Annotated in this window: 379 protein-coding genes, 1 tRNA gene and 27 pseudogenes; 198 read left to right on the forward strand and 209 right to left on the reverse strand. The window is 63.0% G+C overall.

Annotated elements, in window-relative coordinates; genetic code table 11:
* Positions 1-889: IS256 family transposase (locus tag AC57B8_RS07475; RefSeq protein ID WP_496479467.1), on the reverse strand; the 889-nt coding region annotated here is incomplete at its 3' end.
* Between the two features lie 31 nt (positions 890-920).
* Here AC57B8_RS07475 and AC57B8_RS07480 point away from each other — a divergent pair.
* Positions 921-1,586 (forward strand): annotated as a pseudogene (locus AC57B8_RS07480) (IS110 family RNA-guided transposase); the annotation flags it as partial.
* A 535-nt stretch (positions 1,587-2,121) separates the two neighbouring features.
* Positions 2,122-2,775, forward strand: a complete 654-nt coding sequence (locus AC57B8_RS07485; protein ID WP_496479119.1) for a glutathione S-transferase family protein — start codon at positions 2,122-2,124, stop codon at positions 2,773-2,775.
* Positions 2,776-3,503: 728 nt separating this feature from the next.
* Here the strand turns inward: AC57B8_RS07485 and alr are convergent.
* Both alr and AC57B8_RS07495 read right to left on the reverse strand, forming a co-directional pair.
* Positions 3,504-4,583, reverse strand: a complete 1,080-nt coding sequence (gene alr / locus AC57B8_RS07490) for an alanine racemase (protein WP_496479120.1) — start codon at positions 4,581-4,583, stop codon at positions 3,504-3,506.
* Positions 4,580-5,878 (reverse strand): D-amino acid dehydrogenase, encoded by a 1,299-nt coding sequence (locus AC57B8_RS07495; RefSeq protein WP_496479121.1) that lies wholly within the window; start codon positions 5,876-5,878, stop codon positions 4,580-4,582. Before AC57B8_RS07495 ends, alr begins: the two co-directional genes overlap by 4 nt.
* 316 nt (positions 5,879-6,194) lie before the next feature.
* Here AC57B8_RS07495 and AC57B8_RS07500 point away from each other — a divergent pair, with 316 nt between their 5' ends.
* Complete coding sequence (locus tag AC57B8_RS07500; protein WP_496479122.1) at positions 6,195-7,529, forward strand: aminotransferase-like domain-containing protein; 1,335 nt, start codon at positions 6,195-6,197, stop codon at positions 7,527-7,529.
* 150 nt (positions 7,530-7,679) lie between these two features.
* Positions 7,680-8,279 carry a DJ-1/PfpI family protein gene (locus AC57B8_RS07505; protein ID WP_496479123.1) on the forward strand — a complete coding sequence of 200 codons (600 nt, stop codon included), beginning with the start codon at positions 7,680-7,682 and terminating at the stop codon, positions 8,277-8,279.
* A 248-nt stretch (positions 8,280-8,527) separates the two neighbouring features.
* Here AC57B8_RS07505 and AC57B8_RS07510 read toward each other — a convergent pair whose 3' ends face one another.
* From AC57B8_RS07510 to AC57B8_RS07575, 14 genes and pseudogenes are all read right to left on the reverse strand, one after another.
* The gene (locus AC57B8_RS07510) at positions 8,528-9,484 is read right to left on the reverse strand and encodes a substrate-binding domain-containing protein (RefSeq protein WP_496479124.1); all 957 of its coding nucleotides are present in this window, start codon (positions 9,482-9,484) and stop codon (positions 8,528-8,530) included.
* Between the two features lie 73 nt (positions 9,485-9,557).
* A complete protein-coding gene (locus tag AC57B8_RS07515; RefSeq protein ID WP_496479125.1) occupies positions 9,558-10,601 on the reverse strand; it encodes an ABC transporter permease in 1,044 nt (347 codons plus the stop codon).
* Entirely contained in the window at positions 10,582-12,066 is a 1,485-nt protein-coding gene (locus AC57B8_RS07520) for a sugar ABC transporter ATP-binding protein (protein ID WP_496479126.1), read from the reverse strand. The genes AC57B8_RS07515 and AC57B8_RS07520 overlap by 20 nt, the downstream gene beginning before the upstream one ends.
* 34 nt (positions 12,067-12,100) lie before the next feature.
* On the reverse strand, positions 12,101-13,285 hold the full coding sequence (locus AC57B8_RS07525; RefSeq protein ID WP_496479127.1) for a Gfo/Idh/MocA family protein: 1,185 nt from the start codon (positions 13,283-13,285) through the stop codon (positions 12,101-12,103).
* Positions 13,282-14,352: a sugar phosphate isomerase/epimerase family protein gene (locus AC57B8_RS07530; RefSeq protein WP_496479128.1), complete on the reverse strand. Its 1,071-nt coding sequence runs from the start codon at positions 14,350-14,352 to the stop codon at positions 13,282-13,284. The genes AC57B8_RS07525 and AC57B8_RS07530 overlap by 4 nt, the downstream gene beginning before the upstream one ends.
* 26 nt (positions 14,353-14,378) lie before the next feature.
* Positions 14,379-15,743, reverse strand: a complete 1,365-nt coding sequence (gene xylA / locus AC57B8_RS07535) for a xylose isomerase (RefSeq protein WP_496479129.1) — start codon at positions 15,741-15,743, stop codon at positions 14,379-14,381.
* Positions 15,744-15,776: 33 nt separating this feature from the next.
* Complete coding sequence (xylB, locus tag AC57B8_RS07540; protein ID WP_496479130.1) at positions 15,777-17,267, reverse strand: xylulokinase; 1,491 nt, start codon at positions 17,265-17,267, stop codon at positions 15,777-15,779.
* Positions 17,264-18,310 (reverse strand): LacI family DNA-binding transcriptional regulator, encoded by a 1,047-nt coding sequence (locus AC57B8_RS07545; protein WP_496479131.1) that lies wholly within the window; start codon positions 18,308-18,310, stop codon positions 17,264-17,266. The genes xylB and AC57B8_RS07545 overlap by 4 nt, the downstream gene beginning before the upstream one ends.
* Before the next feature lie 297 nt (positions 18,311-18,607).
* A pseudogene (locus AC57B8_RS07550) lies at positions 18,608-18,754 on the reverse strand (SIP domain-containing protein); the annotation flags it as partial.
* Between the two features lie 456 nt (positions 18,755-19,210).
* Positions 19,211-19,501: an FmdB family zinc ribbon protein gene (locus AC57B8_RS07555; RefSeq protein ID WP_496479132.1), complete on the reverse strand. Its 291-nt coding sequence runs from the start codon at positions 19,499-19,501 to the stop codon at positions 19,211-19,213.
* On the reverse strand, positions 19,470-19,832 hold the full coding sequence (locus AC57B8_RS07560) for an amidohydrolase family protein (protein WP_496479133.1): 363 nt from the start codon (positions 19,830-19,832) through the stop codon (positions 19,470-19,472). Before AC57B8_RS07560 ends, AC57B8_RS07555 begins: the two co-directional genes overlap by 32 nt.
* A gap of 206 nt (positions 19,833-20,038) precedes the next feature.
* A pseudogene (locus AC57B8_RS07565) lies at positions 20,039-20,347 on the reverse strand (alpha-hydroxy-acid oxidizing protein); the annotation flags it as partial.
* A 119-nt stretch (positions 20,348-20,466) separates the two neighbouring features.
* Positions 20,467-21,075 (reverse strand): HutD/Ves family protein, encoded by a 609-nt coding sequence (locus AC57B8_RS07570; RefSeq protein WP_496479134.1) that lies wholly within the window; start codon positions 21,073-21,075, stop codon positions 20,467-20,469.
* A 3-nt stretch (positions 21,076-21,078) separates the two neighbouring features.
* The gene (locus AC57B8_RS07575; RefSeq protein WP_496479135.1) at positions 21,079-22,263 is read right to left on the reverse strand and encodes an NAD(P)/FAD-dependent oxidoreductase; all 1,185 of its coding nucleotides are present in this window, start codon (positions 22,261-22,263) and stop codon (positions 21,079-21,081) included.
* A 210-nt stretch (positions 22,264-22,473) separates the two neighbouring features.
* Between AC57B8_RS07575 and hutG the strand changes: the two genes are divergently transcribed.
* The 9 genes from hutG (at position 22,474) to AC57B8_RS07620 (ending at position 33,599) form a co-directional block, all read left to right on the forward strand.
* The gene (gene hutG / locus AC57B8_RS07580) at positions 22,474-23,286 is read left to right on the forward strand and encodes an N-formylglutamate deformylase (RefSeq protein ID WP_496479136.1); all 813 of its coding nucleotides are present in this window, start codon (positions 22,474-22,476) and stop codon (positions 23,284-23,286) included.
* A gap of 81 nt (positions 23,287-23,367) precedes the next feature.
* The gene (locus AC57B8_RS07585; RefSeq protein WP_496479137.1) at positions 23,368-24,117 is read left to right on the forward strand and encodes an electron transfer flavoprotein subunit beta/FixA family protein; all 750 of its coding nucleotides are present in this window, start codon (positions 23,368-23,370) and stop codon (positions 24,115-24,117) included.
* Between the two features lie 14 nt (positions 24,118-24,131).
* Complete coding sequence (locus tag AC57B8_RS07590) at positions 24,132-25,064, forward strand: electron transfer flavoprotein subunit alpha/FixB family protein (RefSeq protein ID WP_496479138.1); 933 nt, start codon at positions 24,132-24,134, stop codon at positions 25,062-25,064.
* A 31-nt stretch (positions 25,065-25,095) separates the two neighbouring features.
* Positions 25,096-28,734 (forward strand): hydantoinase B/oxoprolinase family protein, encoded by a 3,639-nt coding sequence (locus AC57B8_RS07595; RefSeq protein WP_496479139.1) that lies wholly within the window; start codon positions 25,096-25,098, stop codon positions 28,732-28,734.
* Between the two features lie 47 nt (positions 28,735-28,781).
* Positions 28,782-29,963 carry a branched-chain amino acid ABC transporter substrate-binding protein gene (locus tag AC57B8_RS07600; RefSeq protein WP_496479468.1) on the forward strand — a complete coding sequence of 394 codons (1,182 nt, stop codon included), beginning with the start codon at positions 28,782-28,784 and terminating at the stop codon, positions 29,961-29,963.
* A 34-nt stretch (positions 29,964-29,997) separates the two neighbouring features.
* Complete coding sequence (locus AC57B8_RS07605) at positions 29,998-30,927, forward strand: branched-chain amino acid ABC transporter permease (protein WP_496479469.1); 930 nt, start codon at positions 29,998-30,000, stop codon at positions 30,925-30,927.
* 4 nt (positions 30,928-30,931) lie between these two features.
* Positions 30,932-32,086: a branched-chain amino acid ABC transporter permease gene (locus tag AC57B8_RS07610; protein WP_496479140.1), complete on the forward strand. Its 1,155-nt coding sequence runs from the start codon at positions 30,932-30,934 to the stop codon at positions 32,084-32,086.
* Positions 32,083-32,886, forward strand: a complete 804-nt coding sequence (locus tag AC57B8_RS07615) for an ABC transporter ATP-binding protein (RefSeq protein WP_496479141.1) — start codon at positions 32,083-32,085, stop codon at positions 32,884-32,886. The genes AC57B8_RS07610 and AC57B8_RS07615 overlap by 4 nt, the downstream gene beginning before the upstream one ends.
* Complete coding sequence (locus AC57B8_RS07620) at positions 32,883-33,599, forward strand: ABC transporter ATP-binding protein (RefSeq protein WP_496479142.1); 717 nt, start codon at positions 32,883-32,885, stop codon at positions 33,597-33,599. Before AC57B8_RS07615 ends, AC57B8_RS07620 begins: the two co-directional genes overlap by 4 nt.
* A gap of 23 nt (positions 33,600-33,622) precedes the next feature.
* On the opposite strand, the gene AC57B8_RS07625 is transcribed toward AC57B8_RS07620, so the two are convergent.
* The 7 genes from AC57B8_RS07625 to pruA form a co-directional block, all read right to left on the reverse strand.
* Positions 33,623-35,044, reverse strand: coding sequence for an FAD-binding oxidoreductase (locus tag AC57B8_RS07625; protein WP_496479143.1), 1,422 nt, complete (start codon positions 35,042-35,044; stop codon positions 33,623-33,625).
* Positions 35,041-36,141, reverse strand: a complete 1,101-nt coding sequence (locus AC57B8_RS07630; RefSeq protein WP_496479144.1) for an ABC transporter ATP-binding protein — start codon at positions 36,139-36,141, stop codon at positions 35,041-35,043. Before AC57B8_RS07630 ends, AC57B8_RS07625 begins: the two co-directional genes overlap by 4 nt.
* A gap of 43 nt (positions 36,142-36,184) precedes the next feature.
* Entirely contained in the window at positions 36,185-37,015 is an 831-nt protein-coding gene (locus AC57B8_RS07635; protein WP_496479145.1) for an ABC transporter permease, read from the reverse strand.
* Positions 37,012-37,851, reverse strand: coding sequence for an ABC transporter permease (locus AC57B8_RS07640; protein WP_496479146.1), 840 nt, complete (start codon positions 37,849-37,851; stop codon positions 37,012-37,014). Before AC57B8_RS07640 ends, AC57B8_RS07635 begins: the two co-directional genes overlap by 4 nt.
* A gap of 7 nt (positions 37,852-37,858) precedes the next feature.
* Positions 37,859-38,938, reverse strand: a complete 1,080-nt coding sequence (locus AC57B8_RS07645; RefSeq protein WP_496479147.1) for an ABC transporter substrate-binding protein — start codon at positions 38,936-38,938, stop codon at positions 37,859-37,861.
* A 34-nt stretch (positions 38,939-38,972) separates the two neighbouring features.
* Entirely contained in the window at positions 38,973-39,869 is an 897-nt protein-coding gene (dapA, locus tag AC57B8_RS07650) for a 4-hydroxy-tetrahydrodipicolinate synthase (protein ID WP_496479148.1), read from the reverse strand.
* Positions 39,870-40,137: 268 nt separating this feature from the next.
* Complete coding sequence (pruA, locus tag AC57B8_RS07655; protein WP_496479149.1) at positions 40,138-41,736, reverse strand: L-glutamate gamma-semialdehyde dehydrogenase; 1,599 nt, start codon at positions 41,734-41,736, stop codon at positions 40,138-40,140.
* Positions 41,737-41,924: 188 nt separating this feature from the next.
* Here pruA and AC57B8_RS07660 point away from each other — a divergent pair, with 188 nt between their 5' ends.
* Positions 41,925-42,947, forward strand: coding sequence for a LysR family transcriptional regulator (locus AC57B8_RS07660; RefSeq protein ID WP_496479150.1), 1,023 nt, complete (start codon positions 41,925-41,927; stop codon positions 42,945-42,947).
* A gap of 118 nt (positions 42,948-43,065) precedes the next feature.
* Positions 43,066-43,800, forward strand: a pseudogene (gene istB, locus AC57B8_RS07665) (IS21-like element helper ATPase IstB); the annotation flags it as partial.
* Here the strand turns inward: istB and AC57B8_RS07670 are convergent.
* Positions 43,792-44,034: a hypothetical protein gene (locus AC57B8_RS07670; protein WP_496479151.1), complete on the reverse strand. Its 243-nt coding sequence runs from the start codon at positions 44,032-44,034 to the stop codon at positions 43,792-43,794. The pseudogene istB and the gene AC57B8_RS07670 sit on opposite strands and share 9 nt — an antisense overlap.
* A gap of 55 nt (positions 44,035-44,089) precedes the next feature.
* Here AC57B8_RS07670 and AC57B8_RS07675 point away from each other — a divergent pair, with 55 nt between their 5' ends.
* Complete coding sequence (locus AC57B8_RS07675) at positions 44,090-44,317, forward strand: hypothetical protein (RefSeq protein WP_496479152.1); 228 nt, start codon at positions 44,090-44,092, stop codon at positions 44,315-44,317.
* Between the two features lie 194 nt (positions 44,318-44,511).
* Here the strand turns inward: AC57B8_RS07675 and AC57B8_RS07680 are convergent, their stop codons facing one another.
* Positions 44,512-44,820 carry a helix-turn-helix domain-containing protein gene (locus tag AC57B8_RS07680; RefSeq protein WP_496479153.1) on the reverse strand — a complete coding sequence of 103 codons (309 nt, stop codon included), beginning with the start codon at positions 44,818-44,820 and terminating at the stop codon, positions 44,512-44,514.
* A gap of 215 nt (positions 44,821-45,035) precedes the next feature.
* On the opposite strand from AC57B8_RS07680, the gene AC57B8_RS07685 reads away from it, so the two are divergent.
* The 3 genes and pseudogenes from AC57B8_RS07685 to AC57B8_RS07695 all read left to right on the forward strand — a co-directional run.
* Positions 45,036-45,608, forward strand: a complete 573-nt coding sequence (locus AC57B8_RS07685) for a helix-turn-helix domain-containing protein (protein WP_496479470.1) — start codon at positions 45,036-45,038, stop codon at positions 45,606-45,608.
* 3 nt (positions 45,609-45,611) lie between these two features.
* Entirely contained in the window at positions 45,612-45,878 is a 267-nt protein-coding gene (locus AC57B8_RS07690; protein WP_496479154.1) for a hypothetical protein, read from the forward strand.
* Positions 45,879-45,914: 36 nt separating this feature from the next.
* Positions 45,915-46,154, forward strand: a pseudogene (locus AC57B8_RS07695) (cupin domain-containing protein); the annotation flags it as partial.
* Positions 46,155-46,355: 201 nt separating this feature from the next.
* On the opposite strand, the gene AC57B8_RS07700 reads toward AC57B8_RS07695, so the two are convergent.
* Together AC57B8_RS07700 and AC57B8_RS07705 are read right to left on the reverse strand one after the other, a co-directional pair.
* The gene (locus tag AC57B8_RS07700) at positions 46,356-46,565 is read right to left on the reverse strand and encodes a tautomerase family protein (RefSeq protein WP_496479155.1); all 210 of its coding nucleotides are present in this window, start codon (positions 46,563-46,565) and stop codon (positions 46,356-46,358) included.
* 31 nt (positions 46,566-46,596) lie between these two features.
* On the reverse strand, positions 46,597-46,860 hold the full coding sequence (locus AC57B8_RS07705) for a tautomerase family protein (protein WP_496479471.1): 264 nt from the start codon (positions 46,858-46,860) through the stop codon (positions 46,597-46,599).
* A gap of 538 nt (positions 46,861-47,398) precedes the next feature.
* Between AC57B8_RS07705 and AC57B8_RS07710 the strand changes: the two genes are divergently transcribed.
* Positions 47,399-48,262, forward strand: a complete 864-nt coding sequence (locus tag AC57B8_RS07710) for an IclR family transcriptional regulator (RefSeq protein ID WP_496479156.1) — start codon at positions 47,399-47,401, stop codon at positions 48,260-48,262.
* Between the two features lie 237 nt (positions 48,263-48,499).
* On the opposite strand, the gene AC57B8_RS07715 is transcribed toward AC57B8_RS07710, so the two are convergent.
* The 3 genes from AC57B8_RS07715 to AC57B8_RS07725 all read right to left on the reverse strand — a co-directional run bounded on the left by AC57B8_RS07715 (position 48,500) and on the right by AC57B8_RS07725 (position 52,952).
* Entirely contained in the window at positions 48,500-49,954 is a 1,455-nt protein-coding gene (locus AC57B8_RS07715) for an aldehyde dehydrogenase family protein (RefSeq protein WP_496479157.1), read from the reverse strand.
* Between the two features lie 18 nt (positions 49,955-49,972).
* A complete protein-coding gene (locus tag AC57B8_RS07720) occupies positions 49,973-51,655 on the reverse strand; it encodes a thiamine pyrophosphate-binding protein (RefSeq protein ID WP_496479158.1) in 1,683 nt (560 codons plus the stop codon).
* Positions 51,656-51,839: 184 nt separating this feature from the next.
* Positions 51,840-52,952 (reverse strand): mandelate racemase/muconate lactonizing enzyme family protein, encoded by a 1,113-nt coding sequence (locus tag AC57B8_RS07725; RefSeq protein ID WP_496479159.1) that lies wholly within the window; start codon positions 52,950-52,952, stop codon positions 51,840-51,842.
* Here AC57B8_RS07725 and AC57B8_RS07730 point away from each other — a divergent pair.
* From AC57B8_RS07730 to AC57B8_RS07755, 6 genes are read left to right on the forward strand one after another with little or no spacing between them, the layout of a single operon-like run.
* The gene (locus AC57B8_RS07730; RefSeq protein WP_496479160.1) at positions 52,945-54,303 is read left to right on the forward strand and encodes an ABC transporter substrate-binding protein; all 1,359 of its coding nucleotides are present in this window, start codon (positions 52,945-52,947) and stop codon (positions 54,301-54,303) included. The two genes, AC57B8_RS07725 and AC57B8_RS07730, sit on opposite strands and share 8 nt — an antisense overlap.
* Positions 54,304-54,316: 13 nt before the next feature.
* Positions 54,317-55,177, forward strand: a complete 861-nt coding sequence (locus AC57B8_RS07735; protein WP_496479161.1) for a branched-chain amino acid ABC transporter permease — start codon at positions 54,317-54,319, stop codon at positions 55,175-55,177.
* On the forward strand, positions 55,174-56,175 hold the full coding sequence (locus AC57B8_RS07740) for a branched-chain amino acid ABC transporter permease (protein ID WP_496479162.1): 1,002 nt from the start codon (positions 55,174-55,176) through the stop codon (positions 56,173-56,175). Before AC57B8_RS07735 ends, AC57B8_RS07740 begins: the two co-directional genes overlap by 4 nt.
* Positions 56,172-56,999: an ABC transporter ATP-binding protein gene (locus tag AC57B8_RS07745; protein ID WP_496479163.1), complete on the forward strand. Its 828-nt coding sequence runs from the start codon at positions 56,172-56,174 to the stop codon at positions 56,997-56,999. Before AC57B8_RS07740 ends, AC57B8_RS07745 begins: the two co-directional genes overlap by 4 nt.
* A 1-nt stretch (position 57,000) precedes the next feature.
* A complete protein-coding gene (locus AC57B8_RS07750; RefSeq protein WP_496479164.1) occupies positions 57,001-57,738 on the forward strand; it encodes an ABC transporter ATP-binding protein in 738 nt (245 codons plus the stop codon).
* Positions 57,739-57,764: 26 nt separating this feature from the next.
* Positions 57,765-58,859, forward strand: a complete 1,095-nt coding sequence (locus AC57B8_RS07755; RefSeq protein ID WP_496479165.1) for a mandelate racemase/muconate lactonizing enzyme family protein — start codon at positions 57,765-57,767, stop codon at positions 58,857-58,859.
* A 245-nt stretch (positions 58,860-59,104) separates the two neighbouring features.
* On the opposite strand, the gene AC57B8_RS07760 is transcribed toward AC57B8_RS07755, so the two are convergent.
* The 5 genes from AC57B8_RS07760 to AC57B8_RS07780 form a co-directional block, all read right to left on the reverse strand.
* Entirely contained in the window at positions 59,105-59,326 is a 222-nt protein-coding gene (locus AC57B8_RS07760) for a hypothetical protein (RefSeq protein ID WP_496479166.1), read from the reverse strand.
* Between the two features lie 6 nt (positions 59,327-59,332).
* Positions 59,333-59,545, reverse strand: a complete 213-nt coding sequence (locus AC57B8_RS07765; protein ID WP_496479167.1) for a hypothetical protein — start codon at positions 59,543-59,545, stop codon at positions 59,333-59,335.
* Between the two features lie 53 nt (positions 59,546-59,598).
* The gene (locus AC57B8_RS07770) at positions 59,599-60,771 is read right to left on the reverse strand and encodes a CaiB/BaiF CoA transferase family protein (RefSeq protein ID WP_496479168.1); all 1,173 of its coding nucleotides are present in this window, start codon (positions 60,769-60,771) and stop codon (positions 59,599-59,601) included.
* A gap of 113 nt (positions 60,772-60,884) precedes the next feature.
* Positions 60,885-61,865 carry an acyl-CoA dehydrogenase family protein gene (locus AC57B8_RS07775; RefSeq protein ID WP_496479169.1) on the reverse strand — a complete coding sequence of 327 codons (981 nt, stop codon included), beginning with the start codon at positions 61,863-61,865 and terminating at the stop codon, positions 60,885-60,887.
* Positions 61,866-61,880: 15 nt separating this feature from the next.
* A complete protein-coding gene (locus AC57B8_RS07780; RefSeq protein ID WP_496479170.1) occupies positions 61,881-63,038 on the reverse strand; it encodes an acyl-CoA dehydrogenase family protein in 1,158 nt (385 codons plus the stop codon).
* Between the two features lie 173 nt (positions 63,039-63,211).
* Here AC57B8_RS07780 and AC57B8_RS07785 point away from each other — a divergent pair, with 173 nt between their 5' ends.
* Together AC57B8_RS07785 and AC57B8_RS07790 are read left to right on the forward strand one after the other, a co-directional pair.
* On the forward strand, positions 63,212-64,006 hold the full coding sequence (locus tag AC57B8_RS07785; protein WP_496479171.1) for a crotonase/enoyl-CoA hydratase family protein: 795 nt from the start codon (positions 63,212-63,214) through the stop codon (positions 64,004-64,006).
* A 53-nt stretch (positions 64,007-64,059) separates the two neighbouring features.
* Positions 64,060-64,956, forward strand: a complete 897-nt coding sequence (locus AC57B8_RS07790; RefSeq protein WP_496479172.1) for a LysR family transcriptional regulator — start codon at positions 64,060-64,062, stop codon at positions 64,954-64,956.
* A gap of 384 nt (positions 64,957-65,340) precedes the next feature.
* Here AC57B8_RS07790 and AC57B8_RS07795 read toward each other — a convergent pair whose 3' ends face one another.
* Complete coding sequence (locus AC57B8_RS07795) at positions 65,341-65,832, reverse strand: hypothetical protein (RefSeq protein ID WP_496479173.1); 492 nt, start codon at positions 65,830-65,832, stop codon at positions 65,341-65,343.
* Positions 65,833-66,872: 1,040 nt separating this feature from the next.
* Between AC57B8_RS07795 and AC57B8_RS07800 the strand changes: the two are divergent.
* Positions 66,873-67,127, forward strand: a pseudogene (locus tag AC57B8_RS07800) (IS3 family transposase); the annotation flags it as partial.
* A 213-nt stretch (positions 67,128-67,340) separates the two neighbouring features.
* Positions 67,341-67,694 (forward strand): H-NS histone family protein, encoded by a 354-nt coding sequence (locus AC57B8_RS07805; RefSeq protein ID WP_496479174.1) that lies wholly within the window; start codon positions 67,341-67,343, stop codon positions 67,692-67,694.
* 366 nt (positions 67,695-68,060) lie between these two features.
* Here the strand turns inward: AC57B8_RS07805 and AC57B8_RS07810 are convergent.
* A protein-coding gene (locus AC57B8_RS07810) for an IS3 family transposase (protein WP_496479175.1) occupies positions 68,061-69,196 on the reverse strand; the annotation gives its coding sequence in 2 pieces (ribosomal slippage) (positions 68,061-68,941 and positions 68,941-69,196; 1,137 coding nt in all).
* A gap of 1,641 nt (positions 69,197-70,837) precedes the next feature.
* Here AC57B8_RS07810 and AC57B8_RS07815 point away from each other — a divergent pair.
* From AC57B8_RS07815 to AC57B8_RS07845, 7 genes are all read left to right on the forward strand, one after another.
* The gene (locus AC57B8_RS07815) at positions 70,838-73,123 is read left to right on the forward strand and encodes an SdrD B-like domain-containing protein (protein ID WP_496479176.1); all 2,286 of its coding nucleotides are present in this window, start codon (positions 70,838-70,840) and stop codon (positions 73,121-73,123) included.
* A 21-nt stretch (positions 73,124-73,144) separates the two neighbouring features.
* Positions 73,145-73,873, forward strand: coding sequence for a hypothetical protein (locus tag AC57B8_RS07820; RefSeq protein WP_496479177.1), 729 nt, complete (start codon positions 73,145-73,147; stop codon positions 73,871-73,873).
* A gap of 133 nt (positions 73,874-74,006) precedes the next feature.
* The gene (locus tag AC57B8_RS07825; protein ID WP_496479178.1) at positions 74,007-74,561 is read left to right on the forward strand and encodes a hypothetical protein; all 555 of its coding nucleotides are present in this window, start codon (positions 74,007-74,009) and stop codon (positions 74,559-74,561) included.
* Positions 74,558-75,061 carry a hypothetical protein gene (locus AC57B8_RS07830; protein WP_496479179.1) on the forward strand — a complete coding sequence of 168 codons (504 nt, stop codon included), beginning with the start codon at positions 74,558-74,560 and terminating at the stop codon, positions 75,059-75,061. Before AC57B8_RS07825 ends, AC57B8_RS07830 begins: the two co-directional genes overlap by 4 nt.
* Positions 75,058-75,909: a fimbrial biogenesis chaperone gene (locus AC57B8_RS07835; RefSeq protein ID WP_496479180.1), complete on the forward strand. Its 852-nt coding sequence runs from the start codon at positions 75,058-75,060 to the stop codon at positions 75,907-75,909. Before AC57B8_RS07830 ends, AC57B8_RS07835 begins: the two co-directional genes overlap by 4 nt.
* A 14-nt stretch (positions 75,910-75,923) precedes the next feature.
* On the forward strand, positions 75,924-76,580 hold the full coding sequence (locus tag AC57B8_RS07840; RefSeq protein WP_496479181.1) for a hypothetical protein: 657 nt from the start codon (positions 75,924-75,926) through the stop codon (positions 76,578-76,580).
* Between the two features lie 243 nt (positions 76,581-76,823).
* Entirely contained in the window at positions 76,824-77,030 is a 207-nt protein-coding gene (locus tag AC57B8_RS07845) for a hypothetical protein (RefSeq protein ID WP_496479182.1), read from the forward strand.
* 174 nt (positions 77,031-77,204) lie between these two features.
* On the opposite strand, the gene AC57B8_RS07850 is transcribed toward AC57B8_RS07845, so the two are convergent.
* Together AC57B8_RS07850 and AC57B8_RS07855 are read right to left on the reverse strand one after the other, a co-directional pair.
* Positions 77,205-78,047 (reverse strand): hypothetical protein, encoded by an 843-nt coding sequence (locus AC57B8_RS07850; RefSeq protein WP_496479183.1) that lies wholly within the window; start codon positions 78,045-78,047, stop codon positions 77,205-77,207.
* 475 nt (positions 78,048-78,522) lie between these two features.
* On the reverse strand, positions 78,523-79,269 hold the full coding sequence (locus AC57B8_RS07855; protein ID WP_496479184.1) for an MHYT domain-containing protein: 747 nt from the start codon (positions 79,267-79,269) through the stop codon (positions 78,523-78,525).
* Between the two features lie 494 nt (positions 79,270-79,763).
* Here AC57B8_RS07855 and AC57B8_RS07860 point away from each other — a divergent pair, with 494 nt between their 5' ends.
* A complete protein-coding gene (locus tag AC57B8_RS07860; protein ID WP_496479185.1) occupies positions 79,764-80,297 on the forward strand; it encodes a hypothetical protein in 534 nt (177 codons plus the stop codon).
* Positions 80,298-80,544: 247 nt separating this feature from the next.
* Here the strand turns inward: AC57B8_RS07860 and AC57B8_RS07865 are convergent, their stop codons facing one another.
* Positions 80,545-81,192 carry an ATPase gene (locus tag AC57B8_RS07865; protein ID WP_496479186.1) on the reverse strand — a complete coding sequence of 216 codons (648 nt, stop codon included), beginning with the start codon at positions 81,190-81,192 and terminating at the stop codon, positions 80,545-80,547.
* A complete protein-coding gene (locus tag AC57B8_RS07870) occupies positions 81,192-81,539 on the reverse strand; it encodes a type II toxin-antitoxin system prevent-host-death family antitoxin (protein ID WP_307695802.1) in 348 nt (115 codons plus the stop codon). The genes AC57B8_RS07865 and AC57B8_RS07870 overlap by 1 nt, the downstream gene beginning before the upstream one ends.
* Positions 81,540-81,673: 134 nt before the next feature.
* Here AC57B8_RS07870 and AC57B8_RS07875 point away from each other — a divergent pair.
* Positions 81,674-82,381: pseudogene (locus AC57B8_RS07875) on the forward strand (transposase); the annotation flags it as partial.
* Between the two features lie 901 nt (positions 82,382-83,282).
* On the opposite strand, the gene AC57B8_RS07880 reads toward AC57B8_RS07875, so the two are convergent.
* Positions 83,283-84,242: a LysR family transcriptional regulator gene (locus AC57B8_RS07880; protein ID WP_496479187.1), complete on the reverse strand. Its 960-nt coding sequence runs from the start codon at positions 84,240-84,242 to the stop codon at positions 83,283-83,285.
* 430 nt (positions 84,243-84,672) lie between these two features.
* Between AC57B8_RS07880 and AC57B8_RS07885 the strand changes: the two are divergent.
* The 5 genes and pseudogenes from AC57B8_RS07885 to AC57B8_RS07905 all read left to right on the forward strand — a co-directional run.
* A pseudogene (locus tag AC57B8_RS07885) lies at positions 84,673-84,966 on the forward strand (IS5/IS1182 family transposase); the annotation flags it as partial.
* 266 nt (positions 84,967-85,232) lie between these two features.
* Positions 85,233-86,081 carry a transporter substrate-binding domain-containing protein gene (locus AC57B8_RS07890; RefSeq protein ID WP_496479188.1) on the forward strand — a complete coding sequence of 283 codons (849 nt, stop codon included), beginning with the start codon at positions 85,233-85,235 and terminating at the stop codon, positions 86,079-86,081.
* Between the two features lie 20 nt (positions 86,082-86,101).
* A complete protein-coding gene (locus AC57B8_RS07895; protein WP_496479189.1) occupies positions 86,102-86,776 on the forward strand; it encodes an amino acid ABC transporter permease in 675 nt (224 codons plus the stop codon).
* Between the two features lie 23 nt (positions 86,777-86,799).
* Positions 86,800-87,738: a dihydrodipicolinate synthase family protein gene (locus AC57B8_RS07900; RefSeq protein ID WP_496479190.1), complete on the forward strand. Its 939-nt coding sequence runs from the start codon at positions 86,800-86,802 to the stop codon at positions 87,736-87,738.
* 37 nt (positions 87,739-87,775) lie between these two features.
* Entirely contained in the window at positions 87,776-88,504 is a 729-nt protein-coding gene (locus AC57B8_RS07905) for an amino acid ABC transporter ATP-binding protein (RefSeq protein WP_496479191.1), read from the forward strand.
* 90 nt (positions 88,505-88,594) lie between these two features.
* Here the strand turns inward: AC57B8_RS07905 and AC57B8_RS07910 are convergent, their stop codons facing one another.
* The 7 genes from AC57B8_RS07910 to AC57B8_RS07940 are packed head-to-tail and all read right to left on the reverse strand — an operon-like array spanning position 88,595 to position 93,941.
* Positions 88,595-89,092 carry an ureidoglycolate lyase gene (locus AC57B8_RS07910; protein ID WP_496479192.1) on the reverse strand — a complete coding sequence of 166 codons (498 nt, stop codon included), beginning with the start codon at positions 89,090-89,092 and terminating at the stop codon, positions 88,595-88,597.
* A 1-nt stretch (position 89,093) separates the two neighbouring features.
* Positions 89,094-89,375, reverse strand: a complete 282-nt coding sequence (locus AC57B8_RS07915; protein WP_496479193.1) for a hypothetical protein — start codon at positions 89,373-89,375, stop codon at positions 89,094-89,096.
* A gap of 43 nt (positions 89,376-89,418) precedes the next feature.
* On the reverse strand, positions 89,419-89,871 hold the full coding sequence (locus tag AC57B8_RS07920) for a MaoC family dehydratase (protein ID WP_496479194.1): 453 nt from the start codon (positions 89,869-89,871) through the stop codon (positions 89,419-89,421).
* Between the two features lies 1 nt (position 89,872).
* Positions 89,873-90,286, reverse strand: a complete 414-nt coding sequence (locus tag AC57B8_RS07925) for a MaoC/PaaZ C-terminal domain-containing protein (protein ID WP_496479195.1) — start codon at positions 90,284-90,286, stop codon at positions 89,873-89,875.
* A 17-nt stretch (positions 90,287-90,303) separates the two neighbouring features.
* Positions 90,304-91,464 carry an acyl-CoA dehydrogenase family protein gene (locus tag AC57B8_RS07930; RefSeq protein WP_496479196.1) on the reverse strand — a complete coding sequence of 387 codons (1,161 nt, stop codon included), beginning with the start codon at positions 91,462-91,464 and terminating at the stop codon, positions 90,304-90,306.
* Between the two features lie 38 nt (positions 91,465-91,502).
* Positions 91,503-92,723 carry a CaiB/BaiF CoA transferase family protein gene (locus AC57B8_RS07935; protein ID WP_496479197.1) on the reverse strand — a complete coding sequence of 407 codons (1,221 nt, stop codon included), beginning with the start codon at positions 92,721-92,723 and terminating at the stop codon, positions 91,503-91,505.
* A 12-nt stretch (positions 92,724-92,735) separates the two neighbouring features.
* Positions 92,736-93,941: a CaiB/BaiF CoA transferase family protein gene (locus AC57B8_RS07940; protein WP_496479198.1), complete on the reverse strand. Its 1,206-nt coding sequence runs from the start codon at positions 93,939-93,941 to the stop codon at positions 92,736-92,738.
* Positions 93,942-94,245: 304 nt separating this feature from the next.
* Here AC57B8_RS07940 and AC57B8_RS07945 point away from each other — a divergent pair, with 304 nt between their 5' ends.
* The 3 genes from AC57B8_RS07945 to AC57B8_RS07955 all read left to right on the forward strand — a co-directional run bounded on the left by AC57B8_RS07945 (position 94,246) and on the right by AC57B8_RS07955 (position 97,441).
* Complete coding sequence (locus AC57B8_RS07945; protein WP_496479199.1) at positions 94,246-95,175, forward strand: dihydrodipicolinate synthase family protein; 930 nt, start codon at positions 94,246-94,248, stop codon at positions 95,173-95,175.
* 44 nt (positions 95,176-95,219) lie between these two features.
* A complete protein-coding gene (gene hydA / locus AC57B8_RS07950; protein WP_496479200.1) occupies positions 95,220-96,632 on the forward strand; it encodes a dihydropyrimidinase in 1,413 nt (470 codons plus the stop codon).
* Positions 96,633-96,718: 86 nt separating this feature from the next.
* Positions 96,719-97,441 carry an HpcH/HpaI aldolase family protein gene (locus AC57B8_RS07955; protein WP_496479201.1) on the forward strand — a complete coding sequence of 241 codons (723 nt, stop codon included), beginning with the start codon at positions 96,719-96,721 and terminating at the stop codon, positions 97,439-97,441.
* 865 nt (positions 97,442-98,306) lie between these two features.
* On the opposite strand, the pseudogene AC57B8_RS07960 reads toward AC57B8_RS07955, so the two are convergent.
* Positions 98,307-98,744, reverse strand: a pseudogene (locus AC57B8_RS07960) (helix-turn-helix domain-containing protein); the annotation flags it as partial.
* A gap of 593 nt (positions 98,745-99,337) precedes the next feature.
* Positions 99,338-100,672: a zonular occludens toxin family protein gene (locus AC57B8_RS07965; RefSeq protein WP_496479202.1), complete on the reverse strand. Its 1,335-nt coding sequence runs from the start codon at positions 100,670-100,672 to the stop codon at positions 99,338-99,340.
* On the opposite strand from AC57B8_RS07965, the gene AC57B8_RS07970 reads away from it, so the two are divergent.
* Positions 100,671-100,727: a hypothetical protein gene (locus AC57B8_RS07970; RefSeq protein ID WP_496479472.1), complete on the forward strand. Its 57-nt coding sequence runs from the start codon at positions 100,671-100,673 to the stop codon at positions 100,725-100,727. The two genes, AC57B8_RS07965 and AC57B8_RS07970, sit on opposite strands and share 2 nt — an antisense overlap.
* Positions 100,728-100,990: 263 nt before the next feature.
* On the opposite strand, the gene AC57B8_RS07975 is transcribed toward AC57B8_RS07970, so the two are convergent.
* The 6 genes from AC57B8_RS07975 to AC57B8_RS08000 form a co-directional block, all read right to left on the reverse strand.
* Positions 100,991-102,376: a hypothetical protein gene (locus AC57B8_RS07975; protein WP_496479203.1), complete on the reverse strand. Its 1,386-nt coding sequence runs from the start codon at positions 102,374-102,376 to the stop codon at positions 100,991-100,993.
* 114 nt (positions 102,377-102,490) lie between these two features.
* Positions 102,491-102,628, reverse strand: a complete 138-nt coding sequence (locus AC57B8_RS07980; protein WP_180838847.1) for a hypothetical protein — start codon at positions 102,626-102,628, stop codon at positions 102,491-102,493.
* Between the two features lie 258 nt (positions 102,629-102,886).
* Positions 102,887-103,060 carry a hypothetical protein gene (locus tag AC57B8_RS07985; RefSeq protein WP_496479204.1) on the reverse strand — a complete coding sequence of 58 codons (174 nt, stop codon included), beginning with the start codon at positions 103,058-103,060 and terminating at the stop codon, positions 102,887-102,889.
* Positions 103,057-103,287, reverse strand: a complete 231-nt coding sequence (locus AC57B8_RS07990; protein WP_319361003.1) for a hypothetical protein — start codon at positions 103,285-103,287, stop codon at positions 103,057-103,059. The genes AC57B8_RS07985 and AC57B8_RS07990 overlap by 4 nt, the downstream gene beginning before the upstream one ends.
* Entirely contained in the window at positions 103,287-103,628 is a 342-nt protein-coding gene (locus tag AC57B8_RS07995) for a hypothetical protein (protein WP_496479205.1), read from the reverse strand. Before AC57B8_RS07995 ends, AC57B8_RS07990 begins: the two co-directional genes overlap by 1 nt.
* A gap of 21 nt (positions 103,629-103,649) precedes the next feature.
* Positions 103,650-104,840: a replication initiation factor domain-containing protein gene (locus tag AC57B8_RS08000; RefSeq protein WP_319361001.1), complete on the reverse strand. Its 1,191-nt coding sequence runs from the start codon at positions 104,838-104,840 to the stop codon at positions 103,650-103,652.
* Positions 104,841-105,135: 295 nt separating this feature from the next.
* On the opposite strand from AC57B8_RS08000, the gene AC57B8_RS08005 reads away from it, so the two are divergent.
* On the forward strand, positions 105,136-105,531 hold the full coding sequence (locus tag AC57B8_RS08005) for a hypothetical protein (RefSeq protein ID WP_496479206.1): 396 nt from the start codon (positions 105,136-105,138) through the stop codon (positions 105,529-105,531).
* 476 nt (positions 105,532-106,007) lie between these two features.
* On the opposite strand, the gene AC57B8_RS08010 is transcribed toward AC57B8_RS08005, so the two are convergent.
* From AC57B8_RS08010 to AC57B8_RS08025, 4 genes are all read right to left on the reverse strand, one after another.
* Positions 106,008-106,235, reverse strand: a complete 228-nt coding sequence (locus tag AC57B8_RS08010; RefSeq protein WP_496479207.1) for a hypothetical protein — start codon at positions 106,233-106,235, stop codon at positions 106,008-106,010.
* Positions 106,236-106,392: 157 nt separating this feature from the next.
* A complete protein-coding gene (locus AC57B8_RS08015; protein ID WP_496479208.1) occupies positions 106,393-107,655 on the reverse strand; it encodes a type II toxin-antitoxin system HipA family toxin in 1,263 nt (420 codons plus the stop codon).
* Positions 107,645-107,977, reverse strand: a complete 333-nt coding sequence (locus AC57B8_RS08020; protein WP_496479209.1) for a helix-turn-helix transcriptional regulator — start codon at positions 107,975-107,977, stop codon at positions 107,645-107,647. The genes AC57B8_RS08015 and AC57B8_RS08020 overlap by 11 nt, the downstream gene beginning before the upstream one ends.
* Before the next feature lie 314 nt (positions 107,978-108,291).
* Positions 108,292-109,317, reverse strand: a complete 1,026-nt coding sequence (locus AC57B8_RS08025; RefSeq protein ID WP_496479210.1) for a DNA-binding protein — start codon at positions 109,315-109,317, stop codon at positions 108,292-108,294.
* Positions 109,318-109,474: 157 nt separating this feature from the next.
* Between AC57B8_RS08025 and AC57B8_RS08030 the strand changes: the two genes are divergently transcribed.
* From AC57B8_RS08030 to AC57B8_RS08045, 4 genes and pseudogenes are all read left to right on the forward strand, one after another.
* Complete coding sequence (locus AC57B8_RS08030; RefSeq protein ID WP_496479473.1) at positions 109,475-110,539, forward strand: site-specific integrase; 1,065 nt, start codon at positions 109,475-109,477, stop codon at positions 110,537-110,539.
* Positions 110,496-110,570 (forward strand) — tRNA-OTHER (locus tag AC57B8_RS08035). Before AC57B8_RS08030 ends, AC57B8_RS08035 begins: the two co-directional genes overlap by 44 nt.
* Positions 110,571-110,617: 47 nt before the next feature.
* Positions 110,618-110,827, forward strand: a pseudogene (locus AC57B8_RS08040) (tripartite tricarboxylate transporter substrate-binding protein); the annotation flags it as partial.
* Positions 110,828-110,969: 142 nt separating this feature from the next.
* The gene (locus AC57B8_RS08045; protein ID WP_496479211.1) at positions 110,970-112,385 is read left to right on the forward strand and encodes an IS1182 family transposase; all 1,416 of its coding nucleotides are present in this window, start codon (positions 110,970-110,972) and stop codon (positions 112,383-112,385) included.
* Between the two features lie 715 nt (positions 112,386-113,100).
* Here the strand turns inward: AC57B8_RS08045 and AC57B8_RS08050 are convergent.
* From AC57B8_RS08050 to AC57B8_RS08060, 3 genes are all read right to left on the reverse strand, one after another.
* Positions 113,101-113,880: an alpha/beta fold hydrolase gene (locus AC57B8_RS08050; protein ID WP_139701817.1), complete on the reverse strand. Its 780-nt coding sequence runs from the start codon at positions 113,878-113,880 to the stop codon at positions 113,101-113,103.
* 267 nt (positions 113,881-114,147) lie between these two features.
* Positions 114,148-114,930, reverse strand: a complete 783-nt coding sequence (locus AC57B8_RS08055; protein ID WP_496479212.1) for an SDR family oxidoreductase — start codon at positions 114,928-114,930, stop codon at positions 114,148-114,150.
* The gene (locus tag AC57B8_RS08060) at positions 114,927-115,256 is read right to left on the reverse strand and encodes a nuclear transport factor 2 family protein (RefSeq protein ID WP_496479213.1); all 330 of its coding nucleotides are present in this window, start codon (positions 115,254-115,256) and stop codon (positions 114,927-114,929) included. The genes AC57B8_RS08055 and AC57B8_RS08060 overlap by 4 nt, the downstream gene beginning before the upstream one ends.
* Positions 115,257-115,355: 99 nt before the next feature.
* On the opposite strand from AC57B8_RS08060, the gene AC57B8_RS08065 reads away from it, so the two are divergent.
* Positions 115,356-116,255, forward strand: a complete 900-nt coding sequence (locus tag AC57B8_RS08065; RefSeq protein WP_159277300.1) for a LysR family transcriptional regulator — start codon at positions 115,356-115,358, stop codon at positions 116,253-116,255.
* Between the two features lie 409 nt (positions 116,256-116,664).
* Here AC57B8_RS08065 and AC57B8_RS08070 read toward each other — a convergent pair.
* A pseudogene (locus tag AC57B8_RS08070) lies at positions 116,665-117,327 on the reverse strand (IS5 family transposase); the annotation flags it as partial.
* 87 nt (positions 117,328-117,414) lie between these two features.
* Positions 117,415-117,672, reverse strand: a pseudogene (locus AC57B8_RS08075) (AMP-binding protein); the annotation flags it as partial.
* 273 nt (positions 117,673-117,945) lie between these two features.
* Here AC57B8_RS08075 and AC57B8_RS08080 point away from each other — a divergent pair.
* From AC57B8_RS08080 to AC57B8_RS08110, 7 genes are all read left to right on the forward strand, one after another.
* Positions 117,946-118,131 carry a hypothetical protein gene (locus tag AC57B8_RS08080; RefSeq protein WP_496479214.1) on the forward strand — a complete coding sequence of 62 codons (186 nt, stop codon included), beginning with the start codon at positions 117,946-117,948 and terminating at the stop codon, positions 118,129-118,131.
* Positions 118,115-118,387, forward strand: coding sequence for a helix-turn-helix domain-containing protein (locus AC57B8_RS08085; protein ID WP_496479215.1), 273 nt, complete (start codon positions 118,115-118,117; stop codon positions 118,385-118,387). Before AC57B8_RS08080 ends, AC57B8_RS08085 begins: the two co-directional genes overlap by 17 nt.
* The gene (locus AC57B8_RS08090) at positions 118,377-119,594 is read left to right on the forward strand and encodes a type II toxin-antitoxin system HipA family toxin (RefSeq protein ID WP_496479216.1); all 1,218 of its coding nucleotides are present in this window, start codon (positions 118,377-118,379) and stop codon (positions 119,592-119,594) included. The genes AC57B8_RS08085 and AC57B8_RS08090 overlap by 11 nt, the downstream gene beginning before the upstream one ends.
* Before the next feature lie 114 nt (positions 119,595-119,708).
* Positions 119,709-119,849, forward strand: a complete 141-nt coding sequence (locus AC57B8_RS08095) for a hypothetical protein (protein WP_496479217.1) — start codon at positions 119,709-119,711, stop codon at positions 119,847-119,849.
* Positions 119,850-120,257: 408 nt separating this feature from the next.
* Complete coding sequence (locus AC57B8_RS08100; RefSeq protein WP_496479218.1) at positions 120,258-121,259, forward strand: GSU2403 family nucleotidyltransferase fold protein; 1,002 nt, start codon at positions 120,258-120,260, stop codon at positions 121,257-121,259.
* A 533-nt stretch (positions 121,260-121,792) separates the two neighbouring features.
* Positions 121,793-122,077 carry a ribbon-helix-helix protein, CopG family gene (locus AC57B8_RS08105; protein WP_496479219.1) on the forward strand — a complete coding sequence of 95 codons (285 nt, stop codon included), beginning with the start codon at positions 121,793-121,795 and terminating at the stop codon, positions 122,075-122,077.
* A 6-nt stretch (positions 122,078-122,083) separates the two neighbouring features.
* Positions 122,084-122,377, forward strand: coding sequence for a type II toxin-antitoxin system RelE/ParE family toxin (locus AC57B8_RS08110; RefSeq protein WP_496479220.1), 294 nt, complete (start codon positions 122,084-122,086; stop codon positions 122,375-122,377).
* Between the two features lie 396 nt (positions 122,378-122,773).
* Here the strand turns inward: AC57B8_RS08110 and AC57B8_RS08115 are convergent, their stop codons facing one another.
* Complete coding sequence (locus AC57B8_RS08115) at positions 122,774-123,826, reverse strand: DNA-binding protein (protein WP_496479221.1); 1,053 nt, start codon at positions 123,824-123,826, stop codon at positions 122,774-122,776.
* Between the two features lie 105 nt (positions 123,827-123,931).
* Here AC57B8_RS08115 and AC57B8_RS08120 point away from each other — a divergent pair, with 105 nt between their 5' ends.
* The 3 genes from AC57B8_RS08120 to AC57B8_RS08130 all read left to right on the forward strand — a co-directional run bounded on the left by AC57B8_RS08120 (position 123,932) and on the right by AC57B8_RS08130 (position 125,019).
* Positions 123,932-124,192, forward strand: coding sequence for a hypothetical protein (locus tag AC57B8_RS08120; RefSeq protein WP_496479222.1), 261 nt, complete (start codon positions 123,932-123,934; stop codon positions 124,190-124,192).
* A 157-nt stretch (positions 124,193-124,349) separates the two neighbouring features.
* Positions 124,350-124,616, forward strand: a complete 267-nt coding sequence (locus tag AC57B8_RS08125; protein WP_496479223.1) for an antitoxin — start codon at positions 124,350-124,352, stop codon at positions 124,614-124,616.
* Positions 124,617-124,713: 97 nt separating this feature from the next.
* Positions 124,714-125,019, forward strand: a complete 306-nt coding sequence (locus AC57B8_RS08130; RefSeq protein ID WP_496479224.1) for a type II toxin-antitoxin system VapC family toxin — start codon at positions 124,714-124,716, stop codon at positions 125,017-125,019.
* A 339-nt stretch (positions 125,020-125,358) separates the two neighbouring features.
* Here AC57B8_RS08130 and AC57B8_RS08135 read toward each other — a convergent pair whose 3' ends face one another.
* From AC57B8_RS08135 to AC57B8_RS08145, 3 genes are read right to left on the reverse strand one after another with little or no spacing between them, the layout of a single operon-like run.
* Positions 125,359-126,684 (reverse strand): MFS transporter, encoded by a 1,326-nt coding sequence (locus tag AC57B8_RS08135; protein WP_496479225.1) that lies wholly within the window; start codon positions 126,682-126,684, stop codon positions 125,359-125,361.
* 47 nt (positions 126,685-126,731) lie between these two features.
* Entirely contained in the window at positions 126,732-127,847 is a 1,116-nt protein-coding gene (locus AC57B8_RS08140) for a M14 family metallopeptidase (RefSeq protein WP_496479226.1), read from the reverse strand.
* A 35-nt stretch (positions 127,848-127,882) separates the two neighbouring features.
* Complete coding sequence (locus AC57B8_RS08145) at positions 127,883-128,677, reverse strand: gamma-glutamyl-gamma-aminobutyrate hydrolase family protein (RefSeq protein ID WP_496479227.1); 795 nt, start codon at positions 128,675-128,677, stop codon at positions 127,883-127,885.
* Positions 128,678-128,792: 115 nt separating this feature from the next.
* Here AC57B8_RS08145 and AC57B8_RS08150 point away from each other — a divergent pair, with 115 nt between their 5' ends.
* Positions 128,793-129,806 carry a LysR family transcriptional regulator gene (locus AC57B8_RS08150; protein WP_496479228.1) on the forward strand — a complete coding sequence of 338 codons (1,014 nt, stop codon included), beginning with the start codon at positions 128,793-128,795 and terminating at the stop codon, positions 129,804-129,806.
* Positions 129,807-130,267: 461 nt separating this feature from the next.
* Here AC57B8_RS08150 and AC57B8_RS08155 read toward each other — a convergent pair whose 3' ends face one another.
* On the reverse strand, positions 130,268-130,420 hold the full coding sequence (locus tag AC57B8_RS08155) for a hypothetical protein (RefSeq protein ID WP_496479229.1): 153 nt from the start codon (positions 130,418-130,420) through the stop codon (positions 130,268-130,270).
* Positions 130,421-130,493: 73 nt separating this feature from the next.
* On the opposite strand from AC57B8_RS08155, the gene AC57B8_RS08160 reads away from it, so the two are divergent.
* Genes AC57B8_RS08160 through AC57B8_RS08180 form a run of 5 tightly spaced genes read left to right on the forward strand, consistent with a single transcriptional unit; the run spans position 130,494 to position 135,604 of the window.
* On the forward strand, positions 130,494-131,510 hold the full coding sequence (locus tag AC57B8_RS08160) for a Bug family tripartite tricarboxylate transporter substrate binding protein (RefSeq protein ID WP_496479230.1): 1,017 nt from the start codon (positions 130,494-130,496) through the stop codon (positions 131,508-131,510).
* A 60-nt stretch (positions 131,511-131,570) separates the two neighbouring features.
* A complete protein-coding gene (locus AC57B8_RS08165; RefSeq protein WP_496479231.1) occupies positions 131,571-132,368 on the forward strand; it encodes an IclR family transcriptional regulator in 798 nt (265 codons plus the stop codon).
* Positions 132,365-133,579 (forward strand): extracellular solute-binding protein, encoded by a 1,215-nt coding sequence (locus AC57B8_RS08170; RefSeq protein ID WP_496479232.1) that lies wholly within the window; start codon positions 132,365-132,367, stop codon positions 133,577-133,579. Before AC57B8_RS08165 ends, AC57B8_RS08170 begins: the two co-directional genes overlap by 4 nt.
* A complete protein-coding gene (locus tag AC57B8_RS08175; protein ID WP_496479233.1) occupies positions 133,576-134,337 on the forward strand; it encodes an enoyl-CoA hydratase/isomerase family protein in 762 nt (253 codons plus the stop codon). The genes AC57B8_RS08170 and AC57B8_RS08175 overlap by 4 nt, the downstream gene beginning before the upstream one ends.
* Before the next feature lie 25 nt (positions 134,338-134,362).
* Entirely contained in the window at positions 134,363-135,604 is a 1,242-nt protein-coding gene (locus AC57B8_RS08180; RefSeq protein WP_496479234.1) for a CaiB/BaiF CoA transferase family protein, read from the forward strand.
* Positions 135,605-135,817: 213 nt separating this feature from the next.
* On the opposite strand, the gene AC57B8_RS08185 is transcribed toward AC57B8_RS08180, so the two are convergent.
* The gene (locus AC57B8_RS08185; RefSeq protein ID WP_496479235.1) at positions 135,818-138,493 is read right to left on the reverse strand and encodes a winged helix-turn-helix domain-containing protein; all 2,676 of its coding nucleotides are present in this window, start codon (positions 138,491-138,493) and stop codon (positions 135,818-135,820) included.
* Positions 138,494-138,947: 454 nt separating this feature from the next.
* Positions 138,948-139,133: pseudogene (locus AC57B8_RS08190) on the reverse strand (IclR family transcriptional regulator domain-containing protein); the annotation flags it as partial.
* A 465-nt stretch (positions 139,134-139,598) separates the two neighbouring features.
* Between AC57B8_RS08190 and AC57B8_RS08195 the strand changes: the two are divergent.
* Together AC57B8_RS08195 and AC57B8_RS08200 are read left to right on the forward strand one after the other, a co-directional pair.
* On the forward strand, positions 139,599-141,836 hold the full coding sequence (locus AC57B8_RS08195; RefSeq protein ID WP_496479236.1) for a phosphocholine-specific phospholipase C: 2,238 nt from the start codon (positions 139,599-139,601) through the stop codon (positions 141,834-141,836).
* 913 nt (positions 141,837-142,749) lie between these two features.
* Positions 142,750-143,997 (forward strand): esterase-like activity of phytase family protein, encoded by a 1,248-nt coding sequence (locus AC57B8_RS08200; RefSeq protein ID WP_496479237.1) that lies wholly within the window; start codon positions 142,750-142,752, stop codon positions 143,995-143,997.
* Between the two features lie 447 nt (positions 143,998-144,444).
* Here the strand turns inward: AC57B8_RS08200 and AC57B8_RS08205 are convergent, their stop codons facing one another.
* The 13 genes and pseudogenes from AC57B8_RS08205 to AC57B8_RS08265 all read right to left on the reverse strand — a co-directional run bounded on the left by AC57B8_RS08205 (position 144,445) and on the right by AC57B8_RS08265 (position 170,726).
* A complete protein-coding gene (locus AC57B8_RS08205) occupies positions 144,445-149,898 on the reverse strand; it encodes a prealbumin-like fold domain-containing protein (protein WP_496479474.1) in 5,454 nt (1,817 codons plus the stop codon).
* Between the two features lie 24 nt (positions 149,899-149,922).
* Positions 149,923-151,527: pseudogene (locus AC57B8_RS08210) on the reverse strand (DUF11 domain-containing protein); the annotation flags it as partial.
* Positions 151,528-151,541: 14 nt separating this feature from the next.
* The gene (locus AC57B8_RS08215) at positions 151,542-158,987 is read right to left on the reverse strand and encodes an OmpA family protein (protein ID WP_496479238.1); all 7,446 of its coding nucleotides are present in this window, start codon (positions 158,985-158,987) and stop codon (positions 151,542-151,544) included.
* A gap of 298 nt (positions 158,988-159,285) precedes the next feature.
* Positions 159,286-162,231: a beta strand repeat-containing protein gene (locus AC57B8_RS08220; RefSeq protein WP_496479239.1), complete on the reverse strand. Its 2,946-nt coding sequence runs from the start codon at positions 162,229-162,231 to the stop codon at positions 159,286-159,288.
* A 135-nt stretch (positions 162,232-162,366) separates the two neighbouring features.
* Positions 162,367-162,762, reverse strand: a complete 396-nt coding sequence (locus tag AC57B8_RS08225; RefSeq protein ID WP_496479240.1) for a hypothetical protein — start codon at positions 162,760-162,762, stop codon at positions 162,367-162,369.
* 922 nt (positions 162,763-163,684) lie between these two features.
* Positions 163,685-164,137, reverse strand: a complete 453-nt coding sequence (locus AC57B8_RS08230) for a hypothetical protein (protein WP_496479241.1) — start codon at positions 164,135-164,137, stop codon at positions 163,685-163,687.
* 251 nt (positions 164,138-164,388) lie between these two features.
* Positions 164,389-165,516 carry a sensor histidine kinase gene (locus AC57B8_RS08235; protein ID WP_496479242.1) on the reverse strand — a complete coding sequence of 376 codons (1,128 nt, stop codon included), beginning with the start codon at positions 165,514-165,516 and terminating at the stop codon, positions 164,389-164,391.
* Positions 165,517-165,672: 156 nt separating this feature from the next.
* Positions 165,673-166,389: a response regulator transcription factor gene (locus AC57B8_RS08240; protein WP_496479243.1), complete on the reverse strand. Its 717-nt coding sequence runs from the start codon at positions 166,387-166,389 to the stop codon at positions 165,673-165,675.
* On the reverse strand, positions 166,380-166,880 hold the full coding sequence (locus tag AC57B8_RS08245; protein ID WP_496479244.1) for a hypothetical protein: 501 nt from the start codon (positions 166,878-166,880) through the stop codon (positions 166,380-166,382). The genes AC57B8_RS08240 and AC57B8_RS08245 overlap by 10 nt, the downstream gene beginning before the upstream one ends.
* An 84-nt stretch (positions 166,881-166,964) precedes the next feature.
* Positions 166,965-167,864 (reverse strand): response regulator transcription factor, encoded by a 900-nt coding sequence (locus AC57B8_RS08250; RefSeq protein WP_496479245.1) that lies wholly within the window; start codon positions 167,862-167,864, stop codon positions 166,965-166,967.
* 785 nt (positions 167,865-168,649) lie between these two features.
* A complete protein-coding gene (locus AC57B8_RS08255; RefSeq protein ID WP_496479246.1) occupies positions 168,650-169,810 on the reverse strand; it encodes an MFS transporter in 1,161 nt (386 codons plus the stop codon).
* Positions 169,811-169,862: 52 nt separating this feature from the next.
* Positions 169,863-170,058 (reverse strand): annotated as a pseudogene (locus AC57B8_RS08260) (arsenical resistance protein ArsH); the annotation flags it as partial.
* Between the two features lie 383 nt (positions 170,059-170,441).
* Positions 170,442-170,726, reverse strand: a complete 285-nt coding sequence (locus AC57B8_RS08265; RefSeq protein ID WP_496479247.1) for a hypothetical protein — start codon at positions 170,724-170,726, stop codon at positions 170,442-170,444.
* 162 nt (positions 170,727-170,888) lie between these two features.
* On the opposite strand from AC57B8_RS08265, the gene AC57B8_RS08270 reads away from it, so the two are divergent.
* Positions 170,889-171,110: an HU family DNA-binding protein gene (locus AC57B8_RS08270; protein WP_496479248.1), complete on the forward strand. Its 222-nt coding sequence runs from the start codon at positions 170,889-170,891 to the stop codon at positions 171,108-171,110.
* 678 nt (positions 171,111-171,788) lie between these two features.
* Here AC57B8_RS08270 and AC57B8_RS08275 read toward each other — a convergent pair.
* The 11 genes from AC57B8_RS08275 to phnG form a co-directional block, all read right to left on the reverse strand.
* The gene (locus tag AC57B8_RS08275; protein WP_496479249.1) at positions 171,789-172,343 is read right to left on the reverse strand and encodes an HD domain-containing protein; all 555 of its coding nucleotides are present in this window, start codon (positions 172,341-172,343) and stop codon (positions 171,789-171,791) included.
* A 16-nt stretch (positions 172,344-172,359) separates the two neighbouring features.
* On the reverse strand, positions 172,360-173,145 hold the full coding sequence (phnE, locus tag AC57B8_RS08280) for a phosphonate ABC transporter, permease protein PhnE (protein WP_496479475.1): 786 nt from the start codon (positions 173,143-173,145) through the stop codon (positions 172,360-172,362).
* A 63-nt stretch (positions 173,146-173,208) separates the two neighbouring features.
* Positions 173,209-174,153, reverse strand: a complete 945-nt coding sequence (gene phnD, locus AC57B8_RS08285; protein ID WP_496479250.1) for a phosphonate ABC transporter substrate-binding protein — start codon at positions 174,151-174,153, stop codon at positions 173,209-173,211.
* A 56-nt stretch (positions 174,154-174,209) separates the two neighbouring features.
* Positions 174,210-175,079: a phosphonate ABC transporter ATP-binding protein gene (phnC, locus tag AC57B8_RS08290; protein ID WP_496479251.1), complete on the reverse strand. Its 870-nt coding sequence runs from the start codon at positions 175,077-175,079 to the stop codon at positions 174,210-174,212.
* A gap of 92 nt (positions 175,080-175,171) precedes the next feature.
* On the reverse strand, positions 175,172-176,326 hold the full coding sequence (locus tag AC57B8_RS08295; protein WP_496479252.1) for an alpha-D-ribose 1-methylphosphonate 5-triphosphate diphosphatase: 1,155 nt from the start codon (positions 176,324-176,326) through the stop codon (positions 175,172-175,174).
* Complete coding sequence (phnL, locus tag AC57B8_RS08300; protein WP_496479253.1) at positions 176,323-177,036, reverse strand: phosphonate C-P lyase system protein PhnL; 714 nt, start codon at positions 177,034-177,036, stop codon at positions 176,323-176,325. Before phnL ends, AC57B8_RS08295 begins: the two co-directional genes overlap by 4 nt.
* A complete protein-coding gene (gene phnK, locus AC57B8_RS08305; protein WP_496479254.1) occupies positions 177,033-177,821 on the reverse strand; it encodes a phosphonate C-P lyase system protein PhnK in 789 nt (262 codons plus the stop codon). The genes phnL and phnK overlap by 4 nt, the downstream gene beginning before the upstream one ends.
* The gene (locus AC57B8_RS08310; protein WP_496479255.1) at positions 177,818-178,702 is read right to left on the reverse strand and encodes an alpha-D-ribose 1-methylphosphonate 5-phosphate C-P-lyase PhnJ; all 885 of its coding nucleotides are present in this window, start codon (positions 178,700-178,702) and stop codon (positions 177,818-177,820) included. The genes phnK and AC57B8_RS08310 overlap by 4 nt, the downstream gene beginning before the upstream one ends.
* Complete coding sequence (locus tag AC57B8_RS08315) at positions 178,699-179,814, reverse strand: carbon-phosphorus lyase complex subunit (protein ID WP_496479256.1); 1,116 nt, start codon at positions 179,812-179,814, stop codon at positions 178,699-178,701. The genes AC57B8_RS08310 and AC57B8_RS08315 overlap by 4 nt, the downstream gene beginning before the upstream one ends.
* 1 nt (position 179,815) lies before the next feature.
* Positions 179,816-180,445 (reverse strand): phosphonate C-P lyase system protein PhnH, encoded by a 630-nt coding sequence (gene phnH / locus AC57B8_RS08320; RefSeq protein ID WP_496479257.1) that lies wholly within the window; start codon positions 180,443-180,445, stop codon positions 179,816-179,818.
* Entirely contained in the window at positions 180,442-180,963 is a 522-nt protein-coding gene (gene phnG, locus AC57B8_RS08325; RefSeq protein ID WP_496479258.1) for a phosphonate C-P lyase system protein PhnG, read from the reverse strand. The genes phnH and phnG overlap by 4 nt, the downstream gene beginning before the upstream one ends.
* Positions 180,964-181,038: 75 nt before the next feature.
* Here phnG and phnF point away from each other — a divergent pair, with 75 nt between their 5' ends.
* From phnF to AC57B8_RS08350, 5 genes are all read left to right on the forward strand, one after another.
* Positions 181,039-181,794 (forward strand): phosphonate metabolism transcriptional regulator PhnF, encoded by a 756-nt coding sequence (phnF, locus tag AC57B8_RS08330; RefSeq protein ID WP_496479259.1) that lies wholly within the window; start codon positions 181,039-181,041, stop codon positions 181,792-181,794.
* Positions 181,787-182,521, forward strand: coding sequence for a DUF1045 domain-containing protein (locus tag AC57B8_RS08335; protein ID WP_496479260.1), 735 nt, complete (start codon positions 181,787-181,789; stop codon positions 182,519-182,521). The genes phnF and AC57B8_RS08335 overlap by 8 nt, the downstream gene beginning before the upstream one ends.
* Positions 182,518-183,117 carry a phosphonate metabolism protein/1,5-bisphosphokinase (PRPP-forming) PhnN gene (gene phnN / locus AC57B8_RS08340; RefSeq protein WP_496479261.1) on the forward strand — a complete coding sequence of 200 codons (600 nt, stop codon included), beginning with the start codon at positions 182,518-182,520 and terminating at the stop codon, positions 183,115-183,117. Before AC57B8_RS08335 ends, phnN begins: the two co-directional genes overlap by 4 nt.
* Positions 183,118-183,651: 534 nt before the next feature.
* The gene (locus AC57B8_RS08345; RefSeq protein WP_496479476.1) at positions 183,652-186,459 is read left to right on the forward strand and encodes an ImpA family metalloprotease; all 2,808 of its coding nucleotides are present in this window, start codon (positions 183,652-183,654) and stop codon (positions 186,457-186,459) included.
* A gap of 196 nt (positions 186,460-186,655) precedes the next feature.
* Positions 186,656-187,057: a hypothetical protein gene (locus tag AC57B8_RS08350; RefSeq protein ID WP_496479262.1), complete on the forward strand. Its 402-nt coding sequence runs from the start codon at positions 186,656-186,658 to the stop codon at positions 187,055-187,057.
* 37 nt (positions 187,058-187,094) lie between these two features.
* Here AC57B8_RS08350 and AC57B8_RS08355 read toward each other — a convergent pair whose 3' ends face one another.
* The 6 genes from AC57B8_RS08355 to AC57B8_RS08380 form a co-directional block, all read right to left on the reverse strand.
* Positions 187,095-189,650: a LuxR C-terminal-related transcriptional regulator gene (locus tag AC57B8_RS08355; protein WP_496479263.1), complete on the reverse strand. Its 2,556-nt coding sequence runs from the start codon at positions 189,648-189,650 to the stop codon at positions 187,095-187,097.
* A 906-nt stretch (positions 189,651-190,556) separates the two neighbouring features.
* Positions 190,557-191,486 carry an ABC transporter ATP-binding protein gene (locus AC57B8_RS08360; RefSeq protein WP_496479264.1) on the reverse strand — a complete coding sequence of 310 codons (930 nt, stop codon included), beginning with the start codon at positions 191,484-191,486 and terminating at the stop codon, positions 190,557-190,559.
* A 29-nt stretch (positions 191,487-191,515) separates the two neighbouring features.
* Complete coding sequence (locus AC57B8_RS08365; protein ID WP_496479265.1) at positions 191,516-192,517, reverse strand: ABC transporter ATP-binding protein; 1,002 nt, start codon at positions 192,515-192,517, stop codon at positions 191,516-191,518.
* Entirely contained in the window at positions 192,514-193,359 is an 846-nt protein-coding gene (locus tag AC57B8_RS08370) for an ABC transporter permease (RefSeq protein ID WP_496479266.1), read from the reverse strand. The genes AC57B8_RS08365 and AC57B8_RS08370 overlap by 4 nt, the downstream gene beginning before the upstream one ends.
* The gene (locus AC57B8_RS08375) at positions 193,352-194,293 is read right to left on the reverse strand and encodes an ABC transporter permease (RefSeq protein ID WP_496479267.1); all 942 of its coding nucleotides are present in this window, start codon (positions 194,291-194,293) and stop codon (positions 193,352-193,354) included. Before AC57B8_RS08375 ends, AC57B8_RS08370 begins: the two co-directional genes overlap by 8 nt.
* Positions 194,294-194,311: 18 nt before the next feature.
* Positions 194,312-195,838, reverse strand: a complete 1,527-nt coding sequence (locus AC57B8_RS08380) for an ABC transporter substrate-binding protein (protein ID WP_496479268.1) — start codon at positions 195,836-195,838, stop codon at positions 194,312-194,314.
* A 442-nt stretch (positions 195,839-196,280) separates the two neighbouring features.
* Between AC57B8_RS08380 and AC57B8_RS08385 the strand changes: the two are divergent.
* A pseudogene (locus tag AC57B8_RS08385) lies at positions 196,281-196,552 on the forward strand (transposase); the annotation flags it as partial.
* A 496-nt stretch (positions 196,553-197,048) separates the two neighbouring features.
* Here AC57B8_RS08385 and AC57B8_RS08390 read toward each other — a convergent pair.
* From AC57B8_RS08390 to AC57B8_RS08415, 6 genes are read right to left on the reverse strand one after another with little or no spacing between them, the layout of a single operon-like run.
* The gene (locus AC57B8_RS08390) at positions 197,049-197,993 is read right to left on the reverse strand and encodes a 2-dehydro-3-deoxygalactonokinase (protein ID WP_496479269.1); all 945 of its coding nucleotides are present in this window, start codon (positions 197,991-197,993) and stop codon (positions 197,049-197,051) included.
* Positions 197,987-199,135 carry a galactonate dehydratase gene (dgoD, locus tag AC57B8_RS08395; RefSeq protein ID WP_496479270.1) on the reverse strand — a complete coding sequence of 383 codons (1,149 nt, stop codon included), beginning with the start codon at positions 199,133-199,135 and terminating at the stop codon, positions 197,987-197,989. Before dgoD ends, AC57B8_RS08390 begins: the two co-directional genes overlap by 7 nt.
* Complete coding sequence (locus tag AC57B8_RS08400) at positions 199,132-199,800, reverse strand: 2-dehydro-3-deoxy-6-phosphogalactonate aldolase (RefSeq protein WP_496479271.1); 669 nt, start codon at positions 199,798-199,800, stop codon at positions 199,132-199,134. The genes dgoD and AC57B8_RS08400 overlap by 4 nt, the downstream gene beginning before the upstream one ends.
* Positions 199,797-200,735, reverse strand: coding sequence for an SMP-30/gluconolactonase/LRE family protein (locus tag AC57B8_RS08405; RefSeq protein ID WP_496479272.1), 939 nt, complete (start codon positions 200,733-200,735; stop codon positions 199,797-199,799). The genes AC57B8_RS08400 and AC57B8_RS08405 overlap by 4 nt, the downstream gene beginning before the upstream one ends.
* Before the next feature lie 2 nt (positions 200,736-200,737).
* On the reverse strand, positions 200,738-201,673 hold the full coding sequence (locus tag AC57B8_RS08410) for an aldose 1-epimerase (RefSeq protein ID WP_496479273.1): 936 nt from the start codon (positions 201,671-201,673) through the stop codon (positions 200,738-200,740).
* Positions 201,674-201,688: 15 nt separating this feature from the next.
* Positions 201,689-202,486 carry a phytanoyl-CoA dioxygenase family protein gene (locus tag AC57B8_RS08415; protein ID WP_496479274.1) on the reverse strand — a complete coding sequence of 266 codons (798 nt, stop codon included), beginning with the start codon at positions 202,484-202,486 and terminating at the stop codon, positions 201,689-201,691.
* 160 nt (positions 202,487-202,646) lie between these two features.
* Between AC57B8_RS08415 and AC57B8_RS08420 the strand changes: the two genes are divergently transcribed.
* The 7 genes from AC57B8_RS08420 to AC57B8_RS08450 all read left to right on the forward strand — a co-directional run bounded on the left by AC57B8_RS08420 (position 202,647) and on the right by AC57B8_RS08450 (position 210,482).
* Positions 202,647-203,687, forward strand: a complete 1,041-nt coding sequence (locus AC57B8_RS08420; RefSeq protein WP_496479275.1) for a LacI family DNA-binding transcriptional regulator — start codon at positions 202,647-202,649, stop codon at positions 203,685-203,687.
* Positions 203,688-203,806: 119 nt separating this feature from the next.
* Entirely contained in the window at positions 203,807-204,769 is a 963-nt protein-coding gene (locus AC57B8_RS08425) for an ABC transporter substrate-binding protein (protein WP_496479276.1), read from the forward strand.
* A gap of 28 nt (positions 204,770-204,797) precedes the next feature.
* A complete protein-coding gene (locus tag AC57B8_RS08430) occupies positions 204,798-206,342 on the forward strand; it encodes a sugar ABC transporter ATP-binding protein (protein ID WP_496479477.1) in 1,545 nt (514 codons plus the stop codon).
* Positions 206,335-207,333: an ABC transporter permease gene (locus AC57B8_RS08435; RefSeq protein WP_496479277.1), complete on the forward strand. Its 999-nt coding sequence runs from the start codon at positions 206,335-206,337 to the stop codon at positions 207,331-207,333. Before AC57B8_RS08430 ends, AC57B8_RS08435 begins: the two co-directional genes overlap by 8 nt.
* A gap of 23 nt (positions 207,334-207,356) precedes the next feature.
* Complete coding sequence (locus AC57B8_RS08440; RefSeq protein ID WP_496479278.1) at positions 207,357-208,400, forward strand: ABC transporter permease; 1,044 nt, start codon at positions 207,357-207,359, stop codon at positions 208,398-208,400.
* 20 nt (positions 208,401-208,420) lie between these two features.
* Positions 208,421-209,182, forward strand: coding sequence for an SDR family NAD(P)-dependent oxidoreductase (locus AC57B8_RS08445; protein ID WP_496479279.1), 762 nt, complete (start codon positions 208,421-208,423; stop codon positions 209,180-209,182).
* Positions 209,183-209,648: 466 nt separating this feature from the next.
* Positions 209,649-210,482, forward strand: a complete 834-nt coding sequence (locus AC57B8_RS08450) for an HAD-IIA family hydrolase (protein WP_496479280.1) — start codon at positions 209,649-209,651, stop codon at positions 210,480-210,482.
* Here AC57B8_RS08450 and AC57B8_RS08455 read toward each other — a convergent pair.
* The 6 genes from AC57B8_RS08455 to glnH all read right to left on the reverse strand — a co-directional run bounded on the left by AC57B8_RS08455 (position 210,469) and on the right by glnH (position 215,722).
* A complete protein-coding gene (locus tag AC57B8_RS08455) occupies positions 210,469-211,359 on the reverse strand; it encodes a MurR/RpiR family transcriptional regulator (protein ID WP_496479281.1) in 891 nt (296 codons plus the stop codon). The genes AC57B8_RS08450 and AC57B8_RS08455 overlap by 14 nt on opposite strands.
* Before the next feature lie 209 nt (positions 211,360-211,568).
* A complete protein-coding gene (locus tag AC57B8_RS08460; protein ID WP_496479282.1) occupies positions 211,569-212,543 on the reverse strand; it encodes a MurR/RpiR family transcriptional regulator in 975 nt (324 codons plus the stop codon).
* A complete protein-coding gene (locus AC57B8_RS08465) occupies positions 212,503-213,561 on the reverse strand; it encodes a C45 family autoproteolytic acyltransferase/hydrolase (RefSeq protein WP_496479283.1) in 1,059 nt (352 codons plus the stop codon). Before AC57B8_RS08465 ends, AC57B8_RS08460 begins: the two co-directional genes overlap by 41 nt.
* Position 213,562: 1 nt before the next feature.
* Positions 213,563-214,291: a glutamine ABC transporter ATP-binding protein GlnQ gene (gene glnQ / locus AC57B8_RS08470; protein ID WP_496479284.1), complete on the reverse strand. Its 729-nt coding sequence runs from the start codon at positions 214,289-214,291 to the stop codon at positions 213,563-213,565.
* Complete coding sequence (glnP, locus tag AC57B8_RS08475; RefSeq protein ID WP_496479285.1) at positions 214,288-214,944, reverse strand: glutamine ABC transporter permease GlnP; 657 nt, start codon at positions 214,942-214,944, stop codon at positions 214,288-214,290. The genes glnQ and glnP overlap by 4 nt, the downstream gene beginning before the upstream one ends.
* Positions 214,945-214,969: 25 nt before the next feature.
* Positions 214,970-215,722, reverse strand: coding sequence for a glutamine ABC transporter substrate-binding protein GlnH (gene glnH / locus AC57B8_RS08480; RefSeq protein ID WP_496479286.1), 753 nt, complete (start codon positions 215,720-215,722; stop codon positions 214,970-214,972).
* A gap of 377 nt (positions 215,723-216,099) precedes the next feature.
* Between glnH and AC57B8_RS08485 the strand changes: the two genes are divergently transcribed.
* From AC57B8_RS08485 to AC57B8_RS08530, 10 genes are all read left to right on the forward strand, one after another.
* Positions 216,100-216,375 (forward strand): tripartite tricarboxylate transporter substrate-binding protein, encoded by a 276-nt coding sequence (locus tag AC57B8_RS08485; RefSeq protein WP_496479287.1) that lies wholly within the window; start codon positions 216,100-216,102, stop codon positions 216,373-216,375.
* A 484-nt stretch (positions 216,376-216,859) separates the two neighbouring features.
* A complete protein-coding gene (locus AC57B8_RS08490) occupies positions 216,860-217,897 on the forward strand; it encodes a tagatose 1,6-diphosphate aldolase (protein WP_496479288.1) in 1,038 nt (345 codons plus the stop codon).
* A gap of 5 nt (positions 217,898-217,902) precedes the next feature.
* The gene (locus AC57B8_RS08495; protein WP_496479289.1) at positions 217,903-218,574 is read left to right on the forward strand and encodes an amino acid ABC transporter permease; all 672 of its coding nucleotides are present in this window, start codon (positions 217,903-217,905) and stop codon (positions 218,572-218,574) included.
* Positions 218,571-219,221 carry an amino acid ABC transporter permease gene (locus AC57B8_RS08500; RefSeq protein WP_496479290.1) on the forward strand — a complete coding sequence of 217 codons (651 nt, stop codon included), beginning with the start codon at positions 218,571-218,573 and terminating at the stop codon, positions 219,219-219,221. The genes AC57B8_RS08495 and AC57B8_RS08500 overlap by 4 nt, the downstream gene beginning before the upstream one ends.
* Positions 219,208-219,939, forward strand: coding sequence for an amino acid ABC transporter ATP-binding protein (locus AC57B8_RS08505; protein ID WP_496479291.1), 732 nt, complete (start codon positions 219,208-219,210; stop codon positions 219,937-219,939). The genes AC57B8_RS08500 and AC57B8_RS08505 overlap by 14 nt, the downstream gene beginning before the upstream one ends.
* A 35-nt stretch (positions 219,940-219,974) precedes the next feature.
* Positions 219,975-220,769, forward strand: a complete 795-nt coding sequence (locus tag AC57B8_RS08510) for a transporter substrate-binding domain-containing protein (protein WP_496479292.1) — start codon at positions 219,975-219,977, stop codon at positions 220,767-220,769.
* A 55-nt stretch (positions 220,770-220,824) separates the two neighbouring features.
* Positions 220,825-221,703, forward strand: a complete 879-nt coding sequence (locus AC57B8_RS08515; RefSeq protein ID WP_496479293.1) for a PfkB family carbohydrate kinase — start codon at positions 220,825-220,827, stop codon at positions 221,701-221,703.
* 29 nt (positions 221,704-221,732) lie between these two features.
* The gene (locus AC57B8_RS08520) at positions 221,733-222,395 is read left to right on the forward strand and encodes an aspartate/glutamate racemase family protein (RefSeq protein ID WP_496479294.1); all 663 of its coding nucleotides are present in this window, start codon (positions 221,733-221,735) and stop codon (positions 222,393-222,395) included.
* A gap of 12 nt (positions 222,396-222,407) precedes the next feature.
* Positions 222,408-223,271, forward strand: coding sequence for a MurR/RpiR family transcriptional regulator (locus AC57B8_RS08525; RefSeq protein WP_496479295.1), 864 nt, complete (start codon positions 222,408-222,410; stop codon positions 223,269-223,271).
* Between the two features lie 430 nt (positions 223,272-223,701).
* A complete protein-coding gene (locus tag AC57B8_RS08530; protein WP_496479296.1) occupies positions 223,702-223,839 on the forward strand; it encodes a hypothetical protein in 138 nt (45 codons plus the stop codon).
* Between the two features lie 65 nt (positions 223,840-223,904).
* Here AC57B8_RS08530 and AC57B8_RS08535 read toward each other — a convergent pair whose 3' ends face one another.
* Entirely contained in the window at positions 223,905-224,744 is an 840-nt protein-coding gene (locus AC57B8_RS08535; RefSeq protein ID WP_496479297.1) for a polysaccharide deacetylase family protein, read from the reverse strand.
* Between the two features lie 327 nt (positions 224,745-225,071).
* Here AC57B8_RS08535 and AC57B8_RS08540 point away from each other — a divergent pair, with 327 nt between their 5' ends.
* On the forward strand, positions 225,072-225,311 hold the full coding sequence (locus AC57B8_RS08540; protein ID WP_496479298.1) for a hypothetical protein: 240 nt from the start codon (positions 225,072-225,074) through the stop codon (positions 225,309-225,311).
* Positions 225,312-225,342: 31 nt separating this feature from the next.
* On the opposite strand, the gene AC57B8_RS08545 is transcribed toward AC57B8_RS08540, so the two are convergent.
* A complete protein-coding gene (locus AC57B8_RS08545) occupies positions 225,343-225,516 on the reverse strand; it encodes a hypothetical protein (RefSeq protein WP_496479299.1) in 174 nt (57 codons plus the stop codon).
* A gap of 12 nt (positions 225,517-225,528) precedes the next feature.
* Positions 225,529-226,497, reverse strand: a complete 969-nt coding sequence (locus tag AC57B8_RS08550) for a LysR substrate-binding domain-containing protein (protein ID WP_496479300.1) — start codon at positions 226,495-226,497, stop codon at positions 225,529-225,531.
* A 159-nt stretch (positions 226,498-226,656) separates the two neighbouring features.
* Here AC57B8_RS08550 and AC57B8_RS08555 point away from each other — a divergent pair, with 159 nt between their 5' ends.
* The 11 genes from AC57B8_RS08555 to AC57B8_RS08605 all read left to right on the forward strand — a co-directional run bounded on the left by AC57B8_RS08555 (position 226,657) and on the right by AC57B8_RS08605 (position 238,794).
* Positions 226,657-226,905 carry a hypothetical protein gene (locus AC57B8_RS08555; RefSeq protein WP_496479301.1) on the forward strand — a complete coding sequence of 83 codons (249 nt, stop codon included), beginning with the start codon at positions 226,657-226,659 and terminating at the stop codon, positions 226,903-226,905.
* A 4-nt stretch (positions 226,906-226,909) separates the two neighbouring features.
* On the forward strand, positions 226,910-228,343 hold the full coding sequence (locus AC57B8_RS08560; protein ID WP_496479302.1) for an amidase: 1,434 nt from the start codon (positions 226,910-226,912) through the stop codon (positions 228,341-228,343).
* Between the two features lie 44 nt (positions 228,344-228,387).
* Positions 228,388-230,034, forward strand: coding sequence for an ABC transporter substrate-binding protein (locus tag AC57B8_RS08565; RefSeq protein ID WP_496479478.1), 1,647 nt, complete (start codon positions 228,388-228,390; stop codon positions 230,032-230,034).
* Between the two features lie 127 nt (positions 230,035-230,161).
* Positions 230,162-231,115 (forward strand): ABC transporter permease, encoded by a 954-nt coding sequence (locus AC57B8_RS08570; protein WP_496479303.1) that lies wholly within the window; start codon positions 230,162-230,164, stop codon positions 231,113-231,115.
* Between the two features lie 4 nt (positions 231,116-231,119).
* Positions 231,120-232,016, forward strand: coding sequence for an ABC transporter permease (locus AC57B8_RS08575; RefSeq protein ID WP_496479304.1), 897 nt, complete (start codon positions 231,120-231,122; stop codon positions 232,014-232,016).
* Complete coding sequence (locus AC57B8_RS08580; RefSeq protein WP_496479305.1) at positions 232,013-233,146, forward strand: ABC transporter ATP-binding protein; 1,134 nt, start codon at positions 232,013-232,015, stop codon at positions 233,144-233,146. Before AC57B8_RS08575 ends, AC57B8_RS08580 begins: the two co-directional genes overlap by 4 nt.
* Positions 233,143-234,150 carry an ABC transporter ATP-binding protein gene (locus AC57B8_RS08585; RefSeq protein WP_496479306.1) on the forward strand — a complete coding sequence of 336 codons (1,008 nt, stop codon included), beginning with the start codon at positions 233,143-233,145 and terminating at the stop codon, positions 234,148-234,150. Before AC57B8_RS08580 ends, AC57B8_RS08585 begins: the two co-directional genes overlap by 4 nt.
* Before the next feature lie 42 nt (positions 234,151-234,192).
* Positions 234,193-234,960, forward strand: coding sequence for a class II aldolase/adducin family protein (locus tag AC57B8_RS08590; RefSeq protein ID WP_496479307.1), 768 nt, complete (start codon positions 234,193-234,195; stop codon positions 234,958-234,960).
* Positions 234,961-235,093: 133 nt separating this feature from the next.
* A complete protein-coding gene (locus tag AC57B8_RS08595; protein ID WP_496479308.1) occupies positions 235,094-236,398 on the forward strand; it encodes an amidase in 1,305 nt (434 codons plus the stop codon).
* A 388-nt stretch (positions 236,399-236,786) separates the two neighbouring features.
* A complete protein-coding gene (locus tag AC57B8_RS08600) occupies positions 236,787-237,341 on the forward strand; it encodes a carboxymuconolactone decarboxylase family protein (RefSeq protein ID WP_496479309.1) in 555 nt (184 codons plus the stop codon).
* Positions 237,342-237,747: 406 nt separating this feature from the next.
* Positions 237,748-238,794, forward strand: coding sequence for an OmpA family protein (locus tag AC57B8_RS08605; RefSeq protein ID WP_496479310.1), 1,047 nt, complete (start codon positions 237,748-237,750; stop codon positions 238,792-238,794).
* A 192-nt stretch (positions 238,795-238,986) separates the two neighbouring features.
* Here AC57B8_RS08605 and AC57B8_RS08610 read toward each other — a convergent pair whose 3' ends face one another.
* On the reverse strand, positions 238,987-239,124 hold the full coding sequence (locus tag AC57B8_RS08610) for a hypothetical protein (RefSeq protein WP_496479487.1): 138 nt from the start codon (positions 239,122-239,124) through the stop codon (positions 238,987-238,989).
* Between the two features lie 234 nt (positions 239,125-239,358).
* Here AC57B8_RS08610 and AC57B8_RS08615 point away from each other — a divergent pair, with 234 nt between their 5' ends.
* Positions 239,359-239,517, forward strand: coding sequence for a hypothetical protein (locus AC57B8_RS08615; RefSeq protein WP_496479311.1), 159 nt, complete (start codon positions 239,359-239,361; stop codon positions 239,515-239,517).
* 34 nt (positions 239,518-239,551) lie between these two features.
* Here AC57B8_RS08615 and AC57B8_RS08620 read toward each other — a convergent pair whose 3' ends face one another.
* Entirely contained in the window at positions 239,552-240,394 is an 843-nt protein-coding gene (locus AC57B8_RS08620; protein WP_496479312.1) for a fumarylacetoacetate hydrolase family protein, read from the reverse strand.
* Between the two features lie 67 nt (positions 240,395-240,461).
* Positions 240,462-241,586 (reverse strand): mandelate racemase/muconate lactonizing enzyme family protein, encoded by a 1,125-nt coding sequence (locus tag AC57B8_RS08625; RefSeq protein WP_496479313.1) that lies wholly within the window; start codon positions 241,584-241,586, stop codon positions 240,462-240,464.
* 179 nt (positions 241,587-241,765) lie between these two features.
* Here AC57B8_RS08625 and AC57B8_RS08630 point away from each other — a divergent pair, with 179 nt between their 5' ends.
* From AC57B8_RS08630 to AC57B8_RS08655, 6 genes are read left to right on the forward strand one after another with little or no spacing between them, the layout of a single operon-like run.
* Positions 241,766-242,533: a FadR/GntR family transcriptional regulator gene (locus AC57B8_RS08630; protein ID WP_496479314.1), complete on the forward strand. Its 768-nt coding sequence runs from the start codon at positions 241,766-241,768 to the stop codon at positions 242,531-242,533.
* Positions 242,530-243,306, forward strand: a complete 777-nt coding sequence (locus tag AC57B8_RS08635; RefSeq protein WP_496479315.1) for an SDR family NAD(P)-dependent oxidoreductase — start codon at positions 242,530-242,532, stop codon at positions 243,304-243,306. The genes AC57B8_RS08630 and AC57B8_RS08635 overlap by 4 nt, the downstream gene beginning before the upstream one ends.
* Positions 243,303-244,289, forward strand: coding sequence for a C-terminal binding protein (locus AC57B8_RS08640; RefSeq protein ID WP_496479316.1), 987 nt, complete (start codon positions 243,303-243,305; stop codon positions 244,287-244,289). Before AC57B8_RS08635 ends, AC57B8_RS08640 begins: the two co-directional genes overlap by 4 nt.
* 47 nt (positions 244,290-244,336) lie before the next feature.
* A complete protein-coding gene (locus AC57B8_RS08645; protein WP_496479317.1) occupies positions 244,337-245,116 on the forward strand; it encodes an acetoacetate decarboxylase family protein in 780 nt (259 codons plus the stop codon).
* 48 nt (positions 245,117-245,164) lie between these two features.
* Complete coding sequence (locus tag AC57B8_RS08650; RefSeq protein ID WP_496479318.1) at positions 245,165-246,538, forward strand: MFS transporter; 1,374 nt, start codon at positions 245,165-245,167, stop codon at positions 246,536-246,538.
* Positions 246,539-246,540: 2 nt separating this feature from the next.
* A complete protein-coding gene (locus AC57B8_RS08655; RefSeq protein ID WP_496479319.1) occupies positions 246,541-247,209 on the forward strand; it encodes an NIPSNAP family protein in 669 nt (222 codons plus the stop codon).
* 71 nt (positions 247,210-247,280) lie between these two features.
* Here AC57B8_RS08655 and AC57B8_RS08660 read toward each other — a convergent pair whose 3' ends face one another.
* Positions 247,281-248,198, reverse strand: coding sequence for a LysR substrate-binding domain-containing protein (locus AC57B8_RS08660; protein ID WP_496479320.1), 918 nt, complete (start codon positions 248,196-248,198; stop codon positions 247,281-247,283).
* 85 nt (positions 248,199-248,283) lie between these two features.
* Between AC57B8_RS08660 and AC57B8_RS08665 the strand changes: the two genes are divergently transcribed.
* Positions 248,284-249,378, forward strand: coding sequence for a threonine aldolase family protein (locus AC57B8_RS08665; protein ID WP_496479321.1), 1,095 nt, complete (start codon positions 248,284-248,286; stop codon positions 249,376-249,378).
* A 62-nt stretch (positions 249,379-249,440) separates the two neighbouring features.
* Positions 249,441-250,421: a tripartite tricarboxylate transporter substrate binding protein gene (locus AC57B8_RS08670; RefSeq protein WP_496479322.1), complete on the forward strand. Its 981-nt coding sequence runs from the start codon at positions 249,441-249,443 to the stop codon at positions 250,419-250,421.
* 293 nt (positions 250,422-250,714) lie between these two features.
* Here the strand turns inward: AC57B8_RS08670 and AC57B8_RS08675 are convergent.
* A pseudogene (locus AC57B8_RS08675) lies at positions 250,715-251,436 on the reverse strand (IS110 family transposase).
* 191 nt (positions 251,437-251,627) lie between these two features.
* Between AC57B8_RS08675 and AC57B8_RS08680 the strand changes: the two are divergent.
* Positions 251,628-251,740, forward strand: a pseudogene (locus AC57B8_RS08680) (transposase); the annotation flags it as partial.
* Between the two features lie 156 nt (positions 251,741-251,896).
* Positions 251,897-252,073: pseudogene (locus tag AC57B8_RS08685) on the forward strand (IS3 family transposase); the annotation flags it as partial.
* Positions 252,074-252,217: 144 nt separating this feature from the next.
* On the opposite strand, the gene AC57B8_RS08690 reads toward AC57B8_RS08685, so the two are convergent.
* Positions 252,218-253,195 carry an IS5 family transposase gene (locus AC57B8_RS08690; protein WP_095947148.1) on the reverse strand — a complete coding sequence of 326 codons (978 nt, stop codon included), beginning with the start codon at positions 253,193-253,195 and terminating at the stop codon, positions 252,218-252,220.
* A gap of 99 nt (positions 253,196-253,294) precedes the next feature.
* Here AC57B8_RS08690 and AC57B8_RS08695 point away from each other — a divergent pair, with 99 nt between their 5' ends.
* The 3 genes from AC57B8_RS08695 (at position 253,295) to AC57B8_RS08705 (ending at position 255,777) form a co-directional block, all read left to right on the forward strand.
* Complete coding sequence (locus tag AC57B8_RS08695) at positions 253,295-253,624, forward strand: DHCW motif cupin fold protein (RefSeq protein ID WP_496479323.1); 330 nt, start codon at positions 253,295-253,297, stop codon at positions 253,622-253,624.
* 74 nt (positions 253,625-253,698) lie between these two features.
* Positions 253,699-253,842 carry a hypothetical protein gene (locus AC57B8_RS08700; protein ID WP_496479324.1) on the forward strand — a complete coding sequence of 48 codons (144 nt, stop codon included), beginning with the start codon at positions 253,699-253,701 and terminating at the stop codon, positions 253,840-253,842.
* A 60-nt stretch (positions 253,843-253,902) separates the two neighbouring features.
* Positions 253,903-255,777, forward strand: coding sequence for a potassium transporter Kup (locus AC57B8_RS08705; RefSeq protein WP_496479325.1), 1,875 nt, complete (start codon positions 253,903-253,905; stop codon positions 255,775-255,777).
* On the opposite strand, the gene AC57B8_RS08710 is transcribed toward AC57B8_RS08705, so the two are convergent.
* Positions 255,679-256,098, reverse strand: a complete 420-nt coding sequence (locus tag AC57B8_RS08710) for a phospholipase domain-containing protein (protein WP_496479479.1) — start codon at positions 256,096-256,098, stop codon at positions 255,679-255,681. The genes AC57B8_RS08705 and AC57B8_RS08710 overlap by 99 nt on opposite strands.
* Before the next feature lie 221 nt (positions 256,099-256,319).
* Positions 256,320-257,561 (reverse strand): TetR/AcrR family transcriptional regulator, encoded by a 1,242-nt coding sequence (locus AC57B8_RS08715; RefSeq protein WP_496479326.1) that lies wholly within the window; start codon positions 257,559-257,561, stop codon positions 256,320-256,322.
* Between the two features lie 229 nt (positions 257,562-257,790).
* On the opposite strand from AC57B8_RS08715, the gene AC57B8_RS08720 reads away from it, so the two are divergent.
* From AC57B8_RS08720 to AC57B8_RS08740, 5 genes are all read left to right on the forward strand, one after another.
* Positions 257,791-259,029, forward strand: a complete 1,239-nt coding sequence (locus tag AC57B8_RS08720; protein WP_496479327.1) for an acyl-CoA dehydrogenase family protein — start codon at positions 257,791-257,793, stop codon at positions 259,027-259,029.
* 73 nt (positions 259,030-259,102) lie between these two features.
* On the forward strand, positions 259,103-259,873 hold the full coding sequence (locus AC57B8_RS08725; RefSeq protein WP_496479328.1) for an SDR family NAD(P)-dependent oxidoreductase: 771 nt from the start codon (positions 259,103-259,105) through the stop codon (positions 259,871-259,873).
* Between the two features lie 46 nt (positions 259,874-259,919).
* Positions 259,920-261,107 (forward strand): acyl-CoA dehydrogenase family protein, encoded by a 1,188-nt coding sequence (locus AC57B8_RS08730; RefSeq protein WP_496479329.1) that lies wholly within the window; start codon positions 259,920-259,922, stop codon positions 261,105-261,107.
* Between the two features lie 47 nt (positions 261,108-261,154).
* On the forward strand, positions 261,155-262,294 hold the full coding sequence (locus tag AC57B8_RS08735) for an acyl-CoA dehydrogenase family protein (RefSeq protein ID WP_496479330.1): 1,140 nt from the start codon (positions 261,155-261,157) through the stop codon (positions 262,292-262,294).
* A gap of 43 nt (positions 262,295-262,337) precedes the next feature.
* On the forward strand, positions 262,338-263,414 hold the full coding sequence (locus AC57B8_RS08740) for a phosphotransferase (RefSeq protein WP_496479331.1): 1,077 nt from the start codon (positions 262,338-262,340) through the stop codon (positions 263,412-263,414).
* 10 nt (positions 263,415-263,424) lie between these two features.
* Here the strand turns inward: AC57B8_RS08740 and AC57B8_RS08745 are convergent, their stop codons facing one another.
* Together AC57B8_RS08745 and AC57B8_RS08750 are read right to left on the reverse strand one after the other, a co-directional pair.
* Entirely contained in the window at positions 263,425-263,865 is a 441-nt protein-coding gene (locus AC57B8_RS08745; protein ID WP_496479332.1) for a PaaI family thioesterase, read from the reverse strand.
* Complete coding sequence (locus AC57B8_RS08750; protein ID WP_496479333.1) at positions 263,862-265,544, reverse strand: long-chain fatty acid--CoA ligase; 1,683 nt, start codon at positions 265,542-265,544, stop codon at positions 263,862-263,864. The genes AC57B8_RS08745 and AC57B8_RS08750 overlap by 4 nt, the downstream gene beginning before the upstream one ends.
* Positions 265,545-265,855: 311 nt before the next feature.
* On the opposite strand from AC57B8_RS08750, the gene AC57B8_RS08755 reads away from it, so the two are divergent.
* From AC57B8_RS08755 to AC57B8_RS08795, 9 genes are all read left to right on the forward strand, one after another.
* Positions 265,856-266,824, forward strand: coding sequence for an ABC transporter permease (locus AC57B8_RS08755; RefSeq protein WP_496479334.1), 969 nt, complete (start codon positions 265,856-265,858; stop codon positions 266,822-266,824).
* Complete coding sequence (locus AC57B8_RS08760) at positions 266,814-267,689, forward strand: ABC transporter permease (RefSeq protein ID WP_496479335.1); 876 nt, start codon at positions 266,814-266,816, stop codon at positions 267,687-267,689. The genes AC57B8_RS08755 and AC57B8_RS08760 overlap by 11 nt, the downstream gene beginning before the upstream one ends.
* Positions 267,686-268,705 (forward strand): ABC transporter ATP-binding protein, encoded by a 1,020-nt coding sequence (locus AC57B8_RS08765; RefSeq protein WP_496479336.1) that lies wholly within the window; start codon positions 267,686-267,688, stop codon positions 268,703-268,705. The genes AC57B8_RS08760 and AC57B8_RS08765 overlap by 4 nt, the downstream gene beginning before the upstream one ends.
* Positions 268,702-269,739, forward strand: a complete 1,038-nt coding sequence (locus tag AC57B8_RS08770) for an ABC transporter ATP-binding protein (RefSeq protein ID WP_496479337.1) — start codon at positions 268,702-268,704, stop codon at positions 269,737-269,739. Before AC57B8_RS08765 ends, AC57B8_RS08770 begins: the two co-directional genes overlap by 4 nt.
* Entirely contained in the window at positions 269,736-271,268 is a 1,533-nt protein-coding gene (locus AC57B8_RS08775) for an ABC transporter substrate-binding protein (protein WP_496479338.1), read from the forward strand. Before AC57B8_RS08770 ends, AC57B8_RS08775 begins: the two co-directional genes overlap by 4 nt.
* A 40-nt stretch (positions 271,269-271,308) precedes the next feature.
* Positions 271,309-271,833 (forward strand): carboxymuconolactone decarboxylase family protein, encoded by a 525-nt coding sequence (locus AC57B8_RS08780; protein ID WP_496479339.1) that lies wholly within the window; start codon positions 271,309-271,311, stop codon positions 271,831-271,833.
* Positions 271,834-271,870: 37 nt separating this feature from the next.
* Positions 271,871-272,722: an SDR family NAD(P)-dependent oxidoreductase gene (locus AC57B8_RS08785; protein WP_496479340.1), complete on the forward strand. Its 852-nt coding sequence runs from the start codon at positions 271,871-271,873 to the stop codon at positions 272,720-272,722.
* 10 nt (positions 272,723-272,732) lie between these two features.
* Entirely contained in the window at positions 272,733-273,704 is a 972-nt protein-coding gene (locus tag AC57B8_RS08790; protein WP_496479341.1) for a quinone oxidoreductase family protein, read from the forward strand.
* Positions 273,705-274,748: 1,044 nt separating this feature from the next.
* Entirely contained in the window at positions 274,749-275,048 is a 300-nt protein-coding gene (locus AC57B8_RS08795) for a PaaI family thioesterase (protein WP_496479342.1), read from the forward strand.
* 343 nt (positions 275,049-275,391) lie between these two features.
* On the opposite strand, the gene AC57B8_RS08800 is transcribed toward AC57B8_RS08795, so the two are convergent.
* The 16 genes from AC57B8_RS08800 to AC57B8_RS08875 all read right to left on the reverse strand — a co-directional run bounded on the left by AC57B8_RS08800 (position 275,392) and on the right by AC57B8_RS08875 (position 290,865).
* Positions 275,392-276,327 carry an electron transfer flavoprotein subunit alpha/FixB family protein gene (locus AC57B8_RS08800; RefSeq protein ID WP_496479343.1) on the reverse strand — a complete coding sequence of 312 codons (936 nt, stop codon included), beginning with the start codon at positions 276,325-276,327 and terminating at the stop codon, positions 275,392-275,394.
* Positions 276,328-276,340: 13 nt separating this feature from the next.
* Positions 276,341-277,090 (reverse strand): electron transfer flavoprotein subunit beta/FixA family protein, encoded by a 750-nt coding sequence (locus tag AC57B8_RS08805; protein ID WP_496479344.1) that lies wholly within the window; start codon positions 277,088-277,090, stop codon positions 276,341-276,343.
* A gap of 81 nt (positions 277,091-277,171) precedes the next feature.
* Entirely contained in the window at positions 277,172-277,954 is a 783-nt protein-coding gene (locus AC57B8_RS08810) for an SDR family NAD(P)-dependent oxidoreductase (protein WP_496479345.1), read from the reverse strand.
* Positions 277,951-279,459, reverse strand: coding sequence for an AMP-binding protein (locus AC57B8_RS08815; protein WP_496479480.1), 1,509 nt, complete (start codon positions 279,457-279,459; stop codon positions 277,951-277,953). The genes AC57B8_RS08810 and AC57B8_RS08815 overlap by 4 nt, the downstream gene beginning before the upstream one ends.
* A gap of 79 nt (positions 279,460-279,538) precedes the next feature.
* The gene (locus AC57B8_RS08820) at positions 279,539-280,711 is read right to left on the reverse strand and encodes an acyl-CoA dehydrogenase family protein (protein WP_496479346.1); all 1,173 of its coding nucleotides are present in this window, start codon (positions 280,709-280,711) and stop codon (positions 279,539-279,541) included.
* A gap of 69 nt (positions 280,712-280,780) precedes the next feature.
* Positions 280,781-281,815 (reverse strand): Bug family tripartite tricarboxylate transporter substrate binding protein, encoded by a 1,035-nt coding sequence (locus tag AC57B8_RS08825; RefSeq protein ID WP_496479347.1) that lies wholly within the window; start codon positions 281,813-281,815, stop codon positions 280,781-280,783.
* Positions 281,816-281,841: 26 nt separating this feature from the next.
* A complete protein-coding gene (gene lpdA / locus AC57B8_RS08830) occupies positions 281,842-283,245 on the reverse strand; it encodes a dihydrolipoyl dehydrogenase (RefSeq protein ID WP_496479348.1) in 1,404 nt (467 codons plus the stop codon).
* The gene (locus AC57B8_RS08835; protein ID WP_496479349.1) at positions 283,245-284,504 is read right to left on the reverse strand and encodes a dihydrolipoamide acetyltransferase family protein; all 1,260 of its coding nucleotides are present in this window, start codon (positions 284,502-284,504) and stop codon (positions 283,245-283,247) included. The genes lpdA and AC57B8_RS08835 overlap by 1 nt, the downstream gene beginning before the upstream one ends.
* Positions 284,505-284,508: 4 nt before the next feature.
* Positions 284,509-285,300 carry an enoyl-CoA hydratase/isomerase family protein gene (locus AC57B8_RS08840; protein ID WP_496479350.1) on the reverse strand — a complete coding sequence of 264 codons (792 nt, stop codon included), beginning with the start codon at positions 285,298-285,300 and terminating at the stop codon, positions 284,509-284,511.
* A gap of 36 nt (positions 285,301-285,336) precedes the next feature.
* Entirely contained in the window at positions 285,337-286,317 is a 981-nt protein-coding gene (locus tag AC57B8_RS08845; RefSeq protein WP_496479351.1) for an alpha-ketoacid dehydrogenase subunit beta, read from the reverse strand.
* Positions 286,314-287,300 carry a thiamine pyrophosphate-dependent dehydrogenase E1 component subunit alpha gene (locus tag AC57B8_RS08850; RefSeq protein WP_496479352.1) on the reverse strand — a complete coding sequence of 329 codons (987 nt, stop codon included), beginning with the start codon at positions 287,298-287,300 and terminating at the stop codon, positions 286,314-286,316. The genes AC57B8_RS08845 and AC57B8_RS08850 overlap by 4 nt, the downstream gene beginning before the upstream one ends.
* On the reverse strand, positions 287,297-287,731 hold the full coding sequence (locus AC57B8_RS08855; protein ID WP_496479353.1) for a MaoC family dehydratase: 435 nt from the start codon (positions 287,729-287,731) through the stop codon (positions 287,297-287,299). The genes AC57B8_RS08850 and AC57B8_RS08855 overlap by 4 nt, the downstream gene beginning before the upstream one ends.
* Positions 287,728-288,135 carry a hypothetical protein gene (locus AC57B8_RS08860; protein ID WP_496479354.1) on the reverse strand — a complete coding sequence of 136 codons (408 nt, stop codon included), beginning with the start codon at positions 288,133-288,135 and terminating at the stop codon, positions 287,728-287,730. Before AC57B8_RS08860 ends, AC57B8_RS08855 begins: the two co-directional genes overlap by 4 nt.
* Positions 288,132-288,551, reverse strand: coding sequence for a Zn-ribbon domain-containing OB-fold protein (locus tag AC57B8_RS08865; protein WP_496479355.1), 420 nt, complete (start codon positions 288,549-288,551; stop codon positions 288,132-288,134). The genes AC57B8_RS08860 and AC57B8_RS08865 overlap by 4 nt, the downstream gene beginning before the upstream one ends.
* 1 nt (position 288,552) lies before the next feature.
* A complete protein-coding gene (locus AC57B8_RS08870; RefSeq protein ID WP_496479356.1) occupies positions 288,553-289,704 on the reverse strand; it encodes a thiolase family protein in 1,152 nt (383 codons plus the stop codon).
* Positions 289,705-289,716: 12 nt separating this feature from the next.
* Positions 289,717-290,865, reverse strand: a complete 1,149-nt coding sequence (locus AC57B8_RS08875) for an acyl-CoA dehydrogenase family protein (RefSeq protein ID WP_496479357.1) — start codon at positions 290,863-290,865, stop codon at positions 289,717-289,719.
* Positions 290,866-291,009: 144 nt separating this feature from the next.
* Here AC57B8_RS08875 and AC57B8_RS08880 point away from each other — a divergent pair, with 144 nt between their 5' ends.
* On the forward strand, positions 291,010-293,124 hold the full coding sequence (locus tag AC57B8_RS08880) for an acetate--CoA ligase family protein (RefSeq protein WP_496479481.1): 2,115 nt from the start codon (positions 291,010-291,012) through the stop codon (positions 293,122-293,124).
* Positions 293,125-293,266: 142 nt separating this feature from the next.
* Entirely contained in the window at positions 293,267-294,070 is an 804-nt protein-coding gene (locus tag AC57B8_RS08885) for an IclR family transcriptional regulator (protein ID WP_496479358.1), read from the forward strand.
* A gap of 415 nt (positions 294,071-294,485) precedes the next feature.
* On the opposite strand, the gene AC57B8_RS08890 is transcribed toward AC57B8_RS08885, so the two are convergent.
* Positions 294,486-294,758, reverse strand: a complete 273-nt coding sequence (locus tag AC57B8_RS08890) for a helix-turn-helix domain-containing protein (protein ID WP_496479359.1) — start codon at positions 294,756-294,758, stop codon at positions 294,486-294,488.
* Between the two features lie 4 nt (positions 294,759-294,762).
* Positions 294,763-295,005: pseudogene (locus tag AC57B8_RS08895) on the reverse strand (transposase); the annotation flags it as partial.
* Between the two features lie 70 nt (positions 295,006-295,075).
* Here AC57B8_RS08895 and AC57B8_RS08900 point away from each other — a divergent pair.
* On the forward strand, positions 295,076-295,315 hold the full coding sequence (locus AC57B8_RS08900; RefSeq protein ID WP_496479360.1) for an H-NS family nucleoid-associated regulatory protein: 240 nt from the start codon (positions 295,076-295,078) through the stop codon (positions 295,313-295,315).
* Between the two features lie 656 nt (positions 295,316-295,971).
* On the opposite strand, the pseudogene AC57B8_RS08905 reads toward AC57B8_RS08900, so the two are convergent.
* Positions 295,972-296,255 (reverse strand): annotated as a pseudogene (locus AC57B8_RS08905) (IS5/IS1182 family transposase); the annotation flags it as partial.
* Positions 296,256-296,501: 246 nt separating this feature from the next.
* Here AC57B8_RS08905 and AC57B8_RS08910 point away from each other — a divergent pair.
* From AC57B8_RS08910 to AC57B8_RS08925, 4 genes are all read left to right on the forward strand, one after another.
* A complete protein-coding gene (locus AC57B8_RS08910; RefSeq protein ID WP_496479361.1) occupies positions 296,502-297,542 on the forward strand; it encodes a tyrosine-type recombinase/integrase in 1,041 nt (346 codons plus the stop codon).
* Positions 297,543-297,995: 453 nt separating this feature from the next.
* A complete protein-coding gene (gene pabB, locus AC57B8_RS08915; protein WP_496479362.1) occupies positions 297,996-300,206 on the forward strand; it encodes an aminodeoxychorismate synthase component I in 2,211 nt (736 codons plus the stop codon).
* Entirely contained in the window at positions 300,199-301,059 is an 861-nt protein-coding gene (locus tag AC57B8_RS08920) for a DMT family transporter (protein ID WP_496479363.1), read from the forward strand. The genes pabB and AC57B8_RS08920 overlap by 8 nt, the downstream gene beginning before the upstream one ends.
* 242 nt (positions 301,060-301,301) lie before the next feature.
* The gene (locus AC57B8_RS08925) at positions 301,302-301,898 is read left to right on the forward strand and encodes an acyl-homoserine-lactone synthase (RefSeq protein ID WP_496479364.1); all 597 of its coding nucleotides are present in this window, start codon (positions 301,302-301,304) and stop codon (positions 301,896-301,898) included.
* A gap of 40 nt (positions 301,899-301,938) precedes the next feature.
* On the opposite strand, the gene AC57B8_RS08930 is transcribed toward AC57B8_RS08925, so the two are convergent.
* On the reverse strand, positions 301,939-302,649 hold the full coding sequence (locus AC57B8_RS08930) for an autoinducer binding domain-containing protein (protein WP_496479365.1): 711 nt from the start codon (positions 302,647-302,649) through the stop codon (positions 301,939-301,941).
* 328 nt (positions 302,650-302,977) lie between these two features.
* Here AC57B8_RS08930 and AC57B8_RS08935 point away from each other — a divergent pair, with 328 nt between their 5' ends.
* Complete coding sequence (locus tag AC57B8_RS08935; RefSeq protein ID WP_496479366.1) at positions 302,978-303,955, forward strand: GlxA family transcriptional regulator; 978 nt, start codon at positions 302,978-302,980, stop codon at positions 303,953-303,955.
* 106 nt (positions 303,956-304,061) lie between these two features.
* On the opposite strand, the gene AC57B8_RS08940 is transcribed toward AC57B8_RS08935, so the two are convergent.
* Positions 304,062-304,961, reverse strand: coding sequence for a ParB/RepB/Spo0J family partition protein (locus AC57B8_RS08940; RefSeq protein WP_496479367.1), 900 nt, complete (start codon positions 304,959-304,961; stop codon positions 304,062-304,064).
* A complete protein-coding gene (locus tag AC57B8_RS08945) occupies positions 304,958-305,746 on the reverse strand; it encodes a ParA family protein (protein WP_496479368.1) in 789 nt (262 codons plus the stop codon). Before AC57B8_RS08945 ends, AC57B8_RS08940 begins: the two co-directional genes overlap by 4 nt.
* 240 nt (positions 305,747-305,986) lie before the next feature.
* Here AC57B8_RS08945 and AC57B8_RS08950 point away from each other — a divergent pair, with 240 nt between their 5' ends.
* From AC57B8_RS08950 to AC57B8_RS09010, 13 genes are all read left to right on the forward strand, one after another.
* The gene (locus tag AC57B8_RS08950) at positions 305,987-306,550 is read left to right on the forward strand and encodes a hypothetical protein (RefSeq protein WP_496479369.1); all 564 of its coding nucleotides are present in this window, start codon (positions 305,987-305,989) and stop codon (positions 306,548-306,550) included.
* Positions 306,547-306,876 carry a TrbC/VirB2 family protein gene (locus AC57B8_RS08955; RefSeq protein ID WP_496479370.1) on the forward strand — a complete coding sequence of 110 codons (330 nt, stop codon included), beginning with the start codon at positions 306,547-306,549 and terminating at the stop codon, positions 306,874-306,876. Before AC57B8_RS08950 ends, AC57B8_RS08955 begins: the two co-directional genes overlap by 4 nt.
* An 11-nt stretch (positions 306,877-306,887) precedes the next feature.
* Positions 306,888-307,256: a VirB3 family type IV secretion system protein gene (locus tag AC57B8_RS08960; RefSeq protein ID WP_496479371.1), complete on the forward strand. Its 369-nt coding sequence runs from the start codon at positions 306,888-306,890 to the stop codon at positions 307,254-307,256.
* Between the two features lie 12 nt (positions 307,257-307,268).
* Positions 307,269-309,776: a VirB4 family type IV secretion/conjugal transfer ATPase gene (locus AC57B8_RS08965; RefSeq protein WP_496479372.1), complete on the forward strand. Its 2,508-nt coding sequence runs from the start codon at positions 307,269-307,271 to the stop codon at positions 309,774-309,776.
* A complete protein-coding gene (locus AC57B8_RS08970) occupies positions 309,769-310,503 on the forward strand; it encodes a TrbJ/VirB5 family protein (protein ID WP_496479373.1) in 735 nt (244 codons plus the stop codon). The genes AC57B8_RS08965 and AC57B8_RS08970 overlap by 8 nt, the downstream gene beginning before the upstream one ends.
* Positions 310,504-310,727: 224 nt before the next feature.
* Positions 310,728-311,819: a TrbL/VirB6 family protein gene (locus tag AC57B8_RS08975; RefSeq protein ID WP_496479374.1), complete on the forward strand. Its 1,092-nt coding sequence runs from the start codon at positions 310,728-310,730 to the stop codon at positions 311,817-311,819.
* Positions 311,820-311,976: 157 nt separating this feature from the next.
* Complete coding sequence (locus AC57B8_RS08980) at positions 311,977-312,699, forward strand: VirB8 family type IV secretion system protein (RefSeq protein WP_496479375.1); 723 nt, start codon at positions 311,977-311,979, stop codon at positions 312,697-312,699.
* Positions 312,700-312,731: 32 nt separating this feature from the next.
* Complete coding sequence (locus AC57B8_RS08985; RefSeq protein WP_496479376.1) at positions 312,732-313,541, forward strand: TrbG/VirB9 family P-type conjugative transfer protein; 810 nt, start codon at positions 312,732-312,734, stop codon at positions 313,539-313,541.
* A complete protein-coding gene (gene virB10 / locus AC57B8_RS08990) occupies positions 313,538-314,872 on the forward strand; it encodes a type IV secretion system protein VirB10 (RefSeq protein ID WP_496479377.1) in 1,335 nt (444 codons plus the stop codon). Before AC57B8_RS08985 ends, virB10 begins: the two co-directional genes overlap by 4 nt.
* Entirely contained in the window at positions 314,841-315,989 is a 1,149-nt protein-coding gene (virB11, locus tag AC57B8_RS08995; RefSeq protein ID WP_496479378.1) for a P-type DNA transfer ATPase VirB11, read from the forward strand. The genes virB10 and virB11 overlap by 32 nt, the downstream gene beginning before the upstream one ends.
* Complete coding sequence (locus tag AC57B8_RS09000; RefSeq protein WP_496479379.1) at positions 315,955-317,910, forward strand: type IV secretory system conjugative DNA transfer family protein; 1,956 nt, start codon at positions 315,955-315,957, stop codon at positions 317,908-317,910. The genes virB11 and AC57B8_RS09000 overlap by 35 nt, the downstream gene beginning before the upstream one ends.
* A gap of 61 nt (positions 317,911-317,971) precedes the next feature.
* Positions 317,972-319,192 (forward strand): LPD7 domain-containing protein, encoded by a 1,221-nt coding sequence (locus AC57B8_RS09005; protein ID WP_496479380.1) that lies wholly within the window; start codon positions 317,972-317,974, stop codon positions 319,190-319,192.
* Positions 319,193-319,456: 264 nt separating this feature from the next.
* A complete protein-coding gene (locus AC57B8_RS09010; RefSeq protein WP_496479381.1) occupies positions 319,457-320,107 on the forward strand; it encodes a TraX family protein in 651 nt (216 codons plus the stop codon).
* A 495-nt stretch (positions 320,108-320,602) separates the two neighbouring features.
* Here AC57B8_RS09010 and AC57B8_RS09015 read toward each other — a convergent pair whose 3' ends face one another.
* Together AC57B8_RS09015 and AC57B8_RS09020 are read right to left on the reverse strand one after the other, a co-directional pair.
* Positions 320,603-321,625: a relaxase/mobilization nuclease domain-containing protein gene (locus tag AC57B8_RS09015; protein WP_496479382.1), complete on the reverse strand. Its 1,023-nt coding sequence runs from the start codon at positions 321,623-321,625 to the stop codon at positions 320,603-320,605.
* 55 nt (positions 321,626-321,680) lie between these two features.
* Positions 321,681-322,262 (reverse strand): hypothetical protein, encoded by a 582-nt coding sequence (locus tag AC57B8_RS09020; RefSeq protein WP_496479383.1) that lies wholly within the window; start codon positions 322,260-322,262, stop codon positions 321,681-321,683.
* 514 nt (positions 322,263-322,776) lie between these two features.
* Between AC57B8_RS09020 and AC57B8_RS09025 the strand changes: the two genes are divergently transcribed.
* Complete coding sequence (locus AC57B8_RS09025; protein WP_496479384.1) at positions 322,777-322,959, forward strand: hypothetical protein; 183 nt, start codon at positions 322,777-322,779, stop codon at positions 322,957-322,959.
* Positions 322,960-323,331: 372 nt separating this feature from the next.
* Here the strand turns inward: AC57B8_RS09025 and AC57B8_RS09030 are convergent, their stop codons facing one another.
* The gene (locus tag AC57B8_RS09030) at positions 323,332-325,425 is read right to left on the reverse strand and encodes a ParB/RepB/Spo0J family partition protein (protein WP_496479385.1); all 2,094 of its coding nucleotides are present in this window, start codon (positions 325,423-325,425) and stop codon (positions 323,332-323,334) included.
* A 1,139-nt stretch (positions 325,426-326,564) separates the two neighbouring features.
* Here AC57B8_RS09030 and AC57B8_RS09035 point away from each other — a divergent pair.
* On the forward strand, positions 326,565-326,834 hold the full coding sequence (locus tag AC57B8_RS09035; protein WP_496479386.1) for a type II toxin-antitoxin system RelE/ParE family toxin: 270 nt from the start codon (positions 326,565-326,567) through the stop codon (positions 326,832-326,834).
* A gap of 41 nt (positions 326,835-326,875) precedes the next feature.
* Positions 326,876-327,208, forward strand: a complete 333-nt coding sequence (locus AC57B8_RS09040) for a HigA family addiction module antitoxin (protein WP_496479387.1) — start codon at positions 326,876-326,878, stop codon at positions 327,206-327,208.
* Positions 327,209-327,699: 491 nt separating this feature from the next.
* On the opposite strand, the gene AC57B8_RS09045 is transcribed toward AC57B8_RS09040, so the two are convergent.
* Positions 327,700-328,062, reverse strand: a complete 363-nt coding sequence (locus tag AC57B8_RS09045; RefSeq protein WP_496479388.1) for a DUF2958 domain-containing protein — start codon at positions 328,060-328,062, stop codon at positions 327,700-327,702.
* Positions 328,063-328,370: 308 nt separating this feature from the next.
* Between AC57B8_RS09045 and AC57B8_RS09050 the strand changes: the two genes are divergently transcribed.
* Positions 328,371-328,907, forward strand: a complete 537-nt coding sequence (locus tag AC57B8_RS09050; protein ID WP_496479389.1) for a hypothetical protein — start codon at positions 328,371-328,373, stop codon at positions 328,905-328,907.
* Positions 328,908-329,368: 461 nt separating this feature from the next.
* Here the strand turns inward: AC57B8_RS09050 and AC57B8_RS09055 are convergent, their stop codons facing one another.
* From AC57B8_RS09055 to AC57B8_RS09065, 3 genes are all read right to left on the reverse strand, one after another.
* A complete protein-coding gene (locus AC57B8_RS09055) occupies positions 329,369-329,767 on the reverse strand; it encodes an ATPase (protein ID WP_496479390.1) in 399 nt (132 codons plus the stop codon).
* A 276-nt stretch (positions 329,768-330,043) separates the two neighbouring features.
* Positions 330,044-330,490, reverse strand: a complete 447-nt coding sequence (gene radC, locus AC57B8_RS09060; protein WP_496479482.1) for a RadC family protein — start codon at positions 330,488-330,490, stop codon at positions 330,044-330,046.
* Between the two features lie 1,108 nt (positions 330,491-331,598).
* On the reverse strand, positions 331,599-332,171 hold the full coding sequence (locus AC57B8_RS09065; RefSeq protein WP_496479391.1) for a helix-turn-helix domain-containing protein: 573 nt from the start codon (positions 332,169-332,171) through the stop codon (positions 331,599-331,601).
* A 187-nt stretch (positions 332,172-332,358) separates the two neighbouring features.
* Between AC57B8_RS09065 and AC57B8_RS09070 the strand changes: the two genes are divergently transcribed.
* Positions 332,359-332,688, forward strand: a complete 330-nt coding sequence (locus AC57B8_RS09070; protein ID WP_496479392.1) for a helix-turn-helix domain-containing protein — start codon at positions 332,359-332,361, stop codon at positions 332,686-332,688.
* 352 nt (positions 332,689-333,040) lie between these two features.
* On the opposite strand, the gene AC57B8_RS09075 is transcribed toward AC57B8_RS09070, so the two are convergent.
* The 16 genes from AC57B8_RS09075 to AC57B8_RS09150 all read right to left on the reverse strand — a co-directional run bounded on the left by AC57B8_RS09075 (position 333,041) and on the right by AC57B8_RS09150 (position 347,307).
* Positions 333,041-335,353 carry a hypothetical protein gene (locus AC57B8_RS09075; RefSeq protein ID WP_496479393.1) on the reverse strand — a complete coding sequence of 771 codons (2,313 nt, stop codon included), beginning with the start codon at positions 335,351-335,353 and terminating at the stop codon, positions 333,041-333,043.
* Between the two features lie 156 nt (positions 335,354-335,509).
* Positions 335,510-336,694: an MFS transporter gene (locus AC57B8_RS09080; RefSeq protein ID WP_496479483.1), complete on the reverse strand. Its 1,185-nt coding sequence runs from the start codon at positions 336,692-336,694 to the stop codon at positions 335,510-335,512.
* 43 nt (positions 336,695-336,737) lie between these two features.
* Positions 336,738-337,451 (reverse strand): arsenical resistance protein ArsH, encoded by a 714-nt coding sequence (arsH, locus tag AC57B8_RS09085; RefSeq protein ID WP_496479394.1) that lies wholly within the window; start codon positions 337,449-337,451, stop codon positions 336,738-336,740.
* Positions 337,441-338,499, reverse strand: coding sequence for an ACR3 family arsenite efflux transporter (arsB, locus tag AC57B8_RS09090; protein WP_496479395.1), 1,059 nt, complete (start codon positions 338,497-338,499; stop codon positions 337,441-337,443). Before arsB ends, arsH begins: the two co-directional genes overlap by 11 nt.
* Positions 338,500-338,503: 4 nt before the next feature.
* Complete coding sequence (locus AC57B8_RS09095) at positions 338,504-338,992, reverse strand: arsenate reductase ArsC (RefSeq protein ID WP_496479396.1); 489 nt, start codon at positions 338,990-338,992, stop codon at positions 338,504-338,506.
* Complete coding sequence (locus AC57B8_RS09100; RefSeq protein WP_496479397.1) at positions 338,989-339,504, reverse strand: arsenate reductase ArsC; 516 nt, start codon at positions 339,502-339,504, stop codon at positions 338,989-338,991. The genes AC57B8_RS09095 and AC57B8_RS09100 overlap by 4 nt, the downstream gene beginning before the upstream one ends.
* A complete protein-coding gene (arsN2, locus tag AC57B8_RS09105; RefSeq protein WP_496479398.1) occupies positions 339,497-340,000 on the reverse strand; it encodes an arsenic resistance N-acetyltransferase ArsN2 in 504 nt (167 codons plus the stop codon). The genes AC57B8_RS09100 and arsN2 overlap by 8 nt, the downstream gene beginning before the upstream one ends.
* A 10-nt stretch (positions 340,001-340,010) precedes the next feature.
* Positions 340,011-340,490 (reverse strand): ArsI/CadI family heavy metal resistance metalloenzyme, encoded by a 480-nt coding sequence (locus AC57B8_RS09110; RefSeq protein WP_496479399.1) that lies wholly within the window; start codon positions 340,488-340,490, stop codon positions 340,011-340,013.
* A gap of 11 nt (positions 340,491-340,501) precedes the next feature.
* On the reverse strand, positions 340,502-340,825 hold the full coding sequence (locus tag AC57B8_RS09115) for an ArsR/SmtB family transcription factor (RefSeq protein WP_496479400.1): 324 nt from the start codon (positions 340,823-340,825) through the stop codon (positions 340,502-340,504).
* 792 nt (positions 340,826-341,617) lie between these two features.
* A complete protein-coding gene (locus tag AC57B8_RS09120; protein ID WP_496479401.1) occupies positions 341,618-343,147 on the reverse strand; it encodes a tripartite tricarboxylate transporter permease in 1,530 nt (509 codons plus the stop codon).
* 10 nt (positions 343,148-343,157) lie between these two features.
* Positions 343,158-343,580: a tripartite tricarboxylate transporter TctB family protein gene (locus AC57B8_RS09125; RefSeq protein WP_496479402.1), complete on the reverse strand. Its 423-nt coding sequence runs from the start codon at positions 343,578-343,580 to the stop codon at positions 343,158-343,160.
* Between the two features lie 260 nt (positions 343,581-343,840).
* Entirely contained in the window at positions 343,841-344,095 is a 255-nt protein-coding gene (locus AC57B8_RS09130) for a hypothetical protein (protein WP_496479403.1), read from the reverse strand.
* Between the two features lie 111 nt (positions 344,096-344,206).
* On the reverse strand, positions 344,207-344,506 hold the full coding sequence (locus tag AC57B8_RS09135) for a tripartite tricarboxylate transporter substrate-binding protein (protein WP_496479404.1): 300 nt from the start codon (positions 344,504-344,506) through the stop codon (positions 344,207-344,209).
* A gap of 315 nt (positions 344,507-344,821) precedes the next feature.
* Positions 344,822-345,211 carry a hypothetical protein gene (locus AC57B8_RS09140; protein WP_496479405.1) on the reverse strand — a complete coding sequence of 130 codons (390 nt, stop codon included), beginning with the start codon at positions 345,209-345,211 and terminating at the stop codon, positions 344,822-344,824.
* A gap of 17 nt (positions 345,212-345,228) precedes the next feature.
* Entirely contained in the window at positions 345,229-346,797 is a 1,569-nt protein-coding gene (locus AC57B8_RS09145) for an RHS repeat-associated core domain-containing protein (RefSeq protein ID WP_496479406.1), read from the reverse strand.
* 267 nt (positions 346,798-347,064) lie between these two features.
* Positions 347,065-347,307, reverse strand: a complete 243-nt coding sequence (locus AC57B8_RS09150; protein WP_496479488.1) for a hypothetical protein — start codon at positions 347,305-347,307, stop codon at positions 347,065-347,067.
* On the opposite strand from AC57B8_RS09150, the gene AC57B8_RS09155 reads away from it, so the two are divergent.
* The 3 genes from AC57B8_RS09155 (at position 347,264) to AC57B8_RS09165 (ending at position 349,413) form a co-directional block, all read left to right on the forward strand.
* Entirely contained in the window at positions 347,264-347,650 is a 387-nt protein-coding gene (locus AC57B8_RS09155) for an enolase C-terminal domain-like protein (protein ID WP_496479407.1), read from the forward strand. The two genes, AC57B8_RS09150 and AC57B8_RS09155, sit on opposite strands and share 44 nt — an antisense overlap.
* 114 nt (positions 347,651-347,764) lie before the next feature.
* Positions 347,765-348,070 carry a helix-turn-helix domain-containing protein gene (locus AC57B8_RS09160; RefSeq protein WP_496479408.1) on the forward strand — a complete coding sequence of 102 codons (306 nt, stop codon included), beginning with the start codon at positions 347,765-347,767 and terminating at the stop codon, positions 348,068-348,070.
* 2 nt (positions 348,071-348,072) lie between these two features.
* Complete coding sequence (locus AC57B8_RS09165; RefSeq protein WP_496479409.1) at positions 348,073-349,413, forward strand: type II toxin-antitoxin system HipA family toxin; 1,341 nt, start codon at positions 348,073-348,075, stop codon at positions 349,411-349,413.
* A gap of 51 nt (positions 349,414-349,464) precedes the next feature.
* On the opposite strand, the gene AC57B8_RS09170 is transcribed toward AC57B8_RS09165, so the two are convergent.
* Together AC57B8_RS09170 and AC57B8_RS09175 are read right to left on the reverse strand one after the other, a co-directional pair.
* The gene (locus AC57B8_RS09170; RefSeq protein WP_496479410.1) at positions 349,465-350,316 is read right to left on the reverse strand and encodes a LysR family transcriptional regulator; all 852 of its coding nucleotides are present in this window, start codon (positions 350,314-350,316) and stop codon (positions 349,465-349,467) included.
* Between the two features lie 69 nt (positions 350,317-350,385).
* On the reverse strand, positions 350,386-350,973 hold the full coding sequence (locus AC57B8_RS09175) for an ATP-binding cassette domain-containing protein (protein WP_496479411.1): 588 nt from the start codon (positions 350,971-350,973) through the stop codon (positions 350,386-350,388).
* 53 nt (positions 350,974-351,026) lie between these two features.
* On the opposite strand from AC57B8_RS09175, the gene AC57B8_RS09180 reads away from it, so the two are divergent.
* The 3 genes and pseudogenes from AC57B8_RS09180 (at position 351,027) to AC57B8_RS09190 (ending at position 351,808) form a co-directional block, all read left to right on the forward strand.
* Positions 351,027-351,191: a helix-turn-helix domain-containing protein gene (locus tag AC57B8_RS09180; RefSeq protein ID WP_496479412.1), complete on the forward strand. Its 165-nt coding sequence runs from the start codon at positions 351,027-351,029 to the stop codon at positions 351,189-351,191.
* A 331-nt stretch (positions 351,192-351,522) separates the two neighbouring features.
* Positions 351,523-351,618 (forward strand): annotated as a pseudogene (locus AC57B8_RS09185) (transposase); the annotation flags it as partial.
* A gap of 25 nt (positions 351,619-351,643) precedes the next feature.
* Complete coding sequence (locus AC57B8_RS09190; protein WP_496479413.1) at positions 351,644-351,808, forward strand: hypothetical protein; 165 nt, start codon at positions 351,644-351,646, stop codon at positions 351,806-351,808.
* On the opposite strand, the pseudogene AC57B8_RS09195 reads toward AC57B8_RS09190, so the two are convergent.
* The 6 genes and pseudogenes from AC57B8_RS09195 to AC57B8_RS09220 all read right to left on the reverse strand — a co-directional run.
* Positions 351,772-352,346 (reverse strand): annotated as a pseudogene (locus AC57B8_RS09195) (IS3 family transposase); the annotation flags it as partial. The gene AC57B8_RS09190 and the pseudogene AC57B8_RS09195 sit on opposite strands and share 37 nt — an antisense overlap.
* 1 nt (position 352,347) lies before the next feature.
* On the reverse strand, positions 352,348-353,931 hold the full coding sequence (locus tag AC57B8_RS09200) for an amidohydrolase family protein (protein WP_496479414.1): 1,584 nt from the start codon (positions 353,929-353,931) through the stop codon (positions 352,348-352,350).
* The gene (locus AC57B8_RS09205; RefSeq protein ID WP_496479415.1) at positions 353,885-354,691 is read right to left on the reverse strand and encodes an ABC transporter ATP-binding protein; all 807 of its coding nucleotides are present in this window, start codon (positions 354,689-354,691) and stop codon (positions 353,885-353,887) included. Before AC57B8_RS09205 ends, AC57B8_RS09200 begins: the two co-directional genes overlap by 47 nt.
* 2 nt (positions 354,692-354,693) lie before the next feature.
* Positions 354,694-355,353 carry an ABC transporter permease gene (locus tag AC57B8_RS09210; RefSeq protein WP_496479416.1) on the reverse strand — a complete coding sequence of 220 codons (660 nt, stop codon included), beginning with the start codon at positions 355,351-355,353 and terminating at the stop codon, positions 354,694-354,696.
* The gene (locus AC57B8_RS09215; RefSeq protein ID WP_496479417.1) at positions 355,302-355,610 is read right to left on the reverse strand and encodes a hypothetical protein; all 309 of its coding nucleotides are present in this window, start codon (positions 355,608-355,610) and stop codon (positions 355,302-355,304) included. The genes AC57B8_RS09210 and AC57B8_RS09215 overlap by 52 nt, the downstream gene beginning before the upstream one ends.
* A gap of 18 nt (positions 355,611-355,628) precedes the next feature.
* Entirely contained in the window at positions 355,629-356,699 is a 1,071-nt protein-coding gene (locus AC57B8_RS09220) for an ABC transporter substrate-binding protein (protein ID WP_496479418.1), read from the reverse strand.
* Between the two features lie 412 nt (positions 356,700-357,111).
* Here AC57B8_RS09220 and AC57B8_RS09225 point away from each other — a divergent pair, with 412 nt between their 5' ends.
* Entirely contained in the window at positions 357,112-357,333 is a 222-nt protein-coding gene (locus AC57B8_RS09225) for a hypothetical protein (protein ID WP_496479419.1), read from the forward strand.
* Positions 357,334-357,477: 144 nt separating this feature from the next.
* Here the strand turns inward: AC57B8_RS09225 and AC57B8_RS09230 are convergent, their stop codons facing one another.
* The 5 genes and pseudogenes from AC57B8_RS09230 to AC57B8_RS09250 all read right to left on the reverse strand — a co-directional run.
* The gene (locus tag AC57B8_RS09230) at positions 357,478-357,609 is read right to left on the reverse strand and encodes a hypothetical protein (protein WP_496479420.1); all 132 of its coding nucleotides are present in this window, start codon (positions 357,607-357,609) and stop codon (positions 357,478-357,480) included.
* A gap of 53 nt (positions 357,610-357,662) precedes the next feature.
* Entirely contained in the window at positions 357,663-357,944 is a 282-nt protein-coding gene (locus AC57B8_RS09235; protein WP_496479421.1) for a type II toxin-antitoxin system Phd/YefM family antitoxin, read from the reverse strand.
* 456 nt (positions 357,945-358,400) lie between these two features.
* Entirely contained in the window at positions 358,401-358,706 is a 306-nt protein-coding gene (locus tag AC57B8_RS09240; RefSeq protein ID WP_496479422.1) for a hypothetical protein, read from the reverse strand.
* An 836-nt stretch (positions 358,707-359,542) separates the two neighbouring features.
* Positions 359,543-359,863: a hypothetical protein gene (locus AC57B8_RS09245; protein ID WP_496479423.1), complete on the reverse strand. Its 321-nt coding sequence runs from the start codon at positions 359,861-359,863 to the stop codon at positions 359,543-359,545.
* Positions 359,864-360,950: 1,087 nt separating this feature from the next.
* Positions 360,951-361,178 (reverse strand): annotated as a pseudogene (locus tag AC57B8_RS09250) (preprotein translocase); the annotation flags it as partial.
* Between AC57B8_RS09250 and AC57B8_RS09255 the strand changes: the two are divergent.
* From AC57B8_RS09255 to AC57B8_RS09265, 3 genes are read left to right on the forward strand one after another with little or no spacing between them, the layout of a single operon-like run.
* Entirely contained in the window at positions 361,074-361,307 is a 234-nt protein-coding gene (locus AC57B8_RS09255) for a hypothetical protein (RefSeq protein ID WP_496479484.1), read from the forward strand. The pseudogene AC57B8_RS09250 and the gene AC57B8_RS09255 overlap by 105 nt on opposite strands.
* Positions 361,294-361,683, forward strand: coding sequence for a BrnA antitoxin family protein (locus AC57B8_RS09260; RefSeq protein ID WP_496479424.1), 390 nt, complete (start codon positions 361,294-361,296; stop codon positions 361,681-361,683). Before AC57B8_RS09255 ends, AC57B8_RS09260 begins: the two co-directional genes overlap by 14 nt.
* A complete protein-coding gene (locus tag AC57B8_RS09265) occupies positions 361,680-362,000 on the forward strand; it encodes a hypothetical protein (RefSeq protein ID WP_496479425.1) in 321 nt (106 codons plus the stop codon). The genes AC57B8_RS09260 and AC57B8_RS09265 overlap by 4 nt, the downstream gene beginning before the upstream one ends.
* Before the next feature lie 442 nt (positions 362,001-362,442).
* Here AC57B8_RS09265 and AC57B8_RS09270 read toward each other — a convergent pair whose 3' ends face one another.
* On the reverse strand, positions 362,443-363,198 hold the full coding sequence (locus tag AC57B8_RS09270; protein ID WP_496479426.1) for a FadR/GntR family transcriptional regulator: 756 nt from the start codon (positions 363,196-363,198) through the stop codon (positions 362,443-362,445).
* Positions 363,199-363,400: 202 nt separating this feature from the next.
* On the opposite strand from AC57B8_RS09270, the gene AC57B8_RS09275 reads away from it, so the two are divergent.
* The 8 genes from AC57B8_RS09275 to AC57B8_RS09310 all read left to right on the forward strand — a co-directional run bounded on the left by AC57B8_RS09275 (position 363,401) and on the right by AC57B8_RS09310 (position 369,579).
* Entirely contained in the window at positions 363,401-363,901 is a 501-nt protein-coding gene (locus AC57B8_RS09275; RefSeq protein ID WP_496479427.1) for a RidA family protein, read from the forward strand.
* A 3-nt stretch (positions 363,902-363,904) separates the two neighbouring features.
* A complete protein-coding gene (locus AC57B8_RS09280; protein WP_496479428.1) occupies positions 363,905-364,570 on the forward strand; it encodes an amino acid ABC transporter permease in 666 nt (221 codons plus the stop codon).
* Between the two features lies 1 nt (position 364,571).
* A complete protein-coding gene (locus AC57B8_RS09285) occupies positions 364,572-365,228 on the forward strand; it encodes an amino acid ABC transporter permease (RefSeq protein WP_496479429.1) in 657 nt (218 codons plus the stop codon).
* The gene (locus tag AC57B8_RS09290) at positions 365,209-365,937 is read left to right on the forward strand and encodes an amino acid ABC transporter ATP-binding protein (RefSeq protein ID WP_496479430.1); all 729 of its coding nucleotides are present in this window, start codon (positions 365,209-365,211) and stop codon (positions 365,935-365,937) included. The genes AC57B8_RS09285 and AC57B8_RS09290 overlap by 20 nt, the downstream gene beginning before the upstream one ends.
* A gap of 37 nt (positions 365,938-365,974) precedes the next feature.
* Positions 365,975-366,751: a transporter substrate-binding domain-containing protein gene (locus AC57B8_RS09295; RefSeq protein WP_496479431.1), complete on the forward strand. Its 777-nt coding sequence runs from the start codon at positions 365,975-365,977 to the stop codon at positions 366,749-366,751.
* Complete coding sequence (locus AC57B8_RS09300; RefSeq protein ID WP_496479432.1) at positions 366,748-367,773, forward strand: succinylglutamate desuccinylase/aspartoacylase family protein; 1,026 nt, start codon at positions 366,748-366,750, stop codon at positions 367,771-367,773. Before AC57B8_RS09295 ends, AC57B8_RS09300 begins: the two co-directional genes overlap by 4 nt.
* Positions 367,770-368,735, forward strand: a complete 966-nt coding sequence (locus tag AC57B8_RS09305; RefSeq protein ID WP_496479433.1) for a threonine ammonia-lyase — start codon at positions 367,770-367,772, stop codon at positions 368,733-368,735. The genes AC57B8_RS09300 and AC57B8_RS09305 overlap by 4 nt, the downstream gene beginning before the upstream one ends.
* A gap of 484 nt (positions 368,736-369,219) precedes the next feature.
* Positions 369,220-369,579: a hypothetical protein gene (locus AC57B8_RS09310; RefSeq protein WP_496479434.1), complete on the forward strand. Its 360-nt coding sequence runs from the start codon at positions 369,220-369,222 to the stop codon at positions 369,577-369,579.
* A 268-nt stretch (positions 369,580-369,847) separates the two neighbouring features.
* Here the strand turns inward: AC57B8_RS09310 and AC57B8_RS09315 are convergent, their stop codons facing one another.
* The 4 genes and pseudogenes from AC57B8_RS09315 to AC57B8_RS09330 form a co-directional block, all read right to left on the reverse strand.
* Positions 369,848-370,159, reverse strand: coding sequence for a type II toxin-antitoxin system RelE/ParE family toxin (locus tag AC57B8_RS09315; protein WP_496479435.1), 312 nt, complete (start codon positions 370,157-370,159; stop codon positions 369,848-369,850).
* Positions 370,156-370,458, reverse strand: a complete 303-nt coding sequence (locus tag AC57B8_RS09320) for a YlcI/YnfO family protein (RefSeq protein ID WP_496479436.1) — start codon at positions 370,456-370,458, stop codon at positions 370,156-370,158. The genes AC57B8_RS09315 and AC57B8_RS09320 overlap by 4 nt, the downstream gene beginning before the upstream one ends.
* A 675-nt stretch (positions 370,459-371,133) precedes the next feature.
* The gene (locus tag AC57B8_RS09325) at positions 371,134-371,541 is read right to left on the reverse strand and encodes a hypothetical protein (RefSeq protein WP_496479489.1); all 408 of its coding nucleotides are present in this window, start codon (positions 371,539-371,541) and stop codon (positions 371,134-371,136) included.
* Positions 371,542-371,566: 25 nt separating this feature from the next.
* Positions 371,567-371,710: pseudogene (locus AC57B8_RS09330) on the reverse strand (SDR family NAD(P)-dependent oxidoreductase); the annotation flags it as partial.
* Between the two features lie 474 nt (positions 371,711-372,184).
* Here AC57B8_RS09330 and AC57B8_RS09335 point away from each other — a divergent pair.
* Positions 372,185-373,105 carry a type IV toxin-antitoxin system AbiEi family antitoxin domain-containing protein gene (locus tag AC57B8_RS09335; protein WP_496479437.1) on the forward strand — a complete coding sequence of 307 codons (921 nt, stop codon included), beginning with the start codon at positions 372,185-372,187 and terminating at the stop codon, positions 373,103-373,105.
* Between the two features lies 1 nt (position 373,106).
* Positions 373,107-374,003: a nucleotidyl transferase AbiEii/AbiGii toxin family protein gene (locus AC57B8_RS09340; protein ID WP_496479438.1), complete on the forward strand. Its 897-nt coding sequence runs from the start codon at positions 373,107-373,109 to the stop codon at positions 374,001-374,003.
* Between the two features lie 171 nt (positions 374,004-374,174).
* Here AC57B8_RS09340 and AC57B8_RS09345 read toward each other — a convergent pair whose 3' ends face one another.
* The 3 genes and pseudogenes from AC57B8_RS09345 to radC (AC57B8_RS09355) all read right to left on the reverse strand — a co-directional run bounded on the left by AC57B8_RS09345 (position 374,175) and on the right by radC (AC57B8_RS09355) (position 377,307).
* Positions 374,175-375,764: a Fic family protein gene (locus AC57B8_RS09345; RefSeq protein ID WP_496479439.1), complete on the reverse strand. Its 1,590-nt coding sequence runs from the start codon at positions 375,762-375,764 to the stop codon at positions 374,175-374,177.
* A gap of 224 nt (positions 375,765-375,988) precedes the next feature.
* Positions 375,989-376,372: pseudogene (locus tag AC57B8_RS09350) on the reverse strand (ATPase); the annotation flags it as partial.
* Between the two features lie 287 nt (positions 376,373-376,659).
* Complete coding sequence (gene radC / locus AC57B8_RS09355; RefSeq protein ID WP_496479440.1) at positions 376,660-377,307, reverse strand: RadC family protein; 648 nt, start codon at positions 377,305-377,307, stop codon at positions 376,660-376,662.
* 809 nt (positions 377,308-378,116) lie between these two features.
* Between radC (AC57B8_RS09355) and AC57B8_RS09360 the strand changes: the two genes are divergently transcribed.
* From AC57B8_RS09360 to AC57B8_RS09370, 3 genes are read left to right on the forward strand one after another with little or no spacing between them, the layout of a single operon-like run.
* Positions 378,117-378,734, forward strand: coding sequence for a type IV toxin-antitoxin system AbiEi family antitoxin domain-containing protein (locus tag AC57B8_RS09360; RefSeq protein ID WP_496479441.1), 618 nt, complete (start codon positions 378,117-378,119; stop codon positions 378,732-378,734).
* Positions 378,731-379,576: a nucleotidyl transferase AbiEii/AbiGii toxin family protein gene (locus AC57B8_RS09365; protein WP_496479442.1), complete on the forward strand. Its 846-nt coding sequence runs from the start codon at positions 378,731-378,733 to the stop codon at positions 379,574-379,576. Before AC57B8_RS09360 ends, AC57B8_RS09365 begins: the two co-directional genes overlap by 4 nt.
* Positions 379,577-379,606: 30 nt before the next feature.
* The gene (locus AC57B8_RS09370) at positions 379,607-379,885 is read left to right on the forward strand and encodes an AlbA family DNA-binding domain-containing protein (protein WP_496479490.1); all 279 of its coding nucleotides are present in this window, start codon (positions 379,607-379,609) and stop codon (positions 379,883-379,885) included.
* A 32-nt stretch (positions 379,886-379,917) separates the two neighbouring features.
* On the opposite strand, the pseudogene AC57B8_RS09375 reads toward AC57B8_RS09370, so the two are convergent.
* A pseudogene (locus AC57B8_RS09375) lies at positions 379,918-380,202 on the reverse strand (ArdC-like ssDNA-binding domain-containing protein); the annotation flags it as partial.
* A 442-nt stretch (positions 380,203-380,644) separates the two neighbouring features.
* On the opposite strand from AC57B8_RS09375, the gene hisD reads away from it, so the two are divergent.
* The 8 genes from hisD (at position 380,645) to AC57B8_RS09415 (ending at position 388,479) form a co-directional block, all read left to right on the forward strand.
* Positions 380,645-381,964, forward strand: coding sequence for a histidinol dehydrogenase (hisD, locus tag AC57B8_RS09380; protein ID WP_496479443.1), 1,320 nt, complete (start codon positions 380,645-380,647; stop codon positions 381,962-381,964).
* Between the two features lie 5 nt (positions 381,965-381,969).
* A complete protein-coding gene (locus AC57B8_RS09385; RefSeq protein WP_496479485.1) occupies positions 381,970-382,731 on the forward strand; it encodes an SDR family NAD(P)-dependent oxidoreductase in 762 nt (253 codons plus the stop codon).
* Positions 382,728-383,855: a LacI family DNA-binding transcriptional regulator gene (locus tag AC57B8_RS09390; RefSeq protein ID WP_496479444.1), complete on the forward strand. Its 1,128-nt coding sequence runs from the start codon at positions 382,728-382,730 to the stop codon at positions 383,853-383,855. Before AC57B8_RS09385 ends, AC57B8_RS09390 begins: the two co-directional genes overlap by 4 nt.
* Positions 383,852-384,841 carry a Bug family tripartite tricarboxylate transporter substrate binding protein gene (locus AC57B8_RS09395; protein WP_496479445.1) on the forward strand — a complete coding sequence of 330 codons (990 nt, stop codon included), beginning with the start codon at positions 383,852-383,854 and terminating at the stop codon, positions 384,839-384,841. The genes AC57B8_RS09390 and AC57B8_RS09395 overlap by 4 nt, the downstream gene beginning before the upstream one ends.
* Before the next feature lie 10 nt (positions 384,842-384,851).
* A complete protein-coding gene (locus AC57B8_RS09400) occupies positions 384,852-385,850 on the forward strand; it encodes a Bug family tripartite tricarboxylate transporter substrate binding protein (protein WP_496479446.1) in 999 nt (332 codons plus the stop codon).
* Entirely contained in the window at positions 385,847-386,557 is a 711-nt protein-coding gene (locus AC57B8_RS09405; RefSeq protein ID WP_496479447.1) for an RraA family protein, read from the forward strand. The genes AC57B8_RS09400 and AC57B8_RS09405 overlap by 4 nt, the downstream gene beginning before the upstream one ends.
* A 17-nt stretch (positions 386,558-386,574) precedes the next feature.
* Complete coding sequence (locus AC57B8_RS09410) at positions 386,575-387,372, forward strand: HpcH/HpaI aldolase family protein (RefSeq protein WP_496479448.1); 798 nt, start codon at positions 386,575-386,577, stop codon at positions 387,370-387,372.
* Positions 387,373-387,927: 555 nt separating this feature from the next.
* Positions 387,928-388,479 carry a hypothetical protein gene (locus AC57B8_RS09415; protein ID WP_496479449.1) on the forward strand — a complete coding sequence of 184 codons (552 nt, stop codon included), beginning with the start codon at positions 387,928-387,930 and terminating at the stop codon, positions 388,477-388,479.
* Positions 388,480-388,614: 135 nt separating this feature from the next.
* On the opposite strand, the gene AC57B8_RS09420 is transcribed toward AC57B8_RS09415, so the two are convergent.
* From AC57B8_RS09420 to AC57B8_RS09435, 4 genes are all read right to left on the reverse strand, one after another.
* Complete coding sequence (locus tag AC57B8_RS09420) at positions 388,615-388,902, reverse strand: putative quinol monooxygenase (RefSeq protein WP_496479450.1); 288 nt, start codon at positions 388,900-388,902, stop codon at positions 388,615-388,617.
* 8 nt (positions 388,903-388,910) lie between these two features.
* Positions 388,911-389,654, reverse strand: a complete 744-nt coding sequence (locus AC57B8_RS09425; protein WP_496479451.1) for an SDR family NAD(P)-dependent oxidoreductase — start codon at positions 389,652-389,654, stop codon at positions 388,911-388,913.
* A gap of 91 nt (positions 389,655-389,745) precedes the next feature.
* Complete coding sequence (locus AC57B8_RS09430) at positions 389,746-390,612, reverse strand: pirin family protein (RefSeq protein ID WP_496479452.1); 867 nt, start codon at positions 390,610-390,612, stop codon at positions 389,746-389,748.
* A gap of 8 nt (positions 390,613-390,620) precedes the next feature.
* On the reverse strand, positions 390,621-391,385 hold the full coding sequence (locus AC57B8_RS09435) for an isochorismatase family protein (protein ID WP_496479453.1): 765 nt from the start codon (positions 391,383-391,385) through the stop codon (positions 390,621-390,623).
* Between the two features lie 102 nt (positions 391,386-391,487).
* On the opposite strand from AC57B8_RS09435, the gene AC57B8_RS09440 reads away from it, so the two are divergent.
* Positions 391,488-392,387: a LysR substrate-binding domain-containing protein gene (locus AC57B8_RS09440; protein WP_496479454.1), complete on the forward strand. Its 900-nt coding sequence runs from the start codon at positions 391,488-391,490 to the stop codon at positions 392,385-392,387.
* Positions 392,388-392,989: 602 nt separating this feature from the next.
* On the opposite strand, the gene AC57B8_RS09445 is transcribed toward AC57B8_RS09440, so the two are convergent.
* From AC57B8_RS09445 to AC57B8_RS09455, 3 genes are read right to left on the reverse strand one after another with little or no spacing between them, the layout of a single operon-like run.
* A complete protein-coding gene (locus tag AC57B8_RS09445) occupies positions 392,990-393,931 on the reverse strand; it encodes an ABC transporter substrate-binding protein (RefSeq protein WP_496479455.1) in 942 nt (313 codons plus the stop codon).
* 13 nt (positions 393,932-393,944) lie between these two features.
* Positions 393,945-394,928, reverse strand: a complete 984-nt coding sequence (locus AC57B8_RS09450) for a tripartite tricarboxylate transporter substrate binding protein (protein WP_496479456.1) — start codon at positions 394,926-394,928, stop codon at positions 393,945-393,947.
* A gap of 38 nt (positions 394,929-394,966) precedes the next feature.
* Positions 394,967-395,362 (reverse strand): RidA family protein, encoded by a 396-nt coding sequence (locus AC57B8_RS09455; RefSeq protein ID WP_496479457.1) that lies wholly within the window; start codon positions 395,360-395,362, stop codon positions 394,967-394,969.
* A gap of 86 nt (positions 395,363-395,448) precedes the next feature.
* Here AC57B8_RS09455 and AC57B8_RS09460 point away from each other — a divergent pair, with 86 nt between their 5' ends.
* Entirely contained in the window at positions 395,449-395,964 is a 516-nt protein-coding gene (locus AC57B8_RS09460) for a MarR family winged helix-turn-helix transcriptional regulator (RefSeq protein WP_496479458.1), read from the forward strand.
* Positions 395,965-396,033: 69 nt separating this feature from the next.
* On the opposite strand, the gene AC57B8_RS09465 is transcribed toward AC57B8_RS09460, so the two are convergent.
* The gene (locus AC57B8_RS09465) at positions 396,034-396,651 is read right to left on the reverse strand and encodes a substrate-binding domain-containing protein (RefSeq protein ID WP_496479459.1); all 618 of its coding nucleotides are present in this window, start codon (positions 396,649-396,651) and stop codon (positions 396,034-396,036) included.
* A 116-nt stretch (positions 396,652-396,767) separates the two neighbouring features.
* Between AC57B8_RS09465 and AC57B8_RS09470 the strand changes: the two genes are divergently transcribed.
* Complete coding sequence (locus AC57B8_RS09470; RefSeq protein ID WP_496479460.1) at positions 396,768-396,917, forward strand: hypothetical protein; 150 nt, start codon at positions 396,768-396,770, stop codon at positions 396,915-396,917.
* Between the two features lie 957 nt (positions 396,918-397,874).
* On the opposite strand, the gene AC57B8_RS09475 is transcribed toward AC57B8_RS09470, so the two are convergent.
* From AC57B8_RS09475 to AC57B8_RS09495, 5 genes are all read right to left on the reverse strand, one after another.
* Positions 397,875-398,735 carry a prephenate dehydratase gene (locus AC57B8_RS09475; RefSeq protein WP_496479461.1) on the reverse strand — a complete coding sequence of 287 codons (861 nt, stop codon included), beginning with the start codon at positions 398,733-398,735 and terminating at the stop codon, positions 397,875-397,877.
* A 277-nt stretch (positions 398,736-399,012) separates the two neighbouring features.
* Positions 399,013-399,963 carry an ArdC family protein gene (locus tag AC57B8_RS09480; RefSeq protein WP_496479462.1) on the reverse strand — a complete coding sequence of 317 codons (951 nt, stop codon included), beginning with the start codon at positions 399,961-399,963 and terminating at the stop codon, positions 399,013-399,015.
* Positions 399,964-401,226: 1,263 nt separating this feature from the next.
* Positions 401,227-401,487, reverse strand: a complete 261-nt coding sequence (locus tag AC57B8_RS09485) for a YlcI/YnfO family protein (protein WP_496479463.1) — start codon at positions 401,485-401,487, stop codon at positions 401,227-401,229.
* A 243-nt stretch (positions 401,488-401,730) separates the two neighbouring features.
* Positions 401,731-402,378 (reverse strand): hypothetical protein, encoded by a 648-nt coding sequence (locus tag AC57B8_RS09490; protein WP_496479464.1) that lies wholly within the window; start codon positions 402,376-402,378, stop codon positions 401,731-401,733.
* 32 nt (positions 402,379-402,410) lie between these two features.
* The gene (locus tag AC57B8_RS09495) at positions 402,411-403,301 is read right to left on the reverse strand and encodes a LysR family transcriptional regulator (protein WP_496479486.1); all 891 of its coding nucleotides are present in this window, start codon (positions 403,299-403,301) and stop codon (positions 402,411-402,413) included.
* A 113-nt stretch (positions 403,302-403,414) separates the two neighbouring features.
* On the opposite strand from AC57B8_RS09495, the gene AC57B8_RS09500 reads away from it, so the two are divergent.
* Positions 403,415-404,266 carry a transporter substrate-binding domain-containing protein gene (locus tag AC57B8_RS09500; RefSeq protein ID WP_496479465.1) on the forward strand — a complete coding sequence of 284 codons (852 nt, stop codon included), beginning with the start codon at positions 403,415-403,417 and terminating at the stop codon, positions 404,264-404,266.
* A 16-nt stretch (positions 404,267-404,282) separates the two neighbouring features.
* Positions 404,283-404,495: a hypothetical protein gene (locus AC57B8_RS09505; RefSeq protein WP_496479466.1), complete on the forward strand. Its 213-nt coding sequence runs from the start codon at positions 404,283-404,285 to the stop codon at positions 404,493-404,495.
* Positions 404,496-404,604: the final 109 nt, after the last annotated feature.

The following is a 404,604-nucleotide window of genomic DNA, read 5'->3' on the forward strand; positions in this document are numbered from 1 at the left end:
CCGTGTAGATCGGCCGGATGGCCGCGGCCAGCAGTTTGCGGTCCTTCCAGCTCGCGTAGTCCAGCGAGTTGCGTATCAGGTGCACGATGCACGTTTGCAGCGTGGTGGCCGGGTACACCGCCGCCAGCGCTTCGGGCATGCCCCTCAAGCCGTCGGTGACGGCAATGAGGATGTCATTGACCCCGCGGGTCTTCAGGTCGTTGAACACCTTCATCCAGAACTTGGCACCCTCGGTGCCCTCGATCCACAGTCCCAGGATGTCGCGCGTGCCGTCGGGCAACACGCCCAGGGCCAGGTAGATGGCCTTGTTGCGCACCACCGCATCCTCCTTGATCTTCACACGCAAGGCGTCGAAGAAGACCACGGGGTACATCGGCTCCAGCGGGCGCGCCTGCCAGGCGGTGACTTCGGCCATGACGGCGTCGGTCACCGAGCTGATGAACTCGGGCGACACCTCCACCCCATAGCTCTCCAGCAGGAAGCCCTGGATCTCGCGCATCGTCATGCCGCGCGCGTACATGGCCACGATCTTGTCGTCGAAGCCGGTGAAACGGCGTTCGTGCTTGGGGATGAGCACCGGCTCAAAGGAGCCGGCGCGGTCGCGCGGCACCTCGATGCGCAGTGGCCCGTCGCCTGCCAGAACGGTCTTGGCACTCCTGCCATTGCGCTGGTTGCCGCTGCCGGTCTCGGGCTTGCTGGCGCCGCTGGGGTAGCCCAAGTGGTGCGACATCTCAGCGCCCAGGGCGCGCTCGATGAGCGCCTTCTTGAACGCGGCTGTCGCTTCGTTGACCGCCTCGCCGGTCATGGGCCCGGTGACGAACTGGTCAATCAGCTCCTTCGGAATCGATGGCAAGGCCGCCATCCTGGCGGCGATCGCCGCGTTCTTCATCTTCGTCTTGCTCACTGGCATACATGCTCCTTCTCGTCATGCTATGCCTCGAACACAAAATTCAGGACAGGCTCAGATCCGTGGCCTTCTTGCCGAATTCGGACTCATCATCCCGCAAGGAATCAGCAACATTGCTGCGCGTGTGCCGGAACTGGTCGAGGATGCCAGCAACGAGTTGCCGGGCGCGTTTCGAGTGCTCGTGCAACGTTTGCTGGATCATCTCAAAGAACTCGATCGCCAAGTCGATGAGCTCGAAGTTCAGATTCAGGCATGGCATCGCAACAGTGTTCTCAGCACCAAGATCGCACAGGTTCCCGGCATCGGCCCCATCAGCGCCAGCGCGCTGATTGCATCCATCGGAGACGCGAGGAACTTCGACAATGGTCGTCAACTGGCAGCATGGCTAGGCCTTGTTCCAAAGCAGCATTCCACCGGCGGCAGGTCCAATCTGCTGAGCATCAGCAAGCGCGGGGATGCCTACCTTCGAACACTCCTGATACACGGTGCAAGATCGGTGATCTATCACGCCGCGAAAAAACCAGAGCCCTGCAGTTGGGTTAGCGCCGTGGTGAGCCGGCGAAACAAGAACGTGGCAGCAGTTGCATTGGCCAACAAGAACGCACGCATCGTCTGGGCGTTGTTAGCCCATGACCGGCGTTACGAGGTAGGCTACCCACGAACGGTTGAGGCCACCTGAATCGCATTGAGACGACAGCAAAGCAAGAACAAAGACAGGGAGAGCAAACCTCCGATTGCTCAGGCGATCATGAAGTGATGGCAAGACAGGTCAGACCGTGGTTGGCAAAGCCCGCAGTTTCCGAAGCACGCAAAGTGCGCCCGACCGATAGAGGCGTCAACCAGCGAATCCCATCAGGGACCGCGGCGCAAGCCGCAATCGAGTCCGAATGTACGGGTGCAATCTTTTCCTTCGAGCCGTCATGAATTGAAAGCCTGGCAAATTCCGGGGGCGTCCATGTACGGAAACTGAGCCAGTTTTTGCAGGCAGTGCCACCTTTTTCCGACTTCGCTCGCGAGCGTCTTCGACCGGTCCGCACTGCCAGGTTCGCAGAGGGCGACTGGCTACTATCGGCTAGTACCCGCCATGCCAACCTGCGCCGTCGCGCAGCGACGTCACGACTCCCTCGGGACGTCAAGGACGCGTGTGATCGTCTGGCATTGACCGGTTCACAAACAACTTGGCCGGCGCCCAGTGCGTCGAAAGAACACTCGCGATGACCATTACCATCACCGCCTTCGAACGGTCGCCCGACGGCGGCAAAGGTCTGGCGCGCGACACGCGCGTGCGCTGGGCGCTGGAAGAGGCCTGCCTGCCCTACGAGGTGCGCCAGATGTCCTTGCGCGCAATGAAAGAGGCTGCGCATCTGGCGCTGCACCCCTTCGGCCAGATACCCACCTACGAGGAGGGTGACCTCACGCTGTTTGAGACCGGCTCGATCGTGCTGCACATCGCGGAGTGCCACCCGGGGCTGTTTCCCGCCGATGCCAACGCAAGGTCGCGCGCCATCACGTGGATGTTCGCGGCACTCAATACGGTCGAGCCTCCCATCCTCGAACTCGTCACTGTCAAGTTCGCGGAAGGCGACAAGCCCTGGAAGGACGAGCGCCTGCCCCTCGTCCAGGACCGGGTTCGTGTCCGGCTAACCCAACTCGCCGCCCGCCTGGGTGACAGCGACTGGCTCGACGGAGGCTTCAGTGCGGGCGATTTGCTGATGGTGTCGGTGCTTCTCTGGCTGAGACCGTCCGGCCTACTGAGCGAATTTTCCAGGCTGGCCGCCTATGTCGCTCGTGGCGAAGCACGGCCGGCCTACCAGCGGGCGTTCGCCGCGCAACTGGCGATCAACGCGGCCCCCTTGCGGGCGGGCTGATGGTGGGCGCCATTGCCGGCGCAAACGAAGCGATGTACAGCCTTCGCCCTGGCCGCCGCAGGCGCGCCGTTGAAGGTGGAGTCCCCGACGGCCGGTGTAGTGCTCACACGGAGCGAGCCCCTTCCAGGCACAACCGGGTGGCCGAGGCAGACAAGCTTCCTTCCGGTTGGACAATGAGCGGTGATGCGCTGCTACCGCAGGCACAGCCACCGCACACGCGTGCTGCGGTACTCGCCCAGTCCGATCTTGTTCATCCTCTACGTGTACGCCAACGAATGCCGCATCGCGCGTTTGCGCGATGTCGCCCGCCGACACTTGGGCGCTTCGCTGCGTAAGCCGCAATCCACGTCCTCAGCAAGTTCGTGCCGACACAGTGCGCCATCGCCATGCGTGCCACCGACACTGCCTGCTTGAGACCGGAAACGACCTGACCAAGCCATGACGTTCGTAGTCGCGGGTGCACCGCTCGGGGGCCGGGGCTGCAAAGGTCGCGTGCGCTCAGGCGCCTGGATTTGGCTTTCCTCGCTCACGCACAACATCACGCCCGTCCATGGCGGATCCATGTACAAACCCGGGAGCGTGGTCACTTGCGTTGGCTGGCAAGACCCCATAGTTGTTCGCATTGGCCTCGCACGAGCTCGTCATCACGAATCCATCGCAGCTGTTCCACTTCGCAAGCTCGTCCACCAGACGCACCGTAGTGGAATCGCTGCGCGCCGTGGATGCGCTCAGGACGATTCGTAGACAAGCGGCACCCGCTTGACGTTGCACAGCAGCTCGTAGGCGATGGTGCCCGCCCGCCGGGCCACTTCGTTCACTGCGACCTGCTCACCCCATAGCTCGACCCGGCTGCCGATCCCGGCTTGCGGCAGATCGCTCAGGTCGACCGTCAGCATGTCCATCGATACACGTCCGATCAATGGTGCGATGCGGCCGTCGACAGCGACCGGTGTACCGGTTGGCGCGAGGCGAGGATAGCCGTCGGCATAGCCGACTGCGACCAGTCCGACCCGTGTAAGTCGCGCTGCAACAAAACCGCCGCCATACCCCAGCGCATCCCCGACCTGCAGCGTGCGCACGGCGAAGACCTGGCTCTCGAAGTGCATCACCGGCCGCAATGCCGCGCCCGACCCCATGCTTCCCATTGGCATCGGATCGGCGCCATACAGCAAGATGCCAGGCCTTGCCCAATCCCGAGATGCCGCAGGCCATCCCAGGATGCCGGCGGAGTTGCTCAGGCTGTGGTCACCCTGCAGCTCGGCGGTTGCGGCGGCAAAGGCCCTCAGTTGCTGTGCTGTTGCGTCGCTGTCGGGCTCGTCGGCCCGCGCGAAATGGGTCATGAGCACGATCTCCTCCACCTTACCGCTGGCCCGCAGTCGTGCATAGGCACTGAACATGTCGGCGAGACAGAAGCCGGCGCGACCCATGCCGGAGTCGGCCTTCAGCCACACGTGCAGCGCGCCATGGCTCGGGTCGCGCTCGATCATTCGCAGTTGTGCCTCATGGTGTACGACGATCCACAGGTCCAATATTCGTGCTGCGGCAAGTTCAGCGGCATCGAAGAGTCCTTCCAGCACGAGAATCGGCGAGAGGATGCCGGCAGCACGAAGTTCCGATGCCTCTTTGAGGAACGCCACTGCAAAGCCGTCCGCTTCGTCCTGCAGTGCCTGCGCGCACCGCACCGCACCGTGGCCGTAGGCGTTGGCCTTGATCACCGCGAGCGCCCGCCCGCCATGCAGGTGCCTGGCCAAGAGGTAGTTGTGTCGCAGTGCGTCGAGATTGATGCGCGCGCGGGAGGGGCGTGTCATGCTTGGTGCGCCGTTGACTGGGTGACGCGCCGGCGCCCGCTGCCGGCCACGTAGCGGTCGATGCCCAGGCCGCTTGCACTGATTTCCGGACGCTGTCCGGTCACCATGTCCGAGACCAAGCGAGCCGAGCCGCAGGCCATGGTCCAGCCGAGCGTACCGTGGCCGGTGTTGAGAAACAGGTTCGGATACTTGGTTGCGCCGATCACAGGCGTGCTGTCGGGGGTCATGGGGCGAAGACCGGTCCAGAAGCTGGCAGCGGCCAAGTCGCCGCCCGGGAATAGGTCCTTGACCACGAACTCCAGCGTGGCACGTCGTCGCGGGTCGAGCCTTAAGTCGAAACCAGCGAGTTCGGCCATACCGCCCACGCGGATGCGGTTGTTAAATCGCGTGATGGCGATCTTGTACGTTTCGTCGAGCACGGTCGATTGCGGTGCGAAGGCTGGGTCGACCAGCGGCACGGTGAGCGAGTACCCCTTGACCGGGTACACCGGGAGGTTGAGGCCCAACGGCAGGAGGAGCGCCCTCGAATAGCTGCCCAAGGCAAGCACAAAGCGATCCGCGGTCAGGATCTGTCCGCCAACGCTCACGCCCCGGACGCAACCGCCATCGGTCATCACGCGGTCGATCGACTGCCCGAAGCGGAAATCCACGCCTATGCCCCGCGCCAGCGAACACAGTTCATTGGTGAAGCGGTGGCAGTCACCGGTCTCGTCCTTGGGTAGGCGCAGGCCGCCCGCCAGCCGGTCGCGCGCCTGGCCCAGGCTGGGTTCGATCAAAGCCAGCTGATCTGCAGTGAGCAGTTCGTAGGGCACCTGACATTCTTGCAGCACAGCGATGTCGCGCTGCACCGCATCGATCTGAGCCTGGGTACGGAACAGTTGCAGCGTGCCGCCGGTGCGTTGCTCGTATTCGATGCCGGTGTCGGCCCGCAACTGCTGCAGGCACGCGCGGCTGTACTCGGCGACGCGCATCATGCGCTCCTTGTTGACCGCGTAGTGCCCCGGCGAGCAGTTGCGCAGCATCTGTGCCATCCACTGCAGTTGGAACAAGCTGCCGTCCAGACGGATTGCAAGTGGTGCGTGCTTTTGGAACATCCACTTCATGGCTTTCAGCGGGATGCCCGGGGCGGCCCAAGGCGTCGAATAGCCCGGCGAGATTTGGCCGGCATTGGCGAAGCTGGTCTCCAACGCTGGACCGGGCTGTCGGTCGAGCACCGTGACTTCTGCGCCCGACTTGGCGAGGTAGTAGGCCGTACTGGTTCCGATAACGCCGCCGCCGAGGACGATGACTTTCATTGCAAGCTAAAATAGTGCCCATTGATAAAATAAGTTTATGTTTTATCAATAAGTCTATTTCACCGAAAATTAAGAAAATCTCAGTGAAATTCTCCGAAAAAAGCTGTCATTCTCTATGAATGCAGCGAAAGAGTGGTGTCCACGCTCATCGCGTCATACCCCACGGTCGGCGCAGTGCGAGAACACACATGACGACATGGCTTTCACAGATGACTCACGCGAAGCGCCCGGCCCTTTGGTGAGGAGGAGATGTCAGTTAGCTTGCCGCAGGGGAGAACGCATGACAATCGAGAACTTGTCATGAGTGAGGTTGACCATGGCTAAAGCCCGATACAAGCAACTGGTTGACACACTGGCCGCGAGCATCCAATCGGGACGCTTGCCGCCTGGCACTCGATTGCCAACGCATCGCAAGTTGGCAGATAAAGAGGGGCTCGCTCTCGTGACGGCGACGCGTGTCTATGCCGAGCTCGAAGCGATGGGGTTGATCAGCGGGGAGGCCGGTCGCGGAACATTTGTTCGGGAAATTTCCCTCCCAGCGGGCCTGGGGATCGATCAGCACACGACTGCAGCCGGAATGGTCGATCTGAACTTCAACTATCCAACGTTACCCGGTCAGGCGGAAATGCTGAGAGCTGCCCTACAGCAGCTTTGCGCTTCAAGTGACTCGGAGTTGGAATCCCTCCTTCGCTACCAGCCGCATGGCGGACGCATGCATGAGCGGGCGATGATGGCGCGCCATCTGCTCACTCGAGGACTGAGCGTTGAAACAGAACAGCTATTGATCGTGAGCGGCGCTCAGCATGGTTTGGCGACCACTGTCATGGCACTGCTCCGACCGGGTGATGTGGTTGCCGTGGACGCTTTGACTTACCCGGGCCTGAAAGTGCTGGCTGAAGCACATCGGCTCGAACTGGTCGCTGTGCCCGCTGCAGGTCAGGGCCTCGATCTCGATGTGCTTGAGAGGCTCTGCAAGAGCCGCCGTGTGCGCGCCATCTATGTGATGCCGACCTTGCAGAACCCGCTGGGGTGGGTCATGAGTGCGCGACGGCGGAAAGAGCTGGTATCGATCGCGCGCAAGTACGGGTTACTCATTATCGAAGACGCTGCGTATGCCTATCTCGCAGAAGATTCACCGGCCCCACTGGCCGCGCTTGCCCCTGATATCACGGTGTACGTCTCTGGGCTCTCCAAGAGTGTTGCCACCGGGCTCCGTGTCGGCTTTGTCGTCGCGCCTGCCCAATGGGTGCCCGCGATTGAGCGAGCAATTCGCGCCACAACCTGGAATACAGCGGGTGTCATGACGGCAATTGCTTGCGGATGGCTCCGGGATGGAACCATTGCACGATTGGAGAAAGAGAAGCGTAAGGATGCAATGGCGCGTCAGTCAATTGCGAGCGCCGTGCTTGCCGATGTGCCGTGCGTACGCCATCACGCGTCATACTTTCTTTGGCTTCCCTTGGCGGAGGGCATCCGCGCAGATCAAGTTGCAATGGAGCTTGCACACGAGGGCATCGCAGTCTCGACGGCTGAGCCGTTTTCAACCTCAGAGCACGTGCCGCATGCGATTCGATTGGCGCTCGGCTCCGTTGATATGGACGTTCTCAAGGAAGCGCTGAAGAACGTCAAGCGCATCATCGGCGTCTACTAGGCGGGCTTCCTGCCGCTGGCCGTGGAGAGGACTCCCCGCTGCCCAGCGAAGCGCGAGCGGAGTGTATCCATGACAAGAAATTGATCGTGCTGAATCGGGGGCATACCATGCCTCAAATCGGTCCTTCGACACTTCTTACACAGACACACGATGCACATCGCAATCCTCACCTTTGAAGGTTTCAACGAACTCGACTCGCTGATCGCGTTGGGAATCCTCAACCGCATCAAGCGGCCGGACTGGCGCGTATCGATTGCGAGTCCTACGTCGCGCGTAAAGTCCATGAACGGGGTGATTCTCGAGGCGCAGGCATCCCTTCAAGACGCCTGCCAAGCTGACGCCGTCATCGTGGGAAGTGGAATGCAGACCCGTGAAGTCGTGGCTGATGCGAGTCTGATGGCCCAGTTGAGATTCGACCCGTCGCGCCAGCTCCTTGGCGCGCAGTGTTCCGGGACACTGGTGCTGGCCAAACTCGGACTTCTTGGCAATGTTCCGGCTTGTACCGACCTGCTCACGAAGCCTTGGGTCGAGGAAGCAGGCGTCGCAGTTCTCGATCAGCCATTCGTCGCCAAGGGCAACGTGGCCACGGCGGGAGGATGTCTCTCTTCGCAGTATCTTGCCACGTGGATGATCGCGCGCTTGGTTGGCGCCGAAGCGGCGGAGAGTGCGATGCACTACGTGGCACCGGTAGGCGAGAAGCAGGAGTACGTGTCAAGGGCAATGAAGAACATTGCCCCGTTCGTGACTTAAGGGCCGGCAGTTGACTTCGCTGCAGCTGCTCCGCAAGCGCAGTAATTTCCGTCAAGAAATTACCCAGGAAAAATCCTGCCTTGCTAAATTTTTCCGAGCCGAGCCGAGCCGAGCCGAGCCGAGCCGAGCCAGTACCCTTTGTCGGCTCGTCAAATTACGCCTCTTCGTATTGGTCGCACACGGCTTGGCCAGGCTTCATGCATCTTTGAAAGGACCGCGCCAAAAAGAGGCACGACCAGGAAACCCACTCAGAAAGGCGAATCCGGAAAGTAGTATTTGGAAGCGTTTTCCTTGGTGACCAGTACCGAAGGAATGATCGTCGTCGCCGGCATTTCGCTCCCCTTGATACGGGCCTCGGCCGTGGCTTTCATGGCGTCAGCGATCATGCTCGGCGCATAGGTCACGTCGGCGCTGACGATAGGATCGCCATCCATGACCTTCTTGATGTAGTCCTTGGAACCCGCCCCGCCCACGACGAGCTTCACATCACTGCGCTTGGCCTGGGCGATGGCTTTCTGCACGCCCACCGCCATGTCGTCATCGGAGGCCCAGACCGCATCGATCTGCTTGAAGCGCGTGAGGTAGTCCTGCATGACCTTGAAGGCGTCGTCCCGATTCCAGTTTCCATGCTTGGCGTCAAGCACCTTGATGTTCGGGTGGGCCTTCAGCACTTCGTTGAAGGCATCGACGCGCTGGTTGTCGATGACGGTGGGTATGCCGCGCAAAATCACGAGGTTGCCTGCACCTCCCAACCTCTTGGCCATGTACTCGGCGGCGACTTTGCCGAACCCGGGATTGTCGCCCGCGACGTAGGCGCTTTGCGCGTTCGTGTCGGTCAAGCCCCGATCGACCACCGTCACGAACACCCCTTTGTTCTTCACCTGGGCCACCGGCTTGGTCAGCGGCGCCGATTCAAAGGGAAGGATCACCAGCGTGTCGATCTTGTTGACGGTCTGGAGGTCTTGTACCTGGTTGGCCTGCTCGGTGGCGGAGCCCGCGGTCTTCACGATCACCTTGGCGCCGGGGTACTGCTTTTCCAGTTCGGCCTTGGTGCGATTGGCCCAATACACCACGCCGCCGGTCCAGCCATGCGTTGCTGCGGGGACCGACACGCCCATCACCAGCTTGTTGTCGGCGGCGAACGTCGGTGCGCTGGCCAGCGCGCATGCGACCAATGCGATGGAAGAGAAAATTCTTCTGTTCATGGATGTCTCCTTCTTTCTTGGATCTTCGAGGCGGGAATGGCTCGCCGGCCCGACGGGCTGCGCAGCCGGAAGTTCATCGTCGCCCTCTTTGCAGGAAGGCCACGACGATGATCACGAAGCCCTGCACCGCCGCGTTCAGGTAGACGCTGATGATGCTGGTGAGGTTGAGGATGTTGCCGATGACGGAAAGCAGCACCGCGCCGATCACGGTGCCCACGATGCGGCCGTTCCCGCCCTTGAGCGCGGTGCCGCCGACGATCACGGCGGCAATGGCTTCGAGCTCCCAGAGCAGGCCGGTGGAAGGCGATGCCGAGCCCAGACGCGGCACGTAGAGCAGCGTGGCAACGCCCACGCAGATGCCCAGCAGCACATAGGTCCAGATCTTGATTCGGTTCACCGCGACCGCCGCGTAGCGCGCCACCTGCTCGTTCGAGCCTATGGCTTGCACGTAGCGGCCATAGCTGGTGCGGTTGAGCAGCAGCATCCCGGCCAGTGCCACCGCCGCGAACACCCAGATCGGGATCGGCACGCCCAGCCAGGCCCCGTAGTAGACCGGACCGTAGGCATCGGCCAGCGTGTTGTCCAGCGTGAGCGCCCCGCCATTGGAGAAATAGGTGAGATACGCACGGAAGATGCCCAGGGTGCCCAGGGTCACGATGAAGGGCTCGATGCGCCCCTTCGTGATGAGCAGGCCATGCACCAGTCCGAACGCGGCGCCCAGCGTCAATGCGACGGCCATGCCGACCAGCACCGCGGCCCCCGGGCTGCCCGCAAGAGGCGCGACCCAGTTCATCACCATGATCACGGAACCTGCGATGAGGGCGGCCATCGAGCCCACGGAGAGATCGATACCTCCCGAGGTGATGACGAAGCACATGCCCACCGCGATGATGCCGATGAACGCGGTGCGCGTGAGCACGTTCATCGCGTTGTCCCAGGTCGCGAAGTCCGGGTTGAGCAAGCCGCCGGCGATGCACAGCAACACCAGGCCGATGACGGGACCCGCGTCGCGCAGACGCACGCGCAGTTGTCTGGCGGCTTGCCGTGCAGCCGCCGGCGCGGTGGGGTCAGGTAGGCGGGCGGCGGTTTGCATGGAATCAGTGAGTGCCGGTGGCATGGGCGATAAGCTCCTCTTCGGTCAGGTTGTCGGCGTCCAGGGTGGCCTGCAGGGCGCCTGCGCGCATCACTGCGACGCGATGGCACAAGCCGATCAACTCCATCAACTCCGAAGAGATGATGACCACTGCGCGGCCCTCGGCCGCCAGACGCTGGATCAAGAAATAGATGTCGCGCTTGGCGCCCACGTCGACGCCGCGCGTAGGTTCATCCAGCACCACGACGCGCGGTCCGGGCTGCAGAACCTTGGCCATGGCCAGCTTCTGCTGGTTGCCGCCGGAGAGAGCCCCAGCCCTTGCATCGAGCGTGCCGGTGCGGATACCAAAATCGGACACGGCCTGCTCGAGCGCGCGGCGTTCGGAACGCGGGTCGAGCCAGGGCCTGGCGTGGCGCTCCAGGTTCATCAGCGTCAGGTTTTCCTGAAGCGACATATGGATGTGCAGGCCGCAGCCCTTGCGGTCTTCGCTGAGGTAGGTAAGGCCTTCGCGCTGCGCCTCGCGCGGATCGCGAAAGGCCACCACGCGCCCGCCGAGCCGCACTTCGCCGCCGGCGCGTTTGCGCAGCCCCAGCAAGGACTCGAAGAGCTCGGTGCGGCCGGCGCCGACCAGTCCCGCGAAGCCAAGGATCTCGCCCGGGCGCACGTCGAAGCTGACATCGTGCGCCCAGCCCGGCACCGACAGCCCGCGTACCGACAACAGGGGTTCGGAGGGCGGCGGCGCGAGGCGGGACGGAAACATGTCCGACAGTTCGCGGCCCACCATCAGGGTGGCCATCTGGTGCCTCGTGTGCTGCGCCGTCTGCCCGCGCATGATGAAGCGGCCGTCGCGCATGACGACGATCTCGTCGGTCATGCGCTCCACCTCATCGAGCTTGTGCGAGATGTAGACCACGGTCACGCCCTGAGCACGCAGTTGCGCGATCAGTTCGAACAGGCGCTGCGTTTCCGACGGCGTCAGCGTGGCGGTGGGTTCGTCCATCACGAGCAGGCGCGCTTGGCGCGACAAGGCCTTGGCGATCTCCACCAACTGCTTTTCGGCCACGATCAGGTCGCCCGTGCGGGTATCGGGGTCGATGTGCAGTCCAACCTCCTGCAGCACCTCGCGTGCGGCGCGGCGCATGCGGCCCTCGTCCAGCAATAGGCCGCGGCGCAACTCGCGGCCCAGGAAGATGTTCTGGGCCACCGTCAGGTCATCGGCCAGGTTGAACTCCTGGTGGATCAGCACGATGCCCGCGTCCTCGGCCTCGCGCGAACTGGCGAAGCGCCGCGCCACGCCGTCGATCTCCAGGCTGCCGGCGCTCAGGGACTCGTAACCCGAGAGGATTTTCATCAGCGTGGATTTGCCCGCGCCGTTCTCGCCCAGCAGTCCGACCATGCGACCGGGTTCGAGCTCGAAGCTCACGCCGTGCAGCACGCGCACCGGGCCGAAGTCTTTGACCACCTCGTTGAAACGCACGCGCAGGCTCACGGGTTCGCCCTCCGTGCGTTCGTCGCGTGGCGCTTCATGCCGTCACCTCGACCCAGGCGCCGCCCTGGGAGGACGAGTGCACCGCCGCCTCGATGAACGCCATGCCGTGCACGCCGTCTTCGATGGTGGGAAACACAACGTCGGGCGGCAGCGCCGAGCCGTCGCGCGCGGCACGCAGGGCGTGCGCAATCTCGGCGTAGACGGTGGCGAATCCTTCCAGGTAGCCCTCGGGATGGCCGGAAGGCAGCCGCGTCACGCGCGCCGCATCGGCGTTGGCCGCTGCGGTGCCGCGCGAGATAATCTGCGTCGGCTGCCCGTAGGGCGACCAGTGCAATTGGTTGGGCTGTTCCTGGAGCCACTCGATGCCGCCCCGGCTGCCGTAGATTCGCAGCCGAAGGCCGTTCTCGTTGCCCGGTGCGACCTGGCTGGCCCACAGCATGCCGCGCGCGCCGCCCGCAAAGCGCAACATCACCTGCACGTTGTCGTCCAGCGCACGGCCCGGCACAAAGGTGCTCAACTCGGCGCACAGCGATTGCGTCCGCAGGCCGCTGACGAAGCTCGCCAGGTGATAGGCGTGGGTCCCGATGTCGCCGATGCAGCCCCCCGCGCCGGCACGCGCCGGGTCGGTGCGCCAGGCGGCCTGCTTCTGTCCGGTGGCCTCGAGAGATTCGGTCAGCCAGTCTTGTGCGTACTCGACCTGCACGACGCGGATCTCGCCCAGGGCGCCCTCGCGCACCAGGCGGCGCGCGTGGCGCACCATCGGGTAGCCGCTGTAGTTGTAGGTCACGGCCAGCACCAGCCCGCGTGCGCGGGCCAGCTCGCGCAGCCGCTGGGCCTGGGCCAACGTGGTGGTCACGGGCTTGTCGCAGATCACATGGATACCGGCTTCGAGAAAAGCCTCGGCGGCCGATGCATGCTGGTCGTTGGGCGTGACGATGGCCACGGCCTCGATGCCGTCGGCGCCGCGCGCGGCTTCCTCGCGCGCCATGGAGCGGTAGTCGGGGTAGGCGCGGGCCAGGCCCAGCGCATGCGCCGAACGCAAGGCCTTTTCCGGGCTGGACGAGAGCGCGCCGGCGAGCAGTTCATAGTGGTCGTCCAGTCGCGCGGCGATGCGGTGAACAGCGCCGATGAAAGCGCCTTCACCGCCGCCCACCATGCCCAGGCGGATGCGCCGGCCGCGCGCAGCGAGGGTTGCGTCGGAACCGCCTTCGATGGTCATCGCGAACTTTCCTGCAGGCCGAGCATCCGCTGCAGCTGTTGCGGGTCGGTGGCAGCACCGGCGAAATCGTCGAAGGCCTTTTCCGTCACCCGGATGATGTGGCGGCGGATGAACTCCGCGCCTTCGGCTGCCCCGGCTTCGGGGTGCTTGAGACAGCACTCCCACTCCAGCACGGCCCAGCTGTCGTAGTTGTACTGAGCCATCTTGGAGAAGATGGCGCCGAAGTCCACCTGGCCGTCGCCCAGCGAGCGAAAGCGGCCCGCGCGGTCGACCCATGGCTGGTAGCCCGAGTACACGCCCTGGCGTCCGGTGGGACGAAACTCGGCATCCTTGATGTGCAGCGCCTTGATGCGCGAGTGGTAGATGTCGATGAATTCAAGATAGTCGAGCTGCTGCAGCAGGAAGTGCGAGGGGTCGTAGTTGATGCAGCAGCGCGGGTGCTGGTTCACGCGATCCAGGAACATCTCGAAAGTCGTGCCATCGAACAGGTCTTCGCCCGGGTGCAACTCGAAGCAGACGTTGCAGTCGGCGTCCTCGAACGCATCGAAGATCGGCGTCCAGCGCTTGGCGAGCTCGTCGAATGCGGCCTCGATCAGACCGGCGGGGCGCTGCGGCCACGGGTACAAATAGGGCCAGGCCAACGCTCCCGGAAAGCTCACGTTGCTCTTGAGGTTCAGCCGGCGCGACGCCTTGGCCGACAGCACCATCTGCTGCACCGCCCAGGCCTGCCGTGCCTTGGGGTTGCGCCGCACCGCCTCGGGTGCAAAGCCGTCGAAAGCCTCGTCGTAGGCTGGGTGCACCGCCACCAGCTGCCCCTGCAGGTGGGTGCCCAGTTCGGTGATCTCGACGCCGTTCTCGCGCGCCACGCCTGCCACCTCGTCGCAATAGGTTTGCGATTCCGCGGCCTTGTCAAGGTCGAAGATGCGCTTGTCCCACGAGGGGATCTGAATGCCCTTGAAGCCAAGACCGCCGGCCCAGCGCGTGATGGCATCCCAGGAATCGAAGGGTGCAGTGTCGCTTGCGAACTGCGCGAGGTAGATGCCTGGTCCCTTGATGTTGCTTGCCATGTGGTTGCCTCTCGTGGTCCAAGGTTTCAGAGATAGCCGTTGACCAGGTGCTCCAGCCGTTCCTGCTGCCCCGAGCGCGGCTGCGGTTCAACGCCTTCGGTTTCGACATCGCGCGCCAGCGCCTCCAGCGAGTACTCGCCCTGCAGAATGGCGCGACCGCGCTGCGTGTCCCAGCCCTGGTAGCGGGACTGCACGTGGCGTTGCAGCGCGCCGTCCTGCACCATCTTCTCGGCCACCAGCAGACCGCGCGCGCACAGGTCCATCGCGGTGGCGTGAGCCCACACCAGGTCGTCGGGCTCGATCGACTGGCGGCGCAGCTTCGAGTCGAAGTTCAGGCCGCCCTGGCCGATGCCGCCGGCCTTGAGCACTTCGTACAGCGCGCCCGCCACATGCTGCAAGTTGTTCGGGAACTGGTCGGTGTCCCAACCCAGCATCTCGTCGCCGCGATTCATGTCCAGCGAGCCGAAGATGCCCAGCGCGGCGGACAGCGCGATCTCGTGCTCGAAGGTGTGGCCGGCCAGCAGCGCGTGGTTCTGCTCCAGGTTGACCTTGATTTCCTTCTCCAGTCCGTGCGCCTTCAGGAAACCGTAGACGGTGCCCACGTCGTAGTCGTACTGGTGCTTGGTCGGCTCGGCCGGCTTGGGCTCGATCAGGATCTGGCCGGTGAAGCCGATCTTGTGCTTGTGCTCGACCACCAGGTTCAGGAAGCGCCCGAGCTGTTCCAGCTCGCGCTTGAGATCGGTGTTGAGCAAGGTCTCGTAGCCCTCGCGCCCGCCCCACAGCACGTAGTTGTGTCCCTTGAGCCGATGCGTGGCCTCCAGCACGTTCTTCACCTGCGCGGCGCCGTAGGCAAACACATCGGGATCGGGGTTGGTGGCGGCACCCGCCATGTAGCGCCGGTGGGTGAACAGATTCGCCGTCCCCCAGAGCAGCTTCACGCCGGTCTCGTCCATCTTGCGTTCGAACACGTCGATGATGCGCTTCAGGTTGTCGTTCGATTCGCGCAGCGTTGCACCTTCGGGGGCCACGTCGCGGTCGTGGAAGGTGAAGAAGGGCGAGTCGACCAGGCGGAACAGGTCGAAGGCGACGTCGGCCTTGTGCAGCGCCTGCGCCATCGGGTCGCCCGCGCCGTGCCAGGGCCGCGTGAAGCTCGGGTCGCCGAACGGGTCGCTGCCGTTGCCGACGAAGCTGTGCCAATAGCAGGTCGCGAAGCGCAACTGGTCTTCCATGCGCTTGCCCAGCACCAGCCGGCTCTTGTCGTAGTAGCGGTAGGCGAAGGGCTCGCCGGCGGTTGGCGTGAAGCCTTCGCCGCGAAAGGCGATGGGCTGCTGGAAAGAGAAGTAGGAACCCCGCTTGGCGATCGCCGCGGGTGCTGAGTCGAGGGTCTGCATGAGGGGATGGTTCTTCTTGAAAGGTTGAAGGGATCAAGCGGCCTTGGCCGTTGGAGGAAAAAGTGCCGATGTCTGCGGAGCCGCCACCTGGCGTGCCAGGCCATACAGCGCTTGCCAGCGGCGATGCGCTTCGTCGTAGCGCGGTTGGCGGGCACGGTCGGGCTCGAAGCTGCGCAGCCGGCGCGGCTTGCTGAAGTCGCTGCCGCCGCCTGCGGCCGCGCGAGCCAGCCGGGCGGCGCCGAGGGCGCATCCATGCTCGCCGCCCTCGACCTGGTGCAGAGACATCCCCAGCACATCCGCCAAAATTTGGCTCCACTGCGCGGAGCGCGTACCGCCGCCGAGCAGATCGGCTTCGTGCAGCTGCGTGCCAGAGGCGGCGAGCGCATCACGTGCATCGCGGAAGGCATAGGCCACGCCTTCCAGCACGGCCTGGGTCATGGCCGGCCGCTCGGTGTCGGCCGAGAGATGCAGGAAGCCACCGCGAACGTCGACATCGTTGTGAGGGGTGCGATCACCGCAAAGGTAGGGCGCGAACCAGCACGACGACGGGCCTGTGTGACGGCCGTCCAGTTCGGTGAGCAGGTGCGCCTCGGTGGCGCCGCTCACACGTGCCCACCAAGCCAGCGACGCGGCGGCCGAAAGCTGCACGCCCATCTGGTGCCACACGTCGCGCACGGCATGGCAGAAGGCATGCACGCCTTGGTCGGCCGCCGGCGTGAAACTGGCGGTTGTGGCCCAGAGCACGCCGGAGGTGCCGAGCGAGACAAAGGCATCGCCGGCCTTGACCGCGCCCACGCCCACGGCGCCCGCGGCGTTGTCGCCCGCGCCGCCCGCAACCACCGGCACCTGTTCAAAGCGCCAGCGGGTAACCCATTCATTGCGCAGGACGCCGGCCGGGTCCGTACCTTCGACCAGGGCCGGCATCTGGGCTTCCGTGAGCCCGCAGGCGGCCAGCAGCGTGGGCGACCAACGGCGCTGAGCCACGTCGAGCCACAGCGTGCCCGAAGCGTCGGACATCTCCTCGATGAATTCGCCCGTGAGCTTCCATCGCAACCAGGCCTTGGGCAGCAGCACCTTGGCGATGCGCGCGAACACCTCGGGCTCGTGCTCGCGCACCCAAAGCAGCTTGGGTGCCGTGAAGCCGGCCATCGCGGGATTGCCTGCCAGCCGGCGCAGTTCGAGGTTCGGGGCTTCCAGTTGTGCGCAGTGCGCGGCGCTGCGCCCGTCGTTCCACAAGATGCAGGGACGGAGCACCTCGTCGTTCGCGTCGAGCAGCGTGGCGCCATGCATCTGACCCGAGAGGCCGATGCCGCGCACGGCCGCCAGGATGCGGGGATGCGCGGCTGCCAACTGGTCGAGGCAACGCTCGGTGGCTTGCCACCATTGCTCGGGGTGTTGTTCCGACCAACCCGCCGCAGGCCGCTGCACCGTCAGCGACGCCGTGGCGGTGGCCACGGTGGTGTCGCCATCCAGGAGCAGTGCCTTCACGCCTGAAGTGCCCAGGTCGAGGCCCAACGTGATCACGGCAGGTTGTCCTTGAGGTAAATGTCGATGCGGATGCGTTCCTGGTCCGCCAGTACCGGCCCCTTGGACCAGTGAGCTAGCGCCAGCCGCAGTGCAGAGCGAATCTCGTGGCCGGCGTCCTGGTTGATGACGGCGTCCATCGTGCCGTGCAGCAAGTCCGCCCGAGAGTCGGGCGTGAGCTCGTGGCCGACGAACACCGTCTCCAGCGCGCGGCCGGCTGCGCGAAGCGCGACGGAAATGCCGCCGTTGCCGGCACCTGCGCTGTAGATCGCAACCAGGTCCGGATGGGCTCGGAGCAACTGGGTCGTCAGCGCTTCGTTGCGCACGGGATCGTCCTGCCCTTCGAGTGGCTGCAGCACGACCAGATGCGGGTGATCCTGCGCCATCACCTGGTTGAAGCCGAAGTAGCGCTCCGCATGGTCCCGAAGTGACAAGCTGCCGAGAAGAATGGCCACCTTGGCCGGGCGCTTGCCGACGAAACGGCCGATGAGTGTGGCAGCCGTGCGGCCGGCCGCCGTGTTGTCGATGCCCACGTAGTGCTGGCGGATGGACGAGGGCACATCCGAGACGAGTGTGATGACGATTGTGCCGGCCTGCGTCAACAGGTCGATCGCCGATCGAACTACGGGATGGTCCAGGGCCATGACCATCACGGCATCGCGGCGGCCCTTCTGCGCGAGCAGCGCCTTGGCCAGTTCAGCCGGGTTGAAGACGTCGACCGACAGAACCTCCGATTCGATGCGCTGGTCGCGCATCCATTCGGTATTGGCCTCGATCTGTTCGCTCAACAACCCGACGAAGCGGTTGCTGCCAGCCGGCAACAGAAACGCCACCTGTCGGGGACGGGCGCGTGCCAGCCGGGCGGCAGCGGGATCCGGCCTGTAGCCCAGCCGGCGTATCGCCGCGTTGACCTTGGCCACCGTTGCCGCCCGCACACCGGGGCGCTGATTCACCACCCGATCGGCAGTCGCCAGGCTGACCTGCGCGTCCAGGGCCACATCTTCCAGTGTGGCGCGTACCTTGAGAGGTGATTTCGATTGCATGGTCGAAATTCTGAGGTGCGCACCTCAAATCAGGCATAGGTGATTTCACCATGCTCTAAGAAATTCGATGTGCGCATGTCATTCTGACTCGTTGCGCAAATGACGTCGGCATGGCACCGTGGCAGATACGCGAGCAGACCGGCCACAAGTCCGACGTGACGTTGGCCAAGTACATCCGGCCGATTACCAAACGCAAAATTCCGACCCTGTTGTGGGCCAGTCCGACACAGGGCAGAACGCCATGAGCCTCATGCTCACCAACGGCTGTACCACCAGCCGGTAGCCCGAGGCCCGCGTTCACTTCGGGTTCGCGACGCGCTCGCCCATCAGGTGCGCACGCAGCGCCTTGGGGATAGCCGATTCGCAGCCTACCCACGCATGGAAGTCGCCGGCCGGAAGTTGGAAGGCCTTCAGGGCACCGAGCAGCACAGGGCTCAGGCCCGGCTCGGCGCCGCGGCGGTAAACCTACTTCAGCGTGAGTTCGGCCTGCGTGTCGAACGGGATCTCGTCGGCTTCGCTGTCGACTTCCGCCAGCACCACCACGCGAGAGCCGGCCGGCAATTCGCCGACAACGAATGGCTGTCCCGCTCGATCGGAGGATTTCGTTGCGGAGTTGGAGATGGCTGCGTACCAACCGGCTGCCCCATCCGATCTTTTCCCTGTCGGTCGGATGTGGCGCCGCCGGCCCAGGGCCGGACGTCCCCGATCTTCAAGGCTGCAGTTGCGCGCGAAGAAAATCTTCTGTGGACTGGCGTGCCTGCGGCAGATTGAGCAGCGTGTGGGGGGCACTCCAATCTAGGGTCAGAGATCGGCGGAATCCAACAGCCGAGCGGCTGCTCGCGCACGTGCACTACACGCGATTCAGCAAAAAGTCCGCGCTGAACGAGGTCCGTTGGAGGCTCAGGCTCCGGGCCGTGGGCAGCAGGCGCAAACGCCACCGTTCCCGAGTCGTTGATAGTGCGAGCTGGCGCTCTGCGTTGCAGCCTGCCGCGACTCATCTTCGCTTCGCCGCTTGCCCAGGAAGTCCGGAACACTCAACGCGCGCCCGGACTCCGTTCCGCATCTGGGGCAAGGCACTGGCCGATCGAACAAGGTCATCGGGCGCCGCTCGACGAACGGCCCGCAGCGCGAGCAGGCGTAGTTGTAAGTGGGCACAGGGCTACCAGCCGCCTGATTCCCCGCGGGCCACATAGCGACCGCTGCCAGCTTTTCCGAGCCATCGATTGTCGTCGACGATGAGTTCGCCGCGCAGCAACACGCCTCTCACTTTCCCTGTCACGCTCTGGCCTTCGAAAAGCGTGAAATCGCAGTTTCCATGTTGCGTCTTCGCCGAAATGACGTGCTGCGCTCCCGGGTCGAAAATCACCAAGTCGGCATCGCTGCCGACGGCGATCGTGCCTTTTTGCGGGAACAGCCCGAACAGCTTCGAAGGCGCCGTGGACACCAACTCGACGAAGTGGTTGAGCGAGATGCGGCCCGTGCGTACACCGCCTGTGGATTTCTGGCCATATGTGATCCGCATTTCCACTGGCGCTTAACCCACCTATATCCCAGAGCGCACGCCGCCTGTGCTGTGCATCGATGTGCAGAAGCCGGGCAGCGCGCGATGGAAACGTGGGTCAAACGAGCGTGAAACTCCACAACCGAGAGAATCAGTCTTGGACTTACGGCATAAAACCAGTCTAAGTTTTTATCCGCATCCCCGATCGGCGGAATCCAACACCTGTGCATCCACCGCTCGGCGATACGGCGATCGTTCTGCAGGTATGGCTGGCGCCATACGGGACCGCTGGCGACTTCGGCCATATGCGCGATCGTGGAGGTCGATGCAGTGGAGAGCACGAAGGGCACACCGACTTTCCCTGCAGCGGACGCCAGATGTTCGTCAGCCTGGTATCGAAACGGGCCGTTCAACCCGGTCGGGCCGACCGCCGCGGGCATCGACAGGTGCTGGCTGAAGAGGGGCGTGCGCGTGTCGACTGAATCGACATTGACCAAGGTCGCCGGGGTCCATCCGATGCGCTCGCAGGCCGCGATGTTGGCGCGATGGGCTCATCCTTCTTCGGCGCTGCCGTCGAGATAGCCGAAGGCGAATCTCGGAAGAATTCTGGCGGCAGTCCATTGCCAGTCGTCCATGGAAGTGAGTGCGCGGTAGTCTATGCGATCGCCCTGGGTCGAGTCGACGGATCTGTCCGTCGGCGCACTTGCACGTCGACAAGGCAACCCGAGTTCGAGACCATTGTTGCCGTCGCGGATGTCGGCGCAGACCAGAGCAGGCCATTTTCCGCATCCAGCGACACTGTGCCAGTGGATGTTTCCAGCTTGAACTGTCCGTTCAGCACCAGCACACAACGTTGCTGTAATGCCTCCGATGCCGCGAATGCAACGCTTCGATCGTGTGTCGTGACCCGTGCGACAACGGCGTCGCGACGCACCATGACATTGAAGAGCCTGGCGCTCGCCCCGCCGAGCCGGCAGAAGAATTTCTCCTCACCGTCGAAACCATGCGCCTCGCCCTGCGAAGTCCACGCAAGCACCGATGAGCGAGACTCCAGCCGCACGACGCCGTCCACCAGCGTCGCGATGCGATCAATGCCATAGAAGCTGGAGAACGGCCCGTCCGTGAGAATCGACGCCACGCTCAGGCGCCAGTCCCATGCACTGGCCGTGGCCCCATCCGCCGTACCGATCGCGATCTCGCGCGTAAGGCCGCCACCGTTTCGCCACGGTGTGGGCGCCAGCTGGCAGAGGCTGAATTGCCGCATGGCTCAGGAGACGGCGCCGACCCCGTACTTGCCCGTCAGCAGGCCGCCGGTGCGGAAGCGCTCCAGCGCATAGGGCGCGATGTCGACCTCCGTCGGCAGACCCAGCGCGGATTGCGCCAACACAAGTCCGACGGCCGGCGACAGCTTGAAGCCGTGGCCTGAGAAGCCATAGCCGACGATAAGTCCAGGCACGTCGTGCAGGCGACCCAGGACGGGATTCCAGTCGGGCGTGACGTCGTAGACGCCTGTCCACGACGACGCGATGCCCGCGGTCTCATAGCTCGGGAAGCGCTCGGCGACCTGCGCGCCGACGTCGACCATGTAGTCCATGCTGATGTCGCCCTGCTCGTTGTCCGGCGCATCGAGCTTTTCGCCCACAGTGCCTTCGCTCACCAGCATCTGGCTGCCGCCGTAGCTGCGGCAGTAGAGCATGCCGGGCGAGCCCAGGTCTTTGTAGACCGGCATTTTGTACGTATAGGCCTCGGGGCCTTCGAGCGCCAGCACCGCATGCCGCTCGGCCTTGACCGGCGCCTCGATGCCGGTCCACCGCTCGATGTCCTTGGCCCAGATGTTCTGCGCGCTCACCACGACCGGCGCGGCGAAGCTACCTTCGGATGTCTCGACGCCGACCACGCGGCCTTCATCCATGAGCAGGCGATGGACCTCAACGCCTTCCATGATCTTCACGCCCAGCCGGCGCGCCGCCCGCGCGAAGCCGGTCGCCACCAGGTAGGCATCGGCGAAGCCCGCCTCGGGCTCGTAGCCGATCAGTGCCGCATCGTCGAAGCGGGCGATCGGAAGCAGGGAAGACGCCTGCTGCGCGTCCAGTTCCTTCACTTCGATGCCTTGAGCGCGTTGTGCGTCGAGGGCCGAGCGCAGCGCCTCCAGCTTGGGGCCATCGGGTGCGGCGATCAGGTAGCCTGATTTCACCATGCCAGCGGATGCCTCTTCGTCGCCGAGGTAGTTCGCGAAGTCGTTGAAGACACGCCAAGAGGCCTGCGCCAGACGAACGTTCTCGATCACCGAATAATGGGTACGCAAGATGCCGCTGGACTGGGACGTAGTGCCCGCGCCAATCTGCGTGCGATTGAGCACCAGCACTTTGGTGCAACCCAGCCGGGCCAGGTGATAGGCAACCGAGGTCCCGATGACGCCGGCCCCCACGACGATTGCGTCAAAGCTGCGCATCTTTTTGTCCTGATGGAAGTAGTGGATGGCGGCAAGCGTAGAGGTGAAAGGATCCGCGCGATCCGGTATATCGCCCGTTGATTCTTAGCATCAGCGCTCGTTGAGTTGCGTACCCAAGGCTGATGAAAAGTTCATCATCCATGCAGCAGCATCGGGCGGCCTTCATCGCAGGAGGCCCACGACATCATTTCGCAACTCAATTGCCGGCGTATGGAATCCACCGTCTTCAATCTTCATCGGGGCAGCATTCCCTTGCTGGTCTCCATTCCCCATTGTGGGATCGAACTGCCTGAGGAGGTCCGACCGCAATTCTCCGAGGTCGGCCGGACACTTCGCGATACCGACTGGCACCTCGAAACGCTCTATGCCTTCGCGAAAGACATGGGTGCCTCGATGCTGGCCGCCCGTTTTTCGCGCTATGCCATCGATCTCAATCGCCCACCGGGTGGCGAAAGCCTCTATCCCGGCCAGACCACGACCAGCCTGTGCCCGACCGAGAGCTTCCGCGGCGAGCCGCTCTACAAGCCGGGCTGCGAACCCGACCAGGCGGAGATCGGGCGGCGGCGCGCGGCTTACTGGACGCCTTATCACGATGCACTGCGGGCGGAGATCGAGCGGCTTCGATCGATTCACGGCCAAGTGCTGGTCTGGGAGGCGCACTCGATCGCGACGGTGCTCCCGCGGCTGTTCGAGGGTGCGCTCCCTCATCTGAACTTCGGGACGAACGACGGCAAGAGCTGCGCGCGAGACGTGCTGAAGACCGTGCTGGATGCCGTTGCGCGCGATGATGGCGGCTTCGTGCATGTCGTGAACGGTCGCTTCAAGGGCGGCTACATCACGCGCCACTACGGGCAGCCTGAACAGGGCGTGCACACCGTCCAGCTCGAGATGTGCCAGCACCTGTACATGAACGAAGAACCACCCTTCGAATACCTTCCGGCCGTCGCAGCCAAGGTGCGCTCGCTGCTCCACGTGATGCTGGCCGACGCCATGGCGGCGCTGGCTGGGCGCCAGGCGCCCTGATGATCGCCCGAACCTGCATCCCGAGGCGGCATCGCAGGGTGGGGCGGTCTTCGTTCAGATCAATTCTTTAAAGGCATGAGGATGAAAATACTGGTTCCCGTCAAACGGGTCGTCGACTACAACGTCAAGGTCCGCGTCAAGTCCGATGGTTCGGGCGTTGACATCGCCAACGTCAAGATGAGCATGAACCCCTTCGACGAGATTGCCGTCGAGGAGGCGGTCCGCCTGAAGGAAAAAGGCCTGGTCACCGAAGTCATCGCTGTGTCCTGCGGCGACGCCAAGTGCCAGGAAACCCTGCGCACGGCCATGGCCATCGGTGCCGACCGCGGCATCCTGGTCGAGACCACCGAAGAGCTGCAGCCGCTGGCCGTGGCCAAGCTGCTCAAGGCGCTGGTCGACAAGGAACAGCCGTCGCTGATCATTCTGGGCAAGCAGGCCATCGACGACGACGCCAATCAAACCGGTCAGATGCTCGCCGCGCTGGCCGACCTGCCCCAAGCCACCTTCGCCTCGAAGGTCGATCTGGCAGCCGACAAGGCCACCGTCGCACGCGAAGTGGACGGCGGCATGGAAACGCTGACGCTCACGCTGCCTGCCGTCATCACGACCGACCTGCGCCTGAACGAGCCGCGCTACGTCACGCTGCCCAACATCATGAAGGCCAAGAAAAAGACGCTGGACGTCTACAAGCCCGAAGACCTGGGCGTGGACGTCAAGCCGCGCCTGAAGACGCTCAAGGTGGTCGAGCCGGTCAAGCGCGGGGCCGGTATCAAGGTGCCCGACGTCGCCACGCTGGTGGACAAGCTCAAGAACGAAGCCAAAGTCATCTGAGGAGGACACAAGACATGACCACACTCGTTATTGCAGAACACGACCACGCCAGCCTCAAGCCCGCCACGCTCAACACCGTGACTGCCGCCGCCGCCTGCGGCGGTGACGTGCACGTGCTGGTGGCCGGCGCCAACGCCGCCGAAGCCGGCAAGGCCGCCGCTCAGGTGGCCGGCGTGGCCAAGGTGATCATTGCCGACGGCCCATCGCTGACCGAAGGCCTGGCCGAGAACGTTGCCGCCCAGGTGCTGGCGCTGGCCAAGGACTACAGCCACATCCTGTTCCCGGCCACCGCCGCGGGCAAGAACGTCGCTCCGCGCGTGGCCGCCAAGCTTGACGTGGCGCAGATCAGCGACATCACTTTGGTTGTGAGCCCCGACACCTTCGAGCGCCCGATCTACGCTGGCAACGCGATCGCCACCGTGCAGAGCAGCGATGCCGTGAAGGTCATCACCGTGCGCACCACCGGCTTCGACGCCGCCGCCGCCACCGGTGGCAGTGCCGTCGTGGAAACCATCGAGGCGGTGGTCGACAGCGGCAAGAGCAGCTTCGTCGGGCGCGAGGTGACCAAGAGCGAGCGCCCCGAGCTGACCGCGGCCAAGATCATCGTCTCGGGCGGTCGCGCCCTGGGCAGCGCCGAGAAGTTCCAGGAAGTCATGGCACCGCTGGCCGACAAGCTCAACGCGGGTCTGGGCGCGAGCCGCGCTGCCGTGGACGCGGGCTACGCGCCCAACGACTGGCAAGTGGGCCAGACGGGCAAGATCGTCGCGCCGCAGCTGTACATCGCCGCGGGCATCTCGGGCGCGATCCAGCATCTGGCGGGCATGAAGGACTCCAAGGTGATCGTGGCGATCAACAAGGACCCGGAGGCGCCAATCTTCTCGGTGGCCGACTACGGCCTCGAAGCCGACCTGTTCACGGCCGTGCCGGAACTGGTCGCCTCGCTCTGATCCTCTCTCCACCCTTTAGCCGAGCAATACCATGAGCGCATCGTTCCCTGAAACGGCCACCAATACCGACGGCACTGCGAAGTGGCAATTCTGGATCGATCGCGGCGGCACCTTCACCGACATCGTCGCAAAGAAGCCCGATGGCAGCCTGATCACCCACAAGCTGCTGTCCGAAGACCCGGAGCAGTACAAGGATGCGGCCGTCGCCGGCATCCGCCGCCTGCTCGGTCTCGGCAGGGATGAGCTCATCTCCGACGAGCAGGTCGAGGCGGTCAAGATGGGCACCACCGTCGCAACCAATGCGCTGCTGGAGCGCAAGGGCGAAAAGACGGTCCTCTTCATTACCGAGGGCTTCGGTGATGCGTTGCGGATTGGCTACCAGAACCGGCCCCGGCTTTTCGACCTGAAGATCGTACTGCCCGAATTGCTGTACAGCCGGGTGGTCGAGGTGAGTGAGCGCATCGGCACCGACGGCACGGTGTTCAAGCCGCTCGACGTCGAGCGCACACGAGGCGACCTGCAGTCGGCCTATGACGCCGGCTACCGTTCCATCGCTATCGTGCTGATGCACGGCTACCGCCACGTGGCTCACGAGGAGGCCCTCGAAGCGGCGGCACGCGCCATCGGTTTCACCCAGGTTTCGGTGTCGCACAAGGTCAGCACCCTGATGAAGCTGATCCCGCGCGGCGACACCACGGTCGTCGACGCCTATCTGTCGCCCATCCTGCGGCGCTACGTCGATCAGGTTGCGGGCGAGATGTCCGACGTGCAGCTGATGTTCATGCAGTCCAACGGCGGCCTGACCGAAGCGGGGCGCTTCCAAGGCAAGGACGCGATCCTGTCGGGTCCGGCCGGCGGCATCGTGGGCATGGCGCGCACCGCTGCGGCGGGCGGCTTCCACAAGGTGATCGGTTTCGACATGGGCGGCACGTCGACCGACGTGTCGCACTACAGCGGTGAGTTCGAGCGCGAGTTCGAGACCCAGGTGGCCGGTGTGCGCATGCGCGCGCCGATGATGAGCATCCACACCGTCGCGGCGGGCGGCGGATCCATCCTGCATTTCGACGGCAGTCGCTACCGCATCGGCCCGGATTCCGCCGGCGCCAACCCAGGCCCCGCAAGCTACCGCCGTAGCGGTCCGTTGGCGGTGACCGACTGCAACGTGATGCTCGGCAAGATCCAGCCGTCGCGTTTTCCGCGCGTGTTCGGGCATAACGCCGACGAACTGCTGGATGCGGACGTGGTGCGCGAAAAATTCAACGCGCTGGCCGATCAGGTATTGTCCGCGACGGGCAGCCGGCCGTCGCCGGAGCAGGTGGCCGAAGGCTTCATCGAGATCGCTGTCGGCAACATGGCCAACGCCATCAAGCAGATTTCGGTGGCGCGCGGCCATGACGTCACCGACTACGTGCTCAACACCTTCGGCGGCGCTGGCGGTCAGCATGCCTGCCTGGTCGCCGACCAGTTGGGCATGACCCGCATCTTCCTGCACCCCTTCGCCGGGGTGCTCTCGGCCTACGGCATCGGCTTGGCCGATTTCACCGCGATGCGCGAGCAGACGGTCGAACTCAAGCTCGAGGCCGCCTCGCTGCCGCAACTTCGCCGGGCGCTCGAAGGCCTGGAGCGCGAGGCCAGAGCGGAACTGCACGAGCAGAATGTCGACGAAGCGCACATCACCGTGTTGCGTCAGGTGCATCTACGGTATGACGGCACGGACACCTTCTTGTCGGTGCCTTTTGGCGATGAGCGCGCGATGCTTGCGCAATTCGAGGCGGCTTACAAGACACGCTTCTCGTTCCTGATGCCCAGCCGCACGCTCATCGTCGGCAGCGTCGCGGTGGAAGCCGTCGGCTCCTCGCCCTCGGTCGAGGAGCGGGAGTTGAATTTCCCGCCGCGCGACGGCGTGCTGGCGCCGGAAGAGGCCGTACCCATGTTCAGTGGTGGCGCCTGGCACGAGACCGCAGTCTTCCTGCGCGAACACATGCGTCCGGGCGACGTCGTGAAGGGCCCGGCCATCGTTGCCGAGCAGAACTCCACCACCATCGTCGAACCCGGCTGGCATGCCGAGGTCACCCGGCTCAACCACATGGTGATCACCCGCGTCGAGGCTCGCACCGAGCGCCGCGCTATCGGCACCACCGTCGATCCGGTGATGCTCGAGGTGTTCAACAACCTGTTCATGTCCATCGCCGAGCAGATGGGCCTGCGCCTGCAGCAGACGGCCTATTCGGTCAACATCAAGGAGCGCCTGGATTTCTCCTGTGCCCTGTTCGACCGCGACGGCAACCTGGTGGCGAACGCGCCGCACATCCCCGTGCACCTGGGCTCCATGGGCGAGAGCATCAAGACGGTGATTCGCGAGAATTCCGCAAGCATGCAAGTGGGCGACGTCTACGTCATCAATGACCCGTACCACGGCGGCACCCACCTGCCCGACATCACGGTGATCACGCCGGTGTTCTCCGAGGACGGGAAAGCGGTGATCTTCTACGTGGGTTCGCGCGGCCACCATGCCGACATTGGCGGCATTACCCCTGGCTCGATGCCGCCCAACTCGACCTCGGTCGACCAGGAAGGCACGCTGTTCAACAACTGGAAGCTGGTCGAGGGCGGTCGCATGCGCGAGCAGGAGACCCTGGCCATGCTGTCGTCCGGGCCGTATCCAGCACGCAACCCGCAGCTGAACATGGCCGACCTGCGGGCGCAGGTGGCGGCCAACGAAAAAGGCGTGCAGGAGCTGCAGAAGATGGCGCAGCACTATGGCCTGGACGTGGTCCATGCCTACACCCAGCACGTGCAGGACAACGCCGAAGAGGCCGTCCGCCGCGTCATTACCGCCCTGGACGATGGCGAGTTCACCCTCGAGACCGATAACGGTGCCGTCATCCGGGTCGCGATCAACGTCGATCGCGAGACGCGTTCCGCCACCATCGACTTCACCGGCACCTCGCCGCAGCTGGAGAACAACTTCAACGCACCCTCGGCCATCTGCATGGCCGCGGTGTTGTATGTGTTCCGCACGCTGGTCAACGACGGGATACCGTTGAATGCCGGCTGCCTTAAGCCGCTGCAGGTCATCATCCCGGAGGGCTCACTGCTCAATCCGCGCTACCCGGCGGCGGTGGTGGCGGGCAACGTCGAGACCTCGCAATGCATCACCAACGCCCTGTACGGCGCGCTGGGGGTGCTGGGCTCGTCGCAATGCACGATGAACGTTCTGTCTTTCGGCAACGCGAAGTACCAGTACATGGAAACCGTCGCCGGCGGCTGCGGCGCGGGCGCGGGGTTCGACGGTGCGACGGTGGTGCATTCCAACATGACCAACTCGCGCATCACTGACCCGGAAATCCTGGAGTTCCGCTACCCGGTGCTGCTGGAGAGCTACAGCATTCGCCGCGGCAGCGGCGGGCGCGGTGTCCACGTGGGAGGCGATGGCGGTATCCGGCGCATCCGCTTCCTGCAACCCATGACGGTCTCCATCCTTTCAAACAACCGTCGTGTCGCGCCGTTCGGCATGGCCGGCGGCGAATGCGGCAGCCTCGGCGCCAACTGGGTGCAGAAGGCAGACGGCAGCACGCTGTCGCTCGGCCCCTGCGAGTCCATCGACCTCGAGGCGCAGGACGCCATCGTGATCGAGACGCCCGGTGGCGGCGGCTACGGCGCGGCATGATCCGCCCTGTCATTCGGTTCTCTTTTCCTCACCTCAAAGGTTGCATGATGAAAACGCTATTGATCCAGAAGCTCGGACCCGCGTTGCTGGTTGGCACCACCCTGTTGGCGACGTCCGGATGGAGCCAGGCCAAGGACACCGTGAAGATCGCCTTCGTCGGTCCTTTGACTGGCGCCGTCTCCAATGCCGGCCTCGGCGCGCGCAACTCGGCCGAACTGGCCGTCAAGCTGCGCAACGAGGATCCCAAGACCAAATACAACTACACGCTCGAGAGCCTCGACGACGAGTGCAAGCCCAATGTCGGCGTGCAGGTGGCGACCAAGATCGCGGCGGACAAGAGCATCATCGCAGCGGTGCCGCACTACTGCTCGTCGGTCGCCATCGCCGCCGTCGATGTGTATCACCGCTTCGGCCTGCCGGTTGCCATCTGGGCTGCGGTGATGCCGGAGATCACGTACGGCCATTCGTACAAGGAAATCAACCGGGTCAGCGCCACCTTCAGCGGCCAGACCAAGTACAGCGCTAAGTTCATGACGGAGCTGGGTTACAAGAAGTGGGTCGTCATCCACGACACGCTGGACTTGGGCAACGCCCTCAACAAGTATTTCAGCGCAGACATCAAGGCACAGGGGGGCGCGGTTCTGGGCACCTTTGGCGTGGCCGGCGACCAGCAGGACTTCACCACTGAACTGACCAAGGTCAAGGAACTCAAGCCCGAGGCGATCTACATCGGCACCTTGACGCCGCTGGCGATCCGCATCCGCACCCAGATGGACAAACTCGGCATCACGGCGCAGCTGGTGGGCAATTCGGGCATGAAGTCCGATGCCTATATGGAAGCGCTCGGCCCATTGGCCGAGGGCACGATCATCCATTTCGACAGCCCGCCGATCGAGAAGTTGCCCGGCGGCAAGGTCTTCATGGATCAATACACCAAGGCCGCCTATCGCGAGCCGCCGGAGGCCTACGGCCCCTTCGCATTCGCCGCGGCCAACCTTGTGATCGACAGCATCGAGCGTTCAGGTCCGGACCGCAAGAAGGTCGCCCGCGACTTGCGTGCCACCAAGGACCGCGACTCGGTGATCGGCAAGATCAACTTCGATGACCACGGCCAGAACATCACACCGCTGACCAACACCTACGTCGTGCAGGACAAGAAGTGGGCCCTGTGGGAGCAGAGCGACTACGCCTCGGGCAAGCGGAAGCTTGTCAATCAGCCCAAGCCCTGAACAAGAAGACACGGGAGGAGTCACGCATATGGAAATCGGCCTGTTTGGTCAATATGTCTTCAATGGGCTGATGTTGGGCGTGATCTACGCCATGGTTGCCGTCGGGTTCACGCTGTTTTTCGGCGTGCTCGACGTCATCAAGTTCTCGCACGGCGAGGTGCTGACGGTCGGCGCTTTTGCCGGCTACAGCACCTACTTGATGCTGCAGGAGATGGGCGTGGAGTCGCCGATCGTGCTGCTGCTCGCGGTACTGTTCGCGGCCACGCTGGGCATGGCGGTCCTTGGCGCGCTCATCGCCAAGTACCTTGTGCTGCCCCTGAAGTCGGCACCGACCATCAACGTGTTGCTCATCACGCTGATGCTGGGCACGGTGTTGCGCGAATCGATCCGACTGTTCTTCCCGAATGGCTCGAACCCCAAGCCATTCCCGCGGCTACTGCCGGTGAACTCGCTGGAGGTCGGACCGATCAGTCTGCGGGCTGACAGCCTGATCCTGCTGCTGGTGGGTGTCGGCGTGATCGTGACGACCCACCTGCTGATCAACCGAACCCGCCTGGGCCTGGCCATTCGGGCCGTGGCGCAGGATGGCGAGACCGCACGGGTGATGGGCATCAGCTTTGAACTGATCGTATTCATCACCTTCGGCCTTGGCTCTGCCATCGCTGGCTTTGCCGGCGTCATGAGCGGGCTCTATTACAACGAAATCAACTTCAGCATGGGCTTGCTGCTGGGCATCGTTGGTTTCAGCGCGGCCGTCATCGGTGGGCTGGGCAACATGTACGGCGCCATCCTGGGCGGCTTCCTGTTCTCGGCGATGCAGACGGTGGGCGCGGTGGTCATTCCCGCACTGGTGCCCGCGATTCCCAGCGCCTACAAGGACGTCTTCGCATTCGCCGGCGTGATCGTGCTGATGTCCATTCGGCCTACCGGGCTGTTGTCCGAAAAGAGCAGCGAGAGGGTCTGACGTGATGACTGACAAGAAAAATTCCTTGCCCTTGGGCGGCGGCGCTTTGGTGCTGTCGGCCCTGTTCCTGTATGCCTTTTTGCATGCCGAGTCGCAAGTTGGCGTCGCGGCATTATTGGCTGTCGCCGTCGTCGTGCTGGTCGTGGCGGCGCGCCGGGGATGGCTTCGCACCGTCGGCGCCGCATTCGAGACGCATGAGAAGTCGATGAACCGCCTTGTGGTCGTGCTGTCGATCGGCGTGGCCGCGGCTTTCTACGACACCCATTTCGCGTTGCTGATGCTGACAACGCTACTGCTGTTCGTGGTGGTTTGCCTGGGGTTGAACCTCCAGTTCGGCTACGTGGGGGTGGTCAATTTCGCGGGTGCGGCCTTTTTTGGCGTCGGCGCCTACACAACCGCGGTGCTGTCGGCAAAAGCCCAGCTGCCACCGCTGGTGTTGATCCTGGCCGGCGGGCTCACCGCGGCGCTGATCGGCTGCGCGCTGTTGCTGCCGGTCCTTCGCACACGGGGACACTACGCCGGCATCATCACCATCGCCTTCAGCATCCTGTTCAGGACTTTCCTGGAGGTCAACGACGTCTTCGGCGGACCGCAAGGCATGAAGGTGCCGGGCTTCACCCTCTTTGGATGGTCGCTCAACGAAGACATCGTGATTGGCGATCTGGAGATCTCGTTCTACATGAACTACTTCCTCCTGAGCCTGGCCCTGGCCTGCGTGGTCTTCATGCTGATGCGTCGGCTCGAGCGTTCATGGATCGGGCTGAGCATGGATGCGGTGCGCCTCGACGAGGTGTCCGCCAGCACGTTCGGGATCAACGTGACGCGCTGGAAGATCACTGCCTTCATCCTAGGCAACTTCCTGATCGGGCTGGCCGGCGCGATCTACGCGACCATGACGGGGTATGTCTCGCCGAGCAACTTCACGTTCGGCGACTCCCTGATCCTGGTGTCGATCCTGATCCTCGGCGGCATTGGCAATCCCTGGGGCATCCTGCCGGCAGCGGCCATCGTGCTTCTGCTGCCGGAGAAACTCCAGTTCATCCAGGAGTATCGATTCCTGCTTTTCTCGCTGTTGGTCATCGTGATCCTGCTGTTCAAGCCCGAAGGCCTGCTGCCGCGGCGCGTTCGCAACTACTTCCCTGGCGGATCGCAGAAATGACGGCAGCGCAGCAAAACCAGCCAGAAAACGCAGTGGTGCTCACGTGCCGCGATCTGACCATGCGCTTCGGGGGGCTGACCGCCCTCAACAAGCTCACGCTCGACGTCAAGCGCGGCGAGATCCTGGGTCTCCTGGGACCCAACGGCTCGGGCAAGACGACCTTCTTCAACGTGGTCACCGGTCTGTACCGGGCCTCGTCGGGAAGCGCGGCATTCGCTGGCGAGGAGATCCTGCACATGTCGCCGCAGAACATCTACCGTCATGGCATCACTCGCACATTCCAACGCTCACGTCTGTGCTTGCCGTTGACGGTGTACGACAACATCATGATTGGCAATCATCGGAACCTCGACCATGGCTTCGGCTTCAACCTGTTCCGCCGCAAGGCCTTCAGGGCGCAGTTCGAGCGCAGCTTCGAGGAGGCGAGGGCGCTGGCCATCACATTCAATCCCGGCCTAGGCGATCGCCTGATGGACGAGGCCAGCTCCTGCACCATGATCGACCGTCGACGCATCGAGATATGCCGCGCCCTGGTCAGCCAGCCTCGCCTGCTGCTTCTGGACGAGCCGTCGGCCGGCATGACGCACGACGAGACCAGCGAACTGATGGACGACATCCTGCTAGTGAAGAACCGCATTCCGGACCTCACCGTCGTTGTCATCGAACACGAGATGAACATGATCGAGCGCATCACCGACCGCTGCGTGGTCCTGAGCTACGGCGAGAAGATCTGTGACGGCACCTACGCCGAGATCATTGCCGACAAGCAGGTTCAAGAAGCTTACCTGGGGCAATCATGAGCACCTTGCTCGCTGTGGAAAACGTATCGACGGCCTACGACAAAGCCGATGTGCTCAATGGTGTTTCCATTCGGGTGGAGAGCGGAAAGATCACCTGCATTCTCGGCTCCAACGGCGCCGGCAAGTCGACGCTGATCCGCTCCATCCTCGGGCTGACCCCGGCGCGCCAGGGGCGCATCGTCTTTGACGGCCAGGACATCACGCGCATGCCGACACACAAGATCATCGGCGCCGGCATATCCTGCATCCCGGAAGGCCGCAAGGTGTTTCCCAAGATGACGGTGCAAGAGAACCTGCGGTTAGGCGCCTACCAGGAGAAGAATCCGAAGCTCATCCAGCAGCGCCTCGATGCGGTCTACGCCGTGTTCCCGCGCCTGCAGGAGCGCCTTGGGCAGTTTGCCGGCACGATGTCCGGCGGCGAGCAAGCCATGGTGTCGATCGGTCGAGGCATGATGGGCGCGCCCAAGCTCCTGGTGATCGATGAGCCCTCGCTGGGTTTGTCACCGCTGTATGTGAAGGAAAACTTCAACATCATCCGCAAGATCAACGCCTCGGGCGTGACGGTGTTGCTGGTCGAACAGAACATGCACCAAACGCTGGAGATCGCGCACGACGGCTATGTGCTTTCGCAGGGGAGGGTGGTGGCTTCGGGCAGCGCGGCGGAACTGGCGATGAATCCGGAAGTTCAACACGCCTATTTCGGCGGGGCCTAGCCGGGCGGGGGCGGCATCGCTTACTACGGAACCACCCGCCCCGGATTCATCATGCCGCGAGGATCCATGAGCGCCTTGAGCTTTTGCATGAGCTCGATCTCCACCGGGTCCTTGTAGATGCGCATCTCATCGACGTGCAGCGATCCGATGCCGTGCTCGGCGCTGAAGGTCCCGCCCAGTTCCGCCGCGATGTCGTAGAGCCTGTGGCTCAGCGCGCGTTGAAACGCGGCCTTGTCCGCGACATCGGCCCAGAACGCATGCGAGAACATGGCGATGTAGTGCAGGTTGCCGTCGCCCATGTGCCCGACGACGACCTGCGTGGCTTGCGGATAGTGCGCTGCGAGAGCGGATGCCGCACGTTCCATGAATGTCGGGATCATGTAGATCGGCACCGCGATGTCGTGCGTCAAACCCATGCCTTCGCGTCCGTTCGCCTCGGTCACGTTGTGGCGAATGCGCCAGAACTCGTTGCGGTGCTGCTCCGATGCCGCAACCACTACGTCCTGGCAAGCACCCGATTCGTAGGCTTGTTCGAGCGCTTCCTGCAATGTCGCCGTCAGGGCATCGCCTGTGCTCGACGACGCGAGCTCGACCAGTACCAGCCAGGGAGGCACGCCATCCGGGAACGGGTTGCGAAGATCATGGCCGTGGCGCAATGAGATCTCGAATTCCGAGCGCGAGATGAGCTCCAGCCCGACCAGGTCGCCCGGAAACAATCCCTGCAGGCGGATGCCTTCATCGACCGCCTCATCGACGGATGCGAAGCCCATGAGCGCTGCGGCGACGGACTTCGGCTTGGGAAAGAGCTTGAGCGCGGCGGCCGTGACCACGCCGAGCGTTCCCTCGGCACCGATGAACAGGTTTTTCAGGTCGTAGCCGCTGTTGTTCTTGCGAAGCGTGCGGATGCCGTTCCAGATCTGGCCATCGGGAAGAACGACTTCGAGCCCGAGGATCAGGTCGCGGGTGTTGCCGTAGCGGACCACGTTGGTGCCACCGGCATTGGTGGCGATGTTGCCGCCAATTTGGCACGACCCCTCTGCCCCGAGCGACAGTGGGAACAGCCGATCGACTTGCGATGCGGCCTCCTGGATGTCGGCGAGCACGCAGCCGGCTTGTACCGTCATCGAGTTATTGCGCGGATTGATCTCCAGGATGCGATTCATCTTGCCGAGCGCGAGCACGATGTTGCGCCCTTTCGCCGTCGGGACAGAGCCGCCGCAGACGCTCGTGTTGCCGCCCTGCGGAAAGACGCGAACCCCATGTTCTTGGCAATATCGCAGCACCTTCGCGACCTGCTCAGTCGTGCGCGGGTAGACGATGCAATCTGCCACGCCCATGTGGCGCTTGCGCCAGTCGACGAGGTGCGGTGCGAGCGCGTCTGGTGCTTCCGTGGCGCCATTCTCGCCAACGATGGCGCGCAGGCCTTGCAGGAGTTCGTTGGTCATGCTTGTTTCGCCTTGATCACGACAGTGTTCTCAGAAGCCCAGCGCAGCGCCATCGGCGCACCGATCTCGATGCGATCCGCCGCACGGTCCGAGATGCCCTTGACGAGCACCGTACAGCCGTTCGAGAGCTTCACCTCGAAGCGTGTCATGCCGCCCACGAAGGAAATCTGCGCAACTGTTCCGACGCATCGATTCGGATGTCCCGCCGACTCGTCGCCCGGGGCGGCGATCTCCACCTTCTCCGGCCGCACGAGCACCTTCACGTTTTCGCCGAGGCGGAATGCCTCGGTGCTCCTCACCTTCAGCATCCATCCGCCGTCGAGTTCGACCTGGCGGTCGTCCCTCACAACGCCCACAAAGAGATTGGACTCGCCGACGAAATCGGCGACGAACTCGTCAACCGGCTCGAAATAGAGCTCATCCGGCGTGCCGACCTGGGCAATCCGCCCGCCATTCATGAGGCACACGCGATCCGAAAGGTTCAGCGCCTCTTCCTGGTCGTGGGTCACATACACCAGTGTCGTGCCGAGGTCGCGGTGCAACTTCTTGATCTCGCCTTGCAACTGGTCGCGCAGCTTCTTGTCGAGCGCACCGAGCGGCTCGTCCATCAGGATGACCGAAGGCGAGTAGACGATGCAACGCGCAATGCCCACGCGCTGCTGCTGGCCACCTGACATCTCGCGCGGCTTGCGCTTCTCGTAGCCCACGAGGCCCACGCGTTCGAGCGCGTTGCCGACCTTCTGCTTGATCTCCGCATTGCTCGCGCCGCGGATGCGAAGCGGGAAGGCGACGTTGTCGAAGACGTTGAGGTGGGGCAACAGGGCGTAGTTCTGGAACACCATGCCCAACTGGCGCTCCCTTGGCGGCACCGTCGAGACGTCGGCGCCGTCGAGGAGGATCCTGCCCGAGCTCGGCGCGATCGCACCGGCAATGATGTTGAGGATCGTGCTCTTGCCCGAGCCGCTGGGCCCGAGCAGGCTCAGGAACTCTCCGCGACGCACGCTGAGCGCCGTCTCGTGCAGCGCGACGGCCGCACCGTACGATTTGCTCACGCCGTCGAAGACGATCATGGCATCGTGATTGGTCGGACTGCTCATCATCATCATCCTTCGATGTTCTTGTGTACTGGCATTCATGGGGTCAGGGGGCGCTGTCTGAAGCCGCTTGCGGCTGGAACAGGACGGAGATACAGCAAAAGACAACCGACAGGACGGTGAGCAGCGCGGACACCGCCGCGATCACCGGCGAGATGTCCCACTGGATGCTGCTGTACATCTTGACGGGCAGGGTCGTGGTGGTCGGGCTGGTAAGGAACCAAGCGATCACCACCTCGTCGAACGACACGAGAAAGGCGAACAAGGCCCCCGCGAGAAGAGAGGGTCGCAGCTGGGGCAGCACCACCTTGAAGAACACCGTCGTGCGGCTGGCGCCCATGATGGTCGCCGCAAACTCCAGTGCCGGGTCCAGCTTCTTCACCCCCGCCATCACCGTCATCATCATGAAAGGCACCACATACGCGGTGTGGCTCGCGACCAGGCCCGCAGTCGTCCCGACGATCTGCAGCCGCGACAGGTACAGGTACAGGCCGAGCGAGATCACGATGACGGGCACGAGGATCGGGCTCATCAGCAAGAGCATGACGAGTTTCTTGCCCGGAAATTCGAAACGCACCAGCCCGTAGGACGCCGGAATCCCGATCAGCATGGAGGCCAGCGTGGTGATGACCGCGACCTTGACGCTTTGCAGGATCGACGTCATCCACGAAGCGGATGAGAAGAGCTGGCCATACAGCTCGAGTGTCCAGACCCGCGGCGGAAACGCCAGCTCACCCTGCCCTCCGAAAGAGATCGGAATGACGATCAGCGTTGGGATCAGGATGAAGGCATAGACGAAGATAGCGAGCAGGTTGCGCACCCCGCCATAGAAATTGGCTTGGCGGTCGACCACGTCGCGCGATGCATTGGAACTCATGCGGGTACTCCCGGTCGACTGCCGAAGCGCTTGGCCTGATCGGCCGCGATGGCGACCAGCGTGACGATGCCCAGGAGGATGACGCCGATGGCCGATGCCATGCTCCAGTCCATCGTTTCCCGCGTGTAGAAATCGACGAGGTTCGACATCATCACATCCTGTCGTCCGCCGAGCAGTGCGGGAATTACGAAAAAGCCCATTGACATGACAGTGGTGCTCAGCACGCCCGCGGCCACGCCGGGCAGGCTCAAAGGCAAGGTGATGCGAAAGAAGATTCGCGGCGGCTTCGCGCCCATGATCTCCGAGGCGCGGTACAGCGACTTGTCGATCGCCAGCAGGCTGGCGAGCACCGGGAAGACGATGAATGGAATGAGATAGTTCGTCATCCCCACCATGACACCGAAGCGATTGAAGAGCAGCGGCAGTTGAACGGAATCGCTGGCCAGGAAGGACAGGAGCTGGTTGACGAGCCCCACACGGCCCAGCAGCACCGTGAAGGCATAGCTCTTCACGAGGATGCTGGTCCAGAACGGGACCAGCACCAGCACCATGTAGAGCGCGCGCTTCCTGGGTGTCTGTTTCGCCAGATGCAGCGCAATCGGGTAGCCTAGCAAAAGGCTTGCGAACGACGCAACGATGCTGATCTGGAAGGTGGTCTGCAGTGTCCGCTTGAACAGGCCACTGGAAAACAACTTTTGATAGGAGGCCAGGCTGAAGTCCCCGCCTGCCGTCGTCACGCTCGTGTACACCACGTACGCGAGCGGAACGAGCATCACCAGGAAGAGAAACAGGGTGGCCGGCCCGACATAGAGCCAACCTTCGTTGCGCGCGTTCATCGGGATATCAACTCAGAACCCATTCTTTGAATTTGAGCGTCAGCTCGTCATAGTGGTCGGCCCACCATGCGTCGTTGCTCAGCAGATTGTTCTTGTTTTGTGGGTCGGAGAGCCACCTGCTGATCTCGGGCTTCATCAGGCCGCGAGCCTTCTTGCTCGCCGGTGTGTTGCCATGCAGATTCATCAACGCGGCCTGCCGGTCGGGGCGCATCGCGAACTGCAGGTACTTCATTGCGGCGGCCTTGTTCGGCGCGCCCTTGAGAACGACCAGGTACTCGAGGCCGATGAGGTTCTGTTTGAAGGAGAACTGCGTGGGCTTGCCGGACTCCTGCGAGGCCTTGGCGCGGGTCGCATAGGTGTAGCTGTAGTCGACCTCACCGGTCTCGACCAGCGTTGTGGTCTGCGGCGTCTGGTCGACCCACTTGGCGATGTGCGGCTTGATGCGTTCCAGCGCCTTGAAAGCGCGCGGCACGTCCAGCGGGTACATCTTGTCGGGCGACACGCCATCGGCCAGCAGCGCGATCTCAAGCGTTTCGCTGGCGCGGTTGCGCAGGGTACGCTTGCCGGGGAACTTCTTCACGTCGAAGTATTCGGCGAAGGTCTGTGGCGCCTTGCCTTCCGGATACTTCTTGGCGTCCCAGCAGATGCCGCCGGTGAACCCGTAGAAGGGAACTGCTTCCTTGGTCATCGGGGCGATGAGGTCGTTCTGGTCGAAAAGCGCCCGGTCCAGCGGCTCCCAGTAGCCGGCCTTCGAACCGGTCATGGCCATCGGGCCGACGGCATCGAAGACGTCCCATTCAACGTTTTTCGTCATGACCTGCGCCTTGACCTTCGCGAGATCCGGCGTGTCCACCAGCGTGACGCTGATCCCGTACTCCTTCTCGAACGGGCGCACGAGCGCCTCTTCGACGGCAGTGCGGTAGTTGCCGCCCCAGCTTACGACGACCAGCTTCTCTGCCGCCGACGCGCGGTGCGGCACCGCCATGAGCGGAAGGCCGATCGCCGTCGCCGCGGCCACGGCGGTACCCGCGCTTGTGGTCTGCAAGAACCTGCGACGACCCGGATTCAGTTGACTATTGGAAGACATCATGACCACCTTGGGAGAGTTGACGGGAGAGTGTTTATTCGCGTTCGAGAAGCGGCGGAAGCACCTGGGCGATGCGCGCCTTGAGCTGCGCGCTGGCCGGCTTCATCGGCGGCAGCACGTCGCAGCCCATGCCCCAGCCGAGCAAGTCCATCGCGGCCTTGATGGGCGCCGGGTTGGGCTCCGCGAAGATCGTGTCGATGAGCGGGCGCAGCGATGCGTGCAGCGCCACCGACTCCTGCAGCCGGTCGGCCAGGGCCAGTTCGAGCACGCGATCCCACTGGCGGGGCAGCAGGTTGGAGCTGGTGATGATGGCGCCCACGGCACCCATCGCGACATGCAGCGGCATGACGTCTTCTTCACCCGTGAGGATCGCGATCTTCGAGGCCGCGAGTTCCGCCGCGCGCATTTGCTGCGTCAGGTCCGGGTTGCAGGCCTTGATACCGACCACGCGCGTCAAGTCGGCGAGGCGGTCCACCGTCTGAAAGTTCAAGGAGACGCCGGTGCGGTAGGGGATCTCGTAAAGAATGATGTCGGCATCGACCTCGTTCGAGAAGCGCTCGAAGTACTCGACGATGCCGTCCTGCGTCGGCCGGAAATAGTAGGGCGTGACAACCATCAGCGCCTTGACGCCGGCACGCACGAACGCCTTCGCGTTGTCGATCGCATCGCCGATGCCCGGCGACAGGATGCCGGGAATGACGGCGGTCGCGCTTTGGGCGGCTTCGAGCGATGCCTCGACCACCGCGAGGCGCTGGTCGAACGAGAGCGAGGTGTACTCGCCGGTGCCGCCCAGCGGCACCACGCCGCGGCTGCCCGCCTGGGCCATGCGACGCACGTGGGCGCGCAGCGGCTTGGTGTCCACGGCCAGGTCCCGGGTCAGAGGCGTGGGGATCGCAGTCAGGATTCCGGCGTATTTGTGCTGGGCGTTCATTTCGATTTGATGGGTTGAGGTCGGTTCTCGTGAGCGTTCGTCGCTTGGCCATGCCGAACATAAGTGGCGAATGTCACCGTTCTGTCAGCATCCGCCGCCATGATCATTTGCATCAGAGGCCTTTATCAATCCGACCCGAACCGGGGTGGAAGCACACCAAGATCAGTCATTCACGCGCGTGCGCCATTCGTACTTTCCCTTGGGGTTCGCCGTCGCCAGAAGAAAAAATGGCCCCGAGAGGGGCCAAGATGCATCGCGCAGGATCGCGTCACATTTCGCGCGGCGGCGCATAGGTTTCCTTAACGACGCGCGGCGATGTCCAGCGCAGCAAGTTCATCCACGAGCCGGCCTTGTCGTTGGTGCCGCTCGCACGGCCGCCGCCGAAGGGTTGCTGGCCGACGATGGCGCCCGTCGGCTTGTCGTTGAGATAGAGGTTGCCGGCAGCGTGTAGCAGCGCGTCCTGCGCTTGCCGCAGCGCGGTGCGGTCGGTGCAGAAGATCGAGCCTGTTAACGCATAGTCCGAGACCGAGTCGACGGCCTCCAGGACTTCGGTCCATGCCGCATCCGGGTACTCGAACACCGAGAGCACCGGCCCGAACAGCTCGTCCTTCATGAGCCGGTGGTTGGGGTCCTCGACCTGCAGAACCGTCGGGTTTACGAAGAAGCCGACGTCGTCCTTGCAGGTGCCGCCTGCGACCAGCTTCACCTGCGAATCGGCCTTGGCCGCGCCGAGCACGGTGCTGAGCTTGTTGTACGAGTTCTGATCGATGACGGCCCCCATGAAGTTGGACATGTCGGCGACGTCCCCGACGCGCACCTGCGTCAGCAGGTCGCTCAGGATCGACTTGACCCTGGGCCACAGACTGCTCGGCACATAGGCGCGCGATGCGGCGCTGCACTTCTGCCCCTGGTAGCCGAACGATCCCTTCAGCAATGCGACGGCAACCTCCTGTGCATCCGCCGAGCGATGGACTAGCACGAAATCCTTGCCGCCTGTTTCACCCACGATGCGGGGGAAGGTGCGGTACGTGTCGATGCCGGCGGCGGCGCGCTTCCACAGCGACCGGAACACCTCCGACGACCCCGTGAAATGCAGCCCGGCGAAGTGCTTTGATCCGTAGACCGCATCCGTCACGAGGGGGGCGTCGCCGGGCACGAAATTGATCACGCCGGGCGGCAGGCCGGCCTCTTCGAGCGCCTCGAAGAACAGGTAGTTGGACCAGGTCGACTTGTTCGACGGCTTCCACAGCACCGTATTGCCCATGAGCGCCGGCGCACAGGTGAGATTGGCGCCGATCGCCGTGAAATTGAATGGCGAGACCGCGTACACGAAGCCTTCGAGTGGTCGCCAGTCGCATCGGTTTTGCGCGCTCTGAACGGACAAAGGCTGGTCCGCGAAGATCTGCTGGGCGTTAAAGGTGTTGAAGTGAAGGAAGTCGATCAACTCGCAGGCGCTGTCGGCCTCGGCTTCGTCGAGGGTCTTGCTCTGGCCCAGCATGGTGGCCGCATTGATCCGGTGGCGCAGGCGTCCGCGCACGATGCCGGCCGCGCGGTGCATGATGGCTGCGCGATCCGCGAAGTCCATGCGCGCCCAGTCGTGCGCCGCTTCGAGGTTGCTGCGGATCGCATCGTCCACCTGGGCCTTGCTCGGGCGATGCACGCGGGCCAGCACCCGGCTGCGGTCATGCGGCGCGTGGATGGTCTCGACGTCGTCCGAGAAGATCTTCTTGCCGCCGATGACTGCGGGGATGTCCACGATCGCGCGGTCCGCGAGATGCGTCTGGAGTTGGGCCAGCGATTCGGAGCCTACCGCGTAGTTGCAGGTGGGTTCATTCTCGGGCCGGGGGAAGAGGGGGCGATAGTTCATTGAATGCTCCTGCGCTGGGGAAGTTCGACAAGTCTGCGCCGTAGTAAACGCGATGGATGCGCAGGTAAACTAGGAGTTTCCAAGCATGGGCAGGCAGCACGCTCATCATCAGCACCCTTGATGCAATGCAGCAGTATTGCCGATGGGGTCCAGGACAAAAAATTGAACATTGATTTCTTGGTGACTGTATGAACGATGAGTCGACGAGCGACTACCCGGACTGGGGGCTTCTGGGCGCGTGGGTCGCCGTGGTCGAGTCGGAGTCCGTGTCCCACGCTGCCCGTCGACTCGGCCTGTCCCAGGCGGCCGTGTCGATGCGCATCAAGATGCTCGAAGGCAAGCTCGGCACCGACCTGCTCGATCGAGGCACCCGCCCCGCCAAGGTGACGCTGGCCGGCCAGCGGCTCTATGAAACCAGCACCGGGCTGCTGAAGGGCGCCGACGAGATGCTCGAGAGCGTGCGGGGGATCAGTCGGGCCAAGCGGTCCGTCGTGCGGCTGGGATGCATCGACTCCTTCGCCGCGACGGTGGGGCCTGTTCTCTATCGCGCGCTGTCGGGCACCACGCAGCAGGTGAGGTTGTGGTCGGGCCTCACGCCTTCGTTGACCTCCCAGTTCAGCAACCGCCAGCTCGACCTCATGATCACGACAGCGCCGAGCGTGACCGGAAGCGGAGTGAGCCATGTGCCGATCTTCGCCGAGCAGTATGTGCTGGTGATGCCTCGGGATCACGCACTCGAGCCTTTGGGGTCCATCTCGGAGCTGGGCCGGAAGCTTCCGCTCATCCGGTACAGCGCCCGCTCAATGATCGGCGATGACATCGATGCGTTTCTTGCCCGGCATGGCGACCAGTTGGAGAGAACCTGCGAGTTCGATACCACCGACCCCCTGCTGAGCCTTGTCGCCGCGGGGCTCGGCTTTGCCATCACGACGCCGATGTGTCTCTGGCAATCACGTCACTTCGCGCAGCAATTGCGGATGGTGCCGCTCGAGTCTTTGCGAACAAAAGGCCGGCCTTATGGATCGTTGAGGCGGTCCTTTTATCTTTCTTACCGCGAAGGCGAACTCGGCAAGCTGCCTAAGGAAGTCGAGAGTCTTACCCGGATCGCGATGGAAGGGCATATCGCCGCGGAGATGGAGGCCGTGCTTGGCCTGCCCAGCACGATGCTGTTCATGCCGTTGGGAGTCGAGTCACCGGCCGGCGGCGCATAGGGTTAGGATTCCATAGAAGTCAACAGCCAGATGGCTTGATCGCGATCCGAGTTCTTGATCCGCGCCACCTCGGCGGCGAGCAAGCCGAGGCTGCTCTGATCGACTAAGAACTTATGCCGGCATGACGGCCATGAGCTTCGAGGAACGCACGGCCTTGCTGGTGGAGCGCGAAGTGCACTGGCGCAGTGACAAACGCCGAGAGCGTCTCTTGAAGGATGCGCGCCTGAAGTACCCGCAGGCGGCCATCGAGGACATGGATGCTCGCGCCGGTCGCGGCATTGATCGCAAGGCCGTGATGAGCCTGGCGCTGGGCGACTGGATCGATTCGGGCCACAGCGTGTTGATCACGGGACCGACGGGTACGGGCAAGTCGTGGCTTGCATGCGCGCTGGCGCAGTACGCGTGCCGGCGCGGTCGCTCCGCCTAGTACCAGCGCATGCCGCGGCTCGGCGAGGAACTGCGCATCCGCCACGGCAATGGGACCTTCGGCAAATGGCTGATCCGACTGGCCAAGACTGACGTGCTGCTGCTCGACGACTGGGGCATGGCCGCGCTGGACGTTCAAGCACGCAGCGATCTGCTGGAGATCATCGACGACCGGGCGGCCAGCAAGGCCACCATCATCACCAGCCAACTGCCGATCGAGCACTGGTATGCATGGGTTGGTGACGCCACGATCGCTGACGCGATCCTTGATCGATTGATGCAGCAGAACCACCGACTCACTCTCACGGGCGAGTCATTGCGCCAGACCGCGAAAACTCCCCAAAGGAGAAGAACAAAGTCCCATCGTGACCGCCACTTCTACAATCTGAACGCGCAACTGAACACGCATGAGGACCGGTCACGATAGAGCGGAATCGTCGGTCACGTTCGCCGGAATACGCAGCACGGCAAGGACCGGAACGCCTTGCGAAGGATGGCGCTGAAGCTGGGCAAGGGGACGCGGTTCTCCATCGACATCAGCCGTTTCGAGTACGTGGAGGACAAGGAGGCCGCCGACCTCGAGGGCGACACACATCTCCGTGTACTCGCCGGTGATGATCGTCTGCAAAAAGTTGCGGGCGATCTCCCGGCAGATGCCCAAGTACGGCCTCCTCATCCCGAGAGGCCGGCACGGCTCCGCGCGGCCGTGCGATTTCGTGGACATCTTCGTGCTGATGCAGGGACTGAACCTGGACCTGGGTTCGCAGAAGGGCCCGGGCAAGATCGGGATGCTCTTGGTTGCCCAACTGGTCATTGCCCGGCTTGAGAGCGCGCGCGTGTACAGCATGCCGCATGCGGCCACGGTCCTCGAGATCACCGCGGACGGATTGCCCCTGCTGCTGCGGCTCGACGCCAGGGCACATCCTCCTTCCTCCACCGGCTGATTCAGCGTGAGGTTGCTGCGGCCGCGCGGAGCGCGCGCCCTCGCATGCATAGCCGGTGGTGGGCTGCTGCAGGTTCGCGCCTTCGCGCTCATCCCAGCGGGAGGGCTTCGCTCCTCCCTGGACATCTCTTCCCGATCGGACCGGCCTGTGGCGCGGCTGAAATACCGAATCGAGCTCGGTTGCGAACGAGCCCGTTACTTGCGACTGCGGTCGGGGTCTTGTTGCGCGACCAATACGGCCTCGGTTTCGAGCAGCAGCTCGCCGGCGGTGCGCCCGAGAGCGCGCGCGATGCGCAAGATCATGGCGAGTGTTGGCATGTGCTCGCCACGTTCGATTTTCCCCATATGTGATCGTTCGATGCCGGCCTGATGGGCCAAGGCTTCCTGTCCAACGCCATCTGCTGTTCGGAGCGCTCTAACGACTGCCCCGAATGCGAGGGCAGGCGCAGCCTCAAATGTCGTTGCTCCTAACGGCCTTCCTCCCCGAGTGATGTGCTTCTGCATAGACAGAAGGCTCGGATCAAGAGACAATTAAAACCACGTTATCTTTAACTCATGGACAGGATCTTGGAGCAAATATCTCGGTTGAATTGCGCATCGTCGCTATCAGCGAAATCCAAATGACGCGTCGACAGATTGCCTCGCCTTTGCCAACGGCTCGGCCTCTGCGGTTGCCGATCTCGGTGACGCGTGCGCGGCCGCGGCAGACCGCACCTGTCGTGCGCAGCCTGTCGGCTGTGCGTATCGGCGCGCAGGTGAGGGCGCTGCGCTTGGCTGCGGATGTTTCTGGCGGGGCGCTCGCTCAGACCTCGGGGATTTCTGCCTCGATGCTCTCGCGCATTGAGCGCGGGTTGGTCTCGCCTTCGGTGGAGACCTTGGAGCGTCTCGCGCAAGGCTTGCATGTGCCGACGTCGCGCTTCTTTGGCGACCAGGCGCGCCGCACGGATTTCTGCCATGTGCGCGCAGGGCAGGGCGTTGTTGTCGATCGCGTCGGCGCCGTTTCGGACTACCGCTACGAGCTGCTGGGTCATCTGCTGTCGGGCAACCTGTTCGTGGAGCCCTATCTGGTCACCCTGCTGCCCGGTGCCGATCCCTACGTGACTTTCCAACATCCCGGCCTCAAGTTCCTGCACTTCCTGTCCGGGGAGGTCAGCTACCGCTACGGTGGCAAGGTGGTCGCGGTGAGAGCCGGGGACTCGTTGCTGTTCGAGGCGACGGCGCTGCATGGGATCGAGGCCATTCAGAGCGGGCCGGTGTCCTATCTGTCCGCGGTGTTCACGCTGCGCGAGTGAGGCGTGGAGGCCGCGGACCTCGAGGGCGACACCATCTCCTTGTATTCGCCGGTGATGATCGTCTGCGAAAAGCTGCGGGCGATTTGCCAGCAGATGCTCGAGTACGGCCCCCCTCATCCCGAGAGGCCGGCCGGCTCCGCGCGGCCGTGCGATTTCGTGGACATCTTCGTGCTGATGCAGAGACTGAACCTGAGCCTGGGTTCGAAGGCCTGGGCCTTCCTTCGCTCGAAGTTCGCCGTGAAGAAGGTGCCTGGCTCGGCGTTCTCGTAAAAGTGCCCGATGCGTATGAATTCCACCTCGCTCGGGGAGCCCTACCTGGTCACGTTGCTGCCCGGTGCCGATCCGTACGTGACCTTCCACCGCATCCGGGCCTGAAGTTCCTGTATTTCCTCTCCGGGGAGGTCAGCTATCGCTACGGCGCCAAGGTGGTCTCGGTGAGGGCCGGGGACTCGCTGCTGTTCGAGGCGATGGCGCTGCATGGGGATCGAGGCCATTCAGAGTGGGCCGGTGTCGTACCTGTCGGTGGTGTTCACGCTGCGCGAGTGAGCGTGGGCGACGCAGTGACTCGTTGAGCGTTTGGGGCGGGCGCGCTCGAACGCGTCGGATCCCTTCGGCGCCGTGAGATGCCTTGCACGTGGGTCAGGATTGCATGGAAGTCAACACGCTTGACACTTCACGCCTAGACTGCAGCGGGCTTGCCATACCTAAGACACGGCACTGGGACGGTGCACGCGCTTCGATTAGATTTCATGGGGTGTACTGAGCAGGCGTGGGTTGGGCCGAGACACGCTCGCCAGCGTGGGCGAGGTTTTCGACGGGGACTTCATTGAGCATGATGCGGACATTGTTCATCGGTGCGCCCAAGGTGCGGTGTGCGGCTTGGGTCAAACCCATGAAAAGCGCAGATTTCTGTTCGGACGTGAAGCCCGTGGGGAGTGTGACTCGGAGAATCGGCATGACGACCAAAGATGTTGAGGGGTTTTCGAAATTAGGCAGCAGGCGTGGCTGACCCACCGCTCGACGGCCCGGACTTTGCGATGCCAGCGACTGCGAAATGGGATGCGGGGACCTCGTCGATGGCGATGCGGACGGAGTCGGCGGGAACCCCAAGTGCAAGCGCCGTGGCGTCGGTCATCTCGCGAAACATGTTCGCCTTCTGCTCGGCACTGCGACCGGCGATGAGGGTGGCGTTGATAAAGATCATTTGTGAAGCCTGAGGGGTGTTACCTGTTTCAAGAACGAGCGCTGCAATGCGTTTGCGCGATCAGAGACCCCGACTTGCTTTCGGTCATCGCAGTGATGGAGGCTTCGGCCGGCCCTTGCGGGGGCATTGCGTCGGTAAGGGGCTGAACATGGTGGCGCGCGAGGTACAGCGCGTATTCGCCCGCATGCAGTTTGGGTGGGGCAGAGCCTGGAAGCGCCGGGCCGCACCGGTTTGGAGTGGGTGTGGGCTGCCGGTTCGATGACATCGGTTCATAATTTGCCGCAATAGTTGATATTATTATTTCTTCCATTGACTGGTTATTGTTGATGACACCTATTGAGATTTCACAAACGATTCTGTAAGGTTTAAGTCAAGCCGTCGCCATACTGGCGAGCCTGCTCGCACACCAAGTCCATTCGTTTGGCCACGACAGCCTGCAGTGAGTGCCGATCGCATGCGCGGTTGTGAGATTCCGGCGGCCGCGAGATGCATGGCTTGAAAGCCGCACTTGCGCCTCGAAAGCGATCAAATCATTTAAGTTCAATGCGCACACGGCCTCGCCGGACCCGCGCCCACCAAGCCCAACATGGCCAAACGCCTCGCCAACACAGCTCCAGAAACCATCAACGACGACATCGACTCCGGAACAGACAAGGCCGCGGCCGGGCTTCGTACCGGCACGCTGCTGCGCGGCCTGGCCATTCTCGATATTCTGATTCCGGCGGGGCATCCGCTGCCGCTTGCTGAGATTGCCGCAGAGGCAGACCTTGATCTCAGTACTGCACTTCGGTTGTTACGCACGCTAGAAGAAGCGCGCCAGGTGATCCGCGTGGGAGATGGCAAGCGCTACATCGCTTCCCCCAAGGCCCTGCGTCCGCTGCCCCTGCTGCACCCACTGGAGCAGTTACGCCGGGAGGTCGATCCGATCATTCGCGAGCTCGCCGCCAAGGTGTCTAAGACCGTCGTGCTCGTGGCATTCCTTGGCGCCGAGCGCGTGGTGGTTGAGGTGATGCAGTCTGCAGGATCGCTCAGTCCTTACTATTCGACGTGGTTGACGGGTCCGCTGCATGCATCCGGACCTGGCAAGGCTTTGTTGCTGTCGATGGATGCGCCGCGACGCCGGGTATTGTTGGGCGATGCGCCGTATGCCGCGTTCACGTCATCGACGATCACGGACGCCAAGGGACTGGAGGCGGACCTTGAGCAATCGGTCAAGCGCGGGTATGTACTGGTGCGCGATGAGTACTACGACGGACTGAGCGCGATGGCCACCAACTTCCAGACGTGGGGGGGGCGCACGGTAGGCTGTATCGCGCTGACGGGGCATTCGGCCGACTTCGGCGACAGCGCGCTCGATGCGATGGCCGTTGAGTTGACCGCCTGTTCACGGCTGATGCCGTTGCAGGCCGTCTCGCTGAAGATGCTCGACCAGCTCGGCGGTCGAACATAGAGGTCCATCCGTGAAGGCGGCCTTACGCGGTCTGTGCAGCTGACAGAGGTGTACCGCTGAGATGACACTGTCGCCAGCCAAGTGCGCGCGGCCAGTGATTGGCGGCCGGCCGGAGCATCGATAGGATTTCGCCGGCTGCTTCAGCCGCATCAAGGCACGGCAACTGATCCTGCACTTGCCGATGGTCGTGTCCTGCGTTGGTGGCAAAGGGTCAGATGGCGATTCGCCGCCTGAGCTTCAGCCAGCGGAGGTGTAAGCGGTCTTGACGACCGTGTAGAACTCCGCCGCGTAACGCCCCTGTTCCCGTGGTCCATACGATGAACCCTTGCGGCCGCCGAAGGGCAGGTGGAAGTCGAGGCCGCTCGTTGGCTGATTGACCTTGACGATGCCCGCCTCGGCATTTCGTTTGAAATGCGTCGCGTACCTCAGGCTGGTGGTGCAGATACCAGTGGCCAGACCGAACTGCGTGTCGTTCGCGACGGCAAGCGCCTCTTCGTAGTCCTTCACGCGCACGACCGCTGCCACGGGACCAAAGATCTCTTCACGGGCAATGCGCATCGAGGGCGCTACATCGGTGAACAGCGCGGGCTGCAGATAAAAGCCCGGAGTCGGCCGACCGAGTCGTTGGCCGCCCCAGTGCAGGATCGCACCCTCCTCGCGGCCGATCGCGATGTAGGAAAGATCGGTTTCCAATTGCCGCTCGTCTACGACAGGGCCGATGTGGCTTCCGGGATCGAGCGCATGGCCGACCTGCAGCCCCTGCAGGCGTTCGGCGACAGCATTGACAAAGCGATCGTGGATGCCCTCGGTGACGATGAAGCGCGACGTTGCCGTGCAACGTTGACCGGTGCTGATGAACGCGCCGTTCACCGCACATTCGACCGCCACCTCGAGATCCGCGTCATCGAGCACGACCAGTGGATTCTTTCCGCCCATTTCGAGTTGCATGCGCTTCATCACCGGTCCTGCCACGCAGGATGCGGCAATGCGCCGACCTGTCGGTACCGAGCCCGTGAAGCTGATGGCGTCGACCTGCGGGTGCGCTGTTAACACAGCGCCGATCTGACTGCCGCTGCCCATCACAAGGTTCAGCACGCCGCGCGGTAGGCCTGCGCGGTGCAGGATCGCGACCAGTTCCCAGGCAGATCCCGGCACAAGTTCCGCTGGCTTAAAGACCACAGTATTGCCGAAGGCGAGTGCGGGCGCGATCTTCCAGGCCGGGATGGCGATGGGAAAGTTCCAAGGTGAGATGATTCCGACCGTGCCGAGTGGCTCCCGTGTGACTTCCGCATCACTGCCCGCCACCAGGCCGGCCAGTCGTTCGCCGCCAACGCGCAACGCCTCTCCTGCAAAGAACGAAAGCACCTGGGCGGCGCGGCTGACTTCACCGATGCCTTCGGGCAAGGTCTTGCCCTCTTCCCGAGCCAGTAGGCGGCCCAGTTCCTCGCGGCGCGCCATGATCTCCTGCGATGCCTTCGCCAGAATGTCGTGTCGCACCAGTGGCGTGCTGCGCGACCAGCTCGGAAACGCGGCGCGCGCCGCCGCGATGGCCTGCTCGGCCTGTACCGCGTCGGCGCGGGCGTACTCACCAATCACTTCGCTGGTGTCGGAAGGATTGACGTTGGAGGTGTAGCCGCCGCCCGAGACCCATTGGCCGTCGATCAAGTTGTCGTAGCGCTGGTGCCGTGTCATGGTGCCGTTCTCCCTTTCTCAGCGGCCGGCGGCAATCGCCTGTTCGCGAATCTGGCTCAGCGTCGCATGGGGGGTGAGTGCTTCGGGATCGATCACGCAGTGAATGATCGACGGCTTGCCGGAGGCCAGCGCCCGCTCGAAAGCAGGGGCGAACTCCTCGGTGCGCTCGACCCGCTCTCCGTGGCCACCGAAGGCGCGGGCATAGGCTGCGAAGTCGGGGTTGCGCAGCACGGTGCCGCTCACCCGTCCGGGGTAGTCGCGCTCCTGGTGCATGCGGATGGTTCCGTACATGCCGTTGTCGACCACGACCACCACGATCCCAAGGTCGTACTGCACCGCGGTCGCGAACTCCTGGCCGTTCATGAGGAAGCAGCCGTCGCCGGCGAAGGCGATGACGGTGCGATTGGGCATCACGCGCTTGGCGCCGACGGCCGCCGGCACGCCATAGCCCATCGATCCGGAGGTGGGCGCGAGCTGTGTACCGAAGGCATTGAAGCGCAAGAAGCGGTGGACCCAGATCGCGTAGTTGCCGGCGCCGTTGCACACGATGGCGTCACGCGGCAAGACAGTGCCCAGGTACTGCATGACTTTGGCCATCTGTAGCGCCCCCGGCGCCCGGATGGGCTCTGGATCGCTGTATGCGAGATAGGCCTTGCGAGCGGTTTCGAGATAGGCCTTGCGCGCCGGATCGCCGTTGCCGGGCGTGTCCCGCAATGCGGCGACGAGCGCTTCCGGGGTGGCCGCGATGGCCAGATCCGCCTGATACACGCGGCCCAGTTCGCTGGCATCGGGCATGACGTGCACCAGCTTGCGGTCGGAGCGCGGAATGCCCAGCAAGGTGTAGCCTTGGCTCGGCGCCTCGGACATCCGACCTCCGATCAGCAACACCAAGTCGGATTCATTGAAGCACTCCATCAAGCCCGGACCCGCCGTGTAACCGAAGTCGCCGACGTAGTTGGGATGATCGGCCGCGAACAACATCTGGCGGCGCAGCGACACCGCTACTGGCAGTTGCAGGCTCTCAGCCAGCGCGCTGAAGTCGCGCACCGCTCCCGCCGTCCAACGAGAACCACCGAGGATTGCCAGCGGTTTTTTTGCCTGGGCCAGCATCTCGCGCAGTTGCGCGATCTGCGCCGGGCCGGGATGTGCCTCGATGGGTTCAGCCGGTGCGGCGTCGGCAGTCTCGACACGGTCGCGCAGCATGTCCTCGGGCAAGGCGATCACGACCGGGCCACAGCGCCCGGACGTGGCGGTATATACGGCGCGGGCGACGATTTCAGGAATGCGATGCGCATCCTCGATCTCGGTGGCCCACTTGGCTTGAGACCCGAACGTGGCGCGGTAGTCCATCTCCTGAAGCGCGTCGCGTTCGCGCACCCGGCGCTCGATCTGGCCCACGAAGACCAGCATGGGCGTCGAATCGTGCTTGGCGATATGGATGCCCGGCGCTGCATTGGTTGCACCCGGGCCGCGAGTGACGAAGCAGGCCGCAGGCCTGCCTGTGAGCTTGCCGTGGGCCTCGGCCATCATTGCGGCGCCACCTTCTTGGCGGCAAATGGTCACGTGGATGTCGGCGTCGTACAGAGCGTCGAGCACCGCAAGGTAGCTCTCGCCCGGCACGCAGAAGACGTGATCGATGCCATGGATGCGGAGCTGGTCGACCAGGATCTGGCCGCCGGTGCGAAGGGAATTGGAGGGCATGCGAGCGTAGGGGGTTGACGTGGACTCTGAGCGCGTGGACAGGCAATCCATCCAGGCGGGCCCACTACAATATTAAAATAAGATTGTCATTGAATGACATCATATCGTCGAACAGTAATAACCCTATCTCGTTTTGTCCGGACGGGGCTTGCTTCGGCTGCCAAAAATGCCGCTCGGCGTGTCGCTACAGCACGATCCCGAATTCCTCAAGCGCGTCCCAATCGAAACCGTAGCCCACGCCGCTCTTTGTCGGCAGGTCGACCATGCCGTCACTCCCGATCACCGTCTTCTCCTTGAACAGCGGCGCGAACCACGGGAGGTGTTCGCACCAAGTCGCATTGGGCGCCGATGCCACCAGATGCAGGCTGTGTTCCGTGAAGATGTGCGGCGACACAGGAAGGTCGTGCGCTGCCAGCAGATGGATGGCCTTGCGCATCTCCGTGTAGCCGCCCATGCGTTGCAGGTCGGGCATGTAAACGTCCGCGCTCTTGCGTTCGATCATCCGGCGGATGCCGTAGCGGGTGTACTCCGTCTCACCACTGGCGACGGGTGTATCGAGGTGCGAAGCGATGGATGAAGACGCCTCGTCGTTCCACGTGGACACAGGCTCCTCGAACCATTCCAGGCCGAAACGTTCGAGGGCGCGCCCGAGCCGCAGCGCAGCGCTGGCGGAGAGGCCCTGGTTCGCGTCCGTCATGAGCCGAACGTCATTGCCGATCACGTTTTTCACGGCTTCGACCCGGGCAACATCGTCCTGCCAGCGTGCAGACCCTAGTCGCAGCTTCATGGCCTTGAATCCCTCGGCGAGAAAGGCCTTGGCTTCGCGCTCCAGTGTCGGGATGTCTGCACTCAGCCAGAGGCCGCCGCTGGCGTAAACCGGCACGCGACTGCGCACGGCGCCGAACAATTTGTACAGCGGTTGCCCGGCCGCCTTGCCTATCAGGTCCCAGCACGCGATGTCGAGGGGGTTGTGCGCCAGTACTGAGATGCCGGCCTGGCCGTAAAAGTTGTTCGACCTGAAGACCTCTTGCCACAGTGCCTCAACGTCGTGAGGTGAGCGGCCGATGAAACGCGCAGAGATGGCCGACGTCATGGTCGCGATCGCGCGCAGCTGGGGTTCGCCAAAGCAGAAGCCGTAGCCTTCGCCGCTGAGTCCGGCGTCGGAGTCGAGTGTCACGAGCAGGCAGTAGACGTCGCGGATTTCGTGAATCGCGGTGCGCAAGGGCTGGGCGAGCGGCAGTCGCACGGCGCGCATATGGACGTTGGTGATGGATATGGATGGGTTCTGCATGGTCATTGGCTGGTGGCATCAGTTGCGCGGCCTAGAATTATGGAAAGAAAATGTCATTCATCAAAATAAAAACATCATAGGTAGAAACCATAGTTGCTTGAAAGTGATCGAGATCTCATCATTCAGTGAATCGATGATTGCATCGGTTGCAAAATTCCATGGAGATATTTCGATGAAATCAAGGGCTGAAGCCGTTGTGTTGGGGTTGCTTGCGTCTGCTGTCCTGGTTGTTTCTCCGCAGATCGCGCTGGCGCAGAAGCCGCCGGTGAAGATCGCGTGGTTGTCGTCGCTGACCGGCCCGCTGTCGTCGGCGGCAATCGCCGAGAACCAGGGCGTGCAACTCGCCGTCGAGGAGATCAACAAGGTCGGCGGCATCGATGGGCGCCGCATCGAGTTGCTCACCCGCGACACGGCGGGCGATCCGACCAAGGCAGTCAACTTCGCGAACCAGCTTGTGCACAGCGAAAAAGTCGACTTCGTGATTGGTCCGGTCAACTCCGGTGAGGCGCTGGCCACCGTGCCCATCGTCTCGCGTGCGGGCATTCCCAATCTGGTGATCGGCACCGTTGATTCGCTCATCGACGAGAAGAAATACCCGCGCACTTTTCGCGTCATCAACACCAACGAGCAGTGGATCACCACGGCCAATGCGTACGCAATGGACACGCTCAAACGCAAGAAGGTCGCGATCATCGGCGACACATCGGGCTACGGCGCATCGTCTGCCAAGGCCGCGGCGGCGTTGCTCGAAAAGGCGGGTATCAAACCGGTGTATTCCGTGCTGATTGACCCCAACAAGACCAGCTTGACTGACGAGGTCACGAAGGCGCGCGAAGCCGGTGCCGACGTGATCATGCCGTGGTCGGCGGCGACCGGTCTGCTCGCGCGACTGCTCAACGCTCGCGGCGACATGCAGTGGGATGTGCCGGTCGTTGGCCATCCCGCCATCATGGGACTTCCGATCAAGGCGCTGCTGAACAAGCCTGAATACTGGAACAACACCTTTGCCGCCGGCTACGCCAGCACCACGTTTGACGCAGCGGGCAAGTTGCCCGAAGCCACGACGCGCCTGATGAACATCGCACGCCCGAAGTCCGACGGCCAGATCGACTTCACCTTTTGGTGGGTGGCGCTGGGCTACGACACGGTCAAGATCATTGAGCATGCGGTCAAGAAGGCCGGTTCGACCGATCCGGCTGCGATCCAGAAGGCACTCGAGACCACGTCGGGCCTGCGCGGCTCCTACGCCGACTACACCTGGACGCCCACGGATCACAACGGCTTCCCGGACAGCGCCATGGTGATGAACAAGGCCAACACCTTCCGCGACGGCTCGTTCAACCGCGCACCGCGCTAAGGAAGCCATCGCGATGTTTGCGGTATTGATGACCGGCGTGGCGATGGGCTGCCTTTATGCGGCAGCCGGCCTTGCCTACAACGTGATGTACTCGACCTCCAAGGTGCTCAGCGTCACCACGGGCCACATCTTCATGCTCAGCGGCGTCTTTGGCGCCTACTTCATGACGATCCTGGGCTTGCCGGCATGGCTGGCCTTTGCAGGCGCCGTCGCTGTGGGCATGACGTTCGGGATGGTTACCGAGCTGGTTGCGGTGCGGCGCATCCTCGCGCGATCCGACGAACATCTCTGGCTCCTTAGCACGCTGGCGCTCGGCACCATCGTGGCGCAGTCCGTCGCGCTGTGGTGGGGCACCGAGCCGCGCCCTTTTCCGCGGCTGTTCGCGCAGGACTCGGCGTCAGGTGTGGCCGACCAGAAATACTGGTTGCCGATCGTCGCCGTGCTGGTGCTGATGGCCGCACTCGAATGCTTCTACCGAAAGACGCTCTTCGGCAAGGTGTTCCTTGCCGTTGCCGAGGATCCTTTTGCCGCCCGAGCGCGCGGCATCGCGACCAGCCGCGTGCGCGCGGCGTCGTATGCCATCGCCGGCGCGATGGGCGGCGTGGCCGGCTTTGCCGCCGGCCAGCTGACCTTCGCCAATTTCGCGCTCGGACACATGCTGACCTTGAGCGGATTCATCGCTGTCGCGGTCGGCGGACTCGGCAGCAACATCGGTGCGCTGGTCGGTGGAATCTCCCTGGGGTTGCTCACGGCAATCACGTCGTACTACTTCGGCGGTGAATTCCAGCAGACGATCGCCGTCGGCTTGCTGATGGTCTTCCTGCTTCTCAAGCCCGAAGGCCTGTTCGGAAATCAGAAAGTACGGCACGTATGAAACCCATTCCCAGCAGTCGCCCCGTACTGCTCGTTCTCTCGCTTGTGGCCCTGGTTTCGCTCCCTTTCTGGGCGCCCGATGAATACAAGATCCACCTTGCCACGCTGATAGCGGCCTACTGGGTCCTCATCGGGGGGCTCAACCTCGCTGTAGGCTACACGGGCCTCCTATCGATCGGCCACGTCGGGCTGTTCGCGATCGGCGCCTATGCCTTCGCGATCCTGGCGGGCACGCACGACGTCCATCCGTATGTCGCACTGGCGGCGGCCGGTGGGATCGGGGGGCTTTGCGGCCTGCTGCTGGGCCTGCCTTCGCTGCGTCTGCCGGGCTTCTATTTTGCGATGGCCACCATGGCGTTCGGCATGATCGTTGGCGAGCTATCGCTCGCGTTCGACGGCCTGACAGGCGGCGGTGCCGGCATCTCCGTGCCAGCCTTCCCAGCGCCCTTTGACAAGCCCGCAACCGTGTTCTGGCTCGTGCTGTCGCTTGCGGCGATCGTCACAGTGATGACGTGGAACGTCGCGCGTCTGATGTTCGGGCGCTCGCTCGTCGCCCTGCGCGACAGCGAAGTGGCCGCAGCCGCAGTAGGCATTCCCTTCTATCGAACCAAGTTGGCGGTGTACTCGTTCAGCGGTGTGACGGCCGGCGTAGGCGGCGCAGTGTTCGCGTCGCTGCAGACCTACATCACGCCAGAGACTTTTGTCTTCGACCTGGGCATGTTCTTCTTCATCTGCATCATCATCGGCGGGCGTGGTTCCATCCTCGGCCCCTTGTTGGGAACCATCGCGCTCACGGCATTGCCCGAAGTGGCTGCGCCGCTCGCAAAACTCGGGCAGTTCTTCTATGGCATCGTGCTGTTGCTGGTCGTGCTGCTGGTGCCCGAGGGCATCGGGTCGGTCTTCCACCTGTTCCGCAAACAGCCGGCCAAGACCAAGCATGTCGTCAAGCCCGAGCTCGAACTGCTGTCCACGGCGCTGCGCAAAGGGGCTGCACGATGAACGCCCGGGAAAACACACTCCGCAAGGACGTGTCGGCAGCGCTGCCTGCGCATGTCAGCAAAGCGGCTGCGGCCGCACTGTCGGCGCGCGATGTGACGCGCAGCTTCGGCGCGGTCAAAGCAGTGGACTCGGTGTCGCTACAACTGCGGCCCGGAGAAATCCATGGTCTCATCGGACCGAACGGAAGCGGCAAGACGACGATGCTCAACTTGCTATGTGGCTTCTATCCGGTCACCAGCGGCAACATTGCCATCGGTTCGCGCGATGTGACCGCTGCCACCGTGCAGCAGCGCAGCGCGGCGGGCATTGCCCGCACTTTCCAGAAGCCACGGCTGCTCAACTCGCTGAGTGTGTTGGACAACGCCATGCTCGGCGGCTGGAACAGCACGCGTTCAGGCTTCCTGGCCGCGGCGCTGGCGACGCCGCGAGCGCGGCGCGAAAACGCCGACATCCGTGCGCGCGCCGAGGAAATCCTCTGTGGCGTGGGCCTGCGCGAGGTGCTCGACCGCCCGGCGGGCAACCTCGACCACGCCGAGCAGCGCTTCCTTGAGATTGCCCGCAGTCTGGTGGCCCAGCCATCGTTCCTGTTGCTGGACGAACCGGCCGGTGGTCTGACCGAACACGAAATTGCGCAACTCGCAGCCGTGGTGGGCACCGTGCGCAACGCTGGAATCGGGGTGCTGCTGGTCGAACACCACACCGATTTCGTCTTCAAGATTTGCGATCGTGTCACGACCCTGAACCTTGGCGCCACGATCAAACACGGCACCCCCGACGAGGTCCGCAACGACCCCGAAGTCATCGCCGTCTACCTGGGAGCCTGATTTGAACGCTGCGTCAAAAAGAAATGCGACCACATCGCTGCTGCAGGTCGAAGGCTTGCGGGCGGGCTACGGCAAGGCCGAGGTCCTTCATGGCATCAACTTCTCGGTGAAGCCGGGGGAATTTGTCGTGCTGCTCGGGCGCAATGGTGCGGGCAAGAGCACCACGCTGCATGCGCTGTCGGGGCTGATCCCGAAGTCCGCCGGCACAGTGCGCTTCAAGGGCGAGGACATTTCGCGTCTCGACTCGCGCGAAATCGTGCGTCGTGGCGTGGTCAACGTCCTGGAAGGGCACCGTGTGTTCACCGGCCTGTCAGTCGAAGATAACCTGCTGCTCGGAACCTATGCGCGCACGCGCTTGGGCGATCGCTCGAAGCTGGCGCGCGTGTACGACCTGTTCCCCGAACTGGCCGAGCGCCGCCATCAGCTGGCGTCGCGCCTGAGCGGTGGACAGCAGCAGATCCTGGCGGTTGGGCAGGGCGTGATTGCAGAGCCAGCGCTGTTGATCCTCGACGAGCCGTCGGGCGGGCTGGCCCCCATCGTCGTCGACCGCATCCTCAAGGTTGCGCGGCACCTCTGCGGCACGGGGATCGCGATCCTGCTGGTGGAACAGCTCGTCAAGGAAGCATTGAAATATGCGGACTACTGCTACTTGGTCGAATCCGGTCTCGTCGGCGGCGAAGGAACACCCGACGAAGTGCGCGGCGGAGAGACGATCAAACGCATCTACCTGGGCGGTTGAGCCCCCCAACTCTGAACAAAGGCGCCATGCTGATCACGAAACTTGAGACCATCCCCGTCTCGATTCCTTATACCCACGACGGACCGCTGACTGGCTTCGGCGGCACGACCTGGGCGTCGCTGAACTACCTCCTCGTGCGCGTCGAGACCGACGACGGACTAGTGGGTTGGGGCGAGGCTTTTGGCTACAACTGCATTCCCGCGACACGGGTAGCGTTCGAGAAGATGGTGGCGCCCCAAGCTCTTGGCAAGGACGCGGTCGATATCGGCGCGCTGATGGGGCAGCTCAAGCGCAACATGCATCTCTTCGGTCGCAGCGGGCCGGTTCAGTACGCCCTGGGCGGGCTCGACATCGCGCTGTGGGACCTCGCCGGCAAGCGCGCCGGAGTTCCGGTCTCGGCATTGCTCGGCGGCGCGGTGCAGTCGGCGCTACCTGCCTACAAGAGCTTGATGCGCCTGTCGGATCCTTCCATCGTTCGAGCCGCCTGCCTGCGCGCGTTGGAACGGGGATTCACGCAGGTCAAGTTGCACGAGATCACGGTCGACGCCGTGGCAGCGGCGCGCGCTGCGCTCGGCCCGGACGTGCAGCTCATGCTCGACGTGAACTGCGCCTGGGACCTGGAAACCGCCATTTCGATGGCGCGTGCCCTGCAACCGTACAACCTGAAGTGGCTGGAGGAGCCGATCTGGCCGCCGGAGGATGTGGATGCCCTTCGGCAACTGCGCGAGGCCGTAGACATTCCCCTCGCGGTCGGCGAGAACATCGGCAATTCGCTGGGCTTCCGAGCGCTGTTGGAAAGCAACGCTGTGCGCTATTTCCAACCCAGCGTGACCAAGGTCGGCGGCATCAGCGAATTTGTCGACGTCGTCGCCCTGGCGCGTGCGAATGGTCGGCGTGTTGCGCCTCATTCGCCGTACTTCGGTCCCGGTCTGCTCGCGACCTTGCAGGTCGGTGCCGCATGCCCGGAAATCGGCGGCGTCGAGATATTCGGCGTCGATCTGGAACGACCGCTGTTCGGCAAGATCGGCGTTCCCGGCGCCGACGGCATGGTGCAGATTCCTACAGGCCCGGGGCTTGGTGCTGACCCCGATCCTGCGGTCGTAGAGCGCTATCGCATTTGACCCAGGAGCAATTCAAGTCTTGAGGCGTCAGTGGGCGGCGCGTCCGGCGAGTTGGAGTAGCGTCAGCTCATGCGCTGTCCCAGTCGGTGTGCTTCAGGAATTCCTGCTACTCGTACTGTCGAACTGGCTGCCTTGGTCGGATGCATCATCACCTTACCGGCCTGCCTGTGGCGTGTAAGCCTCCTCTCAAGACTCCTCTTGACGCTGGATCGACTGAGGAACTACAGCAGCTTGCTCTGGCCGGCCTAGACCTCGTCGACGAACGTGCCATTTGCCCAAGCCAGGTCGATGGCCTTGTCCAGGCGTTGGAGCAGGGCGTTGAGGCGCTCGCCTTCGTGACGTACAAGCATGGCCAGGCAGTTGCTTCCATGGGCGGCCGCGGCGACGCACTCGCGCGGCGCCAGCGCACCGATGGTGATCTCGCCACCGCCCTCGATCAGGGCCTCGATGGAGTTCGCGCGAGCCATTGCCGCTCAGACCTTGACCTCGGCGAGGCGGTCATTGATCTCGATGGTGTCGAAGGCCAGGGGGCCCAGGTATCGACACGATCCATGCGACCAGGTTGTCGTGCTCGGAATCGTCAAGGTTCGCCATGGCCCGCACCAACCGCCGGAGTTTGTTGCGCTGTCGCTGCCTTCATCGCCGCCGTCCCTGTCAGCGGCGCCGGCGGTCCAGTTCTCGATCAATCTGCGGCGACGTAGACCAGCCCACGGCGTGGTGGGCGTCCAACGCTTGCGGTTCAGCCCGGTGCGATGCCCAGTTCTGCCAGCACTTCGCTGGTGTGCTCACCCAGAAGTGGCGGATGCGTGGGCGTACGCACCGGCGTGCCGCTCATGCGGATTGGCGACGCCACCAATTGCACGAGGCCAGCCGTGGGGTGCTGCACCGTCGTGACCATCTGCCGTGCGGTCGCCTCAGGCGAATGCAGGGCTTGGCCCACCGTGCGAACCGTGCCTGTGGGAATGCCGGTGCTGGCGAGGCGCTGCTGCCAGTCGACGGCGTCGCGGGTGCGCAGCACCTCCTTGAGCAGCGCGATCAGCGCATCGCGGTGCTTCAGACGCGCGACGTTGCTGACAAAACGCGGATCGGCGGCAATCTCCGGGCGCTGTAGGACCTCGTCGCACAACAACTTGAATTGGCGGTCATTTCCCACCGCCAGCACGATCTCCGAATCGCGCGTCGGTAGCACTTGGTAGGGGACGACGGAGGCGTGCGCGTTGCCGTAGCGCACCGGCTCCTCACCACTGACCAGCGTGGCGCTGGCCACATTCGCCAGCATCGCGAGCTGGCAATCGAACAGCGCCAGGTCAATCAACTGGCCTTGGCCATCGTTCGTGCGCGCGATGATCGCCGCCAGGATGGCTTGAACTGCATACATGCCGGTGAACAGGTCGGCCACAGCCACACCCACCTTCATGGGTTCGCCGTCGGCTGCACCGGTGACGGACATCAGTCCAGCCTCGGCCTGAACGACGTAGTCATAGCCGGCGCGCGCGGCAAGCGGGGAGGTACGGCCGTAGCCGGAGATGGAGCAGTAGATGAGATCCGACTTCACCGCACGCAAGGATTCGTAGTCAAGTCCGTAGCGCTCTAACCCTCCGGTCTTGAAATTTTCCACCACCACATCGCACTGCGCGGCCAATTCGCGGATGACACGCTGTCCCGCGGCCGTGCTCATATCCACTGCCACGCTGCGCTTGTTGCGGTTGGCGCAGAAATAGTAGGCCGATTCGCCAGCGGTGAACGTCGGCCCCCAGCCGCGGGTGTCGTCCCCACCCCTTGGGTTTTCGACCTTGATGACGTCGGCACCCAGGTCGCCCAGGGTCATCGTGCACCAGGGGCCGGCAAGCACGCGCGAGAGGTCCAGGATGCGAATGCCGTGCAGCGCCGGCTTGCGAGATTCGGTGTTCATTGTCTGGTGAAGGTGAAGGTGGGGGGGCGCGTCGCGGTGAAGGTGCATGCCGCTTCCCGGTGATCTACGGGAGATGGTCGCCCTTGGAATTGAGCGTCATGACTTACTTGGCTTCAGCAGAGGGTGCGAACGAAATCGGCGGCGAGAGGTTCGCGGCAGGCAATGAACAATCGACCCAGCTCCCGGTGCCAATATTGTTCGGAGCCGTGGGCAACCCGCCATTCGTGCAAGCGACGGGTGAAGAGTTGCAGGTCGTATTCCTCGGTGATGCCGATGGCGCCGTGCACCGCATGGGCGATCGAGGCTACCAGTTGTGCCGCCTCGCTGGTGCGCGCCTTGGCAACCGCACAGGCGGAGGGCGTGGGGAATGCCGAGTCTGTGGAAAAGGCTGCTTCGACGGCCATGGTGGCGGCGGCCACATGTTCCGCCATGACCGCGAGGTGGTGCTGAATCGCCTGGAATTTGCCGATCGGCTTACCGAACTGGACGCGTTCGTTGGCGTAGTCCATCGTCAGATCAAAAGTGCGCTTGAGCGCGCCGGCCATCAAACCAGCATGCAGCAGTGCGGCCAGAGGCTGCAGATCGACGGCGCGGGCTGGGCCGTGCAGCACTTGGCCGGCCCCGGTTTTCCACAGGAAGGATGCCGAGAGGCTGCCGTGCACACCGCTTGGGACCTCGTGCGCATCCGCCGTTCGCAGCAGCACAAGGTCGTCGCCAAGCGCCCCGATCACGTGCGCGGCCATGCGCCCACCCGGCACCTGCTGTGCGTGCAGCGCACCATCGGGCATGCGCACGAGCACCGGTGCGTAGGTGATCAGGCCAGCTGGCGGCTCATCGGTGATCAGCGTGCGGGCCGCCAGTGTCTGCGCCAACGGAATCGGTACGGCCCAGGTGCCGAACAGTGCGACCACGGCGTGGAAGTCGCGCCAGCCCGCGCCGGCTCCGCCCCGCTCCTCGGGCGCAAGAAACTCTAGGAAGCCCGCCTCCTCGATGGCAGCCGTCAGCGGCTGGGCGCTTGCGCCGCCTTCGATGGCGCGCACGGTGGCAGGCGCGCAATGGGTTTTCAGGATGGATTCGATTGCTTCGGTGAACATTGTGTGCTCCTTCTCTTAGCGCAGGCCGAGCCCACGGGCGATGACGCCGCGCAGAATTTCGCGCGTGCCGCCGCGTAGCGAATAGGTGGGGGCCATCTGGCTTACGTAGGCCAAGGTGCGAACCAGGGCAGGGCTGGGCGCGAGCCCGGGGTCCGCGCCCAGCGCCGCTTCCACCACAGCGGGAATCGCCTGTTCGAACTCCGTGCCGATGTCCTTCACCAGCGCCGCCTCCACGACAGGGCTTTCGCCGGCGGCCAGCTTTGCGGTGACGGCGATCGACATATGGCGCAGCGTTGCCAGGTGGGCCGCGAAGCGGCCTGCGGCCTCGAGGTGATGCTCGGCCTGGCCACCTTCGCGTAGCCATCGCAACCATTCGTCCAGCAGGACGATGCTTGAATACAGGCGCTCGGGGCCGCTTCGCTCGAAGGCCAATTCGGCCGTTACCTGCTGCCAGCCCTGGCCCTCGGCGCCGATAAGAGCGTCCTCACCGAGCTCCACGTCGTCGAAGAACATTTCACTGAAATGGGCGTCGCCGGTCAGGTCGACGATGGGCCGCACGGTGATACCAGGCAACCTGAGGTCAACGATGAATTGAGAAAGGCCGGCCTGCCGGTCGGCCTGCGTGCCCGAAGTGCGCACCAGTGCGATGGTGTAGTCGCACTTGTGGCCGTTGGTGGTCCAGACCTTGCGGCCGTTCAAGCGCCAGCCCTTTTCGGTCTTGACGGCGCGCGTCGTCACGCTGGCGAGATCGGAGCCCGAGTTGGGCTCGCTCATGCCAATGCAGAAGAAGATCTCGCCCCGGCAGATGCGCGGAAGATAGGACTGACGCTGCGCTTCGCTGCCGAACTTGTTGATCAGCGGTCCGCTCTGCCGATCGGCGATCCAGTGAGCGCCCACGGGCGCGCCCGCCGCCAGCAGTTCTTCCACCAATACGAAGCGGCTGAAGGCGTCGAGGTCGCCGCCACCGTATTTTCGCGGCAGCGTGACGCCGACCCAGCCCCGCTGCGCCAGCCTGCGGCTGAATTCGGCGTCGAAGGCAAGCCATGAGCGCGATCGCACGTCGGCGGGCGCACTGGGTTGCTCGCGCGCAAGGAACTCCTTGACCTGGATGCGAAATGCTTCGGCTTCCGCGGGCAGGGCGGCGAGGCGGAGGTTGTCGATGAGTTGGGCCATGGGCGTGGGAATGACTGGTTGATTCCCCTGAGTTTGGTGCGGGCCCGGATGCCTCGTCCAATACCGATTGCTGGCCGGGCTATATGCGAAATCGAATGGCCTGCGCCGCAATCGCTATTGGACGGTGGCCGACTGCTTCCCTTAGCCTTGGCCCAGCCCAAACAAGGAGAACCATGTCCGATTTCCTCATCTATGAACAGCAAGGTGCCGTGGTTACGCTGACCATGAATCAGCCCGAGCATCGCAACCCGCTTACCGGCAACAGTGCGGTGCCGGAGTTCCTTGCCGCCATCGACCGCATCACCGACGACAAGAGCGTGCGCTGCGTCATTCTTACCGCCAACGGCCCATCGTTCTCGGCAGGCGGCAACATCCGCGAGATGAAGCGCCAGGCCTCGCCAGACGTGACAGAGATGGAGATTCGACACGAATATCGCCGCGGCATCCAACGGCTGCCGCTGGCGCTGTTCAACCTTGAGGTACCGGTCATCGCCGCCGTCAATGGCCACGCCATCGGCGCTGGCCTTGACCTTGCCTGCATGTGCGATATGCGCATCGCATCCGAGAAAGCCAAATTTGCCGAGAGCTTCGTCAAGCTGGGCATCGTGGCGGGCGACGGCGGCGCGTGGTTGCTGCCGCGCGTTATTGGCCTAGCGCGCGCATCGGAGATGGCGTTCACTGGCGACACCATCGACGCCAGCCTGGCACTGGAATGGAACTTGGTGTCGCGCGTGGTGCCGCCCGAGCAGCTGATGGTCGCCGCGCGGGAGTTGGCCGGACGCATCGCGGCCAACGCATCGCACGGCCTGCGCCTGACCAAGCGACTGATTCGTGAGGGCATGCATTCGCGACTGGATACGGTGCTGGAGATGGCGTCGGTCTTTCAGGCCGTGTCCCACAAGACCGCTGATCACGCTGAAGCCGTCGATGCCTTCTTGGAAAAACGCGCGCCGCGCTTTGGCGGTTGAGGTTGCCGCTGCCGATGGCTGGTTATCCTTGGTGCTAGAACACAGTTACGTCCATGGACTTGCGCCGCATCCGTCATTTTCACGTGCTCGCAGAAACGCTGAATTTCAGCCGGGCTGCAGAACGCCTGCACATTGCCCAGCCGGCGCTGTCAGTTTCGATCCAGAAGTTGGAAACGGAACTGGGCACGAAGCTGTTTGAGCGTACGCCGACCGGCGTGCTGCTGACGGCCAGCGGCGCAGCGACGCTGGTTGAGGCACGGCGGTTGCTCTATCACGGGGAGCAGTTGCAGCGCATGGCGCGCGACGCGGCCCAAGGTACGGACGGGCGGCTACGCATCGGTTTCGTCGGCTCTGCGATCTACGGGCTGATTCCGTCGCTGATCCCTCGATTTCGCGACCAGTATCCCAACGTGGAACTGGTGCTGCGCGAGGCCACTTCGGCCCGCATCCTTGAGATGCTGAATGAGGAAGCACTGGACGTCGGTATTGTGCGAACGCCATTGCTGCAGTCGCATGCCGCCACGCTATTGACGCTGCAACGCGACTCCTTCATGGCTGCCTTGCCCAAGGAACACCCCTTGGCGGAACAGCCAAACCTGCGGCTGGCAGACTTGGCGCGTGAACCCTTCGTGATGTATGGCGCGGCCGAAGCGGCCGGCCTGCATGCCGCCGCGTTAGCGGCTTGTGAGGCTGTCGGTTTCGTGCCCGCAGTAGCGCAGGAAGCGACCCAAGTTGCGACCGTGCTGGCCCTGGTGGGTAGCGGTCTGGGCGTAGCGTTGGTGCCAGAGGTCATGCGCGGTCAGTGCGAAGGTTCAGTGGTCTACCGAGAACTGGTCGATGGTGGCCGCACGGCGCCTACAACGTTGGCTCTTGCATGGATGGAGGGGCAGGAAAGCCCCGTGGCGCGGCGTTTCATCGACGTCACACGGTCTGATCACCGGCTTAGGTAGTTGAGTACCACACGGATGTCTGCTGTCGAGCTGGCCGTCGGGACTGCCACCGGCTGAATGCTGGACCAGGCCGTGTCGCAGCGTCGCTTTCCGACTCGTCGCGCACCGCTCCAATGGGCTGCTCTCCCTCATGGGCCCAGTGGCGCAGCAGGTTGGCATTGATCCTATAGGCCACCGCCATGACCATCTTAAGTCGGCGAGCAAAGGTCAGTCGGGCATGCTGATGGGTGTTCATCCGGTTGGGTATCCTGAGTCGATTGGGTGTTTGGCGACTTCCAGTCTCTCAAGCCCAGTCCGGATGAACACCGGATACAACCTATTGGCGCTTCACAACCAGTCGGTCGAAGCAGCGCCAATTGCATTGCATCGCCCGAAGTGGCGACTTCAGAACGGTTGGCACGAGCGTCTCCCTTTCGACGACAAGTCACGGTGCCCGCTTTGTCTTTGTAGCACCGGATCGGAGGCGCTCAAAGGACGGCGAGCAAGGGTGAGCAACGACTTCGATTCGCGCAGCGCTTCCATGCTCATGGTAGGCCTGTTGGACGGGTGCATGCAGTTGCTGGCGCCCGCGTCGAATATCCACATTGGGATCTCGGTTGCATGCGCTTCCGGATCGGGCATCAGCCCACAGCGAACGAACTGCTGATCCCCGAGGGGTCTTGTGCGATGGACGTAGACAGTGCGAGCGAACCTCGGGTGCCTGCGATAGGGCACCGTGACAGCGGCACTTGCGGCACTCATGCCGCCCAGGCCCCACAGCACATGGTCGCGCCGGCTCGCAACCCCGAGCTGAGCGCTTGCACGCCGCTTGGTCACCGCCGTGCCCGTTGCCCCGACCTCATCGCGCAGGCGCTTGTAGTTGAACGCCAGGTCCATCAGGACGGTGTCGTTGCGGGTGCGCTTGAGCGGTTTGCTGAATCGCAGTTCCGCGCCTTCGGCGGTACCGCCGTGCCTGATCGGCTTGGAGGCCTGCGGCAGCGCTCACCATTGGGTGCACGAGTTTGTGCGGCGGTAATATTTCGATAACTGCTCAGTATCGCGACATGAGTAGCTGCTACCGCACGGCGCACGTGGGACGCCGCGGTCGACCAGGTGCAGTTGGAGACACCGCAGATCCTCCGCGGTGGCTGTGTCGGGGGAGCGATGGAGGAAGCTACGCGGGGTAGGTAGTGCTCGGCGCGGACGTCTGCCGATTGCGTCTTGGGGCCGAGCTTGCGCATGCTCATGTCGTCGAGCAAGCGCTGGCGCAGCGCAGAAACCGCCGGCGCGGAAAGGATCATGCTCGTACTCCTGTCGAAGAGCGAGGCCGATTGCCTCGCTCGCCAACATAGATAGGGGCGCGATTTCTACCCACGGCGCGGTTTTGGCGGTGGGCTACCGCGAATACGAAGGGACTTCCCACCTTCCCGCAGCGATTGCCGACATCGACCTCGAAGCCGTTAATGTCTGCTTTGGACTTGAAGGCATGCGCGATAGCATGCGCCCATGTGGAAGCCCGCCAGTCCCCTCATGATCGCCGGGCGCACCCTGACCGATCAAGAGGCCTGGTGGTACGAGTTCAGAGGCGAACTCTATGACCTGTGCGAGCACACAGTCGCCAGCGACTGGCTCACCATGATCTGTCGAGTCGCTTACCCCATCGCCTTCAGAGATGACCCGCGACACATCGCCAGGTTGGCGCATGCTGTCTTTGGAATCAAAAGGCTGAAACCCGGCTGTGCAATGCACAGAGCACGTCTGCGCTGGCCACGGTCAAGTCGATGCACTTGTTGCCGACGGGCACGGCGGTAGTCATCCGACGGCTGCACGTGCGGGACAAGCTTTCGGAGCGCGAGATAGCGCGCATCACGGGGCTACCGCATCTCAAGCAATCCGAGTTTTTCCTCAATGTTCAGATTTCCGGAGCCACCTCTTATGGGGCCCACTATCACTGGCCTAGGTGGATGTCGCGATCGGCGATGCGAAACTGATTCGCTCGATGTCGCGCCGCGGGTGCTCGCCTGACAACACGGCTGTTTCTTCGAGGGAGGGCTGAAACGAAGTGGTTTCGTCCTCAGCCTTGGCAGGCCACAACCATTGGTAAGTTCATTCACTCATACATCCGCCGGTACAACAAGAAACGGATCAAGGTCTTCCTTGGATCCCGCCTTGCCGTATTCCCAATGAGTTAAAAGTAGCGGCAACATACGAAATTCAGTGCGAATTGGATGGCGGGGCTCCGAGATCGATGCAAGTTGAACGGCGGCAACAATTGAGGTGCAAGAGGCTGTTATCCTGACAAGATAGGCAGATTTTAAGAAAAAAGTATAGGTAGGAAGAATCGTTAACTGGAGTGGAAGATGTTTCGGTATAAGCTCGAGGCCTTTTCACATTGAAGGTTCTCCATGGCGAAGACATATCTACAGGTGCAACAGCAAATCGAGCAGTTGCAGCTAGAGGCAGAGAAGCTTCGAAAAAAGGAAGCCGATGGGGTCCTTCGCCGAATAAAAGAGGCAGTCGCGGTATACGGCTTCACGGCTGCCGATCTTGGTGTTGATGCTGTTTCAAGTCGAGTCGCTGCGGTCAAAAAGAGCAGCGACAGCAGCACCCGCAATGCCAAGAGTTCAGTTGCCAAGGCGGGCATGCCAAAGTTCAAGGACGCAGATGGCAACGCATGGAGTGGGCGAGGACCTCGGCCCATTTGGTTCAAAGCAGCCCTGGAGGCTGGAAAGTCAGCCGAGGATTTGTTGATCAAATGACGACGGAATTGGGTGCGACGGCGCTCAACGCGTTTTCACTGTCCGAGAGAACTCTTTGTTTGCGGCGGCGCCGTTTGTTGAGTCCCGTTGATCTCTGATCCGAGGGGGATTCATACGAAAACTCGGACCTACCTGAGGGTAGGTCATGTATTCGCACAATGGGTAAATTTGAGCGCTCATGCATTACATAAAATTGCGGGAACCCCTCGTGGGGACCATTCGTCAGCAGGGCTACCTGACGAAGAATTGCCTCACAAGCTGGTTTCGGGAATACGAGCGATACCTCGACTTACCAGTGGGCTGTGCGGGCGTGACCTGCCCCCTTCTGTCGTGCCATTCATAACGAGGAAGTCCGGGGTTGCAAGATTAATTGATCTCGGTGGTTGTTGAAGTGGATCGAGCTGCATCGCCAGCGCGCTGGCGATGCAGCTCGGCGAACTTCGACGGAGGCATTCGCTGGCAACTGCTGTGCGGCCTGACCTCGTTGTAGTCCTGGCGCCAGAGCGTGATGGACGATCGGGCCTGTTGCAGCGTCTCGAACCACTGTTCGTTCAGGCACTCGTCCCTGAACTTGCCGTTGAAGCTCTCGATGTAGCCGTTCTGCATGGGCCGTCCCGGCTCGATCAGGATGTGACGGATGCCATGGGTCTGCGCCCAGCCCATGAAGGCGCGACTGGTGAACTCCGGGCCGTTGTCGGTGCGCACAGCCAGCGGGTAGCCTCTGAACGCGGCCGCTTGATCCAGCAGTCGCGTAACGTATTGCCCCGAGATTCCCCAGTCCACCGAGATGCTCACGCACTCGTGGCTGAAGTCATCGGCCACGGTCAAGCACTTGATGCGCCGTCCCGTGCTCAGGCTGTCACTGACGAAGTCCATGCTCCACACCTCATTGACCGTCGTGGCCAGTTGCAGCGGCACGCGTTCGTTGACGGGGCGTTTGACCTTCTTGCGCTTGCGCACCGCCAGGTTGGCGGCGCTGTACAGGCGGTAGACGCGCTTGTGGTTCACGCCCGGGAAGTGCGGGCGCAGCATGTCGTGGATGCACCGATAGCCGAAGCGCCGACGTGCATGCGCGATCTCGACGATCTTGTTGCTGAGCTCTTGCGTCATGGCATCGGCCTCGGGTGGGTTGCGGTAGCTGTCGCGGGAGAGCCCCACAAGCCTGCAGGCGCGTCGTTCGCTCAGATCGCATTCCCCGATCATGATGGCGACGGCCGCGCGCTTGGCTTGCGGGGCTATCGCTTTACCCCGAAGGCCGTGTTCAGCGCGTGGATGTCCAGGTGCGCTTCGGCCAGCAGCTTCTTGAGTTTGTTGTTCTCGGCCTCGAGCTCACGCAGGCGCCTGGCATCGGGCACGTCCATCCCGCCGTTTTTGGCGCGCCATTTGTAGAAGGTCGCATCGCTGAAGCCGCCCTTGCGGCACAGATCTTTGATCGGCAAGCCGGACTCGGCTTGCTTGATGAAACCGATGATCTGCTCCTCGGTGTATCTGCTCTTTCTCATGTCCGTCATTCTCCAAGTTGACGGACTTCACTGCCATTACGCTGGTACGGCCGGGAGGGGGCAGGTCAGGCGCGCCCTTGGTTATCCGGGGCGGGGTGTACTGACCGCCTGGATTCACGAGCTGCATCCGGAGACAAGGAAGCGCGTTGTTAGCAGATTTGAGGGGCTACAGCACACCCTCCGGCGCTGACGCAGTAGCGCGGCTGATCCGCTCGTTTTCGAGCGTCGGCGGTTTCGATGGTGCGCTTCATCGACCGGTTGAAACCCGTCAAGTCGTGGATGTGATGGGCCTCAGGCGCGGCGCAGCTCCATGCTGAATCGGAATTTGTCCACCAGATAGAGATTCACCTCCACATCCGCGACATCGGGTCCTACAGAAGGACTTCCCCGACTGCGCGTTGTCGCCACGCAGGGTTGGGACAGTCATCTGCGAAGCGGTCTGAAGTCGCATGACCGGCACCTCCTCTGCGACTCAAGCAGGGATGCCCCCCGTCATGGGGGGGGTAAATTTGTGGGCATTTGCTTGTAATTCGGGCTCGGATAGTCGCCGGGGCGAATCTGATCAATCGCTCCGGATGAGCGCAATGAGTTTCCTTCGAAATGTCAGTCACGGGCTGGCCGAGCGAATTCGCTCGTCGTTGTGCTGGTCAGGTCGCATTCCAGCTTACGGGCGTAGCTTGGCCTATCAAGCAGTGAAACCCCGCCAAAATTAAACCGCCTCTCTGCGAATTCGATGCAACAGCTCGACATCGACGATCACCACAATGGCGCACTCGAAGACCTTGAGCAATTCGTCTCGATGCGCGACGTCACGCCTCGATGGATCTGCCAAGTCGCAGGTACGAAACGGACGGTGACATGAAAGCGCCCGGCGGCAAGTTGATGACAACGGCACTGCAGCCGTGCCTGGGGGTACTTTGCGAGTTGCATCATCGATGCGCCCGGTACTTTGCCGTTGATGGAACGAGCTTGCTATCGTCAAGCTTCATGGGTCACTGCATCGACGGCCAGGGCACTCGGCCCATGTTCGTCTCGATCGAAAGTTGCGTCCCGCGCCAGCCCGGCAGCACCATCGTGCCCCAGTTCTACGCCGTCACGGGAACCTTGGAGAGTATCCAGTTGCTGACGAGCAGGAACGTTCAAGGTGATCGTGACGCTTAACGAACACTCTGAAGCGCCGCTATCTTCTGCCGCAATTACCGCTCCCGGCACAGAGGGCTTGCTCCGAAGCAGCGAACGCAAAGCCCGCTTGCATCGAATCTCACGCGCCAGCAGTAGGCCATCGTGTTCGGCCTCCATGTGCAGATGCCTCGTACGACTCGCGGCGAAGCGCATCATCGTCGTAACGTGTTGCAACTCATTGAACAGCGTATTGGCGCGAGCCAGTCTTGCGCAACTTGATGCGATTCGCTTTGCCGTCCTTTCGTGTGGTCAGTCAACGCAGCGCAGACGGATTCCAGCATCACCCTGGATGAGTCTACCCAGCAAGCCGAGCCTATTTGGTCCGGCCAACTCTATTCCAGCCTGCGGGCCTTCCCGGATGTCGCCGGCTTGGCTCACAGGCTGTGGCGACTTGTCGTTTACCGCTTGAACAGGTTTTTTACGTATTAGCAGTGCTCATGTAGGCGGTACTGATGTCCCATGCAAGAACTTGCGTTTGTCACGATACCGGGGTTGCCCCAGGCGGCACTCGGCCCACGGCAAGCAGCGCTGGCGCTGCTTGCCGTGGGCGTGCATGCGCACGTGTTTGCAGCCGACATGAGCAGAAAAATGCCTGAAACCGCTTCAGTCGTTGCGCAGGTGCAATCGCTGGACCGCTTTCAGGCAGAGCAGGAACGATTGAAGAAGCTGATTGAGGGCAAACCCAAGGCCTACGAGGACAAGGTGATGGACCCAAGCACCTTGCCTGCGCTCGATGCCGCCGATGGCTTGCCACCTGACGGGTCTCAAATGGGGTTTCGCAGCTACATGGTGGAAAGCCGTTACGGACTGGCCCAATCCAAGGTGACGGGGTTGAGTCCAAGCCGGGCCAGCGAATTTGGCTTGCGCACCGAATACCGTCAAGAAACCCTGAATTACGGCGACATCTTGCTGCAGGCCGATGGACGTCACAGCAGCGGTGACCCCTTCCTGAATGCGGGGCTGCTGGGTTACGCCAGCGAAACATCGAACGCCCGCCTGACCTTGCGTAACCTGGGCTTCCCGATCACGCCACACACCTTTGCCGACACCTCACTGGGGGACATTTCCAGCGAAGTGACGGATGCTTTCAGTCGCAGTTACAGGCTGTCGCTGGGTAACAGCACGGTGCGCGGTCTGAGTACCCGAGTGTTTGCGAGCGATTTTGATCTACGCGTCGGCGTGGGCAAGCGTGGCTACCTGAGCGGGGGGCCTTATCCTGGCTTTGAGGCAAGCAAGGGCACGCTGGCCTGGCTAGGCTACACCCAGCGTTTTGCCGGCAATCTGTATGCCGGTGTGCAATTCAACCAAGCCACTGGGGTCGCGCCTCTGGATTACTACAACCTGCTGGCCAGCCCGACCATCGGCCCAACCATGGGAGTTCGCACTGTGGCAGCCTCCTTTGGCTACGGCCGCGAGTTGCTTGCCGACGGCGACAAGAAGGTTCGCGTCATGCTGCTGCGCAGTCAGACCTCGGCAAGCTCAGTAAGTAGCAGTAGCAATGCTCGGGGCGTTTTTGTCGAAGGTGGCTTCATGTCCGGGCGTTTCCGCCATGAACTGGGCACGTACGTCGCCGGCCCCAATCTGCTCTTTGGCGATTACGCACTGGCTTCCGACAACCGGGGCGGCTATTGGCGCGTCGACCATGCGGGCTCCCGTCTCAGCTGGGGTGGGGGTATTGACTACGGGCAGCAAAATCCCCATCGCGATCCAGGTCGCATTACCGACAGCCGCGTCGCCGTCAACGCCAACGCGCAATACCGTTTGGGCCGAGACACATCGATCGGCGGCAATATCAACGTCAGCGATACCCGCTACAACAACGGCTCAGTACTACCCGCGCTCACTTCCAGCGGGTTGCGAAGCCTCAACGCCAGCGCTTTCTACAGAACGCGGTTCTACGACTGGGGGAGCAGCAGCTTCAGCGCCACGGTGTACAGCAATGCCGCATTGGTTGCCGATGCTCCGGCCGCTACCGGCGATCAGTTTCAATGGGAACAAGACTGGATCACCGGTAAGTACGAAACCATGCGCCCCGAGCTCTCCACCATCCTGGGCCTGGCGCGCGACCGCAATGGTGGCGTCACGCACACCTATCCCACAGCAGGCATCCGGTTTCGCTACTGGGTCGACGCAAGCTGGAGCATGAGTGGCAACCTGAACTACACCTCTAGCACCAGCAACCTGTCCACCAGTCGTGGGCTTTCGGGAACGCTGAACACCGAGCGCAATCTTGGCGGCGGCTGGCGATTCGGCGCCATGGTCAGCCTGAACCAGGCCGTGCTGAAGACCAACCCAGGTCAGGGTGTGGCGAATGTGTCGGGCTCGTCCTTCCTGACTCCGCTGCTCAGCCGTAGCGACAACAAGTCGTTCTATGTTTACCTGCGCTGGGAGGGAAGCAGCGGCTCACCCTACCGGGCTGTCGGCGTGCGCAGCGTCGACGCCGCTGGTTCTGGCGGCATCCGGGGCGTGGTGTATTTCGACGCCAACCGTGACGGCGAGCAGCAGGTCGGCGAAGGTGGTGCACCCAGCGTTGAGGTCTTTCTGGACGGGCGCGAAAGTGTCACCACCGACCGCGACGGCCAGTTCGAATTTCCGATGGTAGCCACCGGCCATCACCAATTGACGCTCAAGCTCGAAAGCGTGCCGCTGCCCTGGGGCGTGGCATCCGATCGAAGTTTGGACGTAGACGTTCCGTTGCGTGGTCAGGCCAGCGCCCGCATCCCCGTGGTGCGGGTGGGGCAATGACCAGGCAGCTAACAAAAAGGGGTGTCCGGCAGCGACTTGTCGCCGAAGGAGCTCAACAATGCAATTAAGAATATGAAAAGGAAAATTGATATGAAAAAGCTGCTAAGCGCTCTGTCCTTGGCTATCTGCTCCGGTCTGGTCCTGGTCAGCGGCAATGCCATGGCTGAGCAAACTATCGGCGTGCAGGCTGCCACTGCACCGGCAATCGCTACGGCGCGAGTCAATGTCAGTGTCGTTGTGCAAAAAGTGGTCGTCCTTCGGATCGGCGATGCAAACGCGACCGTCTCGGCCGTGACCTTCTCCGTTGGCCCCAACCCGGCGATTGCAGGCGCTCCGGGCGACTCGCTGGCATATGCCGGCGCGATTCCGCCCGTCATCGGTACGACGGTTGCAACCACCAACCCCACCACGTCAGCGGGTGCGTTGACGGTTGGCGCCTGGACCAATGCTTCTGCGGGCGCCAGCCTTTCGTGCTCGTTGAGCGCATTGAGTGGTGCAACTGCCTTCGCAACAGGCGCAACTGCGGCTGGTGTACCTGGTACCACCGACATCACAGTGACGAGTGTCGCGGGGGCCGGCAACCTGCAAACTCCCGGTGCAACGTTGGCTGCTTGCGGAACATCCACTTCGACGATTGCCAGCCGTACGACCCTGGGCGGGACCTTTACCTATGGCACCAGCTTCACGGCTACTGATCTGGCCGCAGGCACCTACGGCAACACCGTCACCTACACGGCAACGACGCTGTAAGCTGGTGCTGCGCCACCCCAGGGGGCCCAACGTGCCCAGGCCACGACCTTCCCGAGTGCGCGCGCGCGCGTGGTTGCGCATGGTCGTGGGAGGGGTGACCGCCCTGTGTCTCGTGTCCGAGGCCGGGGCGGTCGTGACGATCAGCAGTATTTATCTCGGAACTCGCACGCTCACCTTGCGGGTGGGAACAGCGACGGCCGGCGCCATTGATACCGTCCAGTTCAATGTAGGCGGCGCAACGGTAGGCAACTCGTTGCCCTATGCGGCTGCTGTTAATGGCAATGGGGTTGCCATCGCGGCCAGTAGCGGTGGTGCGGTGGCAATTAATATGAAGATGCAAGTGCCCGCCTCAAAGGTACCGCAGAACGTTACAACCACGGTGACTTATCCTCCAGCGCTCACGTGCATTTCGGGCGGCTGCGGCAGCACAGCCATCCCATTTTCGAAGATCAGATGGACCACGAATTCCCCGTCTTCGTTGGACTTTCAAAGTGGATATTTCTCTGACGGGGGATCGCCGAAGACCATTCAAAGCGGTCAGCTCAACTCGACCGCTGACCCTTTGATATCGTTGGTGGGAGGCACGTTTGACGTCTCCAACACAATGACGTTCATGTACATCAACGACGTGGCGTATCCGGCTGGCAACTACAGCGGCACCGTCACATATACGGCCACGCTGCCATGAAGCTGCATGTGCTGGTGCTGAGCTTGGCATTGGGCGCAGCGCCGTGCTTCGCTCACGTCGAGCGGCTCGATGATTCGGCCTCGCCGCGCGGCCAAGTGACATCGTCGCCCATGCTGTCCGAGCAAGGCCAGCCGCTGGACAAATATATGGCGGGGCCAGCCCCCACTGTCGGCATCGTCAAGTTTGGTCGGGTCGAGTACAAGCTGGCCACAGCACGCTTTGTTGGCAAGCCGGCGCGAATCTATTACGTGGTCCCGGCCGTCATTGTCGGTTTGCGCTCGCCTACCGGCTTGCGCGTGGAATGGCGCGGCAATGGGCATTTTGCCGACGGCATAGCCCGCCCCGGCCAGCGTGTCCTGGTCTGGTCTGGCATGGTGCGCGAGACTTACATGAGTGTGGGGCTGGACCTGACGATGCGGATCGAGCTGCGTGAGCTGCAGTTGCGCTCGGGCGCGGGATTGGCCTTTGAGTCTTTTTTTGAGATTGAGGTATCACCATGAGCTGGGTTTTACAGGCCGTGAGGTGGCGGCAAACCCTGAGAGCAAATTTGGCGAACGTTTGCATGGCACTGGTGGCGTTGCTCGTGACAGCATCGGCCTTGGCCGCTCCGTTCGAAATTGCCATTTCGCCTTCGCGTTATGAGCTATCTGGAAAAAGCGCCGGTCGTGTGGGGCAGTCGCTCGACATCATCAACGTGGGTCGCAGTGCCACCGAGGTGTCGGTGCGGACCCTTGATTGGTCTTACTCGACTGAAGGCGGCGTCACCTACATCGATGAACTGTTGTCCAACAGTTGCCGGCCGTGGGTCACGCTGGAGCGCAAAACCGTCAAGATCGGAGCCGGCAGCAGGGCCTCGTTTCGCTTTCAGGTGGACATACCCACCGATGCGCCGCGTGGCGAATGCCGCTTCATGCTGGCAATCGAAGGGGTCGAGCCAGCTTACAACTCCCTGATCCAAGGGGGGGGCGCTAGCTTGAGCCTGCCTGTGAGCGGGCGCATCGCCGTGGCGGTTTACCTGAGCGTGAACGGCGCGGAATCCCAACTCGCGTTGACGCGGGTGGGTGTCAAGGAGGTCAACGGCAAACGCACGCCAGTGGTCACGGTCAGTAATACCGGCGATGCGCATGGACGGCTGGATGGCAGCCTGGACGCAGTGGACGCCAAGGGCGTGGAGTTTGAACTGGTACCCGAAGGCACGCCTGTCATGCCCGGGCAAACCCGCACACTGCCACTGAGCGTCAAAACCGAACCCAACCAGAAGCCCCTCGAAGTGACGTATCCCGTCAAAAGCAGCGGTACGCTGGACTGGGAGAACGGTAGCTTCAAGGTTAATGCCGAGTTCAAGTGAAACGACCGTTGCCAGTGATAGCCAGCAAGGTGCGGACTCGTCAAGCGGTGGCCTTGTCGCACCTTCTGGCACTGTGCCTGCTCGCCGCACCGGTGGCGCACGCGGACCAAAAGGTTGTCTCGGGCAACACGGGCACGTTAACGGCCGCCGTTCAGCTGAATTTCAATATCGCCATTGCCAAATATGTGATGCTTCGGGTTGGCAATGCTGATGCCAGCGTGTCTGCCGTGACTTTCACGGCCAAGCCGAGCCCCGCTCCGGGTAATTCCCGGGCCTATGCCGGTGCAATCCCTCCCGCACTCACCACGACGGTGGGAAGCACCAACCCCACGTCGACAGCGGGTACGCTGACGGTCGCGGCATATACCAACGTTGCGGGCACGACGCTTACGTGTTCATTGAGCCCATTGGCTGGTGCAACCGCTTTTGCAGCGGGCGCAACGGCAGGTGGCGTCCCTGGCACCAGTAGCGTCACCGTAGTGAGTGGTGCTTCGGGTACCGTTCAGCATCCGGGCAACAGCCTGGCTGCCTGCAACGGAGCAACGACTTCGTCCATCACTAGCCTCACGGCAATGACTGGCACCTTCACCTATGCCGCTACCTTCGCGGCCACCAGTCTGGCAGCGGGTACCTACGGCAATACTGTGACCTACACAGCAACAACACCTTGATTCGGCAGGTGCGGATTCTGCATTCCAAGGGCATGCGTCCATCCCGACAGGAATTTCCCATGAACGGGCTCGCTTTGTCGTTCTAAACCAGGATCACGCAGTGTTGGCGCCGTCCGGAAATTGAGCCAGTGGGGTTGAGGCGGAAATCAACACGCAGTGCTTCCGCGATGGAGAGACGATCCAGAGAGTTACTCGAATACACCTCTATCGCCGACGCATTAGGCCAGCTTAGACAAAGCTGACATGAACGTAATCGAAACGATGGCCGAACCGACTTCCCGTAGTGTGTCCGCCATGTTCAGGCTGGCCAAGCGCTTTTCAATGCTGCGCAGCACAGCGTCGATGCACGTCAGCCAATCCAGTCATCCGCATCACCTGGAAATTCGCTTCGCTCGTGCCAGCACGCTGCATATGGCAAGGTCAAGCACCGGTGACATTGGGGTTGATTGATCACCTCATTGTCGCGGGGTGTTCAACGCTATCCATGGCGGAGCGGAGGTTGATGTGACGGCGGAGCCTTCGGACTCCTTCTCACCGCGGTCAGATCGATGGGAAAGGACCCAAGCCTACGAGCCTCAACCGCCAGGACGGCTGTTGGTGCAGCCACGAAGGCTGCTTTTCCTTTTATGGCTGGCGCAGGGGAATGCGGTTTGCCGTCACTTCAGAACCATTGCCCGAGCGACGAATAATGCCGTAGAGCATGCCGGATTCGCTGCGATCGAAAGCAATGCCTTGGCCCGCGAGATCAGCGGGAATGGTGCCGGTCCATCGCAGAACAGAGCCCATCTTTGGCAACTCCAGTACATAGAGCTCGGTGTTGTCGTGCCCCGTGATGTAGAGTTTTCCATCCGGCCCCCATGAGCCACCGGAGTTGCTCATGTCACCGAACTTTTCCACCAGTTTGTCGGGCAGCACCCAAGCCTGCGCCACCGTCCATTCGGGCGTAAAGCGGACGATCTGCGTGGTGTACTTGTTTCCATACGCAATGGGGCTTTTGTCGAACACGCGGTTGTAATTTGCAAAGGCGCCCCACCATCCGCCGGAAGCATCGCGGTCGATCCAGGTCAACGACCCGCGGTCGATACCCAAGCTGTGGCTTTGCAGGTGCTTCAACGAGGCTGCGTCCCAGACTTCAATCGAACTGGTCATGGGCCAGGCTGGATAGTTCGAGTGCGCGGTGTAGAGTTTGCCATCGAGGACTGCGCCACTGTCCATGTGAATGATCGGACCGTCTTTTTCGCCCTCCCAGCGCGCAAGTTGGGTGCCGGTCTTCTTGTCGAATTTGGCGATGACGCGGTTGTCGATGGCATAGAACGAGGCGGCATCAACGGCCACGGCCTGGCGAGCATCCTTGATGGTGAAGCGCGCAACGGTTGTGGCAGGCTTGATGGATTCCTGCGCAACTACGGGTGGCGTTGCGAACATGAATGCGGTCAGTGCAGGGATGGTCCAGTGTGAGATCGACATGATGTTTGTTTGCAGGAAATTTCAAAACGCACCGAATGTACAAGAGAGATGTGTCAGTCCTGCGCGAGATTCGGTTCTTTCGATGACGTCACTGCCATGCGGTCGAAGGTGTCCAAGCATTTCTTGATGGATTGCCGCTGACAGGCTTCGCGATAGAGTGCCGTTGAAAATGTGAAATCACTGGCTTCGCTTTCGCCAGCCCTTTATTTCCAAGGCTGGAGTTCGTGCACTAACAAACTGGCTGGCCCGCAACTTGATATGAGCAACTGCGACGTCTAATGAGGGCTGCTGCATGATCACAATGTCTCCTTGCAAGAGGCCACAAAGTGATATTTCTGCGAAGCCCGCATAACGACCGTTGGTTGTTTTTTTGAAGTGAAACAAACACGACCATCCATCGTGAAGATCCGCTGTGATTGGTGTCGAACTTGCGAATTCCACCAACATACTCCCAGGAGCAAATCACCACCCGGCGTTAGCTCGCCGACTCTCCTGTGTGACGTACGAACTGATCGAGTGCAAGGAGGAACAACGCAGACATGGTGAACATCAAGACCCAGCCGGGCAATTGCAAACCACTGACGACGGCCAGGCCCTGAGGAATCGCCTGCGGGTTGGCTGTGGTGCAAATGAAACTCGCGGCCGCCATGCCGGTGTAGTGCATCGAGCAGACGGCACCGCCCATCACGCAAGCAGCCAGCGCCCGAATGACAAGCGTGCGTGTATTGAATGCGAGCCACAGCGCCACGGTCGCCACGATGACGGCAATGAGCACGGACAGGCCGATGATCGGATACGACCAGGCGATGAAGCCCCCAAAGCGCATGCCGAACATGCCTAGGTAGTGCATGACGACGACACCCATGCCCAGCAGGAAGCCGGCCACGAGCAGACGCACCTTCTTGCGAGGCGCAGCAGCTACGTAGGCAAGTGCGATGGCGGTTGCTACGACGGCAGCGACCAATGAAATCAGCGTCTCGCCCATCGAGTACGACACACCGACGTGCAATTGCAGCGCGAGCATGCCGATGAAGTGCATGGCCCACACACCGACACCGCCCAAGGCGAGTCCTGCGGTGGCGGCGTGATAGAGGTTGATTCGGCCTCCCGGCCCCACGATCCGGCGTGCGGCGATGAGCGCGATGAAAGAGCCCGAGACCGAAATTAAATAAGACAACGCGACCAACGGCACGTTGTATGAAGGCCAGAGCGGTGTGCCCATGCAATCCTTGAATGTGTGACAGCAAAATCGGGCTTCGGCCGCTTTTTTCTTCCTTGCGATCGAAAGGGACCGCAACGCCGATATCGGCACTGACGAGTGCTGGATCTAAGCCGAGCTTGTAAGGCCGCGGGTAGCAGCCGGTATGAGCTATTTTGTTTTAAGTATTAAATTTAAAGTAATAAATAAAGATTAAATTTTGTCAATTCATCGCGAGGAATGTGAGGACGTCACGGAACGTCGCACGTACTTGTTCGGCGTGAACGCGCCATTCGGCATCGCGAAGGTCTTTGGCCGCGAGGTGATTTCTGTTGAAGATGTGGCTGCGTTTTCGCTGAGCGCCGATCCGGGATCGCGGTGCCTTGGGCAGAAACTCGCCGAAGAAGTTTGCTCACGCGCGAGATCTCGGTTGCTGCTGAAAGGCTCCGCGATGAGTTCCCGCGCTGCGCAAGCTGTAGCCGCTCGAGGGGCAGGGGCCCGACGAACTCGCCTTCGCCTTGATCGACACGGTGGCCGCCCACCCAACGCCGCTGGCACTCCTCCTTGACCGCTTCGCAGTGCTGCAGAGTCCGGTCGTGCTCGGCCTGGTGCAGGAATTGATCGATCGGCTGCCGCGTGGCGCGCAGTTGTTCATCGGCTTGCGCGGAGTGCCCGAGCTGGGGCAGGCTGGGCCGGCTGCTAGAGGTCGAACCGACGCAGCTGCGTTTTTCCAAATCCGAGGGGGACGGTTTTCTGCGCCAACAGCGCGGCCTCGTCTTGCGATCGGAGGAAATTTGTCGCCTGCACCGCAGCACCGAAGGCTGGGCGCTGCACCGTGGCTGGTGTCCGTGACGCGGCTGGAGCAGCGCGCCAACGACGATGTTGAGGTGCGCGCCCACGCACCTGCGCAACATCAACATCAAGCGCGATGCACGCAACCCGATCAGAACCGCGTCGTGAAGCAGTGGATTTGGCAGAAATGGCCATGGACTTTTCAGACAGATTGCGACTTCACGCTTGCTGAACTCGTTCTATCGAGCCGAGGACATTGACAAGATCCGAATCCTCCGAGCAGCTGGGCTCATCGCTGCCCTCATACCCGCGCCATCAGATTCCTTGGCGTTGTGGGGTGATGTGGGGGAGTGCAGTCCTTACAGTGACGCAAAAAGGCGCGAAGAGCTGATCTGAAATTCAGGCTGCGCGGGGAGCCCGCACCGTGAGCCCTAGGAAGTCGTGGATGTATAGCTATAGCCTCGACGAACGCCTTGCCGCCTGAACAGGTGCCTTCCGCGGCGTTTGTCAGCCCAGCAACTCGATTGCCGCTTGGACGATGGGTCGTGCCCACGGCGGCGTCGCTGCGAGCACCGTGAGGTCGTTGGGCTGCGGAAAAATGGGCGCGCCCAAGCTCAGTTCAAGCACCAGGACCGGATCGGCAATGTCTTCTCCGAGCAGGGCTTCTGCGCTGTTGTCGAAGACCTGCAGCCGCGTCAGCTTCGGCAGCAGTTGAATGAGGTTGGCACGTGACGCGATCCAGCGCTCGCGAATTTTGGCTTCGGGAATGTGGTGGCCCCCACGGGCCACCCTGGCTCGTACACGGGCAATATGCTGCTCGGGCGAAGAAAGGCCGCAATAAATCATGATCACGTCGTGGCTTGATGCGGCGCGGGCGAGCAATGCGGGGATGGTGTTCGCGCCCAGCGTGGTTTCGAACGCGTAGCTGGAACCTTGCGCGATCGCTGCCTCCAGTCGCTCGCGGCCGAGGTTCCAGGCGAGGGCATTCGCTTCTTCTTGCGTGAGACCGAGCTGCGTGATCAGTTCTCGTGCGCAGGTGTCCGGGTTGAACCAAGTCAGCCCGTGATCGGCGAGCAAAGCGCCCCCGACCGAGCTCTTGCCGGCTCCGTTGACTCCGGCCAGCACCAGGATGAACGGACGCGCGGCCACTGCCATCAGAACGTGTCGCCGGCCTTGGGACGCCGCTCCAGCTTGCCCTTGGCCGCGAACAGCCTGCCCACCTTCGCCGAGGCATCCGGCTGCTGCAGCACGCCAAGGCGTGCGTCGAAGCGGCGGCCGAGTTCATCGAGCACCGACTGCTCACGCGCCTTGAGTGCCTGTGCGTCTTCCACCAGTTGGTTGTAGGTAGCTGCGGTCAGGAGCACCATCTCCACTGTCGAGTGGTTGGTGACCGCCACGCTGCCCGACTGCTGGACCTGGCGAACCACGTCGCCCCATCGGTTCTTGACGTGGGAAGCGTTCTGACGGGGTAGGTCGTTGAGGCTGGGCAGGACGGCGGCCATGATGTGCTCCTTTTTCGCCATTATGGCAAAAATGGCAAAAATAGACAATTTTCAGAAATGGCAACCTCCTGCGCGTCGCTCTCGCTCACGAAGGGCGAAAGCAGTAAGGTCTGAATCCGGCTCAAGAGGCTCACGCAGTCCATAGCCGCATGCAAGCCCGCTATCAGCTCAAGGGCCTCCTGCTGCGCCATGACGTGCGCTACACCGGCAAGACCTCGTGGTGCGGTGCCTACTACCGCTGGCTGGGGACGCTGAATTTCGGCGCCGGCGCCGCCCAGACGGCGTTCACCGAATACTGGCAGGCCGTGACGGCGGTAGATGATCGCGTCGATCGGCTAACGAAGGCGCTGCAGGCCTCGATCGCTGGTTGGCGCTTCGAGCCAGTGGTCGGTGCACTGCAGGCACTGCGTGGTGTCGCCGCGATCACGGCGATTGGCCTGGTGGCCGAGATCGGCGACCTCGGGCGCTTTGCCCATCCGCGCAAGCTCATGGGCTATCTCGGACTGACTCCGTCCGAGCACTCCAGCGGCGAGCGCACGAGCCGCGGCAGCATCACCAAGACGGGCAACGCGCATGCACGTCGACTGTTGACCGAGGCCGCCTGGAATTGCCGCTTCAAGGCGCGCATAGGACAAAGGGCGCAGGCTCGACAGCAAGAGTTGTCCGAGCCGATACGAAGGGTGGCCTGGACGGCGCAGCTGCGGCTGACCCAGCGGTTTGCAGCCCTGAATGCGCGTGGCCTGCAAGCCAACAAGGCCTGCGTAGCGGTCGCAAGGGAGCTGGCCGGCTTCGTCTGGGCCGTCGGTATGCAGGCGCAGCGCGAGAAAGTCGAGCCAATCTGAATAGCGAAGGAAGCCCTCGGGATCGATCTGGTGATGCGGCACGAGCAACGATAGGGCAACCCTCGAGCCTGTTACCAGGGCACCGCAAGGATGATCCCCGACCTTAGAGCGAGGCAGGCCCACCCACGACGAATCGATGAAGTGCAGGTACTGAATCCGCGGATATGAGCTTGATTCATCGTCGCTGCAACGCTCGAGTCGCATCACCCGATCGATCCCCCAAACATCCAGCCAAAAACACATGCACCGATGATTCTTGACAGAGGCGACCATATGAACAGGCTGCTGAATTACCTCGCCCCAAGGTCCCCATCAGGATCGGCAAGTGCGTTGTCTTTGCAGACCTTTTGTCAACCCCAAGCTCCAATGTCGCACGGCCAGCCAGATAGAAATGTCGCATTCTTCCTTCTTGAAGGACTCCAGCGAACGCCGTGACTGCCTTGCCTTTGAGCGTGCACAGGCCTGTCAGCCGGAGGCCAACACGGTGGATTCTTGGCCGCTTGGCAGACCGCTCTGACAGCTTCGTTGAGATCTTGTGACGTGAACTGCCTCGACAAGGCCTTGGTTGCGGCCCGAAGCCCGTCGGGCCAGCCTCGTACACGATGTGCAGTTGCTCGGCGGTGCCGACCTTGACCAGCACCCTCAGTAACTTGTGCACGTCGTGCGGGACCTTGCCGATCAACCGTCCCGGCGCCCGGCCAGGTTCGGCTGCCGCGACGCTGATGCTGTCCTTGTGGACGTCAAGGCTCACGTGAAACTTGATATGCACTTCCATGGTCGGTCTGCTTGTTGCTGACGACGAAAGTCACAGCATGTAGCTCTGCACGCCTCGGCGTGCAACCTACGTTGTTGGAGACCGGCCGCTTATCCAGGCAAGGCGACCATCATGTCTAGGCCGTGTTCAGATTCGCGCGGCCGGCTCTGAAGTTTCCAAAGGCACCACTGCAGAAAACTGTTCCTGCATCAGTTTGCGTGCATGGTCAATGAAGGCACGCGGAAGACGTTGCCGAGGCTTGTCCCTAGGCAGCATGGCGCACACGGGAATAGCAACACGAGGCCGAAAATGGTGCGCTTTGAACTTGGAATGCCAACCTGATTTCGCCGTCAGTTCATCTACCAGCCCAATGCCGAGTCCCTCTTCGACAAGCGGGCTGGCCACATTGGCAAAGCGGATTTCAAAATCTGGCGCGAAATGATCCCCCGAACGTTGGAACACCTCCGCGATCATTGCGCCCAACGGGCTACCCGGTGGCGGCCCCACCAAGCGCCGCCCCCTCAAATCGTACGGCGTCACCACTGGCAGGTCATGCAACGGATCATTGATCGGGCTGATGCACATAATCTCCGCTTCAATCAGAACTTCACGAATCAGTCCGGGCCGTGTTGGAGGTTTCATCGCGACGCCGACGTCGGCGATGCCGCTCTCCACACCGTCCAGAAGGTCGTCCATACGCAGGGTTTCCAGCGTGACCCTTACATCCGGATGATCTGCGATGAAATGCCGCAGTACTCTGGGCACCAGAAATTCTGACAGTTCCGCTGTCGCAAAGATGCGCAGGACACCGGCCTGGCCTGTTCGGAGGTCCCATGCTTTTTGTTGGATGGCCTGGTGCATCAGGAACAACGGTTCGGCATCGGCAAACAGGATGCGCGCTTCCTGTGTGGGCACGAGTCGATTGCTGATGCGGTCAAACAGGAGAAACCCCATTTTTGCTTCCGCCAGCTTGATCGCATTGCTGACCGCCGGTTGCGACATACCAAGCTCCTCTGCGGCTCCGATGGTGGTGCGGTAGCGCATGACGGCTCGCAGCACTTCAAGCTGTCGTAAATTGATTAATGTGCGAGGCGTAGAACTTGTCATTGATGAATAAAAGTCTAAGAGCGACTAACAAAATCCTTTCATCGCCAAGCGCGAGGAATGCGTTTGAGGAGCGATGGGACGAATCAGAAACCAGGAAATCAGCGCGGCGCTGTACAAGAAGATCGCGCCATTGTTGCCCGTGGTGACACTTCTGCCAAGGGCGGGCGGCCGCGACTGGTAGGCCACAGGGGTGTGGCATGGCCTGCACCTGAGACTGTTATTCGAACTGCGCAGCGCCGACAAGCTCGACTTCAGCCGAGTCAGCATAGAACGGGCCAGCGTGCCAAGCCCTTGCGGGGCCCGCACACGGGGCCCAACCGGCGCGCGTCAAGGTAGTTGTCGCCTCTTTCATGCAGCCAGCCGCTGTATGTCTGATGCCCACGAATGTGTCTGAACGACGCAGTCACGTTCGGGGTTGGGGGTCACCGCGCCGCGCTCGTGGCCCGAGAAATTGGGTGCGGACAAAGGCTGCGACTACACGCGATGCCGTGCCCATCTCAAGCGCCACGGGATCAAGGATCGCATCGCTCGCAAGGGCATCGAGCGCAATGATTGGCTCGGGCGCCACCGCTGGGTGGTCGAACGCACTCACTCCTGGCTGGCTGCCTTGGGCAAGCTGCGCGCCCGATTCGAGCGCCGCACAGAGATTCATGTCGCGCTGCTTCCTTGGCCTGCTGCATCATCAGTGTTCGAACTCTCGCCCCGTCTTGTTAGCCGCTCTTAGTGTTAACGCGCCCCACCCCGCATAAGCGAGCACGATGTATGCCGTTCAAGCATGCGCGGCACGTGCTCCATGGCATGGTTTTGGTGCTGATTTGACTCAAGGCACACCAGTGCCAGCCACAAATGCACCAAGTTCATTCATATACAAAATTCTTATAGTCGACTCTCCTATTTTTATTGGAGTGTGCTGAGCATCGCCGCTATCGTTTGGGCTTCTTATCCACCAAGAACCCGTCCTCATCTCCAGTTTCTAACGAAGGAAAACCCATGGTTAATGTTTATTTTTCCCGTTCTCTTGTGGCTGCTGCTGCGATGCTTGCGGCCTTGGCAGTGACATCCGCGATGGCGCAGGACTGCACACCGCTCATCCCCAAGAGCGAACTAGTGAAAGAGGGAAAGCTGACGCTGTCGACTAATCCAACACTGCCTCCGATTCAGTACATTGACTCTAACGGCAACTTGAAGGGTATGAATATCGAGCTTGGCAATGAAATCGCCAAGCGACTTTGCCTGCAGCTCGAGACCATCCGCATGGATGCTCAAGCCATGATCCCGGCATTGAAGGCCGGCCGTTTTGATGGAATTAATACCGGCATGTTCTTTACAGAAGAACGCTCGCGCGTGATGTACACGGTGCCGTATGCGCTTTCGGCGATTGATATCGTCATGGCGCCTGACAAGACAAGCACCGTCAAGGCAGCGGAGGATCTGTCCGGGTTGGCTATCGGAGTGGAATCAGATAGCTACCAGGAGCGCTGGCTTCGCGACCGTGAAAAGGACAATGTCGCCAAGGGTCGCAAGTCACTGAAAATCCTTGCGTTCCCGACGGCCAGCGATGTAATGGCCGCGCTGCGCGCAGGCCAGTTGGACCTGGCGGCCTTTCCTAACTACGCTGGCGGCGATTTCGTCAAACGCAAACAGGCGGTCATGGTTCTGCCGGCACAGGGCCAATCTCCCACGATGATGTCGTTCCGTTCGCGGCCCATCGCTGAGGCAGTGTCCAAGGTCATGACCGACATGGTGAAAGACGGGACTTACGGAAAGGTGCTCGACCAGTACGGCATGACCAAGTTGCCCGAACGCGTGATCACCATCCGCGGCCCCGGCCCCGTCTAAATTTTTAGAGTTGACTGCGCATGAAAAGTTTCAATTTTGCTGACTTCCTGAGCTACCTGGTCAATGGATTTCTCCTGCAAGGTGTATTAGTGACGCTGGCGATGACCGTCGCCACCGTCATCGGTGGCATGTTCTTGGGGATGGTCGTGGCTTTCATGCGCATGTCAGGCAACAAGGCGTCATCACTGATAGCTCAAGGCTACATCGGGTTGTTCCGCGGCACGCCGCTGTTGATCCAACTGGTCATCATCTACTCAGGTTTGCCGCAGTTGGGCCTCAAGCTGGGTGTCGTGGAGTCGTCGCTGCTCGCATTAATCCTCAATGAAGCCGCCTACATGTCGGAAATAGTTCGCAGCGGTTTTATGGGCGTGGCACCCGGGCAACGCGAAGCTGCAGACTCGCTCGGATTGCCGCGCTGGCTGGTGGTCTGGAAGGTAACGCTGCCACAAGCATTTCGCCTCATGATTCCACCGTTGGGCAACTCCATCAACGGATTGCTGAAAGCAACGTCCATTACCTCCGTGATCTCGATGGAGGAACTGATGCGGCGCAGCCAGATGGTGATGCAGGAGAAGTTTCAGGTGCTGGAGGTGTTCTGCGCTGCGGCGGTCTTATACCTGTTGATGACCATGATGTGGGGATTTGTGCAGACACGACTCGAAAAACGCTTCGGTGCATCGGCCCAGGGCCGATAGTGCCCGGATCCACAAGCTGCTCGATGACAAAAATATCGCTCAGAGGCGTGACCGTTGCGACGGTCCTGCCGTTTCTTTCTGCAGGCAGCATTGACTGGCCGAGTTACCAACGTCTGCTCGCCTACTGCACCGCACCGGCTGGGATTTCATCCGTGTTTGTAAATGGCCACGCTGGCGAAAGCGCGGCGCTCAGTGGCGCAGAGCGTACGAGCGTGATCCGCTTCACTCGTGAAAACATGCGCGCTGACCAGCTGCTTATTGCAGGACTTGTCGCGGACACAACGCACGAGGCGGTGACCCAAGCAAAAAAATCCCGGGACGCGGGCGTCAATGCATTGACGGTTTTTCCGCTGCCGCCGCTTAGTGGCGGAGCAACTCGCGGTGCACAGGAAGTGCTTACGCATGTGCAGGCCATCGGCGAGGCCGCGGACTTGCCATTGGCCTTGTTCCAATACCCGATCAGCTCCGACGCGGCTTACAGCACTGAAGTGCTTGTTGCTCTGGCAGAACTCCCCTGGGTCATCGGAATTAAGGAAGGCAGCGATAGCATGACGCTGTATGAAGACAACTGGCGCGCGGTCAAAGCCGCAGCGCCGGACGTAGCCATCCTGCCGTCCAATTTTGATTGGTTCCTACCTCAGCTGGCGGTTGGTGGAGACGGCATCCTGTCCGGCCTCGCCAGTCTGGCCCCGCATGCCCTGGCCCACCTCTGGGAAGCCAGCGAGCGCAATGACCTTGTGGCCATGCGGGCGGTCAGCGATTCACTGTATCCGCTAGTGCGGGCGATCTATGCCTTGCCGCGATCCGATATGTATGCGCGCATCAAGCTGGCGCTGCACCAGCTTGGCATGATCGATTCAGCACACTCCAGAACCTCTAAAACGACCGTTAGCACGGAAACCGCCACAGCCCTCGCTGTCGCCATGAGGCATGCGGGCCTCATCACCGGCGCCAGGGCTTGAGTTGCCCGCCGCCGTCTTTCACTTGCAGGACTCCACCATGATCAATATCCAGAATCTCCACAAGTGGTACGGTGACTACCACGCGCTGGACAATATCAACCTCACCGTGAACAAGGGCCAACGGGTCGTGATCTGCGGACCTTCGGGCTCAGGAAAGTCCACGCTAATCCGCTGCATAAACAGGCTTGAGGAGCACCACCGTGGCAGCATCCTGGTAGACGGCATCGAGTTGACCGCCAGCGCCAAGAACGTTGTGGCGATTCGACGTGAAGTCGGCATGGTGTTCCAGCAATTCAATCTGTTTCCTCACCTGTCGGTACTCGACAATCTGACGCTTGCGCCGATGTGGGTGCGTAAGGTGTCCCGGCAAGAAGCCGAACAGCAGGCCATGCACTACCTGAAGCGTGTACATATCTCCGAGCAAGCCCACAAATATCCGGGCCAGCTCTCAGGTGGACAGCAGCAACGCGTGGCGATTGCGCGGTCCCTGTGCATGCAACCGAAAGTCATGCTATTCGATGAGCCCACCTCTGCTCTTGATCCTGAAATGATCAATGAGGTGCTGGATGTGATGAGCGAACTGGCCAACGAGGGCATGACCATGGTCTGCGTGACTCATGAAATGGGCTTCGCCCGCAAGGTGGCCGACACCGTAGTGTTCATGGACAAGGGCCAGGTGGTGGAAATGGCTCCGCCAGAAGAGTTTTTTGCACAACCCAAAAGCGAGCGAACGCAGCTTTTTCTTAAACAGGTAACGACCCACTGAAAGCAAAAAAACGGCAGACTTTGTGTGCCGTCTTTACCTTTGAAAAACGCTGATGACAATAGCGTTCGTGCGTGTCAAAGGACTCACGCTTCAAAGTCCGAGTGGCCCAAGAAATATCGGTTCCAGCAAGTCACACTCCTGCAGGTTCAAGCCGGGTCCACCGCGATCGACCACCACAAAATCACTCACGCAGGACAGCGCCAGCAAGGGGTGGTGCCATACGCCCCTAGCGTAATTCACGCCTTGCCAGCCCTGCGTCACAAAGCCACGCAATCCATGGGGCCGACCATCAAGATCGGACGCCACGACCACCAGATACGGCCAGTCGCCCAAGGGAACAAAAGCCTGCGAACCCAGCGGATGGCGCTCCATCATCGTCAGCTGCATGGGCAATGCACGCGGCTGGGCACGAAAAAGGCTGAGTAAGGTTTGACCCTTTCCAACCGTCACATCAATGTTGGCCAGATCGTGAAAGCGCGTGGTGGTGCCGCCATTGATGAGCAACTCGCGGGCGCCCGCCAACTCGATGACATCACCGAAAGGGGCAAAGCCTTCGCGGGTCAGGGGCTCCAGGGCAATCGTATTCATATCAGGCTTCGATGGTTTTCAAGCGCAAGCGTTCGAAATTGTCCACATAGGGAGTGAACTCCATGAAACCCTTGACTGCCAGGAATTCCGGCGTTTCATAGACCCAGTCGCCTGCGACTTCATAAATGGTCACATACTTCGGACCGCCTTCAAGCGACAGATAGCGCTTGGCCGAAAGCCAGCCGGGACAGCCCAGCAAGGCCGGCACATGCACCTCGGCGTACCAGGTGTTAAAGGCCTCTTCATGCGACGGATCAATATCCACGCGCACGATGTGAAGCATCGGAGTCGCTGTCATGAGGATCACTTTCGGCGATTGGCTGAGATCAGGTGTTGGCCAGCGGGGCGGCCACCGACTTGACGCGTGGAAACTTGAGCGTAGCTTCGGCCCTGAGCACTTCCTTGCCGGCCTCGTCGGTCGCACTGGCACGCCAAACAAGGGAGCGGGTGTCAGGATACTTCTCGGTAATCCAGACCCGAAAGCTGATCGTGTCGCCGTAGAACACCGGACCAGTGAACCAGAAACGGTCTTCAATGGACACGCCCAGCGTGCCGGCCAGTTCGCTGCTCAGCACACTGGTGCATAAACCTGCCACCATGATGCCGGGAGCCAGGCGGCGGCCAAAGCGGGTGGTGGCAGCATAGCTGTCATCCACATGGACCGGACCAAAATCCCCGGTGGCGGCAATGTACATCGCGCCATCGGCTTCGGTCACGGTTTTGCTGACGCTGACTTCATCGCCTACATGCAGGCTGTCAAACGGTTTCAGTTCGTACATGTCAGCCTCTCGCCAGTGCCGGCACCAGGGTGACCGTTCCGGTGATGGCTGGCTCGCCGGTACTGATGGTGCAGGCCAGGTCGAAATGCAACGCAGCCGTCTCGACGCGCGTGATCGTCACACTGGCTTCCACGGTTTCTCCCACCAGCGTGGCCGCTGCAAACTCCAGCTGCGTCGCCCCCAATCGCCAGGCCGGTCCGGCCAGACGGTTCAGTGCGGTGGAGGCCAGAGCGAGAACGGCAAACTCGAAAGCCACCATGCTGTTGAAACCGGCGGCGCGGGCGGCGCGCTGGTCCACATGCAAGGGGGCCAGATTGCCGCTAATGCCGGTAAACATGGCCTGTTCGGCCACAGTGATGGTTTTACGAAACGACATGGTGTCGCCGACTTGCGGCGCGGGAGCGGAGTGGGTCATGATGGGCAGAACTGGAGTTAGAGGGAAAGCCCGTTTTTGATCACACTGCGGGCAATCAGCATGCGGTGGATTTCAGAAGTACCGTCATAGATACGGGTGACGCGGCTGTCCCGATAGATGCGTTCGAGTGGCATTTCCTTGCAAAAGCCCATGCCGCCGAACACCTGGATGCCCCGGTCGGCGACACGGCCGATCATCTCGGATGCATAGAGCTTGACCATCGACACTTTGTCACGGGGGTCGCGGCGGCAGTCGAGCTCCCAGGCCGTACTGAGCACCATGGAGCGGGTAGCAAAAATTTCCGTGGCTGAATCGGCAATCATTTGTTGCACCATCTGGAAGTCACCGATCGGCTTGCCGAATTGCTGGCGGTCACGCGCATAGTTGCGCATCATCTCCAGCACGCGCTGGCCCATGCCCACAGCCCGCGCGCCAATGTGCGCTAGGCGGATGCCAGACACACTTTCCATGATCAACTTGAAACCGCCACCAACGGTCCCGAGCACGCTGTCGGCCGGAATGCTGCAGTTCTCGAAGACCAGTTCCGCATGACCATAGCCGCGGTGGCCCATCATCGGCTGTGTGCGTGTCACCGTGAAGCCGGGTGTGCCCTTGTCGACCAGGAACAGCGTGATGCCGCCCTTGGCGCGCTTGTCCTTGTCGGTCAGCGCCATCACGATGATGTAGTCGGCGATATCGCCGTCGCTGATGAAATGCTTGGTTCCGTTCAAGACCCAGCGGTCACCGTCCAGGCGCGCCGTGGTCGAAATCGACGCGGCATCCGAACCCGCGCCCGGTTCAGTGATGGCCATGGCACAGATGCTGTCGCCCTTGACGGTAGGCAGCAGATAGCGCTCTCGCTGCGTCGGATTACAGGCCATCAGCATGGGATAGACCTGGCCGAACACGCGGCGAATCAGTGCATCGGATGTCTGGCCGAGTTGTTCCTCGACCAGGCACATATCGACATGGCTCAGGCCGCCGCCGCCCACTTCCTCGGGCATGTTCATCGCGAACAGCCCGAGTTCCTGGGCTTTGCCGCGCACCAGGCTCAACTTGTCGGCCGGGATTCGGCCCGTTTCCTCAACTTCGGTTTCCAGCGGCTGCACTTCGTTGGTGACAAACTTGCGGACGGTATCCACAAGCAGCTGCGATTCTTGAGAAACGGAAAAATCCATCATGTGGTGAGTCAGTGGTTGACGTATTAAAGAGGAACTCAAGCGCGTGGGTCTTGACCTGCTGCAGTGGACTGGGCTGCAGGGATGCCCACCACGCCCGACGCCACCAGCTTCCGCCGCTCGTCATCGCTGTAACCCAGCGATGCCAGGACGGCGTCGCTGTCGCAACCCGGCTCGAAAGGCATGCAGCGGTAGGCAGGCAGCGCACCGTCGTAGCGCAAGGGGTGGTTGACCAGCACGGCCTTGCTGCCATGCACATCGATTTCCCGAAAGGCTTCGTTGTGAATGGCCTGCGGATCGGTGCGCAAGTCGTCGTAATCCTGCACCCGTTCAAACCAGATGCCGTGCGCATCGAAAGCCTTGGCGATGTCGTCGAACCGGCGTGGCGCCAGTTCGGCGGCCACTGCCTGGGCATAGCTATCCCGCTCGGCATAACGGTCAACGTCCTGCAGGCCTCGCAGGCTGGCGCTGTCCAGCGCCAGCGCCAGCTTAATCGGGTCGGTCATGGACAGCGCAATACTGCAGTCAGTCAGCGCGTACACCCCGTACGGAGCATCGTGGTACCAGCTGCCCACATGGCGGTCACGCACCAACGGGTTGCGCCGATTGCTGACGGCGTAATACTTGGTCAGCGCCTCGGTCTGCAGGTCAATACCGGCGGCAAACAGGCTGCCTTCAACGCGTGTGCCTTCGCCAGTCTGAAGCTTGTGCACACAGGCCCCCAGGATACCCATGGCGAGCAAGGCCCCGCCGTGCTGGTCAACGACAGCGGCGCCCACGGCGCTGGGGCCTGCCACACCTCCACCGGTGGCCGCGATCAACCCCGAGCGGGCCTGCATCAACAGGTCCTGGCCGGGACGATGCGCAGCCGGGCCGGTCGTTCCCAGGCCGCTGGCCGATGCGTAGATGATGTCTGGCTTGCGCCGCTTGATGGCTTCGTAGCCCAGCCCCAGTCTGTCGAGCACACCGGGCCGGAAGTTTTCGATCACCACGTCAGCCTCGTCAATCAGCCGGAGAACCACCTCCAGCCCTTCGGCACGCTTCAGGTCGATGGCCAGGCTCTTCTTGTTGCGGTTGGCCGACATCATGAAGGCGCTGACACCCTCTACATACGACTGCCCCCCTGACCAGTGACGCTCGAAGGCGCCTTGGAGCGGCTCGATCTTGATCACATCGGCGCCCATGTCGGCCAGGTATTGGGTGCACGCAGGCCCCTGCAGGTAGTGGCAGAAGCTGACGATTTTCAGGGTGATGTTCATGGCCCAAGCTCCTTATGTCGTGACGGCGGAGGCCGGACTCCCGACCACGCCGGCATCGAGCAGAGCGTCGATTTCAGTGGCGGCGTAGCCCACCTCGCCCAGGATGTCGCGCGTCTGTGCACCGAGCGCCTGTGGCATCCACCGCAGTGGCGGCGACAGGCCGTCATAGCGCACAGGATGGCCGACCAGCGTGACTGGCTTGCCCTCGATGCTGGGCGCCGACATGAAGGTACCCAAATGCTTCAATTGCGGATCGGTCTTCAGGTCTTCGTAGTCCTGCACCGGCGCATGCCAGATATTTTCCTTTTCCAGCGTCGGCAGCCATTGGGCCGTCGTGCGCTCCGTGAGGCGCCGCGCCACTATTTGCGTGATCTCGTCGGCGCGCGTGAAGCTGTCGGACGGCAAAAACTTCAGCAGGACCGGCAGTTCCAGGGCTGCGGCCAGGTCAGCCGGGGACGCCATTGAAACGGCCAGATGACCATCGGCCGTGGCATGAATGCCGGAGGGTCCGGCGCTGCACCAGCTAGCCCGCCCATGCGCGCCGCGCGTGCTGGCAGAAGACGCACCATTCATCCAGGCCGTGAGCGATTCAGTCTGCAGGTCAATCGCAGCCTGCAACAGACTGATCTCGACCAGCTTGCCTTGGCCGGTGCGTGTGCGGCCCAGCAGCGCCGCGAGAATGCCCATGGCAAAGAGCGAAGCGGCATGCTGGTCAACGATGACCGGACCCGCCGGCGTGGGCGGGCCGTCGGCCTGGCCAGTGCGGGCGGCCAGCCCGCTACGCGCCTGTAGCAGCAAATCCTGACCGGGCTTGTCACAGTCCGGGCCGTCGGCGCCGAAGCCGCTGGCCGAGGCATACACGACGCGTGGGTTGAAGGCCTGTACCTGTTCATAACCAAAGCCCAGGCGCGCCATGGCGCCGGGGCGAAAGTTTTCCATGACCACGTCGGCGTTCTCCAGCAAGCGGCGCGCCACAATCCGGCCTTTCTCACTTTTCATGTCCAGCGCTAGGCTGCGCTTGTTGCGGCCGGTAGTGAGCAGATTGACGCTCTGGGTGCCGACGAAATGGTTGGCGACCGCCCAGTTGCGCTGAAAAGCGCCGTCGATAGATTCGACGGCGATAACGTCGGCGCCCAGGTCGGCAAGCATCTGCGCCGCCATCGGACCGGCATGAAAGTGGTTAAAACTGATGACACGAATTCCCGAAAGCATGGGCATACCTAACAGGTAATTGGCATCATGGGGAGCTTCGGAGTATGGGTTGCTCGCCGAACGTTTTAACGTTGGCAGAGGCTCGGTCTGATGCCTTCCGAACGTTTTCAGAATAGCAAGACAAGCCGGGCTTCAGGCCGTTTTCGCCTATTAGATAAGCGACCGAAACTATCACCAGCACTAATAACTTGTGTTGCGCATTTAGTGCGCAGATCTATAGGCGACCGCTATAGTTGCCGGTCAATTCTTGATTGGTGCAGTGTGCGGCACACCGATATAGTGCAGCTAACTCCTCACGGACTGCAGTTCCATGACCTCCGTTTTCCCTCGAATCTTCGATGGCATTTACGCTGCCACGGTGTGCCCCTTGCTGGTCGACGGCGCCATTGATGAACCTGCGCTGGCCCGGCATCTTCATGAAGTCTCCAGCGTGGACGGCATCACAGGGCTGCTCATCAATGGACATGCGGGTGAAAATTTCATGCTTAACCGACAGGAAAAAGCCCGTGTCACCGCGCTGGCGAGGCAGGTCTGTCCTGCCGGCACGGTCCTGGTCTGCGGCATCAATGCTGAGGACAGCCGGGAAGCCCAACGTCATGTGGACGATGCGGCCGCTGCCGGCACCGATGCAGTGCTGATATTCCCGCCGTTTTCATGGGCTTTATCCCAGGACAGCCAGATGGCGGTCCATCACCACCAGATCGCCAATGCCAACAGCGCCATGCCCCTTTTCCTGTATCAGGCCGGGGTACGCGCCGGCGCGATGGCCTACGCACCTGAGGTGCTGGCGGCACTGGTCCAGTTGCCCCACGTAGTTGGCGTCAAGGACGGCAGTTGGGAAACCGCCGCCTACGAAGCCAATTTGCGTCTGGTGAATTGCATCGCACCCCATGTCGCCATGATGGCCTCGGGCGATGAGCACCTGTTCACCTGCTTTGCAATCGGCAGCCGGGGCAGCCTGGTCAGTCTGGCCTGCGTCGTGCCGGAGTTCATCGTTGGGCTGAATCGTGCCATCGTCGCCGGCGACCTGTCCGCCGCGCGCGAGTGGAACGACCGCATCTACCCGTTGGCCAAGGCGATCTACGGCACGACGCCCGGCGGCCACGCCAATGCCCGCCTCAAGACCTGTTTGAAACTACTGGGCCGGCTGGACAGCGACCGCATGCGGCCGCCTGTCGGGCCACTGGCGGCCGAGGAGGTCGCCATGCTGCACCAGGCGTTGTACGCCGCCGGTCTTTGAGGCCAGACACTTTTCACTCAACTGCCTAAGCCGACTGGAGTTCCATGACCGCTACCCTAATTCGCAACGGCCGCATCGTGACCGCCGTCGATGACTACCGCGCCGACATCCTGCTGGATGAAGGCCGCATTGCCGCGATCGGCAAGACGCTGCACGTGGGCCCCGATGTGACAGTGATCGATGCCAGCGGCCTGCTGGTACTCCCCGGGGGCGTGGATTGCCACACCCATCTGGAAAATACTTTCGGTGATTCGACCACCTGCGACAACTTTGAATCTGGAACCCGGGCTGCCGCTTTCGGAGGGACCACGACCATCATTGATTTTGCGTTCCAGAACGAGGACATCAGTCCGCTCACGGCCATTGCCCGTGCCCAGGAAAAGGCGGCCCAGGGTGCCAGCATTGACTATGGCTTCCACGTTATCGTTACCCATGTGGACGAAGGAGTGCTGGGCGACATGCGGCATGCCATCCGGCATGAAGGCGTGACCAGTTTCAAGATGTTCATGGCCTACCCCGGCTCGGTCATGGTGGACGACGCCGCCATCTTTCAGGCCATGCGCATGGTCGGCCAGCACGGAGGCATGATCGCGCTGCATGCCGAAAACGGCACCATCATCGAGTTACTGATCCGCGAGGCCCTGGCCCAGGGTCATACCTCTCCTAAGTACCATGCCCTGACTCGGCCCGCCCTCATGGAAGGCGAGGCCACGCACCGGGGCATCAAGCTGGCTGAGCTGGCCGATGCACCCGTGTATTTCGTGCACCTGTCCGCGAAGGAGGCTCTCAAGCACGTGATCGAATCGCGGGATGCTGGCATTCCCGTGTTTGCAGAAACCTGTCCGCACTACCTGTTCTTTGACGAGTCGGTGTATGACAGCGACGATTTCTCCCTCGCCAAATACGTGATGAGCCCGCCGCTGCGTTCCAAGGAGTCGCAAGACGCCTTGTGGACGGCACTCAAAACGGATGATCTGCAGATTGTGTCCACTGATCATTGCCCTTTTTGCATGAAGGAAGGCCACCTGGGGCGGGTACGGCAAAAAATGCACGGCAAGGATGACTTCTCGAAGATCCCCAATGGCGCACCCGGCATCGAAACACGCATGACCGTCATCTACGACGGTGGTGTGCGCAAACGGCGCATCTCGCTGAACCGCTTCGTGGAACTGACTGCCACGGCGCCTGCCAAGCTTTTTGGCCTGTTTCCGCAAAAAGGCACGATCGCCGTCGGCAGTGATGCCGACATCGTGCTGTTCGATCCCGAGGAGTGCCACACCATTTCCGCCCATACCCACCAGAGCAATTGCGACTACACCCTGTTCGAAGGACATCACGCGCATGGCAAGGTCAAGAAGGTATTTTCACGAGGCGAATTGATCGTCGACAACGACACCTGGCTGGGCCGGCCTGGTCGCGGACAGTTCGTGCGCCGCGGTGAGGTGGGCGGCTTTTAGCCTAAAAAAGAATGTATATCTACAAAAACGAAACCCGACGCCTCCTTGAGGCAGGACATGTGGTGTTGGGCCTAGGCGTCCAGCAAGTGAGCAACGTCAATATCGCGGCCCTGGCCCGGCGCTGCGGCTTTGATTTCCTGTTCGTGGACATGGAACACGCGCCGTTGGACCTGGCCAGCGTGGCCAACATCACGGCGGCTGCATTGCCGTTGCAGATGGCCGGCCTGGTTCGCGTGCCCGGCAAGCAGTCGCCCACCATTTCACGCCTGCTGGATTCGGGGGCGCAGGGCATCATCGTGCCGCATGTGGACACCGCCGAAGAAGCCGCCATGGCGGTAAAAGCCTGCAAATACGCGCCTGTCGGGCTGCGCTCATTCCTGGGCTTGCAGCCGCATTTTTCCTATGACGTCGTCCCAATGGAGGAAACGATGCAATTGGCCAATGCCGAGATTCTGGTGACCGTCATGCTGGAGTCTCCCGAAGCTATTGCCAATGCTCAGGCCATTGCGGCCGTGCCCGGCGTCGATGTACTCATGATCGGAAGCAACGACCTTTCCATGGAACTGGGCATTGCCGGCCAAGTAGGCCATCCGAAGATCGAAGCTGCCTACCGTTTGGTCATTGAAGCCTGCCAACAGCACGGCAAGTTTCCCGGTATGGGCGGCGTGGCGGATGCTGCGCTCATCCGTCGCTTCATTGCCATGGGCATGCGTTTCATCCTGAGCGCCAATGACACCGACCTGGTGATCGCCGGTGGCCAACAGCGGGTCGCAGCGCTGCGACCCGCAGAGCCGGCCGCGCAAATCTGAACACGGCCTAAAGTGCCCGCCACGCAGATCAACCGAAACGTTGAGTTGCTTGGCACCAATCGTGCAAATCATTCCCCACTCGATAATCAACTGGCGGCAAAAATTGGTGCTGGCATTGGGATTTCGATGGTCGCGCTTTCCGCCGTACCGTCAGGCATACCGTCGTATTTTTTGCGTGCCCGGTTATCTCCCCGTACATTGAACTCATGCCCCTTGGCCCCGCTGCCTTGGAGGAGGCGCATGCACTGGTGATTGATGCCGGCATGGCGTGCTTCATCCCGACCAGTCCAGCGCCTGCATGTGCCAGAGGCGAACCCGTGGCGATTGCACTGATCGATTCGTTCGCTCGCGGCCTTAGCAGTTCGCTACCGGCGAACAGTCAGGCGCGAGAATTGATAGCTGCTGATCAGCCTGAGATGCATGCTTGCTGCAGCTCAAGTCATGAAGCGTTTCACAGCAGGATCGGGATCTTGCATTTGGTTATCGGCTGGATGTACTTGGCCAGCGTCACGTCCGACTTGTGCCCGGTCTGCTCACGTATCTGCCATGGAGCCTGCCGACGAGCGCCGCCTCTGTGCAGTAGCCCGCTCGCAAGCTGTGACCGGAGACAGCCTTGGTCGCAGCGACACCATGCACGCGCTTCACGGAGCGCTTGACGACCAGCGTCACTGATTGCGACGTCAGTCCCTTGACCGTACCTCGATTTCACGTACGGCAAGAAGTTGATAACTTCTGGAGTACGGAGAAACGAAATGAGAGATGGCAATGTGCCCAAGCGGCAATACACGGACGAGTTCAAGACTGAAGCGATCAGGCTGTCGGATTCGGTGGGTGGTCACGAGGCTGCGCGAAGTCTGGGAATCCCCTCGCCGACGCACGCTCGACGGTTGCGAGGCTGGTGGATCTTGGCCGCGCGTTGTTTGCGGGGCGTCCACAAACCGGCCGCCATCATCAGCACCCTGACGGTCTCCTTGGCCAGCGCAAGCCCGTGGCACTCACGGAGCTTCTCGCACGCAAGTGTTGGCCCGAAATTAGCATAGCGTTCGCGGATCAGCCTCGTCGCGCGCTCGGTCACCTCTGGCGCCAGTTGATGATTGCTTGGACGTCCGCGCTTGCGCGAGACCAGGCCGGCTGGTCCTTCGGCGGCATAGCGCTCGATGAGCCGTGAAATCTGCCTGCGGCTCAAGCTCCGCCGCTTCGCAGCCTGATCCACACGTGTCATTCGGTCAACGACGGCTTGCACCGTCTTGAGCCGGTCGACCTCGCGCATGTTCATTGTGATGGTGGCCGCATCGTTCGCCATGTCTGCACCTCAAACCCCGGACCGGGGGCGCAGACTTTGCGACATCTCTACTTAGCCAGAATGGGACATTACTATTCAGCCGCTACACAATCATGCGATGCAATGTATCTTAGGCTGAATTCGTGAGACGCAATAAGCGTTATGTCAAGCGGAAATCGCTTGAAAAGTTGTAAATCTCTGAAAGACTAGCATCAATGAAAAGGCCCCTCGAGAGGGGCCTTTCTTGTTTCTGGCGATCGACGGGAAAGTATCGCCAAACGCGCCGGACCCTCGCGCCTGGCTAGCTGTTCAGTACAGTTCAGCGATACTTTTGCTCCGATCGGAGTTTCGCGGCAGGAGCCCGCTAGCGGGCGTTTTCCTGGCCGGCCAGAGATAGGGCAGGGGCACGTAAAGCACTCAGCACCAGAGAGCAGATGCCTCCGCCACAAGGGCTACGGCGTTTTGTCTTCTAGCAGGGAAGCATGAGAGCCACGCCGCTATTGCGTGACCTCGCGCAACCAGCGCCGAAAGTCCTTAACGAGCCAGCAGATGAGCGCGCCGCACATCGACGCCTCGACCACGGTGATCACCACGGAAAGCAGCATGCAACGATCCTACTTCGCCTGGAAAGACCACGGCGAGTTGCCCTTGACCCTGGGTTGCGAGAACCCGTTTTCGCTCGACTGCCGTTCAAGCGGCGCAGCAGGCTCACGCCGTGGCGAATCGATGATCGACAGCCCTGAGGGCCCAGCCGGCGCGGAAACGGTCTGCATCGACCCCCCTCGGCCATCAACACCACCGCGAATCGCATCCTGTCGCGCCTCGGAGACACGGCCCACCGCGTCTTCTACCGGCCACATCGTGGCGAGGGCAGACCACTCACCGACACGCAGCCGCACAGTGGGGCCAGTGACGATGACGGCCACGCCAAGATCGCGCAGCGTGTCGAGGCTTTGCCGCTCGACCACACGCGTATTCCCGTCGAGCCACTCGACCACGCCAGCAACGTGCCCGCGACCTGCGAGCAAGCCAGAGAGACGAATCCGGTACTTTCCGCTCAGGTCTTCGAAATAGCGCTCTTGAGGCGACTTGTCCGCATCGGCTACCTTGGCCTGCACCTGGGCCGTTTGCGCGCTTGGCGGGGCCGTTCCGTTCGTCGGCGATGGCCTCGGGCCGGTCGATGCCGCTACAGCTTTCGGCGGCGGCACCTCAGGGTGGAAAAACTGCCAGAGCTTCCAACACCCGGCAATGAACAGCACCATCATCACCGGCACGCCGTATTTGATCGTCGCTCCTTTCCAGAACACCGCGCGGTTGTCGGTGTACGTCTCGGTGTTGGTGTCTTCGGACACATGGCTCTTGTACGTGCCGAAGTATTTCGGGTCGTACTTGCCGAGCTTGTCGGCGACCTTGACGAATTCGTCATTGCCCTGGCCCTTGAACACCGTGACGCGATAGCGCTTGTCGGTGCCCAAGGCCGTGAGCTTGAGGAACGTGAACTTCTGATCCACGCGACGACGCCAGAGCGCGAGCACATCAAGCAGCGATTGGCCCATCAACAGAATGTCAATGCCACGGTGCCGATGCTCGGTGACGAACTGCGTCAACGCCTCCGAGGCACGGTGACGATTCGGCCACCAGTTTTGCGCCTCATCGAAAACGTGAAACGCGTTGTCGCGCACTTGCTCGATCCATAGACCATCGACGGCCACCGTCTTTTTGCCGTCCTTCTTTTCGCGCGGGCGCATGTCCTCACGCGTGATGACAAACAGCAGTTCGCGAACGCGTTCCTCAGGCAGGTCGGCAGCAACCGCAATCTTCGCGTGGTCCAGGCCCTCGATGTACGCAACGACCTCGCGGCCTTTCTGCAGCATCGGAATGATCTGCGTTGCCATCGCTTCATAAGACTTGCCAGCACCGGGCAGGCCTTCGTAATACAGGATCGCCATGTGCTGCTACCACTGGAAGAGGGTTAGGAACTTGCGCGCCAGCCTGAACGCATAGCCGCCACCAAGCACAGCGAACGCGGCGGGCACTCCCGCTTCACTCAGCAGGTACACCATGCCCGGGTCCATTTGCGCCCAGAGACTGCCCAGGCCACCCGAGATGAAGGCGGGTACAGGGATCGCCGCGACGAGGCTTGCGAACCCGTTCACGACCAAGGTGAAGAACGCAATGAATGCGTCCTGTAGCAGACCCCACACCGCGCCAAAGGCCGCGACGATCAGGGACCAAAGCCAGTCAGTAAATTGCTTGAGCATGCGGCCTCACTCGATTGCGATGCGGAACGCCATCCAGCTTGCGATCAGCAGCAGCACGATGCGCAGCAACAGCAGGGCGTTCGTTGCGAAGCTGGTGCAGTAGAAATCGAGCGTGATGGTCCGCTCAAGAAACGGAATCATGGCCGTGGCCGTGGGGCAGGAGCCACCACTTCCGACAACGAAGAAGCCGGTGACAGCAGCGCCAATAGGTGAGCCCCTGAGCGTGGCCGCAGCACTCTCAAGAGCGCCCTTTACGGTGGCCTCTTTCTTCGTGTACAGACCATTTGAGTCAACCGCTTTCGGATCGCCACCGCAGCCGGTGTCGGACGAGTTTTTCTCGCACTTCTCGGCCTTCTTGTCTTTGTCCTTGTCCTCGGCCTCCTTCGTCACGCCGCTGCCCGTTGTCGTGCTGCTGGAGCTTCGCTTGCTGCCGTCCGGGTTGTACGTGTCGACGGTCTTCGTGGTGGTGCTGGTGCCGTCCACGCCGCGCGTCGTCGTTGTCGTCGTGACCGTCTTCGAGCCGTCCGGGTTGGTCTGCGACTCGATGTTCGTTTGGCTAGTCTTCTTATCGTCCGACGTTGGGGCCTCCGGCGTCTTCGGCGGCGTTGTGCCGTCCCCCGGCTGGGACATGTCAGGCGCGCACACGGCCTTTCCGTTGACAACGCCGGCAGCTTCACCAGGGCCGCACGTATCGGGTGGAACAACCTCGTTCGGGTCGGGTACGTTGCCATCACCAGAGGGCATGCCGGGACCGCCGCCAGAGTCGCAGTTGCTTCCGTTGTTGGCGTAGCTTCCCTGAGCAAAATAGTGCCGCTTGCCCCCGACGAGGGCATTGCCAGCAGGAAACTCGCCATCGAAGGCGGCAGCGCAACCAGCCGAGCAAACGATATAAGGCGGGCCCTTTGCAATCTCGCTTCCAGCATCGAAGAAACCGCTGCTGATCACCTGCCCCACAGTGCAGGTGACTTTCTTTGGTTCACACGCGGTCTTCGCTGCGTTCTCAACATAGTTTGTGTTGCACTGACAGGCCGTTCCGCTAACCGTACTGTTTGCAGGGCAAGACAGCACGTTTCGCATGTTGTACAGAGAGGTGACATAGGTCCGGCTACCCATCTCGTCGGTGTAGTGATAGACACAACTCTGCGAAGTAAAAGTGATCGACCAATTCGTGCCCTGAGGGTTGTTTTGTTGCGTCTTCGGCAAACCCGACTGGCAAGCCTGCATCACGTCCGAATACCAAGGCAGGTTGACTCCTGACTGCGATTGATACTCGGTGCCCGACACCTTAGGTATCAATGCATTCGCGTTAACGCCAACAAGTAGAAATCCGAAAATCAGGAGAAGGCGGAGAACATGAGCGAAGCCACCGAGCCGATTGCGATGGTGCAGCATGTCAAGTGTTCCAGAGTCCTGCGACGCATGCGCAGCCGCAGCAGATACCGCAGAAGAAAGCGAGGATGAGCCACATGGTGGAAATGCCCAGGCCCGAAGGCCCGGGCGAATGGCTTAGCCGCGGAAGAAGCCGAGCACCTTCTTCGCGCCATACGACGCGACCTTGGGGCCCATCATGATGACGGCGATGGCCAGGATGGCAACGCCAACGGTGCTCAGATCGATTGCGCCAGTGAGAGACGAGAAGTCCATGATTTTTCCTTTACTTGAAGAAACGCAGCACCGCCCCGGCACCCCACGAAAGCACGTAGGAACCGACCACGAGAGAAAAGCCCCACACCCAGGCGGTGCCAAAGTCGGCAGGCGAGGGGACTGTGAAACCCGACGCAATCGCTATCTCGGAGCCCGAGACAAGCAAATACGAACAGGTCGAAAGGTCAGCGGGTTGAGCCGCCGTGATCGCGAGCGGCTTCGCGCCGTCCGCCAATGCTGGAAGTTCCTGCGCGCAAATCACGCTGAGTCCTTCCAGGTGATCTGCGGGACCGTCGAGTGGTCCCGACGCCTCGCTTTGAAGATGCGTTCACCACGCTGCGCAGCTCGCTCGACAGCGCCGCCCAACATCAGCAGCAACGCCGGGAGCGCCATGACGACCACAACAAGGCAGAGGAACGCGAAGCCGGTCATCGCGTGCCCTCGCTGTAGTCGTCAGACGTACCGAGGCGGTCGAGGTCGATCACCTGAACCGGCTCGCCTTGCTCGGCGTACTCGATAGCCATGTCGAGCGCTTCGTCTTCATCAGTGACGACACCGCCGCCAGCCTCCCGCAGCGAGCGCACCCATTCCGGCTGTCCGTCCGCTAGGGAAGGGCAGAGGAACCGCCCGGTTTCGAGAGACTGAACGACGAAGCGCATCACGATGCCTGCGGAGCCTTGGCCGGTTGCTGCTTCATGTCGATGGGCTTGATCGCCACGAGCACGAGCTTCGAGCCGTCCTCGCGTGCAGCCTCGATTTCGAACGTGGCTTGAGCGCGGATCGGGCCAGCGTTGAGCGTGGCGCCAAGGTGGGCCCACTTTTCGAACTCGCTGTGATCACCGAGCTTGAAAGGGCGCGTGACGTGCCCGATTGCACGGCCTGCGCCGTTCTCTTTCATGTCCACTTCGCAGTGGAAGACGGTCGAGCTAAACGCCCGACCCTCGAAGGTCCCGGTACTTTCCTTGATGCCGTGCACGAGCACTTCCGATTGCATTTGCATGGTGATTTCCTTTTGGCCGAGTTACGCCGATTGCATGGCGGGGCCAGCGCCTGCGAGCGAAGAAAACGTCTGAACTTGCGTGCTGAATGCTTGACGCAACTCGGTTGCGTTGAAGCTTCGCAGGCGGCCTGGACGGTTGGTCCCGCCGACCAGTTCCAAGAACTCATCGCCGAGGTATTCCCATGCGGCAGCGATGGTTGGCGCGGCTGTGTTGAAGGCCCACCGAAGGTTGCGCGACACCTCCGCTGCGACCGTCTCGATAGCGAGGCGCGGGCGCGTCTTCATCGGGATGGGCTCTGCATGCTGATCGGCAAGCGCCAACATTTGCGCGTGCCAGGACGACGAACCCGCGAAGAAGTCAGCGGCACGCCGCAACACATCTACAGGTAGCTCGCGCAGCTTGTTCCCATACCGAATCTCGATGCGAATCCAGGGGTTGCCCGACTCCGGACCAAATAGCTGATGGCCCTTTTCGTACACGTTCGTTTCTTTGCCCGCCTGCTTGCTGCCGGTGTAGAAACTGCGTTCGCGGTTGTTGATCCAGTCGCCGTGTTGATGCGTCTTCGGGCGCTTGCCGTAGACGTCCATTGCTCCCGAGAGATAGTCATCCTTCAAGCGGTCCATGCCACCGGGCATGCCGTCGAAGAAATCAAGCGCGAGATCTACGCGGGTGATTTCCGCTTTCTCGTCTTCGACCAGCTTTGACACCCGGTCATGCCAGCCGTGCGCAGCGAACGTGCATGCCGCTCCGTAGAGGTTGCAATGGATGGTCTTCGCCTGCGCCTGCTGACGAGGGCTTTCGCTGCTCGCGAGAAAGCCGACCCATCCGCATTCCTGGCCGTTGCGCTCGATGCTCCAACGATGGCGGTAGAAGTCGTGACCCTTGCGAAGCTCAGGACAGACAGCGAAGTCAGAGCCGAGCGCCGCTGCCACATCCTGGGCTAGCTGCATCGCCTGGGCACCAGCCCAATGGTCTTCGTTCGGCAGATCGGCCAACACCTTGTGGACCCGGTACTCTGCCGCTTCCCAAATGTTGAACGGCTCAGGGCCGAACAACAGTGCAGCGGAAGGCACTGCGGCATAGCGACGTTGGACGGTGAACCGAAGCCAGTCGATATGGACCTTAGAACGTGAGGCCGTGCGTGCGGCTTGCAGCCGGACCTTGACCTCAGAGCCGTCCAAAACCAGGGCGTTACGAGCCGCGCGGGTCATTCAAACGTTCTCCCCGTGATTACCAACGGGGAGGGCCGACACCGGCCCGGTGGCCGCGCAGGCGCGTCCCTCCGGGCCGCTGCAACCCTCGCTTTTCGAGCCCTGCTGAACGGGCGGCATCCAACCGGTCAGCATTCCTGCCCCGGATTGGCCCTGCCTGAGGCAGTAGGTCATGCCTTCGCCCTGTTTCCCTGCCTTCAAGATCAGCGCCATAATCACCTACTTCGGTTACATAACCACATTTCGTTAGGCGGCGAACATAACCGAAAGTAGTTGCAACCACAAGAGGTTACAGATGAATCATCTTGAAGAATTGAACCTTCTCATCGACAGGGCGTCGGCGATAGCCGGTAGCGATGCAAAGCTAGCGCGGACGATGGGCGTTCCGCCTCAGCACGTGAGCAACTGGCGACACGGCCACAAAACGGCAACGCCAGCCGATCAAGCACTGATGGCGCACGTTGCAGGGCTTGATCCAGTCGTGACGCTTGCACGCGCAACAGTGCAGCAGTACGAGGGAAAGCCGAAGGGAGACGCGCTCATGAAAGCGCTGGGAAAAGCTTCGCGTCTGACTGGCGCGGTAGCCGGTTTCGTTGGAGCCGTGGTACTAGCGATTTCTTCGCTAGTCCCGACCAGGACGGAAGCTGCGCCTGATCTGCGTCTTGGAAGCAATGTATCTTATGTTAAATAAGATCGGCAACTGGTTGATGCTCAATAGCCTCTCCCCTCAGCGGCTCCTGCGTGCCCCCTGAAGTCCCTGTGCGGGTGACAACCTGTGGCTGCCGCCAGCTGAGGTTGTCGAGATGCGCCTGAACCGGTCGTCGAGGTGGATACGACCTTGAATGAGACACCTGATTTCGTCTTAAGTTATTGATTTGTATCGTTTTTCATCATACTTTGAGGAAAAATAGATTTGCAGTGAAAATTTGACAAGGATCGCTTTCAGCTTTTTCACTATAAAAGTGGAAATCTTGAGAAAATGATGAAATGTCAGACATCCTCGAGAACAGCGAGAGCCAGAAGCGACAGTACATTGACGCGGAGACCGTCTTCGCAGAACTTCGACGCTTGAGGCAGGAGGCTGCGCAGTTCCGAGGCGGGATGATGTGGCGCGAGATCTCAGGTCATCGATATCTCATCCGCACTTCAGTCAAGGGCGCGCACAAATCACTTGGCCCTGAAAGTGAAGCAACCACCAAGATTTTTCAGGCCTTCTCTCAACGAAAGGCCGCGCTTGCCGATCGGCTGGCGTCCATCGAAAAGACATTCGAGGAACAGCGCCGTCTGAATCGAGCGCTGCGTGTCGGGCGGGTCCCGTCGCTTGTTGTTGACGTACTGAACGTCCTGGACAAAGCCGCACGCCCTCACCTTGTTGATATCGGCGTCAATTTCCATTCTGGGCAACTAGCGTCGATGACTGCCTCCTTTGCTGGTGCGTGCAAAGGCTGCAGGCGCCATGCAGATTCTGGCAACGGGCACTTCGCTCGAAAACGCATGACGACCGGTCACGATAGAGCGGAATCGTCGGTCACGTTCGCCGGAATACGCACTCTCACATATCAGGACGTCTCTCGAAGAAAAAGCAGCCAGGCAGGATGGCCGGGGCGATGTAGTCGACGTCCTTGGCCGACACGCCGCAGGCGAAGAAGCTTTCGCGCCAATGCCGAACGACGTCGACGAGTCGATCGATTTCTTCACGCGCTTCGTCCCCCGACAAACCGAAGCGCCCCGCCTGCGACAGCAGGTTGTAGACGCTGGCCGTGCGGCCGTAGTCGCCGACAGTCAACGCCAGATCGCGCCTCTCCAGGCTCACCACGGGAGCAGGCACGAGGTCGTAGGCCGGCGACAACCGCCATCCCTTCTGCCTGCGTAGCAGAGCGTGGTTGCGAGGATGATCATCGTTGTTGGTCACGGCAGCATTGAAGACCATCCGCCTGAAGAGTTCGGCGCAGTCAGCTTCCGGCTTGTCAGACCAACGACGCAAGTTGTCGGCCAGCAGCGGATAGGACCAGCGCTCGCGGTCCAGGTGGCTGTCACCACAGTCAAGCACGGTCAAACCGCTGACAAGGCCGACGCGAAGGTAGCCCTTGTCGGTGTAGTCGCGATCGAAGCGCTGCAACATCAGCACATCGCTCTCGCCCACAGGCTGGAGCCGCGCCTGTGTGACATTCAAGCCGCATCTGCGTGCCAAGTCGAGCGTCGCAAATTCGACGCGCTGCAGATTGAAGCGGTCATCTCTGGCGGGAAACTTGCCCAGCCAGAGGCTTTGCGCATCCTCGATCGTGGCCTTTGGCCGCGCACCACCCATGCTGGTGCCAGGATCGAGCTGCTCGAGCAGATGTGCGGCCACTGGACGCCCCTCTTCGATCGCCTGCGTGGCAGCGATCAACTCGGCCAATTGGTGCGTGCGGTTGTACTGTCGCTTGGGCGCGGGCGGTTCGGCCTTCAGTCCGAAGCTCAGGTACCCTGCCCCGTCTTGTGGGCCATGCAGCAGATAGTCGATTTCCTGGAGGTCGGCCGCGCTGCGCTCGAGCTTGTGCTCGATCACGCGCCGTCCCCAGGCGTCGGGGCCCGCGTCTCGAACCGCACCAGGGATCCCTTTGAGCTGGGTGAACTCGAAGACTTCCTTGGCAAGAGGCAGCTGGAATGGATCGAGTGCCACCGCCTCTTGGCGCTGAAGGTAGCGGTCGCCGTAGCGAAACCGCCCTATTTGCGTGCCGTCGGGCAGTGTCTGCACTCTGAGCAGTGCTGCCGGCACCGTTTCCAACGTGCCGGGCAGCTGAATGTAAACATAGGCTTCTCGCTCAGAAGTCATAGTCGTCGTTCGCCTTCCGGGCCTTGCCCGCCCGTGTCGGGCGGCGCGACGCTTCGAGCGCCTTGCCGTGCAGATCGCTGTCGGGATCCGCAACGGCGTCCAGAGACTTGTCCAGGCCGAGTGCCCACAGTACCGTGAAGCACACGCCGACCGCCGTACCTGGCTTGCCGAGTTCTAGTGCCGTGAGGGTATTTCGGTTGATGCCCGCCTTGCTGGCGAGATCGGCGATCGACCAGCCGCGCCGAAGCCGCGCCAACCGAATGCGCTGCCCCAGCTGTGCAATCCGCTCGGTGGCTTGTATCGGCATCACGAATTTGCTCATTAAATTAGGCATTTCATATATTCAATGCCCGTAATATTAGGCATTGAGTCCATGAAAGGCAAACCGGAGACGCGGAAGAGAGATCGCCAAAATAGGCAAATAGCTCGATAACGCCTGATATTTTAGGCAATTTATGACAGAATTTGTGCACGCCCGGTTGCCATGGGGTGGACCGTGGCGGGGTACGCCCCTCCTCAGAAGTGAACGAAGGAGGCCCCGAGCGGCGACATGTTCGACGTGCAACCCATAGCGGCCATTGCGCAGATGCAAGGTGTCGCCGGGCTCTGAGCCGAGCCGATTCGAGCCCCAGCCAATCAGCTGGAGCGAGGCCTCGCTGCCGACTTGCGGCCCCTTGCCTCTTTCCCCTCCTTCAGCTTCGTCGCAAGAGCATTGGCCAGCAAGCCGCGCGTCAGCTCATGCGCACGTTCTTCTGCCGCAAGTCGGGTTCGAGCTTCGTTGTGTGTCTGCTTGGTCGACCGCATCTCTGCTTGCAACTGCGCAAGCTCGGCCGATTTTGCGGCGAGGTCGGCACGCAATTGCTCCGCCAGTTTTTCAGCTGCGCGTGTGGCGGCGCGCTCGGCCTCCAGTTTCGAGACGCTTTCTTCCTCGTTGCGGGCGCGCAACCTCTGCTCCTTCGCAAGTTCGGAGGCCGCCTGGCGGGACGCCACGCGCTCCCGATCGATGTCGGCCAGCAATCGGTGCTCACGCGCCGCGTGCCGCGCTTGGGCTTCCTTCAAGGCTTCCTCGCGCGCGGTCACGGCGGCGCGGTGCTCGAGCCGCTGCGCGTCCAGTTGCGCCTGGGACTGCGCAAGCGCATCTCGCAGACGCCGGATCTCGCCCTGGGCGCTGTCCTGTTGCCGGGCCGCCTCCGACAGCTGTCCTTTCACCGATTCGAGTGCCTGCCGCGATGAGGCCAGCGCGCTTTCCAGACTGCCGCGGGTGTGTTCGAACGCGACCTCGCGCTGGCGCAACTGCGCTTGCTGGTCCTCCAGTCCCGCGGCTTTGAGTTCGATCTCGCGGCGCAGCGCCTCGGCCTGCTGCGCCTGTGTCTTGGCCGCCTCCGCGCGCGCGGCATCCCAGAGCTGATGCGCGACTTGCAGCAGTGCCGGGGGCATGACGTTCGCTGTCGGGCTTTGCGCAGCGGCGCCCGAGCCGTTGCCCAGCCGCTTTCCCAATGTCGCGAACCAGCGCTCGAGCATCGGGCTCACGGTGTTGGGCGATCCGCGGCCGATTTTCTGCCGGACCCGCTCGATGGTGGGTCGCAGCCCCTCCGCGAGCAACTGGTCAGCGGCAGCCCACACCTGCGGCTCCTGGATGCCCCTCGAACTCCCGCTTTCCATGTGTTGCTCCAATCTCGACTTTTTACCCTCGATAATGAAAACTTATCGAGAGTTATATTCACTATGTGTAATACATCATACATGCCATGTATTAAATAGAATGAAAAGCCTGCCCGCGAAAACCTCGGTGGCCGAGGTCAGCCTCAAGCGCCACCCCATGCTCGATCCGGCGAAGCTGTCGGAAATGGCGGAAGACGCCGCGCGCGAGCTGCTGCGCGAGGGCGAATCCGCCAACACGCTGGCCGCCTATCGCTCCGCCCTGCGCTACTGGGCCGCGTGGTTTGCCGCGCGGTACGGCCAGCCGCTGCGCCTGCCTGTGCCGGTGCCGGCGGTGGTCCAGTTCATCGTGGACCACGCCGAGCGAACGACCCCAACGGGCCTGGTCTCACAACTGCCGCCCGCCGTCGATCGCGCCCTGGTGGACAACGGCTACAAGGGCAAGCTGGGCGCGCCCGCCTTCAGCACGCTGGTGCATCGCGTCGCGGTGCTGTCCAAAACGCATCAGTTGGCGCAACAGCCAAACCCCTGCGGCGATGCACTGGTGCGCGAGCTTCTGGCGAAAACCCGGCGGGCCTATGCCAAGCGCGGCGCCCTCCCCCGCAAGCAACGCGCGCTGAGCAAGGAGCCCTTCCAGGCCCTGCTCGCCACCTGCGATGAATCACTGCGCGGCCGACGTGATCGGGCTCTGCTGCTGTTCGCGTGGGCCACCGGTGGCCGTCGACGGTCCGAGGTGGCGGCGGCCACGGTTGACAACTTGCGTCGCGTCGAGCCGGCCGTCTTTCTCTACACGCTGACGCATTCCAAGACCAACCAGGCGGGCGTGGAGCGGCCGCAGGACACCAAGCCGCTGGTCGGCGGCGCGGGCGAAGCGATGGCCGCCTGGCTGGCCGCCAGTGGCATTGCGAGCGGCGCGCTGTTTCGGCGAGTCCGCAAAGGCGGGCATCTCGGCGAAGCACTCAGCGCCGCGGCCGTGCGCGACATCGTCAAAGAGCGATGTGCGCTCGCCGGCGTCGAGGGGGAGTTTTCTGCGCACTCACTGCGATCGGGGTTTGTGACCGAGGCCGGGCGGCAGAACATGTCTTTGGCCGAAACGATGGCGATGACGGGGCATCAGAGCGTCGCGAGCGTGGTGGGGTACTTTCGCGCAGAAGCCGCGCTCAGTAGTGAAATTGCAAGTCTCCTCGACAACAGCAAATTGGAGCTACGGACTGTTAATCCGTAGGTTCCTGGTTCGAGCCCAGGTCGAGGAGCCACTACAAGCCGCAAGGCAACTGAAAAGCCCGCTACAAAACATGTTCTTGCCGCCAACAACGATGCTCCGTTCTCCAACTTCCGGGAGTTCGTCGCGTATGCAACGGCCAACCCCGGCAAGCTGTCGGTTGGTGTGACGCCTGGCCTGGCAGGCACTGCGCACGTTCTCTTGGAGCGGATCAAGCTCGAGATGGGCATCGATGTGGTCCCCGTCGCATACAAGGGCACCGTTTTCAGCTATCGACTGTGTGGTTTATGAGGAACTCATTCTCATCCCGCCTTCTTTGCATGTAGCCAGCCGCGCTTGTCTGCTTTGCAGCGATTGTGTTGAAAAACTCTCCCGAATCCCAGTAGCTGGCTTGCAGTTTGCATGCGCTTCGTGATCGATGGAGGTACGCATCATGATGGGTCAAGGCACCGCTCAAGATCAGCTGTTCTACGCATTCAACCTCGACGATCACGTCCCGCGTGATCACCTGCTTCGAGGCGTTGATCGCTTCCTCGATCTGAGCGAGCTACGCCAACATCTTGCGCCGTTCTACAGCCACACCGGCCGGCCATCGATTGATCCCGAACTCATGATCCGCATGCTGGTCATCGGCTACTGCCTGGGCATCCGATCCGAGCGCCGGTTGTGCGAGGAAGTCCATCTCAACCTGGCCTACCGATGGTTCTGTCGCCTGGGCCTGGAGGACAAGGTGCCCGACCATTCCACTTTCTCCAAGAACCGGCATGGCCGCTTTCGCCAGAGCAATGCATTTCGATTCGTCTTCGAGGCGGTGCTGCACCGCTGCATGACCGAAGGACTGGTGCAAGGGGAGGGATTTGCCATCGATGCCAGCGTCATCAAGGCCGACGCGAACCGCGCGCGCAATGTTCCTGCCTCCGAGGTTGCGCAGTGGCGCCAAGGCACCCAGTGCAGCCGTGCGGTGCGTGAGTACCTCGAAGCGCTGGACGCCACTAATCCGGTTGCCGACGGTGCGCCCGAGGTGCCGCAGGACACGCAGGCACCATCCAGGAACATCTCTCCGACCGACCCGGCTGCGCAATGGACCGCAGCACCGGGTGGTCCGGCCTTCTACGCGTACTCGACCAACTATCTGATCGATCTGTCGGCCGGCATCATCATGGACGTGGAGGCCACGCCTGCGCATCGCACACCGGAGGTCGACTCCACCCGAACCATGATCGACCGGGTCGAAGAGCGCTTCGACATCAAGCCGCGACGGCTTGTGGGTGACACGGCGTACGGCACTGCACCGCTGCTTGGTTGGATGGTTGAAGACAAGCAGATCGAACCTCATGTGCCCGTGTGGGACAAGACGGCCCGCAAGGACGGTAGCCTGTCGATCGGCGAGTTCGAGTGGGAACCAGAGCGCAATGAGTACGTATTTCCCGAAGGCCATGCGCTGCGTAATGAACGACGTCGATTCACGATCCCGCGCAGCCACGTCACGAAGGCCGACACGGTGATCTACCGAGCGAGTCAGTCAGACTGCGTCGACTGTGCGATGAAGGATCGGTGCTGCCCGAACACGCCATTCCGCAAGATCGCGCGAAGCGTCCATGAAGGTGCACGTGAGACGGCACGATCCATTGCAAAGACACCGGAGTACAGCCAGTCACGCAGGGATCGCAAGAAAGTGGAGATGCTGTTCGCGCACCTCAAGCGCATCATGAAGCTGGATCGGCTCCGGCTTCGCGGGCTCAGTGGTGCGCAGGACGAGTTCCTGCTGGCGGCCACAGCCCAGAATCTGCGGCGGATGGCCAAGTGGTTGATGCCAATTGAAGGATATGCAACCGTGAAAAGCGTGTGAGGTGAACGCAGAGGCATGCTGCGCTCTCTCGCTTCGTTAACTCGATTGCGAATCCTGTGCGATCGCCAACGCAGGCAAGATTCGAGGCGAGTTTTTCAACACAATCGGCCGGACGCGGCCTTTTTCTACTGCCGGTCTTTCTCGAGGTTGTCTGCCTGGACGCGCGCTATATCCCCAAAGGCTTTCCAAGGACATGAGCTGGCAAAAGATCGCAATGCCGAGATCGCGGCCTGCAAGTTTCCTTCAGACCGTTGGTCGGCCGCGTGTATTAGCGCTTCACCGAAGGCTCGATTCCACCCACGCTGGTTGGCCCTGAGCTCGAGGACCGCCCTCGCAAATTCGGCGGGTGGCTGGTTATCCGGTGGCACGTGGCCCGGCAGGCTCGCAGTCACAAACTTCTTGAACCGCGTGCGGTTGGGGGACGCCGCAGCGTCCTTCGAGATAGTGAACGGCCGAGCCGTGCAAGTCTGCAACCTTGGGGTCGCCAGTGCCCCCCATTTTCGCTTCTATGCAGGGGCGCCGGTCCATGACCCCGACGGCTTTGCACTCGGGTCAATCTGCGTCATCGACTTTCGTCCGCGGAAGCTGGATGGCAGCCAAAGACGCACCCTGCTGGAACTTGCTGCGATTGCTTCTGACGAAGTGAAGCTTCGAGAGCTGATGGCCAAGCTTTAGACGAAGCGAGCGCGCAACGGCCATCTCGCATTCAAGGGAATCACTGGGCCCGGCGCCCTCCCTCCCTGGCAGCTCGATCGATCACGTCGGCGACTGCCTTCGGCTGGGTCATGAATACCGCATGGCTTGCCTTGACCTCCTGAACCGTGGCGCCGATGCGCTTGGCCATCTTGTGCAACATCCGGACGTCGAAGGCCCTGTCCTCGGTCGCGATCACCGCCCAGCTTGGCTTGGTCCGCCATGCGGCGTGATTGAGCTTGGTCGCAAACACCGACATGTTGATCGGCACCTGCGAATCACGCAGGAACGCGGCGTCCGCATCGCTGGCATCGCCGGCGAAGCCGATCTTGAACTTCTCCCGATTGACGAATCCGAATCCGTCCGACTGCGTGTCGATCACGAAGTCGGGGGCCGTGAATCCCGCGTACTGTTCGCTTGTGGTCTCGCCGGCGTCGGGCGACAGCGCGGAGACATAGACAAGACCCACCACCTTCGGATGGATGCCCGCTTCGGTGATGACCGTGCCCCCCCACGAGTGACCCACGAGGATAGTGGGACCGTCCTGGCGCGCGAGCGCGCGCTGCGTCGCCGCCACGTCGTCGGCCAGAGACGTCAGCGGGTTCTGAACGATGGTGACCCGGTAGCCTCGGCCGATGAGCTCGTCATAGACGCCGCGCCAGCCCGAACCATCGGCAAAGGCGCCATGCACCAGCACGACGTTTTTCGCCTGAACCTGTTGGGCATGGGCGCCGCCACCGGGACCGACGATGCTGGCGGTTGTCGCAGCTGCGATCAAAAGCTTGCGAATCAGTGAGTTCATGGGATGTCCTGTGAGTGGATGGGAGAAGCGAAATGGTAGGAAAGAACGTGTTGAACAGGGTTGCGAATATCACGCCAAAGTTGAAGCTTTACGCGCAAGAATTGCTGTTCTTCAAAACTACATTTCGTGACACGCTGCAGATGCGCAATAAAGATGTCCGATCCGAATGGCGCCGCGGGAGGCGTTGCCACGCACGCAGTCCCTCGCCATCGCACGCGTGTGCAGCCAGCTGCTTTCGTACCGTGCCGGTGATGGCCGCGGCCTTGCCTAGACCGTCGGGACGGTCCCGCCATCGATCAGGTGTTCCGACCCTGAGATCGAGCCCGCCCGGGGTGACACAAGGAACGTGATCAAGTCGGCAACTTCCTGCGGCCTGGCCGGTCGACCCAGCGGAATGCCGCCGAGCGATTGCATGATGATCTGCTTGCCACCCTCGTAATCCGTTCCGGCCTGGTGGGCCAGGCGATCGGCCAGCGCCACCGACGCTTCGGTCTCGATCCATCCGGGCGACACGCGCAGCACGCGCACGCCCTTGGGCGTCACCTCTTTCGACAACGCCTTGCTGTAGGTGGACAAGGCCGCCTTGGCCGCCGCATACGCGGTCGTCGATTCCGGCAGTGGCAGCAGGCGCTGGATCGAGCTGACGTGGACGATGACGCCAGAGCCCTGCGCGAGCATGGCGGGCAGCAGCGCACGATCGAGCCGCACGGCCGGCATGAGGTTCTGGTTCAGTTCGGCGAGCCACTGGGCATCGTCCAGGGCCGCGAAGCCGCCGCCCGGTGCGCTGGAGCCGCCGACCACATGCACCAGGATGTCGAGGCCGCCCCAATGCCCGAGCACCGAGTGCGCCACCTTGGCGGCGCCTTCAGCCGTCGCCAGATCGGCGGTCACATGGACCACGCCCCCGATGGGCCGCGCGGGCGCGGCGCGGGCCGTGGTCATCACCTGCACACCGGCGTCGCGCAGGCCTTGAACGACGGCGGCGCCAACGCCTTTGGTGCCGCCGGTGACCAGCGCGCGCTGGCCCTGGAGTTGAAGATCGAAGCTCATGCCGTGATCTCCAGCGACGCAATCAAGCCGCGTTCGAGGCGAAAGCGATATCGAAGATCGACCGGACTGCCGGGAAAATTGCCGGCCACGTGCGCCCGCACGACCTGGAACTCCCCCGCGTGGTCCAGCGCAAATGGCGCGACCGTGTACGCGTACTGCGTGGATGTCGCGCTCTTCCATTCCTGGATGGCGCGGCGGCCGGTGTGGGTGCGGCCCTCGTCCTTCACGATGGCTTGAGGCGTGAAACAGCGGGCCAGGGCCTCGGCGTTCCGCCGATCGGCCGCGAAGTAGGCGGCGATCGGAGCGGGAAGGATCAGGGTACTCATGGTGACGACTCCTTGGATGTGAAGACCTCAGGATGCGCGTCGAGCATCAATAAGTGAATCGCCTAGAATCTTCACGAGCTATGTAGAAGGCGATACAGAATGCGCGGATCGGAGTTTGCCGAGCTCAAGGCCTTTGCTGCCGTGGTGGAACGCGCGAGCTTTGCCCGCGCCGCCGAGCATCTGGGGCTGTCTGCTTCGGCGCTGAGTCAGACCATCCGACAGCTGGAAACGCGGCTGGGTACGCGGCTGCTGAACCGCACGACCCGCAGCGTGGCCCCCACCGCGACCGGGGCGCAGCTGTACGGGCGCATCGCGCCGCTCTTCCGGGACATGGCCGATGCGGTGAATGAAGCCAGCGCGATGGCGGGTCAGACGCGCGGCACGCTGCGCATCAACACCCTCGGCATGGCCGCCTGGCAGGTGATCGGCCCCCGGCTGGGCCGGTTTCACCGGACGCACCCGGAAGTGACACTGGACATCGTGGTCGACAACGGCCTGAGCGACATCGTCGCCGGTCGCTTCGATGCGGGCATCCGCGTCGGGGGCAAGCTGGAGAAGGACATGATCGCGGTGCGCTTGACGCCGGACGTGAAGATGGTGGCCGTGGCATCCCCGGACTATCTGGAGCGTCGCGGCAAACCGCGGTCCCCCGCCGACCTGCACGGCCACGCCTGCATCAACTGGCGCCTGCAGGGCGACGGGAGCGCCTACCGCTGGGAGTTCGAAAAAAAGGGCAAGCGGATCGAAGTGGCGGTGGAAGGACCCTTGGTCACCAACCACTCGGACACTGGCGTCGCTGCGGCACTCCAAGGGCTGGGGATCGTCTATGCCTTCGATCGCGAACGCGTCGATGCACTGCTCGCCCAGGAGCGGCTGGTGGAGGTTCTCGCCGACTGGTCGATTGCAAGGCCTGGCCTGTTCCTGTACCACCCCAGCCGGCGCCACTTCCCTGCCGCACTGCGCGCCTTCATCGACTGCATGCTGGAGAAAGACCCCTGAGCGGACTTTCTCTTCCCGGCGATCGGACCGGGGGCCGGGCAGGCCCTGCCGGCGTCGCTCGATGGTGACTTCAATATTTCCGCGGATAGGAGCCGGGCAGCCGGAACTCCGCATGGCTCGCGAGCAACTTGGCGATCTCCGGCTGCGAGGCGTGATCAACGTTCCGATCGTTCATCGGCGGACTTGATCAGACGTTCCCTAGGCGCGGCAGGCAGTACGGCAGGCCCATTGCGACATCTCGTGAACACAATGTGCGAGAGCGACATTTGGTGAACACTTTCGTGAGAAGAAACTCGCGACGAAACTGTTCACTCGGAAATGTGGTTTCGCATTAAATCAACGACTTAGCGCCGGTTCCTGACGAACATATTTCTGCAAATAGACGGTCTCTAAGAGGGTGTAGACGAAATCAACTGGCTGTGGCGAGCCTGGAAAGAAGAATACGCGCCTCGGCAAGCCAGACCCATGCGGTGGAGATAGAGGTCTTGCGGTCGTGGTGCATGACCATGCGGCGCCAGCGTTCGTTCCAGGCGTGAGTGCGTTCAACCACCCATCGCTTGGGCAATACGACGAAGCCAGCCACCGGCCGCGGCCAGAGGGACTGTTGCGGATCGTGCAGCCTCCCGGTCGAGCGATTGCCTGGCCTGCGCACGACTTCGACACGGATGCCGTGGACGTGCTCGATGGCCTGCGCACATTTGCCACCGTAAGCACCGTCCGTGTAGAGCCGCTCGATGGTAGGCGCCTTCGCGCAGGCCTGCCCTACCACCTGTGCGGCACCATCGCGGTCTTGCACGTTGGCCGCAGTCACCGTGACGGCCAACAACAATCCGAGTGTGTCCACCACCAAGTGGCGCTTGCGGCCCTTGACCTTCTTGCCCGCATCGAAGCCACTGTCACCGCCCTGCGGCGAGGAGCGTGTCGACTGGGCATCGATGATTGCCGCGGTCGGCTGCGCATGGCGCCCCATGCGCACACGCCACTGCTGGCGCAGCCGGTGCTGCATCTGCTCGAAGGCGCCGACCTCGACCCAACGCACGGAGGCCTTGTAAACCGCCTGCCATGGTGCAAAGCTCACGGTGGCTCGCTTGACGATCGCGTTGATTCGAGATAGCCAATCGATTGTTGCGTGATGAGAGACTCCGCGCTTGCCTTTGATGCGCAGGAGACCGATCTGCCCCGGCGCGACCGCTTGCCCCGCATCGTCGACGACCGACACCCCATAGGACGCAGTGGGCCAGCCGATGCTCTCCTCGGGCGCAGCGAAGTCAGGGTCACCGGCGATCGGGTGCGCCACGGTCTCGGTCATTCCATACCAGGAGAAAATCTGGACGCCGAGTTGCTGTCGCAGCGAGTCGCTGGACGCTCCGACACCGATGCAGCGAATGCTGTGCTTTGGAATCGGATGACGCGACAAGGCTTTCAGGCAGAACGGGATCAGGGCCGCTCAGGTCGTATCGTGCCGCAATGCCACCTCCCAATAGCGCCGTGCCGAAAACTTGGGCTGGAGGACCATGGTCGCGCCCAGCGGAACGATCACGCCGAAGAGATAGATGAGCGCCGATTCAATGGCCGACGTGCCTCACGCGTGCACGCCTGTCTGGAGGATGTGAGCACCGCATTGGCGCACACACCAGCGATCCCTTTCGAGGGAATTCGCACACGGAGGTGACAGCCTGCATGAAGGTAGATGCAGGAGCCGATCCCATGCAAGGGTGCGCTCACAAGCATTGATGCCGCCCTGTGCGCCGATCACTTCGGCGCTGACGTCGGGGCGCAGGGATCTGTGCTGGAGCGTGAGGATCAAATGCTGTCCTCTTTAATGGACATTTTCTCGAATATTCGACAAAATGTGGCGCATGAAGGACAAAATTAGATTGCCCGTCGAACTGGGGCACGCCATCCAGCGTGCGCGCAAAGAGCGCCGTTTGAAGGCGACCGACATCGCCGCGCGTTCGGGGCGCGCGCGCAACGTGCTCTATCGATTGGAGCGGGGGGAAGACATCACACTCACCTCGCTGTTCGACATCCTGCGCGCCATGGATCTTACGGTCCGCCTGGAGCGGCTGGGCATGCCGACGCAGGAGGAAGTCGCGGCGCGTTTTGGACAGGATGAGGACGATGCTTCCTGAAAAAATCAAGCAGCTCGACGTCGAGATCGCCGACGGGCCGGCCGGTCAGCTGCTCAAGCACTCGATCTACGAGTTCCGGTACCTTGACGGCCGTGCCGATCAGCCCTCGGTCGCGTTGCTGATGCCGCCCACGCGTCCGACGTATCAGGACGGCGATCTCTTCGCTGTGATGGATCAGAACCTGCCCGAGGGCGACCTGTACCTGCGTCTGAGGGCGATGTTCCCCAAACAACAGCTCACCCAGATGCATCTGCTCGCAGTGGTGGGTTCCAACGGCATCGGGCGGCTGGGTTTTCGGCTGCCGGGCGCGCCATCGCGTGCGGCGCCCCGGATCATCGATCGCAAGGCCTTGCTCGGAACCCGCTATACGCCGGAGGTGTTCGACGATCTGGTGCGCGCCTATCTGAGTACGGGCGCTGGCATTGCCGGCATGCAGCCAAAGATCATGGTCCCGGACCGGATCAGCGTACCGGTGCCCACGATCATCGTGAAGGCCGCCGCACCATCCTATCCCGGCCTGTCGGCCAACGAGTTCATGTGCCTCACGGCGGCGGGTCACGCCGGCATCGAGACGCCCTCATTCGATCTTTCGGACGATGGGCATGTACTCCTGGTCGACCGTTTTGACATCGCGGCCGATGGGTCTCGGATCGGTTTCGAGGACATCGCGGCTCTGATGAATCTTCGGGTGCGCGACATCCAATCCGATCGGAAATACCACGGGAGCTACCAGCGCATCGCCGAGCTCATGCAGTATCTCCAACTGCCCAGCAAGAACCTTGAACGATTCTTCGAGCAGGTGGCGTTCAGCATCATGGTGCGCAACGGCGACGGCCACCTCAAGAACTATGGCTTGCTCTACACCTCGAGCGCTGACTGCCGCCTCGCTCCGATGTTCGACGTGGTGACAACCGCGCTCTACCGGTACACCCGCTATGAAGGCGGTCCCGAGCTCGAGGACCGCACACTGGCGCTCAAGCTCTTTGCGGGCAAAGGCCACACGAAAGCCTACCCGACGACCGAGGAGCTGCTGCTGTTCGGCAGCAAGGTATGCGGGGTTGCAAAGCCGCAACTCATCCTCGCGCGCATTGCAGAGGGAATGCACAAGACGCTGGGCCTGGCGACCAGCGACCAGCGAATTCCGAAGGGTCTTCTGGAGAAGATGCGAGACATCTGGGCCGGGGGAATGATTTACGCCAGGACGTAGTAGGTTGCTCCGGGGCACACCTCCATCTCGCCGACGTAGTCGTGCGACTCGGGATAGGGATCGCCAGGTACGGGGCCCGCCCTCGCCCACAGGCTGGGGTTGCAGTGGTCCGACATGCGAACGCTGGAAGCGATCACCCGCTACGACTGGCAGCACTACATTCCGCTGGCCGCAGCCACCGTCACGCCCCGTGACGATGCGAGCCTGTTGGCCGAACTGCGCCAGGAGATTGCCGAGGGGCCCAGCTACAGCTAACAACCCGTGGTAGCCGCCAGCGGTCGCTGTCGAGACGCGCCGAACCCAGTCGTCATGCGGGTCCGATGCTGGATAAGTGCTTGTCTGTGGATCTGCTGGAGATCGGGCCACTGTTTTGGCAATTGGGTGACCTCGATCGCCAGCCAAGTCGCGAGCTTTGGCATGCGAGTCGAGCTTGCTTGAGCTCGTCCGCTTGGCATCGCGGCTCCTCATCGCCGCCTTGCAGAATCCGCGAGCCATGACGAGTGAAGGCGTGTTGCACCTTTTCGGTCACTACATTCGCATTCTAAGTTGTTGATTTATAAATATTTTCATCATATTTATGAATATTTCAAAGTTGCAGTGAAAAGTGACCAGGGTTGCTTCGTTTTTTCACTATAAAAATAGAAATCTTGGGAAAATGATGAAATGCCAGACATCCTCGAGAGCAGCGAGAGCCAGAAGCGGCAGTACATCGACGCGGAGACCGTCTTTACGGAACTTCGACGCTTGAGGCAAGAGGCTGTGCAGTTCCGAGGCGGGATGATGTGGCGCGAGATCTCAGGTCATCGATACCTCATCCGTACTTCAGTCAAGGGCGCGCACAAATCACTGGGCCCTGACAGTGAAGCAACCACCAAGATTTTTCAGGCCTTCTCCCAACGAAAGGCGGCGCTTGCCGAGCGACTGGCATCCATCGAAAAGACATTCGAGGAACAGCGCCGCCTGAATCGGGCGCTGCGCGTCGGGCGCGTCCCGTCGCTCGTTGTTGACATCCTGAACGTCTTGGACAAAGCCGGGTTGTCCGAGCATTTCACAGTGGTCGGTACATACGCGCTGTACGCCTATGAAAGCGCATGTGGCGTGCGATTCGTGCCTCAAGCAATGGCAACGCGCGACATCGACCTTCTGTTTGATACGCGCAAGCATCTGGCCTTCTTTTCGCGTATGAAGGAATCGGAGGTATCGCTGCTGGGTCTCCTTCGCAAGGCCGACAAGTCTTTCGAGCGCCTTGAGGACCAAAAGGAGACTGCGCGCAACGCAACCGGATTCGAGATCGATGTCATTCGTCGTGTCGCCAAGGATGGCGACCCGCATCCACTGCGCATGAGCGACGACGAGGACGACATCTGGGCAGTGCAAGCGTCCACCGGCGAGAGAATCCTGAGTTCACCTCGGTTCAGCCAAATGGTGGTCTCTACGACTGGTGAGATGACGCTCATGAATACGATGCATCCCTTGGATTTCGTGGACGTCAAGCTGGCCCTGGCGAACTACCCGAATCGCGATCCCCTCAAGCGTTCGAAAGACGCGCTGCAGGCAGAGCTTGTAGCAACGCTGGTCCGGGACTACATGCCCCAGTACGCACGCCTAACGTCGGAGAGAGTAGATGAGCCAGAGGAATCGGGAGGGGCCGATATCCCTCACTGAACTAAATATCGCATTCCTTTTTCGCAGCGCACGAAGGCGCACTCGCGCCTTCCCCTCGCGATTGCTCCGGCGACAAGCCAGCGCCCATCACCTGCACGGGCCCGAGCGACGCCCCGCGCGCACGCGGTAGCTGGCAGTGGGGTCTGGACATTGGCATCACGGGCTGGGTGACGGACCGCCAGCGTGGGCAGGCGTTGCGCGACGCCGCTGCGGCCATCCAGCTGAATCGACGGCATCTCTTGCAGCGCGACGTCGTGCAGATCGTGTGAGCCTGCACCGGAAAATAGCCGCCGGATATTCTGTCTTCCGAGCATTGGAGACTGCGCATGACATGTCGCGAGAGAGTACGCCTCATGTCGCCAACGCCCCCGTGCAAACAACGGCTGGATGCCCTTGCGCGCAGAGCTCGTCGGCACTGAAGCTTGGCGAGCCCTACTGATCCGCAACCTCACGCCCCACGCGTCTTGATCAGGCATGATGTGGCACAAGTGTGCTACATTTTCATTCGCCGACAACGTCACGAGGTCAATCGAGTGTCCACAACGACCATCCGCCTTGAAGATGAGCTGAAAGCCCGCATTGCAGCAGCGGCTGCGCGGTCGGGCCGGTCTTCGCATGCGTTCATTCTGGATGCGCTTTCCGACATGGTCGAGCGCAGCGAGTTGGACGAGGAATTGCATCAAATCGCTGACCGGCGCTGGGCGGCGTTGCGGAGCACTGGCGAGTCGGTTGCGTGGGAAGACGCCAAGGCCTATGTCCAGGAACGTGCGGCCGGCAAGAAGCCTCGCCGGCCGTTGGCTCGCAGGCCGGGGCCCTGACGGCTCATGGTCCGTGTCGAACTGGCGCCGGAGGTCCTGGATGACATTGACCGCCTCATTGATCATTTGGAACAACACGAGGTGGTCGATGTGGCGAACCGCGTCGGCGAGATTCTTGAGGCCATTCAGATTCTTTCGCGCAGCCCACTGATTGGCCGCCCCGTCAGGGGCGGAAAGCGCGAATTGGTGATCGGCAAGGGGAACCGCGGGTACGTGGCGCTGTACCGTTACCTCGCTGACATCGAGACGGTCTTCATCTTGGCACTGCGAGCTCAGCGAGAGTCCGGGTTCAAGCACTGATAGACCGCAAGCGGTTCCTGAAACATCGCTCGTCTGTCCCGTGCGATAGCTGGGACTCCCCCCAGAAACCGTCGAGTCCGACGCGGCTCGGTCATGACAGGCAGTCGCTCCCTGCGCAGGAAATATTCGATGACAGGCGATTTTCTGGCTGCTCGGCGAGTTTTCACGCTCAGTCGATGGGATGGCGCGACGCCTCGCATGCTTTGCCGTCTTCAGGCAGGAGGAACGCACACGACGGCCCGTCCCGCTCTATCGGCTGCGCGAATTCGTCGCGCGTTGCGCCCCTCACCACCTTCGGTTTCGTTGCTAGGGCGCTGGCTACCTGCGAGAGCTCGGCGGGCGCGATGTCAGGCGCCGCCGGAACTCCCGCGCCGAACCGGCTCGAGCCCCGGCCAATCAGCTGGTGTGGGGCCTCGCGGCCGACTTGCGGCCCTTTCCTTCTTTCCCCTCCTTCGGCTTCGTCGCAAGAGCGCTGGCCAGCAAGCCGCGCGTCAGTTCATGCGCACGCTCTTCCGCCGTAAGTCGGATTCGAGCTTCGTCGTGCGTCTGTTTGGTCGATCGCATCTCTGCTTGCAACTGCGCAAGCTCGGCCGATTTTGCGGCGAGGTCGGTGCGCCATTGCTCCGCGAGTTTTTCAGCGCCGCGCGTGGCGGCGCGCTCGGTCTCCAGCTTCGATGCGCCCTCCTCCTCGTTGCGGGCGCACAGCTTGTGCTCCTTGGCAAGCTCAGAGATCGCCTGGCGTTCCCGATCAATGTCGCCCAGCAGCCGATGCTCACGTGCCGTGTGCCGCGCCTCGACCTCCTTCAAGGCTTCCTCGCGCGCGGCCATGGCGGCGCGGTGCTCGAGCCGCTGCGCGTCCAGTTGCGCTTGGGCTTGCGCAAGCGACTCCCGCAGACGCCGGATCTCGCCCTGGGTGCTGTCCTGAAGACGGGACGCCTGCGACAACTGTCCCTTCACAGATTCGAGGGCTTGCCGCGAAGAGGCCAGCGCGCTTTCCAGACTGCCGCGGGTGTGTTCGAACGCGACCTCGCGCTGTCGCAGCTGCATTTGCTGATCCTCCAACGCGGCGGCCTTGAGTTCGATTTCGCGGCGCAGCGCCTCGGCCTGCTGGGCCTGTGTCTGGGCCGCCTCCCCGCGTGCAGCTTCCCAGAGCTGATGGGCGGCCTGCAGCAGGGCTGGGGGCATGGCGTTCGCGGCCGAGCTTTGCGCAGGGACGCCGGAGCCGTTACCAAGCCGCTTTCCCAACGTGGCAAACCAGCGCTCGAGCATCGGGCTCACCGTGTTCGGCGACCCCCGGCCGATTTTCTGTCGGACCCGCTCGATGGTGGGGCGCAACCCCTCGGCCAGGAGCTGATCCGCTGCAGTCCACACCTGAGGCTCCTGGATGCCTCTCGAACTTCTGCTATCCATCTGCTGCTCCAGCTTCGATCTCTTGATGTAATAGAACATACATGGCATGTATAAAATAATATGAATTCGATCTGGCGAATCCCTTGATGGGCCGAAGGCAGGCTCAAGAACCACCCTACGCTCGATCCGGCGAAGCTGTCGGAAATGGCGGAAGACGCCGCGCGCGACCTGCTGCGCGAAGGCGAAGCCGCCAACACGTCGGCGGCCTACCGCTGCGCCCTGCGCTACTGGGCCGCATGGTTTGCCGCGCGGAACAGCCAGCCAATGCGCCTGCCCGTACCGGTGCCGGCGATGGTGCAGTTCATCGTCGATCACGTCGAGCGAACGACCCCGACGGGCCTGGTCTCGCAGTTGCCGACTGCCGTGGACCGCCGTTGGCGGACCATGGCTACAAAGGCAAACTAGGTGCTCCTGCCTTCAGCACCGTGGTGCATCGAATCGTGGTGCCGTCCAAGACCCATCAGCTGGCGCACCAGGTCATCCACGAGAGCAGCTATGCCGTCTTGAATTGAGAAGGTAATGTAGATACGTTGGTAGATATATCGCCTGTTTGGAGTCCGTCGTGCACCAATCCACCGCCAAACTTTTTGCCCCCGGAGGCAGCCAGGCCGTGCGCCTGCCGGCCGCATTCCGTTTCGACGGCACCACCGAGGTCTATATCCGACGTGATGACGCTACTGGCGACGTCATCCTGTCCACGCGCGCCCCGGCCGACTGGCGCGCGTTCATGCAAATGCGGAAACAACTGGGCGTAGTTCCTTCGGACTTTCCCGGCGCGCGCGAAGAAACCGAGCAACTGCGCGACCCTTTCGAAGGCTGGAAGGAATGACTCAGTACATGCTCGACACCAACGCGGCGAGCGAAGCAATCCGGTCTTCGATACGCGTCTGCAAGCCTTGGCCCCGGGGCAGTGGTGCATTTCTGCGGTGACCTGTTCCGAATTGAGAACCGGCATCGCCCGGCGGGACGAGGCCGTGCGGCTGCATAGGATCGTGCAGGAGTTCTTGCGCATCGCGCCGGTCCTGCCATGGGATGCGCACGCTGCGCTGCGGCATGGCGATCTGTGCGCCCATCTGAAAACGGGCGGTACACCCATCGGCGATTTCGACGAGATGATCGCGGCCCACGCGCTTTCAGTCGGCGCCATCATCGTCACGGCCAACGCGAAGCATTTCGCGCGTGTGCCTGGCTTGGTGCTCGACAACTGGCTTCGAGCGTCGACCGGGCCCTGAACCCGCGGCGGGCGACCGAGCCTTTGTCCGAACGATCCATGGCCCACGCGCGGGGCCACCAGGGGCTTGTGATTGGCAGTACAGCGCCGTCAAACGCGATCTCTGGCTCAACATCGTTTCCGGCGAAACGGACATCGCGGGCGGCTTCCTGGTGGAGCCTCCACCCTGCCGGTGTACACAGGCGAGATGCAATGGCGCATGTTGGGCGCCTGCGTGCAGGCGTGGAACGATGCCGGCCAGGACGAGGTGGGGGAACTGGTGTGCACCAGGCCCGAATCCTTGATCTCACCGAACGGCGTGAACTTGATCCGGTAGCCGGCTACGACCTTCACTTCGCAGCTACTTCATTACGTCGACATCGCGCGATTCGGGCAACATCCACATCGCCGCCACGCTGATGGCGCACATCGCGACGACATAGTAGGCGGGTGCCAGCGGATTGTGCGTTATGGCAATCAGCCATGTCACGACGAACTGTGTCGTGCCGCCGAACAGCGAAGTGCCGATTGCGTAAACCAATGAAAGGCCCGTGCTTCGCACGGCGATCGGCAGGAGTTCCGGCACCGTCACCAGTCCCGCCGCGCCGAACATGGCCGTGAGTGCAGCCAGGAGCGCAGAAACCGTCAGCAGCGTGGTTGCACTGGGTGCACCAGAGAGCCACATGAACAGCGGAACGATCAACAGCATCAGCACAATGCGTGGAAACTGGTTGGTGATCTTTCTGCCGAAACGGTCGCACAACAGGCCGCCAGCAAGTGCAAACGCAAAGGTCATGACGCCGCCCATCAGCACGCTGCCCTGTGCGAGCGCCGATGGCAGCTTCAGCACCATGACCGCATAGGTGACCATGTAGTTGCCCACTTGCGAAGCCACCGCGGTGGCGGCTGTGAGAAGCACGCCCAGCACCAAGATTCGGCTGTGGTTCTTGAACACGGTGCCGACGATCTGCGTGCTGGTGCGCTCGCTGCTGCCCTCATGGGTCTCGGGAAGACTGCGGCGGATGTACAGCGCGATCGGAATCAGGACCAGGCTGAATAGAAACGGTACACGCCAGCCCCACGACGAAAGCTGCTCCGGCGCGAGCACAAGCGAGAGCGCTACGCCGAACGCCCCGCCTACAGCCACCGCCAGTCCTTGACTCGCGACCTGCCAGCTCGAATAGAAGCCTCGTCGACCGGGTGGCGCCGCTTCCAGCAGCAGCGCGGTCGCCGGACCCACTTCGCCGCCGAGTGCAAGGCCTTGCAGCAATCGGCAGAACACGACGATGATCGGCGCGGCGATGCCGATGCTTGCGTAGCTGGGCGTCGCCGCGAGGCCCAGGGTGCCGACGGTGATCAGTGCGACCGTCAGGATCATGGCCGGCTTGCGTCCCGCCCGGTCGGCAAATGCACCGATCAGTACCCCGCCAAGCGGGCGCGTGAAGAAGCCTACGCCGAACGTGGCCACCGCAACCAGCAGGCTGCCGAACTCGCCGCTCACGGGAAAGAAGGTACGTCCGATATGGACAGCGAAATAGGCGTAGATGACGAAGTCGTAGAACTCGAGTGCGTTGCCCGCGACGGCCGCAGCCACGGCCTTGCGACTGATCGTGGTCTGTTGCGCGGCATGCACGCTGTGCGCGCCCGTGGGGGCCTGGGACGCGGGATTCATGGGGGTCGCGTTCATGGGGTGTTCCGTGGAGTGTTCGTGTTGGAGATCGAAACGGACGCGGCTCAGGCCGGCGTGGCGTGGGGCGCCTCTTCCTGCAAGCCTTCGAGCGCGCGCAAGCAGGCCTGCGCGCCCTGTTGCCACACGGCGAGCTTCCAGTCTGCGGCATCGGGATAGAACGCATCCTTGAGCGCCTGCTTGATGGCCACTGACTGCACCGCATCGGTACTGCCGTGCCTGTGCAGCCAATGCTCCGCGCGCAGCGCACCGGTGACGCGCTCGCTCGCGTAGGTTCCATACTCCAAGCAAATTCCCACGTGCTGCGCGGCGGGGAATTCTTCGGTAAACGCCGCCTGGATCGGTCCGGTCAGCGGAATGCTGGTCGACGTGCCGGCAGTGACTGAGGTCAGCTCGCCCCACCAGCGCTCGCCGCGTGCGAGCACGGCAGGATCCTCGTCGAAGCTCGCGAAGATGCGCTCGCCCACGCCATAGGCTCCGAGCCCGGTGTGGATGTCGATCGAAGCCAGTTGGCGCACCTGCGGCGCATGCTGCTGCAGGATGCGGCGAAAGGTGTCGTTGCTCCAGGTCGGCCCGTTTCCACCGAAGAACATGCCGTCGGCGAAAGCATACTGGCCCAGGCCGATGGCACGTTGCAGGCCACGTGCGCCGTGGCGCTCGCGGTACGCGGCCAGCGCGGACTCGACGTCCACATGCGGCGGCCACTCGGTCGGCAGCAGCAACTCGTGAATTTCTGCGTAGCCTACGTTGACTGGCAGGGGTTTCGAGAAATCGACGAAATTGCGGTTGAGGTCCACGTTCTCCTGCGTGACGCGGCGCGAATGCGAGAACCCGAAGGGGTTGACCGCATGCACATACAGTACTGCCGTGTCTTGCAAGGCGTCCGAACGGGTGCCGGCATCGAGCTGCAGCATGCCGGTCTGGATCGCCGAGCCGCAGAAGCCTTCGACCCCGTGCACCCCGCTGATGACCACGAGCATCTTCGAGGCGTTGGCCGCCCCCTCCCGCACCACGTCGGTGGCCAGCGACTCGCCGTCGACGCCGGGCATCGGCAGCATGTGCGACTCGACCTGGAGGCCGCGCTGCGATGCGGCATTCAGGAATTTCTGGCGTGCTTCAGCGTAGCTGCGGCTGAAGAGCGCGTTGATCCGAGCGTTGTCCATGTGTCTCCGTCAAGTTGTCTGTCTGTCTGTATGGGTCAGGTGAATTGAAGCTGACGCTGCTGCTGCCGCAGCCGGCAGGCATTGCCGAAAGCCTCGAAGATGGCGCGCGCGAAAGCGCTGTCGTCGATGCGCATCTCAGGGTGCCATTGCACGGCCAGCGTGAACTGGGCCACGCTTGCGACGGTGAATGCCTCCACCAGGCCGTCGGGTGCGTTGGCCTCGACGCGCAAGCCGGTGCCCAAGCGATCGATGCCCTGGTGGTGCACCGAGTTCACTCTCTCGCGTGTGCCGCCCGCCAATCGCGCGAGCAGGCTGCCTTCGACGATGTGGAGGTCATGGCTGTCGTCGTACCAGCGTTCGATGGGGCGGTCGTGATCGCCTTCGCGGTGGTCGAGCCGGCCGGTTTGCTCGTGTACGGCAGGCTCCAGCGTGCCGCCCCACGCGACATTCATTTCCTGGAAGCCGCGGCACACGGCTAGCACCGGCACGCCGGCCGAGACCAGCGCCGGCAGCAGCGTCAGGATGGCGGCGTCGCGTTGGTGGTCGAGCAGCATCTCGCGATGCGGCAAGGGCGCGCCGTAGCACGTCGGTGCCACGTTCGACGGGCTGCCCGTGAGAACGATGCCGTCGATCGACGCGATCAGGGTGTCCACATCCAGCCCGTCGGCGAAAGACGGCAGCACCAGGGGAAGCGCGCGAGAAATTGCACTGACCGCGCGAACGTAGCCGTGCAGGGCCGCATGCACCGGGTGGCCGTGCAGTTCGATGCGGTCGGACGAGATGGCGACGACGGGGCGCAGCGCTGCAGAGGGGGGCGGGAGGGGCTTCATGACTCTTGTATGGCTCTTGCGAGGGTTCTTGACGGCAGTCTAGGAACTTGCTTTGATTGCGTAAATTGCATAATTCTCAGCAACTCATTGCATTAATTGCAAATGAAAGGCGACCATGAACATTCGGCAACTCAAGCATTTCCTGGCAGTCATCGACCTCGGCTCACTGAGCGCCGCGGCTGACACGGTCCACCTGAGCCAGCCTGCGTTGTCGCGGAGCCTGCGTGCACTCGAGAGCACCTTGCAGGTGCCGCTGTTCGACCGGCAGGATCGGCGTCTGCGCCCGACGCCATATGCCCTCGCCTATGTCGAGCGAGCGCGGCGAATCGTGTTCGACGAGAACGAAGGGGCCCGTTCGATGGCGCTCATGCGCGACGGCGAGATGGGCTCGCTGGCAGTCGGCATGGGCTCATCGATCGCGAAGTTCCTGCTAGCACCGCTGATGCTGGAGATGCTCAACAAGGCGCCGGGCTTGCGAATGAGCACCATGGTGCAGAGTACCGACATACTCCATGCCGCATTGATGAACGAACAACTCGATTGCTTCATCGGCGACGTACGCATCGCTCGGCACGATCCCGATATGGTGATCGATGCGCTCTACCCGTGCACATTCGGTTGGTTCGCCCGCGCAGGGCACCCACTATCGGCAAAGCGCAACGTCACGATGGCCGATCTCTCTGTCTATCCGCTGATTGCTGCAGGCTACACCGATGAATCGCTCGAGCGCAGGCTGGCGGACCTGTATGACTTGAGTATGCCGATCAGCAAACATTTTTCCCTCAGCACCAGCGACCTGGGCACCGTGCACACTTTGCTGGCATCGAGTGACGCCGTTCTGCCATCGACCGACATCGCAGTGCTCGGTCCCCTGAACGCTGGCGTGGTGGTGCCGATCGATGTGACGCCGCGGCTCGACCTGGATTTGACCCTTGGGATCATCCATCGTGCTGGCCGCACGTTGGTGCCTGCAGCCACGCGGGCATTCGAGTTTGTGCGGGCGAGCTTTGCGAATGTGGCCACCGAGATCTCGCGCCGGCATGTACGCGGACACAGCCTGGATGTCATATCGTCTCGCACGAATGGATCAACCTCGACAAAGGTGTTGAAGCGTTCCGGCGGCAAATGAGGAGGAATCATGCAGCCTCGGCAGAATTAAAGGTCCATTCAAATCGGTGATCAGGATCATCAGATTTGCAGCCGGGTACATGGCGAGATGGAGACTCGAACGCGGTTGGATGGATCGAGTTCACCGCCAAAGGGTGGTGCTGCACCCTAAAGTGCGAACGAAAGCGCCAGTCATCTTGCCAGCGGTAGGAGAAGAGATCGTCGCGCCCTACCCCGTGTTTTCGAACATGAATCCGCTGATCGCCAGGTTTTCAGCGATGCTGGAATCCGACATTTCCTGACGTGGAAGTGCCGGATTGAGCCATGCCTGCACCTGCCGTTCAGCCGCTCGGCCTCATGGCACGCGCAGGCATTGATCCTCAATAGATTCAACAGTCTGGACGCGGCCGAGACCGTGCGCGCGGCACAACTTCGCCCTGAGATCAGGGGCGATCCAGCCTCAATCCAGGTTACGTTGTGACATCAAACCAGGCCGGGGATGAGATCGGTCGAGGCCTCGGAGAAACGGGCCGATTCTTGAAAACGCACCGTGGCCGAGGCCGGCCCCCTCACAGCACCGAACCGTCCGCGACCGACGCGGCCGCGCGCCTTCATGCGCATCGCATCTTCGTCCACGGGTTATCCCTCGTCCTTCATGCTATTTTCATCAATGACAATTGGCTTTCATTAATAGAAATCGGAGACGCACATGAAAACTGGTCTGGGCTGTTCGCGCCGCGAGGCGCTGGGTGCGGGGATGGGTTTGTTCACGGCCGGCCTGCTGCCGGGCATCGCCTCGGCGCAGGGCGTCGCGTCGTGGCCCGACAAGGCCGTGACGGCGGTGGTCGGCGCGCCGCCCGGCGGCCAGACGGACTTCGCGATGCGGGTGCAGACGCCAGGCTTCCAGGCCGCACTGGGCCAGCCTTTCGTGATCGACAACCGCCCGGGTGCCGGCGGCAACATCAGCGTCGACTACGTGCTGAAAGGCCCGACCGACGGCTACCGCCTGCTCGTGGGCAACGGGGGCAACATGACTCTCAACCCGCACACCTACCGCAACACGCCGATGGTCGATCCGCGCACGCTGGTGCCGATCGGCTTGCTGCTGCAGTCGTCGCTGGTGCTCGCAGTGCACCCGAGCGTGAGTGCGAAGAACTTCAACGAGCTGGTCGCCTGGGTCAAGGCGCAGGACAAGACGCAGGGCGGCGTCGACTACGCCTCCTCCGGGCCGGGCAGCCTCACGCAGGCCGCCATGGAGCTGCTGCGCGAGCGCATGGGCAAGCCGAAGATGAACCACATCGCCTACAAGGGCAGCGCGCCCGCGATGCAGGACCTGATCGCCGGGCGTGTGACCCTGATGTTCGACGCGGTGTCGGTCATCGCGCCCTTCATCAAGTCGGGGCAGCTGCGGGCGCTGATGGTCACTGGCGACAAGCGCGTGCCCGCAGTGGCTGACGTTCCGACCGCGGCCGAACTCGGCGTGAAGGACTTCGTCGTCACCTCCTTCATTGGCCTGTACGGCCCGCCCGGCCTGTCGCCCGAAATCGTCCGCAAGGCCAACGCCGCGCTGAACAAGTCGATGGCCGATCCCGCCACCGCCAAGACGATCACCGACCGCGGCGACGAGCCCGGCGGCGGCACGCCGGAGCGCCTGATGGCCATGACCCGCGACTACTACAAGACGTGGGGTGAAGTGGTGAAGGCCAACGATATCCGGGCAGACTGAGCGCATGTCCTGTTCCTTTTTCACCTTCCGAAACTCACACACCTTCAGGAGAACCGCGCCATGAGCCCCGCCCCCGGAGTCAAGTCCGACCAGCCGGCGCAGTACTCGGCCCCCGCCGTCGACAAGGCGCTGGACGTCATCGAGTTGCTGGCCTCGCAACCTGACGGCCTCGCGCTGGCGGATATCGCGAGCCAGCTCGAGCGCACGATGAGCGAGATCTACCGCGTGGCCATCGCGCTGGTCGCGCGGGGCGTGATTGCGCGTGAGACCACCACCGAGCGCTACTTCCTGACCGGCAAGCTGTTCGAACTCTCGCACCGTTTCCCGCCGATCGAGCGCCTGCTGGGCGTGGCCACGCCGCTGATGCGCGCTCTGGCCGACCGCATGGAGCAGTCGTGCCACCTCGCGGTGCTCGACCGCGAGGCCGTGCTGATCGTCGCGAGCGCCGAGAGCCCGCTGCCCATGAACTACCGCGTGCGGGTCGGCGCGCGATTTCCGGCGCTGGAAACCAGCTCCGGCGTGGTGCTCGTCGCTCACCAGCCGCGCGCGCAATGGGACAGCTGGGTCCAGGCCGTGCCGACGCTTCCCAGCGGGCAGCTGCTGCAGCGGCTCGAATCCGCACTCACCCGTGCCGCAGAAGAACTCACGAGCCCGATCGTGCAGGGCGTGACCAACATGAGCTTCGCCGTGCGCGACCACCGCGGCACGGCCGTTGCCGCGTTGACGGTGCCGTTCCTGAGCCAGGTCGGCATGCACATGGGCCTGGCCGATGTGCGCCCGATGGCGCAGCGCACGGCCGACGAACTGTCCGCCTTCCTGGGCTTTACGCCATCCGACGAACAGGACCGCCACGCATGACCTCTTCGTCACGACAGATCGCGCTCAAGGGACTGACCTGGGACCACCCGCGCGGCTACGACCCACTGGTGGCCTGCGCGAACCGCTACGCGGAACTGAACGGCCACGTGCGCATCGAGTGGCGCAAGCGTTCGTTGCACGACTTCGGGGCCTACCCCATCGAGACATTGGCCAGTGACTTCGACCTGCTGGTGATCGACCACCCCTTCATGGGGCAGGCCGAGCGCACCGGCTGCTTTCGCGACCTGCGCGAGCTGATTGACGGCCCCACGCTGTCGCGGCTGACGGCGCAGGGCGTCGGTCCCTCGGGCAACACCTATGTGTGGCGCGACAAGGTGTTCGCGCTCCCCACGGATGCCGCGGCCCATGTCGCGAGCTACCGCGAGGACCTGCTGGCCGCGCTTTCGCTGGACGAACCGCGGCGCTGGTCCGACGTGGTGCAGGTGGCCGAACGCGCCCGTGCCAACGGCCAGACGCTCGGGTGGGCCGGTACGCCGACCGACGCCGCCTGCACCTTCCTGACACTGGCGGCCAACCTCGGGCATCCCGTGGGTGGGACCGACGGCGAGTTCCTGCCGGCGCGCGCCACCGAACAGGTGATGTCGCACCTGCAGTGGATCGTGCAGCATGCGCAACCGTCCTGCCTGGACGACAACCCGATCCGCGTGTATGAGGCGATGACGGCCTCGGACCGCATGGTCTATTGCCCCGCGGCCTTCGGCTATTCCAACTATGCGCGGGAAGAGCGTGCACCCTGGTTGCGCTTCGCGCCGCTGGCCGGCCCGGGCGCCGAGCCGCAACGCGGCGCCCTGCTCGGTGGCGCCGGCATGGCGGTCTCCAGCCACAGCGCGCATGCCCACGAGGCTGCCGCGTTCGCGGCCTGGCTGCACAGCGCCGAGGTGCAAAGCGGCCTCTATGTCGAGGCTGGCGGCCAGCCCGGCAACGTGACGGCCTGGCGCGACCCCGCCGTCAACGGCCTGACCCGCGACTTCTTCGCCGCCACGCTGCCCACACTCGAAGCGGCCTGGGTGCGCCCGCGATTTGCGGGCTTCGTTCCCTTCGTGGAAGCCGCCGGCGTCGAGATCAACCGCTGCCTGCGCGGTCAGACGGACCTGCGCACGCTGCAGCACACGCTGAGCGCGCTGCACGCCGACGCCTGGGCGGCCCGCGACATGGTGCCATCGCCCCTTTCAACGGAACACGCCCCATGAACAACGACACTTTCGTCACCTTGGAAATCCGCGGCCACGCTGCGTTGGTCCGCTTCAACCGGCCCGAGCAACTGAACGCGATGAACAGCCGGATGATCGCGCAGCTGTGCGACGCGCTCGTGGCGGCCGACGCCGAAGCGGGCGTCAAGGTGATCGTGCTCGGCGGGCACGGCTCCTCCTTCATGGCCGGTGCTGACATCAAGGAGTACGCCGCGCTGACCGAAGACACCTTCGCCGACTTCCAGCGCCGCGGCGCCCGTGTCTATGCGCTGATCGAACAATCGCCGAAACTCGTGGTTGCGGCCGTCAACGGCTATGCACTGGGCGGTGGCTTCGAGATCGCGCTGGCCAGCGACCTCATCGTGGCCCACGCCGAAGCCAAGCTCGGGCTGCCCGAGATTCGCCTGGGCCTGCTGCCGGGCGGTGGCGGCACGCAGCGGCTGATGCGCAAGCTGCCAGCCAACCGGGCGCTCGAACTGCTGGTGACCGGCGCCGCGCGCACCGCCGAGCAGTGGCACGACTGGGGCGTGGTGAACGTGGTGTCCGAGGGCGACGCCGTCGAGGCAGCCATCGGCTGGTGCCAGCGCTTCGCCGAGGCCTCGCCCGAAGCCCTGGCCCACGCCAAGCGCCTCACGCGCGCCGCGCGCGACCTGCCCTTCGCCGACGGCCTGGCCCAGGAATACGAAGCGCTGCGCGAACTGCACCGCACCCCTTATGCCAAGGCGCGCATCGACGAGTTCGCGCGCCGCGGCAGCTGACCCCCACATTCCCACGGAGTCTCCGATGAGCCAAGCACTCGACGACATCACCATTCTCGATTTCAGCCACCTTCTGCAAGGGCCCTTTGCCACCATGCTGCTGGCCGACATGGGCGCCCATGTCATCAAGGTCGAACGGCCCGAGTCGGGCGAGATGTTCCGCCAGCTGACCTTCAACAACCGCTGGCTGGGCGGCACCGAAAGCCCGAACTTCGTGGCCTGGAACCGCAACAAGAAATCCATCGCCGTCGACCTGAAGGCGCCGCAGGCGCGTGAGCTCATCCACGAGATCATCTCGAAGGTCGACGTGGTGGTACAGAACTTCCGTCCCGGCGTGCTGGAGCGGCTGGGCTACGGCTACGAGGCGCTGAGCGCCATCAACCCGCGGCTCATCTACTGCTCGGGTTCGGGCTACGGCGAATCGGGCCCGTACGTGGACCGGCCGGGCCAGGATTTGCTGATCCAGGGTCTCACTGGCCTGGCCGCCGCCACGGGCCGCGGGGACGGTCCGCCGGTGCCGGTGGGCGCGGGCTTCGCCGACCAGGTGGGCGCGATGAACATGGTGTACGGCATCCTCACCGCGCTGCACTGGCGCCACCGCACTGGGCTGGGTCAGGAGGTGAAGGTCAACCTGCTGGCCGGGCTGCTGGCGCACCAGGCGCAGGAGCTGATGAGCGTGCTCAATCTCGGCGAGAACTTCGAGCGCCCGCGCTCTGGTATCGCCCACCCCGGCATGGACGCGCCCTTCGGCATCTACGAGACGGCCGACGGCTACATCACCGTGGCCATGAGCCCGTTCGCCACGCTCATCAAGATCCTCCAGGCCCCCGAACTCGCGCGCTTCGACGACCCGAAGCGTCTGTTCGAGAGCCGCGACGAGATCCACCAGTTGTTGTCGGAGCGCACCCGCCAGTGGAAGCGCGCGGAGCTGCTCTCGGCACTGCTTGCCGCGGGCATCTGGTGCGGCGAGATCAAGACGCACCTCGAGGTCGAGAACGACCCGCAGGTGCAGCACATGGGGATGATCACCAGTTACGACCACCCAGCCATCGGTCGCGTCAAGGCCGTGGCCCCCGCCGTGGCACTGAGCAAGACCCCAGCGAGCATCCGGACCCCCTCGCCCGCCGTCGGCCAGCACACGACGGAAGTGCTCGAAAGCCTTGGGGTCAGCCAGGACACCATCCACGCGCTGCTTGCCGGCAAGGTGATCGCGCAGGGCAACGTCGACGGCAAGGGCACCGCCCGGCCCGCGGCGGTGACAAGATAGTCGTTGGGCCGATCAGTACTTCATTCTGTGCACCTTGGCGGCAGTGACTCCGCTTCTGTGCAAAGCAGATCATGATCGCGACGTTTAGCGAAGAGCGCGCGACATCCACCATTGCTGATTCAGCGTCAGCGCTCTTGCATTGCCATCGTCACCTCTTCTCAGATGGAAACGCGACATTCAATCTCCCTGTCAGCCGATTGCGTCCACGCCCGCTCAAGTGTCTTCAAAGATTCCGAGCATGCGTGCGCGATCGACAACATGTTTACGCGAGCCGGCCCCTAGCTTGCTGAACAGATTCTTCATGTGCCATTTGGTCGTCTCGTTGCCGATATCGAGTGTCGTCGCAATTTGCTTGTTGGACATGCGCCGAGCGAGCAGTTGCAAAACCTCCCTTTCCTTTGGTGTCAGGAGGCTGGTCGGAAGGACGCGTGAGGCACTGGAATCCTTGGTTCGCGTATTGGCAATCACTGGCGCGGCGAAGGTATCGACGGCGTGACGGACTATCAACGTGGGCTGCGCGGTCACCTGCTGGGCTGTCGGAGTTGCGTCCAAACGGGTATCCAGTGCGATGCGCCTGAGGCCGCGAGCCCTTGCCAAGCTTGATCCTTCGGCCAGCAAAGCACTGTCGTCCTTGTACATCCGACGGAGTATCAACGCCTGCAGCAACGTGATCTCGATCTCGTCCCGACCACGTCGCAGGTGTGCAGCCAGCAAAGCGGCAGGCGCAAGGAATTTCAAAGCGTCGTCGTATTTTCCTTGACCGATCGCAGCATAGGCATGAGCCACGCTCAACTGCAGCTTGCACAGCGATCCCCACAGCCCCGATTCGGATATCAAATCCATCGGGCATATCGCTTCCAGCCGCTTGGCCAGGTTGTAGCAGGTGCGTGCGTGCGCGCCTTGCGCGTGCATGCGGATTTGTTCGGCGAGGCTGGCCACGCACGCTCGCTTCAACCCACGTGTCTCGCCGACTGCGTACAGTTGATGCAGTAGGTCGAAGGCCCTTCCTTCTTGACCTTCCCAACTGGCGATGCGCGCAGCCGTTACATAACCCATGCACATAGGGTCTACCGCCATGCTTCGCTCCACGACGTCCAGCCGATTCGCCAACACAACAGCCGCCTCAGCCGGCGCATCACAGTCCCACAGCACCGCAGCCAATGCCGTGGCCAGCATTGTCGCGGGGTGACTTCGCCTGCCGATCTCCGTGTCCGCCCTTGTACTTGCGGCGCGAAGCGCCTCTCGGGCAAGATCCGCCTGGCCTTCCCACCAATAGCTCAGACCGATTTCCCATTCAATCAGGCCGACCATGGAGTCCATATCTCCTCGAAGACCGTGTATGCGAGCTGTGTGCGCATGATGTTGCCGCAGCATATCAGGCCGCCCTTTGTAGAGGTAGGAAAGAGCCGTCCGATGGAGCATTGGCACGCGCTTGTACTTTTCGTTCTGCGTCATCGCGCGCCAAGTGAAATGAATCTCCGCTGCATTGTCGAGATGGTCGGCATGGTATTCGGCCGCCGACATGATTCCAGCAGCCTCAAGACGCCATCGTTCTGGCGTTGCCTTGTCTTGGAGCAATGGGTCCACCAACGTCGCGGCATCACGGTGGCGATTCGCCGAGACCAGCGCCCAGGCTGCACCGAGCCTCATTCGGGGGCGACGCTCGATCTCGGCGATCGGCAGGCGCTCGATCCATTCCAATACCGTCGCAAAGTGACCACTTCCAATCATCTGGTGCAGGCAACGTTCGGTCAGATCGTAAGCCCATTGCGGCTGATCGGTTGCGAACGCGTGACGCACCGCGGCTTCGTGCATCCCATGATCAGCTAGCCAGGAGGCTGCCCGCAAGTGAAGATTGCGTCGCACTTCGTCAGGCCATGCTTGCACTCGTGTGCGGAGGAATTCCCTTGCCAATGGATGCATGCGCGACCAGTCCCCATTGGGCACATCGAGGAAGATCGGCGTGGCTGCACGCAGCCGTTCAAGCATCGCCTCAGCGTTCGGGTCGGCGGTCAATGCAAAGCACAACGCGGGGCTGATCATGTCAGCGATCGAAATTCGCTCCAAAAATTCCAAGAGCGCTGGAGGCAATTGCCCGGTCAGAGACTCCAGGAAATAGAGATCGATGCTGCCATGAGAGGTCACCAACCTCGCAACCGCGTCGCGTACGTTTGCATTCCCATCGATACCCGAGATCGCCAACTGGAGTCCCAGTGGCCACCCCTCACTCAGTTCGTGCAGGCGTGCACATGTGTCCATATCGATCCGACGGCCAAACCGCGCACGCAACACCGCGATAGTTTCCTCCAGCCGCAAGCGGAGCATCTCGGTATTGACCTCCGCATATTGCCCGCGAGCGCGCATGCCTGACACCGGCAGTGCAAGCCGGCGGCGAGCAGCCATGACCACTGTCAGGTTGGCGGGTGCGTTGTGTACCAGATATGCGAGAGCGCCCTGCACCGTGGCGTCCGGTAGGGTATGCGCATCATCGAGCACGAGCACGATCTCCGCTGCTGCTTGTGCCACCAGGGACAACCAGTCCGTCAAGCGCTCCATGCTGCTTTGTATGCCTGCGGCGCTGCGCGTGAAATCCGATGCAGTACCGCCAGTCGCTAGCTGCATGGCGACACTGATGCCTTGTGCGAACCGCGTAGCGTCATCGCCCTCGTCAAGCATCAGCCAAGCCACAACAGCACCCCGGCGTAACCATTCACGACGCCATTGCTGTAGCAGAGAGGTCTTCCCGAAGCCGCCGGAGGCTTGGAGAACGATAAGACTTCGGCCATTCAACTCGATGGAGTCCGAGTGCAGCTGCTCACGAGTGAGCATGTACTTCGCCGTCCGCGGTGCGGTAGCTTTCAGCAGGAGTTCCGAATCGATAGGATTCATTTCCCATGAGGGCACGGCGAGAAGACGGCACTCGCGCCTTCAAAACGGCCCCAGCAATTGTTAGGCGATTGTCAGAATCATACGACGATGTGCCAGCGCATGAGTCATGCCTCCACTCGTCGCAAGTCCTACGGCGTCATCGAGAGCGCAGTAAGAGCATGGCCGCCTGAGTCCGCCCTGCTTTCCTTGCCACTTTTGAGCTGTCGAAATGGTATCGCTCGAACTTTGTGGACGATGGATCGCCCGCAGTTTTGTGGCGACGCCGGGAGTTATGGAACATCTCGAGGGGCTCGTTGCGCTGGCCGTGATCGCCGAAGCAACGCCGGAGGGCCGCTCGATCGCGTCGCGTCGAGCATCCGACGAGCGGCCAACGGCTCGCACTACGCGGCCGGCACACGTCAACCGGTGAGCTAGATGAGGCGGTCGTGATCTGAGATGGCGTCGAGTTCGGCGCGTCGTCGGGCGCGTGGGCCAGCAGGCACTTGGCGCTGGCGCCGTCGCGTGCAGGCACGCTGCGGCCGCGGTCGAAGGAGCAGCGCAGCGACTGTTCGCTGTCGATCATCTCCAGGCACAGGACGCGGTCGTTCACGAGGGCGACGAGCGCCACGCTCTCGTGGCTTTGCTGTGCCAGCACGCGCATGTGGTGGAGCCCTCCATGCAGGCCTGAAAAGCCGCCAACTTGTGCTTCTCTGAATACTTGACACCACCCCAAAAAGTTGCGTCTGGGAAGCCACTGGAGATGAAGCAATCTTCTCGAGAAGTTGAAAAAGTTTTACTCAATTTTATAGATTCATTTTTTGAGGATTGTTCATTTACTTGTCATGAGGCCTATCTAGCATCCGCTGGCCGACCCACACCCAATGACAGGAGCTTTCATGAACATCAAGCAACGCGCAGCCGCAATTACAGGCGCTCTTCTTAGCCTGTTTCTCGTGGCCTGTGGTGGAGGGGGAGGAGGTGCTCCCACGATGCCCGCTCTCATCCCCACCTCCACAACTCCACCCACATCTCCCGCTGCAGCAGATCCCGGGGCTTCACGGCCTGCGGCCGTGGTGCACTGCGCGCCTTAAAGACTGCCCCTCCATCCAACTAGAAAGACCGAGTCATGCAATCGAACGATCGCCGCAAATTCTTGCGGTCAGCATCCCTTTCCGTTGGCGCAGTCACAGCGCTGACCGCATTTCCGCCGAGCATTCGGCGCGCACTGGCCATTCCGGCTGCGGTGCAATCCGGCACCATCAAGGACGTCAAGCATGTCGTGATCTTGATGATGGAGAACAGATCGTTCGATCACTACTTCGGCACGCTCAAGGGCGTTCGCGGCTTCGGCGATCGCATCACCATTCCGCTTGCAAGTGGCAAATCGGTTTGGTACCAGTCCGACGGCACCAAGGACATTACTCCTTACCATCTCGATCCGGCGACCATGAACGCGATGCGGTTTGGTGACGTACCACACAACTACCAGGACTCGCAACTGGCGTGGCGCCAAGGCAGTATGGGCTTCTGGCCGCTGGACAAGACGACAGCAAAGCGTCCCAACTCGTGGGCGACCATGGGCTACTTCAAGCGCGCGGACATTCCCTTCCAATTCCAGCTCGCGGAGGCCTTCACGCTTTGCGACGGCTACCATTGCTCGGTAACCGGTCCGACAATTTCAAACCGGGTGTTCCTTTTCTCCGGCTCCGGTTTCAACCCGGATCTGGCGCAACGAGGAGTGAACTGTACGGACGCCGACTCCGAGCCGAACAACATGCGTGGCTGGGTGGACTACAACCGCGGCTGGGTGGACTATTCCCAACGAATCAGGGAGCCTGAGCCGCTGGATCCGAACGCCGACGGATATCCGTACTACGGCTTCAACACGAGAAACGCTCCGTTCCGATGGCCGACCATCCCGGAGGTTTTGCAGAAGGCAGGCGTGACCTGGCGTATTTGCCAAGACCCTGTGGACAACTTCGAAGGTGCCATGCACGGTTGCCTGCCGTTTCAGAGCTTCCGCGACGCGCAGTCCGACCACAGTTCGCCGTTGTTCAAGAATGGAATGACCCCGTGGACAGTGGAGGACATGAAGAAGGATGTTCTCGCCAACAAGCTTCCCGAGGTGGTTTGGGTCTTGCCCTCGGAGCCCACCTGCGAGCATCCCGATTCCTCGAGTCCGGTGCAGGGAGGCCACTTCATCCAGCAGGTTCTGGATGCCCTGACGGCCAACCCAGAAGTGTGGAGCAAGACGGCTGTCTTTGTGAATTTCGACGAGAACGACGGCTTCTTCGACCACCTCCCCGCGCCCGCTGTGCCCTCTTACAACCCGGACGGCACGCTGGCGGGGAAGGCAACATTGCCTTTGGACGGCGAATACTACGATGCCACCGCGGACCGGCGCCAACTCGATCCCAAAGACACGATTACTGGCACGGTGCGACCGTTCGGCCCGGGTGCACGCGTGCCCATGTTCGTGATTTCTCCGTGGAGCAAGGGCGGTTGGGTGAATTCCCAGGCTTTCGACCACACCTCGGTGGGCATGTTCCTGGAGAAACGATTCGATATCACGGTTCCAGCGATCAGCCCTTGGCACCGGGCGGTCTGCGGTGATCTGACCTCGGCCTTCAATTTTTCGACACCCAATGACCCTCAGTTTCCGAAGCTGCCGGACACCAGCAACTACGCCGCGATCGAAGCTGAACAGAAGAGCAAACCCTACCCGCCAGCACCGACCGCCACGCAGGTGCCTGTCCAGGAGTCCGGGGCACGCCCGTCACGCGCGTTGCCCTACGAGCTGCACACGAGTGCGCGCGTCGTGGCGGGCAAGGTCGACCTCCTGTTTTCCAACACCGGCAAACAGGGGGCGGTGTTCCATGTCTACGACAAGCTGCACTTGACCCGCATTCCGCGCCGCTACACCGTGGAAGGTGGCAAGGCCCTGACGGATACCTGGAGCATCTCTGGCGACGGTGGGAAGTACGACTTGTGGGTCATGGGCCCGAATGGCTATCTGCGCCATTTCACTGGAGACACCGGCAAATCGGGGCAGGCCCAGCCGGAGTGCCAGGTGTGCTACGACGTGGCCAATGGCGACGTCTATCTGCACATGCGAAACACCGGCACGACCGCCTGTAGCGTGACAGTCAGGGCCAATGCCTACCGTACTGATGGCCCCTGGACCATGACCCTGCCCGCTGGCGGTGCCGTGGTCGAGAAGACCTGGTCTCTAGACAACAGCGCTCACTGGTACGACTTCAGCATGACCCGGTCGGACGAGCCCAGCTACCTGCGTCGCTTCGCCGGACGGGTCGAGACCGGCCGGGACAGCGTCAGCGATCCGGCCATGGGCAGCCTACGGTAACGACTGCTCTCACCTATCTGCTCGCTTGGCTGGTCACTCGGACTGACTACGCGCTCGCGAGAATTTGAGAAATATGCGGTTCACCAAGGATCCGAGCACGCCCTGTCGTTCCTTCGGTGAATCGTCTCATCCCGACTACCGATGACTGGCACTCGTGGAAAGACCAGTTCATGGCTATTGAACCGTACCACTCGGTGGTCAGTTTCAGGTGCTGGCCGCATCCACTTGGAGCGACGCAAGAACGCGGCCATGCTGTTTGCGCAGTCAACCACAGTCTGTGGATGGCCAGAAGAAGCTTATTGCGATGAAAAGACCGGTGAGTCTGCAAGCGTTCTTCCAGGTAGGAAGTCGCGCTAGCCCGTTCGTGCTCACCCCGGATCTATGGCGCCTTGCGCAGGTCGGCGACTGCGGTTGACGCGCCTCTAGCAACCAGGCTCTCGCTATCGTTGCGGGCGACTATCCCCCGCGCTTGAGTGGCGCACGACCTCGAAGTTCTGCCGCTCGAGCCGAACGAGTCGATTCAGTTTCTTGCCACAGGAGAAGCTGACGCTTTCCACAATGAGCACAGTAGTAGAGACGACGTCGGACGAAGAATCGCATCCAAGCACTTCGATGCAAACGCGAGAGATCGTCGACGCCGCACCGGCAGGAGAGAAAAAAGTGCAGAAGCATGTAGTCCGAAGAAGCCGACAGTGGCGCAAACGAAATAGCACCGATCGGGATGTTGACTGAAAGAGGTTTTCTAAGCATCAACACGGCCCGTCCAAGAATCTAGTGCGATGTCATCGAGATTAGCTGACGTTCGATTGAAGCCTCCCCCCATTTACAGGGGGGAAGCGGCATGGCCAATTTGTCGCCACACGGACATGGGCCCTTCATAGCATCAAGCGCTTTTCACTACGTACTGCATTGCATGCTGCAACTCTTCCCACCTTTCAAGGCCTCCCTCCTCCGAATCCTGACTTTGACCGCCTGCGCGGTTTCCATTTGGACCGCGCTTTCAGCTTGCGGTGGTGGCGGCGATTCCGTCGCATTCCCCCCGGTGCTTCCAACGACACCAGCGCCAACACCAACCCCTGTGCCGGTGCCAGCGCCAGCGCCAGCCGTGGAGCGCAGTGTGCAGGGCGTTCGCCTTATCGGAGAGCAGGTGGTCGCCAATGATTTGAAGGTAGACGGCGTGCAGGTCGGTGGACTGTCTGCCGTCGACTATGACCCGGTTGCCAAGCTCTGGTACTTTCTGAGTGACGATCGGACTGCATCGCGATTCCATACCGCCGAATTGCAGTACGACGGTTCGAACTTCGCGGCGATCCGGTTCCGATCGACACTCGCGCTCAAGGATATGGGAGGTAAGGCCTATCCCAGCAGCGATCCGGCGCCCGGCGGCACCGTGGCCGATCCTGAGTCCTTCCGTGTCGACCCACAGGGTGGCGGCCTCTGGTGGGGTAGCGAAGGTGACCGTGCCAAAGGTCTCACTCCCTTTGTCGCGCGCATGGCCACCGATGGTGTTTCCAACTTGATTCTGCCGACGCCCGCGATGTTCAAGATGTCGCCAACAGAGGAAAAAGGCTCGCGTAACAATGCCACCTTTGAAGCACTGAGCTTCGCCTCAGATGGAAAAAGCTTGTGGGTCGGCATGGAAGCACCGATCTACGAAGACGGCCCATTGCCCACGTTGTCGAGCGGTTCCGTGTCTCGCTTCACGCAGATGGACCGCACCGGCAAGGTGCTCAAGCAAGTCGCATACCCCATCGACCCGATCCCGGCAGCGCCCGCCGCTGGCAAGAATGCGGACAACGGTGTTTCGGAAATGCTTGCGATCAACGATCACCAATTTCTGGTGATCGAGCGCTCGGGCGTTCAGGGTGCCGATGGCCTCTACGTCAACTACATTCGTCTCTACGAGGTCGAGACGAATGACGCCACCGACGTGAGCAGTTTGACAAGCCTGACGGGTGCCACCTACAAGCCCGTTCGCAAGCGCCTTGTGTTGGATCTGAACACGCTGGGCCTGCGAAAGATCGACAATATCGAAGGCATGACTTGGGGCCCGAAATTGTCCAACGGCAACGACACGCTCGTGCTGGTTTCGGACAACAACTTCAATACCACTCAACAGATTACGCAGGTTCTGGCCTTTGAGGTGGCGCCGAAAAGGTGAAGTAAAAAGCCACCGACCAGCGCCTCGTACACATGAAGTACGAGGCGCCGAAATTCTCCGGGATGACTGCGAGAGGTTAAGGCGCAACGCGTTCTTTGGAACGGTGCATTTGTATTTCCGGAGAGGAGATCCTCGCGACTTCTCCAGGCGCGGCATGAAGTCATGTTTCCTTTCGGCGCCGAGGTTAGAAATCCGTGGTTCGCGAGTGGCCTTGGTTCAAATCATTGCGCAGCATCATTTCGCGTTCATCGAACGTTTCATGATGTTGCGTTGCATTCCGGTAACGGGCACAGTCCTCAACCTGCCAAGTGGTTGTCGACACCTCATGTACGCAGACAGCCTGTGCGTGGCTCGGAAATCGCTCCTGCGCAAGATTCAAGCGGGGGATGCCGAGCGCCCGCCAGACCAAGACTCTCGCACCCCTGCGAGGATTCGTGCGAACCGACGTTAGTCAACCTTGACTTGGAATAGCACGGTGCCATTTCCTCCGGGATTCAATGCACCAGTGAATGCCCAACTCACCGATCCCGCACCGCCAGTGGACTGCATCGCATCGCATGCCACAGTGGCTGAGGGCGGAGGATTTGCTGGAGTCACTTTCCTGCACGCCGTCAGCGTGACGGGTGTGGTGCCCGCCGTGCTCGAAATGAAGGTCGTGTAGGCCGGCGTCGTGTCGTTCACCGTGAGGTTGCCGATCGGGCTGGTGCCGTTGTTGGTGTAAGTGACACGATATTCCAGCGTCTCCCCGGACTTGGCCTGATTGTTGACGCTAAAAGCCGCTGCGCCCTGCGTCAAGTTGCGCACCTCCTTCTTCAACTCCAGCGCGGACATCGAGACCGTCGTGATGTCGTCGAGCGTGTAGCTGGCGCTGAGCGCTGGGGCTGGCAACGAATTGGTGAGGATGAAGTTGGCCTGCACCTTCGCATCGTTCGAATAGCCCGGTTGGGCTGTGGCTGGAATGAACTCCTGCACTATCACGCACACCGTCTGGCTCACGGTCACGGCGATCGCTGCAGAAGGCGGGTACAGCGTGGCGGCGCCTGGCTGAAGGCTCCCGCTGCAGGTCGGGTCCGCAAAGATCTTCTCTGCCCAACCGGTCAGGTTGGGCGTCGATGTCGAAGCGCTGATCGCGAAGGTGACGCTCCCGGCCGTGCCCGCCGTGAAGGTGTGGGCGTAGGTCACCGTGTTGCCCGGCTGACCGGTCTTCGCTCCACCCGTCGCAAAGGCGCTGTTGTCGACGTCGCCGAAGTTCAGGTTGCTGTGGCCCGTGCCGTTCCAGCTGAAGGCGATGCGGTCGGGCGTGCCGGTGCGCGTGTAGGTATAGGTGCCACCGGCTGCGGCCACGGTCGAGCCTGACGGCAATGCGACGTTGCCCACCGAAGCGCCCGTCGACACGCGCGTGCCGGGGTTTGTTTCTTCCACGCACATCGCCGAGCCCGTCGCCGTGCCAGCCGGCACGCTCAGGCTGTAGCCGCCCGACGCGTCCGTGAGCGCGCTCGCGTACACGGTCGCGCCGCAGTTGGTTAGCCGCACGCTCACGCCCGACAGCGGGCCTTCACCGCCGTTGACGATGCCGTCGTTGGCTGTGCCGCCACCGATGCCGTTGTCCAGGAACACGCGGCCGCTCACGATCGCCGCGAGCGTGTTGGTGAAGGTACAGACCACTGCCGTGCCGTTCGTCAGCCCGGCCGCGGGCAGCGTGACGGTGCCCGCCACGAGATCGACCGCAGCGGTCGCCCCACCCGCGAGGCCCGTGCAGGTCGCGCCCGAGAACGCGAAGCCGCCGGGCATCGAGGCCGCGACTTCGGTCAGCACCGTCTGCGTGTTCGCCGTGGTCAGCGTCTTGATCGTGCCCACCACCGTCGAGCCCGACACCGAGACGTTGATGCTGTCCGCGCCGAAACCGTTGGTGCCGCTGAACGCGAAGGTGCCCGTGCCGCCCAGCGCCTGCTTGCGGATCTGGACCGTCGGCAGGCGGTTGTTGGCGTAGGTACAGACGATCGCCTTGCCGGCATCGCCCGCGCCGATCACCAGCGTGTTGCTGGCCTGGCCGTTGGTGCCGCTCAGCGCGTTGGCCGTGGCGCCACCATCGGCGGTACACGACAGCACGGTCGTGTAGTTCGCCAGCGTGCCCGTGGTCATGGTTTCCGCGGGGAAGGTGATGGTGTTGCCGACAGCGGCCACCACCGCCGTGCCGCTGTTGCCGGCCGTGGGCGCGGTCGCGGTGAACAGCGCCGTGTTGTTGGCGCCGCCCGTGGTCGCGCCGATGCTGGCGACGTTGCCGGTTTCGCTGTTCGCGCCCCAGGCCTTGCGCACCTGCAGGGTGACCGTCTTCTTCGCGTTCGTGTAGGTACACACGATGGCCTTGTTGGCATCAGCCGCGGGGATCGCGAGCGTGTTGCTCACCTGGCCGTTGGTGCCGCTCAGCGGGTTGGTCGTGGCGCCGCCGTCGGCGGTACACGCGAGCACGGTGCTGTAGCTGGCGAGCGAGCCCGTGGTCATCGTCTCGGCGGGCAGCGTGAGCGTGCCACCGACGACCATCGACACTGCCGTGCCGCTGTTGCCGGCGGTGGGTGCGGTCGCGGTGAACAGGGTCGTGTTGCTGCTGCCGCCCGAGGTGGCGCCGATGCTGGCCACATCGCCGCTCGTGCTGTCCGCGCTCCAGGCCTTGCGCAGTTGCACGGTGACGGTCTTCGGCGTGTTGGTGTAGGTGCAGACGATGGCCTTTCCGGCGTCGCCTGCGCCGACCAGCAGCGTGTTGCTCACCTGCCCGTTGGTGCCGCTCAGCGCGTTGGCCGCGGCACCGCCGCCGGCCGTACACGCGAGCACGGTGGTGTAGTTGGCGAGCGTGCCCGGCGCCATCGTCTCGGCCGGCAGCGTGATCGTGTTGCCTGCCTGCACGCTCACGGCGGTGCCGCTGTTCGCACCCGTGGGCGCCGTCGCGGTAAAGGCCGTGGTGTTGTTCGATCCGCCCGTGCTCGCGGCGATGCTTGCCACGTTGCCGGTGATGCTGTTGGGGTTCCAGGCCTTCGCCAATTGCAGCGTGGCGGTCTTAGGCGTGTTGGTGTAGGTACAGGCGATGGCCTTGCCCGCATCGCCCGCGCCGACCAACAGCGTGTTGCTCGCCTGGCCGTTGGTGCCGCTCAGCGTGTTCGCCGTGGCGCCGCCATCGGCCGTACACGACAGCACGGTGGTGTAGTTTGCGAGCGTGCCCGTGGTCATCGTCTCGGCCGGGAACGTGAGCGTGTCGCCCGCGCCCACCGACACCGCGGTGCCGCTGTTGCCGGCTGTCGGCGCCGTCGCCGTGAACGCGGTGGTGTTGCTCGCGCCGCCCGTGGTCGCGCCGATGCTCGCCACGTTGCCCGTGGTGCTGCCTGCGGTCCAGGCCTTGGCCAGCTGCAACGTCGCAGCCTTGCGCGTGTTGGTGTAGCCGCAGGTCACCGCGCTGTCCGACGGCATCGTGAAGGTGCGGCTCAGGCCGCTGCCGGTCACCGTCACCGTGCTGCCGTCCGACACCTTGGTACAGGCCAGCGTCGTGGTGTAGTTGGCCGCGCTGCCAACCGTGAAGGCTTCGGCCAGCGTCACCGTGGCGCCGCTGGCCGCGGTGGCCGTGGCGTTGGTGATGGTGGCCGGCGCGGTCGACGTGCCGGCGGTCGCGCCCGTCACTTCGGCGGCGCTGCCGCTGACCGTCAGGTTGACCCTGTCGCCGGCGATGGCGCCGGTCCAGCTCTTGGTCAGCGTCACCGCCGCGGTCTTGCGGGTGTTGGTGTAGGTACAGACGACGGCCGTGTCGGCCGGGCCGACCGTCAGCGTGCTGCCCGACAGGCCGCTGGTGCCGGTACAGCTCAGCGCGCTCGTGTAGTTGGCGGCGCTGCCGGTGGTGAAGTTCTCGGCCAGCGTGATGACGCTGCCCACGGGAACGGCCAGTGCCGTGCCGGTGTCGGTCTCGGTGGCGGTGTTGGCCACGGAGGCCAGCGTGGTCAGGCCCGTGCCGGTGACGCTCACCGCGTCATTGACGATCGCGCCCGACCAGGTTTTGGCCAGCGTCACGTTCGCCGTCTTCGCGGTGTTGGTGTAGGTACAGACGATGGCCTGGCCCGCGTCGGCCGCGCCGATCAGCAGCGTGTTGCTCGTCTGGCCATTGGTGCCGCTCAGCGCATTGGCCGTGGCTCCGCTGTTGGCAGTACACGCCAGCACCGTGTTGTAGTTCGTCAGCGTGCCCGTCGTCATCGTCTCCGCGGGCAGCGTGATGGTGTTGCCCGCCACCACGTTCACGGCCGTGCCGCTGTTGCCGGCCGTCGGCGCCGTCGCCGTGAATGCGGTGGTGTTGCTCGCGCCGCCCGTGCTCGCACCGATGCTCGCCACGTTGCCGGTGAGGCCGCCAGCGCCCCAAACCTTGGCCAGTTGCAGCGTCGCGGGCTGGATCACAGCAGTCGTCGTCGTGCTGGCATCGCAGGGCTGCCCCGCGGCCACTGTACAGAGCGGATCGCCGCCCCCCGCCACATTCACCGTGTTGGTGGCGCCCGAAGGCCCCACTGCGCTGACGGCCACCGTGACCGGTACGGTGATCACGATGCTGCCGTTGGCGACGCCCGTGGCGATCGAACAGCCGGTGAGATTTGTGGCACCCGCCGCGGGGCACCCGCTCAAGGTGCCGCCCGTGGCTGTGACAGGACCGCTGGTGGTGATGCCTGCAGGCAAGGCGTCCGTCAACGTGATCGGTGCCGTCGTCGGGCCATTGGCCACCGTGATGGTGATGGTATAGCGCTGTCCGCTCGCCCCCACCAGCATGGGATTGGCACTGGCCGTCTTGGTAGTCGTGAGTTGGGGCAGCCTCCTTCTGTTGGTAAAGGTACAGGTGATGTCGTCGTTGCCTGTGGGTGTCACCGAGAAGCCGGAGGTACCACTGCCGCTCGGCAGCACGGTGGTGGAGCCCGCAGTCGCATTGGTACAGCTGAGGCTCGAGACATACAGCGCCATGACCGTCGTGAGGTTGCCTTGTGCCTCGGACAACACGTAAGTACCGCCGGAGTTGGCGGGTGAAGACGCGTTGGTGTCGGCAAGGCCGGTGGCCGTGGTTCCGCTGCCAGTGGTGGTGGTCGTCGTCGAGGCGCTGGCCGTCCCACCGCTCGGGCCAACGATCGACAGGCTGAACTGGTCGGGTGACAGGGGGGCATCAACCACACGCCCGTCGGGCAGCAGCTTGTTCAGGCGAATGCGCGGACGGGCGTTGGTGAACACGCAGGTGAAGTCGGCGCCAGCTTTCACGTTGGCAGCGGGAATCGTCAGCGTGCTGCCCGCCAGCGTGCCGATGGCGCCGGTGTTGCCTGTCGCCGCGCTGTTCGCATCGGTGCAACTCGCCGAGACCAGCGCCCATCCCGCCAGCGTGCCGGTCAGTGGCCCTTCGGTCAGCGTCACGGCCGTGGCCGTCGTGGTCACGTTGATCGGCGTCGGCGATGACGGCGTCGGTGTGCCCGCGGTGCTGGTCGTGATGCCCGCCGGTGCACTCGCCAGGTTGGTCTGAGTGAAGCTGAATGGTCCACCCGTTCTCCCCAACGTGACCTTCTGCACCTTCACCGTCGGTGTCTTGGCGTTCGTGAACGTGCAGGTGACCGTCTGTCCCGCCGCCACGGTGATCGAGGCCGTACCGCTTGCGACAGTCCCGCCGCTGGTACAGCTCACGCTGCTTTGCGTCCATCCGCTGGGCAGCGCCGCCTCCTTGACGGTGTAGACGGTCGCGCCGGGGGTGACGTAGAAGGTGCGGCTGTTGGGCAGCGTGGCATCCGTCGGATCGTCGTCCAGATCAAAGCTCGCGGGGAGGCCCGAACCTCCGGTCGTGGTGAAGCTGAAGTCCTGCGGGCTGTCAGGGATCGCATCCTTGACGATAACGATCGTCCCCATCACGGTGTCGGTATCGGTCGCCGTGTTATTTGCGGGAACAAGGTCGGTAAATCCCGCTGGGGGCGTGAGAGTGGCAGTATTCGAAATGGATGCGATTCCTGTCCCGACCGTTGCGGTAACAGTAAGCGTCAAGGAACTGTTCGGCGGAAAACTGGCAATCGCTGCACCGCCTTGAAGCGCCGCCACGCGCAACGCCTGGCTCGCCTGGGTCAGGCTGCTCGGGCAAGCTGCCGAACCGGTGGTGACCGCGCAGGTCACGCCGGTCACGGTCAGACCTGGGGCGATGGGGTCTGTCACCACAGCGCCGTCGGCGAAGTTGACGGAGGGATTGGTCACCACGATGGTGTACGTGGTCGTCGCCCCCGGCGACACCGACGTCGTGCCGTTCGTCTTGGTGATATTCAGATCTATCCCGCCTCGCGTCAACGTGAACTTCGCCGCTCGGCCACCCGTGGTGATTTGCGCTGACCCGTTCCGTGATTGCAATCTGATATTGGACGCAGGGACTCCGTTACTAAACTGAAATGAAGTGCTGAAGCCGTCAGACTCGGTGCCGGTCACGAAATGCGTTCCAGCGCTAGTGCCCGCGTCGACCACGGGGTTGGTGTTGATCACTGCTGGATTTGCCACTTCGGTGAATCCCGCGACCGTGTCAAAGCCCATGGCTCCGCCGCCAGCATATCCGTTGAAGCCGTACAGCAACACGCCGTCGCCAGCAGCGGTCGGCGCTTGACCCGCGTCGTAGCCATTGACACAAAGCGACCATGTCCCCGGCGCAAGACTGAGTTCGTAAGTATTGCCTGAAGTACAGTCCACCAGGCCGGTATCGACCATAGAACGAACAATGCCCGTTCCAGCATTGCCGTCCTTGCGCTGACTGACATTGTTGAACTGCAGAGCGGTCAGCAGGGCCTCATCGGCAGCGCGGCGTGGCACCTGCACATTAGGCAATGTCACGGTGATCGAACCACTGGCCGCGCCGCCGAGCAAGGTGCGCAGATCCGATTCATACAACGCGGCGAAATAGGCTTCCTGACTGTAGTAGGTCCGATCAAGCCCTCCACTGCCCAGGCCTTCAAATGTGGTCACAAAGCGAAGGTCACCGTTCGGCGGTGCCAGCGGATTGGTGAAGGTGAGGGATCCGCCCGGGCCGGTCGCAGTGTATTGAATCTGCAGATTCGCACCGTTGTTCGCCACGTAGTTAGGCGCGGCGAAGTTGCTGTTGGTCACATTGGCTGGTTCATCCGTGCAGCTTGCGTTGGAGTTGGTGCTGTCGGTAATGCAGTGATCACGCTCGAAAGCCGCCGTAAGGAAAACGATACGATTTCGCCCTGCGGCCACATTGAAGGTCAGGGTGGGCGTGCCGAGCGCGCCCGAGCCAACGGCGGAAGCCGATGCCGTGCCGGCGGAAGTCACCGTTTGCGCTTGCACCAGTGTCGGGATCAGTGCCAGTGTGGCCAAGGCAAGCAGACTGCTCGACAGGGCCGACGCGAATCGCGTGCACAGGTTTCTAGGCATCATTCTTCTCTTTTGTCGGTGAGGCAACGTGACGATGGATCCCGTCACTGGTCGAGTGGGCGCGGCGCCTGAAAGGAAAAAGTCCCGCCAATTGAACAGTCCATTCAGCATCGTTGAAGACAGCCTCAGCCAGCTACTTCAATCTCCAGCGACTGCTTGCGCGCGCCGCCGAGCGGCACGGGCCGCTCGGCGGGAGTCGACGCATCCGTGCGCCGCTCTGGCTTGACGCGGGCCGAGCTCACGCCATGCGCCACGAGGTAGGCAGCGACCGCTTCAGCCCGCTGTTTCGGCAACTGCGGCGCGGCATCGGCAGCGCCTTCGGGAGTGGTTGCGCCGATGATCTCGATCAGGTCGTAGTGTTCGCTCTTGATGCGCGAGACGACCTCATCCAATACGGCATGGGCAGCAGGCTTCAGGGTGTGCTCGCCGGCCTCGAACAAAGCCTGCGCCTGCAGCGTGATCTTTCCCGGCGGAAGTGCAGTCGCCGGCTCGCCTGTGGCCGGCTCGCTCACGGCACCGGCAGGAACAAACCCCAGCGCGGTTTCGTCGAACTTGAAGCGCAGCCGCACGAACGCGCCCTTGCTCGTGTATTCGCCGGCGGTCAGGTCGCGGTCCTTGAGCCCCACGAAGTTGTAGCCGCCCGACAGCCACAGGTCTTTGTAGACCTGGTAGCCGACTTCGAAGCCGAGGGTCTTCTGCAGCGAGCCGCCGCTGCCGTGCAGCAGGCCGGCCTGCACGCCGACGTCCCAGTCCTTGTTGAGGTCGTAGGTCAGGCGGCCCTGCAGCAGCTGCGCCGAATAGCTGCTCTTGAGCACACCGTCGTCCTGCGTCGCGCGCTTGGCCGCAAAGCGACCGGTGATGTAGGTGCCGGGCTGCGGGTTCACGTTGACGTGCACCGACACGATGTCGGCCTGGTAGTCGCCGGCCTGCGTGGCGTCGGAGCCGAAGGCGTTGCCGCTGATCGTGCCGAGCGTCGTGCCCGCACCGCGCACGGCTTCGGTCTTGTGCTCGTAGCGGGCCAGCACGTTCCACACGTCCTGCCCCACCGGGCGGTAGGCCACGCCGATCTGCTGGCGCGACAAGGTGCGCCGGTCGCCTTCGTTGGCGCCCTTGCCCTTGCTGTCGCTGTAGACGCTGCGCATGAGCAGGCTCCAGTCGTCGTCGAGCTTGTAGCCCAGGCCCGCGCTCGACAGCGTGGTGTTGGAGTCGTCGGCCCAGCGCGCCTCCAGGATCGCGCTCGCCTTCACGCGCTCGCTGGTGTACTCGACACCGCTGACCACGGCGGTGGAATCGCCCTGGCCCAGAATGCCCGCGGTCGTGGGAGCGTGGCTCATCGCTTTCACACGCTCGATGCCGCCGGTCAGGCGCCACCGCTCGTTCAGCTTGACCGTGTTGCGAATGCCGATGGCATTCTGGGCCGTAGGGCCGTCGACCGAATCGGCCAGGCGGTACTCGTTGTAGACCCGTCCGCCCTCCATGTAGTTGCTCTCGACACCGAGGATGCCGGTGTTGCGCGACTGGTGGCTGTTCAGGTCGTAGCTGCCGCCAAGCGTGGAGATGAACTCGTAGCGGCCATAGATGCGCGTCTTGTCGGTGATGGCGTAGTTGCCCCCGATCGCGATCTGCTTGCCGCTGCTTTGCAGGTCCTGCTCGCCTTCGACGAAGACCTGTGCCTGCGGCAGATTCGGTACCTGCGCCGTGAGCCGACCGCGGATGGTGGCGAGGTTGTCCTGATGCTTGTCGAGCAGCGCGCCCGCGGCATTGGCGGCGCCGCCGAGCGCGGTGACCGAGCTTCCGACATTCGGCGAACCCAGCGCGCCGTTGTAGCTGGAAACCTGGTTGTAGTCGAACAGAGAGGCCGACGAGCTCGAGGTCGATCCGTAGCGCAGGCCGACCTCGCCCGTGAGGCTGCCGTTGATCTTTTGTTGCGCACTGACGGTGACACCTTGGGTGTTTCCCGCTGTCAGGTTGTCCTTGCTGTAGCGTGCCTCGCCGCGCACCTGCAGCGTGGGGTCGACCTTGTATTCCACACGCGCACTCGCTTCCGTGCGCCCGGCCGCGAAGGATGCGCCTGGGTTGTCGAAGCCCTTGCTCGTTCGCGCGACCTGCAGCGCAACGCCGAGCTGTTCGTCCTGGTGCCGCAGTTCGATGCGGCCCGCCGAGCCCTTGCCGTTCAGGTCGGAATCGGTCTGCACCAGCTCGGCCGCCGCGCTGGTGTTCTCGCCCAGCCGCGCCAGTGCGGTGATCGCGCCCAGCTTGCGGCGGTTCTCCGGATTCTGGTCGGTGCTGAGCACCAGGCCGACTTGCAGGTTCTTGGCCACCTTGAGCTGCACATCGGTGCCGGCCACGGTGTACTTGGGCCCACCGGCGTCGATTTCGTAGGAGACGCGGATCGACTGCGGATTCAGGTTGGCATCGACCGATGCGATCGGGCGGGTGAATAGGATGCGGCGCGACAACGGCTCGATCGTGTAGTCCACGAAGCGCGTCGCCGCCACGTTCTGTAGCACCACGTTCGGCTGGCTGCGGTCGCGCACCAGGATCTCGACGCGCTCGCTGTTCTCCACGAAGTCGCCGGCGCTGCCTTCGCCCCCGCCCAGGTAGTACGGGCCGGAGATGCCGCGTGCGGCGAACTCTTCCACTTGCTGCGTCTGCGACGTGCGCGAGGCGTAGCTGGTCGCGCGCACCGTGTCGGTCTCGTACACGTGCTTCAGACCGGTGAGCGTGCGGCTGGTCTGGCTGAGCTGGCGCACGTCCGCGCTGCTCGAGGTGACGAAGTCACCGTACATCAAGTATGAACGGTTCTTGTCGATGCGCACATACAGGCGCTGCGAGCTTTGCGCATCGAAGCCCCGCACCGACGAATCGCCGTAGACGGGATAGAACTCGTCCGGACGGATGTCGCGGAACAACCGATCTTTGCGGTTCTTGTCGGTGTCCAGCGAGGCCGTAAGCAGGTACTCGCCCTTCACAGCACCCTTGAAAAAGAACGCGGCACGCGCACCCGCACGCGTGTCCTTGGGGTCACTCGACAGGCTTCGCAACTCCGTCTCGAAGGCCGCACCGGCAGGCATTTCGCCCAGCGCGAGCTTTCCGCGTTTGGAGAAGTCCAGGGTCCCCTCCAGGATGCCGACGCCGATCATGGGGCGCAGATCCGGCAGCAAGGCGAGCCGCACCTCGCGCACGAAGGCCGACGTGGACACCCGCACGCGCACATCGCCGGGCTCGCCCGGCGGCAGCAGATGGAACTCGGCCTCGCCGCCGTCCATGAAGACCTGCGTGCCCGGCTCATTCGGGTTCAGGTCTTCCTCGACCCAGCGTCCCCGGTCTGTTTCGAGCGTGAGCTGTGCGCGGGCGGACACCAGCACGCCGGCCGCATCGGTCAAGCGCACCTTGACTGGCACCGGCGTACGCAGGTCTGCGCGCGCGTCTTCGGGCACCTGGACCGCGATGGCGCCGAGTTTGTCCGGCGCGATGACGTTGACTTCGACCGGCTCACCTCGCGCCACGCCGAAATCGTCGTGCACCTCCAGCCGAAGGAGGTTGTTGCCGGGCTTGAGCACGATGCCGATGTACTCCCAGGCACTCAACGCGGCGCTGGGCAGGGTTGCTTTCTTTCCCACACGACGGCCGTCGATCTTCTCGCCGTTGACCTGCAACTGCAGGCTGGCACCCGCCGGACCCTTGACGCGCACGTTGATCGTCTGCGACGCGAGGGTGTCGCGGTCCTTCAGCTCGATGAACCCTGGCTTGTTGTCCATGTCGGGCATCACCTTCTCCAAGTCGATGGTGCCGGGTGCGGCTTGCGGCAGCAGGGGCTGCGCCAACGGCGAGAGGCTGCCGCTGCGCGCGTTGATGCCGTTGGCGCCGAGGGTGCCCACGCCGCTCCCCACACCACCGGGCAAGAGGCCGGAGGTGCCGCCTGGCACGCCCACAGGGCTGCTGAAGGACGCGGGTTGCTGCACGGCCCCTAGCGTGCCGGTCAGGCCGCTGGCCGCGCCGACGCCGCTGACAAAGCTGCCCGCACCGCCCGCGGGTGCGCTCGGCAGAGCAATCAACGGTTGGCTCGATGTGAGCGTGGCGCCGATGGCGCCCGAGGCGCTCACCTCGCCTGACGCCGGCAGGGAGCGTTGGTCTCCCGCGGGGACGATGGCACCCTGCGGGTCGAGCCGTGCGCGGACCGCGGCTTCACCGTCGGCACCAGGCCGCACGGCGATGAGCTTGCGGCGCCGGGCCACATCGTCCATCACGACCGGGTCGTCGCAGCCGGCCAGCGGGAAGTTGGCCTTGTGCAGCTCGCCCTTCTTGAGATCGATGAACCGGCTGGCAGGGTTGTTGGCGTTGCGGTTGTCCAGCAGCACAATCTGCGCTTGCGGCGGCAGCGTCGTCTGGTCGAGCCGCAGCACGTGCGTGACGGGCTTCAGGCCGTACAGGCTCCACTTGCCTTCCACGTCGGTCACGACGCTGGTGCCGTCTTCCATGTACAGACGCACGCCGGGCACGCCGGGTTCGTCCGCGCCCTCCTGCGTGCGGTCGCGCTTGCAATCCATGTAGACCTTGCCGAACGCAAAGGCTTCGTCGGAGAAGACACCGCCGGTGACCCGTACCGTGAAGGTGGCCAGATTGGACTGCAGCGCGCCGGAGTTCGCGAGCGCGCGGTTCACGACGTCGCCGGACACGGGCGCGCCCACGCCTACTCGCACGCGGTAGCGCAGCATGACCGACTGGTCGCTGGCCAGCGAGAGCGTGGGATAGCTCCAGACCAGCTGCGGGCCGGCGCCGCCGTGCGGATTGTCGGTGGCCACGCCATTCAGCCGCGCGCTACCGGGCACATAGGCCAGGCCGGGCGGCAGTGTGTCGACGACGTTGAGGCCGCTGATGGGAACGCCGGTCTTGTTGGTGACAGTCAGCGCGTAGTCGAGAAGATCGCCGAACTCCACCTGCCGCTTGCTGCCGTCCTTGCGCATCACCAGGCCGGTGAGCGAACCCGGGTCCAGCGGCACGTGGTTGTTGGTCACGTCGCAGGCACTGCCGTCGGCATTGAAGCCGGTCACCACGTTGTAATAGTAGGTGGTGGGCTCCGGGCCCTGCGGTGGCGCCGCGTTGGGCACGACCTGGCTGCAGCTCGCGAAGCTCCCTGCCTTGGCCGGCAGGCGTAGCGACGGTGCCACATACCCGCTGCCCGCCGGCGGCGTGACAGCGATGGCATAGGTGCACAGCCCGGTCACGGGCGGGTTCTGGAGCGGGAACTGATAGGTGCCGTCCACCCCGGTGGACATCGAAACACTGCCGTCGGCATTGAAGGTGTACAGGCCCGTGTCGGACCCGACGATCTCGCCCGATTTGATCGGCGTCGCCGGCCCCGCGTTGCACGACTGACGCGTGAACTTGACCACCGCGCCCGCAACCGGCAGGCGCGTCACGGCGTTGTAGACGGTGCCCATTGGGTCCATCAGCACGGCCCGCGCGGAACCAACGGCCACGGCCACCAGGTTTTCCGGCGAGAAGGTGACGGTGTTCTGCGCGAACGCTGCGGCCCAGGCCTTGTTGTCGAGCGTCACGCGCGTGCTGTCCGCTGCACGCTTCGTGGTGACGCGCACGCTGATGGCGAGCTCCTCACTCTGGCCGGGCGCAAGCGCTCTGCTGCCGTCGACCATGCTCAGTGCAGCGACCTCGATCGGCATCTTATAGGGGTCGGTGCTGGCCGCGGTGTCGCGGTTGCAGGTGGCACGGCCGGTGAAGCCCGACGACGGCGACAGCACACCGTTGCGCGCTCGCACCGGTCCCGTCAGTTGCCACGACGCAATGCGGCCGTCCGACCTGTCCATGTCGAAGGTGCAGTTCAGGTTGTCGATGACGCGCAGGTTGGGCGCCGGGCCGTTGCCGGTGTTCGTGACCTTGAAGCCGTAGTCGATCTCGTAGACGCCGTCGCCGACACGGCGAGGCTGCGATGCCGTCTTCACGATCGACAACGAGGGGCCCTGGATGGAGACGGGCGTGGGCGAGGTGTCGTTGCCGGGGTTGCCGTCGCCGTCGGCATCGGGGTTGGCTCCGTCGACCGAATCGTCGAACACTTGCGGCGCACCGCCCGAGGTCAGCGAGGCCTCGGCGCGGGCGGTATTCAGCAGCGTGCCCGTGCGGCCCGTGAAATTGATCCGCACGTCGAACTGCACTGTGAACTCCGCGCCCACGGGCAGCACCGCGCCCGGTGCGAGCAGGCCGCGCGCCGCGGCCTTTCCGGTGAAGCCGGTGTTGACCGCCGCGACGGTGCCCGCGCCTTGGTTGCCGACCACGCGCAGCGTACCGGGCACGACCGTGTACTGGTTCGCCCCCGGCACCACGGCGGGCGTGTAGGTTCCGAGCTGGGTGGCGCCCGTGCCCTCGAGCAAGTCGTTGATCTGCACGCCATACAGCCAGGTCGTGCCGTAGTTGCGTACGTGCATGCTGAAACCGACGCTTGCGGTGCCGTCGGGCGAGCCGTCTGTGTTGCGGTGGAGGCGCGGCACCGTGGCCGCCTTCGCAACGCCGATACGCGCGAGCGACAGGGGGATGATCACGGTGTTCGATTGCGCAATGGTGTCCACCGCGCTGTCGTTGTAGTAGCCCTGCGCGTTGTTGCGGATGTCGCCCGTGACGTCGGCCTTGACCTTCACGGCGAACTGCATCGCGATCGAGCCGTTGCGTACCAGCGCCGTCGGCACGCCGATCGCCACTTCGATTGCGGCCGCGTCGTCCGTGGTGCGGTAGTTGAAGGGCGCATCGCCTGGCAGGCGGTACAGGCGGACCGCGCCGGCGGCCGTACTCTGCAGCGTGCCGGCCAGGTAGATCGTGCCCACGGGCACCAGGTCGCGCACCAGCACCAGCGACGACGCCACGCCGTTGACTGTGATCACCGAGGGGCCGGGCACGGCCGAGCCGGTCGGCTGTGCATCTTGCGCGCCGATGTTGGAGCCCTTGACGGTGAAATCGATGCGCGTGGTTCCCGGCACGAGCACGCCGGGGTACGACGCCGACTTGACCAGCGAGATCACCGCCGCGCTGCTGACGGTGACCACATCGCGGTTGATGGCCGTCTGCGCTTGCAGCGCGGTGGTGGCGGTCAGCGCCAGGCATGAGGTGCCACTCGGTGCCGCTGGGAGCGTTCCTTGCACCAGCAGCGACGCAGTCTCACCGGGCTTGAGCGACAGCGCGCCGGCGCTACCCAGCGGCAGCACCGGGTCGCCCGCATCGACCACGCCGTTATTGTTGACATCGCGCACGACGCGCAAGGTGCTCAGGTCCAATTGGTCGGGACCGCAACCGCCGGCGTTGTTAGCCCAGGCGAGTGTGTAGCTCGACGTCACGTTGCCGACGTTGCTGAGCAGGTGGTTCAGCGTGACCTGTGCATTCGGTGGCCGCGTCACGCTCTGGTCCTGCGTGAGCAGCAGCGCCTCGACGGGCAGCACAGTCGCCTGCACGGCGTTGGAGCTTGCGGTTTCCTGCTGGCTCATCCCGGTCGGCACGTAGGTCGCGGTAGCGACGTTGCGGATCGAGGCGCCGGCCGGCACGGGCGCGGCCGATGCCGGTGCCATCGCGAAGACGAACCAGCACGCCACCACCCGCAGAAGCACCCATGCGGCAGCTAACAGGCATGACCTGGATCGACGTTGATTGTTGGCGTTTCGCACGTATTTTTCCGAACCGATTGCGACGCGACGCTGTGCGCGCACGCGTTGATGACTTTTTCCTGCGCCGCCTGACATTGACGGCCAGGAGCACAGTGCGATTCGCAGCGCAGGAAAAAGCCGAAGCGACGCCACTCAAGGGCGCGCTTCGATGGCCCTCAACGTCCGCCAGTGGTGGACGTTGAGGGACGAGACCCATCAGTCTTTACTGATTGATCTTCACGGCGAAGATCAGCGTGGCCGAGCCGCCCGGCGCCATGCTGTTGGCCGCGCTACCGCAACTCACCGTGGTTGCCGGTGCCGTGCCTGCATAGGCCACAGCTGTTCCGGTCATGCCGGTCGACGAACACTGCGTCGCCGCTGCGGGTTGCGTTGCACCTGTGAGGCTGGTGTACGCAGGAACCGCGTCGGTGATCGACAGATTCGTGATCGGCGCAACACCTTCGTTGGTGGCAATGATCCGATAGATGACGCACTGGCCCGGCTTGATCGTCAGCGATGCGGCCGAGAAGTTCGAGGCCGTGGCCGCTTCGACGCCGTCGCAGTTCAAGTCAGCAGCTTGGGTCTTCACGACGCGAATCTGCCCAGTGATGACCGTGCTGATGTCCGTCGCGGTCGGCGTGCCGCACGAGCCAGTGCCGGGGGGGAACGTCGCGGTCACGGTTGCAGTGTCCGTGGTGCCAGCCATCGCGCCGCCTGGGGCGAACACCTTGACCAGCAGCTTCTGCGTACCGCTGACAGCCAGGGGACCAGCAATCGGGCCCGTCAACAACGTATCGCCGCCATCGATGACGCCGTCACCGTTGTTGTCGATGTACAGTGCGGTCGTCCAGCCGGCGGTCACGTCGGCCGCAGGCAGGTTGGCCGATACCGTGTAAGGACCGGTGCAGCTTTGCGTGCCGGTGTTGGTCAACGTGTGGGCATACACCACTGAACCGCCAGGGGCGACCTGACCGGCGTTGCTGGGCGTCAACGTGGCGCCGTAGGTCAGCATCGCGGTGACCGTCACAGCGTCGGTCTTCGCGTCGCTCACGATGGCCCCGGTCGATGCAGCCGACGTGGACTGGACCTGGAAGTAGATCTTCTGGGCCGTGACCGGCGTCTGCGTGGCAGGTGGCGTCACGCAGGCGTCGACTTGTGTTTGCGCACCAGAAACCACCGCCACGTTGGTGATGGCCACACCGGCGCAACTCGCGCCAGCAGCAACGAACTTCACCGTCCAGCCAACCGGCAGGGTGCCGGGGAAGCTGGGGCTCTGGCTTGCTGCCAGGTTGTAGGTGTTGTTCACCGAGTCGCCGTTCTTGACAAACAGCGTGAAGATGGTGCCCGTGCCTGCCATCGTGGTGTTGGTGGTCGTGGGGCTCGGGCTTGGGCCTGGACCCAAGTCACCGCCGGCGACCGAGCCGGAACCCGTACCTGTAGCGCTGTTGGTCAGGTCGACCAGCGAACCAATCACGAGGGTCACGACTTCCTTGGTCGCGTCAACCACGGTCGCCGGATTGCCGGCCGATCTGCCTGTCACCAGGACGTCGAACGGACCCGAGCCCACGGTCGCGCTGGCGGGCACGCTTGCACGTACCACGATGTCGGCGAACCCGCCTGCCGCGATCGGACCCGTGTCCGGCACGCCGTCACCGGTGGTGTCGAGCAACGGTGTCAAACCGTCTGCAGCAAGGAAGGTGAATGTGGTACCAGCGGGGAAGGTGCTCGTACCTGCAGTGAGATTGATCGTATCGGTCGCGTTGCCGGTGTTGAACACCCGGTTCGGGAATGACACGCTGCCACCAGGAATCACCGAAGGACGTGTGGTCGTGTCCGCGCTACCGTCGGCAGTGCCCGGCGTCACGTCCTTGGCCGTCACGGCGGTGGACACGGTCGGCAGGTTGGTACCAATCGCGAAGCCGTAGCTGGCGAGCACGGTGAAGGTCGCAGGATTCGACGTTGAAGACAGCGTGCCCGGTGACGCGGAAGTGGCGCCAGCCGCATTGGTCGGGTTATACCTTGCCGTGTTGGTGGTGGTCGACACGCCAACTGCCGCCGTGCTGTTGACCAACACCACAAAGCTGATGGTCTGCGACACGTTGACAGGCAGCGACTGGATGACCGCTGTGACGGTGTTGCCCGAAGCCTGATAGTCAATGCCACCAAGATCGGCTGTCGAAGCGTCCGTGAGGGCTGTGCCCGCCGTAGGCGAATTGCTCCACACGGCCGATCCGCCGACATAAGTGAATCCGCTCGGAAGCGTGTCCTGCAGCGCCAGGGTGCCCGTGGCGCCACCGGTGTTGCTCACGTTGATGGTGTAGACCGTGTACTGGCAGTTCGCGGTCGACGCAAGTCCAGCTGTCCAGGTTGTCGCGCAGCTTGCCGACGACGAACGCGGACCGCTGACAGCCGGCGTGGGCCATGCCCCGCCGCCCGGCGCTGCCACGGCAGGCACACCGATCGCTTTGGTGACATTGAACGCCGCCGCAGTAGTCAGGTTCACATTGTCCCGGTCAGCAGCTGAAGTACTGGCGTACGACGCGAGAGCCGGAGATGTCGAAACTACGTTCGCGGCCACCGTGCCGAAACTGTACGGCGTTGTCGGTGTGGTCGCCGTCGAGGGAATCGTATATGCGACCACGAACTGGAACGTGCCGTTGTTGCCAGCAACCGTCTGCGGGGGGACGACGCAAGATGCCGCCGGCACAGCCGTACAAAGCGGGGTCGTATTGTCGGGAACACCGTCGCCATTGGCATCGGCGAAGACTTCAACCCTGGAGAACCCACCGGCTGCAGCATCGACCTTGATATCGAACGCATCGCTGCCGTTGCCGGTATTCGTCAGCACGTGCGGTGCGTAGACCGTCGCACCAGCAGCGCCGGTCTTGGTATTGACGACGTTCGTCGTGACCGCCGTGTTGGAGTCCAAATTGAACGCCCCCACTTGCTGGACGGTCGTCTGAACGAGATTCGATGTGGCCAACTGAGCGTTACCGCTCGCGTCGGAATAGGTAGCGGACGCTTGATTTCCGATGACGGTGTTGGCGGGAGGCGGCGCAGAAAGTGCTGCCCCCGCTCCGAATAGGAGCCCGAGGCAGACGGTCGCGCGGGCCACCCATGATGAGACCGGCGCAAGGCCGGGCACACCAGGATTTGAAGAAGAGTTCACGTGGCTTTTTCCTACTGAATTGTTGAGATGTGACGAAGTGATCGGCTGACTAGGGATACCCGACCTGCGACGCGCGATGGGCACTGATCGGATCGAATGAAGAGGCTGTCGAGAAGCGAGACGTCAGACAGCCGCTCATTGCTTGGGGGCTCCGGGCACCTGCGTCGCAGCACCCGAAGCGATTGGCGCCTTGGGCACCACAATTTCAACGCGTGCGCGTGCACTTACGGCCGTGACACCACCCGCAGGCAACTGCCCGAGCATCCAGCGCAGCGCGCGATACTCGTTGTAGGGTCTCGGTTCTGTCTTGCCGCCCGGCAACGGGCGCAGCAATGGCTCTGGCGCAAAAACTCCGTCGTCGGCAGCAGCCTTCACCAGCGCAGCGCCTGGCTTGGCACTGCGCGGCATGTACTCCAGCCCCTCAGGAATCGGCAGGTTGCCGATCAGTCCGGTCACTGCCTTCGCAGACTTGTTGGTATAGGTCGCCCGGTACTCGATGACGTCCCCGGGATTGACAGCGGAAGCATCCATCAATTGCTCCTCGCCTTTCTCGTTCCTGACAACCTTGCGCTGCGTTAGCTCCACAGTGATGGCGGACGGAGTCGCCGTCCGACTTGCAACCGTTGATTGCGCACTCGCAGGCATCCATGCTCCGAGAACCAAACTCAATGCAACCGCACCTCGCACCCCCCACCGATGCGCAAGCCGCCCGTCACCCGCAGTCAAGACTCCGCGAGTCAACGAGGAATAAAGTGAAACCATGAAAACTCCTGAATAGATCGAGTAATAACGAAACCAGATTTGTGCGGGCATCGCACGCGGCCAGGACGAACACACCCCTCCAACCCCACAAGAAGAGTTGGCGCAATGGTCGACATGAGAGAAAAGTTGATGACTGCAGAGCTCCCGATCTGCGGACATCACACCGAGTGGGTGCAGAGCACCGAACCCCTTGAAGATTTACTCGAATGACTTATTCATTTAGGGAAGAGCATTGGTTTTGAATAAATCACCCCATCCCGATGACTCGAGCTCACACTTGAATACCTTTGTACTAGAAGCAAAATGTAAAGCGAACCCTTTCTCACAACCATCGAGTTGACAGTTCCTGAGAATTGAGGGCGGGGAATTTGTGAAAAAGTACCTACTGTCTTCGGCAGCGAGCTCGTGAGGCGACAAGACGGGCCTCTAGAGGTGCACCAGCGAAAGATGCGGCTTCAAGAGCTCCACTCAGGCCTTGAGGAGCAGACAGCATGCGCTGCATCCATAGCTGACCAGCTCCGCGGCAGCTACAGCCCCCTTGCAATCGTCTCTAAGTGGCAATCACCGCTCATTGCAGATGTGCCTGTAGCGTGGATTGACTGCAGGCTGTCGCGGCGCCCACTCGAGCCTTCTCATCGGATGATTCGGTCCATTGGCGCCTTCTTGCCGTGCTTCAAACTGGTCACTTGTGCTACTTCGACTGCGTTTCCATACCGAACTGGCGCTGATTCATGCGCAAGTAGCAATGCAATCCGGTTGGAGGCCAACTCCAGCAAAAGTAGAGGCTTGCCAACCGGTCGATCAGCTCATCGTCCGAAACAGGCATGAGCAAGTAGTCATTGCGCGCACCAGTCATGACGCTGGCGACGGCCTCAACCTGAGCCAACCCCAACAGCAGCATCAGTGGCGTCTGTCCTTCTGTGAAGGTTTGTATTTGATCCAGATCACTTCGCATCCGAGCGACACTACCTTGCGGGGCCAATACGAGCATGGCGAAGTGCCGACCAGCGCCAAGTTCAGCAATCAAGTTCGTGCTATCGAGTACCTCGATTTTTGGCCCTAATCCATGCAAGGCGTAGCGCAGGCGATCTCGAGTCGACGCCTCCGATGCAACCAGCGCGATCGCTGGCTTGGCTTGATTCATGATGTCCTCTTTCGATTCAATGCGTCAGGTAACCTTGGTGTTCGCGGCGAACCAGAAGGAGCCGCGAGAACATTTCATCGAAACACTTCGACATCGATCAAGGAGTTTCCTTTTGTTCGAATCTAGAAGAAGATTTCACTCTTAACAATCGAATTGACACTGCATGACAATCGATTCGGCAGGGCGGGACAACTGTTAAGAGAAGACCGCATAGTTTCATCCTCGATCACTTCGGAGAAGCAGTGTGTGATCTAGGCCTTTGGAAACACCAATCTGAACGCACTTCCGCGATCCGACGTGCTATCAAGAAGCACTTGGCCGCCATGGCTTTGCACGACAGCCTTAACGAACGCAAGCCCCAATCCATCCCCGTCGACATCGTTGCGTTCACGCCCCCTGACGAAAGGCTGAAATATTTGCGCCTGGAGGTTTGCGGCAATACCGGGCCCCTGATCTTTCACCAGCACGCCCCACCCTGCCTCGTTCGACTCAATCGCGCATGTGATGACCGTATCACTGGGAGAAAACTTGAGCGCATTTCCCAAAAGGTTGCCGATTGCGCGTTCGACCATCTCGCGATCGACCAAGCTCATTGCTTCTTGCGGCGATGGCGCCACGACGATACTTATGCGATGTCGCCTCGTTGCCTCCCATGCACCATCAATGGATTCGAGTAGCACCTCAACGAGGTTGCAGCGCTCTAGACGATAGGTCTGGGATTGCGCACGTACAAGGTGGATGAAACCATCCGAAAGCGCCAGCGCCTTTCGCGCATGGCGCTCGATACGCTCGTGGAGCTGCTCCTCGGTCAGCGCCGTCGGATTCTTCCGGTACAGCTCCAACGCCGTGAGGATGGCCGCTTGGGGGGCGCGAAGGTCGTGGCCAAGAAATCGCATCGCGGTTTCTCGCAAGCGCTGTGCCTGCCTCAGTTCGGTCAAATCGATCAGTGACAGGATCCATCCCGTGCGCCACCCCACACTACTGAACGCAGGCACTCGCTTGACAAGAAGATCACGGTCTTTTCCATCGCGAGCGGCAATGCCGACCTCATCTGGCCCGTCGCTCAATGCTTCAGAAGTAACGACAGGCTGGCGATCAGCCTCCGACACCACGTCGCGCATCAATTCAATGACGGCTACGCCGTGCAGGATCTCCCCCAATGCAACGCCAAAATATCGTGCCGCCGCAGTATTTGCATGCAGCACGGTTCCCATCAGATCGCAAACAAGAACTGCATCTGGCAGCCCCTCAAAAATGTGGGCCACAGATCGACTAGATCTGGAACTGGACAGTCGCAGAGGCTCTAGCGGAGTCTCGTTGGCGCGACGACCAAAAAAAATGGACCTGAAAGCACTATCGTTGGCCGGCACATCCATCATGCAAGAACTTGTTCCCAGTTGGTTGATTTCGATGAAAGTTCAGGTGCATCACGTATCCATCCTGTTCACTCCTTGGCGCGTAGTTCGAGGCGGGCAAGTCTCGCCACCAGAAGGATCAACAGGGATGTTGATTACTGCGTGGCGCACCCAGAGGTTTCAGGCGAAATTGTGTTCATCGGGATCAATAACGTCGAAACGGTACCCTTGCCCGTAGACGGCGGTCAGCCGATAGCCATTGCTAGGCCGCAGGTCAAGTGTCGAGCGAACGCGCGAGATGTGCGTGTCCAGCGAGCGTGACATGAGATCCGTACCCAAAGGATTGTTGGTTCGCCATATGGACTCCAGCAAATACTGGCGCGTGAGCAAGCGACCGATATTGCGAAAGAGGATCAGGGCGAGGTCGAATTCCTTCTGAGTTAGCATCATCAGCTTGCCGTCAACCTCCAGTTGACCACTCGCCGGAACGAATCGAAAGCGCCCCCAAGTTTGAACCGCCGGCGCCGACTCCGTGTAGACGCGTCGAAGCAAAGCCTTCACCCGCGCTGTCAACTCGCCAATGCGGATAGGTTTTGCCATGAAGTCATCAGCTCCTGAAGCCAATCCCTCCATGATGTCCCGCTCTTGGTGGCGATTACTCACAAAGAGGATCGGTATTCGGTCCTTCAGGTTGCTTCTCGCCCAACGAACTATGTCCGGCCCACTAATGTCCGGCAAATTCCAGTCCAGGATCAGCAGGTCAACCGTCTCTCGGCGCAGTTCGCGTTTGAGTGCGGCACCCTCAGTGAAAACATGGCATTCATGTCCGATCGCGTGCAGCGTTCTCTGGATCAGGTCCAATCCATCGACGTCGTCGTCGAGTGCTACTACACGCATTGCGTCTTCCCTGCCTCAGACTTCAGCGTGGAATTCTCTCGCGAGTGCCACCCATCGAAGATATGGAGGAAGTCTGATCGGCGATCGAAAATCATGCCAAATCCGTCTATCCCAATCTCGTTCGACAGTGTTGAGAAACTTGACAGCCTCCTCGATGTAAATCCGTAGCGCTCATTCGACGTCGGTAAGTCGCCGTCGTCCGTCATGGTTCGCGCGTTTTTTTGATCACACACCGAAACCAACGAGAGGTCGAATCGGCCCTTAGCCCACACCGCCGTGGCCTGACTCAATCCACGCATCGCATCGGCACCGATCGCCTCACGATCCGAACCATCGAACATGGCAATCAAGTCGGCCAGCACTTCGCAATGAAGATAGGGTTCTCGGTAATTGAGATGAAAGAGAACCCCACTGTCACCGGCAGACAACCGTGTCACGCGTGCGATACCTACGCCTTTTTCAGCCGCCGACCTCACCACGTCCGGACCCATGTCATCAATTTTCTTGAGAGACTAAGATCGATCCTTGCAGGCGCTCTCCGCATGGACACGAAGCGTATCGAGGCCACCGGAACGTCACTTCTCATTCGCGCTTTCATCATTCCCCGGAGGATGGATCTTTAGTTGGTAGCCCACGCTGTATATAGCAAGCAACTCACATTCGCTGTGTGGGCCAAGATCGAGCTTTTTTCTTAGCCTTGCCACATGGACGTCGAGCGTCCGGGTCTCATCGTCGGAACGGTCGCCCCCCCATACGGAGCGGAACAGCGCTTTTCGGGCATGGATATAGCCTGGATTCCGGAAAAAACGGCACGCAAGATCGAACTCCCTTGGCTGAAGCTTGACCTCTTTCCCGAATAGATCGACCTTACGGCCTCTCGGGTTGAAGTAATAGTTGCCGCAGCGGAATCCCTCGTCCAGTTCGTCGGAAGATACGGAACGCTGAAGCGCCGCAAAGCGCGCCTCAAGCTCCAAGGGGTTACACGGCGCCAGAATGAAGTCTACGTTCGCCGTATATGCACTGACGGCGACAATGTGAAGATGAGCCTCTCGCACCATCAGCAACAATGGAACGGTGGACCCGGCAGCGAGCTTCAGAGCTCGCACATCGTCTGCAACCTGGCTTCCATCGCCATCAAAACTTGCCAGCAACAGGTCGAAACGCGTCCCTCTGCGAAGCAGAGTGATCAGGTCTTCGCTCAACTCAAAGCCGAACGGCGTATACCCGAGAGATCTCAATAGCTCGTTAGTGCATTCCCGGTTCGCCGAACTTTTTTCGAGAACGGCAACCAACTTCGACTCTGCGACCTCATTCTTTTTGATGATCTCGAAGAGCTGCTCTTTTGGGTTTTCTATTGACTTGATCGTTGTTTCGGAATCGAATCTGTTGTCCAACGAGACCCTCGTCTGTGAACGCATTTCCAATCCCAATGTCGACGCCTGAATCAACTCCGCCCGTATCATCGAAACACTCATTCGTGCCCCCCTTTTTTTACTCCCTTCTCCAACTTCATTAGACGTTTTTCGGTTGATTGCCTCCCCCCCCATAGAGGGTGGGTCGAACGAAGGGCGTAGGACGGGAGGCTCCCTCTGCCGATCGAATCGGCCAGGCCCTTCGCGCGTCCGCCCCCTGCGCGAGTGGAAGCAAGAGGAAATTCGGTCGGGGTGAATCCCCGCCGAGGTTCGATACCATCTAGAGAATTCGAAGCAGTTCAGGTGGCTCGCCTGTTTTGAACGCCGTGCGGCCTCACATCTCCACTGCAAAGGTGTCGAGCCCAGGGGCCGGGCAGAGACGCGTCGACGCATTCATTTCCGTCGGATGGTTGACGCCCCTAGTGCTAGTGCGCAGCGGACCCGGACCAACATCTTCGAGCGAGATCACCGTTGCTACAGCTCTCCGGACGCCGACTCTAGGTGCCGTACTGCCCCCATCTGGCGGCTACAGGAAGACGTCAGCCGATCTTGCGGTGAGATCAACCCAATGCTCGCTAGTGGTGCCGCGGGAGATCGTCGATGTGGTCTGTCGTGTGCGTACGCGGGCCGGCGCTGCAAGGCGTCATTGAGGTAAGCGTGCAGTGCAGCCGCGCATCGGCATCGGTGCGCGGGGTATGTGTTGTTGCTGAGGATGTCGCCATGGGCGTTGTCCTTGGACGCGAGGCTGCAGTGGTTGGCATACGCTCGGATGAGGGTGCCATTGACGCTGAAGCGCTTGTCAGCCACCTCCGACGATGAGGATCACGTCGTGGGGCAGAGTTCTGATGTCAAGGCGCCGCAGCAACAAGTGGCGCCTTCCTCATATCGGCAGTCATAACGACCAATGCAAGGCACGCGGACAGACCAAGCATGGAGGAGAACCATAACGAACCATCTCCCCACCGTTCCACGGCAGTGCCGAACAGAAATGGAGCGCCAGCTTGCACGACACGTGCCGGCACCATGAGGAGTCCTTGGCGCTGTCCGTAGCCCTTCGTGCCGAAGATCAGCAAGGGAAGCGTTCCGATGGCGATGGTCAAGATACCGTTGCCCAAGCCGTGCAGCACAGCGAAGGCCACGGCGGCCGACGTACCGAACAGGCCAAGGCAGAGCGCGCCCAGCGGATGAGCGAGCCCAGCCAACCTGGCCGACAACAGCGGATGCGCACGCTTGAGAAAAGTGAACTCGATCAACCGGCCTGCCACCTGTGCCGGGCCGACCAACGCTGCAATGCCCACGGCAGCCGCCAACGTCGCGCCGCTTGACAGCAGCAGTTCGGGCAGGTGCGCCGCCATCGCAGTGCTGATGAACCAAGTCACGGCGAAGACGAAGGCCATCAGGATGGAGGCTCGGCGCTGTTGTGCCAGCGAGAGCCTCGTGCCTGACTCCTGTTCGGAAGTAGCAGGCTTCGACGCCAGGGCCATATGAGAAGTTCGTGGCAGTAACATGTTGAGCGGCAAACCGATCATCAGATGCATGGCCGCCCAGGAAAGGCACGCGCCACGCCAGCCCACAGTGCTTTCCAGATAGGCGGACAGCGGCCATCCCACAGTGCTCGCAAAACCCGCGAACAGCGTGATGCCGGTGATCGCGCGTCGCGCATCTTGGCCGTGCAGTCGTACCACAGTGGCGAACGCGGCCTCGTAGAGTCCGCTGCCCATGGCCAAGCCCATCAATGCCCAGGCGGCGAATACGTGGCTGGCATGCGCGGCTTGGCTCAGTGCGGCCAAGCCGGCCGCAAACACTAGGTTGCTGAGAACGAGTACCGGGCGCCCGCCTCGGCGGTCGATGAGCCGGCCGGCGAAGGGGCCGACGCCAGCGGCGACGAGTAGCGCCACCGAGAAGGCACCGAAAACCATAGACGTGCTAATGCCGATGTTCTTGCCGATAGCACCTGCCAGAACCGCAGGGAGGTAGTATGACGAGGCCCACGCCAGGGTCTGAGCCATACCTAGTATCACCGTCGTCGTGGTTCTGCTTTGCACCTCGAGTTCGCTTTGCTCAGAAACTGCGCAAGTGGACACGCTTCGATAGGGCCTCTGCACTCTCGCGGCGTTCGCTATAGCGGTCGTTGTAGGGTAAGGGCTTCATGCCACCATTCTCATCGAACGCAAGGAAAAGCCTTTGCCAGCGATGACTGGTTGGGAGTGGTGAGCATACGCATCCAACAGCCGAGAACGCGCAATTGGTTCACTGCGGTGGCCCGCGCTTCGCTCGAGTGGAAACCAAACAGGCTGATAGCGGCAACCACGGCAGTCACGGCGAACTGGGCTTGGGTCTGATGCAAGCAGAGATGCGGTGCCCCTTCAAGAATGCAGCCCAACCGTTGGCGAGCGCCCATCCGGCGCGGACTTAGGTAGCGCAAGGACTCGGAGGCAGCGCCTTCAGAGCCGCAAACCCCTCTTCCAAGGCGAGGTCAAACTCCGGAAAAGACGTCAGGGATTGAGCAATGCGGCTGTCGATAACATCCGAATCCTTGCGCTCCAACAGCGCCCATGCGAACGCGCCTGGGCTGACCTCTTCTACGACTACACGGAACTGGCTTGTCGAGATCACTACATGCTCCACTATGAACATACTTCAGTGCGATGCGATGCGATGCGATGCGATGCGATGCGATGCGATGACATTGACCTGATGGGACACGTCCAGCAGCTTTCCTCTTCGCGTGTAGTAATGGTCGAGTCGCCATTCCTTCAGGATTTTCATCGCAAGGGAGAAAGTCTCAGGGTTCAGCGCATAGAGACCCGCGAGAGGAAAATCGAATTCGGATTCCAGCGCCAAGGCTAAACGGGCCAGAGTCCGGGACTCTTCGCTGCCGGGGCCGGCCGCGACGACCCGGCGGGCTTCTTTGATTGCGTTCATGCAATTGCTTCAAAGAACAGAAAATGGCAGCTGTCACGGCCTAGAAACGCAGTGCCGGCCTACTCAGTGCCATGCAGGTAGATATTCTTGCTTGTCAGGCAAGGAGTACCAAGGCACTCCTTTCTGCGCCGCAGTCTAGCACCGGCCGATTGCTGAGGGTATGTGCTTTGCAGACTTGAGGCTTATGCGCCATTCGTTGCCGCAGACACGAACCTCCGCACCGTCGATCCCGGCCGCGCACGCGATTCAGCCCTTGAAAACTTGTCGCGCGCACTGGCACGCGAAGAGTCGGTGCAACTGATTGGGCTCGGGATTTCCGACGTTGCGAGCTATGCGGAGCGCACTGGCCGCAACCCGCCGACTGGCGAAGATAGTGACGATTGAGTCGAGCAAAGCGCCAAAGCTCACGGCCGGGCGAGCTTTGAAAGACGCTGTCAATGCTGCAGGTTGGGTCACCTCCGGTGGAGCCAACCGCTGAAGGCTGAAACGAGGCAGATTGCAACAAAATGGCATTGCGCAAGAAGACCGCGAAGAACCCGGCCTCCGACCCCAAGCTGTCTGGGAAGAGTTGCGGAAAATCCGCATCGATCCCGTGCGCTTTCGGCGCCAATCTCGTCGGCCGCGAACCAGAGGGCCCGCCCGTCACGCAGCCTGGCGGCGCCGCCAGGCCATGACTGCCGGGTTACCGGCGCTGGATGTGGGACGGCGCGTTCTGCGACAGAAGCTAGTTCCGCTGGGAGCCTGACACCAACGCTCTGCCCGCCTACTGCCTCGGACACATCGGCTACGTTGTGGCGCCACGGAAAATCGGCCTGCGCTACGCCAAGGCCGCGCTGCGCACGCTCTTGCCCGAGGCGCACGGCAGACCTCGACCATACCGACATGCCGACCGACACTGGCAACCTCGCATCGCGAGGCATGTGATACGCGTCAACGTTGGCGCACTTGTCGACGAAATCTTCAAACTGCCCGAACTTGTTGGAACGCCGGAGCTAAGGCCTCGCATCGACGTGTGGGACCGGAAGTAAAACTTGCCCAGAGGCTGCGCCGCTTTCGCGTCCGCTAAAGCGCGACCTGCGCCATCTTCTGCAGATAGTGCGCCAGCGGCGGCGTCGCCCTGCCCTTCACCTTGGCCAGATCGTCGTAACGTCGCACGCGAAGCGATTCCTCGGCGAACTGCGCGTGCATGAACACTTCCACTTCTTCCTGCGTGTGACGCCCGCCTTGCAGTACCAGACTGTGCTTCGACGCTGGTGATAAGGCGTCCCAATACCCAGCGTCGAGCGTGCACAAGCAGCGCTTGGCTTCCACGTGCTGGCGGATCGGCTCCAGCACCGCGGACGGAAACACCCCACGAAGGAAAGGCAGTGCTATGTACTGGTGCAGATCGTCATGCGCTGTTGGCGCGGCGGAATCCGCCTCTGCGCTCCCAGGAGCGAGCAGGTGACCGAGGTCATGCAGCAAAGCCGCCACCACGGTCGGTGTGCTCTCCCCCGCCTCTTCCGCCAGCGCCGCGCACTGCAACGCGTGGTCCAGTTGGCTCACGGCTTCGCGGCCGTATTGCTGCTGGCCACGAACGGCCAGTAGTTGTTCGATGTCGTCAAGATTCAGTGCCATCAATCGGTAACTCCGCTTAGATCAGTACTTTCCGGATACGAGCCGACACCAGATCGATGACGCTTACGCTCACCACAATGATGATCATCACCGCGCAAGTTTCGGCGTATTGGAAGCCCCGGATGATCTCCCACAGCACCACGCCGATTCCACCCGCACCCACCATGCCGACCACCGAGGCCGAGCGCACGTTCGATTCGAAACGGTACAACGCATACGAAATCCACAGCGGCATCACTTGCGGCAACACGCCGTACACGATCTCGTGCAGCGCGCTTGCGCCGGTGGAGCGGATGCCTTCCACCGGCTGCGGATCGATGGCCTCCACGGCCTCCGCGAAAAGCTTGGCCAATACGCCGGTCGTGTGCACCCAGAGCGCCAGCACGCCAGCAAACGGCCCCAGACCCACGGCCACTACGAACAGCATCGCGAATACCATCTCGTTGATGGCGCGGCAGCTGTCCATCAGTCGGCGCATCGGTTGGTAGATCCACCACGGCACGATGTTGGCCGAGGCCAACAGCGCCAGTGGCACAGCGGTAACGACCGCCAGCGCCGTGCCCCACAGCGCAATCTGCAGCGTGACCACCATTTCCTGCAGATACATGCGCCAGTGTGCGAAATTTGGCGGGAAGAACTCGGCAGCATAGGTCGCCATGTTGCCGCTGTCCTGGATCAGGGCGAGCGGTCGCATGTCGGCGCCTTTCCACGAGGCGAGCAGCAGAACCAGAAACACGGCCCAGGAAAGTTGCCACGCAAGGTTTCGCTTGGGAAGCGCCGCCGGAAGCGGTGCACGGGTCATTGGATTCGTTGAGAACATGGCGTGCTGTCGGTCATTCGGTCGTGTGCTGGGAGGCGCTCACGCTCAGTTCAGCGCTGCCAATTTCTTCTCGATCTCGGCCAGGCGCGCCTTCTTATCAGCGTCGCTCAAGATAGTGTCGGCTTCGATCTTGTTGCGCTGGCCGAAAAGATCAAGCTGACGGATCGGTATCAGTTGCTTGTCGCTCGAAGCCTTGAAGCCTGAGAGCTTGTAGATCTTCATCACGATCTCTTTCTCTCGCGCATCGGTCTTGGCATAGTTGATGAAGAAGGTCTTCAGCTTGGTCTTGGTGGCTTCCGGCAAGTCCTTGCGCATGACCAGCGGGTCCAACGGAATCAGTGGAGAGGTCCAGACAATCTTGATGTCCTTGAACTTCTCGGGAAATCGCTCTTTGACTTTCACGAGGTTCTCGCTGTTGTTGGTTGCTACGTCCACCTGTTTGTTGGCTACCGCCAACGCATTGGTCTCGTGATTGGCAGCGCGAGTGATCTTGAATGCTGTCTTGGCGTCGATCTTGTTCTGCGCAAAAACATAGAAGCCCGGCACGAGGTAGCCAGAAGTCGAGTTTGGGTCGCCGTTGCCGAAGCTCAAGTTCTTGGCGTTCTTCAGTACGTCTTCAAGGGTGTTGAGCGGACTCTCTCGATGGACGATCAGGTGCGAGTAGTAGCCCTGAACACCATCAGCGCTGACCATTTGCGCGAACACTTCGCCGCTCGCACGATCCACGGCTTCCATGGCCGACTTGTTGCCAAACCAAGCAAGCTGCACCTTGTTGAATCGCATGGCCTCAATGACGCCGGCGTAGTCGGATGCGAAGAATGCCGAAACCTTCAGACCAGTCTGGCGGCTCATGTCGTCGATCAACGGCTGCCAGTCACTCTTAAGGTTCTGCGACGCCTCTGTCGAGATGATGCCGAGATTGATATCCTGCGCGAACGCGCCGACCATACCGAGCCCGAGGGCCACGGCTGCACAAAGTTTCTTGATCATGGTTGACTTCAAAAGGGGAAAAGGAAAGAGCAGATGCGGCGGTAGGCGCGCGAGGTTCAGGCCGCCTTCGCCTGGCGTTCTGGCCAGGGAACGACGGCGGGTGGTGTCAACACATGCACGCTGGCGCCTTCAGAGGCCGGCTCCGCGGGTCGCAAGAGTTCTTCGGCCTGCACGCCATACAGTTCATGCAACAGCGCGGGCGTAAGTGCCGACGAAGGCCCGTCGAACACCACCCGGCCCTGGTTCAACGCCACCACGCGTGGGCAGTACTTCATCGCGATTTCGACCTGATGTAGCGAAACGACCACGGTGCAGCCGTCTTCGCGGTTGATGCGCGTCAGGATCTCCATGACATTGCGCGAAGACTCCGGATCCAGCGAGGCGATCGGTTCGTCAGCCAGAACCACCTTGGCGCCCTGCACCAGCGTGCGTGCAATGGCGGCGCGCTGCTGCTGTCCGCCCGACAAGGTAGAGGCTCGCTGCGCGTGACAGTCGGCAATGCCGACGCGCGCCAGCGCATCGAGGGCCAGCGCGCGCTCCTGCGCGGTGAACATGCGCATCCAGCTGCGCCACCGGGGCATGCGGTGCAGCGAACCCACGAGCACGTTCACCAGCACTGGCAGCCGCGCGACGAGGTTGAACTGCTGGAACACAAAACCGACCTGCGAGCGCACCTTGCGAATGTCACGGTGAATGCGGCCGCCCTGTTGCACACAGCGTCCATCGATCTCGACCAACGACTGCGTGGACCCATCGGCCGCCACCAGCCCTGCGATGTGCCGCAGCAGCGTCGACTTGCCAGAACCAGATGCTCCGAGGAGGGCCACCATATCCCCGCGCGCCACGTCGAGGTTGATGTCGCGCAACGCATGCTTGCCGTTGGCGAAGTGCTTGTTGAGTTGTCGGATGTGCAGGATGGTGTTCACGGCTGGCCTCAAAGTCGTCTAGACAAATGAAGTTTCGCCACCTCGTATGACGCAGCAGCGACATTTCAGCGACGGTCGCATGTCATGCGGATTCAGATCACACGGCGGCCTTCGCGCCACACGCCGCGCACCAGTGCATGCCGCTTGCCATCGGGAAATGTGCACATACGCACCTGCACCAAGTCTGCGCGAAGGCCCGGCGCGAGCGCGCCGCGGTCATGTTGCCCGGTAGCGCGTGCCGGTGTGCAGGTCACCATGCCCACGGCTTGCGGCAGCGTCGCGAGTTCATCGTCCACCAGCCGCATCGCGGCGCCCAGCAAGCTGCTGGGCACGTAGTCGGACGAGATGATGTCGAGCAGGCCGCCGCGCGCCAGTTCGGCCGCTGCCACATTGCCCGAGTGCGATCCGCCGCGCATCACGTTCGGGCCGCCCATCACATTGGCAAGGCCGAGTTCGCGCGCCGCGCGTGCCGCTTCCATCGTTGTTGGAAACTCAGACATGCTCGCGCCCTCGGCGTGGGCCTGCTCGACATGCGCCGCCGTGGTGTCGTCGTGGCTCGCAAGCGCGACGCCGTGCGCGCGGCAGTAGTCGACGAAGTGACGCCGGTGCGGCTGCGCATACTCGGTCTGCAATCTGCCGGACCGAGCCACAGTCAAGTCGAACTTGCTGTCGCTCCAGCCTTTCTTGCCGGTGTAGTAGACGCGCGCCAGCTCGATGTTCTCCCATTGACGCTGACCCGGCGTGTGGTCCATCAGAGAGATCAGCGACAACCGCGGGTGCTTGCGAAAAGGCTCGAAGAGCTCAATGGTGTTGGGTGCAGGCAACTCGCAGCGCACGTGCAGGTGATGGTCGACGCGCAGCAGATCCTGTGCAGTGCAGGCGTCGAGCGTTGACAACGCCTCGCCCCATGTGCTGCCGCGCAGGCTTTCGGTGTCGGCCTCGCCCACGCCGAGCGCGTCGAACACAGTGGTGATGCCGGCCGCAGCCAGTTCGGCGTCGTGTGCCAGCAGCGCGGACAAAGGACTCCAGTGCACCTTCGGGCGGGGCATCAGGTGCCGCTCGAAGTTGTCGGTGTGAATTTCCACCAAACCCGGCAGCAGGTAGTCGCCGTCGAGATCGACGGTTCCTTCGGCACTCGGCCCGCTGTCGATCGCGTCGATGCGGCCACCGGCGACTGACAACGAACCCGACACCACCTCGTCCGCTAGCACCATGCGTGCGTTCGAGAACACAACGCGCGCGCTCATGGCTGGCTCCTGAACTCGCCGACGTTGACGCGGCGCGTGGCCACCGCGGCACCAACGTCCGCGTCATGGAAGATGCCGACGGTGGCGGCGCCACGCGCCGTGGCCTCGCGAATCAGTGCGATGACTGTGTCGGTGTTGGCCGCGTCCAGCGACGCCGTGGGCTCGTCGAGCAACAGCAGTGGCTTGGGCTTGATCATGTTGCGGGCGATGTTGATGCGCTGCTGCTCGCCGCCCGAGAAGGTGGCAGGCGGCAGGTGCCACAAGCGCTCGGGAATGCGCAGGCGCGCGAGCCAGCGGCGTGCCTCTTCGCGTGCAGCCTCGATGCCCCCGGGGTTGCCACCAGCATCCTCGGCCAGCGGCTCGGCCACCACGTCGAGCGCCGGCACCCGCGGAATCACGCGCAGGAACTGACTGACATAGCCGATGGTGTCGCGACGCAGGCTTACCAGCTCGCGCGGCGCGACCTGCGTCACGTCGACCGGGCCGTTTTGCGACTGCACCGTGATGCGGCCCTCACTCGCGCGGTAGTTGGCATAGATGAGCTTAAGCAGCGTGCTCTTGCCTAGACCGGAGGCGCCGTCGAGCACGACGCATTCACCGGCCGACACGCTCAGGTCGACCTGGTCGAACACTGACAGCTCCAGCTGGTTCTGGTGGTGAAGTGTGAAGCGCTTGGCCACGCCCTGGATGTGAAGCAATGGAAGCGTCATGGGGTCAGTACCGATGAAACGAGCAGTTGGGTGTAGGCGTGCTGCGGGTCGTCCAGGACCTGATCGGTGAGGCCGGACTCGACCACGCGGCCTTGCTGCATTACGACCATGCGGTGCGCCAAGAGCCGCGCCACAGCCAGGTCGTGCGTAACGACGATGGCGGCCAGCTGCATCTGCCGCGTGAGCTGGCGCAACAGGTCGAGCAGGCGCGCCTGCACCGACACGTCGAGCCCCGAGGTCGGTTCGTCCATGAACATCAGTCGTGGCTGCGTCACCAGGTTGCGCGCGATCTGTAAGCGCTGCCGCATGCCGCCCGAGAAGGTGCGGGGTGCGTCGTCGATGCGCTGTGGATCGATCTCCACGCGCTGCAGCCATTCGGCGGCTGTGGCGCGCAGGCGGCCATAGTGGCGCTCGCCCAGGCCCATGAGCCGTTCGCCGACGTTGGCGCCGGCCGACACGTCCATGCGCAGGCCGTCGGCCGGGTTCTGATGCACGAAGCCCCAGTCGGTACGCGCCAGCAGCCGCCGTTGGGCCTCTGTCATCGAGAAGATGTCTTGCAGCCCGCCGCCGCGCACTTGGAACTCGACGCTGCCGGCATCTGGCTTGTCGCGCGCGGCGATGGCGTTGAGCAGCGTCGACTTGCCGGAGCCGGACTCGCCGACCACGGCCAGTACTTCGCCGGGCCAAAGATCGAATGATGCGTCGTGCAGCGCCACGCGGTCGCCGTAGCGCTTGCCGATGCCGCGCACGCGCAGCAAGGGAGGATGGGAGAGTGCGGCGTTCATGCAATGGCCTGTTCTTCGGAAGCGACGGCCTGCCCGGCCGGCGCCTGCTGGCGCGACTGGCAGTAGTCAGAGTCCGAGCACACGTGCATGCGCGAGCCTCGGTCGTCGGTGATGATTTCGTCGAGAAAGCTGTCGGTTGCCCCGCACAGTGCGCAGGGCTCGTCCCAACGCTGCACCTCGAACGGGTGGTCGTCGAAGCTCAGGCTCTCGACCGGCGTATAAGGCGGCAGCGCATAAATGCGCTTTTCGCGGCCGGCGCCGAAGAGCTGCAGCGCGGGGTTCATGTCCAGCTTCGGGTTGTCGAACTTCGGAATAGGCGACGGCGACATCACGTAGCGGCCATTGACCAGTACTGGGTAGTCATACGTGGTGGCTATATGGCCGTAGCGTGCGATGTCCTCGTACAGCTTCACGTGCATCAGGCCGTACTCGGCCAGCGCGTGCAACACGCGCGTGGTGGTTTCGCGCGGTTCCAATCGCTGCATCGGTTCCGGCACCGGCACCTGGTACACCAGCACCTGGCCTTCGGCTAGCGGCGCTTCAGGAATGCGATGGCGCGTCTGGATCAGCGTGGCCTCGGTCGTGCGCGTGGTCGTCTCCACACCTGTGGTGCGCTGAAAGAAGCGGCGGATGTTGACTGCGTTGACGGTGTCGTCCGAGCCCTGGTCGATGACCTTGAGCACGTCTTTCGGGCCGATGACCGCGGCCGTGACCTGTATGCCGCCGGTACCCCAGCCGTAGGGCAGCGGCATCTCCCGTGAGCCGAAAGGCACCTGGTAGCCCGGGATGGCCACCGCCTTCAGGATGGCGCGGCGGATCATGCGCTTGGTGCGCTCGTCGAGGTAGGCGAAGTTGTAGCTGATGGCAGTTGTGGTGGTCATGGCTGTTCTCCCGTGGCTTGCTTCCCCGCGCCTGCCTTTTGGGACGTGCGCATCTTTCGCACGAGTTCGAGTTCGGCCTGGAAGTCGACGTAGTGCGGCAGCTTCAGGTGCTGCACAAAGCCCGAGGCTTCGAGGCTGTCGCTGTGCGAGAGCACGAATTCCTGCATCTGCGCGGGTGCCTCGATGGCTTCGCCGAGTTCTTCCGCGCGCAGCGCGCGGTCGACCAGGCTCATAGCCATGGCCTTGCGTTCGCTGTGCCCGAAGGCCAGGCCGTAGCCGCGCGTGAACTGCGGCGGCTCGGTTTTGCTGCCGGCGAACTGGTTCACCATTTCGCATTCGGTGAGCTCCATGTCGCCAACGGAAATGGTGAAGGGCAGCTCTTCGGGGGCCAGCTCCAGCTCGACGCTGCCCACACGGATCTCGCCGACGAAGGGGTGGCTGTGTGAATAGCCGCGCTGCGTCGAATAGGCCATCGCGAGCAGAAAGCCCTCGTCGCCGCGCGCCAGGTTCTGCAGGCGCGTGGCCCGGTCGGCCGGAAAGCGCAGCGGCGTTCGCGTGAGGTCCACCGGTGCTGGGTCGCCGGCGGGCACCTCGTGGGTTTCAATCAGACTTTCGTGGTTCAGCAAGTCCACCACGCGTGGCGTAACGGTGGGTGCGACGGAGGCGTTGGTTCCGGAGCGCGTACCGTCTTTCGAGGATTCTGCATTGGCCAACAACGTGAAGTCGAGCAGGCGCTGTGTGTAGTCGTAGGTCGCGCCCAGCACCTGCCCGCCCGGCAGATCCTTGAATGTGGCGGAAATGCGTCGATCAAGCTGCATGCGCGCGGTGTCCAGCGCCACGCTGGTTCCCAGTCTCGGCAGCGTGGCGCGGTAGGCGCGCAGTAGGAAGATGGCCTCGACCAAGTCACCTGCTGCCTGCTTGATGGCCAGCGCAGCCAGTTCGGGATCGTAGACCGAACCCTCAGTCATCACGCGATCAACCGCGAGCTTGAGCTGCCCGCGGATCTGCGACACCGACAGCTCGGGCATGCCCGCGTCGCCGCGTCGTTGTTCGGCCAGCAGCTCGTAGCTGCTGAGGATGGCGGCTTCACCGCCCTTGACGGCAACGTACATCTCAGGTCCCCAATTCTTCGATGCGCGTGGTGCGCGGCAAGCCAACGATCTGCTGAGGCGCGGCCAGGAAGAGGTCGATGCCGCGCGGGAACCCGGCATGATTGGCGGCCCACTGCGCAATGAAGGCCGAGGCGCCGGAGCGCGGGAGGCCGGCGACCTCGATCCGTGTGCAGTCCTTGATGCCGGGGCCGCGTAGCGCCCAGCCGGCTGCGCCACCTTCGATCAGCGCGGCCACGTCGAGCACACAGGTGGCGGACTGGTCGGGATAGGCATCACTGCCATGGGCAAAGTGCTCGAGCGGCGGGCATTCGTCGCCCTGTGCAACCCATGCGAACTGCGCCTGGTCCGGCGCGTCAACCAACACGCAACCAGTGTGAAAGCGCAGCCACGCGGCTGCATCGCTGTTAGCCAGCGAGGGCGAGAGCCAAAGAGTGCAGTCGGGATCGAGTAGCGCCAGCAGCAGTGCGGCAGATGCGGCATGGCCGCGCGATGGCGCTTGCGCATCGTGCGCCAGTGCGATCACACGACCAGGATGCGACAGCGACTGCAGTGCTGCGCGAAACACTGACTGGCTGCCCAGCGCCGCATCGGAGAAGCCCGCGCCGAGTTTGGAAAGATCGTGCGCGCTCATTCGTTCCCCTCTTCTTCGTCGGCCACGCCGGCTTCGCGCGCGACCGTGAAAAATTCGACCTTGCTGCTTTGCGCGCGGGCGTGGCGCCGTGCACGTTGCAGGGCGAGGTGATGGCGCACCGGCACCAGCAGTTGCGTGTTCAGCAGCTCCTGCCGCTCGGGATCTTGCAGCAGCGCATCGGCCAAGGCGGCCAGTTGCGCATGGCGGTGCGAGCGGCCCAGCACGTAGGCAACGCCGACCGCCGAAGCCGTGTCGCCTCTATCGTCTGTTCCCCCGAGGCGCAGCGCGCAGCGCGTCACCGTAACCTCGCCCACGTTGAACCGTTGGCCGGTTCCGCCGGCGCGTCCCTGCACCATCACGAGCCCCGTTTCGGGCGGGCGCAGCCAGTGCGGCGTGCATTGCGCATGGGCGCCCAGTGCCGGCTCTAGCAGGTCGAGCGGCGCTCGTGCCAGCGTCGCCATCCACTGCGCACGGTCGAGCGGACGCCCGGCCGGTTCCGTGTCAAAAGCATGAAACATGAAAGTGATATTCTGAAAGTTGTATAGACAAATTGAACAACCAGCGCGAGCTTAGAGAGCGCACAAGACGACTTCATGACAACCACAACGAGCTCTTCCGCATCGCTTCCGGCACGCCCGGCGCGCGACAGCTTCTGGACCCGCATCGCCGCCGATCTCGCCGACGCCATCGCGCGCGGCGTCTATCCGCCGGGGCAGCGCCTGCCCTCTGAACACGCGCTGGCAGCGCAGTTCGGCGTCAATCGCCACACGATTCGACGCTCGCTGGCCGACCTCATCAGCCAAGGCCTGCTGCGTGCGACGCAAGGTAGCGGCACCTATGTCGAAGAGTTCGCGGTCGACATCGCGCTAGGCAAGCGCCCGCGGCACCATCAGCGCCTCGCACAGGCGGGGTTGCGTGGTGCGCTGCACGTGGTCGCCTCCAGCACCGTGCGCGCCACTGCCGCGCAAGCCCGCGCGCTGGACGTGGCGGCGCGCAGCACGCTGCTGTGCCTGAACGTGATCGGCGAAGCGGAAGGCCAGCCGATGCACTTCAGCGAGCGCTTTTTTCCTTTGCCGCGCTTTGCCAGGCTCGAAGCCGTGGTGCGCGAGACGGGCTCCATCACGGCCGGATTTGCGGCCCACGGCGTAGACGACTACACGCGGCGCGATAGCCGCATCACCGCGCAGATGCCCGAGGCCTCGGTGGCAGCACACCTGCGCCAGTCCGTGGGCCGGCCTGTGCTGTTCGTCGAAAGCGTGAACGTGGACACCGCAAATACGCCCATCGAATACGCCCGTGCCTGGTTCGCCGGCGACCGAACGACGCTGACGGTGAAGCACGATGACTGAGCGCGATACGTATATCTTGCGCAGAGCACATCGCTACGCCGCCTACTTCGCCCCCCCCCTCGAAAGTGCCTGGTGGGAGGCCGGCACCAGCTGGCTCGGTCGCTGCGCGGCCAGCGGCGAAGCGAGGCCGCAGCTGGTCTTCGACGGGCTGCCGGTCGATCTACAGCGCAAGGTCACGGCAGCACCGAGGCGCTACGGCTGGCACGCCACGCTCGCGGCGCCCTTCACGCCATGGCCACACATCGAGGAAGCGACCCTGCGCGATGGGTTGCAAACGCTCTGCCAGGTTTGGGAGCCGTTCACCATGCCCGCACTTGAAGTCGCGCTGCTCGATGATTTCCTGGCGCTGGTGCCGGCGCAGCCGAGCCCAGCGCTGAATGCAGTGGCCGGTGCCTGCGTGACGGGCCTGCATGCTTTTTCCGAACCGCTTTCGCCCGCCGAGCTTCAGCGCCGCCGCGCGGCCGGCCTCACGCCCGAGGAAGACGCGTTGCTGGTGCGATGGGGTTATCCGTTCGTGCTGGGGCATTTCCGCTTTCACATGTCACTGACAGGCTCACTGCGCGACACCGAGCCCGCCATGGTCGATGTCCTGCGCGTGGCGGCACAGCAGCATTTCGCGCCGCTGCTGGCATCGCCGCCTTTGCGCTTCGAGGCCATCAGCCTCTTCGCGGAACCCACGCCCGGCGCTGACTTCATGTGCCTTGAGCAGATGGAGCTGGGCCGATGACCGGGCGGCTCGTGTACGTCGCTGGCCCCTCGGGCGCCGGCAAGGACAGCTTGCTCGAGTGGCTGAAGGAACAGCTGAGACCCGACGCACCGGTCGCTTTTGCACGCCGCACCATCACGCGCGCTGCCACGAAAGACGGCGAGCAGCACGATAGCGTCGACATGCACGACTTCTTGCATCTGCGAGCGGCTGACGCCTTCGGGCTCGACTGGGAAGCCAACGGCCTTTGCTACGGCGTGCGCCATACGGAACTGCCGCCTCGGCGCGATGGCGCTGTGGTGATCGTCAACGGATCGCGCGCCTACCTGCCTGAAGCGGCGCGCCGTTTTCCGGACATGACGGTGGTGCATGTCACGGCCGGCGTTGAAACCTTGCGGAAACGCCTTATGGCAAGGGGGCGGGAGTCGGCCGAAATAGTAGAAGCCCGCGTGCAGCGGGCGCTCGCTTTTCGCATGCCGACGGGCTTGGCCTTCATCGAAATTCACAACGACCAGCAGCCACTCGCCAGAACCGGCGCGCAGTTGGCCGAGGCGCTGCAACCGGCCATCGGGCCGTATTTACGGCCTGGTTTGGCTCTCCATGGGAGTGGTAAATGATGCTGCTCCAACGAGCCAGGTTGCAAGAGATCCGATAACAAGCAGAAGCAGCCCCGGCGTTTCTGGCTCGCTTCACATGGGCCACAGAGCCGCAGGGTTCCAGCATGTTGCCATGGCCTGCTCGATCCGTAGATCAGCAACTACGCGAGTCTTGGCGATACACACACCTGGATTCGGCTACCACGCGAATGTGCCAACGAGGCTTGGGCGGGACCTGCATGCGGCAGCGGGTGCACCCGGCAATCACGCCGCCTACGGCCTGAGATTCCATATGCGGACGATGGCATCGTTCAGGCCCAGACCCCCCAATCATGGGGGGCGCGTGTAACACATCCGCGCCATACCCTCCAGCGCAAGCAAAGGCGGCTGCCGATGTGCACCTGCCGACGTCACGCCGTGTGATTGCCCGAATCCTTAGTCATGTCCGCGTAGGCCGCTCTTGGCACTACCGCACATGCTCGACGTGAGCATTTATACAAGAAAGCATCCAAATCGATGGAGGAAAAAATCTCTATGACGCATGCGCGCAAGCTCATGATCTTGGTCGCCCTCTTGATCCTCTCTGCCTGTGGAGGTGGAGGTGGAGGTGGAGGTGGAGGTGGAGGCTCTCCTGGTGCCCCAGTCGGGGTTGATTTTCCGGTTTCCGGGACTCCTCCAGGCGCTTCGCCGGGCACCACTGTCCCCTCATCCTTTCCCCCTGTAAGTCGCATCGATCTCGCACTTGAAAGTGGAGATCCCAGTGGGCTGCTGCCCGAGGATCGGAGCACGCTGTTGGAGCGCGCCACCCGCAAGGCCATAGAGTTGCGCCCCCGTCCACAGCAAATACTCGCTGACATCTACAACACAAAGGGCAAAGCCCCAAATCTTGCCCTCAGTGTCAACAACAGCAGCAGCAGCGCGCTGACACCCGCCGGCATAACCCAAGCGACCCCCTTCATCGTTTCGGACGACGGCTCGGGAATTGCTGCCATCACAGAACTGGGTAGTGGTCGGGGTCTGGCGTATGGCGCGGACGTGCTCTCCTGGATGGCTGGAACTTCGCGAGAACAACAGCACCTGCCGCTGTTCACCCGCGCCTTCACCTGGTTGATGACTGGCCAAGCCCAAGGCAATCTGCCTGCGATCATCAGATTCAGCCAGTCGGGCTACAACTCGAGCGTGGTCAAGAGTTTTGTGACGAACCGCCTCGAAAAGCAGGTTCAAGAAATCAGTTGCGACATCGCTTCGCCTACCAACACCTGCTGGGATGACGCCGATCTGCTCGTGTTTGGCGCCAACGTTCCCAACAATGCTGGCCTGGACGAGTTGGTGCGGACTTACCTGAAAGCCGGCAAATCCGTGATCTACATGCACGGTGGCTGGTGGTACTCCGCAGGCGGCACGCAGTTGCTGGCCGGCATGGGCATGAATGTCAATGGTGAGCCCGGCAATTTCTTTGCCAGTGAGCCAACCTACACAGTGAGTGCAAACCGCACCGCCGCTGACGCCCTGGCGCGCGCAGACCAGCTCGGCAAGCTGGTGCAAGCGCTCCAATTGCTTGCGAAAGACAAGTACACCCAAGACTTCACGATTGATAGCGTCCCCATCGACGCCATCAATTTGGTCCGCAAGGACCTGTCGAACAATGAAACGGCGGGTCAGAAGGTGTTCAAGGCGGAGAATACCGAATTGCAGCGTCTGCTGGTGCTGTGGGCCGACGAGTGGCGTCCTGAGGTTGGCTACGGCAAGATTAGCCGTACAGGCGATGCCGCCAACTTCCTGCGCGCCTATGCATCTGATTCCTGGGAAGCATTCAGCCGCAAAACGACCACGACCAACCCCGGGGGCCAAGGCGACTACATGCCAGCTGTTGCCCAGAAGCTTGCCGCGAGCACCGACTACGAGACCATCGAGTTCACGCTCCCTCAAGGTAGCGGCAAGACGGCAATCGGCCGAGGCGCCATCCCTGCCAGGGCGGTAGCTCTGGAAATCGCCGATGCACCTGCTGGCGTCAATCTCGGCCTGCAAACGGGCTACATCCGGACCTCCGGTAACCCATTAAAGGAAGACAACTACAGTCGTCCGCGCCAAGCGCCCTCCTGGACCGTGCCGCTGCAACGCGATGCTGTCAACGACTTCGTCACGCCTTTCGGGGGGCCTCTGTTTCTAAGCTACAGCGGCGCCGCCGCCGGGCAGAAGGTCAAGCTGCGCATCAGGGGCGTTGTCAAGTATGCACACTTCGACTTCAGCCAGGGTACACCTGCGCAGGCCGATCTGGATGCGGCGATGGCAGCGCTGCAGCGCCGGGATTATGGGTGGGCCACTTTCAAGTTCCGCGGCGGCGAACTTCAGCAGACCATCGCCAGCGCGCTCGAAAGTTTCAAATACGGTATGCCAGCAGGCACGCTGCGGACACCTCAGGACCTCGTCACCAAGCGCATCGTTGGCATCCTGATGGATACCAACCACATGTCAAACGGCTACAACGACATGGCGATGCCAAGCACAGTGTCGACGCTGTGCACCACCTTCGGCTGGGCTTGCGATGACGTTGTACACAACGCCCCGGGTGTTCAGCACTTCGTGAGTTGGCTTGCGGCTTGTGGTGGCGGCTGCTCCGGTCAGCCGATCGACAACGGCAATTGGTCGATGGACATTGGGTGGGGCTGGCCCCATGAACTGGGTCACAACACCGTACAGCCGTGGATGCACGTTGTGATCGACGGCAAAGGTTGCGACATCGAGTGCGACAACAATACGCTGTCGAGCGCTCACATGCTGCGCCGCTATGCCGTCCTCGGCGAGGATGCGAGCGGCGCGAATACCGACCACGCCGCCTTGTACAAGATGATTCAGGACAATCGAGCTGGTAGCCTGAGCGGTGAATTGCAGCGCGCAGACATGCAGGCTCGACTGTGGGGCGGTCCGGAACAAAGGCCGATGCTCGCTATGTACTTCCAGCTGGCGTATCTCTACACCCAGGCCCGGCATCCCGAGGCCGCCCAACCGACGGCTGCCAGCACCATCGAGTTTCTGACCCTCCTGTCCAAAGGAGGGCGCCTAGTTGCCAAGAAATGGAGCACTAACACGGCGGGTAACTACGGAATGAGCAGCTACACCAACAACAGCATTCCTAACCACGAATTGCTGTATGTGCTGAGCTCGAAGATCATCGGCCAGAACTTGCGCGACGTCTTCTTCATGTACGGCATTCCCCTGTCGCAGACAGCGCTCAATTCGGTGGCCGCCCTCAATCTCCCACTCGCTGCGCAACAGTTTTACGCGTTGGGCGCAGGAAAGGCCAATCAACTCGCGACGGGTGAGTGGTTGTCATTGCAGGGCCAGACCCCGGCATACCCGTAATGAGCAGAGGTTGGCGGCCCACGGGTGATGTCGTGGGTCACCAGCTCTACGAATGCAATCGAGGAAGAAGGAGACCAAGTACTTGCGTGAATCTCGGGCCTTAGCGTGGGAACCGTTCTCCATGGCTCGGCCGTTGTCTGGGACGATTGAGCATAGATGATCACAGCCAATCGAGAACTTCGAAAGGGAGTAAGAAATGCAGTCCGAATCCATTTTTTATGTCTGCAGTAGCTTGCGTGTTTCGCTGCAGCTGATCGACCGCGCCATTGCGCGAATAGATGCAAAAAAACTGTTTCCCGAAGAGCAACATAGAACTCGACTTGCTTGCGCCATGGTAGAAATTCTTGAAGTTGTCGAATCTCTGCGCTCATCCACTCCCGAGCTAAGCCACTCGAGCGCAGAAGCAAGAAAACTCTCGTCCTCATACGACGACCTATTCAAGGTCGCAGTGCTAGAAGCTCAAACCTTTGAAGCCGAGAGAAACTTTGGGAAGGCGGCGACCAGGTACTCCCAATTTTTGGAGATTTGTGGCTCTCACACGCATCAAGTACTCGCGCGAGGCGAGCTCCAACGACTCCAATCTCTGGGCGACCTCTAACGACCTGCACGTCGCCATAACGCGAATCGTTCCAGACTCAGTCTTCGACGGCAAGAATGCCGAGCATGCGGGCCCGAGCGACGGCATGCCGGCGACTTGACGCCCCCAGCTTCGCAAAAAGATTTTTGATGTGCCACTTGACCGTCTCCTGACCCACGGCGCTGGCAGCTGCAATCTCTTTGTTCTGCAAACCCTGTGACAACAGCCCCAAGACCTCACGTTCCTTGGGCGTTAGTAATTCGGTCGGTGCCACCATGTCCTCCCAGCGCGCAACGGACGCAGAACTGCGCTGCGTAACTGGGATGCGGCCATTTGAAACCAGATGCGCTACATCGTGCGACACATCGGACACCAGACCAGCAAGCTCAGGATGCGTGTCAACCATGATCCGCTTGAGGCCGAGCACTCCTGCCAGATTGATCGACTCCCGCAAGAGCTCTCCCGTATCCTCGCCGAGTCGATGCATCGACAGTACCTGCAACAGCCTACACTCGATGTAGTCTTGCCCACGGCGCAGTTCGCTCGCTCGTGGCACTGCGCGCTCAAGATACCGCAGCGCCTCGCGAAACTCCCTGTTCGCAATACAGGTGTAAACCTGAGAAATGCACAGCCGGAGATCCAGCAGCGGCGCCAATGTCTTGGAGTTCAGCCGCAATGCGTCCGCATGGGCGGCGCTGGCGCGTTGCAACAAACGCGTGCTGGAATGGGCACGCCCGGCACGCGAATGCACGGCGATCAACTCTGAAAGCGCCTCCAACATCATCCAGGGTGAGTTCCGCGTCTCTGCAAGGGTACACAGGTAGTCGAGCAGATCCAGGCGCCTGGCCTCATGGCCCTCCCACGCCGCGATACGCGACGCGGTAATGAGCCCTCTAGAAACCAGAAACGGCAGACCTTCGGCCGCAATAACGTCCAAGCGATCGGCCAGCAGTGCGGCGGCGGCGTCGGGTTGATCGAGATCCCACAAAGCGGCAGCCAACGTGGTATCCAGCATGATGGAATACCTGTTTCGCCGACCCAGCTTCCTGCGCACATCGTCGGATGCAGGGCCGAGCACATCCGCTGCCAGCGTCGCTTTCCCCTCCCATAAGTAGCTCCGACCGACAAGATGAACACAGGCGATTCGTCCCGGGCTCAGTTCCTCCGTGACATGCGCGGGAGCACCTCTGGTACAGCGGTGTCGAGCCAGATGAGGCTGTCCTGTGAGCAGGAGAATGAGGCTCCCCTGGTTCAGGATGCGCTGATCCAAGTCGGCAGAACCGGTGGGATAGGCCTCCTCCAACTCTGCGACCAACTCAGCCGCCCGGTCATAGCTTTCCTGAACGAATGCCAAAATGATCTCGACAGCTACCGCTTCCCGCTTGATCTCTGCCGGCAGGTCGACTTCGGCGCGCACCGCCGCGATCAATTTTCCTGCCTGGGCATCGGGCTCGCCGAACGCCCTGACGAATGCACCTGCGAGCGCCAGCCTGGGTCTCGACAACAGCACTTCAAGAGGAATGCGATCCAGCTGCGCTCTTGCCCTGCCAACATGTCCGTCTAGCGCCAGAGAGTACAGGCAGCGCTCCGCCAACTCGTAGGCGCGATCCACTTGACCCGCCGCCAGAGCATGGTGCGCAGCTTGTTCATCCAGCCCGCGCCGAGCCAACCAGTCGGCCGCTCGCTCGTGAATGAGTTGAAGTTCATCAGGGGCGAGTATCTCCAGGGCCCGAACACGCAGAACTTCGCGGGCAAGTGGATGCATCTTCATCCAATCGCCGCCGACCGTCGCATCGAGAACGGGCGTCGACTCGCGCAATTGTTCCAGTTCGGCGGCACTCTCAGCCCGACCGGTCAGCTCGACACACAATCCCGGATGAATGGCATCCACCAATGAATTTCGGAGCAACAAGTCCACTGCGGTGTGGCTCAGTCGATTGAGCAGAAACTCCATGAAGTACTGCCCTCCCCCCTGCGCCGCCCGCTGGGCAAGATCCAAGGAGTGTCCAGCAGCGGCCTCTTGCTCAATGGTTGAGCTCATCAACTGCAACCCGAGTACCCAGCCTTCGCTGGTCTCGTGGAGCCTTGCAGCCATGTCCTTATTCATGCCTTTGCCAAAGCGCATGGCAAGGACTTCAGTCGTCTCTGCCGACGTCATTCTCAGCGCACGGGCATCCAAAGTACACCATGTGGAATTCCCGGCACGTCTGGCCGCAGGCAATTCGATCTTCGTTCTTGAAGCTAGGGCGAGTGTCAGATTTGCGGGGGCATTGCAGACGATGTACCCAAGCAGGCTGCGTGCACCGGGATCTTGCAATGTATGAATGTCATCCAGAATCAACGCGAGCGGCGCAGCCATTGCGGCCACATTCGCAAGCCACCTCGTTGCAGCAGCCATAGCATCCTTGGCTGAGTCGATCTCCTTGACAGCCAGCGAAAGCTTCGACGATGCGGCGCTCACGGCGTACTGAATCGCCGAGATGAACCGCATCCCCTCGTCGCGCTCGTCGAGTGCGAGCCACGCGACCGAAACCCCACGTTGCAGCCATTGCCGACGCCATTGAGCTAACAGTGCAGTCTTACCAAAACCTGCCGGCGCTTCCAAAAGCAACACTTGGCAGTCTCGGATGCGAGGGGCATGCAAGCTCAACCGAGCTCTCCCCACGATCAGCTTTCCGGATCGCGGAGGAATCGCCTTGAGAACGAACTCCGGCTCTATCAATCGATGCGGCATTTCTCTGACGGAATACGTTACGGGCCACCGTTTAATGCTTGGATGAAACGAATCAAGTCGAGAGCCCAAGCGGATCACCAGATCGTCCGGGGCCTCGATTGGCAGCAGTGCATCTCACAGCTTTTTAGCATACACGGCCTCCAAGCCGGCTCCTGCCAAATCAATCAACTCGCCAGGATCCTCATCGAGTGCCCACAAGTGATTCCGCTGACCCTCACGTCTCGCGCCCAGAGCGGCTGGATGTCGCCATCAACGAAAGGTCGATGAAGGACCGATACGTCGCTCCCAAGCGTGAAGTCGATGCACGCACGGCGACCAGGGGGCGAAGACGTCGACTAGGCACATTGCGCAGTGGCATGGTGGACCAGCGATTTGACCACAATGACAACGGCGCATTCGCCTGCGCTGGCGCGGGAACGTACTTGTGGATACGGTCGATAAAGAGCGCTTCGCGCTCCCAAACGCCTGCCAGCAAGTGGTCACGACACGAACTGGGCGACGACGCCGGCACCAAGCAGTAAACACCTGGTCGCGCCCTCATACCTCGATTGATCCGCCAATACAGCCAGAGGAAGTCCAGGGCGCCGCTCAAGATGTCGTGCCGCGCCGGCTTGCATGGCAGCGATCCGGCGTAGTGGCGATCGCAGCGCAAAGCAGAGTCACAGATGCGGTCGAACTGCGGCGTCTTGAACGCGTTGGAACCCTAGCCTCCGCGTCAATGGCGATTCAGGCTGTCCAGCAGAATCACCACAGCGTTGCGCGGGCGGGTCAGTGATGCAGTCATTTTTATGGAGCAACCCTGATGGGGAAATGGCACGCAACGCTTCGGCCCGGAACAATGTCGCGCAGCAGAGGCGCTTCGGTGGCGCAGAGTTCTTCCGCACGGGGGCAGCGGGTACGAAAGCGGCATCCGCTAGGAGGGTCGAACGGGGACGGCGTCTCCCCCTTCAATGTAATCCGCGAGTGCTTGCCGATGCTGTTCATGTCGGGCGCCGCCGACAGCAGTGCCTGGCTGTAAGGGTGCGCGGGAGCTGCGAAGAAGCTGTCAACATCCGCCACTTCGCACAGTACGCCTAGGTACATCACCGCGACGCGGTCCGCAATGCGGCGTACAACTGCCAGGTCGTGCGAGATGAAAAGCAAGGCGAGCCCGCGTTCGAGTCGCAGATCCTGTAACAAATTTATGATCTGCGCCTGCACCGAGACATCGAGTGCCGACACGACCTCATCGCAGATCAGCAACTGAGGCTGCGCAGCCAGCGCGCGTGCAATCGACACTCGCTGGCATTGACCGCCCGACAACTGGTGTGGTTTGCGTGACGCAAATGCGGGATCGAGGCCGACGCGTTCGAGTAACGCTGTTGCTGTACGCACCTGCGCATTGACATCGCGATTTCCTGCATAGCGCAGTGGCTCGGCTATGGTTTCTCCGATATTGCGCCGAGGATTGAGCGACGATATCGGATCCTGAAAAATGATCGGCATGCACCGTCGCAATGCGCGCAGACCGCTCATTTTTAACCCCGTGACATCCGTGCCGTTGAAGCGGACTTCACCGGCCGTGAGTTCCACGAGACGCACGAGGGCGCGACCGAAAGTTGATTTTCCACAGCCAGATTCGCCGACCAGGCCTACCGATTCCCCGTGTGCCACACTAAGCGTGGCACCGGCAACCGCGTGTAGGCGCCGTCCTCGAACTTTGAAGTCGACCTGCACACCCCTAGCCTCCAGCAAAGCTGGTTCATTCATCGCGAAGCCACCAACGTCGACTCGCCCACTGGCGCAGGGTGCCAGCACGCAAAGCGGTGAAGGGTTTCGAAATCGCCTGACAGCGGCGGCTGAGTTGCACAGCGCGCGTCGGCGTGCGGGCAACGGGGGGCGAAGCGGCAACCCGCCGGGAGATTGTGCAAATCTGGAGGTCGGCCGTCGATGCTCTCCAGCCGGACGTGACGATCATCGTGCAACCGCGGCAACGCGCGAAGCAGCGCGGCGGTGTAGCGCATGCGCGGCGTGACGAACAACGCTTCGCTTGGCCCGATCTCGGCGACGCGGCCGCCATACATCACGGCGACGCGGTCCGCATGTGAAGCGACCACGGCCAGATTGTGACTGATTAGCATCACCGCCATGCCTCGCTCGCGGCGCAAATGATCTAGCAGATCGAGTACCTGCGCCTGCACAGTGACGTCGAGCGCCGTAGTAGGCTCATCGGCAATCAGTAACTTGGGTTCACATGACAATGCCAACGCGATAACTACGCGCTGACGCAAGCCACCGGACAATTGAACTGGATACTGGCGAGCGCGGCGCGTCGGATCTGGCATGCCAACGCGCTCCAGCAGTTCCACTGCACGTCGCCGAGCCTCGGCGCGTGACAGGCCGCGCCGGCGCGTCAACGCGTGCTCAATTTGCTCGCCGACTGTCAATACGGGATTGAGCGCGGTCATTGGGTCCTGAAACACCATCGCGATGCTAACGCCACGCAGCGCTCGCCAATCGCGTTCGCTTAGCGTTGTGAGTTCATGACCTTCAAAGCGAATCGAGCCTATGACACCCTTGACACTGCCAGGTCGACACAGGCCGAGCAACGTACGCGCCAACACTGTTTTGCCGGCCCCCGATTCGCCAACGAGGCCAAGCATCTCGCCTGCGGCGATGTCAAAACTGACATCGTCGATCACGTGCGAAGCGGCGTCACCGTTGCGCAACCAGACGCCAAGACCACGAACTTGAAGCAATGCGCTCAAAGTGCGGCTCCTCGTGTGTCGAGACGCTTGCGCGATGCGTCACCAATGACATTAAGCGCGAGCACAGTCACAAAAATCACCAGCGCTGGAACCAGGGCCACATGCGGAGCCTCCGCGAGCACGGGTCGCCCTTGCGCGATCAAGGCACCCCAACTGGCTGCGGGAGGTGGCACGCTCAAGCCGAGAAATGCAAGTCCACCTTCGGTGGCGATCGCAATGGCTACGCTGGTCAAGCCATAAGTGCCGACCGCAAGGAATACATTCGGCAGCAGCTCGCGCAGCAGCACGTCACGGTGCGATGCGCCGAGCGAATGGGCTGCAAGCACGAATTCGCGATTTGCATACCCAAGGGTGGCGGCGCGGGTCACTCGGGCGAACGCAGGAATCTTGATGAAAGCGATGGCCAGTGTCACATTGGTGAGGCTGGGCCCAAGCACTGCGCTGATCGTCATGGCAGCCACCAGCGGTGGAAGGGATAGGATCACGTCGATCAACCACAGCACGGCCTCTTCATAGTAGCCTCGAAAATAGCCCGACGACAAACCGAGCGCACCGCCGACGAACAGTCCGATCAAAGTTGCGCTCAATCCCACCGTCAACGAGATTCGAGCGCCCCAGATGATGCGCGAGAACAGGTCGCGACCGACATCGTCCGTGCCAAGCCAGTGGGCCATCGAGGGCGGCATTGACAGTTGCGTGTAGTCGGTATCGTTCGCCGGATCCAGCAGTGGAAGCCACTGTGCCAGGACCGCCGCGCTGAGGAGTAGCGTCATCCAAGTGAGGGCCAATAGCAACCAAGCGTCGCGCCGAAAAACCCTCAGTTTGGCGCTTCTCTCATTCATGACGGATCCTCGGGTCAAGCAGCAGATAGGCCAGGTCGACCAGCAAATTGACGAGGCAAAAGGCGACAGCGATGCACAGGACCACCCCCTGCAGCAGTGGATAGTCGCGATTGAGGGTCGCATCGACCATGAGGCTCCCGAGGCCGGGTAGCGCGAAGAGGTATTCGATGATGACCGCACCTCCAAGGAGCACACCAGTATTGACGCCGAACACGGTGATCATTGGCAGAAGTGACGGCCGCAACGCCTGCCTGAACAAGATGTAGCCTGCGCTGTGACCCTGGGCCTTGGCTAGCAAGATGAAGTCCTCCTGCAGCGTGGCGATCATGTCGCTGCGAACCAGACGCGCGTAGATCGCCATCGGTGTGGCAGCAAGAACGAGCGAAGGCAATGCCATGCTGCGCATGTTTGCGAGAGGGTCTGTACCGATCGAGGTGTAGCCAGTGGCCGGTAGCAAGCCAAACCGCACGGAAACTACGTAGATGAGGATGATCGCAAGAATGAAAGCGGGCGCCGACAGGAGGCCGTATGCGCCTATATTGATCACCCGGTCCAGCGCGCTGTCTCGGCGCCAGGCGGCAACAACCCCGAGCGGCAGACCAACAATAAGTGCTATCGCCTGTGCCATCAGCATCAGCTGCAGCGAGACCGGCAAGCGCTGCACCACGACCTCAGTCACCGGCTCTCTGGTCATCAGCGAGCGCGAGAGATCACCGTGGAGCGCCGACATCAGCCAGTCGAAGTAGCGCAGGAGCACCGAGCGATCCATCCCCATCTGGCTGCGCAGATCCTCAATCTGGGCTGGAGATGCCTGGTCGCCGAGTATCGAGACGACCGGATCCCCTGGAAGCAAGTTGATGAGCACGAACGTGAGCACAGTCGATCCGAAGAGCACGGGCACCAATCGCAACATGTGCCGGATGGAGGAATTCATCGCAAGAATCTCGCTCGTCTATTTTTTCAGCCAGATTTCCGTGGATCGAAAAATCTGTACGCCGGCCCATTCGGCTGGCGGCACATCCTGTACCGATGGTTTGTAGATGATGGCGCCGATTTTGCGCATCAGGAAGATGACCGGCGAATCCTCGGCAAGAATCTTGTTCACCTGTTGGTAGCTATCGAGGCGCACCTTAGGGTCCGTATTGACACGGGCTAGCTCGAGCAGAAAATCCACCTTCGGGTTCGAGTACTTCATGTAATTGAAACGCCCACGCGAGTGGAAACCTTCAAACAGGCCATCGGGATCGGGGTACTCTTGCGCCACCCAACTGGCAGCCTCGAAATTCTTCTTGGAAAGAACGCGTTCCGCGATCTGCGGGAAGTCAACTGCCGAAATTTTCACCTGCACACCGACCGCACGCCACATCTGCTGAAGAACTTCCGCTTGCTTGCGTCCGTCCGGGCTGGCGACCGTGAGCAATTCGAATGCGACAGGCTTGCCGTAGGCCACCAACAATTCGCGCGCAGCCTTCTGATCGAATCCTGGCCATGCGGCCTTTCCGTCGTACGGTGAACCTTCACCCAACGGACCTTGGCCCGGCCTGCAGATACCGTTGGTCATTACCTTGACCAACGCCTCGCGATTGACGGCCAAGGCCAACGCGCGTCGTACGCGCGGGTCACTGAACGGCTCGCGTGAAGTGTCCAACACGACCATCTTCGAGCCCAGTCCCATGTTGATCCGGGCCTGCATGCCGACCGCACGCGCCTGCTCGGCTTGCAAGGGATTGATCGTCTGCATGAGATCAATGTCGCCGGCGCGCAAACTCTGCAGACGGGTTTGCTCGTCGGGTAGCGGTCGGAAGACGATGCGGTCCAGGTAAGGCAGAGCGCTGCGCCAGTACGAAGGATTGCGCTCCACGACGATCCGGTCACCCCACGTGAATTGCACCAGCTTGAAGGGGCCCGTTCCCACGGGCCGGGTTCCATAGTCCGGTCCGTTGGCGGCGACCGCAGTGGGCGAAGGGATGAAGGCAAAGGCCGATCCCAGAACTTGCGCTGGAAACGAAGCCCAGCCGCTTGCGAGCTTGAATACCACAGTGTCGGTAGCCGGCGTCTCGATGGATGTGATCGCTTGCATGGTCGGCAAGCAGGTGCAGTGCGTTTTTGGATTGGCCAGACGCTTGAAATGTGCAGCCACCGCTTGAGCATTGAATGGCGTGCCGTCGTGGAAGCTCACACCTTGGCGCAGTGTGACTGTCCAAATGCGACTGTCCGGAGAGGACTTTACCTTGGTCGCGAGCGCGAACTTGTAGCTACCATCGCGCTGCATGTCGATCAAGGGATCATAAACTGCGTACATCACGGCCTGAGCGCCCGCATCGCCACTACGTCCCGCTGGATCAAGTGTTGCCGGTTGGGCATGCAGGGCCACGTTCAGCACTCCACCCGGTTGCGGCACAGCGGCGGCGATCAGAGGCAGCATCCAGGCTAGAGTCAACAAGAAAAACCTGGTGCGCATGAGTCCTTGTAAAGGCATGGGATTGTCTTCTTGTCTGAACTTCTTGACGCAAGCCGGTATAACGAATCGACATCAAAGGCTTGCCTGCTTCAACAATTATGTCGTGGCAAAAAACTGGCAGCACCTCGGAATTTCAGCGAAATCTCCCGTCATCGCTGGCCAATTGCCACTGGCGGCGCAATAGCACTTTTGCCATGGCGTCTGGCCCAAGGGTATTGGAGGTGGCCCGCCCCTCCTGTGCATATCTACTTCAGCTTCGGGCATTGGCATGCCGCAACTGCTCCAGCTCGTGTGGATTCGCACCATGTTTCCCGTGCGCTGCGTATGCGAATACGCCCCGCGGGAGTTTCCGGCGATACGTTGAGAATAGAGGAGCTGTCGGAAATTCCGAGAGGCCGCTTCGTCTTACTGTGTCATAAATGAAATAATGCGGTCCTCTCGTCTTCGCACCGGAGGATTGATGAATGCAGCCGAGCGCTTCGATAGCTACCTGGAGCACCGGAGCGCGGGCCTGGGTCACACGGACCGGCACCCCGGCCTTCGCGGTTATTGCACGGGGCTGAGCTCCCCCTGTCGCGCAAGAGCATAGGGCCCATGGCCGCGCGAGTGGATCCGACACACGCCAGCGCACGGCATCAAGCACTGCACCACTTCGCGGCCAAGGCCGAGTGGTCAGACACCCGGATGCTGCGCCGCGTGTGTCAGTGGGTGATGCCCAAGATGGACTTCAGCTAAGGCGGCTGGTGGCTCACCGTCAGCTCAGAGAGGCATTTGTATGCTTCGCATAAGAGCACCATCAGCTCGATGGTTGGAGGACTCGACTGAATGCCCGCCAGGAGCTCGTCCAGCGTCATCATCAGTTCGCAAGCCCCTAGATCTTCAGCTTGTCGCTTGAGCATAGAAATGTGCTGCGATATGTCGACAGATTGGGGGGGCCTTGCTCCGCGTCCCATCCTCCGCAGTTCGTCGATTGAAGAAGCTAGGTCTTCTTTTGAAAGAGGTCTTGAAGGTCGATTACCTCGACCTTCAAGACCTCCAGGACCGCCTTCCAACATTCCTCGATGAGCGATACAACAAGCGACGCCTACACTCATCACTGGGCTACATGCCCCCAGACGAATTCGAGCAACAACACGCCCGACGACATGTCAATTCATGAACACCGACCTGTCCACCCCGAGGGGGTCACTCCAAGCCCCTTGTGCGCCCCCGCCGCGCGCGCACGGCGTTAGCGCATCCACCCGGCTTCCTTTGCAATCTGCCAGATCCCTGAGGCCGCACTGACTGCAGCCGGCTCGGCAGCATGTCCGCACAGGCCGAACGCGACCAAATAGCGTTCGATCAGAGCGTCGGCGCCAACGACCCGGGTGGGCAGCTCGTCCGACGCCGGGCCCGAGTTGGTGCCTGAAACAACTTCGCTCCCGATCAGCAAGCCCGACGTGTAGTCCGCCAAGGCTTGGCCGGTCATGCGCTCGAATAGGCCGAGGGTGCGAACACCGAATAAAAGCCGAGCGAGATCTGCGCCGCCGTGCGCTTGCGCAACAGCCACGCCGCGTTCGAACGCCGACGCGTCCAAAGCACCCTCGGGCCGGGTTGTGCGGGCCAACACCGAATGACGCAGCAGCACATCGAACAGCTCACCGGTCATGTAGGTATGAAACGATTGCACGGCGGATTGGTGCGTGAGCACCCATTTGGAATGGGTTCCGGGTAGCACGATGCGGCAGCCCGTGGCCAGTTCCGGTTGTGCGGCCAGCAGCGCCGCCACTTGGGTCTCCTCGCCGCGCATGACCTCGGGCGCGCCCTCGGCCGGTTGCCACGAAAGGCCGGGGATGATACGCACGTGCAGCCCGCTGGTGGTCTCCACCGACCGGACATGCGCGGCCAGCTCACTCAGAGGCGCGGGCGCGCTCACGTAAGGCGCCTCGGCCCAGCCGTGCTTGCTGCCAACCATGCCGCAGGCCACGATGGGCAATTCCGGATTGGCGGCCAGCCAGTCGCCCGCCAGGCTGCGCAGTGCGGACTCGAACGCCTCGGCGCCGCCGTCCAGTTTGCTCGCCCCGGCCTCGCTGGAGCACTGGGCGACCACCTCACCTTGCTTGTCCATCAGATAGCCGCGCAGTGACGTGCTACCCCAGTCGAGCGCGATGAGGCGCGGCGTGTCTCCTACCATTCGGCCACGCTGCCGTCAGGATGGCGCCAGACCGGATTGTGCCAATCGGGCGCGTCCTTGGCGGCTTCTTGGATGCGTTCCTCGTTCATCACCACGCCCAGGCCGGGGCGGGAGCTGGCCGTCAGGAAGCCGTCCTTCACTGCAAAATCTTCGGGGTTGGAGATGTAATCCAGCAGGTCCGCACCGCGGTTGTAGTGGATGCCCATACTCTGCTCTTGGAACACAGCGTTATGCGAGACGAAGTCCACCTGCAGGCACGCAGCTAGAGCCAGTGGGCCCAAAGGGCAATGCAGCGCCAGGGCCACATCGTGCGCCTCGGCCATGCCAGCGATGCGTACGCACTCGGAGATTCCGCCGGCATGTGAAACGTCCGGCTGCAGGATGGCGATGCCGCCGCCGGCGAGCACTCGCTTGAAATCGTAACGCGAGTACATGCGCTCGCCGGCCGCCAGAGGGATAGCGGTGTGCTCGGCCAACCGCGCGTAATGCTCGGCGTGCTCGGCCAGCACCGGCTCTTCCACGAAGAGCGGCCGCAGCGGTTCTAGCTCGCGCAGCAGCACCTTGGCCATTGGCAAGCTGACACGTCCATGGAAGTCGATCCCGAAGTCCACTTCCGAACCGAAGGTCGCGCGGATCTCGCCGAATTTTTCTATCGCGCGATCTACCGCAGCGTGCGTGTCGACCATGCCGAATTCCTCGGTGCCGTTCATCTTGAAGGTGTCGAAGCCGCGCGCCATGGCTGCGCCGATCGCCTCCACCACCTCCGCCGGGCGGTCGCCGCCAACCCAGCAGTAGGTCTTCATGCGATCGCGCAGCTTGCCGCCCAGCAACTGGTAAACCGGCACATCGAGCGACTTGCCCAGGATGTCCCAGAGGGCTTGGTCGATGCCGGCGATGGCGCTCATCAGTACCGGGCCGCCGCGGTAGAAGCCGCCGCGATACATTACTTGCCACAGGTCGTTGATGTTGCGCGGGTCTTGGCCGATCAGGTAGTGCGACAACTCCATCACCGCTGCCTCGACGGTGCGTGCCCGCCCCTCCAGCACCGGCTCGCCCCAACCGACGATGCCTTCGTCGGTTTCGATTTTCAGGAACATCCAGCGCGGAGGAACGCGATAGGTGGTGAGTCGAGTGATTTTCATGAGGTTTTCCTGATGGATGAGTGCCAGGCTTGAATGAACGCCGATGCTCGCGCCGCTGTGTCTGCGCTGGATTGGCCCGGCTTGTAGAGGTCAGAGCCCAGCCCCGCGCCGCGGCAACCCGAGGCGAGCCAGAATTGGAGGTTGTCCGGCGTGACGCCGCCAACGGCGAACAGCGGGAAGTCACTCGGCACCACGGCGCGCAGCGCGCGCACATAGTCCGGTCCCAGCGAGGCAGCCGGGAAGATCTTGACGCCATGGGCGCCGGCGCGGCGAGCCGCGAAGATTTCGCTTGCCGTCATCGCGCCCGGCAATGCGACCATGCCTTCGCGTACCGCTTGCTCGATCACGCCGGGGCAGGTGTCGGGGGCGACCGCGATGCGGCCACCGGCAGCCTTCAAGGCGCGGACCTGGGCCACCTCCAGCACCGTGCCAGCACCGACCAGCGCGCGCGCGCCGGCGAAGTCCGACACAGCGCGCACGCTGCGTTCCCACGCGGGCGAGTTGGTCGGAATTTCGATGCACTCGAAGCCGGCGTCAAGCAGGGCGCGCGCATGGGTCACTGCCTCCTCTGGATGGATGCCGCGAAGAATGGCGATCAGCGGCACGACCATGGGCCATGGCGCGGTTGCAGCAGTTGAATTGGTGGATGCAGTGGGAATGGTCATGGTGTTGCCAAAGTTCCGGCAGCGGCCGCACCGGTCAGAGGCCGCGCACCGCGCACTGCAACGGCCAGGCACAGCAGCCGCCGCGCAGTAGTGATGAAGAGTCGGTCGCGTTTTGCGCCGCCAAAACACAAGTTGCTGACGACGCCGCCCAGCGCGAGCTTGCCCAACAGTGTGCCGTCCGGCGCAAAGCAGTGCACCCCGTCGCCGGCACTGCTCCACACGTTGCCTTGTTCGTCTACGGCCAGGCCGTCGGGCAAGCCGCAGTCGAGGGTGCCCAGCACGCCGTCGGGCTCGAGTTCGGCGCCACGGACCGTAAAGCGCCGGATGTGCGCCGGCGTGCCTGGCACGTGCGAGCCACCGCTCTCGGACACGTACAGCGTGCGGCCATCGGGCGAAAAGACCAGCCCGTTGGGCTTGGTCATGGAGGTCACCACCGCCTGCGGTTCGCGCTCCCCGGCGCCCAGACGAAAGACCCAGCAGCCTTCCTGCTCTCGTTGCGCGCGATGCCCTTCGTAATCCGTCAGGATGCCGTAGTCGGGATCGGTGAACCAGATGCTGCCATCGCCATGCACTGCCACGTCGTTCGGCGAATTCAGGCGTTTGCCTTGAAAGTGACTGGCCAGCACGCTGACGCTGCCGTTCAGGTCACGTGCAACGAGGCTTCGACTGCCGTGTTCGCAAGCGAGCACGCGGCCTTGGCCGTCGCGCGCGCGGCCATTCTGAAAGCCGCCCCGGCTGAACACGCCGACGCCGACGCCTGGCACCCAGCGCAGCACTTGATCGTTCGGGATATCGGAAAACAGGAGCTGCTCGCTGTCGGGAAGCCACAATGGGCCTTCCAGCCAGCGGCCGCCTTCGTACAGACATTCCAGTTCGGCGTTTGGCAAGACCAGCCGGCGGAAGCGTGCATCCAGAGCTGAATAGAGCTGCGACATGCTCAACTCCAGCGAGGTAGCAGCGAGAACTGGGCGACCAGCGTTTCGCCCGGCGCCAAACTGGCGCCGCCCAGGTCTGCTGCGGAATGTTCGGCGCGCAGGTTGATCCAATCGGTGCACTGACTGACCGGCTCTGCGCAGAAGTGGTCCGCCCGCGCCGGGCTGTACAGCACGAAAAAGTCCAAAGGCGCTTGCGCCCGCATCACGAGCGACCGCGCCGGGCCATTCGCATCGTCGCTCCATTCGATGTACGCCTCGCGGTCCCAGCCACTGAAGTTGTTGTCCAGCACGAGATCCGCCACGCCAGTGCCGGCTGCCAAGCGGGCGACGGCCTCGTGGGTCGACAACGCGATTGGCAGGACGTCCTGGTCGCCTTCCCACATCGCTCTGGTGCGAACTGTGATGCGGGTCCGGTCGTCGCGCGGAAAGTAGGGGTGATGTCCGATGCCGGCCGGCATGGGCACGGTGTCCCGGTTTGTCACTGCCATCGACACCGTCAGCGCCGTGGCGGAGAGCTCGAAAGTCTGCGACGCACTGAACGACCACGGCCATTCGGTATCGGCTTCGACCGCCAATTGCAAGGTCGCCCGGGTGTTTGAAGCCGCAACCGTGCGCCAGGGGCGCAGCCAACCGATACCGTGCAGTGGATGCGGCGAATCGCTGCCCGGATGGTTCGGGTGCATGCGGATCTCGCGACCGGCGAACATTGCCGCGCCATTGCGGATGCGGTTGCAGAATGGCACCAGCGGGAAGCTGCCCATGCCCAGCGGCTCTCCATTCAGCATGCTCTGCACTGTGGCCGGGCGCAGCCAGTGCGTCCGGCGAAGCGCGCCGGCCTCGCGCCATTCGCGGCTGAAGTGCGCAATGGAGCCGCCCACCGTCGGACTCAGGCCCAGGCGCAATTCGCCGGCCGTCAGTTCAATGAAGTCTTCCGCCACCGCGCGTCGCCGGCTTCAGTATGCGAACGCGCGGTAGCTTTCGCTTTCCTCGCGCAGGTTCGCCTCATCCACGATCGGGTTGTTGCGCAGCAGTTGCTTGCCGATCGGTGAAAGTGTGTTCCAGGCCTCGCGCGGTACGCGGATGTGCACCTCTGGGCGAAGCAGCCAGCGGCGGCTGTAGCCCAATACCACCATCGGCCGCGGTGTCTCGGTGCGATTGGGCGTACCCCGGTGGATGGCACGCACGTCGCGGATCATCACATCGCCGAGCGCCATCTTCAATGAATGCACTGGCAGCGAACCGTCCTTCAATCCCGCCATCGCTTCGGTCCTGTTCATCCGGTGTGTTCCGAAGGTGGTCTCGAACGGGCCGTTGTCGTCGGTGACATCGCACAACGGAAAGTTGACCGCCAACTGGAACGAGGGCGTGTCGTTGTCATTGAGTTCCGGGAACAGCGGCGGCGTGTCGGAATGCCAGGGCTGGTAGTCGGAGCCCTTGAGTGGCGTATCGGTTGCCAGCTGGCACAGCACCGGCTCCGGACCGGCCACACGCTCGACGATGGACAGGATGTCGCGGTCCTCGTAGATCTCGGGGTCTGCGAACGGCAGGGCAAATGGCAAGGTGACGTAGTAGCGCTCTGCGCCTCTGCTGGGCTTGCCGCGTTCGGCCTCGATGCCTGCCTCCAGCAGAGGCTGAAAGGCTTCCCGCCAACGCTCGAGCTTGTCGCGCGGGATATGGTTACGCAGGATGACGAGGCTGTCGCGATTGAAATCGCGTGCGAAGGCGTCGTGTTGGGCAGCGGTGTAGCGCATGTGAACTTCGAATTAATATTAACTCAGGTGCCCTGACTTTATAATTCATATTATACTGATGCCATCGGGTTATTACCTAGATGTGCGCGCCAGCAGAAGTAATAATGGTGCAGTGATTAAAAACGACAGCACCAGGGCCAAGCCCAAACAGCGCCCGACGATGACCGACATCGCCCAGAAAATCGGCGTGTCCCAATCCACGGTTTCGCTGGTTCTCAACCAGATGACCGGCGCCAAGGTGGCGCAGGCGACCCGGGACAAAGTGTTTGCCGTCGCGGCCGAGCTGGGTTACGAGTTGCCAAGGCGCAAGACCCGGCTGCCTGCCGCGCCCCCTTCGGTCGGGGGGGCGCGCCGCAACATGGTGGTCTACATCGCTGATGAAATTTCCACATCGCCCCATCCGGCGCTGAGCATCGACGGCGCGCGCACCGCGGCCTGGGAGCACAACTGCCTGTTGTCGGTGCAAGTGGCCGGCGGCGACCGCGAACTGGAGGACGCCATCGTGGAGGCGACGTTGGCCAATCCGGCAGTCTTGGGTGTGGTGTATGCCACGATCTTCACGCGTGAGGTCGAGCTGCCGCGCGCATTGCAGACCGGCGCCTTGGCGTGTGTTCTGCTGAACTGCACGACTCGCCTGCGCCGCCGGTCCAGTGTGGTTCCCGGCGAGGTTGGTGGCGGCTTCACCGCAACCGAGCACCTGATTGCAAACGGCCATACCCGGATCGGCTTTATCAACGGCGAGCCCTGGATGGACGCGGCGCGCGATCGCCTTCGCGGCTACCGCCAGGCGCTGGCCACGGCCGACTTGCCATTCGACCCCGATCTGGTGCGCGACGGTGACTGGATGAGCGGCTCGGGCTTCGAACATGCCACTGCGCTGATGCGGCTCAAGCGCCCGCCGACGGCGATTTTCTGCGCCAACGATCCGATGGCACTGGGCGCGCTGGAGGCCATCAAAGCCTTGGGCTTGGCGGTGCCGGGCGATGTGTCGGTGCTCGGCTACGACGACCAGGAGGCAGCCAGCCATGCGCACCCGCCGCTCTCCACGGTGCTGCTCCCGAACTTCGCGATGGGCCAGTGGGCCGTCGAGCGGCTGATCGAGGAAGCCAGCGGAACCGATGGCGCTGCGGGATTGCGGCACATCAAGATGGACTGTCCACTGGTCTTGCGCCAGTCGGTGTCCGCGCGCGTCAATTCATAACTAGGTGATTTCCCTCGTTTATTATTAATATCTAGTGAGTAAACTCCGCTGAGGCCGACAATATGAAGCGGCCGGTTGTGGGGCAATTCCCCTTTTTGTTTTAACTCACTGGAGTCCTCATGCGCTTCGCTTCGTTGACCGCAATTGCCTTGGCCGCCACTTTCGGAGTCTCCGCTTACGCCGAGTTGCCCAAGTTGAAGCAGAAAGACACCTACAAGGTGGGCTTCGCCCAGACCGAAAGCAACAATCCCTGGCGCATTGCTGAGAGCAAGTCGATGCAGGACATCGCCAAGGCATGCGGTTGGAACTTGGTCTACACCGATGCGGCTGGCTCTGCCGCCAAACAGGTGGCGGACGTGGAAAGCATGATCGCCCAGAAGGTCGATCTGATCGTGCTGGCCCCGCGCGAGGAAAAGCCACTGATCCCGGCTGTGATGAAAGCCAAAAAGGCAGGCATCCCGGTGATCCTGATCGACCGCGACGTCGATCCCAAGCTCGCCAAGGCGGGCGTCGACTATGTCACGTTCATCGGTTCGGACTTCGTCGACCAGGGCCGCCGCGCTGCGGAATGGTTGGTCAAAGCTTCCAAGGGCCAAGGCAAGATCGTCGAGCTCGAAGGCTCCACGGGCTCATCGCCGGCCAACAACCGCAAGAAGGGCTTTGACGACGTGATCGCCAAAAACACGGGGCTGAAGATCGTCGCTTCCCAGTCCGGTGATTTTTCCCGGGACAAGGGCCGCCAGGTGATGCAGACCCTGCTCCAGGCCCATCCGGACGTTACCGCCGTCTACGCGCACAACGACGAGATGGCCATCGGTGCGATTTCGGCGCTCGAGGCGGCCGGCAAGAAGCCTGGCCAGGACGTGGTGGTGGTGTCGATCGACGGCACCCGGGATGCGCTGACTGCGATCGCGTCCGGCAAGATGGGCGCCACCGTCCAATCCAGCCCGTTCTTCGGGCCCATCGCCTGTGAGACCGCAAGGAAGTACGCCAAGGGCGAAAAAATTCCGGGCTGGGTCAAGGTGGAAGACAAGTTCTACGACAAGGGCAACGCGCAAGCCAGCATGGCCGACGGTTACTGACCGATCTCTTCTGGCTGCTGCTATGAGCATGAACGCCCCCGGGACGTCGCTGCTGGAGATGCGCGGCATCGATAAGGCCTTCGGCGGTGTGCCGGCTCTGCGCCAAAGCAGGCTGTGCGTGGGCCGTGGCGAGGTGCATGCCCTGATAGGACAGAACGGCGCAGGCAAGTCCACGCTGATCAAGATCCTGACGGGGGCCTACGCGCGCGACGCCGGGACCATCGTGTTCGATGGCAAGGAAGTCGACTTCAAAGTTCCCATTGCGGCGCAGCGCGCCGGATTGAGCACGATCTACCAGGAACTCAATCTGGTGCCGCAGCGCTCGGTTGCCGAGAACATCTTTCTCGGTCGCGAGCCAATCCGCTTTGGCCTGATCGATTGGCGCCACATGGAGGCCGAGAGCGCGCGCATCCTGGCGGGCTTCGGCATGTCGGTTGATGTCAGCAGGCCGCTGCGGTCGTACAACACCGCCACCCAGCAGATGACGGCCATTGCCCGCGCCGTCAGCATGCGCGCCAAACTGGTCATCATGGATGAGCCCACTTCGTCGCTGGACGAAACCGAAGTAAGCACCTTGTTTGGCGTCATCCAAAAGCTCAAGGCTGGCGGCACTTCGGTCGTGTTCGTAAGCCACCGGCTGGACGAGCTGTATGCCGTGTGCGACCGCATCACCGTCATGCGTGATGGCCAGACAGTGGCCGAACGCGAGATGGAGGGCTTTCCAAAGCTGGATCTGGTCGCCGCCATGCTCGGGAAGGAGCTGTCGGTGCTGCAGGGCGCGCGCCGTGCTGCTCCCGACCCGTCGATGTCCGAGGTGCTGAGCGTCCAGCACTTGCGCAGCGGCACACGCGTGAAGGATGCCAGTGTCGCCGTGCGACGCGGCGAGATTGTTGGCTTGGGGGGCTTGCTGGGCTCGGGCCGCACCGAGCTCGCGCGCGCGGTGTTCGGCGCCGACGCGGTCGATGCCGGGCAAATCCGAATAAAAGGCGAGTTCGTCAAGTTGGACCAGCCGGCCGACGCCATCGCCCGCGGCGTGGCCTTCCTGTCGGAAGATCGCAAGACAGAGGGCATCATCGCCGACCTCTCTATCCGCGAAAACCTTTGCTTGGTTCTGTCGCCCCGCCTGGCGCGACTGGGCATCGTCGATAACCGAAGGCAGCAGGAGATTACGGAGGAATTCATCCGCAAGCTGGGTATCCGCTGCGCCGGGCCGGATCAGCCGATCCGGGAACTATCGGGCGGTAATCAGCAAAAGGTGCTGCTGGCACGTTGGCTGGCTGCGGGTATCGACCTCCTGCTGCTGGACGAACCCACGCGCGGCATAGACGTTGGCGCCAAGGCGGAGATTCTTGAACTGATTCGCGGCTTGGCCGATTCGCAAGGGCTGTCCGTCTTGATCATCGCCAGCGAACTGGAAGAACTCGTTGCCGCCAGCGACCGCGTCGCGGTGCTGCGCGATGGCCGCACAGTGGCCGAGCTGACGGGCAACAACGTCAATGAGAGTGCCGTTATGGCGGCAATGGCCAACGAGCCGGCGAAGCAGACGGAAGTTCCGGAGGTGGCACATGGCTGAATCAGCCCCCGCATCGACCCCGCTGACGACGAGCGGCACCGAGCGTCGCGGTTGGGCGTGGCTAAAAGGTGGGCGTACGCTGATTGCGTTGGTGGCGCTGCTTGCGTTCAATGCACTGTTCACGCGCGACTTCCTCACACTGCAGACACTGAATATCAACCTCTCGCAAGTGGCACAGGTCGTCGTGGTGGCTATGGGCATGGCGTTGGTCATCGCCACCGGAGGTATCGACCTCTCGGTGGGCGCAGTGGCGGCGTTCGCGGGTACCCTGGCTGCAGTTCTGCTGACCCAAGACTCGGGTGTACTTGCGCAGCCCGGGGTGGCAGTGCTGGCGGCGCTTGCATTGCCCTTGCTAGCCGCGGCGTTGCTCGGCGGGATGAACGGGCTCCTGATCACACGTTACGGGGTACAACCCATCGTGGCCACGCTGGTGCTATTCATCGCCGGCCGCGGGCTCGCTGAAATGCTCACGAACAGCAATCTGCGCGCCTTTGCTCCCGAGCGGCTGGAATGGCTGCGCAGCAATCTGCTCGGCTTACCGGTCCAAGCCTGGTTGATGGCGGCGGTGGTCGCTGTGACCGCCTGGGTGGTGCGGCGAACGCTGTTCGCGCGCCGCTTGCTTGCTGTGGGTGGCAATGCGCGGGCAGCGCACCTTGCCGGGGTGCCGGTGGCCCGCGTAAAGCTGATCGCCTACTGCGCCTGCGCAGCGTTGGCCGGCCTGGCTGGCCTGATGAACGTGGCCATGATTTCGGCCGCCGATCCCGCCAAGATCGGTCTGAACATCGAGCTGGACGCCATTGCGGCGGTGGCCGTCGGCGGTACGCTGCTCTCCGGCGGAAGGGTCGACATCTTCGGCACGCTACTGGGAGCACTCGCCATCCAATTGCTCGACTACACCCTACTTGCTCACGGGGTGGCCGATGAATACGCGCTCATCGCCAAGGCGACGATCATCCTGTTGGCAGTGTCTCTGCAGCGGCGCGGCAAGTAGACCCCGACGATCGAGAACTCACGATGAATTTGCAGTCTTCCAGCAGTACATCACAAGAAGGTGCCGGTGTGTCGCCCGTTGCGAGGCCGGTACAGGAGCCCTCCGTTTGGAAGCGACGCCTCCAGTCGCAGGGTGCACTGGTAGCTTTGGCGTTGCTCCTTCTGTTCGGCGGCCTTCGCTACGACGAGTTTCTGGGAACCCAGAACATCGTGTTCTTGTCGGCCAGCACGTCCAAGTTCGGCCTGATCGCCATTGGCATGGCATTTGTAATCATGGCCGGTGGCATCGATCTTTCGGTGGGTACGGTGGCGGTGCTGGCGAGCGTGGTAGCGGCCCACCTGTCACACCACGGCGTTGTCCCGGCGTTGGCGGGCGGCGTGGCTGTTGGCTTGCTAGCGGGCCTGTTCAACGGCATCGCGATTGCACGATTCAAGCTGATGCCTTTCGTCGTCACGCTGAGCACCTTCATCGCGGCGCGCGGCTTGGCTCTGGTCGTATCCAATCGAGAAACCGTCGCCATCAGTTATGAGACCGGATTTGATCAGCTCGCAGACGGCATGCTCTTGGGTGTGCCAACGCCCGTGTGGATTGCCGGCTTGGCCTTCGCGTTGGGCGCATTGGCTCTGCGTTTTTCGCGGTTTGGCCGTGGCGTGCTGGCGGTTGGTGGAAACGAGGAAGCTGCGCGCCTGATGGGCTTGCCGGTAGAGCGGATCAAGGTCTCGGTCTACGCGCTGTCGGGCTGCCTGGCTGGCCTGGCCGGTGTCCTGCTGGCCGCGCAAACCTCGGGTTCACCCACTGAGGGCGCGGGCTGGGAGTTGATTGCGATCGCCGCAGTGGTCGTCGGCGGCACGCTGCTTACCGGCGGCGAAGGCTCGATCCTCAACACCCTTACTGGCGTACTGCTGCTGGCTGTGATTCTGAACATGATCAATTTCGAGAACGGCTACACCGACGGGCCGCACCTGACGCTGGGGTCCTATTGGCAGACTATCGTGCGCGGAGCGTTTCTGCTGGCCGTGGTGGTGCTGCAAGCCAGGCTGGCGCGTGGCGGACCATCAGCGCACTGAACAACTTCATCTCTCTTCGCATGATTGAAACCCGTTATCCCAGCTTGGCCGGGCGCGCCGTGGTCATCTCCGGCGGTGCCAGCGGCATCGGCGAGGCTTTCGTGCGGGCCTTTGCTGCACAGGGCGCGAAGGTCTCCTTCATTGATCTTGACGTCCAGGCTGGCACCAATCTGGCCGAGACCTTGCGCCGAGACGGTGCCGAAGTGTTCTACCAAGCCTGCGACGTGGCTGATGTCACCGCACTGCGCGTCTGCCTGGCGGAAGGTGAACGTCGTCACGGGGCGCCCCGTGTGCTGATCAATAACGCAGCCAATGACGTCCGGCATGCAGTCGCCGACGTGACCCCCGAGTTCTTCGATCACACGATCGCGGTCAACCTGCGCCACCAGTTCTTCGCTTCCCAAGCTGTGGCGCCGGCCATGGCGTCGGCTGGTGGCGGCAGCATCATCAATCTGGGCTCGACCAGTTGGATGATCAAGGGGCGCGGTTACCCGATCTATGCCACTTGCAAATCGGCGGTTCATGGCCTGTCGCGCTCTCTCGCACGCGAGCTGGGACCACAGGGAATCCGCGTCAATGCGCTGGTGCCCGGGTGGGTGATGACACCGCGCCAGGTGCGGCTGTGGGTAACACCCGAGGCCGAAGCCGAAATTGACGCCGCTCAGTGCCTGACTGGCCGCGTGATGGCCCAGGACATTGCGGCCATGGCGCTCTTTCTGGCGGCGGACGATTCACGTATGTGCACTGCGCAGAGCTTCGTCGTGGACGGGGGGTGGACCTGAGTGCGCTCCCCGCACTGCACTGGTGGGCTAGGGTTTAGAGGTGTTGACGAAGTCAATTGGCGTGACGATCGTGGGGAAGTCGCACACACCCACGCTCGACTTTGCTATGGGCAACAGTGCACCACGGGTGCGGGCCGTGAAGCCTCGGGATTTGCTGCGGCGGAAGCTGCGGGTGGGGTTGCGGAGGCTGGCGGGAGAAGGGGCATCGCGGGAGCACCGCCCCCACCGCCACCGCAGGCCACCAGCGACAGGCTCACAAGAGTGCCTGCAATTGCTGCTGCGCATTGCTTGATATTCATGAAAGCTCCTGTCATTGGGGGGGTGTCGGCCGGCGGATGCTAGTCACGTCACATGACAGATGAATGAACAATACTCAATATTTGTTTTTCAAAAAATGAGTGAAACTACATCGATCGAGCCGGCAGCCATCTGCCTGCATTGATTCACTTTCAACGACTGCAAGACCGTGCTTCTCTCTGCTCCCGCGACTTTCCAGCATGCGACGCCGACGCCGACCCCGGCCTCGCACTACCTCATCGACCTCGATGGCACTCTCATCAGGGGAAATATGATCACCCCAGGCGCCACTGCGCTGCTGGCAGCGGTCGACGGGCGATATATAGTGGTCTCGAATAACTCGACAGATACCGCGCTGACGCTGTCGCGCAAGCTCAAGCGTATGGGCCTCACCGTCCCACCAAATAGACTGGTTTTAGCCGGCGAGGTCACCATCGAATGGTTGCGTGAGACCCATCCCGACGCGAGGGTGTATTTGGCGGCAAGCGCTACGCTACGTCGACACGCCTTCCGGATGGGCTGCCGACTGGTCGAACACAATCCCGAGATCGTCGTGCTGGCGCGAGACAAGAAGTTCGACTATCAGAAGTTGCAGCATATTGCGAATCTCGTCCGAAATGGCGCCAAGCTGGTCGTCACGAATCCAGATCACGCCCATCCAGGAATCGGCGGCAGGCTTGTACCCGAAACTGGCGCACTCTTGGCTTCAGTTGTCGCTTGCAGCGGCGTCCAGCCGGAGTACATCGTTGGCAAGCCCGCCGAGGGGATTTTCTGGGAGGCGGTGCGAAGGCTAAAGTCAACGATCACACAGACCGTGATGATTGGCGACAACCCATGCACCGACGCAGCCGGTGCAATTGCCGCGGGCATGCCCTGCCTTCTTGTCGGCGAGGGTGACGACTGCCATGCCATCGATTTGGCGCAACTGCTGCAACATCTACGATGCAGTGAAGCACTGCCCGTCTGCTCGCCTCTTGCGGCTGACTCTTTTAGTATCGCTTGAGTGACAAGATATCGGAAGTGTGGCGTATGGTATCTACGGCATTGTCATAGTCAGTGAGCGCCAGGCAGGCGATCAACACGTCAATGATGGCAAGCTGCGCCAAGCGACTCGTCATGGCCTCTGTTCTAAAGCGGGTCTCACGCGCCATGGTTACGAGCGCGACGTCGGAATGGGCCAGGATCGGCGATTTTCCAAAATTGGTGATGCAGATCGTTTGTGCACCGGCCTCCTTCGCGAGGCGTGTCGCGGTGACGGTTTCATGCGTGCTGCCCGAATGGGAAATCGTCAATACAGCAACACCTGGCCCTGTGAGCGCCGCACTGATGGCTTGAATATGCGAGTCGGTTTCCACCTTGACGTTCATGCCGATACGCAGCATCCGATAGTGCGCATCTTTTGCGATTGTGGCAGCGCTACCGATACCGTAAATCTCCACGCGCTTTGCCTTTTTCAGGATTCGTACGGCGCGCCTCAACGTTGCCATCTCTAGCGTGGAGGACGTATCGTGAAGCGTTTGCACATTGCTCTGGAAGATCTTGCGAGCGACCGTTGCGACGTCATCATCCGGCTCCAGATCTTCGTGGATCATGTGGATGGGGCGCACGATTTCCTGTGCCAACGCGATCTTGAGTGCTTGGAAACCATTCGCACCTATTGCCTTACAAAACCCCACCACACTGCCTTCGCTGGCGCTGCACCGCTCGGCAACTTCGCTGACCGACATATAGACCACCTGCTCAGGGTGGGCAACTATGAAATCGGCGATTCGTTGAGCTGTATTCCCTAGTGAATCTCGCACGCTACTGATACGAGTCAGGATGGCTGTCAAAGCAGCTTGGCGCTCTGTCGGTTTGGGTGCTTTGCTTTTTGTGGGCATTGGGTGTGTGCGATCAAGTGGCCCATCGATCCTACAGAATATGTGTGTCTGCTTACATTTCCATTTTTGCCTGACTTGACCTCTGATCCTTGCGTTTCAGGTCATGTGGCTGATGATTTCACCCCACTTCAAGCGCCGCGGCGTATCCATTTTTCAAGTGACTTCGCATGTAATCGGCACTGCCGCGACAGTTTCCCTCAGCACGCCCGCTATTCGATCTTCAGTTCAGCGATGAAGCGCTCGCGCCGCTCGAGCGCCTTCAACGCCTTCTTGCCCAGGTCGGTCGCCACGAGGTTCAGCAAGCCTTCGCAGAAGATGAGGTAGGCGCCCATCGAGTTGCTGAAGAAGGTGCTGGTGTGTGGAACGAAGAACGCATGCTTCGCGAAGGCCGCAAGCGGCGACGCCCGGTGGTCGGTGATGGCGATGACGACCATGCCGGCCTGCGCGGCGGCAGCGGCCGTGTCGGCGATGCTGCGCGTGTAGGGCTCGACGCTCGTCACCAGCACCAGATCGCCGGGCTGCAATTGAGCCAACCCTTCGGCGACGCCCAGTCCGTGCGGATCGAGCAGCGCCACGTCACCTCGCACCATCCCCAGCCCATAGGCCAGGAAACTGGCCAGCGCGCTGAACTGCCGCAGGCCATGCACGCGGACCCGCGGCGCCGTCGCCATCAGCCGCGCCGCCTGTCGCAACTCGTCTGCCGAGAGTTGTTCGAGGAAGCTCTCGGTGTTGGCGATCGAGTCCTTGGCGATCTGCACCATGGTCTCGATCTCCGGGCGCTGTTCGGCACTATCCGACCGTGACCGTTCCGAGGCATGCGCGACCAGCCGGCCGGCCTGCTCGCTGTAGAAATGCCGGTGCCGGGAGGCCAGCCCGTCACGGAACACGGTTTGGAAATCGACAAAGCCGGCATAGCCGAGCCGGGTCGCCAGACGCGTCAGCGTCGAGGCGTTCACCCCGAGGGATTCGGCCAGTTCGGTGATGGTGCGCACGGCGACTTCTTCCGGCCGCTCGACCAGCCGCGCCAGCACGCCGTGCGCCTTCGCACCCATTGAGACCAGCGCGTCACCCCGCCCCACCTGCATCGTCAGTGCGCGCAGCGCCTCGACCGTTCGCGGCGGCAAGGCACCGTCGGTTTCGGCGTCAGGCGGGGTTGGAACGCTGTTTTTTTTCGAGACTTGCATGGCCGTCGATCATATGGAATCGCGGCGGCTTCGCGGGATGCTCGTACACCTCCCATTCGATGGCCGAAGGACCGATGCGGATGTCCGCAGTGGCCATGGTGTTCTCGCCATCGCTGTCCGCAGGATCGGTGCGCAGGATCGGGAACGACGCGTCGTCGCGATCGGCCAGCAGGCGCAACGGATCGGCCACGCACAGGTCGCTGTCGGCCAGCAGGGCGTCGCCGCGCTGTTGCCGGTGCAGCGACGAGCCCGTGACGATCTGCGGCAGGCCCTGCACCGCCGGGTGCAGCGCATGGTTGGCATGCAGCCCGCACCCCGCGACCTCGACGATCGAACAGGCCTCGCTGCTGAACTCCACACTGAGCAGTTCGGGCGTCGCCCGGTGCGCGACGGTGAGATGAAAGCCGCCCGCACGCTCGTTCGACAGTAGCAGCTCGCGCACCGCATCCTGGCTGGCCGCTTCGAGCAGCGCCCGCGTAAGCATCATGCGTGGGACGCCGGGCCGTACCTTCAGGCAGCGCAGGTTGTTCACCGTCATCGCGAGGCCGCCCTCGGTCACGGCGAAGGTGTGGCCCGGCAGCGACCCTGGATAGACGAAGGACGCGAACGACACCCCGTCGTCCACCGTGCACGCTGCGATCGCGCAATGTCCCGCGAAGGCCGGATCGCCGTCTTCGTTGTGAGTGATACGGCGCCGCGCGCCGGCCTCCTGCACGGTGGTGCAGCCGTCGGGCGCCATGGCCCACAGGTCGCCGCGGCTGTTCCACAGAAAGACGTCTTCGAACGGCAGCTCCAGCCCCGCGGCCAGCCCGCGCAGTTCGTCCCACACGCGCGGAAAGCGCGCGCGCACCAGGGCCGCCATCGACTCGGCGGCCGGCGTGCCGCGATGACGCATCACCGTCGCCCACGCGGGCGAACAGCGTGCGTAGTCCTGCAGCGCTGCGGCGCCGAAGCAGCCCAGTGCGCGTCCGATCTCGAAAGCCGATCCTTCGACCTCCAGGTAATTCAATGTCGGCATGTCACTCCACGTGCTGAAGAAAATCGCGCAGGCGCTGATTCGGTGGGTTGTCCAGCAAATGCGCTGGCGGTCCGTCGACCGTGATATGGCCGTGCTCCATGAAGATCAGTCGGGTCCCGACCTTGCGGGCGAACTGCATTTCGTGGGTCACGACGACCATCGTCATTCCCTCCTCGGCCAGCGATTGCATCACGCGCAGCACTTCCTGGCGCAACTCGGGATCGAGCGCTGAGGTGGGCTCGTCGAACAGCATCAGCTTCGGCCGAACGGCCAGCGCGCGCGCAATGGCCACGCGCTGCTGCTGCCCACCCGAGAGCTCGCTCGGGTAGTGCTGCATGCGTTCGGCCAGCCCCACCTTGGCGAGCAGCGCGGCCGCTTGGGCTTGTGCTTGCGACTTCGAGGCGCCGCGTACCTGGCGCGGCCCGAACGCGACGTTCTCCAGTGCCGTCATCTGCGGGAACAGGTTGAACTGCTGGAACACCATGCCGGCTTCCTGGCGGATCTCGCGTGCCACGGTGTTGCCGCCGCGCACGCTCAGGCCGCCCACCAGCAGGTCGCCGCCGTTGATGGTTTCGAGCGCGTTGATGCAACGCAGCAGCGTCGACTTGCCCGAGCCCGAGGGGCCGATCAGCACCACGACCTCGCCCTGGCGGATCTCCAGGTTGACACGGTCTAGCACCACGTTGGCGCCGAAGCGTTTCTCGACATTCTTGAATTCGACGATGTTCACAGGATGCGCATCCTTCTTTCGGCGGTTCTCAGGCCCAGCGTCAGCACACCGATCAACAGGAGGTAGATGGCGGCGACGGCGGTCCAGATCTCGATGGCCCGGAAGTTGGCCGCCATGATTTCCTGCCCCTGGCGGGTCAGCTCGCCCACGCCGATGACGATAAAGAGCGAGGTGTCCTTGAGGCTCACGATGAACTGATTGCCCAGTGCTGGCGTCATGCGCCGGAACGCTACTGGACCGACGACGAACGCGAGCACGCGCCAGCGCGGCAGCCCCATCGCCAGCCCGGCCTCGCTCAGGCCCTTGGGCACCGAGAGAAACGCGCCGCGCACGATCTCCGCGATGTAGGCGCCGGAGTTGATGACGATGGAGGCGATGGCCGCCGTCATCGGGTCCACGCGCACGCCCAGCAAGCCGGGTAACGCGAAGTAGATGAACATGACCTGCACCACAATGGGAGTGCCCCGCACCAAGCCCACGTAGGCAAAGCCCAGGCTGGCGACGAAGCGGTTCCCGTAGGCGCGCATCAAGCCGAACAGCACGCCCAGCAGCGTGCCGCCAACCAGGCCCGCCACGGTGATGAGCACCGTTAGGCGGGCGCCGCGCGCCAGTGCCGGCAGCGCGCCGGCAATCACTGACCAGTCGAATTCCATGGAAAGGCTTTCCGTGCCGATGCGATCAGGAGGACTTCGGCGGCTCGGTCTTGAACCACTTGCGATAGATCGCCGCATAGCGGCCGTCGGCCCTGATCTTCGCCAGCGCCGCATTCACCTGCGCGACCAAGGGGCTGCCCTTCGGAAACCCGATGCCGTACTGCTGCGCCAGCATCTGTGGACCGACCGCCTTGGCCTTGCCTGCGCCGGCGGTCGCAATGTAGTACAGGACATTCGGCGTGTCGTGCATGGCCGCATCCACGCGGCCGGTCATCAGCTCGAGGTAGGCGTTGTCGATGTTCGGGAACTGGCGCAGCTCAGTGCCTGCGAAGTTGGCCTTGGCGTAGTCGGCGGCCGAAGTACCCGTCTTGATGGCCAGCGTCTTGCCCTTCAGGTCCGCCACGCCGGCGATCTTGCTGGCGGTGGGCACCATGAGGATGAACCCGCTGTCGTAGTAGCCGTCCGAGAAGTCGATGACCTTCTTGCGCTCTTCCTTGATGGTGATGCCAGCCAGCGCCACATCGACATTGCGGGTCTGCAGCGCGGGCAGGATGCCGCTGAAGTCCATGGGCTGCAGTTTGTATTCGAGCTTCAGCTCCTTGGCGACGGCGTCCCACAGGTCGATATCGAAGCCGACGTAGGTGTCGCCCTGCTTGAATTCGAAAGGCACGAAGGCCGTGTCCACGGCAACGAGCAAAGGGCCGGCCGCGGTGGCGGGGGCGATGAATGAGGTGGCGACGGCCGCGGCTGCAAGCAGCCGGAGAACGAGTTTCTTCATGACAATCCTTCCGGGGGAAGAGTGGGCTCACCGAATTGGTGCAATTGAATTTGCTTAAATATCAAATTCGCAAATTCATTTGCAGAATGTGTGCCAAGTCGTGCACCGTCGCAAGCTCGGGTTTGCCCTATGCAGCTTTCCAGGCAACTGCGGCGCTAACGCCAACGACGCCGCCCGCACACGGGAGTGGCGGATTCAACTGACGCTGCCTGCAGCGACCGATCTGACGCACGCAGCACTCAGGGCTTTTCGGCGCTAGTGAGAGAGCTCCGAACAGGGTGTTCGTTGTTGCCAGCCTGTATATCGAGCAACGAAGCGATGCCACCTTGACAGCCATTTCGACCGCGATTCCCCCCGTACAAGCTTGCCAGCTGTGAGTGCTGGGCGTCGCCACGGAAGAGCGCTCACCGCTCTACCCGAACGCACCGACGACCCGGGAGAAGGGGCTGCCTTCCGTCGTGGGCTATGGCTGGCATGGCATGCTCGCGTCGACTGAAATCCCGGCCTGCAGCGTGGAGCGACTGGATGTGGAGATCAAGGCTGCTGTGTCCGACGCGGATGTCCGTCGCAAGGCTGAGGCTGCGGGGCTGCAATTGCGCCGCGGTAGCGCCGCCGACTTCAGTGCGTTCATTGCAGGCGAGACGCGCAGGTAGGCGCAGGTCATCAAGTCCGTGAATATCACAGCTGATGAAGTGGAACAACGGTTGCGCCCGCTGCTGCACGACGGCGTTCGCAGCGGCGCCCTCTTCAGGTCGACATTCGGCTAGGTCGCAAAGGCCGACTCGCGGGTAAGAATGATCCGCCAGGAGGTGCGCTCGAGCGACCCGGTGGCGCCGGCCGCTCATCGCCGGCCACATCGAGGCCTTGAGGGCCACGCGTGGGCTCAGCCGCCCAGCCTCCATCGACGCAAAGCGTCGATGCCGTTGCAGGCTCCCTCCAGCGCATCCCTTGCATCGTCTACCGCTTGGCCGCAGCTCTTGCAGAGCGTGCCTCATGGCCGTGCCTGGTGCCCGATGCGCCCACACGCGCCGTGACGGCTAACGCAAACGGCTTTCGAAAACAAGGGTAGCTTCACTCCTGAATGGAATAAAAATATTATTAGAATTAATTTCAACAAAAACGTTCTATACCAAGCTTATGCAAATCTCCGCTGGAAAGTTGTGGTCGATGCGTCGTCTCGCTGATGAGCACGGCCTTTTCAAGATGACCGCTGTAGATCAGCGACCCGGGGTCGAAGCCCTGGTTCGAAGCAGGCGGGGTCTCGCAACCGCGCTGTACGAGGATGTAGGCCGAGCCAAGCAGGTTCTGATCGAAACGCTTTCGCCCTGGTCGACCGCAATGCTGCTGGACCCTGGCTACGCCTATCCTTTCGCGGCACAGCAAACTGATCCTCGCCGCGGCCTGTTGATGACCTACGAACAGTGGGACTGCGAGGAAACCCCCGGAGGTCGAAAAACCTTCGGCTATCCAGACTGGTCGGTCGAAAAGATCAAGCGCATGGGGGCCGATGGCGTCAAGCTCATGCTGTGGTGGCGCCCGGATGCGAGTGAGGACGTCAAGGCGCACCAGCGCGAACTTGTGAGGCAGGTGGGCCGCGATTGCCGTCGACACGACATCGCGTTTCTTCTGGAACCGCTTCTTTACCCTCTTGGCAGCGAAGGAAATAGCGCGCTCTACCAGGAAGACGCCACCAAACGCCCGGAAATGGTGATCGACACCGCACTCGAGTTTCGCGACGAGTCCTACGGCGTGGACATTTTCAAGATGGAGAGTCCTATCGCCGCGAATGCGGTACCGCACCCGGATGCTCCCGAGTCGCCAGCCTGCCAGCAGTGGTTCGACAAGCTGGGTCAGGCGCTCGACCGGCCCTGGGTCATGCTCTCCGCAGGCGCCGCGATGGAACCCTTCCGCCGCATCGTCGCGCATGCTTGCCGCGCGGGCGCCAGCGGGTATCTCGCTGGGCGCGCCATCTGGTGGCCGACCTTCGAATCCACTTTCCCTGACTGGGATGCCATGCGTGCCGGCATCGTACGCGACGGCATTCCGTATGTGCAGACCCTGCACGCCCTTCTCGAGGAAACGGGCACGCCCTGGACCGGATGCAGGGCCTTCTCGCAGGGCATCGAACTCGCCGACGCCGAAGCGGACTTCTACAAGCGCTACCCCGCTTCCTGAACGCCATGGACTACGCCTTCCAGTTTGGTTCCGTCTGGGCGGCGCTTCCTCGCTTGGCCGAGGGCGCCCGGCTCACGATCATGCTGTCCTTGGCCACCATTGGCATCGGACTCGTGATCGGCATCGCATGCGCGCTTGCCCGAACCTCGCATCGCGCATGGTTGCGCTGGCCAGCATCGATCTACGTGGAAGCGATCCGCAATACGCCCTTCCTGATCCAGCTTTTTCTGATTTATTTCGGGCTGCCTTCACTGGGCGTTCGACTCGATCCGATCGAGGCGGCGCTCATCGGCATGTCAGTCAACTGCGGCGCCTATGCCACCGAAATCGTGCGCGCCGGCATCGACGCGATCCCTCGTGGGCAACTCGAGGCCGCACGCGCGCTGGGTTTTCCAGTGCCGAGCATCGTGCGACACGTGATCCTGTTTCCGGCCCTGCGCGCCGTGTTCCCGGCACTGGCGAGCCAGTTCATCCTGGTGATGCTGGGCTCCGCCGTGGTCTCGACCGTCTCGGTCGAGGAACTTACGGGGGTCGCCCATCTGATTGAAACCGAGAACTTCCGCCCCTTCGAGGTTTACCTGGTCGTGACGGCCATGTACCTGGCTATTGCCTTCTCGCTCAAACTGATCTTTGCCGCGATTGATCGCTTCTACTTCCAGACCCGGGGACATGCATGATCCGCGACTTCGGAAGCGTCGAGTTCTTCTACCTGCTGGCCGCGATGCGATGGACGCTCGGCCTGTCCGTGCTCGCCTTCGTCTGCGGCGGGCTGGTCGGACTGCTGGTCGCGTTGCTGCGAGTTGCGCCAGTGGCGCCTGTGCGCTGGTTCGCCGCTTGCTACATCCAGCTGTTCCAGGCCACGCCCCTGCTCATGCTTTTGTTCCTTGTGTTCTTCGGTCTGGCGCTCTTTGGCCTCAGCCAGAACGCCTTTCTTTCGGTCACCGTGGCCCTGACCTGCTACGCCAGCGCGTACTTCGGCGAGATTTGGCGTGGCTCGATTCAGGCTGTACCGCAGACACAGTGGCAAGGCTCCGCCGCACTCGGGTTTTCCTATCTCGAGCAGATGCGCCATGTGGTGTTGCCGCAGTCGGTGCGCATCGCCACCCCGCCCACCGTGGGGTTCATGGTTCAACTCGTCAAAAACACTTCGCTGGCGTCGATCATCGGTTTTCATGAACTCACCCATGCGGCCCAGTACGTCAACAACGTCACGTTGAAGCCGATCCTGGTCTACAGCATCGTGGGTGCGATGTACTTCAGCGTCTGTTTCCCCCTCTACCTGCTGTCGCGACAGTTGGAGAAAAAATTCAATGCCGATCGTTGAAATCTCATCGCTGCACAAGCGTTTTGGCCAAACCACGGTGCTCGATGGCGTCGACCTCGAGGTCGCCGAAGGAGAGGTCGTGGCCGTCATCGGGCGCTCGGGTTCCGGAAAGAGCACGCTCCTGCGCTGCATCAATGGGCTCGAGACCATCGACGGGGGCACGATCGTCGCGGACGGTGTCACCGTGCAGCCTTCGAAGCTGCGCGAGGTTCGCCGCTCCGTGGGCATGATTTTCCAGAGCTTCAACCTCTTCCCGCACCTGAGCGCGCTCGAGAATGTCGCGCTGCCTCAGATCGTGATGAACAAGACGCGTAAGGACCTCGCGCTCGCGAATGCCGCGCGCCTGCTTGAGCGCGTCCAGCTCTCTTCCAGAGCCAGTGCCTATCCATCCAAGATGTCCGGCGGACAACAGCAACGCGTCGCGATTGCGCGCGCGCTGGCGCTCGAGCCGCGCGTGCTGCTGTGTGACGAGATCACCTCGGCGCTCGACCCCGAGATGGTCGGCGAAGTGCTCGACGTCGTGTCCGAGCTCGCAAGAGGCGGCATGACCATGATGCTCGTGACGCACGAAATGGGTTTCGCCCGTCAGGCCGCGGACAGGATTGTGTTCATGCATGAAGGCAAGGTCTGCGAACAAGGAACTCCGGCGGAGCTTCTCGATGCGCCCAAAACGCCTCCGCTGCAGCAGTTCGTGCAGTCGATCCGAAACAAGGGCTGAATGCCGTTCTTTATTTTTACAAGGAGACAAGACCCATGACTTCCAACCACTTCTTCCGCGTGTGGCGCGCGCTGGCCGCTGCCGTGCTTTTGATCGCCGCGCAAGCAGCCAGCGCTGTAACCGTCGACGAAATCGTCAAGCGCGGCAAGCTGCTCGTGGCGATCGATACCAACAACCCGCCCTGGGGGCAGCTGGATGCGTCGATGCAGCCGGAGGGCATTGACGTCGGCGTCGCCAAACTGATGGCCAAATACATGGGTGTGCCGCTGGAGATCGTGCCTGTCACCAGCCAAAACCGCATTCCCTTCATCGTGACCGGCAAAGCCGACGTGGTAATGGCCACGCTCACTATCACACCGCAACGCGCACTGCAGATCTGGTACTCGATCCCCTACGCCCTGCAGGACAGCGTCATCATGACCGCGGCCAACAGCCCCATCAAGAGCTTTGAAGACCTGAACGGCAAGAAAGTGTCGGTTGTCCGCGGCGCGATTCAGGACGCGCTGGTCACCAAGCATGCACCGCGTGCGCAAATGCAGCGTTTCGACAACGATGCCTCGACGATCCAGGCCCTGGTGACGGGACAGGTGGATGCCACGGCCACTGGTTTTCTGATTCCTGCGCAGACGACCAAGGCCAACCCGGGCAAGACCTATGTCTCGCGTCTCAAGCTGGGCACACAGCACATCGGCATCGGCATGAAGCGTGACAGTGCGGATCTGCTGCAGTGGACCAACACCTTCATCTATCACGTCCGTGCCAACGGCGAGCTGGCCGAACTGTTCAAGCAGTACTTCGGCATGACCTTGCCGGAACTGCCCTCGTTCTGAGTCTTACGCCGTGGTGCCCACTTCAGACAGGCCCGTCCGCGTCACCAGCATCGGCATGAGCGGCCTCGACCGCATCATGCGGGTCGCGGCGTTCGCCGACGGAGGTGACAAGATCTATGCGAGCGGCTACGACGAAATCGGGGGCGGCCCTGCCGCCACAGCGGCGGTGGCAGTGCAGCGTCTGGGGGGTACGGCGCGGCTGATCGCCCGCGTGGGAGACGACGCCACGGGGGATGCCATTCGCGGCGAGTTGGCGGCGCACGGTGTCGACCTGTCTCTCATGCGAACCCTGCGCGGCGCCCAGTCGGCGGCGAGCAATGTTATGGTCGACGACCGCGGAGAGCGTCAGATCACGCACTTCGCAGGGGAAGGGCTGGATGTCGAGGCCGAATGGATCGAAGGCTCCGAACTCGAAGGTACCGGCGTCGTGCTGGCGGACATGGGCTGGGGGCGTGGCGCGAAACGCGCGCTCACCTTCGCGGCAGCGGCGGGCATTCCCACCGTGCTCGATGCCGACATGAGCATCGACCCGCTCGCAGGGGAGCTGCTTGGCCTGGCCGATCACGTCGTGTTCTCCGAGGCAGCGCTGAGCCGGATGAGCGGCCTTTCCGAGCCTGCCCGAGCGCTGCACTGGGCGCGCGGGCGTGTGCGGGGGCCGTACGTGGGCGTGACGGTGGGGGCCCTCGGTTACCTATGGCTCGCCGGCGAGACACTGCATTCCATGCCCGGCTACCCGGTCAAGGCCATCGACACGCTCGGTGCGGGCGATGTTTTCCACGGCGCATACGCGCTGGCGCTAGCCGAAGGTCGGGATGTGGCCGCTGCGGCACGATTCGCCAATGCCGCCGCCGCTATCAAGTGCACACGGGCGTCGGGCCGCCGCGGCATTCCACTGCGAACCGAAGTCGACGCCTGGCTCGCGCAGCACCACTGATATCTCCACTGACAACTCAAAGGGCTTCCATGATCCGGCGCATTGCCTTCATTCACACGGTCGCGATGCTTGTCGAGCGTTTTCGGCCGCGATTCCAGGCGGAACTTCCCGATGCCGACTGCTTTCACATGCTGGACGAAAGCGTCCTGCAGGATCTGATCCGGCATGGCCCCTCTGTCGACGTTACCTGCCGCATCGTCACACTCTCGCAGCTGGCAGCGGACGCGGGCGCCGAGCTGATCGTTTTCACGTGCTCCTCGACTTCGCCCGCCATCGACGTCGCGCGCCAGATGGTCAACGTGCCGATCCTCAAGATCGACGATCCTCTCTACGCTCGCGTATCGAGCACGCCAGGCCGTGTGGGTCTGATCTGCACGACGTCGTCGACGGTCGAGCCCAGCCGAACGTTGCTGGCCGCGCATGCACAGGCTGCCGGCCTCGACATCCCCTCGGAGAGCGCGCTGTGCGCGGCGGCGTTCCAAGCATTGACAAGCGGCCAGCGCGACTTGCACGATCAGCTCGTCCGCGAGACGGCGGCGGAAATGGCGCCACGCGTGGACCGCATCGTGCTGGCGCAAGCTTCGCTAGCGCATCTTGCCGAACCGCTCGCTGAACAGTTGGGGCTGCAGGTGTTCGCAAGCCCCGAACTGCTGGTGCAGGACGTGGTCGCCCGCGTGCGTGATTCGGCCTGATACTTCACCGCCATGACCGAAGCTGCAGCACCCATCACGCTTGACGCCTTGAGGAAACTGATCACGGAGCGTTTCGACAACCTGCCGGCGCGGCTGCAAACCGCCGCCCGCTACTTGATCGATCACCCTAGCGCAGCTGCCGTTGACACCATCAAGTTGCTATCCGAAGCGGCCGATCTGCAGCCGTCCGTGTTGATGCGTCTGGCCAAGACGCTTGGCTACTCGGGCTTTTCGGAAATGCAATCGGTTTTTCGAGACGCCCTGCTGTCTCAGACGCAGAGCTACGGCGAAAGGATGCGCACCCAGCAGGCCAAGCGCGCCGCAGCGCCGCACGCGTCGGATGACATGCTCCGGTTGCTGTGCGATGGCTCCATCAGCTCGCTACAGGGACTGCAGGAATCCACCAATGGCGAGGCATTGCAAAAGGCCATTCAGTTGCTCGCCGGCGCTCGCGCGATTCACGTGGTGGGCCTGCGACGCGCGTGGCCGGTTGCCACCTATCTCACTTACCTGCTCTCTCGCAGCCGGCGCTTCGTTCGTCTGCTTGGCGGGATGGGCGGTATGCTGACGGACGAAGTGCAGGCGCTGGGTGAGAACGATGTGCTCCTGGCGATCAGCTTCCACCCTTTTCATGCGGACACTGTCGCTGCAGTGGAGCGCGCGCGCGCCCAGGGCGTTCCTGTTCTTGCGCTCACCGACAGCGCGCTGTCGCCGTTTGCGCGACACGCACAGGTCGTGCTTGAGGTTCGCGACGCGGAGATCGCCGGGTTTCGCACCGTTGCAGCGTCAATGGCCTTGTGCCACGGTCTTGTCGTGGGCTTGGTCATGGAAGAGGAAGCCAAGGCGCAGCGTGGCAACCGGCGAACTGTACGGTAATCGTCGCAATGGCGCAGTTTTGCCCCGATGGCTAACTGCTTCCTCGTTCTGGCGTTCGGAACCGCGACCGGCATGCGCGGGGCACTTTCCAGTGGTCGACCGGCGCCTCGTCATTGCGCCGCTGGAACACACGGTCTTGAAGTCGGACAAGAGCATCGTGCGTGGCCAGAGCCCCACTATCGACGCAATCTCTGACTGCACCGTGTGTGCACTGCACGTACCGGCAACGCACTGAAGAGGCCATCCCTGCCAAAGGTGGGAGTGAGGGCCAGAGCGTGGAACCAGCCCAGTGAACATCGCTTCGCGCACGACCAGTGCACCACGGCGAAGCCGCGCTGAACACGACTTTCCCACTGCGGCATGCGTTCGTCACGCATGTCTGCCGCCACGCCGAAAACTGTCTGCGATTCGCCTGAAACAGGCGTCCAGGATGTCCGAGCAGAACGAAGAGGATGCCGTTGAGAGCCTGCTCCTCGTTCAGTCGCGGCCGCTCTGGAAGGAGGGTGTCACCACCGGCAGCAATGGCGCAATTTTCTTGCACCGCACCGAGCTAATTTTTTATGCTTGATCGTCCCGTTGCTCATCGAGCTCGTACCGTGCATTGGGCGATGATGTGGGGTTCTGATATTCGCTCTAAGGCGTGGTGGTGTGCAGCCAATGCCGAGCGATTTCATCGCGCCGGGCGATCCACACGTGGCCACGCAAGCGCATGTGCTCCAGTATCTGCTCAAGGGTCCACATGCGCGCAGGCCGTCCCAGCATGCGCAGGTGCAGGCCTATCGACATCATCCGCGGGGCGACTTCGCCCTCGCGCCAGAGCCAATCGAAGGCGTCGTTGACATAGCCAGAAAAGTCCTGCGCGCGCACGAAGCGTTGCGTGTGCTGGAACTGCATGTCATTTGCATCGAACGCGTAGGGCAGCACTGCGTGCGACCGACCGTCGGGGCGCCGCAAGGTGAAGGGCAGATCGTCGCCATAAAAATCGCTGTCGTAGACGAAGCCGCCTTCTTCCATCAGCAGCCGCCTTGTGTGTGGTGTAGAGGCCGAACGCGTGTGCCAACCTACTGGCCTCACACCCGTTGCAGCCTCGATGGATTGGACCGTTCGGGCAATGGAGTCTCGCTCCTGGGCTTCGGACATGCGCGCGTGGCTCTCCCAGCGCCAGCCATGGGCCGCCACGTCATGACCCCGCTGCACGGCGTCGCGTGCCAGGTGCGGCGAGCGTTGCACCGCTTGGCCACAGGCGCTCACGGTGCAGGGTGCCCCAAACCTTTCGAAAACGTCCATGATGCGCCACCACCCCACTCGTGTACCGTAGTCGAAGTGCGATTGCAAACAAGGATCCGGGATGCCGTCGAGCCGATCGATCACCTCGTACACCGCTTCATTGCGCTCGTCGCCGTCGGCGATGGCGTACTCGGCGCCTTCCTCGAAGTTCAGCACAAAGGAGACCCCCGAGTTGAAACTGACCACGGCGCTACCCTTGAATCATGTGAAATGACATGGACGGCCTGATCCTTGGTGACACGGTTGACGATGCTTCCTATCTCAGTCACTCCGGGCGGGCGGATGAAGCATGGCAACACCGGTACAACGCCGGCGGAAGGACGCAGCGGGCGCAAGGCCGATGTCGGTTCTCGTGAGATGGATGTGGTTGGGCACAGGACAGATGTAGAACAGCCCGCTCAAGGCGGGCTCGTGGGACGAGTAGGGAAATTCCGGACATGGCCGCTGGCCATTGCGCGGCAGTTGTGTGCGCTTGTTGTCGTTCAAGGGCGAAGAGGACGGCACAATCCCTCCATGACGATCAAGGAGATGCTGACCGACGAGGAACTGGGTGCCCTGGCGAGCGATTGGCGCAAGAAGGCGCTACAAGGGGATCCCCGTGCGCGCGGCATTGCCCATGAATTCGAACGTGAGGTGCGCCGGCGCACTGGCGCACCGCTCGCGAATTACGACGCCTTGGATTTGCGCCCTCTGGAATTGCGGGTAGCAATACAGCGTCGGTGGTGGAGGTTCTGGCGAGTCGAGGGGCCATAGACCTTAGCCAGGAGGCGCCGGGGGTTCACGGTCAAGGCATGACCTCCTCACCTCGAGCAGGCAGTGCCTGGTCAAACTCGACGCAATGCCAGAACTCAAATTCGGCGTCGATGAGCCGAGAGATCTGGACCTTGCCGCGTTCGACCCGGTGGATCTGCAGGTCCTGGCCGCAGATCAGGGCCAAGACCTCGATGGAGCGGGACATTGGGCCAGCAGATCAGGCGCGCGTTATTGACGGCTTCGGTGGTCCAAGGTGACTGACCGCGCGCAGCGCTTGACGGAATGCGTTCAGAGAGTCCCCCACTGGCTCCTCTCGGCGAAGCAGCAACGCGACCGGAGGCAGGCGTGCTTCGAACGGCAGATGCAGCACTTTGAGCAGCCCCAAGCTCTCGTAGTGCTGCGCCGTATCGCGGGTCATCATTGCGAGGGCGTCGGAATCTCGCACGACCGTAACATTGGCCAGGATTGAAACCGACTCCATCGCACACTGCGGCACGGCCAAGTCCTGCTGAGCCAGCCACGACACCAGTGCATGGCGCAATGGGGCATCGGGCGGCGGCAGCACCCACTCGAAGCCCAACGCAGCAGTCCAGCCGATCTGCGGCGTGCGGCGGCGCAGCAGTGGGTGGCCCGGGCGCGCCACGATCACGATCGGCTGGTGGTACAGCGCCTCGATAGCGAATCCAGAGGTGTCGTCGCCGTCAAGCACTCGGCCGATGACGCAGTCCAGCCTGCCGTCGCGCAAGGCGCCGAGCAGGACTCCTGACCCGGCCTCCTCCACCCGGACACGCACCCGAGTGGCATGTTCACGCAGCCATGCGAGCGCGCAAGGCACGAGCACGGGTGCGGCAACGGAGGAAATGCCCACCGACACCAAGCCGCTCGCCCCCGCCTCGATTGCGGCCAGTTCATCCCGCGCACCATCGAGCACTCCAAGCAGTCGCTTTGCCCGTGCGCTCAACGCAGCACCCGCCGGCGTCGGTACGACGCCGCGGTGGCTGCGTTCGAACAGCCGCAGTCCAACAGCGGCCTCCGCTTCCAGAAGCAGCTTGCTTGCGGCCGGCTGCGTCATGGCGAGCTCGCGCGCTGCCCGATGCAGGCTGGCCTCGCTGTCGAGCGCCGCCAGCAGCTCCAGGTGGCGCACCTTTAGACGGCGGTGCAGGGGGACGGTGGATGCGGATGTCATCCAGCAGATGATATCTGTTAGTTATCACTGTCAGCGAATTCCTGATTATGCAGATATCTAGCCGCCGGGTAGGCTAGCGCTGCATTTGCCGTCCCGCTTCTTCTCACGATCAGGTTTGCGACTTTCCGCTGCTCGTGATTACAGGCTGGACGTGGGATCGTGCTGACAGTTGGAGAGAAAATGGGTGATTCAAGGATTGGCGCAGACTTGGTCTTTGCGAAGGTGGCTCTGATCGAGCATTGGTGCGGCGTTGCCGCTCCCAACGAAGTGGCCATCAAGATGGTCAAGGAACTGGAAACAACCATCAAGGCTTTCGAGAAGCTGCGTGGCGATTCCAGAATCACCGATGAGCCGGCGTCGTTCGATGCGGCTCTGATCGAAGCCGCGCACATCGTCGTGGAGGACTGACCTTATGGCGTCCAATCTTGCAGAGATGTCTCTCGTCGAGGTCGCCGATGGCATTCGCGAACGGAAGTTCACGGCAGTCGAGGTGCTCGACGCAGTGCTGGTTCAGGTCGACAAGGTCGATTCGAGCTTGAACGCCTCGATCTGGATCGACCGTGAAGGTGCTTACGCAGCTGCTTCGACGGCGGACAAGGCACTTGCATCCCGAAGCGGCGTAGGCACGTTGCATGGCGTGCCGATGGCACACAAGAACATGTTCGCTCAGGCCGGCATGCGCTGCACTTTTGGCTCGAACATCTATGGCGAATACCGACCATCGTTCAACGCCACCGTCATTGAGCGCCTGGCGTCCGCCGGGGCGTACTGTTTCGCCGGACTCAACATGGCCGAGTTCGCGCAGGGCGGTACCGGTCACAACGCGCATTTCGGCGACGTGCGCAACGCTTGGGACCCGCGATACGTCAGCGGCGGTTCGTCGAGCGCATCCGGTGCGGCAGTCGCTGCGTGCATGACCTTCGGCTCGCTCGGATCCGACACCGGCGGCTCGATCCGCCTGCCGGCCTCGGCGAATGGCGTGACCGGCATGAAACCCACGCAGACCCGCGTGAGCCGCCATGGCGCCATGCCGCTTTCCTTTTCGATGGACAACGTAGGAGTCCTCACGCGAAGCGCTCATGACTGCGCACGCCTGCTGAAAGTCATCGCCGGACATGACGATCGCGACCCAAGCAGCGCGAAGGTCGAGGTTGCCGACTACGAGTCGGCGTTGGTGGGTAACGTCCGCGGGCTGCGGATCGGTATCCCGAACAACCATTTCCTCGACAACGTGAGCCACAGCGTGATGAAGGCCTACGAAGCCGCGCTCGCCGTATTGAAGGAGCGGGGCGCGCAATTGGTGTACCTCGATCTGCCTCTGATGGACGCCATCAATGCGTACGCCACGCTCATTCCCAGGGTCGAGTCGTCCCAGGTGCACATGGACAACATGCGAGCCGGTGCGCATCGTATCGCCAAGCACATCAATGCGCGCATCTACGCGGGGATGGCCATTCCTGCGACCTACTACGTCGAGGCGGTCAGCCGACGGGGTAGCGTGCTGCGAGAGTTCGCGAAATCGGTCTTCGGCAAGGTCGACCTTCTGGTGACGCCGACCATTGCGATCGAACTCCCGACCCGGGCGGCCACCGATATTGACCAGAACGACTCGGACGGCGTGATTGCGCACGCCGCAGCGCTAGGTGACAACACCCGGCCATTCAACTATCTCGGCCTGCCCTGCGTCAGCATCCCCTGCGGCTTCGATAGCCATGGACTGCCTGTCGGCCTGCAGTTGAGCGGAAAGCCCTTCGACGAAGCGGCAATTCTGCGTGTTGCCGATGCGTTCCAGCAGGACACCCATTGGCACACGATGCGTCCTCCTGTTGGACGTGACATCGCATAGTCAATCGTTGTTGCATGAAAAAGTACTTTACTGGAGATGATGTTATGAAATTGTTGAGTCCGACATTCTTGATCATGGCCGGTTTCGCGGCTTCGAGTGCGATGTACGCACAAGCGCAGGAGAAAACCTTGCGTATCGCCATGACGGCGGGTGATATTCCACGCACGACCGGCCAGCCTGACCAAGGTTTCGAGGGAAATCGATTCACCGGAATCCCCATGTACGACGCACTCACGCAATGGGATCTGGCGTCGGCTTCAAATGAAAGCGAGGTGATCCCGAATTTGGCCGTGTCATGGAAAGTCGATGAAGCCGACAAGACCAAATGGGTTTTCAAGTTGCGGCCCGGCGTGAAATTTCATGACGGTTCACCTTTCAATGCCGATGCGGTCGTCTTCAACGTCAGAAAGGTACTTGACAAAGATGCGCCGCAATTCGACCCGCTGCAGGTCGGCGTGTCTACCCCGCGCTTCCCGACGCTTCGCAGTGCGCGCAAGATCGACGACCTGACGGTCGAGCTTGTCACGTCACAGCCCGATGCCTTTGTTCCGACCCACCTGACGAATCTCTTCATGGCTTCCCCAGCGCAGTGGGAGAAAAAGCTCGCAGCGGTACAGCCATCAGTGACGGACAAGGCTGAGCGCAGCAAGCAGGCGTGGGCGGCGTTCGCGCTCGATCCTGCCGGGACGGGACCTTTCAAACAAGTCAAGTTTGTGCCTCGTGAGCGGCTGGAGATGGTGAAGAACCCGAACTATTGGGATCCCAAGCGTCGGCCCAAGATTGATCGCGTCGTGTTGCTTCCGTTGCCAGAGGCAAACTCGAGGACTGCAGCACTTCTGTCCGGTCAGGTTGATTGGGTGGAGGCGCCTGCACCCGATTCCATCGCTGCGATCAAGGCGCGCGGCTTCAAAATCTATGCCAACGCCCAGCCGGCAATGTGGTCTTGGATACTGTCGACGTTGCCGGACTCCCCCTTCAAAGACAAGAAGGTTCGCCAAGCGGCCAACTTGTGTGTGGATCGCGCTGCCGTTAAAGAATTGCTGGGCGGCATGATGGTCGAGGCGACCGGCATCGCGGAAGAGGGCGAGTCATTGCGCGGAAACCCGACCTTCAAGATCCGCTACGACGTAGCCGCAGCAAAGAAGTTGATGCAGGAATCGGGGTACAGCGCATCCAAGCCGGCGAAGGTCAAGGTTCAGGTTTCGGCCTCTGGTTCAGGACAGATGCAGCCGCTGCCGATGAACGAGTTCATGCAACAGAATCTGAAAGACTGCTACTTCGACGTGCAGTTTGATTTGGTCGAGTGGAGCACGATGCTGTCGAATTGGCGCCTGGGCGCAAAGGATCAGGCAATGCACGGCTCCAACGCGTTCAATATGAGCTTTGCCACAGTCGACCCGAGCACAGCTTTGATCCGGAACGTCAATAGCAAGTCTCTGGCGCCCACCGGTACCAACTGGGGCTATTTCAACGACGCGACCGTCGATGCACTTGGCAGCAAGGCCCGTATTACCTTCGACGACAAGCAGCGCACCGCGGTGTTGTCCGAACTTCAGGCACGCATCACTGACGAAGCGCCCAATCTGTTCGTTGCGCACGACGTGGGTCCACGTGCCATTTCGCCGAAGGTCAAGGGTGTGGTACAGCCGAAGAACTGGTTCATCGACCTTGCCACGATGTCTATCGACTGACCCCTCCGGCCTGCACACGTTGCCTTCGCCCCCTTTCGAAGGCGACGTCGGCGGGCCGGAAGAGGCGGCCCACTGCGCACCCTGACAGCGCGCCATGCACAGCATCTAGATTGATTGAGAGCCCACGATGATTGGCTACCTTTTTCGCCGTGTCGGGTATGCACTGCCCATCATGTTGGGCGTGTGTTTCCTGTGCTTCATGCTTGTGCATATCGCGCCGGGTGATCCTCTTGTGGCGATCCTGCCTGCCGATGCTTCGAACGAACTGCAGCAGCAGCTGATGAAGCTCTATGGATTCGACCGACCACTGCCCGAGCAGTTCGTGCGCTGGTTGTGGCGCGCGCTGCACGGCGACTTGGGCACTTCCATCGCCACAAGCCAACCGGTTGCAGGCGAGGTGCTCAAAGCGGTAGGCAACACCTTCATGCTGGCCATGATGGCCACGCTGATCGGCTTCTTCTTCGGTTGCCTCTTTGGTTTCGTGGCTGGCTACTTTCGCAACTCTTGGGCTGACCGGATGGCATCCTTCATCTCGGTCATCGGGGTCAGCGTGCCGCACTACTGGCTCGGCATGGTGATGGTCATCGTGTTCTCGGCCAAACTGCAATGGCTGCCTTCCACGGGCGCAGGGCCGGACGGCTCGAGCGAGTGGATTTGGAATCTCGAGCACGTCAAGTACATGGTGATGCCCGCTATCACCATGGCCTTCATCCCCATGGGCATTCTGGCGCGTACGGTGCGCGCGCTTGTGGCCGACAAGCTGTCACAAGAGTTCGTCATTGGCCTGCGTGCACGAGGTTTGAGCGAGTTCGGCGTGTTCAAGCATGTGGTGAAGAACTGTGCGCCCACGGCGCTGGCTGTCATGGGCCTGCAACTGGGCTATCTGCTTGGTGGCTCGATCCTGGTCGAGACCGTGTTCTCCTGGCCGGGTACGGGCTTCCTTCTGAATCAGGCGATCTTCCAGCGCGACCTGCCGCTGCTGCAGGGATCCATCCTGGTACTGGCGCTGTTTTTTCTGGCGCTCAACCTGATCGTCGACGTGCTGCAGACCGTTTTTGACCCGCGAATCGACAGGAGCTAAGTCTATGGATGCAACGCTCAATCTCGGCGCAGCCGCCGTCGCCCCGACGCAGGTGGTGCGCTCACGCAGCCACGGCGCCAATGTCTGTCGCCGGCTCGTACGTAACCCGGTCGCAATGACCGCCGCTGCCATCATCCTTGTGCTGGTGGTGCTCGCTCTACTGGCGCCTTGGCTCATGCCGGCCGACCCGTTCGCCACCTCAATGTTCAAGCGCCTGCGACCGATCGGGACGCCCGGCTACCCACTGGGCACCGACGAACTCGGCCGCGACCTTCTATCTCGCCTCATGCTCGGCGGTCGGCTGTCGCTTTTCATGGGTATCGCGCCAGTCGTCATGGCCTTCGCAGTCGGCGGCGCGCTCGGCGTGCTGGCTGGCTACGCGGGCGGCAAAGTCAACACGGTGGTGATGCGCTGCATCGACGTGCTTTATGCCTTCCCGTCGGTGTTGCTGGCCATCGCGCTTTCGGGTGCGTTGGGTGCGGGCATCACCAACGCGCTGATATCGCTGACGGTGGTGTTTGTCCCACAGATTGCGCGCATCGCGGAAAGCGTCACAACACAGGTGCGCAGCAGCGACTACGTGGAAGCCGCCAAGGCCTCTGGCGCGGGGGCCTTCACGATCGTGCGCCGCCACGTGTTGGGCAACGTGGTCGGCCCGATCTTTGTGTATGCCACCAGCTTGATCTCGGTGTCGATGATTCTGGCCTCGGGGCTGTCCTTCTTGGGTCTTGGCGTGAAACCGCCCCAGCCCGAATGGGGCCTGATGCTGAATACGCTGCGTACCGCAATCTACAACCAGCCCTTGCTGGCAGCCCTTCCCGGTGCATTCATTTTCATAAGTTCTGTGTCCTTCAATATGCTGGCCGATGGCCTGCGCAAAGCGATGGAGATCAAGGAATGATTTGCGATTCCACTCCTGCTGCAGTGTCCGACCCAGGTGACCTCGATGGGCGCCGTCAGCTTCTGCTGAATGTGCAACACCTGAAAAAGCACTTTCCACTCAAGCGAAAAGGATTGGGCTTCGGCGGTCCACGCCCCACGGTTCGCGCAGTAGACGACGTAAGTTTCCACATTCGCAAGGGCGAGACGCTGGGCGTGGTCGGTGAATCCGGCTGCGGCAAGTCGACCACCGCGCGGCTGATCATGCAGCTGATCAAACCGGACAGCGGTGAAATCGTCTTCGACGGCCAGACCGTCGGCTCTCCCGCCCTCTCCCTGCGCGAGTTTCGCCGGCAGACGCAGATGGTGTTCCAGGACAGCTATTCCTCGCTCAATCCGCGCATGACCATTGAAGATACGGTGGCCTTCGGCCCGATGGTGCACGGCGTGTCGGCCGAGGTGGCGCTATCCCGTGCGCACGATCTGCTGGTGCGTGTCGGTCTTGAGCCGGCGCGTTTCGCCGGGCACTATCCACACGAGCTTTCGGGTGGTCAGCGCCAGCGCGTCAATATCGCGCGCGCTTTGGCGTTGGAGCCGCGCTTGGTGATCTTGGACGAAGCGGTTTCTGCGCTCGACAAATCCGTCGAGGCGCAAGTGCTGAATCTGCTGGAAGATCTGAAGCAGGACTTCGGTCTCACCTATCTCTTCATCAGCCACGATCTGCATGTGGTGCGCCACGTCAGCGACCGGGTGCTGGTGATGTACCTCGGCCAAGTCGTGGAAGTCGGCCCTGCTGAACAGGTGTTCGATGCGCCGCACCACCCCTATACCCACGCGCTGCTGAAGTCCATGCCCAGCACCGATCCGTTGAAGCGGACCACAGAGGTTCCGCTTTCGGGCGACCCGCCTAGCCCGATCGACCCACCCTCGGGCTGCTGTTTTCACACCCGTTGCGCTTTCGCCCAGGCGGTGTGCAGCCAACAAAAGCCCAAGTTCGTCGAGCCGGTTTCGGGCCATGGCGTCGCCTGCCTTCGCTGGCAGCGAGATTCGGGCTATGAGCCGCAGCCAGACTTTCCCAGTCCCGCGCCGGCCCACGATGAAGTGCTGGCGATGGTTTCCCAGCAGGAGCATCTCTCGGGAGGTCTTTCATGACTGACGTCGCTGTTCGATTGAAGAACCTGCGCGTTGAATTCCACGCGCCCGGAAAGAAGATCGAGGCCGTCAACGGTGTCGACCTGGAAATCAAGCAGGGTGAGGTCGTTGCTCTGCTGGGTGAATCGGGTTCGGGCAAGAGCGTCACCTTGCGCGCCATCATGCGGCTGCATGCCGAGCGCAGATCGCGAATCACCGGCACATTGGAGGCTGCCGGCGTCGACGTGCTGGCGCTCGACAGGGCCGGTCTTTCGGCTCTGCGCGGAAGGAAGGTGGCGATGATCTTCCAGGAGCCGCTGCTGGCCTTAGACCCTGTCTACCCGGTGGGCCAGCAGATCGTCGAGGCGATCCGCCGCCACGAGAATGTCAGTCGTTCTGAGGCATACGCACGCGCGCTGGCACTGTTCGAGCGAGTGCGTATCCCCAGTCCCGAACGCCGCCTTGCGGCCTATGCTCACGAGATGTCTGGCGGCATGCGCCAGCGCGCCATGATCGCGCTGGCCCTGGCCTGCAAGCCGCAGGTGCTGCTGGCTGACGAGCCCACCACCGCGCTGGACGCCACGGTGCAAATCCAAATCCTGCTGTTGCTGCGCGAATTGCAAAAGGAGATGGGTCTGGCCATCGTCTTCGTCACCCACGACATCGGCGCTGCTGCTGAAGTGGCCGACCGCATTGCTGTGATGTATGCCGGGCGGATCGTCGAGCAAGGTCCGGCCGCCGTGTTGCTTACCCAGCCGCGCCATCCCTACTCCTTGTCACTTCTGCAGAGCCGTAGTCCCGGCGCGATGAAAAAGGGCAAGCGCCTGATGACGATTCCTGGATCGCCGCCAGACCTGTCTCGGCTGCCAATGGGCTGTGCGTTTGCGCAGCGCTGTGCTTGGGCCGCGGCTGCTTGCAACACGGTCCAACCGCAAGACGTGCCGTTGGGCGAAGGCCACAGCGCCCGCTGCATTCGGTTGGATGTAGTCGACGCTGTGCGGCCAGTAGCCAGCGATGCGGGCTAGCTGGTTGTAGTTTTCCCAGTATCAAAAATATTGAAGGTCTATATGAACATGTCAACTTCTTCAATTTCTATCGGATCCTACGAGGCTGCTGAATGGCAGACCCGCGTGGACTTGGCAGCATGCTATCGACTTGTTGCGCACTTCGGCATGACCGATCTGATCTACAACCACATCAGTGCGCATATCCCAGGTACAGAAGATCTGCTCATCAATCCATACGGACTGATGTATACCGAAGTAACGGCCAGCAGCCTCGTGCGGATCGACTTAGAGGGGCGCGTGATCGACCCGGGAAACACGGGATTGGATATCAACCCCGCAGGGTTTGTCATTCACAGCGCCGTACACACCGCGAGAAAAGATGTCGGTTGTGTCCTGCATACACATACGCGTGCCGGAATGGCGGTATCGGCTCTCGCATGTGGTTTGCTGCCATTGACGCAGAACGCGATGCGATTCCTTGACATCGGTTATCACGACTACGAAGGGGTGGCGATTGACCTGGACGAACGTGCTCGATTGGTCAGAGACCTGGGCGAACGGGATGCGATGGTGTTGCGCAATCATGGCTTGTTGGTTGCCAGCGCAACCATCGCGCAAGCATTTAATGCCATGTACTGGCTTGAGATGGCCTGCAAGGCCCAAGTGGACGCTATGGCCTGCAATACAGAGCTTCACCTGCCCAGCGACGAAGTGGCGCGCAAGACTTGGCGGTTGTATCGGCCAGAGGTGCGGCGGCCTTTTGGCGAAATGGAATGGCCCACGATGCGTCGCCTGATGGACAAAGTGAGTCCAGGCTACGAGCGCTGAGACCACTTGGTACAGCAGGATGCCTAGCTAAGTAACGTCGGCTGTTCTGCGACAGAACCCGGCATATGGACTGCGCGAGAACGACGAAGTCCGAACTGCCCAATTCGACCGACCCGATCAGGAAGACCCTTTCATGGACGATTGTCTCGATCTCCCCGTCCGCCAACTGGCGGCGATGGTATCCCGCCGAGAACTCACGGCCGAAGCAGTGGTGCGTGCGGTGCTCGCACGCATCGTCGCGCAGGATGCCCTTGTTCAGGCTTGGCAGCATGTTGGTGCCGACGCGGCCATCGAGCAGGCGCGCCGGCTCGACGCCGGCGTGCTGCACGGCGCGCTGCAGGGCGTGCCGTTAGGTGTCAAGGACTTGATGGACACGGCCGACATGCCGACCACCTACGGATCCCCAATCTATGCGGGGCACCGGCCCCGAATGGACGCTGCCGCCGTGGCGTTGGCGCGGGCAGCAGGTGCGATCGTGGTGGGCAAGACCGTGACCACCGAGTTCGCCACGTCTCACCCTGGTCCGACGCGCAATCCTCGGGCCCCAGCGGACGCCCCCCGCACCCCAGGGGGCTCGTCAAGCGGTTCAGCCGCTGCCGTGGCCGCTGGCATGGTGCCGCTGGCGTTCGGTACGCAGACTGCAGGGTCGATCATCCGCCCCGCTGCGTATTGCGGCGTGATCGGCTACAAGCCGACGCACGCCATGCTGCCGCTGGCTGGCATCAAGCCACTGGCACCGAGCCTGGACACCGTTGGCGTGCTGGCGCGTCGTGTTGACGACGCCGCGCTGTTCATCGGCACGTTGGCGCGAGATGCGTCTGTTGCGGATGCATGCGTGGCCCCAAATGTGCCGCTGCGCATCGGGATCTGTCGCACGCCCCATTGGGAGCGCGCCGGCGCCGACGCACGCGCTGCACTGGACACCGCCGTGGCTGCCTTTGAACGCCTTGGCGCCACCGTGCGTGAAGTCGACTTGCCACAAGCATGCCAAGGCCTTACCGAAGCGCAGACGGACATTGTGGCCTTCGAAGCACTTGCCGCATTCGCACCCGAAGCGTGTGAGCATGCTGCAGAATTCAGCACGGAATTCGTCAGGCTACTGGACGCAGGGCGTGCCGTCACCGGTCAGCGCTTCCGCGCGGCGCTGGCGCTCGCCGAAAGCGCCCGCATGGCCCTGACAACGGAAATGACGGCCTTCGATGCCGTGCTGGCGCCGAGCGCCGAAGGGGAAGCTTTGGCCGGGCTTGACGTCACCGGTGCTGCGATCTTCTGCCGTATGTGGTCGCTGCTGGGGACGCCTTGCGTGCATGTACCGACGGGCTTTGGATCGACGGGTATGCCGGTCGGCGTCACCGTAACGGGACCCAGGCATGCCGATGCGCGCGTACTGGGCATCGCGCATCATCTGGAGCAAGCGCTCGGCGCCCGCCGTGCCTGATTCGCGTATTGACGCGACGCACATTGCCATCGGATGCCAAGGCCGTGCTCAACAAGGAGGTATCGCTAGATGCGTCGACGCTCATGTGGATGGTGGCTTGGGCATTAGCGCGGAGGATGCGCTACCTATGGGTAGTCACTTCCCCGATTCGACACCGAACCCGGTGGCATCTCCCGCGATTTCAGGGGTGATCCGTTCCGCGGGCAGCGCTTGGTCGTGGGCTTCGACGTTATCGGCATCGCGTTGCAGGACGATGCAGGGATCGCCGCATTCGCGTCATCTGATCGCAGCAGGAGCGACCGGCTCTTCAACGGGGAGGCGTGAGCGGGTAAGCCCGTCGCTGGCCTACCTGGCAGCTTAACGAACCCCATGGAAAGGAGTGCACATCATGACCTTCTTCAAGTCACTGCCCGCGAATGCCGGACCTCCGGCCGTTTTCACGAAGTATCCGGACGTCTATGGTCCCTGGTTGCAGATGAGCCAGGTCATCATGAATGGACCTTCGCCTTTGAGCGAGGGCGAGCGCGAACTGATCCTGTCCTATGCGGCCGCCGTGACGGGCTGCGAGTTCGTCTACGTGTCGCACTCCGAGGTGGCTTATGCCTGGGGCATCGAGAATGGCGTCATTGAGCGCCTGCTCGAGAACCCAGACACCGCCCCTCTCGAGCCTCGCCTGAAAGCACTGCTCACATTCGTGCGCAAGCTCGCGATGACTCCAAGCGAAATGACACAAGCCGACGCGGACGCTGTCTTCGGCGCAGGATGGGACGAACATGCACTGCAGGACGCCATCGCGATCACGGCCCGTGCCGCGTTCATGCAAAGGCTCGTCGAAGGGCATGGCTTCACGCCGATGTCGCGTGAGCATGCGGTCAAGCGTGCCAAGGAACGCATCGAGAAGGGCTACGTCAATTCTTCCGTGCCTTTTCGTCAATCTACGTGAAAGCCTGCGCCGCTTGGCATGTGCGGCTGCGGATTTCCATGGAATTCTCATCCGTGCCAATAGGCTGGCGAAGCGTTTGAATCGGCGCTGTGCATGGGCATTGGCCTAGCTGAACGCGGGCGACGGTACTTTTGACGGTATCTTTCCAGGCCGAGCGAAATAGGCATTCATGCGCCTCCCTGTTGTAAATTCGACTCAGACAAGCCTCAAAAAGCCCGCTAACGTCCTCAAACGTCCGGGCTTTTTTCTTTTTCTCCTCAAAGAGAGATTCCGTTTTCCCTGTGGTGAATGTTCGAAGGCGTCCGAAAAAGCATGTCTGAATCCGGGTGTTTCAAACACTTCAAAAAGTAGGCTGCGGCGGCCATAATTTCCAGCGCAGGGACATACCTGTGCCTAGAGGTTTTGGATGAAGACAATCCCATGGAGCGCAGCCGCTGCGCTGTGTTTCGGTCTGTGCGGTGTGGCGTGGGGGCAGACGCATGTGCCTACCCAAGATATCAAGGGCCTGACCGATCCCTCGGGGCTCCAGCGCTACTCGGGGGCCGTGTTGCTCTATCGCGACGACGCTGCCTACGACGAAGTGCGCTTTCCCGCCGCCAAGGCAGTGGAGCAAAGTGACGAGCGGTTGGTGGCACCGCGCAGCATCGACCGCGCGGGCCAGCGCGCCGCATTGCAGTATGTGGCCCCGGCCGGGCGCTCACCGCTCGAAGTGCTGCGCAGCTATCAGCAGGCGCACAAGGCGGCTGGCTTCGAGACGGCGTACGAGTGCGCGGGCTTCGAGGCCTGCGGCGGCTCCAGCACCGGCATCTTCCGCTACAACCTGCCGGGCCAACTGCTGCCGCGCGGCTGGGCGGGCAAGGCGGGCGACAACACCCCGGCAGCCTGCGCAGCGGGCACCATTACTGACTTGCGCTACGCGCTGCTTGATAACAAGGCCACGGGCGCCACGCTGGCCGTGTTCACCTGGACGCCCCAGGACATGTCGGTCTATTGCGACGAAGCGGAGTTTCGCAAGCGCACCTCGGTTGCCGTCGTGCGCGTGGAGCCCAAGGCGCGCGAGCAGCGCATGGAAACGCTCTCGGCCAGCGAGATCGGCAAGGGCCTGGATGCCAATGGGCGTGTGGCCATTTACGGCATCCTGTTTGACACGAACAAGGCCGATATCCAGCCTGCCAGCAAGGCATCGCTGGACCAGATCGGCGCCTTGCTCAAGCAGCAGTCTGGCCTGAAGCTGCATGTGGTGGGCCACACCGACAACGTGGGCAACCTGCCGGCCAATATCGATCTGAGCCGTCGCCGTGCCGATGCGGTGGCAGCTGTGCTTGCCCGCGACTACGGTATTGCCCGCGACCGGCTCACGGCCAACGGGGTGGCCAGCCTCGCGCCGGTGGCCTCCAACGGCACCGATGCCGGCCGCGTCAAGAACCGCCGGGTGGAGTTGGTGCTGCAGTAGTAGCCAGGCGGCTTTCGCGCCCACTGTGCAGCCAGACAACGCGGCTTGCGAAGGCTTTTTCGGTCGATTGAGAACGGAACCGTTTTATCCTGGCAACTGGCCGTCAGCAAGAATTGCGCAACTCACTCGCGCACAGGTGCTCAACATGCTCAACGACCTGCGGCAGCCCCTCGGGCTGAGCATGCGGTCATCTCACGCGACCTGGCGGTGGTGCGCAACGTTGCCGACCGCGTGGCGGTGATGTACCTCAGGCGCATCTGCAAGGCCGGCGCCGCGCCGCGCACCGATGCCGTCGCCCATGTCGCTGCCCACGGGCTGTCGCTTCCGCACGCGCTGCGGCGGAGCCGCCATTGGCTGCGCTCGCGGACAAACGCCAGGTCGCCTGCCACCTTCCGTTTTCAGTGGCGCTGCCTTCAGCCGCCGCCATCGCGTTTTTCGAACCCGAGGAAATCGCTTCATGAACACAACGCGCCTGCCGTTGCTCGCGGTTTTTTCTCGCCGCCTGCGTGCTGACCTTCGCCCTGCCCTCGCCTGCGGCCCATGCGCAGAAAACGGGAGCACGCCGTGCACAGCGCTCCGGCCGATGCCTGCTTGGGCGTGCGTTCGCTGCCGCAGCGCGACTTCTCGATGGACGCGCGGCTCGCGCTGGCGCAGCGCGCGCTCGACCCGCCGTACTACTTGCAGCAGAACGACGTGACCGTACGACCCACTCCGTGTGAGTGACGGGCCTTCGCCATCACTCAAGGGCGCGGCAACCTCAACCCTTCACAGTACGCTGTTTCTGTGTTCCAAGGCCTTCGATGCCTAGCGCGATCTCATCGCCCGCCTTCAGATATACCGGTGGCTTCATGCCCATGCCGACGCCTGGCGGCGTACCGGTAGAGATGATGTCGCCCGGCTGCAGGCTCATGAACTGCGAGAGGTAGGCCACCAAATGCGCCACCCCGTAGACCATGGTGGCGGTCGAGCCGTTCTGCCGCCGTACGCCATTGACCTCCAGCCACATGCCCAGTTTCTGCGGGTCGGCCACATCGTCGCGCGTGACCAGCCACGGCCCGATGGGGCCGAAGGTGTCAGCGGACTTTCCTTTTGTCCACTGGCCTTGCCGCTCAATCTGGAAGGCGCGCTCTGAGACGTCGTTGATCAGGCAGTAGCCGGCTACGTGCGACATCGCATCAGCCTCGCTCACGTATTTGGCTTTCTTGCCAATCACCACGCCGAGTTCGACTTCCCAGTCGGTTTTTTCAGAGCCCCGCGGGATTTCGAGGTCGTCGTTCGGGCCCATGATGGCCGAGGTGGCCTTCATGAAGATGATGGGCTCGGGTGGCACCGTGGCGCCGGTCTCGGCCGCGTGGTCCGAGTAGTTCAGGCCGATGCATATGAACTTTCCGACACCGGCGATGCACGGCCCGATGCGCGGCTCGCCTTCGACCAGCGGCAGGCTGCTGATGTCGAGCGCGGCGATGCGCGCCAAGCCTTCGGGCAGCAGCGCGGCGCCGCCTATGTCCTCGACTTGCGCCGACAGGTCGCGGATGCGGCCCTGTGCGTCGAGCAGGCCGGGTTTTTCCTGGCCAGGAGGGCCATAACGAAGCAATTTCATGGGAGTCCTTTGGGAGAAAAAAAGACGAATCGACCAAGCGCAAAAACTCATCTGCGCGTTCTAGGAGTCAGGCTCGCAGGATCAGGCGCTGCAGCGCGTCCTCATCGACCTCAACACCGAGTCCGTCACCTTCGGGCGCTGTCACGAAACCGTCGGCTTGCGACACCGGCGCCTTCACCAATTCCTGCTGCACTGCGACCGGAAACGGCTTGAGTTCGAACAGCCGCGTGTTGGGTGATGCGAGCGAGAGATGCAGGCTGGCAGCTGTAGTGATGGCCGTGCTCCAGGCGTGAGCGTTGACCGTCAGGCCTGCCGCGCCGGCGCGCTGGTCAATAGCCCGAAAGCCGGTCACGCCCTCGGCCCGCGCCGGGTCAACTCCGAGCACGTGGACCGTACCGCTGTCGATGAGACGCTGGTAGCCACTAACCGTCCATTCGCGTTCGCCGCTGGCTATCGGCACTGTCACGGCCGCCTTCAGTGCACGGTAGTCATCGAGGTGTGTCGGGTAAAACGGCTCTTCGATCCAGCCGATGTTGTGTTCGGCCATACGTTGCACGGTGTCGGTCGCGGTGGCCAAGTCCCAGCGCAGGCCGTTGCCCACGTCGACCAGGATTTCCAGGCCGGGGCCGGCCTCGCGCCGCAGCCCCGCCACCAGCGCGATGCTGCTTTGCGGGTCGTGGCCAATGGTCGAGAGCGACTTCTTGCCCAAGCCGAGCTTGATGCTGCGGTAGCCGACAGCAAACAGGTCCAAGGCTTCGTCGATGCAGGCCGCAAGGCTCTGCTTGTTCACGTGGCAGCTGGCATTGGCCGGCAGCTTTTCCTTCGCGCGACCCCACAGTTCCGAGAGCGGTTGGCCCTCAAGCTTGCCATGAATGTCCCACAGCGCCATGTCCAGAGCACTGATCGCAAACGAGGCTATGCCGCCTTCGCCGTACCACCAACTGTGCTCGCGCATCTTCTGCCAGCAAGCCTGCACTGTGGTTTCGCCGGTTTCGATCAATAGCGGCGCAAAGCCCTGCTCGATGAGCGCCACCACGGCTCGACAGGCCTCGGGCCACATGGCGATGGCTTCGCCCCATCCGGTCACGCCGTCGGCGGTCCGTACCCTGACCAGTACGGTCAGGCGCTGTCGATTGAGGTCATTGGCATCAGGGTAGGAAAGGATGTAAGCCTGAACATGGGCCAGCTTCATGAGGTCTCCGGGTTTTTTCATTTCAGACTTGACATGGAAGGTAAAAAGTATACATTTCGCTGGCCAAGTCATCAAGTGGACAAGTGGCCTGTCCACTTTCAAATGGTTCAAGCCGAGCACGCCGGCCTAGCGTGGTATCCGTCAACGGTTTTTGCATGACTTCACAACAAGTATTTCAAGTGACCAATGTCGAGCGCGACCCGGTATCTGAGCAGGTCGTGGCGCAACTGCTTGGCATGGTGCGTGTCGGCAACCTCAAGGCTGGTGACCGTCTGCCCTCCGAGCGTGACCTCGCCCAGTCTTTCGGCGTGAGCCGTCCCACGATCCGCGAGGCGGTACGCGCCTTGGCCGTGCTGGGCGTGCTCAAGGCCCGCCATGGTGGTGGGATCTATGTGTCCGCACTGCGGGCCGAAGAGCTGCTCGGCCCGCTTCAGTTCTTTCTCTCGCTGGAAGAGACCTCGGTCGACAGTCTGTACGACGCGCGCCAGCTCATCGAAGGCGGTATTGCTGCGCGAGCGGCCGCCGCAGCGACCCCAACCGACGTTGCCAAGCTGCGCGAGCTGACTGTGAAGCAAAAGGCGGCCATCGACGACCCACACACCTATCGCCTGCTCGACATCGCTTTCCACGAGTACATCCATGCGCTCGCAGCCAATCCTTTTCTCTCGCGCGCTGCCACCAGCCTGAACACACTGGGTCTGGAATTTCGCACTGTCGCTTCCGAATCGACTCAGGTCATCGCTCAGAGCCTGCTCGACCACGCCGCCATCGTTGCAGCACTGGCGTCGAACGACGCGAATGCGGCTGAGCAGGCCATGCGTCAGCACATGCGCAATGTGCTGCACTCGACCGCCGAGTCGATGGTGCAGGCCCGTGCGGCCAAGACGGCAACTGCCGCCGCCGAGGCGGATAACGCCAACGGCAACAGCGCAGAAGGCCAGTCATGAATACGTTGCCAGATTTGCAAGGCGCTGTGGCCGTGGTCACGGGTGCAGGGCGCGGCATCGGCGCGGCCATCGTCAAACGGCTGCTCGAAGCGGGCGCCTCGGTGTTTGCCGTGGTGCAACCTGGCGCGGCGCTCGCGCCTGAACTTGACGACCTGGTGGCCTGCGCGCACACGCGGCTGCAGGTGTTCGCGGCCGATGTACGCAGCACGGCCGACATGGCGGTGGCCGCTGAAAAGGCACTGAGTAATTTCGGCCACGTCGATGCGCTCATCAACAATGCCGGTGTGATCCAGCCGATCGGCCTGTTGGGCGAGGTGGATGCCGATGCCTGGGCTGAAGTGTTGGCCGTCAATGCGGGGGGCGCCATGCGCTGCACCGGAGCGTTCCTGTCGCATCTGTTGGCGCGACGGGGCGTCGTCGTCAACATGAGTTCGGGTGCTGCCTACCGTCCGCTCGAAGGCTGGAGCGCCTACTGTGCCAGCAAGGCCGCGCTGGTGATGCTGTCTCGCAGCATCGACCTTGAATACCGCAGCCGTGGCTTGCGGGTGTTCTCGCTTGGCATTCCACCGACCGATACCACCATGCAGGCCAGTATCCGCGCCTCCGGCATCAACGACGTCAGCCGCATTCCGCAGCAGAACCTGACGCCACCTTCGGTTACAGCCGCCGTGGCGGTATGGCTGTGTAGCCCCGCTGCGCGCAATGAGATCGAGCAACTCGAAATCGATGTACGCGACCCTGTATTTGCCGACTTCAACCCAGCAACTCCATGACCGAGATACGCAAGACCCGACCGCGCGTGGTCGTCACCGACTACACCTTCCCCGACCTGGCCCGCGAACAGGCCGCCGCCGAGCGCCTGGGCGCCGAATTTGTAGCCTGCCAGTGCAAAAACGCCGAGGACGTCACCCGCGCAGTGGCCGGTGCGACGGTGGCCGTCGTGCAGTTCGCGCCACTGACTGCCGCCGCCATCGCCGGGATGGCCGCAGGTGGCGGCATCGTGCGCTATGGCATAGGCTACGACAACATCGACCTGCCTTCGGCATTCGGCCGTCGTCTGCCGGTCGGGTATGTGCCCGATTACTGCACGGCCGAAGTGGCCGACCACACGGCGTCGCTGGTGCTGGCTTCGCTGCGCAAGCTGCCGCAGCTCGATGCGTCGGTGCGCGGCGGCCGCTGGGCAGCCGTCGCGGTGGCCAAGCCAATCAAGCCTTTCAGCGAAACCGTTGTCGGCTTCCTCGGCCTCGGCCGCATTGGCTCCCTGGTATTGGCTCGGCTACAGCCTTTCGGATTTCGCTTTTTGGTCGCCGACCCGCAATTGGACGACGCCCGGGCCAAAGCGCTCGGTGCCACTCGCGTGGACATAGCCGCGTTGTTCCGTGAGGCCGACGTGCTGTCGCTGCACGCACCCGCCACGCCCGAGACGACCCACGTGGTCAACACCGGCAACCTGGCGATGATGAGGCCGGGCGCGGTCATCGTGAACACCGCGCGGGGCAGGCTGATCGATGAAGCGGCGCTGGCCGATGCACTGGCGCGCGGCGTCATCGGCGGCGCCGCGCTCGATGTGTTCGAGACGGAGCCGCTGTCTCCCGAATCACCGCTGCGCACGGCCCCTAACCTCATCCTCACGCCGCATGCGGCATGGTATTCCGATGCCGCCATCGTGAAACTGCAGGAACTGGTGGCCGACGACATCACCCGCCTGCTGCGTGGGCAGCCGCTGCGCTGCCCGGTCCCCGGCTCCCCGGCCTGACCTGGCGATCGCACTGCATCTCACCGTACCCAACACCGGAGCACGCCATGCCCCAATACACGGCGGCCAAACGCCGCATCACGCTTGAGGAGATCCGCGCAGGTGGTTTTTCGACCCCGCTGGATGCTCCCATGATTCCGCCCTTTCCATTCGACTTTCGCAACGTCGAAGTGCTGACGCTGGCGTATCGCTCCGACGCTGCCGCGATGGCGATGTTGCTGCCGCCGCCACTTGAGGTCGCCGGCGACGTGGTGTTGATCCACATCTACAAGATGAACGACACCGACTGGCTCGGCCCCTACAGCGAGGCGAACGTGATGTTCGGAGCGCGCCTTCCTTCCAGCGGCGTCGCGGGTGCGTACTCCCCTTATCTGTATCTGAGCTCAGACGTCGGAGTGGCCCACGGCCGCGAGATCCATGGCCAGCCCAAGAAGTCGGGCCTGCCCAAGCTCGAGGCACGCGGCGATGCATGGGTGGGAACAGTCGCGCGCAACGGCATCGACGTGATCACTGGAACGCTGGCCTACAAGCAGACACGCGGCGACCTGTCCACGCTGTCGAAGCTGCTGGACTTCACCAACAACTTCAACCTCAAGGCCATCGACCACATCGACGGCACGCCCGCAATACGCCAGCTGACGTCGCGCCGGCTGGCCAATGTGCAGGTGCACGAATGCTGGGAGGGGCCCTGCACCGTGGAGCTGCGGCCCAACATCCAGGCACCCGTCTACCGGCTACCGGTCGTGGAGATGCTCAACGCTTTCTACTGGCGCGGTGACTTCACGCTCATCGAAGGTCAGATCTTGCACGACTACCTGGCGGACTGAACCGGCTGCCAGCAGCCCGCACATCGAATTATTAAAAGGAGACAAATCATGAACCCGACCCGAGAGCTTTCAGACGACATTGCTCGCCGCAACCGCGGCGCACAGACGGACCCCAGCGAAGTCACCCCGCAGAAGATCCGGCGCGTGCTATTGGCGGCCGTCGTGGGTACCGTGATCGAGTGGTACGACTTCGTTCTGTTCGCTGTGGCTTCCGGCCTCATTTTCAACAAGCTCTTCTTTCCGTCGATGTCGCCGGCCGCCGGCACGCTGGCGTCATTCGCCACGCTGGCCGTCGGCTTCCTCGCCCGCCCGCTCGGTGGCCTGATCATTTCGCACTTCGGCGACAAGAAGGGCCGCAAGCCGGCGCTGGTTTTCACGATCACACTGATGGGCGTGTCCACGGTCTGCATCGGCCTGCTGCCGACCTACGCGCAGATCGGCATCATGGCGCCCATCCTGCTGATCGTGTTGCGCTTGCTGCAGGGCCTGGGTGCTGGCGCCGAATACGCGGGCGCACTGGTGCTGGTGGCCGAATACGTGCCGGCGAAGAAGAAGGGCTACTACACCGCTTTCGTGCTGTCGGCGACGGTGGCCGGCCTGCTGCTGGCGTCGGTCATCTTCCGTATGCTTTCGCAGCTGCCTGAGAACGATTTGCTGAGCTGGGCCTGGCGCATTCCCTTCCTGTTCTCTTCGCTGCTGGTGATCGTGGCGCTCTACATCCGAAAGCACCTCGAGGAAACCCCCGAGTACGTGCGTGCCGTCGCCCACGCCCACGACCGGCAACGCGCCGCGTCTATCCCGCTCGGCGAAGTACTGCGCAGGCAACCCAAGGTGTTGCTGTGCGGCTTCCTGGCCATGGCCGGCGCCAATGCCGCGACCTACACGCTCAACACCTTCGCGCTCAGCTACATGGTCAACAACTTGGCCTTCACCCGCTCCGACGGGCTAAACATCCTCATCCTAGCGTCCATCGCCGGCATTGTGTGCACGCCGCTCATGGGCAAGTTGTCCGACCGCTTCGGCTACGGGCGGGTCTATGTGCTGGGCACACTGTTCATCGGGTTCTATGCCGCGCCGATGTTCTGGCTGCTCGATTCGAAGAGCATGGTGCTCGCGGCCGTCGCGATGGTCATCGGCTACGGTGTTGGTTTCGCTTCGGTCGCGGGCTCGCAGGGCGCGTTCCTCACTGGGCTGTTCCCGACGCGCTACCGCTTCACCGGCATCACCTTTGTGCGCGAGATGAACGGCGCCACCATCGCTGGCATGACGCCCTTCATCGCGACCTGGCTCACCCAGCAGGCCGGCGGCCGATCGACCTACCTGGTGGGCTACCTGATCACGCTGTGCCTCGTGTCGGTCATCGCCATCCTGGCGCTGCGCAACGGCAAGCAACTGCCGGAAGATGACCTGCAGCCGGCCTGAGCATGACAACGTCTACCGCCGCGCCAGGGCTGTACGAGCTGCGCTTGTACCAGCCGTATGCGGGGCGCATGCCGGGCCTGCTGCGGCGCTTTCGCGAACAGATTCCCGCGTTGTTTTCGCGCCATGGCATCAACTGCCTAGGCACCTGGCTGGCCGGCGGCGAGACGTCGAGGCTTGTGTATCTGACGCGGTATGACGGCTATGCTGAACGCGAAAAGGCTTGGGCCGCATTTGGCGCCGACCCGCAATGGCATGCCGTGCGACAGGAAAGTAACGCGGGCACGGAGATGCTGCAAGGCTATGAACTGCATTTTCTCAAACTGAGGTCAGGCATGCTCATGCCATCGCAGTCCGATGGACAGATTCGTGAGCTCGTCTTCCTGCCGACGCGGCATGGTCAGGACGCCCAGGTCACTGATTGGTTGCACACTGCGCTGATGCTGCAACTTCAACTTGCAGGCGCTTCACTCGCGTATTGCTTCGACATGGCAGCAGGAAGCCAATTGCCGCAGTCAGTCTTGATGATTGGCTGGGATATCGAGCCGACGCTGCTTCAGCGGGACATATTGGCAGGCATTCGCCTGCCTGTGGAGTTGGCGCCGCTGGATTCAGCGCAAGCCCGCATGCGTCGCCTCGCACTCGAGCACATTGGGCCGATACCCAGTTGCTGAATTCAGACATATCTGTTTGGGGATGCGGCAAAAATCTTGGACTGGTTCACGCCGCGAAGCCGTCGCTGCGCTCAGCTGCGGTACGGGCGAATGTGATCCAGTTCAGTTTCGATGACGCCGCGCACGACATCCTTGAACGCAGACACAAGCCGGGAACCAGGAGCATCGGGCGCAAGCAGGATCGCAAGGCGCACCGCTATTGCGGGTTTGAACGTTCGCACCTCGAAGTCGAAATTGCGCTGCTCCTCAAGTGCTGCGAGCGGATTGATCACGCTCACGCCCAGACCCGCAGCAACCAGTGAACATACGGAGGTGCCCAAGTCGGACTCCAGCACCGTGCGGGTTCTCACTCCCGCGGCAGCCAACACCTGATCGACGCGCTCCCTTGGGCCGCTGCCCAGTGGGAACGAGATGAAGGCTTCGCCGTCGAGGTCCGATGCCCGGACGAACTCGGCCCGCGCCAGACGGTGATTGCGGGGGAGCAGCGCAACGCAGTCCATGCTGAACAGTGACTCGACCTGCATGCCAGGTGGATCATCGCCATACAGGATGGCAAGGCCCAGATCGCACAAGCCTGACGTCACCCAGGTGTTGACGGTGGTGGCTGCTCCTGAGTGAATGGTGACCAGCGTCTCGGGGTGGTTGCGCTTGAAGCCGGCGACCGCGTCACTGAGGATGCCCCCGGCGATTCGCGCCATGGCTGCGACGGCAAGGCGGTCGCCACCGAACGTCCGGATGTTGGAAGCCGCGGACTCCAGGCTTTGCAGTCCGGCGAATGTCTTCTCGACTTCCTGGAAGAAGCGCTTCCCGTCCAGCGAAGACACCAGACGGGTGCCACTGCGCTCAAAAAGCGGAAAGCCGGTGATCGCCTCCAGCTGAGAAACGAGACGGCTCACCTGGGGCTGCGACGTGTGAAGCCGTCGTGATGCTTCGGTCATCGAGCCGGTCTGCATGACGACACGAAACGCCTCAATGTGCTTCAAGGTCATTTGGCGGCTTCTCATATCAATATTGTATGAGGCACTCCGATATACGCATTTGCGGTATCGGTCGCCAGAAAGAATACTTGCGTCCATGCCAGACAAGACCACGCAAGTTGTTGACCCGCAGTTGCCGCGCAGCCCGTGCCTGGGTGCGCCCATGGTGGATCTGCGCAGCGACACCGTGACACTGCCCACACCGGCGATGTACGACCGCATGCGAACGGCCGCACTGGGAGACGACGGCCTGGACGGTGACCCTACCGCGCGCGCGCTCGAGGTACTGGTTGCCAAGACGCTGGGCAAGGCGTCCGGTCTGTACGTGCCGACTGCCACGATGGGAAATCTCCTGGCGGTACTGACGCAGGCTGAGCGCCAGTCGCAGGTTGTGCTGGAGGCATCTGCGCACATGCTCGTCTCCGAGCGCGGAGGCCCCTTGTTCGGCGGCGTGACCTACACCGGTATTCCTGGCGTCGCCGGGGCGATGGACCTCGAGCAGCTGACGTTGGCACTCAAGCCATCCGGCGCGTTGCGCACAGAACTGGTCTGCATGGAAACCACGCACGTCAACGCGGGCGGGGCCGTGCTTCCGCTTGATCACATGGAGGCGGTTTGGAACGCCTCTCGGCGCGCCGGGGTGCGCGTACACCTCGATGGCGCCCGGCTCTTCAATGCCGCTGTGGCGCTGGATGTCGATCCCGCCGCGATCGCGTGCCATGCCGACACGGTGTCCATCTGTCTTTCCAAGGGCCTCAGTGCGCCTGCGGGCGCGGTACTCGCCGGACCGTCTGACACGATCGCCCATGCCAAGCGGTTGCGCAAGATGCTCGGGGGCACACAACGCCAGATTGGCGTGGTTGCCGCAGCAGGGCTGGATGCGGTCGCAACGATGGCCGGCCGGCTGGCCCAGGATCATGCGTTGGCATCGCTTCTGAGTGAAGCATTGCGGGGCGTGTTGCCCGAGTCGGTCGTTGTCAGCACGCCGGCGACGAACATCGTCTTCGTCGACCTTTCCGGGGCCGTCGCAGACAGCGCCGCCTGGGCTGAGGCGCTCGAAAAAAACGGGGTCCTGATCCGGCCGTGGGGCGCGCGACGGATCCGCCTTGTCACGCACCGTCACATCGACGCGAACGCCGTGAATACCGCAGCGGCCGGATTTCGGCGTGCCGGGCAATCGCTGCTTGCCTGAACGAGTCCTCGCGAAAACGCACATCCCATCGAACACAGTGATTGCCCAATAGGAGTTTGACCATGCCGTACCTCTGCCGCCGTGAATTCATCGCCTCCACCTTCTTGATGACCACCGCTCTGGTGAGTGGCAAGGCATTGGCCAATGGATTTCCCAATCGCCCCATTCGCCTGATCGTGCCGTACGGCCCCGGAGGCGGTTCCGATTTTGTCGGGCGCCTGATTGCGCAAAAGCTGACTGAAACGGCCGGCTGGAATGTCGTTGTGGACAACAAGGCGGGTGCCGCAGGCCTGATCGGCACCGATGCCGCGGCCAAGAGCGCTGCGGATGGATATACGTTGTTCCTTGCCGACGCTGCGCACGCCACGAATGCAGCGGTACAGCCCAAGCTCTCATTCGATCCAGTCAGCGATTTCGCGCCACTGACGCTCGTGGGATCTTCGCCGCAACTGTTGGTGGCGCACCCGTCGCTTCCAGCCAACTCCCTTCGAGAATTGCTGGCGCTCCCGCGTGATCAGGTCCGCCAATTCGGTGTGGGCACGCCAGGCCAAGGGTCTGTACCGCACCTGCTGTACGAAACGCTGAAGCTCAAGACCGGGATGGAACTGGTGCATGTGCCCTACAAGGGCGGCAGCCTCGCCTTGACCGATGCCGTCGGTGGACAGATTCCCATGGTGATCAACTCCGTGCCCGCTTGCATGCCGCACATCGAAGCGAAGCGGCTGAAGGTACTTGCCATCGCCAGCGCTGCGCGGCATCCGAAACTGCCCGCCGTGCAGACCTTCTCCGAAAGCGTTCCAGGTGTTGAAGGAAGCGCCTGGTATGGCGTGATGGCACCTTCCAAGGTCCCCGCAGGCTTGCTGCAGCAGTTGAACGCAGCCATCGACAAGGTGCTGGACCTGCCTGAAGTCAAAGCCAAGCTGGGAAGCTCGTTCGTAGACCCCATGCCCCGAGGGCCTCAGGAATTTTCCAAGTTCTTGAACGAAGAAATTGCACGCTGGAGATCGGTTGTCAAACAGACGGGGGTCACGATCAGCAGCTGAGGCCCTCTGAACTGAATCGCCTTACATGGTCCGCCCGAGAGGAGCAACAGGCTTTTGCGCTGCGAGATTCAGGAAGGCGTGCGACCTTACATTCGGGCTGGTGTTGCAGTGATCCTGCTGCCCATGATGGCTATACGCGGCCAGGGTTCCTATCTCCGGGATGTACTCGAGGTACAGGCGATTCATCGGATTTCCCCCGGCCCGGCTTGACCTTCAATCCATCACAACGCTTGCTGCCGGCTCTTCTCAAAAACCTAGGGTAAGCGATCGACTTGCCGTGACTGTCCTTTTGCTTAGGCGTCGCATTCGGCCGGGTTCCATTTGGCTTGGTCGAAGGCCGCGCCTCTGGTCAGTACCGCCCAAGCGGTACGAGCGATCTTGTTGGCCAGCGCCACAACCACCGCGTTGTAGTGCCTGCGCTCGAGTAGCAACTCGATCCACTTCGATTTGGTCGACCTGGTGATCACGGCTCGGGCGCCGGCAATCAGCAGCGTTCGCAAGTACGAGTCGCCGCGCTTGGATATGCCCAACTGCTGCGTCTTTCCACCGGTGCCTACTTGTCGCGGCGTCAATCCCAGCCACGAGGCAAACTGGCGCCCGCTCTTGAACGCCGAGAAGTCTCCGACGGCAGCCACTAGCGCCGAAGCGCCCAGCTCTCCTATTCCAGGGATCTGCCGGGCACGGACTGAATATGCGGCTGTTGAGCCGCCACCCATATCGCTTGAGCATCCATCGCATCTGTCTTGTCGCGAAGCAAGAATGCCTTGACATGCTGAGCCGGCAGAAGCCTGACCTCGTGACCCAGTTGCCGAATTGTTCTAGCCCAGTAGTGGGAGGTGCCACACGCTTCCATCGCGACCAGGCTTGGAACGCACTTGGCGAAGAACTCGGTGAGTCTCGCGCGTTTGATCTGACGCCGTTGGATTTCGCCCGTATCTGCATCGACGATGTGCAGTTGGAACACCGACTTCGCCAGATCCAGGCCAATAACCGGCAGATTTGCGATAGATTGCATGGTGAGGCCTCCAGGTTTAAGTGGTTGCGTTGAACCTCCACTTTGGCACGCTGATGCCGTCTCCGCGAGGCCCCATCCTGCTCGGCAGATGCCTCACTTCAACCACGGCACTGTAGGTGGGCGGACCATGCCATCTCCGGCTTTTTCAGACACCTCTGAGCCTCAAGATTGAGGCACCGATAGGAGGTGCCATGACCGTGCGTCAGCAGGGATATACCGAAGAATTCAAGGCTGAGCGGTCGAGCAGGTCACCGAACGCGGTCACAAGGTGGCCGATGTTCTGGTCAGACTGGGTGTGAGTCAGCAGTGACCAGTCCAGGCAGATCACCACGGCGCCGTGCTTGATCTGCGCCTGAGCCTGCGTCGCTGATGCCGACACCGCCGTCGCTGCAGGCAGCATCATTGGAACGAACGTCGGCGCCTGCGGAGCGACAGTGTCGGGCGTCTCCAATACTTCCCGTATCCTCGCAACTGGCAGTCAACAAGCATTGAGCAACTCACTGACGCACTGGACTCATACATCCGCAGGTACAACGAGAAGCGGATCGAGATCTCCCTCGGCGCTCTCAGTCCCATTGAATATCGGAAGAGCCCGGGCCTCGTGGCCGAACCAGTCCATTTTTTTGCCGCTCCTTGAAGAGCAACTTCTAGATGGGACGGACCTTGGGAAGGTCTGAACAGGTCACCGATTGGCGTGCGATGAAGGCCAATGGTGTGCATGGAGACGAATCGCGCCGCCAGATGCCCCGAGTCGATGAGGTCTACCCCTCATCCAGTGCCCTCAGACTGTTTGCAGACGCACCTGTCCCGTCATCGCCATCAGTTTCTTGCGCGCCATCCACAGATTGGACAAAGCAAACAGCGTGATCACGTGCGCCGTGTTCTTGGCCAGTCCTTTGAACCTCACCCTCACCAAGCCGAACTGGCGCTTGATCACCCGGAACGGATGCTCCACCTTTGCCCGCACGCTGGCCTTCTCATATTCGTTCTTGCGCGCTCGGGCCTTGGCACGTCCCTCGGGCATCTTCGCCATGTCGCTGGGCCGGCCCGCGATGTGCCACTGCACATCGCGCTTGACCCGCGCCTGCGCGCCCCGATAGCCCGAGTCGGCCCACACCTGCTCTTCCTTGCCATGCAGCAAGTCCGCCACCTGTTCCACGTCCGCTTCATTGGCGGCCGTCGCCGTCACGGTATGCACCAGTCCCGACTCGGCGTCCACGCCGATGTGCGCCTTCATCCCGAAGTGCCACTGGTTGCCCTTCTTCGTCTGGTGCATCTCGGGGTCTCGCTCGCCGGTACTGTTCTTGGTGGAGCTGGGCGCCGCAATGATGGTTGCGTCCACGATGGAGCCGCGCTTCAGGAGCAACCCCTTCCTGGCCAGGTGGGCGTTGACCTGCTTGAAGATGTCTTCGGCCAGATCGCTGGCTTCCAGCAGGTGACGGAAGTTCAGGATGGTCGTCTCATCGGGGATCGCCTCCAGACCGAGTCCGGCGAACGTGCGCAGCGAGGCGATCTCATACAGGGCTTCTTCCATCGCCGGGTCGCTCAGAGCGAACCAGTTCTGCATCAGGTGCACGCGCAGCATGGCTTGCAGCGGGTAGGGCCGACGGCCTCGGCCCGCCACTGGATAGTGGGGCTCGATGACTTTGAGCAGCGCCTTCCACGGCACCACCAGTTCCATCTCGGCAAGGAAGACTTCGCGCCTGGTCTTCTTCCTCTTGCCCGCTTGCTCCGCATCCGCAAAACTGATCTGGCTCATCGCTCGTGCTCCTTTGCAAGGTTCAGTCCTTCATGCAAGAAACGTGCTCTTGATCAGACCTTCCCTTGTGCAATAAATCAACTGACAAGGAAGTTACTGATGAAGATGGACGATATTCCCTTCGGCACGACCGATTGGTCCAACGTACCTCGTACCGAACATTCAGCAGAAGCTGGCCAGGCGTTCTGGCAAACGCAGAACTTCCACGGTATTCGGGTGCGCATGGTGGAGTACACACCAGGTTATATCTCCGATCACTGGTGCACCAAGGGCCACGTGCTGCTGTGCCTGGAAGGCGAGATGGAGACGGAACTGGAAGATGGGCGCAAGTTCATCCTCAAGCCGGGCGTGAGCTATCAGGTGGCAGACGGTGCGGAACCGCATCGCTCCAGATCTGTGACTGGCGCCAAGCTGTTCATCGTGGACTGACGAAACCAATAGTCTGGCTGTTTCACGTCATCATCACGCTCCTCAATGAATACGAAGAGGTCGAAGCCGAGTGCGTGACCAAGGACATCGGCAGCGCCTTGCCGTACGGCAACCCGGAGAAGATCTTAGCAACGATGATCGCCGCCCTGGGGGTGTTCCGCGGGTCTGATGGACTACAACGCGAAAATCGGCCTGGTGTTCGTCCCTCAAGGCAGTGATTCGGTCGAAGACACTCACATCTAGCGCAACCACGGCCTCGACAACAAAGGAAAGCAAGAATGCAACCAACTCGACAGGGTCTCGGAGTCCTCACGCTGAGCGCGTTGGGGGTCGTCTATGGCGACATCGGCACGAGCCCTCTGTACACCATGAAGGAAGTCTTCAATCCAGCCCACTCGCTCGCACTCGATGCTGCGAACATCATCGGTGCGGTTTCGACGATCCTGTGGGCGCTGATGGTCGTGGTGACGCTCAAGTACGTGGTGCTGATCCTGCGTGCCAACAATCGAGGCGAAGGCGGGATCATGGCGTTGACTGCGCTCGCGGCCAAGGCGGCAGGGAGCACGCCCAGGCGCCACACGATTCTTCTTTTGATCGGCGTACTGGGTGCCGCACTTTTCTATGGCGACGCAGTGATCACGCCAGCGATCTCCGTCCTGAGTGCCATGGAAGGGTTGGAAACGATCACGCCGGCGCTCAAGCCGTACGTGCTGCCCATCTCGACGGCCGTGATCATCGGGCTGTTTCTCGGGCAGCGCTATGGCACCGCGGTCGTCGGCAAGCTGTTCGGCCCCATCGTCGTCCTGTGGTTCACTGTCCTCGCCGTCACCGGCGTGGTACAGATCGTCCAGAACCCGGCCATCCTGGCAGCGCTCAACCCATTGCGGGCCGTTGAATTCATGTTGGCGCGCGGGTGGCACCTGTTTCTCGTCATGGGGTCGATCGTCCTGGCATTGACGGGCGCCGAGGCGCTGTATGCGGACATGGGGCATTTCGGCAAGAAGCCCATCCGTCTGGCCTGGAGCACTTTCGTGCTTCCCGCACTGGCGCTCAACTACATGGGGCAGGGGGCTCTGCTCATGGGCGACGCCAACGCGCTCGAAAACCCGTTCTTCAGGCTCTTCCCGCCGTTCTGGTTGATTCCCGCCGTCGTGCTTGCAACCTTGGCTTCGGTGATCGCATCCCAGGCCACGATCTCCGGCGCCTATTCGTTGACCAAGCAGGCCATCCAGTTGGGGCTGCTCCCACGCATGCGGATATTGCACACCTCGGAGAACGAGGTCGGGCAAATCTACGTTCCCCTCGTCAATTGGGTCGTGATGGTGGCCGTACTGCTCGCCATGGTGGGCTTTGGAAGCTCTTCTGCGCTCGCCTCCGCCTATGGCATCGCAGTCACGGTCACGATGTTCATCACCACCTTGCTCACCTTCTTTGTCGTTCGGCATGCGTGGGGGTATCCGCTGCCACTCGCCTGGGCGGCGACAGGTGCATTCTTGCTGGTCGATGCCGTGCTCGTGATTTCGTGCGCGCTCAAGTTCTGGCAAGGCGGGTGGTTTCCCATCGTCCTCGGCAGTGTCATCTTCGCGGTGATGGCGACCTGGCGCCGTGGCCGTGAATTGCTGATCGAGCACATTCAACGCGACGACCCTGAGCTATTGCCCTTCATCAAGGAACTGGTGGTCGACAAACACGTGCGCCGCACCCCACGAACTGCGGTCTATGCAGTGGCCAATCCTGATACGGTGCCCCAGGCCTTGCTGCACAACCTCAAGCACTACCAGGTGCTGCACGAGCAGAACGTGATCCTCACTGTGCGCTTCCAGGAGGTGCCGTGGGTGCCCGAGGAAGAGCGTCTGCAAGTGGAATCTCTGGTCGAAGGATTCTGGAGGGTACAGGTGAACTTCGGCTTCAAGGATGAGCCCGACGTCCCGCGCGCGCTGGGCCTTTGCATGCGCGCAGGACTCGCGATCGATCAGTCTGCACTCTCATACTTCCTAAGTCGGGAGATCGTGATCCCGACACGTGGCGCTGGCATGGCCCATTGGCGCGAGGCCCTATTTGCCACGATGGCACGCAATGCGAGCAGTGTCGGTGACTTCCTGCGACTCCCGCACAATGGCGTGGTCGAGTTGGGCACGCGCGTGCAAATATGACGCATCTAGTGCACATAGGCACATAGGCACATAGGCACATAGGCAGCACAAGGTAGTACAGAGTTCATTGCTTTGGCGTGCCCATGGCGGGCTCGCTGCCGCCATCCTGACCGGTCTCGACCCGCCCGGCGAAACGCGCAAGTAGCTGGGGTCGCCTGAGCGAGTGACACGGAAGTCACACCAGTGACCGCGGTTGTCGAGCACCCAGGTCTGCTCGACCACGCCGCCGCCCGCGGGCCGGATTATGGTCCAGGGGCCATCAGCCCGATAGGCATTGGCCTTGACCGTGACGGTACAAGCTGCGGTGCCGGTATTTCGCATGTGCAAATAGACGTCGCCATTGGGCACGTCGTAGCAGCCCTGCCCCCTACCTCTTCACATCCACGAATTCATTGCGATCCGGGAGGCGCCCTTATGAGACGCTCCCTGGTTTTGACCTGTAGGGCGTCAACCTCGCGCACGCCAATCGTGGTGCTCGGTACTGCTGCAGAGAAGTGGGGAGTCCCTTCGTATTCATTGCTTGCACTGAAGGTGCCTCGCGTTCAACCGTCCGCCGGCACGCTGGTCAGGCCCAGGAACATCGGACGTACGTAGAGCTCGACCACCGAGGCCTCAGTCGCGTCGGGCACCCAGCGGTGCAGCTCCGCCGCCCCGTTGACAAGGCCGACGAGCACCTGCGCACCGATGGTCGTGTCCAACGGGCGGATCGAGCGATCGCTCAGGCCATCGACCAGCATGGCAGCGATACGCTCGGTGAGTTGCTGCAGCGTGCGGTTCACTCGCTCGCGATCGGTGGCGTCGGGCAATGCGCTGGTCGTCGAGAGCCGCAGCAGCGGCCCCTGCGCCGACAACTGGAAGCGCACCAGCGCTTGCGCCATGGAACAGGCTTGACGCCATCCGCTTCCACCCGCGGTCTCGGCAGCCTCCAGCGCCTGCCGCACCGAACGGAAGGTGCGGTCGAAGCAGGCCGAGATCAGGTCGAGCTTGTTGTCGTTGTGGTGATAGAACGAGCCCTTGGTAACGTTGAGCCGGGCCGAGATCTTGTCGACCGACGCGCCGCGGTAGCCCTGCTCGTTAACCAGCGCGGTGGCGGCGCGCAGGAAGGCGTCCATAGCGCTCGCTTCGCCGTGCACGCGGAGGTCCGCTTCGGGCTCACCGGCCGGCCACGGTGCGTGCGCGGCACCCAAGCCGCGCAGCGCGATGTTGGCCACGCGGTCGGCCATGCGCGGGTATTGCGCAGGCTCGTAGCGGCCGAACCACACCGGCAGCCAGTGGACCAGCGACAGCAGCATGTGCGTGCGCGCATTGCGCGTGTCGCGCGACCACCCAGCCGTCTCGTCGGTTCTGAACAGGGCCCGCACGCGACGGAACATCTCGGTGTAGGCACCATGCACTTCGTCGAGCTGTGGGTTCGGCAGAGCGCGCACGTCGCTGAAAACGACCACCGCGGGATGCTCGCCGCACTGCACCGCCGCCAGCACTGCCGCATGACCTTGTAGGAACGCGCGCAAGCGCGCATCCAGCGTGAGCTCCGCGGCGGCGCGGACCGCCATGTCGTCGAACAACGCAATGGAACGCAGGAAGCAGGCCGCGGCCAAGTCTTCCTTCTTGCGGTAATAGTAGGTGACGCTGTTGGTCACAAGGCCGACGCTCGTTGCGATGTCGGCCAACGTCGTTCCCTTGACGCCCTCCGCGTTGAAGAGTGCGGCGGCCGCGTTCAGGATCGCATCGCGCTTTTCCTGAAAACGGGGAGTCTGCGCCTCTTTGGCGGTTGCGACGGGCATGAGCAGCGGTGAACGGATGGTAGTGGCGCTGGATGATACCGGCGTGCGGCAGTCATTCGTTTATAGAATATTCAGTATGCCATCTGAAGTAAAAATTCATACGTAAAACTGATGAATATCAGATTTTTAGAATTTTAAGTTTGCATAATTTGGCGACCCCTGCTATTTTTCGAGAACCCGGCATCGACCGGCTTGAAACACAACACGAACACCACACAAGGAGATCACCTTGGACTTCACACTGTCCGACAAGCAGGTGTATTGGCGAGACCGTGTCATCGCCTTCATGCAAGCACATGTCTATCCCGCGGTACCCATTCACGCGGCGCAGATGCAGGGCTTCGGCGAACACCGCTGGCAAGTCGTGCCGGTGGTCGAGGAGTTAAAGGCGAAAGCGAAAGCCGCGGGCCTCTGGAACCTGTTTCTGCCGCTCGACTCGGTCCCCGCGGACAGTCCGTACAAGGGCGCTGGCCTCACCAATCTCGAGTACGCCGTCTGCGCTGAGGAGATGGGCAAGGTCGGCTTCGCATCCGAGGTCTTCAACTGCTCGGCGCCCGACACCGGCAACATGGAAGTGCTGATCCGCTACGGCACCGACGAGCATAAGAAGCGCTGGCTGGAGCCACTGCTCGAAGGAAAGATCCGCTCCGCCTTCCTCATGACCGAGCCCGACGTGGCCTCCTCCGACGCCACCAACATCGAGACTTCGATCCGCCGCGACGGCGACCACTACGTGATCAACGGCCGCAAGTGGTGGTCGTCCGGCGTCGGCGACCCGCGCTGCGAGATCGCCATCGTCATGGGCAAGAGCGACCCCGAGGCGCCGCGCCATTCGCAGCAGTCGCAGATCCTCGTGCCGCTGAACACGCCGGGCATCGAGATCGTGCGCATGCTGCCGGTGTTCGGCTTCGACGACGCGCCGCACGGCCATGCCGAGGTGCTGTTCCGCAATGTGCGCGTGCCGGTCGAGAACCTGCTGCTGGGCGAGGGCCGCGGTTTCGAGATCGCCCAGGGCCGCCTCGGGCCCGGGCGCATCCACCATTGCATGCGCTCTATCGGCAGCGCCGAGGTCGCGCTCGAGAAGATGGTGCGCCGCCTGCAGTCGCGCACCGCCTTCGGCAAGCGCATCTCCGAGCAGTCGGTGTGGGAGCAACGCGTGGCCGAAGCGCGCATCGACATCGAGATGACGCGCCTGTTGTGCCTGAAGGCCGCCGACATGATGGACCGCGTGGGCAACAAGGTCGCGCGGCTCGAAATCTCGATGATCAAGGTCGCGGCACCGCGCATGGCACTGCGCATCATCGACCAGGCCATCCAGGCCCATGGCGCGGGCGGCGTCACCACCGACTTCGGCTTGGCCAAGCAGTACGCGAGCATGCGCACCATGCGCCTGGCCGATGGCCCGGACGAAGTGCACAACCGCTCCATTGCGCGCATGGAATACGGCCGCTACCCGGCGGCAAAGTAAGCGCCCTTCCCCTTTCGCCCGGCACCGGTCCCGGTGTCGGGCCATCGCCCCATCGCTTCGAGGAGATGCATCCATGTCCACATCCCTGTTTTCGCTGGCCGGCAAGGTGGCCATCATCACGGGTTCGTCACGCGGCATCGGCCGCGCCATCGCCGAGCGCTTGGCCGAGCACGGCGCCAAGGTCGTGATCTCGTCGCGCAAGCCCGAGCCCTGCACCGAGGTGCGCGACGCCATCAACGCCGCGCGCGGCGAGGGCTCGGCCATTGCCATCACCGCCAACATTTCCTCCAAGCAGGACTTGCAGCACCTGGTCGAGGAAACGACACGCCGGCTCGGCCGCGTCGACATCGTGGTGTGCAACGCCGCGTCCAACCCCTACTACGGCCCGCTCGGCGGCATCGAGGATGACCAGTTCCGCAAGATCCTCGAGAACAACGTGATCGCCAATCACTGGCTGATCAACTTCGCCGTGCCGCAGATGATCGAGCGCAGAGACGGCGCGATCATCATCGTGTCTTCGATCGGCGGCCTGCGCGGCTCGCCTGTGATCGGCGCCTACAACGTGTCGAAGGCAGCCGACTTCCAGCTCGCGCGCAACCTCGCGGTCGAATACGGCCCCCACAACGTGCGCGTGAACTGCATCGCGCCCGGGCTCATCAAGACCGACTTCGCACGCGCGCTCTGGGAAGATGCAGAGAACCTGAAGCACCGTACCGAGAACACGCCGCTGCGCCGCATCGGCGAGCCCGACGAGATCGCCGGCGCCGCCGTCTTCCTCGCATCGCAGGCCGGCGCCTTCATGACGGGCCAGAGCCTGGTCATCGACGGCGGCGTGACCTGCTGACTGAGCCGCACCGCATCCAACCGCCTCCAACATCTCTCCCCGTCCCATGTCCGACCTCGAACGATTCCGCACCGAGACCCGCGTCTGGCTCGAAGCCAACTGCCCGCCCGACATGCGCACGCCACCCACCGGGGAGGATGACGTGTGCTGGGGCGGGCGCCGCTTCGAGTTCCGTTCCGAGGCGCAACGCCTCTGGCTCGAACGCATGGCCGAACGCGGCTGGACCGTGCCCGCCTGGCCCAAGGCCTATGGCGGCGGCGGGCTCGATGCGGCGCGGGCCCGCGTGCTGGCCGAGGAGATGCGCGCACTCGGCTGCCGCACGCCGCTGCACAGCTTCGGCATCTGGATGCTCGGGCCGGCGCTGCTGAAGTTCGGCTCCGAAGCGCAGAAGCTGGAGCACCTGCCCCGGATCGCACGCGGCGAGATCCGCTGGTGCCAGGGCTACTCCGAACCGAACGCCGGCTCAGACCTGGCCTCGCTGCAGACCCGCGCCGAAGACTGCGGCGACCACTTCATCGTCAACGGCCAGAAGATCTGGACCTCCTACGCCGACCAGGCCGACTGGATCTTCTGTCTCGTGCGCACCGATCCCGGCGCCAGGAAACACACCGGCATCAGCTTCGTTCTGTTCGACATGCAGACGCCCGGCATCAGCACCAGGCCGATCCGACTCATCTCCGGCAAGTCGCCGTTTTGCGAAACTTTCTTCGACGACGTGCGCGCCGAGAAGCACAACGTGGTGGGCGAACTCAACGCTGGCTGGACCGTCGCCAAGTACCTGCTGACGCACGAGCGCGAAATGATCGGCTCCATCGGCGACCGCGCGGCGCCGCGGCCGATGGGCGAGCTGGCGGCGCAATGGATTGGGCTCGACGCCGAGGGCCGGCTGGCCGATCCGCTGCTGCGCGCGCGCATCGCCGCTTTCGAGGTGGACGAGGCGGCCTTCCGGCTCGCCATGGCGCGCACCGGCGACATGGCCCGCAGCGGCGACGCCGCGCCCCCGGCCTTCTCGTCCGTGCTCAAGTTCTACGGCGCCGAGCTCAACAAGCGGCGCCACGAGCTCCTGATGGCCGCGGGCGGCAGCGACACGCTCGAATGGGACAGCGAACGCTCGCAGCACGGCGCCAGCGCCCGCGCCTGGCTGCGCACCAAGGGCAACTCGATCGAGGGCGGGACCAGCGAAGTCCAGCTCAACGTCATCGCCAAGCGCCTGCTCGGGCTGCCCGAAGCCTGAGCGCGCCGCGCGCTCGCCCCATCACCGACACCCGAGGAGCCGAAGCGATGCCGCTCGTCCTGACCGAAGAACAGACCATGCTGCGTGACAGCGCACGCACATTCCTGGCCGAACGCGGTCCGATCTCACAACTGCGCCAGCTGCGCGATACCAGCGATGCCGACGGCTTCTCGCGCCCGCTATGGGCCCGCTTCGCTGAGATGGGCTACATCGGCGTGGCGGTGCCAAAGGCACAGGGCGGCCTCGGCCTCGGCTCGGTCGAGGCCGGCGTCCTGATGGAAGAGATCGGCCGCAACCTGACGGCCTCGCCCTTCCTGGCATCGGCCGTCGTCGCGGCAACAGCCCTGACGCAGGCCGGCAACGCGAGCCAGCAGGACGAGTGGCTGCCCGCCATGGCCGCGGGCGAGCGCATCGTCGCGCTGGCCATCGACGAGACGGCCAAGCATCGGCCAGGGCACATCACGCTGGCGGCAGGCGCCGCGGGCGACGGATGGCAGCTGGACGGACGCAAGTGCTTCGTCGTCGACGGCCATGTGGCGGATGCCTTCATCGTCGCCGCGCGCACTCGCGGCAACGCCGACGACAGGGACGGCATCAGCCTGTTCATCGTGCCCGCGAACGTGGCCGGCCTCGAGGTCGAGCGCGTGGCGATGGTCGACGCCAGGCCCACTGCGCGATTGCATTTCGGCAAGGTCGAACTCCCCGGCAGCGCACTGCTCGGGCCGCTGCATCGCGCGGCAGTGGCCCTGGAAACGGCGCTTGATGCCGGCCGCCTCGCGGCCGCGGCCGAGCTGCTCGGACTGGCCGAAGTCGCCTTCGAACGCACCCTCGTCTACCTCAAGGCGCGCAAGCAGTTCGGCCGCATCATCGGTGAATTCCAGGCGCTGCAGCACCGCGCCGCCACACTCTATGCAGACCTTGCGATCACGCGCGCGGCGCTGATCCACGCGCAGCAGAGCTTCGCCGGCGACACGGCGCAGGCGGCCGGCGCCGTATCGATCGCCAAGTCCCGCGCCGGCACCACTGCCACGCTCGCCGCGCAGGAAGCAGTGCAGATGCATGGCGGCATGGGCATGACCGACGAATTCGACGCGGGCCTCTACATGAAGCGCGCACGCGTGCTGCAGGAGATGTTCGGCGACGCCGACTTCCACGCCGACCGGCTCGCGCGCCTGCGCGGCTATTGAAAGAAGGAGGGACATCGACCATGAACGATTTCTCGACTCGGAAATGCCGCTGATGCAGGACCCGAACCATTTCAACGGCACCCGCGCGGTGGCGCCGCAGCATGCCTTCGACACTGCGCGGTTGACCGACTTCATGCGCGCGCACGTCGAGGGCTTTTCCGGCGAACTGCAGGTGGAACAGTTCAAGGGCGGCCAATCGAACCCGACCTTCCGCCTGTGCGCGGGCGGCAGGCAGTACGTGATGCGCCGCAAGCCGCCGGGCGTGCTGCTGCCCTCGGCGCACGCGGTGGACCGCGAGTTCCGTGTCATCAAGGCGCTCGCGCCCACGGCCGTGCCGGTCGCGCGCGCCTATACGTTGTGCGAAGACCCGTCGGTGATCGGCACCGACTTCTACCTGATGGACTGCGTCGACGGCCGGATCATCTGGGACCAGGCCCTACCCGGCATGAGCCGCGAACAGCGTGCCGCGCACTACGACGAACTCAACCGCGTGATCGCCGAGCTGCACCAAGTCGACCCGGTGGCGGTCGGCTTGGCCGGTCACGGCAAGCCGGGCAACTACGTGGAGCGTCAGGTAACTCGTTGGACGCGTCAGTACCGCGCGTCCGAGACGGAGACCATCGAGGCGGCGAACAACCTGATCGACTGGCTGCCGCAGCATATTCCCGCGGGCGACGAGACGCGCATCGTGCACGGCGACTACCGCATCGACAACGTAATCTTCCATCCGACCGAGCCGCGCATCCTCGCGGTGCTGGATTGGGAGCTGTCAACGCTCGGCCATCCGCTGGTCGACTTCGCCTACCACTGCATGAGCTGGCGCCTGGGCGGCACTTCGCGTGGGCTCGCGGGCCTCGACCTCGCCTCGCTCGGCATCCCGAGCGAGGCAGAGCACCTGCGCCGCTACCTCGGCCGCACCGGCCGCGACCCGGCCTCGGTCACGCCGCACGACTGGAACTATTACCTCGTATTCAACATGTTCAGGCTCGTGGGCATCGTGCAGGGAATCATGTCGCGTGCCTTGGCGGGCAACGCGGCGAGCGCGCAGGCGCTCGAGGCGGGACGACGCGCCCGGCCACTGGCGGAGCAAGCCTGGGCGATGGCACGGCAGTTGCGCTGACCCCGGCGACCTAGCTTCCCAACGGCGGAGCAGGCGCCGGCACCGGAGCGGCCATCGTGGAAAACACGCCGGTGGCGCGCGCGATCACCCGTTCATCGACCTGTAGCACGCACTCGGCAAAGGCCAGTCGGCGCCCGGTCTTGCGCAGGTGCACGTGCGCCTCGAGCCAGTCGCCCGGCCGGGCCGCCTCGATGAAGTCGGTCGAGAGGTTCACCGTCACCATCGACTGCGGCGGCTGGCGCGACATCGAGAGATTGATGCCCAGCGCTGCATCGCACAGGGTCGCGAGCATGCCGCCGTGGGCGATACCGCGCATGTTCGTGTGCTTGCCTTCCACGCGAAGCGCGATCACCAGCCCTGCGTCCGGCAAGCGCCGGTGGTAGATGGGCCCCAGCAACCCGAAGAACGGCCCTCCGCGTTTCAGCAGCTCGAAACCCGGCGGCGGATTCATGCGGCGACGCGACGGCTGTTCTCGCGCTCCTGCAGTTCGCGCCACATCACCTTGCCCGTGCCCGACTTGGGCAGGCTGTCGGCGAATTCGACGATGCGCGGAATCTTGTAGGCCGCCATGTTTTCGTGCGCCCAGTCGATGATCGCCTGCTCGCCGACCTTGCCAACGAAGGCGGGCCGCAGCACCACCACTGCTTTCACTGTCTCGCCACGCCGCGAATCGTTCACCGCGATCACGCAGGCCTCCTGGATCGCGGGGTGCTGGTAGAGCATCGCCTCGACCTCCGCGGGCCAGACCTTGAAGCCCGCGGCGTTGATCATCCGCTTGAGGCGGTCCGTGAAGAAGAAGTAGCCCTCTTCGTCTGTCGTGCCCAGGTCGCCGGTGCGCAGGAAGCGCTTGCCCTCAATCTCGACGAAGGCCTCGCGCGTCGCCTCGGGGTTGTTCCAGTAGCCCTGCATCACCTGCGGCCCGTGCACAATGATCTCGCCCACCTCGCCGGGCGGCAGTTCGGCCAGCGTCGCCGGATCGACCACGCGAGCATCCACGTCGAAGATCGGAATGCCCAGGCACTGCGCTTTCGAGGCCTGTGGCGGGTTCATGTGGGTGGCGGCATTGGTCTCCGACATGCCGTAGCCCTCCGTGTAGTTGAGCCCAAGCCGGTTGCTCATCTGCTCGGCCACCGCGCGGGGCATGGCCGCTCCGCCACCGCCAATACGGTGCAAGCTACCTAGGTGGTATTTGCTCAGGCACGGATTCGCCATGAAGTCGATCACCATCGCCGTGATGAGCGTCATGCTCGTGATGCCGTAGCGCTGCACGCATTCAGCCGCGGCGTCGCGGTCCCAGCGCGGCAGCAGCACCACGGTCGAGCCGTTGTAGATCGTGCCGTTGAGACCGTTCTGCATGCCGGTGACGTGGAACATCGGCAGCACCGCCAGCGTCACCGAGCCCTGGTTGCCCGAATACCAGAGTCCACCCGAGACCGTGTTGACCATCGTGCTGCGATGCGTGTGCATGCAGCCCTTGGGCCGGCCGGTGGTGCCCGAGGTATAGGGCATCACGCAAAGGTCGTCGGGCGTGCCGGCCAGTGGCGCGGGGGAAAGCCTCGCGGCCAGCACGTCGGCCCAGTGCACCGCACCGGCCACCACGTCGGCCTGCGGCAACGGCCGCCGCGGCTCGGCCACAAACTCGGGCACGGTCAAAGTGGTGGGCTCGATCAGATAGTCGCTGTAAGTCGCCACGACCACGTGCCGCAGCGCCTCGCCCAGCAGCGGCTGGATGCGTGCGTAGAGTTCCTGCGATGCGAAGGCCACCGTCGCGCCGCTGTCCTGCGCGTAGTGCCGCAGCTCCAGCGTGAGGTTCATCGGGTTGACAGGCACCACGACCGCATCGGCGCGCAGGATGCCGTAGTACGCCAGCATGAATTGCGGGCTGTTCTGCATGTAGAGCAGCACCCGGTCGCCGCGCGCCACCTTGCAGACCTGCTGCAGGTAGGCCGCGATGCGCTCGGTCTCTTTCTGGAAGCGCGCGTAGCTGATGCGGTTGTCGTAGAAGACCGCGCAAGCCTTGTCCGGGTAGCGAAGCGCCGAGATCTCCAGGTTGCGATAGAGATGGGTCTCGGGCAGCGGGATCGACCGCGCCACGTGGGCGGGCAGATGGGCATGGTGCCTCGTGGACATCGTCCGTTGCTCCTCTGTGTCGTTGGCTTGTTTCTGTTCGCGAACCGATGACCCGGCGGACATACTGAAACTTCTAATTGTGAAGATCGCCCTTGCTGTCGTCAATATTTTCAAAGGGAAAATACTAAGCAACACAACGATTGCACGTCAAGCTGAACCATACCTATAATTCTGACAACCGGTGAGCAACAGCCGGACCTGCATCCAGGCCAGTCACACGCAGCCTTTGCGCGGACAGCCATGACACGTTTCAGGAGACAAGCCTTGCGTCACTCAGGCCACGAGCCGCCTAACTTTCGGTCGGCGGTTTGATGAACCGATTCATCAAACTCGCCGGCATCGCCCGGCGTGCGAGCCACGTGCTGATCGTGGTCGCGCTGCTGAGCGTGGCCACCTTCCTCATGCTCGAACTGCTGCCCGGCAACGTGGTCGACGCGATGCTGAGCGACAACGCCCGTCCCGAAGAGATTGCGCGCCTGCAGCACCAGCTGGGGCTCGACCAACCGATGCACATGCGTTTCCTCGGCTGGCTCGGCAATGCGGTGCAGGGCGACCTGGGCACCTCGCCGCTGAGCGGCGAATCGGTGGCCGGTGCCATCGCGCACCGGCTGCCGGTGTCGATCCAGTTGATGATCTTCGCGCAGGTGATCGCGCTGCTGCTCGCGCTGCCGCTGGGCATCTGGGCGGGCTACCGGGCAGGCGGCACGGTCGACCGGCTGATCTCGGGCGGCGCCTTCGGCGTGCTCGCGGTGCCGCACTTCGTGCTCGGGCTGCTGCTGATCCTGCTGTTCGCGATCTGGCTGCGCTGGTTCCCGGCCACCGGCTACGTGTCCTTCGGGTCGGACCCGCTGGGCAGCATTCGTTCCCTCGCCCTGCCCTCGCTGACGCTGGCGCTGGTGGAAGCGCCGATCTACATGCGCCTTCTGCGCAGCGACATCGCCAGCACGCTGCGCGAGGAGTTCATCACGGTGGCGCGCGCTAAGGGCCTGTCGGACCGTCACATCCTCATCCACCATGCGCTGCGGCCTTCGTCGTTCAGCCTGATCACAGTGATGGGCATCAATGTCGGCCACCTGATCGGCGGCGCGGTGATCATCGAGACGCTGTTCGCCCTGCCCGGTGTGGGCCGGCTGCTGATCGAAGCCATCACCAAGCGCGACTTCGTCACGCTGCAGGGCGTGGTGCTGTTCATCGGGGTGGCCTTCGTGTTCGTCAACCTGGTCGTCGATGCGATCTACGCACTGCTCGACCCCCGAGTGGCGGCCCGCCATGCGCGCTGAATCGCTGCCCCCGTCGAAGGACGCGCTCCGCGCGCGCCGGAAGCCGCACGGGCGCACTGTGCTGCGCATGATGCTGCCGTGCGGGTGGCTGCTGGTGGTGCTGTTCTTCGCGATCAGCGCCGACTGGCTGCCGATGCCCTCGCCCACCGACATGGACTTCGCAGCCGCCGAGCAGGGCCCGGGTGTCGCGCACCTGCTGGGCGCCGATCTCGACGGCCGCGACATCCTTTCGCGGCTGGCCTACGGCGCGCGCGTCTCGCTGACCGTGAGCCTGGTCGCGCCGCTGATCGGGTTGGTGTTCGGCTCCGCGCTCGGGTTGCTGGCGGCCTACTACAGCGGCGCAGTGCGCACGGCGATCCTCGCGCTGCTCGACGCCATGCTCGCGTTCCCGAGCCTGGTGTTTGCGCTCGGGCTCACCGTGGTGCTCGGCCCCTCGGTGCAGAACGTGACACTGGCGCTGGGCGTGATGTCCATTCCCGCCTTTGCGCGCATCGCGCGGGCCAACGCGCTGCCGCTGATCGGCCGCGAGTTCGTGCTGGCCGCGCGCACTGCGGGCGCCGGCGACCTGCAGATCATGGTGCGCGAGATCCTGCCGAACATGACAATGTCGCTACTGACCTATGCGCTGACGATCATGTCGGTGATGATTGTGGCCGAAGGCTCGCTGAGCTTCCTCGGTGTGGGCGTGCCCCCGCCGACGCCGAGCTGGGGCGGCATGATCGCCGACGGGCGCGAATCGCTCGAGCGCGTGCCGCACGTCAGCCTGATTCCGGCCGCCGTCATGTTCCTCACCGTGCTGAGCCTGAACCTGCTCGGTGACAGCCTGCGGCAGCGCCGCGGCGGCGGACGCGGAGGCCTGTCATGAGCACACCCGCTACCGGCAACCTCAGCCATGACGACGATGGTGCGCTGCTGCGCGTGCGCCACCTTGGCGTGCAATTCCAGACAGCGCAGGGACCGCTGCACGCGCTGAACGATGTCTCGCTCGACGTGGAGCGCTCCCGCACACTGGCGATCGTCGGCGAATCGGGCTCGGGCAAGTCGGTGCTGTCGCGCTCCATCCTGCGGCTGTTGGGCCCGGCGGCCAAGACATCGGCCGAGGCGCAGATCTTCTTCGGCGCGCAGGACCTGTTGCGCCTGGACCGCAGCGCAATGCAGGCGGTGCGCGGCCGACGCATTGCCATGGTGTTCCAAGACCCGATGACGGCGCTGAACCCGGTGCGGCCCATCGGCGTGCAGCTCACCGAAGGCATGCAACTTCATTTGCGGCTCGACCGGCAGGCGGCGCAGGCGCGCGCCGTCGGCCTGCTGGAGCAGGTCGGCATCACCTCCCCGGCGCGGCGCATGACACAGTTGCCGCACGAGCTCTCCGGCGGCATGCGCCAGCGCGTAGTGATCGCGATGGCGATTGCCTGTGAGCCCGAGCTGCTGATCGCCGACGAACCCACCACCGCGCTCGACGTGACGGTGCAGGCCGAGATCCTTGACCTGCTGCGCAGCCTGCAGCGCCAACGCCAGATGACCATGATCCTCGTCACGCACGACCTCGGCGTCGCAGCCGGCTACGCGGACGACATCGCCGTGATGTACGCCGGTCAGATCGTCGAGCGGGCACCGACTGCGGCGCTGTTCCGGCAACCGCGCATGCCCTACACCCGCGACCTGCTTCGCTCGATCCCGCGGCTGGACGATCCGCCGCATGCGGCGCTCTACACGATCGCCGGGCGCCCGCCCGCGGTGTACGCGCTGTCCGGCGGCTGCCGCTATGCACCGCGCTGCGACCGCCGCATCGCGCAGTGCGATGCGACGCAGCCAGGGCTCGAGTCGGCAGGCGAGGCGCAAGTCTTTCGGTGCTGGCGCCCGATGGAGCTCGCAGCATGACGAAGAACTTGGCACCGTCCCAGATGGCACCCGTGCTCGACGTGCGCGATCTCGAGGTGGTCTACGGCCTTTCGGGCGGGCAGAAGATGCGCGCGGTCGATCGGCTGAGCTTCGACATCGCACGCGGCGAAACGCTGGCGCTGGTGGGCGAATCGGGCTGCGGCAAATCGTCGGTGGCCAAGGCCGTGATGCAGCTCGCACCGACAGCCGGCGGCTCGATCCGGCTCGAGGGACAGGAGCTCGCGAACCTGGCGGCCGCCTCGCTCAAGCGCTTGCGCCGCCGATTCCAGATGATCTTCCAGGATCCGATCTCCTCGCTCAACCCACAGCGCACGGTGCGCGAGATCCTGGAGTTTCCGCTCAAGGTGAACGGCCTGTTCGACAAGGCCGAGAGCGGGCGCCGCATCCGCGAGACGCTGGACATCGTGGGCCTGGACGGCCAGAACGTGCTGGAGCGCTATCCGCACGAATTCTCGGGCGGCCAGTGCCAGCGCATCTCGATCGCCCGGGCACTGATCCTCGAGCCCGTGCTGCTCGTGTGCGACGAGCCGGTGTCGGCGCTCGACGTCTCGGTGCGCGCACAGGTGCTCAACGTGCTCAACGACCTGCGGCAGCGCCTCGGCCTGAGCATGCTGTTCATCTCGCACGACCTGGCGGTGGTGCGCAACGTTGCCGACCGCGTGGCGGTGATGTACCTGGGGCGCATCTGCGAGATCGGCGCCGCGCAGGACATATTGGATCGCCCCGCGCACCCCTACACAGCGGCGCTGCTCAGCGCCGTGCCGCGCACCGATCCCGGCGCCCAGCCCCGGCGCATCGCGCTTGAGGGCGAGATGCCGTCGCCCATGTCGCTGCCCACGGGCTGTCGCTTCCGCACGCGCTGCCCTGGCGCGAAGGCGGCATGCGCTGCGGCGGAGCCGCCATTGGCTGCACTCGCGGACGGACGCCAGGTCGCCTGCCACTTTCCGTTTTCGGTGGCGCTGCCTTCAGTCGCCGCCATCGCGTCTTTCGAACCCGAGGAAATCGCTTCATGAACACAACGCGCCCGCCGCTGCTCGCGGTTCTTCCCGCCGCCTGCGTGCTGACCTTCGCCCTGCTCTCGCCTGCGGCCCATGCGCAGAAGAAGGGCGGCACGCTCACCATCGGCATGGAGGCGGAGTTCAGTGGATTCAACGCCGCGAAGGCCAAGATCTTCAACCAGAACACCACCGCGCCGGCATCGTCGGTCTTGGAGACGCTGTTCGTCTTCGAAGGCAAGCAGATCGTGCCGCGCCTGGGCCTGAGCTTCGCCGAAGCGCCCGACCGCATGAGTGCCACGGTCAAGCTGCGCCCCAACGTGAAGTTCCACGACGGCACGCCCTTCAACGCCGACGCCGTGGTGGCGCACTACGCCTGGCTGATGGCGCCCGAGAGCGGCATCAACCTGTCGATCATTGCGCCGGTCAAGACGGTGGAAAAGGTCGACGACATGACGGTGCGCTTCGTGCTGAAGCAGCCGTGGTCCGCGCTGCAATCGGCGCTGTCGTCGGAGAACCTCGTCAACTTCATCGGTTCGCCGACGGCGCTGAAGAGCGACCCCGAGGGTTTCCACCGCAAGCCCATCGGCACCGGCCCGTTTGTCTTCAAGGAATGGCAGGCCGGCGACCGCGTGGTGATGGAGCGCAACCCGGGCTACTGGGATCCGAAGCTACCTTACCTCGATCGCGTGATCTACCGCGTGCTGCCCGACGGCAACACGCGCTACCAGAGCATCAAGTCGGGCCAGGTCGACATCGGTCGCATAGACACCGCGAACCATGTACTCGATGCCAAGAAGGACCCGAAGCTCAAGCTGCTCGAATATCAGGGCTCTGGCGCGATCTCCTGGAACTTCAATGCCTCGAAGGAACCGTTCAACGACCCGCGCGTGCGTGCGGCGGTGGTGCACGCGTTCAACGCCAAGGCGATGCTCGACACCTTCTTCCTCGGCACCACGGTGGCCACCACCGACCTGCTGGGCCCGAACTCGGAGTGGTTCTGCCCCAAGCTCAACTGGCGCAGCTATGACCTGCCGAAGGCCCGCGCGCTGGTGGCCTCGGTGGGCAAGCCGATCAAGTTCCAACTGGTGTCGACCAACACGCCGGCGGGTCGGCGCCAGGCTGGCATGGTGCAGCAGTTCGTCAAGGACGCTGGCATGGAGGCCGAGATCCGGCTGGTCGAGCAGAGCCAGAACGTGCGCGTAGGCATCAGCGGCGACTACCAGATGGACGTCTGGCGCTTCAGCGACATCGTCGGCGAGCCCGACGTGGCGCTCGCGTACTACTTTGGCGGCGAGAACGGTGCGCCGATAAGCCGCCACGACAGCAGCAAGATCGACGCGATCCTGAGCAAGGCGCGCGCGGAAACCGACAAAGCCAAGCGCAAGGCGATGTACTGCGACGTGGCACAGATCGTCTCCGACGAGGCCTACCAGATGATCCCGATCCGGGTCACCTACTTCGCGATCGCGAACCTCAAGGTCAAGAACGTACCTCCCATGCTCAACAGCGTCATCCGCACGCGCAGCGTGTGGATCGAACAGTGACCCTCATCTTGCATTCCTCCATTCCCATCGAAAGAGATCTATGGCGCGCATCCCCTACTTCGACCTTGAAAAAGCGTCCGAGTCATACACCCGGCTGATCGCCTCACGGCCGCCGCTCAACCTCTATCGCATGCTGCCGCACGCCGGAAAGGCGGCCGAGGGCTTCCTGGCCCTTGGCGGCGCGATCCTGCGCGAGAACACGTTGGACTCGAAGCTGCGTGAGATCGCCATCCTGCGTACCGGCATCCTCTGCGATGCCAGCTACGAGGTGCACCAGCACAAGCGTGTGGCGCGCCGTGTCGGCCTGGCCGACGACAAGATCACCGCGCTAGAGAAGGATGCTGACCGCTCCGCGCTCGACGAGACCGAGACGATGGTGCTCGAGTTCACTGACCAGGTGGTGCTGCACGTGAAGGCGCCCGATGCGATGTTCGAGGCGCTATGCGCACGGCTGTCACAGGGCCAAGTCGCGGAGCTGGTGTTGGTCATCGGCTTCTACATGCTGGTGAGCCGCTTCCTCGAGAACTTCGAGGTCGACATCGAGCCGCCAGGAACCGTCGAATGAGTCCCCCCTTCCGAACAACGCCTCTTCAAGAAACGCCATGAACCTCGCACCCCAAGAACTCGACCCTGCCCTGCAGATGCACCCCGAAACGCTGGGCCAGGCGCCCGGGCGCGGACGGCTACAAGGCCGTCGCGTGCTGGTGATCGGAGCCGGCCAGCGCCCCATCCCTGAGGAGAACCCACCGGTCGGCAACGGCCGCGCGATCTCGCTGCTGTTCGCGCGCGAGGGCGCCAGCTTGGCCTGCGTTGACATGTCGGCACCCGGCGTCGATGCCACCTGCGAGCAGGTCGTGCGCGAAGGTGGCAGTGCCTTCGCCGAGGTGGCCGACGTGCGCGACGCAGCGGCGATCGCGCCGCTGGTGCAGCGCTGCGCCGAGCGCCTCAACGGCCTCGACGGCCTGGTGCTGAACGTCGGCATCTCGCGTGGGCTCCCCCTCGCCAGGCAAAGCGCTGCGGACTGGGACGAGGAGTACGCGGTCAACGTGCGCAGCCATATGCTGTTCAGCCAGGCGGCGCTGGAGGTGATGGCGCCGGGCTCGTCGATCGTGTTGATGTCCTCGCTCGCAAGCCAGCGCAACACAGGCCGCAACCCGGCCTACGAATCGTCGAAGGCTGCACAGGTCTCGCTGGCGCGGGCGATCGCGGTTGCGGGCGAACCCAAGGGCATCCGCTGCAACTCGGTGCTGCCGGGCCTGATGGACACGCCGATGGGACGCGACGCCACGCGCCGCCGCCCCGGCCGCGCGGCCGCTGTGCCCTTCGGCCGCCAGGGCACCGGCTGGGAGGTGGCCTATACCTGCCTTTTCCTGATCTCCAACGAATCGAGCTACGTGAATGCGCATGCGCTGATGGTCGACGGCGGACTCGGCGTCGGCGTCAGCCGTACGTGAGCCGGGAGCAATGAAGGCGATCGTCGTCACGGGCGAGGGTGCCTCACTCGCAGACGTCGATGTGCCGCAGCCCGGACCAGACGAGGTGTTGGTGCGCGTGCGTGCTTGCGCGCTCAACCGCGCCGACCTCGGCATGCGCAGCGGTCGCATGCACGGAAACCGGGGCGGACCGGGCACCGTGCTGGGCATGGAATGGGCTGGCGAGGTGGTGCGCACCGGTACCAACGTCCACGGCTTCGCGACCGGTGATGCGGTGATGGGCTCCGGCCGAGGCGCCTTTGCCGAATATGCCGTGTCCGACCGTGGGCGCGTGATGCACCTGCCGCGTACCATGGGCTTCGAGGAAGCCGCGGTGCTGCCGGTGGGGTTGCAGACGATGCACGACGCGATCGTGACGAACGGCGGCCTACGCTCGGGTGAGTCGGTTCTGATCCAGGGTGCCGCATCGGGCATGGGCCTGATGGGCCTGCAGATCGCGAGGGCGTTGGGCGCCGGGCTGGTGATCGGCACCTCGACCCGTGCCGAACGCCGCGTGCGCCTGGCGCAGTTCGGCGCCGACTTGGCGCTCGACAGCCGCGACCCGCAGTGGTCGGCGCAGGTGCGCGAGGCGACCGGTGGACGCGGCGTGGCATTGATCGTCGATCAGCTCGCCGGGCCCGCGGCCAACCAGAACTTGGCGGCCGCGGCCCTCTGCGGACGCATCGTGAACGTCGGGCGCCTGGCCGGAACGCATGCCGACTTCGATTTCGACCTGCACGCGCTGCGCCGCATCCGCTACATCGGCGTGACCTTTCGCACGCGCACGGTCGATGAAGTGCGCGAGATCAACGCGCGCATGTGGCAGAACCTGGCGGGACATCTGGCCGCTGGCCGCCTGAGCCTGCCCATCGACCGCAGCTTCGCGTTCGACGATGCCGAGCAGGCGCTGGACCACATGGCGAGCGACGCGCACTTCGGCAAGATCGTGCTCTCACTGGCCTGAGCCGCAGCGCGCCCGCGAACGAGACGATGCCCTGTACGGCAGAAGCGCCTCAGCGTCTGCCGCCGCACTGGCTGATGGGCTCACCGCCGGAGCTGGACGTGTTCGCTTCCTCCGTCTACCGGTTGTCCATTCCCACGGTGGCGCTGAACCTGCGAGGGTGCAGTTTTCGATCGCCATCTACCAGCTGCATGCTGGTGGTCGGCCCGCTGATTAACCGCCTGGGCGGCGGCACTGACGCTGGTTGCGCTGAGCCTCCTTCTCCGAGATGGCACTGGTAGTGCGCTGGAGGACGCCGCTCAGGGCCATCGAGCCGCACGCGCGGACGTCGGCCCTAACCGTCCTCCAGCGCTGGTAGAGGTGACCAGCCCGGCTAGGGCCAGGCCATCGATCGCGGCGCGACCATGTACGCCGATCGGAAGAATCGAGTTCATCTTGCGGCTTCCTTGTCGCTACCGAAGCAGTGGGGTTGGGGAGGCGGGGCAAGCATGACCGGCGGTGTTGTCATCAACATACCAGTTGACTTCGCCAGTCACGTCTTTTGGGGAACGAGTGCGCGCCAAGGGAGCAGCACCCAACCACAGATAATCAGCCTCATGGGAATGAGCTTGACTTTGCGGCAGCTCCGTGTGTTCTGTGCCATGTATGAGCGACACAGCTTCGCGCGGTCGCTGAGAACATGCAGCATATGACGCAATCCGTGATCAGCAGGCTGTGTGCCGAGCTCGCATCCGTATGCCCCCTGTTGAACGAACTACCCGGCCCGGGGTGCCGCGTGACGGCGCAGCGGAGGCTTTCCTCAAGTACGTCGACCACACCTTCCCGGGCTCGGCCTCGTGATAGCCGAGAGGAGAATCCAGAACAATTTTCTGACCACCATCGCCACGCTGGCGGTGAATGAAAGACGAATTTGGCAATCGATCCCACCAACAACACGGAAGTGCCACCTCCTGGCTTCGAGCCGTACGCGGCCATCAGCCCCTTCATGGAACTGTGGGGGCAACTGTACGCGCGTAACGACGTCGACGAGGAGCGCGTCGTCGGCCTGTGGGTACAGACCAGGCATCTGAACCACCAGGATGTTATGCATGGGGGCATGGGGGCATGGTGGCATGCCTGTCCGACAACGCTATGGGCAGCCTTGCCGCCAAAGCCCTTGGCGGACCGATCGCCACGGTCCATCTCGCCGTCGACTATTTGGCTCGCGTGCCGGCGGGACAGTGGCTCGAGGTCCGAAGCCGATTGGACAAGCAAGGCAAGAAGCTGCTATTCACGGCTTGTGAGGGAAGGATCGGGAAGGACCTGGCCTTCCGCGCGAGCGCGGTATTTTCTTCCATTCGACGTTAGCCTGCACGGTGCAGCACATTCGCCGTGCAGCACCTCGTCCGCGGCGACGCATACATTGCCTGGACGTCGCATCACGCCGCTCAGTGCCGAAGATCCACCACCATCCCGGTTGATTCGTTGATCGGACCATGAAGCAAAAGACCTTGGCCTCCAGGGAAGCAATGGCTGCAGTGCTTCAAAAGTAATAGTCCGATGAAGGCTTTCTTGCTGAAGCCGGGCGAGGTCGACAGCATGTGACCTGACTGAGCCAGTCACCGCGGTAAGCGCGCGAGACTTCTTCGTCTCTGGTGCGCCCGATGTCGCGCTGAACTTCGACCTTGGACGGCATCGTGGACGTGACTTTTCAACCCAGGGAACGAACCAACTCGGGCACGGCCGTGAACAGGTCGGCCACGAGGCCGTAGTCGGCCACCGAGAAGATCGGAGCCTCTTCGTCCTTGTTGATCGCGACGATGACCTTCGAGTCCTTCATGCCGGCCAAGTGCTGGATGGCGCCCGAGATGCCTGCGGCGATGTACAGCTGCGGCGCGACGATCTTGCCGGTCTGGCCCACTTGCCAGTCGTTCGGGGCGTAGCCTGCGTCAACGGCTGCGCGGCTGGCGCCCAGGCCGGCGTTCAGCTTGTCGGCCAGCGGCGCCATCACTTCGGTGAACTTCTCGGCGCTGCCCAGCGCACGGCCACCGGAGACGATGATCTTCGCGGCGGTCAGTTCGGGGCGTTCGCTCTTCGTGACTTCACGGCCGACGAAGCTGCTCTTGCCGCTGTCTGCGACGCCTTCAGCGGTTTCGATCGCTGCGCTGCCACCGGTGGCGGCTGCGGCATCGAAGCCGGTCGTGCGCACGGTGATCACCTTGGTGGCGTCGGTGCTCTGCACGGTGGCAATGGCGTTGCCGGCGTAGATCGGGCGCTCGAACGTGTCCGGGCTGTCGACCTTGGTGATGTCGGAGATCTGCGCCACATCGAGCTTGGCGGCCACGCGCGGTGCGACGTTCTTGCCGTTGGCGGTCGAGGGGAGCAGGATGTGGCTGTAGTTCGCTGCGATCGCGAGCACTTGAGCAGCGACGTTCTCGGCGAGGTTTTCTGCCAGCGATGCGCTGTCGGCAGCGATCACTTTGGAAACACCGGCGATCTGCGCAGCGGCCTTGGCGGCTTCGGCTGCGTTGGCACCGGCCACGAGGATGTGGACGTCGCCACCGCAAGCCAGGGCGGCAGTCACGGTGTTGAGGGTCGCCGGCTTGATGCTGGCGTGGTCGTGTTCGGCAATGACGAGTGCGGTCATGTTCGTTTCTTCCTCAGATCACTTTGGCTTCGTTCTTCAGTTTGTCCACCAGGGTGGCAACGTCAGGCACCTTGATGCCTGCACCGCGCTTCGGTGGCTCGCTGACCTTCAGGGTCTTCAGGCGGGGCTTGACGTCCACGCCCAGGTCTTCGGGCTTGAAGACATCCAGCTGCTTCTTCTTGGCCTTCATGATGTTGGGCAGCGTCACATAGCGCGGCTCGTTCAGGCGCAGGTCGGTCGTGATGACCGCGGGCAGCGTGAGCGTCAGCGTTTCCATGCCGCCGTCGACTTCGCGTGCGACGGTGACCTTGTCGGCCGCCAGGTCGACCTTCGAGGCGAAGGTGGCTTGCGGCAGGTCGGCCAAAGCAGCCAGCATCTGGCCCGTTTGATTGGCGTCGTCATCGATGGCTTGCTTGCCCAGGATGATCAGCTGGGGCTGTTCCTTGTCGACCAGTGCCTTGAGCAGCTTGGCCACGGCCAGCGGCTGCAGCTCTTCGGTGGTCTCAACCAGGATGCCGCGGTCGGCGCCGATGGCCATCGCGGTGCGCAGGGTTTCCTGGCACTTGGCATCGCCGCAGGACACGGCGATGACTTCGGTCACGAGGCCCTTTTCCTTCAAGCGCACGGCCTCTTCGACAGCGATCTCGTCGAAGGGGTTCATGCTCATCTTGACGTTGGCAATGTCCACCCCGGTGCCGTCGCTCTTGACGCGCACCTTCACGTTGTAATCGACGACCCGCTTGACAGGCACAAGAACCTTCATCTTCTTTGTTCCTAGCTATTCTTTAGTTGAATGATGCCGCCCCATACCACCAAACGAAAAATCCACGGGCAACACACGATTTCATCGCCTCAACCCTCCATATGCTCCCCAAGACCCGGCAACAAGATAGCCGGCATCGACCGGCAAGTTAACTCCGGTGATCGCACTAGCTCGACCTGATGCAAGAAACAGTACTGCCTGTGCAATTTCCTCGGCCATCACGAGTCGCCCAAGAGCGGAGGAGTTCCGTAGATCTTCTGCTTCCAGCGTTTGGGTCGAAAAACCTCTATCAAGGGCCGGGGTCTGCGTAAAGCCGGGTGAAACACAGTTCACTCTCACTCCTTTGGGTCCCCACTCACCAGCCAGCGACTCAGTGAGGCTGATGACACCGGCCTTGGCAGGCCCGTAGGAATGCAGTGGCCCGGAGCGCATACCTGCCACCGACGCGATGTTGACGATGCTTCCGCAGTTTCTTTGAGCCATCAATACGCCAAAGGCAGCACAACACAGGTAGCTCCCTCGCAGATCCACGTGAGAGACGAAATCCCATTCACGCTGACTCAACTCCCCCGGCGGCAACGTACGTTGCAAAACGCCGGCACAGTTCACCAGAACATCGGCCATGCCATAGTTGTCCCGGACACAGTTCGCTGCTGCAGTGACTGAGCTCTCTTCCCCAACGTCGATCTGTAGCGCGACACCACCGATACGATCAGCAGTTAGGGCAGCGGCTGCTGTGTCTCGGTCTGCAACAAGAACAAGCGCCCCTAAACTGGCAAACAGGGAAGCACATGCCTCACCGATGCCACTAGCGCCTCCGGTGACCACGACCGTCTGCTGATGGAATTCCTTAGTAGGCGTCATGATGTGCTCTCTTTGGTAATTTCTTCTCTCAGGACACGCTTGAGTACCTTTCCAGAAGGATTTCTGGGCAAGGTGCTCCGCAGTACCAATTGCTTCGGAGTCTTGAATCCTCCAAGACGTCCATTGCAGTGCAGGCGTACCTGTTCAAGGCTCAGAACTGCTCCAGTTCGCAACACGATCACAGCCGTCACTCGCTCCCCCCAACGCTCGTCCGGCAGTCCGATGACCACAGCTTCAGCAACTTCTGGAATTTGATAGAGCACGCGTTCGACTTCCGATGACGCAATGTTCTCTCCGCCGCTGATGATCATGTCCTTCTTGCGATCGGTGAGGTACAGGAAGTCCTCGGCATCGAGGTAACCTACGTCGCCAGTGCGGAACCACTCGCCCAAAAAACTCTCCTGATTCTTGGCCTCATCGCGCCAGTATCCTGGCGTCACTTTCGGGCCACGCAGGCAAACCTCGCCTTGAATGCCGGGAGGTAAGCGATTTCCATCCTCGTCCATGATTGCCAAACCGACATGCGCCAATGCGCGACCGGTCGAACCGATTTTCTCGATCTCGCGCCCCTTGACCATCATCGTGTCGCCGGAACAGGTTTCTGTCAGGCCGTAAGCATCGATATAGCGTGCTTCTTTGAAGACCGCGCGGAAATCGAGAATTCTCTCCTCAGGAGTTCGCTCCCCTCCGCCTATCAGCCACCGAAGACTGCTCAAGTCATGGGTCGAACGCTCTGAACTCGTCAAGCACCGATCGAGCATGACCGGGGCCATCCATGCGCCCGTGATCTTCTCGCGCGCAATGAGGCTCAATGCCCGTTCAGCGACAAAATCGCGCTCCACGACCAACGCTCCACCGACGATCCACAATGCGACGCCTGGCAAATCGTAGGCACCGACGTGATACAGCGGCCCCACCACAAGCAGCTTGTCGTCTTTGCCAATCTCCAATGCAGCTATGTGATCCAGACACTTCCACGCCATGTTGGAATAGGTATGCATCACCCCCTTCGGACGATCAGTCGTCCCGCTGGTGTACATCAAGCGATAGATGTCTTCGCTCTGCGAATCACATTTGGCCGGATTTTTAGCGACATCGGCAGGACCAAGAGTTCGACTGTCAGCCTGTGCCGCCTCGTCAACCCATACCGACGGAATCCACTGGGGCACCGAGGCACCAAACTCTTCATCGGCGAAGAGCAATCGCACACCTGCATGCTCCGCTATGTAGCCGACCTCGTCTGCCCCCAACCTGTAGTTGATCGGAAGAAACACCGCGTCGACATGGCTGATGGCAAGTGACAGTTCCAGAAATGCAGCGCTGTTCTTCATGAGCAGGGCAACCACATCGCCCGCGCCGACGCCGCGCGCAGATAGCACCGCCGCCAGGTGTTCCACGCGCTGTTGCAGGCCCCCATAGCTCAGCCGCTGATCGCCGTAGATCAGTGCCAACCTCTTCGGTTCTGTGCGTGCCCACCAGGCCACGCTCGCCGCTATCGAAACCATGATTTGATCTCCTTTGCTTTCCGGTTCGCATCCCGCAGATGCGTCGAACGAATTCAATTTCGAAGTCCGCTCGGAGATATCAATAGCCCTTGGGCATCTTCAGTTCGTGATTGGCCACGTAGTTCAGCAGCATCTCCTCGGACACAGGCGCAAAACGGAAGAGGCGGCAATCGCGCCACAGGCGCTCAGCATGGAACTCCTTGGCGTAGCCCATTCCACCCATCGTCTGCATGGAACGCTCGGTGGCCCTGGCCGCGGCTTGGGCAGCAATCAGCTTGGCTGCATTGGCCTCGTTGCTGTAAGGCAATCCCATATCGAAATTGGTCGCGGCCTTGTAGTTGAGAAGGCGCGCCGACTCCACTTCCACATGACACTGGGCCAATGGGAACTGAAGACCTTGATAGCTGCTGATCGGGCGGCCACCAAAAACCTTGCGATCGTTCGCATAGTCCACCGCCAGCTTGATGGCCAGCTCGCCCGTTCCCACCAGACCGGCGGTGGTCACCATGCGCTCGGTGTTCAGCACGTCCAGCAACTCGCGCCAGCCCTTGTGCAAGGTGCCAATCAGCTCGCCAGATTCGACACGCACGTCATCAAAGAAGACGCTGCTGGAGTCCAGGGTGCAGGTTCCCAGCTTGTCGATGGGGGTATGGGAAAGGCCCGCGCGCTCGACGTCGATCATGAACATGCTCAGACCGTCGGTACGCGACGTGGAGTCCTGCAGCTTCTTGGTGCGCGCAACCACCAGCATCTTTTGGGCCGACGCGACGCCAGTGATCCAGATCTTGCGACCGTTCAGCCGCCAGCCGTCACCGTCCTCAGAAGCAAAGGTCTTGATCTCGAGTGTGTTTGTACCCGCGTCGGGTTCGGTCAACGCCATGCAGCAGTTGATCTCGCCGCTGATGATCTTTGGCAGCAGCTCTCTTTTCATCGCCTCGCTACCGAAACGAGAGATGGAGACGCCACCAAAGATGGGATTGATCATGAACAGTTGCCCGACGGTGGAGCCTCCGCCGGACGCCGCCAGTGCTTCCACGATCAGCGTCATCTCCATCATGCCCAACCCACTGCCACCATCTTCCTCAGGCAATGCCACTCCAGCCAGACCCGCGTCGCATACAGCCTTCCAGTATTCCGTGGGGAAAGCTTTCGCGGCGTCTTTCAGGCGCCAATACTCCAGACCGAAACTCTCGCCGATCTGGCGTGCAGTCTCGATCATCATGCGCTGTTCGTCGTTGAGTCGAAAGTCCATGGTTCAGTCTCTTGAAAAGTTAAATACTGGGCTGGACCACCACGTCGGTGGACCAGTGGAAGGCATCGCTTATTCAGCTTGAATGCCAGCCGACTTGGCGAGTGACTTCCAGCGCTCGATCTCCTTGCGCAGGAACTCCTGAGACTGCGCCGGCGTGTCGGCCACAGGTTCAAGCCCCTCCTGGTTCAGCCATTTGCGCATGGCATCGGACTTCAGAATGGCCCCCAGCTCCTTGTTGAGCATCTCCACTGTGGCCGGAGGCGTTTTCGCTGGCAGGTAAAGGCCGTACCAGACGGCGGTGTCAAAGCCAGACACACCACTTTCCGCGATCGTGGGCAACTGCGGCCAGAGATTGGTGCGTTGGGCTGTCGTCACGCCCAGTGCTCGCATCTTTCCAGCCTCGGCGTACTTCTTGGCGGTGCTCAGGGGGTCAATCACCACCTGGATCTCATTTCCCATCAAGGCGGTCAATGCTGCGCTCGCGCCCTTGTAGGGAACGTGTGTGATAGGTGCCTTGGACATGGCCTTGAAATATTCCGAGGCGAAGTGCACCGATGTGCCCAAGCCCGGGGTTCCGTAGTTCACCTTGCCGGGATTGGCCTTGGCATAGGCCACAAGCTCGGCCACGTTCTTGACCGGCAGATCATTGCTCACGACAAGCGCGAACGGCCCCTTGACCACCGTGGTGACCGCGACCAGGTCCTTGGTCACGTCATACGGCAGCTTGGACTTGATCGCCGGCTCCGTGGCGATGGCGCCGCTGTGAAGCAGCAGCGTGGTGCCGTCCGGATCTGCGCGCACCGTGGCCTCGGTTCCAATTGCACCGCCCGCGCCGGCCTTGTTGTCTACGATCACCTGCCGCCCGAGGTGCTCTCCGAGCAGTTGGGCCAATTTGCGTCCGAGGATGTCGGACGTGCCGCCCGCCGAGTACGGCACGATGATGCGCATCTGCTTGTTGGGGGGGATGGTCTGCGCCTGCGCGGGTGCAACGACCACGGCGATAGCTGCCGCCATCAGAGTCACAGACTTGCGAAATGCATTCATGTTTGTCTCCTTCGTGTTTGAAGTGGTTTCGAGAAATTGCTCACCGTTCTTGCCGTGCATGGGGCTTCTCGCGAATTCACATGTACTCACATGTGGAGTGCCCGCCCGTATGCCGCCAGCACAGCTTCGTGCATGGCTTCCGATAAGGTGGGATGCGGGAAGACTGTCTCCATCAACTCGGCTTCCGTGGCCTCCAGCGTGGCCGCCAGCGTGTAGCCGTGCACCAGCTCGGTCGCTTCTGGCCCAACGAGGTGAGCCCCCAGCAACTCGCCAGTGGCTTCATCGAACACCGTCTTGATGAAGCCGGAAGCCTCGTCGATGGCGATGGCCTTGCCGTTGCCTTCCAGCGGAAACTTGCCCACGCGGACCGTCAGCCCCGACTGGCGCGCTTGGGCTTCGGTCAACCCCACGCTGGCGCTTTGCGGATAGCTGTATACGCACGAAGGAATCGGGGCATGGTGTTGAACACCAGAGCGCAGGCCGGCGATGTGCTCCACGCAGGCGATGCCTTCGTGGCTGGCCTTGTGTGCCAGCATGGGAGCACCGGTGATATCGCCGATCGCATAGACACCTGGCTCGGCACTCACGCCCCAGTCCGCCACTTGGATCAGACCCTTGTCCATCACCACGCGCGTGTGCTCCAGTCCCAGGCCTTCAGAATTTCCTACCAACCCTACGGCGACCAGCACGCGCTCCGCGTTCAGGTGTTGCACCTTTTCGCCTCGTTCCACAGTCAGTTGCACGCCGTCGGACTGCCGCTCGCCGGCGACCAACGTGGTACCCGTCAGGAATTGGATGCCTTCCTTGGCCATCGCCTGCTGGGCAAAAGCACTCACGTCCTCGTCACTGGCAGGAAGCACGCGGGGTGCAGCCTCCACCACGGTCACTTGCGTTCCCAAGGTGGCATAGAAGCTGGCGAACTCCATGCCGATTGCACCGGCGCCGATCACTACCAGCGACTTGGGCAGTACCTTCGCTGACAGAGCCTCTCGATAGCCCCAGACCCGATCCCCGTCGAAGGGAAGCATGGGAAGTTCTCGCGCGCGCGCGCCGGTGGCCACGATGACATGGCTGGCCAGCAGCAAGTGCTGCTCGCCCTTGGCTCCAGTGACTTGCACCCTGTTGCCAGACTCCAGTGCTGCTGTGCCCATGAAGACGGTCACGCCCGCCTTTTTCAGCAAGTGCGTGACGCCACGGTTCAAGCGCTGCGAGACATCGCGCGAGCGCGCCACGACCTTCCCGAAGTCCACCTGGAGGTCCGATACCGTGATCCCTTGCGCACCCGCATGCCGGATGCGACGCACGGTATCCGCCGAATGCAACAGTGCCTTCGTGGGAATGCAGCCCCAGTTCAGGCAGATGCCGCCCAGGCTTTCTCGCTCCACCAGCGCAGTGCGCAACTTCAGCTGCGCAGCGCGCAGCGCGGCCACGTAGCCTCCAGGGCCACCACCGACAACGACGACATCAAAGTTTTGCGCCTGTTGTGCCATCACGCCACCATCATTCCCATGGGTTGCGCCAGGGCCTGCACCACCAGCTTCAGAAACTTCAGGCCAGCCACGCCGTCGAGCACGCGGTGGTCGGCCGACAGGACCACGCCCATCTCGCGACGGATAGCGGGCTGTCCGTTTTCGTCAGGGCGGAACACCTCACGAATGCTTCCCACGCCGAGGATCATTGACTGGCCGGGGTTGATGATGGACGTCATGTAGGTCACGTCGTGCATGCCCGCGTTCGAGACGGTAATAGCACCACCGGACATATCAGCGCTGCTCAAGCGGCCGGCTTGCGCACGGCCAATGAGTTCGCCGGCCTGCTTGGCGATGCCCCCCAGCGACTGCTGACCAACGCCGCGCAGCACCGGTACCAGCAGGCCCCTGTCTGTATTGACCGCCATGCCCACATCGGAGCTGTTCAGGCTCAGGATGCCATCTGCCGTCCAGACGCAGTTGACCTCGGGCATGGCCTCCAGGGCCTGACCCACGGCGGCAAGCACGAAGTGGTTCAATGTCAGGCGCTGGCGGGTTTGCGAAGCATTGAGCTTCGAGCGCAGGGCCATCACAGCGCTCATCTCTGCTTCTACCGCCAGATAGAAGTGCGGCACGTTCTGCTTGGCAGCCGTCAGGCGCTGAGCCACGGTGCGTTCCAGGCCGGTCGGTACGCGCAGCGTGCCGTTTGCTGGCGATCCGATAGCCTCTGGGACTACAGCCGCCGCAGCGGTGATGTTTGCCCTGCTCTCAGGCTCCGACGCCTGTTCGGCGTGCACTTGCCGCTGCGCAGTTGCCACCACATCCTTGGCGCGGATTCGACCGCCAGGCCCGGAGCCAGTCACGCCGGCCAAGTCGACGCCCTGCTGCGCCGCCAGACGACGAGCCAGGGGCGTGATGGGCGTGCGCTGGCTGTTTTGCACTGGGTTGGTGTTGGCGATTGATGTAGGAGCCAGTTCCACAGCCGCTACGGGCACCACGGGCGCGGCGACAACGCCGGCAGAAGGCACACCCTCGCCGGGCTGTCCGTCGTCCCAATAGCCGATCACCGCACCACAAGGCAACGTCTCGCCGGCCTGTGCCTTGATTTCCAGCAGCACACCGTCGGCTTCCGCGCCAACTTCGTTGGCAGCCTTCTCCGACTCGATCACGAACACACCTTGATCCACCTTGAATGATTCACCAGGCTGGACCATCCACTCCACCAAGACGCCCTCGGACATGGTCAGTCCGAGCTTGGGTACCAAGATTTCGCGGCGCATGCTTTCACTTCCCAATGAACTGGGCTTTGCGCTTTTCCAGGAAGGCATTGCAGCCTTCGTGCGCATCCTGACTGTCAAGCACCAATCCGATAATGGCTTGCTCGTGCGCCAGGGCTGCGCCCAGTGGCATCTCGGCACCGTCGCGCAGCGCGCGCTTGAGCAACTTGAGCGTGAGAGGCGACTTCTGTGCGATTTGTTGCGCCACGGTCATGACCTCTTCCATCAGCTGCTCCCGGGGGACGGCGCGGTTGCACAGGCCCAGCTCCACAGCTTCGGCCGCGGTGATCTGATTGCCGGTGAACATGAGTTCCTTGGCACGGCACAGAGGCACCTGCCGAATGATGCGTTGCGTGCCGCCGGCACCGGGGAACAGGCCCAGGTTGATTTCGGGAAGTCCCAACTTGGCTTCCTGGGCCACCAGGCGGATATCGAGCGTCAACAGCAACTCCGTGCCGCCGCCAAGCGCCCAGCCGTTGATGGCGCCAATGGTGGGTTTGTCGGATATCTCGAAGCGGCGAAAGACCCGGTGAATCACCTCCGCGAACTCCTCGTAGTGCTGAAGGCCTTGGCGGCTGGTCAGGTCCGCAATGTCGCCACCGGCCACGAAGGCCTTGTCGCCGGCACCAGTGATCACGATCACGCGCACGCTGGCATCGCGCTCGAGGTCTGTCAGTGCGGCCTCCAGCGCCAGCAACGTAGGCGTGTTCAAGGCGTTGAGCGTCTTGGGCCGGTTGATGGTCAACAGGCCCACGGCGCCTTGGCGCTCGCACAGGATGGGGTTGGTTTCGTCGGACATCTGAAGTTTCCTCGTATCTTTTGAAGTGCTGCCCGGTCAGGCGAGCGTCTTGCGTACAGCGTCCACCACGCGGTCCACCGTGACCGCGTAGCCCTTCTCCAGCGAACTGGCGAACGGTGCGGGCATGAAGGGCGCCGCCACGCGCAGCACCGGGGCATCCAGTTCGTCGAAACCTTCATCGGCGATGGTCGCCACGATCTCTGCGCCAACGCCGAAGGCCTGCACAGCCTCGTGCACCACCACGGCGCGATGCGTTCGCGACAGTGACGCCAACACCGCCGCCTTGTCCCAGGGCTGGACGGAGCGCAGGTCCACCACCTCCACCTCCACGCCCTCCTTGCTCAACTGGTCCGCAGCCTTGAGGCACACGTTGACCGCGGCGCCATAGGTCACCAGCGTCACGTCGCGGCCGGCTCGCGCGACACGGGCCTCACCGATGCGCGCGGTCTTCGCGGTATCGACTTGACCCTTGTTGGCGTACATGGCCTTGTGCTCGATGAACATGACCGGATCGGGATCGGCAATGGCCGCGCGAAGCAGGCTGTAGGCATCCTGCGGACAGGAAGGGCAGACCACCTTCAAACCCGGGATGTGGGCTAGCCAGGCTTCCAGGCACTGTGAATGCTGCGGCCCGGCGCTCAGGCCACCGCCATGAGGCGTGCGCAGCACCATCGACACGGAACCTTGGCCGCCGAACATGTAGCGGGCCTTGGCCGCTTGATTGACCAGTGCATCCATGGACAGCGTGATGAAGTCCATGAACATGATCTCGACCACGGGTTTCAAACCGGTCAGCGCCATGCCGACCGCGGCTGAAGTGATGGCCGATTCGGAGATGGGGGTATCGATCACACGACCAGGTCCGAAAGTGTCGAGCAGGCCGCGCGTGGCCTTGAAAGACCCCCCGGCCTTTGCCACATCCTCGCCCAATACGACCACAGTGGGGTCTTGCTCCATGCAGTCGCGCAGAGCCTGCGTGACCGCGCTTGCGTAGCGCATTTCAGTAACGGTGCTCATGCACGGTTCTCCTGCACGGTTTGGGTGTACACGTCTTGAATGGCGCGTTCGAGCGTAGGCAGCGAGTCAGCGCGAGCGGCTTCCACCGCTGCATCCACCTGCGTGGTAATCGCCAGGTCGATCGCAGTGGCGTCCACACCCATGGCCAATAGCTGCGCACGCGCGGCAGTCAACGGATCGTGCTCATGTACGGACTCCAGTTCACCCGCGTCGCGGTACTTTTGGGAGTCGCCCTCGAAGTGGCCACGCACGCGTGTAGTGATGCACTCGAGCACGTAGGGGCCGTTGCCCTCGCGCAACTGCGCGGTCCCCTGCAGGGCCGCATCGGCCACAGCCACAACGTTGTTGCCGTCGACCTTGGCGTAGCTGGCGCCGAAGGCGATCGCAAGCTGTTCAAGCTTGGCGGCGAACTGACTGGACGTGGGTGAGAACTCGGACCATCCGTTGTTCTCGCATACCAACAGAAGCGGGCACTTCCAGAGTGCGGCCATGTTCAGCGTCTCGTGCAGCACACCCTCGGCCATCGCTCCGTCACCAAAAAAGGCCACGGCCACGCCGCCGGTCTTTCGCGCCTGGTGCGCCATGGCGCTGCCCAAGGCGATGGGGATGCCTGCGCCCACGATGCCGTTGGCGCCCAGGATGCCCAAACTCAGGTCCGCCACGTGCATGGATCCGCCGCGCCCCTTGCACAGGCCGCCCTCGCGACCCATGATTTCCTTCATGAATCCACCCACGTCCATGCCGCGCGCCAACACGTGGCCGTGGCCGCGATGGGTGGTCGCCAGCGAGTCCTGCGGCAATAGCGCGCTGGCGATTCCAGCTGCCACGGCCTCCTGGCCGATGCTCAGGTGGATAAAGCCTGGGACTTCGCTGTTGGCGAACAGGCGGGTAAGTGCCGTTTCTACTTGGCGAATCAGGCTCATCGTGCGATAGAGCGCAGTGAGCCGCTCCGACTGGTTCGTGCTCTTTTTGCTGGACTTCATGTCGTTTTTTCCATGCTTGTTGACGTACCTGGGCCCGACTCGTCGCTTTGAAGCACGCCGACAATGCGGTCGCTCCCATCCTGGGCACGCACCCAGACCGTCCACTGACCAGATGTCTCGCTGTCTGGCTCGCCGCCGGCCGTCAGCTCGTCATCGATGTAGACCGGTTTTACGAAACGAACGTCTAGCTGCAGCGATCCCAGCACGTCGGCCGGGAAGTTCTTTCCAATGCACTGCCACATCAGGCACAGCGATATGGTTCCGTGCGCTATGGGTCGTCGCATCGGAGTTGTCGCAGCGAATTGCGCGTCCACGTGGATGGGGTTGAAATCGTTCGTCAGTTCCGCGTAGGCACGAATAACGTCCTGCGTCACCATCAAACGGCTGGACTTCAAGGCGATCGATGTCTGTGCGATCTGGTCCATGCTCATGTCGCCCAGATCAAGGTGATGAGTCCATCAAAGAGCTTGCGGCCACCATTGCCGGCTCCTGAAACCTGTAGCTCCACATAACGCCGCTCGCGGCGCATTTCCTTGCCAGCGCAGACCACCGTCACGCGCATGGGCTCGCCTTGCACGGGAACGCCGTGCATCTGCAGTTTTTGCTTGGCATGCACGTTGCCAGGGGGGCGTGGCACGACCACGTTCAGATAGGCCCGCATCATGTTGACCACGGCCATGCAGACACCTTCGACAGCCCCGTCGGCACCGTCTTCGGGCTGGCTGCCAAAAATGGCCTGCCAGCGCCTCGCCTGGCCAGCGTCATACACCTGCACGCACTCCCCCATGAGGACGCCGGGCTGGAAGTCTTCAAAAAGGATCGGAGCAACACTCATGGCGCCACCTCCAGCACCGCTTCCATGACGGGCAGGGCCATGCCATGCACATCCTGAAATCCCACCCGCACGCGTGCACCGATCTCCAGTCCCTCGCACGCCTGTGGCAATGCGTTGACCATCACGCGAAAGCCTTCGTCCATGTCCACGATGGCGATCACGTACGGCACCATGTCCTTGAACACGGGCAGCGGTGCGCGATACACCGTGGTGAACGTCAGCACGGTGCCGGTGCGCTGCGAGGACCTCCATTCCAGCCGAGTGCTCTGGCATTGCTCGCACAGGCTGCGGGGAATTCGTTGCACGCTGGCGCAATCGGAACAGCATTGATAGCGCAACTCGCCGACGGTTGCGCCGTCCCAATAGGGCTGGGTCTGCACGTTGGGGCGAGGCAAGGGATATTTGGCAATCGTCATCTCACCCCCCCAAGACCAAAGAACAGTGGGCGGACAAGATGCCGCCATCTCCGTGCACAAAAGCCAGCTTGGCATCCGCGACCTGTCGGACATCGGCCGCGCCGCGCAACTGGTGCATCGCCTCTACCACGTGGAACATGCCACCAGCAGCGCCTGAGTGCGCATAGGACATCAGGCCGCCATGCGTGTTGCAAGGCAGCTTGCCGCCAAGGCCCAACTCACCGGCCGCAGCCGCGATGCCAGCTTGGCCGCGCTCGAAGAATCCGATGGATTCCAACTCCACCGCCAGCGTGATGGTGAAGGAGTCGTAGATCTGCGCTACATCGATGTCGCGAGCCGTCACGCCAGCACGCGCGAAGGCTGTGGCTGACGAACTCTTGCAGCCGAAGTCCACCAGGCTGGGGGCGGCCACGATGTGCTCGTGCGTATGGCCCTGGCCGGCGCCCAGGATTTCGATCGCCTTGCCGCGAGTGTCGCGTGCGGCCGCACGGCTGCTGACCACCAGGGCCGCGCCGCCATCGGAGATCAGGCAGCAATCCAGCATGTGCAGCGGGTCCGCGATCATCTTCGAGCTCAGCACTTGCTCCACCGTGATGGCTTCACGCTTGTGGGCCTTGGGATGTCGGCCCGCATGGCGGCGGTGCTCCACCGCGATCGCGGCCAGCTGCTCGGAAGTCACGCCGTACTCGTGCATGTAGTGCTTTGCCACCAAGGCATAGGAGGCCGGCACGCTGATGCCGAACGGCCGCTCGAACTGCGGGTGCCCCACTTCTGACAGCGCGGCCACAGCGCCATCGCGGGACATCCCGGTCAAGCGGTTGTCGCCGGTCACCACAAGCACGTGGTTGCACTGTCCACTGGCAACCAGGGCGGCAGCCTGCATCACCATGATGCAGGCGCTGGCGCCGCCGGCCTGTATGGCCAAGCAGGCACCTGGGTGAATGCCCAGATATTCACAGAACACCGACGCCAGCATCAGGTGCGGCTCGGTGAAGGAATACGCGCACAGCACGCCATCAATGTCCGAAAGCTCGAGGCCGGCATTGGCCACTGCGCCAATCGCCGCTTCCGCGTGCAGGCCCATGCAGCTGCTACCCGGCAGCTCGCCCACGGCGGTGTCGTAGGCGCCCGTGATGAATGCGTTCATCGTCATCGCGGTCGCGCCTTAGGGCTTGAAGCCGAGGTCGCGCGCAATGATGTTGCGCTGGATGTCGCTGGTGCCTTCACCGATCACATAGACAAAGGCATCGCGGTGGATTCGACCCACCGGGTACTCGCGCATGATGCCGGCGCCGCCATGGATGCGGATGGCCTGCTCGCTGACCCTCAGTGCGGTTTCGGTGGCAATCAGCTTGACCTTCGCGGCGGTCGCGGCATCCAGGCGGTTCTGGTCGACCAGCCAGGCGCCGTAGTACACCATCCAGCGCGCGGCCTCGATGTCGGCGGCCATGTCGGCCAACTTGTGAGCCACGGCTTGGTAGTCGCCAATGCGCTTGCCCGCCACGATACGGTCGTCCGCAAATGCCTTTGCGGCATCGAAGGCGGCGCGAGCCATGCCCAGCGCGTTGGCGGCCACGCCCACACGGTTTTCGCTCAGACACTCCAAGAGCAACGGGTAGGTACCGGTGCACTCGCCCAACAGGCAGTCATCGGGCACGAAGGCGTCCTCGATGTGGATCAACGCGGTCTCAGAGCCGCGAATGCCCTCTTTACGCAGCTTGTGGATGTCAAAGCCCTTGTGCGGCAGCTCCACGATGAAAAGGCTGATGGCGTCAGACTTGAGTTCCGGCGAAGTCCGAGCGGCCACCATCAGGAAGTCGGCGATGGGGGCATTGGTGATGTACAGCTTGCTGCCACTGAGCTTCCAACCTCCCTCGACCTTTTCCGCCTTGGTCTTCATGGCACGAATGTTGGAGCCGCCGTCGGGCTCGCTCAGAGCGAAGCCGGCAATCTTGTCGCCGCTGAGCGCAGGGAGAAAAAAGCGGGTCTTCTGGCTCTCGGTGCCGATCTTCCAGATGGGCCATATGGACAGGTGCGTCTGCGCGGACCAACTGGTCGCGAAGGCCTGACTCATGTAGCTCAGCTCCTCGCGCACGATGCAGTCACTGACTTTGTCCATATCACTGCCGCCATCGGCAGCGGGATACCGCACCCCTAGCAAGCCCAACTCGCCCCAGCGCTTGAACACATGTTTGGGAAAGCGTTCGTTTTCTTCCGCTTCTTCGACCAGCGGCGCCAGCTCTTCCCGGCACAGGCGCCGCACCGTATCGCGCACGGCTTCGTGCTCAGGAGAAAAGGAGAAGTTGAGACTCATGTGACCACCCGTTCGCGGTTATTCGGTATTGCGAATATATTCTCTAATTTGAGAATGATGATAGGTGTAAACCCCGATGATTCGTCCTGTCTCGTGTACTTTAATTCTTCATATAGCTAATAATTTCCCATGGCGAATAAACATATGACAGAGTACTCGATGCAAGACGCTCTCGCAGCTAGACCGCACCGGTTGGAAGCACTGCTCAACGCACGCAGCGTGGCCGTCGTGGGAGCGAGCGGCGACCCCACCAAGATCGCAGGCCGCCCTATCGCATACATGCTGGCGCGCGGGTACCAAGGGGCGATCTATCCCGTCAATCCCGCAAGGCAGGAAGTCCAAGGTCTTCGCTGCTATCCCAGCATCGCGGCCATTGGTCAGGCCATCGACCTGGCCATCGTGGGCACCGCTGCCGCCCACGTAGAGGGCGTCATTCGCGAGGGCATCGCTGCCGGCGTCAAGGCTTTCGTGGTGTTCTCGTCAGGGTTTGCCGAACTCGACGAAGCAGGTCGCGCGCAGCAGCAACGCCTCACACAGCTCGCGCAGGAGCACGACGTTGCCATCGTTGGCCCCAACTGCCTGGGCATTGCCAACAGCCGCTCTGGCCTGCTTGCTACCTTCACCACGGCGCTGGAAAGCCATGCCATGCAGCAAGGCGGTTTCTCGTTCGTCAGTCAGAGCGGTGCACTGGGTGCGTATTGGATGGACATCGTGCTGCGAAGCGGCATTGGCTTCAGCCAGTGGATCACCACCGGCAACGAGTGCGACGTCGACGCTGCCGAGGCCATCGACTTCCTGGTCGGCGACCCGAACACCCGGGTGATCGGTCTCTACATCGAGGACATCCGCCGTACCGACGCCTTCCGTGTCGCACTCGAACGAGCGGCCCGTGCTGGCAAGCCGGTGATTGCGATCAAAGCCGGCAGCTCAAGCACAGGTGCGGCAGCCGCCGCTTCGCATACGGGAGCATTGGCCGGCGACGATGCCCTGTATGACGCTTGCTTGCTGCAGTACGGCGCTTTGCGCGTGCCCAGCCTCACCGCCATGATGGATGCAGCCCGCTTGCTGCTGCACGATGCTGTCCCGCAGGGCAATCAGTTGGCCATCATGACCGTCTCCGGTGGCGCTGGCGTGTTGATTGCGGACGCCTGCGAACCGCTGGGCTTGCAGTTGCCAAATCTCAAGCCAGAGGTCGCCCAAGCCCTGATCCCCGTGCTGCCGAGCTTCGTACACCCGAGCAACCCGCTGGACATCACGGGCAACGTGCTGCAGGACACCCCCATGATTGCCCGCACCATGCAGGCGCTTTCCACCGACAAGGACATCCATGGCATCGTGCTGTTCATCGGCATGATGCACAGCATTGCCGATGCCTTCGTCCAGGCCCTCTCCCAAGCCCGGCAGCACGTGCACTGCCCGATCATCGTGATCTGGGTCGGCGCCATGGACAACAGCATCCAGGCACTGGAAGCTGCCGGCATTCCGGTGTTCCTGGACATCCCCCAGGCCACGCAAGCCATCGCGTGCTGCTTGCAAATGCAGCGTACCCGCGCACAAATCGTTCAGCGTGCCGAGGCCCCTGCAGCACCCTCCGTAATTGACAACGGCCAAGCGCTTCCAACGCTGTCGGAATGGGATGGCAAGCAGTTGCTCACCAGCCAAAACAACGTACAACTGCCCAAAGGTTGGCTGCTGAAAGCTGGCGATGCGCTACCACCGGGCCTGCCTTACCCTGTCGTCGCCAAACTTCAGTCGGCCCAACTGCTGCACAAGAGCGATGCCGGTGGAGTGGCCCTGCGCATCCAGGACGACCAGTCGCTGCAAACAGCCGCCGATCGTTTGCAAAAACTGGGCGCCGACCTGGCCATTCCCGTCCAAGGTGTGCTGGTTGAGCAGATGCTCCCTTTCGACCATGAGTTGCTGTTGGGCTTGCGCCGCGATCCGCGCTTTGGCCCGGTTCTTACCTTGGCGCGCGGTGGTGTCGAAGCCGAGCTGGATCCCGACGTGGTCAACCTGCTGCTGCCGGCCACTGCAGACGACATCGCGCAGATGCTCAGCCGCTTGCGCTGCTTTAAACTGCTGCAGGGCTTCCGAGGCAAGCCAGGCGCTGACGTGCCGGCACTGGCACGCCACATTGCCGGCTTATGCGAGTGGTTCCTGGAACAGCCGCTGCGTGAGTTGGAGATCAATCCGCTGGCCATTCGAGGCGATCAGGTTTGGGCGCTAGACGCCTTGATCACGCCTCTGGCTGCGAGTTGAAACGCTGGCGATAGCCTCAGCGAGCATTCACATCGCCGTTGATAGAATTTGACCTGCTCATACTCAACCCCGGATCGAATCACTGGACGACTACTTCAGTGCATCTGGGGGCCTTAAAGTTTATGTCAGGCGTCTCTTCAACATGACTGCTCCATCCCCCCCCGAAAAGCTAGTGGGGGCGCTCAGTTCCGGCCTCAAAATCTTGCGCTATCTCTCCAGCTCCGCTAGCCCCATTGGAGTTACGCGCATTGCCAAGGACCTGAGCCTCAATGCCAGTACCTGCTTCAATCTGCTCAAAACCCTGGTGCACGAAGGATTGGTGACATTCGACGAGTCCACCAAGACCTACAGCATGGGCTTGGGCTTGGTGGCGTTGGCCAAAGGCTCCCTCGAAAAAGCCTCGTATGTGCGGATGATGCGTCCCCACCTCCAAGAACTCGCCGCCCGTCACAACATCACAACAACATTGTGGCAACGCGCACGCGAAGACCGCGTGGTGTTGGTGGACTTGGCAGAAAGCGGCTCGGCCATGCGGGTTCACATGAGCATCGGTCAGCGCTTGCCCATGTACATCGCAGCGCTCGGCCGCTGCATGGCGGCACATTCTGGTTTGAGCCCCACGGAAATACGAAGCAAGGTCAGTGAATTGCGCTGGGATGATGGACCCAGCTTTGAGACCTATATGAGTGAGGTCGAAGAAGTTCGCCGGAAGGGGTACGCCATCGACCACGGCAACTACGTCAAAGGCGTCGTAACGGTCTCGTCCCCCATCCTGGATCCTCAGAGCCGTCCACTGATGGCGGCAAGTGCCGTAGGTTTCAGCAGCCAGTTCTCGCCCAGATCGTTGCAAGTGCTGTGCGAAGACCTTCGCGAACGCTGCCGCGAAGCCACCATTGCCGTCTCTGGCGGTGCTGTTCAAAAGCTGTGGGATTCAACGCCTGAATGAGGGGCCATCCCTTCGATTACATCGACGGCGACGCTGAGTTGCTAGTGCTCCGAAACGAAGAATGGAGCCGAAGGGCACCGCGGTGATGCGGGTCGACTGCTCGAACTGGGCTTCCAAGATGGGCTGTGAGTCTGCCCCGAGAAGCACCATCGCGACTTTTTTGTCTGTTTGGATTCCGCCGATCTCTGACCCTTGCTCAGCTCTCGGCAGCAGTCAGCACACTGGGATTCGTATCGATCCGATCGGGGGAAGCTCAAGCTCGAAGCGCTTGATGGTGGCAAAGAGGATGGTGCTTGCCGATCTTGGCGACGTAGCTTTGGCCACGCGTGACTTCGCTGCCTCCCGGCTGTGCCGCTGCGCGGCACAGCCGGGGTTTGCACGGTCGCCGCGCGCGAGCTTCATCGCCAATACCTCGTCAACCAGGTTCGGCGGCAGCGCGCATCTTGCGGAACGCGGCCGGCGACGCGCCCATCACGCGCCTGAAGGATTTCGCGAACGCGGCCTTCGACTGATAGCCGACGCCCGCGCTGATGTCGGCGGGGGGGCGCTTCGTGCGCTCGAGCAATTCGACTGCGCGCGACATCCGCACCTGTAGCAGGAAATCGCCTGGCGTCATCGAGGCAACGGCTTTGAACTGACGGACGAACGTGGCGTGCGACATCGCCGCCATGTCGGCGAGCTGCTTCATCGGCCACCCCTGCAGCTTGCCAGTCGCGAAGCCGCCTCCAGCAGGTCATGCAGCTGCCAAAGCCCAACTCCTGGGGAAGCTCTTCCTAGGGGAGGCCCGTACGCAGCACGAAGAGGATGCCGTTGAGGGCTTGTGCGTCGCTCAGTCGCGGCCGCCCGCCCTTGGCAGAAGGCGTCACCACGGGCAGCAATGGCGCAATCTTCTTGTACAGCGCCGCGCTGATTTCTTTGTTTCTGATTCGGCCCATCGCTCGTCAAACGCATGGCTCGCGCCTGGCGATGACATGGTTTTGTTAGCAGCCTAAGGAGGCAATTGCGGTGTACGGCTTTACTGCTGCCGAGCTTGGCGTCGATAAGACGTCCGCTCGAACTGGCGCAACTAGGAACGCCGATGGCAAGAAGATGCAGATGCGCAAGACGAAGAAGTCGAGCGGCGTGACTGATGTGCCGAAGTTCAAGGACGACCAGGGCAATGTATGGAGCGGCCGAGGTCCTCGTCCCGTTTGGTTCAAGGCCGCACTCGAAGCGGGCAAAACTCCCGACGAGCTGCTCGCCTAGTAGAAGTCGATTTCAGTACGATGCCAGCACCATCTCCCCTCGGCCAGAGCGGAGAAGGGTAGATCGGCGGCGGCAGCAGTGTCCGTTTCCCCGTCGGCAGCCAACGACGGTGCAGGCTGTGCGTTCTTGACGGGCCAGACGCGGATGAGTTGTTGAGCGCGAAGTAGAGAGGGCCGGCGCCGAATGCCTACGCGGCTGGCAAGTCACCATGGCTTCCACCAACGCCGACGTCCCTGTCGATGCTCAAGTGGCCGCAGATCCAGGGTGCCGTAGTCAAGATGAGGCGCACCAACGCGCCGCCGCAGCTCCGTCTCCAGTTGATGCGCTATACCGCGGGCGTGCAAATCGCCCTGAAGCGCTCGTCGGCGCCATTCAATGGCCCGCGCTCCCAATTCCTCGTCGGGCAGCGTTTTTGTATCGATCATGGTCCTGATTGTGGCGGGGAGGTTGGGTCGCCGTCGGGAATATCTCGCTCCTCAACCCAATGGGTTTCTGCGCCGAAGACCTCGTTTCCTGCGCGAACCATGATTGCGTAATCCTGCCGCAGGTGCTGTGTTGCCGGCGTCCATTCCGCTGTCGTCTGGATCTCATGCTTGAGGTGGCTGACTTGAGCGGCCCAACAGAGGAGGGCCTTGCCGTGCAGCAAGTCAGCTAGCTAGCTGTTCCACGTCCGCTTCGTTGGCGGCCGTCGCTGTCACGTATGCACCAATCCACTCGGCATCCACCGCGATGTGCGCTTCCATGCCGAAGTCCCATTGGTTGCCCTTCTTCGTCTGGTGCATCCCGGGGTCTCATTCGCCCGCGCTGTTCTTGGTAGAACCGGGCGCGGCGATGATGGTTGCATCCGCGAACCGCGCTTCAGGAGCAGCCCCTTCCTGTCCAGGTGGGCGTTGACCTGCTTGAAGATGTCCTCGGCCAGATCGCTGGCCTGCAGCGCGCGGCCGCGCCATTCGCTCGCTTGGACGCGCGGTCCATCATCATTTAGCTCGCTCAAATCTGAGCGTACGCGGATTTTGCGATGTGCAGAGACCCAGCTCCTCAGCTGCCTATTCGGCCCACGACAGAGGTCGACTCGTCCTCCGACCGAAATTAAACTAACGGCAAACCGACAACTAACTCCGACAAACACCTCCGAACACGCAAGTCTGCAAGAATCCAGTCGCTTGCCGTTAGTTTAATTTCGATGATGCGAACACCCACCTCCACCCTGTCCCTGTTCGACGACGTGCCCAGCGGTGGCCATGTGACCGCATTTCGAGAGGCGTTTGCCGCCTGGCTGGCGAATCAGCAACGCGTGGGATCGCTTCGCCGCCCAGGTGCCGCGGAGGTCTACCAGGCCATGTGGGACAGCTTTTCCAACTGGTGCCTGAGCCAGGCGCCTACCGTCACGCTGGACACCCTGGTCTTGGCCGACCTGCAAACCTTTCAGGCCGCCCGCTTCGGCCGCAAGACTTCGGACCTGTCGCTCTCGCCGCGGTATGCATTGCGACTCATGCGCCTGATCGATCGGGTGCTGCGGCATCACGCGGCGCGCACCGACGGGAAACCCAACACGGCCGCGGCCGACTGGATCGCGGCCAATCCCGAAGTCCGGTATGCCGATGCTGCGCGTCAGGACCCCCTGCCCGAGTACCTGCTTGTCGTGGAAGCCCGGCAGCTGATCGCCTATCTCTCTGCGGCACGACCACGTCCGGGCCGAAACCGCGATGCCCTGCCGCCCATGCCGTGGCAGGAAGTAAGGAATCGGGCATCCGTGGCGCTGCAACTGGGCGCAGGGCTGACGCCCGGCGACGTGCGTGCACTGCCGCTCAATTCCCCGGTTGTCCAGGGAGGACGCATCCGTGAGCGCCCTTGGAAACTGCAGGTCCCAGGCAATGGGACCTCTCAGCCGCGCGAGACGCCGATTGCGCCCTGGGCAGCCGAACTGCTCCAGCACTGGCTCGACGTGCGCAAGGAAGCACGCATCGCAGGCGAGTTTCTGTTCCCCTCAACGCGAACGGGCAAGCAGTGGCTGCACGCGTCGCAGTACCTGTGTGCACGGCGAGTGCTCGAGGAGGCCGGCGTCGAATCTCGCGAGGGCGGCTCATTCAGACTGCGGCACACGTTCGCGGTGCGCCAGCTGCGCCGCGGGACACCCCCTGAACAGGTGGCCCGATGGTTGGGCGTCGAAGCAGCCGAAATGAAACGCTACGAACGGGTACTGCCGAGGGCCATCGAAGTCGTCTGATGCAGCGCTTGCCAAGCGAGCTGCGCTTTTCAAAAGCGCGTTTGCTTTTTCGCTGACTCAGGATCGAAAAGCCGCGCGGCGTGTCTGCCGACCAGACCGCGACACATCGGCGATTAATCGAGAGGCGCAAACCCCGCGGCATCTCGGTTGTGATTGCGCTGCTGCTGTCGGCACGCGCCGACTTGAAAGCAGGACCCATGGCTGCTGATCAGCGGTGAATTCTCGGTTCGTCAACTGAGAAAAGCACATCAGACCGCGGCGGCAATACCGCTCGTCGCGACGACATCGGAAGACAGCGAAAGGATCGGTGTCGAAGGGAGGACACCGGAACATGCGCGTCGTGGAACGCCGTTGGTGCGATGCCCAGCTGTGCAACTAGCACATTGCGCAGTGGCAACACCCCTCCAATTCTTCAACGATGCACAGGCCTGCCATCCGCCAAGGAGCCTCCCCATGCGCACGCTCTTGATCGACAACTACGACTCGTTCACCTACAACCTCTACCAGTACCTCGCGGCCTGCAACGGCGAACCACCGATTGTCCTGCGCAACAACGAGATGTACTGGGACGAGGTCGAGCGCCTGCACTTCGACAACATCGTGATCTCGCCGGGCCCCGGACGTCCTCAGCGACGCGCCGACCTCGGCATCTCGGCGGACGCGCTGCAGCGTTCCCGCAAGCCAGTGCTCGGCGTCTGCCTGGGCCACCAGGCCATCGCCCACCACTGCGGGGCCCGGGTCGACCTGGCAGTGCGGCCGATGCATGGACGCCTGGACCGTGTTTCGCACACCCAGCGCGATCTCTTCGCCGGCATTCCGGATCGGTTCGAGGCGGTGCGCTATCACTCCCTCGCGGTCACCCAGTTGCCCTCATCCCTGGAACCGCTCGCCTGGACCTCTGACGGGACGTTGATGGGATTGCGTCATCTCTCATTGCCCTGGTGGGGGGTGCAGTTCCATCCGGAGTCGATCTGCACCGAATTCGGTGCACGGCTGCTGCGCAACTTCAGGGACCTGACGCTGGAATGGCTCGCGCAGGCGCCGCGGCGCGAGGCACGAGACAGCTTCGCACCCTCATTGCACCTTGAAGGTCCGCAGGCGTTGATGCTGCATGCGGCGTGCATCGACACCGCCGTCGATGCCGAGGCCGTGTTCATGCACACGTTCGCCCACAGCGACTGCGCTTTCTGGCTGGACAGCAGCCTCACCGAAACCGGGCGCGCACGCTTCTCCTTCATGGGCGATGCGAGCGGCCCGCGCACCCAGGTACTGAACTATCGCACCGCGCCGCGCGAATTGATGGTGCGTCGGGGCGATGTGGTTCAGGTGCGCGACGAGAGCATCTTCGACTACTTGCGCGATCACCTCCCGGGCCAGCGGCCGGCGGGCCCGGAGCTTCCGTTCGACTTCGCCTGCGGCTTCGTGGGTTATTTCGGTTACGAACTCAAGCGCGAGCTCGAGGGCGCGCGCGCGCACGACGCCGACACCCCGGACGCCATGTGGATCCTCGCCGACCGCTTCCTCGCCTTCGATCATGCCGAGCAGCAGGTCTGGATCGTCTGCCTGGATGAGGCCACACCGTGCAACGAGAATCGCCGCTGGATGCAGGCCATGCGCGAGCGCCTGGAAGACCCACCATCGTCTGTCCCGGACAACAGTGCAGATGCGGCCCGCGATCTGCATTCGCTGGCCTGGCGGGTGGACCTGGCCAGCTATCGCGAACTCATCCTTCGCTGCCAGCACGAGATCCTGCAGGGCGAGACCTACGAGGTCTGCCTCACGAACCAATTGGTCGGTGAAGGACGCATCCGAGCGCTGGAGATCTATCGGGTCCTGCGCAGGCACAACCCCGCGCCCTATGCAGCCTACCTGCGCATCGGCGGCTATGCCGTGCTGTGCGCCTCGCCCGAACTCTTCCTGCGCATTTCCAGCGACGGGGATGTGGAATCGAAACCCATCAAGGGGACTGCAGCGCGCGGCGCGACGCCGGACGAGGATGAGGCGATCGCGCACGCCTTGGTCACCGACGAGAAGACGCGCGCGGAGAATCTGATGATCGTCGACCTGCTGCGCAACGATCTGAACCGGGTGTGCGAGGTCGACAGCGTTCACGTGCCGAGCCTGTTCGCGGTCGAGACTTATGCCACCGTGCACCAGTTGGTCAGCACCATCCGGGGCCGGCTGCGCGCGGACCTCGGGGCGGTCGACTGCGTGCGAGCGGCCTTTCCCGGCGGCTCCATGACCGGGGCGCCCAAGGTGCGCACGATGAAGATCCTCGACGAACTGGAGGAGGCGGCTCGTGGCATCTACTCGGGCAGCATCGGCTATCTGTCGCTCAACGGGGCGGCCCAGCTGAACATCGTGATCCGCACCCTTGTGTCGGCCAACGGCCGGGTCTCCATCGGCGCCGGCGGTGCCATCGTCGCCATGTCCGACCCCGAGGCCGAAGTCGAAGAGATCGTACTGAAGGCGCAGGCGCTGTGGGAGGTGCTGCGCCGGTGCGGCGCACCGCTCGGTCAGTGGCCGGGAACGGCACCCGATGCAGATGCTGCGAGCGATCCGGCCGCTGCGGTGCTTCCTGGGCAACCGCCCGCTCATTCGGCCTTGCACACGGCCTCGCAGACCCGCCCGATCCCACCTGACGCTGGGAACGGCAATGGCTAGTGCGCAGGCCAATCGCCGCGGGATCATGCTCATGCTGGTGGCCATGGGCTGCTACGTGCTCAACGATGTCTTCGTGAAGCTGGCCGCGCAGAGTTTGCCGCCCGGACAGGTCCTTGCAATCCGCGGTGCCTTCGCCACCATCTTCGTCCTGGCCATCGGGCGAGGAACACGCGCCGGCTGGCGAACGGCACTGCGTCCGCTCATCGGCGCGCGCTGCGGCCTCGAGGTCACGACCGCCCTCGCCTCCGTGGTCGCCCTGTCGCTGGCACCGCTGGCCACGGTCAGCACGCTCATGATGACTGCGCCGCTGATGATTGCCGCCACTGCGATGGCGTTGCGCTGGGAGCCATGGCGCGGTGGCCGGCTGCTTGCGACTGCCGCGGGATTCGCCGGCGTGTTGCTGGTGATCCAGCCGTCCGCGCGTCCCGATGTCCCTGCGGCGGGCCTTGCCTGTGCGCTGCTGTGCGCCGCCTCGCTGGCCGCGCGCGACCTCGTGACGCGACGCATCCCGGTCACGATCCCCTCATCGACCATCGCGGTCGCGACCACGCTCGCCGTATGCGTGGCGGGCCTTCTCCTGGGCCTCATGGAACGATGGGCGCCGCTCACGCGGCAAGAACTCGGTGTGCTCGCGGCGGCTGCGGGCTGTGCGGCGCTGGGCAACTACGCACTCATCGTGGCCTGCCGCGGCGTCGATCTCTCGGTGGTCACGCCTTTTCGCTACAGCCTGATCGTCTGGGCCTTGCTGCTGGGGTATGCAATCTGGGGCGACATGCCTCGGCCCCAGGCCGCCATCGGCGTGCTCCTGATCGTCGCGGCCGGCGCCTTCACCGTCTGGACCGCGCGGCGGTAGTATGTAAAAAGGCCTTCCCGCCCGTGCACAGCGGCCTTCGGCTCGAGGCGGGAAGCGGCCGCGTGTCGCGGCTCTCCCGAGCGCGATTCCGCACGCGGCCGACGCGCTTTTTTTGCAGCACACGCACACGCGCGTGCCTTCGAGGGAAAGCTCGTCGCGACGCGACGCTGCCCTATCAACTCTGACAGTGTCCACGTTCCCGTCATCAAGCTGTAATGCGAGCTCATTCAACGAGGTGACCTATGGAGATCATTGCGGGAACGGTCGACTCTTTCACGGCGGACGTGCTGTTCGACATGGCACGCTACCGGCACGAGGTTTTCGTCGAGAAACTGGGCTGGAAACTCGATACGCGCGGCCGGCTGGAACTGGACGAATTCGACCGGAAGGACACGATCTATCTGATCGCGCGCAATCCGGACGGCGAGATCGTCGGCACCAGTCGCCTGTTGCCCACGCACCAGCCCTATCTGCTCGCCAGTGTCTTCCCCCAACTGCTTGGCGACAGTCCTGCCCCGTGCTCCCCCGACATCTGGGAACTGTCGCGCTTCGCCGCAGCCGAAGGGGCGCGACTCGGGATGGACGAGGATCCGCATGGATGGTCGCTCGCGCTGGACATGCTGAGCGTCGCGATGCGGACCGTCGCCGACAAGGGCGGGCAGCGCCTCATCTGTGTCTCACCACTGGGCATCGAGCGCATCCTGCGCCGTGCGGGCCTGTCTGCGCACCGCGTCGCGCCGCCGGTACTGGTCGAAGGCCAGCATCTGTTCGCCTGCCTCATCGACGTGGACAGGAACTGGTGCCCGCACCGGGACCGCCACGCCGACGCGATCGGTTGAGTCACTGGCCGACCGGCGGGCTCGACGCGGAGTCGCCCACTCAGTTCAGGAGCCCGAGACGTGAAGCGAACGCCGCGGCCGAACTCTTGGTGGGGGCGCCCAATCTGGCCATTGCATTCCTCAGATGAAAATCGACTGTGGGTTTCGAGATGCAGAGGATGGACGCGATCTCGTCACTCGTCTTGCCGTCCCCCGTCCAGCACAGCACCTCCACCTGCCGTCTCGTCAGCGGTTCGAGCCCCTCCAGCGGGCTGCCTCCCAGCAGGCGGCAGAACGCGCGGTGGGCGGTATGCACCAGCCACTGGAGCAAGGGGTCCTTGGCGAGAATCTCCGCGACCGTCAGCGGTTCGCCCGACCTGGCAAGCGAGAGCATGCCGACCCGCGCGTCGGGCTCGAAGACCGATTGCGCCCAGCCGACGCACAGGCCGAACGAGCGCGCCTCGTCCCACATCTGCGGCGCGTCCCGGAAGACTTCATTGCTCCAGATCAAGGGCGCCCCGCTGTGCACTGCGTGGGCGACCGTGGGATCGACCTGAAGATATCCCGCATTGATGTACCGGTGGCTCCATCGCTCATCGTAGGTGCTGAGCATCAAAGTCTTGGGTCGGGTGAAGGGCACGAGGGTGCGCAGCCCGTAGGCGCAGTGCTCGAAACCGAGGTGCCTGGTTGCCACGCTGATCTGCGCGAGCACATCGGATGGCTCGCTTGCCTCGCTCAACCGATCGAGAACATCTTGGGTCCACTCGTTCATAGGTGCGCTTCCTGGGTCGTCGGCACCCCTCACCTTCGTCGCGAGCGCGCTCGCCGCTGCCGCAGCGGCGCCGCGCAGACTCGTCGGCTTGCGAAGCGCCAGCTCCCTGAACCGACCGGCGTTGCGCCAGCCAACTGCATGCGCCTGGTGTCCGCCAGCGCGTGATTGAGGCGAGGGTGTGACAGTCTAGGAGCGCCTCGCCGAGCTCGGAGGCAAAATTCACCATCATTTCTGCCAATCTCGCGAACCTCGGCGTCGTGCGCACTGGCGCAGTTCGGCACAGGTCCGGGAGGTTGCGGATGAGTCCCCAACACGTTGGCTCCTCACGATGCACAAGGTCTGGCTCCTGCTACTCCCCGGATTCCTTCTTGTCGATGTCATGGACCTGCGCGCCGTCTTCAAGGCCGTCAATGCCTCGCGCGGGGCACGCAAAAGAATCGCCGGCTATGACGTCCGGCTGGCCTCTGCAGCGGGAGGCTCCGTCCTGAGTTCCAGCGGCGTGGCGCTGTCAACGAGCGCCATGCCGCGCGATCTCGTTGGTCGTCCGAGCACCCTCTTCATCAGCGGCGAACCCGATCCGACCTCGGCTGGACCGACAGGCTTGCGACGGCTGCGCGAATGGCTGTGCGACAACCGGAGGCATCTGAGCCGCTGCGCCGTGCAGGGCGCCGAGGCATTGCTGCCGCGGGCGCCACAGGTCCACGTTGTGCACCGGCGAGGGCGTGCGGCACCGCAGGCACCGCACCACGACAGGCCGGGACCAGCCCTGTTCAAGGCCTGCACGAAAACGCGCGACTGGCGCGTCGTCGAACCGGGCCAGGGCATCGACCTGGCGCTGTCGTGGATCGAGGAAGACCGGGGCACCGTGTTTGCGAACGCGCTTGCCTCACACCTGCCCCGGCCGCGCGGCCATCGCTACGGCATGCCGCGCCGCAGCCGCCGTCCGATCGACCCGCCCGCTCCTGACGCGCGGATCACCGTCCTGCATCGTTGGATCGCGACCCATCTGCACGAGCAACTCGGCGTCGCCCGACTGGCGCAGGAGGTCCACATGTCCACGCGCTCTTTCGCACGCTTCTACGAACGCACGACGGGGCTTTCGCCGGGACGTGGCTTGCAGCAGATCCGCCTGGACTGCGCCTGCCGCAGGCTCGAGACAAGCACACGCCCTCTCAAGACCATCGCTGCGCAGTGCGGCTACGGTTCCCCGGAAGTGATGCGAAGAGCCTTCGTTCGCGACCTGCAGATGACGCCGCGCGAATACCGGCGCCGCCACGCGACGATGAAAGATGCGGGCGCGGCCTAGAAGGATGTCTCGCCAGGCCCAACAGCGCAGCCCCATTTGCCAGGCCGCCAGCCGCGACGCGCACACACATCGCACGCCAAGGCCTGGCCGGGCAACACCCGCACCGCTAGTCTTGCGTGGCCCAACACACCAGCCGCAAGTCTGCCAGCGGCAGCAAGGCACGCGTGCCGTCTCCGAAGCGGACCTCGCCAACGTTGCCGTCATTCGCCTTGATGCGCAATGACCCGCGCCGGCCCTCATGCTCCACCACCAGCACCGTGCGGCCGCCGCTGATGACCCTGGGCATCTCACTGCCGGGCGCCACTCGCTCCGAGCCGCCAACAGGCTCGGGCGATTGCGGGCGACGCTTGGTCTGGGCACGCCCGATCGGGTCACCTCTTGCGAGCAGTTCCTCGAGTTCGTGCGGGCGATCACGTGCGACTGCCACCAAGTGATAGAGCACCCGCACATCCTCGCCGACCCGCCCGTCCTCCACCGCCTGGCGCAATTGCGGCGGTGCGTCACTGAGCCGCGCAGCCTCGGTGATGAAGGAACGCGGTTTGCCTAGCCGCCGTGCGATCTCGGCACGCGAATGGCCCTCCCCTTCCCGCTCGGCGATGAAGGCGGCCAGATCGAACGGCGACATGTCCTCGCGGTGCAGGTTCTCCGCCGCCTGCGCGAAAGGATCGACCCGCTGGTCGACGAACGCCGGAACGGCGGCCAGGCCCGCCAGACGCGCGGCGCGCACCCTGCGCTCGCCGCGGTTGACGGTGTACCGGTCCGCGTGCTCGGGATGACATCGCAGCGATACCGGCTCCAGCACGCCATGCTCGCGGATCGATTCGGCGAGTTCCTCGATGCGTTCGCCCCGGATGCGACGGCGCGGCTGGTAGGGGTCGAAGTCGATGCGCTCGAGCTCCACCTGCATCGGTGTGCTGGGAACCGGACGGACAGCATCGCCCGCGAGCAGATCCGCCGCCCTGAACTGCGACAGCACGCTCAGGTCGAGCCGCTCGGGCACATTCATGGTTGCGCATCCGCAGGCACCGGATCGCTCGAAGCGTCGATGCGTTGCTGCAGCAACTCGAACACCCGCATCACCTCAAGGCTCGCCTCGCGCGCCGCGCTCTTGGGCAATCGCCACACCGGCACGCCTGCAGCCAGCGCCTCGGGAATGGCCGAGCGGGTCGAGATCCGTGCCGGTATCACGAACTCCCGGAAGTTCAAGGCCAGTTCCTGTATCGCGGCCTTCTGCCGCAACGAATGCGGATTGAACCGGTTCAACACGATGGCCGCCAGTCGCAGTTGCGAGTTGTAGCGCCGTCTGACGCCGAAGATGGTTCTGAGCATGTCGGCGACACCATCGATGCTGTACTCCTCCAGTTCGATCGGGCAGACCACGGCATCGCCGACCATCAGCGCCGCGCTCATGCGCAAGCCCAGCGCCGGTGGCGTGTCGATGACGACCGCGTCGAAATCCTGTGCCAAGCGCATCACGTTCCTGCGGAATGCGGGGATCACCGCGTCCGCCCTCGCGAGTTCGACATCGGCCATCTTTTTGCTGCCTGGCACCAACGCAATGGTCTGCCCGCGCGACGGAACAAACGGGCCCACGTCCTGACCGAACAGTTCCACCGCCTCGGCGATCACCGAGGACCGGCGCAGCGATTTCGAGCTGTTCGCCTGCGCGTCGAGATCGATCAGGCACACCGACTGGTGTCGCACATCGGCCAGCCACCATGCGTACAGCACCGCCAGCGTCGACTTCCCGACGCCACCTTTCTGGTTGCCGAAGATGACCACGTTGCCCATGACTTGCTCCTCAGGCCTCGACGCGGGAGATGCGAATCCGTTGCACCTCGAACGGCGCTTCGTGCGCTGCCGCTGAAACATGCGACACAACTGTCCCCCACACGGGGGCAACGCCAAACTGGCCTGTGATGAAACCGCCTTGTTGTGCCGCTCGCGAAATATCGCCGCCCCGCGCATTGCAATACCACTGTCAAAAACAATAGTCGACACACGCAGGGGCACAGGTGGACATTGCACCCCATGCAAGCAACCCATGTTCAGCGCAGGCATGCGGCCGATGAAGGTCGACGCACAGCCTGGCTTTCCGTTCTTGTTGTCGCCGGCTGGATGGCACACGCGCGCACCCTGTGGGCGCAGGCGCAGCCCGACGCATCGCAGGTCGTCAATCCACAGCAGCAGGCGACTCGCGATCACGACCGCATCGCGATCCTTCGCGAAGAGCTCAAGAAGTCGCAAGCGCAATTGGAAGATCTCATGCGGCGCAAGGCCGAGCGCCTCGCCGCATCCGACCAGAAGGCAGCGACCGAGGCTGAAGAACAGCACGTACGTACGCTCGGCGATATCGCAGCCATTCAACGAGAGATCGCTTTCGCCGCTCATGCCTCCACCCAACCCACGACGGTCAAGCCCACGGCCGTGCAGGTCGCCAAGAGCCCTTCCGCCAGCAAGCGCGCGGCGCAGGCGCCCTGGTGGGACGTCTACGGCCGCAGTCGGCGCGTTGAACCGCCTGCTTCACGTTCTCTCGCGCCCCCGCCCGGGAAAGGGCCCGCGGGATCTTCCTCGGTGACCGGAGCAACGCCATGACCGCATGCCCAATCCACATCCGATCCGCTGCGCAAGTCGGTGTCCGTACGAAATGGATCGGATGCCTGCTCATCGTCCTGCTCGCCACCACCCCTGCCGAAGTCGCCTGGGCAGGAAGCCCGTTCGCGACTGGCGCCAACGCGACGCAGCAACAACTCGTCGCTATCCTGACGCCACTGGCGGCGGTCGCCGTGATGGTCTCCGGCGCCATGGCTTGGTTCGGCCGCCTGAGCTGGTGGTGGATGGTCGCCGTCGTGATCGGCACCGTGCTGGTCTTCGGCGGCCCCCAGATCGTGTCCTGGATCCGGGGCCTGTTCGGGGTCTGAGGGAGCGGTCCATGAGTCGCAACCAGGGCATCGCCGCGGATCCTCTGTTCGTCGGCATGACACGGCCCCCGATGGTCTGGGGCGTCACCTACTCGGCCATGATGTTCAACATCGTCATCACGACCGAATCGTTCATCGTCACCAAGAGCCTCGCCTGGCTGCTGGCCTTCGTGCCGATTCACGGCGTGCTCTACCTGGTCTGCCTGTACGAGCCGCGCTTCTTCGATCTGTTGCAACTGTGGGGCCGCACGCGCCTACCGGCCATGCTTGGCGGCAACCTGCGGTTCTGGCGTGCGAACTCTTACAGCCCCTTGGCGCTAGGCATGCCCGATTGGCGGGGGCGTCGCCGCATGCGGGCCGTGCCCGCGGCGGTGGTCTGACGCGGGATCGCCATGAAGCTGCTGTCACGCTCCGAGCACACGCTGCGCCGCGAAGCCGGCGCCGCAACGATGATTCCGCTCTCGGCGCATGTGGACGAGCATGTGGCCCGCACGCGCGCGGGCGACTATGTGCAGACGCTGCGACTGGCCGGCACCAGCTTCGAAAGCGCCGACGACGATGACATCAATGGCTGGCACGAGCGCCTCAATGTCCTGCTGCGCAACATCGCCTCGCCCAACTTGGCGCTGTGGACCCACGTGATCCGGCGTCGCGAGACAGGCTATCCGGGCGGACGGACGATTCCCGGCTTCGCCGATGAAATCGAACAGCGCTACCGCCGCAAGATGGCCGGCGAACGGTTGATGGTCAACGAGCTGTACCTGTCGATCGTCTTCCGGCCGCAACCCACCCGCATCGGCAACGCCGCATTGCGGCTGTTCAAGCGCGCGGACCCGGAGGGTGCGCAAGTGGAACTGCGCGATGCCCTTGATGCCTGCGACAAGCTGCGCCAGGAACTGCTCGCGGCGCTGGAACGCTACGACCCCGAAGCACTGGGCATCTATCGGCTGCAAGGCGAGGACGTGCTGTTCTCCTCCCTGATGGAATTGCATGGCTTGTTGATCAACGGAGAGTGGCAGCGCATGCCGCTGCCGCGCTCCCCGCTCAACGAGGTCCTGGCCACCACCCGGCCCTTCTTCGGAAACGAGGCCATGGAATACCGCACGGGCACCCAGACGCGGATCGGGGCCTTCCTCGGCATCAAGGAGTACCCCACGCCCACGGCGCCGGGCATGTTCAGCGCCTTGCTGACCGCGCCCTTCCCCTTCGTGCTCACGCAAAGCTTCACCTTCCTGGCCAAGGGCACAGCCATCGACATCATGAGCCGCCAGCATCACCGGATGGCGGCCGCCGGTGACCTGGCGGTCTCACAGGCCGAGGAGCTCAAGGACGCGCTGGACGACCTGATGAGCAATCGCTTCGTGATGGGCGACCACCACTTCAGCCTGCATGTGCTCGCCGACACCTACGACGGCGTCGGCGAGGCCGAAGGCCGGCCCCGCCTCAAGCAGCTCAACGACAACGTGGCCCGCGCCCGATACCTGCTGGGGGACACGGGAATGGTGGTGGCCCGCGAAGATCTCGCGCTGGAGGCGGCGTTCTGGGCGCAGCTGCCAGGGAACTTCGGCTACCGAAGCCGCAAGGCACCCGTCACCAGCCGCAACTTCGCTGCGATGTCGCCCTTTCACAATTTTCCGACCGGTCGAGCGACGGGCAATTACTGGGGTGATGCGCTGACCATGTTCATGACCCGCGCCGGCTCACCCTACTACTTCTCTTTGCATGCGAGCGACACGCGCAGCCCGGACGGCGGCAGCCGCCGCGATGTCGGACACATCACGGGTGTGGGGCCAGTCGGTACCGGCAAGACCACACTGTTGGGGTTCTGCATGGTGGCGATCTGCAATCGCCTCGATGCCACGCAGGTCATCTTCGACAAGGACGAAGGGCTGCACATTCTGGTGCGGGCACTGGGCGGGCAATACCTCCCCCTCAAGAACGGGGCGCCGACCGGGTGCAATCCGCTGCAGCTCGACGATGCGATCGCCGACAACGTCGAGTTCATGCGCCACTGGCTCAGGCGCCTCGTCATGCGCACGCCGAACGACACCTTGACGGTCCGCCAGGAAGACGACCTCGATCAGGCGCTGCACGGCACACTCAAGCTCAATCCCTCTTTCAGGCGCCTGTCTCGTCTGGCCGCCTTCCTCGATATCACGGACCCCGAGGGAATGCATGCGCGCCTTCGGAGGTGGTGTGCCTCGGAGCATGGCGACTATGCCTGGGTCTTCGACAACGATCACGACGACGTGGCCGCGCTGCTTGCCCGACATTCCCTCGTTGGCTTCGACGTGACCGATTTCCTAGACAACGAGACCGTGCGGGCGCCACTGACCATGTACCTGTTTCATCTCGTCAACCGGATGGTGGATGGGCGCCCGCTGGTGTGCTGGATGGACGAATTCGCCAAGCTCCTGAGCGACCCGGCCTTCGCGAAGTTCGCCAAGAACGGTCTGGAGACCTGGCGCAAGAAGAACGCGAACATCGCAACCTTCACCCAGAGCACCAGCCATGTGCTCGATTCCGTCATCGCGCGCGCGATCGTCGAGCAGACGCCCACGAAGATCCTGTTCCCCAATCCAGAGGCGGACTACGACGAGTACACCCAGGGCTTCAACCTGACAGACAGGGAGTTCGCGCTCATCAAGCAGGAACTCGAGCCTGGCTCTCGCCAGTTCCTCATCAAGCAGAACCATGTCAGCGTGGTCGCACAGCTCGATCTCCACGGCTTCGATGACGCCTTGCACATCATCTCCGGGCGCACCAGCAATGTCCGCCTCATGCGCGAGTACATGGCGACCTTCGGACCGAATCCTGAGCAATGGCTGCCGTCGTTCCGCAAGGCGCTGGCCAATCGCCCTCCCCATTCATCCCCACACCAGGAGATCTCCCATGCGTAGGTTCCTTGTTCCGTTTTTCCTCGCGGCGGCGGCTTCGCTCGCGCCGCTGCACGCGAAGGCCGGTATCCCGGTGATCGACGTCACGGCCATCGCCAACCTGATACAGCAGGTCATGTACTGGCAGCAGCAGATCTCCGGGATGCAAAAGCAGTACGACCAACTGAAGGAGTCGAAAGACCAACTGACCCAGACCCACAACGCCATGACGGGAAGCCGAGGCATGGAACAGCTGCTGCCGACCTCGGACCTGGCGCGCAACTACTTGCCTCCCAGCTACGGCGAACTGATGAGCACGCTCAACGGCTCTTCGGGCAGCTATTCGGGGCTGACCAACCAAGTGCAGTCGATCATGAAGGCCAACAGCGTCCTCTCCGGAACGCAGATGGAGGCGCTCAGTCCCGAGTTGCGCCAGATCGTCGAGCAAGGGCGACAATCAGCAGCGCTGCTCAACGGAATGACCCAGAGCGCGTACCAGAACACCAGCCAGCGGTTTTCGGCCCTGCAACAGCTGATCCATCGCATCGGGTCAGCGCAAGATCCCAAGGCGATCCAGGACCTGCAGGCAAGGATCCAGGCCGAACAGAGCATGCTCACCAATGAGCAGACAAAACTGCAAAGCCTTTATCAAGTCGCTCATTCTGAGGAACTCATGCGTCAACAACGCGCACGAGAAAAAGCCGCGTCTAGTGTCGGCTCCACCCGATCGCTTCCTACTGTGAACTACTAGTGCGAGGATCCCAATGCAGTCGAGGACTTTGGTACTGGCCGCCACCATGATCGTTTCCATGGCAGGAGGTGGGCTCTATCTTCTTACACGGCATGAGATCGTGAAACTGGAGCAGCGTGAGGTACCACAAACAAACAACCCTCAAGCCTCGGCTTCCAAGGCGACCGATCACAAGACTCAGAGAAAACTCGAAGGCATTGGGAGCACGCGAGACTTAGAACCGCTTGCCATACCGACCAGAAATTCTCATTAGCCTCGCGATCATGGGGTTCTTCGCACAATTCTTTTCTTGGCTTGATGGGCAGTTAGCCGGCTATATCGGCGCGCACTCGGCGAGGGTTGCGGTTTCGATTGAGCCTGCCGCCGTTACCCTCGCAACGATCTACGTGATGATTTGGGGCTATCTAAGCCTTTCCGGACGTATCCAGGAGCCGATCTGGGAGGGACTAAAACGAATCTTTACTCTCGCAATAATCCTCGGCGTAGGAATTCGGCTATGGGCTTACAACCAATTAATTACGGATAGCTTCTATCGAGGTCCTGAGCAACTAGCGGCATCAATCGTCGGTGCACCCACAATCGTTAGCGCCATTGACCAAGTCTGGTTCGACGGGGCGGCAGTGGCCGAACAGTTGTTGAAAAAGGGAAGCGTGCTCGACAGTGACTTTGCGTTCTATGTCGCGGGGTTCTTAGTCTATTTGTTGGTTGGTCTGACCGTTGTTGTAACGGCTTTCATGCTTGGACTTTCGAAGATTGCTATTTCGATCTTGCTGGCCTTAGGACCAATTTTTATAGTTCTGCTCTTCTTTGATTCAACTAAGAGATTCTTTGAATCCTGGACTGCTCAACTAGCAAACTACGCGCTCGTCGCGGTCCTCACCCTGCTAGCTGCGGCCCTTCTTCTCAACATCGTCAAGGCGTATGCGGCCGGCGCAGCAGCATCGGGCGCTGAAATCACGATCGCTGCTAGTGCGCGGGTCTGCATTGCGTCAGCCCTGGTTTTTCTTGTCATGCGCCAAGTTATGCCAATTGCTGCGGGGCTTGCGAGCGGGGTCGCCCTGAGCACTTATGGTGTCGTGAGCGGCGTGGTTCGCTGGGGGCTTGGAGGGGCCAAGCGCACGAGCTACGAATTCGGACGCGGCGTGCTGGACGGTATGCGGCGGGAGCCCGGCAGTCGCTGGGATTCGTTCCGCCGCCTGACGGGCAATCGCATTGGTGCTGGCGTGGCCTCAATTGCAAGTGTCGGCGCCACGCATCGCGGCGGCACCGTGATCCCCAGAGAGCAAGTCATGCCGAGTCTCTCTCGTAATCGCTAGCGATGGAGTGTGCATATGAAGTCGACCTCTTTTTTTCTGCTTGCCCTTGTCTTTCAGCTTGTTGCATGCGGAACTCGCCCGCCCACCCCGCCGGATTGCGAAGGGCCACTCACACAGATCAACATCTCGAACGGTGTTTCCCTATCGGGAGCGGTGGATGTCTCGGAACGCCGCCCTTGAAAGCTACCTGCGCGAGGCCCAGAGCTGGGAACTCGACCGCGCGCGCCGGTCGGAGCGATCGAGCAAGATCGCTTGGACTGTGGCCGCAGCGGCCACACTGATCGCGGTGTTCTCGGTCGTGGCTGTCAGCGGGCTCACGCCGCTTAAACAGCCTGTTCCGGTTCTCATCCGAGTCGACAGCGGCAGCGGAATTGTCGACATCGTCCCCACCTACGAGGGCACCACTGACATCGAGCAGTTGGTGACCCGGAACCTGTTGCAGAACTACGTGATCACGCGCGAGCGCTACTTCTACGGCACCGCAGAAGCGGACTACGAACTGGTCGCCTCGCAGAACTCGCCTCGGCTGAACCAGGAGTGGGCCGGGCTGTGGGCTGCCGACAACCCCGCATCGCCTCTGAACATTTACAAGGATGGCACTTCCATCCGCGCACAGGTGCGATCGGTCACCTTCCTCAAGCTGGAGAGCGGGAAGGACAAGCTGGCACAGGTCCGCTTCACCCGCTCGACCCGCACAGGCGGCACCGGTGAGGAGCAGACCAGCCACTGGGTCTCCACGATCGAGTTTGCTTACGTCCCGCCATCGACGGACAACAAGATGCGTTCGCTCAACCCTCTGGGCTTTCGCGTCGTCGAATACCGCCGCGAGCCCGAGGTCGCGCCGGCCGGTGTCGCGCCGAGCAAGCAGGATGCGCGATGAAGCCTCTGCCCATGCTCCTCTGGAATCGCCCCTTGGCGATCGGACTGGCGGCCAGTCTGGCGCTTGCCGCGTCGCATGGCCGGACCGCAACCGTACCGCCGGCCGGCGAAGTCGATGCCCGGGTGCGGGTGGTTGCCTACGACCCAGAGGACGTCGTCACGTTGCAGGGCTACGTGGGCTATCAGATCCACCTGCAATTTGCCGAAGGCGAGGAGTTCGTGAACCTCGGTGCCGGCGACAACGGCGCCTTCGACGTTGGCGCCGAGCGCAACCACTTTTTCGTCAAGCCCAAGGAAGCGCGCGCTTCCACCAACTTCACCGTCCTCACGAACCGCCGGGCCTACCATTTCGACTACGTCGTGTCTTCGGCGGCGCCCGCGGGCGCCGCCACCAGGCGCATGGTGTATTCGATTCGTTTCACCTACCCGCAGGACGAGGCCCGGGCCGCGGCAGCGGAAGAGGAACGACGCCGGACCGAGGCGCGCATGAGCGAAGCGGCGGCCGGTCGCCCGCGCAACGCCGACTACTGGTTCTGCGGCAGCGATTCGCTCAGACCCTTGAGTGCTCACGACGACGGCGTGCAAACGCGACTTCGCTTCCATACGCAATCCGACTTTCCGGCCATGTTCGTCCGAAACGATGATGGCTCCGAGTCGCTGCTGAACTTCAACATCGAAGGGGGCGAGGTGGTGATCCAACGTGTGGCACGTCGTTTCGTGCTGCGGCGGGGCGGGCTGGTCGGCTGTGTGATCAACCGGTCGTTCGCCGGCGGCAGCGCGCGCACCTCGCCCCACACCAGCGTTGAAGGTGTACGACGCACCACCACAGGAGAGGGGCCGTGACCTGGTTGAACCCGACCCACCGCGGCTCCCGCACGGATTCGTCGGCAAGACCCGGTGGCTCCGAGATCGACCCCGACACCGGGGAGATCCTGTCTGGCCAACGGGAGGCGGCCACCGAAGAGGCGACGTCCCGAGCCGCCGGCGAGCGCAGCACGATCCGGGGCGAGCGTGCCATTCCATCCGTCAATCGCGAGCGGTCCATCCAGTCGCGCATCAGCGGGCTCCTGGCGCTTGCGGCGATGCTCTTGCTCGGCGCCGGATTCCTGTTCTGGTACTACAACACTCAGTACGCCAAGACCCGTGAAGCCGAAGAGGCCGCGAGAAAGGCGGCCGCGGCACGCGCCGGGGGGGAGATGAAGGTGCCGCCGCTCGGTCGCATCGATCCACCGAAAGCGCCACCGGAAGCGACGGCGATCGTTGGCCCGCCCTCCACCCCGCCACCGACGGCCAATGCCAATGCCGGCACACCGCAGAAGACGCCGGAGCAGATCGCGCTGGAACGGCAGTTGAGCACCCCGGTGCTTCGGCGCGCGCAGCCGGCGCAGCCCTCTGCTGGCATCTCGGCGCCGCACGCGTTCACGGACCCGGCGGTACTGGCCGGCGGTGTTCCAGGCATGTCCCAGCTGCTCGGCACGCTGCAACCGTCCGCCCCCGGCTCGGCGGCACTCGGCGGCGGTCAACTCGGCGCCAGCCTTCGGCCGACGTCCACTCCTGCCGTCATCGCCCAAGCACTGCCCACACGGCGCATGCTTTTGCCCAAGGGCGCATTCATCGACTGCACGCTGGAAACCGCCATCGACTCGACCTACGAGGGCATGACCACCTGCATCGGCGCCAGCGACATCTACGGCGCGGATGGCAAGGTCGTGCTGTTGGAGCGTGGCACCAAGTACGTCGGCGAGCAGCGTGGAACGCCGCGGCAGGGAGAGGGCCGCGTCTTCATCGTCTGGAACGAGGCGCGCACCCCGACCGGCGTCGTGGTCCAGCTGGCCTCGCCAGGAACCGACGAGTTGGGCCGCAACGGCTTGCCCGGCTTCATCGACACCCACTTCTGGGATCGCTTCGGCGCTGCGATTCTGATCTCTGTGATCGACGGCACGATGCAGGCGATCGCCGCCCACCAGCAAAGCGGCTCCCGTGTCGGCAGCGGCGGCGGCGTGGTGCTCGGTCCGCAGGGCAGCCGCGACGTCATCACGGAGGTGCTGCGCAGCACCGTGTCGATCCCGCCGACCGTCATCAAGAACCAGGGCGAGCGCATCCAGATTTTGGTCGCCCGCGACGTGGATTTCAGGAGCGTCTATGCGCTTCGAACCGACCCAGTCCTCCCCTGAAGGCGTGCCTCCCGGTACCACAGGCGGCCTGCAGCCGACGCCGAACGCCGCGCCTGCCACAGGTTCTGAAGAACCGCCCTCTTCCCTGGCCCTCTTTCTCGGCCCGCTCGGCCGTTTGCTGGACGACCCCGAGGTTACCGAGATTTGCATCAACGAGCCCGGCGCGGCCTTCGTGGAACGGCAGTCGGGCTGGATGCGCGAGGAATTGCCGTTCGCGAGCTTCGACTGGTGCATGTCGATCGCCAAGCTCGTGGCCAACTTCACGCGACAGCGCATCTCGGCCAATGAGCCGCTCTTGTCCGCCACCCTCCCGGGCGGCGAACGAATCCAGATCGTGCTGCCGCCTGCGACGTTGGACCGAACCGTCTCGATCACGATCCGGCGTCCATCGAACACGCTCTGGACCCTCGAAGAGCTGGCCGATCTGCGCATCTTCGAGTCGACGAGCATCGCCCCCGCTACGCCGGCGCGGCAATCTGACAGCGCAAGCCGGTCACCGGAAGACCGCGAGTTGGCGGGCCTGCTGGCACGCGGCGAGTTCGTCGCCTTCCTGCGCCGCGCGGTGCAGTGGCGCAAGAACATCCTGCTGTCGGGCGCCACCGGCTCCGGCAAGACCACCGTAGGCAAGGCGCTGATCCTCGAAGTGCCACCCGACGACCGCCTGATCACCATCGAGGACGTGAAGGAGCTGTCGCTGCGCAACCAGCCCAACCATGTCAGGCTCTTTTACTCGCAGGGCGCCCAGGGGCAAGCCGAGGTCACGCCCGGCCAGTTGCTCGCCGGGGCCAAACGCCAACGACCCGACCGGGTGTTCGTGTCCGAGCTGCGGACCGGCGAAGAGGTCCACGACTACCTGGTGTCCGTCAACACCGGCCATCCCGGCTCGATCACCAGCGTGCACGCGGACAGCGCCCAGATGGCCTTTGTGGCGCTGGCCCAGATGATGAAGCGCAGCCAGGCGGGCCAGGGCATGAGCACTCGCGAAGGCGTGGAACTGGCCCAGATAAGCGTGGACATCGTCGTGCAGTGCGCGCGCGAGCGCCGGGACGGCCTGCTGCGGCGCAGCGTGCGGGAGATCTGGTATGACCCTGGCGCCAAGATTCGAAGACTTTCCTAGCCCGCTACGGGTCGCTGTCGCATTGCTGGTAGCCGCGATCGTCGGCGTCTACGTCGCCGGATATGCGTTCCTGGTTGCGATGAAACTGCCGCCGCAGAACGCGACGCTGCTGACTCTTCACGCGTACTGGCAGGCCTACGGGAATCGGCCGGACGTGCGTCGCGCCCTCCTGGCGTCCCTGGCTGGCTCCCAGGGCCTGATGCTTGGGCTGGTAGGCGTCGCCATGCTGCCTCGCCGTCGCCCTTTGCATGGCGACGCCCGATTCGCGAGTCGTCGCGAGATCGCGCAGGCCGGCCTTCTGAACGAGCACGGCGTCATCCTCGGGCGCCTCGGCAATCGCTACCTAGTGCTTCCCGGCCAGCAAGGTGTCGAACTTGAGGCACCGCCGCGCAGCGGCAAGGGCGTTGGCGTGGTCATCCCCAATCTATTGAACTGGCCCGGCTCGACCATCGTCAGCGACATCAAGGGCGAGAACTTCATGCGAACCGCGGGCTTCCGCGCGGCCCATGGGCAAGAGGTGCACCTGTTCGATCCGCTGTCGGAACGCGAGTGCTCCTCGCGCTGGAATCCGCTCGGCTACGTGTCCGAGGCGCCCTATCGCTGCATCGACGACCTGCAGCGTATCGGCACGATGCTCTTTCCCGATCCGCAGGCCGGCGATCCTTTCTGGAGTTCGTCGGCCCGGTCGTTGTTCCTGGGCATTGCCCTCTACCTCTTCGAGAGTGATGGCGCCACGCGCACCTTGGGCGAGGTCCTGCGCCAAGGCATGGCCAGCGACGCCGAAGGTTTTCAGAAGCACTGGAAACGCGTGATCGACGCCTGCGAGCGCGCCGGCTATCCCCTGTCGCAAGAAGCGGTGCAAAGTCTCTACGACGTGATCGACCTGGCGCCGACCACGGCCTCCAGCATCCGCAAGACCTTCACCAGCCGCCTGGACCTGTGGCTCAACCCGATGATCGATGCGGCCACCTCCGCCAATGATTTCGACCTGAGGGACCTGCGCAAACGTCCGATCTCGATCTACGTGCAGATCAACCCCGACAACATCGCACGACTGCAGCCACTGCTGAACCTGTTCTTCCAGCAGGCCATCGGCCTCCAGACGCGTGAACTTCCCGAGAACAACCCACAGCTTCGCCATCAGTTGCTGCTGATGCTCGACGAATTCCCTGCACTCGGGCGCATCCCCGTCATCGCGGATTCCACCGCCTTCCTGCCGGGGTACAACGTGCGCACCGTCGTCATTGTCCAGTCCAACTCGCAACTGATCGAGAAGTACGGCATCGAGGGCACCAAGTCGATCCGGAAGATGCTGGCCGCGCGGATCGTGTTTCCGCCCAAGGAATACGAGGACGCCGAAGCCATCTCTCGCGAACTGGGGACCTACACCGTCCGGCAAAAAAACGTCAGCCGCCCGATGTGGGGCAGTGCGAGCAAGGCACCGACCGTGAGCATCAGCGAGCAACCGCGGCGCCTGCTGCTGCCGCAGGAAGTCAAGGAACTCGGTTCGGACCGGATGCTCCTGTTCTACGAAGGCCTGCGGCCCGTGCTGGCGCATCGCATTCTCTATTTTCGCGACAGGTACTTCGCCCCGCGCGAGCGACCACCACCACCGGTGCCGAAGCTCGAAGTGACCAGGTCCGGAGACATCCTCGCGTCGGTTCAACCGGCCGCGACAGACGGAAAGGAAGACACGGCAGACGCGAATCGCGGAGCCGTCACGAGTGCCACGCCGCGACGCGCTGGCCCGGCGTCAGCAACCAGGACGGGGGTAGCCATGGCCGAGGATGCACTCGCCGATGACCTGAAACTGGACGACTTCTCGTTCGATTTCGACGACGTCGAGATACCCACCGAGAAGCTCAGCGATGAGGATCTGAAACGCCACGCCGACGAGTTCATGGCGCGCATCCTCGACTGACGCTCGTCCCATTCAAAAACCAGAGCTCCCGCACGACAGACACCCGCGAAAAGGAACTGCGATGTCCACAGACCATCCTCCCGAAAGCCAGCCTTTGTCCGGCGCCGCGAATTCAGCCTCGCAGGACGCCGCCGGTTCCGTCCAGGGCGAAGCGCTTCCAGCGGGACGCGGCCATGCCCGAGTTCCCGATGCCATCGAGCGCCGCTACCTGCGCGTCGACAACCGGTACTTCTTTCCGGACCGCACCCTGGCCTTCATCGACGACGGCCGCCGCATCCGTGTGCAAACCGAGAATCGCGAGGTGCTGCACAGCGTCGTGGCGATCGCGCAGGTGCGCGGCTGGCGGGTCATCGCGCTCAAGGGCACCGAGACCTTCCGCCAGGCCATGTGGCGCGAAGCGTCCTTGCGCGGCCTCGAGGTCCGAGGCTACGAACCGACCGAGGCGGAGATCCTCCAAGTGCAGCGTGCTTCGAAGAGATCGCCGCCGCCGCAAGGGAGGGAATCGGGCACATCCTCGACGCATCCAACGGCCCCAGAGAACCGCGATGCGGCGACGCTGCGCGATGGTTCGGGGAGCGCCCGCGCCAGCCACGGTGCCGACCCTCATTCGACCGGGGCGACACAAGAAAATCGACCGGTGCAGAAGGACCCCAGGTCGTCCATCGAAGGGCTGCTCCTGGCGGCGGCGGCCGCACCCTATCAGTTCGATCCGGCACAGCGCATGTCCTTCTACGTGACGGTCCGCACGCAGGTCGGCGACCGCACCGTGTGGGGCACGGACCTGGAGCGTGCGCTCGCGGAGTCTGCGTCGCAGCCGCGCATCGGTGATCAGGTGGTCCTCACACGCCATGGTGCCCAGCCGGTGAAGGTCCGGCTGGAAGAGCGCAATGCGGACGGCGAGTTGGTCGGCAATAAGAAGGTGGTCATGCAACGCGTGCTCTGGAGTGTCGAGACACCGGGGCACCTTCGCGCGATGGAAGGCCACGCGATGCGCGTGCGTGCCGGCGAGAGTCTGTCCGACGAGGTTCGACGCCAACACCCGGAACTGGCCATCGCGGCAGCGAACCTCGAGCTCGCCGAACAGTACGCGCAGCGGGTGACCGGCGATCAGGCATCCCGCCAGCATCTGGTGCAGCTGATCCGCGAGCGGATGGCCGACGCGCTGGCACAGGGCCTTTCGATCCACCTTCCGGATCGCCGCCCGAGCCCCCTGCCCACGCCCATGCAAGTGCGCCACCGCATGGCTCGAAGCCTGGAGGCGTTGAGCCATGACCGCGTCTAGCATGGCACCGGTGCGTATGTCCTGCTCGACGCTGGTGATCGCCGCCTCCCCGCCCACAGTTGCGGCCGCATGCTTGCAGGTTCGCTGCCCAAGATCCGTTCGCCCACAACGCGGTGAGCTGCGGTGCCGCAGACGCTGCGGGACTCTGGCGTCGAATTGCAGCCCGTGGACGGAGGGCCGGGGCACGGAAGCGGGTCCGCGGCCATGTCGCAAAGACGCCTGATGTCCCCGCGGGGAAAGCCTCGGACACCGGCGAACGATTGGGTGATCTCGAGCGGCTCGCTCGAAGCACTCAAATGGATCGGCCTTCTGCTCATGACTGGCGACCACGTCAACAAGTACCTTCTGCACGAAGCAAGTCCGACCCTTTATGCACTGGGACGCATGGTGATGCCGCTCTTTGGCTTCGTGCTCATGGCCAATCTGGCGCGTCCGGGAGCATTCGAGGCCGGTGTGCATCTTCGCGTCATAAAGCGGTTGGCGATCTTCGCGTTGCTGGCGACTCCGGCTTTCGTGCAGCTCGTCGGCTGGTGGCCATTGAACATCCTGACCACGCTCTGGCTGGCAACATGGATCGTCTGGCTGCTCGAACGTGGCGGCAGGACCGCGCACTGCATTGCGGCAGTGGCGTTTCTCGTCGGCGGTGCGGTGGTGGAATTTTGGTGGCCGGCCCTGCTCTGTTGTCTCGCCGCCTGGGCGTTCCTGCGCAGGCCCGGCGGCCTGCGGCTTCTGCTATGGACCTTGGCGATGGCATCACTCGCCGCCGTCAATGCCAACTTCGCCGCAATGGCTGTCCTGCCCTTGATCTGGGGCGCGCGGGAGGTCGAGATTCCGTTGCCACGCAGTCGGTGGGTCTTTTACGTTTTTTATCCGGCTCATCTCTCGCTGATCGCTTTGGTGTCGCCGCCGAGATGAACGGACAGGTTCCGCATGCATCGAAATCTCCTGCGGTCGCGACAACCGTCCATCGACGGGCACTGAAAAAAGCGGCTTCCTGTTGGAAGGTCGGCGTGGCCCGCGCACGGTTCATCCGAACATCCGCACTGAGCCACCGATTGCTTCATCCACGCGGCCTGTCGCCCTTAGTGACCGACAGCACCCGGCCGAGGCGATGTGAAAACTCACCGTCATGCTCACGCCGTCAAGAATTGAACTCTCAGGAACTGAGATCCTCACCGCGAATTGGCTGATCGTGTCATCGAGGCCAGACGAGTTGAAGCACACTCGGCGCTAGGAACTGGCCATCCCGCAGTACCGGCGGGTTCATCGCGAGGCCGCGCTTGCGGTAATTCCGATTCATCGGATACTCCCGCCGCACGAAGTTAGAAGACGCAGGCCTCTGTTGCACCAAGAGGGGCGTCCACGAACCCGCGGCGGTTAAGTGTTGATCTATCGACCTTCCGATTCAGGTCATTGGGTATGTGCGCGCCCGGGTGTTCGACGTTTTTCCACCTCTCTCCAGCGCTCCGCCAATCGCTGATCGTCGGTCTGCACTGCCGGCATGCGCGCAGTGAAGCGATCCACCTGCACGGCCACCCGCGCTTCGCCCTGCCTCCTCAGCATTTCCGACGTTGCATGCCAGTCTGCCAACACTTCTTTCCGGGTGTCTCTCAACTTCGCTTGGCCCGCATCAAAAGCCACCCGTCCGGCCCCGAGGTCCCGCAACACCTTTTCCAACTTCGTACGCATCACCGAGGACGGCTTCGGTGTCCGGTGTCCATCGCGCTCGGCGACGGGCAACTGCGCGAAGACCCGTTGTGCCCGCAGCCGATGATGGATTGGATCCCGATAAGGCTTGCGCACCTGGCCGCGCACCTGCCGCGGCGTCGCGTTGGCTGCTACGCCCTGCTCGCGCATCAATGCGGCGAACTGCTCGCGCCACTGCCGCAGCGTGTCCTTGCGGATGTAGAGGCGCTTGCCAGGCTCGAACTCGTGCTCGCACTTGACCACCAGGTGCACATGCGGGTGCGACTGGTCCGTGTGCAGCACCATGGCATAGCGGTGCTGCAGCGCGAAGTTCTCGCGCGCAAAGACGCGTGCGGCAGCCAGCACCTTTTCCGGCGGCGTGCCGGCGGGCATGGACAAGACGATGTTGTGGACCAGCTTCGCACGCGTGTCCTTCTGCCCCTGAGCGGGTTTCGGCTTGTACTGACTTCTGCAAAGCTCTAGCTGCCAGTCGGTCACGACCTCCCTGGCCGCTCCTCGACCCTGCTGCGCCAGCCCATCGTCGGTTTCCAGTGGCAACTTGCCGTGACGGCTGATGTAGCGCAGATGAGCCTCGACGCCGCCAACGTCCCGCGCCCCACCGGACACTTTCACCATGACTTCGGGTACACGGCCCACGGTGCGCTGGACTTGCGCAATCTCATCGGATCCAAGGTGCAGCCTGCCGCCAGGGCCGCGCCGGCCATAGCTGACGATGTCCAGCGTCATGTCGCGCGAAGCATCGGCCGAGCCTCGGCTGCTTCGGTCCAAGCGCACCATCTGCTTAGGCATGAGTATTCCCGCCGCCGGTTTCCCAGCTGATGAGGTTGCGATGCACGACGGCCGCGGTGGCTTGGCGTGCCGATTCGACCTCCCGGCGCACCAGCGCGATCGCCTCCCCCAGCTCTGATGCAGCGAAGCCTGCCGGATTGTTCGTCATGCCGAACACGCGAAGCTGGCGACCGAGCGCCGCCAACTGGGCGCTCACCGCCTTGATCTGAGCCAGTTCATCCGGTGGCAGCACCGCCGACGCGTGGACATGGTTGTGGATCAGCAGGGCCAGGTAGCTGCCGGTCTTCATGTCCCGCGCATGGGCCCGTTTTTCCACAGACATTCGATCCCCAGGGCGAAGTCGCAGCGTGATGCGGTCCGCCATGTCCACGCCACCACCCAAATCATCGGCGGCTCGCTGCGTATTCGGTTCAAGCGAGATCGGGCCGTTGGACTGGATCACTTCATGGACCATCTTGGCGAGCAGGCGCGACTCGTGCAGCCGATGGCGCGCAGCCAGGGCGGCGAAGCTCGCCTTCGTGTCGGGTGACACACGGGCGCTGATCACGGCGCTTGATCGACGGTCGTTGGTCATTGCAACTCCGTTGCAGTAAACAATGTCTGACGCCAGTCTATCCTGCCCTCACAGCCGCACAAGGACTTTGCCCCTCGTATCCACGCATCTCTTAGCTCCCCCTCCCTCCCTCATGCTCGATGCCGCGCAGTGCATGTGCCCACACATGCCAACCTTCATTGTTCGGCATGCCGAACCTCCATGAGAGAGTCCGACACTCAGCGACCAGATACGATGGCCGTGGGCATTTTTATGTGTGTATCGCGTTCCGAAATCCAGTCGGCCAGGACCGCATTTAATTCGTGCCGTGGATCGCTGCGAACACCGCAGCCGGCGACGCGATGACCCAGGGCCCCAGCGGACTGCGCAAGGTTCGTTGGGCTCACGCTGGTATGGGAAAGCAGGGCGGCGCATGCGTGATCTCTCTATTTCAACCGCAACGAACAGGGCGATCTGGTGCTGCTGCGGGTCTACGTGAAGGCCAGGTTCGACAACATCCCCGCCGCCACCCTGTTGAAGCTGAAGGAGGCGCTTGATGCCAAAGATTGACAAGGAGATGGTGCAGTTCGAGAAGGACCTGCTCCAGTCCATCGCACAGATGAAGCGCGGCGAACATGGCACCGTGCACACGGCCGAGCAGATCGTGGCGCGAAAGGGCAAAGGCGTGATCGGTGCGCACGTCGTGGGCGAGGGGCGCGAAGCGATCCGTCGCAAATAAAGCCGCTCCAGCCCGGCATCATGGCCGTCATCATCGAGTCCGATGACGAAAGGAACGTCGGTGCTCTGGTCAGTGCGGAGCTCGCCTGCGACGGGCCGCTTGCGGCCGATTAAGATCGCTTGGATGGCCGGTGGCAAGGCAAGGCCAGCGCCGGTTCCTCCGCGAAGATCCGAGTCGCGTACGGCCACGCCAAAACGGTGCCAGGAACCGCAGTTCGAGGGGAAAGAAGCGCCATCCGCAAGCCACTGCTGGGGCGATCGCATCCATCGAATTCCTGCGACCGACACGCGCCCGATCCGGCGGCGAAGGCGAGGCACAGGCGCCCCCGATGTTCGGCGTGCCGAACGTCAGGGGCGCCTGGCCCGCCGGCGATTACGCTTCAATGTCTCCCAGGCGCGTCAGCGCCGCGTGCGGACGCAACGGGGACGGAAGCCACCGCGTGCCTTCCAGCCTGCGGGCGCAATGCGCCGCGGCCTCGGCCTTCTTCATCGCCGCCACGGCCGGCGTGCCGTGCTCGCCGGTCGCCACGGCCACCGCTTCGAGCGCCTTCGTCTTGCTGACGTGGCGCAGGTAGTTCGCGGCGGTCGGCGCCCACCAGTCCGCCATGTTCAGGCCCAGCGCCTCGGCGAGGGCGTCGCTCTGGTCGGCCGTGCGTTCGCGCCCGGCCACGGCATCGATGCTGCGGGCGGTGCAGTACGCCAGCAGGTCGAGCAGCACGTCGCGCGGCTGCGCGAGCAGCCAGCGGAACAGGGCCTGCGGATCGCCGGGCAGGCGGTCCCCCCATTCGGTCGCGGCCCGCGTGAGCAGCGCGCCGGCCGGACAGTCCTCGTAGCCCGTGGCCGACTGTGCGAGCGCGAAGTCGCTGGTCACATGCACATGGACCTTCACCACATCGTTGCCGCGCCCGTACTGGCCGAACACCGTCTCCGCCATGCGGTGGGCCAGCGTCGCGAGTGCCACATCCGGCGCCTGCATCAGGGCGGCCTGCAGCGCCGCGGTGCGGTGCGCGGTGAGGTCGCGCATCAGCTTCTCGCTGAACGCGGCGCGCGTTTTCGGAGCGTCCGGGCCCACCCCATCGTCCGCCGTGCCCAGCCCGCCGTCGCCGTCCGGATCGCCCGCCTCCGAATCGCCGTGGCGATCCCCGGGCCGTATCAGCCCCCGGGCCGCCACCACCTCCCCGCGATGGTCGATGCGCAGCAGCACGCCGGTGCTCGCCATCTGCTCGGGTGTCCACGCCAGCAACGCGGCATGCGCCGCGTCGATCCGGTCGTCCAGCGCGTCCAGGGCGCTCAAAAGACGCTGCGCCTCGGCTTCGCCATCGACCTCATCGTCCGCCGCCTCGGGATCGACGCCCTGCGCTTCGAGCACCTCGAGGGCTGCGGCCAGCCGGTCGCGCTCGGCGTCCATGGCCGCCAGTGCCGCCTCCTCCTCGGGCATCATCGCACGCTGCTGCTGCGAGGCCTGTCCATGGCGGCGCAGCGCGAGGCCGTCGCCCTGCGTCACGCAATCCACCCATGCCCAGCCTTCCGCGCGCACCTCCTCGGCCAGCGCACGCAGCTTTTCCATGGCGAGGACCTCCAGCAGCACGGGGTCGTCCAGGTACACGCCCTCGCCATCGTCGGGTTCGGCGAAGAGGTCGCGCCGCACCGTGCCGCCGCGCGCCTCGTAGGCCGCCAGCCCGACGAAACGCGCGAGCCGGCTGTCGCCCGCGCAGGACTGCTCGGTGAGCTTGCGGCGCAGCGCCCATGCGCTGCGCTCGTAGACCGGCAATCCGTCCCAGACCGCCTCCTGCGCGGCGTGGTCGTCCGTGAGTGCCAGCGCCTGCAGCTGGTCCGGCTCGATCTCGTCGGCGCGGTACATCGCCAAAAAGCGCGGCGCCAGACGCGCCAGCCGCAGCCTGCGCGCCACGGTGAGCGGTGCCACCCCGAAGCGGCCCGCCACCTGCGCCACCGTGAGCCCGCCATCGATCAGGGCACGGAACGCTTCCATCTCGTCGGCCGGATGCATCGCCTCCCGGCCCGAGTTTTCCGCGAGGGAGATTTCCAGCGCGCGCGCATCGGCGAAGCAGCGGCATTCCACCGCCTGCGCGGCCTCCATGCGCCCCTGCGCCGCCAGCAGCTGCATCGCCCGCAGGCGCCGCCCACCCGCCGCCACCGCGTACCGGCCATCGGGCAGCGCCACCACCGAGAGCCGCTGCAGCAGCCCCTGCGAGTCGATCAGCGCCGCCAGTTCCGCGATGCCTTCGTCGCGATGCACCCGGCGCACGTTCGCCTCGGCGGGCACCAGCCGGTCCAGCGGCACGAGCAGATCGTGCGGTGCCGTGTCCGCGTCCCCCGTCGCGCGCACATCCGCCGTCGTCCGTGGGCCGCCCCGCCCCTTCGTCGAAGCCCCCTTGCGCCGGCGTGCGCCGCCATCTCCCGCCGCACGGGCCGCCGCATTCGCATGAGTCGTCGTTGTCGCAGTCATCTGCATCTCCTTGGTCATAAAGTTGAAGAAACAAGGACAAAGAGCCCTGCCGGATTCCTAGATTCGGAGCCCCTCGTCAAAGGGTTCCGGATCGCATCGGCCGCGCATCAGCCGCCGGCCGCCGTCTTCCTGAGTTCTTCGCCCGGTGACCGCAGGCGCGCGCGACGACGGGGGAGCAAGGGGGAAGCCTTCGTAACGCGCACGCGTTATGAACACCCCCTTGCAGGCGCAGCCGGTCCCGCGGCGCCGCGGGCGCAACGTCACCGACAAAGGCGAGGAACTCAGGAAGACGCACCCCGCCCGCGCGTGCCCGACACAGGTGCACCGGAACCGCCGCGCGGCGAGCGCCCTCACCTGCCGCAGGCAGGTCTGATCCATGGAAGTCCGATCCAGGGGCGAAGCCCCTGCGCCAGGGATGCGCAAGGGCGCCGCAGGCGCTCCCCGCAGGGGATGAGCGCGAAGGCGCGAACCTGGAGCAGCCCGACACCGGCCACGCCGGTGGGGCGCCCGATGTCGATGCGCGCATGCAACACAACCCGCACCACCTCAGCCAGGTCCCTGCGCACACACCGCCCACGCTGCACCCTCCGCAAGCCCTGCAGCCCACCCCGCCCGGCACCCTGCCCGCCACCCCTCGGTGACCACCGCCCGCAAGGCCAACGCCCGCCGCACAGCAGGGCCCCGCCTGCATCCCGCCCCAGCCACAGAAAGCGCCGGTGGCTGCCAATCAACGGACGCAGGCCGATGCACCGCGACGGCAGGCAGGCAGGCACCCAGACAGGGCAGCAAGCAGACGACCCAGGGCCGGGCCGCAACCGCAAGACCCGCGCGCGCGCGAACGGGCGACCAACCGCTCGCCCTGCACAGAACCGTCAGCCAACGGCAATGAAAGGTCGAACGCAGTCGCGGAGGAACGAAGCTGGCGAGGCAACCCATGCCTGATCGCGTGCGTGACGGCAATCAGGTGCGCCGCGGTGATCGGTCCTGATCCACCGCACGCCGCTCATCACAGCGCAGGCGCGCGAAAGGCAGGAATCGATCCATCCATGCGATCGACCCTCGTGCCCGAGCAGGCCCCGATCCACGCCTCACTCTCTTCGACAGTTTGCCGGTTACCGTTAAACGGTATAAAATGACGCATGGCGATTCAGTCCTTCTCCTGCCCCGATACGGAACAACTGTTCACCACGGGCAAGAGCGCTCGGTTCGCCAATATCAAGGACGTTGCGGTCCGCAAGCTGACGCAGTTGGATGCCGCTGCGTCGGTGGTCTTCATGAAGATGCCTCCCGGCAATGACCTGAAGTTTTACGACGACGAATGGCACGTCAGGATCAACCAGCAGTGGCGACTGATCTTCAAATGGGGCGATGCGGGCCCATTCGACGTGAGGATCGATGACCCGCACTGACCGGCCGGTAAGCCGGAACCGTACCTAGAAAGGGCAACCCGATGTTTAAGAATGGAATGCGCCCGGTCCACCCGGGCGAGGTCCTCCGCGAGGACTATCTCAAGCCGCTGGGCATGACGGCCAACGCGCTGGCCAAGGCACTGCATGTGCCGGCGTCGCGCGTGAATGACATCGTGCTTGAGCGCCGCGGCATCACGCCAGACACGGCTCTGCGCCTGGTCCGCTACTTCGGTGGCGAGGAAGCTGACGCACAAGGCTGGATCAACATGCAGGCGACTTACGACTTTAAGCTGGCGGCGAAGGCCGTGGGCAAGGTGATCGCGAAACAGATCGCACCTCGGGCCAACGACGAAGGATCCGCGCGAGCGGCCTGACGTTCGAGTCGCTGAGCTCAGCCAGGTGCGCGGCCCGCGGCTACGCAAGACTGACGTCAGCCTACAGCGTGCCCACCGCTTCGGCGTTCCGCTCGCGGATGGTGCCGTGCGACATTCGACCTTGATGACGGTTCACCGTCACCGTCACCGTCACCGTCACCGCGATGTACGCGCATCCATACGCTCTTCCGGGGCCGCCGCACGCGAGATGGACGGCCTGATCAGCTGCCGCCGTGCACGCACGGCCACGTCACCCACTCCAGCGAGTGCGCACGGGAACAAGATGCCGTCGGCGAGACCTCATTTCCGGACCCACGAACGCTGGCGCGATTCAGCCGCTTTGCCAACGGTTCGGTATCAGAGTCCGCAGCAGCTTTGAAACTCGCCTGGGGTGCACGCACAGCCGGTGAGCAGCAAGAAAGAAAGAAAGAAAAAAAGGAAGAGAGAGGCCGACAACAAGAAGGCCGCCGGCCAAGCCGGCGGCCGGGCCCTCAGGCCTGGATGCGGCCTGCCATGCGCGCCTCCTTCGCACAGGCGCTCAAGTGCTTGCCCGCCCGAAAGTGCAGGTCCTGCTCGATCGGCAAGCCCAGCATGCCGCGCAACGCGGCCAGCTCATTCAGGCTCACGCATCCCAACTCGGGAAACCCGAGCCCGAGATCGCACAGCCCGAAGGCGATGCCGTGGTCCCCGGGGTCGATCTCGGTCAACAGCCAGGTGGCGCCGGCGTCGGGCGTGAACAGCTTGACCACGGGCAGCGGATCGAAATCCGCCTGTGTCCGGGACTGCACGCCGTTGGCCAGCAGCAGTTCGAACTGCACGTCGGTGATGAAAGGAAAGCTGGAAACAGCAGCCATGGCGTTCTCCTTGAACGGTTGCGGGCGGGATGGCCCGGGACCGTCGCCGGCACGCCGCAGCGCAGCAGTCAAGGTTCGAAGACGGCCGCTGGCCGCCAGCGCGCCACGAGGCGCGCGCAGACCTTGACGGCGAGAACGGCGTGCCACGCTCCAGGTCGCAGCAAGCCAGCCCTCGCCTCCCCCGCCCGGTTGCCCTGCTTCGGGTCGACACGAGCCGAAGCGAGGCGGAGCGAAGCCAGGCGGCGCGCCGCGGCACGCGCTTCGACCTCGTTGGGCACAATGCCCCTCCCACAACGAGGAGACGATCCGTGACAAAGCGCGTCCTGTTCGCAGCCGTCGCCGCCTGCGCGCTCGCCCTGGCGGGCTGGAACTACGTCACGGCGCATCGGCCCGTCAGCGAGCGGCTGGCGCAGGACGCACGCAACGAGAAGGTCTCCGTCTGGGCGTACCACCAGTACGGCGTCATGCCGTCCGTGCTGGTCATCGACCTTCGCCGGGTGGAGGCCGACGCCGCGGCGGTGAATGTGCTCAGGGCGCTGTTCCAGAGCGCGCAGTCGCACAAGTCCAGGCGCTTCGACAAGGTGGTTCTCGCGCACGCAGGCGCGCCGAAGTTCCAGCTCGATGGCGCGTTCTACGCGCAGCTGGGCAAGGAGTTCGGTGAACAGAACCCGGTGTACACGATCCGCACGTTCCCGCAGAACGTGCGAAAGCTCGACGGCACGCCGGCCTACGAGACCTGGACGGGAGGCATGCTGGGTGTCCTGGGCAAGCAGATGCAGGACGTCAACCAGTTCGCCAGGGACTGGTTCGTGGCCGACCTCGCGACGCAAGGCGACGCGCGGTGACCACGCATGCGCAAGCCCAGGCCTGCCCGCACGCCTGGCGAAACCGCCCGCCCGGAGCATCGCGCGCAGCCTGACATCGTGACCCTCGTTGGGGCCGCTCGGGCATGTCTGTGCGCAAGCGCCAGCAGCCGCAGAGTTTCGCCGGACACCGTCGGGCGAAATGGCCAGGCCACGCCGGGAGGCGATCAGGTGGTGATCGCCGTCGACGGTTCACCATGATTGGGTTGCGTGAGTCTTCCGTCGTCGGATTTACTCCATTCTTTGTATTTATCCTGAAAATGGGGCAAGTAACGTCGGCGGGTCCGCCTCGCGACGACGCAGCGTCGAGAAAACCGGCGTCGCTGGGGAAACCAAGTTCAGGCCGATGACCCGGGCACTGCGTCGCACGGCATCGCCAGGCGCTGCAGGAATGCGCCGCACCGCGGTTCGCGAGGCAGCGCACAAGGGACCTCAATGCACGGTCAGTCCTCCTCGGGCCCGACCATCGCCTGCAATTGCTCGATCACGCCGGGCTCGACGAAGACGCAGGGCACATCGGGCGCCAGCGCAACGTTGACCACCCGCGCGAGGGCTTCGCGTCTCAGATGCGCGAGCCGACCCGTGCGCCAGGCCTGTTCGGGCCTCATGTGGTCCTGGTCTGCCGGCACGCCGCTGCGTTGCGGGTCGCATTCGATGAGCGCAACGAACCCCTCGTCGAACAGCCTGCGATGCGCGTTGCACAGGCCCCAGCCTGTCACCGTGTGGCGCTGCATGCGCTGGCGCAGGCGCCTGTCGAGCAGGACGCCGCCCGTATCGAAGCCGAGGCCGCATACCAGGCACAGGTGCTGTTCCAGCGAAACGTGTGATTTCTCGTTGTCCATGATGATCTCCGGTTGCTCGGGCGGAATTGCCCGCCGCCGGGACCGCACGGCGCAGCGCAGCAGTCAGGGGTCGGCGACGGCCGCCAGGCCGCAAGCGCCGCACCGCGGCGCGCAGCCCTTGACGGCGAGAACGCCGTGCGACGGTGAAGGCCACAGCAAGACCGCCCTCCCCGAAATCCGACGCCGAAGACCCGAGCCGACACACGCGCCGCGCGTGATCCGCCCGGGTCGAATGAAATGGCTTCAGGGGGCGCCGCAGCGCCCCCGCGGCCGCCCTCAGAGGAGGCCGCGCTCGGCCATCGAAGCGGCGCGGTTGTGCCCCACGACGAAGTGATCGAGTACCTGCACGTCCACGAGCGCCAACGCCTCCTTGAGCACGCGCGTGAGCACGAGGTCCGCCTCGGACGGCTCGACCTGGCCCGAGGGATGGTTGTGCGCCAGGATCACCGCCGAGGCATTCAGCTGCAGCGCGCGCTTGACCACCTCGCGCGGATAGACGCCCGTCTGCGTCAGCGTGCCTCGGAACATGTCCTCGAAGACCAGCATCGTGTGCTGCGCGCTCAGGAACAGCACCGCGAAACTCTCGTGGGCCTGCCCCGCGAAGTGCAGCTTCAGGTAGTCCGCCACTGCATACACGGAACGGAAGGCCTGCGACGGACGCAGATCCTCGACGAGCAGCTCCCGCGCCAGGCACAGGCCCGAGCGCAGCTGCAGCCAGCCGATGCCCGATGCATCCCGTGCGCCTCAAACAGCGCTTCAGCCTGCGCACCGAGGAAAGGCCGCAGCGCCTCGATCACCCGCAGATCGCGCGACGAGAGCGCGCCGCCAGCCTCGCCGGTCGACGACGAGGAAGCAGTCGTGGAAGAAGAAAAGCAAGAGGACAAGGAAGAGGAGGAAGGCGAAGCGTTCATGACGATGAACTCCTGTGCAAGACACAGGCGGGATTGCCTGCGTGCCCCCGCGACCCCGTCGCAGCGCAGCGCTCAAGGCCGCCGCAGGCGCGCGGCACGCGCCGAGCACGCGCAGCGCGCGCAGGGCCTTGAACGCGAGAACGAGGGGGTAGCCTCAGGGCTCACAGGCAAGCCCTCCCCCACCCTTCGCAGCGCTCCGAAGGACCCCGCCCGTCCAGCCGCCAGAACGCCTGGGACCAGGATCGCACCGCAGGCGCAACACGAGGAGGACATTGCGTTGTCCAGCCATCGTTCGGCAAACGCCGGGGTATCGCAACATGTCGGAGTGGACCAGGCGCGCAGCGCACCCTGCGGGAACCCCGCAAAGAGCGGCCACGGCCACACTGAGCACGATGCGGCCTCTGGCGCGGGCGGCGCACGCTCAGCGCGCCACGTTCATCGGACGGGCCACATCACAGGAAGGCAGGCAATCCTGCCACCGTCATTCAGGCAAATGAACAGGCAGGCGAGAGCCGGCATGCGGCGCGGGAAGGCACATGCGCCAGCGATGTTCGGCCTGCCGAACGTCAGGAACACACCACGCGGCGATGGCGTCGCTTGGATTAGCCGTGCGTTCGCGCGGACGGCATCGATGCTGCGGACGACCGCCCGTCCCTGCAGGGGCAACCTGCTCGCCCTGGCGAGAACCGCTAGCCAGCGGCGATGAAACATCGAACCCAGTCGCGGAGGAACGAAACAGGCGGAGCAACCCGTGCCTGATTGGGTACCCTGACGGCAACTGGGCGCTGCGCCGATCGGTCCTCGTTCACCGCACACCGCTCATCACGGTGCAAACGGAAAGAAAGAAGCACGGAGCGAAGGAAGAAAGGTATCAATGCCCCCGATCAGTCGTTACGCGCGAGCAGGCGCGTCGCCACGCCTCACTCTCGCAGCGTGAACACCACGGACAGATAGGACACGGGTCCACCGCGAATGGCCTCGATCCCGTGCAGCGCCGTCGCCTCGAACAGCAGCGAGTCCCCTGCCCTTACCGAGACCACCTTGGCGCCGTAGCGGTAGCTGACCTCCCCGGAGAGGAAGTACAGGAACTTCAACCCCGGATGCTGGAAGGTCACGTAGGGATCCGCACCGGGCAGCAGCGTGACCAGGTAGGGCTCGACGAACAGGTTGCCCGACAGGAGGTGCCCCAGCAGCTCGTAGCGATAGTCTGAAACCGCACCGACGCGATCGACGACGACACCCTGCCCTGCACGCACGTGGCAGAAATCCGTGCGCCGCGCCTGATCGCTAAAGAAGCGTGACGCCGGCACGCCCAAACCATTCGCGAGCCGCTCCAACGTCTCTACCGAAGGCGAGACCAGACCGCGCTCGATGCGAGAGAGCATCGACGACGAAATCCCCGAGCCCTTCGCCAGCGCACCGCCGGACACATCGGCCGCCATGCGCAGCGCCCTCACCTGCCCACCGATGCGCGCTGCAGACAAACTGCGCACGGCAGGATCAGCCTGCCGCGGTCGCGCACGCGTCACCGAGACCGGCAGCCGCAGAGGCCGCGCGCTAGGTAGCGGTGATGCAATTGGTCGATTGGGCATGGTGGGCTTGCCTTGACACGGGATTCGCAAGTCCAAATTCTACGAAAAACGTAGAGACGAGGAAAGTGGATCTTACGACTATCGTAGAGTGTCTCCCAGCCCATCTCCTCGCTCAGTCTTCGGTGCTCGCTTAAGACTTGCGAGATTGGCGGCAGGTTTGCCACAAGACAAGCTTGGCGTTAAAGCGGGACTCGATGAAGGTACCGCCAGCGCACGCATTTCCCGCTACGAGAGCGGGATCCACGAGCCAAACATTTCTTTCGCGCGTCGACTGGCAGACGAGCTTGGCGTTCCGGCGCCCTACTTCTACGCAGCCGATGACGAACTCGCCAAGCTCATCCTTTGGTTCGGTCAGCTAAACAACAAACAGCGGAAGTTGCTACTCGAATTCGCAAGTCACATCAAATCGTCCTCGTAAGTGATGGTCGCTGCGTTCCAACGACACGACTGAGTGGCGAACAGTTGCTCACCACATAGTGCAGAGGAGATGTTTGATTCCGCCGAACTCTGACCCCTGTGTAGATATGCCGAGCAAATCGACACAGCCTCGCTGTTTTCAGCAATCGACAATGTGGCTTATGGGGAACTGAGCGAGCCACAGCATCTAGGCGCTGCTGAAACTCGTGTTGCGGGCGCCGTTAAATTTTCCGGGCAGGGAGTCGTCCTAGCTGACGTAATGCGGCATGCCCAAGCATTGTCTCGTCGCGAGGAACCGTCAGGTTTGGCGTGGCTTGGCGTGGCGGTCACTAACTCGCGCTCTGAGCACTGTTTCAAAGGCGCGGACGGGGCGTGTGCTCGGACCGTATCGAGACTCTGCGAATCGCCTTGCCAAGCATTGCTTGGCCCTCGCGCTCTCGATCTACGCGCCGAAGCGCTATTTCCGGCGGGGCCGAGATATCCGCGGCCCAACCGCCCTCGAAACTATCGTCGGCTCCGACGTAGATGACCAGCGCCGTACACGTTTTCACACCCATGGCCAATGCCGCAGCCTCAGCCTTTGCTGCCATTTCGGCACGAACGTCTGCGTACTCGGCACGTTGAACCCATACTAAAGTTGCGTCCTCTCCGCCGAGCACCGCCCATCGATAGGGCTCCGCCTTGAGGAAAGGAAGGAATTTCTCCAATAGAGCGGATAAGTCATCACGCCCCTGCCCGGAGAGATCTCGGACAGCGGCATCTGCGTGCAGAAACCTTGGTCCCCGCACCACATCGAGCGACGTCAGCAACTTCTGCACACGCGGTGGGAAGCTCTGGTGCGGTGGAGGCTTCTTTTGCCAGTCGGGGTCTGAAAAATACGCGTCAACAACGTCACTCGCGCCGGCATGCGTAATCAACGTCGCTCCCTGGGAGAAGTGCTCCTCATTGAACATGTCGATGCGGTTCTGAGTTACGTATCTACCCAGATGATCAAGCTCGTCAATGAATGCGGCGTTTAGTTGTCCTGCGACTCGCTGCCGGACAGCCAGATAGTGAAAGAGATCACCAGAGCTAGGCAAAAACCGCGCAAGGACAAAAAGGTCATCAACCGACATGGAGATGAACGGATATTTCCCCAGAATCGGAGCCATCTCAGGTAGCCGTTTACTCATCGCGGAGAACGGCGTAAAGGCCTCCACTGTCAGGCCGATGGGCAGAAGTAGGCGGTACTTCGCAAGCCTCAGCCGATGAACTTCGACATAGGCACCACCATGAAGATTGAACAGCGGCACCTCGTCTGCGGATGCCGCATAGCGAAAGAAGCGCTCGCTTTGCTGCTTGGCTTTGACGACAAGCGCCTGTACCGTGCGAGCGTGACGGTCAAAGTGCATCTCCGGTGAATGCATGGGCATGACACCGGCCTTGACCTCGATCTGTAGCAGCGCATCATTGAGCAGAATGACAAGGTCGTTTTCGACCCATTTCCCGGTGTCCGGATCGGGGTAGTAGACCGAACTCAGGACAGTCGCTCCAGCGAGTTGCTCCCCCATCACAGTCGGGAAAGCTGATTCAGTCACGATAGCTTGGCGCTCGCCCCAGGTCTTCTCATAGCCGGCAAGGCGGCGTCCAAGGCCCCATTGAATTGCCCGGTAGGCACTGTCGCGCAAAAAATTCGGATCGAACGCGTAGTAGCTTCCATTAAAGCGCACTAGCGGTCGCTCCCTTGCCGGAAGACGACGCATCGGAGTGCCGCGGAGTGGACCTTCAGCAAAGAAAAGGGTTTCTTCCCCTCTCGCGAACGATAGGTCTTCAAGCAGGGAAGGCGGAAGACCGCTCGTCTTCCCAACATCGCAATTGCCCGCAAAGAACAAGTTCAGAACAGCGAGGCGTAGATGTGCTTTTGTATCCTCGCTTGCGTACTTGGTCTGCATTACCTCTTTCACGGGAACGCCTGCTCTCTCTGCCTCGGCTAGCGTCTGTTTCCACTCAGCAAGCAGAAGCTCGGCTGCCTTCATATGACCGAACCGAGTGGCGTCAACCGCTGCCTGAATGCCCCTGGCCACCTCCTTAGACCCAACGCCATACGCTTGCTTGAGCGCGTCGTCATGAGGATCAAGCACGAAGTCAAAGAACTCCTCTTCCAAGGCTTGGTATCGATGGCCGCGCAGCATGGTCCAACTGGATATTGCGTGCAGGCCGAGTGTCCTGGTTTCATAGTCCAAGTTGCCCGGCAATGCGGCGGCGGCTACCAAGCCGTAGCGCAGTACGACCTCTCGTAGAGCGCTGCTCGCGCTGAGAACTTCGCGCAGGGATTCGTCGTCCTGTGCAGAGCCCGTTGTATCTTCAGCGTGGCCACTGAGCACTGCATGTAGATACTCCAAGGCGAGCACCACCGGCTCGAGAACTTCTGGTGGAGCAACGTGAGGAGAAGCGAGTTGCTTGTCATGCGCTTTGGCCTGAGTAAGCTGCGCCATCAGCAGTTGACCCCAAAGGTATCCAGCAAGCGCGCTCGGGTCCGCCTTGAGAATCGCAAGCCGCAGTTGCTCGCTCGCTTGCTCAAGTTGTGCACGCCCCTTCTGATGGGCTTCCTCGATGGTCGCCGACCCGAAAAGGCGAGCAAGCCTGTTTATCCCACCGTTCAAATCCTCAGTCTCTTCCCCGCTCATTCCATCCCCCGTCCGCGCTGAAGTCATTGGGCACGTAGTGTAGGGTTATCAACCATCAATGGATGAAGCAAAGCAGATGGTCTCGGACGCAGAGTCGGCCCGATACAGAGTGGGCCATAGCAACAGCAACAGGCAGTTGGGGGAGAGGGAATCTGATTAGTGGTTCAGCTTCGATGTTTCTCGCGACGAATTTGACGCTTCTCTCATATTGACGGTCATAACCACCAGAGCCAGACAGGCAGAGATGCCCAGGATGGTGGAGAACCACAATGCACCATTCCCCCACCGCTCCACTGCCACGCCGAACAGGAATGGCGCGCCAGCTTGCACGATGCGTGCCGGCACCATGAGGAGGCCTTGGCGCTGTCCGTAGCCTTTGGTGCCGAAGATCAGCAAGGGAAGCGTTCCGATCGCGATGGTCAAGATGCCGTTGCCCAGGCCGTGCAGTGCCGCAAAGACAGCAGCAGCCGGGGTACCGAACAGGCCGAGGCAGAGCGCGCCCAGCGGGTGAGCAAGTGTGGCCAATCGGGCCGAGAGCAGCGGGTGCGCGCACTTAAGGAGGGTGAACTCGATCAACCGCCCCGCTACCTGGGCAGGCCCGACCAAGGCGGCGATGCCGACGGCCGCGGCCAGCGTGGCACCGCTAGCCAGCAACAGTTCTGGCAAGTGTGCGGCCATGGCTGTGCTAATGAACCAAGTCACGGCGAAGACGTATGCCATCAGGACTGCGGCGCGACGCTGATGCGCCGAAGAGAGCCCGGCACCTACATCCTGCGCGGCGGTGGCGGACTTCTGTACGGGGACGGCATGAGACGCACGTGGCAGCAGCATGTTGAGCGGCAGACCGATCAGCAGATGCATGGCGGCCCAGGCAAGGCACGCCCCGCGCCAGCCCACTGTGCTTTCCAGGTACGCCGACAGTGGCCACCCCACGGTGCTCGCAAAGCCTGCGAACAGCGTGATGCCGGTGATGGCTCGTCGCGCATCCTGGCCGTGCAGGCGTACCACTGTGGCAAACGCGGCCTCGTAGAGTCCGCTGCCCATGGCTAGGCCCATCAACGCCCAGGCGGCGAACACGTGGCTTGCATGCGTGGACAGGCTCAGTGCAGTCAACCCCGCCGCGAATACCAAGTTGCTGGCGATGAGCACCGGCCGGCCGCCCAAACGGTCGATGCGCCGACCGGCGACAGGTCCGATGCCCGCGGCGACGAGCAGTGCCACCGAGAAAGCGCCGAAGACCGTGGACGTGGAAATGCCGATGTCCTTGCCGATGGCACCGGCCAGAACTGCGGGGAGGTAATACGACGAGGCCCACGCCAGGGTCTGAGCCACACCCAGCATCACCGTAGTCGTGGTCTTGCTTTGCACCCTGGGTTCGCCTGACTCAGATGCTGCGCAGGTTGACCCGCTTCGACAACGCCTCGGCACTCTCGCGCCGCTCGCTGTAGCGGTCCACAAGGTAGCCCGCGCAGTCGCGCGTGAGCAGCGTGAACTTCACCAGTTCTTCCATCACGTCGACCACGCGTTCGTAGTACGGCGAGGGCTTCATGCGGCCGTTCTCCTCGAACTCAAGAAAAGCCTTGGCCACCGAAGACTGATTTGGGATCGTGATCATGCGCATCCACCGGCCAAGCACGCGCAGTTGATTCACGGCGTTGAAGGATTGCGAGCCGCCCGACACCTCCATCACTGCGAGCGTCTTGCCCTGCGTGGGCCTCACCGAGCCGAGGGCCAGCGGTATCCAGTCGATCTGCGCCTTCATGATTCCGGTCATGGCCCCGTGACGCTCGGGTGAAGTCCAAACCATTCCCTCTGCCCACTGGGCGAGCTCGCGCAATTCCGCCACCTTGGGATGGTCGTCGGGCTCCGAGTCTGGCAGGGGCAAGCCCCGAGGATCAAAGATGCGGGTCTCGGCGCCGAGCGCGCGAAGAAGCCGCGCTGCTTCTTCGGTCAGCAGGCGGCTGTAGGAGCGCTCGCGGACCGAGCCGTACAGCAGCAGGATGCGCGGCGCGTGCGCGGCGCGCTGCGCCGGAAACAGCAGGTCCGGATCAGGCCTTGCAAACAAGGACGGATCGACGTTCGGCAGCTCACGACTCATACCAACCCCGCGACGAGTTCACGACCTTCACCACCGCCAGCATGATCGGTACCTCGATCAGCACGCCGACCACGGTGGCCAGCGCCGCACCAGAGTGGAAACCGAACAGGCTGATGGCGGCGGCCACCGCCAGCTCGAAAAAGTTGGAAGCGCCGATCAACGCGGATGGGCACGCAATGTTGTGCTTCTCGCCGAGCTTCCGGTTGAGCCAGTAGGCCAGGCCGGAGTTCAGCACCACCTGAATCAGGATCGGCACCGCGAGCATCGCAATCACCAGCGGCTGTCTGATGATGGCCTCGCCCTGGAACGCGAACAGGAGCACGAGCGTCAACAGGAGCGCGGCAATCGACCACGGTCCGATGCGATGCATAGCTCGCTCAAACGCAGCCGGCCCCGCTTTCAACAGTTGCTTGCGCAACACCTGCGCGAAGATCACAGGCAGCACGATGTAGAGCGCCACCGATGTAATGAGCGTGTCCCACGGCACCGTGATCGCCGACAGACCCAGTAGTAGGCCGACGATGGGCGCGAAGGCGAACACCATGATGGCATCGTTTAATGCGACCTGCGACAGCGTGAAGACCGGGTCTCCGCCAGTCAGGCGGCTCCAGACGAAGACCATTGCCGTGCAGGGCGCGGCGGCCAGCAGGATCAGGCCGGCCACATAGCTGTCGAGCTGGTCGGCCGGCAGCGAACCGGCGAACACCTGACGCACGAAGAGCCATGCCAGGAAGGCCATGGAGAACGGCTTCACGGCCCAGTTGATGAACAGCGTCACGCCGATGCCGCGCCAGTGATTCTTCACCTGCGCAAGGGCCGCGAAATCGACCCGCAGCAGCATCGGAATGATCATCACCCAGATCAGCACGCCCACGGGAATATTGACTTTCGCGACCTCAAGACGGCCCACCGCCTGAAATGCCGCCGGGAACAACTGCCCCAACGCGATACCGACGACGATGCAGAGGAACACCCACACCGTCAGGTAGCGCTCGAACACGCTCATGGGGGCCGCGCTGGCGCGCGGGTTTTCGATGACTGCGCTCATGGTGTCAGTTCGCGGAGATGTGCTTCAGCTGCTCTTGCAGCTCGGCGTCGCTCATCGCTTCGGGGTTGTCCAGTGCGAGCAGTTGCAGCATGCGATAGGAGATCGCCTGGCGCGTCAGCTCGAAGGCCTGGCGTTTTGTCGCGTCACCGCCCTCGGTGTTCGAAGGGTCCGGATAGCCCCAATGAATCTTGACGCGCGTGCCCGGCCAGTACGGGCAGGTCTCCTGCGCCGCGCTGTCGCAGACGGTGATGACCACATGCATGACCGGCGTGGAAAACTCGTCCCAGCTTTTGCTGCGGAAGCCTTCGGTGTTCACGCCAGCGGCCTGCAGCACGTCGATGGCAAACGGGTTGATTCTTCCACTGGGCGCGCTGCCGGCGCTGAACGCGTTCACGTCCTTGCCGAGCTTCTGGGCCCAGTGGTTGAGCATGCCCTCGGCGAGCACGCTGCGAGCCGAGTTGTGGGTGCAGAGGATGAGTACGTTGAGTGTCATTGCGGAGCCTTTTGAACCTTGCCGTTGCCGATGTCGCGGATCTCACGCTGGATGGCCATCGAGTCGAGCCGGGCCAGAGGCAAGGCCAGCATCAGCTCGATCCGGCGCTTCAGCGTGAGGGCCGTATCCATGAACTGGCGCTCGGTAGCTTCTTCCGGCCCCGCGAATGCCGCAGGGTCGGCCACGCCCCAGTGCGCGGTCATGGGCTGGCCAGGCCACACCGGGCACACCTCGCCCGCAGCCTTGTCGCAGACGGTGAGAACGAAGTCCATCGCCGGTGCGTCCGGCTTCGCAAACTCGTCCCAGTCCTTGCTGCGATAGCCGGTGGAGGGAAGGTGCATCTTGTCCAGAGTGAGCAAAGCGTAGGCGTTGACCTTGCCGGCCGGGTGGCTGCCAGCGGAGTAGGCCTTGAATCGCCCATCGCCCAGGTGGTTGAGCAGGCCCTCGGCCAGGATGGAGCGTGCGGAATTGCCCGTGCAGATGAACAGCACGTTGTAGGTTTTCTCAGCCATGACGATGTTTCTCGGTGGAGGAAGTGGGGTTGATCTCTTTGAACATGCAGACAGCCGAGGCCGGGCACAGGCTCCTGAATTCGCTGCTCGCCTGCGCTGATGCCGGTAACGCCGTGCGGTCGCAGCGCTCGAAGCCTCGGGCCTCGAAGAATGGCTCCGCCGTGGTGGTCAGGATGCAAAGGCGATTCACGCCCTTCGACGCGGCGAAGGCTTCCATGGTCTGCAGGGCCTGGTCGCCCACACCATTGCCACGTGCATCGGCGCGAACCGCGAGGGAGCGGAGCAACGCGGTGTCGCCGAAGCGTTCCAGACCGACACAGGCAAGAATCCCTTCGTCGCCGGCGCGGCTCACGAAGAAGGCCTCCATGTGCTCTTCCCGAAGGTCTGATTCGGGGAGGCCGGCGTCCCGAAGAAGGGATCGCACGGGCGATAGAGACGCGGCCTCTGCGCGAACGAACAGCGATCTGACCAGCGATTCGGAAGGCTCTTGGGGCATGGCGCAGCCCTCAGCAGCAGGCGCCCGTGCCCCTGGCGGACACGTTGACCGGAATGCCTCGGGCAGCACCGGGCGTGCAGCAGGCGGACTCGGCCTTGGCGACGGACTTGGGCTGACCGTAGACCGGCACGGCGCCGTCCAAGGTCTGGAAGTGCTCCCACGCGATCCCCTGCGGATCGGTGACCCAGTGCTTCTCGCTGCGCGCGTAGCAGCACACGGTCTCGCCCTCGTCGAGCAGGGTCCGGTCGGCCGCTTGGCCGCGAGCCTTCAGCTCGACCAGTTCCGCTTCGTCCTCGGCCTGAATGCCAAGGTGGTCGATGCCTCTGCCCTGCCCGACTGTCGAGATAGCGAAATTGACGCGTGGATCTTCGAGCATCCACTTGGCGTAGTCGGCCTCGACACGTGCCGGCGGCGACGCAAACAGGTTGGAGTAGAAGGCGATGCTCTTGGCGAGGTCGTCGACGTGCAGATGGACATGGAAGCGCTTCATGTGTTTCTCCTTCAGCATTCACAAGCAGTGGAGCCGTCGACGAGGCATGCCTCGCCCTGACAGCAGTTCTCCGTGAGGTAGCCGAGCAACGCGTTCATCTGCTCGAACACCGCGCGATAGATCAGGTTGCGGCCGTCGCGCTCCTGGCTGACCAGGTTGGCGTGCGTCAGCTCCTTGAGGTGGAACGAGAGACTGGTCGAAGGCACGCCAAGTTGCTCCGCCAACACACCCGGTGTGAGGCCAGCGGGACCGGCGACAACCAGCGCCCGAAAGACTTGAAGGCGCACGGGCTGCGCCAATGCCGCCAGCGCTTGGATAACGTTCTTTTCTTCCATATTTCAACGATAGTCGAATTATTGAATTAATGCAAGCAACCGAACGTCTTTAGCCCCGCCCACTGCAACCCCGGCTCATACTCGGAAGAGATCAGTCCAGCATCCTTCGTTTAGCCAGCGGGCATGGAGCGGTTCTCAGCTATCGACAATAGCGGTTATGGGGAATTGAACTCCGTTGGACGAATACGCAGGCTGGGGCATAGACGATCCACCTAAGCAGATGCTTTCCCGCCATGTTGCGATGACAACAGCTTTAAGGCCAATGGCAAGTTGAGCTCTTGGCTCAACTTGCTGTTCGATCTCTTGCTTCGTCCCGCGCCGCCGTCCTCTTGCGCCAGATGCTGGACAGGCTCCCGACGATACCTTCCCGGAAGGCGAGCAGCACCACAAAGAACACCGCACCCTGCCGCCAAAGCGCCTGGGGCCAGGATCACACCCGCAGGCGGTACGGGAGGACAGCATTTTGTTATCTAGTCATCGCTCGACAAATGCCGAGGTATCACAACACGTCGGGGTGGGCCAGGCGCGCCCCCCGGGCAGCCACACAGAAACGATCACGCCCGCACGAAGCACGCGGCAGCCCGGGATGACCTGAACGGCGTGAAGGCTGCAAGGTCAAGCAAGAGCCGTGCGGAACGTTCAGCCGCCGCCAGCGGCTCGGGTCGATCAACATGCCAACACCGACCATTCGACTTGAAGAGGAACTCTGTGATCGCATCGCGGCTGCGTCCGCGAGGTCGGGCAGGACTTCGCATGCTTTCTTCCTGGACGCGCGTTCCCACATGCCGCCCCCTACTCCTGCGGTTCCAGCGCGATCGGGACCGGCATCTGCACACCATTCTTCTTGCGCGCCTGCAGCACGAACGCCACGAGCTGCCACACCACGAAGATGCCGACCAGCCCCAGCAGCGTGCCGCTGATGGGCCGCGAGACAAAGGTGCCGAAGCTGCCGCGGCTCAACAACATCGCGCGGCGGAAGTTCTCCTCGAGCATCGGCCCGAGGATGAAGCCGAGCATGAGCGGCGCCGCATCGAGTTCCAGCCGCATGAACATGTAGCCCATGAAGCCGAACGCGGCGGTGATGAACACGTCCTGCAGGTTGTTGTTCACGCTGTAGGTTCCGATGCAGCAGAAGAACAGGATCGACGGGAACAGCACGCTGTACGGGATCTTGAACACCGAGAGCCAGTAGCGCACCAGCGGCACGTTCAGCACCAGCAGGAACACGTTGCCGATCCACATGCTGGCTACCAGGCCCCAGAACAGCTCGGGGTGGCTGGCGATCATGTTCGGGCCCGGCTGGATGCCCTTGATGATGAAAGCCGCCAGCATCAGCGCCATGACCGCGTTCTCGGGAATGCCGATGCTCATCAGCGGAATGAAGCTGGTGCGCGCCGCCGCCTCGTCAGCCGCCGCCTGGCCGGCCACGCCTTCGATGCAGCCGGTGCCGATCTCGTGCTTGTACTTGCTGACCTTCTTGTCGAGCGCGTAGGCCGCAAACTGCGCGATGGTCGGGCCGCCGCCGGGCAGGATGCCCAGAATGGAGCCGACCACGCTGCCGCGCAGCGCGCTGGGGATGATCCGCTTGAACTCCGCCCAGGTCGGAATGAGGTTGATCTTGCCGTTGAAGGGCGAGCGCTCCTCGCGCGAATCAAGGTTCTTCGTGATCTCGGCGATGCCGAAGCAGCCCAACGCGATGCTCACGATGCCCACGCCGTCGGTCAAGAACGGCATGTCCATCGTGAAGCGCGCCATGCCGCTGTTCACGTCGGTACCGATGGTGCCCAGCAGCACGCCGATCATGCACATCGCCAGCCCGTTCAGCAGGCTGCCCGTGGTCACGAAGCTCACGCACACGAAGCCCACCAGCATCATCGCGACGTAGTCCGCCGGACCGAACAGGAAAGCCACCTCGCCCAGCGTCGGCGCCAGGAACGACAGCACCAGAATCGCGACCGTGCCGCCGATGAAACTGGAGAAGCCGGCCGTGAACAGCGCCAGGCCCGTCTGGCCTTTCAGCGTCATCGCGTAGCCGTCGATGCAGGCCACGATGCTGCTGGCGTGCGGGATCTTCATCGTGATCGCGCTCACACTGTCGCCGTACTGCGCACCGTAGTAGATGCCGGCCAGCATGATGAGTGCGCCGGTGGTGGGAATCGAATACGTCAGCGGCAGCAGCAGGCTGATGGTGGCCAGCGGGCCCAGGCCCGGCAGCAGGCCGACCAGCGTGCCCACCGTGCAGCCGATGGCGCAGTACATCAGGTTGTGGAGTGTCAGGGCGTGCGAGAAACCGAACGCCAGGTTGTTCAAGACTTCCGTCATGGTCGTGACCTCAGAAAAGCGGCAGGTTCAGGCCGAGCAGCTTCTGCAGCGCCAGCGCCATGGCGATCAGTCCCGCCGAGATCTTCACGTTGCGCACCCACGAGTTGGAGCTGCCCGCGAAGGCCGAACAGAACACCATGAAGACGATGCCCGCGATCATGTTCACGTACATCGAGATCAGCGCGAACCCGCACAGGCTCGACAGGATGAGTCCGATGTTCTTGAAGTTCAGGTTCAGCGCCACCGGCGCCACCACGAACGACCGGACCACCGTGGCCGCGCCGATCAGCAGCAGCAGGCCGCTCACCATCACGGGGAACAGGCCCGGCCCCGCCCGGCTGAAGTCGCCGATGGGATAGCGCAGTGCGGTCAGGCCGAAGCCCAGCGCGATCGCCATGAGGAACAGACCTCTGACAAGGTTTCTATTTTTCATTCATACGCTCACGGTGTGATGTGATTCGAATGCGCCCGCGACCGGCAAAACCGATGCGGGCGTGTCTCCGTCCGGAGAGAGTTGCCGGACGGATCGATGCTCTTTTCGCTAGCTGATCAGAATCTGACACCCTCGCGAGGGGAACTACGTACAGGAGCGAGGGCGGGCCCGAGCCGGCGCCGGCGGCCGGCACAGCCCTCGCGAGTGCCCGCGACGTGGCGAACGCCGGCTCGGTGATGCCGTCCACTCCCCGCTGTCGGTCAGCGCATCGACCGGCAGACCACGCCTGTCGCAGCGGCGAGCGCGGAAGCATCGACGGCGAAGACCGGCTGCATTGCGCATTCCCTGGCCACGCGTGCCAGGACGACCTTCACCACGTCGAGCCGCGGTGCCTTGCGCCGCGATGCAGGTCTGTGCCCGTGTGTTTGCGCCCATGGCGATGGGCACGCACTGATCACTTCGTCCGAATATTCGTGGGCACGGCAATTCAACACCGTCCCGCAGTCATCGCTCATTCGGTGTCGTCCGAGTGATACCCGCGCAGCCGCTCACGCTGCGCTTCTTGACGCTGCATCGCCGAAGCCGTCCTCGCGAGTTTCGTTTTTGCGAGCCGAAGGCTCAGAGCCTCAACGCGTAGGCCCCATCTCGGCCGCAACAGCGGCAACGGATTCCTTGAAGCGTGCCAGCCCACTCGCGATCTGGGCCGCCACGACACTCCCATCCACGGGCCACAACGTCGTGCCTTGCTTCTCGACGAAATCGCGTAAAGCCTGGCTGGTCAGCGCCTTGCGCAGATCGGCGTCCAGCATGCGGACGATGTCGCTGGGGGTGCCGGCGCGCACCGCCAGGGCGGTCCACAACGCGAAGTCGAAATCGACGCCGGATTCGCGCACGGTCGAAACGCCCGCAAGGGTGTCGACGATCACGGACTGTTTGAGTTGGGCAAACAGATGGTCGGCGTACGCGCGGGCGCCCGTTTACACCGAAGAAAGGACGCAGCGCCTCGAGCACACGCAGATCGCGCGATGAGAGAGCGTCGGGCTCGAGAGCTGACGACGAGTTGGAAGAAGTACAGGAAAGCCACCCAACTGACGAATGGTCGCTCTGACGCGTTCGCCGAGCGTGGCGTACAGCTCGACCGCTCCAATCCTGTCTTCGTATGAATGCATGAACTACCTTGTATGGATGCCTTGTATGGATGCCTCCCGGGTCAGAGATCGATGGAATCCAACAGCCGCTCTTTAAATGTTGAATACCTCAACTTCGGGGGGCTCGCCTGACAGAACGCTTAGGCAACTATTTTGGCTCGCAACAAAGTATTCGGAAACGCCTTGACCCTTCTCCCGCGTAAAACCCTGGCGAGTAGTCTCAAGATCAAGCCAGCCATTTTTCTTTATCAAGAAGAGCCAACCATTTACCGCACTGCAGGCGGGCCAAAATTCGAGCAAATCACCCTCATCGAGCAGCCTAAAACCCACGACCCAGGGAAACCTCACGATTGCAACTTTTTTATCCTCAGCGGAAATTAATGTTACGGCGAGCTTGCCCCACTCAAACCGCACATCGGAAATATTCATAGCCGATTGAAACGTATGAATATTCTCAATAGCCTCGGCATCAACGCTTGGCATTGATCTCTCTCCTTGCTTCAGTTCCGCGGATAGCGGATCTTATCCAGTGGTTTGCCCCGAGGATTTTGCATCTCAATCGTAGGAACGTTGCCGGACCCCTCTGAACTTCCCGGTCGAACAATCGTTCTTCCACCATCTGGCGCTACCCCAACGCGAACCCCGTTCCCCTTGTCACTCACGCCATCGCCGTTGGGAAAAAGCTTATCAAAGTCATCATTTGCATCGCCAACGGGATCATCCGATGGCTTGTCCCAAATCCTGGGGCCTCCTCCAATTCGGTCTCCACCAGTGGCGCCTGGGATTGGGGCTTCTCGTGTCCCGTCGCCACCATCCGAAAACATCCGGTCCCTCACCCAATCAACGGCTCGCTCGCAGGACCGGGCGATGCCATTCACCGCATTTCGGCAGCCAGCGGACAACGAGCAGCCGACACCGAGAACACCGGCCCCCACAGGCGCCAAGATCTGAGCGACTTGTCCACGTGGATCCACATATTTCAGTGAATTTCCGTCGACGTACCCGAACCTGCTCCATCCTCCATCCAACCCGATCGGATCCGGCTGGCTGTATCGTCCCGTTCTGCTGTCGTAGCTACGGAAGTAGTTGTAGAACAGCCCACTCTCTGCATCCGCATACTGCCCCGGGTAGCGCAGGTTGAAGACGATTTCGGCCGCCGATGTGCTGCCCGTGCTGGGCACGGTCTCTGGCCCGGTAAACCGCTTCGCAGCCGTCGTCGGCATCTCTTCGCCGAACGCGCTGTAGCGCCATTGCCAGACTGGCTGACCCGCGTCATTGCTCAATCGCCTGGGAGTGTTCAGATGGTCGCTATGCACTGCATGCTTCGCACCGTTGAGCACGGTCGCGACCGGCAACGGACCATTCACCGTGGGCAGATAGATGTACTGGCTCTGTCCCGAGCTTTGCGCGCCACCGCTGCCCATCTCCGCGATCAGCGTTCCTTGCTCGTCGTACACGTAGGCGTAACCAAGTTGCTCCGCCTCGCTGGTCGCCGGACTCCACAGCTTTGTGAAGAAGGCGACCAAGCTGCTCCAGAAACCCGGGTCGGTCTCGTCGCCCTGCACTGGCTGGAACTGCGGTTCGGTCTTGAAGACACGCTGGCCCAGCGCGTTGTGGGCATAGCGCGTCGTGGGACTGCTGTCGGTGGCGCCTGTGGTGGCGGTGCTCAACCGCCCCTCGGCGTCATAGCCATACGTACGCAACCCATCGCCCGTGAGATCGCCGTTGGCGTTGTAGCCGTAGGTGACCGCGGTATTGCTGGTGCCGTTGATGGTCTGGCTGAAGCCCGCGAGGCGGTTGCTGCCACCGAGCACCGTGTAGTTCCGTCCGGTTGTCTGGCCGTTACCCACCCGAGTGCTGCTGGTCCGGTTGCCGTTCGCGTCGTAGCCGAAACTGGCGGTATCGGTCGCCCCGGACGTCGCGTCGAAGCCGGTGATGCGACCAGTACTGTCATACCCCACGCTCCAGGTGACGTCGCCGCCGGCGATGGTGTCATGGGTGGGGTCAGTGTCCGCCGGCCCATACAGGTACTGTGTCAGACCCGAGATGCGGCCAGCGGCGTCGTACACATAGCTGGTGGTCTCGGTGGCGATAAGCCGCCCGGCCGTGTCGTAGCTGCGGCTGGCCGAGAGCTGCGGGCTGCTGGTAGTGAAGGCCCAGGTCCAACCCGTCGCCTGGCCGAGCGGATTCCAGGTGATGTTGGTAACCAGTGGATTGCCGTTCCAGCTCAGACTGTTGATGCGGCCCGTCGTGTCGTACTGGTAGCCGAGGCTGGCCCCATTGGGGTAGCCGACTCCCGCCAGTGTGCCGCTGGGGCTGTAGCTGTAGCTGACCTGCTAAACGCTGCCGTTGGCCAGGGTCTGCTTCTTGAGGATGACGCGGCCGAAGGCATCGCGCGTGTACTCGGTGGTGCCGCTGCGATCGATGATCTCCGACAGGTAGCCCTTGCTGTTGGCCGTCAGGTCGTAGCGCAACGTCGTGGTCTTTGCATCGGCAAAGACCAGGCTGGTCGGTCGCCCCAGCGCATCGCGAACGATGCTGGTTGCCTGGCCCAGCGCGTCAGTGATCTGGCTGGGCAATCCCAGACTGTGCGGTCCCGACGAGATGGCCAAGGCATTGCAAGCCGGCGCCTGCGACCTCGCCATGCCCGACGCGATGAAGATCGGCGGTGTGACCGGCTGGCTGCGCGCCGCGGCGCTGGCGCAGTCGCACGGCGTGCCGATGTCGAGCCACATCTTCCAGGAAGTCAGCGTGCACCTGCTGGCCGTCACGCCGACACGGCATCTGCTCGAACGCATGGACCTCGCGGCGCCGGTGTTGGCGCAACCGCTGGCGTTTGCGAATGGCAGGGCGATCGCCCCTGCGCAGCCGGGGACGGGTATTGCGTGGAACGAGGAAGCGCTCCGGGCGTTTCTCGTCTAGACGTCATTTTTGCCTATTTAACGGGTATTTTTTCAGATACCTATCTAATGGGTATTTTGACAAATACCCATCAGATCGATAAGCTGTTGGTGGCCCACTTCATCGGCAGCCCCTATGCAGCAAGTTCTTTCAGTCCCCTCACAGCTCGGCGTACTGCTCAAGGCCGCTCGCAAGGCGTCGGGCATTTCCCAGGTGAAGCTGGCCGAGCGCCTCGGCATCAGCCAAAGCCGCATGTCCCACATGGAGCTCAACCCCGGCTCGGTGAGCCTGGAGCAACTGCTGGCCCTCTTCAGCGTGCTGGGCCTCGAAATGTTCGTCGGCTCGAAGAAGCCCACAAGGCTCTCGACTCACGCGGCAGACGTCGATCATCCAGGCACCAGGCATGTCGCCAACCCGCCTCCACCTGCTTCGGAATGGTGAGCGTGGCGCGCACATCGAACACCCCCGCGCTTTCCATCTGGGCCAATGGCGAACGCGTCGGCATCTGGCGTATCCCAGAACGCGGGGCGGACGAGTTGCTCTACGACGATGCCTGGGTCGGCTCGCCGGCAGGACGCCCCCTCTCGCTGTCGTTGCCGCTGGTCGGGGGCTTTACTCACAAGGGCGCGGTCGTCCAGAACTACTTCGACAACCTGCTGCCGGACAGCCAGCCCATTCGCGAACGCATTGCGGGCCGCTTCAGGACGCGGACCACACAGCCGTTCGACCTTTTGCAGGCCATCGGACGCGACTGCGTCGGCGCCATCCAGTTACTGGGCGAAGACGACGGCCCAGCGCATGTGGAGCACATCGAGGGCGAGCCGATGACCGAGTCCGATGTTGAGAAGCTGCTCCAGCGAACGGTCGACCCCGGTAGGTTCGCGGGGCAATCTGCACCCGAAGACGAGTTGCGCATCTCTCTGGCCGGTGCGCAGGAAAAGACTGCCCTCCTGTGGCACCAGGGCCAGTGGATGCGCCCGCACGGCTCTACCCCCACCACGCACATCCTGAAGTTGCCGCTGGGCCTGGTCGGCCATCGCAAAGCCGACTTCAGCACCTCGGTCGAGAACGAGTGGCTCTGCCTGAACATCCTTCAGGAATACGGCATTCCCGTGCCGCTGACGGCAATGCTGCGCTTCGGGTCGCAAAAGGTGCTGGCCGTCGAGCGCTTCGACCGCCGGCTGCACTCGTCCGGCAACCGGTGGCTGCGCCTGCCGCAGGAAGACTTCTGCCAGGCCCTGGGCAAGCCCTCGCACCTGAAGTACGAGGCCGACGGCGGCCCCGGCATGATCGATCTGGCGAACGTGCTTCGAAGCTCGGTCGATGCACAGAAAGACCTGGCCACGCTCATCACCGTGCAACTGCTCTTCTGGATGCTCGGCGCGCCTGACGGTCACGCAAAGAACTTCAGCATCGCGTGGCTCCCGATGGGCCGCTACAGGCTGACACCCATCTACGACGTGATGTCCATCTGGCCGGTGGAGGGCAACGGACCCAACCAGTTTTCCAAGCACGAGGCCAAGCTCGCCATGGCCTTGGTCGGCAAGAGCAAGCACTACTCTTTCAAGACCATCCAGCGGCGGCACTTTAATTTGATGGCGCAGAAGTGCCACTACGGGCCGGATGCCGAGAATCTCGTCCAGCGCGTACTCGCGGCAACGCCGGGCGTGATCGACCGGGTCGGCGCACGCTTGCCGCCGAACTTTCCGTCCGAGGTGTCCGGCAGGATTCTCGAAGAGCTCGCGCGTTCCGCCAGGGCGCTGGAGAAGATGCCTGCCTTTTAGGCGGCCGAGCGCTCAGAGCTTGCTGAGCGTCTGCACGATCTCGTCCACCAGTCAGCGGTGCGCGGCACTGTACTCGTGGCGCGCATGCCAGTGGGCCTGAACCTGGAAGTCCGGCAGGGGCAACGGCAGCGCCTTGAGCCCGCCCTGCACCACATAGAGGCTCGCGACGCGCGAAGGCAGCAGCACGAGCAAATCGCTCTGCGACAGCAGTTGCGGCAGCACCGTGAACTGCGGCACGCGTGCCACGATGTTGCGATTGATGCCGCGCTCGGCCAGCGCCTCCTCGATCAGGAAGTGACCCGAGCGCGGCAAAGACACCATCACATGCCGCGCCGATGAAAACTCCTGGAGGCTCATCCGATCGCCGATGCTCGGATGGTTGGTCGACATCAGGCACACGTAGTGCTCGCGAAACAGCAGCGCGCTGTGCATGGGCGATGCCAGCGCCGGGATGTTGCCGATGGCCATGTCAAGCCGCCCGACCGAGAGGTCTTCGCTCAACGCGTCGGGGATCTGCACGATGTCGATCTCGATGCGCGGGGCCGACTCCTGGAACTTGCGCAGCAGGGGCGGCACGAAATAGAGCACGCCGATGTCCGACATCGCGAGACGGAAACGCCGTGTCGAGCGCAGCGGATCGAAGGCGGTGTTCTGCTCGAGGGTACTCTCGATGGAGGTCAGCGCGTCGCGGTAGCGCAGGTACAACTGCTCTGCCAAGCTGGTGGGCATCAAGCCGTCGGCGCCGCGCGTAAACAGGCGGTCGGCGTACACCTTGCGCAGCTTCGCGAGGGCGTAACTGATGGTGGGCTGCGTGACGTCGAGACGCTCCGCCGCCTGCGTGACGCTGCGCGTTTCATAAATCGCGACGAACACGCGAATGAGGTTCAGGTCCAGATGGCTCATGGTTCTTGCCGGAGGCCGAATGTGCCACAGACAGGCACGGATCAGACCCGCAGGTGCGCTTCCAGGGTCTCACGCGGCAAGTCGCTGGCCGTCCCCTGGAGCGAGCATTCGCCGTGGTCGATGGCCAGCAGGAACTCGAGGTTCTGCTCGACGATGACGAACGCGGCGCCCTGCGCCTTGCGCGCGTACCAGCATGGCCATGCGCTCAATGTTCTCGGGCTGCACGCCCTCGGTCGGTTCGTCGAGGATGGCGAGCGATGCACGCAGCCCCAGGGTTCGCGTGAACGACAGCAGCTTGCGCTCGCCTCCGCTGAGCGAGCCGGCGCGCTGGCCCATGCGCTCGGCCAGCCGCGGAAATGCGGCAAGGCCATCGGCATAGCGAGCCGGGTCTCGCCCGCGCAGGTGCAGCCACAGGTTCTCGCTCACGCTGAGTTCGCCGAAGACCACGTCCTCCTGTGGCGCGTAGGCCATGCCCGCGGCCAGGCGCTGCTGCGGCGCCACGCGCGCCAGGTCGCGCCCGGCGAGCGCAACGCGGCCCTGTTTGAGCGGCAGGAAGCCGGTCAACGCGCGCATCAGCGTGGTCTTGCCCACGCCGTTGCGCCCGAGCACGCCCAGCACGCGACCAGGGCCGACCGCGCCGCTCAGGCCACGCAGCACATCTGCGCGCCCTACGGCACGACCGCCTCATCACGATCGAGCAACTTGCGGAGTTGGCCGGCTTGCACCCCAACTACGTTGGTTCTGTTGAACGCGGCGAGCGCAACTTGTCGCTCTTCAACATTTGGAGGCTGGCCGGCGGCCTGGAAGTTTCGGTCTCGCAACTCGTGGAGACGCTGGCCGCGCGGGTGATCAAGCGTGCCCGCCGAGCCGGATAGCAGCCCCAGTCACACTCAGACAAAGTACGTCGTCGAGCCGAGTCATCCTCCGGCAATCGACAGGCAGCGCAGAAATCGATTGACCGGCCTTCTCACCCCGCCTGCTGTGAAGGTGTTCCTGGTGCTGGGGAATGAGCCGCCGCCCAAGTACAGGCATGCTGCAGCGACGCTCGGAGTAAAGGTGATCGAAAACGTCAAGCTTCCCAAGCGCGCGGTATCCGTTGAAGGGCGTACCGTCCTGCTTCTAGCGACCTCTCCAACGCGACCCCGCTTTCGACCCCCGGGAGCGTATCGCCCCGATGGCCGGCCTCCTGTACCTGCAACACACCCGGAGAACCCGTACTGGCAATACTTCTGCGGCGAGGTATACCTGCAGACCGGAGCGCCCATTGATCCGAGCAGCCTCACGCGCTGGAGGAAGCGCATCGACCGTTGAGCAGTTCACCCAGGCTTTGCACTCTTACATCCGCTGGTACAACGATAAGCGGATTAGGATGTCTTTCGGCGCGCGCAGCCTCTTGACTACCGACGAAACTTGGGGCTCATGGCATAAACAGTCAAAGTTTTTGTCCGCATCCCCCTGCTCAATGGTTGTGGACTGCCAACTGCGAGGATAGAACAGCTCGGTTTTAAACCGGCCGAAGAAACCTTCGCACGCCGCATTAGCAGGCGAGTACCCCTTGCGCGACATCGAGCGAGTCAGCTTCGCATCGGCGATGCGCGAGAGCCAGTCAGACCAGCGATAGTGGGCGCCACAATCTGAATGCACAACAGGCCGTTCGCTGCTGGATGCGACGGTCTCGATGGCTGCATCCAGCATCGTGTTGACGAGCTCAGCGTCCGGGCGCGTACCGATCGACCAACTGACGACCATGCCGTCGAAGCAGTCGATCATGGGAGACAGATACACCTTGCCGGCCGGAACCTGGAACTCCGTGATGTCAGTGAGCCACTTCTCGCTGGGCGTGGCAGCCCGGAAGTTGCGGTTGAGGAGGTTGTCTGGCGCCGGACTGATTTCCCCAAGTATGAGCCGTACCAGCGCCGCTTCAGTGTTGCAGCGGCCAGACGCTCCTGTTTCATCAATCGCTGCACCACCTTCTCCGAGATGCTGAAGCACTGCCTGCTCAGCGAAGCCGGCAGCCGGTGGTAGCCATATCTAATCCGACGCAACCAGTCGCCGGACCATGCCACTTGGAACTGCGTGGGCTCGGTCATACATGGCACGGTAGTAGGGCAGCATGCGCTGCGCAGCCGCATGAGATTCGCTCATTTGCGCCCCGATGGCCATGGCCAGCTCGCGGATCTCGGCACGAATGCTCGAAGCGTTGAGCCGCACGTGGCGGCCATTTTCCATGACCACTTCGCCTGCCACGACGCTGGTGCGCACAGAGCTTCCATCCTCGCTGTAGACCAATTGACGCTCAAGGTTGTTGAAGGGCGTGAAGGCCCACGTATCGAGCTCGAGCAAGATGATGTCGGCCTGGGCCCCTGTGCTCAACTGGCCGACCTCGCCGGCGCGACGAATGGCGCGTGCGCCACCGCGTGTCATTGCTCGCAGGATCTCGTGCGCGCGCGGCCACTGATCGAAATCCGGCGTACTCAGGTTATGGATGAGTCCGGCCATTTTTCCGGCCTGCCAAACGTTGGCGGTGTCGTCAGTGCACAGCTCGTCTGTACCAATGGCCACAGTGACTCCGGCATCGCGCAGCGCGCGAAAGGGCATCACGCCACTGCCCAGGCGAAGGTTGCAAACGGGGTTGTGTGCAACCACCGCATCGGCCTGGGCCAACAGACACACGTCGTCGTCGTCGATCCAGATCGCGTGAATGATCTGGCTGCGTGCGTCCAGAATCCCGAGGTTGTGCACATGACGCACCAATGAGCATCCGAAGCGCTCGTGTCCTGTTGCGCGTTGCAACTTCGTTTCGAGAATGTGAATGTTGAAGGGCAGATCGTGCCCGCGGCTGAGTTCGTGCAGTGCCAGAAAATAGGGTTCCGTGACGCGTTGAGGCGCCGAACACGACACTGCTGCAGACAAACGTCCGTCGGCCTGACCGTGCCAGCGCTTGAGCATGTACGCGTACAGCGCCAGCAACTCGTCCATGTCCTGGCGCGGAGCGCCTTCCATTTCGAGGCGCAGGGCCGGCGGCAGCAATTCCTTCAGGTAGGGAAACTTGTCGTACTCGACCACGTTGGGCTGGTCGATGGCGACCGTGGCACGAATGCCTGCATCAGCATAGGCCTGCATCACTGCGTCGATGCTCTCCCGTGAGGCCACCGGCACGTGGTAGGCATCGTCGTGCACGCTGGTGATTCCACGTTCGAGCATCTCCAGCGCGCCCATGAGGGTGCGCAGGTAGGCAAACCGATAGCTATCGGCCTGTTGTGCAAGCGGCGGTACTTCGTACAGCATGAAGACTTCCAGCGGATAGCCGTCAAGCTGCCCTTTGAGGAAGTTTCCCGGCGAATGGAAGTGCGCATTGACCAAGCCGGGCATGGCGAGCATGCCGCGTGCATCGATGGTCCGTATGTCGGGCATCGGCGCCTGCAGATCGGGACCGATGGCCTCGATGCGGCCGTCGATCACGAGAATGTCGGCACACGGCCATTCACGGCTCTGGTCGTCCAGTGTCAAGATCCGGGCGCCGCGGATCAGGAGCGAGCGCGGTCCTGTCATGCAAATGCCTGCCTGTTCATGTGCCAAGTGCCTCTTGTTCCGCAAAGGCACGGTCGACTTCATCGGCCAGCAGCTCCGCGAGTTGGTCGTGCAGCGCATGAAAGGCTGGATCACGCGGGTTGCGTGGGCGTTCCAGCGTCACCGGAACGATCGTCTTGATGCGTCCCGGCCGTGCAGTGAACACGACGATGCGGTCCGCCAACCCGATGGCCTCCTCGATCGAATGGGTCACCAGCAACATCGATGCGCGGCTTTGCCGCCAGAGATCGAGCAGGTAGTTCTGCATCTTTGCGCGCGTTTGGATATCGAGCGCTGCAAAAGGCTCGTCCATCATGAGCACCTTGGGTTCGAGCGCGAGGGCGCGCGCCATGGCGGCCCGCTGGCGCATGCCGCCGGACAGTTCGGAGGGCCTCTTGTGTGCAAAACCATTCAGCCCCACACGTTGGAGCAGTTCCAAGGCCCGCTGTTCGCGTTGCGCTTTCGGCATGCCCTGGAGCGCCAGGCCGTAGGCCACGTTGTCGCTGATGTTCAGCCAGGGGAAGAGTGCCGCTTCCTGAAAAATCATGCCGCGTTGCGGGCTGGTGCTGGTGATGGGCACGCCTTCGCTCAACACCTCGCCATGACTCGCTCCTTCGAGGCCCGCGAGAAGATAGAGAAGCGTGCTCTTGCCGCAGCCAGAGGGCCCGAGCAGCACCACGAATTCGCCGGCCTTGACGTCGAAGTTGAGCTCCTGCAATGCCACGAACGGCTTGCCGCTGTCGGTGTCCCAGGTCTTGCCGACATTGCGGCATTCAATGGCCGAGGAGGTGCGATCGTCCCGCATGGTCATTTGCCTCCCGCGCCATTGTCGATCCACCAGAGCATTCGCCGCTGAATGAGTCGCAAGGCCTGGTCAAAAATGAATCCGCTCAGTCCGATCAGGGTCATGGTGAAAAAGACCAGACTTGCGTTGAAGGTGTTGCGCGCCATCATCACGATCTGGCCCAAGCCACTGCCTACGCCGGCAGCTTCGGCGATGAGCACCACCATCCAGGCGGCGAACAGATTGATCCGCAAGGTCACGAAAAGCCCCGGAAGGATGGCCGGAAGAATGACCGAGCGAAAGACCTGCCGCTTGCTTGCCCCCATGATGCGGGCGACATGGATATATGCCTTGGGCACATCGTCGATTTGGGCCAGGGTGGCGATCACCATCACGAAGAAGAGAGCGATGAACACCATGAAGATGGCCGGCTTGTCGCCGATGCCGAACAGAAACACCGCCACCGGCAACCAGGCGACCGGCGAGATGGGCGCAAACATGGTCACCGCCGGCAGCGCGAGTTTGCCGAAGATCGAGTTGTAGCGAATAAGCAGTCCGACGGCCAGGCTCAGCACGAAGCCCAGAAGCAGACCCACCAGCACACGCATCGACGTCCAGAGCACGACGCTGATCACAGCCAGCCAATTGCCACCTTCTCCGCTGGAGCCGATGGTGTTGGCCATGTCGAAGAAGTGAAGTTGCTCGCTCCAGTTGCCAGAAAGACATGGGGTGCCGGCATGAGCAGCGGGTCGGCCCAGCCCATCGCGGCGGCAAACTCCCAGATGCCGACGATGGTACCGATGGACGCCACCACCCAAAGCGCAGCGACAAACCGGAGATGCAGGCGTTTCAAGAGTCGCCCGGACGAAACCGGAGCGGCAAGCGAACTGCTTGGCGGCTTCCGCGCGTCGGTCGCGACGTGCATGTTGACGGCAGACATGAATTCATCTCCTGCCATTTATGCGGACTTGAGCTTCAGGCTGTCGAACAACGGACGGTTGTCCGCGATGACCTTTTCGAGCGGCGACCAGTCGAAGAGTTTTGCGTCAGGCAGTTTCTTGAGATAGCCCATTTCCTTCATCGACACCGCCCGCTCCAGAATGAATCGGGCCTGGTTGCGCTGATCGATCATGACCGGTTGGCGCTGCGAGGCCAGCGTGGCGGCGTCCATCGTTGTCTTGTAGTACGTGCCCACGGTTTCTTTCAGTGCGCCGGCCCGGTCTGTTTCGATCTGATGCTGCGCGGTCAACAGCGCCTTGATCACCGAACGAACCACCGCAGGCTGTTTCTCCAGCATGGGTGTGCGCACCGCCAAGACGCAGTCGGCGTACTGCGGTCCGTACAGGTCTGTGCCGTCGGTGAGAACGGATGAACCCTTGCGGGCAGCAACGGTTTGCGTGGCGTAAGGTTCGACGGCGCAGATTGCATCGACAGCGCCACCCACGAAGGCCTGCGCCATTTCCGGCGAGGTGTTGAAGTAGCGAACCTGCACATCCTTGAAGCTCAGTCCGGCCTTCTTCAACCAGTCGTAAGGCAGCACTTCGAGCGTGTCGGCCTGGAAGGTTCCCAGCGTCTTGCCCTTCATGTCCGCCGCGCTCTTGATTCCTTCTCTCGCCACGACGAGGCAACCGTTGACACCCCCGCCGGCCACCACCCGCACGGGTGCGCCAGCGTCGTACAACGACAGGAAGTTGGAGTACGGGATCATCGACATGTCGACCGCGCCGACACCAAAGAGCGTCACGATGTCGGTGTTCGTGGGAGTGACCACGAACTCGAGTTCCACGCCGTCGCCCTTGGCGAGCTGGCGCTGCTTGGCGATGAAGATTCCCAGGTTGCACAAGCCCGCGCCGTGCGTGGCCTTGACGGTCGTCTTGTCGGCGGCCATGGCGGAGGTGCTGCCTAGCGCGGCAGCCATGCTCATCGGCATGGCGACGAGCGCGCCGCCAGCAGAAATCGATTTCAGGAAACCGCGACGATCGGTTTGTGATTGCAAGGCCGCAAATGCCTGACCATGACGTTCGCACATATATCTACCTCATTCCCAGTGAAGGACCCCTGAAGAGGTCGTTGTGACCAACGGATCACGGCGGGAATCGGTAAGGAGCGTGCTGGCGGCAGGGAATGCCATGCGATCTGTCCGCTCCGGTACCCAATTCCCGGAGTCATCCAAGAATTTCGGCACGCCAACCGAGGAAGCAGAAAATCTTTGCGCTGGCTTGGCTTAGGCAAACTTTGTGCCAGGCGTACTCCCCAGGAAGGGCCCGCAATCCCTGGGCCAAGGTGGATCCGCGCACCGAAAATGCGCGGTCGGCCTGCGCATGCTCCCGATGTTGGTGCGCGCGGGCCCTGAGACTCGCGAAGTCCTGCCGTCGGCCGTGAGCATGTGCTCGATGTCAAAGCAGCACTGTTCAGACAGATCGAGGTTGCCATCGGCACTCTTGCCGCAATCCGATCCCTTCATCGCGACGCTCTTGTCGTTGCTTGCCGATGGAATGGACTTCGTCGCGCGCCCCGTGGGGGCGGCGATCTTTGGGGCCTTGGGTGATCGCATCGGACGCAAATTCGCCTGGTTCCCATCCGTTCTCGGTCGGCGGCAACAGTGCTTTGAGCGAGAACAAAAATGGAGGGAGAAGGTGCCGCTGGAGCAGGAGGCAGCTTGAGCCCGATCCCATCAAATCCTCAGAAGGCGCTTCATCAAGAGCGTAGGGTGGTCTTGCCGATGTCCCGCAATGGCATGAACCAAAGTGTCATCGCCGATACGCCGGCAGACCAGCTTGTGGTGCGAGGTAAAGACGTTCTGATATTCAAAGATGCCCGCGGATACCAGTTCCTGGGCGGGTGCCCCAGTCAAAAAAACCTGTGTCGACCGGCGCCAGTTTTTCGAAAATCTCGTCTTCGGCCTTGAGCCCGTCAGAGGCGCTCCAGGGGTCGAGCATGGGCTCCTGAAGCGAGAGCAAGTCCTCCTGGGCATCAGGAAGAATGAAGATGGCTATGACTTGCGGCGTTGGCGCGCTGCGGCCAGTTGCGCACGGGTCTCGGCAACGGGAATACCGCTGCCTTGCATGCGCTCTTTCTCACCCAGGGCGATGATCTTCAAGGCGGCGATCCGCGATTCTTTTTCCTGAAACTGCTTGACGCTTTCAATCACCATACTGGCCTCGCCATTCTGGGTGATGACGAAGGGCGTGCCGTTCATCGCCAGGTCTTCCGAAATTTGAGCGGCGTGGCGTTTCAGGTCGGAGATGGACTTGATGTTGGAGATGAATGACATGGCGATCCTCGCGTGCATTTGGGTCTGAATTTAGTGCCGAATTTAATTAAATTTAAGACGTGCCGCCCGCCTCCCCGGGCCGAGCTCGCCCGACTCCCTGCCTTCGGTGGATCCCGCGATTTCGAGCACGTCGACGCCACATCGAGTGGCCGTCCTCGGTTTGGCGGCATTGGGCACAATGCCGCCAAACCGAGGAGAACGGTCCGTGAAAAGCGCGCCCTGTTCCGGCCCTTGCCGCCTGCGCGCTCGCCCTGGCGGGCTGGAACTGCGTCGCAGCGCATCGCCCCGTCAGCGAGCGGCTTGCACAGGGCACGCGAAACGAGAAGGTCTCTTTCTGGGCGTACCACCATCCGGCATCACTTTGGTGTCACTGGTCGTTGCACTACCCAACCCCGTCGAGGGCATGCCAACAAGAGGGCGGCGCTTGCGGCATGCAGCGAGGAACGGACCGAAGGCCTACGCCAGGTGCCCGGTCATGCCGCGGGCGGAGAGTCGGAGATCGAAAACGCCCACGACCGAGCCCAGCTCCGCCTGCCCTTGCCGCACTGCAACGGCATGCGCGAGGAGGAACGCGGACGCCAACTCCTTTTTCTGATGGTCCATGGGCTCTCGCTGAATGTGTGCAGCCCACGCTTGGAAGTAGGGCCGAAAGTCGTTCGGGCGCCCCAGCGCATTGTCGAACGCGCGGCGAAACACCGACTTCGCAGCGTGGTACTGCGCGCCACTCGTGCCATCAGCGGTCAGCAGAACTTCGTACGTCATCAATCCCTTAATTGGTCGGAGTCTGTCTCGGAAAGCGTGGCGACTTTTTGTCGAACTTATAGAGCATGGATGCAACCGAACCAAGTCACCAGCCAGGGGCCGCAAGCATGACAAAGCCCGCACGAGGCGGCCCCGGGGCACAACCGCGGATTCACCTCAAGGCTCGCGCCGAATGCGATTTGAGCGCTCCCTCGCCTCTTGCACGGATCTTGCCCCCTGCGTATTAAAGCGAACGAGGCACGAAGCATGCGCATCTTGGGCTCGCCTGAGTTTGGTGGCTGCGCAGTACTCCCTGTCGTCCTGTGTCCGCTCTCGCTGACATTGCGCGCGCGTTGTCATCACGGCGCTGTCAAAGTCTCCGCACGCGCGTTGCGCTTCATTGGCATTCGCAAGGGCCGCGCCGGAAAAGAGAGTGCTGGTGATCAGTGCGCGTGTGAGCTTCATGAGGTCTTCCCATGGTGATGGAGGCCTGAATCTAGCGATCGGATCTGAAAACCAAATACCGCATTTATGGGAGCCAACAGGAACCGATAGCGCGCAGCGTCCGGCGTCGCTACGTTGCGTTGGCCACCTGCGCAGGTGTGTGGCCTGGCACTCGCCGGCACCCGCGCACGCAGTGCGCGAATGATCCGCCCCATCGTCCAACTTGTCGAAGAGCGCGCCGCCCTGCTTGACATGCAGCAGAGCCGAGCAGGGTTGGATGACGCGATCGCCAACCTCGCCGCGCGGATGGCGCTGACCCGCGATCACCTCACGGAGGATGAGTGGGCGGTGTTGGGGGGGATTGGAAGGCTGCTATACCGGGAGAGGGCGGGCAGGCGATGGGCAAGCCAAACCTACCGCCGCGGCCGTCGACAGCAGGTGCATCGCATTGCTCGCGGCGCGGCTGTGCGCGTCAGATGCGGGCGCTTTCCACGCGCAGCCTTGGCAAGTTCCGGACACTCGACCGTCAGCATCGCGTGGGCCAGGCGGGCAAGATGGCGCGGGTCGTCATTGAAGGCGCGCGGATCGATTGTGTCGCAGATCATGGTGAGCAAGTCGCTATCGACCGCGCCTTCGTACAGTTCGTCGAGTTCGTCCCTGAACTCGTGCCACCAGGCCTCCTGATCGGTCAGGGGGCGGCCGGCAATCACGATGGGGCTGGCGGGCTTCCACATGGGCGGATGCTACTTCTTGTTTGGCGACGTGCACATCTGCGTGGCCTGGATTTCTGTGGCGCGCACGCGATCGGGGGATGTGTCGAGAAGGCGCAAAATGCGTTCTTTCGAGGAGAGGGCAGATGCCGCTTTGCGCCGACTGCGAAAAAATCGAAACTGGACGTCGCGGTGCGCCCGGTCCTGGCGCGCTCAAGGAGATGAGCCATAGCAAGCAGCATTGGGGAACGGGTGCTGTCATCACGACGAACTTCACCTGTCAGGTTTGCGGGGCCAGGTGGGCGTACGAAAACGACAAGCACGACAAAGGTGCCGGGTGGAGCCCAGGCTAGGGCATGGCCAAGCCCACCCGCACCGTCGAGCAGCTGCACGCCCTGCTGATCGAGCGCATTGAGGCCATCCCCGACCCGCGCGACCAGGTGGACCGACGTGCACCGAGGCGGGGCGATCCGGATGGACCCGGGCCACGAGGGCGGTCCGAATCGGACTGTGCGCGTGGTCAGCGATCGCTGCGCGCGTCGCAGCGACTTCGCGCGCGAGCTGCAGATGCGGTTCGACCTCGTGGGCAGCTAGCGCCAGCGATACGCTTCGCTCAAGAATCGAGGTGATGTGATGAGCGAGAAGTCTGGCCACTTTCCAGTAGCGACGCGCTACCGAGATTTCAGCATTACGCCCGTCCTTTCCAACGTGAGAGGGGCGTACCTCGCGCACAGCTGCCACGTCTGTGGCGCCGACGGTGCCGAGATCTTTCGAGTGGAAGTCAACCAGATTTGTCCAGACAGGATGACGGCGCACGCCGTCGCGGTAGGTGCAGGAATGCGTCGGATCGACGAGATACTTGGCCCCGAGGATGAGCATCACGCGCCCTCCTGAAACAGATCGAGCGGCTGCGCGCGGCGCGCGCACTACGCGCCCAGCCATGCGCGCGGCGGCGAGCCCATGTGAGCAAAGTGGCGCGCCCGCCGGCGTCCAGTGGGGACGAGGCCGCCCTGCAAAAGGGCTTTCGTCGGTTTTGTAAGGTCGTCGGTGGGATGTTGTTCAGATCTTTGCAGGCTCTGGCTGCGCCTTTGCTGTGGTTTTTGGCGGTACGGAACCGAACGCCGGCCTGCTCCAGGCTCCATGCCTCAGTGCGTTCACGGTGGACACGCAGGAGGTCAAGGGGGCGTACTGTGTCGTGCTTTTCTGCAGTCGCGGACGGCTTGTGATCCATGATCTGCGCAACGACGCCGGCAGGTATTTCCAGCCACTCAGTGAGGCGCTTGAACGAGCGATGCAGGCCGTGCAGCGTGAGCCCTTCCAGATTCGGGGCGGCGCTCGCATGGGCTATTTCAACCGCAACGAACAGGGCGATCTAGTGCTGCTTCTGGTCTACATGAAGGCCAAGTTCGACAACATCCCCGCCGCCGCCCTGTTGAAACTGAAGGAGGCTCTTGATGCCCGAGATTGACAAGAACATGGTGCAATTCGAGAAGGATCTGCTCGAGTCCTTCGCAGAGATGAAGCGCGGCGAACATGCCGCCGTGCACACGGCCGAGCAGATCGTGGCGCGAAAGCGCGGTCGGCCGGCGAGCATGGTCAAGGAGACACCGAAGGCATCGGCCACGATCCGGTTTGACGCCGACGTTCTAGAGGCGTTGAAGTCTGGCGGTCGCGGCTGGCACACCCGAGTGAACGACGTGATCCGGTCTGTGTTCATTTCGGACACGCGCGAAGATGCTGTTGTTCTCGCCCGCGATCTCGCCAAGGCTCCGGCACGAAAGCGCAAAGGCGTGATCGGTGCGCACGTCGTCGGCGAGAGGCGCGAAGAGATCCGTCGCAAATGAGGCCGATCCAGCCGGGCATCGTGGCCGTCATCGTCGAGTCCAACGACGAAGGGAACGTCGGTGCCGTGGTCAATGTGGAGTTCGCCTACGACGGGCCGCTTCCAGCCGACGAAGATCGCTTGGACGGCTGGTGGATCGTGCACCCGCAAGTGCCGATCTTCGGCGACTTTGCGCTCGAGGCGCGCCCGGAGCTGGAAGCCGCGGAGGCCGAAACCGAAGGCCGGGCACTTGTTCACAGTTCCAGCCTACTGCCTCTGTTGCTTGGCCCGACTGCCGAATCCGTACTTCGGTGGAATATGAAAGCGACGCTGCACTGAGGCTCCAACACCGCAGTAACGACGCGCTGCAGCAGCACAGAAGCAAGGCCAGCGCCGGTTCCTCCCCTGAGATCTGGATTGCGTGCTGCCACGCGAGAATAGCGCCAGGAATCGAGGCTCGGTCAAAAAAGCGTCATTCGCAACCTCTTGCACCCTCGACAAACGCCCACTAGAGATTCGAGGCAATTCCCCTGCGAACTTCAGCTTGGCTGGCGCTACGCGCGCGCAGGCCGGGCCACGCAACGCAACGGCTTCATCTCCTTCACCTCCGGCGTGTCGATGCTTGGCATCGCCCAAACCGGCCCCGAACGCGGCCACCGCGATCTTCATGGCCACCGCCACCGGTAATTGATACCGAGGGACCGGGACCACAAGGCCGGCAGCAACACAGCGATGAGACTGAAAAACCGCAGGGGCATTCAAGCCATCGCGTGCCACGGGCCTATCCGTAGACGCTGAGCGACGCGAGGATGCGCGTGAAATAGCCGTCCGTCAGGCTTGTTGCTGCCTTCGCGTCGCGCGCCTCGAGCGCCTCGACGATGGCCGTGAGCTCGCGCAGCGTCTGCTCACGCACGATGGCGCCCACCGGGCCGTTGAGATTGGAGCGTCCGTCGTACTGCACTGCGCGGCGGTCGGCCACCACCGCGTCGAACACCTGCATCAGGAAGCGGTTGCGCGTGGCGCGGAAGATCGCCTGGTGCACGCCGTAGATGCCCTCCTTGAACTGCAGCCACTGGTCAGCATCGCGCACCATGGCCAGGTGATGGCGCATGAGTGCGAAGTCTTCGGCGTCGGCGCGCTGGGCGGACAGCGCCATCATGGCCGGCTCGAACAGCAATCGGCCTTCGAGGATCTCGGTGTAGGTCGGCACGTCGCGGTGGTGGGCGGCCACCGGCAGGTCGGACTCGCTCAGCAGTTGCATCAGCCCTTCGGCCAGGAAGGTGCCGCTGCCGACCTTGCGCTCCAGCAGGCCCTGCGCGCTCATCATGGCCAATGCATGGCGCACCGTGCTGCGCGAGGTCTTGAACTGCTCGGACAGGTCGCGCTCGTTGGGCAGCTTGTCGCCGGGCTTGAGCACGCCGTCTCGGATCGACTGGAGGATGGCGCGGTAGACCTTCGAGGCGGTGGCCTTGTCCTGCGCGGCAATCCGGCCCGAGAGATCCGTCACCTCGATCAGCGGCGGCGGTGACTGTGACATGGGCTTTGCGTCCATGGTTATAGAGTTCGCCAAAATGGTTGACCAATCACAATTGACAATCTTAGAATGAATTCATTACGCAGTCATACAAGGCTGCGCTGCCTGGCTCGGGATTGGTTGACCAATCCTTCCGGATCCGTTGATTTTCGTCGAAAGGTTGACCCCGGTGCTGCCCCCACAGCGCCGCGGTGATGTGTTCTCAATGACCCTGGATTCCAACACGGCATCGGCTGGCGCGGGCCTCGGCCCCGAAGAGCGGCTTGCCGCGCTCGGGCTGATGCTGCCGCCTCCTCCGGCGCCTGTCGCCAACTTCGTGGCCTGGCGCCGTTGCGGCCCCTTGCTGTACCTCTCGGGACAAGGGCCGCTGGAGGCCGATGGGCATCTGCATGTCGGCCGTGTCGGCGAAGAAGTGGGCATCGAGGCGGCCTACGCCCATGCGCGCCTGACCGGCCTGAACCTGCTGGCCGTGACCAAGGCCGCTTTGGGCGACCTGAAGCGCGTGCGCGGCGTGGTGAAGCTGCTGGCCTTCGTGAATGCGGCGCCCGGCTTCGCGCATCACCCGCAGGTCATCAACGGCTGCTCGGACCTGTTCGTGCAGGTGTTCGGCGACGAAGTGGGGCGGGGAGCGCGCTCGGCCATCGGCGCGGGGTCACTGCCGGGCCACCAGACCGTCGAGGTCGAGGCCATCCTGGAAGTCGACTGAGCCATGGCCTACCAGTTCCAGTTCGATGCGCTCGCGCCCTACACCGGGCAACTGCTGGAAGGCCTGCTGCACACGCTGGGCTATGCCGCCTCGAGCATCGTGCTGGGCATGGCCATCGGCGTGGCGGGATCGCTTGCACTGATCTACGGTGGCAAGCCGGTGCGCGGCATGACGCGGGTGTACGTGGAGTTCTTCCGCAACACACCCGCGCTTGTGCAGCTCTTTCTCATCTACTTCGGCCTGCCCAACCTGGGCATCCGCCTGGAGGCGCCGGTGGCGGGCGTCATATCGCTGGCGCTGTATTGCGGCGCGTACATGGTCGAGGTGTTTCGCTCCGGCCTGATGTCGGTGCCGCGCGGGCTCTCCGAAGCCGGTGCGGCGCTCGGGCTGCGGCCGTGCCAGGTGCTGATGCATGTGCTGTTCGTGCCGGCGCTGCGCAACGTGTTTCCGTCGCTGGCAAGCCAGATGGTGCTCACGCTGATCGGCACCAGCCTCATCTCGCAGATTGGTGTGGAAGACATCTTCCACGCCGGCAGCTTCATCGACTCGCGCACCTTCCGCAGCTTCGAGGTCTACCTGGTGATCTGCGCGATGTACTTCGTTGCGGTGCAGGCGCTGCGCGTGCTGCTGGGCTTCGTGCAGCGCCGCTTGTTCGGCAAGGAGCACTGAGATGCGTGGACTGTCCATTGCCGACCTCTGGCTCATCCTCGGCGCCATCCGCTGGACCGCGGCGCTGGCCGTGACCGCCTTCGTCATCGGCAGCGCGATCGCGCTGGGCGTGGCGGTAGCGCGCACCTCGCGCCTGCCATGGCTGCGCGTGCTGGCGCGCGTCTATGTCGAGCTGGTGCAGGGCACTCCGCTGCTGGGCGTGCTGTTCCTGCTGTACTTCGGCGTGCCGATGCTGCTGGGCATCGAGATCAATGCCTTCATGGCTGCGGCCGCTGCGTTCTCGCTGTCGGCCGGCGCGTTCCTCGGCGAAATCTGGCGTGGCGCGATCGAATCGGTGCCCAAGGGCCAGTGGGAGGCGGCCTCGTGCATGGGTCTGCGGCGCTGGCACGTCATGCGGCACGTGGTGTGGCCGCAGGCCTTTCGCGTGGCGCTGGGGCCCACGGTGAGCTATCTGGTGCAGCTCATCAAGAACACCTCGCTCGCCGCACTCGTCGGGCTGGTGGAACTCACACGCTCGGGCCAGATCGTGGCGGGCTCCACGCTGGCGCACCTGCCTGTCTTCTGCGGCGTGGCCCTGTGCTACTTCGCCATCTGCTATCCGCTGGCACGGCTGGCACTCAACCTGGAAGGACGCATGAATGTCGCTCGTGCTCATTGATTCGGTCGAAAAGCACTTCGGCGATAACCACGTGCTGCGCGGCGTGTCCACCGAGGTCGCCAAGGGCGACATCGTGGCGCTCGTGGGGCGCAGTGGTTCGGGCAAGAGCACGCTGCTGCGCTGCGTGAACGGGCTGGAAACCATCAGCGGGGGCCGCATCGTGGTCGACGGTGTCGACGTGCAGTCGCCCGCAACCGATCTTGCGCTGCTGCGCCGCCGCGTGGGCATGGTGTTCCAGAGCTTCAATCTCTTTCCGCACCTGTCGGCCGCGGCCAACGTGACGCTGGCACCGGTGCTGACGAAGAAGACCGGCAAGGGCGAAGCGCGCGAACTCGCCAGGCAGATGCTCGAGCGCGTGGGCCTCGGCCACAAGCTCGACGCCATGCCCTCGCAGCTGTCGGGCGGCCAGCAGCAGCGCGTGGCCATCGCGCGGGCGCTGGCCATGTCTCCGCAGCTGATGCTGTTCGACGAAGCCACTTCCGCGCTCGACCCCGAGCTGGTCGGTGAGGTGCTGCGCGTGATGGAAGACCTGGCGCGCGACGGCATGACCATGATGGTCGTGACGCACGAGATGGCCTTTGCGCGCCGTGTGGCTTCCGAGGTGCTCTTCATGAACCAGGGCCGCATCTGGGAGCGGGGCACGCCGGAGCGAATGTTCGGCAGCCCGCAGACCCCCGAGTTCCAGCAGTTCATTCAATCCGTTGTCTGATTCCCTACGTCTTCGTTTTTGCCTTCAAGGAGCTTCCATGTTCAAGATGAAAACCCTGTTCGCCGCCGCGCTGATCTGCGCTGCGCCACTGTTCGCGCACGCCGACAAGCTCGCGGACATCAAGGCCAAGGGAACGATCCGCATCGCCACCACCATCGACGCCGCGCCCTGGGGCTTCACGGATGGCGCGGGCAAGCCGACTGGCCTCGACGTGGAACTGGCCGAGAACGTGGCCAAGGCCATGGGCGTGAAGCTCGAGCTGCAGCAAGTAACCGGCGCCAACCGCATTCCGTACCTGCTGTCGAACAAGGTCGACGTGGTGATCGCTGCGCTGGGCAGCTCGCCCGAGCGCGCCAAGCAGGTGGCTTTTTCCAAGGCCTACGCTGCGGTGTACCTGGGCGTGTACGGCGGCAAGGGCACGCCCAAGTTCGCCAAGGTGGCCGACCTCGCGGGGCAGACCATCGCGGTGCCCAAGGGCTCCACGCCCGACCTGTCGCTGAGCGAGCTCGCGCCCGGCGCCAAGTTGATCCGCCTCGAGGACACGGCCTCGACCATCTCGGCCTTCCTGTCGGGCCAGGCGCCGCTGTTCGCCGAGAACAACTTCATCGCGCAGAAGGTGGCCGACGAGAACCCGGCCAAGGGCATCGAGATGAAGTCGCTGATCCGCATCAGCCCTGCCTACATGGCCGTGCAGCCGGGCGAGACCGCGCTGCTGGCCGAGATGAACAAGATCATCGACGGCAAGACCTCCGACGGCAGCCTGGCCGCACTGCGCCTGAAATGGTTCAAGGACGAACAGAAAGAAGTGAAGTGAGCCAGCAGCGTCCATCCACCGTTTTCACGGACATCGACTGGGCCAGGCCCGGCAAGCAGGTCGGCCATGCGTGGCTGCCGTATTCGGGGCATGACGACGCATGGGGCGCGGTGGCGTTGCCGCTTACCGTCATTGGCGATGGCAACGGCCCGACGGTGTTGGTCACCGGTGCCGTCCACGGCGACGAGTACGAAGGTCCGATCGTCATCAACGAGCTGATCCGCACGCTTGAAGCTTCGCAGGTGAAGGGCCGCCTGATCCTGATGCCGGCCGCCAATGCACCGGCACTGCGCGCAGCTTCGCGCGTGAGCCCGCTCGACGGCAAGAACCTGGCGCGCGTGTTCCCGGGCAACCCATTCGGCACGCCGACGGAGCAGATCGCAGCGTTCATCCACGACGTGCTGTTCCCAAAGTGCGATGCGTACGTCGACCTGCATGCGGGCGGCAGCTCGCTCTTCATCGAAGAGAGCGCGCAGGTCGTCGTAACGCCCACGATGGCGCCGGAAGTGCGCGAGTGCGCCGAAGACATGGCACGCTGGTTCGGCGCGAAGTTCACCGTCATCACCGACAACATGGGCGACCCGCGCACCAGCTGCGGTGCGGCGGCGCATCTCGGCCTGGCGGCCATCGCGGCCGAGATGGGCGAGAACGGCAGCGTGTCGCCCAAGGGCGTGAAGCGCACGCGCGAATGCCTGTCGCGCGTGCTGGCGCGGCTGGGCGTGGTGCCTGGCGCGCTGCCCGATGCACCACCGCCGAGCCGCCGCGTGCACATCGTCCCCGACGGGGGCAACCTGCTGTCGCCGGGCGACGGCTACTTCGAGCCGCTGCACGCGCTGGGCGACACGGTGAGGGCCGGTGAAGTTGCGGGCTACCTGCACCTGCTGACCGAACCCGCGCTCGCGCCGCGCGAAGTGCACTTTGCAAAAAGCGGCGTGGTGTATTCGCAGCGCACTTTCGGCATCGTGAAGCAAGGCAACAACCTGTGCGTGTTGGTCGAAGACGAGGACGGCGCAGCCGCATGAGCGAGAACACGATGCAGCAGCCCATCACCCTGGACGACTACCGCGCGGCGCATGCCCGCGTGAAGCCCTACATCCGGCAGACGCCACTGATCAACGCCCACCCTTGGGTGCCCGGCGGTGCGGTGCAGGTGCGCTTCAAGGCCGAGTGCCACCAGGTCACCGGCTCGTTCAAGGCGCGTGGCGCCTTCAACCGCGTGCTGAACCTGTCCGATGAGGTGCGCCGGCAAGGCTTGGCCACCGCGTCGGGCGGCAACTTCGGCGCGGCCGTTGCGTACGTCGGCAAGACCCTGGGCCTGCCAGCCAATGTGTTCGTGATGAACACCAGCACGCCGATCACGCGCGCGCGCATCGAAAGCCACGGCGCGAAGCTGACCGTGCATGGCGACTTCTGGGACCAGAGCTGGGATGCCGCCGGCGCCAACGTGGCCGAGCACGGCGGTGCGTTGCTGCATCCCTATGCGGACCGCGACGTGGTGGTCGGGCAGGGCACGACCGCGCTCGAAATCATCGACGAGTGGCCCGAGGTCGAGACGCTGGTCGTGTCCATCGGCGGCGGCGGTCTGCTCGCGGGCATTGCCCAGGCAGCCAAATTGCTCAAGCCATCGATCCGCGTCGTTGGCGTCGAAGCCGCGGGCTGCCCCACGCTCTACACCTGCCGCAAGGAAGGCCGCATCGTGAAGCTGCAGAACGTGAAGACGCGCGTGCCCATCCTGGCCGCGCGCTCGACCGAGTCCTTGAACTTCGAGCTGATCCAGAAGTATGTGGACGACATCACGCTGGTCGACGAAGAAGTCATCGAGGACGCCGCGCGCTCTGCATGGCAGCACGCGGGCCTGGCCATTGAGCTCGGCGCGGCCACCGCGCTGGCGGCCGTGAGCCAGCGCTGCTTTGCGCGGCGCGACGACGAGAAAATCGCCGTGGTGTTGTGCGGCAGTGGCAGCGACGGGATGCCGCAAGGCTAGGAGTCTGCTCTGTGCATTTCCACGCCCGTCGGACCCACTTTCCCATCGAGCGCTGACCCGCATCTGCATCCCAATGCACCAGCCGGCCGTCGTGCGCGGCGAGGTATGGGCAGGTCACCCGCACTGGCGCGGTAATGCTCCTCGTCCATCGAAATCGCCGCGCGTGGGTCATCCATGGCCAGCGCCGATTTCATCGAGGCTGCGTCTTGCCAGCAAACCAAGGATCCGTCGTCATCAGGAGGAAGACGAGGTTGAATCAAGATGCAGAGAGGTTGCCCGCTCGATTGGCAAGCCTTGTGCGCACCACGCAAGCAGGCGCAATCCCGCACGGAAAAGGATCTGGGCGAAACCCTCGCCGACTACAGGAGTTCCGGACTGCCGCGACTTACGCGCCCATCCCTCACCCTGTTCGGGCACACACCCATCGAATTTCACGAAAGATCGCAGCTCGGCGCATTCAGGAATCGCCGAATCGCCGTTCAGGGTGGCAACGCTCGGACGGGTCTTTCTGGACATGCTGAGAGAACCCAAGCTGTGCGGCGACATTCAACACGTCCTCGACATCTACCAGAAGGACGCCAGGCGCTACCTCAAACTGATCGTGGGCGAGATCGACAGACATGGCCAGCCCATCGACAAGGTTCGAGCCGGTTTCGTGATCACCGAGGTCTGCCGCCTGACGTCGCCAGCCGTCGATGGTTGGGAAAAATTCGCGCAGCGCGGCGGCTCCCGGAAACTGGACGCCGAGAACGAATACGCGCCCATCTATTCCGAGCGATGGCAGCTGTCCATCAACGTCCCGTCGCTGGCCTTGGCGGCCTCCTCTCAGGACCAGGCCAGCTGAAATGCTCGAAGAAATCGATCTCTCACTGTGGGTGTCGCAGGCCCCGGCCGACAAGCGCAATTTCAGGGAAGCCGTCCACATCATCCTGACCGCCATCGGCACGTCGACCGCGCTGCGCCCCACGATGGTCATGAAAGGCGGTTTGCTGTTGGCCAAGCGAGACGGAACGGCACGCTTGAAACTCGCCGCCCCTCGGGTGAGGCACGGGACGGTGACTGCATACGTGGGGACTGATGCTCAATGCCTGATGGCGTGGACGACCTCACGGTCAGTGATAGTCGTCCTCTCGCTGATGTCGGATGGCAGACACCACGATCTCGCGTTCACTGACGATATGGAACAAGGCAACGTAGCCCGAGGCACCGAATGGAATGACGAGTTCTCGCTCCAATCGATCGTCGAAGGCAATTCGACAGGTGAAAGGATTGGTCTCCAAGATGCGGAACTCGCTTCGGATAGCCAGCAGTGCGCGATCCGGTAGCTCCCAGTCTCCGTGCTTGAGAGCAGCCTCGAGGACAAAAGCTTCAAGACGCTGAAGGTCTTCCAACGCCTCGCGCGTCAATCGCACGAGGTATGTCACGCCCGCCGTTTGGAGATGCCGCCGCGCCCCTTTTCGACAGCCTTGCGCGCGATGTCGATCCGAGACTTCATCGCAGCGAGCACCTCGTCTGCCGCATAGGACTCGCCCGATTCGAGCGCACGGGCAAGCGAGGTGCGTCCACGCGCCACGAAATCTTGCTGTGCCTTGCGACGACGAGCAGCATCAGTCGCCGCCTGCTCAACAAAATGCGACAGCGTTTCGCCTTCGAGCAACACGCCCTCGATCTGTTCTCGAACGGCAGCCGTTACACGAACCGGGGGAAGTTGAGCGGTCTTCATCGTTAAATTGTATAGCAATTGCTATGCGTCGTCCGACTGCAGTGGCACGACAGGGATGAAGGGCGGGACAGCTTCATCGATACGGTGCGTTCTCAAGCGGAGGCGGCGGCGAGTGCAGATGCCGGCCTCACGAGCATTGCCCAAGTCAGCCTTTGCGCCAACTGCTCGATATCAGCGTCGACAGCAACGTCAACCGCAGTCTGCGAGGGCCTGCATGGCCACTGCCGTCCTCCTTTAGCGTGAAATGGACATAGGCAAACCAAGGCAGCATGAAAAGCCGCGTCAGTTCCTCAGGTCGCCACGGCCGAACGGGATCGGCAGAACCGATATCTGCTGTCGGAAGCATATCGAGCGCCTGTGCCCGCGAAACATGGGCTTGCATCAGAAAGTCGGGGAGATTCGCCAGACACTGTCTGGCGCGTTGGCCAAGCCATGAAGAACGAACGCATCTGCTGCAGGCTCTGACGGCTGAACCCTCGACCCCGATTGTCTTGTGAGGTCCAAAGAAGGCCGCTCGACCAATCGCTCGCCATGACCCGCGCGCCGCCTGTCTTTCTGTTCGGCCTCGATGGCGCGACGACCGATCTCCCGGTAGCTTGCCGTCGCGGTCATCGAGACCTTCGACACGCTCGGATGCCGACCGACGCCACGTGAGCCCGCATCAGATCCAGGTTTTCAAGGATCACCTTGTGGAGGGTCGACATCGGGCCGGAATGGATCGCTGCCTGGAACCGCGAAGGCTTCGTTGACGACACGGGCGATTTGCTCCCAAACACCAGGCGCTGCAAGTTGCGGAAACTGTGCCAGCAGCTTGTTGCTCAGGCACCCTTCGTTTTGGCGAACGGAACGGATGATCGTGTCCAGATGCGCGTCGGGGCCTTCGATGACTTCCTTCAGTGCCTGACGGGCCTGGTCATGCGCACGAAAGAACGCGGCCTGGCTGTGCATCTCCTTGCGAATGGTCCTGTCGATCACACCGCTCATGTATTCGACATGCGACGTGAGGTCGATGAAACGCCAGGCCGGCATCGCCTCGTCGTAGGCCGCGAATTCGAAGTTGGAAAGCGGCGGCCGACGTGACAACGCCGCCGGGGTGAACCGACCGCAGTTCGTCGCAAAGCGTCAGCAGCTTTCCTTCATCACGAGCCGCAAGCACCAGCCCATGCCCTGATCGCGCCAGCCGGACGCACACGGCGCGTCCGATACCGCCGCTCGCGCCGGTAACGAGAACGGAACGTATGTCGTTGCTCATGGACGCTCCTTGGCAGGGCGCCCGCGGCGGGCAAGGCTACGCATTGCGCGCGCCGTTGCACGGACACCCTTCGCAGCACCCCGAAGGATCGCGCATGGGTGGGACAGAAGCGAATGTGCGCCATCCTCGGCGGGCTGCAACATTTGCAGTTCCGCAAAATGCGCGGACCTTCGAGGAACCGATCATTACTCGCCTGTATGGCACATAAAATACGTCCTAAGGACGTATTTTATGTGCCATACATCCCACCGGCTTTGCCCTTCATATGACCGGCACAAAAAGATCACGCCCTTGACAAGATATCATTATAACATATACTTCGTCCTTAGGACGAAGTATATGTTATAATGAATTTTGAGAACACAGCAGTTTTGCACCCGTTTTGAATCCCCTTGCACGATCACTGCCAGTAGACTGCATCCTTAGGATGCAGTCTACTGGCAGTGATCCCCTCTCATCGATCACATCGTCACAATGACGCCGACCGTACCCCCGAACCTCATCGCCTCTGTCGCCGATGCGCTCGCGCTGATCGGGGAGCCGGCCGTGTCCTCCTACGACGTCGGCAGACTGGTTTTCTTCCGTGTCTCCAGGTCGCTGCGGCCCGCCCAGGCCAAGTCGACCTACGAGCAATTGTTGAATGCACTGACCGGCGTACGTCTGCTGACGCCCGTTCCCCATTCCAAGCCGACCGCCTACCTCCTGTTCGGCAGCAACAAGGCCTCGCCTGCCGAGATCATGTGCAGCCTGGACCCATTCGCCTACCTCTCGCACCTCAGCGCCATGGAATACCACGGGTTGACGGATCGATTTCCCAAGACCGTCTACATGACCACGCCGCCTGCGGCCGACTGGCGCAAGCAGGCGCAATCCCGCATGGAAAAGGATCTGGGCGAAACCCTCGCCGACTACAGGAGTTCCGGACTGCCGCGACTCACGCGCCCATCCCTCACCCTGTTCGGGCACACACCCATCGAATTTCACGAAAGATCGCAGCTCGGCGCGTTCAGGAATGTCGCCGAATCGCCGTTGAGGGTGGCAACGCTCGGACGGGTCTTTCTGGACATGCTGAGAGAACCCAAGCTGTGCGGCGACATTCAACACGTCCTCGACATCTACCAGAAGGACGCCAGGCGCTACCTCAAGCTGATCGTGGACGAGATCGACAGACATGGCCAGCCCATCGACAAGGTTCGAGCCGGTTTCGTGATCACCGAGGTCTGCCGCCTGACGTCGCCAGCCGTCGATGGTTGGGAAAAATTCGCGCAGCGCGGCGGCTCCCGGAAACTGGACGCCGAGAACGAATACGCGCCCATCTATTCCGAGCGATGGCAGCTGTCCATCAACGTCCCGTCGCTGGCCTTGGCGGCCTCCTCTCAGGACCAGGCCAGCTGAAATGCTCGAAGAAATCGATCTCTCACTGTGGGTGTCGCAGGCCCCGGCCGACAAGCGCAATTTCAGGGAAGCCGTCCACATCATCCTGACCGCCATCGGCACGTCGACCGCGCTGCGCTCCACGATGGTCATGAAAGGCGGTTTGCTGTTGGCCATCCGCTACGACAGCGGCCGGTTCACCAAGGACGTGGACTTCTCCACCCGCGACAAATACGAACCCGGGATGGAACAGGCACTGATCGACGAGCTCGAACGCCAGCTCGACACGGCCAACGAATCCCTTCCGTATGACACGATGTGCCGCGTGCAGCGCGCCGAAGTCCGCCCGGCCCGTCTCGCGCACCGCTTTCAGACGCTGGGGCTGAGCGTCGGTTATGCGCCCAGGAGCAAGCGCCGGGAGATGGACAGGCTGCTGAACAAGCAGGCGCCCACCATCGTCGAGATCGACTACAGCTACAACGAAGCGGTCTACGACGTGGAAATCCTCGCGCTGGGCGATGGCGATCAGCTGCGCGCCTACAGCTTCCTCAACCTGATCGCGGAGAAGCTGCGATCGCTGCTCCAGCAGCCGGTTCGCAAGCGCAACAGGCGCCAGGACGTTTACGACCTGCACCTGCTGATCACAGAGAGCATACCGCTGAACGACGGCGAACGCGCGTCGCTTCTTGCCCTGTTCCGGGCCTCCTGCAGGGCCAGGGAGATCGAGCCTGACATCAACTCGCTCGCCGAACCGGTCATCAGGGAAATGGCGATGAAGGGGTACGAGGATCTGGCACCCGAGGTCGTCGGCGCCCTGCCCTCCTTCGACCACGCCTACGCCTGCGTCCTGGCTTTCTACGCGGCGCTCCCATGGCGCGCGGCCGAGGAAGCGCCGTCCTCTTTCACGAAGGGCGCATAGCGCGCCTCCAGTGCGGCCCCGGAACTGTGATCTCCCGGGCGCGATATGGCGGACTGATGTCGCGGTGATTCACGAAGACATGGCCCATGTGGAATGGGGCATCGGGACCTGCGACACGCTCGGATGCCGACCGACGCCACGTGAGTCCGCATCAGATCCAGGTTTCAAGGATCACCCTCGTGGAGGGTCGACATCGGGTCGGAATGGATCGCCGCCTGGACCTGCGAAGGCTTCGTTGACGACGCGCGCGATTTGCTCCCAGACACCAGGCGCTGCAAGTTGCGGAAACTGCCCACGCAGCTTGTTGCTCAGGCGCCCTGCGTTTTGGCGAACGGAACGGATGATCGTGTCCAGGTGAGCGTCGGGGCCTTCGATGACTTCCTTCAGTGCCTGACGGGCCTGGTCATGCGCGCGAAAGAACGCGGCCTGGCTGTGCATCTCCTTGCGAATGGTCCTGTCGATCACACCGCTCATGTATTCGACATGCGAAGTGAGGTCGATGAAACGCCAGGCCGGCATCGCCTCGTCGTAGGCCGCGAATTCGAAGTTGGAAAGCACCCCGTCAGGTTGTGCAACGGGCTCGCGCCGAAACGAGCTCGCGTCGGCGAAGCGGGCCATGAGCGGCCTGGAGAAGGCCTCTAGAGCGCTTTCGTAGTTCGCGCGCTCGAGGGTGCTGTCCGTGATCAGCGCCGACACAGGCAGGATGAACGGCGCGTGGACCGCGCCGTCCCTGCGAAGGATGTCGTTGATCAGGAAACGATGGACGCGTCCGTTCCCATCGGACAGGGGATGGATGTAGACGAATCCAAAGGACGCCACCGCGGCACGCATGACGCTGGGCGCACCCTGTGTGCGGATCAGGAACTGGCGCAGCGCGTCAATCATCTGCGGCACGGCCTCCCATGGCGGCGCGACGTAGTGCACGACGTTCTCGTAGCGCATGGTCTGCCCCACGTACACGGGTGACTGGCGAAGCCCATAAGCAGGCAGGGTGGTCGTCTTGCCCAGGATGGCCTCCTGCAGCTGCGCCAGGCCCTCGGCAGCCAGCGGGACCGGGCCCTGGCCGGTTCGCGCTTCGAGCACGGCAGCGAAGCGCTGGATCCGCTTGGTCTGGTCCTGCTCTCCCTCGATGACGAAACTCGATCGACTTTCGCGCAACGTCAACCAGACCGCGCTTCGGCGCAGCAGTTCCGCACCGAACTCGGCTTCCTGCTCGGCGAAGGCGGCCGCGATGTCGAGCTGTGCCGCCTTGCGGGCAGCGGGCGTGAGTCGCACGACCGGGCAGAAGTCGCGTGTGCCTGGCAGGTTGTCGCGCACTCGCCAACGCGTCGATGGTGTCCCGACGGTCGCGACAACCATCTCCTGCCCGGGCAGCGCATCGACGTAGTTGCCGCCGGCGACGCCATCGGCAACCGCAAGCGTGCGCCCGGTGATCCACTCGAAGAGGAAGCACGCTCTTTTCGCGTACTGGCCCGTCGGTTCGGCACGGATCCATCCGGCCAGGTCTTCGGGATCCATGCGATCGAACACGCGGGCCAGCAGCTCGAGCGGGACCCCCTCGTGCTTGAGCATGAAATTGATGTGCGCTGCCGGGCTGGGATCAAGCCTGGCCGAAGCCGGGTAGGTCTCGACCCGTTGGTCGTTCAGTGTCAGAGTGGAACGGCGCCCACCAATTTCGCTACGAACGGCGAGCGGCTGGACAGGACGGATATCGAAGTGTTCGGCAAGCCAGGCACTCCCCAGCAGATCGGGATCAGCCATGTTCGGGAATCCTTTCAGAACTGCAATTGTCTATGGAAACAATTAGGGACGCGAAATTATCGTTATAAACGATCGATTGTGGATTTTTTTGATTACGAACGGCGACGCCACCCCTTCCACCCCATCGGCCAGCGCTTCGAATCGGCAGGCCACTGGTGGCCTCGTCGCTGCGCCGCGGCCCTCACTCGCGAGGCGTCAACACCACCCACAAGCAAAGTGCCCCTAGGTGCAGCGATCGGCTGCAACTGTTCGATCACGCCGGGTTCGACGAAGACGCAGCACTGATCGGCCGCGAGCGGGACATCGAACACCCTGGCGAACGCTTCGCGCTTCAGGTGGACCAGCCGCCCCGTGCGCCAAGCCTGCTGCGGCTTCAGGCGGGCCTTGCCCGCCGGCGCGCCGCTGCGCTGAGGATCGCACTCGATCAGCGCCACGAAGCCCTCGTCGAACAGCTTGCGATGCGCGGCGCACAGGTCCCAGCCTGTCGTGGTGTGGCGCTTCATGCTCGCGCGCAGGCGCCTGTCCAGCAGGATGGCGCCGGTATCGAAGCCCACGCCGCATACCAAGCAGACATGTTGTTCCAGCGAAACGTGCGATTTCTCGTCCATGATGATCTCCGGTCGCTCGGGCGGAATTGCCCGCCGCCGGGACCGCACGGCGCAGCGCAGCGGTCAGGGGTCGACGACGGCCGCCAGGCCGCAAGCGCCGCACCGTGGCGCGCTGCCCCTTGACGGCGAGAACGCCGTGCTACGGTGAGGGCCCCAGCAAGACCGCCTGCCCCCGTTCCCGGCAACGGCATCCCGGGCAGGCACGTACGCACGCACAGACACGCGCATCGCACGGCCCGCCCGCATCGCAAACGGCGCAGGGGCGCCCAGGCGCCCCGCAGCCGCGGTCAGATGAGACCGCGCTCGGCCATCGAGAGCACCCGGTTGCCTCCCACCACGATGTGGTCGAGCACCCGCACGTCAATCAGCGCCAGCGCCTCCTTCAGAGCCTGCGTCACGGCCAGATCCGCAGGCGACGGCTCCACCGCCCCTGACGGGTGGTTGTGCGCCAGGATCACGGCCGAGGCGTTGTGCCGCAGCGCACGCTTGAGCACCTCGCGCGGATAGACCTCCGTCTGTGTCAGCGTGCCGCGAAACAGGTCCTCGAAGCCCAGCAGCGTGTGGCGCGCATCGAGGAACAGAACCGCGAAGCTCTCGTGCACCTGACCTGCGAAGTGCAGCTTGAGGTAGTCCGAGACGGCATACAGAGACCGCAGCGTCTCACCCGGACGCAGCTCCTCGGCGAGCAGCTCCCGCGCCAGACGCAGCCCGCGCAGCAGCTGCGCGCACCCTGGCAACGAGGAGTCCCGTGCGAAGCACACCAGCTTGTACAGCGAACGGTCCTGCGCCGCGTACAGCACCTCGGCATCGGCGCCGAGAAACGCGCGCAAGGTATCGAGCACGCCCAGTTCGCGTGCGGTGAAAGAAGGCGCCGCACAAGGAGGCAGCGGCGACGACGACGGATCGGAGTCAACGGGGAAAGAGGATGCGTTCATGACGAACTCCTGTGGATGACACAGGCGGGATTGCCTGCGAGACCACGCCACCCCGTCGCAGCGCAGCGCTCAGGGCCGCCGCAGGCGCGCGGCACGCGCCGAGCACGCACGCATGCGTGCGCGCGCAGGGCCTTGAACGCGAGAACGAGGGGGTAGCCTCGGGGATCACAGGCAGGCCCTCCCCCACCCTGTACAGTGGTCATGGAGGTGCCCCTCTGCGTGCGTTGTTCAGCTTCGGCTGAAACCGGGCCAGCACGCCAGCCCCGCGGGCGCGCGCAAACCCTGACGGCAAGAACGGCATGCCACGCCGAAGGCCGCGGTCAGCCAGCAGCCGCCCTCCGCGTTCCGCCCCCTCGTTCTCGCTGGTCCCAAAGCCCGCACGAGGCGAAGCGAGACCGGGCGGCGCATCCCAAGGGGCGACTGCTCTTGGTGGTTTTTCTTCTTCCCCGGCCTGTCCGGCCGGCTCGAACCCCTCGACGTCGCTGAGAGAAATTCACAGGCCTGCGCCGGGCTGTCGCACCGCCCGATGCTGCACGCGCCGCCCCCACCCTGTTCGACGACCCTCGCCGTGGATTGCCACGCACGTTCGACCCGCTGTCCCAGCGGGTGCTGACCTGCATCTGCGTACCCATGCACTGGGCCGCAGGTATGCGCTCCGAGTGGTGGGCAGGATCAGGCGCCGACGGAAAGGTGGGTCGCGTCTGCGCGGAAATCAAACTCACTGGCAATGACGCCCACCCACGCGCAGCAGCGTTTCATTATTTAGTCATTTATTGACAAATACCTAATAAATACAACATACTTCAAGAATGACTCCGAGCTCGGACTCCACGCTCGAACAAGCCGTCCTCGCACTCGCCGAGCGCCAGCCGCTGCTGCGCGCGCGCGATTTGACCAGGCAGGCACTGCCGACAGTGGTGCTCAGCCGGCTGGTCGCGGTGGGCAAGCTCGATCGCGTCGCCCGCGGCGTCTACAGCCTGCCGGGACGCGCGCTCAGCGAGCACCGGTCGCTGGCCGAGGTCGTGCTGCGCGTACCGCGTGGCGTGGTATGCCTGCTGTCAGCGCTGCGCGTCCACGGCATTGGCACACAGGCGCCGTTTGAGGTCTGGATGGCAATCCCCCAACACTCGCCTACCCCCCGCCTGGACCAGCCGGCGCTGCGCGTAGTGCGCATGTCGGGGGCGGCCCTGACCGAAGGCATCGAATCGATCGTGATCGATGGCGTGACGGTCCCGGTGTTCAACGCGGCCAAGACGGTGACCGACTGCTTCAAGTACCGCAACAAGATCGGCCTGGACGTGGCGCTGGAAGCGCTGCGCGATGGTTGGTCGCAGCGCAAGCTGACGATCGATGCGCTGTGGCACTACGCCTCCGTGGATCGCGTGGCTAACGTCATGCGCCCTTATCTGGAAAGCGTCACAACATGAGCCGCAACCTCGCTGCCTCCGTCCGTGCCCGCTTGAAGCAGCGCGCCGACGCCACGAAACAGGACTTCAACCTGACGCTCACCCACTATGGGCTGGAGCGGCTGCTGTATCGGCTGTCGGTCTCGCCGCATGCCCCGGGCTACCTGCTCAAGGGCGCCCTGCTGTTTTCACTGTGGTATGACCAGCCGCATCGGCCAACGCGCGATGCAGACCTGCTGGGGTTCGGTCCGAGCGATATCGACACCGCTGTTTCGGCCTTCCGCGAGATCTGCCGGATCGAAGTAGAGGATGGCATCGCGTTCGACCCGGACTCGGTCAAGGGCTCGGTGATCCGCAAGGTAGCGGGCTATGGCGGCGTACGAATCGACTTGCTGGCCAAGTTGGACGGCGCGCGCATCGCGCTGCAGGTGGATATCGGTTTTGGCGATGCGGTCACGCCAGCACCGGAATCGGTGAGCTACCCAGTACTGCTCGAAGACCTGCCCGTCCCGCAACTACGCACCTATCCGAAATACACGGTGGTGGCCGAGAAGTTTCATGCGGTGTGCCTGCTGGGCATGGCCAATACCCGCATGAAGGACTATTTCGATCTCTGGGTGTTGCTGACCGAGGGAGCCTTGGAACCCGCCCAACTGCGCCGCGCGGTCGCGGCCACATTCGCTCGGCGGCAACTGACGATGCCCAGCAGCCTCCCCTCGGGCTTGAGCGATGCATTTGTGCAGGATGCTGCAAAACAAAGGCAATGGGCCGCCTTCCTGAAAAAGAATCGACTGGAGGCCATGGACCTGGCCGAAGTCGTCGCCCTGTTGCGCCGCGAGTTCCAGAAATTGGAGGCCACCTGAAGAAGCGAGCCTCTTCCATAGACTGAACAGATGACCTTTTCCGCAGCACAGCTTCAGCAGGTTCTCGACGACCACATGCAGCAAGGGCTGTACCTGAAGTTCGAGCGCGGTGCCGCACTGGTGCCATCAAATGGGTCCAAACAGGAGTTGGTAAAGGACTGCACTGGTTTCGCGAATACCGGTGGCGGGACGATCCTGTATGGGATTGCCGAAGAAGAAATCGACGGAATCCCCGCTGCGACGTCGCTCTCCCTCGCCACCGCCCCAGGTGTTGGCGGCGACCGGCTCAGCCACACGTTGGTGGCATAGCCCTGCGCGGCCAGGGCATCCAGCAGCAACAACACGTTGACCCCACGGTACGGCACACCCGTGCGTCCGTTGCACGGCATCCCGCGCGCCGCCGCGCGTGTCCACCGGTCGCGGAACACGGACTCGCCCTGCGCGAGCATCGCGGCGATCCGGTCGGTGACGACCCGCCGCATATCGATGCGCCCCCCTGCGGCGCAGCCTCCCGGCGGGCGGGCTCTTGCCTTCGCCCATACCTGCTGGTGGTGAGCCCTCGGGGGCACGGGGGAACGCCCGCGGCAGTCCCATTGTCCACCTGGCGCGGAAGCCGGATCGATCATGAGGATGAAGGAGTGGCATGCATGGCTGGTCCTTTCTGCGGGCGTGCCGCGGCGCGTGAACAGCTCGTCTGCTTTCGGAGCCGCCTCGACGCAGGACCCGCGCGCGAACGGACCGATGTCCAGGGACCGCCCGGAAGCCGCAGCCGAGCAGCGCGAGGACCGGGTGAGGACGGTGGCGCAGCCCTGGACATCGACCCCGAACGCGCGATGCGTCGGTCAGAAGGCGGCCCTGGAAGCAGATGCCCGTGCCCGGCCCGTGCAGCGCAGAACAGATCAACCGCATGCCACCGCCTTCTGCCCGCCTGGCGCCATGCCCCACGCCAGCCCTGCCCGAGCCGTGTCGCCCGGCTCGTTCCCATATCAAGGGTTTTCCCTGTTTGCATACGAATGCAAGGTTTCGACATTGCATTCGTATGCAACGCCAGACCATTTGGAAGAACCCATGATCAGATACCTCAAGCGAGGCAAGGACGTGCAAGTCCGTGCCGATGACGATGCCAAGGTGCGCGCCACCGTCGAAGGCATCATCAAGGACGTCGAAGCACGCGGCGATGCCGCGGTGCGCGGCTACAGCAAACAGTTCGACAACTGGGACCCGGCCGACTTCCGGCTCAGCGCCGACGCCGTCGAGAAGGCGCGCAGGAGCCTGTCGGCCCGCGAGATCGAGGACATCGCGTTCGCGCAGAAGCAGGTGCGCAACTTCGCCCAGATCCAGCGCGATTCGATGAAGGACGTCGAGGTCGAGACCTACCCGGGCGTGATCCTCGGCCACCGGAACATTCCGATGGATGCCGTGGGCTGCTACATCCCCGGCGGCAAATACCCTCTGCTGGCTTCGGCCCACATGAGCGTGCTGACCGCCAAAGTGGCCGGTGTCAAGCGCGTTGTCGCGACCGCGCCGCCCTACCAGGGCGCACCACACCCGGCGATCGTCACGGCCATGTCAATGGCCGGTGCTGACGAGATCCTGGTGCTGGGCGGCGTGCAGGCCGTGGTGGCCATGGCGGTGGGCACCGAGACCATCGCGCCAGTCGACATGCTGGTCGGCCCAGGCAATATGTACGTGGCCGAGGCCAAGCGCCAGCTCTACGGCCGCGTGGGCATCGACCTGTTCGCCGGTCCGACGGAAACGCTCGTGATCGCCGACGAGACGGCCGACGGCGAGATGTGCGCCGTCGACCTGCTGGGACAGGCCGAGCACGGCCCGACCTCGCCTGCGATCCTGCTGACCACGAGCGAACGGTTGGCGCAGGAAACGATGGCCCAGATCGAACGCCAGCTGAAGATCCTGCCCACCGCGGCCATCGCTGCGGTGAGTTGGGCCGAATACGGCGAGGTGATCGTCTGTGACACGCAGGAAGAGATGCTCAAGAAGGCCAATGAACTGGCGTTCGAGCATGTGCAGGTGCTCACGCGCGATCCCGACTACTTCCTGGCGCACATGACCAACTACGGCGCCCTGTTCCTCGGCCCGCGCACCAATGTGAGCTTCGGCGACAAGGTCATCGGCACGAACCACACGCTGCCCACCAACCGCAACGCGCGTTACACCGGCGGCCTGTGGGTCGGCAAGTTCCTCAAGACCTGCACCTATCAGAAGGTGTTGACCGACGAGGCCAGCGCGCTCATGGGCGAGTACTGTTCGCGGCTGTGCCACATGGAGAACTTCGCAGGCCATGGCGAACAGGCCAACCTGCGCGTTCGGCGTTACGGCACGCGCGCCGAGGTGCCGTGGTACCAGCCGGTGCCGGCGCTGTCGTGACGAGCATGCTTGCCCGCTCGCCGGGCTTTCGGGTCGATGGCCAGCGCGCGCTGGTCACCGGCGCCGGGCGCGGCATCGGCTTGGCCGCGGCGGCCGCTTTGGCGCGCGCCGGCGCGCATGTCACCCTCGTGGCGCGCTCGCAGAACGCGCTGCAGCAAGCCTGCGATCTGATCCGGGCCGAAGGCGGCGTGTGCGAACACCTGGTGCTCGACGTGACCGACTCGGCCGCCGTGAGCGCCACGCTCGGGGCGGCTGCGCCGTTCCAGATCCTCGTGAACAACGCCGGCCTTAACCGGCCCAAGCTGCTGGTCGACGTGCAGGATGAGGACATCGATGCGGTCTTCGACCTCAACGTCAAGGCCACGCTCTTTGTCACGCGCACCGTGGCGCGCGGGCTGCTCGCTGCGAAGTTGCCGGGCTCCATCGTCACGATCTCGTCCCAGATGGGCGTGGTCGGCAGCCCTCGCCGCACGCTGTATTGCGCGAGCAAGCATGCCGTCGAAGGCATGACCAAGGCACTGGCCTGGGAACTGGGCCCGGCGAACATCCGCGTCAACACGATCTGCCCGACCTTCATCGAAACCGCGATGACGGCGGACATGTTCGCCGACCCCGCATTCCGCGGCTGGGTCACCGAACGCATCGCGCTGGGGCGCCTGGGCAGGACCGAGGAGATCATGGGCGCGGTGGTGTTCCTGGCGAGCGAGGCTTCGAGCCTCATGACCGGCAGCGCGCTGATGCTCGACGGCGGCTGGAGCGCGGCATGAGGTCGAACGCCACCGCACAGGACGTGGCACGCCTCGCCAACGTGTCGCAGTCGGCCGTCAGCCGCACCTTCACGCCCGGCGCGAGCGTCTCGGAAGACACCCGCGCCCGCGTCATGATCGCGGCCAAGTCGCTGGGCTACCGGCCCAATGCCATGGCACGCAGCCTCATCACGCGGCGCAGCCGCATCATCGCGCTGGTCATGGGTTACCTGGAGAACCAGTTCTACCCGCTGGTGATCGAGAAGCTGTCCCAGAAGCTGCAAAAGCAGGGCTATCACGTGCTGATGTTCATCAGCGACGGCGATGAGACCGACGGCGTGCTCGACGAAATCCTGCAGTACCAGATCGACGGCATCGTCATGGCCTCGGCCATGCTGTCGCCCGCCCTCGCGCGCCAGTGCGCCGATTCGGGCGTGCCGGTGGTGCTGTTCAACCGCGTGCCCGACACCAGCGCCTTCGCGCGCCACACCACCAGTTCGGTCACCTCCGACAACCGCGAAGGCGGGCGGATGGTGGCCGAACTGCTGCTCTCGCGCGGCCACCGGCGCATCGCCTTCCTCGCAGGCCTGGAAAAGTCATCGACCAACCTCGAGCGCGAGCGCGGCTTCAGCGATGCGCTCGCACAGGCGGGGGCGACGGTCTTCCGGCGCGAGGTGGGGCACTACAGCTTCGAGCGCGCCGCCGATGCCGCACGCGCCATGTTCGCCGGGGTCCCTGCCACCCAGCGCCCCGATGCCGTGTTCGTCGCCAACGATCACATGGCCATCGCCGTCATGGACGTGCTGCGCCAGGAACTGGGCCTGCGCGTGCCCGAGGACGTGAGCGTGATCGGCTTCGACGACGTGCCTCAAGCCGCCTGGGGCGCCTACCGACTCACGACCGTCGTGCAGGGCGTCGAGCCAATGGTGGAGGCCACTGTCGAGCTGCTGCACGAGCAGATGCAGGCCGATGCGCAGCCGCGCAACGTGGTGATTCCCTGCCGCGTGGTCGAGCGCGACTCGGTGCGCGCCGCGCGCCCGGCGACTCGCCGGTCCCCCGAGGGCTTCGAGCAAGCCCACGACCCCGAAGCCCGTCTGAGCGGGACGAACGATTCATCAGTCATTTCCAGGAGACCGTTTTCATGAGCCCCCGAATCCGCCCCGCCCTGCTGGCCGCGCTGGCCCTCTCCGCGCTCGGCGCCCTCCCCGGCGCCGCGCACGCACAGGCGCCCGCCTGGCCGTCCAAACCGATCAAGTACGTCGTGCCCTTCTCACCGGGCGGCGTGTCCGACGGCGTGGCCCGCCTCGTGGCCCAGCACCTGGCCGAGCGGCTCGGCCAGCCGGTGATTGTCGACAACCGACCCGGCGTGTCGGGCATCGTCGGCACGCAGGCCGTCGCGCGCGCGCCGGCCGACGGCTACACCCTGATGGGCGGCACCATCACCACCCACGCGGTCAACCCGTTCTTCAACCGGAACCTCGGCTACGAGCCGGTGAAGGACTTTGCGCCTGTCAATCTCGTGGGCATGGTGAGCAACGTGCTGGTGGTGCCCGAAGGCAGCCGCTTCAATTCCGTGGCGCAGGTCATCGCGGAGCTCAAGACCAAGCCCGACAGCCTCACCTATGGCACGGCAGGCCCGGGCACCTCCCAGCATCTGTCGGGACAGTTGTTCGAGAGCATCACGCACACACGCATGCGCCAGATCGCCTACAAGGGCGGCTCGCAGGCGATCGTCGACCTGGTCGGCGGGCAGATCGACATGGTGTTCGAGACCGTCGCGGCGGCGCGGCCGATGATCGATGGCAAGCGCGTGAAAGTGCTCGGCGTCACAGCGGCGAAGCGGCTGGCCAGCTTGCCGGGCGTGCCGACGCTGGCCGAAGCAGGTGCGCCGAACTTCGAGATGCAGTCATGGCAAGGCGTGTTTGCACCGGCGGGCACGCCCAAGGCGGTGATCGAGCGTCTCGCGCGCGAGATCGCTGCCATCGTCGCGATGCCCGATGTGCAGGAGAAGCTGCGCGGCCTGGGCGTCGAGCCCGACGGCCGCACCGCGGATGCGTTCAGCGCGTTCCAGCGCGCGGAGATCGTCAAGTGGGGCAAGGTCATCAAGGACGCCGGCATCCAGGCCGAATGAGGACGAAACCATGAAGCACATTTCCTTTCTCCGTCGCACCTTCGTGTTCGCGGCCCTCGGCGGCATCGCCGGCCTCGCCTCGGCGCAGAATGCCGCGGGTCCCGGCGGCTACCCGGCCACCGGCCGCGTCACCATCGTCGTGCCCTTCGCGCCTGGCGGCGCCACCGACATCGTCGCGCGCCTCGTGGCCGACGAGCTTGGCAAGCGCTGGGGCACCGCCGTGGTGGTCGACAACAAGGCCGGCGCGGGCGGGGGCATCGGCACCGAGTTCGTCGCACGCGCCAAGCCCGACGGCTACACCCTGTTGCTGGGCACCCAGACGGCGCTGTCCGTCAATCCCACCTTGCTCAAGAAGATCGGCTACAACGTTGACAAGGATTTCGCACCGGTGACTCAGCTCGCGAGCACGCCGCTCGTGCTGCTGGCCGGTAACAAATCGGGTGCGACCGACGTGAAGTCGCTCGTCGCCGTGGTCAAGGCCAAGCCCGATGCCGTGTCCTACGGCTCAAGCGGCAACGGCACCTCACAGCACCTGACCGCCCTGATGCTCCTCAATCGCATCGGCGGCAAGGCGGTGCATGTGCCCTACAAGGGCAGCAGCCAGTCGCTGGTCGATCTGGCAGGCGGCCAGATCGACATGCAGTTCGACAACATGACGACCGCGCTGGCCTTTGCCAGGAACAACCAGGCCAAGGCGCTGGCTGTCACCAGCGCCGCGCGCTCGCCGCTGGCCCCCGAGCTGCCGACGGTGGCCGAATCGGGTGTTGCGGGCTTCGAGGCCGCGACCTGGCTCGGACTGCTGGCGCCTGCCGCGACGCCCGCGCCGGTGGTCGCCTGGCTCAACGCCGAAGTGGTGGCCGTGTTGCGCTCGCCCTCTGTGATCGAACGCCTCGCGGCGCAGGGCTTCACGCCCCGGCCGATGACGCCGCTGGCCTTTCGCCAATTCATCCAGGACGAAACATTGAAGTTCGCCGAGATCATCAAGGCGAACCAGGTGCACATCGAATGACTGCGCACCTGCTGAGCACCGAACTCGCGCGCAAACTGTGCGCCGTCGACACGCCCACCCTCTGCAACGCCCTCGAATTGGCAATGGGCGGGCGCAGTGCGCAGGGATTCACCTATGGCACCCTGGTGGCCGCGCCATCGCCGATGCCGCCGATGCTCGGCTTCGCGCGCACCGCCTGTATCCGTGCCGCGCGGCCCGCGTCGCGGCCGGCCGACCAGCTCCGCCAGTTGCGCCTGGACTACTACCGGCATGTGACACCGATCGACGGCATCCCCACCATCGTCGTGATGCAGGATCTGGACGATCATCCGGGGACCGGCTCGTTCTGGGGCGAGGTCAACTCGGCCGTGCACGAGGGACTCGGGGTCTCGGGCGTGCTGACGAACGGCTCCGTGCGGGACTTGGGTGACCTGTCAGCGCGTTTTCCGATCCTCGCCGGCAGCATCGGCCCCTCGCATGCCTTCGTGCACATCGAAAGCATCGGCGATCCCGTGGAGGTGTTCGGCCTGCGCGTGGCCCATGACGACCTGCTCCACGCCGACCGGCACGGCGCGGTGCGCATTGCGCCGCAATACCTCTCGGCCCTGCCCGACTGCATCGATCTCGTGCAACGGCGGGAGGCACCACTGCTGGCCGCCGCGCGCGCTCCGGGATTCGGTCTGGCGAAGATCGAGTTAGCGATGCGGCAAGCCGAAGACATCCATTGAAGGACGCACAACACACCATGGACACCACCCACCATCCGCTGGACACACGCCTGCCCGCCCTTCTCAGGAGCGGCCAACGCTTGCGCGGCCTGTTCAATTCGCTGCCGAGCCCGGCCATCGTCGAGATGTGCGGCTACGCCGGGTTCGACTTCGTCATCCTCGACAACGAGCACGGCAGCGCCAACCTGGAGAGCACTGAGCACATGCTGCGAGCCGCGCGCGCGAGCGGCATCGTGCCCGTGGTGCGCTGCTTGCGCCACGACATCTCCCGCGTGCTCGACATGGGCGCCAGCGGTGTTCAGATACCCATGGTCGGCAGCGCCGAGGAAGCGCGTGACCTGGTGCAGCAGGTGCGCTATCCGCGTGTCGGTCGGCGCGGCAGCGCGTTCAGTCCGCGCGCGGCCGGCTACGGGGCTTTTCCCGGGGTAGCGCACACCGAGCGCAGCAATTCGGGCGTGGCGCTGATCGTGATGATCGAGACCCCCGAGGCAGTCGAGCAGGCCGCCACGATCGCGGCCGTGCCCGGCGTCGATGCCGTCTTCGTCGGCCCCAACGATCTGTCGCACGCCATGGGGTTCGACAACAACTGGAAGGCCCCCGAAGTCGAAGCCGCGATCCAGCGCGCACTGTGTGCGATCCGCGATGCGGGCAACTGCGGCGGCGTGATCGCGCTCACGCCTGAAGACGAAGACAAGTACGGCCAGTGGGGCGCACGCTATTTCGCGAGCACCACGACCGGCCTGATCACGCAGGCCTTCCAGCAGGCCGCGAATGCAGGCGGACGGCGCCCCGCAGCGGCGAAGCTCGGCTACTGACGAATGCCGGGTGCCTCGGGGCGCGGGACGACTCCGGCGATGGCCTTGACCGCCCCTCGGCCGGCCGACGCCGGGGCTGCTCCCTCAGCGTGCTAGCGCCGCGCCGAGCCTTCAATACCGTCGAGGATAGGAACCCAGAAGCCGGAACCGAGACGGCTTTTTCATAGGCACTCGACCTTACATAATTAATACGTTAGACTTAATTTAGCGATCCCCTTTTCTGTATCCTCCCTCCTCCGGGGATCGCCTTGCCCGCCTTCGTGCGGGCTTTTTCTTGGTTGCTCGATCAACCGAGCGCAGCAAGAGCTGGGCCGAAACCAGGTGCTGCTGGTGGAAGAGTTAGGCAAACATCGGAGGCAGTGCCCGAGCGCGAGTTCGTGTCCATCGCAAAGGCGTTTCGGGTCTCGCCAGATCGGCTGGAGACAGCTAAGGGGCCCACCGACACGCGTGGCGCATGCCCACATCAAAGATCGACGACGTCTAAAGCGGATTTCCGGTGCGGATCGCACGCCACGGCCTAAGCTCACTAAGGCCTCGGCCACTCTGCTCGTGCTCATGAGTCGTTACATCCAGGGTCTGCTGGAGCCATTCGTCACCCAGCTTGAGGCGCAAAAGCTCATGTACTTCATGCAGGAGGCGGGACAAGAACTGAAGTTGACCTTCCAAGCCGACCGATACGGCCCCTATGCGCCCAATCTGGGCCACGTACTCAAGCGGCTGGATAGTCACTACCTCACCGGCATGGGCGATGGGGACAGCTCGCCAGGTCGACCACTCATGACCATTCCTGAAGGCGTGGATGAAGCGCGCGGCCTTCTGGCGCGCGATGACACCACCAACAAGCGCATCGAGCGCGTGGCGCGGCTGATCGACGGCTTCGAGGACCCTCATGGTATGGAACTGCTGAGTACGATGCTGTGGGTGATGGTCCACCACGAAGAAGCCCGTGAATCCCCCTCAGCGGCGATCGAACATGTGCACGCTTGGAGCGAGCGCAAACGCAAGCTACTGCCGGCGGATCACCTTGAAAAGGCGTGGGAGCGTCTGCGCGCGCAGGAATGGCACTTCATGGCTCGCAGCATTCACGCGGAACCGGTGACACACTAGCGCCCCTCAAAACTATACAAGTAAGGTAAGGCCCGCCCCGTGCGGGCTTTTTCATGGGCGCTATATCGCCCGGACACAACGAACGCAACAGATTGCTGTTGGGTCAGAGATCGGTGGAATCCAACAACCAGCCTTTCATCTGCAATGCCAATGGTCGAAACGGCGTTCATTCGCCCACATGGGCCGGACGCGCTCGAGATATGGCACGTAGTAGGGCCGCTTGAGCTGCACCTGCTCGAAATAGTCGCGACTGCTCCATGCCTCAATCAACAGTATCGAGCCCGGATGGTCTGCATGCTGCAGGACTTCAAATCGCAAGCAGTCTGGCTCTGCCTCCAGCAGCACGCGAAACGCGCCCAATTCATGCAGGAATGTGTCGATGCAGTCGGGCCGAAGAGTCAACTGTACCGTGACGACATGCATGGTGCCTCCTACAGCGCATCGGTCATGCCACCGTCGGTCAGGATGGTTCGTCCCGTGATCCAACGCGAATCCTCCGAAGTCAGGAAGACGACGACGTCAGCAATATCTGCCGGCTCCCCAATGCGGCCGGCAGGCGTGGCCGCGATGACCGCCTGACGACGGGCTTCTGGCGTGGCAGCGGTCATGTCCGTGCTGGTCATGGACGGCGCCACGGCATTGACAGTGATACCGCGTGCGCCAAGTTCCTTGGCAAAGGCGTTGGTCAAAACGGAAACGGCGGCTTTGCTTGCCGAATAGATCGCTGTTCCCGGACGTGGCGTGTAGATGAGGTTGCTGGAAACGTTGACGATGCGCCCGCCTGCAGCGGGGAAATGAGGTACAGCAATCTGGGTCATATTCAGGACACCGCCGATGTTGACGCTGAACACGCGACTGACGTGCTCGGCGTCGATGGCGCCAAAGGTGCGTGCTTCAAACATACCGGCGTTGTTGACCAGAATGTCGATATGGCCGAATTGGGTCACGATCGCATTGATGGCGCTCTGCGCCGCTGCGTGATCGGCCACATCCGCTGCGAACGCTGCGGCCGTGCCGCCTGCAGCTGTGATGGCGTCGACGACCGATTGCGCCTGCGTGTGATCGCCGCGGTACACAATGGCAACGTGCGTGCCTTGCGCAGCAAGTTTCTTGGCAATCGCTGCGCCGATTCCTCGTGAGCCGCCAGTAACAACGGCAATTTTTTTCTTGGTCATGATTCGCACTTCATTTGGTGGGGGTTAGGGACCCGATGCCCTGACACGAGCGGGGCATCGGGGTGGATTTGGTGCGACCGCCACCACCAGGCTAGGCCTGCTTCAAGGCAGGCGGGGACGCCACCGATCCAAACTTTCCTGCGCGAAAGTCGCGCACTGCCTCATCAAGTGACGCCTCGCTTTCGAAGACAAACGGCCCGCGAGCAATGACGGGCTCATCGATCCGCTCGCCCGCCAGCACGACGCAATGCGCCCCCTCGCTACCGCGCAGACCGATGATGCCGCCACTGCCGTCGGCACTGGCACAGATGGCCTGACCAGCCAGCAGTTCGGCGCCGCCGTCCACGACGACGCACCCCTGGACCACATGCACCCATGCATTCCATTCGCCTGGCAAAGGCACATCGATGGACGCGTTGGGTTTCTCCAACCGCGCATCGAGCATCAGGATGGGACGGGGCGCGCGGGTCGGCGAGGTCCGCCCTTGAAAATCCCCGGCAACGACGCGCACACGCGCTCCCTCCACGGTCTCGACGACGGACATCTTGTCGCAGCCAACATGAAACGAATCCGGCGGCAGATGCTTCAGGGATGCCGGCAGATTCACGAAAATCTGCAGCGCATGGATGTGCGCCGATTCCGCCGGGAGTTGAGTGTGCAGAATCCCGCGACCCGCCATCGTCCAATGCAGGTCACCTGCGCCGAACGTCGCATTGTTGCCAATCGAGTCCCGGCTCAGCATGGAACCCTTCGTATCTTCGAATACGAGCGTGACCGCAGAAAATCCCGCGTGAGGGTGGACGTCGAAGGTGGGTTGCCACATGTGAAAGTGATCCACCATCACGAAGGGCGACATCGCCGTGCCCCCGAACGCGTCGTGGCGGAACTGGGCGATGGTGCACCCGGTTCCGACCGGCTGGGCCGTCGCATTCACCACTTTTGAAAACCGAATGCCCATGGCTGGCCTCACTGGTTCTTGGATTGCGGAGTGTTCTTCAACTGCCAGACCAGCGTCGCGAAAGGAATGTCCAGCGCGTCATAGACGTCGTGGGCCTTCGGGTCCGCGTTGTCCGCAAGCAGTTCGACACCTGCGGTGGCGTAGTCCGTCACCGGCACTCCCGCGAGTGTGAGCCGCTGCAGGCCGCTCACCCGCTTGGCTTCGTTGAACGTCCCGGAAGCATCGAGCACCACACGGGCGTCGTAGCCGGCCGCCTTGGCGGACAAGGCAGGGAACGCTGCGCAGACCTCCAGCGAGACGCCAGCAACCAGGATCTGCTTGCGGCCAGTTTTTTCAATGGCGGCCCGCACCTTCGGGTCGTCCCAGGCATTGATGACCGTACGGCTGATGACCGGCACACCGGGTAGGGCCGCAACCAGTTCGGGGATGATCGGGCCCCACAGGCCATCGGGCATGGTGGCCGTCAGCACAACCGGGATGCCCAGCACCTTGGCGGCCTTGGCCAACGCGACAACGTTGTGCTTGAGCTCTGCCACCGGGATGTCGCGCACGCCGGTGTACAACCCAATCTGTTGATCGACCAGAAGCAGCACCGTGTTCTGGCGCGACAGCATTTTCAGTTGCTGCGGCACATTCTGGGCCGCGACAGCCGCGGCGGTTGGGCCAGTTTGCATCGCCTTGGTGTCGGCCGCCATGGCGCCGGTTCCAAATGCCACGAGCAGTGCACTGGCGGCCAGTTGAACGACTGCCGTCTTAGGGAAAAACTTCGACATCTGCGACTCCATAAGTGAGAACTGAACTCTATGGAATCACTCATCGTTCGAGAAGCCCGAGGATTTCTGACACATCGTCTTAGGAAATGGGATGATTCTGGGATGTTGAACCTGACAGATGTCTTCTATTTCGTGCAGGTGGTGAACCATGGCGGATTTACCGCTGCCGCGCGGGTGCTGCGCGCGTCTAAGTCGACATTGAGCCTGCGTGTTCAACAGCTTGAGGCCGATCTCGGGGTTCAGTTGCTCAATCGGAGTTCCCGAAAACTTGGATTGACGAACGTGGGCGGCGAGTTCTACCGCCATGCGCAATCTTTGCTTCGGGCGGCCGAGGGCGCAGAAAATGTCGGTCGCCAGCGGCAGAGCGAACCGAGCGGCACGCTCCGTATCACGTCGTCCGTGACAGTTGCTCAGTTTGCATTACGGGAAATCCTTCCCGCCTTCATGCGCATGTATCCGAAGGTCAGTATTGAACAGCACGCATCCGACGTGATGACGGACATTGTTGGAGAAGGATACGATCTGGCCATTCGCGCACACGCCAGCCCTCTTCCTGATTCGTCACTCGTGCAGCGTAGGTTGGCAGCGGTTCCCTGGCTTTTGTTCGCCTCTGCGACGTATCTCGATGACAAAGGCGTTCCGCATCGTCCCGATGATCTTGTGACCCACAGCGCCATCGCGCACGGCCGCGGGACAACGAAAAGTTGGTCTCTGCGATTCGAGGAAGAGCCCGCTGCCATGGTGCCAATTACCGCCCGCTTCGTAAGCAACGACATGGTTGCATTGAAGCAGGCTGCCTGTGCCGGCCTGGGCATTGTTGTGCTTCCAGGCTACGTGTGCCGAGAGGAGGTGGCAGCGGGAACGCTGGTCCGGGTGTTGCCGCAATGGCGCGCAGCCGACTCGAGTCTGACGGCCGTGCTGCCCGCTCGACAGGGTTGGCTGCCCTCGGTGCGGGTCTTCTTGGATTACCTGGTAGACGAACTGCCCCGAGCGGTCGAGTGACCCCAGTGCGATGGCCAGGGTGTTGTGACGAGCAACCCGTCCCGTGGTCGGTGTGACGGTGGTGGCCAGAGTGCCGGTAGGGTCGAAGTTGGGCGTCAAGGATGCGACATAACCCCCGGCACGGCTGATGCGCCGTGACGGATTGCAGGAGTCTGGAAACGAAAAGCCGCCTGGAGGCGGCTTGGAATGAAAAGAAATGTCGATCTGGATGATCGGCATGTTCTTGAAGACCGCGGTCACGGTCTTCTGGCATACGATCTCCTCACGCAAGCAGCGGCCTGATGCTGGTCGCACTCGTTGCCCTGCTGAATCTGCAATGCAACGAAAGAAGAAAGTTCTGAAGACCCCCCCAAGCCCCACACGCAAGACTTCATGCAAGGACCGACCTCTTCTGCGTGTTCCCTTCAGCCATGCTGGTCTGAAAATATCTGGAATCCACGCTTCACACATGATCTCGTCGGTAGGCGTCTGAGCATGTCATCTTGACCCGAGGTCAACACGACAGCTGGCAACAGAATCTCGCTTCTGTGCCGACGCAGCAGGTTGGACGTACGACATAGACCAGTTAAATTCATGTCCGCACCCCCACAGACAGGGTCCATTCAAGCCCGTAAGGCTTTGTCGAGGATGGTGTGATCGAAGTAGTCATGCATGCGACTCGGATGGTCATTCCCTGCGCCTCGCGTGGCATATTTTTTCCGCAGGTTCAGCACCGTTTGCAGGCCACGCGGATCGATGCGCATGTCGAGCGCTAGTCCGTCGTCGGGGGACAGGAGTTGATCTGCCGCAGCGACAACACAGGAAGGGACAAGGTCCTTCATGTTGCTCAGTAGCAGCGACTCGACCATAGATCGATTTCTGCTGTCAAAGCACCACGTCAGGCCCTTTCGATAGGCCCGAAGGAACGCCTCCAGGACGTCGCCATGGGCCTCAGCCCAACTGCGTAGCGCCGCACCGACCGTCCCTTGGTACGGCCCCAACTCGCGACCATAGGCCAGGCAATGGCATCCACGCTCGACCGCCAACAGGTCGAAGGGAGTGCGAAGCAGCGTCGCGTCAAACTTACCGTCCATCAGCGCGGCATAGCGTTGGCTCGTACCACCGGCACGCTCGAAACGCACATCCGATTCGAGAACGCCTCCGCGTGCGAGCAGTTCTCGCAGGACGAAAGCAAAGCCAGTGGTCATGGCATCGACCGCCACGCCGCAACCGCGCAGAGCTGCCAGTTCAGTGATGCCAGGCGCGGCGACGAGGCTCAGAAAACCACTGTCGCCGCCCATGAACATAAATAGGTCGGGTTCGGCCACTGCGGTGCCTTCGCCCGCTCCGTCGCGATAGGCGACGAAGTTGTCCGCACCGGCAAAAGCGATGTCGTGTTGTCCAGCCAGCAGTCCTGTGACCAGTTCGCCGGAGTTAGCGGTGTACGCCAGGGCGATGGCAAGGCCCTCGGCTTCGAAATACCCAAGGCGCTGTGCCGCCCATATCGGCAGGTTCCAGCCGCCGTCGAAAGCAATCACGCGCAAAGAGTTCAGAGATGTCGGCATGTGTGACCTGTCTTCATTCGAGCTTGGCGCCGGATGCCTTGACGACATTGCCCCAACGGACGATTTCGCTCTTGATGAAGGCGCTGAACTCCGTCGGTGTGTCCGACACGACCTCCATGCCCTGGTCTTGCAACTTGCTCTTGATGGCTGGCAGGCCCAGCACCTTGTGCGCGGACGTGGCGAGTCGCTCGATCACTGCGGGTGGCGTGCCCGCTGGCGCGGCGAGCCCGAACCAAGCGGAAACATTGAAGCCCGGCAGACCCTGACTGGCGATGGTCGGCAGTTCCGGCCACGTCGAGACCGCTTCGAGCGAGGTGACTCCCAGCGCCTTCACCGATCTTGACTTTGCCTGCGCGAGCGCCACCGGCACGCTCACGAACGACATGTTCACCTCACCGGCCAGCACGGCGTTCATGCTCTGCGGTGCGCTCTTGTAGGGCACGTGCAGGAGCTTGGTTCCCGTTGCGGCCGCGAACATTTCGCCGGCCAGATGCTGCGAGGTGCCGCTGCCTCCCGACGAATAGCTGAGCTCGCCGGGCTTGCTCTTCGCAATAGCCACGAGGTCCTTGATCGATTGCGCGGGAGAGGCCGCGGGCACGACCAACACGTTCGGGCTCGAGGCGAGCCGCGAAATCGGTGCGAAGTCCTTCACCGGATCGAAGCGCATCGACGCATACAGCGACGGGTTGATGCCGTGGGTGCTGGTGCTCGCGAGCAGCACCGTGTAGCCATCGGGCTTGGCCCTTGCAACGAGCTCGGCCGCGATATTGCCGCCGGCGCCCGGACGGTTGTCTACCAGAACCGGTTGGCCAAGTTGCCGCCCCCACTCGTCACCGAAGATGCGCGCGAGGATGTCGGCCGACGAGCCCGGCGCCGCGGTGACGACGATCTGGATCGGCCGGCTCGGGTACGGCTGCTGGGCCAGCGCGGCACACGCCGCGCCCAAGGCCCACGTCAAGAACAGATACTTTTTCATCTTCAAAAAATCAGCTGCCATTTCTTTGCTCCGTAGGCCGGTGGATGAAACTAAAGGCGCTAGACGACGCCAAGCCCCTGGATCTCGATCACGATGCCGGGACGGGCGAAGTGGGACACCGTGATCAGCGCGCTGGCCGGAAAGCGCCCATGGTTGAAGATCTCTTGGCGGATGCGCACGAACTCGTCGCCGTAGCGTGGGTCGTTGATGAATACGGTCATCCACACGAGGTTGTCGAGCGACCCGCCAGCGCGCTCCAGCGTCTGTCCGATCAACGCGAAACAAGTCCGGGCCTGCGCCTGCAGATTGCCGGAGATGTCGCGCCCCTCTAGGTCAGTCGTGGCCGTCTGCCCGGCCAGCCAGACCGTGCGGCCGCCTTCGGTGATCACGGCGGGAGAGAAGGCACGACTCTTTTGGAAGTCGGTTCCTTCGAGGTGGGTGATGGTCAGGCTCATGCGATCTCCGTTGAAAGCGACAATGCAGAATGAATTGACAATGTAGACGTCGATTCTCTTAACGTCAAGATAATTAATGTGAAGCTATGCCGAAGAATTCCGACTCAGTCGCAGCGTTGATCGAAGACTGGCACAGGGAGCGCCCCGACCTGGATCCCTCTTCGCTGGGCATCGTCGGGCGCATGGCGCGCCTGTCCGCGCACATCACGCGACGCGCCGAGCAATGGCTCGCGCCATTGGGGCTCTCATGGGAGTCGTTCAGCTTGATCGTGACGCTGCGCCGGGCCGGCGCGCCCTATCAGTTGCGTCCAGGGGAGTTGCTTCAGGTATCACTGCTGACGTCGGGCGCGATCACGAACCGTATCGATCGTGTCGAACAGCAGGCGCTGGTGGTGCGCCTGCGTGACCCCAATGATCGGCGCGGAGTAATCGTGCAGTTGACGCCCGAAGGCCTCGAACTCGCCGATCGCGCCATTGCGCTGCACTTCGCGCAGCTCGAGGCCTTGCTCGCGCCGCTCAGCAAGAATGAAAATGAGATTGCCGCCCGGGTTCTGGGAAAGCTGTTGTCCAGCCTGGAGCAAGGGGCGCCTGGAGATCGTTGACTCCGCCTCAGCGCACTGGTCCGACGGGCTACGCGACGCCGCCTGCCCTCAGTTCTCATGGGGAATTGACTATCTCGTGAGGCAACGAAAGCGCCTCTCGATAGAGGCCATCAATTGACCTCCCCAGGGTTGGTGGCAAGGCGATCCATGTTGCGACTCGACGCGTGGCCGGTGCGCCCGTCGACTTGCGAACCACCAGCTCCGGTCGCAGCACCACGGTGGAGGCGGACAGCGCCTGTCCGTCGATCTCCTCGAACAGCATCTCTCGCGGTGCGGCAGGCGGATGGTGGTGAGCGGCGGATCGACCATGTCCACCAGCGGCATGTCGTTGTGGCCCGTGACCGAGATGTCCTTCGGCACGCGCAGGCCGGCCTCGCGCAGCACCGCCCGTGCGAGCGCCGGATCGACCACGTTGGTGACGAACACGAAGTAGCCGCGCGCAGCCGCGCTGGCCTCGATGCCTTGCAGGATCGGCGGGAACACCGCGTTGGTGATGTCGAGCACCAGCACGCCGATGGTGTGGGTGCGGCCCGTGCGCAGCGCCGAGGCCGCGCGGTTGGGCCGGTAGCCCAGGCGCTGCGCGGCCTCCTCGACCACGCGCAGCACCTCGTCGCTGATCAGCGAGCGCTTCTCGGGGCTGAGCGCGCGCGACACGGTCGACACGTGCCACGCCGGGGGTGCGGGCAACGTCGCTTACTGCGCCTTCCTGCGCCGCCCGTTGCCGCGGGAGCGCTGGGTCGGCTCCGCGCGACCGCGCATCTCCGCGGAATGGCGCTTCTTCCGAGGACCGCTGGCGCCGCGCCATGGCCTACGCGCTGTCCGTGATCGGCGCCTTATCCTGCCGGCTGATCGAGCAGCGCTATGTGCTGGCCAACCCGTTCGCATGCGCGGAGCGAGCCGCGGCGCCGCTTTCGATGGATCCCGGGTGTTCACGGAGCACGAATGGACGCTGACCCGCTCCACCGCCGATGGCGTTCCGCCCGATCTGTGCAATGAGCCAGTGCAGACATTCCAGGCTTTCACCGGCGACATTGGGCGAATGGCAGACTGATCGGTGTCAATGGGAATTCGAACGGCCGCCATGGAATTCACCGGCGTTTACTGGGTTTCTGTCTACGAGGTTCTGGAAGAGCGCGGCCGGGAGCCGCATGCTGTCACCAGCGCTCATGGCGCGATACCAGACACAGCTGCCCGACAAACAGCGGCTCGCCGCCAAGCGGTGCGAGTTCTACGGCCTCACAACCTCGGCGGCGACCGAAGGCAACACTTCGCGGCGCGTCTGCCTCGAGGAGGCGGGGAACCCGGTTCAACGCTGTGCGCGCCTTCCGATGCGGTTCCATTCGGGGCCAATCATTCCGGTGGCGCAGGTCACATGAGGCGAATGGGCGCGGCGAAACGCTGCGGGACGGCCCTCTTGCGCCGACATGCCGATCAGTCGCCCCTCCCGGTCCAGCTGGACAAGAGTCGCACGACACCGGACCACGGGTATCGTTTCACGGAACTTCTGCACGGACTTCACTGCGACTTCACCTGGGTCACGCACACTGCCTCTCGACAGTGGTTCGGCGCTGGTAGAGGCCAGGGAGAAAAAATCCGCTCAGGGGAACCGCCTCGATGCCGGCCGCTGTCACTCTTTGGCAAGACGATGACCTGCGCAAACTGCGACTGCGGCACTGTCGGGCTACGGTCACCGACACCTCGGGCCTTGTTCGAGGCAAGGCTCAAGAGCTCATCGGCGCCCCAGTGATTGTCCGCATGCACGCCGTACTTGAGCGCCACGCGACGCTCTCCCGAATCGATAAGAAAGCAGGAGCGGCTGCCGATGTCTCAGCGAGTTGGCTCTCATTAGAGCGCGGCACTCGATCAGCTGCGTGGGTCGGGCAGCCCCTGTCTGCGCCTCCATGCAGACTTCAGTATCTTCGAGGATAGGAGCCGAGAAGCCGGAACTCCGCATGGTCCACCAGCAGCCTGGCGATCTCCGGCTGCGAGGCATGGCCCACGACGTCGACGACATACCGGTGGCCGTCCAGCGATCGCTTGCCCGGGCGTTCGTAGAGGGCCAGGACCTGGGCCGATCGCGCGAGCGTCTGCAGCGAGCGCTGAAAGCCCGCTTCGTCCACGGTCAACAGCAGCGTGGTCTTGTCGTTGCCGCTGGGTGCGGGCAGCGCACGCCCCAGCACCCACCAGCGCGTCGTGTTGTGGGGTCCCTCCTCGATGCCGTTGACGATCGGCGCGAGGCCATAGAGCCGCGCGGCGCCGGGCGGCCCCATCGCTGCGATGTCCGAGGCCGTCCCCTCCGCCACCGATCGCGCGGCAGCGCCACCGCTGGCTGCAGGCTGGCGCTTGACATCCGGCATCTCCAGGTCGAGCCAGGGCTTGACCTCCTCCAGCGCCACCGGATGCGCAAGGACCGTGCGGATGTCCTCCTTGCGGGTGCCGGGCTTGGCCAGCAGGCTGTAGCCCAGTGCCTTCGGATACTCGCCTACCACATGCACGCCATCGAGCGCCAGCACGTCATCGAGATAAGGCGTAGTCCCGACCACCGACGTCGTGACGGGCACGCAGGCCTTGGCCACGGCTTTCTCGCTCAGGGCCTTGAAGAGCGCCTGCCTGTCCAGCGCACCCAGGTCCGTGTCGCCGAACAGGTCCATGCAGGCTTGGTGGGTCCAGCTGCCCGCCGGCCCCAGGTAGGCGACCTGGGCGCTGGTGACGAAGGAGACGCCCATGGCAAGCGTGGCGATCGTGACGGCGTAAAGGGAAAGGGGTTTCATGAGTTTGACGGACCGGACAGCAACAACAACGGTGGAGCGAAACGCGCCCACCTCCACCGCGCACCGCGTCGCATCGCGATCCCGGCGCTGGAAGTCCGCACGTCTTCACAACGGAAGGCGCGATGATCCGGACAGCGAGCGCGCCCGGCAACGCTTGCGCGGCATGCACTTTCCCGAAGGCCGCCATGCCCGGATTCCAGGCGCTGGCAGCCATCGCGTTGCATGGCGCGAAACGAACCTGCACCACGGCCGAACGCGCGCCGGCCTGCGGCGGCCTTCATGCGCCCCCCGCGCTCGCCGCGGACTCTGCAAGGGCCGGCATTTCCCGCGCGACGATGAACGCGAAGGCCTCCTGCGCAAGACGCGCCGCCGTGAAGATCGCCATGCGGTCGCCGCGCAGCACCTGCAACCAGGCGCCGATGTAGGCCGCGTGCCCCTCGACCGTGGCATCAACCAGCCCGCAGTGGCCCATCACGAAGGCGCTGCCCAGTTCGGCCACCAGTTCCTCGAAGGCATAGGCCGCGTCGCCGAAACGCCGCCCGAAGCACCGGTTCAACCGATCGGGATGCCCCGTCCAGTGCACCAGCTCGTGCAGCGCCGTCGCGCACTGCGCCTCGGCACTCGTGAACTGCCGCGGCCAGGGCAGCCGGATTTCATCGAGACCTGGCAGATACGCCGCCTGATCGAAGCCATGCCGGATCGTCGCGTTGCAGCCTCCCAGCAGCCGTATCGCCCGCTCCACCGGAACCTGCACGCTCGCCGTCGGCGCAGCGACACCCAGGTCCACCACCTCGAGCGGCAGCCCGTCGATCTGCGCCGCGTTGAACAGCCAGAACGGCAGGCACATCAGCACACCCGCGCGGGCACCGGAGTCCGCGCTCACCGTCTCCTCATCCAATCCGTCTTCCAGGAGGGCGCCATCGGCATCCTCGCGGCGCTCACGCGCCTTGCGCTCGAAGTGCGCGCACAGCACGCCTCGCTCACCCTTGCGCACCTGGGCACCGAGACTTTGCGCCTGCCTGTAGGTCAGCCACACATTGGACGCATAGCCCTCTTCGATCGCCGCCTCCCAGAGCAGCAGCACGTTCGCACCGCGGTACGGCACCCCGGTCTTGCCGTTGCGCGGCACCCCGCGCGCCGCCGCCCGCGTCCAGCGTTCGCGGAACACATGGCCGCCCTTCTCCAGCATCGCGACGATCCGGTCCGTCACGACCTGGCGCATGTCCATGCGGTTGCGGCCCCGCGCAGCGGTGCCCGGGGATCCGGCGGTACCTCCACCTGCTTTGGGAGAGTCCTCGGGGGGTCCGGGGGGAACGCCCGTGGCTGCCCGGTTGCCAGAGCGATTCGGGCCGCCGGCAGCGCGCGAGCTGGAACTGGAAATCGAATGAGCGTGCATGGCTGGGCCTTTCTGCGGCGTGTGCCGCGGTGGTTGAACATCTGCTTTCGGAGCCGCCTCGACGCATGAACAGCGCGCGACAAGGGCCGATGTCCAGGGACCGCCCGCAAGCCGCAGCCGAGCGCAGCGAGGACCGGGTGAGGACGGAGGCAAAGCCCGCAGCCCTGGACAGTGGCCCGAGCGCGCTATGCGTCGGTCAAGAGGCGTCTTCGAACGCAGCGGCAACGCGCACAGACAGGCCGTGAAGCCCTGCACGCGACGCCCGCGCCGCCGAAGGCGGCACGCCATTGAGGCCCTGCGAAGCACACGCCCCACCTCAACGTCAGGAATCGCCGAACGTTCAGGCGGACGGCTGTCCAGTGACTGCCGTGCATGCACGGCCACTTGACGCACCGCGCCAGCTCTCGCAGCCGGCCGCTCCATCACCAGCCATCGAGCGCGTCGGGATGCACGCACCAGCGCGGTCCGCGCTCCGCGCGGATCACGAAGACGCAAGACATGGCCCGGGACCGTCGCCGGCAGACCGCGGCGCAGCCGTCAGGGGTTCGAAGACGGCCGCAGGCCGCAGCGCGCTGTTTGGCGCGCAGACCTGGCCGGCAAGAACGGTGTGCCACGTCCCACGTCGCGGCAAGCCCTACGCTCCAGTTTCACTTTTCTTCGGGCCGACGCGAGGCGAAGCGAGACGGGACGGCACGCTTGAAACTCGCCGTCTCTCGGACGCTGCACCGGATGGTGACTGCGCATGTGGGGAACTGGTGCTCAATGCCTGATGGCACGGACGACCTCACGGCCAGTGACAGTCGTCCTCCCGCTGATACCGGATGGCAGACACCACGGTCTCTCGTTCACTGACGATATGGAACAAGTCAACATAGCCCGAGGCACCAAATGGAATGACGAGTTCTCGCTCCAATCGGTCGTCGAAGGCGACGCGACAAGTGAAAGGATTGGACAAGATGCGGAACTCTCTCCGGATCGCCAGTAGTGCGCGATCCGGTAGTTCTCAGTCGCCGTGCTTGAGAACCGCCTCGAGGAGAAAGGCTTCAAGACGCAGCAGATCTTGCAACGCGTCGCGCGTCAAGTGCACGACATAAGTCACGCGCGCCGTTTGGAGCCGCCACCACGCCCATTCTCGACAGCCTTGCGCGCGATGTCGATCCGAGACTTCATCGCAGCGAACACCTCGTCTGCCACATAGAACTCGCCCGCACGGGCAAGCGAGGCGCGTCCACGCGCCACGAAATCTTGCTGTGCCTTGCGGCGACGAGCAGCATCAGTCGCCCCCTGCTCGACAAAATGCGACAGTGTTTCGCCTTCGAGCAACACGCCCTCGATCTGTTCTCGAACGGCAGCCATCACACGAACCAGTGGATGGTTGTGATCTTGCCCCCGTATTTCAGGACACGGGCTATTCGCAATGTAGCGTCTGCTCGATCTGAGCAAGGCGCTGGTGGGCATGCGCTACGACCCCGAGTGGCGTCTACACGTCCCAAACGGGTTCTAGACGCTCGATCAGACCCAGGACGTAGTCGAAACCCCCTCAGGTCGAAACTGGGCTCCAGGGTTGCCTGGACGGCAGGAAAGCCGGCGAGGTGAAATTCATACGCATCGGGCACTTTTGCGAGGAAACCGAGCGGCACCTTCTTCACGGCGAACATCGAACGGAGGATGGCAAGGGCCTTCTGCGAACCCAGATCCAGGTTCAGCCTCTCCATCAGCACGAAGATGTTCACGAAATCGCGCGGCCGCGCGGAGCCGGGCCGGGCTCTCTTGATGATGGGGCCGTACTCGGGCATCTGCTGGCAGATGGCCCGCAGCTTTTCTGCAGACGATCATCACGGGCGAGTACACGTAGATGGTGTAGCCCTCGAGGTCGGCGGGCTCCTTGTCCTCCACGTACTCGAAACGGCTGATGTCGATGGAGAACCGCGTGCCCTGGCCCAGATTCAACGCCATCCTTCGCAAGGCGCTCAGGTCCTTGCCGTGCGCCGCATGGACGTCTGCCGTCGCGAGTTTGAACACCACGTCATAGCCACCCCAGAAATGCCGCATGTCTTCCGAGATGGCCTTGGGCTTTTCAAGCATCTCGAAATCGAACAGGTGGAAACCGTCGACGGCGAAGGTCTCTTGCAACAACTTCTCGATCCGCTCCCGAACGGCAGCCGCTTCATCGCCGCAATCCTGTGCGAGCGCAGATCCACCGAGGCGCGTGTGCCTCCTGTACCGCATCCGGTCAGGCGCGCCCACGATCCTCCTGGCCCGCAGTCCGCGCCCGCGCATCAGTCCTGTGCGACAGAAGAATTTCGATGCAACTCGTCGAGGATGTCGAGAAATAGCTCAACACGAATAGTCATCGGCCGGGAGGCTTCGGTGATTGCACTGATCGTGTTGCTGAACACCGGGCCCTTCGGAAGTTCGGCCAGTGGATGTCGCCTCGCAACCAGCCCCGCATAGTGCTCCGGAAGAAGTCCCGCGTAGTTTCCGGTGGCGACAAGCACACCGATGGCCTCCAGCCCGCCGGCATCTGGTCCGCGCTCGAAACCGTGCTCGGCCAACGCCTGTTCGACAAATGGATGCGGCCGATACACAAGCGGAAGCTTGGGATCACGCCTGCGAGCCGTTTCTTTCGAAGCGTAAATGCGGTGCTTCTCGACAAAGAGCTTGCGATAGTCGAACAGCCGCTCCTTCTTGTACGTTCCACGGATCGCCACTTCGACACGTCGCTCCCGCAGCGCCTCGCTGAGCTGTGAAAACGTCATGACAGTGAGTTCGGGCTTGACGTCTGGTGCGCGCCGTCGAAGTTCGGCCAGTGCTTCGGGAATACGGCAATCCGTGTGGGTGATCACATGCTCGACCATGCCGATCGACAGCGTGCCTGACAAAACGCCGCGCACAGCGTCGATCTCAGGGCGTATCAGTTCCAGTGATTTGAGGGCCCGCGAGGCGAGTTCCACCGCGACCACGCCCGCGGTGCTCAACTTGAATCCTGCCGGACCGCGTTCGCACAGACGCACGCCGAGGCGCTCTTCGACCTCTCGAATGTGACGACTGATCGAAGCCTTCGACATGTTGAGCCGCTGTTCTGCCGCGGTGAATCCACCCGCCTCGGCCACAGTGCAGAAGATTCGCAGGGAGCGAAGGTCGCGTTCGGTGAAGTCGAGTCGGTTCATGGGCTGGAAGGTATCGAATTTCGGAACCTTACTACCAAAAGAATCATTTTTCATCTCCCGGTGCGATGGATAAATTCAGCCTCACAACACCCCACCTACCTGGAGACAAGATCATGCGTCACACAAGTCGACGGAATGTTTGCAAGGTCCTCGCGGCCGCCGCAGTGCTCGCCTGCCTCTCAGGAGCTGCGCTGGCCGAAGGCGGCAGCCTGGCTGACATCAAAGCGCGCGGCCAATTGACCGTTGGCACCGAGGCCGCCTACGAGCCCTACGAATTCGTCGAAAACGGCGTCGTGGTTGGCTACGGCCGGGACGTACTGGAGCACATGGCCGCCAAGTTGGGTGTCAAGCTCGTGCAGCTGAATCTGCCATTCCAAGGTCTACTGCCAGGCTTGATGTCGCGCCGCTTCGATTTCGTTGCCACCAGTGTCGGCATGACGGAAGAGCGTGCCAGGCGTTTCGCCTTCAGTCGCCCGGTTGGCATCGTGCGCTCGATGCTTGTCGTGAACGCGACCAACAAGGCACTGAACCGCCCGGAGGACTTGGCAGGAAAGATCGTCGGTACCCAGATGGGGTCACAAGCACAGCCAGTGACCCAAGAGTTCGATCGACAACTGAAAGAAAAGCACGGAAAGGGCTTCGCCGAGCTCAAATTATTCCAGACCTATCCGGACGTCAGTGTGGCGTTGAGTAACGGGACACTCGATGCGGGCGTTCTACCTTCCAACGTTCTGGGCGTGCAGATGCGACGTCAGCCAAGCTCGTTCAGGACGATCGGTGAGATCGGCTCGCCTCGGTTGTTGGGATGGGTAGCGAATCCGAAGGACGAAGAGATCCGAGGCTTCATCAACACCACACTGGAGGAGATGCGCGCCAGCGGAAAGTTGGCCGAGCTACAGAAAAAGTGGTTTGGCGAGACGATGTCGCTGCCGACGGCGGACTACCTGCCGAAGGGCGCGCTCTGAGCGCGAGCCGAAGAAAATGATCGACTGGCTGACCGTACACGGTGCCCTGCGGCCGTTCTACGACGGCGTCCTCCTGGGCGCAGGCGTCACGCTCTATACCAGCGCGATCGCTTTTGGCGTAGGGCTCGTTTTTGGCCTGGTCCTGCTGATGCTCCGTGTCGCGGCAGGACCGGTTGCTCGAGGGCTGGTCGCAATCTACGTCAGCGCCATTCGCGGCGGGGCTGTCTGAATTTTTGTGTTCGAGGCGGATGTTGATCTGCTCTCGATTGATTTCTCTTATGTCTTCAGGCCCCTGCCGGGCCGCCGGAGGCACCTCGGTTGAGCCCATGTATTCATGG

The sequence above is a fragment of the Variovorax sp. BGA-UO-ETr-C22 genome (genome assembly GCF_059567965.1).

What these genes read in the sequence shown, in the direction of transcription:
- AC57B8_RS09400 (WP_496479446.1), top strand. Translation starts at nt 384,852, where the DNA reads ATGAAGCACATTTCCTTTCTCCGTCGCACCTTCGTGTTCGCGGCCCTC.
- AC57B8_RS08440 (WP_496479278.1), top strand. Translation starts at nt 207,357, where the DNA reads ATGAATTTGCAGTCTTCCAGCAGTACATCACAAGAAGGTGCCGGTGTG.
- AC57B8_RS08090 (WP_496479216.1), top strand. Translation starts at nt 118,377, where the DNA reads ATGCTTCCTGAAAAAATCAAGCAGCTCGACGTCGAGATCGCCGACGGG.
- AC57B8_RS08755 (WP_496479334.1), top strand. Translation starts at nt 265,856, where the DNA reads ATGAACCGATTCATCAAACTCGCCGGCATCGCCCGGCGTGCGAGCCAC.
- AC57B8_RS08495 (WP_496479289.1), top strand. Translation starts at nt 217,903, where the DNA reads ATGGACTACGCCTTCCAGTTTGGTTCCGTCTGGGCGGCGCTTCCTCGC.
- AC57B8_RS08375 (WP_496479267.1), bottom strand. Translation starts at nt 194,293, where the DNA reads ATGAATTCCTCCATCCGGCACATGTTGCGATTGGTGCCCGTGCTCTTC.
- phnE (WP_496479475.1), bottom strand. Translation starts at nt 173,145, where the DNA reads ATGACCCGTGCACCGCTTCCGGCGGCGCTTCCCAAGCGAAACCTTGCG.
- AC57B8_RS09125 (WP_496479402.1), bottom strand. Translation starts at nt 343,580, where the DNA reads ATGAAAAATAGAAACCTTGTCAGAGGTCTGTTCCTCATGGCGATCGCG.
- AC57B8_RS08780 (WP_496479339.1), top strand. Translation starts at nt 271,309, where the DNA reads ATGGCGCGCATCCCCTACTTCGACCTTGAAAAAGCGTCCGAGTCATAC.
- AC57B8_RS07725 (WP_496479159.1), bottom strand. Translation starts at nt 52,952, where the DNA reads ATGACCATGCAGAACCCATCCATATCCATCACCAACGTCCATATGCGC.
- AC57B8_RS08240 (WP_496479243.1), bottom strand. Translation starts at nt 166,389, where the DNA reads ATGCGTGTAGTAGCACTCGACGACGACGTCGATGGATTGGACCTGATC.
- AC57B8_RS09285 (WP_496479429.1), top strand. Translation starts at nt 364,572, where the DNA reads ATGCGTGGACTGTCCATTGCCGACCTCTGGCTCATCCTCGGCGCCATC.
- AC57B8_RS08505 (WP_496479291.1), top strand. Translation starts at nt 219,208, where the DNA reads ATGCCGATCGTTGAAATCTCATCGCTGCACAAGCGTTTTGGCCAAACC.
- AC57B8_RS07575 (WP_496479135.1), bottom strand. Translation starts at nt 22,263, where the DNA reads ATGCGCAGCTTTGACGCAATCGTCGTGGGGGCCGGCGTCATCGGGACC.
- AC57B8_RS07620 (WP_496479142.1), top strand. Translation starts at nt 32,883, where the DNA reads ATGAGCACCTTGCTCGCTGTGGAAAACGTATCGACGGCCTACGACAAA.
- AC57B8_RS07815 (WP_496479176.1), top strand. Translation starts at nt 70,838, where the DNA reads ATGCAAGAACTTGCGTTTGTCACGATACCGGGGTTGCCCCAGGCGGCA.
- AC57B8_RS08335 (WP_496479260.1), top strand. Translation starts at nt 181,787, where the DNA reads ATGACTGAGCGCGATACGTATATCTTGCGCAGAGCACATCGCTACGCC.
- AC57B8_RS07495 (WP_496479121.1), bottom strand. Translation starts at nt 5,878, where the DNA reads ATGAAAGTCATCGTCCTCGGCGGCGGCGTTATCGGAACCAGTACGGCC.
- AC57B8_RS08025 (WP_496479210.1), bottom strand. Translation starts at nt 109,317, where the DNA reads ATGGAAAGCGGGAGTTCGAGGGGCATCCAGGAGCCGCAGGTGTGGGCT.
- AC57B8_RS08180 (WP_496479234.1), top strand. Translation starts at nt 134,363, where the DNA reads ATGAGCCAAGCACTCGACGACATCACCATTCTCGATTTCAGCCACCTT.
- AC57B8_RS08230 (WP_496479241.1), bottom strand. Translation starts at nt 164,137, where the DNA reads ATGAATCAAGCCAAGCCAGCGATCGCGCTGGTTGCATCGGAGGCGTCG.
- AC57B8_RS09280 (WP_496479428.1), top strand. Translation starts at nt 363,905, where the DNA reads ATGGCCTACCAGTTCCAGTTCGATGCGCTCGCGCCCTACACCGGGCAA.
- AC57B8_RS09455 (WP_496479457.1), bottom strand. Translation starts at nt 395,362, where the DNA reads ATGAGCCTGACCATCACCCACCTCGAAGGAACCGACTTCCAAAAGAGT.
- AC57B8_RS07830 (WP_496479179.1), top strand. Translation starts at nt 74,558, where the DNA reads ATGAAGCTGCATGTGCTGGTGCTGAGCTTGGCATTGGGCGCAGCGCCG.
- AC57B8_RS07515 (WP_496479125.1), bottom strand. Translation starts at nt 10,601, where the DNA reads ATGCCACCGGCACTCACTGATTCCATGCAAACCGCCGCCCGCCTACCT.
- AC57B8_RS09000 (WP_496479379.1), top strand. Translation starts at nt 315,955, where the DNA reads ATGACCCTGGCGCCAAGATTCGAAGACTTTCCTAGCCCGCTACGGGTC.
- AC57B8_RS08545 (WP_496479299.1), bottom strand. Translation starts at nt 225,516, where the DNA reads ATGTCCCGCTCCATCGAGGTCTTGGCCCTGATCTGCGGCCAGGACCTG.
- AC57B8_RS08235 (WP_496479242.1), bottom strand. Translation starts at nt 165,516, where the DNA reads ATGATGGATGTGCCGGCCAACGATAGTGCTTTCAGGTCCATTTTTTTT.
- AC57B8_RS09440 (WP_496479454.1), top strand. Translation starts at nt 391,488, where the DNA reads ATGTTGAACCTGACAGATGTCTTCTATTTCGTGCAGGTGGTGAACCAT.
- AC57B8_RS08135 (WP_496479225.1), bottom strand. Translation starts at nt 126,684, where the DNA reads ATGAACGCGACCCCCATGAATCCCGCGTCCCAGGCCCCCACGGGCGCG.
- AC57B8_RS08540 (WP_496479298.1), top strand. Translation starts at nt 225,072, where the DNA reads ATGACGATCAAGGAGATGCTGACCGACGAGGAACTGGGTGCCCTGGCG.
- AC57B8_RS08635 (WP_496479315.1), top strand. Translation starts at nt 242,530, where the DNA reads ATGAATACGTTGCCAGATTTGCAAGGCGCTGTGGCCGTGGTCACGGGT.
- AC57B8_RS08140 (WP_496479226.1), bottom strand. Translation starts at nt 127,847, where the DNA reads ATGGACAACGCTCGGATCAACGCGCTCTTCAGCCGCAGCTACGCTGAA.
- AC57B8_RS09265 (WP_496479425.1), top strand. Translation starts at nt 361,680, where the DNA reads ATGAGGCCGATCCAGCCGGGCATCGTGGCCGTCATCGTCGAGTCCAAC.
- AC57B8_RS08570 (WP_496479303.1), top strand. Translation starts at nt 230,162, where the DNA reads ATGATTGGCTACCTTTTTCGCCGTGTCGGGTATGCACTGCCCATCATG.
- phnH (WP_496479257.1), bottom strand. Translation starts at nt 180,445, where the DNA reads ATGAGCGCGCACGATCTTTCCAAACTCGGCGCGGGCTTCTCCGATGCG.
- AC57B8_RS08590 (WP_496479307.1), top strand. Translation starts at nt 234,193, where the DNA reads ATGAACATGTCAACTTCTTCAATTTCTATCGGATCCTACGAGGCTGCT.
- AC57B8_RS07865 (WP_496479186.1), bottom strand. Translation starts at nt 81,192, where the DNA reads ATGGCAGTGGCCGCGCGTCCGTTCATCCTGGTGCTGGCCGGAGTCAAC.
- AC57B8_RS09435 (WP_496479453.1), bottom strand. Translation starts at nt 391,385, where the DNA reads ATGTCGAAGTTTTTCCCTAAGACGGCAGTCGTTCAACTGGCCGCCAGT.
- AC57B8_RS08060 (WP_496479213.1), bottom strand. Translation starts at nt 115,256, where the DNA reads ATGAGTACCCTGATCCTTCCCGCTCCGATCGCCGCCTACTTCGCGGCC.
- AC57B8_RS08950 (WP_496479369.1), top strand. Translation starts at nt 305,987, where the DNA reads ATGCAAGCAACCCATGTTCAGCGCAGGCATGCGGCCGATGAAGGTCGA.
- AC57B8_RS09095 (WP_496479396.1), bottom strand. Translation starts at nt 338,992, where the DNA reads ATGACACTCAACGTACTCATCCTCTGCACCCACAACTCGGCTCGCAGC.
- AC57B8_RS08580 (WP_496479305.1), top strand. Translation starts at nt 232,013, where the DNA reads ATGATTTGCGATTCCACTCCTGCTGCAGTGTCCGACCCAGGTGACCTC.
- AC57B8_RS09395 (WP_496479445.1), top strand. Translation starts at nt 383,852, where the DNA reads ATGAGCCCCCGAATCCGCCCCGCCCTGCTGGCCGCGCTGGCCCTCTCC.
- AC57B8_RS07785 (WP_496479171.1), top strand. Translation starts at nt 63,212, where the DNA reads ATGTCCGATTTCCTCATCTATGAACAGCAAGGTGCCGTGGTTACGCTG.
- AC57B8_RS07600 (WP_496479468.1), top strand. Translation starts at nt 28,782, where the DNA reads ATGAAAACGCTATTGATCCAGAAGCTCGGACCCGCGTTGCTGGTTGGC.
- AC57B8_RS08650 (WP_496479318.1), top strand. Translation starts at nt 245,165, where the DNA reads ATGAACCCGACCCGAGAGCTTTCAGACGACATTGCTCGCCGCAACCGC.
- AC57B8_RS09005 (WP_496479380.1), top strand. Translation starts at nt 317,972, where the DNA reads ATGTCCACAGACCATCCTCCCGAAAGCCAGCCTTTGTCCGGCGCCGCG.
- AC57B8_RS08080 (WP_496479214.1), top strand. Translation starts at nt 117,946, where the DNA reads ATGCAGGAGCCGATCCCATGCAAGGGTGCGCTCACAAGCATTGATGCC.
- AC57B8_RS08605 (WP_496479310.1), top strand. Translation starts at nt 237,748, where the DNA reads ATGAAGACAATCCCATGGAGCGCAGCCGCTGCGCTGTGTTTCGGTCTG.
- AC57B8_RS08310 (WP_496479255.1), bottom strand. Translation starts at nt 178,702, where the DNA reads ATGACCACCACAACTGCCATCAGCTACAACTTCGCCTACCTCGACGAG.
- AC57B8_RS09370 (WP_496479490.1), top strand. Translation starts at nt 379,607, where the DNA reads ATGACCTTTTCCGCAGCACAGCTTCAGCAGGTTCTCGACGACCACATG.
- AC57B8_RS07910 (WP_496479192.1), bottom strand. Translation starts at nt 89,092, where the DNA reads ATGAATACGATTGCCCTGGAGCCCCTGACCCGCGAAGGCTTTGCCCCT.
- AC57B8_RS08415 (WP_496479274.1), bottom strand. Translation starts at nt 202,486, where the DNA reads ATGCGCTACACCGCTGCCCAACACGACGCCTTCGCACGCGATTTCAAT.
- AC57B8_RS07700 (WP_496479155.1), bottom strand. Translation starts at nt 46,565, where the DNA reads ATGCCGATTCTCCGAGTCACACTCCCCACGGGCTTCACGTCCGAACAG.
- AC57B8_RS08110 (WP_496479220.1), top strand. Translation starts at nt 122,084, where the DNA reads ATGGTCCGTGTCGAACTGGCGCCGGAGGTCCTGGATGACATTGACCGC.
- AC57B8_RS09345 (WP_496479439.1), bottom strand. Translation starts at nt 375,764, where the DNA reads ATGGCTGATCCCGATCTGCTGGGGAGTGCCTGGCTTGCCGAACACTTC.
- AC57B8_RS08955 (WP_496479370.1), top strand. Translation starts at nt 306,547, where the DNA reads ATGACCGCATGCCCAATCCACATCCGATCCGCTGCGCAAGTCGGTGTC.
- AC57B8_RS08515 (WP_496479293.1), top strand. Translation starts at nt 220,825, where the DNA reads ATGAGCGGCCTCGACCGCATCATGCGGGTCGCGGCGTTCGCCGACGGA.
- AC57B8_RS08770 (WP_496479337.1), top strand. Translation starts at nt 268,702, where the DNA reads ATGACGAAGAACTTGGCACCGTCCCAGATGGCACCCGTGCTCGACGTG.
- AC57B8_RS07570 (WP_496479134.1), bottom strand. Translation starts at nt 21,075, where the DNA reads ATGCGGCAATTCAGCCTCTGCCAGCTGGCGCCCACACCGTGGCGAAAC.
- AC57B8_RS07890 (WP_496479188.1), top strand. Translation starts at nt 85,233, where the DNA reads ATGGTTAATGTTTATTTTTCCCGTTCTCTTGTGGCTGCTGCTGCGATG.
- AC57B8_RS08880 (WP_496479481.1), top strand. Translation starts at nt 291,010, where the DNA reads ATGACAGAGTACTCGATGCAAGACGCTCTCGCAGCTAGACCGCACCGG.
- hydA (WP_496479200.1), top strand. Translation starts at nt 95,220, where the DNA reads ATGACCGCTACCCTAATTCGCAACGGCCGCATCGTGACCGCCGTCGAT.
- AC57B8_RS07745 (WP_496479163.1), top strand. Translation starts at nt 56,172, where the DNA reads ATGAACGCCCGGGAAAACACACTCCGCAAGGACGTGTCGGCAGCGCTG.
- AC57B8_RS08165 (WP_496479231.1), top strand. Translation starts at nt 131,571, where the DNA reads ATGAGCCCCGCCCCCGGAGTCAAGTCCGACCAGCCGGCGCAGTACTCG.
- AC57B8_RS07615 (WP_496479141.1), top strand. Translation starts at nt 32,083, where the DNA reads ATGACGGCAGCGCAGCAAAACCAGCCAGAAAACGCAGTGGTGCTCACG.
- AC57B8_RS08560 (WP_496479302.1), top strand. Translation starts at nt 226,910, where the DNA reads ATGGCGTCCAATCTTGCAGAGATGTCTCTCGTCGAGGTCGCCGATGGC.
- AC57B8_RS09100 (WP_496479397.1), bottom strand. Translation starts at nt 339,504, where the DNA reads ATGGCTGAGAAAACCTACAACGTGCTGTTCATCTGCACGGGCAATTCC.
- AC57B8_RS09030 (WP_496479385.1), bottom strand. Translation starts at nt 325,425, where the DNA reads ATGACTGCGACAACGACGACTCATGCGAATGCGGCGGCCCGTGCGGCG.
- AC57B8_RS07905 (WP_496479191.1), top strand. Translation starts at nt 87,776, where the DNA reads ATGATCAATATCCAGAATCTCCACAAGTGGTACGGTGACTACCACGCG.
- AC57B8_RS09025 (WP_496479384.1), top strand. Translation starts at nt 322,777, where the DNA reads ATGCCAAAGATTGACAAGGAGATGGTGCAGTTCGAGAAGGACCTGCTC.
- AC57B8_RS07505 (WP_496479123.1), top strand. Translation starts at nt 7,680, where the DNA reads ATGCACATCGCAATCCTCACCTTTGAAGGTTTCAACGAACTCGACTCG.
- AC57B8_RS09420 (WP_496479450.1), bottom strand. Translation starts at nt 388,902, where the DNA reads ATGCATGTCGTCACGGTACAGTTGACTCTTCGGCCCGACTGCATCGAC.
- hutG (WP_496479136.1), top strand. Translation starts at nt 22,474, where the DNA reads ATGGAATCCACCGTCTTCAATCTTCATCGGGGCAGCATTCCCTTGCTG.
- AC57B8_RS09305 (WP_496479433.1), top strand. Translation starts at nt 367,770, where the DNA reads ATGAGCGAGAACACGATGCAGCAGCCCATCACCCTGGACGACTACCGC.
- AC57B8_RS08600 (WP_496479309.1), top strand. Translation starts at nt 236,787, where the DNA reads ATGACCTTCTTCAAGTCACTGCCCGCGAATGCCGGACCTCCGGCCGTT.
- phnK (WP_496479254.1), bottom strand. Translation starts at nt 177,821, where the DNA reads ATGAACGCCGCACTCTCCCATCCTCCCTTGCTGCGCGTGCGCGGCATC.
- AC57B8_RS08750 (WP_496479333.1), bottom strand. Translation starts at nt 265,544, where the DNA reads ATGTCCACGAGGCACCATGCCCATCTGCCCGCCCACGTGGCGCGGTCG.
- AC57B8_RS07940 (WP_496479198.1), bottom strand. Translation starts at nt 93,941, where the DNA reads ATGCCCATGCTTTCGGGAATTCGTGTCATCAGTTTTAACCACTTTCAT.
- pabB (WP_496479362.1), top strand. Translation starts at nt 297,996, where the DNA reads ATGCGCACGCTCTTGATCGACAACTACGACTCGTTCACCTACAACCTC.
- AC57B8_RS08710 (WP_496479479.1), bottom strand. Translation starts at nt 256,098, where the DNA reads ATGCGAAATACCGGCACCGCAGCTTGTACCGTCACGGTCAAGGCCAAT.
- AC57B8_RS08185 (WP_496479235.1), bottom strand. Translation starts at nt 138,493, where the DNA reads ATGAATCCTATCGATTCGGAACTCCTGCTGAAAGCTACCGCACCGCGG.
- dgoD (WP_496479270.1), bottom strand. Translation starts at nt 199,135, where the DNA reads ATGAAAATCACTCGACTCACCACCTATCGCGTTCCTCCGCGCTGGATG.
- AC57B8_RS08775 (WP_496479338.1), top strand. Translation starts at nt 269,736, where the DNA reads ATGAACACAACGCGCCCGCCGCTGCTCGCGGTTCTTCCCGCCGCCTGC.
- AC57B8_RS08215 (WP_496479238.1), bottom strand. Translation starts at nt 158,987, where the DNA reads ATGGCACCGGCATCGGCCGCGCCCGTGCCGGCCGGCGCCTCGATCCGC.
- AC57B8_RS08660 (WP_496479320.1), bottom strand. Translation starts at nt 248,198, where the DNA reads ATGACCTTGAAGCACATTGAGGCGTTTCGTGTCGTCATGCAGACCGGC.
- AC57B8_RS07735 (WP_496479161.1), top strand. Translation starts at nt 54,317, where the DNA reads ATGTTTGCGGTATTGATGACCGGCGTGGCGATGGGCTGCCTTTATGCG.
- AC57B8_RS09230 (WP_496479420.1), bottom strand. Translation starts at nt 357,609, where the DNA reads ATGCTCGACCCCTGGAGCGCCTCTGACGGGCTCAAGGCCGAAGACGAG.
- AC57B8_RS09015 (WP_496479382.1), bottom strand. Translation starts at nt 321,625, where the DNA reads ATGACGCTGGACATCGTCAGCTATGGCCGGCGCGGCCCTGGCGGCAGG.
- AC57B8_RS08665 (WP_496479321.1), top strand. Translation starts at nt 248,284, where the DNA reads ATGCCAGACAAGACCACGCAAGTTGTTGACCCGCAGTTGCCGCGCAGC.
- AC57B8_RS07630 (WP_496479144.1), bottom strand. Translation starts at nt 36,141, where the DNA reads ATGAGCAGTCCGACCAATCACGATGCCATGATCGTCTTCGACGGCGTG.
- AC57B8_RS07775 (WP_496479169.1), bottom strand. Translation starts at nt 61,865, where the DNA reads ATGTTCACCGAAGCAATCGAATCCATCCTGAAAACCCATTGCGCGCCT.
- AC57B8_RS07855 (WP_496479184.1), bottom strand. Translation starts at nt 79,269, where the DNA reads ATGGGCACACCGCTCTGGCCTTCATACAACGTGCCGTTGGTCGCGTTG.
- AC57B8_RS07720 (WP_496479158.1), bottom strand. Translation starts at nt 51,655, where the DNA reads ATGCCCTCCAATTCCCTTCGCACCGGCGGCCAGATCCTGGTCGACCAG.
- phnF (WP_496479259.1), top strand. Translation starts at nt 181,039, where the DNA reads ATGACAACCACAACGAGCTCTTCCGCATCGCTTCCGGCACGCCCGGCG.
- AC57B8_RS07590 (WP_496479138.1), top strand. Translation starts at nt 24,132, where the DNA reads ATGACCACACTCGTTATTGCAGAACACGACCACGCCAGCCTCAAGCCC.
- AC57B8_RS09045 (WP_496479388.1), bottom strand. Translation starts at nt 328,062, where the DNA reads ATGGCTGCTGTTTCCAGCTTTCCTTTCATCACCGACGTGCAGTTCGAA.
- AC57B8_RS07595 (WP_496479139.1), top strand. Translation starts at nt 25,096, where the DNA reads ATGAGCGCATCGTTCCCTGAAACGGCCACCAATACCGACGGCACTGCG.
- AC57B8_RS09210 (WP_496479416.1), bottom strand. Translation starts at nt 355,353, where the DNA reads ATGGCCAACACCATCGGCTCCAGCGGAGAAGGTGGCAATTGGCTGGCT.
- AC57B8_RS09290 (WP_496479430.1), top strand. Translation starts at nt 365,209, where the DNA reads ATGTCGCTCGTGCTCATTGATTCGGTCGAAAAGCACTTCGGCGATAAC.
- AC57B8_RS07980 (WP_180838847.1), bottom strand. Translation starts at nt 102,628, where the DNA reads ATGGACTTCTCGTCTCTCACTGGCGCAATCGATCTGAGCACCGTTGGC.
- AC57B8_RS08500 (WP_496479290.1), top strand. Translation starts at nt 218,571, where the DNA reads ATGATCCGCGACTTCGGAAGCGTCGAGTTCTTCTACCTGCTGGCCGCG.
- AC57B8_RS09495 (WP_496479486.1), bottom strand. Translation starts at nt 403,301, where the DNA reads ATGAACCGACTCGACTTCACCGAACGCGACCTTCGCTCCCTGCGAATC.
- AC57B8_RS09410 (WP_496479448.1), top strand. Translation starts at nt 386,575, where the DNA reads ATGGACACCACCCACCATCCGCTGGACACACGCCTGCCCGCCCTTCTC.
- AC57B8_RS07545 (WP_496479131.1), bottom strand. Translation starts at nt 18,310, where the DNA reads ATGCAATCGAAATCACCTCTCAAGGTACGCGCCACACTGGAAGATGTG.
- AC57B8_RS09415 (WP_496479449.1), top strand. Translation starts at nt 387,928, where the DNA reads ATGAGTCGTTACATCCAGGGTCTGCTGGAGCCATTCGTCACCCAGCTT.
- AC57B8_RS08670 (WP_496479322.1), top strand. Translation starts at nt 249,441, where the DNA reads ATGCCGTACCTCTGCCGCCGTGAATTCATCGCCTCCACCTTCTTGATG.
- AC57B8_RS08200 (WP_496479237.1), top strand. Translation starts at nt 142,750, where the DNA reads ATGCTGCAACTCTTCCCACCTTTCAAGGCCTCCCTCCTCCGAATCCTG.
- AC57B8_RS09120 (WP_496479401.1), bottom strand. Translation starts at nt 343,147, where the DNA reads ATGACGGAAGTCTTGAACAACCTGGCGTTCGGTTTCTCGCACGCCCTG.
- AC57B8_RS08225 (WP_496479240.1), bottom strand. Translation starts at nt 162,762, where the DNA reads ATGGATGCTTCCGCTGTCAATCCCGGGGACGTCATCGAGTACCGGGCG.
- AC57B8_RS08640 (WP_496479316.1), top strand. Translation starts at nt 243,303, where the DNA reads ATGACCGAGATACGCAAGACCCGACCGCGCGTGGTCGTCACCGACTAC.
- AC57B8_RS09295 (WP_496479431.1), top strand. Translation starts at nt 365,975, where the DNA reads ATGTTCAAGATGAAAACCCTGTTCGCCGCCGCGCTGATCTGCGCTGCG.
- arsH (WP_496479394.1), bottom strand. Translation starts at nt 337,451, where the DNA reads ATGAGTCGTGAGCTGCCGAACGTCGATCCGTCCTTGTTTGCAAGGCCT.
- AC57B8_RS08850 (WP_496479352.1), bottom strand. Translation starts at nt 287,300, where the DNA reads ATGAAGTCCAGCAAAAAGAGCACGAACCAGTCGGAGCGGCTCACTGCG.
- AC57B8_RS08575 (WP_496479304.1), top strand. Translation starts at nt 231,120, where the DNA reads ATGGATGCAACGCTCAATCTCGGCGCAGCCGCCGTCGCCCCGACGCAG.
- AC57B8_RS08550 (WP_496479300.1), bottom strand. Translation starts at nt 226,497, where the DNA reads ATGACATCCGCATCCACCGTCCCCCTGCACCGCCGTCTAAAGGTGCGC.
- AC57B8_RS09080 (WP_496479483.1), bottom strand. Translation starts at nt 336,694, where the DNA reads ATGCTGGGTGTGGCTCAGACCCTGGCGTGGGCCTCGTCGTATTACCTC.
- AC57B8_RS08690 (WP_095947148.1), bottom strand. Translation starts at nt 253,195, where the DNA reads ATGAGCCAGATCAGTTTTGCGGATGCGGAGCAAGCGGGCAAGAGGAAG.
- AC57B8_RS09245 (WP_496479423.1), bottom strand. Translation starts at nt 359,863, where the DNA reads ATGTGGAAGCCCGCCAGCCCCATCGTGATTGCCGGCCGCCCCCTGACC.
- AC57B8_RS09460 (WP_496479458.1), top strand. Translation starts at nt 395,449, where the DNA reads ATGCCGAAGAATTCCGACTCAGTCGCAGCGTTGATCGAAGACTGGCAC.
- AC57B8_RS08715 (WP_496479326.1), bottom strand. Translation starts at nt 257,561, where the DNA reads ATGCCCGTCGCAACCGCCAAAGAGGCGCAGACTCCCCGTTTTCAGGAA.
- AC57B8_RS07850 (WP_496479183.1), bottom strand. Translation starts at nt 78,047, where the DNA reads ATGTCGATCTCACACTGGACCATCCCTGCACTGACCGCATTCATGTTC.
- AC57B8_RS08255 (WP_496479246.1), bottom strand. Translation starts at nt 169,810, where the DNA reads ATGGCTCAGACCCTGGCGTGGGCCTCGTCATACTACCTCCCTGCGGTT.
- AC57B8_RS09390 (WP_496479444.1), top strand. Translation starts at nt 382,728, where the DNA reads ATGAGGTCGAACGCCACCGCACAGGACGTGGCACGCCTCGCCAACGTG.
- AC57B8_RS07990 (WP_319361003.1), bottom strand. Translation starts at nt 103,287, where the DNA reads ATGCGCTTCGTCGTTCAGTCTCTCGAAACCGGGCGGTTCCTCTGCCCT.
- AC57B8_RS08445 (WP_496479279.1), top strand. Translation starts at nt 208,421, where the DNA reads ATGATTGAAACCCGTTATCCCAGCTTGGCCGGGCGCGCCGTGGTCATC.
- AC57B8_RS08115 (WP_496479221.1), bottom strand. Translation starts at nt 123,826, where the DNA reads ATGTTCTATTACATCAAGAGATCGAAGCTGGAGCAGCAGATGGATAGC.
- AC57B8_RS07965 (WP_496479202.1), bottom strand. Translation starts at nt 100,672, where the DNA reads ATGGCGATCCTGTATTACGAAGGCCTGCCCGGTGCTGGCAAGTCTTAT.
- AC57B8_RS08490 (WP_496479288.1), top strand. Translation starts at nt 216,860, where the DNA reads ATGCAAATCTCCGCTGGAAAGTTGTGGTCGATGCGTCGTCTCGCTGAT.
- AC57B8_RS08175 (WP_496479233.1), top strand. Translation starts at nt 133,576, where the DNA reads ATGAACAACGACACTTTCGTCACCTTGGAAATCCGCGGCCACGCTGCG.
- AC57B8_RS08800 (WP_496479343.1), bottom strand. Translation starts at nt 276,327, where the DNA reads ATGACCGCACTCGTCATTGCCGAACACGACCACGCCAGCATCAAGCCG.
- AC57B8_RS07920 (WP_496479194.1), bottom strand. Translation starts at nt 89,871, where the DNA reads ATGTACGAACTGAAACCGTTTGACAGCCTGCATGTAGGCGATGAAGTC.
- AC57B8_RS08940 (WP_496479367.1), bottom strand. Translation starts at nt 304,961, where the DNA reads ATGAATGTGCCCGAGCGGCTCGACCTGAGCGTGCTGTCGCAGTTCAGG.
- glnP (WP_496479285.1), bottom strand. Translation starts at nt 214,944, where the DNA reads ATGGAATTCGACTGGTCAGTGATTGCCGGCGCGCTGCCGGCACTGGCG.
- hisD (WP_496479443.1), top strand. Translation starts at nt 380,645, where the DNA reads ATGATCAGATACCTCAAGCGAGGCAAGGACGTGCAAGTCCGTGCCGAT.
- AC57B8_RS08205 (WP_496479474.1), bottom strand. Translation starts at nt 149,898, where the DNA reads ATGGGGACGATCGTTATCGTCAAGGATGCGATCCCTGACAGCCCGCAG.
- AC57B8_RS08150 (WP_496479228.1), top strand. Translation starts at nt 128,793, where the DNA reads ATGAACATTCGGCAACTCAAGCATTTCCTGGCAGTCATCGACCTCGGC.
- AC57B8_RS08785 (WP_496479340.1), top strand. Translation starts at nt 271,871, where the DNA reads ATGAACCTCGCACCCCAAGAACTCGACCCTGCCCTGCAGATGCACCCC.
- AC57B8_RS08860 (WP_496479354.1), bottom strand. Translation starts at nt 288,135, where the DNA reads ATGAGTGTTGCTCCGATCCTTTTTGAAGACTTCCAGCCCGGCGTCCTC.
- AC57B8_RS09385 (WP_496479485.1), top strand. Translation starts at nt 381,970, where the DNA reads ATGCTTGCCCGCTCGCCGGGCTTTCGGGTCGATGGCCAGCGCGCGCTG.
- AC57B8_RS08520 (WP_496479294.1), top strand. Translation starts at nt 221,733, where the DNA reads ATGATCCGGCGCATTGCCTTCATTCACACGGTCGCGATGCTTGTCGAG.
- AC57B8_RS09360 (WP_496479441.1), top strand. Translation starts at nt 378,117, where the DNA reads ATGACTCCGAGCTCGGACTCCACGCTCGAACAAGCCGTCCTCGCACTC.
- AC57B8_RS09110 (WP_496479399.1), bottom strand. Translation starts at nt 340,490, where the DNA reads ATGAAGCGCTTCCATGTCCATCTGCACGTCGACGACCTCGCCAAGAGC.
- AC57B8_RS07680 (WP_496479153.1), bottom strand. Translation starts at nt 44,820, where the DNA reads ATGCAGAAGCACATCACTCGGGGAGGAAGGCCGTTAGGAGCAACGACA.
- AC57B8_RS08245 (WP_496479244.1), bottom strand. Translation starts at nt 166,880, where the DNA reads ATGGGTCCGGACGTGGTGAGGTCGGCGGCTGAAAAAGGCGTAGGTATC.
- lpdA (WP_496479348.1), bottom strand. Translation starts at nt 283,245, where the DNA reads ATGGCACAACAGGCGCAAAACTTTGATGTCGTCGTTGTCGGTGGTGGC.
- AC57B8_RS08045 (WP_496479211.1), top strand. Translation starts at nt 110,970, where the DNA reads ATGATGGGTCAAGGCACCGCTCAAGATCAGCTGTTCTACGCATTCAAC.
- AC57B8_RS09445 (WP_496479455.1), bottom strand. Translation starts at nt 393,931, where the DNA reads ATGCCGACATCTCTGAACTCTTTGCGCGTGATTGCTTTCGACGGCGGC.
- AC57B8_RS08420 (WP_496479275.1), top strand. Translation starts at nt 202,647, where the DNA reads ATGACCGACATCGCCCAGAAAATCGGCGTGTCCCAATCCACGGTTTCG.
- AC57B8_RS07645 (WP_496479147.1), bottom strand. Translation starts at nt 38,938, where the DNA reads ATGTCTTCCAATAGTCAACTGAATCCGGGTCGTCGCAGGTTCTTGCAG.
- AC57B8_RS09425 (WP_496479451.1), bottom strand. Translation starts at nt 389,654, where the DNA reads ATGACCAAGAAAAAAATTGCCGTTGTTACTGGCGGCTCACGAGGAATC.
- AC57B8_RS08010 (WP_496479207.1), bottom strand. Translation starts at nt 106,235, where the DNA reads ATGGAAATTGACGCCGATATCAACAAGGTGAGGGCGTGCGGCTTTGTC.
- AC57B8_RS09170 (WP_496479410.1), bottom strand. Translation starts at nt 350,316, where the DNA reads ATGAGCCATCTGGACCTGAACCTCATTCGCGTGTTCGTCGCGATTTAT.
- AC57B8_RS09450 (WP_496479456.1), bottom strand. Translation starts at nt 394,928, where the DNA reads ATGGCAGCTGATTTTTTGAAGATGAAAAAGTATCTGTTCTTGACGTGG.
- AC57B8_RS08390 (WP_496479269.1), bottom strand. Translation starts at nt 197,993, where the DNA reads ATGGTAGGAGACACGCCGCGCCTCATCGCGCTCGACTGGGGTAGCACG.
- AC57B8_RS08020 (WP_496479209.1), bottom strand. Translation starts at nt 107,977, where the DNA reads ATGAGCAAATTCGTGATGCCGATACAAGCCACCGAGCGGATTGCACAG.
- AC57B8_RS09240 (WP_496479422.1), bottom strand. Translation starts at nt 358,706, where the DNA reads ATGACGTACGAAGTTCTGCTGACCGCTGATGGCACGAGTGGCGCGCAG.
- AC57B8_RS08695 (WP_496479323.1), top strand. Translation starts at nt 253,295, where the DNA reads ATGAAGATGGACGATATTCCCTTCGGCACGACCGATTGGTCCAACGTA.
- AC57B8_RS07790 (WP_496479172.1), top strand. Translation starts at nt 64,060, where the DNA reads ATGGACTTGCGCCGCATCCGTCATTTTCACGTGCTCGCAGAAACGCTG.
- AC57B8_RS07500 (WP_496479122.1), top strand. Translation starts at nt 6,195, where the DNA reads ATGGCTAAAGCCCGATACAAGCAACTGGTTGACACACTGGCCGCGAGC.
- AC57B8_RS08170 (WP_496479232.1), top strand. Translation starts at nt 132,365, where the DNA reads ATGACCTCTTCGTCACGACAGATCGCGCTCAAGGGACTGACCTGGGAC.
- AC57B8_RS08315 (WP_496479256.1), bottom strand. Translation starts at nt 179,814, where the DNA reads ATGTACGTTGCCGTCAAGGGCGGTGAAGCCGCCATCCTCAGCAGCTAC.
- AC57B8_RS08195 (WP_496479236.1), top strand. Translation starts at nt 139,599, where the DNA reads ATGCAATCGAACGATCGCCGCAAATTCTTGCGGTCAGCATCCCTTTCC.
- AC57B8_RS07795 (WP_496479173.1), bottom strand. Translation starts at nt 65,832, where the DNA reads ATGGACCTGGCGTTCAACTACAAGCGCCTGCGCGATGAGGTCGGGGCA.
- AC57B8_RS09405 (WP_496479447.1), top strand. Translation starts at nt 385,847, where the DNA reads ATGACTGCGCACCTGCTGAGCACCGAACTCGCGCGCAAACTGTGCGCC.
- AC57B8_RS08000 (WP_319361001.1), bottom strand. Translation starts at nt 104,840, where the DNA reads ATGACCCGCGCGGCTCGTAACGCCCTGGTTTTGGACGGCTCTGAGGTC.
- AC57B8_RS09340 (WP_496479438.1), top strand. Translation starts at nt 373,107, where the DNA reads ATGCTCGAAGAAATCGATCTCTCACTGTGGGTGTCGCAGGCCCCGGCC.
- AC57B8_RS07485 (WP_496479119.1), top strand. Translation starts at nt 2,122, where the DNA reads ATGACCATTACCATCACCGCCTTCGAACGGTCGCCCGACGGCGGCAAA.
- AC57B8_RS08655 (WP_496479319.1), top strand. Translation starts at nt 246,541, where the DNA reads ATGACAACGTCTACCGCCGCGCCAGGGCTGTACGAGCTGCGCTTGTAC.
- AC57B8_RS08790 (WP_496479341.1), top strand. Translation starts at nt 272,733, where the DNA reads ATGAAGGCGATCGTCGTCACGGGCGAGGGTGCCTCACTCGCAGACGTC.
- AC57B8_RS08820 (WP_496479346.1), bottom strand. Translation starts at nt 280,711, where the DNA reads ATGGACTTTCGACTCAACGACGAACAGCGCATGATGATCGAGACTGCA.
- AC57B8_RS08460 (WP_496479282.1), bottom strand. Translation starts at nt 212,543, where the DNA reads ATGCAAGTCTCGAAAAAAAACAGCGTTCCAACCCCGCCTGACGCCGAA.
- AC57B8_RS07755 (WP_496479165.1), top strand. Translation starts at nt 57,765, where the DNA reads ATGCTGATCACGAAACTTGAGACCATCCCCGTCTCGATTCCTTATACC.
- AC57B8_RS08805 (WP_496479344.1), bottom strand. Translation starts at nt 277,090, where the DNA reads ATGAAGGTTCTTGTGCCTGTCAAGCGGGTCGTCGATTACAACGTGAAG.
- radC (WP_496479440.1), bottom strand. Translation starts at nt 377,307, where the DNA reads ATGAACGCATCCTCTTTCCCCGTTGACTCCGATCCGTCGTCGTCGCCG.
- AC57B8_RS08055 (WP_496479212.1), bottom strand. Translation starts at nt 114,930, where the DNA reads ATGAGCTTCGATCTTCAACTCCAGGGCCAGCGCGCGCTGGTCACCGGC.
- AC57B8_RS08705 (WP_496479325.1), top strand. Translation starts at nt 253,903, where the DNA reads ATGCAACCAACTCGACAGGGTCTCGGAGTCCTCACGCTGAGCGCGTTG.
- AC57B8_RS08810 (WP_496479345.1), bottom strand. Translation starts at nt 277,954, where the DNA reads ATGACGCCTACTAAGGAATTCCATCAGCAGACGGTCGTGGTCACCGGA.
- AC57B8_RS08815 (WP_496479480.1), bottom strand. Translation starts at nt 279,459, where the DNA reads ATGGTTTCGATAGCGGCGAGCGTGGCCTGGTGGGCACGCACAGAACCG.
- AC57B8_RS07895 (WP_496479189.1), top strand. Translation starts at nt 86,102, where the DNA reads ATGAAAAGTTTCAATTTTGCTGACTTCCTGAGCTACCTGGTCAATGGA.
- AC57B8_RS08345 (WP_496479476.1), top strand. Translation starts at nt 183,652, where the DNA reads ATGATCTTGGTCGCCCTCTTGATCCTCTCTGCCTGTGGAGGTGGAGGT.
- AC57B8_RS07985 (WP_496479204.1), bottom strand. Translation starts at nt 103,060, where the DNA reads ATGACCGGCTTCGCGTTCCTCTGCCTTGTTGTGGTCGTCATGGCGCTC.
- AC57B8_RS09270 (WP_496479426.1), bottom strand. Translation starts at nt 363,198, where the DNA reads ATGTCACAGTCACCGCCGCCGCTGATCGAGGTGACGGATCTCTCGGGC.
- AC57B8_RS08595 (WP_496479308.1), top strand. Translation starts at nt 235,094, where the DNA reads ATGGACGATTGTCTCGATCTCCCCGTCCGCCAACTGGCGGCGATGGTA.
- AC57B8_RS08725 (WP_496479328.1), top strand. Translation starts at nt 259,103, where the DNA reads ATGTCCACATCCCTGTTTTCGCTGGCCGGCAAGGTGGCCATCATCACG.
- AC57B8_RS09430 (WP_496479452.1), bottom strand. Translation starts at nt 390,612, where the DNA reads ATGGGCATTCGGTTTTCAAAAGTGGTGAATGCGACGGCCCAGCCGGTC.
- AC57B8_RS07530 (WP_496479128.1), bottom strand. Translation starts at nt 14,352, where the DNA reads ATGGCAAGCAACATCAAGGGACCAGGCATCTACCTCGCGCAGTTCGCA.
- AC57B8_RS08530 (WP_496479296.1), top strand. Translation starts at nt 223,702, where the DNA reads ATGTCCGAGCAGAACGAAGAGGATGCCGTTGAGAGCCTGCTCCTCGTT.
- AC57B8_RS08765 (WP_496479336.1), top strand. Translation starts at nt 267,686, where the DNA reads ATGAGCACACCCGCTACCGGCAACCTCAGCCATGACGACGATGGTGCG.
- AC57B8_RS08455 (WP_496479281.1), bottom strand. Translation starts at nt 211,359, where the DNA reads ATGCCCACAAAAAGCAAAGCACCCAAACCGACAGAGCGCCAAGCTGCT.
- AC57B8_RS09140 (WP_496479405.1), bottom strand. Translation starts at nt 345,211, where the DNA reads ATGCCAAGCGTTGATGCCGAGGCTATTGAGAATATTCATACGTTTCAA.
- AC57B8_RS08740 (WP_496479331.1), top strand. Translation starts at nt 262,338, where the DNA reads ATGCCGCTGATGCAGGACCCGAACCATTTCAACGGCACCCGCGCGGTG.
- AC57B8_RS08620 (WP_496479312.1), bottom strand. Translation starts at nt 240,394, where the DNA reads ATGAAATTGCTTCGTTATGGCCCTCCTGGCCAGGAAAAACCCGGCCTG.
- AC57B8_RS08840 (WP_496479350.1), bottom strand. Translation starts at nt 285,300, where the DNA reads ATGTCCGACGAAACCAACCCCATCCTGTGCGAGCGCCAAGGCGCCGTG.
- AC57B8_RS08890 (WP_496479359.1), bottom strand. Translation starts at nt 294,758, where the DNA reads ATGAAGCAGCTCGCCGACATGGCGGCGATGTCGCACGCCACGTTCGTC.
- AC57B8_RS08865 (WP_496479355.1), bottom strand. Translation starts at nt 288,551, where the DNA reads ATGACGATTGCCAAATATCCCTTGCCTCGCCCCAACGTGCAGACCCAG.
- AC57B8_RS08935 (WP_496479366.1), top strand. Translation starts at nt 302,978, where the DNA reads ATGCACAAGGTCTGGCTCCTGCTACTCCCCGGATTCCTTCTTGTCGAT.
- xylA (WP_496479129.1), bottom strand. Translation starts at nt 15,743, where the DNA reads ATGCAGACCCTCGACTCAGCACCCGCGGCGATCGCCAAGCGGGGTTCC.
- AC57B8_RS08030 (WP_496479473.1), top strand. Translation starts at nt 109,475, where the DNA reads ATGCTCGATCCGGCGAAGCTGTCGGAAATGGCGGAAGACGCCGCGCGC.
- AC57B8_RS07925 (WP_496479195.1), bottom strand. Translation starts at nt 90,286, where the DNA reads ATGACCCACTCCGCTCCCGCGCCGCAAGTCGGCGACACCATGTCGTTT.
- alr (WP_496479120.1), bottom strand. Translation starts at nt 4,583, where the DNA reads ATGACACGCCCCTCCCGCGCGCGCATCAATCTCGACGCACTGCGACAC.
- AC57B8_RS07560 (WP_496479133.1), bottom strand. Translation starts at nt 19,832, where the DNA reads ATGCGGATCACATATGGCCAGAAATCCACAGGCGGTGTACGCACGGGC.
- AC57B8_RS08565 (WP_496479478.1), top strand. Translation starts at nt 228,388, where the DNA reads ATGAAATTGTTGAGTCCGACATTCTTGATCATGGCCGGTTTCGCGGCT.
- AC57B8_RS08065 (WP_159277300.1), top strand. Translation starts at nt 115,356, where the DNA reads ATGCGCGGATCGGAGTTTGCCGAGCTCAAGGCCTTTGCTGCCGTGGTG.
- AC57B8_RS08525 (WP_496479295.1), top strand. Translation starts at nt 222,408, where the DNA reads ATGACCGAAGCTGCAGCACCCATCACGCTTGACGCCTTGAGGAAACTG.
- AC57B8_RS08120 (WP_496479222.1), top strand. Translation starts at nt 123,932, where the DNA reads ATGGCGGAAGACGCCGCGCGCGACCTGCTGCGCGAAGGCGAAGCCGCC.
- AC57B8_RS07935 (WP_496479197.1), bottom strand. Translation starts at nt 92,723, where the DNA reads ATGAACATCACCCTGAAAATCGTCAGCTTCTGCCACTACCTGCAGGGG.
- AC57B8_RS09040 (WP_496479387.1), top strand. Translation starts at nt 326,876, where the DNA reads ATGTTTAAGAATGGAATGCGCCCGGTCCACCCGGGCGAGGTCCTCCGC.
- AC57B8_RS07880 (WP_496479187.1), bottom strand. Translation starts at nt 84,242, where the DNA reads ATGACAAGTTCTACGCCTCGCACATTAATCAATTTACGACAGCTTGAA.
- AC57B8_RS09160 (WP_496479408.1), top strand. Translation starts at nt 347,765, where the DNA reads ATGCAGCAAGTTCTTTCAGTCCCCTCACAGCTCGGCGTACTGCTCAAG.
- AC57B8_RS08960 (WP_496479371.1), top strand. Translation starts at nt 306,888, where the DNA reads ATGAGTCGCAACCAGGGCATCGCCGCGGATCCTCTGTTCGTCGGCATG.
- AC57B8_RS09220 (WP_496479418.1), bottom strand. Translation starts at nt 356,699, where the DNA reads ATGTGCGAACGTCATGGTCAGGCATTTGCGGCCTTGCAATCACAAACC.
- AC57B8_RS07740 (WP_496479162.1), top strand. Translation starts at nt 55,174, where the DNA reads ATGAAACCCATTCCCAGCAGTCGCCCCGTACTGCTCGTTCTCTCGCTT.
- pruA (WP_496479149.1), bottom strand. Translation starts at nt 41,736, where the DNA reads ATGAACTATCGCCCCCTCTTCCCCCGGCCCGAGAATGAACCCACCTGC.
- AC57B8_RS08965 (WP_496479372.1), top strand. Translation starts at nt 307,269, where the DNA reads ATGAAGCTGCTGTCACGCTCCGAGCACACGCTGCGCCGCGAAGCCGGC.
- AC57B8_RS08160 (WP_496479230.1), top strand. Translation starts at nt 130,494, where the DNA reads ATGAAAACTGGTCTGGGCTGTTCGCGCCGCGAGGCGCTGGGTGCGGGG.
- AC57B8_RS09335 (WP_496479437.1), top strand. Translation starts at nt 372,185, where the DNA reads ATGACGCCGACCGTACCCCCGAACCTCATCGCCTCTGTCGCCGATGCG.
- AC57B8_RS07710 (WP_496479156.1), top strand. Translation starts at nt 47,399, where the DNA reads ATGGCCAAACGCCTCGCCAACACAGCTCCAGAAACCATCAACGACGAC.
- AC57B8_RS09235 (WP_496479421.1), bottom strand. Translation starts at nt 357,944, where the DNA reads ATGTCATTCATCTCCAACATCAAGTCCATCTCCGACCTGAAACGCCAC.
- AC57B8_RS09480 (WP_496479462.1), bottom strand. Translation starts at nt 399,963, where the DNA reads ATGGACATGCGCCAGGTCGTGACGGACCGGATCGTCGCGATGCTGGAG.
- AC57B8_RS07510 (WP_496479124.1), bottom strand. Translation starts at nt 9,484, where the DNA reads ATGAACAGAAGAATTTTCTCTTCCATCGCATTGGTCGCATGCGCGCTG.
- AC57B8_RS08625 (WP_496479313.1), bottom strand. Translation starts at nt 241,586, where the DNA reads ATGAAGCTGGCCCATGTTCAGGCTTACATCCTTTCCTACCCTGATGCC.
- AC57B8_RS08425 (WP_496479276.1), top strand. Translation starts at nt 203,807, where the DNA reads ATGCGCTTCGCTTCGTTGACCGCAATTGCCTTGGCCGCCACTTTCGGA.
- AC57B8_RS07640 (WP_496479146.1), bottom strand. Translation starts at nt 37,851, where the DNA reads ATGAACGCGCGCAACGAAGGTTGGCTCTATGTCGGGCCGGCCACCCTG.
- AC57B8_RS07555 (WP_496479132.1), bottom strand. Translation starts at nt 19,501, where the DNA reads ATGTGGCCCGCGGGGAATCAGGCGGCTGGTAGCCCTGTGCCCACTTAC.
- AC57B8_RS08855 (WP_496479353.1), bottom strand. Translation starts at nt 287,731, where the DNA reads ATGAGCATGGACCAGATCGCACAGACATCGATCGCCTTGAAGTCCAGC.
- AC57B8_RS08405 (WP_496479272.1), bottom strand. Translation starts at nt 200,735, where the DNA reads ATGTCGCAGCTCTATTCAGCTCTGGATGCACGCTTCCGCCGGCTGGTC.
- AC57B8_RS07900 (WP_496479190.1), top strand. Translation starts at nt 86,800, where the DNA reads ATGACAAAAATATCGCTCAGAGGCGTGACCGTTGCGACGGTCCTGCCG.
- AC57B8_RS08585 (WP_496479306.1), top strand. Translation starts at nt 233,143, where the DNA reads ATGACTGACGTCGCTGTTCGATTGAAGAACCTGCGCGTTGAATTCCAC.
- AC57B8_RS08095 (WP_496479217.1), top strand. Translation starts at nt 119,709, where the DNA reads ATGCGAACGCTGGAAGCGATCACCCGCTACGACTGGCAGCACTACATT.
- AC57B8_RS07845 (WP_496479182.1), top strand. Translation starts at nt 76,824, where the DNA reads ATGAACGTAATCGAAACGATGGCCGAACCGACTTCCCGTAGTGTGTCC.
- dapA (WP_496479148.1), bottom strand. Translation starts at nt 39,869, where the DNA reads ATGAACGCCCAGCACAAATACGCCGGAATCCTGACTGCGATCCCCACG.
- AC57B8_RS07780 (WP_496479170.1), bottom strand. Translation starts at nt 63,038, where the DNA reads ATGGCCCAACTCATCGACAACCTCCGCCTCGCCGCCCTGCCCGCGGAA.
- AC57B8_RS07625 (WP_496479143.1), bottom strand. Translation starts at nt 35,044, where the DNA reads ATGACCAACGAACTCCTGCAAGGCCTGCGCGCCATCGTTGGCGAGAAT.
- AC57B8_RS09485 (WP_496479463.1), bottom strand. Translation starts at nt 401,487, where the DNA reads ATGGCTGCCGTTCGAGAACAGATCGAGGGCGTGTTGCTCGAAGGCGAA.
- AC57B8_RS07805 (WP_496479174.1), top strand. Translation starts at nt 67,341, where the DNA reads ATGGCGAAGACATATCTACAGGTGCAACAGCAAATCGAGCAGTTGCAG.
- AC57B8_RS07945 (WP_496479199.1), top strand. Translation starts at nt 94,246, where the DNA reads ATGACCTCCGTTTTCCCTCGAATCTTCGATGGCATTTACGCTGCCACG.
- AC57B8_RS08925 (WP_496479364.1), top strand. Translation starts at nt 301,302, where the DNA reads ATGGAGATCATTGCGGGAACGGTCGACTCTTTCACGGCGGACGTGCTG.
- arsB (WP_496479395.1), bottom strand. Translation starts at nt 338,499, where the DNA reads ATGAGCGCAGTCATCGAAAACCCGCGCGCCAGCGCGGCCCCCATGAGC.
- AC57B8_RS09075 (WP_496479393.1), bottom strand. Translation starts at nt 335,353, where the DNA reads ATGAGCGGGGAAGAGACTGAGGATTTGAACGGTGGGATAAACAGGCTT.
- AC57B8_RS07770 (WP_496479168.1), bottom strand. Translation starts at nt 60,771, where the DNA reads ATGAACACCGAATCTCGCAAGCCGGCGCTGCACGGCATTCGCATCCTG.
- AC57B8_RS09035 (WP_496479386.1), top strand. Translation starts at nt 326,565, where the DNA reads ATGGCGATTCAGTCCTTCTCCTGCCCCGATACGGAACAACTGTTCACC.
- AC57B8_RS08380 (WP_496479268.1), bottom strand. Translation starts at nt 195,838, where the DNA reads ATGCCTTTACAAGGACTCATGCGCACCAGGTTTTTCTTGTTGACTCTA.
- AC57B8_RS08825 (WP_496479347.1), bottom strand. Translation starts at nt 281,815, where the DNA reads ATGCACGGCAAGAACGGTGAGCAATTTCTCGAAACCACTTCAAACACG.
- AC57B8_RS08100 (WP_496479218.1), top strand. Translation starts at nt 120,258, where the DNA reads ATGCCAGACATCCTCGAGAGCAGCGAGAGCCAGAAGCGGCAGTACATC.
- AC57B8_RS07635 (WP_496479145.1), bottom strand. Translation starts at nt 37,015, where the DNA reads ATGAGTTCCAATGCATCGCGCGACGTGGTCGACCGCCAAGCCAATTTC.
- arsN2 (WP_496479398.1), bottom strand. Translation starts at nt 340,000, where the DNA reads ATGCCCCAAGAGCCTTCCGAATCGCTGGTCAGATCGCTGTTCGTTCGC.
- AC57B8_RS08945 (WP_496479368.1), bottom strand. Translation starts at nt 305,746, where the DNA reads ATGGGCAACGTGGTCATCTTCGGCAACCAGAAAGGTGGCGTCGGGAAG.
- AC57B8_RS08145 (WP_496479227.1), bottom strand. Translation starts at nt 128,677, where the DNA reads ATGAAGCCCCTCCCGCCCCCCTCTGCAGCGCTGCGCCCCGTCGTCGCC.
- phnN (WP_496479261.1), top strand. Translation starts at nt 182,518, where the DNA reads ATGACCGGGCGGCTCGTGTACGTCGCTGGCCCCTCGGGCGCCGGCAAG.
- AC57B8_RS08350 (WP_496479262.1), top strand. Translation starts at nt 186,656, where the DNA reads ATGCAGTCCGAATCCATTTTTTATGTCTGCAGTAGCTTGCGTGTTTCG.
- AC57B8_RS07660 (WP_496479150.1), top strand. Translation starts at nt 41,925, where the DNA reads ATGAACGATGAGTCGACGAGCGACTACCCGGACTGGGGGCTTCTGGGC.
- AC57B8_RS08015 (WP_496479208.1), bottom strand. Translation starts at nt 107,655, where the DNA reads ATGACTTCTGAGCGAGAAGCCTATGTTTACATTCAGCTGCCCGGCACG.
- AC57B8_RS08295 (WP_496479252.1), bottom strand. Translation starts at nt 176,326, where the DNA reads ATGAGCGCGCGCGTTGTGTTCTCGAACGCACGCATGGTGCTAGCGGAC.
- AC57B8_RS08265 (WP_496479247.1), bottom strand. Translation starts at nt 170,726, where the DNA reads ATGAACGCAATCAAAGAAGCCCGCCGGGTCGTCGCGGCCGGCCCCGGC.
- AC57B8_RS07870 (WP_307695802.1), bottom strand. Translation starts at nt 81,539, where the DNA reads ATGGCCGCCGTCCTGCCCAGCCTCAACGACCTACCCCGTCAGAACGCT.
- AC57B8_RS08275 (WP_496479249.1), bottom strand. Translation starts at nt 172,343, where the DNA reads ATGGCACTGAATCTTGACGACATCGAACAACTACTGGCCGTTCGTGGC.
- AC57B8_RS08910 (WP_496479361.1), top strand. Translation starts at nt 296,502, where the DNA reads ATGCGAACACCCACCTCCACCCTGTCCCTGTTCGACGACGTGCCCAGC.
- AC57B8_RS09200 (WP_496479414.1), bottom strand. Translation starts at nt 353,931, where the DNA reads ATGAAGTCGACCGTGCCTTTGCGGAACAAGAGGCACTTGGCACATGAA.
- AC57B8_RS08005 (WP_496479206.1), top strand. Translation starts at nt 105,136, where the DNA reads ATGAATCATCTTGAAGAATTGAACCTTCTCATCGACAGGGCGTCGGCG.
- AC57B8_RS08430 (WP_496479477.1), top strand. Translation starts at nt 204,798, where the DNA reads ATGAACGCCCCCGGGACGTCGCTGCTGGAGATGCGCGGCATCGATAAG.
- AC57B8_RS09500 (WP_496479465.1), top strand. Translation starts at nt 403,415, where the DNA reads ATGCGTCACACAAGTCGACGGAATGTTTGCAAGGTCCTCGCGGCCGCC.
- AC57B8_RS08875 (WP_496479357.1), bottom strand. Translation starts at nt 290,865, where the DNA reads ATGAGTCTCAACTTCTCCTTTTCTCCTGAGCACGAAGCCGTGCGCGAT.
- AC57B8_RS09205 (WP_496479415.1), bottom strand. Translation starts at nt 354,691, where the DNA reads ATGCGGGACGATCGCACCTCCTCGGCCATTGAATGCCGCAATGTCGGC.
- AC57B8_RS07715 (WP_496479157.1), bottom strand. Translation starts at nt 49,954, where the DNA reads ATGACACGGCACCAGCGCTACGACAACTTGATCGACGGCCAATGGGTC.
- AC57B8_RS07975 (WP_496479203.1), bottom strand. Translation starts at nt 102,376, where the DNA reads ATGCTGCACCATCGCAATCGGCTCGGTGGCTTCGCTCATGTTCTCCGC.
- glnH (WP_496479286.1), bottom strand. Translation starts at nt 215,722, where the DNA reads ATGAAGAAACTCGTTCTCCGGCTGCTTGCAGCCGCGGCCGTCGCCACC.
- AC57B8_RS08730 (WP_496479329.1), top strand. Translation starts at nt 259,920, where the DNA reads ATGTCCGACCTCGAACGATTCCGCACCGAGACCCGCGTCTGGCTCGAA.
- AC57B8_RS08085 (WP_496479215.1), top strand. Translation starts at nt 118,115, where the DNA reads ATGAAGGACAAAATTAGATTGCCCGTCGAACTGGGGCACGCCATCCAG.
- AC57B8_RS09055 (WP_496479390.1), bottom strand. Translation starts at nt 329,767, where the DNA reads ATGGACAACGAGAAATCACACGTTTCGCTGGAACAGCACCTGTGCCTG.
- AC57B8_RS08645 (WP_496479317.1), top strand. Translation starts at nt 244,337, where the DNA reads ATGCCCCAATACACGGCGGCCAAACGCCGCATCACGCTTGAGGAGATC.
- phnG (WP_496479258.1), bottom strand. Translation starts at nt 180,963, where the DNA reads ATGTTTCATGCTTTTGACACGGAACCGGCCGGGCGTCCGCTCGACCGT.
- AC57B8_RS08250 (WP_496479245.1), bottom strand. Translation starts at nt 167,864, where the DNA reads ATGAGTGTTTCGATGATACGGGCGGAGTTGATTCAGGCGTCGACATTG.
- AC57B8_RS07760 (WP_496479166.1), bottom strand. Translation starts at nt 59,326, where the DNA reads ATGGCTCGCGCGAACTCCATCGAGGCCCTGATCGAGGGCGGTGGCGAG.
- AC57B8_RS08745 (WP_496479332.1), bottom strand. Translation starts at nt 263,865, where the DNA reads ATGAATCCGCCGCCGGGTTTCGAGCTGCTGAAACGCGGAGGGCCGTTC.
- AC57B8_RS08835 (WP_496479349.1), bottom strand. Translation starts at nt 284,504, where the DNA reads ATGCGCCGCGAAATCTTGGTACCCAAGCTCGGACTGACCATGTCCGAG.
- phnD (WP_496479250.1), bottom strand. Translation starts at nt 174,153, where the DNA reads ATGATCAAGAAACTTTGTGCAGCCGTGGCCCTCGGGCTCGGTATGGTC.
- AC57B8_RS07525 (WP_496479127.1), bottom strand. Translation starts at nt 13,285, where the DNA reads ATGACCATCGAAGGCGGTTCCGACGCAACCCTCGCTGCGCGCGGCCGG.
- AC57B8_RS08980 (WP_496479375.1), top strand. Translation starts at nt 311,977, where the DNA reads ATGTCTCGGAACGCCGCCCTTGAAAGCTACCTGCGCGAGGCCCAGAGC.
- AC57B8_RS08930 (WP_496479365.1), bottom strand. Translation starts at nt 302,649, where the DNA reads ATGAACGAGTGGACCCAAGATGTTCTCGATCGGTTGAGCGAGGCAAGC.
- AC57B8_RS08050 (WP_139701817.1), bottom strand. Translation starts at nt 113,880, where the DNA reads ATGAACTCACTGATTCGCAAGCTTTTGATCGCAGCTGCGACAACCGCC.
- AC57B8_RS08465 (WP_496479283.1), bottom strand. Translation starts at nt 213,561, where the DNA reads ATGCCGACATTGAATTACCTGGAGGTCGAAGGATCGGCTTTCGAGATC.
- AC57B8_RS09020 (WP_496479383.1), bottom strand. Translation starts at nt 322,262, where the DNA reads ATGACCAACGACCGTCGATCAAGCGCCGTGATCAGCGCCCGTGTGTCA.
- phnL (WP_496479253.1), bottom strand. Translation starts at nt 177,036, where the DNA reads ATGACGCTTCCATTGCTTCACATCCAGGGCGTGGCCAAGCGCTTCACA.
- AC57B8_RS07610 (WP_496479140.1), top strand. Translation starts at nt 30,932, where the DNA reads ATGACTGACAAGAAAAATTCCTTGCCCTTGGGCGGCGGCGCTTTGGTG.
- AC57B8_RS09260 (WP_496479424.1), top strand. Translation starts at nt 361,294, where the DNA reads ATGCCCGAGATTGACAAGAACATGGTGCAATTCGAGAAGGATCTGCTC.
- AC57B8_RS08435 (WP_496479277.1), top strand. Translation starts at nt 206,335, where the DNA reads ATGGCTGAATCAGCCCCCGCATCGACCCCGCTGACGACGAGCGGCACC.
- AC57B8_RS09130 (WP_496479403.1), bottom strand. Translation starts at nt 344,095, where the DNA reads ATGAGCGATGACTGCGGGACGGTGTTGAATTGCCGTGCCCACGAATAT.
- AC57B8_RS08760 (WP_496479335.1), top strand. Translation starts at nt 266,814, where the DNA reads ATGCGCGCTGAATCGCTGCCCCCGTCGAAGGACGCGCTCCGCGCGCGC.
- AC57B8_RS08970 (WP_496479373.1), top strand. Translation starts at nt 309,769, where the DNA reads ATGCGTAGGTTCCTTGTTCCGTTTTTCCTCGCGGCGGCGGCTTCGCTC.
- AC57B8_RS08845 (WP_496479351.1), bottom strand. Translation starts at nt 286,317, where the DNA reads ATGAGCACCGTTACTGAAATGCGCTACGCAAGCGCGGTCACGCAGGCT.
- AC57B8_RS09475 (WP_496479461.1), bottom strand. Translation starts at nt 398,735, where the DNA reads ATGAAACCCCTTTCCCTTTACGCCGTCACGATCGCCACGCTTGCCATG.
- AC57B8_RS08510 (WP_496479292.1), top strand. Translation starts at nt 219,975, where the DNA reads ATGACTTCCAACCACTTCTTCCGCGTGTGGCGCGCGCTGGCCGCTGCC.
- AC57B8_RS07835 (WP_496479180.1), top strand. Translation starts at nt 75,058, where the DNA reads ATGAGCTGGGTTTTACAGGCCGTGAGGTGGCGGCAAACCCTGAGAGCA.
- AC57B8_RS09505 (WP_496479466.1), top strand. Translation starts at nt 404,283, where the DNA reads ATGATCGACTGGCTGACCGTACACGGTGCCCTGCGGCCGTTCTACGAC.
- virB11 (WP_496479378.1), top strand. Translation starts at nt 314,841, where the DNA reads ATGCGCTTCGAACCGACCCAGTCCTCCCCTGAAGGCGTGCCTCCCGGT.
- AC57B8_RS08735 (WP_496479330.1), top strand. Translation starts at nt 261,155, where the DNA reads ATGCCGCTCGTCCTGACCGAAGAACAGACCATGCTGCGTGACAGCGCA.
- AC57B8_RS09215 (WP_496479417.1), bottom strand. Translation starts at nt 355,610, where the DNA reads ATGTCTGCCGTCAACATGCACGTCGCGACCGACGCGCGGAAGCCGCCA.
- AC57B8_RS09365 (WP_496479442.1), top strand. Translation starts at nt 378,731, where the DNA reads ATGAGCCGCAACCTCGCTGCCTCCGTCCGTGCCCGCTTGAAGCAGCGC.
- AC57B8_RS08920 (WP_496479363.1), top strand. Translation starts at nt 300,199, where the DNA reads ATGGCTAGTGCGCAGGCCAATCGCCGCGGGATCATGCTCATGCTGGTG.
- AC57B8_RS09155 (WP_496479407.1), top strand. Translation starts at nt 347,264, where the DNA reads ATGCTGGTTGCCTGGCCCAGCGCGTCAGTGATCTGGCTGGGCAATCCC.
- AC57B8_RS09320 (WP_496479436.1), bottom strand. Translation starts at nt 370,458, where the DNA reads ATGAAGACCGCTCAACTTCCCCCGGTTCGTGTAACGGCTGCCGTTCGA.
- AC57B8_RS07995 (WP_496479205.1), bottom strand. Translation starts at nt 103,628, where the DNA reads ATGCAAATGCAATCGGAAGTGCTCGTGCACGGCATCAAGGAAAGTACC.
- AC57B8_RS07730 (WP_496479160.1), top strand. Translation starts at nt 52,945, where the DNA reads ATGGTCATTGGCTGGTGGCATCAGTTGCGCGGCCTAGAATTATGGAAA.
- AC57B8_RS08885 (WP_496479358.1), top strand. Translation starts at nt 293,267, where the DNA reads ATGACTGCTCCATCCCCCCCCGAAAAGCTAGTGGGGGCGCTCAGTTCC.
- AC57B8_RS07930 (WP_496479196.1), bottom strand. Translation starts at nt 91,464, where the DNA reads ATGGATTTTTCCGTTTCTCAAGAATCGCAGCTGCTTGTGGATACCGTC.
- AC57B8_RS08400 (WP_496479271.1), bottom strand. Translation starts at nt 199,800, where the DNA reads ATGACCATTCCCACTGCATCCACCAATTCAACTGCTGCAACCGCGCCA.
- AC57B8_RS08370 (WP_496479266.1), bottom strand. Translation starts at nt 193,359, where the DNA reads ATGAATGAGAGAAGCGCCAAACTGAGGGTTTTTCGGCGCGACGCTTGG.
- AC57B8_RS08870 (WP_496479356.1), bottom strand. Translation starts at nt 289,704, where the DNA reads ATGACGATGAACGCATTCATCACGGGCGCCTACGACACCGCCGTGGGC.
- AC57B8_RS09115 (WP_496479400.1), bottom strand. Translation starts at nt 340,825, where the DNA reads ATGGAAGAAAAGAACGTTATCCAAGCGCTGGCGGCATTGGCGCAGCCC.
- AC57B8_RS07585 (WP_496479137.1), top strand. Translation starts at nt 23,368, where the DNA reads ATGAAAATACTGGTTCCCGTCAAACGGGTCGTCGACTACAACGTCAAG.
- AC57B8_RS09470 (WP_496479460.1), top strand. Translation starts at nt 396,768, where the DNA reads ATGGCCTACGCGCTGTCCGTGATCGGCGCCTTATCCTGCCGGCTGATC.
- AC57B8_RS09275 (WP_496479427.1), top strand. Translation starts at nt 363,401, where the DNA reads ATGACCCTGGATTCCAACACGGCATCGGCTGGCGCGGGCCTCGGCCCC.
- AC57B8_RS07915 (WP_496479193.1), bottom strand. Translation starts at nt 89,375, where the DNA reads ATGCTTCACATCGTGCGCGTGGATATTGATCCGTCGCATGAAGAGGCC.